Annotated in this window: 427 protein-coding genes, 6 tRNA genes, 3 rRNA genes, 1 other RNA gene and 3 pseudogenes (1 of these 440 running past the window's edge); 153 read left to right on the top strand and 287 right to left on the bottom strand. The window is 71.4% G+C overall.

The genetic code is table 11. The features are described 5' to 3' along the window. The first annotated feature begins 36 nt into the window (after positions 1–36). Genes sufC through ABIQ69_RS08115 form a run of 3 tightly spaced genes read left to right on the top strand, consistent with a single transcriptional unit; the run spans position 37 to position 1,973 of the window. Positions 37–795, top strand: coding sequence for a Fe-S cluster assembly ATPase SufC (gene sufC / locus ABIQ69_RS08105; RefSeq protein ID WP_350349849.1), 759 nt, complete (start codon positions 37–39; stop codon positions 793–795). A gap of 9 nt (positions 796–804) precedes the next feature. Further along, positions 805–1,134 (top strand): metal-sulfur cluster assembly factor, encoded by a 330-nt coding sequence (locus tag ABIQ69_RS08110; RefSeq protein WP_350349850.1) that lies wholly within the window; start codon positions 805–807, stop codon positions 1,132–1,134. Then, positions 1,134–1,973, top strand: coding sequence for a methyltransferase domain-containing protein (locus ABIQ69_RS08115; protein WP_350349851.1), 840 nt, complete (start codon positions 1,134–1,136; stop codon positions 1,971–1,973). Before ABIQ69_RS08110 ends, ABIQ69_RS08115 begins: the two co-directional genes overlap by 1 nt. Before the next feature lie 78 nt (positions 1,974–2,051). Here the strand turns inward: ABIQ69_RS08115 and ABIQ69_RS08120 are convergent, their stop codons facing one another. From ABIQ69_RS08120 to ABIQ69_RS08135, 4 genes are all read right to left on the bottom strand, one after another. Continuing rightward, on the bottom strand, positions 2,052–2,273 hold the full coding sequence (locus tag ABIQ69_RS08120) for a hypothetical protein (RefSeq protein WP_350349852.1): 222 nt from the start codon (positions 2,271–2,273) through the stop codon (positions 2,052–2,054). Further along, the gene (locus ABIQ69_RS08125) at positions 2,273–2,719 is read right to left on the bottom strand and encodes a GNAT family N-acetyltransferase (RefSeq protein ID WP_350349853.1); all 447 of its coding nucleotides are present in this window, start codon (positions 2,717–2,719) and stop codon (positions 2,273–2,275) included. The genes ABIQ69_RS08120 and ABIQ69_RS08125 overlap by 1 nt, the downstream gene beginning before the upstream one ends. Before the next feature lie 10 nt (positions 2,720–2,729). Further along, positions 2,730–5,309, bottom strand: a complete 2,580-nt coding sequence (gene valS / locus ABIQ69_RS08130) for a valine--tRNA ligase (protein ID WP_350349854.1) — start codon at positions 5,307–5,309, stop codon at positions 2,730–2,732. A 102-nt stretch (positions 5,310–5,411) separates the two neighbouring features. Continuing rightward, positions 5,412–6,773, bottom strand: coding sequence for an MFS transporter (locus ABIQ69_RS08135; protein WP_350349855.1), 1,362 nt, complete (start codon positions 6,771–6,773; stop codon positions 5,412–5,414). A gap of 77 nt (positions 6,774–6,850) precedes the next feature. Here ABIQ69_RS08135 and ABIQ69_RS08140 point away from each other — a divergent pair, with 77 nt between their 5' ends. The 5 genes from ABIQ69_RS08140 to ndk all read left to right on the top strand — a co-directional run bounded on the left by ABIQ69_RS08140 (position 6,851) and on the right by ndk (position 13,062). Beyond that, positions 6,851–7,201 (top strand): GntR family transcriptional regulator, encoded by a 351-nt coding sequence (locus ABIQ69_RS08140; protein ID WP_350349856.1) that lies wholly within the window; start codon positions 6,851–6,853, stop codon positions 7,199–7,201. Between the two features lie 293 nt (positions 7,202–7,494). Next, complete coding sequence (gene ileS / locus ABIQ69_RS08145; protein WP_350349857.1) at positions 7,495–10,824, top strand: isoleucine--tRNA ligase; 3,330 nt, start codon at positions 7,495–7,497, stop codon at positions 10,822–10,824. Then, entirely contained in the window at positions 10,821–12,206 is a 1,386-nt protein-coding gene (locus tag ABIQ69_RS08150; RefSeq protein ID WP_350349858.1) for a folylpolyglutamate synthase/dihydrofolate synthase family protein, read from the top strand. The genes ileS and ABIQ69_RS08150 overlap by 4 nt, the downstream gene beginning before the upstream one ends. Further along, the gene (locus tag ABIQ69_RS08155; RefSeq protein WP_350349859.1) at positions 12,203–12,643 is read left to right on the top strand and encodes a DUF4233 domain-containing protein; all 441 of its coding nucleotides are present in this window, start codon (positions 12,203–12,205) and stop codon (positions 12,641–12,643) included. The genes ABIQ69_RS08150 and ABIQ69_RS08155 overlap by 4 nt, the downstream gene beginning before the upstream one ends. Next, positions 12,640–13,062, top strand: a complete 423-nt coding sequence (gene ndk / locus ABIQ69_RS08160; RefSeq protein ID WP_350349860.1) for a nucleoside-diphosphate kinase — start codon at positions 12,640–12,642, stop codon at positions 13,060–13,062. The genes ABIQ69_RS08155 and ndk overlap by 4 nt, the downstream gene beginning before the upstream one ends. Positions 13,063–13,178: 116 nt before the next feature. Here ndk and ABIQ69_RS08165 read toward each other — a convergent pair whose 3' ends face one another. Continuing rightward, positions 13,179–13,802: a vitamin K epoxide reductase family protein gene (locus ABIQ69_RS08165; RefSeq protein ID WP_350349861.1), complete on the bottom strand. Its 624-nt coding sequence runs from the start codon at positions 13,800–13,802 to the stop codon at positions 13,179–13,181. Between the two features lie 274 nt (positions 13,803–14,076). On the opposite strand from ABIQ69_RS08165, the gene ABIQ69_RS08170 reads away from it, so the two are divergent. Beyond that, positions 14,077–16,752 carry an Rne/Rng family ribonuclease gene (locus ABIQ69_RS08170; RefSeq protein ID WP_350349862.1) on the top strand — a complete coding sequence of 892 codons (2,676 nt, stop codon included), beginning with the start codon at positions 14,077–14,079 and terminating at the stop codon, positions 16,750–16,752. Here the strand turns inward: ABIQ69_RS08170 and ABIQ69_RS08175 are convergent. Beyond that, the gene (locus ABIQ69_RS08175) at positions 16,738–17,022 is read right to left on the bottom strand and encodes a DUF4031 domain-containing protein (RefSeq protein ID WP_350349863.1); all 285 of its coding nucleotides are present in this window, start codon (positions 17,020–17,022) and stop codon (positions 16,738–16,740) included. The two genes, ABIQ69_RS08170 and ABIQ69_RS08175, sit on opposite strands and share 15 nt — an antisense overlap. Positions 17,023–17,250: 228 nt before the next feature. Here ABIQ69_RS08175 and rplU point away from each other — a divergent pair, with 228 nt between their 5' ends. The 10 genes from rplU (at position 17,251) to ABIQ69_RS08225 (ending at position 24,370) form a co-directional block, all read left to right on the top strand. After that, complete coding sequence (gene rplU, locus ABIQ69_RS08180; RefSeq protein WP_350349864.1) at positions 17,251–17,559, top strand: 50S ribosomal protein L21; 309 nt, start codon at positions 17,251–17,253, stop codon at positions 17,557–17,559. A 24-nt stretch (positions 17,560–17,583) separates the two neighbouring features. Further along, on the top strand, positions 17,584–17,841 hold the full coding sequence (gene rpmA, locus ABIQ69_RS08185; RefSeq protein ID WP_350349865.1) for a 50S ribosomal protein L27: 258 nt from the start codon (positions 17,584–17,586) through the stop codon (positions 17,839–17,841). A gap of 80 nt (positions 17,842–17,921) precedes the next feature. Then, positions 17,922–19,442 carry a GTPase ObgE gene (gene obgE / locus ABIQ69_RS08190; RefSeq protein WP_350349866.1) on the top strand — a complete coding sequence of 507 codons (1,521 nt, stop codon included), beginning with the start codon at positions 17,922–17,924 and terminating at the stop codon, positions 19,440–19,442. Continuing rightward, a complete protein-coding gene (proB, locus tag ABIQ69_RS08195; RefSeq protein WP_350349867.1) occupies positions 19,439–20,257 on the top strand; it encodes a glutamate 5-kinase in 819 nt (272 codons plus the stop codon). The genes obgE and proB overlap by 4 nt, the downstream gene beginning before the upstream one ends. A gap of 9 nt (positions 20,258–20,266) precedes the next feature. Further along, on the top strand, positions 20,267–21,532 hold the full coding sequence (locus ABIQ69_RS08200; protein ID WP_350349868.1) for a glutamate-5-semialdehyde dehydrogenase: 1,266 nt from the start codon (positions 20,267–20,269) through the stop codon (positions 21,530–21,532). A gap of 67 nt (positions 21,533–21,599) precedes the next feature. Next, positions 21,600–21,812 (top strand): hypothetical protein, encoded by a 213-nt coding sequence (locus ABIQ69_RS08205; protein ID WP_350349869.1) that lies wholly within the window; start codon positions 21,600–21,602, stop codon positions 21,810–21,812. A gap of 13 nt (positions 21,813–21,825) precedes the next feature. Next, positions 21,826–22,425 (top strand): nicotinate-nucleotide adenylyltransferase, encoded by a 600-nt coding sequence (gene nadD / locus ABIQ69_RS08210; RefSeq protein ID WP_350349870.1) that lies wholly within the window; start codon positions 21,826–21,828, stop codon positions 22,423–22,425. Beyond that, positions 22,422–23,750: a hypothetical protein gene (locus tag ABIQ69_RS08215; protein WP_350349871.1), complete on the top strand. Its 1,329-nt coding sequence runs from the start codon at positions 22,422–22,424 to the stop codon at positions 23,748–23,750. Before nadD ends, ABIQ69_RS08215 begins: the two co-directional genes overlap by 4 nt. An 82-nt stretch (positions 23,751–23,832) precedes the next feature. Further along, positions 23,833–24,222, top strand: a complete 390-nt coding sequence (rsfS, locus tag ABIQ69_RS08220) for a ribosome silencing factor (protein WP_350349872.1) — start codon at positions 23,833–23,835, stop codon at positions 24,220–24,222. A gap of 75 nt (positions 24,223–24,297) precedes the next feature. Further along, positions 24,298–24,370 (top strand) — tRNA-Ala (locus tag ABIQ69_RS08225). Between the two features lie 95 nt (positions 24,371–24,465). On the opposite strand, the gene ABIQ69_RS08230 is transcribed toward ABIQ69_RS08225, so the two are convergent. Then, the gene (locus ABIQ69_RS08230) at positions 24,466–25,251 is read right to left on the bottom strand and encodes a metal-dependent hydrolase (protein ID WP_350349873.1); all 786 of its coding nucleotides are present in this window, start codon (positions 25,249–25,251) and stop codon (positions 24,466–24,468) included. Positions 25,252–25,496: 245 nt separating this feature from the next. Between ABIQ69_RS08230 and ABIQ69_RS08235 the strand changes: the two genes are divergently transcribed. Continuing rightward, on the top strand, positions 25,497–26,024 hold the full coding sequence (locus tag ABIQ69_RS08235) for a hypothetical protein (RefSeq protein ID WP_350349874.1): 528 nt from the start codon (positions 25,497–25,499) through the stop codon (positions 26,022–26,024). 36 nt (positions 26,025–26,060) lie between these two features. Here the strand turns inward: ABIQ69_RS08235 and ABIQ69_RS08240 are convergent, their stop codons facing one another. The 6 genes from ABIQ69_RS08240 to ABIQ69_RS08265 form a co-directional block, all read right to left on the bottom strand. Continuing rightward, entirely contained in the window at positions 26,061–27,515 is a 1,455-nt protein-coding gene (locus ABIQ69_RS08240; RefSeq protein WP_350349875.1) for a dihydrolipoamide acetyltransferase family protein, read from the bottom strand. Next, positions 27,512–28,579 (bottom strand): alpha-ketoacid dehydrogenase subunit beta, encoded by a 1,068-nt coding sequence (locus ABIQ69_RS08245; protein ID WP_350349876.1) that lies wholly within the window; start codon positions 28,577–28,579, stop codon positions 27,512–27,514. Before ABIQ69_RS08245 ends, ABIQ69_RS08240 begins: the two co-directional genes overlap by 4 nt. Continuing rightward, positions 28,576–29,685, bottom strand: a complete 1,110-nt coding sequence (gene pdhA / locus ABIQ69_RS08250) for a pyruvate dehydrogenase (acetyl-transferring) E1 component subunit alpha (RefSeq protein WP_350349877.1) — start codon at positions 29,683–29,685, stop codon at positions 28,576–28,578. Before pdhA (ABIQ69_RS08250) ends, ABIQ69_RS08245 begins: the two co-directional genes overlap by 4 nt. Positions 29,686–29,793: 108 nt before the next feature. Continuing rightward, a complete protein-coding gene (locus ABIQ69_RS08255) occupies positions 29,794–30,285 on the bottom strand; it encodes an Lrp/AsnC family transcriptional regulator (RefSeq protein WP_350349878.1) in 492 nt (163 codons plus the stop codon). Between the two features lie 37 nt (positions 30,286–30,322). Next, positions 30,323–31,153, bottom strand: a complete 831-nt coding sequence (locus tag ABIQ69_RS08260) for an oxygenase MpaB family protein (protein ID WP_350349879.1) — start codon at positions 31,151–31,153, stop codon at positions 30,323–30,325. Between the two features lie 35 nt (positions 31,154–31,188). After that, entirely contained in the window at positions 31,189–32,415 is a 1,227-nt protein-coding gene (locus ABIQ69_RS08265) for a hypothetical protein (RefSeq protein ID WP_350349880.1), read from the bottom strand. Positions 32,416–32,497: 82 nt separating this feature from the next. Between ABIQ69_RS08265 and ABIQ69_RS08270 the strand changes: the two genes are divergently transcribed. Further along, positions 32,498–33,670, top strand: coding sequence for a glycoside hydrolase family 3 N-terminal domain-containing protein (locus tag ABIQ69_RS08270; RefSeq protein WP_350349881.1), 1,173 nt, complete (start codon positions 32,498–32,500; stop codon positions 33,668–33,670). Between the two features lie 166 nt (positions 33,671–33,836). Beyond that, the gene (locus ABIQ69_RS08275; protein ID WP_350349882.1) at positions 33,837–34,400 is read left to right on the top strand and encodes a YceI family protein; all 564 of its coding nucleotides are present in this window, start codon (positions 33,837–33,839) and stop codon (positions 34,398–34,400) included. A gap of 65 nt (positions 34,401–34,465) precedes the next feature. Here the strand turns inward: ABIQ69_RS08275 and ABIQ69_RS08280 are convergent, their stop codons facing one another. Next, complete coding sequence (locus tag ABIQ69_RS08280) at positions 34,466–35,572, bottom strand: winged helix DNA-binding domain-containing protein (protein WP_350349883.1); 1,107 nt, start codon at positions 35,570–35,572, stop codon at positions 34,466–34,468. Positions 35,573–35,733: 161 nt separating this feature from the next. On the opposite strand from ABIQ69_RS08280, the gene ABIQ69_RS08285 reads away from it, so the two are divergent. Next, positions 35,734–37,332 carry an ABC-F family ATP-binding cassette domain-containing protein gene (locus tag ABIQ69_RS08285; protein WP_350349884.1) on the top strand — a complete coding sequence of 533 codons (1,599 nt, stop codon included), beginning with the start codon at positions 35,734–35,736 and terminating at the stop codon, positions 37,330–37,332. Positions 37,333–37,386: 54 nt separating this feature from the next. Here ABIQ69_RS08285 and ABIQ69_RS08290 read toward each other — a convergent pair whose 3' ends face one another. The 3 genes from ABIQ69_RS08290 to ABIQ69_RS08300 are packed head-to-tail and all read right to left on the bottom strand — an operon-like array spanning position 37,387 to position 38,863. Then, positions 37,387–38,238, bottom strand: a complete 852-nt coding sequence (locus tag ABIQ69_RS08290) for an SURF1 family protein (protein ID WP_350349885.1) — start codon at positions 38,236–38,238, stop codon at positions 37,387–37,389. Then, on the bottom strand, positions 38,235–38,459 hold the full coding sequence (locus tag ABIQ69_RS08295; protein ID WP_350349886.1) for a hypothetical protein: 225 nt from the start codon (positions 38,457–38,459) through the stop codon (positions 38,235–38,237). Before ABIQ69_RS08295 ends, ABIQ69_RS08290 begins: the two co-directional genes overlap by 4 nt. Further along, positions 38,456–38,863, bottom strand: coding sequence for a DUF3099 domain-containing protein (locus ABIQ69_RS08300; RefSeq protein ID WP_350349887.1), 408 nt, complete (start codon positions 38,861–38,863; stop codon positions 38,456–38,458). The genes ABIQ69_RS08295 and ABIQ69_RS08300 overlap by 4 nt, the downstream gene beginning before the upstream one ends. 162 nt (positions 38,864–39,025) lie before the next feature. Between ABIQ69_RS08300 and ABIQ69_RS08305 the strand changes: the two genes are divergently transcribed. After that, a complete protein-coding gene (locus ABIQ69_RS08305; RefSeq protein WP_350349888.1) occupies positions 39,026–39,736 on the top strand; it encodes a beta-ketoacyl-ACP reductase in 711 nt (236 codons plus the stop codon). Here the strand turns inward: ABIQ69_RS08305 and serB are convergent. Together serB and glgC are read right to left on the bottom strand one after the other, a co-directional pair. Next, positions 39,733–40,398: a phosphoserine phosphatase SerB gene (gene serB / locus ABIQ69_RS08310; RefSeq protein ID WP_350349889.1), complete on the bottom strand. Its 666-nt coding sequence runs from the start codon at positions 40,396–40,398 to the stop codon at positions 39,733–39,735. The genes ABIQ69_RS08305 and serB overlap by 4 nt on opposite strands. Then, positions 40,395–41,642: a glucose-1-phosphate adenylyltransferase gene (glgC, locus tag ABIQ69_RS08315; protein WP_350349890.1), complete on the bottom strand. Its 1,248-nt coding sequence runs from the start codon at positions 41,640–41,642 to the stop codon at positions 40,395–40,397. Before glgC ends, serB begins: the two co-directional genes overlap by 4 nt. A gap of 106 nt (positions 41,643–41,748) precedes the next feature. On the opposite strand from glgC, the gene glgA reads away from it, so the two are divergent. The 3 genes from glgA to ABIQ69_RS08330 all read left to right on the top strand — a co-directional run bounded on the left by glgA (position 41,749) and on the right by ABIQ69_RS08330 (position 44,193). Continuing rightward, positions 41,749–42,936 carry a glycogen synthase gene (gene glgA, locus ABIQ69_RS08320; protein ID WP_350349891.1) on the top strand — a complete coding sequence of 396 codons (1,188 nt, stop codon included), beginning with the start codon at positions 41,749–41,751 and terminating at the stop codon, positions 42,934–42,936. A gap of 94 nt (positions 42,937–43,030) precedes the next feature. Next, complete coding sequence (locus ABIQ69_RS08325; protein ID WP_350349892.1) at positions 43,031–43,819, top strand: ABC transporter ATP-binding protein; 789 nt, start codon at positions 43,031–43,033, stop codon at positions 43,817–43,819. A gap of 119 nt (positions 43,820–43,938) precedes the next feature. Then, positions 43,939–44,193 carry a type B 50S ribosomal protein L31 gene (locus ABIQ69_RS08330; RefSeq protein WP_350349893.1) on the top strand — a complete coding sequence of 85 codons (255 nt, stop codon included), beginning with the start codon at positions 43,939–43,941 and terminating at the stop codon, positions 44,191–44,193. 94 nt (positions 44,194–44,287) lie between these two features. Here the strand turns inward: ABIQ69_RS08330 and ABIQ69_RS08335 are convergent, their stop codons facing one another. Beyond that, positions 44,288–44,989 (bottom strand): exonuclease domain-containing protein, encoded by a 702-nt coding sequence (locus tag ABIQ69_RS08335; RefSeq protein ID WP_350349894.1) that lies wholly within the window; start codon positions 44,987–44,989, stop codon positions 44,288–44,290. Positions 44,990–45,089: 100 nt separating this feature from the next. On the opposite strand from ABIQ69_RS08335, the gene ABIQ69_RS08340 reads away from it, so the two are divergent. Both ABIQ69_RS08340 and ABIQ69_RS08345 read left to right on the top strand, forming a co-directional pair. Further along, complete coding sequence (locus ABIQ69_RS08340; protein ID WP_350349895.1) at positions 45,090–46,001, top strand: alpha/beta hydrolase; 912 nt, start codon at positions 45,090–45,092, stop codon at positions 45,999–46,001. Continuing rightward, positions 45,998–47,095 (top strand): glycosyltransferase family 1 protein, encoded by a 1,098-nt coding sequence (locus ABIQ69_RS08345; protein ID WP_350349896.1) that lies wholly within the window; start codon positions 45,998–46,000, stop codon positions 47,093–47,095. Before ABIQ69_RS08340 ends, ABIQ69_RS08345 begins: the two co-directional genes overlap by 4 nt. Before the next feature lie 33 nt (positions 47,096–47,128). Here the strand turns inward: ABIQ69_RS08345 and ABIQ69_RS08350 are convergent, their stop codons facing one another. From ABIQ69_RS08350 to ABIQ69_RS08360, 3 genes and pseudogenes are all read right to left on the bottom strand, one after another. Continuing rightward, entirely contained in the window at positions 47,129–47,638 is a 510-nt protein-coding gene (locus tag ABIQ69_RS08350; RefSeq protein WP_350349990.1) for a histidine phosphatase family protein, read from the bottom strand. Positions 47,639–47,672: 34 nt separating this feature from the next. Further along, positions 47,673–47,747, bottom strand: a pseudogene (locus ABIQ69_RS08355) (hypothetical protein); the annotation flags it as partial. Positions 47,748–47,793: 46 nt separating this feature from the next. Then, positions 47,794–48,576 (bottom strand): NAD-dependent protein deacetylase, encoded by a 783-nt coding sequence (locus ABIQ69_RS08360; protein ID WP_350349991.1) that lies wholly within the window; start codon positions 48,574–48,576, stop codon positions 47,794–47,796. A gap of 149 nt (positions 48,577–48,725) precedes the next feature. On the opposite strand from ABIQ69_RS08360, the gene ABIQ69_RS08365 reads away from it, so the two are divergent. Continuing rightward, positions 48,726–49,532, top strand: a complete 807-nt coding sequence (locus ABIQ69_RS08365; RefSeq protein ID WP_350349897.1) for an RNA methyltransferase — start codon at positions 48,726–48,728, stop codon at positions 49,530–49,532. A gap of 10 nt (positions 49,533–49,542) precedes the next feature. Continuing rightward, the gene (locus ABIQ69_RS08370) at positions 49,543–50,892 is read left to right on the top strand and encodes a serine hydrolase (protein WP_350349898.1); all 1,350 of its coding nucleotides are present in this window, start codon (positions 49,543–49,545) and stop codon (positions 50,890–50,892) included. On the opposite strand, the gene ABIQ69_RS08375 is transcribed toward ABIQ69_RS08370, so the two are convergent. Beyond that, positions 50,877–51,680, bottom strand: a complete 804-nt coding sequence (locus tag ABIQ69_RS08375; protein ID WP_350349899.1) for an SGNH/GDSL hydrolase family protein — start codon at positions 51,678–51,680, stop codon at positions 50,877–50,879. The two genes, ABIQ69_RS08370 and ABIQ69_RS08375, sit on opposite strands and share 16 nt — an antisense overlap. Before the next feature lie 94 nt (positions 51,681–51,774). On the opposite strand from ABIQ69_RS08375, the gene ABIQ69_RS08380 reads away from it, so the two are divergent. Continuing rightward, entirely contained in the window at positions 51,775–53,577 is a 1,803-nt protein-coding gene (locus ABIQ69_RS08380) for a DEAD/DEAH box helicase (RefSeq protein ID WP_350349900.1), read from the top strand. Between the two features lie 7 nt (positions 53,578–53,584). On the opposite strand, the gene ABIQ69_RS08385 is transcribed toward ABIQ69_RS08380, so the two are convergent. Then, entirely contained in the window at positions 53,585–54,802 is a 1,218-nt protein-coding gene (locus tag ABIQ69_RS08385; protein ID WP_350349901.1) for a PLP-dependent aspartate aminotransferase family protein, read from the bottom strand. Positions 54,803–54,952: 150 nt separating this feature from the next. Between ABIQ69_RS08385 and ABIQ69_RS08390 the strand changes: the two genes are divergently transcribed. The 3 genes from ABIQ69_RS08390 to ABIQ69_RS08400 all read left to right on the top strand — a co-directional run bounded on the left by ABIQ69_RS08390 (position 54,953) and on the right by ABIQ69_RS08400 (position 57,497). Continuing rightward, the gene (locus ABIQ69_RS08390) at positions 54,953–55,429 is read left to right on the top strand and encodes an Lrp/AsnC family transcriptional regulator (protein WP_350349902.1); all 477 of its coding nucleotides are present in this window, start codon (positions 54,953–54,955) and stop codon (positions 55,427–55,429) included. A gap of 200 nt (positions 55,430–55,629) precedes the next feature. Then, positions 55,630–56,733, top strand: a complete 1,104-nt coding sequence (locus tag ABIQ69_RS08395) for a VIT1/CCC1 family protein (RefSeq protein ID WP_350349903.1) — start codon at positions 55,630–55,632, stop codon at positions 56,731–56,733. Positions 56,734–56,744: 11 nt separating this feature from the next. After that, positions 56,745–57,497 (top strand): SDR family oxidoreductase, encoded by a 753-nt coding sequence (locus tag ABIQ69_RS08400; protein WP_350349904.1) that lies wholly within the window; start codon positions 56,745–56,747, stop codon positions 57,495–57,497. A gap of 9 nt (positions 57,498–57,506) precedes the next feature. Here the strand turns inward: ABIQ69_RS08400 and ABIQ69_RS08405 are convergent, their stop codons facing one another. The 5 genes from ABIQ69_RS08405 to ABIQ69_RS08425 form a co-directional block, all read right to left on the bottom strand. After that, on the bottom strand, positions 57,507–58,388 hold the full coding sequence (locus ABIQ69_RS08405) for a DUF3097 domain-containing protein (RefSeq protein WP_350349905.1): 882 nt from the start codon (positions 58,386–58,388) through the stop codon (positions 57,507–57,509). A gap of 9 nt (positions 58,389–58,397) precedes the next feature. Further along, positions 58,398–61,847 carry an error-prone DNA polymerase gene (locus ABIQ69_RS08410; RefSeq protein WP_350349906.1) on the bottom strand — a complete coding sequence of 1,150 codons (3,450 nt, stop codon included), beginning with the start codon at positions 61,845–61,847 and terminating at the stop codon, positions 58,398–58,400. Between the two features lie 16 nt (positions 61,848–61,863). Next, positions 61,864–63,402: a DNA polymerase Y family protein gene (locus ABIQ69_RS08415; RefSeq protein ID WP_350349907.1), complete on the bottom strand. Its 1,539-nt coding sequence runs from the start codon at positions 63,400–63,402 to the stop codon at positions 61,864–61,866. Continuing rightward, on the bottom strand, positions 63,399–64,118 hold the full coding sequence (locus tag ABIQ69_RS08420) for a hypothetical protein (protein WP_350349908.1): 720 nt from the start codon (positions 64,116–64,118) through the stop codon (positions 63,399–63,401). Before ABIQ69_RS08420 ends, ABIQ69_RS08415 begins: the two co-directional genes overlap by 4 nt. Before the next feature lie 175 nt (positions 64,119–64,293). After that, positions 64,294–64,378: transfer RNA gene (locus ABIQ69_RS08425), tRNA-Leu, on the bottom strand. Between the two features lie 105 nt (positions 64,379–64,483). Here ABIQ69_RS08425 and ABIQ69_RS08430 point away from each other — a divergent pair. Then, positions 64,484–65,806 (top strand): M20/M25/M40 family metallo-hydrolase, encoded by a 1,323-nt coding sequence (locus tag ABIQ69_RS08430; RefSeq protein WP_350349909.1) that lies wholly within the window; start codon positions 64,484–64,486, stop codon positions 65,804–65,806. A 69-nt stretch (positions 65,807–65,875) separates the two neighbouring features. Further along, a complete protein-coding gene (locus ABIQ69_RS08435; protein WP_350349910.1) occupies positions 65,876–66,694 on the top strand; it encodes an undecaprenyl-diphosphate phosphatase in 819 nt (272 codons plus the stop codon). A 69-nt stretch (positions 66,695–66,763) separates the two neighbouring features. On the opposite strand, the gene ABIQ69_RS08440 is transcribed toward ABIQ69_RS08435, so the two are convergent. After that, positions 66,764–67,705: a PAC2 family protein gene (locus tag ABIQ69_RS08440; RefSeq protein WP_350349911.1), complete on the bottom strand. Its 942-nt coding sequence runs from the start codon at positions 67,703–67,705 to the stop codon at positions 66,764–66,766. 82 nt (positions 67,706–67,787) lie between these two features. Here ABIQ69_RS08440 and ABIQ69_RS08445 point away from each other — a divergent pair, with 82 nt between their 5' ends. The 9 genes from ABIQ69_RS08445 to lnt all read left to right on the top strand — a co-directional run bounded on the left by ABIQ69_RS08445 (position 67,788) and on the right by lnt (position 77,848). After that, complete coding sequence (locus ABIQ69_RS08445; RefSeq protein WP_350349912.1) at positions 67,788–68,540, top strand: HAD family phosphatase; 753 nt, start codon at positions 67,788–67,790, stop codon at positions 68,538–68,540. After that, positions 68,537–69,538 (top strand): tRNA (adenine-N1)-methyltransferase, encoded by a 1,002-nt coding sequence (locus tag ABIQ69_RS08450; RefSeq protein WP_350349913.1) that lies wholly within the window; start codon positions 68,537–68,539, stop codon positions 69,536–69,538. Before ABIQ69_RS08445 ends, ABIQ69_RS08450 begins: the two co-directional genes overlap by 4 nt. Before the next feature lie 45 nt (positions 69,539–69,583). Further along, positions 69,584–70,528, top strand: coding sequence for an FKBP-type peptidyl-prolyl cis-trans isomerase (locus ABIQ69_RS08455; RefSeq protein WP_350349914.1), 945 nt, complete (start codon positions 69,584–69,586; stop codon positions 70,526–70,528). 80 nt (positions 70,529–70,608) lie between these two features. After that, positions 70,609–71,637: a WYL domain-containing protein gene (locus tag ABIQ69_RS08460; protein ID WP_350349915.1), complete on the top strand. Its 1,029-nt coding sequence runs from the start codon at positions 70,609–70,611 to the stop codon at positions 71,635–71,637. Next, on the top strand, positions 71,637–72,626 hold the full coding sequence (locus tag ABIQ69_RS08465) for a WYL domain-containing protein (RefSeq protein ID WP_350349916.1): 990 nt from the start codon (positions 71,637–71,639) through the stop codon (positions 72,624–72,626). Before ABIQ69_RS08460 ends, ABIQ69_RS08465 begins: the two co-directional genes overlap by 1 nt. A gap of 64 nt (positions 72,627–72,690) precedes the next feature. Beyond that, positions 72,691–72,945: a twin-arginine translocase TatA/TatE family subunit gene (tatA, locus tag ABIQ69_RS08470; RefSeq protein WP_350349917.1), complete on the top strand. Its 255-nt coding sequence runs from the start codon at positions 72,691–72,693 to the stop codon at positions 72,943–72,945. Between the two features lie 50 nt (positions 72,946–72,995). Beyond that, entirely contained in the window at positions 72,996–73,757 is a 762-nt protein-coding gene (gene tatC / locus ABIQ69_RS08475) for a twin-arginine translocase subunit TatC (RefSeq protein WP_350349992.1), read from the top strand. Positions 73,758–73,795: 38 nt separating this feature from the next. Next, positions 73,796–76,222 (top strand): DEAD/DEAH box helicase, encoded by a 2,427-nt coding sequence (locus ABIQ69_RS08480; RefSeq protein WP_350349918.1) that lies wholly within the window; start codon positions 73,796–73,798, stop codon positions 76,220–76,222. A gap of 57 nt (positions 76,223–76,279) precedes the next feature. Beyond that, a complete protein-coding gene (gene lnt, locus ABIQ69_RS08485) occupies positions 76,280–77,848 on the top strand; it encodes an apolipoprotein N-acyltransferase (protein WP_350349919.1) in 1,569 nt (522 codons plus the stop codon). Between the two features lie 84 nt (positions 77,849–77,932). Here lnt and ABIQ69_RS08490 read toward each other — a convergent pair whose 3' ends face one another. From ABIQ69_RS08490 to ABIQ69_RS08505, 4 genes are all read right to left on the bottom strand, one after another. Then, positions 77,933–78,298 (bottom strand): RNA polymerase-binding protein RbpA, encoded by a 366-nt coding sequence (locus tag ABIQ69_RS08490; protein ID WP_350349920.1) that lies wholly within the window; start codon positions 78,296–78,298, stop codon positions 77,933–77,935. Between the two features lie 84 nt (positions 78,299–78,382). Next, the gene (locus ABIQ69_RS08495; RefSeq protein WP_350349921.1) at positions 78,383–79,138 is read right to left on the bottom strand and encodes a glycerophosphodiester phosphodiesterase family protein; all 756 of its coding nucleotides are present in this window, start codon (positions 79,136–79,138) and stop codon (positions 78,383–78,385) included. A gap of 7 nt (positions 79,139–79,145) precedes the next feature. After that, the gene (locus tag ABIQ69_RS08500; RefSeq protein ID WP_350349922.1) at positions 79,146–80,114 is read right to left on the bottom strand and encodes an SPFH domain-containing protein; all 969 of its coding nucleotides are present in this window, start codon (positions 80,112–80,114) and stop codon (positions 79,146–79,148) included. After that, positions 80,111–80,578, bottom strand: coding sequence for an NfeD family protein (locus tag ABIQ69_RS08505; protein ID WP_350349993.1), 468 nt, complete (start codon positions 80,576–80,578; stop codon positions 80,111–80,113). The genes ABIQ69_RS08500 and ABIQ69_RS08505 overlap by 4 nt, the downstream gene beginning before the upstream one ends. A gap of 136 nt (positions 80,579–80,714) precedes the next feature. Between ABIQ69_RS08505 and ABIQ69_RS08510 the strand changes: the two genes are divergently transcribed. After that, complete coding sequence (locus ABIQ69_RS08510; protein WP_350349923.1) at positions 80,715–81,488, top strand: SDR family oxidoreductase; 774 nt, start codon at positions 80,715–80,717, stop codon at positions 81,486–81,488. Between the two features lie 84 nt (positions 81,489–81,572). On the opposite strand, the gene ABIQ69_RS08515 is transcribed toward ABIQ69_RS08510, so the two are convergent. After that, positions 81,573–82,178, bottom strand: coding sequence for a DUF308 domain-containing protein (locus ABIQ69_RS08515; RefSeq protein ID WP_350349924.1), 606 nt, complete (start codon positions 82,176–82,178; stop codon positions 81,573–81,575). Between the two features lie 168 nt (positions 82,179–82,346). Between ABIQ69_RS08515 and ABIQ69_RS08520 the strand changes: the two genes are divergently transcribed. From ABIQ69_RS08520 to ABIQ69_RS08555, 8 genes are all read left to right on the top strand, one after another. Then, positions 82,347–82,892 (top strand): hypothetical protein, encoded by a 546-nt coding sequence (locus ABIQ69_RS08520; protein WP_350349925.1) that lies wholly within the window; start codon positions 82,347–82,349, stop codon positions 82,890–82,892. A 246-nt stretch (positions 82,893–83,138) separates the two neighbouring features. Beyond that, positions 83,139–83,636, top strand: a complete 498-nt coding sequence (locus ABIQ69_RS08525; protein ID WP_350349926.1) for an FBP domain-containing protein — start codon at positions 83,139–83,141, stop codon at positions 83,634–83,636. Between the two features lie 57 nt (positions 83,637–83,693). Next, positions 83,694–84,161: an AraC family transcriptional regulator gene (locus tag ABIQ69_RS08530; protein WP_350349927.1), complete on the top strand. Its 468-nt coding sequence runs from the start codon at positions 83,694–83,696 to the stop codon at positions 84,159–84,161. A 9-nt stretch (positions 84,162–84,170) separates the two neighbouring features. Then, complete coding sequence (locus ABIQ69_RS08535; RefSeq protein WP_350349928.1) at positions 84,171–84,581, top strand: VOC family protein; 411 nt, start codon at positions 84,171–84,173, stop codon at positions 84,579–84,581. Positions 84,582–84,653: 72 nt separating this feature from the next. Beyond that, positions 84,654–87,023, top strand: a complete 2,370-nt coding sequence (locus ABIQ69_RS08540; protein WP_350349929.1) for an excinuclease ABC subunit UvrA — start codon at positions 84,654–84,656, stop codon at positions 87,021–87,023. A gap of 23 nt (positions 87,024–87,046) precedes the next feature. Next, a complete protein-coding gene (locus tag ABIQ69_RS08545; RefSeq protein WP_350349930.1) occupies positions 87,047–87,208 on the top strand; it encodes a hypothetical protein in 162 nt (53 codons plus the stop codon). Between the two features lie 63 nt (positions 87,209–87,271). After that, the gene (locus ABIQ69_RS08550; RefSeq protein WP_350349931.1) at positions 87,272–87,451 is read left to right on the top strand and encodes a hypothetical protein; all 180 of its coding nucleotides are present in this window, start codon (positions 87,272–87,274) and stop codon (positions 87,449–87,451) included. A gap of 294 nt (positions 87,452–87,745) precedes the next feature. Further along, positions 87,746–88,483, top strand: a complete 738-nt coding sequence (locus ABIQ69_RS08555; protein ID WP_350349932.1) for an SDR family NAD(P)-dependent oxidoreductase — start codon at positions 87,746–87,748, stop codon at positions 88,481–88,483. A gap of 48 nt (positions 88,484–88,531) precedes the next feature. Here the strand turns inward: ABIQ69_RS08555 and ABIQ69_RS08560 are convergent, their stop codons facing one another. The 3 genes from ABIQ69_RS08560 to ABIQ69_RS08570 form a co-directional block, all read right to left on the bottom strand. Then, positions 88,532–89,122 carry a dihydrofolate reductase family protein gene (locus ABIQ69_RS08560; protein WP_350349933.1) on the bottom strand — a complete coding sequence of 197 codons (591 nt, stop codon included), beginning with the start codon at positions 89,120–89,122 and terminating at the stop codon, positions 88,532–88,534. Between the two features lie 63 nt (positions 89,123–89,185). Further along, entirely contained in the window at positions 89,186–89,530 is a 345-nt protein-coding gene (locus ABIQ69_RS08565) for a YciI family protein (protein WP_350349934.1), read from the bottom strand. Beyond that, the gene (locus ABIQ69_RS08570; protein WP_350349935.1) at positions 89,527–89,655 is read right to left on the bottom strand and encodes a hypothetical protein; all 129 of its coding nucleotides are present in this window, start codon (positions 89,653–89,655) and stop codon (positions 89,527–89,529) included. The genes ABIQ69_RS08565 and ABIQ69_RS08570 overlap by 4 nt, the downstream gene beginning before the upstream one ends. Before the next feature lie 71 nt (positions 89,656–89,726). On the opposite strand from ABIQ69_RS08570, the gene ABIQ69_RS08575 reads away from it, so the two are divergent. Next, on the top strand, positions 89,727–90,599 hold the full coding sequence (locus ABIQ69_RS08575; RefSeq protein WP_350349936.1) for an AraC family transcriptional regulator: 873 nt from the start codon (positions 89,727–89,729) through the stop codon (positions 90,597–90,599). Here ABIQ69_RS08575 and ABIQ69_RS08580 read toward each other — a convergent pair. Further along, entirely contained in the window at positions 90,596–92,044 is a 1,449-nt protein-coding gene (locus ABIQ69_RS08580; RefSeq protein ID WP_350349937.1) for an MFS transporter, read from the bottom strand. The two genes, ABIQ69_RS08575 and ABIQ69_RS08580, sit on opposite strands and share 4 nt — an antisense overlap. 62 nt (positions 92,045–92,106) lie before the next feature. Here ABIQ69_RS08580 and ABIQ69_RS08585 point away from each other — a divergent pair, with 62 nt between their 5' ends. Then, complete coding sequence (locus tag ABIQ69_RS08585; RefSeq protein ID WP_350349938.1) at positions 92,107–92,556, top strand: helix-turn-helix domain-containing protein; 450 nt, start codon at positions 92,107–92,109, stop codon at positions 92,554–92,556. On the opposite strand, the gene ABIQ69_RS08590 is transcribed toward ABIQ69_RS08585, so the two are convergent. After that, entirely contained in the window at positions 92,553–92,909 is a 357-nt protein-coding gene (locus ABIQ69_RS08590) for a hypothetical protein (RefSeq protein ID WP_350349939.1), read from the bottom strand. The genes ABIQ69_RS08585 and ABIQ69_RS08590 overlap by 4 nt on opposite strands. A 92-nt stretch (positions 92,910–93,001) precedes the next feature. On the opposite strand from ABIQ69_RS08590, the gene ABIQ69_RS08595 reads away from it, so the two are divergent. Further along, a complete protein-coding gene (locus tag ABIQ69_RS08595) occupies positions 93,002–93,775 on the top strand; it encodes an SDR family oxidoreductase (protein WP_350349940.1) in 774 nt (257 codons plus the stop codon). A gap of 3 nt (positions 93,776–93,778) precedes the next feature. On the opposite strand, the gene dhaM is transcribed toward ABIQ69_RS08595, so the two are convergent. The 3 genes from dhaM to dhaK are packed head-to-tail and all read right to left on the bottom strand — an operon-like array spanning position 93,779 to position 96,154. After that, positions 93,779–94,504: a dihydroxyacetone kinase phosphoryl donor subunit DhaM gene (gene dhaM, locus ABIQ69_RS08600; RefSeq protein ID WP_350349941.1), complete on the bottom strand. Its 726-nt coding sequence runs from the start codon at positions 94,502–94,504 to the stop codon at positions 93,779–93,781. A gap of 1 nt (position 94,505) precedes the next feature. Beyond that, on the bottom strand, positions 94,506–95,153 hold the full coding sequence (gene dhaL / locus ABIQ69_RS08605) for a dihydroxyacetone kinase subunit DhaL (RefSeq protein WP_350349942.1): 648 nt from the start codon (positions 95,151–95,153) through the stop codon (positions 94,506–94,508). After that, positions 95,153–96,154 carry a dihydroxyacetone kinase subunit DhaK gene (dhaK, locus tag ABIQ69_RS08610; RefSeq protein WP_350349943.1) on the bottom strand — a complete coding sequence of 334 codons (1,002 nt, stop codon included), beginning with the start codon at positions 96,152–96,154 and terminating at the stop codon, positions 95,153–95,155. Before dhaK ends, dhaL begins: the two co-directional genes overlap by 1 nt. 222 nt (positions 96,155–96,376) lie before the next feature. On the opposite strand from dhaK, the gene ABIQ69_RS08615 reads away from it, so the two are divergent. Both ABIQ69_RS08615 and glpK read left to right on the top strand, forming a co-directional pair. After that, the gene (locus ABIQ69_RS08615; RefSeq protein WP_350349944.1) at positions 96,377–97,153 is read left to right on the top strand and encodes an MIP/aquaporin family protein; all 777 of its coding nucleotides are present in this window, start codon (positions 96,377–96,379) and stop codon (positions 97,151–97,153) included. 151 nt (positions 97,154–97,304) lie between these two features. Continuing rightward, positions 97,305–98,819 (top strand): glycerol kinase GlpK, encoded by a 1,515-nt coding sequence (gene glpK, locus ABIQ69_RS08620; protein ID WP_350349945.1) that lies wholly within the window; start codon positions 97,305–97,307, stop codon positions 98,817–98,819. Between the two features lie 72 nt (positions 98,820–98,891). Here glpK and trpD read toward each other — a convergent pair whose 3' ends face one another. After that, on the bottom strand, positions 98,892–99,944 hold the full coding sequence (gene trpD, locus ABIQ69_RS08625; protein ID WP_350349946.1) for an anthranilate phosphoribosyltransferase: 1,053 nt from the start codon (positions 99,942–99,944) through the stop codon (positions 98,892–98,894). 140 nt (positions 99,945–100,084) lie between these two features. On the opposite strand from trpD, the gene ABIQ69_RS08630 reads away from it, so the two are divergent. The 5 genes from ABIQ69_RS08630 to ABIQ69_RS08650 are packed head-to-tail and all read left to right on the top strand — an operon-like array spanning position 100,085 to position 105,198. Next, on the top strand, positions 100,085–100,720 hold the full coding sequence (locus ABIQ69_RS08630; protein ID WP_350349947.1) for a heme-copper oxidase subunit III: 636 nt from the start codon (positions 100,085–100,087) through the stop codon (positions 100,718–100,720). A gap of 49 nt (positions 100,721–100,769) precedes the next feature. Continuing rightward, positions 100,770–101,561, top strand: a complete 792-nt coding sequence (locus ABIQ69_RS08635; protein ID WP_350349948.1) for a cytochrome c — start codon at positions 100,770–100,772, stop codon at positions 101,559–101,561. Between the two features lie 33 nt (positions 101,562–101,594). Further along, positions 101,595–102,665 carry a Rieske 2Fe-2S domain-containing protein gene (locus tag ABIQ69_RS08640; protein WP_350349949.1) on the top strand — a complete coding sequence of 357 codons (1,071 nt, stop codon included), beginning with the start codon at positions 101,595–101,597 and terminating at the stop codon, positions 102,663–102,665. Beyond that, positions 102,662–104,269 carry a cytochrome bc complex cytochrome b subunit gene (locus ABIQ69_RS08645; RefSeq protein WP_350349950.1) on the top strand — a complete coding sequence of 536 codons (1,608 nt, stop codon included), beginning with the start codon at positions 102,662–102,664 and terminating at the stop codon, positions 104,267–104,269. The genes ABIQ69_RS08640 and ABIQ69_RS08645 overlap by 4 nt, the downstream gene beginning before the upstream one ends. Positions 104,270–104,301: 32 nt before the next feature. Further along, a complete protein-coding gene (locus ABIQ69_RS08650) occupies positions 104,302–105,198 on the top strand; it encodes a putative RNA methyltransferase (RefSeq protein WP_350349951.1) in 897 nt (298 codons plus the stop codon). A 182-nt stretch (positions 105,199–105,380) separates the two neighbouring features. On the opposite strand, the gene ABIQ69_RS08655 is transcribed toward ABIQ69_RS08650, so the two are convergent. The 5 genes from ABIQ69_RS08655 to ABIQ69_RS08675 form a co-directional block, all read right to left on the bottom strand. Continuing rightward, on the bottom strand, positions 105,381–105,797 hold the full coding sequence (locus ABIQ69_RS08655) for a cytochrome c oxidase subunit 4 (RefSeq protein ID WP_350349952.1): 417 nt from the start codon (positions 105,795–105,797) through the stop codon (positions 105,381–105,383). Beyond that, the gene (ctaD, locus tag ABIQ69_RS08660) at positions 105,798–107,534 is read right to left on the bottom strand and encodes a cytochrome c oxidase subunit I (protein WP_350349953.1); all 1,737 of its coding nucleotides are present in this window, start codon (positions 107,532–107,534) and stop codon (positions 105,798–105,800) included. Then, positions 107,531–108,433, bottom strand: a complete 903-nt coding sequence (gene coxB, locus ABIQ69_RS08665; protein ID WP_350349954.1) for a cytochrome c oxidase subunit II — start codon at positions 108,431–108,433, stop codon at positions 107,531–107,533. The genes ctaD and coxB overlap by 4 nt, the downstream gene beginning before the upstream one ends. 198 nt (positions 108,434–108,631) lie before the next feature. Continuing rightward, positions 108,632–108,982, bottom strand: a complete 351-nt coding sequence (gene erpA / locus ABIQ69_RS08670; protein ID WP_350349955.1) for an iron-sulfur cluster insertion protein ErpA — start codon at positions 108,980–108,982, stop codon at positions 108,632–108,634. 95 nt (positions 108,983–109,077) lie between these two features. Beyond that, complete coding sequence (locus ABIQ69_RS08675; protein WP_350349956.1) at positions 109,078–110,502, bottom strand: dipeptidase; 1,425 nt, start codon at positions 110,500–110,502, stop codon at positions 109,078–109,080. 189 nt (positions 110,503–110,691) lie between these two features. Between ABIQ69_RS08675 and ABIQ69_RS08680 the strand changes: the two genes are divergently transcribed. Continuing rightward, positions 110,692–111,141 carry a DUF3043 domain-containing protein gene (locus ABIQ69_RS08680; RefSeq protein ID WP_350349957.1) on the top strand — a complete coding sequence of 150 codons (450 nt, stop codon included), beginning with the start codon at positions 110,692–110,694 and terminating at the stop codon, positions 111,139–111,141. Positions 111,142–111,192: 51 nt separating this feature from the next. Here the strand turns inward: ABIQ69_RS08680 and ABIQ69_RS08685 are convergent, their stop codons facing one another. Further along, positions 111,193–112,353, bottom strand: coding sequence for a nucleotide pyrophosphatase/phosphodiesterase family protein (locus ABIQ69_RS08685; RefSeq protein WP_350349958.1), 1,161 nt, complete (start codon positions 112,351–112,353; stop codon positions 111,193–111,195). 69 nt (positions 112,354–112,422) lie between these two features. Between ABIQ69_RS08685 and ABIQ69_RS08690 the strand changes: the two genes are divergently transcribed. Continuing rightward, positions 112,423–114,894: a DNA topoisomerase IV subunit A gene (locus tag ABIQ69_RS08690; RefSeq protein ID WP_350349959.1), complete on the top strand. Its 2,472-nt coding sequence runs from the start codon at positions 112,423–112,425 to the stop codon at positions 114,892–114,894. An 89-nt stretch (positions 114,895–114,983) separates the two neighbouring features. On the opposite strand, the gene ABIQ69_RS08695 is transcribed toward ABIQ69_RS08690, so the two are convergent. Continuing rightward, the gene (locus tag ABIQ69_RS08695; RefSeq protein WP_350349960.1) at positions 114,984–117,068 is read right to left on the bottom strand and encodes a DNA topoisomerase IV subunit B; all 2,085 of its coding nucleotides are present in this window, start codon (positions 117,066–117,068) and stop codon (positions 114,984–114,986) included. Between the two features lie 144 nt (positions 117,069–117,212). Between ABIQ69_RS08695 and ABIQ69_RS08700 the strand changes: the two genes are divergently transcribed. Further along, positions 117,213–117,446: a hypothetical protein gene (locus ABIQ69_RS08700; protein WP_350349961.1), complete on the top strand. Its 234-nt coding sequence runs from the start codon at positions 117,213–117,215 to the stop codon at positions 117,444–117,446. A gap of 82 nt (positions 117,447–117,528) precedes the next feature. Here the strand turns inward: ABIQ69_RS08700 and ABIQ69_RS08705 are convergent, their stop codons facing one another. From ABIQ69_RS08705 to ABIQ69_RS08720, 4 genes are all read right to left on the bottom strand, one after another. Further along, a complete protein-coding gene (locus ABIQ69_RS08705) occupies positions 117,529–118,269 on the bottom strand; it encodes a cobyric acid synthase (RefSeq protein WP_350349962.1) in 741 nt (246 codons plus the stop codon). After that, positions 118,266–119,522 (bottom strand): Mur ligase family protein, encoded by a 1,257-nt coding sequence (locus ABIQ69_RS08710; protein WP_350349963.1) that lies wholly within the window; start codon positions 119,520–119,522, stop codon positions 118,266–118,268. The genes ABIQ69_RS08705 and ABIQ69_RS08710 overlap by 4 nt, the downstream gene beginning before the upstream one ends. 7 nt (positions 119,523–119,529) lie before the next feature. Beyond that, positions 119,530–120,879, bottom strand: coding sequence for an RNA polymerase sigma factor (locus tag ABIQ69_RS08715; RefSeq protein WP_350349964.1), 1,350 nt, complete (start codon positions 120,877–120,879; stop codon positions 119,530–119,532). Positions 120,880–121,173: 294 nt separating this feature from the next. Continuing rightward, positions 121,174–122,103, bottom strand: a complete 930-nt coding sequence (locus ABIQ69_RS08720) for a PAC2 family protein (protein WP_350346735.1) — start codon at positions 122,101–122,103, stop codon at positions 121,174–121,176. A gap of 89 nt (positions 122,104–122,192) precedes the next feature. On the opposite strand from ABIQ69_RS08720, the gene ABIQ69_RS08725 reads away from it, so the two are divergent. From ABIQ69_RS08725 to sucB, 3 genes are all read left to right on the top strand, one after another. Beyond that, positions 122,193–123,674 (top strand): leucyl aminopeptidase, encoded by a 1,482-nt coding sequence (locus ABIQ69_RS08725; protein WP_350346736.1) that lies wholly within the window; start codon positions 122,193–122,195, stop codon positions 123,672–123,674. A 97-nt stretch (positions 123,675–123,771) separates the two neighbouring features. After that, on the top strand, positions 123,772–125,145 hold the full coding sequence (lpdA, locus tag ABIQ69_RS08730) for a dihydrolipoyl dehydrogenase (protein ID WP_350349994.1): 1,374 nt from the start codon (positions 123,772–123,774) through the stop codon (positions 125,143–125,145). Positions 125,146–125,212: 67 nt separating this feature from the next. Beyond that, entirely contained in the window at positions 125,213–126,769 is a 1,557-nt protein-coding gene (gene sucB, locus ABIQ69_RS08735; RefSeq protein WP_350346737.1) for a 2-oxoglutarate dehydrogenase, E2 component, dihydrolipoamide succinyltransferase, read from the top strand. Here sucB and ABIQ69_RS08740 read toward each other — a convergent pair. Continuing rightward, entirely contained in the window at positions 126,766–128,400 is a 1,635-nt protein-coding gene (locus ABIQ69_RS08740) for a hypothetical protein (protein WP_350346738.1), read from the bottom strand. The genes sucB and ABIQ69_RS08740 overlap by 4 nt on opposite strands. Before the next feature lie 108 nt (positions 128,401–128,508). Between ABIQ69_RS08740 and lipB the strand changes: the two genes are divergently transcribed. The 3 genes from lipB to ABIQ69_RS08755 all read left to right on the top strand — a co-directional run bounded on the left by lipB (position 128,509) and on the right by ABIQ69_RS08755 (position 130,929). Beyond that, entirely contained in the window at positions 128,509–129,144 is a 636-nt protein-coding gene (gene lipB / locus ABIQ69_RS08745) for a lipoyl(octanoyl) transferase LipB (RefSeq protein ID WP_350346739.1), read from the top strand. Next, complete coding sequence (gene lipA, locus ABIQ69_RS08750) at positions 129,141–130,130, top strand: lipoyl synthase (RefSeq protein WP_350346740.1); 990 nt, start codon at positions 129,141–129,143, stop codon at positions 130,128–130,130. The genes lipB and lipA overlap by 4 nt, the downstream gene beginning before the upstream one ends. Positions 130,131–130,215: 85 nt before the next feature. Continuing rightward, positions 130,216–130,929: a DUF4191 domain-containing protein gene (locus ABIQ69_RS08755; RefSeq protein ID WP_350346741.1), complete on the top strand. Its 714-nt coding sequence runs from the start codon at positions 130,216–130,218 to the stop codon at positions 130,927–130,929. A 42-nt stretch (positions 130,930–130,971) separates the two neighbouring features. On the opposite strand, the gene ABIQ69_RS08760 is transcribed toward ABIQ69_RS08755, so the two are convergent. Then, a complete protein-coding gene (locus ABIQ69_RS08760; protein WP_350346742.1) occupies positions 130,972–131,406 on the bottom strand; it encodes an RDD family protein in 435 nt (144 codons plus the stop codon). A gap of 134 nt (positions 131,407–131,540) precedes the next feature. Here ABIQ69_RS08760 and glnA point away from each other — a divergent pair, with 134 nt between their 5' ends. Next, positions 131,541–132,965, top strand: coding sequence for a type I glutamate--ammonia ligase (glnA, locus tag ABIQ69_RS08765; RefSeq protein WP_350346743.1), 1,425 nt, complete (start codon positions 131,541–131,543; stop codon positions 132,963–132,965). A 153-nt stretch (positions 132,966–133,118) separates the two neighbouring features. On the opposite strand, the gene ABIQ69_RS08770 is transcribed toward glnA, so the two are convergent. Both ABIQ69_RS08770 and ABIQ69_RS08775 read right to left on the bottom strand, forming a co-directional pair. Then, complete coding sequence (locus tag ABIQ69_RS08770; RefSeq protein WP_350346744.1) at positions 133,119–136,124, bottom strand: bifunctional [glutamine synthetase] adenylyltransferase/[glutamine synthetase]-adenylyl-L-tyrosine phosphorylase; 3,006 nt, start codon at positions 136,122–136,124, stop codon at positions 133,119–133,121. An 11-nt stretch (positions 136,125–136,135) separates the two neighbouring features. Continuing rightward, positions 136,136–137,473, bottom strand: a complete 1,338-nt coding sequence (locus ABIQ69_RS08775; protein ID WP_350346745.1) for a glutamine synthetase family protein — start codon at positions 137,471–137,473, stop codon at positions 136,136–136,138. A 76-nt stretch (positions 137,474–137,549) separates the two neighbouring features. On the opposite strand from ABIQ69_RS08775, the gene panB reads away from it, so the two are divergent. Further along, positions 137,550–138,437, top strand: a complete 888-nt coding sequence (panB, locus tag ABIQ69_RS08780) for a 3-methyl-2-oxobutanoate hydroxymethyltransferase (RefSeq protein ID WP_350346746.1) — start codon at positions 137,550–137,552, stop codon at positions 138,435–138,437. 37 nt (positions 138,438–138,474) lie between these two features. Here panB and ABIQ69_RS08785 read toward each other — a convergent pair whose 3' ends face one another. After that, positions 138,475–138,660, bottom strand: a complete 186-nt coding sequence (locus ABIQ69_RS08785) for an SPOR domain-containing protein (protein WP_350346747.1) — start codon at positions 138,658–138,660, stop codon at positions 138,475–138,477. 88 nt (positions 138,661–138,748) lie between these two features. Here ABIQ69_RS08785 and ppgK point away from each other — a divergent pair, with 88 nt between their 5' ends. After that, positions 138,749–139,507, top strand: coding sequence for a polyphosphate--glucose phosphotransferase (gene ppgK / locus ABIQ69_RS08790; RefSeq protein WP_350346748.1), 759 nt, complete (start codon positions 138,749–138,751; stop codon positions 139,505–139,507). Between the two features lie 19 nt (positions 139,508–139,526). Here ppgK and rnpB read toward each other — a convergent pair. The 4 genes from rnpB to ABIQ69_RS08810 all read right to left on the bottom strand — a co-directional run bounded on the left by rnpB (position 139,527) and on the right by ABIQ69_RS08810 (position 141,620). Further along, positions 139,527–139,902, bottom strand: an RNA gene (rnpB, locus tag ABIQ69_RS08795) — RNase P RNA component class A. 32 nt (positions 139,903–139,934) lie between these two features. Beyond that, entirely contained in the window at positions 139,935–140,672 is a 738-nt protein-coding gene (locus ABIQ69_RS08800; RefSeq protein WP_350346749.1) for a C4-type zinc ribbon domain-containing protein, read from the bottom strand. Between the two features lie 28 nt (positions 140,673–140,700). Beyond that, on the bottom strand, positions 140,701–141,522 hold the full coding sequence (locus ABIQ69_RS08805) for a Nif3-like dinuclear metal center hexameric protein (protein WP_350346750.1): 822 nt from the start codon (positions 141,520–141,522) through the stop codon (positions 140,701–140,703). A 25-nt stretch (positions 141,523–141,547) separates the two neighbouring features. Further along, positions 141,548–141,620 (bottom strand) — tRNA-Val (locus ABIQ69_RS08810). Between the two features lie 53 nt (positions 141,621–141,673). Between ABIQ69_RS08810 and ABIQ69_RS08815 the strand changes: the two genes are divergently transcribed. Further along, the gene (locus ABIQ69_RS08815) at positions 141,674–142,372 is read left to right on the top strand and encodes a hypothetical protein (RefSeq protein ID WP_350346751.1); all 699 of its coding nucleotides are present in this window, start codon (positions 141,674–141,676) and stop codon (positions 142,370–142,372) included. Positions 142,373–142,414: 42 nt separating this feature from the next. Here ABIQ69_RS08815 and ABIQ69_RS08820 read toward each other — a convergent pair whose 3' ends face one another. Beyond that, complete coding sequence (locus tag ABIQ69_RS08820; protein WP_350346752.1) at positions 142,415–142,882, bottom strand: peroxiredoxin; 468 nt, start codon at positions 142,880–142,882, stop codon at positions 142,415–142,417. Positions 142,883–143,077: 195 nt separating this feature from the next. Here ABIQ69_RS08820 and aceE point away from each other — a divergent pair, with 195 nt between their 5' ends. The 6 genes from aceE to ABIQ69_RS08850 all read left to right on the top strand — a co-directional run bounded on the left by aceE (position 143,078) and on the right by ABIQ69_RS08850 (position 150,712). Beyond that, positions 143,078–145,804 (top strand): pyruvate dehydrogenase (acetyl-transferring), homodimeric type, encoded by a 2,727-nt coding sequence (gene aceE / locus ABIQ69_RS08825; RefSeq protein WP_350346753.1) that lies wholly within the window; start codon positions 143,078–143,080, stop codon positions 145,802–145,804. A gap of 12 nt (positions 145,805–145,816) precedes the next feature. Continuing rightward, positions 145,817–147,040: a helix-turn-helix domain-containing protein gene (locus tag ABIQ69_RS08830; protein ID WP_350346754.1), complete on the top strand. Its 1,224-nt coding sequence runs from the start codon at positions 145,817–145,819 to the stop codon at positions 147,038–147,040. A 92-nt stretch (positions 147,041–147,132) separates the two neighbouring features. Beyond that, positions 147,133–148,056 (top strand): ACP S-malonyltransferase, encoded by a 924-nt coding sequence (locus tag ABIQ69_RS08835; RefSeq protein ID WP_350346755.1) that lies wholly within the window; start codon positions 147,133–147,135, stop codon positions 148,054–148,056. Positions 148,057–148,079: 23 nt separating this feature from the next. Continuing rightward, on the top strand, positions 148,080–149,084 hold the full coding sequence (locus ABIQ69_RS08840; protein WP_350346756.1) for a beta-ketoacyl-ACP synthase III: 1,005 nt from the start codon (positions 148,080–148,082) through the stop codon (positions 149,082–149,084). Positions 149,085–149,149: 65 nt separating this feature from the next. Further along, a complete protein-coding gene (locus tag ABIQ69_RS08845; protein WP_056731598.1) occupies positions 149,150–149,398 on the top strand; it encodes an acyl carrier protein in 249 nt (82 codons plus the stop codon). 78 nt (positions 149,399–149,476) lie between these two features. Then, the gene (locus ABIQ69_RS08850) at positions 149,477–150,712 is read left to right on the top strand and encodes a beta-ketoacyl-[acyl-carrier-protein] synthase family protein (RefSeq protein WP_350346757.1); all 1,236 of its coding nucleotides are present in this window, start codon (positions 149,477–149,479) and stop codon (positions 150,710–150,712) included. 137 nt (positions 150,713–150,849) lie between these two features. Here ABIQ69_RS08850 and ABIQ69_RS08855 read toward each other — a convergent pair whose 3' ends face one another. Continuing rightward, positions 150,850–151,371 (bottom strand): DUF3145 domain-containing protein, encoded by a 522-nt coding sequence (locus tag ABIQ69_RS08855; protein ID WP_350346758.1) that lies wholly within the window; start codon positions 151,369–151,371, stop codon positions 150,850–150,852. Between the two features lie 225 nt (positions 151,372–151,596). On the opposite strand from ABIQ69_RS08855, the gene ABIQ69_RS08860 reads away from it, so the two are divergent. After that, a complete protein-coding gene (locus tag ABIQ69_RS08860) occupies positions 151,597–152,241 on the top strand; it encodes a helix-turn-helix transcriptional regulator (protein ID WP_350346759.1) in 645 nt (214 codons plus the stop codon). On the opposite strand, the gene ABIQ69_RS08865 is transcribed toward ABIQ69_RS08860, so the two are convergent. Beyond that, positions 152,223–154,190, bottom strand: coding sequence for a bifunctional 3'-5' exonuclease/DNA polymerase (locus ABIQ69_RS08865; RefSeq protein WP_350346760.1), 1,968 nt, complete (start codon positions 154,188–154,190; stop codon positions 152,223–152,225). The two genes, ABIQ69_RS08860 and ABIQ69_RS08865, sit on opposite strands and share 19 nt — an antisense overlap. Before the next feature lie 30 nt (positions 154,191–154,220). On the opposite strand from ABIQ69_RS08865, the gene ABIQ69_RS08870 reads away from it, so the two are divergent. Continuing rightward, positions 154,221–154,988 (top strand): hypothetical protein, encoded by a 768-nt coding sequence (locus ABIQ69_RS08870; protein WP_350346761.1) that lies wholly within the window; start codon positions 154,221–154,223, stop codon positions 154,986–154,988. A 90-nt stretch (positions 154,989–155,078) separates the two neighbouring features. On the opposite strand, the gene ABIQ69_RS08875 is transcribed toward ABIQ69_RS08870, so the two are convergent. The 5 genes from ABIQ69_RS08875 to ABIQ69_RS08895 form a co-directional block, all read right to left on the bottom strand. Next, positions 155,079–155,489 carry a hypothetical protein gene (locus ABIQ69_RS08875; protein WP_350346762.1) on the bottom strand — a complete coding sequence of 137 codons (411 nt, stop codon included), beginning with the start codon at positions 155,487–155,489 and terminating at the stop codon, positions 155,079–155,081. Positions 155,490–155,633: 144 nt separating this feature from the next. Next, positions 155,634–157,115, bottom strand: a complete 1,482-nt coding sequence (locus ABIQ69_RS08880; protein WP_350346763.1) for a phospholipase D-like domain-containing protein — start codon at positions 157,113–157,115, stop codon at positions 155,634–155,636. A gap of 97 nt (positions 157,116–157,212) precedes the next feature. Next, positions 157,213–159,561, bottom strand: coding sequence for an arylsulfatase (locus tag ABIQ69_RS08885; protein ID WP_350346764.1), 2,349 nt, complete (start codon positions 159,559–159,561; stop codon positions 157,213–157,215). Between the two features lie 20 nt (positions 159,562–159,581). Further along, positions 159,582–159,881, bottom strand: a complete 300-nt coding sequence (locus tag ABIQ69_RS08890) for an SHOCT domain-containing protein (protein WP_350346765.1) — start codon at positions 159,879–159,881, stop codon at positions 159,582–159,584. Between the two features lie 63 nt (positions 159,882–159,944). Continuing rightward, positions 159,945–160,361, bottom strand: coding sequence for a DUF6325 family protein (locus tag ABIQ69_RS08895; protein WP_350346766.1), 417 nt, complete (start codon positions 160,359–160,361; stop codon positions 159,945–159,947). A gap of 257 nt (positions 160,362–160,618) precedes the next feature. Between ABIQ69_RS08895 and ABIQ69_RS08900 the strand changes: the two genes are divergently transcribed. After that, positions 160,619–160,948, top strand: coding sequence for a hypothetical protein (locus tag ABIQ69_RS08900; RefSeq protein WP_350346767.1), 330 nt, complete (start codon positions 160,619–160,621; stop codon positions 160,946–160,948). Between the two features lie 10 nt (positions 160,949–160,958). On the opposite strand, the gene ABIQ69_RS08905 is transcribed toward ABIQ69_RS08900, so the two are convergent. From ABIQ69_RS08905 to ABIQ69_RS08950, 10 genes are all read right to left on the bottom strand, one after another. Continuing rightward, positions 160,959–163,190: an AAA family ATPase gene (locus ABIQ69_RS08905; RefSeq protein ID WP_350346768.1), complete on the bottom strand. Its 2,232-nt coding sequence runs from the start codon at positions 163,188–163,190 to the stop codon at positions 160,959–160,961. A 96-nt stretch (positions 163,191–163,286) separates the two neighbouring features. Continuing rightward, the gene (locus ABIQ69_RS08910; protein WP_350346769.1) at positions 163,287–163,901 is read right to left on the bottom strand and encodes a response regulator transcription factor; all 615 of its coding nucleotides are present in this window, start codon (positions 163,899–163,901) and stop codon (positions 163,287–163,289) included. Beyond that, the gene (locus ABIQ69_RS08915) at positions 163,898–165,067 is read right to left on the bottom strand and encodes a histidine kinase (RefSeq protein ID WP_350346770.1); all 1,170 of its coding nucleotides are present in this window, start codon (positions 165,065–165,067) and stop codon (positions 163,898–163,900) included. The genes ABIQ69_RS08910 and ABIQ69_RS08915 overlap by 4 nt, the downstream gene beginning before the upstream one ends. A 28-nt stretch (positions 165,068–165,095) precedes the next feature. Continuing rightward, on the bottom strand, positions 165,096–165,593 hold the full coding sequence (locus ABIQ69_RS08920) for a DUF6069 family protein (RefSeq protein WP_350346771.1): 498 nt from the start codon (positions 165,591–165,593) through the stop codon (positions 165,096–165,098). Between the two features lie 101 nt (positions 165,594–165,694). After that, entirely contained in the window at positions 165,695–166,690 is a 996-nt protein-coding gene (locus ABIQ69_RS08925) for a Gfo/Idh/MocA family oxidoreductase (protein WP_350346772.1), read from the bottom strand. Continuing rightward, positions 166,687–167,220, bottom strand: coding sequence for a gluconokinase (locus ABIQ69_RS08930; protein ID WP_350349995.1), 534 nt, complete (start codon positions 167,218–167,220; stop codon positions 166,687–166,689). The genes ABIQ69_RS08925 and ABIQ69_RS08930 overlap by 4 nt, the downstream gene beginning before the upstream one ends. Before the next feature lie 5 nt (positions 167,221–167,225). Next, positions 167,226–168,470 (bottom strand): D-mannonate dehydratase ManD, encoded by a 1,245-nt coding sequence (manD, locus tag ABIQ69_RS08935; protein ID WP_350346773.1) that lies wholly within the window; start codon positions 168,468–168,470, stop codon positions 167,226–167,228. A gap of 42 nt (positions 168,471–168,512) precedes the next feature. Next, positions 168,513–169,853: a mannitol dehydrogenase family protein gene (locus ABIQ69_RS08940; RefSeq protein WP_350346774.1), complete on the bottom strand. Its 1,341-nt coding sequence runs from the start codon at positions 169,851–169,853 to the stop codon at positions 168,513–168,515. Positions 169,854–169,894: 41 nt separating this feature from the next. Beyond that, entirely contained in the window at positions 169,895–171,286 is a 1,392-nt protein-coding gene (uxaC, locus tag ABIQ69_RS08945) for a glucuronate isomerase (RefSeq protein ID WP_350346775.1), read from the bottom strand. A 3-nt stretch (positions 171,287–171,289) separates the two neighbouring features. Beyond that, on the bottom strand, positions 171,290–173,539 hold the full coding sequence (locus ABIQ69_RS08950; protein ID WP_350346776.1) for a glycoside hydrolase family 2 TIM barrel-domain containing protein: 2,250 nt from the start codon (positions 173,537–173,539) through the stop codon (positions 171,290–171,292). A gap of 147 nt (positions 173,540–173,686) precedes the next feature. Between ABIQ69_RS08950 and ABIQ69_RS08955 the strand changes: the two genes are divergently transcribed. After that, entirely contained in the window at positions 173,687–174,904 is a 1,218-nt protein-coding gene (locus tag ABIQ69_RS08955) for an AraC family transcriptional regulator (protein WP_350346777.1), read from the top strand. A 53-nt stretch (positions 174,905–174,957) separates the two neighbouring features. Here the strand turns inward: ABIQ69_RS08955 and ABIQ69_RS08960 are convergent, their stop codons facing one another. The 6 genes from ABIQ69_RS08960 to ABIQ69_RS08985 form a co-directional block, all read right to left on the bottom strand. Beyond that, positions 174,958–176,460 carry an MFS transporter gene (locus tag ABIQ69_RS08960; protein WP_350346778.1) on the bottom strand — a complete coding sequence of 501 codons (1,503 nt, stop codon included), beginning with the start codon at positions 176,458–176,460 and terminating at the stop codon, positions 174,958–174,960. A gap of 88 nt (positions 176,461–176,548) precedes the next feature. Then, positions 176,549–176,812 carry a hypothetical protein gene (locus tag ABIQ69_RS08965; RefSeq protein WP_350346779.1) on the bottom strand — a complete coding sequence of 88 codons (264 nt, stop codon included), beginning with the start codon at positions 176,810–176,812 and terminating at the stop codon, positions 176,549–176,551. Between the two features lie 26 nt (positions 176,813–176,838). After that, entirely contained in the window at positions 176,839–177,672 is an 834-nt protein-coding gene (locus tag ABIQ69_RS08970; RefSeq protein ID WP_350346780.1) for an SDR family oxidoreductase, read from the bottom strand. Beyond that, positions 177,669–178,907: a family 1 glycosylhydrolase gene (locus tag ABIQ69_RS08975; protein ID WP_350346781.1), complete on the bottom strand. Its 1,239-nt coding sequence runs from the start codon at positions 178,905–178,907 to the stop codon at positions 177,669–177,671. Before ABIQ69_RS08975 ends, ABIQ69_RS08970 begins: the two co-directional genes overlap by 4 nt. After that, entirely contained in the window at positions 178,904–181,645 is a 2,742-nt protein-coding gene (locus ABIQ69_RS08980) for a family 78 glycoside hydrolase catalytic domain (protein ID WP_350346782.1), read from the bottom strand. Before ABIQ69_RS08980 ends, ABIQ69_RS08975 begins: the two co-directional genes overlap by 4 nt. A 55-nt stretch (positions 181,646–181,700) precedes the next feature. Beyond that, positions 181,701–183,032, bottom strand: coding sequence for an MFS transporter (locus tag ABIQ69_RS08985; protein ID WP_350346783.1), 1,332 nt, complete (start codon positions 183,030–183,032; stop codon positions 181,701–181,703). A gap of 177 nt (positions 183,033–183,209) precedes the next feature. On the opposite strand from ABIQ69_RS08985, the gene ABIQ69_RS08990 reads away from it, so the two are divergent. Next, entirely contained in the window at positions 183,210–183,890 is a 681-nt protein-coding gene (locus ABIQ69_RS08990) for a TetR/AcrR family transcriptional regulator (protein ID WP_350346784.1), read from the top strand. A gap of 142 nt (positions 183,891–184,032) precedes the next feature. Here ABIQ69_RS08990 and ABIQ69_RS08995 read toward each other — a convergent pair. The 3 genes from ABIQ69_RS08995 to ABIQ69_RS09005 form a co-directional block, all read right to left on the bottom strand. After that, positions 184,033–184,106, bottom strand: a tRNA-Ile gene (locus tag ABIQ69_RS08995). Between the two features lie 10 nt (positions 184,107–184,116). Further along, complete coding sequence (locus tag ABIQ69_RS09000) at positions 184,117–185,367, bottom strand: glycosyltransferase (RefSeq protein ID WP_350346785.1); 1,251 nt, start codon at positions 185,365–185,367, stop codon at positions 184,117–184,119. A 152-nt stretch (positions 185,368–185,519) separates the two neighbouring features. After that, positions 185,520–186,437, bottom strand: coding sequence for a DMT family transporter (locus tag ABIQ69_RS09005; RefSeq protein ID WP_350346786.1), 918 nt, complete (start codon positions 186,435–186,437; stop codon positions 185,520–185,522). 41 nt (positions 186,438–186,478) lie between these two features. On the opposite strand from ABIQ69_RS09005, the gene def (ABIQ69_RS09010) reads away from it, so the two are divergent. After that, a complete protein-coding gene (def, locus tag ABIQ69_RS09010) occupies positions 186,479–187,042 on the top strand; it encodes a peptide deformylase (protein WP_350346787.1) in 564 nt (187 codons plus the stop codon). Positions 187,043–187,049: 7 nt separating this feature from the next. Here the strand turns inward: def (ABIQ69_RS09010) and ABIQ69_RS09015 are convergent, their stop codons facing one another. The 11 genes from ABIQ69_RS09015 to dusB all read right to left on the bottom strand — a co-directional run bounded on the left by ABIQ69_RS09015 (position 187,050) and on the right by dusB (position 199,328). After that, positions 187,050–187,355 carry an AzlD domain-containing protein gene (locus ABIQ69_RS09015; protein ID WP_350346788.1) on the bottom strand — a complete coding sequence of 102 codons (306 nt, stop codon included), beginning with the start codon at positions 187,353–187,355 and terminating at the stop codon, positions 187,050–187,052. Then, a complete protein-coding gene (locus ABIQ69_RS09020; RefSeq protein ID WP_350346789.1) occupies positions 187,352–188,071 on the bottom strand; it encodes an AzlC family ABC transporter permease in 720 nt (239 codons plus the stop codon). The genes ABIQ69_RS09015 and ABIQ69_RS09020 overlap by 4 nt, the downstream gene beginning before the upstream one ends. A gap of 54 nt (positions 188,072–188,125) precedes the next feature. Further along, positions 188,126–188,198 (bottom strand) — tRNA-Asn (locus ABIQ69_RS09025). Positions 188,199–188,293: 95 nt separating this feature from the next. Next, positions 188,294–189,151: an ABC transporter ATP-binding protein gene (locus ABIQ69_RS09030; RefSeq protein ID WP_350346790.1), complete on the bottom strand. Its 858-nt coding sequence runs from the start codon at positions 189,149–189,151 to the stop codon at positions 188,294–188,296. Continuing rightward, positions 189,151–190,851, bottom strand: a complete 1,701-nt coding sequence (locus tag ABIQ69_RS09035) for an ABC transporter ATP-binding protein (RefSeq protein WP_350346791.1) — start codon at positions 190,849–190,851, stop codon at positions 189,151–189,153. The genes ABIQ69_RS09030 and ABIQ69_RS09035 overlap by 1 nt, the downstream gene beginning before the upstream one ends. Next, positions 190,848–191,918 carry an ABC transporter permease gene (locus ABIQ69_RS09040; protein ID WP_350346792.1) on the bottom strand — a complete coding sequence of 357 codons (1,071 nt, stop codon included), beginning with the start codon at positions 191,916–191,918 and terminating at the stop codon, positions 190,848–190,850. Before ABIQ69_RS09040 ends, ABIQ69_RS09035 begins: the two co-directional genes overlap by 4 nt. Then, positions 191,918–193,009 carry an ABC transporter permease gene (locus ABIQ69_RS09045; RefSeq protein ID WP_350346793.1) on the bottom strand — a complete coding sequence of 364 codons (1,092 nt, stop codon included), beginning with the start codon at positions 193,007–193,009 and terminating at the stop codon, positions 191,918–191,920. Before ABIQ69_RS09045 ends, ABIQ69_RS09040 begins: the two co-directional genes overlap by 1 nt. 86 nt (positions 193,010–193,095) lie before the next feature. Beyond that, positions 193,096–194,730 (bottom strand): ABC transporter substrate-binding protein, encoded by a 1,635-nt coding sequence (locus ABIQ69_RS09050; RefSeq protein ID WP_350346794.1) that lies wholly within the window; start codon positions 194,728–194,730, stop codon positions 193,096–193,098. 177 nt (positions 194,731–194,907) lie between these two features. Continuing rightward, positions 194,908–196,824, bottom strand: a complete 1,917-nt coding sequence (gene dnaG / locus ABIQ69_RS09055) for a DNA primase (protein WP_350346795.1) — start codon at positions 196,822–196,824, stop codon at positions 194,908–194,910. A 61-nt stretch (positions 196,825–196,885) separates the two neighbouring features. After that, complete coding sequence (locus ABIQ69_RS09060) at positions 196,886–198,145, bottom strand: deoxyguanosinetriphosphate triphosphohydrolase (protein WP_350346796.1); 1,260 nt, start codon at positions 198,143–198,145, stop codon at positions 196,886–196,888. 4 nt (positions 198,146–198,149) lie between these two features. Next, the gene (dusB, locus tag ABIQ69_RS09065) at positions 198,150–199,328 is read right to left on the bottom strand and encodes a tRNA dihydrouridine synthase DusB (RefSeq protein WP_350346797.1); all 1,179 of its coding nucleotides are present in this window, start codon (positions 199,326–199,328) and stop codon (positions 198,150–198,152) included. A gap of 87 nt (positions 199,329–199,415) precedes the next feature. Between dusB and ABIQ69_RS09070 the strand changes: the two genes are divergently transcribed. Beyond that, complete coding sequence (locus ABIQ69_RS09070) at positions 199,416–199,898, top strand: YbaK/EbsC family protein (protein ID WP_350346798.1); 483 nt, start codon at positions 199,416–199,418, stop codon at positions 199,896–199,898. On the opposite strand, the gene bla is transcribed toward ABIQ69_RS09070, so the two are convergent. Next, positions 199,882–200,838 (bottom strand): class A beta-lactamase, encoded by a 957-nt coding sequence (gene bla / locus ABIQ69_RS09075; RefSeq protein WP_350346799.1) that lies wholly within the window; start codon positions 200,836–200,838, stop codon positions 199,882–199,884. The two genes, ABIQ69_RS09070 and bla, sit on opposite strands and share 17 nt — an antisense overlap. Positions 200,839–200,911: 73 nt before the next feature. Between bla and ABIQ69_RS09080 the strand changes: the two genes are divergently transcribed. Continuing rightward, positions 200,912–201,832 carry a LysR family transcriptional regulator gene (locus ABIQ69_RS09080; protein WP_350346800.1) on the top strand — a complete coding sequence of 307 codons (921 nt, stop codon included), beginning with the start codon at positions 200,912–200,914 and terminating at the stop codon, positions 201,830–201,832. Further along, on the top strand, positions 201,822–202,727 hold the full coding sequence (locus ABIQ69_RS09085) for a serine hydrolase (RefSeq protein WP_350346801.1): 906 nt from the start codon (positions 201,822–201,824) through the stop codon (positions 202,725–202,727). Before ABIQ69_RS09080 ends, ABIQ69_RS09085 begins: the two co-directional genes overlap by 11 nt. Here the strand turns inward: ABIQ69_RS09085 and ABIQ69_RS09090 are convergent. Genes ABIQ69_RS09090 through recO form a run of 4 tightly spaced genes read right to left on the bottom strand, consistent with a single transcriptional unit; the run spans position 202,703 to position 205,240 of the window. Beyond that, a complete protein-coding gene (locus tag ABIQ69_RS09090) occupies positions 202,703–202,912 on the bottom strand; it encodes a hypothetical protein (RefSeq protein WP_350346802.1) in 210 nt (69 codons plus the stop codon). The two genes, ABIQ69_RS09085 and ABIQ69_RS09090, sit on opposite strands and share 25 nt — an antisense overlap. Then, positions 202,909–203,574: a DsbA family oxidoreductase gene (locus ABIQ69_RS09095; protein WP_350346803.1), complete on the bottom strand. Its 666-nt coding sequence runs from the start codon at positions 203,572–203,574 to the stop codon at positions 202,909–202,911. Before ABIQ69_RS09095 ends, ABIQ69_RS09090 begins: the two co-directional genes overlap by 4 nt. A gap of 29 nt (positions 203,575–203,603) precedes the next feature. Then, complete coding sequence (locus tag ABIQ69_RS09100) at positions 203,604–204,422, bottom strand: isoprenyl transferase (protein ID WP_350346804.1); 819 nt, start codon at positions 204,420–204,422, stop codon at positions 203,604–203,606. After that, the gene (recO, locus tag ABIQ69_RS09105) at positions 204,419–205,240 is read right to left on the bottom strand and encodes a DNA repair protein RecO (protein WP_350346805.1); all 822 of its coding nucleotides are present in this window, start codon (positions 205,238–205,240) and stop codon (positions 204,419–204,421) included. Before recO ends, ABIQ69_RS09100 begins: the two co-directional genes overlap by 4 nt. An 81-nt stretch (positions 205,241–205,321) precedes the next feature. Here recO and ABIQ69_RS09110 point away from each other — a divergent pair, with 81 nt between their 5' ends. Continuing rightward, a complete protein-coding gene (locus ABIQ69_RS09110; RefSeq protein ID WP_350346806.1) occupies positions 205,322–206,008 on the top strand; it encodes a TRIC cation channel family protein in 687 nt (228 codons plus the stop codon). Positions 206,009–206,027: 19 nt separating this feature from the next. Here ABIQ69_RS09110 and leuA read toward each other — a convergent pair whose 3' ends face one another. The 13 genes from leuA to hrcA all read right to left on the bottom strand — a co-directional run bounded on the left by leuA (position 206,028) and on the right by hrcA (position 219,343). Beyond that, the gene (gene leuA, locus ABIQ69_RS09115) at positions 206,028–207,803 is read right to left on the bottom strand and encodes a 2-isopropylmalate synthase (RefSeq protein ID WP_350346807.1); all 1,776 of its coding nucleotides are present in this window, start codon (positions 207,801–207,803) and stop codon (positions 206,028–206,030) included. Positions 207,804–208,034: 231 nt separating this feature from the next. Beyond that, positions 208,035–209,432, bottom strand: coding sequence for an FtsX-like permease family protein (locus ABIQ69_RS09120; protein WP_350346808.1), 1,398 nt, complete (start codon positions 209,430–209,432; stop codon positions 208,035–208,037). Next, positions 209,432–210,193, bottom strand: a complete 762-nt coding sequence (locus ABIQ69_RS09125) for an ABC transporter ATP-binding protein (protein WP_350346809.1) — start codon at positions 210,191–210,193, stop codon at positions 209,432–209,434. Before ABIQ69_RS09125 ends, ABIQ69_RS09120 begins: the two co-directional genes overlap by 1 nt. Positions 210,194–210,275: 82 nt before the next feature. Then, positions 210,276–210,941, bottom strand: coding sequence for a response regulator transcription factor (locus ABIQ69_RS09130; protein WP_350346810.1), 666 nt, complete (start codon positions 210,939–210,941; stop codon positions 210,276–210,278). Continuing rightward, positions 210,938–212,128, bottom strand: a complete 1,191-nt coding sequence (locus ABIQ69_RS09135; protein WP_350346811.1) for a histidine kinase — start codon at positions 212,126–212,128, stop codon at positions 210,938–210,940. The genes ABIQ69_RS09130 and ABIQ69_RS09135 overlap by 4 nt, the downstream gene beginning before the upstream one ends. Before the next feature lie 91 nt (positions 212,129–212,219). After that, a complete protein-coding gene (era, locus tag ABIQ69_RS09140; protein ID WP_350346812.1) occupies positions 212,220–213,113 on the bottom strand; it encodes a GTPase Era in 894 nt (297 codons plus the stop codon). Further along, a complete protein-coding gene (locus tag ABIQ69_RS09145) occupies positions 213,106–214,422 on the bottom strand; it encodes a hemolysin family protein (RefSeq protein ID WP_350346813.1) in 1,317 nt (438 codons plus the stop codon). The genes era and ABIQ69_RS09145 overlap by 8 nt, the downstream gene beginning before the upstream one ends. Positions 214,423–214,424: 2 nt before the next feature. After that, on the bottom strand, positions 214,425–214,886 hold the full coding sequence (gene ybeY, locus ABIQ69_RS09150) for an rRNA maturation RNase YbeY (protein WP_350346814.1): 462 nt from the start codon (positions 214,884–214,886) through the stop codon (positions 214,425–214,427). Between the two features lie 34 nt (positions 214,887–214,920). After that, the gene (locus tag ABIQ69_RS09155; protein WP_350349996.1) at positions 214,921–215,937 is read right to left on the bottom strand and encodes a PhoH family protein; all 1,017 of its coding nucleotides are present in this window, start codon (positions 215,935–215,937) and stop codon (positions 214,921–214,923) included. Between the two features lie 76 nt (positions 215,938–216,013). Beyond that, positions 216,014–216,373 (bottom strand): HIT domain-containing protein, encoded by a 360-nt coding sequence (locus ABIQ69_RS09160; RefSeq protein ID WP_350346815.1) that lies wholly within the window; start codon positions 216,371–216,373, stop codon positions 216,014–216,016. Positions 216,374–216,397: 24 nt separating this feature from the next. After that, complete coding sequence (locus ABIQ69_RS09165; protein WP_350346816.1) at positions 216,398–217,132, bottom strand: 16S rRNA (uracil(1498)-N(3))-methyltransferase; 735 nt, start codon at positions 217,130–217,132, stop codon at positions 216,398–216,400. A 34-nt stretch (positions 217,133–217,166) separates the two neighbouring features. Further along, positions 217,167–218,267 carry a molecular chaperone DnaJ gene (dnaJ, locus tag ABIQ69_RS09170; RefSeq protein ID WP_350346817.1) on the bottom strand — a complete coding sequence of 367 codons (1,101 nt, stop codon included), beginning with the start codon at positions 218,265–218,267 and terminating at the stop codon, positions 217,167–217,169. A gap of 53 nt (positions 218,268–218,320) precedes the next feature. After that, positions 218,321–219,343 (bottom strand): heat-inducible transcriptional repressor HrcA, encoded by a 1,023-nt coding sequence (gene hrcA / locus ABIQ69_RS09175; protein WP_350346818.1) that lies wholly within the window; start codon positions 219,341–219,343, stop codon positions 218,321–218,323. A 186-nt stretch (positions 219,344–219,529) separates the two neighbouring features. Here hrcA and ABIQ69_RS09180 point away from each other — a divergent pair, with 186 nt between their 5' ends. Beyond that, a complete protein-coding gene (locus ABIQ69_RS09180; RefSeq protein WP_350346819.1) occupies positions 219,530–220,048 on the top strand; it encodes a DUF4870 domain-containing protein in 519 nt (172 codons plus the stop codon). 101 nt (positions 220,049–220,149) lie between these two features. Then, positions 220,150–220,563, top strand: a complete 414-nt coding sequence (locus tag ABIQ69_RS09185; protein WP_350346820.1) for a DUF4870 domain-containing protein — start codon at positions 220,150–220,152, stop codon at positions 220,561–220,563. On the opposite strand, the gene hemW is transcribed toward ABIQ69_RS09185, so the two are convergent. From hemW to lepA, 3 genes are read right to left on the bottom strand one after another with little or no spacing between them, the layout of a single operon-like run. Continuing rightward, positions 220,547–221,794 (bottom strand): radical SAM family heme chaperone HemW, encoded by a 1,248-nt coding sequence (gene hemW, locus ABIQ69_RS09190; RefSeq protein WP_350346821.1) that lies wholly within the window; start codon positions 221,792–221,794, stop codon positions 220,547–220,549. The genes ABIQ69_RS09185 and hemW overlap by 17 nt on opposite strands. A 2-nt stretch (positions 221,795–221,796) precedes the next feature. Continuing rightward, complete coding sequence (locus ABIQ69_RS09195; protein WP_350346822.1) at positions 221,797–222,447, bottom strand: DUF1990 family protein; 651 nt, start codon at positions 222,445–222,447, stop codon at positions 221,797–221,799. A gap of 10 nt (positions 222,448–222,457) precedes the next feature. Then, on the bottom strand, positions 222,458–224,317 hold the full coding sequence (gene lepA, locus ABIQ69_RS09200; RefSeq protein WP_350346823.1) for a translation elongation factor 4: 1,860 nt from the start codon (positions 224,315–224,317) through the stop codon (positions 222,458–222,460). A 137-nt stretch (positions 224,318–224,454) separates the two neighbouring features. Here lepA and ABIQ69_RS09205 point away from each other — a divergent pair, with 137 nt between their 5' ends. The 4 genes from ABIQ69_RS09205 to rpsT all read left to right on the top strand — a co-directional run bounded on the left by ABIQ69_RS09205 (position 224,455) and on the right by rpsT (position 227,612). Continuing rightward, positions 224,455–225,738, top strand: coding sequence for a sensor histidine kinase (locus ABIQ69_RS09205; RefSeq protein ID WP_350346824.1), 1,284 nt, complete (start codon positions 224,455–224,457; stop codon positions 225,736–225,738). After that, positions 225,735–226,361, top strand: a complete 627-nt coding sequence (locus ABIQ69_RS09210) for a response regulator transcription factor (protein ID WP_350346825.1) — start codon at positions 225,735–225,737, stop codon at positions 226,359–226,361. The genes ABIQ69_RS09205 and ABIQ69_RS09210 overlap by 4 nt, the downstream gene beginning before the upstream one ends. 2 nt (positions 226,362–226,363) lie before the next feature. Next, complete coding sequence (locus ABIQ69_RS09215) at positions 226,364–227,188, top strand: alpha/beta hydrolase (protein WP_350346826.1); 825 nt, start codon at positions 226,364–226,366, stop codon at positions 227,186–227,188. A gap of 163 nt (positions 227,189–227,351) precedes the next feature. After that, complete coding sequence (rpsT, locus tag ABIQ69_RS09220) at positions 227,352–227,612, top strand: 30S ribosomal protein S20 (RefSeq protein ID WP_350346827.1); 261 nt, start codon at positions 227,352–227,354, stop codon at positions 227,610–227,612. Positions 227,613–227,720: 108 nt separating this feature from the next. On the opposite strand, the gene holA is transcribed toward rpsT, so the two are convergent. The 9 genes from holA to ABIQ69_RS09265 form a co-directional block, all read right to left on the bottom strand. Further along, positions 227,721–228,707, bottom strand: a complete 987-nt coding sequence (gene holA / locus ABIQ69_RS09225; RefSeq protein ID WP_350346828.1) for a DNA polymerase III subunit delta — start codon at positions 228,705–228,707, stop codon at positions 227,721–227,723. 90 nt (positions 228,708–228,797) lie between these two features. Further along, complete coding sequence (locus ABIQ69_RS09230) at positions 228,798–231,164, bottom strand: ComEC/Rec2 family competence protein (protein ID WP_350346829.1); 2,367 nt, start codon at positions 231,162–231,164, stop codon at positions 228,798–228,800. Positions 231,165–231,232: 68 nt separating this feature from the next. Next, complete coding sequence (locus ABIQ69_RS09235) at positions 231,233–231,958, bottom strand: ComEA family DNA-binding protein (RefSeq protein WP_350346830.1); 726 nt, start codon at positions 231,956–231,958, stop codon at positions 231,233–231,235. 183 nt (positions 231,959–232,141) lie between these two features. Next, positions 232,142–234,718 carry a leucine--tRNA ligase gene (leuS, locus tag ABIQ69_RS09240; RefSeq protein ID WP_350346831.1) on the bottom strand — a complete coding sequence of 859 codons (2,577 nt, stop codon included), beginning with the start codon at positions 234,716–234,718 and terminating at the stop codon, positions 232,142–232,144. A 97-nt stretch (positions 234,719–234,815) separates the two neighbouring features. Continuing rightward, entirely contained in the window at positions 234,816–236,267 is a 1,452-nt protein-coding gene (locus tag ABIQ69_RS09245) for an anthranilate synthase component I family protein (RefSeq protein ID WP_350346832.1), read from the bottom strand. Between the two features lie 52 nt (positions 236,268–236,319). Continuing rightward, on the bottom strand, positions 236,320–237,999 hold the full coding sequence (gene cydC, locus ABIQ69_RS09250; protein WP_350346833.1) for a thiol reductant ABC exporter subunit CydC: 1,680 nt from the start codon (positions 237,997–237,999) through the stop codon (positions 236,320–236,322). Continuing rightward, positions 237,992–239,656, bottom strand: coding sequence for a thiol reductant ABC exporter subunit CydD (cydD, locus tag ABIQ69_RS09255; protein WP_350346834.1), 1,665 nt, complete (start codon positions 239,654–239,656; stop codon positions 237,992–237,994). Before cydD ends, cydC begins: the two co-directional genes overlap by 8 nt. Before the next feature lies 1 nt (position 239,657). After that, positions 239,658–240,662: a cytochrome d ubiquinol oxidase subunit II gene (gene cydB, locus ABIQ69_RS09260; RefSeq protein WP_350346835.1), complete on the bottom strand. Its 1,005-nt coding sequence runs from the start codon at positions 240,660–240,662 to the stop codon at positions 239,658–239,660. Positions 240,663–240,674: 12 nt separating this feature from the next. Then, on the bottom strand, positions 240,675–242,087 hold the full coding sequence (locus tag ABIQ69_RS09265; RefSeq protein WP_350346836.1) for a cytochrome ubiquinol oxidase subunit I: 1,413 nt from the start codon (positions 242,085–242,087) through the stop codon (positions 240,675–240,677). 100 nt (positions 242,088–242,187) lie between these two features. On the opposite strand from ABIQ69_RS09265, the gene ABIQ69_RS09270 reads away from it, so the two are divergent. From ABIQ69_RS09270 to ABIQ69_RS09280, 3 genes are read left to right on the top strand one after another with little or no spacing between them, the layout of a single operon-like run. After that, the gene (locus ABIQ69_RS09270) at positions 242,188–242,562 is read left to right on the top strand and encodes a BlaI/MecI/CopY family transcriptional regulator (RefSeq protein WP_350346837.1); all 375 of its coding nucleotides are present in this window, start codon (positions 242,188–242,190) and stop codon (positions 242,560–242,562) included. Between the two features lie 2 nt (positions 242,563–242,564). Beyond that, positions 242,565–243,491: a M56 family metallopeptidase gene (locus ABIQ69_RS09275; protein WP_350346838.1), complete on the top strand. Its 927-nt coding sequence runs from the start codon at positions 242,565–242,567 to the stop codon at positions 243,489–243,491. Positions 243,492–243,531: 40 nt separating this feature from the next. After that, positions 243,532–244,263, top strand: a complete 732-nt coding sequence (locus ABIQ69_RS09280; RefSeq protein WP_350346839.1) for a DedA family protein — start codon at positions 243,532–243,534, stop codon at positions 244,261–244,263. Between the two features lie 31 nt (positions 244,264–244,294). Here ABIQ69_RS09280 and ABIQ69_RS09285 read toward each other — a convergent pair whose 3' ends face one another. The 5 genes from ABIQ69_RS09285 to ABIQ69_RS09305 all read right to left on the bottom strand — a co-directional run bounded on the left by ABIQ69_RS09285 (position 244,295) and on the right by ABIQ69_RS09305 (position 248,206). After that, positions 244,295–245,224, bottom strand: a complete 930-nt coding sequence (locus ABIQ69_RS09285; RefSeq protein WP_350346840.1) for an ABC transporter substrate-binding protein — start codon at positions 245,222–245,224, stop codon at positions 244,295–244,297. Between the two features lie 22 nt (positions 245,225–245,246). Beyond that, complete coding sequence (locus ABIQ69_RS09290) at positions 245,247–245,966, bottom strand: ABC transporter permease (RefSeq protein ID WP_350346841.1); 720 nt, start codon at positions 245,964–245,966, stop codon at positions 245,247–245,249. Next, the gene (locus ABIQ69_RS09295) at positions 245,963–246,646 is read right to left on the bottom strand and encodes an ABC transporter permease subunit (RefSeq protein WP_350346842.1); all 684 of its coding nucleotides are present in this window, start codon (positions 246,644–246,646) and stop codon (positions 245,963–245,965) included. The genes ABIQ69_RS09290 and ABIQ69_RS09295 overlap by 4 nt, the downstream gene beginning before the upstream one ends. Then, positions 246,643–247,455, bottom strand: coding sequence for an ATP-binding cassette domain-containing protein (locus ABIQ69_RS09300; protein WP_350346843.1), 813 nt, complete (start codon positions 247,453–247,455; stop codon positions 246,643–246,645). The genes ABIQ69_RS09295 and ABIQ69_RS09300 overlap by 4 nt, the downstream gene beginning before the upstream one ends. A 91-nt stretch (positions 247,456–247,546) precedes the next feature. After that, positions 247,547–248,206, bottom strand: coding sequence for a TetR/AcrR family transcriptional regulator (locus ABIQ69_RS09305; RefSeq protein ID WP_350346844.1), 660 nt, complete (start codon positions 248,204–248,206; stop codon positions 247,547–247,549). A gap of 106 nt (positions 248,207–248,312) precedes the next feature. Here ABIQ69_RS09305 and ABIQ69_RS09310 point away from each other — a divergent pair, with 106 nt between their 5' ends. Next, positions 248,313–249,416: a phosphatase domain-containing protein gene (locus ABIQ69_RS09310; RefSeq protein ID WP_350346845.1), complete on the top strand. Its 1,104-nt coding sequence runs from the start codon at positions 248,313–248,315 to the stop codon at positions 249,414–249,416. A 94-nt stretch (positions 249,417–249,510) separates the two neighbouring features. Here the strand turns inward: ABIQ69_RS09310 and ABIQ69_RS09315 are convergent, their stop codons facing one another. The 3 genes from ABIQ69_RS09315 to hisD are packed head-to-tail and all read right to left on the bottom strand — an operon-like array spanning position 249,511 to position 252,416. After that, the gene (locus ABIQ69_RS09315; protein ID WP_350346846.1) at positions 249,511–250,569 is read right to left on the bottom strand and encodes a quinone-dependent dihydroorotate dehydrogenase; all 1,059 of its coding nucleotides are present in this window, start codon (positions 250,567–250,569) and stop codon (positions 249,511–249,513) included. A gap of 23 nt (positions 250,570–250,592) precedes the next feature. After that, entirely contained in the window at positions 250,593–251,066 is a 474-nt protein-coding gene (gene nrdR, locus ABIQ69_RS09320) for a transcriptional regulator NrdR (protein WP_350346847.1), read from the bottom strand. Between the two features lie 12 nt (positions 251,067–251,078). Continuing rightward, positions 251,079–252,416 carry a histidinol dehydrogenase gene (hisD, locus tag ABIQ69_RS09325; protein ID WP_350346848.1) on the bottom strand — a complete coding sequence of 446 codons (1,338 nt, stop codon included), beginning with the start codon at positions 252,414–252,416 and terminating at the stop codon, positions 251,079–251,081. A gap of 146 nt (positions 252,417–252,562) precedes the next feature. Here hisD and ABIQ69_RS09330 point away from each other — a divergent pair, with 146 nt between their 5' ends. Beyond that, the gene (locus ABIQ69_RS09330) at positions 252,563–254,095 is read left to right on the top strand and encodes a DUF2142 domain-containing protein (RefSeq protein WP_350346849.1); all 1,533 of its coding nucleotides are present in this window, start codon (positions 252,563–252,565) and stop codon (positions 254,093–254,095) included. On the opposite strand, the gene dnaE is transcribed toward ABIQ69_RS09330, so the two are convergent. The 21 genes from dnaE to ABIQ69_RS09435 form a co-directional block, all read right to left on the bottom strand. Next, positions 254,050–257,568 (bottom strand): DNA polymerase III subunit alpha, encoded by a 3,519-nt coding sequence (dnaE, locus tag ABIQ69_RS09335; RefSeq protein WP_350346850.1) that lies wholly within the window; start codon positions 257,566–257,568, stop codon positions 254,050–254,052. The two genes, ABIQ69_RS09330 and dnaE, sit on opposite strands and share 46 nt — an antisense overlap. 106 nt (positions 257,569–257,674) lie before the next feature. After that, positions 257,675–258,598 (bottom strand): RluA family pseudouridine synthase, encoded by a 924-nt coding sequence (locus tag ABIQ69_RS09340; protein WP_350346851.1) that lies wholly within the window; start codon positions 258,596–258,598, stop codon positions 257,675–257,677. A 4-nt stretch (positions 258,599–258,602) separates the two neighbouring features. After that, the gene (gene lspA / locus ABIQ69_RS09345; RefSeq protein WP_350346852.1) at positions 258,603–259,241 is read right to left on the bottom strand and encodes a signal peptidase II; all 639 of its coding nucleotides are present in this window, start codon (positions 259,239–259,241) and stop codon (positions 258,603–258,605) included. Next, on the bottom strand, positions 259,231–259,929 hold the full coding sequence (locus tag ABIQ69_RS09350; RefSeq protein WP_350346853.1) for a DivIVA domain-containing protein: 699 nt from the start codon (positions 259,927–259,929) through the stop codon (positions 259,231–259,233). Before ABIQ69_RS09350 ends, lspA begins: the two co-directional genes overlap by 11 nt. Positions 259,930–260,068: 139 nt before the next feature. Further along, positions 260,069–260,386, bottom strand: coding sequence for a YggT family protein (locus ABIQ69_RS09355; protein ID WP_350346854.1), 318 nt, complete (start codon positions 260,384–260,386; stop codon positions 260,069–260,071). Positions 260,387–260,397: 11 nt separating this feature from the next. Next, positions 260,398–260,874 (bottom strand): cell division protein SepF, encoded by a 477-nt coding sequence (gene sepF / locus ABIQ69_RS09360; protein ID WP_350346855.1) that lies wholly within the window; start codon positions 260,872–260,874, stop codon positions 260,398–260,400. A 41-nt stretch (positions 260,875–260,915) separates the two neighbouring features. Then, complete coding sequence (locus tag ABIQ69_RS09365) at positions 260,916–261,611, bottom strand: YggS family pyridoxal phosphate-dependent enzyme (RefSeq protein WP_350346856.1); 696 nt, start codon at positions 261,609–261,611, stop codon at positions 260,916–260,918. Next, positions 261,608–262,813, bottom strand: a complete 1,206-nt coding sequence (gene ftsZ / locus ABIQ69_RS09370; RefSeq protein WP_350346857.1) for a cell division protein FtsZ — start codon at positions 262,811–262,813, stop codon at positions 261,608–261,610. Before ftsZ ends, ABIQ69_RS09365 begins: the two co-directional genes overlap by 4 nt. 181 nt (positions 262,814–262,994) lie before the next feature. Next, positions 262,995–263,858: an FtsQ-type POTRA domain-containing protein gene (locus ABIQ69_RS09375; RefSeq protein ID WP_350346858.1), complete on the bottom strand. Its 864-nt coding sequence runs from the start codon at positions 263,856–263,858 to the stop codon at positions 262,995–262,997. Between the two features lie 214 nt (positions 263,859–264,072). Continuing rightward, the gene (gene murC, locus ABIQ69_RS09380) at positions 264,073–265,476 is read right to left on the bottom strand and encodes a UDP-N-acetylmuramate--L-alanine ligase (protein ID WP_350346859.1); all 1,404 of its coding nucleotides are present in this window, start codon (positions 265,474–265,476) and stop codon (positions 264,073–264,075) included. 88 nt (positions 265,477–265,564) lie between these two features. Beyond that, complete coding sequence (gene murG, locus ABIQ69_RS09385; protein ID WP_350346860.1) at positions 265,565–266,665, bottom strand: undecaprenyldiphospho-muramoylpentapeptide beta-N-acetylglucosaminyltransferase; 1,101 nt, start codon at positions 266,663–266,665, stop codon at positions 265,565–265,567. Then, positions 266,662–268,080: a putative lipid II flippase FtsW gene (gene ftsW, locus ABIQ69_RS09390; RefSeq protein ID WP_350346861.1), complete on the bottom strand. Its 1,419-nt coding sequence runs from the start codon at positions 268,078–268,080 to the stop codon at positions 266,662–266,664. The genes murG and ftsW overlap by 4 nt, the downstream gene beginning before the upstream one ends. After that, positions 268,037–269,572, bottom strand: coding sequence for a UDP-N-acetylmuramoyl-L-alanine--D-glutamate ligase (murD, locus tag ABIQ69_RS09395; protein ID WP_350346862.1), 1,536 nt, complete (start codon positions 269,570–269,572; stop codon positions 268,037–268,039). Before murD ends, ftsW begins: the two co-directional genes overlap by 44 nt. After that, positions 269,569–270,666 carry a phospho-N-acetylmuramoyl-pentapeptide-transferase gene (gene mraY, locus ABIQ69_RS09400; protein ID WP_350346863.1) on the bottom strand — a complete coding sequence of 366 codons (1,098 nt, stop codon included), beginning with the start codon at positions 270,664–270,666 and terminating at the stop codon, positions 269,569–269,571. Before mraY ends, murD begins: the two co-directional genes overlap by 4 nt. 100 nt (positions 270,667–270,766) lie before the next feature. Continuing rightward, positions 270,767–272,179: a UDP-N-acetylmuramoyl-tripeptide--D-alanyl-D-alanine ligase gene (gene murF / locus ABIQ69_RS09405; RefSeq protein ID WP_350346864.1), complete on the bottom strand. Its 1,413-nt coding sequence runs from the start codon at positions 272,177–272,179 to the stop codon at positions 270,767–270,769. Continuing rightward, positions 272,176–273,729, bottom strand: coding sequence for a UDP-N-acetylmuramoyl-L-alanyl-D-glutamate--2,6-diaminopimelate ligase (locus ABIQ69_RS09410; RefSeq protein ID WP_350346865.1), 1,554 nt, complete (start codon positions 273,727–273,729; stop codon positions 272,176–272,178). The genes murF and ABIQ69_RS09410 overlap by 4 nt, the downstream gene beginning before the upstream one ends. A 13-nt stretch (positions 273,730–273,742) precedes the next feature. Continuing rightward, positions 273,743–275,554: a penicillin-binding protein 2 gene (locus ABIQ69_RS09415; protein WP_350346866.1), complete on the bottom strand. Its 1,812-nt coding sequence runs from the start codon at positions 275,552–275,554 to the stop codon at positions 273,743–273,745. Between the two features lie 26 nt (positions 275,555–275,580). After that, entirely contained in the window at positions 275,581–276,177 is a 597-nt protein-coding gene (locus ABIQ69_RS09420) for a hypothetical protein (protein ID WP_350346867.1), read from the bottom strand. Then, positions 276,174–277,127: a 16S rRNA (cytosine(1402)-N(4))-methyltransferase RsmH gene (gene rsmH / locus ABIQ69_RS09425; protein WP_350346868.1), complete on the bottom strand. Its 954-nt coding sequence runs from the start codon at positions 277,125–277,127 to the stop codon at positions 276,174–276,176. Before rsmH ends, ABIQ69_RS09420 begins: the two co-directional genes overlap by 4 nt. Positions 277,128–277,224: 97 nt before the next feature. Next, complete coding sequence (gene mraZ / locus ABIQ69_RS09430; RefSeq protein ID WP_350346869.1) at positions 277,225–277,656, bottom strand: division/cell wall cluster transcriptional repressor MraZ; 432 nt, start codon at positions 277,654–277,656, stop codon at positions 277,225–277,227. Between the two features lie 336 nt (positions 277,657–277,992). Next, the gene (locus tag ABIQ69_RS09435; RefSeq protein ID WP_350346870.1) at positions 277,993–278,370 is read right to left on the bottom strand and encodes a DUF3040 domain-containing protein; all 378 of its coding nucleotides are present in this window, start codon (positions 278,368–278,370) and stop codon (positions 277,993–277,995) included. A gap of 75 nt (positions 278,371–278,445) precedes the next feature. Here ABIQ69_RS09435 and ABIQ69_RS09440 point away from each other — a divergent pair, with 75 nt between their 5' ends. Then, complete coding sequence (locus ABIQ69_RS09440; RefSeq protein WP_350346871.1) at positions 278,446–279,543, top strand: polyprenyl synthetase family protein; 1,098 nt, start codon at positions 278,446–278,448, stop codon at positions 279,541–279,543. Positions 279,544–279,558: 15 nt separating this feature from the next. Here ABIQ69_RS09440 and ABIQ69_RS09445 read toward each other — a convergent pair whose 3' ends face one another. Further along, positions 279,559–279,897, bottom strand: coding sequence for an Rv2175c family DNA-binding protein (locus ABIQ69_RS09445; protein ID WP_350346872.1), 339 nt, complete (start codon positions 279,895–279,897; stop codon positions 279,559–279,561). Between the two features lie 150 nt (positions 279,898–280,047). On the opposite strand from ABIQ69_RS09445, the gene ABIQ69_RS09450 reads away from it, so the two are divergent. Further along, entirely contained in the window at positions 280,048–281,316 is a 1,269-nt protein-coding gene (locus ABIQ69_RS09450; RefSeq protein WP_350346873.1) for a LysM domain-containing protein, read from the top strand. 100 nt (positions 281,317–281,416) lie between these two features. Continuing rightward, positions 281,417–283,366, top strand: coding sequence for a Stk1 family PASTA domain-containing Ser/Thr kinase (pknB, locus tag ABIQ69_RS09455; RefSeq protein WP_350346874.1), 1,950 nt, complete (start codon positions 281,417–281,419; stop codon positions 283,364–283,366). 95 nt (positions 283,367–283,461) lie between these two features. On the opposite strand, the gene ABIQ69_RS09460 is transcribed toward pknB, so the two are convergent. From ABIQ69_RS09460 to ABIQ69_RS09470, 3 genes are all read right to left on the bottom strand, one after another. Then, positions 283,462–284,790: a class II 3-deoxy-7-phosphoheptulonate synthase gene (locus ABIQ69_RS09460; protein ID WP_350349997.1), complete on the bottom strand. Its 1,329-nt coding sequence runs from the start codon at positions 284,788–284,790 to the stop codon at positions 283,462–283,464. A 126-nt stretch (positions 284,791–284,916) separates the two neighbouring features. Next, positions 284,917–285,606 (bottom strand): lysophospholipid acyltransferase family protein, encoded by a 690-nt coding sequence (locus tag ABIQ69_RS09465; RefSeq protein ID WP_350346875.1) that lies wholly within the window; start codon positions 285,604–285,606, stop codon positions 284,917–284,919. A gap of 49 nt (positions 285,607–285,655) precedes the next feature. After that, the gene (locus ABIQ69_RS09470; RefSeq protein WP_350346876.1) at positions 285,656–286,612 is read right to left on the bottom strand and encodes an ROK family glucokinase; all 957 of its coding nucleotides are present in this window, start codon (positions 286,610–286,612) and stop codon (positions 285,656–285,658) included. Between the two features lie 163 nt (positions 286,613–286,775). Between ABIQ69_RS09470 and ABIQ69_RS09475 the strand changes: the two genes are divergently transcribed. Next, positions 286,776–288,608 carry an AMP-dependent synthetase/ligase gene (locus ABIQ69_RS09475; RefSeq protein WP_350346877.1) on the top strand — a complete coding sequence of 611 codons (1,833 nt, stop codon included), beginning with the start codon at positions 286,776–286,778 and terminating at the stop codon, positions 288,606–288,608. A gap of 112 nt (positions 288,609–288,720) precedes the next feature. Here ABIQ69_RS09475 and def (ABIQ69_RS09480) read toward each other — a convergent pair whose 3' ends face one another. The 3 genes from def (ABIQ69_RS09480) to ABIQ69_RS09490 are packed head-to-tail and all read right to left on the bottom strand — an operon-like array spanning position 288,721 to position 294,052. Continuing rightward, entirely contained in the window at positions 288,721–289,212 is a 492-nt protein-coding gene (gene def / locus ABIQ69_RS09480; RefSeq protein ID WP_350346878.1) for a peptide deformylase, read from the bottom strand. A gap of 11 nt (positions 289,213–289,223) precedes the next feature. After that, complete coding sequence (locus ABIQ69_RS09485; RefSeq protein ID WP_350346879.1) at positions 289,224–290,609, bottom strand: MinD/ParA family protein; 1,386 nt, start codon at positions 290,607–290,609, stop codon at positions 289,224–289,226. A 38-nt stretch (positions 290,610–290,647) separates the two neighbouring features. After that, positions 290,648–294,052, bottom strand: coding sequence for a pyruvate carboxylase (locus tag ABIQ69_RS09490; RefSeq protein WP_350346880.1), 3,405 nt, complete (start codon positions 294,050–294,052; stop codon positions 290,648–290,650). Between the two features lie 77 nt (positions 294,053–294,129). Between ABIQ69_RS09490 and ABIQ69_RS09495 the strand changes: the two genes are divergently transcribed. Further along, entirely contained in the window at positions 294,130–294,978 is an 849-nt protein-coding gene (locus tag ABIQ69_RS09495) for a ParA family protein (RefSeq protein WP_350346881.1), read from the top strand. A gap of 75 nt (positions 294,979–295,053) precedes the next feature. Here ABIQ69_RS09495 and ABIQ69_RS09500 read toward each other — a convergent pair whose 3' ends face one another. From ABIQ69_RS09500 to ABIQ69_RS09515, 4 genes are all read right to left on the bottom strand, one after another. Next, a complete protein-coding gene (locus tag ABIQ69_RS09500) occupies positions 295,054–295,608 on the bottom strand; it encodes a MerR family transcriptional regulator (protein ID WP_350346882.1) in 555 nt (184 codons plus the stop codon). A 108-nt stretch (positions 295,609–295,716) separates the two neighbouring features. Then, positions 295,717–296,406: a MerR family transcriptional regulator gene (locus tag ABIQ69_RS09505; RefSeq protein ID WP_350346883.1), complete on the bottom strand. Its 690-nt coding sequence runs from the start codon at positions 296,404–296,406 to the stop codon at positions 295,717–295,719. Then, positions 296,406–296,882 (bottom strand): FHA domain-containing protein, encoded by a 477-nt coding sequence (locus ABIQ69_RS09510; RefSeq protein ID WP_350349998.1) that lies wholly within the window; start codon positions 296,880–296,882, stop codon positions 296,406–296,408. The genes ABIQ69_RS09505 and ABIQ69_RS09510 overlap by 1 nt, the downstream gene beginning before the upstream one ends. A gap of 35 nt (positions 296,883–296,917) precedes the next feature. Further along, on the bottom strand, positions 296,918–297,541 hold the full coding sequence (locus tag ABIQ69_RS09515; protein WP_350346884.1) for a CDP-alcohol phosphatidyltransferase family protein: 624 nt from the start codon (positions 297,539–297,541) through the stop codon (positions 296,918–296,920). Positions 297,542–297,575: 34 nt separating this feature from the next. Here ABIQ69_RS09515 and ABIQ69_RS09520 point away from each other — a divergent pair, with 34 nt between their 5' ends. Continuing rightward, a complete protein-coding gene (locus ABIQ69_RS09520) occupies positions 297,576–298,403 on the top strand; it encodes a DUF1295 domain-containing protein (RefSeq protein ID WP_350346885.1) in 828 nt (275 codons plus the stop codon). A 22-nt stretch (positions 298,404–298,425) separates the two neighbouring features. Here the strand turns inward: ABIQ69_RS09520 and ABIQ69_RS09525 are convergent, their stop codons facing one another. After that, the gene (locus ABIQ69_RS09525; RefSeq protein WP_350346886.1) at positions 298,426–298,875 is read right to left on the bottom strand and encodes an NUDIX hydrolase; all 450 of its coding nucleotides are present in this window, start codon (positions 298,873–298,875) and stop codon (positions 298,426–298,428) included. A 61-nt stretch (positions 298,876–298,936) separates the two neighbouring features. Between ABIQ69_RS09525 and ABIQ69_RS09530 the strand changes: the two genes are divergently transcribed. Genes ABIQ69_RS09530 through ABIQ69_RS09540 form a run of 3 tightly spaced genes read left to right on the top strand, consistent with a single transcriptional unit; the run spans position 298,937 to position 300,304 of the window. Continuing rightward, positions 298,937–299,308, top strand: a complete 372-nt coding sequence (locus ABIQ69_RS09530) for a S4 domain-containing protein (RefSeq protein WP_350346887.1) — start codon at positions 298,937–298,939, stop codon at positions 299,306–299,308. 20 nt (positions 299,309–299,328) lie between these two features. After that, a complete protein-coding gene (locus ABIQ69_RS09535) occupies positions 299,329–299,622 on the top strand; it encodes a GNAT family N-acetyltransferase (RefSeq protein WP_350346888.1) in 294 nt (97 codons plus the stop codon). 1 nt (position 299,623) lies between these two features. Then, positions 299,624–300,304 carry an NAD(P)H-hydrate epimerase gene (locus ABIQ69_RS09540; RefSeq protein ID WP_350346889.1) on the top strand — a complete coding sequence of 227 codons (681 nt, stop codon included), beginning with the start codon at positions 299,624–299,626 and terminating at the stop codon, positions 300,302–300,304. 39 nt (positions 300,305–300,343) lie between these two features. On the opposite strand, the gene ABIQ69_RS09545 is transcribed toward ABIQ69_RS09540, so the two are convergent. Both ABIQ69_RS09545 and ABIQ69_RS09550 read right to left on the bottom strand, forming a co-directional pair. Further along, complete coding sequence (locus ABIQ69_RS09545) at positions 300,344–300,571, bottom strand: DUF2188 domain-containing protein (protein WP_350346890.1); 228 nt, start codon at positions 300,569–300,571, stop codon at positions 300,344–300,346. Positions 300,572–300,655: 84 nt separating this feature from the next. Further along, positions 300,656–301,495 carry a hypothetical protein gene (locus ABIQ69_RS09550; RefSeq protein ID WP_350346891.1) on the bottom strand — a complete coding sequence of 280 codons (840 nt, stop codon included), beginning with the start codon at positions 301,493–301,495 and terminating at the stop codon, positions 300,656–300,658. A 164-nt stretch (positions 301,496–301,659) separates the two neighbouring features. Here ABIQ69_RS09550 and ABIQ69_RS09555 point away from each other — a divergent pair, with 164 nt between their 5' ends. After that, positions 301,660–302,073 carry a YchJ family metal-binding protein gene (locus ABIQ69_RS09555; RefSeq protein WP_350346892.1) on the top strand — a complete coding sequence of 138 codons (414 nt, stop codon included), beginning with the start codon at positions 301,660–301,662 and terminating at the stop codon, positions 302,071–302,073. On the opposite strand, the gene ABIQ69_RS09560 is transcribed toward ABIQ69_RS09555, so the two are convergent. Both ABIQ69_RS09560 and ABIQ69_RS09565 read right to left on the bottom strand, forming a co-directional pair. After that, positions 302,052–302,921, bottom strand: coding sequence for an MBL fold metallo-hydrolase (locus tag ABIQ69_RS09560; protein WP_350346893.1), 870 nt, complete (start codon positions 302,919–302,921; stop codon positions 302,052–302,054). The genes ABIQ69_RS09555 and ABIQ69_RS09560 overlap by 22 nt on opposite strands. Continuing rightward, complete coding sequence (locus tag ABIQ69_RS09565; protein ID WP_350346894.1) at positions 302,918–303,406, bottom strand: VOC family protein; 489 nt, start codon at positions 303,404–303,406, stop codon at positions 302,918–302,920. The genes ABIQ69_RS09560 and ABIQ69_RS09565 overlap by 4 nt, the downstream gene beginning before the upstream one ends. 158 nt (positions 303,407–303,564) lie before the next feature. On the opposite strand from ABIQ69_RS09565, the gene ABIQ69_RS09570 reads away from it, so the two are divergent. Then, positions 303,565–304,263 (top strand): GTP pyrophosphokinase family protein, encoded by a 699-nt coding sequence (locus tag ABIQ69_RS09570; protein ID WP_350349999.1) that lies wholly within the window; start codon positions 303,565–303,567, stop codon positions 304,261–304,263. A gap of 6 nt (positions 304,264–304,269) precedes the next feature. On the opposite strand, the gene ABIQ69_RS09575 is transcribed toward ABIQ69_RS09570, so the two are convergent. Then, a complete protein-coding gene (locus tag ABIQ69_RS09575; protein ID WP_350346895.1) occupies positions 304,270–304,992 on the bottom strand; it encodes a helix-turn-helix domain-containing protein in 723 nt (240 codons plus the stop codon). Between the two features lie 64 nt (positions 304,993–305,056). Between ABIQ69_RS09575 and ABIQ69_RS09580 the strand changes: the two genes are divergently transcribed. Beyond that, positions 305,057–305,869 (top strand): hypothetical protein, encoded by an 813-nt coding sequence (locus ABIQ69_RS09580; RefSeq protein WP_350346896.1) that lies wholly within the window; start codon positions 305,057–305,059, stop codon positions 305,867–305,869. Beyond that, positions 305,863–306,774 (top strand): isocitrate lyase/phosphoenolpyruvate mutase family protein, encoded by a 912-nt coding sequence (locus ABIQ69_RS09585; protein ID WP_350346897.1) that lies wholly within the window; start codon positions 305,863–305,865, stop codon positions 306,772–306,774. The genes ABIQ69_RS09580 and ABIQ69_RS09585 overlap by 7 nt, the downstream gene beginning before the upstream one ends. Positions 306,775–306,796: 22 nt before the next feature. Here ABIQ69_RS09585 and ligD read toward each other — a convergent pair whose 3' ends face one another. The 3 genes from ligD to ABIQ69_RS09600 all read right to left on the bottom strand — a co-directional run bounded on the left by ligD (position 306,797) and on the right by ABIQ69_RS09600 (position 309,124). Beyond that, the gene (gene ligD / locus ABIQ69_RS09590) at positions 306,797–307,819 is read right to left on the bottom strand and encodes a non-homologous end-joining DNA ligase (RefSeq protein WP_350346898.1); all 1,023 of its coding nucleotides are present in this window, start codon (positions 307,817–307,819) and stop codon (positions 306,797–306,799) included. 72 nt (positions 307,820–307,891) lie between these two features. After that, positions 307,892–308,179: a DUF2277 domain-containing protein gene (locus ABIQ69_RS09595; protein WP_350346899.1), complete on the bottom strand. Its 288-nt coding sequence runs from the start codon at positions 308,177–308,179 to the stop codon at positions 307,892–307,894. Between the two features lie 9 nt (positions 308,180–308,188). Next, complete coding sequence (locus ABIQ69_RS09600) at positions 308,189–309,124, bottom strand: EamA family transporter (RefSeq protein WP_350346900.1); 936 nt, start codon at positions 309,122–309,124, stop codon at positions 308,189–308,191. Positions 309,125–309,196: 72 nt separating this feature from the next. Here ABIQ69_RS09600 and ABIQ69_RS09605 point away from each other — a divergent pair, with 72 nt between their 5' ends. The 3 genes from ABIQ69_RS09605 to ABIQ69_RS09615 all read left to right on the top strand — a co-directional run bounded on the left by ABIQ69_RS09605 (position 309,197) and on the right by ABIQ69_RS09615 (position 310,920). Then, positions 309,197–310,099, top strand: a complete 903-nt coding sequence (locus ABIQ69_RS09605; RefSeq protein WP_350346901.1) for a LysR family transcriptional regulator — start codon at positions 309,197–309,199, stop codon at positions 310,097–310,099. 116 nt (positions 310,100–310,215) lie between these two features. Beyond that, on the top strand, positions 310,216–310,416 hold the full coding sequence (locus ABIQ69_RS09610) for a hypothetical protein (RefSeq protein ID WP_350346902.1): 201 nt from the start codon (positions 310,216–310,218) through the stop codon (positions 310,414–310,416). Positions 310,417–310,524: 108 nt separating this feature from the next. Further along, positions 310,525–310,920, top strand: coding sequence for a helix-turn-helix transcriptional regulator (locus ABIQ69_RS09615; RefSeq protein WP_350346903.1), 396 nt, complete (start codon positions 310,525–310,527; stop codon positions 310,918–310,920). 63 nt (positions 310,921–310,983) lie between these two features. On the opposite strand, the gene ABIQ69_RS09620 is transcribed toward ABIQ69_RS09615, so the two are convergent. From ABIQ69_RS09620 to ABIQ69_RS09635, 4 genes are all read right to left on the bottom strand, one after another. Then, entirely contained in the window at positions 310,984–311,472 is a 489-nt protein-coding gene (locus ABIQ69_RS09620; RefSeq protein ID WP_350346904.1) for a nitroreductase family deazaflavin-dependent oxidoreductase, read from the bottom strand. Then, positions 311,469–312,563, bottom strand: a complete 1,095-nt coding sequence (locus ABIQ69_RS09625) for a YihY/virulence factor BrkB family protein (RefSeq protein WP_350346905.1) — start codon at positions 312,561–312,563, stop codon at positions 311,469–311,471. Before ABIQ69_RS09625 ends, ABIQ69_RS09620 begins: the two co-directional genes overlap by 4 nt. Before the next feature lie 109 nt (positions 312,564–312,672). After that, the gene (locus ABIQ69_RS09630) at positions 312,673–313,590 is read right to left on the bottom strand and encodes a hypothetical protein (protein ID WP_350346906.1); all 918 of its coding nucleotides are present in this window, start codon (positions 313,588–313,590) and stop codon (positions 312,673–312,675) included. A gap of 213 nt (positions 313,591–313,803) precedes the next feature. Beyond that, complete coding sequence (locus ABIQ69_RS09635; protein ID WP_350346907.1) at positions 313,804–315,495, bottom strand: sodium:proton antiporter; 1,692 nt, start codon at positions 315,493–315,495, stop codon at positions 313,804–313,806. A 188-nt stretch (positions 315,496–315,683) separates the two neighbouring features. Between ABIQ69_RS09635 and msrB the strand changes: the two genes are divergently transcribed. Both msrB and msrA read left to right on the top strand, forming a co-directional pair. Next, complete coding sequence (msrB, locus tag ABIQ69_RS09640) at positions 315,684–316,163, top strand: peptide-methionine (R)-S-oxide reductase MsrB (protein WP_350346908.1); 480 nt, start codon at positions 315,684–315,686, stop codon at positions 316,161–316,163. Position 316,164: 1 nt separating this feature from the next. Then, positions 316,165–316,716 (top strand): peptide-methionine (S)-S-oxide reductase MsrA, encoded by a 552-nt coding sequence (gene msrA / locus ABIQ69_RS09645; protein ID WP_350346909.1) that lies wholly within the window; start codon positions 316,165–316,167, stop codon positions 316,714–316,716. Positions 316,717–316,758: 42 nt separating this feature from the next. On the opposite strand, the gene ABIQ69_RS09650 is transcribed toward msrA, so the two are convergent. The 3 genes from ABIQ69_RS09650 to soxR form a co-directional block, all read right to left on the bottom strand. Then, complete coding sequence (locus tag ABIQ69_RS09650; RefSeq protein ID WP_350346910.1) at positions 316,759–317,028, bottom strand: hypothetical protein; 270 nt, start codon at positions 317,026–317,028, stop codon at positions 316,759–316,761. Positions 317,029–317,088: 60 nt separating this feature from the next. Further along, on the bottom strand, positions 317,089–317,271 hold the full coding sequence (locus ABIQ69_RS09655) for a hypothetical protein (RefSeq protein WP_350346911.1): 183 nt from the start codon (positions 317,269–317,271) through the stop codon (positions 317,089–317,091). Between the two features lie 62 nt (positions 317,272–317,333). Continuing rightward, positions 317,334–317,822, bottom strand: coding sequence for a redox-sensitive transcriptional activator SoxR (gene soxR / locus ABIQ69_RS09660; protein WP_350346912.1), 489 nt, complete (start codon positions 317,820–317,822; stop codon positions 317,334–317,336). Positions 317,823–317,914: 92 nt separating this feature from the next. Between soxR and fdxA the strand changes: the two genes are divergently transcribed. Together fdxA and ABIQ69_RS09670 are read left to right on the top strand one after the other, a co-directional pair. Beyond that, positions 317,915–318,241, top strand: a complete 327-nt coding sequence (gene fdxA / locus ABIQ69_RS09665; RefSeq protein ID WP_350346913.1) for a ferredoxin — start codon at positions 317,915–317,917, stop codon at positions 318,239–318,241. After that, the gene (locus ABIQ69_RS09670) at positions 318,238–318,759 is read left to right on the top strand and encodes a flavin reductase family protein (RefSeq protein ID WP_350346914.1); all 522 of its coding nucleotides are present in this window, start codon (positions 318,238–318,240) and stop codon (positions 318,757–318,759) included. The genes fdxA and ABIQ69_RS09670 overlap by 4 nt, the downstream gene beginning before the upstream one ends. 39 nt (positions 318,760–318,798) lie before the next feature. Here the strand turns inward: ABIQ69_RS09670 and ABIQ69_RS09675 are convergent, their stop codons facing one another. After that, the gene (locus tag ABIQ69_RS09675) at positions 318,799–319,386 is read right to left on the bottom strand and encodes a uracil-DNA glycosylase family protein (RefSeq protein WP_350346915.1); all 588 of its coding nucleotides are present in this window, start codon (positions 319,384–319,386) and stop codon (positions 318,799–318,801) included. Between the two features lie 83 nt (positions 319,387–319,469). On the opposite strand from ABIQ69_RS09675, the gene ABIQ69_RS09680 reads away from it, so the two are divergent. From ABIQ69_RS09680 to ABIQ69_RS09695, 4 genes are read left to right on the top strand one after another with little or no spacing between them, the layout of a single operon-like run. Then, positions 319,470–320,471, top strand: a complete 1,002-nt coding sequence (locus ABIQ69_RS09680; RefSeq protein ID WP_350346916.1) for a 3-oxoacyl-[acyl-carrier-protein] synthase III C-terminal domain-containing protein — start codon at positions 319,470–319,472, stop codon at positions 320,469–320,471. Then, positions 320,468–322,426 carry a cytochrome P450 gene (locus ABIQ69_RS09685; protein ID WP_350346917.1) on the top strand — a complete coding sequence of 653 codons (1,959 nt, stop codon included), beginning with the start codon at positions 320,468–320,470 and terminating at the stop codon, positions 322,424–322,426. The genes ABIQ69_RS09680 and ABIQ69_RS09685 overlap by 4 nt, the downstream gene beginning before the upstream one ends. Next, on the top strand, positions 322,423–324,114 hold the full coding sequence (locus tag ABIQ69_RS09690; protein WP_350346918.1) for a class I adenylate-forming enzyme family protein: 1,692 nt from the start codon (positions 322,423–322,425) through the stop codon (positions 324,112–324,114). Before ABIQ69_RS09685 ends, ABIQ69_RS09690 begins: the two co-directional genes overlap by 4 nt. Beyond that, positions 324,111–325,025 carry an NAD(P)-dependent oxidoreductase gene (locus tag ABIQ69_RS09695; protein ID WP_350346919.1) on the top strand — a complete coding sequence of 305 codons (915 nt, stop codon included), beginning with the start codon at positions 324,111–324,113 and terminating at the stop codon, positions 325,023–325,025. Before ABIQ69_RS09690 ends, ABIQ69_RS09695 begins: the two co-directional genes overlap by 4 nt. A gap of 12 nt (positions 325,026–325,037) precedes the next feature. Here the strand turns inward: ABIQ69_RS09695 and ABIQ69_RS09700 are convergent, their stop codons facing one another. Genes ABIQ69_RS09700 through ABIQ69_RS09725 form a run of 6 tightly spaced genes read right to left on the bottom strand, consistent with a single transcriptional unit; the run spans position 325,038 to position 332,549 of the window. After that, entirely contained in the window at positions 325,038–326,291 is a 1,254-nt protein-coding gene (locus ABIQ69_RS09700) for a cytochrome P450 (RefSeq protein WP_350346920.1), read from the bottom strand. A gap of 30 nt (positions 326,292–326,321) precedes the next feature. Further along, positions 326,322–326,927 (bottom strand): helix-turn-helix domain-containing protein, encoded by a 606-nt coding sequence (locus ABIQ69_RS09705; RefSeq protein ID WP_350346921.1) that lies wholly within the window; start codon positions 326,925–326,927, stop codon positions 326,322–326,324. Between the two features lie 31 nt (positions 326,928–326,958). Then, entirely contained in the window at positions 326,959–327,918 is a 960-nt protein-coding gene (speB, locus tag ABIQ69_RS09710) for an agmatinase (protein WP_350346922.1), read from the bottom strand. Beyond that, a complete protein-coding gene (locus ABIQ69_RS09715) occupies positions 327,915–329,543 on the bottom strand; it encodes a thiamine pyrophosphate-dependent enzyme (RefSeq protein WP_350346923.1) in 1,629 nt (542 codons plus the stop codon). The genes speB and ABIQ69_RS09715 overlap by 4 nt, the downstream gene beginning before the upstream one ends. Positions 329,544–329,559: 16 nt before the next feature. Next, the gene (locus ABIQ69_RS09720; protein WP_350346924.1) at positions 329,560–331,230 is read right to left on the bottom strand and encodes an amidohydrolase; all 1,671 of its coding nucleotides are present in this window, start codon (positions 331,228–331,230) and stop codon (positions 329,560–329,562) included. Further along, positions 331,227–332,549, bottom strand: coding sequence for an MFS transporter (locus ABIQ69_RS09725; RefSeq protein ID WP_350346925.1), 1,323 nt, complete (start codon positions 332,547–332,549; stop codon positions 331,227–331,229). Before ABIQ69_RS09725 ends, ABIQ69_RS09720 begins: the two co-directional genes overlap by 4 nt. Before the next feature lie 215 nt (positions 332,550–332,764). Between ABIQ69_RS09725 and ABIQ69_RS09730 the strand changes: the two genes are divergently transcribed. Then, on the top strand, positions 332,765–333,676 hold the full coding sequence (locus ABIQ69_RS09730) for an Lrp/AsnC family transcriptional regulator (RefSeq protein ID WP_350346926.1): 912 nt from the start codon (positions 332,765–332,767) through the stop codon (positions 333,674–333,676). Positions 333,677–333,699: 23 nt separating this feature from the next. Here the strand turns inward: ABIQ69_RS09730 and ABIQ69_RS09735 are convergent, their stop codons facing one another. Then, positions 333,700–334,908: a benzoate/H(+) symporter BenE family transporter gene (locus ABIQ69_RS09735; RefSeq protein ID WP_350346927.1), complete on the bottom strand. Its 1,209-nt coding sequence runs from the start codon at positions 334,906–334,908 to the stop codon at positions 333,700–333,702. A 158-nt stretch (positions 334,909–335,066) separates the two neighbouring features. Next, positions 335,067–336,290, bottom strand: a complete 1,224-nt coding sequence (locus tag ABIQ69_RS09740; protein ID WP_350346928.1) for an MFS transporter — start codon at positions 336,288–336,290, stop codon at positions 335,067–335,069. A 64-nt stretch (positions 336,291–336,354) separates the two neighbouring features. On the opposite strand from ABIQ69_RS09740, the gene ABIQ69_RS09745 reads away from it, so the two are divergent. Further along, entirely contained in the window at positions 336,355–336,726 is a 372-nt protein-coding gene (locus ABIQ69_RS09745) for a MerR family transcriptional regulator (RefSeq protein ID WP_350346929.1), read from the top strand. A gap of 70 nt (positions 336,727–336,796) precedes the next feature. Here ABIQ69_RS09745 and ABIQ69_RS09750 read toward each other — a convergent pair. After that, a tRNA-Pro gene (locus ABIQ69_RS09750) sits at positions 336,797–336,870 on the bottom strand. A gap of 220 nt (positions 336,871–337,090) precedes the next feature. Between ABIQ69_RS09750 and ABIQ69_RS09755 the strand changes: the two genes are divergently transcribed. Both ABIQ69_RS09755 and ABIQ69_RS09760 read left to right on the top strand, forming a co-directional pair. Further along, a complete protein-coding gene (locus tag ABIQ69_RS09755; RefSeq protein WP_350346930.1) occupies positions 337,091–338,845 on the top strand; it encodes a pyruvate dehydrogenase in 1,755 nt (584 codons plus the stop codon). 63 nt (positions 338,846–338,908) lie between these two features. Beyond that, the gene (locus ABIQ69_RS09760; protein ID WP_350346931.1) at positions 338,909–340,348 is read left to right on the top strand and encodes an MFS transporter; all 1,440 of its coding nucleotides are present in this window, start codon (positions 338,909–338,911) and stop codon (positions 340,346–340,348) included. Positions 340,349–340,366: 18 nt separating this feature from the next. Here the strand turns inward: ABIQ69_RS09760 and ABIQ69_RS09765 are convergent, their stop codons facing one another. Continuing rightward, positions 340,367–341,041, bottom strand: coding sequence for a hypothetical protein (locus ABIQ69_RS09765; protein ID WP_350346932.1), 675 nt, complete (start codon positions 341,039–341,041; stop codon positions 340,367–340,369). Then, positions 341,038–341,514 (bottom strand): MarR family transcriptional regulator, encoded by a 477-nt coding sequence (locus ABIQ69_RS09770; RefSeq protein ID WP_350346933.1) that lies wholly within the window; start codon positions 341,512–341,514, stop codon positions 341,038–341,040. Before ABIQ69_RS09770 ends, ABIQ69_RS09765 begins: the two co-directional genes overlap by 4 nt. A gap of 84 nt (positions 341,515–341,598) precedes the next feature. Between ABIQ69_RS09770 and ABIQ69_RS09775 the strand changes: the two genes are divergently transcribed. Continuing rightward, the gene (locus ABIQ69_RS09775) at positions 341,599–342,222 is read left to right on the top strand and encodes a GNAT family N-acetyltransferase (RefSeq protein ID WP_350346934.1); all 624 of its coding nucleotides are present in this window, start codon (positions 341,599–341,601) and stop codon (positions 342,220–342,222) included. Positions 342,223–342,239: 17 nt separating this feature from the next. Here the strand turns inward: ABIQ69_RS09775 and ABIQ69_RS09780 are convergent, their stop codons facing one another. From ABIQ69_RS09780 to tyrS, 24 genes and pseudogenes are all read right to left on the bottom strand, one after another. Beyond that, positions 342,240–342,923 carry a DUF4166 domain-containing protein gene (locus ABIQ69_RS09780; protein ID WP_350346935.1) on the bottom strand — a complete coding sequence of 228 codons (684 nt, stop codon included), beginning with the start codon at positions 342,921–342,923 and terminating at the stop codon, positions 342,240–342,242. Positions 342,924–342,943: 20 nt separating this feature from the next. Beyond that, on the bottom strand, positions 342,944–343,555 hold the full coding sequence (locus tag ABIQ69_RS09785) for an SRPBCC family protein (protein ID WP_350346936.1): 612 nt from the start codon (positions 343,553–343,555) through the stop codon (positions 342,944–342,946). Then, positions 343,552–345,063: a ribosome biogenesis GTPase Der gene (gene der, locus ABIQ69_RS09790; RefSeq protein ID WP_350346937.1), complete on the bottom strand. Its 1,512-nt coding sequence runs from the start codon at positions 345,061–345,063 to the stop codon at positions 343,552–343,554. Before der ends, ABIQ69_RS09785 begins: the two co-directional genes overlap by 4 nt. Positions 345,064–345,127: 64 nt before the next feature. After that, complete coding sequence (cmk, locus tag ABIQ69_RS09795) at positions 345,128–345,820, bottom strand: (d)CMP kinase (protein ID WP_350346938.1); 693 nt, start codon at positions 345,818–345,820, stop codon at positions 345,128–345,130. Then, positions 345,817–346,899 carry a prephenate dehydrogenase gene (locus tag ABIQ69_RS09800; RefSeq protein WP_350346939.1) on the bottom strand — a complete coding sequence of 361 codons (1,083 nt, stop codon included), beginning with the start codon at positions 346,897–346,899 and terminating at the stop codon, positions 345,817–345,819. The genes cmk and ABIQ69_RS09800 overlap by 4 nt, the downstream gene beginning before the upstream one ends. A gap of 1 nt (position 346,900) precedes the next feature. Beyond that, complete coding sequence (locus ABIQ69_RS09805) at positions 346,901–347,683, bottom strand: pseudouridine synthase (protein WP_350346940.1); 783 nt, start codon at positions 347,681–347,683, stop codon at positions 346,901–346,903. Further along, a complete protein-coding gene (gene scpB, locus ABIQ69_RS09810; RefSeq protein WP_350346941.1) occupies positions 347,670–348,401 on the bottom strand; it encodes an SMC-Scp complex subunit ScpB in 732 nt (243 codons plus the stop codon). The genes ABIQ69_RS09805 and scpB overlap by 14 nt, the downstream gene beginning before the upstream one ends. Then, complete coding sequence (locus ABIQ69_RS09815) at positions 348,388–349,200, bottom strand: ScpA family protein (RefSeq protein WP_350350000.1); 813 nt, start codon at positions 349,198–349,200, stop codon at positions 348,388–348,390. Before ABIQ69_RS09815 ends, scpB begins: the two co-directional genes overlap by 14 nt. Positions 349,201–349,222: 22 nt before the next feature. Next, on the bottom strand, positions 349,223–350,110 hold the full coding sequence (locus tag ABIQ69_RS09820; protein WP_350346942.1) for a ParA family protein: 888 nt from the start codon (positions 350,108–350,110) through the stop codon (positions 349,223–349,225). Between the two features lie 39 nt (positions 350,111–350,149). Next, positions 350,150–351,052 carry a site-specific tyrosine recombinase XerD gene (gene xerD, locus ABIQ69_RS09825; RefSeq protein ID WP_350346943.1) on the bottom strand — a complete coding sequence of 301 codons (903 nt, stop codon included), beginning with the start codon at positions 351,050–351,052 and terminating at the stop codon, positions 350,150–350,152. A gap of 14 nt (positions 351,053–351,066) precedes the next feature. Next, positions 351,067–351,702: an NUDIX hydrolase gene (locus ABIQ69_RS09830; protein WP_350346944.1), complete on the bottom strand. Its 636-nt coding sequence runs from the start codon at positions 351,700–351,702 to the stop codon at positions 351,067–351,069. A 1-nt stretch (position 351,703) separates the two neighbouring features. Further along, on the bottom strand, positions 351,704–353,401 hold the full coding sequence (locus ABIQ69_RS09835; protein ID WP_350346945.1) for a CTP synthase: 1,698 nt from the start codon (positions 353,399–353,401) through the stop codon (positions 351,704–351,706). 89 nt (positions 353,402–353,490) lie between these two features. Continuing rightward, positions 353,491–355,203 carry a DNA repair protein RecN gene (gene recN / locus ABIQ69_RS09840; RefSeq protein ID WP_350346946.1) on the bottom strand — a complete coding sequence of 571 codons (1,713 nt, stop codon included), beginning with the start codon at positions 355,201–355,203 and terminating at the stop codon, positions 353,491–353,493. Beyond that, positions 355,196–356,125: an NAD kinase gene (locus tag ABIQ69_RS09845; RefSeq protein ID WP_350346947.1), complete on the bottom strand. Its 930-nt coding sequence runs from the start codon at positions 356,123–356,125 to the stop codon at positions 355,196–355,198. The genes recN and ABIQ69_RS09845 overlap by 8 nt, the downstream gene beginning before the upstream one ends. After that, a complete protein-coding gene (locus tag ABIQ69_RS09850; protein WP_350346948.1) occupies positions 356,122–356,931 on the bottom strand; it encodes a TlyA family RNA methyltransferase in 810 nt (269 codons plus the stop codon). The genes ABIQ69_RS09845 and ABIQ69_RS09850 overlap by 4 nt, the downstream gene beginning before the upstream one ends. 1 nt (position 356,932) lies before the next feature. After that, the gene (locus ABIQ69_RS09855; RefSeq protein WP_350346949.1) at positions 356,933–357,130 is read right to left on the bottom strand and encodes a hypothetical protein; all 198 of its coding nucleotides are present in this window, start codon (positions 357,128–357,130) and stop codon (positions 356,933–356,935) included. A gap of 54 nt (positions 357,131–357,184) precedes the next feature. Then, positions 357,185–358,210, bottom strand: coding sequence for an HAD-IIA family hydrolase (locus ABIQ69_RS09860; RefSeq protein ID WP_350346950.1), 1,026 nt, complete (start codon positions 358,208–358,210; stop codon positions 357,185–357,187). Then, on the bottom strand, positions 358,185–359,054 hold the full coding sequence (locus ABIQ69_RS09865) for a hypothetical protein (protein ID WP_350346951.1): 870 nt from the start codon (positions 359,052–359,054) through the stop codon (positions 358,185–358,187). Before ABIQ69_RS09865 ends, ABIQ69_RS09860 begins: the two co-directional genes overlap by 26 nt. A 737-nt stretch (positions 359,055–359,791) precedes the next feature. Beyond that, a 5S ribosomal RNA gene (rrf, locus tag ABIQ69_RS09870) occupies positions 359,792–359,908 on the bottom strand. Positions 359,909–360,115: 207 nt separating this feature from the next. After that, positions 360,116–363,219: ribosomal RNA gene (locus ABIQ69_RS09875) — 23S ribosomal RNA — on the bottom strand. A gap of 465 nt (positions 363,220–363,684) precedes the next feature. Then, positions 363,685–365,209, bottom strand: a 16S ribosomal RNA gene (locus ABIQ69_RS09880). Together the 16S, 23S and 5S rRNA genes form the textbook arrangement of a ribosomal RNA operon. Positions 365,210–365,648: 439 nt before the next feature. After that, positions 365,649–366,185: pseudogene (locus ABIQ69_RS09885) on the bottom strand (CoA transferase); the annotation flags it as partial. A gap of 25 nt (positions 366,186–366,210) precedes the next feature. Further along, positions 366,211–367,008, bottom strand: a pseudogene (locus tag ABIQ69_RS09890) (CoA transferase); the annotation flags it as partial. A 14-nt stretch (positions 367,009–367,022) separates the two neighbouring features. Next, a complete protein-coding gene (gene tyrS / locus ABIQ69_RS09895) occupies positions 367,023–368,324 on the bottom strand; it encodes a tyrosine--tRNA ligase (protein WP_350346952.1) in 1,302 nt (433 codons plus the stop codon). 113 nt (positions 368,325–368,437) lie between these two features. Between tyrS and ABIQ69_RS09900 the strand changes: the two genes are divergently transcribed. Continuing rightward, positions 368,438–369,049 (top strand): DNA-binding protein, encoded by a 612-nt coding sequence (locus ABIQ69_RS09900; RefSeq protein ID WP_350346953.1) that lies wholly within the window; start codon positions 368,438–368,440, stop codon positions 369,047–369,049. 78 nt (positions 369,050–369,127) lie between these two features. Then, positions 369,128–369,715 carry a hypothetical protein gene (locus tag ABIQ69_RS09905; protein ID WP_350346954.1) on the top strand — a complete coding sequence of 196 codons (588 nt, stop codon included), beginning with the start codon at positions 369,128–369,130 and terminating at the stop codon, positions 369,713–369,715. Positions 369,716–369,745: 30 nt separating this feature from the next. On the opposite strand, the gene ABIQ69_RS09910 is transcribed toward ABIQ69_RS09905, so the two are convergent. From ABIQ69_RS09910 to infC, 18 genes are all read right to left on the bottom strand, one after another. Beyond that, a complete protein-coding gene (locus ABIQ69_RS09910) occupies positions 369,746–370,393 on the bottom strand; it encodes a DNA-3-methyladenine glycosylase (RefSeq protein WP_350346955.1) in 648 nt (215 codons plus the stop codon). A gap of 8 nt (positions 370,394–370,401) precedes the next feature. After that, positions 370,402–371,832: an argininosuccinate lyase gene (argH, locus tag ABIQ69_RS09915; protein WP_350346956.1), complete on the bottom strand. Its 1,431-nt coding sequence runs from the start codon at positions 371,830–371,832 to the stop codon at positions 370,402–370,404. Continuing rightward, a complete protein-coding gene (gene argF, locus ABIQ69_RS09920; RefSeq protein ID WP_350346957.1) occupies positions 371,832–372,761 on the bottom strand; it encodes an ornithine carbamoyltransferase in 930 nt (309 codons plus the stop codon). Before argF ends, argH begins: the two co-directional genes overlap by 1 nt. A 38-nt stretch (positions 372,762–372,799) precedes the next feature. Next, the gene (locus ABIQ69_RS09925; protein ID WP_350346958.1) at positions 372,800–373,987 is read right to left on the bottom strand and encodes an acetylornithine transaminase; all 1,188 of its coding nucleotides are present in this window, start codon (positions 373,985–373,987) and stop codon (positions 372,800–372,802) included. Continuing rightward, complete coding sequence (argB, locus tag ABIQ69_RS09930) at positions 373,984–374,925, bottom strand: acetylglutamate kinase (protein ID WP_350346959.1); 942 nt, start codon at positions 374,923–374,925, stop codon at positions 373,984–373,986. Before argB ends, ABIQ69_RS09925 begins: the two co-directional genes overlap by 4 nt. A gap of 3 nt (positions 374,926–374,928) precedes the next feature. Next, positions 374,929–376,086, bottom strand: a complete 1,158-nt coding sequence (gene argJ, locus ABIQ69_RS09935; protein WP_350346960.1) for a bifunctional glutamate N-acetyltransferase/amino-acid acetyltransferase ArgJ — start codon at positions 376,084–376,086, stop codon at positions 374,929–374,931. Then, on the bottom strand, positions 376,083–377,126 hold the full coding sequence (gene argC, locus ABIQ69_RS09940) for an N-acetyl-gamma-glutamyl-phosphate reductase (protein ID WP_350346961.1): 1,044 nt from the start codon (positions 377,124–377,126) through the stop codon (positions 376,083–376,085). The genes argJ and argC overlap by 4 nt, the downstream gene beginning before the upstream one ends. A gap of 268 nt (positions 377,127–377,394) precedes the next feature. Then, complete coding sequence (locus ABIQ69_RS09945) at positions 377,395–377,799, bottom strand: DUF1801 domain-containing protein (RefSeq protein WP_350346962.1); 405 nt, start codon at positions 377,797–377,799, stop codon at positions 377,395–377,397. A gap of 123 nt (positions 377,800–377,922) precedes the next feature. After that, on the bottom strand, positions 377,923–380,460 hold the full coding sequence (gene pheT / locus ABIQ69_RS09950; protein ID WP_350346963.1) for a phenylalanine--tRNA ligase subunit beta: 2,538 nt from the start codon (positions 380,458–380,460) through the stop codon (positions 377,923–377,925). After that, positions 380,461–381,501 (bottom strand): phenylalanine--tRNA ligase subunit alpha, encoded by a 1,041-nt coding sequence (gene pheS / locus ABIQ69_RS09955; protein ID WP_350346964.1) that lies wholly within the window; start codon positions 381,499–381,501, stop codon positions 380,461–380,463. 69 nt (positions 381,502–381,570) lie between these two features. Further along, the gene (locus tag ABIQ69_RS09960) at positions 381,571–382,428 is read right to left on the bottom strand and encodes an amino acid ABC transporter permease (protein WP_350346965.1); all 858 of its coding nucleotides are present in this window, start codon (positions 382,426–382,428) and stop codon (positions 381,571–381,573) included. 68 nt (positions 382,429–382,496) lie between these two features. After that, on the bottom strand, positions 382,497–383,147 hold the full coding sequence (locus ABIQ69_RS09965) for an amino acid ABC transporter permease (RefSeq protein ID WP_350346966.1): 651 nt from the start codon (positions 383,145–383,147) through the stop codon (positions 382,497–382,499). Between the two features lie 66 nt (positions 383,148–383,213). Then, positions 383,214–384,080 (bottom strand): glutamate ABC transporter substrate-binding protein, encoded by an 867-nt coding sequence (locus ABIQ69_RS09970; RefSeq protein WP_350346967.1) that lies wholly within the window; start codon positions 384,078–384,080, stop codon positions 383,214–383,216. 62 nt (positions 384,081–384,142) lie between these two features. Beyond that, on the bottom strand, positions 384,143–384,931 hold the full coding sequence (locus ABIQ69_RS09975) for an amino acid ABC transporter ATP-binding protein (protein WP_350346968.1): 789 nt from the start codon (positions 384,929–384,931) through the stop codon (positions 384,143–384,145). An 80-nt stretch (positions 384,932–385,011) separates the two neighbouring features. Then, positions 385,012–385,812: an RNA methyltransferase gene (locus tag ABIQ69_RS09980; protein ID WP_350346969.1), complete on the bottom strand. Its 801-nt coding sequence runs from the start codon at positions 385,810–385,812 to the stop codon at positions 385,012–385,014. 148 nt (positions 385,813–385,960) lie between these two features. Further along, positions 385,961–386,347, bottom strand: a complete 387-nt coding sequence (rplT, locus tag ABIQ69_RS09985; protein WP_350346970.1) for a 50S ribosomal protein L20 — start codon at positions 386,345–386,347, stop codon at positions 385,961–385,963. Between the two features lie 32 nt (positions 386,348–386,379). Continuing rightward, complete coding sequence (rpmI, locus tag ABIQ69_RS09990; RefSeq protein WP_350346971.1) at positions 386,380–386,574, bottom strand: 50S ribosomal protein L35; 195 nt, start codon at positions 386,572–386,574, stop codon at positions 386,380–386,382. A 53-nt stretch (positions 386,575–386,627) separates the two neighbouring features. Next, the gene (gene infC / locus ABIQ69_RS09995; protein ID WP_350350001.1) at positions 386,628–387,248 is read right to left on the bottom strand and encodes a translation initiation factor IF-3; all 621 of its coding nucleotides are present in this window, start codon (positions 387,246–387,248) and stop codon (positions 386,628–386,630) included. Positions 387,249–387,591: 343 nt separating this feature from the next. Here infC and ABIQ69_RS10000 point away from each other — a divergent pair, with 343 nt between their 5' ends. Next, a complete protein-coding gene (locus ABIQ69_RS10000; protein WP_350350002.1) occupies positions 387,592–387,915 on the top strand; it encodes a DUF1844 domain-containing protein in 324 nt (107 codons plus the stop codon). 10 nt (positions 387,916–387,925) lie between these two features. On the opposite strand, the gene ABIQ69_RS10005 is transcribed toward ABIQ69_RS10000, so the two are convergent. The 9 genes from ABIQ69_RS10005 to ABIQ69_RS10045 all read right to left on the bottom strand — a co-directional run bounded on the left by ABIQ69_RS10005 (position 387,926) and on the right by ABIQ69_RS10045 (position 399,468). Then, a complete protein-coding gene (locus ABIQ69_RS10005; protein WP_350346972.1) occupies positions 387,926–388,702 on the bottom strand; it encodes a DNA-formamidopyrimidine glycosylase family protein in 777 nt (258 codons plus the stop codon). After that, the gene (locus ABIQ69_RS10010; protein WP_350346973.1) at positions 388,689–393,290 is read right to left on the bottom strand and encodes a DEAD/DEAH box helicase; all 4,602 of its coding nucleotides are present in this window, start codon (positions 393,288–393,290) and stop codon (positions 388,689–388,691) included. Before ABIQ69_RS10010 ends, ABIQ69_RS10005 begins: the two co-directional genes overlap by 14 nt. Before the next feature lie 70 nt (positions 393,291–393,360). Further along, complete coding sequence (locus tag ABIQ69_RS10015; protein WP_350346974.1) at positions 393,361–394,797, bottom strand: aminotransferase class V-fold PLP-dependent enzyme; 1,437 nt, start codon at positions 394,795–394,797, stop codon at positions 393,361–393,363. Positions 394,798–394,891: 94 nt separating this feature from the next. Further along, a complete protein-coding gene (locus ABIQ69_RS10020; RefSeq protein WP_350346975.1) occupies positions 394,892–395,728 on the bottom strand; it encodes an SseB family protein in 837 nt (278 codons plus the stop codon). Further along, the gene (gene priA / locus ABIQ69_RS10025; protein WP_350346976.1) at positions 395,712–396,458 is read right to left on the bottom strand and encodes a bifunctional 1-(5-phosphoribosyl)-5-((5-phosphoribosylamino)methylideneamino)imidazole-4-carboxamide isomerase/phosphoribosylanthranilate isomerase PriA; all 747 of its coding nucleotides are present in this window, start codon (positions 396,456–396,458) and stop codon (positions 395,712–395,714) included. The genes ABIQ69_RS10020 and priA overlap by 17 nt, the downstream gene beginning before the upstream one ends. Positions 396,459–396,577: 119 nt before the next feature. Further along, positions 396,578–397,213, bottom strand: a complete 636-nt coding sequence (gene hisH / locus ABIQ69_RS10030) for an imidazole glycerol phosphate synthase subunit HisH (protein ID WP_350346977.1) — start codon at positions 397,211–397,213, stop codon at positions 396,578–396,580. After that, the gene (gene hisB, locus ABIQ69_RS10035) at positions 397,210–397,824 is read right to left on the bottom strand and encodes an imidazoleglycerol-phosphate dehydratase HisB (RefSeq protein WP_350346978.1); all 615 of its coding nucleotides are present in this window, start codon (positions 397,822–397,824) and stop codon (positions 397,210–397,212) included. The genes hisH and hisB overlap by 4 nt, the downstream gene beginning before the upstream one ends. A 34-nt stretch (positions 397,825–397,858) precedes the next feature. Beyond that, on the bottom strand, positions 397,859–398,944 hold the full coding sequence (locus ABIQ69_RS10040) for a histidinol-phosphate transaminase (RefSeq protein WP_350346979.1): 1,086 nt from the start codon (positions 398,942–398,944) through the stop codon (positions 397,859–397,861). Positions 398,945–399,096: 152 nt separating this feature from the next. Further along, positions 399,097–399,468, bottom strand: a complete 372-nt coding sequence (locus ABIQ69_RS10045; RefSeq protein WP_350346980.1) for a LysM peptidoglycan-binding domain-containing protein — start codon at positions 399,466–399,468, stop codon at positions 399,097–399,099. A gap of 251 nt (positions 399,469–399,719) precedes the next feature. Here ABIQ69_RS10045 and lexA point away from each other — a divergent pair, with 251 nt between their 5' ends. After that, positions 399,720–400,397: a transcriptional repressor LexA gene (gene lexA, locus ABIQ69_RS10050; RefSeq protein WP_350350003.1), complete on the top strand. Its 678-nt coding sequence runs from the start codon at positions 399,720–399,722 to the stop codon at positions 400,395–400,397. 28 nt (positions 400,398–400,425) lie between these two features. Here lexA and ABIQ69_RS10055 read toward each other — a convergent pair whose 3' ends face one another. From ABIQ69_RS10055 to hflX, 4 genes are all read right to left on the bottom strand, one after another. Continuing rightward, positions 400,426–401,199 (bottom strand): alpha/beta hydrolase, encoded by a 774-nt coding sequence (locus tag ABIQ69_RS10055; protein ID WP_350346981.1) that lies wholly within the window; start codon positions 401,197–401,199, stop codon positions 400,426–400,428. A 154-nt stretch (positions 401,200–401,353) separates the two neighbouring features. Further along, positions 401,354–403,690, bottom strand: coding sequence for a 5-methyltetrahydropteroyltriglutamate--homocysteine S-methyltransferase (metE, locus tag ABIQ69_RS10060; protein ID WP_350346982.1), 2,337 nt, complete (start codon positions 403,688–403,690; stop codon positions 401,354–401,356). Beyond that, positions 403,687–404,733, bottom strand: coding sequence for a methylenetetrahydrofolate reductase (locus tag ABIQ69_RS10065; RefSeq protein WP_350346983.1), 1,047 nt, complete (start codon positions 404,731–404,733; stop codon positions 403,687–403,689). Before ABIQ69_RS10065 ends, metE begins: the two co-directional genes overlap by 4 nt. 240 nt (positions 404,734–404,973) lie before the next feature. Next, a complete protein-coding gene (gene hflX, locus ABIQ69_RS10070) occupies positions 404,974–406,509 on the bottom strand; it encodes a GTPase HflX (protein ID WP_350346984.1) in 1,536 nt (511 codons plus the stop codon). Positions 406,510–406,551: 42 nt separating this feature from the next. Between hflX and ABIQ69_RS10075 the strand changes: the two genes are divergently transcribed. Beyond that, positions 406,552–407,160: a methyltransferase gene (locus tag ABIQ69_RS10075; protein WP_350346985.1), complete on the top strand. Its 609-nt coding sequence runs from the start codon at positions 406,552–406,554 to the stop codon at positions 407,158–407,160. On the opposite strand, the gene dapF is transcribed toward ABIQ69_RS10075, so the two are convergent. The 10 genes from dapF to ABIQ69_RS10125 form a co-directional block, all read right to left on the bottom strand. After that, entirely contained in the window at positions 407,147–408,028 is an 882-nt protein-coding gene (gene dapF / locus ABIQ69_RS10080; protein ID WP_350346986.1) for a diaminopimelate epimerase, read from the bottom strand. The two genes, ABIQ69_RS10075 and dapF, sit on opposite strands and share 14 nt — an antisense overlap. Before the next feature lie 5 nt (positions 408,029–408,033). Further along, a complete protein-coding gene (gene miaA, locus ABIQ69_RS10085) occupies positions 408,034–408,954 on the bottom strand; it encodes a tRNA (adenosine(37)-N6)-dimethylallyltransferase MiaA (protein ID WP_350346987.1) in 921 nt (306 codons plus the stop codon). Between the two features lies 1 nt (position 408,955). After that, positions 408,956–410,545 carry a tRNA (N6-isopentenyl adenosine(37)-C2)-methylthiotransferase MiaB gene (gene miaB / locus ABIQ69_RS10090; RefSeq protein WP_350346988.1) on the bottom strand — a complete coding sequence of 530 codons (1,590 nt, stop codon included), beginning with the start codon at positions 410,543–410,545 and terminating at the stop codon, positions 408,956–408,958. 12 nt (positions 410,546–410,557) lie between these two features. Beyond that, entirely contained in the window at positions 410,558–411,355 is a 798-nt protein-coding gene (locus ABIQ69_RS10095; RefSeq protein WP_350346989.1) for a regulatory protein RecX, read from the bottom strand. A 44-nt stretch (positions 411,356–411,399) separates the two neighbouring features. Next, on the bottom strand, positions 411,400–412,470 hold the full coding sequence (gene recA, locus ABIQ69_RS10100; RefSeq protein WP_350346990.1) for a recombinase RecA: 1,071 nt from the start codon (positions 412,468–412,470) through the stop codon (positions 411,400–411,402). Positions 412,471–412,740: 270 nt separating this feature from the next. Then, positions 412,741–412,974, bottom strand: a complete 234-nt coding sequence (locus tag ABIQ69_RS10105) for a DUF3046 domain-containing protein (RefSeq protein ID WP_350346991.1) — start codon at positions 412,972–412,974, stop codon at positions 412,741–412,743. A 67-nt stretch (positions 412,975–413,041) separates the two neighbouring features. Then, positions 413,042–413,353, bottom strand: coding sequence for a helix-turn-helix transcriptional regulator (locus ABIQ69_RS10110; protein WP_350346992.1), 312 nt, complete (start codon positions 413,351–413,353; stop codon positions 413,042–413,044). 132 nt (positions 413,354–413,485) lie between these two features. After that, complete coding sequence (locus tag ABIQ69_RS10115) at positions 413,486–414,028, bottom strand: CinA family protein (RefSeq protein ID WP_350346993.1); 543 nt, start codon at positions 414,026–414,028, stop codon at positions 413,486–413,488. 8 nt (positions 414,029–414,036) lie between these two features. After that, positions 414,037–414,636, bottom strand: coding sequence for a CDP-diacylglycerol--glycerol-3-phosphate 3-phosphatidyltransferase (gene pgsA, locus ABIQ69_RS10120; protein WP_350346994.1), 600 nt, complete (start codon positions 414,634–414,636; stop codon positions 414,037–414,039). Positions 414,637–414,657: 21 nt separating this feature from the next. Then, positions 414,658–417,579 (bottom strand): DNA translocase FtsK, encoded by a 2,922-nt coding sequence (locus ABIQ69_RS10125; RefSeq protein WP_350346995.1) that lies wholly within the window; start codon positions 417,577–417,579, stop codon positions 414,658–414,660. A gap of 166 nt (positions 417,580–417,745) precedes the next feature. Between ABIQ69_RS10125 and ABIQ69_RS10130 the strand changes: the two genes are divergently transcribed. From ABIQ69_RS10130 to ABIQ69_RS10150, 5 genes are all read left to right on the top strand, one after another. Further along, entirely contained in the window at positions 417,746–418,984 is a 1,239-nt protein-coding gene (locus ABIQ69_RS10130) for an ROK family transcriptional regulator (protein WP_350346996.1), read from the top strand. An 84-nt stretch (positions 418,985–419,068) separates the two neighbouring features. Further along, positions 419,069–420,409: an extracellular solute-binding protein gene (locus ABIQ69_RS10135; protein WP_350346997.1), complete on the top strand. Its 1,341-nt coding sequence runs from the start codon at positions 419,069–419,071 to the stop codon at positions 420,407–420,409. Positions 420,410–420,509: 100 nt separating this feature from the next. Then, positions 420,510–421,364 (top strand): sugar ABC transporter permease, encoded by an 855-nt coding sequence (locus tag ABIQ69_RS10140; protein WP_350350004.1) that lies wholly within the window; start codon positions 420,510–420,512, stop codon positions 421,362–421,364. Further along, the gene (locus ABIQ69_RS10145) at positions 421,364–422,200 is read left to right on the top strand and encodes a carbohydrate ABC transporter permease (protein WP_350346998.1); all 837 of its coding nucleotides are present in this window, start codon (positions 421,364–421,366) and stop codon (positions 422,198–422,200) included. The genes ABIQ69_RS10140 and ABIQ69_RS10145 overlap by 1 nt, the downstream gene beginning before the upstream one ends. Before the next feature lie 112 nt (positions 422,201–422,312). Beyond that, entirely contained in the window at positions 422,313–425,390 is a 3,078-nt protein-coding gene (locus tag ABIQ69_RS10150) for a glycoside hydrolase family 38 C-terminal domain-containing protein (RefSeq protein ID WP_350346999.1), read from the top strand. 63 nt (positions 425,391–425,453) lie between these two features. Here the strand turns inward: ABIQ69_RS10150 and ABIQ69_RS10155 are convergent, their stop codons facing one another. The 7 genes from ABIQ69_RS10155 to ABIQ69_RS10185 form a co-directional block, all read right to left on the bottom strand. After that, complete coding sequence (locus ABIQ69_RS10155; RefSeq protein ID WP_350347000.1) at positions 425,454–426,695, bottom strand: ABC transporter permease; 1,242 nt, start codon at positions 426,693–426,695, stop codon at positions 425,454–425,456. Continuing rightward, positions 426,692–427,456, bottom strand: a complete 765-nt coding sequence (locus tag ABIQ69_RS10160; RefSeq protein WP_350347001.1) for an ABC transporter ATP-binding protein — start codon at positions 427,454–427,456, stop codon at positions 426,692–426,694. The genes ABIQ69_RS10155 and ABIQ69_RS10160 overlap by 4 nt, the downstream gene beginning before the upstream one ends. Then, positions 427,453–428,520: a hypothetical protein gene (locus ABIQ69_RS10165; RefSeq protein ID WP_350347002.1), complete on the bottom strand. Its 1,068-nt coding sequence runs from the start codon at positions 428,518–428,520 to the stop codon at positions 427,453–427,455. The genes ABIQ69_RS10160 and ABIQ69_RS10165 overlap by 4 nt, the downstream gene beginning before the upstream one ends. 141 nt (positions 428,521–428,661) lie before the next feature. Next, complete coding sequence (locus ABIQ69_RS10170) at positions 428,662–430,338, bottom strand: ribonuclease J (RefSeq protein ID WP_350347003.1); 1,677 nt, start codon at positions 430,336–430,338, stop codon at positions 428,662–428,664. Positions 430,339–430,417: 79 nt separating this feature from the next. Further along, complete coding sequence (gene dapA / locus ABIQ69_RS10175) at positions 430,418–431,392, bottom strand: 4-hydroxy-tetrahydrodipicolinate synthase (protein ID WP_350347004.1); 975 nt, start codon at positions 431,390–431,392, stop codon at positions 430,418–430,420. 55 nt (positions 431,393–431,447) lie between these two features. Further along, positions 431,448–431,981 (bottom strand): dihydrofolate reductase, encoded by a 534-nt coding sequence (locus tag ABIQ69_RS10180; RefSeq protein ID WP_350347005.1) that lies wholly within the window; start codon positions 431,979–431,981, stop codon positions 431,448–431,450. Beyond that, a complete protein-coding gene (locus ABIQ69_RS10185) occupies positions 431,978–432,787 on the bottom strand; it encodes a thymidylate synthase (protein WP_350347006.1) in 810 nt (269 codons plus the stop codon). Before ABIQ69_RS10185 ends, ABIQ69_RS10180 begins: the two co-directional genes overlap by 4 nt. Positions 432,788–432,891: 104 nt before the next feature. On the opposite strand from ABIQ69_RS10185, the gene ABIQ69_RS10190 reads away from it, so the two are divergent. The 4 genes from ABIQ69_RS10190 (at position 432,892) to ABIQ69_RS10205 (ending at position 435,227) form a co-directional block, all read left to right on the top strand. Beyond that, positions 432,892–433,353, top strand: a complete 462-nt coding sequence (locus ABIQ69_RS10190) for a thioredoxin family protein (RefSeq protein ID WP_350347007.1) — start codon at positions 432,892–432,894, stop codon at positions 433,351–433,353. Next, entirely contained in the window at positions 433,337–433,801 is a 465-nt protein-coding gene (locus ABIQ69_RS10195) for a DUF4395 domain-containing protein (protein ID WP_350347008.1), read from the top strand. Before ABIQ69_RS10190 ends, ABIQ69_RS10195 begins: the two co-directional genes overlap by 17 nt. A gap of 92 nt (positions 433,802–433,893) precedes the next feature. Next, the gene (locus tag ABIQ69_RS10200; RefSeq protein ID WP_350347009.1) at positions 433,894–434,319 is read left to right on the top strand and encodes an OsmC family peroxiredoxin; all 426 of its coding nucleotides are present in this window, start codon (positions 433,894–433,896) and stop codon (positions 434,317–434,319) included. 2 nt (positions 434,320–434,321) lie between these two features. Continuing rightward, positions 434,322–435,227, top strand: a complete 906-nt coding sequence (locus tag ABIQ69_RS10205) for a TIGR01777 family oxidoreductase (RefSeq protein ID WP_350347010.1) — start codon at positions 434,322–434,324, stop codon at positions 435,225–435,227. On the opposite strand, the gene ABIQ69_RS10210 is transcribed toward ABIQ69_RS10205, so the two are convergent. Together ABIQ69_RS10210 and dapB are read right to left on the bottom strand one after the other, a co-directional pair. After that, positions 435,199–435,660, bottom strand: coding sequence for a hypothetical protein (locus ABIQ69_RS10210; protein WP_350347011.1), 462 nt, complete (start codon positions 435,658–435,660; stop codon positions 435,199–435,201). The two genes, ABIQ69_RS10205 and ABIQ69_RS10210, sit on opposite strands and share 29 nt — an antisense overlap. Next, positions 435,657–436,403 carry a 4-hydroxy-tetrahydrodipicolinate reductase gene (dapB, locus tag ABIQ69_RS10215; RefSeq protein ID WP_350347012.1) on the bottom strand — a complete coding sequence of 249 codons (747 nt, stop codon included), beginning with the start codon at positions 436,401–436,403 and terminating at the stop codon, positions 435,657–435,659. The genes ABIQ69_RS10210 and dapB overlap by 4 nt, the downstream gene beginning before the upstream one ends. Positions 436,404–436,503: 100 nt before the next feature. Between dapB and ABIQ69_RS10220 the strand changes: the two genes are divergently transcribed. Then, a complete protein-coding gene (locus tag ABIQ69_RS10220; RefSeq protein ID WP_350347013.1) occupies positions 436,504–436,983 on the top strand; it encodes a GNAT family N-acetyltransferase in 480 nt (159 codons plus the stop codon). Positions 436,984–436,988: 5 nt separating this feature from the next. On the opposite strand, the gene ABIQ69_RS10225 is transcribed toward ABIQ69_RS10220, so the two are convergent. The 8 genes from ABIQ69_RS10225 to ABIQ69_RS10260 all read right to left on the bottom strand — a co-directional run bounded on the left by ABIQ69_RS10225 (position 436,989) and on the right by ABIQ69_RS10260 (position 446,480). Beyond that, complete coding sequence (locus ABIQ69_RS10225) at positions 436,989–437,591, bottom strand: histidine phosphatase family protein (protein WP_350347014.1); 603 nt, start codon at positions 437,589–437,591, stop codon at positions 436,989–436,991. 45 nt (positions 437,592–437,636) lie between these two features. Next, a complete protein-coding gene (locus tag ABIQ69_RS10230; protein WP_350347015.1) occupies positions 437,637–439,022 on the bottom strand; it encodes a pitrilysin family protein in 1,386 nt (461 codons plus the stop codon). Between the two features lie 71 nt (positions 439,023–439,093). After that, entirely contained in the window at positions 439,094–440,170 is a 1,077-nt protein-coding gene (locus ABIQ69_RS10235) for an aldo/keto reductase (RefSeq protein WP_350347016.1), read from the bottom strand. Positions 440,171–440,292: 122 nt separating this feature from the next. Further along, positions 440,293–441,120: a CoA ester lyase gene (locus ABIQ69_RS10240; RefSeq protein ID WP_350347017.1), complete on the bottom strand. Its 828-nt coding sequence runs from the start codon at positions 441,118–441,120 to the stop codon at positions 440,293–440,295. Then, complete coding sequence (locus ABIQ69_RS10245; protein WP_350347018.1) at positions 441,117–441,662, bottom strand: MaoC family dehydratase; 546 nt, start codon at positions 441,660–441,662, stop codon at positions 441,117–441,119. The genes ABIQ69_RS10240 and ABIQ69_RS10245 overlap by 4 nt, the downstream gene beginning before the upstream one ends. Before the next feature lie 65 nt (positions 441,663–441,727). Further along, complete coding sequence (locus ABIQ69_RS10250; RefSeq protein ID WP_350347019.1) at positions 441,728–442,894, bottom strand: acyl-CoA dehydrogenase family protein; 1,167 nt, start codon at positions 442,892–442,894, stop codon at positions 441,728–441,730. After that, positions 442,891–444,858 carry a biotin carboxylase N-terminal domain-containing protein gene (locus ABIQ69_RS10255; protein WP_350347020.1) on the bottom strand — a complete coding sequence of 656 codons (1,968 nt, stop codon included), beginning with the start codon at positions 444,856–444,858 and terminating at the stop codon, positions 442,891–442,893. Before ABIQ69_RS10255 ends, ABIQ69_RS10250 begins: the two co-directional genes overlap by 4 nt. A 14-nt stretch (positions 444,859–444,872) precedes the next feature. After that, positions 444,873–446,480, bottom strand: coding sequence for a carboxyl transferase domain-containing protein (locus ABIQ69_RS10260; protein WP_350347021.1), 1,608 nt, complete (start codon positions 446,478–446,480; stop codon positions 444,873–444,875). Positions 446,481–446,593: 113 nt separating this feature from the next. On the opposite strand from ABIQ69_RS10260, the gene ABIQ69_RS10265 reads away from it, so the two are divergent. Then, on the top strand, positions 446,594–447,208 hold the full coding sequence (locus ABIQ69_RS10265) for a TetR/AcrR family transcriptional regulator (RefSeq protein ID WP_350347022.1): 615 nt from the start codon (positions 446,594–446,596) through the stop codon (positions 447,206–447,208). Next, a complete protein-coding gene (locus tag ABIQ69_RS10270; RefSeq protein ID WP_350347023.1) occupies positions 447,187–447,549 on the top strand; it encodes a GNAT family N-acetyltransferase in 363 nt (120 codons plus the stop codon). The genes ABIQ69_RS10265 and ABIQ69_RS10270 overlap by 22 nt, the downstream gene beginning before the upstream one ends. Before the next feature lie 34 nt (positions 447,550–447,583). Here ABIQ69_RS10270 and ABIQ69_RS10275 read toward each other — a convergent pair whose 3' ends face one another. Genes ABIQ69_RS10275 through pdhA (ABIQ69_RS10290) form a run of 4 tightly spaced genes read right to left on the bottom strand, consistent with a single transcriptional unit; the run spans position 447,584 to position 451,461 of the window. Further along, a complete protein-coding gene (locus ABIQ69_RS10275; RefSeq protein WP_350347024.1) occupies positions 447,584–447,880 on the bottom strand; it encodes a 4a-hydroxytetrahydrobiopterin dehydratase in 297 nt (98 codons plus the stop codon). Between the two features lie 22 nt (positions 447,881–447,902). After that, complete coding sequence (locus tag ABIQ69_RS10280; protein ID WP_350347025.1) at positions 447,903–449,324, bottom strand: dihydrolipoamide acetyltransferase family protein; 1,422 nt, start codon at positions 449,322–449,324, stop codon at positions 447,903–447,905. Then, entirely contained in the window at positions 449,321–450,331 is a 1,011-nt protein-coding gene (locus tag ABIQ69_RS10285) for an alpha-ketoacid dehydrogenase subunit beta (protein WP_350347026.1), read from the bottom strand. Before ABIQ69_RS10285 ends, ABIQ69_RS10280 begins: the two co-directional genes overlap by 4 nt. After that, positions 450,328–451,461 carry a pyruvate dehydrogenase (acetyl-transferring) E1 component subunit alpha gene (gene pdhA, locus ABIQ69_RS10290; RefSeq protein WP_350347027.1) on the bottom strand — a complete coding sequence of 378 codons (1,134 nt, stop codon included), beginning with the start codon at positions 451,459–451,461 and terminating at the stop codon, positions 450,328–450,330. The genes ABIQ69_RS10285 and pdhA (ABIQ69_RS10290) overlap by 4 nt, the downstream gene beginning before the upstream one ends. 164 nt (positions 451,462–451,625) lie before the next feature. Between pdhA (ABIQ69_RS10290) and ABIQ69_RS10295 the strand changes: the two genes are divergently transcribed. Both ABIQ69_RS10295 and ABIQ69_RS10300 read left to right on the top strand, forming a co-directional pair. Next, positions 451,626–452,090 (top strand): Lrp/AsnC family transcriptional regulator, encoded by a 465-nt coding sequence (locus ABIQ69_RS10295; protein ID WP_350347028.1) that lies wholly within the window; start codon positions 451,626–451,628, stop codon positions 452,088–452,090. 92 nt (positions 452,091–452,182) lie between these two features. Then, a protein-coding gene (locus ABIQ69_RS10300) for a helix-turn-helix domain-containing protein (RefSeq protein ID WP_350347029.1) crosses the window boundary here: on the top strand, positions 452,183–452,743 show its 5' portion. The gene runs 114 nt beyond the window's last position; only the first 561 of its 675 coding nucleotides appear in the window; it begins with the start codon at positions 452,183–452,185; its stop codon lies off the right edge, out of view.

A 452,743-nucleotide genomic window follows, 5' to 3' on the forward strand; every position in this document is an offset into this window, starting at 1 on the left:
CGCGCCGGCCTCCGACCGAAAGAAGAACCCCACCTCATGTCCGTGCTCGAGATCAAGAACCTGCACGTCAACGTCGAGACCGACCAGGGCACCCGCGAGATCCTCCGCGGCGTCGACCTGGTGATCAACGAGGGCGAGATCCACGCCATCATGGGCCCCAACGGCTCCGGCAAGTCGACGCTCGCGTACACGATCGCCGGTCACCCGAAGTACACCGTCGTCGACGGCGAGATCCTGCTCGACGGCGAGAACGTCCTCGAGATGTCGGTGGACGAGCGCGCCCGCGCGGGCCTCTTCCTCGCGATGCAGTACCCGGTCGAGATCCCCGGCGTCACCGTGACGAACTTCCTCCGCACCGCGAAGACCGCGATCGACGGCGAGGCGCCGGCGATCCGCACGTGGCTGAAGGACGTCCGGGAGTCGATGTCGAACCTCAAGATGGACCAGGCGTTCGCCGAGCGCAACGTCAACGAGGGCTTCTCCGGCGGCGAGAAGAAGCGCAACGAGATCCTCCAGCTCGAGCTGCTGAAGCCGAAGTTCGCCGTCCTCGACGAGACCGACTCCGGTCTCGACGTCGACGCGCTCAAGATCGTGTCGGAGGGCGTGAACCGTGCGCACGAGCACACGGGCCTCGGCATCCTGCTGATCACGCACTACACGCGCATCCTCCGCTACATCAAGCCGAACTTCGTGCACGTGTTCGTCGCCGGCCGCATCGCCGAGCAGGGCGGGCCCGAGCTCGCCGACCGGCTCGAAGAAGAGGGCTACGACCGCTACGTCTCGCAGACGGCGTAGGCTGCCACCATGGTCACCTCACTCGCTCCCGAGAAGTTCGACCAGGTCACGGAGGCGTTGAAAGACGTCGTGGACCCCGAGCTCGGCGTCAACGTCGTCGACCTCGGGCTCATCTACGACCTCGGCTGGGACGACGAGCACGATGCGCTGGTCATCCACATGACGTTGACGAGCGCGGGTTGCCCGCTCACCGATGTGCTCGAGGAGCAGACGGCCGAGGCGCTCGACGGCATCGTCGAGCAGTTCCGCATCAACTGGGTGTGGATGCCGCCGTGGGGTCCCGAGCGGATCACCGACGACGGCCGCGACATGATGCGCGCCCTCGGCTTCGCCATCTGATGAGCGTTCCGGCTGACGCCCCGTCGGGTCGGCACGACCGACGCGACGAGTACACGCACGGACATCACGACAGCGTGCTGCGCACGCACTCGTGGCGCACCGTCGAGAACTCGGCGGCGTACCTCGTGCCGCACCTCCGCGAGGGGCTGCGGGTGCTCGACGTCGGCAGCGGGCCGGGCACCATCACGGTGGACCTCGCCCGTCGCGTGGCCCCCGGCGAGGTCGTGGGCGTCGACGCTTCCGCCGGCGTCGTCGCGAAGGCCGCGGGTCTCGCGGCGAGCGCCGGCGTCGACAACGTCGAGTTCCGCGTGGGCGACGCGTACGCGCTCGAGTTCCCGGATGCCTCCTTCGACGTGGTGCATGCGCACCAGGTGCTGCAGCACCTCGCCCGCCCGGTCGACGCGCTGCGTGAGTGGCGGCGGGTGCTGAAGCCGGGAGGCGTGGTCGCCGCGCGCGACGTCGACTACGGCGGGGTCATCTGGAGCCCCGCGTCGCCGGTGCTCACGCGCTGGCTCGAGCTGTACCACGATGTCCACGCCTGGAACGGCGGCGAGGCCGATGCCGGCCGCCGGCTGCACCGCTGGGCACGCTCGGCCGGGTTCGCCGACATCGCCTCGAGCGGGTCCGTCTGGGTGTTCGCGAGCGCGGCGGAGCGCGAGTGGTGGGGCGGCGCCTGGGCCGAGCGGGCCACGGAGTCGCAGTTCGCGGCGCACGCCATCGAGTCGGGCCATTCCACCGCCGAGGAGTTGCGCGCGATCGCGCGGGGCTGGCGTGACTGGGCCGCCGACCCCGACGGGTGGTTCCTGATGCCGCACGGCGAGATCATCGCCCGCGCGTAGCGGCATCCGCCAGGTCGGTCCGACGGAACGGCGCCCGGCGCCCGGCGCCCGGCGAAGCCGGGGGAGTCCGGCGAGTGGCTACCAGTCCTCGTCGGCGTCGTGCGCGTCGGCGATGACGTCGCGGACGACCGTGCCGTCGTCGAGTTCCGCGATCGGTCGGCCCTCGAGCCAGGTGAGGGTCCAGTTGCGCCCGGTGCCGTCGGCATGCGCCGCCTCGACCGCGGCGATGCGATCGCGCAGCTCCGCCGGGACGGATGCGGGCGGTTCGGCGCCGAACGGCCACCTGGTGCCGAGACGCATCAGGCGTCCATCTCGTAGAGCACCCAGTCGGTGCGGCGGGCGAGCGAGTCGTAGAGCGCCTGCGCCTCGGCGTTGTCGGCCGCGGTGATCCAGCTGACTCCGCCCGTGCCGAGCTCGGCGGCGCGGGCGTGCACGTGCTCGATGAGGGCGCGCCCCACCCCGCCACGTCGGTGGTCGTCGGCGACGAAGAGGTCGTCGAGGAAGCATCCGACCGTGCCGCTCAGCGTGTCGGGAACCGGGCGGAAGTGGGCGAGGCCGACCGGGGCGCCGTCGGCATCGACGGCGAGGGCCGCCTCGAGCGGGTTCGCGGGGTCGCGCAGCCAGTTCCACACGATGAGCGCCTTCGCGTCGTCGAGCTCGCGCTCGTAGAAGCGGCAGTAGCCCTCGAAGAGCGGGAGCCAGCCGAAGAAGTCGTCCTCGCCGGCGGCCCTGATCTCGTACGTCATCGTGGTCCCCTCACTCGCTCTGGTCGAGCACGACGTCGACGACGGCGAGCTCCTCGCCCTCGACGAACTCCAGCTCGGCGATGCGTCCGACCGCGCGCAGGTCGGCAGCGGCCGACTCGAGCAGCCGGATCGCGTCGGCCGGGCCGGCGATCGTGGCGGTCGCGACGGGCGTCTTCTGCGACGCCTTCGCGTCGGTCTTCGCCCGCCTGATGCCGGTCAGCGCGAGGCTCGCGAGCTCGAGCAGCTCCACACCCGCCTCGCCTCGCGCGGCGAGCTCGTCGAGCGCCGGCCACGCGGCGACGTGCACCGAGCCGTCGTGCGACCAGCTCCACGCCTCCTCCGCCGCGAACGGGATGACCGGGGCGAAGAGGCGCAGCAGCACGCCGAGCGCGGTCTTCAGCGCCGCGACGGCCGAGGCCTGCTCCGCGCTGGGCTCGCCGTAGGCGCGCTCCTTGACCAGCTCGAGGTAGTCGTCGCAGAACGTCCAGAAGAACGTCTCGGCGACCTCGAGCGCCCGGGCGTGATCGTAGGCGTCGAGGGCGCGCGTCGCCTGCTCGACGACGGAGGCGAGCGTGGCGAGCATGCTGCGGTCGACGGGCTCGGTCACGGCCGCGTCGGCGGCGCCCTCGAAGCCGAGGATGAACTTCGCGGCGTTCAGCACCTTGATCGCGAGACGCCGGCCGATCTTCACCTGCGTCGGGTTCTGCGGGTCGAAGGCCGCGTCGGTGCCGAGCCGGCTCGACGCCGCCCAGTACCGCACGGCGTCGGAGCCGTGCTGCTCGAGCAGGCCCGCCGGGGTCACGACGTTGCCCTTCGACTTCGACATCTTCTTGCGGTCGGGGTCGACGATGAAGCCCGAGATCGCGGCGTTCGACCACGGCGCGACGCCGTGCTCGAGCTCGGCGCGGAGCGCCGTGGAGAACAGCCAGGTCCGGATGATGTCTTGGCCCTGCGGGCGCAGCGAGTAGGGGAACACGAGGTCGTAGAGCTCGGGATCGCGCTCCCAGCCGCCCGCGAGCTGCGGGGTGAGCGAGCTGGTGGCCCACGTGTCCATCACGTCGTGCTCGCCGATGAAGCCGCCGGGCACACCGCGCTGCGACTCGTCGTAGCCGGGCGCGGGCGCGGAGGACGGGTCGACGGGCAGGAGGTCGCGCGTCGCGACGATCGGCTCGTCGAACACCGGGTTCCCCTCGCCGTCGAGCGGGTACCAGACGGGGATCGGCACGCCGAAGAACCGCTGACGGGAGACCAGCCAGTCGCCCGAGAGGCCGCCGACCCAGTTCTCGTAGCGCACGCGCATGAAGTCGGGATGCCACGAGATCTGGCGGCCGCGCTCGAGCAGGCGCTCCTTCAGGCCGGCGTCGCGCGCGCCGTTCACGATGTACCACTGTCGCGTGGAGACGATCTCGAGGGGGCGGTCGCCCTTCTCGAAGAACTTCACCGGGTGGGTGATGGGCTTCGGGTCGGCGAGCAGGTCGCCTGACTCGCGGAGCAGCTCCACCACGGCCTGCTTCGCCGAGAACGTCGTCTTGCCGGCGAGCTGCGCGTAGGCCGCGCGGCCGGCCTCCGACTCGATCGCGGCGGGCGCGTCGGCGATGATGCGGCCGTCGAAGCCGATGATGGCGCGGTTCGGCAGGTCGAGCTCGCGCCACCACACGACGTCGGTGACGTCGCCGAACGTGCAGATCATGGCGATGCCGGTGCCCTTGTCCTTCTGGGCGAGGTGGTGGGCGACGACGGGCACCTCGACGCCGAAGACCGGCGTGGTCACGGTCGTACCGAAGAGCGGCTGGTACCGCTCGTCGTCGGGGTGGGCCACGAGCGCCACGCACGCCGGCAGGAGCTCGGGACGGCTGGTCTCGATCTCGACGATGCCCCCGTCGGGGCGGTGGAAGGCGACGCGGTGGTAGAAGCCCGGCTGGTCGCGGTCCTCCAGCTCGGCCTGGGCGACGGCCGTGCGGAACGTGACATCCCACAGCGTCGGCGCGAGGGCCTGGTACGCCTCGCCCCGCTCGACGTTGCGGATGAACGCGAGCTGCGAGGTGAACAGCGCCTCGTCGGCGATCGTGCGGTAGGACTGCGTCCAGTCGACCGAGAGGCCGAGCGTGCGCCAGAGGGCCTCGAACTGCTGCTCGTCCTCGACGGTGAGGCGCTCGCACAGCTCGATGAAGTTGCGGCGGGAGATCGGGATCTGGTCGGCGGCCTTGGTGCTCTTGCCGTCGCCGCCCTCGAATGGCGGGGTGAAGTCGGGGTCGTAGGGCAGCGACGGGTCGCAGCGCACGCCGTAGTAGTTCTGCACGCGGCGCTCGGTCGGCAGGCCGTTGTCGTCCCAGCCCATCGGGTAGAAGACGCTGCGGCCGCGCATGCGCTGATACCGCGCCATGACATCGGTGTGGGTGTAGGAGAACACGTGGCCGACGTGCAGCGACCCCGAGGCGGTCGGCGGCGGCGTGTCGATGGAGAAGATCGAGTCGCGCGTCGCGTGCTCGCGGTCGAACCGGTAGGTGCCGGACTCTTCCCAGACACCGCCCCACTTGCCTTCGAGGCCCTCGAGTGCCGGCTTGTCGGGGATGCGCGGGGTGTCGGTCATGATGCTCCGGTTCGGTATGTGCGGCACCGAGTCGGTGGGGTGCCTGAATGTGCGACGCTCCAGCCTACCGGATGGAGCGTCGCACCCCGCGGAGCGGGCCGCTCAGGCGGTGGGACCGGCCGCCTGCGGTTCGGGTGCGGCGGGCGTCTCCTCGGGGTCGCCGACCTCGGGCACCGGCCGCATCCGCGCCGCCGCCCAGGAGGCGGCGAGCGTCAGCAGCGACAGGAGCGCCAGCACGATGCCCGGATGCCACCACGCGTAGCCGCTCGCCTCGCCGATCGCGACCGTGGCGAGGGGGATGAAGCCGCCGACCGTCGCCGCGATGGCGTACGAGACCGAGAGCGCGGAGTAGCGGAAGTGGTCGGGGAACAGGTCGTTCATGAGCCCGCCGAGGGCGGCCCACGACATCGTCGGCAGGATGCCTCCGATGATCATCGTGGCGACGAGGATCGGGAACGTCGCGAACTGCAGCAGGAAGTACATCGGGAACGTGATGAGCAGCGTGCCGAGCGCGCCCCACGCGACGACCTTCGCCGAGCCGACGCGGCTCGCCCAGGCGCCGAACAGCGGGATGGTCACGAGCTGCAGCAGGCCGCCGATCGTGGTCGCGATCAGGAGGTCCTGGAAGCTGAAGCCCAGCTGCTCCGCGCCGTAATTGATCGTGTACGTGTTCATCAGCGAGTACGAGCCGATGCCCAGCAGCGCCGAGCCGATGGCGATGACGACGGCGCCGGGGCGCTGCGCGAACATCCTGGCGAACGGCAGGCGGTCGCGGCGCCCTTCGGCGACGACCTCCTTGAACACGGGGGTCTCGTCGATCGACCACCGCAGGTAGAGCGACACCGCGAGCAGCGGCAGCGCCAGGAGGAACGGGATGCGCCAGCCCCAGGCGGCGATCTCCTCGGCCGGCAGGACCAGGGTCATCACGATGAAGAGCGCCGCGGACAGGATGGAGCCGACAGGGGACCCGAGCTGCGGGATCGCCGCGTAGAACGCGCGCTTCACGGGGCTCGCGTGCTCGGTGGCGATGAGGATCGAACCGCCCCACTCGCCGCCGAGCGACAGGCCCTGGGCGATGCGCAGCACGACGAGCAGGATCGCGCCGAGCCATCCGGCCTGTGCGTACGTGGGCAGCACGCCGATGAGGCCGGTCGCGACGCCCATGATGCCGATCGTCCAGAGCAGCGTCGTGCGCCGGCCGAGACGGTCGCCCATGTGCCCGAACAGCGCCGCGCCGATCGGGCGGACGATGAACGCGATCGCGATGGTGGTGAAGGCGGCGAGGGTGCCGCCGAAGGTGCCGAGCGGGTCGAAGAAGAGCGGCCCGACGAAGAAGGCCGAGAAGTAGGCGAAGACGTAGAAGTCGAAGGACTCGAGCGACGTGCCGACCATCGAGGCCCACGCGACGCGGCGCGCGGGTGAGGTGGGGGCGGGGGAGTCGACGACGGATGCTGGTGCGGTCACGGCCACTCATCTTGACAGCGAGGATGCCTCGCGACAATCCATTTGCGATAGTCGAGCTATCGCAATACGTTCAACGGGTGCTCATCCATGTCGATCCCACGCTGCCGACACCGCTGTTCGTGCAGCTGGCCGCCGGGCTCCGCGCCTCGATCGTCGACGGGCGCATCGGGTACGGGGAGCGACTGCCGGCCGCGCAGCGGCTCGCCGACGACCTCGACCTGAACGTCAACACCGTCCTCCGCGCCTACCGTGTGCTCCGCGACGAGCGGCTGATCGAGCTGCACCCGGGGCGCGGCGCGGTCGTCGTCGTGCGGCTCGGCCACCACACCGCGCTGGCCGGCGCCATCCACGACCTCGTCGACGAGGCCAAGCTCAACGGCATCGGGGAGGCCGCCCTCGTCGAGCTCATCCGCGCCGCCTACCGGTGACCTGCCCCGCGCGCCTGCGCCCGCTCGCCGCACCCGGTAGACTCGAGTGAACGACTGCGATCCGGCCATCACCGGGGAGTCTTCGGAAGAACGCGAACGGACGCACCGGGTCCGTGGGCACCGCTCACGAGCACGGGGCATCCCTCGTCAGTAGAACCGAACGGGGCCGGCCCGTCACAGCCGAAGAACGAGGGGTCACGGGCGAAGCCCGGGGCAAGCGAGGTGGTACCGCGACGCGGCTCGAACGAGTCGTCGCCGTCCTCGTGCAGGCAACCGTCCCGCAAGGAGCGAGCGTGTACCCGCGCACCCCAGACGACCACGGCGTCCAGCCTTCACCGGACTTCCCGGCGATCGAGGAGGAGGTCCTCGGTTACTGGAAGGCCGACGGCACCTTCCAGGCCTCGATCGACGAACGCGAGGGCGCTCCCGAGTGGGTGTTCTACGACGGGCCGCCCTTCGCCAACGGCCTGCCCCACTACGGGCACCTGCTGACCGGGTACGCGAAGGACCTCTTCCCGCGCTACCAGACGATGCGCGGCAAGCAGGTCCACCGCCGGTTCGGCTGGGACACGCACGGGCTGCCCGCCGAGCTCGAGGCCGAACGTCAGCTCGGCATCACCGACAAGAGCGAGATCGAGCAGATGGGCATCGCGGCCTTCAACCAGGCCGCGCGCGAGGCCGTGCTCCGCTACACCAAGGAGTGGCAGGAGTACGTCACGCGCCAGGCCCGCTGGGTCGACTTCGAGCACGACTACAAGACGCTCGACGTGACCTTCATGGAGTCCGTCGTCTGGGCGTTCAAGACGCTCTACGACCGCGGCCTCGCCTACGAGGGCCACCGCGTGCTGCCGTACTGCTGGCGCGACCAGACGCCGCTGTCGAACCACGAGCTGCGCATGGACGACGACGTCTACAAGATGCGGCAGGACCAGACGGTCACCGTGACCTTCCCCCTCACCGGTCCGAAGGCCGAGTCGCTCGGACTCACCGCCGTGCGGGCGCTCGCATGGACCACGACGCCGTGGACGCTGCCGACGAACTTCGCGCTCGCGGTCGGCCCCGACATCGAGTACGCCGTCGTGCCGGCGGGCCCGAACGGCACGCCCGACGCCACCGTGGTGCGCGAGGAGGCGCCCGGCGCGGCATCCGACACCGAAGTGCTGGGCGGCGAATACCTGCTCGCGCTCGACCTCGTCGGCGGCTACGCCAAGGAGCTCGGCTACGACTCGGCCGACGAGGCCCGCGCGGCCGTCAGCCGCACCGTCCGCGGTGCGGAGCTCGAGGGCATCACGTACGACCGGCTCTTCGACTACTACGCCGACGTCGACGCGTACGGCCTGCACAACGCCTGGCGCATCCTCGTCGCCGACTACGTCACCACCGACGACGGCACCGGCATCGTGCACCAGGCCCCCGCCTACGGCGAGGAGGACCAGCGCATCGGCGAAGCCGCCGGCATCCCGGTCATCCTCTCGCTCGACGATGCCGGTCGCTTCCTGCCCGAGGTCACCGACGTCGCCGGCCTGCTCTGGAGCGACGCGAACAAGCCGCTCACCCAGCTGCTGAAGGCCGAGGGGCGCCTGCTCCGCCAGGCGAGCTACGAGCACTCGTACCCGCACTGCTGGCGATGCCGCAATCCGCTCATCTACAAGGCGGTCTCGAGCTGGTTCATCAAGGTGCCCGAGTTCCGCGACCGCATGGGCGAGCTGAACCAGGAGATCACCTGGGTCCCCGAGAACGTCAAGGACGGGCAGTTCGGCAAGTGGGTCGCCGGCGCGCGCGACTGGTCGGTCAGCCGCAACCGGTACTTCGGGTCGCCGATCCCGGTGTGGAAGAGCGACGACCCCGCCTACCCGCGCGTCGATGTCTACGGCTCGCTCGAGGAGCTCGAACGCGACTTCGGCCGGCTGCCCGTGAACGGCGCCGGCGAGCCCGACCTCCACCGGCCCTACATCGACGAGCTCACCCGGCCGAACCCCGACGACCCGACCGGCCGGAGCACCATGCGGCGCATCCCCGACGTGCTCGACGTGTGGTTCGACTCGGGCTCGATGCCGTTCGCCCAGGTGCACTACCCGTTCGAGAACCGAGAGTGGTTCGACACGCACCACCCGTCGGACTTCATCGTCGAGTACATCGGGCAGACCCGCGGCTGGTTCTACGTGATGCACGTGCTCTCGACGGCGCTCTTCGATCGCCCGGCGTACCGCAACGTCGTCAGCCACGGCATCGTGCTCGGCAACGACGGGCAGAAGATGTCGAAGTCGCTGCGCAACTACCCCGATGTGAACGAGGTCTTCGACCGCGACGGCTCCGACGCGATGCGCTGGTTCCTGATGTCGAGCTCGGTGCTGCGGGGCGGCAACCTCATCGTGACCGAGGAGGGCATCCGCGAGGGCGTCCGCCAGCTCATGCTGCCGCTCTGGAGCACCTGGTACTTCTTCTCGCTCTACGCCAACTCGGCACGGGAGGGCGGCTACGAGGCCCGCCGGCGCACCGACTCCACCGACGTCCTCGACCGCTACCTGCTCGCGAAGCTCCGGGATCTCGTCGAGGCGGTCACGGGCGACCTCGACGCGTTCGACTCGCCGCTGGCCGCGCAGAAGCTGCGCGACTTCGGCGACGTCCTGACGAACTGGTACGTGCGCCGCTCGCGCGACCGGTTCTGGTCGGGCGTGCAGGCCGACGGCTCCGGCGCCGAGGCGTTCGACACGCTCTTCACCGTGCTCGAGACGCTGACGCGGCTCGCGGCGCCGCTACTGCCGCTCGTCACCGAGAAGGTGTGGCGCGGGCTCACGGGCGGCCGGAGCGTGCACCTCGCCGACTGGCCGGACGCCGCCGAGTTCCCGGAGGACCACGCGCTCGTCGCCGCGATGGACGCGGTCCGCGAGATCTCCTCGACGACCCTCGCGCTGCGGAAGCAGGCCGGCCGGCGGGTGCGTCTGCCGCTCGCCTCCCTCACGGTCGTCGCCTCGGATGCCGCGGCGCTGGCCCCGTTCGAGGCGATCCTGCGAGACGAGCTCAACATCAAGGCGGTCTCGCTCGTCCAGCTCGACGCCGCGAGCGCGGATCGCTACGGCGTCACGAAGCGGCTGACGGTCAACGCCCGTGCGGCCGGTCCCCGCCTCGGCAAGCAGGTGCAGCAGGCCATCCAGGCGGCGCGTGCGGGCGACTGGTCGCTCGACGGCGACGGGGTCGTCGCGGGCGGCATCGCGCTCGAGCCGGGCGAATACGACCTCGTGCTCGAGGCCGGCGGATCGGGCGACGGGTCGAGCGCCCTCGGCCTGCTCGCCGACGGCGGCTTCGTGATCCTCGACACCGAGACCACCCCCGAGCTCGAGGCCGAGGGGCTCGCACGCGACGTCGTGCGTGCCGTGCAGGAGGCGCGGAAGGCAGCCGGACTCGAGGTCGGAGACCGGATCCGGCTCGGCCTGACGCTCGACGCAGCCGGAGCGGCGGCCGCGGGCGCGCACCGCGAGCTCATCGCCGGCGAGACCCTGGCCGTGGAGCTGGAGATCGCCGAGTCGGTCGACGTGTCGGGGGCGGCGGCCGCGAAGCCCGTGGGCGACGGATCGTCGCTGCTGGTCGACCTCGAGCCCCTGACGGAAGGAGTGACGCGATGACCGACGAGGCCTTCGCCGCCGGCCCGGCCGACGACGACGCGCGCGACGCCGCCGACGCGGTCTACGCCGAACTCCTCGACCGGGTGGGCGAGCAGGCGCCCGAGCCCAGGCTCGGGGCTACCCGCCGTGCCGTGGAACTGCTCGGCGATCCGCACCGTGCGGCTCCGGTCATCCACCTCACCGGGACGAACGGCAAGACCTCGACCGCCCGGATGATCGAGAGCCTCCTCCGCGCTGGCGGACTCCGCACCGGCCTGCTGACGAGCCCGCATCTCGAGCGCTTCACCGAGCGGATCCGGATCGACGGCGAGCCCGTCGCCGACGCCGACGTTGCGCGCATCTGGGGTGAGATCGAGCCGTACGTCGGCATCGTCGACGCCGAACTGGAGTCGGCCGGCGAGGCGCGGCTGACGTTCTTCGAGGCGCTCACGGTGCTCGCGTTCGCCGTCTTCGCGGACGCCCCGGTCGACGTCGTGGTGCTCGAGGTCGGCATGGGCGGCGAGTGGGACTCCACGAACGTCGCCGACGGCCAGGTCGCGGTGTTCTCGCCGATCGCGCTCGACCACGTCGCGCGCCTCGGGTCGACCGTCGCCGAGATCGCCCGGACCAAGGCCGGCATCATCAAGCCCGGCGCCGCGGTCGTCACAGCGTTCCAGGCGCCGGAGGCGCTCGAGGTGCTGAGCGAGGTCGCCGCACGCCGGGAAGCCACCCTCGAGGTCGAGGGCGGCGGCTTCGCCGTGCTCGACAGCCAGGTGGCGGTCGGCGGGCAGCTGATCTCGGTGCGCGGGCTCGCAGGGGAGTACCGCGACCTCGCCCTCCCGCTGTTCGGTCGTCACCAGGCCGACAACGCCGCACTCGCGATCGCCGCCGTGGAGTCCTTCCTCGGCGGAGGCACCGTCCGCCTCGCCGACGAGGTCGTGCAGGGCGGTCTCGCCGGCGCGACGTCGCCCGGGCGGCTCCAGCGGATCGCGAGCGAGCCGACGGTCATCGTCGACGCCGCGCACAACCCGCACGGGGCCGAGTCGCTCGTGGCCTCCCTCGAGGAGTACTTCGACTTCAGCGAGCTCGTGATCGTGCTCAGCGTCCTCGCCGACAAGGACGCCGCGGGCATCGCGCGGGAGCTGGCGCGCACCGGCGCGCAGTTCCTCGTCACCCAGGGCGAGTCCGAGCGTGCGGTCTCGGCCGACCGACTGGCGGCCGTGGTCGCCTCGGCGGCCGGCGCCGACCGGGTGCAGGTCGTCGACCGCTTCGAGGAGGCGCTCGAATCGGCCCGGGAGTGGGCGGGCGCCGCGCCCGGTCGCGGCGTCGTCGTGACCGGTTCGATCACCCTCGTGGGCGAGGCCATCGCGTACGCCCGCGATCGCGAGTGGGGGCGCGCATGAGCGACGAGCACGCCACGCCGGCGCCCGTGGGCGGCGGACCCGAGCAGGCCTCGGCGGCCCCGCGATCGCTGCGCCGCAGCCTCGCGTCGATCGTGCTCGGATTCGAGCTCATCGTCGTCTTCCTCGCGGCGCTCGTGCTCTGGGGGCTCGCCGTCGACGGCGACACCCCGTTCGGGCTGCCCCGCTGGTCGATCCTCGCCGCCGGCGGCGTGTGCATCGTGCTGCTCGTCGCCACCATCGGGCTCCTCCGCTTCCCGTGGGCGTACGGGCTCGGCTGGGGCATCCAGGTGCTCATCCTGGTGTCGGGCCTGCTGAACCCGGCGATGTTCTTCGTCGGCGCGCTCTTCGGAGGCATCTGGGCGTACGCGATGATCGCGGGCGCCCGCATCGATCGAGACAAGGCCGCGCACGACGCGGCCGGGAAGGAAGCAGCATGACCACCGCCATCGAGGAGACCCTCGTCCTCGTCAAGCCCGACGGGGTCGCCCGCAACCTCACCGGCGAGATCCTGCGCCGCATCGAGGCGAAGGGCTACTCGCTCGTCGACATCCGCCTGGTGCAGGCCGACCGCGAGCTGCTCGCCAAGCACTACGCCGAGCACGAGGGCAAGCCGTTCTACGAGCCGCTCGTCGAGTTCATGCAGTCGGGGCCCGTCGTCGCGATGCGCGTGGCCGGCAACCGGGTGATCGAAGGCTTCCGCGTCCTCGCGGGAACGACCGACCCGACGACGGCGGCACCCGGGACGATCCGCGGCGACTTCGGCCGCGACTGGGGGCTGAAGGTGCAGCAGAACCTCGTGCACGGCTCCGACTCGGTCGAGTCCGCCGAGCGCGAGCTCGCCCTCTGGTTCGCCTGAGCGTTCCGGTTCGCCCCGAGCGCTCCGGCTCGCGCCGAGCGCTGCGGTTCGCCCCGAGCGCTCCGCGGAGCCGATGAACGGGCCCGACGGTATCCGCCGTCGGGCCCGTTCGGCGCTCAGAACAGGTTCTGCAGGTCGAGCAGCACTCGGGGGATGGCGTTCATCTGCGCCTGCGCGAGCAGGATGATCACGAGGTAGCAGACGATGGTGATGAGCGGGATCCAGCCGTACCAGGCTGCGGCGAGCCGCCGGACGCGAGGCGCCGCGGGGAGGCGTCCGGCGCGGAGGTTGTCGAGGGTGACCGCCCAGAACGTCGGGATCGTCACGGCCCACGTGAGCATGCACCAGGGGCACAGCACGTCGAGCACGTAGATGCTCTGGTAGATGAGCCAGCCGACGAACACGAGCGCACCCGCGACGCCGACGTTGAAGCCGATCCAGAACCAGCGCGGGAATCGGACGCCGCCGATGAGGGCCACGGCGATGGTGATCACGACGGGCCAGGCCATCATGCCGACGAAGGGATTCGGGAAGCCGAAGATGCTGCCCTGCCACGAGGCGAGGTTCGTGCTGCACCCCACGAGCACGCCGACGTTGCAGTTGGGCACGTGCGACGGATCGGCGAGCGTCAGCACCTTCTCGACCGACAGCTCGAACGCCGCGAGCAGTCCGAGTGCCCCCGCGATGAGGAGGAACACGCCGAGCGCGCGCGAGCCGGCGGGGGCGGGGGAGTCGGCCATGCTCGGATTATGGCACGCCGATTCCGGCGGTCGCTGTGCGGTCGTGCGATAATCGGAGGAGTCGTCCGGGCCGCGCCCGGAACGGCGCCAACGAAGGCTTTGAGGATGCCCCGCATCCGCACCGGCGGTGAACGCACCGCGAAGAGGGAAGCGACCCGGCCGACGGTCGGTCGCTACGAGAAGTTTGGCGGGACCGCGCCACGCGCGGAACCGCTCCGAGGAGTACCGGAACCGATGGCGCGGCCATCGCGACCGGCATAGGAGTGCACCAGAGATGGTGGAAGGCAACGACCAGCAGACGAACGACACAGGCAACGACGGGCAGGCGCCCCGTCGCCGCGGCGGACTCTTCGGCGCACGGCGTGCGCGCGGACGCCACGTGACCACGGGCGCGACCGACGCCGCCCCGGCTGCGGTCAGCGGCGCCCCGGGCACCCGGGAGTCGGCTCCGATCGACGACGAGGCGGCCCCCACGGCACAGGCGTCGACGGCGTCGACGCGTGCCGATACGGCGACGACCACGGCGGGCGCCGCGGCAGCCGTGGATGCCGCGGAGTCGACGCCGAGCCCCGATACCGCCGAGGCCGAGCCCGCGGTGACGGGCTCGGGGTCCGAGGCCGACGCCGGCGAGGCATCCGTCGACGGTGAGGCGGCCGACTCGGCCACCGCGCCTGCCCCGGCGGACCGCCCCGAGCTCGAGCCGATCCCCGCCGGCCTGACCACCACCTCGCTGATCTTCCGTGCGCCGCCGGTGCTGCAGGTGCCCGAGCGCGACGAGCCCGAGGCTGAGGAGCCCGCGTCGAGCGTCCGGCGCCGCACCCGCCGCCGCAGCGGCGAGGAGTCGCGCGGGTCGGGCGACGAGCCGGCGAACACCGTCGTCAAGGTGCGCAAGCCCCGCGAACCCGAGCTCATCACCGAGCCGCAGAAGGTCAAGGGCTCCACGCGCCTGGAGGCCAAGAAGCAGCGCCGCCGCGACGGCCGCGACGCCGGCCGCCGTCGCGCGATCATCACCGAGGCGGAGTTCCTCGCGCGCCGCGAGTCCGTCGACCGGCAGATGATCGTGCGCCAGAAGTCCGGTCGCATCCAGATCGGCGTGCTCGAGGACGGCGTGCTCGTCGAGCACTACGTCGCGCGCAACCAGGACGCATCGCTCATCGGCAACGTCTACCTCGGTCGCGTGCAGAACGTGCTGCCCAGCATGGAGGCCGCCTTCGTCGACATCGGGCGCGGGCGCAACGCCGTGCTCTACTCGGGCGAGGTCGACTGGGACGCCGCCGCCGAGAACGGCGAGAAGAACCAGCCCCGCCGCATCGAGCTCGCCCTGAAGCCGGGCGATCGCGTGCTCGTGCAGGTGACCAAGGACCCCGTCGGCCACAAGGGCGCCCGGCTCACCAGCCAGGTCTCGCTGCCCGGCCGCTACCTCGTGTACGTGCCGAACGGGTCGATGAACGGCATCAGCCGGAAGCTGCCCGACACCGAGCGTGCGCGCCTGAAGAAGATCCTGAAGGAGGTGCTCCCCGAGAACGTCGGCGTCATCGTGCGCACGGCCGCCGAGGGCGCCACCGAGGAACAGCTCACGCTCGACGTCAACCGCCTCACCGCCCAGTGGGCCGACATCTCGGCGCAGCTCGAGAAGGTGCAGGCGCCCGCGCTGCTGCACTCCGAGCCCGACCTGCTCGTGAAGATCGTCCGCGACGTCTTCAACGAGGACTTCCAGAAGATGGTCATCGAGGGCGACGAGGCGCGCCAGACCATCGAGCGGTACCTGCGTGCCGTGGCGCCCGACCTGCTCGAGCGGGTCGAGGCCTACACGGGCGAGCGTGACTCGTTCGACGAGTTCCGCATCAGCGAGCAGATCGAGAAGGCGCTCGACCGCAAGGTCTGGCTGCCCTCGGGCGGCTCGCTGATCATCGACCGCACCGAGGCCATGACGGTCGTCGACGTCAACACCGGCAAGTTCGTCGGTTCCGGCGGCAACCTCGAGGAGACGGTCACCAAGAACAACCTCGAGGCGGCCGAGGAGATCGTCCGCCAGCTGCGCCTGCGCGACATCGGCGGCATCATCGTCGTCGACTTCATCGACATGGTGCTGGAGTCCAACCGCGACCTCGTGCTGCGCCGCCTCGTCGAGTGCCTCTCGCGCGACCGCACCAAGCACCAGGTGGCCGAGGTCACCTCGCTCGGTCTCGTGCAGATGACCCGCAAGAAGCTCGGCCTCGGGCTCCTCGAGTCGTTCAGCGAGCCGTGCGAGATCTGCGCCGGCCGGGGCATCATCGTCCACCACGAGCCGATCCTCCGGCACCGTGCCCCGCAGCAGCAGGTCGAGCGGCGCCGCAACCGCGGCGGGGGCCAGCAGCCGTCGCGCGAGCCGCAGGCGCCTGCCGAGCCGAAGCACCACAACGGCGCGCACGAGATCACCGAGGACGTCAAGCACGCCCTCGCTCAGATCGCCGCGTCGACCATCCCGCACCCGCCCGCAGGTGAGGCGAAAGCGGCCGACGAGGCCGCGGAGAGCGCCCCGCGGAGCGAGGAGAGCGGCGAGGCGACGTCGGCGCGCGCCGGGCGACGCGGTCGTCGGCGCGCCAAGGGCGGGTCCGCGGGTCCCGAGACCACGGCCGCGTCCGCGGCGTCGTCCGGTGACGCATCGGGCGAGGATGCCTCGGCCGAGCCCTCGACCGCGGCGCCGTCGGCCTCGCAGTCGGCGTCCGTCCTCGATCTGCCCGAGCTTCCGGAGCCGCGCGAGCCGCGCGAGCGTCCCCGCGCGGTCGCCGACCCCGACGCCCTCCTCGGATCCGTGCTCGACGCGCTGCCCGCGCCGAAGAAGCCGGGCGAGGGGCGCGGCCGCAGCCGCCGGGTGTCGACCGCGGCGCTCAGCACCGCCGGCGCGGCGCCCGTCATCGTGCGGGCCGACGACGAGACGCCGGACGCCGAGGGCTCAGGCGAGGCCTGAGCGCTCGCGCCGCTGTTTCGGGGTGACGCGGAGCCCGCTGCGGGCGAGGCGCCGGACGAGCTCTCTGGGCTCGACCGGCGTCGCCCCCGCGGCCACGAGCTCGTCGTACCGCTCGACGGGCACGTCGTAGTGGTCGAGATCGAACGAGCGCGGCGGCAACCCGGCCGCCCGCGCGAAGGCGTGCAGCTCCTCGAGCGAGCGATCGCTCACGAGGTGGCCCCACACCGTGCCGTGCTTCGGCCAGAGCGGCGGGTCGATGAGCACGGTCATGTCGCGAGTCTAGGCAGTCGGACCGAGCAGTCGGACCCGCCGACGCGCCGGCGGCGCGCGTTTGACCGGCCCCGAAGCATCCGGTAAACTCGACCGTTGGTGCCGCCGCTTATCCCGGCGCGCACGCACAGTTTTCTGGCAGACGACCCTCCTTCCCGCTGGGGTCTCGCGCAGTGACATCCCCATCAGACAGACGGAGCCCCGGCTCCCCAGAGATAGGTACGAGTAGTGGTTTACGCAGTAGTGCGCGCCGGCGGCCGGCAGGAGAAGGTCGAGGTCGGCACCATCGTGACGATGGACCGCATCAAGGCCGACAAGGACGGCAAGGTCCAGCTGACCCCGGTCCTCCTCGTCGACGGCGACAAGATCACCTCCGACGCCAAGTCGCTCGCGAAGGTCACGGTCACGGCTGAGGTCCTCGGCGACCTCCGCGGCCCGAAGATCGTGATCCAGAAGTTCAAGAACAAGACCGGCTACAAGAAGCGCCAGGGCCACCGTCAGGAGCTCACGCGCGTCAAGGTCACCGGCATCAAGTAACGCGGCTCGCAAGGAGAGACTGACATGGCACACAAAAAGGGAGCGAGCTCCACTCGCAACGGTCGTGACTCGAACGCCCAGCGCCTCGGCGTGAAGCGCTTCGGCGGCCAGGTCGTCAAGGCCGGCGAGATCCTCGTCCGCCAGCGCGGCACCCACTTCCACCCGGGTGCGGGTGTCGGTCGCGGTGGCGACGACACGCTGTTCGCGCTCGAGGCCGGCGCGGTCGAGTTCGGCGCCAAGGGCGGCCGCAAGGTCGTCAACATCGTGACGGTCGGCGAATAGCCGATCGATCGATCTCGTGAGGGCGGGCTTCGGCTCGCCCTCACGTGTTTCTGCAGAGGTACGAGAGGGGAGGGCACGGCATGGTCAGCTTCGTCGATGAGGTCCGGTTGTTCGTCAAGGCCGGGCACGGAGGCAACGGCTGCGTGTCGGTGCGCCGCGAGAAGTTCAAGCCGCTCGCCGGCCCCGACGGCGGCAACGGGGGCGACGGCGGCGACATCGTGCTCGTCGCCGACCCGCAGGTCACCACGCTCCTCGCGTACCACGGTCGCCCGCACCGCACGTCGCCGAACGGCCAGCCCGGCATGGGCGATAACCGTTCGGGCTCGACCGGTGAGGACGTCGAGCTGCCGGTGCCGGTCGGCACGGTCGTGAAGGACGAGCAGGGCAACGAGCTCGCCGACCTCACCGAACCCGGCATGCGGTTCATCGTCGCTCCCGGCGGACAGGGCGGTCTCGGCAACGCCGCGCTCGCCTCCACCAAGCGGAAGGCCCCCGGCTTCGCGCTGCTCGGCACTCCCGGGTTCGAGGGCGAGGTGACGCTCGAGCTGAAGACCATCGCCGACGTCGCCCTCGTCGGATTCCCGTCCGCCGGCAAGTCGAGCCTCATCGCGGCCATGTCCGCCGCACGCCCGAAGATCGCGGACTACCCGTTCACGACCCTGCACCCGAACCTCGGCGTCGTCGAAGCGGGGGAGCACCGGTTCACCGTCGCCGACGTGCCGGGGCTCATCGAGGGCGCGAGCGAGGGCAAGGGGCTCGGGCTCGAGTTCCTCCGACACGTCGAGCGGTGCTCGGCGCTGCTGCACGTGCTCGACTGCGCGACGCTCGAGCCCGGGCGCGACCCGATCAGCGACCTCGACGTGATCCTCGCCGAGCTCGCCGCGTACCCCGTGCCCGACGGGCAGGTCCCGCTGCTCGACCGCCCGCAGCTGGTCGCGCTGAACAAGATCGACGTGCCAGAGGCGCGCGAGCTCGCCGACTTCGTGAAGCCCGAACTCGAGGCGCGCGGCTACCGGGTGTTCGAGATCTCGACCGTGAGCCACGAGGGCCTGCGCCCGCTCGGCTTCGCGCTCGGCGAGATCGTCGACGAGGCGCGACGCGACGCGGCAGCCGCGCCGGCAGGCCCGCGGATCATCATGCGCCCGCGACCGGTCGACGAGCAGGACTTCGTGGTGCGCGCCGAGGGCGGCAGCTACGGCACCATCTACCGCGTGCTGGGCGGCAAGCCCGAACGCTGGGTCGCGCAGACCGACTTCACGAACGACGAGGCCGTCGGCTACCTCGCCGACCGTCTCGCCCGCCTCGGCGTCGAGGACGAGCTCGTGCGCGCCGGCGCCGTCGCCGGTTCCACCGTGGTGATCGGCCCGGGGTCGGGCGTCGTCTTCGACTGGGAGCCGACGCTCACCTCGACCGCCGAGCTGATCACGGCACCCCGCGGCGCCGACGTGCGCCTCGACGACAACCGGCGCGCCACGCGCGCCGAGCGCAAGCAGGAGTACCACGAGCGGATGGACGCCAAGGCCGAGGCGCGCGCCGAACTGCGGCGCGAGCGCGAGGCCGGCATCTGGTCCTCCGATGACGAGGAGGAGACCGAGCAGTGACCCCGCTCCGGCGTGCAGACATCCCCACCGCGACGCGCGTCGTCGTGAAGGTCGGCTCTTCGTCGATCAGCGGTGAGCAGGCCGGCCAGATCGGCCCGCTCGTGGATGCGCTCGCGGCCGCGCACGAGCGGGGCGCCGAGGTCGTCCTCGTCTCCTCGGGTGCGATCGCCACCGGCATCCCGTATCTGCGCCTCGACGGCCGCCCGGCCGACCTCGCCACGCAGCAGGCGGCGGCATCCGTCGGCCAGAACGTGCTCATGTACCGCTATCAGGACTCCCTCGACCGGTACGGCATCGTGGCCGGCCAGGTGCTGCTCACCGCCGGCGACCTCGAGAACGCCACGCACCGCTCGAACGCGCAGCGCGCGATGGAGCGCCTGCTCGGCCTGCGGATCCTGCCGATCGTGAACGAGAACGACACGGTCGCCACGCACGAGATCCGGTTCGGCGACAACGACCGGCTCGCGGCCCTCGTGGCCGAGCTCATCGGGGCCGAGCTGCTCGTGCTGCTCTCCGACGTCGACGCCCTCTACACCAAGCCGCCGCATCTGCCGGGTGCCGAGCGCATCGAGACGGTCGCCTACGGCGACGCGCTCGAGGGCGTCGAGATCGGGTCCGCGGGACGCGCCGGCGTCGGCACAGGCGGCGCTGAGACGAAGGTGTCGGCCGCACGCATCGCCGCCGCTGCAGGCACCGGTGTGCTCATCACGGCGACGGCGCTCGTCGCCGACGCTCTGGCGGGGCGTGAGATCGGCACCTGGTTCGAGCCGTCGACCGGGCGTCACACGGGCGAGGGGCACCGCGCGCTCTCCTAAGCTGGAGCCATGGTGCACGCCGACCTCGCCCACGTCCTCGATGCGCGGCTCGCCGCTGCGAAAGAGGCCTCCCGCCGACTCGCCGTCGCCACGACGGCCGAAAAGGATGCCGCGCTCGGCCACGTCGCCCGGCTGCTGCGCGACCGGGCCGCCGAGGTGGTCGCCGCGAACGCCGACGACCTCGCCGCCGGACGCGAAGCGGGGCTCTCCTCCGGCCTGCTCGACCGGCTGCGACTCGACGAGGTCCGCATCGACGCCCTCGCCGCCGCCGTGCTCGACGTGGTCGCGCTCGACGACCCCGTCGGCGAGACCGTCTCAGGCCGATCGCTGCCGAGCGGGGTCCGGATCGATCAGGTGCGCGTCCCCCTCGGCGTCGTGGGCGCGATCTACGAGGCGCGGCCCAACGTCACCGTCGACATCGCCGCGCTGGCGCTGAAGAGCGGCAACGCCGTGGTCCTCCGCGGCGGCACCGCCGCCGAGCGGACGAACGCGGTCCTCGTCGACGTGCTCCGTTCCGCGTACGACGCGGCAGGGCTGCCCGCCGACGCGGTCCAGACCGTCGACGACTACGGCCGCGACGGCGCGCGTCATCTCATGCAGGCACGCGACTACGTCGACGTGCTCATCCCGCGCGGCAGCGCCGGACTCATCCGCGCCGTCGTCGAGGAGGCCAAGGTGCCCGTCATCGAGACCGGCGCGGGCGTCGTGCACATGTTCCTCGACGAGAGCGCCCGTGAAGACTGGGCGGTCGAGCTGGTGCACAACGCCAAGGTGCAGCGGCCCAGCGTCTGCAACGCGCTCGAGACGCTCCTCGTGCACCGGGCGGCCGCCGAGCGGCTCCTGCCCGCCGTGCTCGACCGGCTCGAGGCATCCGGGGTCACGGTCCACGCCGACGAGCGTGTGCGCGCATTCCGGCCCGAGGCGACGCCGGTCACGGAGGAGGACTGGGCGACCGAGCACATGAGCCTCGATCTGTCGGTCGGCATCGTCGACTCGCTCGACGACGCGCTCGCGCACATTCGCCGCTACTCGACGAAGCACACCGAGGCGATCGTGACGAACGACCTCGGCAACGCCGAGCGCTTCCTGAACGAGGTCGACGCCGCCGCGGTGATGGTGAACGCCTCGACGCGATTCACCGACGGCGCCGAATTCGGCTTCGGCGCAGAGGTCGGCATCTCGACGCAGAAGCTGCACGCGCGGGGGCCGATGGGGCTGCCCGAGCTGACCAGCACGAAGTGGATCGTGCGCGGCGCCGGCCACGTCCGCGCATGACCTCGCTAGACTGTCCGTTGCGCGCCGAGAGCACGAGTCCGGCGCGAGAACCGAAAGGAACGGCCGAATGAGCCTGGTGACCGCTGTCCTCGCATCGACTGAGACGGTGAACGCGCGCGAGCTGCCGATGGAGCCGTTCCTCTACGGTCTCGTGGCCGCCGTCATCTTCGCGGTGCTCGGCTTCGTCACCTACTCGTACCGCGACGTCGCCAACCGGCACCGGTTCAAGGCGGAGGCGTACGCCGCGCGCCACGGCGAGGACGAGCACGCGGGCCACTGAGCCGGCGACCGCGATGACGGGCGATGATCGCCGGCCACGGATCGGCGTCATGGGCGGGACGTTCGACCCGATCCATCACGGCCACCTCGTGGCCGCCAGCGAAGTGGCCCAGTCCTTCGGGCTCGACGAGGTGATCTTCGTCCCCACCGGGCGCCCCTCGTACAAAGAAGTGGTGACGCCCGCCGAGCACCGGTACCTGATGACCGTGATCGCGACCGCGTCGAACCCGCGGTTCACGGTGAGCCGGGTCGACATCGACCGGTCGAAGCCGACCTACACGATCGACACGCTGAACGACATCAGACGCGAACGGCCCGACGCGGAGCTCTTCTTCATCACCGGCGCCGACGCGGTGGCGCAGATCCTGTCCTGGCGTGATGTGCACGAGCTCTGGGACCTCGCCCACTTCGTGGCTGTGAGTCGCCCGGGACACGTGCTCAACGTTTCGGGTTTGCCAGAGCAGCACGTAAGCTTGTTGGAGGTTCCGGCACTTGCGATCTCCTCGACCGACTGCCGGAGCAGGGTGCGCCGGGGTTTCCCGGTGTGGTACTTGGTGCCCGATGGGGTCGTCCAGTACATCTCCAAGCACCATCTCTACCGGAGTGTCGAATGACGTCGTCGCAGGAACCGCCGCTCACGCGTCGTGAGTTGCGCGAGCGCGAGCGCCTGCGCGAACAGCAGGCCGAGCAGTCGACGCCCGCGGATGCCTCCGCCCCGAAGTTCCCCGTGAGCCCGGCTCCCGGGCCGCAGTCCGCCCCGCCGGCGTACCCGGGTGCTCCGGCCCCGATGCCCCAGCCGCCTGCGCCGCAGCAGGCTCAGCTTCCGCAGCAGGCTCCCGTCGGGCGTCCGTCGCCCGCGGCGCAGCCGCTGCCGGTTCCGCAGCAGGCTCAGGCTGCTCCCGCTCAGGTTCCGCAGCAGACGCAGGCGCCGCAGCAGGGAACGCCCGGGTTCTCGCCGCGTTCGGCAGGTGCTGCGACGACTGCGCATGGGTCGCCGTTCGGCGGGTCCCTGACCGCGGCTCCGCCGCCGGTCGTGCCGCAGCAGGCGCCGCCTGCGCCCGCCGCGCAGCCCGTGCCCCGGCCGATGCCGCCGCAGCCGCAGGAGCAGCCCGCCTTCGTCCCTCGCGACGCGCCGCAGCCGTGGTCGCGACAGGAGGCCCAGGCTCCGCGACCGGCTCCGGTCTCGGACGACGAGGAGACACCCGAGCGCACGCTCACGCGGCGTGAGCTCCGCGCCTTGATCGACGCCCACCAGGGCGACGCCGACGACGATCTCGGAGATGGTGAGGCGGGCGCGCCCCGCCCGGCGCAGCCCGCGCCGGTCGCCGCTGCGGCGCCCCAGCAGGTGCGCCCGGCGCCGCAGCCGACCGCGGCGCCGCACGCTCCGGTGCGGGCGCCCGCGCCGCACCAGACGACGGAGGCCGTGCTCGCCGACCAGCCCGCGGCAGCCGCGAAGCCGGTCGGGCACTGGACCAGCCAGCTCGACTTGCCCGAAGACCGGCCTGAACCCTACGACCAGCTGCTCTCCCGAGGGGGCGCGGTCTCGCATGGCGTGCCGACGACGACGAACGCGCTGATCCTGCCGAACCTGCCCGACCAGGGTCCGCTCGGCCAGCCGCTGCCTGACGGCGGCGAGATCATCGTGACCGGCTCGATCGACCTGCCGCGCAGCTTCGGTGCGACGGGTGCGCACCCGAGCCACATCGACTCGAGCGACGTCGACCGGCTCTTCGACCAGGTCGAGGACACAGCCGGCACCGGCGCGGCACCCGTCGCGGCCACGCGGGCGATCAGCACGCAGGGCCCCGCGCGTACCATGCTGACGCCCCCGAAGAAGGAGGGCATGAACGCGCCGCTCGTGCTCGCCGTCACCGCGGGAGTGCTCGCGCTGGGCGTCGTCGCGACGCTCGTCATCGGTGCCGTGCTGGGGTTGTTCTGATGCGCACGCCCCTGATGGGTGCGGCGCCGGGCGCGCGGCATCCATTCCCAGCCTCGACGACCGGATGTCCCGGAAGGACCGCATGACCGCCACCTCGCACGCCCTCGACCTCACCGCCGTCGCCGCACGCGCGGCCGACGCGAAGGGCGGCGAAGACCTGGTCGCGCTCGACGTGTCGGGACCGATGCCGTTCGCCGACGTCTTCCTGCTCGTCACCGGAATGAGCGAGCGGAACGTGCTCGCGATCGCCGACGAGGTCGAAGACCGCCTGCTCGAGGCCGGTGCGAAAGCGGCCCGGCGCGAGGGACGCGAGCACGGCCGTTGGGTGCTGCTCGACTTCGGCGATGTCGTCGTGCACGTGTTCCACCGCGAGGACCGGATGTACTACGGGCTCGAACGACTCTGGCTCGACTGCCCCGTGATCGCCGTCGAACCGATGCTCGCAGCCTCCGATTCCGAGGCGCCGCAGTGAGGTCACCTCGATTTCATTTCCAGGCCATCGCTGGTGTAATCTGAATCCGTTGCCCGCGAGAGCGGGAAACACCACGGGTCTGTGGCGCAGCTGGTAGCGCACCTGCATGGCATGCAGGGGGTCAGGGGTTCGAGTCCCCTCAGATCCACCCAATTCACTTCCATCATCACCCCCGTGAGCCCAAGGCTCCTGGGGGTGTTGTGGTCTTCGGGCGTGCGGCCAGCAGCGCCGCGCGCTGGCGCCTCAGACCAATGCGAGCGGATCGATGCCCATCGCACGCAGCACCTCGTAGCCCGCGGCGATCGTCACGTACAGCGCGAGCAGCCCCGCGAACGCCTTCTCCCGCCAGGACCCGGTGTCGCCCAGGATCGGCAGCGCGACGTATCCGTTCACCTGCCAGATGCGGCCGAGTACCGGCAGGTCGGCGAGGATGGCCGGTGGCCGCGGCACCCACGGCCACCAGAGCCCGGGCAGGCCTCCGGTGGTGAGGACGTCGCCCGCGAGGTGCGCGACGTATCCGACGGCCACCGCCCCGGGGAACCACGCGAGCTGCTCGGGCACGACCACGACGATGACGAGGGCGAGCGCCCCACCGGCGAGCCAGGCGGCCGGCCACGTACGGACGAGGTCGCGTGCCTTCACCGCGAAGCAGGTGAGCGCCGCCGTGCCGGCCGCGGCGCCGACGGCGATGTCGCCGATGCCGCCGACGGGAACGATGACGAGGCTGAGCAGCCAGGCGAGCAGCGTCGCGACCGCCACCCCGATCGGGGAGTGCGCACCGTGGCGATGCCCGCCCGAGAGGGTGCCGATGAGCCCGGTCGCGACGCGGCCCAGCACCGGCACCGCCTGAGCCACCGTCGCACGGTGGTGGTCGGCGTCGGGGAGGAGGGCGGCGCCGGCGCAGACGACGGCGCCGGCGAGCACCCCGACGGGGTCGAGCGGTGCGGCGCCGCTCGACAGGATCGGGACGGCACCCGTGATCGCGATCCACGCGGCCGCGCCGCTGATCGCGTGGCTGGTGCCCATCATCGGGCGGCTCCCGTCGGTCGAACGGTGCGGAGGGGACGGACGGTCGCGGGGTGAAGCACGGCGTCGAGCGTATCGGCCACGGACGACGTCGATGTCCGCCCGCCACGAGAGCGGACGCGCCCTCGGGTGCGACCCGTTCGCGCGCGGCCGGCGCGGGCCCCTCCGCCGCGCCGCCCGGCCTCCTTGACCACCCCCCGGACGCGGCACAGAATGGGGTGGTCCGCCTACGGGGGAGCAGGAGGCTCATGTCCGACGCACCGGTCCGACCGACCACCACCACCGACGAGACGACCGTCCTCTTCGAGTCGGCTGCCGACGAGCGGCCGACCGCGCCAGAGGTCGCCGCGCCCGAGCGCGAGGCCGGAACCGGCCGGACGCCGGCGCAGAAGACCGAGTGGAGCCGCGATCTGCGGTTCATGCTCGTGGTGCTCGCCGCGATCGTCGCGCTCTTCCTCGCGTTCGCGCTGCTCATCGCCTTCAGCCCGACGGGTGCGGCGATCAGTGCCCTCGCCGTGATCGCGGCGCCTATCGCGACGATGGTCGCCGCGTACTACGGCATCAGCCTCGCGCTCCGGCAGGTGCGCGACGCCCGCGACGCCGCCGAGGCGGCCGAGACGCGCGCCCGGAACGCCGAGGCTAGCGCCCGAGAGTCCGACGCGTGGGCGGCGCAGATGGAGTCGGGCCTTCGGGTCGCGGTGTCGAAGCTCCGCGGCAGCGGTCAGGACACCCGCGACGTCGAGCGGGCGGCGGGCACGCCCGACGAGTTCTTCTAGGCGTCCGGCGTCGCCCTTCCGCCCAGCGGTCGCGGCTCAGAGGTCGGCGAGCAGCGAGATCGGCCGTTCGATGCATCCGGCCACGAACGTGAGGAACGCGGCCGCCTCGGCGCCGTCGCAGACCCGGTGGTCGAAGGAGAGCGTCAGCTCGGTGACCGTCCGCGGCTCGATGCGTCCGTCGACGACCCACGGTCGTTCGACGAGGCGGCCGATGCCGAGCATCGCGGCTTCGGGGTGGTTGATGATCGCGGCCGAACCGTCGACGCCGAGCGCGCCGTAGTTGTTGAGCGTGAACGTTCCTCCCGTGAGCGCCGCGGGCGGGAACGTCCCGGTGCCCGCCTGCGCTGAGCGCTCGGCCAACCCGTCGCGGAGGGCACGAAGCGAGAGCCGCTCCGCGCCGTGCACGACGGGCACGAGCAGGCCCCGCGGCGTCTGCGTGGCGACGCCGAGGTTCACCGCCCCGTGCAGCACCAGCTCCTCGCGCTCGGCGTCGAAGCTGGCGTTCAGGGCGGGGTGACGGGCGAGCCCGGCGACGGCGATCCGGGCCACCAGCGCGGTCAGCCCGAAGCGCTCTCCGGTGGCGCCCTCGAGTTCGCGGCGGGCAGCAATGAGCGCGCTCGCGTCGACGTCGAGCCAGACAGTCGCCTCGGGGATTTCCCGGCGCGACCTGGAGAACTGCGCCGCGGCCGCGCGCGCATGCCGGTCGAGCGGGACGCGGCGATCCGCCGTGGCCGAGGGCACGGAAGGGGCAGACGGACGCACCGCTGACGTCGGGGCGGCCGCTTGCTCCGTCGTCACCGTCGCCCCACCGGCACGTTCGGCGATCGCGCGCTCGACGTCGCGCCGCAGGACGAGGTGCTCCGGACCGGTGCCGAGCAGCTGAGCCGCATCGAATCCGTGCGATCGAGCGAGACGGCGCACGATGGGCGAGACCACCGGCGAGCAGCGACCCGGCTCGAGGAGGGCCGTCGCCGCAGCGGATGCGCCGGCGGGCCGCTGGTCTCCCTGACCCTCGCGTCCGGCGGTCGGGCCGCCGCGCCGGCCGAAGCGCCCCGCGGTGACGGGTTTCGAGACTCGCGCCGACGCGCGCGTTCCGTAGCCGATCAGCACCGCGCCCGATTCCTCCGAGGCGACCTCGGTCGGCACCGCGATGCCGGGCTCCGCCGCGACCGGCGCCGCGGAGCCCGGTCCGGCGGAAGCAGGCTCGGCTAGCGCCTGAGCGGCTGGGGTCGGGCCGGGGACGGAGGCATCCGTGGTCTCGCGCAGCGTCAGCAGCACGTCGCCGGCGTGCAGCACCTGGCCCACGTCACCGCCCAGCCGCTCGACGACCCCGGCGTGGGGCGAGGGGAGCTGCACGACGGACTTCGCCGACTCGAGCTCGACGACGGGCTGGTCGACGGTGACGGTGTCGCCTGGCGCGACGAGCCAGCCGACGATCTCGGCCTCGGTGAGCCCCTCGCCGAGATCGGGCATCGTGAACGAGCGCGTCATGCGAGATCCCATTCCCAGGTTGCGAGCGCCGCGAGCACCCGGTCGGCGGTCGGCAGCCAGTGCTCCTCGAGCTTCGGAGCGGGGTAGGGCGTGTCGAAGCCCGTGACCCGGAGCACCGGTGCGGCCAGGTGGAAGAAGTTCCGCTCGGTGACCCGGGCGGCGACCTCCGCGCCGTAGCCGCCGAACTGGGCCGCCTCGTGGATGACGGCGGCGCGCGAGGTTTTCCGAACGGAGGCGCCGACGGTCTCGTCGTCGAACGGTGAGAGGCTCCGGAGGTCGACGACCTCGACGGAGAGCCCTTCCTCTACGCCCGCGTCCGCGGCTTCCAGGGCGGTGCGGACGGTCGGTCCGTACGCGATGAGCGTGACATCCGTGCCCTCGCGCACGACCTGCGCGCGATCCATGGGGGCCGTCCGCACGGGCAGCTGCAACTCAGCCTTCGCCCAGTAGCGGCTCTTCGGCTCCATGAAGACGACGGGGTCGTCGCTCTCGATCGCCTCCCTGAGCATGGAGTACGCGTCGGCCGGGTTCGACGGCATGACGACGGTGAGGCCGGGCGTGGCGGTCCAGTACGCCTCCGATGAGTCGGAGTGGTGCTCCACGCCGCCGATCGCGCCGGCGCATGGGATGCGGATGACCATCGGGAGGCTCACTCGCCCCTTCGTGCGGTTGCGCATCTTCGCCACGTGCGAGACGACCTGCTGGAACGCGGGGTATGCGAACGCGTCGAACTGCATCTCGACCACCGGGCGCATGCCGTACATGGCCATGCCGACCGCCGTGCCGACGATGCCGGACTCGGCGAGGGGCGAGTCCCAGACGCGTTCGTCCCCGAAGCTCGCCTGCAGCCCGTCGGTGACCCGGAACACTCCGCCGAGGGGGCCGACGTCCTCGCCGTAGACGACGACGCGGTCGTCGGCGGCCATGGCGTCGCGGAGTGCGGCGTTGAGGGCGCCGGCCATGGTGATGGGCGCGGTCGGCGCGGCATCCGCGACGGATGCCCCCGCCGCGGACGCGGGTTCCGCGACGCGGTCGGTCGACGAGGATCCCGTCGCGGTGGTCATCGTTCCGCCCCCGAAAGCTCGGCGGCGAGGGCCGCCCGCTGCTCCTGCAGCGCCCGGCGCGGGGCCGCGTAGACGTGGTCGAAGAGCTCCAGGGGGTCGAGGTCGGCGTCGACCGACATCGCGTCCCGCGTGAGCGCGGCGAGCTCCTCCGCGGCATCCGCGATCTCGGCCCGCACGGCCTCGGCGAGCGCGCCCTCGGAGACGAGGTACTTCTCGAGGCGCTCGATCGGGTCCCGCCGCTTCCAGTGCTCGACGTCGCGCGATGCCCGATAGCGGGTCGGGTCGTCGGAGTTCGTGTGCGGCTCGATGCGATACGTGACCGCCTCGATCAGGGTCGGCCCGCCGCCCGACCGGGCGCGCTCGACCGCGTCGCGGGTGACGGCGTACACGGCGGCCGCGTCGTTGCCGTCGACCCGGTGCCCCGGCATCCCGTAGCCGACGGCCTTGTCGGCGAAGGAGGCGGCCCTCGTCTGGCGGCTGAGCGGTGTGGAGATGGCGAACTGGTTGTTCTGCACCACGAACACGGTCGGCGTCTGCCAGACCGCCGCGAAGTTGAACGCCTCGTGCGCGTCGCCCTCGCTCGTGGCGCCGTCGCCGAGGAAGGCGAGCGAGACGATCGGCTCGTCGCGGAGCCGGGCGGCGTGTGCGAGACCGACCGCGTGCAGCGCTTGCGTGGCGAGCGGCGTGGCCTGCACCGACGTGCGGTGACGGTGCTGGTCGAACCCGTTGTGCCACTCGCCCCGGAACGAGGTCAGGATGTCGCCCGGCGCGATGCCCCGCGTGAGCAGGGCGATGCTGTCGCGGTAGGTGGGGAACAGCCAGTCGGCGGTCTCCAGGGCCGAGACCGCGCCGATCTCGCACGCCTCCTGGCCGTACGCGGAGGGGTAGGTCGCGAGCCGGCCCTGCTTCGTGAGCGCGGTCACCTGCACGTCGAACCGGCGCGCGACGACCATGCGGCGGTACAGGTCGAGGAGCGTGTCGGCAGCCGGCAGCGCGAACCCGCCCGCTTCCCTGGCCGGGGCGGCGTGACCGGCGTTGTCGAGGAGCCGGAGGGGCTTCTCGGCTGGAAGGGTGCGGGCGGCATGATGCTCGACATTGAGGCTCATGCCTTCATCGTGCGACACCGGCGCGGCCCGGGGGAGTCGTGTCGCGCAAGCGTGAACGAACGGCTGCGCGGGCGGCATCGGTGAGCCGGACGTCCCGCGGCGAACGGCTCAGGTGCGCCAGATGTCCAGGGTCTGCGCCGGGGGACGACCCGGGATCTCGGCGAGGATCAGGTGCGATCGGGTCGAGACGACGCCCGGCAGATCGTGGATGTCTCGCAGGATCGCCTGGCTCAGCTGCTCGTGGTCGGGGGCGCTCACGGTGAGGATGATGTCGATGTCGCCCGACACCGCCTGGACCTTCTCCACGAACGGCAGCGTCGCGAGCTTCCGGGCGATGTCCTCCCACGGCACGTCGCCGATGCGGACGACGACGAGTGCCGAGATGCTGAGCCCGATCGCCTTCCGGTCGATCTGCGCGCCGAAGCCCGTGATGACCCCTCGCTGCTGGAGGTGCAGGAGCCGGTTGTGCGCGGCCGTGCGGGAGATGTGCACCCGCTCGGCGAGTGTGCGCACCGAAAGACGCCCGTCGCGGCTCAGCTCAGCGACGATCCGTCGATCGATGGGGTCGAGCGGCTCCCCCCGGTGCGCATGTTCGGTCATCATCGAATCCTGCTCTCAGGGTAGCGGCTCCGTCGAGTCATGCGCGGATCCAGCTCGCCGAGCCCTCGGCGGCCGCGTCGCGATTCCGGCGCGCCACGCGCCGGAGCGCCTGCCGCATCGGCGCGTGGCGCACGGAGCGGGGGAGCGCGACGCGCGCGGCGCGGAGCGCGGTGTACCAGCCCTCCGCGGCGCGTTCGGCGCGCCGGCTCAGACGGAAGCCGTATCCCGCCCGCACCGGCTCGGGCAGCAGCGCCGCGGTCACGAGCCGCAGCGGCGGCAGGCCGGCCCGCATCCAGATGGGCAGCGGCGGCGTATCGAGGAGGGCGCGCGCGACCTCGCGGGCGTCGCGTCCGACCTCGAGCCGGGGCAGCCGCTCCGCCCACCACGCGTCGAACTCCGCCCGCGTGTCTGGCCACCCGGCCGGCGAGCCCTGCAGGTTGGCGGCGATCGGCCCGTAACCGCGGACGAGCACATCCGCCGTCTCACGCGGGAGTGGACCGGTGAGTCGTTCCTCGAGCGCGAGTCCGACGGCGAGGAGGGTCGACGCGACGTAGCGCTGCGCATCCCGGTCGAACGCGCTGTACCGGCCGCCGGATGCCTCGAGCCGCCCGCGCACCGGGCGGTGCCGGGCGTTCACCTCCCGGGCGGCGGCGCGGGCGAGGTCCTCGTCGCCGAAGCCGACGGCATAGACGTAGTCGAGGGTGCCGCGGAGCCTCGCGAGCGGGTCGTCACGGAAGGCGCTGTGCCTCGCGACACCGCGTGCGACGCGCGGGTCGGCGAGCTGCAGGAGGATTGCGGCCGCGCCGCCCGCGAGCAGCGTGGCGTCGCCGGCGTGGCGACGGAAGATCTCGAGCTCGGCGGCATCCATGTGCACCGTTGTATCGTCCCGCGCCGGAAGGACGCTCAATACCAGTTGACGCGCTCGGAGTGCGCCCACGCGCCGCACGGTGCGCCGTACCGGCCGGCGATGTACGACAGGCCCCATTCGATCTGCGTCGCCGCGTTCGTCCGCCAGTCGGCGCCGGCCGCGGCCATCTTGCTGCCGGGCAGCGACTGCGGGATGCCGTAGGCACCGCTCGACGGGTTGTAGGCGTCGGCCCGCCAGCTTGACTCACGGGTCCACAACCGCACCAGGCACTGGTACTCGCCGTCGCCCCAGCCGTACCTGGCCACCGCGCCGCGAGCGTACGCCTTCGCGGACGCGGGGTCGACCACGACGCCGGGCGGCGGCGGCGCCGTCCCGAGGCCGCCGCCCGCGGCAGCCTCGGCCTCCCGTGCGGCGGCTTCGCGCGCGGCCGCCTCCTGCCTGGCCTGCTCGGCGATCTGGTACCGGCGCTCGAGGTCGACCGACCGGTCGCGGAGGCTCGCGAGCTGCGAATAGAGGGTGTCGAGGGTCTGCCGCTGTGCGGCGAGCGCGGCTTCTGCCTCGGCGTGGGCCTCGGCAGCCGCCGAGGCACGGTCGGCTGCCTCCTCGGCGAGACGGTCGCGCTCCGCGGCGGCGACGTCGGCCTGTTTCCGCAGCGATTCGGCCTCGGAACGTTCGACCTGCGCGCGCTGGGCGGTACCGGCGTAGAGATCGGCGAGTCGGGACGCACGGGCGAGGCCCGCGAGCAGGTCTTCAGCCGCCGTCTCCGAGCCGGCGCCCGATCCCAGCATCAGCTGCAGCGTGGGATCGGCGCCGCCGGTTCGCGCGAGCGTGGCCGCGGTGCGGCCGAAGCGGCGCGCCGACTCGTCGGCCTGGGCGGCGGCGGTCGTCGAGGCGGCGCGCAATTGCGCGGCCCGATCGTCGGCTGCGGCTCGTGCCGCCTCCGCGGCCTCGGAGGCGGCGGCGGCCTCGACGGCCGCGTCGCCCAGCCGACCCGTCTCGGCCTCGAGGGTCCGGATCATCCCGTCGATCCGGCTCGCCTCGGCGGTGCGCGCGGTGACGTCCGCCTTGGCCGCCTCGACCTCCTCCCAGGTCGGCACGTCGTCCGCGAACGCCCACGACGTCGAGACGGATGCCCAGGCGGCGAGCCCCGGTCCGCCGCGCGCGACGGCTCCGGCGGACGGCGCGGCGGTGAGGCCGGTCGCGAGCAGCAGTCCGGCGGCGAGCGCGCCGGCTCCGGCGGCGGACCGCTGACGAACGAGCATGCGCACCCCCTCCGCGGGCGCGGCGAGTCTACCCAGGGACCGCTCGGCGAGCGTGCGGACACGCAGCGTACACTCGACCCCCGTGCGTGCGCAGCGGATCCTCGGCGTCGCGATCCTCGCGGGCCTCCTCGGGATCGCCGGCTGTGCGCCGGACCCGTCCGGCCCGACGGCAGTGCCGAGCCCAGAGGCATCCACTGCGGTGCCGCGGGTCTCGCCCGCCCCGACGACGGATCCGGTCGAGGCGCGGACGAACGAGCGACTCGCGGGCATGTCGCTCGAGCAGAAGGCCGCGTCGCTGCTGATGCTGCATGCCCCTGGCACGGATGCCGCGGTCCTGCGTTCCCTCGCCGGTCAAGGCATCGCCGGACTCATCCTCATGGGCGACAACGTCCCCGGGACCCCCGCCGAGCTGGCCGCGCTCACCGCCGCCGTCCAGGTCGACCCGGAGGCGCGCCTGCTCATCGCCGTCGACGAGGAGGGCGGTGACGTGCAGCGGCTGCCGTGGGACGACGCCGCGGCCGCCGGGGACCTGCGATCGCAGCCGCCCGCTGCGGCGGAGGCCGCGTTCGCGCGTCGGGGCGACCTGCTCGCGCAGGCAGGCATCGACGTCAACTTCGGGATCGTCGCCGACGTCACCGCCGACCCTGCGTCGTTCATCAGCGATCGGGTGCTGGGCGGCGATCCCGCTTCGGCGGCGGAGCGCGTCCGCGCCGCGGTCACGGGGGAGCAGGGCCGCGCGTCCTCGACCCTCAAGCACTTCCCAGGACACGGCGCCGCCCCGGGCGACTCGCATTCGTCGGTGCCGGCCGCGCCGCTCACCCTCGACGAGTGGCGTGCGGGACCTGCCGTGCCGTTCGCCGCGGGCATCGACGCGGGCGCGGAGTTCGTCATGACCGGCCATCTCGTCTACTCCGCCGTGGACCCCGCGCCTGCGTCGCTGTCGCCGACGTGGCACCGGATCCTGCGGGAAGAGCTCGGGTTCGACGGCGTGGTGGTGTCCGACGACATGCTGATGCTCCAGCACAACGGGCTGCCCGAGTACGCCGATCCGGCGGAGAACGCGATCCGGGCGGTCGCCGCCGGGACGGACCTGCTGCTCTACGTGCTCCCGGCGGATCCGTCGACGGTCGGGGTCTCCGTGGCCGGCCTCTCGGCGTCGATCGCGGAGGCCGTCCGCGCCGGCCGCATCCCCGAGGCGCGGCTGGATGAGGCAGCCGGGCGCGTACTGACCGCGCGCCGCCTCGCCGTGGGCTGATCCGCGTCGTCCGGGTCCTCCGGGTCATCACCTCGCTGGCTTGGCACGATCGACCGAGATCGGATTTCGCGAATCGGGAATACCGTGCGCGAGAGCATGCGTTTGCATCCGTTGTGGCCGGAACGGCCGCTCCGATTGACCACGAGAACCACTGGAGAGACGCAGCATGACCACGACCGCCTCGACCATCGAGATCCCCGGCTACCGTGTCGGCACCTGGACCATCGACACCGCGCACAGCGAGGTCGGCTTCCAGATCCGGCACCTCATGATCAGCAAGGTGAAGGGCAAGTTCGAGCGGTTCACCGCCACGTTCACGACCGCCGAGAACCCGCTCGACTCGACCGTGACGGCCTCGGCCGAGGTCGCGTCGATCAACACGAATGAGCCCAACCGCGACGCGCACCTGCGCACGGGTGACTTCTTCGAGGCCGAGACGTACCCGACGATCGACTTCGTCTCGACCGGCGTCCGCGTCGAGGGCGGCGACTTCAAGGTGGACGGCGACCTCACGATCCGCGGCATCACCAAGCCCGTCACGTTCGACTTCGAGTTCGGCGGCTTCGGCGGCGACCCGTACGGCAACTACAAGGGCGGCGCGACTGCCAAGGCCGTCATCAACCGCGAGGACTTCGGCCTCACCTACAACGCCGCGCTCGAGACCGGCGGCGTGCTCCTCGGCGACCAGGTCACCATCACTCTCGAGCTGCAGGCTGCGCTGCAGCAGTAAGCACGTCTCACCCCGCGACGGCGGGCGGCCGAGTCGGCCGCCCGCCGTCGTGCCGTCTGGCGGCCTCAGCCCGCTGCCAAGACGACATCGTGCAGGGGCACGCCCCGGAAGCGCGCCCAGCGTTCGAGCGCCCCGCGGAAGGCCGCGGGATCAGCCGCGTCATCGAACGGCTCGACCGTGACGGTCGCGCCTCGCGCGGCGTCCTTCCGCTGCCAGACCCCGACGACGCGACCGGCGTCGACGAGGATCGCCCGGAATATGCCGTTGCCGCCGGGGACCACGCGGCCGGCATGCTCGGGCGGGCAGACCACCGAGCGGTCGGCGTAGCCGAGGAAGTACTCGTCGAAGCCGCCGAGGGCCAGCCGCCCCGTCGCGCGCGGCGCGGTGCTCGCCGGATCGGCCGGCCACCCCGAGTCCGCCGCCACCGTGCGGATCTCGTCGTAGGCGGTGAGCGCATCGCCGGCGGCGGCGATGCCCGCGCGGATGTCGCCCAGGGGGAGGCCGGTCCACCACGCGGCATCCTTCTCGGTCGCCGGGCCGTGCCCGCGGAAGTACCTCGTGACGAGCTCCGCGAGGATCGCGTCTCGATCGGCGACCTCGCGGGGGCCGGGCAGCCACTCGTCGAGGAGCACGAACCGCTGCTGCCGGCCGTCGACCGGGCCGAGGCAGACGACGCCGTCGAGGGCGAGCCACCACAGCAGGTGGTAGCCCCGCTGGCCGGCCGTCGCGATGCCGGCCGCCTCCCACGCCGCCTGCAGCTCCTCCCGCGAACGCGGGCCGCCGCTGAGCTTTCGTTCGGCGATGGCGCGCGCCGAGCGCCCCGTCTCGTCATCGAGCCCGAGCTCCCGACGCCTGGTCGCATCGCGCTGGATCTGCCGGGCGGCCGTCAGGGCGAGCACCGGACGCAGCAGCGCCGCGGGCATGAGGTGCAGCGTGCCCCGGAACGGCCAGGAGCGCACGATCTCGCGCTGCTCGATCGCCGCATCGACGTCCGCCTCGACCGACCCGGGCACCCGAGCGCCCACGACCCACTTCGCCGCGCCCAGGTCTTGCGCCTGCACGGCGCCGAGCCGCTCGACGGCGGCGGTGATGCTCGGCAGGCCCGCGCCCGCCAGGCCGTGGGCGGCGAGGCGCGCGGCGCGCAGACGGGCGGGGGAGCGACGGTCGGCCATGGGGCCAGTATCCCGGAGCGCGCCGACATGACGCCCACGCTGACGGCGGAACCGCGGACGGCGGCGGAGCCGCGGTCGGCGCGGCCGCTCGTCGGGGCGGATAGACTGGGAGGCTGTGCCGCTCGGCACCCACCCGCACCCCACCATCCCGGAGGACCACCGTGCTCGCCGTCCACGATCTCGAGATCCGCGTGGGCGCCCGCCTGCTCATGGAGCAGGTGGACTTCCGCGTCTCCGCGGGCGACAAGATCGGACTCGTCGGCCGGAACGGCGCGGGCAAGACGACGCTGACCAAGACGCTCGCGGGCGAGACGCTGCCGACCGGCGGCCGCATCGACCGCTCGGGCGAGATCGGCTATCTCCCGCAGGATCCCCGGTCGGGCGACCCCGAGATGCTCGCGCGCACGCGCATCCTCGACGCCCGCGGACTCGGCTCCCTCGTGCTCGGCATGCGCGAGGCATCCGAGCAGATGGGGTCGACCGACCCGGCGGTCGCCGAGAAGGCGATGAAGCGCTACGGCACGCTCACCGACCGGTTCACCGCGCTCGGCGGGTACGCCGCCGAAGCCGAGGCCGCCTCGATCGCCTCGAACCTGAACCTGCCCGACCGTATCCTCGACCAGCCGCTGAAGACACTCTCCGGCGGGCAGCGGCGTCGCATCGAGCTCGCGCGCATCCTCTTCTCCGACGCCGAGACGATGATCCTCGACGAGCCGACCAACCACCTCGACGCCGACTCGGTCGTCTGGCTCCGCGAGTTCCTGAAGGCGTACCGGGGCGGCGTCATCGTGATCAGCCACGACGTCGAACTCGTGGGCGAGGTGGTCAACCGGGTGTTCTACCTCGACGCCAACCGGTCGGTCATCGACATCTACAACATGGGCTGGAAGCACTACCTGCGCCAGCGCGCGGCCGACGAGGAGCGGCGGAAGAAGGAGCGGGCGAACGCCGAGAAGAAGGCCGGCGCCCTGCAGCTGCAGGCGGCGAAGTTCGGCGCGAAGGCCTCCAAGGCGGCCGCGGCGCACCAGATGGTCGCGCGCGCCGAGAAGCTGCTCGCCGGACTCGAGGAGGTCCGCGCCGTCGACCGCGTCGCGAAGCTGCGCTTCCCGACCCCCGCGCCCTGCGGCCGCACGCCCATCACCGCCACCGACCTCTCGAAGAGCTACGGCTCGCTGGAGATCTTCACGGCCGTCGACCTCGCGATCGACCGCGGGTCGAAGGTCGTGATCATCGGCCTGAACGGCGCCGGCAAGACCACGCTGCTGCGGATCCTCGCGGGAGTCGACCAGCCTGATACCGGGGTCGTCGAGGCCGGGCACGGGCTGCGGGTCGGGTACTACGCGCAGGAGCACGAGACCCTCGACGTGCAGCGCTCGGTGCTGGAGAACATGGTCAGCGCGTCCCCGAACCTCACGGAGACCGAGGCGCGCAAGGTGCTCGGCTCGTTCCTCTTCACCGGCGATGACGTCCGCAAGCCGGCCGGCGTGCTCTCCGGCGGCGAGAAGACGCGGCTCGCGCTCGCGATGATCGTGGTCTCCGGGGCGAACGTGCTGCTGCTCGACGAGCCCACCAACAACCTCGACCCGGCGAGCCGCGCCGAGATCCTCGACGCGCTCGCCCACTACGAGGGATCAGTGGTGCTCGTCTCGCACGACCCCGGCGCGGTCGAAGCCCTGAATCCGGAGCGCGTGCTGATCATGCCCGACGGCGTCGAAGACCACTGGAGCGCCGAGTACCAGGAGCTCATCGAACTGGCCTAAGTCGTCGTCCGATCGATGCCATGGCGACCGCCGACGTCGCCGGGTCCGCCGGGCTCAGCGCCGGTCGAGCGCCTGCTCGTCGAGGATCTGGTCCTCGACGTCGGCGTCGCTGCGTTCCCGAGGGACCCGCTTGGGTCTCGGCGCGCGATCGCGGGGCGCATCGACTCCGGATGCCTCGGCGAGGGCCTTGCGCTCCTGGTTGGCCGCCCAGCCGAGGCCGATGAACCCGAGCAGTGCGAACACGAACCACTGCAGCGCGTAGGAGAGGTGCGGTCCCTCGTCGCGGATCGGGCGCGCGGCGGCCATCGGCGGCTCATCGGCGTCGGCGCCCTGCTGGACGAGGAGGCCGTACGCCCCGGTGTAGCTCGGGCCGCCGACGCGGTCGGCGAGCTCGTCGAGATCGATGGTCGCGAGCTCGTCGCCCGAGGCGGTGCGCCCCGAGATCGTGCCTTCGCCGGCCTTCAGCCGGGCCTCGATCTCGACCGGGCCCGCGGGCGCGGGGGCGTATTCGCTCGGCCGGCCGTCGGAGGCCTGCGGGATCCACCCGCGATCGACGAAGAAGACCGTCCCGTCGTCGAGGCGGAACGGAGTCACCACCTCGAATCCCGAGGCGCCGCCGAACGGCCGGTTGCGGACCACGACCTCCTCGTCGGGCAGGTACCGTCCTGACAGCGAGACGACCTGCCAGCGCTGGTCGGCGTCGAACCCGCCGGGGTCGGGCAGCGCCTCGGCGACCGGCACGGCGTCCGCGTCGTAGTTCGCGTCGATCCGGGCGACCTCGGTGAGCGCTTCGGCCCGGCGGTTCAGCTGCCAGGTGCCGAGCGCGCAGCACGCGATCGCGAAGACGATGACGAGGGCGAGGTATCCGGCCCACCGCGGCGATCGCAGGAACGACCAGCGGCTCATGCGCCCGCCTCGTCGAACGGGGCGACCGCGACGGGGAACGAGCGAGCCTCGAGGAAGTCGCGGAGGAACCCGACGTGCTCGTCGCAAGCGAGCCAGGTCTTGGTCCGGGTCTCGTCGTGGATCTTGGGGTTGCGCCAATCGATGCGCCAGCCCGCGCCCTGACCGCAGCCCGCGCGCGAGCACGTGCCGGCCGTCGGCTCGGCCCCGGGCAGCCCGATCATGCGCGGTCCTCGTCGTCGCCGGACGTCGGGCGATCGCCGGAGGTCGGCTCGCCGGCATCCGGCTCACCGGCGGTCGGCGCCGCTGGGCCCCGGTCACCCCGATCGGCGCCCGAGTGGCCGACCGGCTCCTCCGCCGGCGCGGCCCGGCCGGTCTGCAGGGGCACGAGGCCGCCCGGTCGCTCGACGGCCCCGCCGCGCCCGCCGCCGACGTTGGCGAGGACGACCGCGACGTACGGGAGGAAGATGGCGCCGGCCGCGAAGACCACGAGCCACCAGCCCTGCGCGAACAGCATGAGGAAGATGCACAGCACGCGGATCGACATCGCGATCGTGTACTTGATCATGCGCGACCGGCGCTCCGCGTCGGGGGAGGGCGGAAGCGTGGTGATGGTGTGCTGGTTCATCGTCGCCGCCGGTGGGATCGGCGCTCCTCGCCTTCCAGCCTACGTCCGTCTGCGCCCCGCGGAGGCCGCTTCGGGCAACCTCTACACTGGGACGGGCCGCGAGCCGGACGAGGCGCCGCGCCGAGCCAGACCCGCCGTTTCCGAGAGAGTGGAGCCCACGCGATGACGACCAGCCGCACCGTCCTGGTGACCGGAGGAAACCGGGGCATCGGATATGCGATCGCCGAGGAGTTCATCGCCCAGGGCCACCGCGTCGCGGTCACCGCGCGTTCGGGCGAGGGTCCCGCCGGGTCGCTGACGGTCCGCGCCGACGTGACCGACACCGAGTCGGTCGACCGGGCGTTCGGCGAGGTCGAGGCCGCCCTCGGGCCGGTCGAGGTCGTCGTCGCGAACGCCGGCATCACCCGCGACACGCTCCTCATGCGGATGAGCGACGACGACTTCGAGCAGGTCATCGACACCAACCTCACCGGCGCGTTCCGGGTCGTCAAGCGCGCGTCGAAGGGCATGCTGAAGGCGCGCTTCGGCCGCGTCGTGCTCATCTCGAGCGTCGTCGGGCTCTACGGCTCGGCCGGGCAGGTCAACTACTCGGCGTCGAAGGCCGGCCTCGTGGGCATGGCCCGATCGCTCACCCGTGAGCTCGGTGCCCGCGGCATCACCGCGAATGTCGTCGCGCCCGGCTTCATCCGCACCGACATGACCGACGAGCTCTCCGAGGCGCAGCAGGAGGAGTATCGCAAGGCCATCCCCGCCGGCCGCTACGCCGAGCCCGGCGAGGTCGCGAAGGTCGTCGCCTGGCTCGCCGGCGACGATGCGGCCTACATCTCGGGCGCCGTCATCCCCGTCGACGGCGGCCTCGGCATGGGGCACTAGCCGCGAGGCAGCCCCAGCAGGGGGAGCACCGCCGACAGGTCGGGCCGGTCGATCGAGACATCCGCCTCGGCCCGCACGATCGGCTTCGCGCAGAACGCGACGCCGAGGGCGGCGCGGCCGAGCATGCGCAGATCGTTCGCGCCGTCGCCCACGGCGACCGTGCGCGAGATCGGGATGCCGCTCGCGTCGGCCCATTCCGTCAGGGCGGTCGCCTTCGCGTCGGCGTCGATGATCGGTCCGTCGACGGCGCCGGTGAGGCGTCCGTCAGCGACCGCGAGCCGGTTGGCGCGACAGAAGTCGAGGCCCAGGCGCTCGGCGAGCGGGTCGAGCAGTTCGTGGAAGCCGCCCGACACCACCCCGATGCGTCCGCCGGCCGCGTGCACGCCGGCGACGAGCGCCTCGATGCCGGGTGTCGGAGTCATCCGCTCGCGCACTCGCGGCAGCACCTGCACCTCGACGCCCGCGAGCGTCGCGACGCGTTCGCGCAGGCTCGCCGCGAAGTCGAGCTCGCCGCGCATCGCGCGCTCGGTGACTGCGGCGACGTGCTCGAGGCTGCCCGCCTCATCGGCCAGCAGTTCGATGGCCTCCTCGCGGATGAGCGTCGAGTCGGCGTCGAGCACGACGAGGGGGCCGCGTGCGCGGCCGACGACGGCGGCGCTCACGCGGCGGCCCGGACGCGCGAGCCCTTGCCCACGACGGTGATGCCGCTGCCCGTGACGATGAAGCCGCGCGCGAGGTCCTCCTCGCGGTCGACGCCGATGCGGGCCCCCTCCTCGACGACGACCTCCTTGTCGAGGATGGCGCGGCGCACCGTCGCCCCGGCCTCGATGCGGGCGCGGTCGAACAGGATCGAGTCGGCGACGTGGGCGCCCGACCCCACGATCGCCCACGGGCCGAGCACGCTGCGCTCGACGTGCGCGCCGGAGATCACCGAACCCAGCGAGACGATCGAGTCGATCACGGTGCCGAGCGAGCCGCGTGCGTCGCGGGTGAACTTCGCCGGCGGCGAGTTGAGCTGCTGGCTGAAGATCGGCCATTCCCGGTTGTAGAGGTTGAAGACGGGCAGCACGGAGATGAGGTCCTGGTGGGCCTCGAAGAAGGAGTCGATGGTCCCGACGTCGCGCCAGTAGTAGCGGTCGCGGTCGGTCGAACCGGGCACGTCGTTGCGCTGAAGGTCGTAGACGCCGGCGCGTCCCTGCGCCACGAACGACGGGATGATATCGCCGCCCATGTCGTGGCTCGACGAGGACTGCTCGCCGTCGCGGAGGACCGCGTCGATCAGGGCGTCGGCGTCGAACACGTAGTTGCCCATGGAGGCGAGCACCTCGCCGGGCGCGTCGGGCAGCCCGACCGGGTCGGCGGGCTTCTCGAGGAAGCGGTGGATGCGCGCGGGATCGGCCGGGTCGACCTCGATGACGCCGAACTGGTCGGCGAGCGCGATGGGCTGCCGGATCGCCGCCACGGTGACATCCGCCCCGGACTCCACGTGCGCGTCGACCATCTGGCTGAAGTCCATGCGGTACACGTGGTCGGCGCCGACGACGACGATGAGGTCGGGCTGCTCGTCGTAGATCAGGTTGAGGCTCTGCAGGATCGCGTCGGCCGAGCCCGAGAACCAGCGCTTGCCGAGCCGCTGCTGCGCCGGCACGGATGCCACGTACGCGTTGAGCATGCCCGACAGCCGCCACGTCTGCGAGACGTGGCGGTCGAGCGAGTGCGACTTGTACTGGGTGAGCACGACGATCTGACGCAGGCCCGAGTTCACCAGGTTCGACAGTGCGAAGTCGATCAGGCGGTACTGCCCGCCGAACGGGACGGCGGGCTTCGCCCGGTCCTCGGTGAGCGGCATGAGGCGCTTGCCCTCTCCGCCGGCGAGGACGATGCCGAAGACCTTGCGCGCTGCCATGCCCCAAGCGTAGTCAGCGCGGGGCATCCGATGGGCGGCGGAGTCGCCCCGTTGCGCCGGTGGTCACGACCTCTTCACCCGGATGCCGCTGCGCTAGGTTGAGGGCATGCGCGTCGACCTGCTCACCCGCGAGTACCCGCCCGAGGTCTACGGCGGCGCGGGGGTGCATGTCGCGGAGCTCGTCCGCGCGCTCCGCCGCGAGATCGAGGTCGCCGTGCGCTGCTTCGGCGCGCCCCGCGACGAGCCCGGGACCACTGCGTATCCGACGCCCGACGGGCTCGCCGCCGCGAACCCGGCGATCGCCACGCTCGGCACCGACCTCGCGATGGCCGCGGATGCCGCGGGCGCCGACCTCGTGCACTCGCACACCTGGTACGCGAACTTCGCCGGCTCGACCGCGAAACGGCTGCACGGCATCCCGCACGTCGTGACCGCGCACAGCCTCGAGCCGCTGCGGCCTTGGAAGGCCGAACAGCTCGGCGGGGGGTACCGCCTGTCCTCGTGGGCCGAGCGGACCGCGTTCGAGGAGGCGGACCGCGTCGTGGCCGTCTCCGAGGGGATGCGCCGCGACATCCTCCGCGTGTATCCGGCGATCGATCCGGCGCGTGTCGAGGTCGTCTACAACGGCATCGACCTCGACGACTGGCGGCCCGTCGACGATCCCGACGCGGTGCGCGCACTCGGAGTCGATCCCGATCGGCCCTCGATCGTCTTCGTCGGCCGCATCACCCGGCAGAAGGGGCTGCCGTACCTGCTTCGCGCCGCACGGCAGCTGCCGCCCGAGGTGCAGCTCGTCCTCTGCGCGGGCGCGCCCGACACGCCGGAGATCATGGCCGAGGTCACCGCGCTCGTCGACGAGCTCCGCTCCGACCGCGGCGGCGTGGTCTGGATCGACCGCCATCTTCCGCGCCACGAGCTCACCGCACTGCTGACGGCCGCGACGACCTTCGTCTGCCCATCGGTGTACGAGCCGCTCGGCATCGTGAACCTCGAGGCCATGGCCTGCGGCGCCCCGGTGGTCGGCACCGCGACGGGCGGCATCCCCGAGGTCGTCGTCGATGGCGAGACCGGGGTGCTCGTGCCGATCGAGCAGGCGCAGGACGGCACCGGCACGCCGCTCGACCCCGACCGGTTCGTCACCGACCTCGCCGACGCGCTCCGTCGCACCGTGGCGGATCCGGGCCGCGCGAAGGAGCTGGGCGCGGCGGGCCGCCGACGAGTCGAGGAGCAGTTCGCGTGGGCGCGGATCGCCGCGCGAACCCTCGAGGTCTACCGCAGCGTGCTGGCGCGCTGAGCCGTCGGGCGGCCGGCTCGTCCGCCTGCGGCGGGCGCCTCGAGCCGAACGGGGTGCGCCGGAGTGCCTCCGCCGTCCCGATAGCATGGGACGCATGGCGAGTACGGTGCTCCAGTTCCGCGATGTGTCGGTGGTCCGCGACGGCAACACGATCCTCGACGCGATCGACTGGAGCGTGGCCTCCGACGAGCGGTGGGTCATCCTCGGGCCGAACGGCGCGGGCAAGACGACGCTGCTGCAGATCGCCGCGGCCGCCATGCACCCCAGCAAGGGGACCGCGGAGGTGCTGCTCGAGTCGCTCGGCAAGGTCGACGTGTTCGAGCTGCGACCGATGATCGGCTTCGCCTCGACCGCCATGGCGCGCAAGATCCCCCGGAACGAAACCGTGCTCGACGTCGTGCTCACCGCCGCGTACTCCGTGACCGGCCGGTGGAACGAGGAGTACGAGGAGATCGACCTCCGCCGCGCGCAGCGGGTCCTCTCCGAGTGGGGCCTCGAGGGCTTCGCCGACCGACGCTTCGGCAGCCTCTCCGACGGAGAGCAGAAGCGCGTGCAGATCGCCCGCGCGGTCATGACCGACCCCGAGCTGCTCCTGCTCGACGAGCCGGCTGCGAGCCTCGACCTCGGCGCGCGGGAGGAGCTCGTGGGCCTCCTCGGCGGGTACGCGTCATCCTCGTCGTCGCCCGCGATCGTCATGGTCACCCACCACGTCGAGGAGATTCCGCAGGGCTTCACGCACGCGCTGCTGCTCCGGAAGGGCCAGGTCGTCGCCGCCGGGCCGCTGAGCGAGGCGCTCACGTCGGCCACGCTGAGCGAGACGTTCGGCCTTGCGATCGAGCTCAGTGAGACCAACGGCCGGTTCGTCGCGCGGGCCGCGGCCTGAGCGACCACCGGGCGTCATCTGCTAGACTCTCTAGCTGGCCCGACGGCCTCCAGCTTTCCCATGCGGTGCACATGCCCCACCGGGACCGACCACTCCATCCGATCAGCAAGGAAGTCTCCATGAAGACCGACATCCACCCCGAGTACAACGCCGTCGTCTTCCGCGACCTCGCTTCGGGCGCCACGTTCCTCACCCGCTCGACCGTCACGAGCGAGAAGACCATCGAGCTCGACGGCGAGACCTACCCGGTGATCGACGTCGAGATCTCGTCGGAGTCGCACCCGTTCTACACGGGCAAGCAGCGCATCATGGACTCGGCCGGCCGCGTCGAGAAGTTCAACCAGCGCTTCAAGGGCTTCGGCGGCTCCAAGTAAGACCGCACCGAAGGGGCGGGCGACTCCGGTCGCCCGCCCCTTCGTCGTGTCCGGCGCCCGTCGTCGCTGCCGGCGAGGGCCGTGCGCCGGCGCCTCAGCGCACCGGCCAGACGCCCGAGGCGGTGAACTCGGGTTCGCCGTTCATCCGCCGCCACTCCTGGTAGCGCTCCGCCTGGTCGCGGCACCACTCGATCTGGTGCCGGTGCAGGTCGGCCGCCGCGATCGCCGCGAGCTCGGGGTAGGCGCGGACGATCGCCTGGGCGACCCGGCCGGCGGCGACGGCGTCGGCGCCGGCGTCGTGCGCATCGAGCAGCTCGACACCGTAGTGTGCGCACGCGGCCGTGAGGGTGCGCTTGCCGCGTCGGTAGCGGTCGACGGCCTTGTCGATGACGAGCGGGTCGATGACCTGCTCGGGCCCCGGCAGCGGCGCGTGGCCGTAGCGCTCGGCCTCTCGGGCGAGCACCGAGAGGTCGTAGCTGGCGTTGTACGCGACGATGGGCAGCCCGCGGCGAGCCGCGTTCGTGAGCTCCGCGATGATCTCGGCGACCGCCTGCGCGGCCGCGAGCCCCTCGGCGCGAGCGCGCTCCGTGCTCACCCCGTGGATGAGCGTCGCCGCCGTGGGGATCTCCACGCCGGGATCGACCAGCCACTGCCGCTGTTCGAGCACCTCCCCGGCGGGCCCGATCACCCCGACGTGGGCGGTCACGATGCGGCAGGTGTCGATGTCGATGCCCGTGGTCTCGAGGTCGAAGACGGCGAGGGTGCTGGCCCAGTGCGGGGTGGGGGAGTCGTGCATGCCGTCACCCTATGAGCGGCCACCGTCAGGGGTGCGCGGGCGCGCCGGGCTCGCGTGCGTCCACCGGGTGCGCAGCTTCCCGCCGCCTACACTGGAACGGATGACCCCCTCGCCGTACGCCGCCGCGCTCGCGCGCATCCCCGTGCGCGAGCACCGGACCGAGGTGCTCGGCGCCGAGACGGCCTGGTGGGAGTACGGAGAGCCGGGCGACCCGGTGCTCGTGCTCGTGCACGGATTCCGCGGCGACCATCACGGCTTGGAGCCGGTGATCGCGCACCTGCCGGGGCTGCGCATCATCTCGCCGGATCTGCCCGGATTCGGGGCATCCGCACCGCTCGCGGGCCGCGCGCACGACATCGACGGCTACGCCGCCTGGCTCCGGGCGTTCCTCGTCGAGACCGTGCCGGCCGGTGCCTACACGCTCCTCGGGCACTCGTTCGGATCGATCGTCGCTTCGGCGGCCGTGGCCGGCGGCCTCCGTCCCGACCGGCTCGTCCTCGTGAATCCGATCGGCGCGCCCGCCCTCGAGGGCCCGCGCGGCGTCATGACCCGGCTCGCCGTGCTGTACTACCGGCTGGGCGCCCTGCTGCCGCCGCGTCTCGGCTTCTGGCTCCTGCGGAACCGGCTGATCGTGCGGGTCATGAGCGTGACGATGGCGAAGACGAAGGACCCCGAGCTCCGCCGGTTCATCCACGACCAGCACGACCGCTACTTCTCGGCCTTCGCCGACCGCGACATGCTGCTCGAGGCGTTCCGCGCATCCGTGAGCCACGACGTGCGCGAGTTCGCCGGGAACATCCCGGTGCCGACGCTCCTCGTCGCCGCCGATCGCGACGACATCACCCCGATCGAGGCGGAGCGCGAGCTCGTGACGCGCTTCCCCGACGGGCGCCTCGCCGAGATCGAGGGAGTCGGCCACCTCATCCACTACGAGACGCCCGAGCAGGCCGCCGGGCACATCCGCGCATTCCTCGGCGCGGTCGCCTCCGACGCCCCGGAGGCGACGGCGTGAGGCTCGTCGTCGACTGCCGGTACACCCGCATCGGCCAGCACGACGGCATCAGCCGATTCACCGCGGGGATCGTCGGCGAACTCGCGAAGCGGCAGCCGCTCACCATGCTCATCAGCGATCGACGCCAGCTCGAGCTGCTGCCCGACCTGCCCTGGCAGCTCGTCACCGGGCCGACGAGCCCGCGCGAGCCCTTCGTCGCGCGACAAGTGCGGAAACTCCGGCCCGACGTGGTGTTCTCGCCGATGCAGACGATGGGCTCCTGGGGACGCGACTACGCGCTCCTGCTGACCCTGCACGACCTCATCTACTACGAGAATCGGACCCCGCCGCGCGACCTGCCGGCGCCCGTACGGCTGCTCTGGCGGCTCTACCACCTCGCTTGGTGGCCGCAGCGCGTGCTGCTGAACCGCGCCGACGCGGTGGTGACGGTGTCGGAGACGACCGCCGGGCTCATCCGAGAGCACCGGCTGACGTCGCGTCCGGTCGAGGTCGTCCCGAACGCGGCCGACGACCTGCCCGTGCCGCCGCTGCCGCGGGCGCGGCCGTCCCGGAACTCGCTGGTCTATATGGGCTCGTACATGCCCTACAAGAACGTCGACACGCTCGTGCGCGCGGCCGCGCTGCTGCCCGACCACGAGCTGCACCTGCTGAGCCGGATCAGCCGCGACGAGCGGGCGCGGCTCACGCGACTCGCCCCCGACGCGCGCCTGACGTTCCACGACGGCGTGACCGACGCGGAGTACGCCGACCTCCTCGCCGGCGCGACGGCGCTTGTGCACGCGAGCCGCGCCGAGGGGTTCGGCATCCCGCTCGTGGAGGCGATGCGGGTGGGCACCCCGGTCGTGGTGAGCGACATCCCGATCTTCCGTGAGATCGGCGGCGACGCCGCGCTCTACTTCGATGCCGACGACCCGCGCGCCCTCGTCGCGGCGCTCGGCCGGCTCGAGCAGGACGGCGAGTGGGAGCGCCGGTCGGATGCCTCGCTGACGCAGGCGTCGCGGTTCACGTGGGCGTCCTCCGCCGAGCGTCTGCTCGAGCTGTTGCGTCGCACCGGCGCAGAGCGGGACACGCGTCGGGGACGACGGCGGCGCTGAGGCGCCGACGGCGCGGCACCGGGACCGTGCCGATCAGTCCGTGGTGCCGGTGAGCGCCTCGGGCTCCGCGAGCTCGAGCGCGCCGGCGTTCGCGCGCAGGAGCAGGATCGACCCGTTCACGATCGCGAATCCCGGGCCGGGCAACGTCCAGCCGCTCAGGTGCAGGACGAGCGCATGGATGACGCCGCCGTGCGTGACGGCGACGATGTTCCCGCCGGGGTGGCGCTCGGCGAGTTCGAGCAGCGCCTCCGACGCGCGCTCGGTCACCGACGAGCGCGGCTCCAGCCCCTCGATCGTCGCGGCCTGGGCCTCGACGGCGGCCCGGCCGGCGTGATCGAGCCCCTCGAGCACGCCGTGGGCGCGCTCGGCGAGGGCTGGCACCAGCTCCGGCTCGGGGAGGCCGAGCGCTCGGGCGATGATCTCCGCCGTCTCCGCGGCGCGCGACAGCGGACTCGCGTACACCGCCTGCCACGGCTCGCCGGACTCCGCGAGGCGCTCGGCGACGCCGACCGATTGCGCCCGGCCGGTGTCGTTCAGCGGGATGTCTGTCGGTGCGTCCCTGGATGCGGCGCTGCCGGTTCCACTCGGTCTCGCCGTGGCGCACGAGGGCGATCGTCGTCGGGCGGATCGGGAACGCCGTGGTGTCGGTCATCCGATCACCCTGGCAGAGCGGGTCGCCGTGGCGGAAATCGGCCGGCTCAGGCGCCCAGCGCCTCGGCCATCGCCGTGAGGGTCTGCGTCGTGCCGGCGTCGATCTTCACGGCGGCGCGGGTGTCGCCCCTCGTGAGGCCGCGGTTCACGACGATGATCGGCGCGCGCCGGCGCCGGGCGATCTCGAGCAGCCGCATGCCCGAGTTCACCACGAGCGAGGAGCCCGCGACGAGCAGCACGTCCGCGCCGCCCACGATCGAGGCGGCGGACTGGAACGTCGCACCGGGAACGAACTCGCCGAAGAACACCACGTCGGGCTTCAGGATGCCTCCGCACACCGTGCACTCGGGGATCACCATCGCATCGACGTCGTCGACCTCGACGTCGCCGTCGGGCGCCGGGCGGATCGCCTGGTCGAGGTCGATGTCGGGGTTCAGGGTGGCCAGGCGGTCGGCGATCGACTGACGCGCGAAGAACTGCCCGCAGGTCAGGCAGACGACCCGGTCCATGGTGCCGTGCAGCTCGACCACGTGCGCGCTGCCTGCGCGCCGGTGCAGCCCGTCGACGTTCTGCGTGACGACGCCGGCGACGGCGCCGGCGGACTCCAGCCGGGCGAGCGCTCGGTGACCGTCGTTCGGCCGGGCGCTGCCGAAGCTCCGCCAGCCGAGGTGGCTCCCGGCCCAGTACCGCTTGCGGGCGCGCTCGGAGCCCAGGAAGGTCTGGAACGTCATCGGGGTGCGCTGCGGGGCACCCTCGCCGCGGTAGTCGGGGATTCCGGAATCCGTGCTGACGCCCGCTCCGGTGAGGACCGCGACCCGGGCGCCGCGCATGAGGTCGACGGCCGCCCGCACGTGCTCGCTCGACACGGCCTCCGCCAAGCTGTTCGTCACGCCCGCCTCCGATCGACGATTCCCTGAGTGTAAACGTCGCGGTTTACCGGAATGTTTCGTCGGACTGGCAGGGTGGAGGAGGAGGACACATGCGGATCGAACGGGTCGCGGACGCGGCATCCGATGCGGTGGCCGATTACGCGGCGCTCACCGACGTGGCGCTGCGCACGGCGACCGAGGCCGAACGCGGCCTCTACATCGCCGAGTCGGCGAAGGTGATCACGCGCGCGATCGCGGCCGGCCACCGACCGAGGTCGGTGCTGCTCGAGGAGAAGTGGCTGCCCGGGCTGGTCCCGGTGCTCGAACCGTTCGACATCCCCGTGCACCTCGCCGACGCCCGGCAGCTGGAAGCCACCACCGGGTACCGCGTGCACCGAGGGGCCCTCGCAGCGTTCGAGCGGCCGCAGCTGCCCGACGTCGGCGCGCTCCTCGCCGAGGCACGCCGGGTCGTCGTGCTCGAGGACATCGTCGACCACACCAACGTCGGCGCGATCTTCCGGAGCGTCGCCGCGCTCGGCGCCGACGCGGTGCTTGTGACGCCGCGGTGCGCCGACCCGCTGTACCGCCGGAGCGTCCGGGTCAGCATGGGCACCGTCTTCCAGGTGCCGTGGACCCGCGTCGGCGAGTGGGCAGACACGGCGACCCGCTTGACCGAGCGCGGCTTCACGACGGCGGCCCTCGCCCTCGCCGACGACGCGGTACCGCTGCGGACGCTCGCCGCGGATCCGCCCGAGCGCCTCGCGCTCGTGTTCGGCGCCGAGGGCGACGGGCTCAGCCGGCAGGCGCTCCGCGCTGCGGATCTCGTCGTCACCATCCCGATGGCCCACGGCGTCGACTCCCTGAATGTGGCCGCGGCGGCCGCCGTGGTGCTCTACGCGCTCGGCGAGCCCGTCTAGGCTCGAAGCGATGTCGCACCCGATCGCCCCCGCCCCGGCGCGCCGCCCGGCCAGCACGGGCTCCGTCTCCGAAACATCCGCTGCCGGCGGCGCGACCGAGGACGCGCAGCTCGCGCGGCGCCGGATGTACCGCCGCCGACGGATTGCAGCGGCGACCGTCGTCGCCGTGCTGCTCGCCCTCATCCTGGGCGGCGTCGTGTACGTCTCGAGCGCGCTCGGCGCCGAGGTGCCCGCCGCGAGCCCCGAGGTGATCGACCCGGCACCCGTCTCGCAGCCCGCGCAGCCGCTGGTGCTCCCGGGCACCGGCGAGTTCGCGGTCGCCGCCGTGGGGCGCGAGGGCCTGCTCGCCGCGAGCGAGTCGCAGGCGCCGATGGCGATCGCCAGCATCGCCAAGGTCGTCACCGCCCTCACCGTGCTCCAGGCGCACCCGGTCGCCGCGGGCGAGCAGGGACCCGGCATCGAGTACACCGACGCCGACGTCGACATCTACTGGGACATGGTGGCGCAGAACGGCTCGGTCGCCCCCGTGTCGCCCGGCACGACGCTCTCGCTGAAGCAGAGCCTCGAGGCGATGCTGCTGCCTTCGGGCAACAACTACGCCATCTCCATCGCCAACTGGGCGTTCGGATCGGAGGCGGCCTACGTCGACGCCGCACGCGCCTGGCTCGCCGAGCACGGCCTCGCCGAGACCGTCATCGCCGACGCCAGCGGGCTCTCCCTCGAGAACGTCTCCACCCCCGCCGACCTCGTCAAGCTCGGCGAGCTCGCCCTGCAGGAACCGGCGCTCGCGGCGATCGTCGGCGAGCAGGCCGTCGACCTTCCGGGCGTCGGCCGCGTCGAGAACTCGAACAAGCTGCTCGGCACCCACGGCGTCGACGGCATCAAGACGGGCACCACCGACGACGCGGCGAACCTGCTGTTCTCCGCGGACTACCTCGTGGGGGAGTCGACCGTGACCGTCGTGGGCGTCGTGCTCGGCCAGGCGACCCATGCCGAGCTCCGCGCTCAGGTGGCCGCGCTGCTCGACAGCGTCGCGCCCGGGTTCCGCGAGGTGGAGGCGCTCGCAGCCGGCGCCAAGCTGGCCACGTACCGGACGCCCTGGGGCGAGACCGCGACGGCGACCGCCGCCGACGGGGCATCCGTCGTCGTGTGGAGCGACACCCCCGTCGACGTCGCCGTCACCGCGGAACCCGTCGCCCTCGCCGACGCGGGCGAGGAGGTCGGCGTCGCGACCGTCACCGCGGGCTCGCAGGTGATCGAGATCCCGATCCGACTCGAACGGTCGATCGAAGACCCGGGTGCCTGGTGGCGCTTGACGAATCCGGGCGCACTCGGCGCGGCGGCTCAGCCGGCCGGCTGAATCGGGTCGCCCGGCGTGTACGGGCCGGCGTGCGGCCGCTTCGGCGTGACGAAGTCGCCCGAGGACTGGTGCCGGATGCGGCGCACCACCCACGGCACGAGGTACTCGCGCGCCCACGCGAGATCCTCCACGCGCGCCTGGCGCCAGGTGCTCGACGGCAGCGGCTCGGGCTTCAGCGGCTCGAGGTCGTTCTCGACGTTCAGCGCAGCGAGCACCATGCGGGCGACCGTGTGGTGCCCGAGCGAGTTCAGGTGCAGCCGGTCGGGCGCCCAGAACCGCTGATCCTGGATCGCGGTGAGCGCCCACTGGTCGGCGACGAGCAGGTCGTGCTTGGCCGCGATCGCGCGCAGGTTTTCGTTGTAGATGGCGACCTTGCCGCGGATGCCGCGGAACACGGGGGAGAAGCCGACATCGACGCCGGTGAAGATGACGATGGTCGCGTGATCCCGGCTCAGCCGCTCGATGGCGTACTCGAACCGCGCGGAGATCTCGTCGGGGTCGGTGCCGGGGCGGATCACGTCGTTGCCGCCCGCGGAGATGGTGATGAGGTCGGGCCGCAGCGCGAGGGCGGGCTCGATCTGCTCGTCGATGATCTGCTGGATGAGCTTGCCGCGGACGGCGAGGTTCGCATACGCGAAGTCCTCGGTGCCCTGCGAGAGCACCTCGGCGACCCGGTCGGCCCAGCCGCGGTGGCCGCCGGGCACCGACGGCTCCGGATCGCCGATGCCCTCGGTGAAGGAGTCCCCGAGGGCGACGTAGCGTGACCAGGGATGCTGCTGGGTGACCATGCCTCCATTCTGCACGCCGCCCCTTCCCGGCCGGACCGGACCGGCCGGACGGCGATCCCGGGGTTGTCGGTGCGGTCGACTACAGTGCTGGAAAGTGAGCACCGCGACCCCCTCCGGCCATCAGCCGGGCACCTCGGCCGCCGAGCACCTCTCACCCTCATTCCCCGCCAGGGCCCCGTGGGGCACGGCCAACAAGCTGCGCGCCTGGCAGGCCGAGGCGCTCGAGCAGTACCTCGAGACCCTCCCGCGCGACTTCCTCGCCGCGGCCACGCCCGGCGCCGGCAAGACGACCTTCGCCCTCCGCATCGCCGCCGAGCTCCGAGCACGGCGCATCGTCGATCGCATCACGGTCGTCGCGCCGACCGACCACCTGAAACGGCAGTGGGCGGATGCCGCGGCACGCGCCGGCATCCGGCTCGACCCCGGGTTCCGCAACGCGCACGGCCGGAGCGCGCGGCACTACCACGGGGTCGCGGTCACCTACGCGCAGGTCGCCATGCGCCCCGCGCTGCACCGAGAGCTCACGCTGTCGGGCCGCACGCTGGTCATCCTCGACGAGGTCCACCACGGCGGCGACACGCTCTCGTGGGGCGACGCGATCCGTGAAGCGTTCGAGCCGGCCGAGAAGCGGCTCTCCCTCACCGGCACGCCCTTTCGGAGCGATACGGCGCCCATTCCGTTCGTCCACTACGAGCCCGACGCACAGGGCGTGCGGGTGTCGAAGACCGACTACAACTACGGCTACGGCCGCGCCCTCGCCGACGGCGTCGTCCGGCCGGTGCTCTTCATGGTGTACGCGGGCCACATGCGCTGGCGCACCAAGGCCGGCGACGAGATGGAGGCCCGACTCGGCGAGGACAACACGAAGGACATCACGAGCTCGGCCTGGCGCACCGCGCTGGAGCCGAGCGGCGAGTGGATCCCCGCGGTGCTGCAGGCGGCCGACCGCCGGCTCACCGAGGTCAGGCACGGCATCCCCGATGCCGGGGGCCTCGTGCTCGCCACCGACCAGACCGTCGCGCGGGCGTACGCGGAGATCCTCGAGCGGCTGTGCGGCGAGAAGGTCACCGTCGTCCTCTCCGACGACAAGGAGGCGAGCGAGCGGATCGAGGAGTTCTCCGCCGGCACGTGCCGGTGGATGGTCGCCGTGCGCATGGTCTCCGAAGGGGTCGACGTCCCGCGGCTCGCCGTAGGTGTCTACGCCACGAGCTCGGCGACGCCGCTGTTCTTCGCCCAGGCGATCGGCCGGTTCGTGCGCGCGCGGCGTCGCGGCGAGACGGCATCGGTCTTCCTGCCGAACGTACCGGTGCTCATGGCCCTGGCGGGCGAGCTCGAGCGCGAACGCGACCACGCGCTCGATCGGCGCTCGGGCGACGGCGACGAGGACCCGGGCCTCGAGGACGGGCTCCTCGAGGCGGCCAACCGGGAGGAGAAGGCCTCGGACGAGGCCGGGGAGTTCACGTGGCAGGCCGTCGCCTCGGATGCCACGTTCGACCGGGTCGTCTACGACGGCACCGACTTCGGCACGTTCGCCGAGCCGGGCAGCGATGAGGAGCTCGACTTCATCGGCCTGCCGGGCATCCTCGAGCCCGAGCAGGTCGCCGAGCTGCTGCGGCATCGCCAGGCGCGCCAGGCGCGGCGCGCGAGCGAGCGCCGCCGGGAGACGACCGAGCACGAGTCGGCGGCCGAGCCGGTGGCGCTCTACCGCACGCTGAAGGAGCAGCGCTCGCTGCTCAACAGCCTCGTCGGGCTCTGGGCCCGGCACACGGGCGAGCCGCACTCCCAGGTGCACGCGGAGCTCCGCCGCGTCTGCGGCGGGCCGCCCGTCGCGCAGGCGACGGTCACCCAGCTGCAGTCCCGGATCGAGCTGCTCCGCAAGCGTCTCGCAAGCCGCTGACGCTCGCTCAGGCGGCGGCGCTCGCGTCTTGCTCGGCCTGGGCTCGGTCGTCCGTTTCTGCCCGCGGGCCGTCGATCGCCGCGTCGAGCGCGCGGAGCAGGTCGGCGGCGAGGTCGTCGACGTGCTCGAGACCGATCGACAACCGCACGATGCCGGCGCCGGGCTTCGCCTCACCCGCCACGGGGCGGTGCGTGAGCGAGGCGGGATGCTGCACGAGCGAGTCGACGCCGCCGAGCGACACGGCATGGGTCACCAGGTCGCACGCCTCGGTGAACCTTGCGGCGACCTCGAACCCGCCGAGGTCGAGCGCGATGATCGAGCCGGCCCCGTCGAGCTGGCGGCCGAGGAGACCCGCCGGATCCTGCCCGGGCAACCCCGGGTAGTGTGCGCGGACGACGGCGGGATGCTCGGCGAGCCGCGACGCGAGGGCGAGGGCCGTGTCCTGCTGGGCGCGCACCCGGATCGGCAGGGTGCGAAGACCGCGGTGCAGCAGATACGCGGCCATGGGATGCAGCAGACCGCCCGTGAGCGCTCGGACCCGGCGGAGCCGTTCGGGCCAGTCGCCGTTCGCGGCCACGACGCCGCCCATGACGTCGCCGTGCCCGCCGAGGTACTTCGTGGCGCTGTGTAGCACGAGCGTGGCGCCGTGCTCGGCGGGGCGCTGGAGCACCGGTGTCGCGAACGTGTTGTCGACGAGCAGCGGCACGTCGCCGCAGGCGTGCGCGACGACGCCGAGGTCGAGCAGGTCGAGCGTGGGGTTCGCGGGGGATTCGACGATGACGAGCCCGGTGTCGGGACGAAGGGCGCCGGCGATGCTGTCGGGATCGGCCCAGGTGACCTCCGTGCCGACGAGTCCGCTCGCGAGGACGTGGTCCGTCCCGCCGTACAGCGGGCGCACGGCGACGACATGCGGCCTGCCCGCGGACGTGGCGGCGATGAGGGTCGCGGCGAGCGCCGCCATGCCGCTCGCGAACGCGACGGCGCCTTCGGTGCCCTCGAGGTCTGCGAGCGACTCCTCGAACCGGGCGACGCCCGGCTGCCAGAGCCGTTGATACACCGAGGAGCTCGCGTCGGCGCGGACGCCGCCGGTGGCGAGGGTCTCGTACGCGAGGCCGCCGTCTTCGACGGAGGGCAGCGGGTTGGTCGTCGAGAGGTCGATCGCGGGCACGTGGGAACCGGACTCGCGGACGCCCGCCATCCCGCCGTGCACGGCTCTGGTCTCCATCCGGGGGCGCGGCGCGGCCGCTGACGACGGTGTCTGCATGGCATGGAGGCAAGCAGAAACTGCAACGAATCGCAATATCGCTTGCAGATGCTTCGGAAAACTCGCAAACTGACTTGACGATCTTCGATCCGAGCCGAGAGGGCCTCCACCATGGCGCAGCATCCAGATCTCGACCGCGTCGACCGAGCCCTGCTCACCGCCCTGTCGACGAACGCCCGTGCATCAGGCGCGGCCCTCGCCGCCGAGATCGGCGTGGCCGAGTCTACGGTCTCGCTCCGGCTCCGGCGACTGCAGAGCCTCGGCACCATCCGCGGGTACCACGTCGACGTCGACCTCGCGTCCGTCGGCGTCTCGCTGCAGGCGCTCATCGCCGTCCGGCTCGTGAAGCACGACCGGTCGGAGATCGACGCGTTCCGCTCTGCCGTGCCGCACCTGCCGGGCGTGCTGGGCGTGTTCCACATGGCCGGCGCCGATGACTACCTGCTGCACGTGGCCGCGCGCGACGCCGAGGAACTGCGCGAGTTCGTGCTCGCGCACCTCACCGGCCATCCCGCGGTCGCGCACACCGAGACGAACCTGATCTTCGAGCACGCCGAGGGCGACGGCTGGCAGCACCTCATCGGCTGAGCGCCGACTTCGCTCGGGAGCCGGCCGCCTCGGGTCGGGCACCCGTTCGGCGCTCCGAAATGCTGCCAATCCGGGCCGATCCGGCCCGCACCACCGGTGGGCGTCGCTATCGTGGCTGAGGCCGCGTGCGGCCGACGACGTGATGGAGCGGGCCTGCCGGCGGCATCCGGCGGTGGTGCCCGCCGACCCGGAGGAGCAGGATGAGCGAGCGTGCGGCCGGCCCCGCCGGCGCGACGGACGCCGATCGGGCGAGGTGGCGGCGCTACCTCGCCGACGAACGAGCCGAGGCCGCCGTGTACCGCGAGCTCGCCGCTCGCAAGGAGGGCGAGGAGCGCGAGATCCTGCTCGCCCTGGCCGCGGCCGAGGGCCGGCACGAGGCGCACTGGCTCGCGTTGCTCGGCGGCGACGAGTCCGGCGTCCCCCGAGCGGACCTCCGCACGCGCCTGCTCGCGGCGCTCGCGCGCCGGTTCGGCTCGATCTTCGTGCTCGCGCTCGCGCAGCGCGCCGAGGGCCGTTCGCCGTACGCGACCGACCCGCACGCGACGCCCGCGATGGCGGCCGACGAGCGCATCCACGGCGAGGTCGTGCGCGGGCTCGCCGCGCGCGGGCGGCGGCGGCTCGCCGGCACCTTCCGCGCGGCGGTGTTCGGTGCGAACGACGGACTGGTCTCCAACCTCGCGCTCGTGCTCGGCATCGGCGCCACCGGTGTGCCGGCCCCCGTCGTACTGTTCACGGGCATCGCGGGGCTCCTCGCCGGCGCCCTGTCGATGGGTGCAGGGGAGTATGTTTCCGTCCGGTCGCAGCGCGAGCTGCTCGAGGCATCCGCCCCCGACCCCTCGGCACGCGAGGCGCTCACCGATCTCGACATCGACGCGAACGAGCTCGCCCTGGTCTACCGGGCGCGCGGGATGGCGCCCGATGAGGCCGCCGAGCAGGCGGCGCTCGTCATCGCGCGCGTCCAGGCTGCCGGTTCGGTGCCCGCACCGACCGACGCCCTCGCCATCGCGGCGCACGACGACGAAGCCATCGGCACCGGGTTCGCCGCGGCCCTGTCGAGCTTCTGCTTCTTCGCCTCGGGGGCGCTGATCCCCGTCCTGCCGTGGATCCTCGGGCTCTCGGGCCTCGGTGCGATCATCACCGCGACGGTGCTCGTGAGCCTCGCCCTGCTCGGCACCGGCGCGACGGTCGGCGTGCTCTCTGGGGCGTCGCCGTTGAAGCGGGCGCTGCGGCAGCTCGCCATCGGCCTCGGCGCGGCCGCCGTCACCTACGTGCTCGGTCTCGCGTTCGGGACGACCCTCGCGTGACGGGCGAACGGATGCCCCGCCCCGTCGCCCTCGTGACCGGCGCCGGCCGGCGGAACACCATCGCCTTCGCGATCGCGACGGCGCTCGCGGACGACGGGTGGGACCTCGCGGTCAGCCGCTTCGGCGACTACGACCGCCGGATGCCGCTCGGCGGCGATCCCGACCGCGACCCCGCTGCGCTGGAGGCCGAGCTCCGGGCACGCGGTGCGCGCGTGGTCTCGCTCGACGCGGACCTCGCCGACCCCGAGGTGGCGGCCCGGCTCGTCGCGGACGCGGCGAGCACCCTGGGCCCGGTCCGCGCGCTCGTCCTCTCGCACGCGCAGAGCGTGGACTCCGGCATCCTCGACACCTCGCTCGAGAGCTTCGACCGGCACTTCGCCGTGAACACGCGCGCCTCCTGGCTCCTGATCCGTGCGTTCGCCGAGCAGGCGCCCGCGGACGGCGGCCGGATCGTCGCGCTCACGAGCGACCACGTCGTCGGCAACGTGCCGTACGGTGCGAGCAAGGGCGCCCTCGACCGCATCGTCCTGGCCGCCGCCCGCGAGCTCGCCCCGCGTTCGATCACCGCGAACCTCGTCAATCCCGGCCCCGTCGACACGGGGTGGTTGGACGAGGCGACACGGCACGCGATCGCCGCGCAGCAGCCGACGGGGCGGCTCGGAACGCCCGAGGACGCGGCCCGCCTGGTGCGCTTCCTCGTCTCCGACGAGGCGCGCTGGATCACCGGACAGCTCATCCACTCCGACGGCGGATTCTCCAGCTGAGCCGGGACGTCAGCCCTCCGGGTCGGTCACGAAGTCGATGAGCTCCTCGACGCGGCCGAGGAGCGCCGGTTCGAGATCGCCGTAGCCGCGCACCTGCCCGAGGATGCGCTGCCACGCCCTCGCGATGTCGGCCTGCTCGGCGTGCGGCCATCCGAACGCGGCGCAGACGCCGTGCTTCCACTCGGTGCCGCGTGGGATCACCGGCCACGCCTCGCGCCCGACCCGCGCCGGCTTCACCGCCTGCCAGATGTCGATGAAGGGATGGCCCACCACCAGGACGTGCGCGCCGTGGCGGCCCCGGGCGACGCGTTCGGCGATGCGCTGCTCCTTCGAGCCCGGGACGAGGTGGTCGACGAGCACGCCGACGCGGCGTCCGCGGCCCGGAGCGAACTCGTCGAGCAGCTCCTCGAGACGGTCGACGCCCTCGAGGTACTCCACCACGACGCCCTCCACGCGCAGGTCGGCGCCCCAGATCTTCTCGACGAGCTCCGCGTCGTGCCGGCCCTCGACGAAGATTCGGCTCGGCAGCGCGACCTTCGCGCGCGAGGACTCGACCGCGAACGAACCCGACGCGGTGCGGAGGCGGCCGGCGGGAGCCGCAGCTGGAGCACCGGCGCGCGCCGGCGCGACGAGCCGCACGGGCTTCCCGTCGACGAGGAACCCGTGCCCCAGGGGGTACATCCGGCGCTTGCCGAACCGGTCCTCGAGCACCACGGTGCCCTTCTCGACCCCGACGACGGCTCCGCAGAAGCCGTCTGCGGCGAGCTCGACCACCACGTCGCGCTCGGCGGCGAGCTCGGGGATCTGCGTCCGCCCGCGTGCGCGCCAGTCACCGGCGAGCACGTCGGTGCCGTAGCGGTCGGGGCCGAAATCGTCGAATGTCGCGGGCACCGGACGAGGCTAACGGAAGTCCCGCGACCGGTGCGGCGCCGACACGGTGAGCGACTCGAACCGATCGGCGACGACGTTCACGACGCCGTCGCGACTGCGTTCGAGGATGCCCCGCACGATCATCGCGGGCGCCTCCCGGGCGATGCGGCGGTAGCGGTTCCACACCCCGACCCCGGCGATCACATTCACCGTGCCCGACTCGTCCTCGATGTTCAGGAACGTGATGCCCGAAGCCGTGGCCGGCCGCTGCCGGTGGGTCACCACCCCGCCCACCTCGATGCGGCGACCCGACTCGGCGTGGCGCAGCAGGTCGACCCGGATCACGCCGCGCTCGTCGAGCCGGTCGCGGATGTGCCGGATCGGATGATCGTCGGGGGAGATGCCGGTCGCCCACAGGTCGTAGACGACCTGCTCGGTCGGCGTCAGCATCGGCAGCAACGGCGGCTGCACGGCCACGACCGAGCCGGGCAGGTACTCCGCACGATCCTGCGCGGCCTCGCCGGCGAGCCACAGCGCCCGCCTCCGGTCGAGGCCGAACGACGCGAACGCCCCCGCGGCCGCGAGCGCCTCGAGCTCGGCCGCGTCGAGGCCGACCCGGCGCGAGACATCCGGCATGTCCCGGAACGGGCCGCCGCGCTCGCGCTCGGCGACGAGGCGCTCGGCGAGCGCGGTGCCGATCGAGGAGACGTCGGCGAGGCCGAGCCGCACGGCGAAGGCGGCGTCGCGGCGATGCTCGGCCGACCGGTCGGGCGCGTCGCGGTCGAAGTCGCCGACGGGTGGCTGCACCGGATCGGCGCAGCCGGGCAGGCCGCTCGGACCCTCGGGAGGCATCGATCCGCGTCCGCGGGAGGCATCCATCTCTGCCTCGGCGACCGGCTCGAGGCCCGCGTGCACGCCGGAGCGCTGGATGTCGGGGCGACGGACCTCCACACCGTGCCGCCTGGCGTCGGCGGTGAGCGTCTGCGGCGAGTAGAACCCCATCGGCTGAGCGCGGAGCAGCGCCGCGAGGAACGCGGCCGGATAGTGCAGCTTCAGCCACGAGCTGGCGTAGACGAGCAGCGCGAAGCTCAGCGCATGGCTCTCGGCGAAGCCGAAGTTCGCGAACGCCTGGATCTTGGCGTAGATCTCGTCCGCCGTCTGCGGGTCGATGCCGTTGCCCGCCATCCCGGCATACAGTCGCTCCTTCAGCGTCTCGATGCGCTCGACCCCCCGCTTGGAGCCCATCGCGCGGCGCAGCAGATCCGCGTCGGCCGGTGTGCAGTCGCCCACGGCGACCGCCATCTGCATGAGCTGCTCCTGGAACAGGGGGACGCCGAGCGTGCGCTCGAGCACCGGCACGAGCTTCGGATGCAGGTAGGACACGGGCTCCTCGCCGGTGCGCCGGCGGATGTAGGGATGCACCGCGCCGCCCTGCACCGGCCCAGGACGGATCAACGCGATCTCGACCACGAGGTCGTAGAACCGGCGCGGCTTCAACCGCGGCAGCGTGCCCATCTGCGCCCGCGACTCGACCTGGAACACGCCGATCGAATCGGCCCGGCAGAGCATGTCGTAGACCGCGGCTTCCTCCTTCGGCAGGTTCGCGAGCTCCCAGTCCTCGCCGGTCGTCTCGCGGATGAGGTCGAAGGTGTACTGCAGGGCGGCGAGCATGCCGAGCCCGAGCAGGTCGAACTTCACCAGCCCCATCCAGGCGCAGTCGTCCTTGTCCCATTGCAGGACGGTCCGGTGCTCCATGCGCGCATGTTCGATGGGCACCACCTCGCCCACCGGGCGGTCGGTCAGCACCATGCCGCCCGAGTGGATGCCGAGGTGGCGCGGGAAGGTGAGCACCTGCTCGGCGAGCTCGACGACGGGCGCGGGGATGTCGTGGTCGTCGGTCTCGACCACCGCCCCCCAGCGTTCGACCTGACGCGACCAGGCATCCTGCTGACCCGCGGAGTAGCCGAGCGCCTTCGCCATGTCGCGCACCGCGGCCTTCGGCCGGTAGCTGATGACGTTCGCGACCTGCGCGGCATTCTGGCGGCCGTACTTGGCGTAGACGTACTGGATGATCTCCTCGCGGCGGTCGGAATCGAAGTCGACGTCGATGTCGGGCTCCTCGTCGCGGAGGGCCGACAGGAACCGTTCGAACGGCAGCCGGTAGAAGATCGAGTCGACCGCGGTGATGCGCAGCACGTAGCAGACCGCCGAGTTCGCGGCCGAGCCCCGACCCTGGCAGAGGATGCCTCGCCGCCTGGCCTCGTGCACGAGGTCGTGGACGATGAGGAAATAGCCGGGGAAGTCCTTCTGCTCGATGACGTCGAGCTCCTGCTGGAGGCGCTCCCTGACGTGATCGGGCACGCCGGGGTAGAGCTCGTCGGCGCCCCGCCAGACGAGCTCGCGCAGCCAGCTCATGGGCGTGTGCCCCTCGGGCACCTGCTGCCTGGGCAGCTTCGGCCTCGCGCTGCGCAGCCGGAACCCGAGGTCGGCCGCGAGGTCGACCGTGCGCGACACGGCGCCGGGGTAGCGGGCGAAGCGGGCCGCCATCTCGGCGCCCGAGCGCAGGTGGAGCCCGTCGGAGGCGGGCAGCCAGCCGTCGAGCTCGTCGAGGCTGCGGCGGGCGCGCACCGCGGCGAGCGCCTGCGCGAGCCGGTGCTCGGGCGGCGTCGCGTAGTGCACGGCGTTCGTCGCGATGACGGGCAGCCCCGCGCGGGCGGCGAGGTCGGCGAGGAGGTCGTTGGCCGGCTGATCGCCGGGGTGGCCGTGGTCGAACAGCTCGACGGCCACCTGCTCGGGGCCGAACACGGCGGTCAGGCGGTCGAGCTCACGCCTGGCGCCGTCGGCGCCCTCCGCGGCGAGCGCCCGGCGCACCGCGCCCTTCCGGCAGCCGGTCGGCACGAGCCAGTGCCCGCCAGCCCGTTCGGCGAGCTCCTCGAGGTCGTACACCGGGCGCCCTTTCTCGCCGCCCGCGAGCTGGCCGGCGGTGATCGCCGCCGCGAGGCGGTGGTATCCCTCCTCCTGCCTGGCGAGGACGAGCAGGTGGTCGCCTTCGGGGTCGGCCTCGCCCATCTGGGGCCGGCTGAGCCCGAGCGAGAGCTCGGCGCCGAAGACCGTGGCGAGCTCGGGGAAGCTCTCGGCGGCCTCGGCGAAGCGCACGATGCCGTAGAAACCGTCGTGGTCGGTGATCGCGAGCCCGGTGAGGCCGAGGCGGTGCGCCTCCTCGACGAGCTGCTCGGGCATCGAGGCTCCGTCGAGGAAGCTGAACGCCGAGTGCGCGTGCAGTTCGGCGTAGGGGACGACCGGGCCTTCGACCGGCGGCAGGTCGGCCGACGGCTTGTACGGGTGGCGCTTCCGGCTCCAGGCCGGGCTGTCCCCGCCGTCGGCGATGAGCCGGCCGCCCGGTCCCACGTCGGGCCGGCGGCGGTCGGAGAGCTGGCGTTCGAGCTCCGACCACGGGATCTCGGGGTTGTTCCATCCCATCAGCGCGTCCCTCCCATCAGTCGTACTTCGCCTCCGCCTGCCACCCGTCGGCGTCGCGCACGAGCAGCCAGGCGACGCCGTCGGCGTCGATGATCTGGAACCGGTGCACGCGGCGGGCCCGATCGGCGTCCCACCAGTGCTCGACGACCGGCCAGGGCCCCGCCCAGGCCTGCACGGGCCGCGGTCGCCCGCCGGCGAGGGCGAACCCGGCGGGTGCCGCGGAGACGGTGCCGCGTTCGTCGATCGCGACCGCCGTGCCGGCGTCGTCGACGAGGAGCACGGCGGGCCGGTCGCGGAACACGCTCGCCGGCGCGAGCGCGGGCAGGCTGCCCGGCCACGGCGCCTCGACCCGGTCGGGTGCCCGGTCGCCCCACGGCACGAGCACCTGCCGGTCGGCGAGGAGGCGCCCGCCGCCGACGGCGGGGGTGACGACCGCGTCGTGGCCGAGCATGCTCTGCACGCGGGTGAGGCCGTGGTGCACGCGTTCGTCGGGGCCGCCGCCCCAGAGGCCCTCCTCGTGGTTGCCGGTGGAGTCGAGCCGTTCGGGCACCACCCGTACGCGCACCACCGGCGAGGCGAGACCCGCATCGGCCGTGCCGGTGCCCTGCAGCTGCCACCGGATCCGGTCGACCACGTCGGCGACGGTGAACCAGCGGGGGTGCAGCCAGGCCCGGCTGGAGTGTCCGCCCCGTTCGTCGTCGAGTTCGACGCGGATCGCGGTGCAGACCAGGCGGACGTTCCGCATGCGGTCGATGAACTCCTCCGCGCGGACGCGGAACGCGAACGCGAGCTGGTCGACGCGGTCGATCGGCGGCTCGAACTCCTGCTCGACCGCGAACTCGGGCGGCGGTGTGCGCGGAGCCACCCGGGTGGCCTCGCGCCCGGAGGCGAGGTCGTGCGCGAACGCGCCGGCCGCCCCGAACCGGCGGCGGACGTCGGCCTCCGGCAGCGCCGCGAACTCGCCGAGGGTGGCGACGCCGAGCCGCTTCAACAGGGTCGCCGTGCGCGGATCGACCACCAGCCGCACCGGCAGCGGCGCGAGGAATGCGGCGGATGCGCCGTCGGGCACGATGCCGATGGGGGAGCCCTTGGTGCCCCGTGCGGCCTGCTCGGCGGCGAACGGGCCGTCGGCGATGCCCACCCGGGCCTGCGGGACTCCGGCCGCCGCGGCGGTCTCGAGCAGCGCCGCGGCGGCCGCCTGCTCGCCGCCGTAGTACCGCACGGGACCCCGGGCGCGCATGGCGAGCGTGCCCGGCCGAATGAGCTGCAGCCCGGGCACCGCCTCTTCGATGCGGCGCACCACGGGTTCGAACGCGCGCGCGTCGAGGGCGGCGTCGTAGGCCAGCACGACGAGGGCCGGGCAGCGCAGCTGCGCCTCCCGGAGCCTCAGCCCTCGTGCGACGCCGTCGCGGCGGGCCGCGGCGGAACAGGCGAAGACGAGACCGCCGTCGGTGAGCGCTACGGGGGCGTCGTCCTCGAGGCCGTGTTCGCGCATGGCGGCGAACACGGGCCAGTCGGGACACCACAGCACGATGGTGCGGGTCGGCGCGGTCATCCGGCCCGCCGGAAGTCGACGTGCCGCACCTCGCCGAGCGGGGCGGCGGTCGGGTCTGGGGCGACCGAGGCCCCGAGGGCGCGGTCGGGCAGCCTGAGCCGGGCCCGCATGACCCGCCCGAGCCCGCCGTGGCCGCCGGCGCTGACGAGCACCTCGCGTTCGGCGAGGGCGCCGTGCCCGCGATCGAGCCCGCTCCAGGAGCTCTCGCCCACCTCGAGCACGGTATCGGCGCCCGGCCATGGGCCGGTGGAGACGAGCACGGTGCCGCGCTGGCGCAGCCGCGCCTGGAACCGGGATGCCTCGGCCGGCGCCAGCCGGCCCGCCGGCCGCACCGCGACGACGGGGATGACGTCGGCGAGGGCGGCGGCGACGGTGAGCCACTGCCGGCCCGGGTCTGGCACGAGCACGAGCCGGTCGAGGTCGATGCCGAGCCGGGCGGCCGCTTCGACGCCGAACTCGGGGATGCCGACCACCGCGACCCAGCGTCCGGCCGCGGACGGGCCGGCCAGCAGCGCCATGACGAGGCTCGTCGATCCGGCGGCCTGGACGACGGTGCCTTCGCGGAGGCTGCCGCCGGGCAGCACCGCGGTGAGCGCCGGATGCGTGGGGACGGCCCGGCTGTCGAGGCGTCTGGCCTCCATGCCGCGGATCCGCGACTGCAGCTCGCCCACCCGGTCGGACCGGGTCTCGGGGGAGTGCGGGGCGGTGAGCGTCACCGTTCCAGTTTCGAACACATGTTCGAATGCGGCAAGTCCGGTGCGCCATCCGTCCGGCGGGCGCCCGCAGGTCGACGAGGGTCTGCGACCTGCGACGACGACGGATGCCTCCGCCCCGAACCACCCCGGAAAACACGAAAGGCCGGATCTTCCGATCCGGCCTTTCGACACATCGTGCGCGAGGGGGGACTTGAACCCCCACGCCCTATACGGGCACTAGCACCTCAAGCTAGCGCGTCTGCCAATTCCGCCACCCGCGCGTGTGTCCGCCGCTGATCTCTCAGCGGCCGTAGAAGACATTAGCACGGTTTCGGAGGGGGTTTTGACCACTCGGGGCGCCCGGCCCCCGCGCTACCGTGGAGGCCATGGCCGAGGCATCCGTCACCCCCGACCCGACCGCGCTCGAGGAGACGGCGGCCATCGCCAGAGACCTCATCCGCATGGACACCACGAACTTCGGGGAGGGCCGCTCCAACGGCGAGCGGGAGGCCGCCGAGTACGTCGAGGCGCGGCTGCGCGGCCTCGGCCTCGAGCCCCGGATCTTCGAATCGGAGCCGGGCCGGGCGAGCGTCGTCGCCAGGGTTCCGGGGCGGAACCCGGCGAAGCCCGCGCTCGTGCTGCACGGTCATCTCGACGTCGTGCCGGCCGATGCCAGGAACTGGAGCGTCGACCCCTTCGGCGGCGAGATCCGCGACGGCATGCTCTGGGGCCGCGGCGCGGTCGACATGAAGGACATGGACGCCATGATCCTCACCGCGCTGGGCGACATCCTGGGGGAGGGGCGGCTGCCGGAACGCGAGCTCGTCGTGGCGTACTTCGCCGACGAGGAGGCGGGCGGCGTATACGGCGCGAGCCACCTCGTCGACCGGCATCCCGAGCTCTTCGCCGGCGCGACCGAGGCGATCAGCGAGGTCGGCGGCTACTCGATCACGGTCGGCGGACAGCGCGCCTACCTGCTGCAGACGGGGGAGAAGACCCTCATCTGGATCCGGCTCATCGCGCGCGGGGTCGCCGCCCACGGGTCCCGGCTCATCCGCGACAACGCGGTGACCCGCCTCGCCGCCGCCGTCGCGCGCCTCGGCGAGGTCGAGTGGCCCGTCCGGCTCACCGACACGACGGAGGAGCTGCTTCGCGAGATCGCCCGGGTCACGGGCGCCGACCCGACCGAGACCTCGCCCGACGAGCTCGCGCTCGCGACCGGCTCGGCGTCGGGCTTCATCACCGCCACGCTGCGAACCACGACGAACCCGACCGGACTCACCGCCGGCTACAAGCACAACGTCATCCCCGACCGGGCGGAGGCGCTCGTCGACATCCGGACCCTCCCCGGGGAGGAGGATGCCGTGCTCGACCAGGTGCGACGCCTCGTCGGCGAGGACGTCGAGATCGAGATCGTGCACCGCGACGTGGGGCTCGAGTCGCCCACGCCGGGGCCCCTCGTCGACGCCGTCCGGCGGAGCCTCGCGGCCCACGACCCCGGCGCACCGGTGTTCCCCTACCTGCTCTCCGGAGGCACCGACAACAAGTCGCTCAGCCGCCTCGGCATCCGCGGCTACGGCTTCGCGCCGCTGCGGCTGCCCGACCACCTCGACTTCCCGGCGATGTTCCACGGCGTGGACGAGCGGGTACCGCTGGACGCACTAGTCTTCGGAAGGCGGGTCCTGCGCGACCTGCTCCTCGACTACTGATCGCCCAGGCCGCGCTCGCGGCCGAGAGCGCCCTCCGCCGCGGCGGAGGCGGAAGGCGGAAGCTGCACCGTGATCGAAGCCCTCATCCTCGGCCTCGTCCAGGGACTCACCGAGTTCCTCCCGATCTCCTCGAGCGCCCACCTGCGCATCCTCGGGGAGTTCCTGCCGGGCGCGGAGGACCCGGGTGCGGCGTTCACGGCGATCACGCAGATCGGCACCGAAGCGGCGGTCGTCGTCTTCTTCTGGCGCGACATCGTGCGGATCATCTCGCACTGGTTCGGGTCGTTCACCGGCCGCGTGCCGCGCAACGACCCCGACGCCCGAATGGGCTGGCTGATCATCGTGGGCTCGATCCCGATCGTGGTGCTCGGCATCCTCTTCCAGGACCAGATCGAGACGACGTTCCGCTCGCTCTGGATCGTCGCGACGATGCTGATCGTCTTCGGCATCATCCTGGGCCTCGCCGACTGGGCCGGCAGCAAGGTCCGCACCCTCGACCAGCTCACGGTCGGCCACGGCGTCGTGTTCGGATTCGCGCAGGCGCTCGCGCTCATCCCGGGCGTCTCGCGGTCGGGCGGCTCGATCACCGCCGGGCTCCTGCTCGGGTACGAGCGGGCCGCGGCGGCGCGCTACGCGTTCCTGCTCGCCATCCCCGCCGTGTTCGGCTCGGGGTTCTACCAGCTGTTCAAGAGCTGGGGTGAGCCCTCGGTGTACGGCCCGCTGGAGACCGGCGCGGCGACACTGGTCGCGTTCGTCGTCGCGCTGCTCGTGATCGCGTTCTTCATGAGCTACATCTCGAAGCGCAGCTTCCTGCCCTTCGTGATCTACCGCATCGCGCTCGGCGGCCTCATCATGTGGCTGCTTGCCACGGGGGCCATCCAGCCGTAGGTCTGCGGCGCGGCCGCCACGGTCGGGACGCCCCGCAGGCGCGGCACCGGCAGATGGGATGCCGCGCGCTCAGCTCTCCCGCGGGCGCCACGGCTCGTCGCCGCCCGGCCCAGGGCGGCCGTCGGCACGCCCGTCGCCCGGCCGCCCGTCGCCGCGCCGGCGGAGGTAGCGCTCGAACTCGCGGGCGATGGCCTCGCCGCTGGCCTCGGGCGCGTCGACCGCGTCGCGCGCCTGCTCGAGCTGGGTGATGTACCCCGCCATCTCGTCGTCGTCGGCGGCGAGGGCGTCGACCCCGGCCTCCCACGCGGCGGCGTCGACCTCGAGGCTGCCCCGCGGGATGGAGAGGCCTGTGAGCTCCTCGAGCTTCGCGAGCAGCGCGAGCACCGCCTTCGGCGACGGCGCGTTGTGCACGTAATGCGGCACCGAGGCCCAGAGCGAGACCGTCGGGATGCCGGCGCGCTCGGCCTGGTCGGCCAGGACGCTGAGGATGCCGACGGGACCCTCGTAGGTCGATCGTTCGACGCCGAGCCCGTGGCGCACGTCGGGGTTGTCGCTCGAGGCGAACACCATCAGCGGCCGCGTGTGCGGCGCGTCGGCGAGCATGGCGCCGAGGAACACGATCGCCTGGATGTCGGCGGCGAGCGCCGCGTCGATGAGCTCGGCCGCGAACGACTTCCAGCTGCGCGCGGGCTCGGCGCCGAGGAGGACGTGCAGGCCGGGCGCACCGGGGCCGGTGACCGAGTCGGGGCCGTCGGGCGACGCGGGGCCCGGGCCGAGCAGGGCCGCGCCGGGCCATTCGATGCGGCGAGCGCCGTCGTCGCCCGTGACGACGGTCGGGCGGTTGAACTGGTAGTCGTAGTACAGCTCGGGGTCGATCGCCATGATCTCGACGAGGTCGAGCCGTTCGGCGAGCAGGCGTGCGGCGCTGGAGGCCGCCTCTCCGGCATCGTTCCAGCCTTCGAAGGCGACGACGAGGAGCCTGCCGCTCCCGAACCCGGTCGGCTGTTGCACGCCCTGCCCTGCTTCCCGCCCCGGGGCATCCGGGGTCTCCTCCCCACAATAGGCGGTGCCCGTAGACTTGCCCGTTGTGACCATGCGCCTTCCCGCCGCCGTCCTCTGGGACATGGACGGCACGATCGTCGACACCGAGCCCTACTGGATGGCCGCCGAGGTGGAGCTCTTCGCCTCGTACGGCATCGACTGGACCCATGAGGAGTCGATGCAGGTGGTCGGCATGGGGCTCTGGGAGGCGGCGGAGCTGTTCCGCCGGCGCGGGGTCGGCATGGCGGCCGACGACATCGTCGCGCACCTGACCGAGCAGGTCCGCCGACGGCTCGCCGATGACGGGGTGCCGTGGCGGCCGGGCGCGCGCGAGCTCCTCGAGGCGTTGCGCGAGGGGGGCGTGCCGACGGCGCTCGTCACGATGTCGATCCGCTCGATGGCCGAAGACGTCGTCCGGGCGATCCCGTTCGACGCGTTCGACGTGCTGGTGACCGGCGACGAGGTCGACGAGCCCAAGCCGCATCCCGAGCCGTACCTGCGGGCGGCGGAACTGCTCGGCGTCGATATCGCCGACTGCGTCGCGATCGAGGACTCGCCCGCGGGCGTCACCTCCGCGTCGGCGTCCGGAGCGCTCGCGCTCGGGGTGCCGAACATCCTCGACCTCCGCGGCGTCGCGTACGACGTGCTCTGGGACACCCTCGACGGCCGCAGCCCGGCCGACCTCGCCGCGCTCCTCGCCGATCGCCGGCGCGAGGCGGCCTCGGATGGGCCCGTATCGGATGCCTCTGCATCGGATGCCCCTGCATCGGATGCCTCCGCCACGGGCGAGGAGGTCTCGGCGTGAGCGCGGGGCGCGGCGAGCGCAGCGGGCCGTTCCGCGCGGGCGACCGGGTGCAGCTGACCGGCCCGAAGGGCCGGATGCACACCATCACGCTCGAACCGGGCAAGTTGTTCCACTCGCACAAGGGACCGATCGCGCACGACGACCTCATCGGCCTGCCCGACGGGTCCGTCGTGGCCAACCAGGTGGGCATCGAATACCTGGCCCTCCGGCCGCTGCTCAGCGATTTCGTGATGTCGATGCCGCGTGGCGCGGCGATCGTGTACCCGAAGGACGCCGCGCAGATCCTCGCGCAGGCCGACGTCTTCCCGGGCGCCACGGTCGTCGAGGCCGGGGTCGGTTCCGGGGCGCTCTCGCTCTGGCTGCTGCGCGCCATCGGCCCGGCGGGCCGCCTGCTCTCGTTCGAGCGGCGGGAGGAGTTCGCCGAGGTCGCGCGCGGCAACGTCGAGACCTTCCACGGTGCGGTGCCCGAGAACTGGTCGATCACGCTGGGCGACCTCGCCGACACGCTGCCCGAGACCACCGAGCCCGCCTCGGTGGACCGGGTCGTGCTCGACATGCTCGCCCCGTGGGAGGTGCTGCCCGCCGTTTCGGAGGCGCTGAAGCCCGGCGGCGTCGTGCTCTGCTACGTGGCGACGGTGACCCAGCTCTCGCGGGTGGCCGAGGCCATCCGCGCCACCGGGTCGTACACCGAGCCGGTCGCGAACGAGACGATGGTGCGCGGCTGGCATGTGCAGGGCCTCGCCGTGCGGCCCGATCACCGCATGATCGCCCACACCGGCTTCCTGCTCACCGCGCGCCGGCTGGCACCCGGCACCGTGCTGCCCGAGCTGAAGCGCCGGCCGTCGAAGACGGAGTTCAGCGAGGAGGACGTCGAGGCCTGGACGCCGGGTGCGCTCGGCGAGCGGGCCGTGAGCGAGAAGGCGCTGCGCAAGCGCGTGCGCCAGGCGGGCACCGCAGCCGCGCTGGCCCGTGACGAGCCCTCCGGCGAAGCCCGGTAGGCTTTCATCGCCCGTTCCGCGTCCCCGCTCATGAATCGAGGATCAGTGCGTTCGTCTCTCGCGCTCATCGCCACCGCAGGCCTCGTGGCCGTCGCCCTGACGGGCTGCGCCCAGACCCCCGCGCCTGAGGCGGCGTCCGGCGGCTCCTCAGACGTCATCGAGGTGTCAGGCGACTTCGGCAAGACGCCTCGCGTGGACTTCCCGACCCCGGTGTCGCCCGAGGAGACGCAGTGCACCGAGATCATCGCGGGGGAGGGCGACCGCGTCGTCGCCGGTCAGCAGACCCTCGTCGGGTACGCCGTCTACAACGGCGCCACCGGAGACAAGATCCAGGCGACCGGCTTCGGCGACGAAGACCCCGTGCCGCTGCTCGTCAGCGATAAGACTCTGCCCGGTCTCGCGAAGGGGCTCACCTGCGCCCGTGAAGGCTCGCGGGTCGCCGTCGTGGTGCCGCCGGCCGACGCTTTCGGTGACGAGGGCAACGCGGCGCTCGGCGTCGACGGCGACACGAGCCTCGTCTTCGTCGTCGACGTGCAGCGCACGTTCCCGCTCCGCGCGGACGGCGCACCGCGGCTGACTCGCGACGGATTCCCGGCGGTCGTGCTCGCGCCCGACGGCCGGCCCGGCATCACGGTGCCGAAGGCGGAGCCGTCGGGCCAGACCGAGGTCGAGGTGCTGCGCGAGGGCTCGGGCGAAGTCGTCGAGTCGGGCGACCAGGTCGTCGTGCACTACACGGGCGTCCTCTGGGAGGACGGCACTGTCTTCGACTCGTCCTGGGAGAAGGGCGGGCCGACCAGTTTCATCGTCGCCGACGGCGAAGGCTCCCAGGTCGTCCCGGGCTTCTCCAAGGCGATCATCGGTCAGAAGGTCGGTTCGCAGGTCGGCGTCATCGTCGCCCCCGAAGACGGCTACGGCGCCGACGGCAACGGTTCGACGATCCGGGGTGACGCCACCCTGTTCTTCGTCATCGACATCCTGGGCGTGCTCTGACCGCCGGCCCCCGGGCCGGGGCGACGACCGGCGGACGACGCGGCGCAGCGCCCACCCCGGCGCGCACTAGGATCGCACCTGTGGGTGAGGGCGGGGAGCAGCCGGAGCGCCGGGCGAAGCCGGTGCCGGCCGTCGACCGGCAGTTCAGCCTCGTCCTGGCGCTGCTGGCCACCGAGGCCGGTCTGCTGAAGAGCGAGATCCTCTCGAGCGTGCGCGGGTACGCCGAGAAGTACGTCGAGGGCGGCCGCAACGACAACCTCGAGCGGCAGTTCGAACGCGACAAGGACGCGATCCGCGACCGCGGCATCCCGCTCGAGACGATCGAGTCGCCCGACCGTCCGGGCGACAACCAGTCGCTGCGCTACCGCATCCCGAAGGGGCGGTATGAGCTGCCCGAGTCGGTGCGGTTCACTCCCGACGAGCTCGCGCTGCTGGGTCTCGCGGCTGAGGTGTGGCGCGAGGCATCCCTCTCCGACGACTCGCAGCGCGCCCTGACGAAGCTCCGCGGACTCGGCATCGAGCCGCGCGAGCCCGTCATCGGCTACGCGCCGCGGCTGCGGGTGCGCGACGCCGCCTTCGAGCCGCTGCGTCGCGCACTCGACCGCCGTCAGACGGTGCGCTTCCGCTACTTCAAGCCGGGCTCGGCCGAGCCGCGTCCTCGCACCGTGGACCCCTACGCCGTGGTGCTGCACGAGGGGCGCTGGCACGTGCACGGCTACGACCACGGCGTCGCGGCCCCCCGCACCTTCCTGCTCTCCCGGATCACCGGCCCCGTCGAGCCCGTCGCCGGATCGACGTTCGACGCGCCCGAGGCGGGCATCCAAGACCGCGTGCTCGCCGACCTCGAGGCGCTCAGGCTGGCGAACGCGGCCGACCTGGCCGTCAGCGCGGGCAGCGACGCCGAGGTGCGTCTCGGGCGGCGCGCGGTGCTGCGCGACGAGGACGCGGGCGTCATCCGCCTGCACTACACGGATGCCGCGGTCTTCGCCGACGAGCTCGCCGGCTTCGGCCCGGAGGTCCGCGTGCTCGCGCCGGCGTCGCTCGCCGACGCGGTGCGCGAGCGACTGGCCCGCGTCGTCGCGGCGCACTGCGACGGGAGCGTGGACTGATGGCCCAGCAGCGCGGACGCGCGCCCGACCAGCTCGTCTTCCTCCTCTCGCTCGTGCCCTACCTGCTCGAGCAGCGGGTCGTGGATGTGCCGACGGCGGCGGCGCACTTCGGCGTCGCGGAATCCGAGCTGCGCGACGCCGTGCGGCTCATCGCGACGTCGGGTCTGCCAGGCGCCACCGGCACGTACCAGGCCAACGACCTGTTCGACATCGACTGGGACGCGTTCGACGACGACGATGTGATCGTGATCGTGCACCACGTCGCGATCGACGACGCACCGCGGTTGTCGTCGCGCGAGGCCGCCGCGCTCATCGCCGGGTTGCAGTACCTGTCGTCGACGCCCGAGAACGCGGGCCGGGCGCAGCTGGACGCGCTGCTCGCGAAGCTCACCGCCGGCGCCTCGGCGACGCCGATCAGGCTCGCGGTCGCCGAGACCGAATCGGATGCCGCGCTCACCGTCGCCCGCCGTGCGGTCACCGAGGGTCGTCAGCTCGAGTTCGACTACCGCAACGCGCTGGGGGAGCGGAGCCGTCGCCGGGTCGATCCCCTGCGGATCGCCTCGCTCGGCGCGGACTGGTATCTGCAGGCGTACGACCACCTGCGCGAGGACTTCCGCAACTTCCGCGTCGACCGGATGAGCGACCTCGTCGTGAGCGAGCAGCCCATCGACGACCACAGCGACCGCGAGGTTCCCGAGGCGCTGTTCCACGGTTCCGAGACCGACCTCGACGTCGTCGTCGATGTCGCGCCCGACGCCCTGCCCCTCATCGCCGACTACCTCGCCGACTCCAGCCAGGAGGAGGTCGACGGACGGCTCCGGGTGACGCTCAGGGTCGCGCACTTCCACGGACTCAAGCGGCTCGTCGCCGGGCTGCCCGGGCTCGTGACCGTCGTGGCGCCGGCTGAGGCGCGAGCCGTCGTCGCCGACTGGGCGCAGGCCGGGCTCGAGGGCTACGGCGACGGCGAGGCATCCGTCCCGGGGCGCTGAGTCGCGACCCGGGCGACCGGCTAGACTGTGGTCACCATCCCCACTGAGCATTGGACGAATACCCATGTGGCAAGGCTTCACCGGTTGGCATGCGCTGATCATCCTCGTGGTCATCCTGCTGCTGTTCGGCGCGCCGAAGCTCCCCGCCCTTGCGCGCAGCCTCGGCCAGTCGATGAAGATCCTGAAGACCGAGGTCCGCTCCGACAAGGGCGACGGCGACACCGGTGACGACACGGCCGCGGGCAAGGGCGCTGCGACGGTCTCGTCCGAGGAGAAGCCGAAGACGGCCGGGAGCACGGACTCCGGCACGAACGCCTGACCGGCGTGACCGCGGTGAAGGATCGCGGTGAGAAGAACCGCGAGAAGCGGATGTCGCTCGCCGCGCACCTGCTCGAGCTGCGCAACCGGCTCTTCATCTCGGCGACGGCCATCGTCGTCGGCATGGTCGTGGGCTGGATCCTGACGGACCTCTTCGTCTGGGAGGCCATTCAGGAGCCGGTGCAGCGGGTCGCCGAGGCGCGCGGCGACGATGTCGAGACGGCGATCGTCTTCCCGACGATCGCCAGTGCGTTCGACCTGCGCCTGCAGATCGCGTTCACGCTCGGCATCGTCATCTCCGCGCCGGTGTGGCTCTACCAGATCTTCGCGTTCCTGGTGCCGGGGCTGAACCAGCGCGAGCGCAAGTTCACGCTCGGGTTCTTCCTGTCCGCCATCCCGCTGTTCTTCGCCGGCTGTGCAGCGGGCTGGTTCGTGCTGCCGAACATCGTCAAGCTGCTGACGTCGTTCGTGCCCGAGGGGGCGATGTCGCTGCTGACCGCTCGCGAGTACATCGACTTCGTGCTGAAGCTCGTCCTCGCCATCGGCATCGCATTCGTGGTGCCCGTGTTCATCGTCCTGCTGAACTTCGCGGGCGTCCTCAGCGCGGCGTCGATCATCAAGAGCTGGCGGGTCGCGATCCTCGTGATCGTGCTGTTCACCGCGCTGGCCACGCCGTCGGCCGACGTCGTCTCGATGTTCATCCTCGCCATCCCCATGATCGGGTTGTACTTCGCCGCCTGGGGGGTCGCTGTCCTGCACGACCGTCGCCTCGAGCGCCGCCAGCGCGAGGAGTTCGGCGCGGCGCTGACCTGATGGGCGGCGCCCGCGCCACCGCTGTCTAGGCTGGGGACATGAGCCTCAGTCCGGCGGAACGTTATGCGCTCTCCCGTCAGCAGCGCCGGCAGCCGAGACTCGCGGAGTTCGCCGCCGAGCAGCGGTTCGACCTCGACGAGTTCCAGCGGGCGGCCTGCGCGTCGCTCGACGAGGGCCGGAGCGTGCTCGTGGCCGCCCCCACGGGCGCCGGCAAGACCGTCGTCGCCGAGTTCGCGGTGTATCTCGCGATGCAGTCGGCCGGCGACAAGGTCTTCTACACGACCCCGATCAAGGCGCTGTCGAACCAGAAATACCAGGAGTTCGCCGACCGGTGGGGCGCCGACCAGGTGGGCCTGCTCACCGGCGACACGAACATCAACTCGGGCGCCCGCATCGTCGTGATGACCACCGAGGTGCTGCGGAACATGCTCTACGCCGACTCCCCGCTCCTCGATCGGCTCGCCGTCGTCGTGATGGACGAGGTGCACTACCTCGCCGACCGCTTCCGCGGTGCGGTCTGGGAGGAGGTCATCATCCACCTTCCCGAGGCCGTGCGGCTGGTGTCGCTGTCCGCGACGGTGTCGAACGCCGAGGAGTTCGGCGACTGGCTCCAGGCCGTCCGCGGCGACACCGACGTCATCGTGTCCGAGGAGCGCCCGGTGCCGCTCGAGCAGCACGTCCTCGTCCGGCAGAAGCTCATCGACCTGTTCGACTCGAGCGGCCAGGCCGCGACCCACCGGGTCAACCCTGAGCTGCAGCAGCTCGCACGCTCGGGTGCCCGCTCCCTCGGGACGAGGTCGCAGCGCGGTCGCCGCGGCGGCGACCGGGGGCGGTACCACCGCGCCGATCAGGGCGCGCGGATGGATCGCCCTGAGGTGATCGCGATGCTGCAGGCCAAACACCTCCTGCCCGCGATCGTCTTCATCTTCTCCCGGGCGGGCTGCGACCAGGCGGTCCGCCAGGTGCTGCGCAGCGGCATCCGCCTCACCGACGCGGTGGAGCGCGAGGAGATCCGGCAGGTCGTCGAAGCCCGGGCCCGACTGCTCCGCGACGAGGATCTCGCGGTGCTCGGTTACTGGGAGTGGCTCGAGGGACTCGAGCGGGGCGTCGCCGCCCACCACGCGGGCATGCTTCCGGCCTTCAAGGAGATCGTCGAGGAGCTCTTCCAGGCGAAGCTGCTGAAGGTGGTCTTCGCGACCGAGACGCTCGCGCTCGGCGTCAACATGCCCGCGCGCTCGGTCGTGCTGGAGAAACTGGAGAAGTTCAACGGCGAGGCACGCGTGCCGATCACGCCGGGGGAGTACACGCAGCTCACCGGTCGCGCGGGCCGTCGCGGGATCGATGTCGAGGGGCACTCGGTGATCGCCTGGGCCGACGGCCTCGACCCCGAAGCGGTCGCCTCGCTCGCCTCCCGCCGGAGCTACCCGCTGAACTCGAGCTTCAAGCCGACCTACAACATGGCGGTGAACCTCATCGACCAGTTCGGGCGCGAGCGCACCCGCCAGGTGCTGGAGCTCTCGTTCGCCCAGTTCCAGGCAGACCGCGCCGTCGTCGATCTCGCCCGCACCCTGCGGAAGCAGGAGGACTCGATGGCCGGCTACGAGCAGTCGATGCAGTGCCACCTCGGCGATTTCGGCGAGTACTTCGGGCTGCGCCGGCGGATCGCCGACCTCGAGCGCCAGATGGCGAAAGGCAACCCGCCCCACGGACAGCGGGAGCGCCTGCAACGCGAGCTGAACGGCGTGCGGAAAGCGATGCGCGCGCACCCCTGCCACGGCTGCGCCGAGCGGGAGGCGCATGCCCGGTGGGCCGAGCGCTGGTGGCGGCTGAAGAAGGAGCACGACCAGCTGCAAGGCCAGATCCGGAGCCGGACCGGCCAGGTCGCGAAGCGGTTCGACCGGGTCACCGAGGTGCTCGAGCAGCTCGGCTACCTCGAGCGCGACGACCGCGGCGAGCTCGTCTCGAGCTCGGCTGGGCGCATCCTGAAGCGGATCTACGGGGAACGTGACCTGCTGGTGGCCGAATGCCTCCGCCGGGGCATGTGGGAGGGCCTCGACTCGGCCGGGCTCGCCGCCATGGCGGCCGCGCTGGTCTACGAACCCCGCCGCGACGACCGCGGGGTCGAGTACCGGCTCCCGAAGGGACGCTTCCGCTCCGCGCTCGAACGGACGACCGATGCGTGGGCGGTGCTCGACGACCTCGAGCGCGACCACCGGCTCGCGGGCAGCGAGGCTCCGTCACCCGCGCTCGCGCAGGCCATGTGGTCGTGGGCCCGCGGCGCGGGCCTCGGCACCGTGCTCGACGACACCGACCTCGCCGCGGGCGACTTCGTGCGCCTGACGAAGCAGGTCATCGATCTGCTCGACCAGATCTCGATCGTCGCCGACGCCGAGCTGAGTGCGACCGCGCGCGCCGCGATCGACGGAGTGCGTCGCGGCGTCGTGATCGACGGCGCGGTGGCCTGAGTCGCTCGTGCGGCCACGCGTGCGGCGGCGCTGCCGACCTCGCTTAGGCTGAACGTCGTGCCCGAGTACCCCCGCCCTCTTCTGCCGTGGTGGGCCGCCGCCCCGGTCGCCGTGCTCGCCGGGTTCGTCTACGACTGGGGCTTTCCCGACATCGGCATCTGGCCCTTCGCGTTCGCCGGCATCGCGCTCGTGCTGCTCGCCCAGATCGGCCGCTCGGCCTGGGGCGGGCTCCTCATCGGCTACCTGTTCGGCGCGACGTTCTACCTCGTGCACGTCGAGTGGACGAGCCGGTACCTCGGTCCGGTGCCGTGGCTCGCGCTCTCGCTCTTCGAAGCGGTGTTCGTCGCGCTCGGGGGGCTCGCCATCACCCTGGCCTACCGGTGGCTTCCCCGCGCCGCGAGCGGACGCTGGATGCGGCTCGTGGCACTGCCCGCCCTCGTCGCCGGCCTCTGGACCACTCGTGAGCTCGCGATCGGCACGGTGCCCTACGGCGGCTTTCCGTGGGCGCGAGCGGCGCACAGCCAGTCGCTGAGCCCGTTCGCGGAGACCGTGTCGTGGGTGGGGCAGCTCGGGCTCAGCTTCCTGATGGTCTTCATCGCCGCGGCCCTCATCGAGTGGGCCCGCGTCGGCGCGTGGCGTGACCTCAGGACCGCGCTTCCCGCCCTCCTCGCGATCGTCGTCGGCATGGTCCTGCCCGCGTGGCCGACGAGCGCGGGCGAAAACCTCCGCGTCGCTAGCGTGCAGGGGAACGGCCCGGCCGGCTACTTCGACGAGCGCGAGCGCGGCGATGTCCTGCGCAGCCAGCTCGAGGCGACCGCCCCTGTCCTCGACGAGGACGGCATCGACGTGCTGCTGTGGCCCGAGGGCTCCGTCGACATCGACCCGACGCGCGACCCGGCCACTGCCGCCACGCTCGACCGGCTCGCGGGCCGGCTCGACGGGGCGCCGCTCGTGGTGAACACCGTGACGGTCGACGGCGATGACGAAGACGCCCGCTTCTACAACACCTCGCTCCTCTGGGAGGAAGGCGAGGGGGCGGTCGACCGCTATTCGAAGCGGCATCCGGTGCCGTTCGGCGAGTACATCCCCGACCGCGACTTCTACATGCTCTTCGCCCCCGACCTGATCTCGCTCGTGCAGCGCGGATACTCACCGGGCACCGACGCGCCCGTCTTCGACCTCGGCGACGCGATCGCCGGACTCGCCATCTGCTTCGACGTCATCTACGACGACGTCATCTGGCAGGGCGCGCGCGAGGGAGCCGAGGTCTACCTCCTGCAGACCAACAACGCCGACTTCCGGAACACGGACGAAAACCTCCAGCAGCTCGCGATCGCGCGACTCCGGGCGATCGAGACCGGGCGGTCGGTGGTGAACATCTCGACGGTCGGCACGAGCCAGGTCATCGAGGCCGACGGACGCACGATCGACGCGCTGCCCGCCGACGAGCCCGGCGCCATGGTGACGGACGTGACGCTCCGCACCGGCCTCACCCCGGCGGTCGTGCTGGGGGAGTGGATCCCGGGGGTCATCGCGTCGGGGTCACTGGCGGGCCTGGTGCTCTGCGGCGTGCTGGCGCGGCGCCGGCGGACCGCAGTGTCCGCGGACGAGGCCCCCACGGTCTGACGCCTCCGTCGTCCGAGGTCATCGCCGACGGCGACAAGAACGCCGGCTCGGAGCATCCGAGCCGGCGTCGACGGTGGGCGTGGGTCAGGCGGACTTCTGCGTCTGTCCCCGGCGCGCCCGCAGCCACTGCAGGCGCTCCTCGAGGAGCTCCTCGAGCTCGGGGATGGTGCGACGCTCGAGCAGCATGTCCCAGTGGGTGCGCGCGACCTTCTCACCCGAACGGTCGACCTCGACTGGCTTCTGGTCGACCAGCAGGGTCGCGTTGTGACCGCAGAAGCGGCACTCCCAGGTGTCGGGGATCTCGGCCTCGGTCGAGAAGGTCATCACGGTGTCGCGGCCGCAGTCGGCACAGCGGTAGGTGTACTCCGCGCGATCCGCGAACACCACGCCGTCTTCGCTCTGCAGGCTCTGCGCCCCGATTCGCATTCCGCGAAGGCTTCGGTCTGCCATAACGGCTCCTCTCGATCGTCTACAGGTATAAACGATCAAGCTGGACATTCCCTTGCCGCCCGCTGATGGTTTCGCGGGGGATTCTCAGCTTCGTGCTCGGATGAGCGGAAGTGCGAGGTCGGCGCGATCGGTGACGAGGCCGTCGACGCCGAGCGCGAGCAGGCGACGCATGTCGTCGGGGTCGTTCACCGTCCACACGTGCACCTCGGCACCGGCCGCGTGCGCCAGAGCGATGAGCGGGGGAGTGACCACGCGCAGTGCGCCGGCACGCTCGGGCACCTGCAGCGCCTGTGCACCCGCCAACGCCCGGACCATGGCGCCCTTCCGACCGAGCGGTGCCGCGAACACGGCCCGGACCACGCCGCCACGACCGGCCGAGGTCGCGACGCCAGGAACCGCAGTCGCGAGTCGCCGGCGTCGTCGGTCGGAGAAGCTCGTGAGCAGGACCCGCCCGGCGGACCCGGTACGCCGCACCGCGGCGACCGTGGCCTCGACGGCCGCCTCCACCTTGACGTCGATGTTGAACCGCAGCGTCGGGAACGCGTCGAGGGCCTCCTCGAGCGTCGCGAAGCCGGCTCCCGCCCCCAGGTCGACCGCCCGGAGCTCATCCATCGTGAGTGCGCTCACCGGCACCTCGTCTCCGGCGACTCGCGCCAGCGTGGGGTCATGCGCGATCGCCGCCACGCCGTCACGACTGAGATGCACGTCGGTCTCGACGTACTCGGCGCCCACGGCACGTGCCGCCTCGAACGCGGGCAGGGTGTTCTCGGGCGCCTCGAGCGCCAGTCCGCGATGCGCGAGCACTCGCGGGGACGCCGGCTCGAAGTACCCCGATGCCACGGGATCTCTACGCCGACGGCCGCTCGCCGCCCGGCGCCTCAGTGGCGTTCGGACCCGAAGCCGTCGCCGAGCCCGGCGCCGCCCTCGGAACCGGGCCGGGCGTGAACGCGCGGCCGATGCCCTTCAGCGCCTCCGTCAGCTCGCTCGGCACGATCCACAGCTTGTTGGCCTGACCCTGCGCGAGCTGCGGAAGCGTCTGCAGATACTGGTACGCGAGCAGCTTCGGGTCGGCGTCGCCCTCGTGGATGGCGCGGAACACGGTCTGAATCGCCTCCGCCTCGCCCTGGGCGCGGAGCACCGCCGCCTTCGCGTCGCCCTCCGCGCGGAGGATCTCGGCCTGCCGGAGGCCCTCGGCTTCGAGGATCGCCGACTGCTTGGTGCCCTCCGCGGTGAGGATCGCGGCGCGGCGGTCCCGCTCGGCGCGCATCTGCTTCTCCATCGAGTCCTGGATGGACACGGGCGGATCGATCGCCTTGAGCTCGACCCGCGAGACGCGGATGCCCCACTTGCCGGTGGCCTCATCGAGCACGATGCGGAGCTGTCCGTTGATGTTGTCGCGGCTCGTGAGCGCCTCTTCGAGGTTCAGCCCGCCCACGACGTTGCGGAGCGTCGTCGTGGTCAGCTGCTCCACCGCGCCCAGGTAGTTCGCGATCTCGTAGGTCGCCGCGCGGGCGTCGGTGACCTGGAAGTAGACGACGGTGTCGATCGAGACGACGAGGTTGTCTTCGGTGATCACCGGCTGCGGCGGGAAGGACACCACCTGCTCGCGCATGTCGACGAGCGGACGGAGCCGGTCGATGAAGGGCACGAGCACGTTCAGACCCGGCGTGAGCGTCTTGTGATAGCGGCCGAGCCGCTCCACGACGCCCGAGTACGCCTGGGGGATGATCCGGATCGACCGCGCCAGGACGACGATGACGAAGATGACGATCGCGATGACGACGATCGTCACGATGATCGTGGACAGGTCGATCACTGGGGAGTGCTCCTCTCAACCGGAACGACGACGGCCGTCGCCCCGTCGATGCCCGTGACGAGGACCTTCTCGCCGACCGCGACATCCGCCTGTTCGGTGATGGGGGAGAGCCTGGCCGTCCAGACGTCCCCGTTCTGCAATTTCACCTGACCGCCCGCGCCGGTGACGGTCCGCACGACCTGGCCGTCGATGCCGATGAGCGCGTCGATGTTGCTGCGAGCCGGATCGCCCCCGCGCCTGAGCCTTCGGAGCAGCGGCGGTCGCAGGACCAGGATCAGCGCGACGGCGACGAGCGCGGCGATGACGAACTGCGCGTACCACGGGATGCCGAACAGACCCGAGAGCAACCCGGCGACACTGCCGAGCGCGAGCATCAGGAACGTCATCTCGAGCGTGAACACCTCGATCGTCGCGAACGCGAGGATCAGCACCAGCCAGACGATCCAGGCGTACTGGGTCAGCACATCCAATATCCGTCTCCTTCGAACGCGCCCCCTTTCGAACCTAGCAGTGCAAGGCCCGTCCGCGGGAGGTTGATAGGGTCGGTTGGTCATCGGCCCGGCGCCCGGCCGCGGCCTCCACGCAACGAGGAGCACCATCGTGACCACCCCACTCGCCCCCGGTTCGCTCGCCGGCCGCGTCGCCCTCGTCACGGGGTCCTCGCGCGGCATCGGCGCGGACACCGCCCGGTACCTCGCCGGAGCGGGCGCCGCCGTCGTCATCAACTACCGCAGCAAGGCGCCCCGCGCCGAGAAGGTCGTCGCCGAGATCGAGGCTGCGGGCGGGCGCGCGATCGCCGTGGGCGCCGACCTCACCGACCCGGCCTCGGTCGCGGAGATGTTCGCGCGTGCCGAGCAGGAGTTCGGCAAGCTCGACCTCCTCGTGCTGAACGCCTCGGGCGGCATGGAGACCGGCATGGGCGAGGACTACGCCATGCGCCTGAACCGCGACGCGCAGGTGAACGTCGTCGACGGGGCACTCCCGCACCTCGCGCAGGGCGCACGCATCGTCTTCGTCACGAGCCATCAGGCGCACTTCATCCGCACGACGCCGACGATGCCCGAATACGAGCCGGTCGCGCTGTCCAAGCGCGCGGGCGAGGACGCGCTGCGCGAACGGCTGCCCGAGTTGGAGGCCGCCGGCGTCGAGTTCGTGGTGGTCTCAGGTGACATGATCGAGGGCACCATCACGGCGACCCTGCTCGAGCGCGCGAACCCCGGCGCGATCGAGGCGCGCAAGCAGGACGCCGGCCGCCTCTACAACGTGGCCGAGTTCGCCGCGGAGGTCGCTCTGGCCGCCGTCGAGCCGGTGCCGGCCGACCACACCCGCTACGTGGGCGACATCTCGGGCTTCCGCCCGGCGTCGCTCGACTGACCTCCGTACGAGCAGCCCCGCAGACGACGCGGCCGGTGGGAGCGGATGCTCCCACCGGCCGCGTTCGTCGCAGAAGCGGGCCGATCAGGCGGTCGCGGCCTTCTTGCCGAAGGTGAACGCGCGCACGATCTGGACGATGCCGAGCACGATCAGCGCGATGCCGGCGAACCAGAACAGGAAGATCGCGCCCCAGAGCGGCGAGAACAGCAGCACGAGGCCTGCCACGACGCTCAGGATGCCGAAGAAGATCGCCCACCCCTTCGACGCGGCGTCACCCGACTGCACGAGCGCCACGACCCCCTCGACGATCCACAGGATGCCGACGAAGACGCCGAGGAAGATGCCGAGGAACACCGCCGACTCCGATGGGTTCGCCAGCACGATGATGCCCGCGATGACGAACAGCACGCCGAGGATGATGTCGAGCGCCCTCGCTCCGCCGGAGATCCCCTTGGAGAAGATGCCGAGGCCGACGTACGCGATTCCGGCGATCAGGAAGTAGAGCCCGAAGATCCACGCCAGCGCGACGGCGGACTTCTCCGGCGCGAACGTGATGAACAGGCCGACGATCAGCGAGACGACGCCCGAGATGCCGAGCGTCGCGCGGACGGTGTTGATGGCCGACTTGGAGAGGTCCGCCGCGTCGAGCGAGAACGTGGCGAAGAACGAGTCGGACTGCGGACTGGACATGGAAGTACCCCCTTCGATGCGACGACACGGGTCGCGCACGCTCAGGCTATGGCTCGGCGGAGGCTGCGTGTCGGATGTGAACGCGCGAGTCGTGCGCGTCGGCAGACCTCCGTGCGCTACCACCCGTGACGGTGGTCGGACGCCGGTCGTAGCATGACGCGCATGGGGATGACTCGTCGGCGAGGGGCCCGGGCGGCGGCCGCCTTCGTCGTACTGGCTGCCACCGGGTGCACGACCACCGCGCCGGGGCCGGCCGAGACCACCCCCGGCCCGGCGACGTCGCCGACATCGGCGAGCTCGACACCGCAGGCCTGGGATCCGGGCGACATCCCCGACCCATCGTCGGCGCTCGAGGTGCTGCCGGCGCAGCGCGGCGACTGCCCGGTCGACCCCGGCGCAGCCGACGTGATCGCGTTCGTGGTCACCTCCGAGGACGACACCGCGCCGGTGGAGCTCACCTATCCGGTCTTCCGCAGCGACGGCACGCAGCTCGTCCGCCGCATGCGGCAGCCCGGCCCGGTGCTCGTCGTGCTGCAGTCCGACTGCACCGGGGGAGCGGCATCCGACCTCTGGCATTTCCTCGCCGCGAGCGAGGGCACCGGGACGTTGGCCTGCTCCCTCTTCATCGCGGGCCGGCACGTCGCGAGCGCCACCGGCGTCGCCGAGGGAGGGGCGGGTGCGCGCGCCGACTGCTCGGGCGCGCCCGGGTCCTGACCGCCGTCAGCGCCTCCCAGGCGCCGACCGGTTTCCGCTGCTAGCCTGTCGGACGTGTTCATGACGGTCGGTCTGCCCTCGGGGCGGCAGGAGGTCGCCGGCGTCCGCGCCGGCGGCAGATAGCGCGTCCCCGGATGCCCCGTGCCCGCACGGAGCGGCATCCACGCGTTCTCCCACCGAACCCAGCCGACCCCGGCGCCTCTGACGCGCGCCACGGCGGTCGGCGCACCCCAGAACGGCATGACCATGACCCCCATCACCGAAGCCCAGATTCGGGCCTCCTTCGTGAACGCCTCCCGCAAGGAGGTCAGCGACCTCTCCCTGCCCGCCGGATTCGCCGAGATCGACTGGGACCGCCTCGAGTTCCTCGGCTGGCGCGACCGGAAGCTCCCGCAGCGCAGCTACGTCGTCACGACAGTGGGCGAGCGCCTCGTCGGCGTGCTGCTGAAGCGAGCGGATGCCACGCCCCGCAGCCGCGCGCAGTGCACGTGGTGCCAGGACGTCGAGCTCGCCGATGACGTCGTCTTCTACTCGGCACGGCTCGCCGGTGCGGCAGGCCGGAAGGGCGACACCATCGGCACGCTCTGCTGCGCCGATTTCGGCTGCTCGTTCAATGCCAGGAAGCGCCCGCCGGCCGTCTACCTCGGGTTCGACGTGGAGGCGGCCAGGCAGCAGCGCATCGCCGGACTCCGGGAGCGGGTCAGCGGCTTCGCCGCGGCCGTCCTCGGCGACACCGACGGGTAGCGGTACCGCCGGCGGGCTCGCTGGACATCCCGCGGCGTGCGTGGCACGATCGCGCAGGTGAGCAGCCCGCCGGCCCCGTCGCCGAACCTCGACGACCTCGCCCGCCTGCGGCGAGTCCGCGACCGCATCGACCGCGAGTACGCGCAGCCGCTCGACGTGGACGCGCTCGCTCGCGGCGTCAACATGTCGTCCGGACACCTCAGCCGGTTGTTCCGGACTGCCTACGGCGAGTCCCCGTACTCCTACCTCATGACGCGCCGGATCGAACGCGCGATGGCGCTGCTGTCCCGCGGCGTTCTCAGCGTGACCGAGGTCTGCTTCGAGGTCGGCTGCTCGTCCCTCGGCACCTTCAGCACCCGGTTCACCGAACTCGTGGGCGTCTCGCCGAGCGTCTACCGCCGGCAGGCGGGTGAGCGGCCCGACGACGGGATGCCCGCGGTCATGACGGGCGTGCCCTCGGTGCTCGCGAAGAAGGTCGCCAGACCGATCAGGAAACGAGAAGCGCCCGCCTCGGGCCGCCGATAGCGTGACGGTATGGACATCACGATTCAGTACGCGTTCCTCCCGCACACCGATCCGGAGGCCTCGCTCGCGTTCTACCGGGACGCCCTCGGCTTCGAGGTCCGGAAGGACGTCGGCTACGAGGGGATGCGGTGGATCACCGTCGGCCCGGCGGGCGAGGATGGCACGGCCCTCGTGCTGTATCCGCCGACCGCGGACCCCGGGGTCACCGAGGAGGAGGCGCGCACGATCGCCGAGATGATGGCGAAGGGCACGTTCGCGAGCGTCGTCCTCGCCACGCCCGACGTGGACGCCGCGTTCGACCGCGTGCAGGCCACCGGCGCCGAGGTCGCGCAGGAGCCGATCGACCAGCCCTACGGGGTCCGCGACTGCGCGTTCCGCGACCCGGCGGGCAACATGGTCCGCATCCAGGAACCCCGCTGACGAGGCATCCGACCACCGCACGCTCGCCCGGCACCGACCGGGCGACGCCCCGACGAGATTGATGGAGATCGCATGAGCGACGCGCCCGCGACCACCGACCACCCCGCCGACCGCCACGACCTCATCCGCGTGCGCGGCGCGCGCGAGAACAACCTCAAGGACGTCAGCCTCGACCTGCCGAAGCGCCGCCTGACGGTCTTCACCGGCGTCTCCGGCTCCGGCAAGAGCTCGCTCGTGTTCGACACCATCGCAGCCGAGTCGCGGCGCCTCATCGACGAGACCTACAGCGCCTTCGTGCAGGGGTTCATGCCGTCGGTGCCGCGGCCCGACGTCGATGTGCTCGACGGGCTCACCACCGCGATCCTCGTCGACCAGGAGCGGATGGGGGCGAACCCGCGCTCGACGGTCGGCACCGTCACCGACGCCAACGCGATGCTGCGGATCCTGTTCAGCCGGCTGGGGGAGCCGTACATCGGCGGCCCGACCGCGTTCTCGTTCAACATCCCGACGCAGAAGGCGAGCGGGGTCATGACCGGGCCGAGCGGCGAGAAGAAGATCGTCAAGGATGCGATCTACCTGGGCGGCATGTGCCCACGGTGCGAGGGCCGGGGGCAGGTCTCCGACCTCGACCTGTCGCAGATCGTGGACGAGTCGAAGTCGCTTGACGAGGGCGCGATCATGGTCCCCGGCTACACGCCAGACGGGTGGATGGTGAAGGGGTTCTCGCAGTCGGGGTTCTATCCCGCCGACAAGCCCATCGCCGAGTTCACCGAGAAGCAGCGCCACCTCTTCCTCTACGGCGAGGTCACGAAGGTCAAGATCAGCGGGATCAACATGACCTATGAGGGGCTCATCCCCAAGATCACGAAGTCGATGCTCTCCAAGGATGTCGACGCCCTGCAGCCGCACATCCGGGCCTTCGTCGAACGCGTCGCCACCTTCGCCACCTGTCCCGAGTGCGACGGCACACGGCTCACCGAGGGCGCCCGCTCGTCGAAGATCGACGGCATCAGCATCGCCGACGCCTGCCGCATGCAGGTCACCGATCTCGCGGAGTGGGTGCGCGGTCTCGACCGCCCGGAGGCGGGCCCGCTGTTGGCGGCGCTGAGCGCGAACCTCGACGCGTTCGTCACGCTCGGCCTCGGCTACCTGAGCCTCGAGCGCCCGTCGGGCACGCTGTCCGGGGGAGAGGCGCAGCGGATCAAGATGCTCCGCCACCTCGGCTCCTCGCTCACCGACGTCACCTACGTCTTCGACGAGCCGACGATCGGCCTTCACCCGCACGACATCCAGCGGATGAACTCGCTGCTGCTGCGTCTGCGCGACAAGGGCAACACGGTCCTCGTCGTCGAGCACAAGCCCGAGGCCATCGCGATCGCCGACCACGTGGTCGACCTCGGTCCCGGCGCGGGCAGCGAGGGCGGACGGATCACCTTCCAGGGAACCGTCGAGGAGCTCAGGAGGAGCGACACGCTCACGGGGCGTCACCTCGACGACCGGGCGCAGGTGAAGGCCGAGGCGCGCGCTGCGACCGGCGCCATCGAGGTGCGCGGGGCCTCCTCGAACAACCTTCAGAACGTCGACGTGGACATCCCGCTCGGCGTGCTCACCGTGGTCACCGGTGTGGCGGGGTCGGGCAAGAGCTCGCTGATCCACGGCTCGGTCGCCGGGCGCGACGGCGTCGTCGCGATCGACCAGGGCGCCATCAAGGGCTCGAGGCGGAGCAATCCCGCCACGTACACGGGCCTGCTCGAACCGATCCGCAAGGCGTTCGCCAAGGCGAACGGCGTCAAGCCCGCGCTGTTCAGCGCGAACTCCGAGGGTGCGTGCCCCACGTGCAAGGGGTCCGGCGTCATCATCACGGAACTCGGGTTCATGGACACGATCGAGACGCCCTGCGAAGACTGCGGGGGAAAGCGTTTTCAGGCAGCCGTGCTGGAGTACAAGCTCGGGGGACTGGACATCACCGAGGTGCTCGACCTGCCCGTCGCACGCGCGCGCGAGTTCTTCTCGGCGGGGGAGACCAAGCTGCCCGCGGCCGCCGGCATCCTCGGACGCCTGGAAGACGTCGGTCTCGGGTACCTGACGCTCGGCCAGCCGCTGTCGACTCTGTCGGGCGGTGAACGCCAGCGCATCAAGCTCGCCATCGCGATGGGGGAGACGGGGGAGGTCTACGTGCTCGACGAGCCGACGACGGGCCTCCACCTCGCCGACGTCGACAACCTGCTCCGCCTGCTCGACCGACTGGTCGACGCGGGCAAGACCGTGATCGTCATCGAGCACCACCAGGCGGTCATGGCCCACGCGGACTGGATCATCGACCTCGGCCCTGGCGCCGGGCACGACGGCGGACGCATCGTCTTCGAGGGCACGCCCGCCGAGTTGGTCGCCGCGAAGTCGACGTTGACGGGGGAGCACCTCGCGGAGTACGTCGGGGCGTGAGCGGCGCGGTCGGGGTTGGCAGCATGCGGCGCGCGCTGGATGACGACCTGCTCATCGAGACCTACGGGCTGGACGCTTCGGCTGACGAGGTTCTCGCCGTCGCCGCCGCCGTCGAGCGACTCGACGAGCTCGAGGCGTTCACGCTGGAACGAGCGCAGGCGCCGGGGCGGTCGCTGCCGCGGTGACGCGCCGCCCGGCGCGGTGAACTTGCCTGGTCGTGGGTGCGGACGGACTGGTACGGTGCCCGAATGGAGTTCCTGGTGATGGGCCTCATCCTCGTCTTCGTGCTCGGCCTGATCAGCATCATCGGCGCGTTGCGCAGTACGCGGGATGCCGCGGAGCGGGCCGCCGACGCGGCCGAGCGCACCGCAGCGGCGACCGAACGGCTGCTCGCGGGCCACGAGGCTTCTGCGGGACACCGACCGTAGATCATCCATGCGCCCGACCGGTACGCGAGTCGCCACGCAGTGTGTCGTCGCTTTCCGCCGGTGTGCATCAATCGGCACCGGCGAATCCTGCCGTATTGCGGGAGCCAGCCCGGGGCTGGTCAGCCGGTTCCCCCGTTAGCCGATAATGCACATTATGTCGGAATGAGTAGGTGTCACCGCCCTCGTACTCCACCCCTGACGCCTCGACCGTTTCCCGCCAGCGCCCCGCTCCGCCCGTCTTCAGGATGGAACCCGACCAGCCGGCACGGCGCCGGCGGAAGGGACATCCATCACATGAGCACCATCGCACTGATCACCGGCGGCAACCGCGGTCTCGGGTTCGCGACGGCCGCCGCGCTCGGCCGCGCGGGCGCAACGGTCATCGTCGCCGGCCGCGATGCGGACGCCGCACAGGCATCGGCGGACGCGCTCGTCGCGCAGGGTCTCGCCGCCGAAGCGCTCGCGATGGATGTCACGTCGCCGGCGAGCATCGCCGCGGCCGTCGACGCGGTGAGACGGCGCCACGGGCGTCTCGACGTGCTCGTGAACAACGCGGGCGTGCTTCCGGAGGCGACGTCGTCGGGTGGACACCAGTTCGTGGACCTCGCCGCGTTCGAACACACCTTCGCGACCAACGTGTTCGGCGTAGCCGCCGTGACCGAGGGGTTCCTCTCGCTGCTGAAGCAGAGCCCTGCAGGACGGATCGTGAACATCTCCTCCACCATGGGGTCGCTGAGCGATCAGCAGAACCCGGACTCCCCCTACTACGCGAGCGTGGTGCCCGCCTACCAGGCGTCCAAGGCCGCGGTGAACAGCCTCACGATCGGTCTCGGCAAGATGCTCGCCGAGACGAAGATCAAGGTCACCTCGGTGTGCCCGGGCTGGGTGCAGACCGATCTGGCGCCTGGCAATCGCGAGCACGCGCCCACCAGCGCGGACGACGCGGCGCAGATCGTCGTCGCGGCGGCGACGCTTGCGGATGACGCTCCGTCGGGCACGTTCATCAGCGCGGCCGGTCCCGTGCCCTGGTGAGGCGCGCTCCCCCGGGCAAGACTCGAGCCAGATCGCCTCGTTCCCCGGTCAGGCGGGTTCGCGTCGCACGCGGAAGCTCACGTGGAGCACCCGTTCGCCCTGGATGACGACGTGCGGGTCCTCGAGCAGCTGCTGACCGTCGAAGGAGCCGAAGAACCGCTTGCCCGAGCCGAAGACCACCGGAGCGACATCCATGCGCACCTCGTCGACCAGGCCCGCGGCAAGCGCCTGACCGCCGACGTCGCCGGCGGCGACCTCGACGATGCGCTCCCCCGCCAGTTCTCGAGCCTTCGCCACCGCGGCCTCGACGCCGTCGACGAAGTGGAAGGGCGCCTCCGGGTTCCATCCCTCGGGCGCCGGCCGGTGCGTCACCACGACCACATGGTCGACCCCGCTCGGCGGCGTGCCGTCCCAGCCGTCGGTGAGGTCGAAGACGCGCCGGCCGGCGATCGTGGTGCCGACCTGATCCCAGTACGGTCTCGTGTAGTCGTACGAGGCCTGTGAGACCTTCAGCACCCCGCTCTCGTCCAGCGGCACGTCACCGCTCACCAGCCAGTCGAACAGCGGCCCTGGCTGGTCGTTGTCGTCAGCGATGAAGCCGTCGACGGATACCGTGCCGTACATGACCACCTTGCCCAAGGTGCCGTCCTCTCTCGTGTGTTCGAGCCCGCCGACCCGCAGACCCGCAGGATGCGACCGGCGTCAGCTCTCCGGGTCGAAGTGGAAGGGACGCACCTCCTGTGCGCACCGGCAACTGGTCGCGATCCTCGCCGCCCACTCGACCGCCGCCTCGCGGCTCGGCACCTCGAGGATGGCGAACCCGCCGTCGAGGTGGGCTCGCTCCGGGTAGGTCCCGTCGGTCACGGTGCCGTCGCCGGCGACGAGCACCGGAGGGACGCCGGTGTCGATCGCTCCCCCGAAGACCCAAACTCCAGCGGCCTTCGCCTCCTGCACGACGGCATGCGACTCCTCGGAGGCCGCCTGCAGTTCGACCTCCGAGAGGTGGTCCATCGCCGAACTCGGGAACGAGATCAGGTACTTCGTCATCGTCGACTCCTCCACATGCTGCGAACCGGGATCGCCTCATCTTCGCCCATGCCGCCGACGACGTCGAGCGGTCCGCCGGCGACCTTCGAGCTGCCCGGGACGACGGTCGGGCGGTCCTGCTGCATGATCGAATCGGACCGCGATGATCGGGCGCGGTCCCGTGCCGGCGGCGAGGCTGGATGTCGAAGGAGGAACCGTGATCGGGATGCTCAACGCGCTCGTCGAGTTCATCGACGATCACCTCGCCGACGAGATCGACGTCGAGGCGCTCGCGCGTGAGCTCGGCACGACCGAGTACCACGCGCGCCGCATGTTCTCGTCCCTCGCGGGCATGCCGCTGTCGGAGTACATCCGACGGCGCCGCATGACGGTCGCCGCCGCCGAGGTGCTCGGCGACGGCGAGCTGCTGGGCATCGCCGTCCGGTACGGCTACGGCTCCACGGAGGCGTTCGGCCGGGCGTTCAAGGCGGTGCACGGTGTCGGCCCGGGCGATGTCCGCCGGGCGGGCGGTCCCCTTCGTACGCAACCGCAACTCAGGTTCCGCCTGACCGTAGAAGGGAACACTCCGATGGACACCCGAATCGTCGACCGATCGAGCTTCCGCCTCATCGGGCACGCCGCCCGCGTGCCGCTCATCCACCATGGCGTCAATCCGCACATCCAAGCGCACATCGCCGGCATCCCGGCGACGGAGCACGCCCGTCTCAAGGAGCTGAGCAGCGCCGAACCGGCCGGTCTGCTGCAGGTGACCGACGACCACGAGCCCGACTCCCCCGAGGGGAGCGAGCTGACGTATCTGCACGGCGTCGCGGTCGGTGAGGGCACCCCGATGCCGGGCGACCTCGACGCGATCGACGTTCCGGCCGGCACGTGGGCGGTGTTCCGCTCGTCGGGCGCCCACCCCGCCGCGCTGCAGTCGACCTGGGCGGCGACGGCGACCGAATGGTTCCCCTCGAACCCGTGGCGCCTGCGTCCCGGTCCGTCGATCGTGTCGGTGCTCGACCGCTCCCCCGATTTCAGTTCGGCGACGTGCGAGCTGTGGCTCCCCGTGGAACGCGGCGAGTCCTAGCGGGATCTCCGGGATGCCATGACCCCGGAGATCCCCGTTGCCACACCGACCACCGCCGCGGCGATCGGCACGATGAGCGCGAGACGGGTCGCCTCGATCGGCTCGAGGCCATCCGTCTCCGCCGCCGTGAGCATGGCGCTCGTGGCAGCCAGCCCGATCGCCGCACCGACCTGGAACGCGGTGTACAGCAGTCCTCCGCTCAGTCCCTGGTCCTCGTCCGGCACGCCGTCGGTCGCCGCGACGGTCAGCGGCCCGTAGGCGAAGGTGAACGCCAGGCCGAGGGCGAGGAAGCTCGGGAACATCGCGGCGTACGTCGAATCGGCGCCGACCGGAAGGAACAGCAGGAACGACACCCCGGCGGCGGCCAGCCCCGTGAGCGTGACCGGCCACAGGCCGAAGCGGGCCACGAGACGCGGGGTCAGCAGGGGGGCGAGGATGGCGTCGATGCCGAGCACGAGGAGCGCCAACGACGTCGCGAGGCTGTTCCAGCCGAGTTGCTCCTGCAGGTGGAGTACGACGAGGAACTGGAATCCGAGGAACCCCGCTGCCAGCGCGGCAGCACCGAGGTACGCGCGGAGCTGGGGCACTCGTCGCAGGAAGGCCAGTCGGACCAGTGGTTCGGCGGCACGGCGTTCGATCGCGACGAAGGCCGCTAGCAGCAGCGCGCCGACGGCGACGAGCGACCCGGTCACGATGGGGTCCGCGTGCGATGACTGCTCGATGGCGGTGATCAGGGCGAGGAACGCGGCCGTCACGGTCAGGGCACCGGCGACGTCTGCGCGTCCTCGTGCTGGACGCTCCGCGTCGCGCTGGGGATCGGGCTTGGGCACCAGCGGGACCGCGAGTACGAGGATCACGGTCGAGACGATGACCGGGGCGAAGAACACCCACCGCCAGCCGAGCATGGTGAGCAGCCCACCGACCACCAGGCCGATCGAGAAGCCCGCCGCGCCGATGCCGGCGTAGATGAGCAGGGCGCGCGTGCGCAACGGACCTTCGCGGAAGCCGGTGGTGATGATCGACAAGCCGGCCGGCATCATGAAGGCCGCCGCCACACCGGTCGCCGCGCGGGCCACCAGGAGCATCCAGGATTCGCTCGCGAGCCCGCCGAGACCGGAGAAGACCACGAACACTCCGAGTGAGACGAGGAAGACCCGTCGCCGGCCGAGGAGGTCGGCCGCCCGTCCGCCGAGGAGCATGAATCCGCCGTAGCCGAGGATGTAGGCGCTGACGACCCACTGCAGCTCTCCCGTGGCGAGGCCGAGCTCGGCGCGGATCGCGGGCAGCGCGATCCCGAACATCGCGACATCCACGCCCTCGAGGAACGCGGCACCGCACAGCACGATCAGCAGGCCCAATGCACGGCCTCGGATGCGGTCGCGGGCGACACCGATCGTGTCTCCCCTGGGCGGCTCGATGGGCAATGGTCTCGTATCCGTCGACACGCGCGCGCTCCTCTGGTCAGTTACTTCTTGATACTGACCACATCCTGCGTGACCATTGAGGGATGACGGAAGACGGCACTTCGAAGTCACTCGGTCACCACGAGGGAACCGACTGGAACGACGCGTTCCAATGGGATGTCCGCGAGGACTGCGAGGTGAGGCAGATCCTCGACCGGATCGCCGACAAATGGTCGCTTCTGGTGATCGCCCTCCTCGACGATCGGACGATGCGATTCACCGAGCTGAAACGCCTGATCGACGGCGTCAGCCAGCGCATGCTCACCGTGACCCTGCGCCAACTCGAACGCGACGGCATGGTGGAGCGAACGGTGCACCCCGTGGTGCCACCCCGCGTCGACTACGCCCTGACCGAACTCGGCCGCTCACTGCACGCCACGGTGCAGTCCTTCGTCCTCTGGACCGAGCAGCACCAGGAGGACATCGCCGCAGCGCGCAGTCGCTACGACCGCGACACCGAGCGAGTGCTCGACGTCACGGTCGCCGGCCGCTAGTCGTGCCGGTCCGAGCCGGTCGCCCTCATTTGCTCCCGATAGCGCTCCAGCCGCCGGCCGCTCGCCGGCATGCCGAGCTCGTTGTACGGCCCCTCGACTTCGTGCTCGGGAAGCCGCTCGTCCGTCGGACAGATCAAGATGACGTTGCCGCCGGGCTCGTCGGCGAACCGGTGCTCGAACATCGGATGCCCGCACACGGGGCACGGAGCGTCGTCGCGAGCGGACTCGGGCGGCGATTCGCCCGTCGGGGACGGCGCGGACTCGAACACCGGCGTGAGCGCCCGATCCACCCGGTCGAAGAAGTGCGTGAATGCGTTGCCGTCATTCTGGCGGCCCGCCCGATCGCGTGCCATGACGCCGATGGTACGCCTCGCCGCACGGGCTGCACCAGCGGCAGACGGCAGATGCGGCTCGCGAGCATCCCGGCGCCCATAGGCTGACATCCATGACGGATGCCTCGACGAGCCCCACCTCCTCCCCCGCGACCTTGGTCACCGGAGCCAGTCGCGGTATCGGGCGAGCGATCGCGGAGCGGCTGGCGGCCGACGGCCACGACCTCGTGCTGACGTACCGCGAGCGTGCGGAGGAGGCGGAAGACGTGGCCCGAGCGTGCCGCGCGTCGGGCGTCGAGGTGGCGACGCTGCAGGTCGACTTCGCCGACCTGGACGCTGCGGCGAGGGTCGTTCCCGACGCCGTGGCGGCGCTCGGCCGCCTCACCGGGCTCGTGAACAACGCCGGCATCACCGGCCGCATCGGCGGATTCCTCGACGCGCCGATCGAGGAGTCGGAGCTCGTGTTCCGCGTGAACGTCCTCGCGCCCATCGTCGTCACCCGGGCGGCGATCGCGCACATGTCGACGGCTCGCGGCGGGGAGGGCGGGGCCATCGTGAACATCTCCTCGGGCGCCGCGACGAACGGCTCCCCGCACACGTACGTGCCCTACGCGATGAGCAAGGCGGCGCTGAACATCCTCACGCTCGGCACCGCCCGCGAGTTCGCGGCCGACGGCGTGCGCGTGAACACGGTCTCCCCCGGCACCACGTTCACCGAGATCCACGCTGCCGCCGGCCGACCGAACGCCCCCGAAGAGCGAGCCCCTCGCATCCCGATGGGCCGGGCAGGGTACCCGCACGAGATCGCGGGCGCGGTCGCGTACCTGCTCTCCTCCGACGCGTCGTACACGACGGGCGCCGACATCAGGGTCGCCGGCGGCAACTAGCGTTCACGCTTCGCCGAACCCGGATGCCGCGAGCCCGGCGATCGCCTCGACGGCGTTACCGGCCGCCGGATCCTCGCTCGCCACCTCGATCTCAGCGCCCTTCGTGAGACCCAGCGCCATGATCGCGAGGAGGCTCTTCGCGTCGACCCCGTTCACGGTCACCTTCTGCGGGAAGGTCGCGGCGAGCTTCACCAGCTCGGCGGCGGGCCTCGCGTGCAGTCCGTCGTCGTTGATCAGGGTCACGGTTCGTCGCACCCCGGTGACCGATCCGCCGGCTGCGGCATCGGCGCCGGCCGGGGCGCTTTCGGATATGCCGTCAGCGGAATGCGTCCCACCGCCCGCTCCCCCGCCGGCGGTTCGCGCCGCGGCAGCGACCGCCTCCAGATCGTCGCCGGCTTCCGCCGCCACGGCGGCTGCCACACCGCCCTCGACCAGCGGCGCGTCGACGATGCGCACCCGGGAGCGGGCGTCGTCGTCGAGGAAGTCGAGCGCGGTCTCCGCGGTGAGGATCGCCGATCCGAGGTCGCAGAGCACCACGACGCCGGAGCCGGCGTCTGCTTCGGCGATGGCCTGGCTCACGCGGTCGAAGCTCGTCCCGATCCGGTCCTCGTCCGTGCCGCCGGCGGCGACGAGCGCCGTGTCGGGCGCCATCTGACGGGCGAGTTCGACGAGGCCGCGAGCGATCAGCGACGAGTGCGAGACGAAGACGAGGCCGACCCGTTCCGCCACGTCACGCCCCCGCCGCGTCGGCAGCGGCCCGCAACAGGCACGCCGTCGACTGGGCGCCTGGGTCGCGGTGCCCGGCCGAGCGCTCGCCGAGGTAGCTCGCCCGGCCCTTCCGCGCGACCAGCGGCTCGGTCGCCTCGGCGCCCGAGGCGGCGGCGTCGGCCGCGGCCGCGAGCACCGCTGCGGCGGACGCCCCCGCTTCGGAGGCCGCGTCCGCGGCCTCCACGGCGGGACTCCAGGCATCCACCATGGTCTTGTCCCCCGCCTCCGCCTTGCCCCGCAGCACGATCCCGTCGCGCGCGGCCGTGAGCAGCGCGGTGATAGCCCGTCCGTCGAGCTCGGACGCGCCCGTGACGGCGCCGGCGGCCTTCAGATAGGCCGTGCCGTAGAGCGGCCCAGCCGCTCCGCCGACCGTCGAGATCAGGGTCGTCGCGACGAGCTTCAGCACGTCCGCCGGCGTCGCATCCGCCCCGAGGGTGTCGAGCTTGCCGAGCACCGCCTGGAACCCGCGGTCCATGTTCTCGCCGTGATCGCCGTCGCCGATCTCGCGGTCGAGGGTGATCAGTTCGACCCGGTGCTCGTCGATCGTCGCGGCGCTCCGACGCACCCAGTCCACCGCCCAGTCGCGACCGAGCTTTCCGTCGCCCGCCATCAACGGCCCCACCGGAGCGACGGCGTCTCGACCGGGGCATCCCACAGCTCGACCATCTCGTCGTCGAGCTTCAGCAGTGTCACCGAGAACCCCTGCATTTCCAGCGAGGTGATGTAGTTGCCCACGAGCGAACGGGCCACCTCGATGCCGCGCTCGGCGAGCACCTCGGCGGCGCGGCGGTACGCGATGTAGAGCTCGATCTGCGGCGTGCCCCCCATGCCGTTCACGAAGAGCAGCACCCGGTCTCCCGAGCGGTACGGCAGGTCCTCGAGGATCGGCTCGAGCAGCCGGTCGACGAGCGCGTCCGCGGGCTCGATCTTGATCCGCTCGCGCCCGGGCTCGCCGTGGATGCCGATGCCGATCTCGACCTCGTCGTCGGCGAGCGTGAAGCTCGGCTCGCCGGCGTGCGGGACGATGCAGGGCGTGAGCGCCATGCCCATGGAGCGCGCGTTGGCGTTGACCCGCTCGGCGATCTCCGCGACCTGGTCGAGGGTGTCGCCGCGCTGCGCGGCGGCGCCCGCGATCTTCTCGACGAGGACGGTGCCGGCGACGCCACGCCGCCCTGCCGTGTAGAGGGAGTCCTTGACCGCGACGTCGTCGTTGGTCACGACCGCGCGCACCTCGATGCCGTCGGCCGCCGCGAGGTCGGCGGCGGTCTCGAAGTTCAGCACGTCGCCCGTGTAGTTCTTCACGATGTGCAGCACGCCTGCGCCCCCGTCGACGGCTTTGGTCGCCGCGAGGATCGGGTCGGGGGTGGGCGAGGTGAACACCGCGCCCGGCACCGCGGCATCCAGCATGCCGTAGCCGACGTAGCCGGCGTGCAGCGGCTCATGCCCGCTCCCGCCACCCGAGACCAGCCCGACCTTGCCCGCGACCGGGGCGTCGGCGCGGACGACGAACGTGGGATCGGTCTCCACGCGGACCAGATCCGCATGGGCCAGCGCGAATCCGGCGACCGACTCGTCGACCACCCGCTTCGGGTCGTTGATGATCTTCTTCACGGACGTCCCTTCCCCTTCCGTTGCGAGGGGACGGGATGCCGGTGCACCCGCCCCGCTGCAGCACCTGAGCACAACCTACGCCGGACGCGGCGTCGTGGGTAGGTCCAGTGGGCGAACTCGCGGCGTGCCCTTCCGGGCGGGCGGTCGCCGTGAGTATGGTGTGCATCATCCAGGCCGAAGGGGGCTCTGCCCTGAGGCGCAGAGGAAGGACGGAGTGCCAAAGTGGACAATCTCGGGGTCGTATTCCTATCGGAGCTGGTCGGCACGGCGATGCTGGTGCTGCTCGGCTGCGGCGTCGTCGCGAACGTCGCGCTCGTGCGCACGAAAGGCTTCAACGGCGGGTTCCTGATGGTGAACTTCGGCTGGGGCCTCGCGGTCTTCGCCGGTGTCATCGTCTCCTACGCCTCGGGCGCGCACCTGAACCCGGCGGTCACCCTCGGTCTCGTCGCGAACGGCGCCACCGAGTTCGGAAACGCGGCGTTCGGCACGACCGTCCCGGTCGACTTCCTGAGCGTCATCGCCTACATCGGCGCTCAGCTGATCGGTGCGATCCTCGGTGCCGTGCTCTGCTGGCTCGGCTACAAGCAGCACTTCGACGAGGAGCCGGAGCCCGCGAACAAGCTCGGCGTGTTCTCGACCGGCCCGGCCATCCGCTCGTACGGGTGGAACCTCGTCACCGAGATCATCGGCACGTTCGTGCTGGTCTTCGTCGTCATCGGCTTCGGCGGCGGGCGTCAGGGCGACGCCGGCCTCGCAGCGCTCGGCGCGCTCCCGGTCGCGCTCCTCGTGGTCGGCATCGGCGCCTCGCTCGGTGGCCCCACGGGCTACGCGATCAACCCGGCCCGTGACCTCGGTCCCCGCATCGCGCACGCCATCCTCCCGATCAAGGGCAAGGGCGGCTCCGACTGGTCGTACTCGTGGGTCCCGGTCGTCGGCCCGATCGTCGGCGGCCTGATCGCCGGGTGGCTCGCGATCCCGCTGCTCCCGCTGCTCGGGTGAACGAGACGGGGTCGGTCCGCTCGGGCCGGCCCCGTCCGTTCCCCGCCCACAGGAACGGCACACGTAACCGCACGCAGTGCGACGCATGCACTGAGACGACCGGCCGGTCGGAGCCGACGGGCCGGCGAACGAATGGAAGTGAGAGAACGGCATGGCCGACTACATCCTGGCGATCGACCAGGGAACCACGAGCACGCGCGCGATCATCTTCGACAAGCAGGGGTCGATCGTCGCGACGGGTCAGCTCGAGCACGAGCAGATCTTCCCGAAGGCGGGCTGGGTCGAGCACGACCCGATGGAGATCTGGCGCAACACCCGTGAGGTGATCGGCCAGGCCCTCGGCAAGGCCGACCTCACGCGGCACGATATCGCCGCGGTCGGCATCACCAACCAGCGTGAGACCGCCGTCGTCTGGGACAAGAACACGGGCGAGCCCGTCTACAACGCGATCGTCTGGCAGGACACCCGCACGCAGCCGATCGTCGACCGCCTGGCGGCCGACGGCGGCGTCGAGCGTTTCAAACAGGATGTCGGGCTGCCGCTCGCGACGTACTTCTCGGGGACGAAGATCGTGTGGATCCTCGAGAACGTCGAGGGCGCGCGCGAGCGCGCCGAGGCGGGCGATCTGCTCTTCGGAACGACCGACTGCTGGGTGCTGTGGAACCTCACCGGCGGTGTCGAGGGCGGCGTTCACGCGACGGATGTCACGAACGCGAGCCGCACGCTCTTCATGGACCTCGAGACCCTGAGCTGGCGCGACGACATCCTCGAGGCCTTCGGGGTGCCGCGCTCGATGCTGCCCGAGATCAAGTCCTCCTCCGAGGTCTACGGGACGGTCGAGCCGTCGAGCCTGCTCCGCGAGGTGCCGGTCGCGGGCATCCTCGGCGACCAGCAGGCCGCGACGTTCGGCCAGGCCGCGTTCGACAAGGGCGAGTCGAAGAACACGTACGGCACGGGCAACTTCCTGATCTTCAACACCGACACCGAGATCGTCCATTCGAAGAACGGCCTGCTCACGACCCTCGGGTACAAGCTCGGCGACCAGCCGGCGCACTACGCGCTCGAGGGCTCGATCGCGGTCACCGGGTCGCTGATCCAGTGGCTCCGCGACAACCTGGGCATCATCTCGAGCGCTCCCGAGGTCGAGGAGCTCGCGAAGACGGTCGAGGACAACGGCGGTGCCTACTTCGTGCCGGCCTTCTCGGGCCTGTTCGCGCCGTACTGGCGGCCCGACGCACGAGGTGCGCTCGTCGGACTCACCCGCTACGTCAACAAGGGCCACATCGCGCGGGCGGCGCTCGAGGCGACGGCGTTCCAGACGCGCGAGGTGCTCGACGCCGTGAACGCCGATTCGGGCGTCGACCTCACCGAGCTGAAGGTCGACGGCGGCATGATCGCCAACAACACGCTCATGCAGTTCCAGGCGGACATCCTGGGCGTGCCCGTCGTCCGGCCCGTCGTCGCCGAGACGACGGCGCTCGGCGCCGCCTACGCCGCGGGCCTCGCCGTCGGGTTCTGGTCGAACCTCGACGAGCTGCGCGCCAACTGGCAGGAGGACCGCCGCTGGGAGCCGAAGATGGACGCCTCCGAGCGCGACCGCCAGCTGCGCCTCTGGAAGAAGGCCGTCACGAAGACCTTCGACTGGGTCGACGAGGACGTCAGCTGACGAGCACTCCGATCGGCCCAGTGGGTCGGTGATGATCGGATGCCCCGGGCCGACGTCCGGGGCATCCGTCGTTCAGGCGCGTGTGGCGGCGACCCACTCGTCGAGTTTGCGCGCCGCAGCGCCGGAGTCGATGGCCTCGGCGGCGACGGCCATCTTCTCGCGGAACCGGTCGAGGATCGTGCGCTGGAACTGGCCGGGGTCCTTCGCGAGCTCGAACGCGACGAGCCCCGCGGCGGCGTTCAGGATGACGATGTCACGCACCGCGCCTTCGGCCCCGCCGAGCACCTCGTGCACGATCGCGGCGTTGTGCGCGGCGTCCCCGCCCTGGAGCTCGTCGATCGACGCGCGTCGGAGCCCGAGCTCGCGCGGGTCGAGGTCGTGCTCCTTGACGGTGCCGCCCGAGACCTCCCAGATGTGGCTGTGCCCCGTCGTCGTGAGCTCGTCGAGTCCGTCGTCACCGCGGAAGACGAGCGCGGTCGCGCCGCGCGTCTGGAACACGCCGACGATGAGCGGCACCCGGTCGAGGTGCGCGACACCGACCGCGGATGCCTCGGGCCGGGCCGGGTTGCAGAGCGGGCCGAGGAAGTTGAAGACGGTCGGCACGCCGAGCTGCCCGCGCACCGCGCCCGCGTGACGGAACCCGGGGTGGAACGCGGATGCGAATGCGAAGCTGATGCCGGTGCGCTCGAACACCTCGGCGACCCGCTCGGGGGTGAGGGTGAGGTCGACGCCGAGGGCGGCGAGCACGTCGGAGGAGCCGGAGGCCGAGCTCGCCGCCTTGTTCCCGTGCTTCAGCACCGGCACGCCTGCTGCCGCGGCGACGACCGACGCCATGGTCGACACGTTGACGGTGCCGAAGCGGTCTCCGCCGGTGCCGACGATGTCGAGGGCCATCGGATCGACGGGCAGCGGGAGGGCGTGCTCGAGGATCGCGTCGCGGAAGCCGACGATCTCGTCGACGGTCTCCCCCTTCAGCCGCAGCGCGACGAGGAAGGCGGCGAGCTGCGCCTCGGTCGCCGAGCCCGTCATGACCTGCTCCATGCTCCAGGCGGCGTCGGACACGCTCAGATCGTCGCCCTCGAGGAGCGAGGTGAGGATGCCTGGCCAGGTCTGCGCTGCGGTCATGGCGTCGATCCTATCGGCGGGATTCACGGCGGATTCCCGGGCCCATCGCAGCGCGTTTCCGGCTACGCGCGCGCGGAGCAGGGACACGGGATGCCCGCCTGACGAAAACTCAGCCTCGGTTTCGGCCATAATGGGTGATTGTGACGAGCACCTCATTGACTACTCAGGCGAGCGCGCCCCTGATCAAGCGTCCCAACACCGTCGCGGTTGGCACGATCGTCTGGCTGGGCAGCGAGGTCATGTTCTTCGCCGGCCTCTTCGCGATCTACTTCACGCTCCGCGCGATGTCGCCCGAGCTGTGGGAGTTCGAGGCCAACCGGCTGAACTTCCCGTTCTCGCTCACGAACACGATCATCCTCGTCGCGTCGAGCTTCACCTGCCAGTTCGGCGTCTTCGCGGCCGAGCGCCTGCAGCCGTACGCCACCGGCAAGTGGTGGCAGATCGGCAAGTGGGGCATGGTCGAGTGGTTCTTCCTCACCTTCGCCATGGGCGCGATCTTCGTCGCCGGCCAGGTCTGGGAGTACGCCTCGCTCGTCTCCGAGGGCATCGCGATCGACTCCAACTCGTACGGGTCGGCGTTCTACCTCACCACGGGCTTCCACGGCCTGCACGTCACCGGCGGGCTCATCGCCTTCCTCCTCGTCATCGGCCGGGTGTTCGCAGTCAAGCGGTTCGGCCACCGCGAGGCGACGAGCGCGATCGTCGTCTCCTACTACTGGCACTTCGTCGACGTCGTCTGGATCGGTCTCTTCCTCGTCATCTACGTCCTCAAGTAAGCCGCGTCAGGAGCGTCACCCCAGCATGCCCGTGAACAGGAAGAAGCCAATGAACCGCCAGAAGCGACGCACCGGACGCCGGCACCCGCTCGCCACTGTCGCGCTGCTCGCGCTCGGCCTCGTCTTCACCGGCGGCGCGTACGCGGCGTTCAGCACCGGTACGGCGCAGGCCGAGGCCGACTCGTCGTCGCAGCAGACCATCGAAGAGGGCAAGAAGCTCTTCCAGGCCAACTGCGCGACGTGCCACGGCATGGACGCCGAGGGCACCGAGACCGGCCCGAGCCTCATCGGCGTCGGCGCGGCGGCGGTCGACTTCCAGGTCGGCACGGGCCGCATGCCCATGCAGATGCAGGGCCCGCAGGCTCAGCAGAAGCCGGTGCAGTTCACCGATGAGCAGGTCAAGCAGCTGGCGTACTACGTGGGCTCGCTCGGCCCCGGCCCCGACATCCCCGCCGACCACCTGGTCAATGGCGGCGGCGACGCGGCCAACGGCGCCGAGCTCTTCCGGATCAACTGCGCCATGTGCCACAACGTGGCCGGCGCGGGCGGCGCGCTCACCGAGGGCAAGTTCGCTCCCCCGCTGACGGATGTCTCGGGCGTCCACATCTACGAGGCGATGGTCAGCGGCCCGCAGAACATGCCCGTGTTCAACGACCTGAACATCTCGCCCGAAGACAAGCGCGACATCATCACGTACCTCAAGTACGTCCAGGACAACCGCTCGCCCGGCGGCTTCGAGCTCGGCTCGATCGGCCCGGTCGCCGAGGGTCTGTTCATCTGGATCTTCGGTCTCGGCGCGATCGTCGCCATCACCGTCTGGATCACGGCGAAGTCCAACTGACGCCGGTACCGAAGAAGCTCACGAAGGAGAACCATGGCCCAGGACGACACCAGCGGCACGGACATCGTCGCCGCCGACTCGTCGCACGCCGCGCCCACCGCTTCGCCGGGTACCGCGGTCATCGCCGCTGACGCGTTCGAGAACCCCGGGTTCCCGCCGCACCGCCCCCGTGTCACCGACGAGAACCCGCAGCGCCAGAAGCGCGCGCAGCGCACCGTGTACACGCTCTTCTACCTGTCGATCCTCGGCAGCGTCTGGGCGATCGCCGCGTACATGCTGTTCCCGATCGAGTCGAACGACGTCGGCATGGTCCGCTTGAACAACATGTTCTTCGGCCTCGGCGCCGCGCTCGCGCTCCTCGCGATCGGGTTCGGCGTCGTGCACTGGGGCAAGGCCGTGATGGTCGACGTCGAACTCGTGGATGAGCGCCACCCGATCGGCGGCTCCCCTGAGACGCAGGCCGCGGCCGCCCAGGTGTTCGCCGACGCCGACCGCGAGTCGGGCTTCACCCGCCGCACCGCGATCCGCAACAGCCTCATCGGCGCGCTGCTGGTGTTCCCGCTCCCGGCGGTCGTGCTGTTCCGCGGCTTCGCCCCGCAGGATCAGCTGCCGGTCCCGCTGCTCAGCCACACGATGTGGAAGAAGGGCACGCGCCTCGCGCTCGACCCCTCCGGCGCCCCCATCCGCGCGGCCGACGTCACCATCGGCAGTGCCTTCCACGTCATCCCAGAGGGTCTGCAGGACCTCGAGCACGGCCGCCTCGAAGAGAAGGCCAAGGCCGCCGTCCTCCTCATGCGTCTGCAGCCGGATGAGCTGAACGAGCGCGAGGACCGCAAGGACTGGTCCTACGACGGCATCGTCGCCTACTCGAAGATCTGCACGCACGTCGGATGCCCCGTTGCGCTGTACGAGCAGCACACGCACCACCTGCTCTGCCCCTGCCACCAGTCGCAGTTCGACGTGGCGAACCACTGCGAGGTCATCTTCGGACCGGCTGCCCGCGCCCTGCCGCAGCTGCCGATCACGGTCGACGACGAGGGCTACCTCGTCGCTCAGAGCGACTTCACCGAACCCGTCGGCCCGAGCTTCTGGGAGCGTCATTGAGCACCGCAACCACCAACGCGCCGCAGAAGCGGTCGTTCACGGCGGCAGCGTCCGTCTACGTCAACGAACGCACGAGCCTCGCGGGCTTCGTGAAGGAGCTGGGGCGCAAGGCGTTCCCCGACCACTGGTCGTTCCTCCTCGGTGAGGTCGCGCTCTTCAGCTTCGTCGTGGTGCTCATCTCGGGCACGTTCCTGACGTTCTTCTTCCAGGCCTCGATGGCCGAGGTCCATTACGACGGCTCCTACGTGCCCCTCAAGGGCGTGGAGATGTCGGTCGCCATGGCCTCGACGCTCGACATCTCGTTCGACATCCGCGGCGGCCTCTTCGTCCGGCAGATGCACCACTGGGCGGCGCTGCTGTTCGTGGCGGCGATCGGCCTGCACATGCTCCGGATCTTCTTCACCGGCGCGTTCCGCAAGCCGCGCGAGTTCAACTGGGTCATCGGCTTCGTGCTCTTCATCCTGGCGATGGCCGAGGGCTTCACGGGTTACTCGCTCCCCGACGACCTGCTCTCCGGCAACGGCCTCGCGATCATCAACGGCATGGTCAAGGGCATCCCGCTCATCGGCACCTGGACGTCGTTCCTCCTGTTCGGCGGCGAGTTCCCCGGCACGGCGATCGTCGGCCGCCTCTACACGCTGCACATCCTGCTCCTGCCGGCGCTCGTGGTCGCGCTCATCGCGCTGCACCTCGTGTTCGTCGTCGTGCACAAGCACACGCAGTACGCCGGTCCGGGCAAGACGCCGGGCAACGCCGTGGGCCCGCCCATCCTGCCGGTGTACGCGGCCAAGGCCGGTGGCTTCTTCTTCATCATCTTCGGTGTCGTGGCGCTCATCGCGTCGCTGTTCACGATCAACCCGATCTGGAACTACGGCCCGTACGACCCCTCCCCCGTGTCCGCGGGTACTCAGCCCGACTGGTACATCGGCTTCGCCGACGGCGCGCTGCGACTGATCCCGCCAGGCTGGGAGTTCGTGTGGCTCGACCGCACCTGGTCGTTCAACATCCTCGTCCCGCTCATCGCGATCGGCGTGTTCCTCGTGCTGGTGCTCATGTACCCGTTCATCGAGGCCTGGATCAAGGGCGACAAGCGCGAGCACCACATCGCCGACCGTCCGCGCAACGCGCCGACGCGCACCGCAATCGGTGCAGCGGGTGTCACGTTCTACGCCGGCCTGTGGGCGGCCGCGAGCTCCGACATCCTCGCCACGCACTTCTCGCTCACCATGGAGGGCGTGATCCACGCGCTGCAGTTCGTGGTGATCGTCGGCCCGTTCATCGCGTACTTCATCACCAAGCGTGTCTGCATCGCGCTGCAGAAGAAGGACCGGGAGATCGTGCTGCACGGCTACGAGTCGGGTCGCATCGTGAAGCTCCCCGGTGGTGAGTTCATCGAGGTGCACCAGCCGCTCGACGAGTACGACCGGTGGCGCCTCGTGAGCTTCGAGTCGTACGAGCCGCTGATGATCCGCCCGAACGCTCGCGGCAAGATCACCTTCGGTCAGCACCTGCGTGCCGGCCTCTCGCGGTGGTTCTTCGAGGACCGCATCGCGCCCGTCACCCGGGGCGAGCTCGAGGCCTCGCACCACGACGAGCACCACTGATCCGGCACCACACGATTCGGGCACCGGGCGCCATGTCGGTCGATTCGACCTGGCTCCGGTGCCCGAACTGTTTCCAGGATCTCGAGTCCGTTTCAGGCCGGACCTACGGGTGCGTCGATGGTCATCGGTTCGACCAGGCGCGCGGCGGGTACCTCACGTTGCTGCCGCCCCGTGCGCCGCGCACCGTCGGCGACGATCGTGCGATGCTCGAGGCGCGTGCCGAGCTGCTGGACAGCGGTGCGTACACGCCCATCGCGGAAGCGCTGCAACGCGCGGGCCGTGATCTGCTCGGCGGCGACACCGAGGTCTCGCTGCTGGATTTGGGGTGCGGAACTGGCCACTACGCCGGCGCCGTGGCCGACGCCGTCCCCACGCGTCGGATGCTCCTCGCCGACCGCTCCCCCGATGCCGTCCGGATGAGCATGCGGGCGCTCGCCGCCCGAGCGGCCGTGACGGGGGTCGTGCTCGACCTCTGGCGTCCGCTGCCGATTCGCGATGCGTCGGCCGACGTCGCGCTCGACGTCTTCGCACCGCGCAATCCTCCGGAGTACGCGCGGGTGCTTCGCTCAGGAGGACTGCTCCTCATCGTGGTGCCGACCGAGCGACACCTCGCGGAGCTCCGCGCGTCGGGTGACGTGCTCGAGATCCCCGCCGGAAAAGATGCCGCGGTCCTCGAGCAGTTCACGCCGCACGGGTTCGCCCTCGCCGGGCGTGAGCAGGTCGAGTACGCGATGTCGGCCGACCTGCGCCGGCGGTCGCTGCTCGTGGACATGGGGCCGTCCGCGCACCACCGTACGGCCACCGCCGGGACTTCGACCACGCCTGCCACCGAATCCGACTCGGACGTCGCCGGAGTCGTGGACTCCGACAGCGGCGCTGACTCGACGGTGACCGTCTCGGTCGACGTCCTCGCACTGCAGAAGCTCTGAGCGCCGACGACGGCGCCGAGCGTCTCGCAGGCTGTCCTAGGGCTCGCGCTCGCACCAGCTTCCGCACCGACGGCCGCGATCAGACTCCCTAGGCCCGTGCGTTGCGCGCATGGACGCCTCGGGCACTCGCGGCAGACGAAAGGGCCCGGCGCGTATCGCGCCGGGCCCTCACCGTCGTGCTCTCAGCGGGCGAAGTTCCCGCGGTAGTACTCGTAGACCCAGCCGACGAGGCTGATGACGCCGAGCGGGATCGCGATGAACGAGATCCAGAACCCGACCCCGAGACCGAGGAACAGCAGCGCCGCAGCTCCGGCGAGCATGATCGGCCACCAGCTCCAGGGGCTGAAGAAGCCGAGCTCGGGGTCGCCGTCGTCGATGTTCGCGTCGAGGCGGTCTTCAGGCAGCGTGCCGCCCTGGGCGCTGTGCACCCGGCCCAGGTAGAACGCGATGAACGCGGCCAGGACGGCGCTCAGCGAGATCGCGACCAGACCCACCCACTCGGGCGCACCGGCGTCGATCGTCGTCCAGGCGATGTACACCGCCGCTGCGAGGGCGAAGAACGCCGCCAGGATCCAGAACAGGATGACGTTCGCGCGCATCTACTTGACTTCCTTCGTCGCTGCGTCGTACACGGGTGCCTCGGGCGCATCCTTCGCCGGCCCGATGCCGACGGGGATGCCGGCCTCCGGGTGGTTCAGGTCGAACGCCGGCGCCTCCGAGCGGATGCGCGGGATCGAGGTGAAGTTGTGGCGAGGCGGCGGGCAGCTGGTCGCCCACTCGAGCGACCGTCCGTAGCCCCACGGGTCGTTGACGGTGACCTTCGGCGCACGACGCGCGGTGAGGTAGACGTTCAGGAAGAACGGGATCAGCGAGACCGCGAGGATGCCGGCACCGATCGTCGAGACCTGGTTCATCCACGTGATGTTGTCCTCCGGCAGGTACGAGTAGTACCGCCGCGGCATGGCGACCACGCCGAGCCAGTGCTGGATCAGGAAGGTCGTGTGGAAGCCGATGAACAGCAGCCAGAAGTGCCACTTGCCGAGCGTCTCGTTCAGCATCTTGCCGGTCCACTTGGGCCACCAGAAGTAGAAGCCCGCGAACATCGCGAACACGACGGTGCCGAAGACGACGTAGTGGAAGTGGGCGACGACGAAGTACGTGTCGGAGACATGGAAGTCCAGCGGCGGCGACGCGAGGATGACGCCCGTCAGACCACCGAACACGAACGTGATGAGGAAGCCGAGCGACCAGATCAGCGGCGTCTCGAACGTGATGGATCCCCGCCACATCGTGCCGATCCAGTTGAAGATCTTCACACCGGTCGGTACGGCGATGAGCATGGTCATCAGCGCGAAGAACGGCAGCAGCACCGAGCCGGTGACGTACATGTGGTGCGCCCATACGGTGACCGACAGCGCGGCGATCGCGATCGTGGCGTAGATCAGCGTCTTGTATCCGAAGATCGGCTTCCGGCTGAACACGGGGAAGATCTCGGAGACGATGCCGAAGAACGGCAGCGCGATGATGTAGACCTCGGGGTGTCCGAAGAACCAGAACAGGTGCTGCCACAGGATGACGCCGCCGTTGGCGGGGTCGTAGATGTGAGCGCCGAACACGCGGTCGGCGGCGGCGGCCAGCATCGCGGCGGCGAGCACCGGGAACGCCATCAGCACGAGGATCGACGTGACGAGCGTGTTCCAGGTGAAGATCGGCATGCGGAACATGGTCATGCCGGGGGCGCGCATCGTGATGATCGTCGTGATGAAGTTGACGGCACCGAGGATCGTGCCGAAGCCGGAGAGGCCGAGGCCGAGCATCCAGAGGTTGCCGCCGATTCCCGGGGAGAACGTGGTCGATGCGAGTGGTTGATACGCGAACCAGCCGAACGAGGCGGCGCCCTGCGGCGTGAAGAACCCGGCGACCGCGATGAGCGAACCGAAGTTGAACAGCCAGTAGGCGAAGGCGTTCAGGCGCGGGAACGCGACGTCGGGAGCGCCGATCTGCAGCGGCATGAGGACATTCGCGAAGCCCGCGAACAGCGGCGTCGCGAACATCAGCAGCATGATCGTGCCGTGCATGGTGAACAACTGGTTGTACTGCTCACGCGTCTGCACGATCTCGAGGCCGGGCTCGAACAGCTGCGCGCGGATGATGAGGGCCATCACGCCGCCGATGCAGAAGTAGATGAACGACGTGATCAGGTACAGGTACCCGATGACCTTGTGGTCGGTCGACGTGATCCAGCGGACGAGGATGTTGCCCTTGCGCTCGACCTTCGAGCCGCCGAACGGGACGCTGGCGGCCTGGGGCCGAGCCGGTGCGGTCGTGGTGCTCATTCGGCGTCGTGCTCCTCTTTCAGCTCGGGCGCGCCCGTACCGGGCAGGTTCTGGTTGCGGTCGTACTCGTTCGACAGCTGGCCTTCCTGGCCCTTGTCGCGGAGCGACTCGATGTAGTCGTCGTACTCGGCCTGCGAGACGACCTTCACGTTGAAGAGCATGAGCGAGTGGTACTCGCCGCAGAGCTCGGCGCACTTGCCTTCGTAGGTGCCCTCGCGCTCGGTCGTGAGCGACATGTAGTTCGTCTTGCCCGGGAACATGTCCTTCTTGTAGAGGAAGTCCACGACCCAGAACGAGTGGATGACGTCACGCGACTCGAGCTCGATCTCGACGTTCGCGTTCACCGGCAGGTAGAGCGTGGGGAGCTCGGACTGGACGAGCGAACCCTTGGGCCCCTCTTCGTCGAGCTGGCCCTGGATGCCGGGCGAGTACACGTCCTCGTTGACATAGTTGAAGTCCCACGCCCACTGCTTGGCGATGACCTCGACCTTGACGTCGATGTCCTCCTCGGCGAAGCGCTGCTCGATCGCGGCCTGGTCGCGCGCCGTGAAGGCGAAGAACCCGAGCACGAGGATGAGCGGCACGATCGTGTAGAAGACCTCGATCGGCATGTTGTACCGCAGCTGCACGGGCAGGCCGGTCTGGCCGCGACGCCGGCGGTACGCGATGACCGCCCAGATCGTGAGGCCCCAGGTGACGATGCCGACGACCAGCAGCACGATCCACGACGTCACCCAGAGGCCGGAGACTCGCTCGGTGTGGTTCGTGACGGGAGGCTGCCCCTCCTCGAAGCCGGGCAGGAAGCCGTGCAGCTGGGCCTGCGTGCACCCCGCGAGGACGAGGGTGAGTGTCGCTGCGATCGGAACAGCAGCCCATCGGAGACGGCGAGTGTGGCGCACCGGTGACCTTTCGGGAGACTCGAAGGCGCTTCACAGCGAAGCGCGTTGATCGCTGCCTAGCCTACTCCGACTCCGCCGGTCGGGTGTGCACCCGAACGCGGTGTCGGCCCTCGGATCGCCCGGAATTCGGCGTCGATCTGGAGAAACACGAAGGGGAGGCCGCATCTGCGGCCTCCCCTTCTGCGGGTGCGAGACGAGTCAGTGGAACGAGTCGCCGCACGCGCAGCTGCCCTGCGCGTTGGGGTTGTCGATGGTGAACCCCTGCTTCTGGATGGTGTCCTCGAAGTCGATCGAGGCGCCGTCGAGGTACGGCACGCTCATCTTGTCGACGATCACCTCGACGCCGTCGAAGTCCACGACGGCGTCGCCGTCGAGCATCCGCTCGTCGAAGTACAGCTGGTAGATCAGTCCGGAGCATCCGCCCGGCTGCACGGCCACGCGGAGGCGGAGGTCGTCGCGCCCCTCCTGCTCGAGGAGGCTGCGGACCTTGTTCGCCGCGGTGTCGGACAGGAGCACCCCGTGGGCGCTCTCGGTGATGGTCTGGCTCATCTCACTCCTTCGCAGGATCCGGCCGTCGCCGGTGGTCTGCCGCCATTGTACGCGCCGAACGCCGGGAACCGGCTGTGCAGCCGACGCATCGCGACCTACGGCCGCGGCTTCGCGTCCAGCCGCGCGAGGAAGAGAGCCTCGGCGAGCAGCGCCTTCTGGAAGACGCCGAGGTGCAGCGACTCGTTCGGGCTGTGCGCCTTGGAGTCAGGGTCCTCGACGCCGGTCACGAGGATCTGCGCGTCGGGGAACTCGTCGACGAGCTCGGCGATGAACGGGATGGACCCGCCGACGCCGATCTCGACCGGCGGCACGCCCCACGCGTCGGCCATGGCGGCGCGGGTCTCCTCGACCGCCCAGCCGCTCGTGTCGACGAGGAAGGCCTGGCCCGTGTCGACGTCCTCGAAGGTCAGGCGCGCACCGAACGGCGCGTGCGCCTCGAGGTGGGCCTTGATCGCCGCGTACGCCTCCTCGGCGGGCTGGCCCGGCGCGATGCGCGCGCTGATGCGGACGCGGACGCTCGGGAGGAGCGTGTTGGACGCGTTCGCGACATCCGGCGCGTCGATGCCGGTGACGGTGATGGCCGGCTCCGACCAGATCCGCGACAGGATCTCGCCCCGGCCGATCGGCGAGACGCCCTCGAGGAGGCCCGTCTCGGCGCGCAGCTGGCTCTCCTCGTACGCCGGCACCTCGAGGCCGGCGCCACGGAGCCCGTCGACGGCGACCGCGCCGTCGGCGTCCCACAGCGAGTCGAGCGTGCGGATCGCGGCGAGCATGGCGTCGGGCACCGCTCCCCCGAACATGCCCGAGTGCGACGCGTGCGCCAAGGTGTCGATGCGCAGGTTGAACGCGACGGCCCCGCGGAGGGCCACGGTGATGGCCGGCGTCGAGACATCCCAGTTGCCCGAGTCGGCGACGATGATTGCGTCGGCGGCGAGGGACTCGCGGTGGGCACGGAGGAAGTTGCCGAAGGAGCGGGACGTCCGCTCCTCCTCTCCCTCGATGAAGACGGAGAGCCCGAGATCGAAGTCCCCGGCGACCTCGGCCAGCGCGCGGATCGCGCCGACGTGGGCCATCACCCCGGCCTTGTCGTCCGCGGCGCCACGACCGTGGAGCCGGTCGCCGCGCTGCGTCGGCTCGAAGGGCGGCGTGTCCCAGTCCTCGTCCTTCCCGGGCGGCTGAACGTCGTGGTGGGCGTAGAGCAGCACGGTGGGGCGCCCCGCTCGGGCCGGCCGGTGGGCGAGCACCGCCGGCTGCCCGAGCTGGTCGCTGTCCTTCTCGAGCTCCCGGTGGATCTCGACCCGCTCGAACACGCCGGTGCCACGCAGCAGCTCGGCGACCGCCTCGGCGCTCTCAGCGACGTGCGCAGGGTCGAAGGCCGGCCAGGACACCGACGGGATGCGGACCAGCCGCGTGAGGTCGGCGATGGTCGTGGGGAATCCGGCCTCGACGGCGGCGCGGAGCGCCTCGGTGCGGTCGATGGCGGGCTGGTCGTCCGGCTGAACCGGAAGGGCGTCGGTCATGCCGGTAATCTTAAGGTCTACCGATCCGAGGAATCCCGTGGCCAAGCACCCTGAGAACACCCAGCCCACCTCCCCCGCCGCCCCCGACGCCGAGACGCTCGAGGAGACGCAGGCGAGGCTGAAGACCAGCGGCAAGGGGGCGCCGACGCCCACGCGCGCCGAGCGCGAGCCGCGCGCAAGCGCCCGCTCGTGCCGAACGACCGCAAGGAGGCGGCGCGCCAGGCGAAGGCGAAGGCCGCCGAGCAGCGCGAGAAGGTGCGCATCGGCATGGCGATGGGCGACGACAAGTACCTGCCCATGCGCGACCGCGGTCCGCAGAAGCGGTTCGTGCGCGACTACGTCGACGCCCGGTTCAGCATCGGCGAGGTGCTGATCCCCGTCATGTTCCTCGTGATCCTCCTGACGCTGGTGCCGAGCTACCAGGTGCAGTCCATCGGCATCCTCGCGCTCTGGGCGTTCTTCATCATCGCGGTGATCGACGTCATCATCCTGGGGGCGATCCTCACGAAGAAGGTGCGCGCGAAGTTCGGCGCCGACAAGGCCGAGAAGGTTCGCTGGTACGCCGCGATGCGCGCGCTGCAGCTGCGGCCGCTGCGCCTGCCGAAGCCGCAGGTCAAGTACGGCCAGTTCCCCTCCTGAGCGCGCGGCGATCAGGCTGGATCGAGCGGATGTCCCGGCCGGGGCATCCGCTCAATTCCTCTGATACGCACCGAACCTGAGGAGCGGGACGCGGCTCTCCTCGTCGGTGAGCGAGCCGTGCTGGCCGACCATCGTCTCCGCGCTGCGGTCGGACTCGCGCGCGTCGTAGTAGGCGATGCCGGCGCGTGCGGCGACGAGGACGTCGGCGATGCGGGGACGTACCTCGTCGTCGACCGTGCCGAAGAGACCGGCCTGGATCGCCTCGTCGCGGGTGAGGACCCAGGCGCGTTCGCCCTCGGCGGCCCGCCATCGCTCGGCCACGGCGGCACGATCGGATGCCTCGAGCCCCGGCTCGAGGTAGAGCGCGAGGCAGCGCGGCTCCCCGCCGACGTGCCGGACGCCCTCGAGCAGTTCCGGCGCCCGGTCGATGAAGACGTGCCGCCGTGCCGGCACGTCGACGACGCCGTGGTCCGCGGTGACGAGCAGGCCGGCGCCGCGAGGCATCCGCGCCGTGAGCGCGCCGACGGCGCCGTCGAGGCGCTCCAGCGCGGCGATCCAGCGCTCGGACTCCCAGCCGTGCGCGTGGGCGAGCTGGTCGAGTTCGGGCACGTACAGGTAGACGAGCGCGCCGTCGACCGAGTCGACGAGCTCGCGGGCGACGGCGAAGCGGTCCTCGATGCTCGCGGCGGCGTGGTAGTCGGCTCCGCGGAGGACGGCACGCGTGTAGCCGGAGTCGGCGTAGCGCGCCGCCCCGACCGTGGAGGGCTCGTAGCCCGCCTCGCGGGCCTGCTCGAACAGGGTGGCGCGGCGCTGCCAGTCCGTGGGAAGCACGCCGGCCTCCCAGCCGTTCAGCTGGTTTGCGAGGCGGTCGCGTTCGGGCACGAGCGTCCGGTACCCGACGAGACCGTGCTCGCCGGGGTCGGCGCCGGTGGCGAACGATGCGATGGCCGCGGCCGTCGTCGACGGGAAGGTCGTGCGCAGCACGTCGCGGCGCCCGAAGGCGGCCGAGAGCGTCCGCGCATGCCCGCGGCGGCCGGCGAGGTTGGCGGCGCCCAGCCCGTCGACGAGGACGACGACGGCGGAGCGGGCGGGTTGAAGTCCCAGCGGACCCGCGGGTTCGCCCTGACGGGCGCCGAGGCTCGCGATGGCACTCGGCAGCACCGCGGCAAGCCGCCGGGCGGAGTCGGCGGGCGCCGGTAGCATGGCAGGCATCGCGCTCAGTCTGGCACAGGCGGCGCGCCCCACTCCCCCGCGCGCGGCGCGACGACCCCGAGAAGACGGATGACCCCAGCGAGCCCCGAGCCCACCGACCCCCAGATCGCAGAACGCATCGAAGACGTCGACGTCGCCGCCGAGATGCAGGGCTCCTTCCTCGAGTACGCCTACTCGGTCATCTACTCGCGCGCGCTGCCCGACGCGCGCGACGGCCTGAAGCCGGTGCAGCGCCGCATCCTGTTCGGCATGACCGAGATGGGCCTGCGGCCCGAACGCGGGCACGTGAAGAGCTCACGCGTCGTCGGCGAGGTCATGGGCAAGTACCACCCCCACGGCGACTCCGCGATCTACGACGCCCTCGTGCGCCTCGCCCAGCCGTTCACCCTCCGGGTGCCGCTCGTCGACGGGCACGGCAACTTCGGCTCGCTCGACGACGGGCCGGCCGCCTCCCGCTACACCGAGGCCCGGCTCGCGCCGCCCGCCCTCGCCATGGCCGACGGCCTCGACGAAGACGTCGTCGACTTCGTCCCCAACTACGACAACTCCTTCCTGCAGCCCGAGGTGATGCCGTCGGCATTTCCGAACCTGCTGGTCAACGGGGCATCCGGCATCGCGGTCGGCATGGCGACCAACATGGCGCCGCACAACCTCGTCGAGGTCGCGCACGCCGCCCGCCACCTCATCGCCAACCCCGAGGCCACGCTCGACGAGCTGATGGAGTTCGTGCCCGGCCCCGATTTCCCGTCGGGCGGCACGATCGTCGGACTCGACGGTGTCCGCGACGCCTACGCCACGGGCCGGGGGTCGTTCAAGACGCGCGCGAAAGTGTCGGTCGAGCAGCTCTCCGCACGGAAGACCGGGCTCGTCGTGACCGAGCTGCCCTACCTCGTCGGACCCGAAAAGGTCATCGAGAAGATCAAGGACGGCGTCAACGCCAAGAAGATCACCGGGATCTCCGACGTCGCCGACCACACCGACCGCAAGCGCGGCCTGCGCCTGGTCATCGGCATCAAGACGGGCTTCAACCCGCAGGCCGTCCTCGAGCAGCTCTACCGCCTGACGCCGCTCGAAGACGGGTTCGCGATCAACAACGTCGCGCTCGTCGACGGCCAGCCGCAGACGCTCGGCCTCCGGGAACTGCTCCAGGTCTATGTCGACCACCGCATCCGCGTCGTCACTCGCCGTTCCGAGTTCCGCCTCGCACGCAAGCGCGAGCGGCTGCACCTCGTCGAGGGCCTGCTCATCGCGATCCTCGACATCGACGAGGTCATCCAGGTCATCCGCACGAGCGACGACGCCGATCAGGCGCGATCACGGCTCATGCAGGTCTTCGACCTCAGCCAGATCCAGTCCGACTACATCCTCGAGCTGCGGCTGCGCCGGCTCACCAAGTTCTCCCGCATCGAGCTCGAGGCGGAGCGCGACGAACTGCTCGCCGAGATCGCGCGGCTCGAGGAGCTCCTCGGCAGCGAGGCGCGCATCCGCCAGTTGGTCGCCGACGAGCTCGAGGAGGTCGCCGAGCGGTTCGGCACCCCCCGTCGCACGATGCTCACCGAGGGGCGCGCGCTTCCCGCCGCCGCGGCGAGGAAGGCGGTCGCCGCCTCGCTCGAGCACGCGGATGTCCCGTGCCGGGTCGTGCTCGGAGCGACGGGGCGCATCGCCCGCATCGATCGCCCGGAAGGCGCCGAGGAACTCGTGATCACCGTGCCGACGCGGCGGAGCAAGCACGATGCGCTCCGCTCGAGCCTGGACACCACCAGCCGGAGCGAGATCGGTGCGGTCACGAGTCGCGGGCGCCTGATCCGGTTCTCACCGCTCGACCTGCCCGCGCTGCCCGCGAACGCCCCGCAGCTGGCGGCCGGCGTGCGGGTCGCCGAATACCTGGGCCTCGCCGATCGCTCCGAGCGGGTCCTCGCGCTCGTGTCGCTCACCGCGGACCGTCCCATCGTCTTGGGCACAGCCCAGGGCGTCGTGAAGCGCGTGACGCCGGGCGGCTACCCCAACCGTCCCGACTTCGAGGTCATCGCGTTGAAGCCGGGCGACGAGGTCGTCGGCGCCGCCCAGGGCGGCGACGACGACGAACTCGTGTTCGTCGCGAGCGACGCCCAGCTGCTGCACTTCCCCGCGTCGTCGGTGCGTCCGCAGGGGTGCGCCGCGGGCGGTATGGCGGGCATCAAGCTCGCCGACGGCGCACGCGTCATCGACTTCGAGGCGATCGCGCCCGCAGACGTGGAGCGCACGGTGGTCGTGACCATCGCGGCGACGACCGACACGTTGCTCGGCGCCGACCCCGGGGCAGCCAAGGTGTCGGCGTTCGACGAGTTCCCCGGCAAGGGCCGGGCCACCGGCGGCGTGCGGGCGCAGCGGTTCCTCAAGGGGCAGGACGCCCTCGCGGTCGCCTGGGTCGGCCCCGGCCCGGCGCACGCGCTCGGCGCCGACGGCTCGGTGCGTCAGCTGCCCGAGCAGCTGGCCAAGCGCGACGCCTCGGGCACGCCGATCGATGCGCCCGTCGCGACCGTCGGACGCCGGATCGGCTGAGCCGTGCCGGCGGGCCGCCCGGCTCGCGGGTCGGCCCGTCGGGCCGGGCGGGCTGGCCGGGCCGGCGAACGGCCTGACGGCCGCCCGGCTCAGGCGTCGATGCGGTCCCGGCTGAGCCCGTTGGCGCTGTCGATGATGAACTCCTTGCGCGGCGCGACCTCGTTGCCCATGAGGAGTTCGAACACGCGGCCCGCCTGCTCGGCGTCGGCCACGCCGACCCGCCTGAGCGTGCGGTGCTTCGGGTCCATCGTCGTCGTCGCGAGCTGATCGGCGTCCATCTCGCCGAGGCCCTTGTAGCGCTGGATCGGATCCTGGTACTTGCGGCCGCGACGCTTCAGGTCGGCCAGCACACCCGTGAGCTCGGCCTCGGAGTAGGTGTAGATGACGTCGTTCGGCTTCGAGCCCGGATTCAAGGCGACGACGCGGTGCAGCGGCGGCACCGCGGCGAACACCCGTCCCTCCTCGATCATCGGGCGCATGTAGCGGAAGAACAGCGTCAGCAGGAGCGTGCGGATGTGCGCCCCGTCGACGTCGGCGTCGCTCATGATGATGACCTTGCCGTACCGGGCCTGCGAGATGTCGAACGATCGGCCGGAGCCCGCACCGATGGTCTGGATGATCGCGGCGCACTCGGCGTTGCCCAGCATGTCGGCGATCGAGGCCTTCTGCACGTTGAGGATCTTGCCGCGGATCGGCAGGAGCGCCTGGTGCTCGCTGTCGCGTGCGAGCTTCGCGGTGCCGAGCGCGGAATCGCCCTCGACGATGAACAGCTCGCTGTGCGCGACATCCGTCGACCGGCAGTCGGCGAGCTTCGCCGGGAGCGACGACGACTCGAGCGCGTTCTTGCGGCGCTGGGTCTCTTTGTGCGTGCGCGCGGAGATACGCGCCTTCATCTCGGCGACGACCTTGTCGAGCACGAGGGCGGTCTGCGCCTTGTCGTCGCGCTTCGTCGAGGCGAAGCGTTCGCCGAGGGCCTTCGTCACCACCGACGAGACGATCGACCTGACGGCGGGCGTGCCGAGCACCTCCTTCGTCTGACCCTCGAACTGCGGCTCGGCGAGGCGCACCGTCAGCACGACCGTGAGGCCGGCGAGCACGTCATCCTTCTCGAGTTTGTCGGTGCCGACCCTCAGCCGGCGAGCGTTCTGCTCGACCTGCGCGCGCAGGAACTTCAGCAGTCCCTGCTCGAATCCGGCCTGATGCGTGCCGCCCTTCGGCGTCGCGATGATGTTCACGAAGCTGCGGAGGATCGTGTCGTAGCCCGTGCCCCAGCGCAGTGCGATGTCGACGTGGCACTGCCGTTCGACCTCGGTCGGCACCATCGCGCCCGTGTCGCTCAGCACCGGCACCGTCTCGGTGAACCGGCCGTCGCCGGTCAGCCGCCATACGTCGGTGACCGGGCCGTCGACGGCGAGGTGCTCGACGAACTCGGAGATGCCGCCGTCGAAGGCGAACCGGTGCTCCTCGGGTTCCTCACCGCGCTCGTCGAGGACCGTGATGCCGAGGCCCGGCACGAGGAACGCCGTCTGACGGGCGCGGCCGAGCAGCTCCTCGACCTGGAACGTCGCACCCTTCGTGAAGATCTGCGGGTCGGCCCAGTAGCGGATGCGCGTGCCGGTCACGCCCTTCGCGACCTTGCCGACGACGCGCAGCTCGCTGGCCTCTTCGAACGGCGTGAACGTCGATGCGGGGCTCGGCTCCGCAGCGGACGGGTCGGCGAACCGCCCGGGCTCGCCGCGATGGAACGACATCGCCCACGTCTTGCCGCCGCGGTCGACCTCGACGTCGAGGCGCTCGGACAGGGCGTTCACGACGGACGCGCCGACACCGTGCAGACCGCCCGAGGCGGCATACGAACCCGAGCCGAACTTGCCGCCGGCGTGCAGCTTGGTGAACACGACCTCGACGCCGCTGAGCCCCGTCTTCGGCTCGATGTCGACCGGGATGCCTCGGGCGTGGTCGCGCACCTCGACGCTGCCGTCACGGTGCAGGATGACCTCGATCTCAGTGCCGTGGCCGCCGAGCGCCTCGTCGACGGAGTTGTCGATGATCTCCCACAGGCAGTGCATCAGGCCGCGGGAGTCCGTCGACCCGATGTACATGCCGGGGCGCTTGCGGACGGCCTCGAGGCCCTCGAGCACGGAGAGATGACGCGCGGAATAGTCGGAGCTCACGTCGCCCAAGCCTACTGACCGCGGACGACACCACCGGTCAGGCACTACGCGCTGAGCGAAATGCCCGTCCCACGGGACGGAGCGCAGCATCAGGCGTGTTTACATGGATGAACCGAACGGAACGTGAGCGATGGAGGAGGAGCCATGACGCAGTACACCGAGACGACCGGTGCGGTCGAAGCCGAGGCCCCGTACGAGCTCACGGCGCTCGACCGGTGCGACGCCTGCGGCGCGCAGGCCTACATCCGGGTGACGGTCGCGAACGGCGAGCTGCTGTTCTGCGCCCACCACGGTCGCAAGCACCAGGAGAAGCTCTCCGAGATCGCGCACAGCTGGCACGACGAGTCGAGCCGTCTGCTCGTCGACTCGCGCGACTGAGCGGTCCCGAAACCACGAACGCCCCGTCTTCGGACGGGGCGTTCGTCGTATCGGCGGGGCGTCTGCGGCCGGGTCGGCGCGTTCAGGCGGGCAGCGCCACTCCGGCGGCCTTCAGCTGAGCGGCGCGTGCCTCCGCGGCGAATGCGTCGACGACGGCGGTCTGCTCCCCCGGCTCGTACGCGACGCCCGCTCGCGTCGCCATCTCCGTGAGCATGGCGTCGGCGAGAGCGGGGTTCTTCGCGAGGACGGGACCGTGCAGGTGCGTGCCGAGCACCCAGCCCATGACGACGCCCTCCTGGCTGGAACCGCGCCCGTTGCCTTCGCCGGCGACGATGCGCCCGAGCGGCGACGCCTCGGCCTGCACGTACTCCCGCGCGTGATTCTCGAACCCGACGAGGTGGCCGAAGCGTGGCGAACGCACCACGAGGTCGCCGGTGATCCGTCCGCCCTCCGCGCGCGGCACCGCGCGACCGGGGAGCACGGCCAGTCCCTCGACGATGCCGCCGTCGGCGGTTTCGATGCCCCAGCTCAGCAGCTCCCAGCCGGTTCCGATGCTCAGGATCGGAACGCCCTCCGTGCCCCACCGGCGCAGCTCGTCGTGCATCGTCAGCAGCCGCGCGCGAGCCGGCTCGAGCGTCGAGTCGCTACCCGAGCCGACGATCACGGCGTCGACGTGCGCGGGGAGGTCGGCGGCGTCCTCGACCGCGACGATACGCGCCTCGTGGCCCGCCCAGCGGAGCCGCTGCGCGAGCACGGCCGCGTTCTCGGCGTCGCCGTTCGTGTTCAGCAGAGACGGCACCAGGGCCGCGATCGTGAAGGTCATTCGGTTCCCGTGAGTCCGAGATGGGCGCGCGTGCGGCGCATGGCGTCGGCGGAGAAGACGATCGTCTTCACCCCGGAGGTGGGCGCAGGCGCCGCGAGGAAGTCGTCGACGGCGCGCCCGAGGTCGGGTTCGATCCGGTCGACCGCGACCCCGTCGTAGGCGACCATCAGCGCGGCCTCGGCCGCCTTCGAGCCGCTCACGATCGCGACGCGCCCGAGCGAAGAGGCATCCGTCGGCCAGAAGTACGACGGATCGCGCACATCGGAGCCGATCGCGAACAGGATCTGCTCAGTGCCCGCTTCGATGCCGTCGACGTTCAGCTGGTAGCTCGCGGGGTTCTGGACGAGCACGAACTCGACCTCCTGGCCTCGCACGACCGTGCGCTCGCCGCGCCCGAACACCGCCGGGATCGCGCTCAGCGCCTGCACCGCGACTTGGCGGTCGAACCGCTCCCCGAGGGCCGCTTTCGCGGTCGCGTACGCCGCCGCTGCGTCGACCGCGTAGTGCGTGCCCCGTGCGGGCAGTCCGACGACGACGGATGCCTCGCCGTCGAGCAGCTCCGCACGACGACCGTCGATCGCCTCGACCACCACGCCGTCGCGCGATGCGAGGCGGGTTCCCGAGGTCTCGGTGTGCCCGAGGCCGCGGGGAGCCTGCTCGAGCACCGCCTGCGAGACGCCGAACCGATGGACGGCGACGCCCGGCCCGACACGCCCGGCGAGGCGCTCGAGGCTCGCGTCGTCGGCGTTCACCACGATCGCCTCCTGCGCGCGCGCGGCGATGCGCGCCAGCATGCCGACGACCATCTCGGGGTCGTGGAAGCGGTCGATCTGATCGACCATGACGTTCGTCAGCGTGACCATGCGGGCGTCGACGCCCTGCATGACGAGCGCGCCGTGGCCCTCATCCATCTCGAGCACGGCGACGTCGCCAGGCACGCGGCCGCGCCAGTCGGCCTGTTCGAGCAGCGCCGAGGTGAGGCCCTGGCTGATGTTGGCGGTCGAAGGGTTCGTGAAGACCTCGACGCCGTGGGCCCGGAGGATCGCCACGAGCATCTTCGTCGTCGTCGACTTGCCGCTCGATCCGGAGACCACGAGGAGCCCCTGCGGGAACCCGGAGAGCGTGCGCTTCAGGTATCCCGGCGCGATGCGGTTGACCACGAGGCCGGGCACAGCCGATCCCCCGCCCGGCTTCCTGAGCCGGGCGAGGAACCGCACGAACCGGCCGACGAGGATCGCCGGCGCGTATCGCACCTGCGGCCTACTCGAGGTAGTCGCGGAGCGACTGCGAGCGGGACGGGTGGCGCAGCTTCGCCATCGTCTTCGACTCGATCTGGCGGATGCGCTCGCGGGTCACACCGAAGGTGTCGCCGATCTGGTCGAGCGTCTTCGGCATGCCGTCGCCCAGGCCGAACCGCATGCGGATGACCCCTGCCTCGCGCTCGCTCAGCGAGTCGAGCAGCGACTCGAGCTGCTTCTGCAGCATCGTGAAGCCGACCGCGTCGGCCGGCACGACCGCCTCGGTGTCCTCGATGAGGTCGCCGAACTCGCTGTCGCCGTCTTCGCCGAGCGGAGTGTGCAGCGAGATCGGCTCGCGGCCGTACTTCTGCACCTCGATGACCTTCTCAGGGGTCATGTCGAGTTCCTTCGACAGCTCCTCGGGCGTGGGCTCCCGACCGAGGTCCTGCAGCATCTGGCGCTGCACGCGGGCGAGCTTGTTGATGACCTCGACCATGTGCACCGGGATGCGGATGGTCCGGGCCTGGTCGGCCATCGCCCGGGTGATCGCCTGACGGATCCACCACGTCGCATACGTCGAGAACTTGAAGCCCTTGGTGTAGTCGAACTTCTCGACCGCACGGATGAGGCCCAGGTTGCCCTCCTGGATCAGGTCGAGGAACTGCATGCCTCGACCCGTGTAGCGCTTGGCGAGCGAGACCACGAGGCGCAGGTTCGCGCCGAGCAGGTGGCTCTTGGCGCGCTGGCCGTCCTTCGCGACCCACTGCAGCTCACGGCCGAGCTGCGTGCGCTTCTCGGCGTCGCTCATGTGCGACAGCTTCTCCTCGGCGAACAGGCCCGCCTCGATGCGCATCGCGAGCTCGACCTCTTCGGCCGCGTTCAGCAGCGCGACCTTGCCGATCTGCTTCAGGTAGTCCTTGACGGGGTCGGCCGTGGCACCGGTGATCTGCGCCGAGTAGACCGGGACCTCGTCCTCGTCGTCGGCGGCGCGCAGGACGAGGGCGCCCGTCGGGTGCGGCTCGACCGGGATCGGTGCGGCGTCCTCCGTCTCCTCCTCGTCGTCGGCGGTCTCACCTTCGACCTCGGCGGTCTCCTCGACGACGACCTCGGCCTCGAGATCGGCCGGGTCGATCTCCTCGTCGTCCTCGGGCTCGTCGCCGCCCTTGGCGGCGCCCTTCGCCTTCGTCGCGGTCTTCGCGGTGGCGGTGCGAGGGGTCTTCGACGCCGACGCGGCCTTGGGCCCGCCCGACTTCGTCGCGGCCTTCGCCTTCGGCGCCGCCTTGGAGGCGGCCGGCTTGCTCGCCGGCTTCGCCGCGGTCTTCGCGGTCGCCTCGGCGTCGGCCTTGGCTGCCGTCGCGGACTTGGTTGCCATGAATTCGACCTCTCCTCGCCGTCGCACGCTCGTCGCCGTGCGGCGCGGCTGCTGCTCCGGGTCCGGTGTTTTCGGACACTATGAGGACCCATGTCAAGTCCGCCGTGAATCGCGATCGTGATCGCGCGGATCGGACGAGAACGGGTCCTGTAGACAATTATACCAGCGCACACCCCCTGAGACGCGCGGGCGCACGGCTCCGGCGCGTGCGTCTTCGGCGCTTCCCCTACCTCAACACGTGCAGCCGCCGAGGCATTCCCGGCCAGGGAGGCCGGTCAGGGAGGCCGGTCAGGGTCAGTCCCCGAGCGGCGGCGGCTCCTCGTCGCGGCCGCGCCGGAAGGCGAGGAACTTCTCGAGCTCGGCGGCGATCGCATCCGCGGAGGGCACTTCGCCGTCCTCGTCGGTGAGCGGCGAACGGAGGACGGTGCCTTCCATGTACGAGTCGTGCCGCTGCTCGAGGGTGCGGACGAGCTTCGCGAGCTCGCCGTTCTCCGCGACCTGCTCGTCGATGCGCGCGACGAAGTCGCGGCCCTGCTCGCGGAGCACGTCGGTCGGGAAGATCAGGCCCGTGGCCGAGCTGATCGCCTCGAGCGCCGCGACCGCGGCGGACGGGTACTCGGTGTCGGACAGGTAGTGCGGCACCAGCAGCACGAAGCCGGCGATCGGATGCTCCTGCGCGTGAAGTCGGTACTCGACGAGGTGCATCGCGTTGGCGGGCGCCTCGGTCGTCGGACGCCAGACCGACATCGCCTCGATCAGGTCGGACCGGTTGCCGCTGACGGTGAGCGACATCGGCCGGGTGTGCGGCACCGGCATCGGGATCGCGTTGATCCACGTCGTCGAGGCCACGCCGAACTCGTCGATCAGACCGAGCACCGCGGCGCTGAAGCGCTCCCACTGGAAGTCGGGCTCGTAGCCGGTGAGGAGCAGGAACGAACGCCCGAGCTCGTCGCGCGCCAGCGCGAGCGACAGCCGCGGCGGGCGGTAGTCGGCGAGGTGGTCGCCGTCGAAGAGGATGATCGGCCGTCGTGCACGGTAGTCGAGCAGTTCGTCGGCGTCGAAGGTCGCCACGACCGTGCTCTCGAGGGTCGAGAGCAGGTACTCGGTGGTCTGCGCCACCGCGCCGCCCGCATCGGCGAAGCCCGTGAGACCGGCGACGAGCGGGAGACCGCGGGGCACCGAGACATCCGGGTTCACCTCGTAGAGGGAGCGGGGATCGCGCATATCTCCAGCGTACTGAGGGCCGCGGACGGGCCGGGCAGCACGCCCCCGGCCCAGCGTGTGCCGAGAGCGAACACGTACGATCGGGTGCCATGACGCGACCCCGACTCCAGCTCTCCACCTCTCCCGCTGCCGAATCGTCGGCCGCCACAGCCGTCGTGTTCGCCGTCGCCGCGTCCGACGACAGCTCGCCCCGGCTGCTCGACGACGGCGGATTCGACGGCCTCGCGGACGACCTCGCCGCCGTCGGCGGCACCGGAGCGGCCGAGGAGATCACTCGTCTGCCGGGCCGATCGGGCGGCCCGGCCCGCGTCCTCGTCGCCGGGGTGGGCGCGACGGCGGATGCCGCATCCCTGCGGCTCGCAGCCGGTGCGGCACTCCGCAGCGTGACGGATGCCTCCGACGTGGCGCTCGCCCTGCGCGGCGTCGACCCCGAGCTCGCGGCCGCGGCGCTCGAGGGCGCCGGCCTCGGCGCCTACCGCTTCACGAGGTACCGCTCGGAGCCGAAGGCCGGGCCGGAGACCGTCGTCGGTCACACGGATGCGGACGACGAGTCGGTCGGCCTCGCGCGTGCGGCGGCGGTCGTCGAGGCCGTCGCGCTCACGAAGGACCTCGTCAACACCGCCCCAGCCGAACTGACGCCCGAGGCGATGGCCGAGGTCGCGCGCGAGGCCGCCGAGGAGGTCGGCGTCCGCGTGACCGTGCTGGAGGGCGACGCGCTCCGCGACGGCGGCTTCGGCGGGCACGTGGCCGTCGGCCAGGGATCGCAGCACGGCCCCCGTCTCGTGCGGCTCGAGTACGCGCCGGCGGATGCCTCGTTCTCGCTGGCCCTCGTCGGCAAGGGCATCACGTTCGACTCGGGCGGCCTCTCGCTGAAGCCGCCGGCGTCGATGGTCGGGATGAAGACCGACATGGCCGGTGCCGCCGCGGTGCTCCACGCGATCGTCGCGCTCGCGAAGCTCGGCGCACCCATCCGCGTCGTCGGATGGCTGTGCCTCGCGGAGAACATGCCCTCGGGTACGGCCGTGCGTCCGACCGACGTCATCACCATCAAGGGCGGCACCACCGTCGAAGTACTGAACACCGATGCCGAGGGCCGGCTGGTGCTCGCCGACGCACTCGTCGCCGCGAGCGAGGAGCAGCCCGACGCGATCGTCGACGTCGCGACGCTGACCGGCGCGCAGATGGTCGCGCTCGGGTCGCGGGTCTCGGGCCTCATGGGCGAGCCGGCCCTCGTGGACACCGTGCGACACGCCGCAGACGCGGTCGACGAAGCCGTCTGGCCCATGCCGCTGCCCGACCACCTCCGTCCCCTCCTGAAGTCCGACGTCGCCGATCTCGCGAACACGAAGCTCGGCACCGTGGTGCCGGGGATGTCCCTCGCCGGCGTGTTCCTCCGCGAATTCGTGGGCCGGAAGGACGACGAGGCCGGCGACCGCATCCCCTGGGCGCACCTCGACTTCGCCGGCCCGTCGAACAACACCGGCGGCGGGTGGGGATTCACCGGTCCGGGCGCGACGGGAGCCATGGTGCGCACCCTCATCCGCCTGGGCGAGGACCTCGCTGCCAGGTAGTAAGGTCGTGGAGGCGAGATCCTCGCCGAGCAGCCTGCGCCGGGCACGAACCGGCGCGGTCCATGCCGCAGAACCGATGCGCAAGGGAGATTTCCGGTTGTCCGAGCAGAATTTTGACCTCGTCGTCCTCGGCGGCGGCAGCGGCGGATACGCGGCGGCACTGCGTGCCGTGGAGCTCGGGCTCACCGTCGCGCTCATCGAGAAGGACAAGCTCGGCGGCACCTGCCTCCACCGCGGCTGCATCCCGACGAAGGCACTGCTCCACGCGGCGGAGATCGCCGACAACGCGCGCGACTCGGCGAAGTTCGGCATCCGGGCGAGCCTCGAGGGCATCGACATGAACCAGGTCGCCGCCTACCGCGAGGGCATCGTCTCGAGCAAGTGGAAGGGCCTGCAGGGCCTCATCAAGGCCCGGGGCATCACCGTCGTCGCGGGCGAAGGCCGCCTGGTCGCCCCGAAGACCGTGCAGGTCGGCGACGACCGGTACACCGGCACCAACGTCGTGCTCGCGACCGGTTCGTACTCCCGCTCGCTCCCAGGCCTCGAGATCGGCGGCCGCGTGATCACCAGCGAGCAGGCGCTCGAGCTCGACTTCGTGCCGAGCCGCGTCGCGGTGCTCGGCGGCGGCGTCATCGGCGTCGAGTTCGCGAGCGTGTGGAAGTCCTTCGGCGCCGAGGTGACGATCATCGAGGCGTTCCCCCACCTCGTGCCCAACGAGGAGGAGTCGATCTCCAAGCAGCTCGAGCGCGCCTTCCGTAAGCGCGGCATCGACTACAAGCTCGGCGTCCGCTTCCAGTCCGTCACACAGAATGACGACGGCGTCGTCGTGACGCTCGAGAACGGCGAGACCGTCGAGGCCGAGCTGCTGCTCGTCGCGGTCGGCCGCGGGCCGGTCACCGCCGGCCTCGGCTACGAGGAGGCGGGCATCACGATCGACCGCGGCTTCGTCATCACCGACGAGCGGCTGCGCACGAGCGTTCCGGGCGTCTATGCGGTCGGCGACATCGTCCCCGGACTGCAGCTCGCCCACCGCGGCTTCCAGCAGGGCATCTTCGTCGCCGAGGAGATCGCGGGCCTCGCGCCCATCGTCGTCGAAGACGTCAACATCCCGAAGGTCACCTACTGCGAGCCGGAGATCGCCTCGGTCGGCTACACGGAGGCTCGCGCCGCCGAGAAGTTCGGCGCAGACCAGGTCTCCTCCTACGACTACAACCTCGCGGGCAACGGCAAGAGCCACATCCTCGAGACGAGCGGCTCGATCAAGGTCGTCCGCGTGAACGACGGGCCGATCGTCGGTGTGCACATGATCGGCGCGCGCGTCGGCGAGCTCATCGGCGAGGCCCAGCTCGCGGTGAACTGGGAGGCGTACCCCGAGGATGTCGCCCCGTTCATCCACGCGCACCCGACGCAGAACGAGGCGCTCGGCGAGGCCTTCCTGAAGCTGGCCGGCAAGCCGCTCCACGCGCTCTGAGCCCACACCCCCTGATTACGACTGCAATAAGCTAGAACGCGTCCCACGCTGTGAAGGAGACAAGCGCATGAGCGAATCCGTCAGCCTCCCGGCACTCGGTGAGAGTGTCACTGAAGGCACGGTCACCCGATGGCTCAAGAACGTCGGCGACCGTGTCGAGGTCGACGAGCCGCTGCTCGAGGTCTCGACCGACAAGGTCGACACCGAGATCCCGTCGCCGGTGGCCGGTGTCATCGAGGCGATCCTCGTCCAGGAGGACGAGACGGTCGAGGTCGGCACCGCGCTCGTGACGATCGGCGACGGCTCGGGTGCGGGCGAGGCCCCGGCGGCGCCCGCCGCGGAGACTCCCGCTGAGGCACCTGCCGCTCCGGCGCCTGCCGCTGAAGCACCGGCTGCCCCCGCCCCTGCCGCTGAGGCTCCCGCTCCCGCCGCCGAGACGCAGGCCGCGCCCGCCCAGGCCCCTGCTGCCCCGGCCGCGCCGGCGCCCGCAGAGGCTCCCGCTGCTGTCCCGGCCGCCCCGGCTCCCGCTGCCGAGGCGCCCGCTGCTCCGCAGGCTCCCGCTGCGCAGCCGGCTCCCACGCAGCCGACCGCACCTGCCCCTGCTGCCCCGCAGGCCCCGGCCGCTCAGGCTCCTGCTGCCCCGGCGGCGCCCGCCCCGGCCGCACCCGCTCCCGCTGCCCCCGCCGCTCCTGCTCCGGCGGCGCCGAGCACCGGTGCGCACGCCGGCGGTGCCGGGTACGTGACGCCGATCGTCCGCAAGCTCGCGAACGAGCAGGGCGTCGATCTCGCCTCGGTGACGGGCAGCGGCGTCGGCGGACGCATCCGCAAGCAGGACGTCCTCCAGGCGCAGAGCCAGGCGCAGGCCCCCGCGGCGCCCGCTGCGGCTCGCCCTGCCCTCGAGACCTCGCCGCTGCGCGGGACCACCCAGCCGATGACGCGTCTGCGCAAGGTCGTGGCCGAGCGTGCGGTCGTGTCGATGCAGTCCACGGCCCAGCTCACCTCGGTCGTCGAGGTCGACGTGACGAAGGTCGCCCGTCTCCGCGACCGCGTGAAGGGCGACTTCCAGGCGAAGACGGGCAACAAGCTCTCCTTCCTGCCGTTCTTCGCGCTCGCGGCCGTCGAGGCGCTCCGCGCGTACCCGATCATCAACTCGACGGTCGACGGCGACTCGATCGTCTACCCCGAGCGCGAGAACCTCAGCATCGCGGTCGACACCGAGCGCGGCCTGCTGACGCCCGTGGTCCGTGACGCCGGCGAACTCGACATCGCAGGCCTCGCCGCGCAGATCGCCGACCTCGCCGAGCGCACCCGCAACAACCAGCTGAAGCCCGACGAGCTCTCCGGCGGCACCTTCACGCTCACGAACACGGGGTCGCGTGGCGCATTGTTCGACACGCCCGTCGTCTTCCTCCCGCAGACGGCGATCCTCGGCACCGGCATCGTCGTGAAGCGCCCTGTGGTCGTCTCGCAGGACGGTCAGGACGCGATCGCGGTCCGCTCGATGGTCTACCTCGCTCTGTCGTACGACCACCGGATCATCGACGGCGCCGACGCGGCGCGCTTCCTCACCGCGGTGAAGGACCGCCTCGAGGGCGGCGACTTCGAAGCCGACCTCGGCATCTAGTCGAAGATCTCCCGCAGTCGCCAACCGGCCTCGGTCCTCATCACGAGGACCGAGGCCGGTTCGCGTTGCGCGTCCGCGTACGGGACGCCCACGAGCCACGCCTCGCCCATCTCCCCGAGGATGGACGGTGCCGCGAGATCGTACGCCTCGCGCCCTCCGGGCGCCGCCCCCGACTGCCCATCGAGGATGGCGGTGCGGTCGGCGGCCTCCAGCGCCGAGCCGGCCTGCACGACCCCGTCGAGGCAGGCGAGGTCGAGCCGGTCGAAACAGGTGTCCCGCCGAACGAGCAACTCCGCGACCGCGGATGCCGCATCCGAAGCCGAGGTCGACGCGCCGGTCTCTGACGCGGGCGGGTTCGACGCCGATCCGTCTGACGCGGACCCGGGCGCGTCTTGCGCGGCATCGACGTCCGCTCCGGTCGTGGCGGGCTGGGTGGTGAGCACTCCGGTGCCCGGCACCGACCCGGACGTGGCGGCCGAGGCATCCGGTCCGGCGTCGGAGGGCGGCACCAGCGTGAGCAGCAGGATCAGCGCACCCCCACCTGCGAGGGCGGCGACGGTCACCGTGGCCCGCCGCCGGGCGAGCATCTCGAGGATCCGCCGGCGGGGGCCGTCCGCGGAGCGGCCACGCCCCGTCGCTCGGCTGACTCCGACCGCGGCGAGCTCGCCCATGCCGAGCCGCTCTGCCGCCGCCCTCAAGGCCCCGGCGAGTCCACCGCGCGACGCTCGCTCGACCTCGTCGGCGCCGACGGGCGCCAGGTCGGGCGGTGTGCCGGGCATTCCTCGCGGTCCCTCCAGAACCGGGGACGGATGACGCGCCGGCGCGAGCGTGAGTCCGGCGACGGGGGCGGGCGCCCCGATGGCGAAGAGCAGGCGCTCCACCTCCCCGTGACACGGCACGAAGGGGCGCTCGGCGAGGCGTTCGGCGAGCAGCGCGCGAATGGGCTCGAGTGCGCCCGCCGGATGGGTCATCCCGGCGACGTCGTCGACGAGCCCGGCGTATGCCGCATGCGTTGCGCGCACGAGGGCGGTGCGTTCGCTCTCGGCGACGCCCGGCGCAGGCAGCCGCGTCAGCCAACCCGTGCCGACGAGCCGGGGGCGTCCGCGTCCATCGAAGAGGACGTCCGCCGGGGTCATCCTCGTCAGTGCGAATCCGTGCCGCTCGAGCTCGCCGACGCCGACGACGACCGGCGCCAGCACCGTGATCGCCTCGCCGACCGTGATCGATCGGTGGGCGCCGATCGAGGCGAGGCTCGTCGCGCCCAGGCGTTCGACGACGAGACACGTCCGTCCGTCAGGGAGCGTCGCGAGGTCGCGGAGCCGAGGCAGGACGTTCACGTGCGACATGGCGTCGAGTTCGATCGCGATGGGCGCCGGATCCGCCTCGGGTTCGTACACCCGGACGACCACGACCTCGGCCGGCGCATGATCGTCTCCAGAGGGTCGAGCCGGGATGCGTGCCTCGCCCGGGACGGCGGCCCGTTCACCGGCGACGGCGAGGTAGAGGTGCGCACGCCGACCGGCGGCGATGCGACGGAGCAGCCGGTATCCGGCCAGCCACCCCGTCTCCGGCGGCTCCGCCGGTGAGGACGGCTCGGGGGCGGGTGCGGCTGACGTGGATCTCCGGCGCATGCCCTCGATCCTTCGCACTGCCCGACCGACCAGAGGCGACGACGCTTCGGCCCGTGCAACGCGCGGCGGCGACCCGGCCTGTGCAGGAGCGGTGCCTAGACTGAGGTCATGCTCGACTACGTCGTCACGGGGCTAAGCGCCAACTCCGTGCCGTACAGCGAGGGCCTCACCCTCCAGCGCGCCGTCCATCAGTCGGTGGTCTCCGGGGATTCTCCCGACACCGTCATCCTCCTCGAACACGAGTCCGTCTACACGGCGGGCAAACGCACCGCACCCGACGAGCGACCCACCGACGGAACACCCGTCGTCGACGTCGACCGCGGCGGCAAGATCACCTGGCACGGGCCGGGACAGCTCGTCGGTTACCCGATCGTGCATCTGCCCGAGCCGATCGACGTCGTCGGATACGTCCGCCGCCTCGAGGGCGTCCTCATCGACCTGCTCGGAGAGTTCGGCATCGCCGGCCGACGGGTCGACGGCCGTTCCGGGGTCTGGGTGGGCGACGGCATCGACGAGAAGATCGCCGCGATCGGCATCCGGGTCGCCGACGGCGTCGCGATGCACGGGTTCGCCCTCAACTGCTCGAACGACCTCGCGCCCTACGAGCGGATCGTCGCGTGCGGCATCCGCGATGCCGGCGTCACGACGATGTCGCGCGTGACCGGGCGACTCATCCGGCCGGTGGACGTGATCGAGCCGCTCCAGCGGAGGCTCGACCAGGCGTTCGCGGCGGTCGCCGCGTGAGCGCGGCTCCCGAGGGGCGTCGGATGCTCCGCCTGGAGGTCCGCAACGCCCAGACGCCCATCGAGCGGAAGCCCGAGTGGATCAAGACACGGGCCAAGATGGGGCCTGAGTTCCGCGAGCTGCACGCGCTCGTGAAGTCGGAAGAGCTTCACACGGTCTGCCAGGAGGCGGGCTGCCCCAACATCTACGAGTGTTGGGAGGATCGCGAGGCGACCTTCCTCATCGGGGGCTCGCAGTGCACCAGGCGGTGCGACTTCTGTCAGATCGACACGGGGAAGCCGGCCGACTACGACGTGGACGAGCCGCGCCGGGTCGCCGAGTCGGTGCTCCGGATGCGACTGCGCTACTCCACGGTGACGGGCGTCGCCCGCGACGACCTGCCGGATGAGGGCGCGTGGCTGTACGCCGAGACGATCCGCGAGATCCACCGCCAGTCCCCCGGGACCGGCGTGGAGATCCTCGTGCCCGACTTCTCGGGCGACCCCGACCGCCTTGCGGAGGTGTTCTCGGCGAAGCCCGAGGTCTTCGCCCACAACGTCGAGACCGTGCCGCGGATCTTCAAGCGGATCCGCCCCGCCTTCCGGTACGAGCGTTCGCTCGGCGTGCTGACCGCCGGCCGAGATGCCGGCCTCATCACCAAATCGAACCTGATCCTCGGCATGGGCGAGGAGCGCGAGGAGATCTCGCAGGCGCTCCGTGACCTGTACGAGGCGGGCACCGACATCATCACGATCACGCAGTACCTGCGGCCGAGCCCTCGGCACCTGCCGGTCGCGAGGTGGGTCAGGCCCGAGGAGTTCGTGGAGCTCAAGGAGGAGGCGGAGGAGATCGGGTTCCTCGGCGTCCTCGCGGGCCCGCTGGTGCGGTCGTCGTACCGGGCGGGCCGTCTGTGGGCGCAGTCGATGCGGGCGAAGGGGCGGGACATCCCGGCCGGCCTCGAGCACCTCGCGGACGCGTCGCTGGGCTTCGCGCAGGCGGTCGGATGACTCCCAGCCGGGGGCGGGCGTTCCGCCCGTCCCCGGCGGCCGATTCCGGTCCGGAGCCGGGCCCCGCGCCGGTATCCTAGTGACCATGGCACGCACCAAGGACAGCTCGTCCGCCCAGAAGGAGCCCGGCCGCCTCAAGCAGATGTGGCAGGTCTTCCAGATGACCCGCCGCTACGACTCGACGGCGCCGTGGCTCATGCTCCTGGGATTCCTCGCGCCGATCGCCCTCGGCCTCGCGCTCGCGCTCTGGCTGAGCGGTGGCAACGGCTTCACCATCGCCCTGTGGGTCGTCGCCGGCGTGCTCGCGGGTCTCCTGATCGCGATGGTCATCCTCGGGCGGCGTGCCGAGCGCGCCGCGTACTCCCAGATCGACGGCCAGCCTGGCGCCGTCGGCGCGGTGCTCCGCAGCGGCCTTCGCGGCGGATGGATGGGCAACGAGATGCCCGTCGCCGTCAACGGCAAGACGCAGGATGCCGTCTACCGCGCAGCCGGGCGCGGCGGAGTCGTCCTCATCGGCGAGGGCGACCCGCACCGGGTGCAGCGCATGCTGAAGGACGAGGAGCGGAAGGTCGCCCGCGTACTGCCGAACGTGCCGATCCGCCTCATCACGGTCGGGCACGACGACGACTCGGTCGAACTGCACCGCCTTGCGTCGACGCTCCGGAAGTCGAAGCGCGTCCTCACGAAGCCCGAGGTGCTCGCGGTGTCGAACCGGCTGAACTCGCTGCAGAACTCCCTGCCCATCCCGAAGGGCATCGACCCGATGAAGGTCCGCGCGCAGCGCGGGAAGATGCGCTGACCCGATCCCGCGGCGTGCGCTGACGGGACGGGCGGGCGCGCGTCAGGCTCGGATGAGCACGGTGCCGGCGACCTTGTCGTGGAAGCCGCGCTGATCGGAGTCCCACACGAGCGCCGGGACCACGATGACGAGCAGCAGCGTCCGGACGACGGGACGCCAGAGCCCCACCCATCCGCCGGCGATCGGCACGACGTGCATGCCGAGCAGCCGGTGGCCGACGCTTCCCCCGATCGTCGGGATGAAGACGATCTGCATCAGGGCGAAGAGCCCGAGCGTGATCCAGGTGTGCACGGCGGACTGATAGGGCGCGAACAACAGCGCGATGACGATCGCGAGCCCGTAGTCGATCGCGAGGGCCCCGAGGCGCCGCCCGACGCGGGCGACGGATCCGCGCCCGGAGGCCGGGAGCCCGAGTCGCTCGCCCGGCCACCGGCTGGGCTCGAGATCGCCGAAGGTGCTGGGGGTCGCGTCGGGCATCCATCGATTCTATCGATCGCCGGCGGCGTAACACGGTGGAAACATTCGTGTCATGGCAGGGAAACCGCCTCCCAGTAGCGTCGGTCGCGGCCGTCCAGAGCCCCGCCGATTCCCACCCCTTGGAGCGTCGCCCCATGTTCAGTGATTCCTCTGAAGTCCTCAAGTTCATCAAGGAGACGGACGTCAAGTTCCTCGACATCCGTTTCACCGACCTCCCGGGCGTGCAGCAACACTTCAACATCCCGGCGTCGACGGTGGATGAGGAGTTCTTCACGGTCGGCCAGCTCTTCGACGGCTCCTCGATCCGCGGGTTCGCGTCGATCCACGAGTCCGACATGCAGCTCATCCCGGACGTGTCGACGGCCTACATCGACCCGTTCCGCATCGAGCGCACGCTGGTGATGGTGTTCGACATCTACAACCCGCGCAACGGCGAGATCTACGCCAAGGACCCGCGCCAGGTCGCGAAGAAGGCGGAGAAGTACCTCGCCTCGACCGGCATCGCCGACACCGCCTACTTCGCCCCCGAGGCCGAGTTCTACATCTTCGACGACGTGCGGTACGAGGTCACCCAGAACGGCAGCTTCTACTCGGTCGACTCCGAGGAGGGCGCCTGGAACTCGGGTCGCGTCGAGGAGGGCGGAAACCTCGGCAACAAGACCCCGTACAAGGGCGGCTACTTCCCGGTCTCGCCGGTGGACAAGCAGGCCGACCTTCGCGACGACATCTCGCTGAAGCTCATCGACGCGGGTCTCATCCTCGAGCGCGCCCACCACGAGGTCGGCACGGGCGGCCAGGCCGAGATCAACTACCGCTTCGACACGATGGTGCACGCGGCCGACGACATCCTGAAGTTCAAGTACATCGTGAAGAACACCGCGCAGCAGTGGGGCAAGACGGCGACGTTCATGCCGAAGCCGCTGTTCGGCGACAACGGTTCGGGCATGCACACCCACCAGTCGCTCTGGAACGAGGGCAAGCCGCTCTTCTACGACGAGGCGGGCTACGGCGGCCTGAGCGACATCGCGCGCTGGTACATCGGCGGCATCCTGAAGCACGCCCCGGCGATCCTGGCCTTCACCAACCCGACGGTCAACTCGTACCACCGCCTCGTGCCGGGCTTCGAGGCCCCGGTCAACCTGGTGTACTCGGCCGGCAACCGTTCGGCGGCGATCCGCATCCCGATCACCGGCACGAACCCGAAGGCCAAGCGCATCGAGTTCCGCGCGCCGGACGCCTCGGGCAACCCGTACCTCGCCTTCGCCGCGCAGCTCATGGCCGGTATCGACGGCATCAAGAACCGCATCGAGCCGCACGAGCCGGTCGACAAGGACCTCTACGAGCTGCCCGCCGAGGAGGCCAAGTCGATCCCCCAGGTGCCGGGCTCGCTCGACGCCGTGCTCGACGCGCTCGAGGCCGACCACGACTTCCTCCTCGAGGGCGGCGTGTTCACCAAGGAGCTCATCGAGACCTGGATCGACTACAAGCGCGAGAAGGAGCTGAAGCCGCTCGCGCAGCGCCCGCACCCGTTCGAGTTCGAGCTGTACTACGGCGTCTGATCTCGAGGGTTCGAGACCACGGCACCCCCCTGCCGTCCCCAGGAAGCGCCCGCATCGTTCGCGATGCGGGCGCTTCCGCCGTCTGCGCGCAGATCGCCGATGCCTCCGCACGGCGGCGGCACACGGCCTCCGGTCGGGTGGGACGCCAGCGGATCAGACGCTGGGTTCGCGCCTCGGCTCGACGCCGTAGAACCCGCGCTCGAAGACGGCCCGCGCCCGACGTGTCGCGGCGAGGTAGTCGTGCTCGAGCGTGCTCGCTGAGCCCGGCGGGTAGCCCATGATGCGAGCGATGCCCTCGAGCTGTGCGCGGTCGACGGGCAGCACATCGGTCGTCTTGTCGAGCCACAGCGTCAGGGCCGATCTCGCCCGGGAGGCGATGATCCACGCGGCCCGCAGCGTCTCGGCGTCGGCCGCGTCGACGAGCCCGGCGGCGACCGCGGTCGCCAGGGCGTCGAGGGTGGACGTGGTGCGGAGGTCGGGTACACGCGCGGCGTGCTGGAGCTGGACGAGCTGGATGAACCACTCGACGTCGGAGAGCGAGCCCCGGCCGAGTTTCAGATGGCGGGCGGGGTCGGCACCCTGCGGGAGGCGCTCGTTCTCGACGCGCGCCTTGATGCGCTTGACCTCTCGGACGTCGCGCTCGGAGATCGCCGCGGGGTACCGGACGGTGTCGGCGAGCTCCATGAAGTCGGCGATGAGCGGGGCATCCCCCGCCACCCCGCGCGCCCGCAGCAGGGCCTGCGCCTCCCAGGTGAGCGACCAGCGGGCGTAGTAGGCGCGGTACGCGTCCAAGGAACGGGCCACGACGCCGTTCCGCCCTTCCGGACGGAGGTCGGCGTCGAGCTCGAACGGGAGCCGCGCGTCCTCCGAGAGGCGGTTGAGCTCGGCCACGATGCGGAGCGCTCGCGAATGCGCGGCATCCGGCTCGGCGCCCGCCGGACGGTACACGTAGATGATGTCCGCATCGGACCCGAGGCCGAGCTCGCGTCCGCCGAACCGGCCCATGGCGATGACGGCGAAGTCGATGCCGTCGGGCTCGGGTCCACGGATCGCGGACACGAGAGCGGCGAGGTGGTTCTCCACGACATCGCTCAGCCCGTGCCCGAGCTCCTCGACGGTGCACACGTCCAGGAGACCCGCGAGCGCCAGGCGCAGCACCTCCCGCCGACGCATCGCACGGAGCACCTTGGCTGCGGCATCCGGGGCCGTGTGCCGCGCGAGCACGGCGCGCGCCTCCTCCCGGAGGGATGCGAGCGAGCGCGGGCGGAGCTCGTCGACATCCTCGAGCCAGGCGACGGACTCGGGCGCACGCTCCAGGAGCTCCCCAGCGAATCGTGATCCCGAGAGCACCCGCGTGAGCCGCATCGCCGCATCCGACGAATCGCGCAGCAGCCGCAGGTACCAGTGCGTCGTTCCGAGTTCGTCGCTCAGCCGGCGGAAGGCGAGCAGGCCGTAGTCGGGGTCGGCGCCCTCGGCGAACCACGAGATGAGCACCGGCATGAGGTGGCGCTGGATCGTCGCACGCCGGCTCACGCCCGCGGTGAGCGCACCGATGTGCGCCAGCGCGCCGCGCGGGTCGCTGAAGCCGATCGCGGCCAGCCGGGCCTCGGCCTGCTCGCTGGTGAGCTCGAGGCCCTCGGCAGGCAGCGCCGCGACCGCGGAGAGCAACGGCCGATAGAAGAGGCGCTCGTGCAGTCCGCGCACACGCTGCCGCACCCCGAGCCACGTCGCCGTGAGCTCCCGCGCGTCGCGGCCGAGGCCAGCGGCCCGCGCGAGGACCCGACGGTCGGCATCGGAGGTGGGCATGAGATGGGTGCGCCGGAGTCGCGAGAGCTGCAGGCGGTGCTCCAGGACACGCAGCGTGCGGTAGTCCCGGCTGAACTCGGCGGCCTCCTCACGGCCGACGTAGCCGGCCGCGGCGAGGGCGGCGAGGGCGGGCAGCGTGCCGCCCTGGCGGATCGATTCGTCGGATGCCCCGTGCACCAGCTGCAGCAGCTGGACGGTGAACTCGATGTCTCGCAGGCCTCCCGGGCCGAGCTTGAGCTGCAGGTCGACCTCGTCAGCCGGGATGTGCTCGGTCACGCGTTCGCGCATGCGCTGCACGGACTCCACGAACCCCTCGCGCGACGAGCTGGTCCACACCTTCGGCCCCACGGCCGCGGCGTAGCGATCCCCGAGGTCGCGATCGCCCGCGAGCGGCCGCGCCTTGAGCAGCGCCTGGAACTCCCAGCTCTTCGCCCAGCGGTCGTAGTACTGCACGTGCGAGTCGAGCGTGCGCACCAGCGCGCCATCCTTGCCCTCGGGGCGCAGGTTCGGGTCGACCTCCCAGAGCGGAGGCTCGATGCCGGGTTCGCCGATCGCGCGTTGCACGAGCATCGCGAGCCGGGTCGCGATCTCGATCGCGCGGCCGGTCGCCACGGTCTCCTCGTCGGCGGACTCGCCGACGTAGATCACGTCGACGTCGCTGACATAGTTGAGCTCGCGCGCGCCGGCTTTGCCCATGCCGATGATCGCGAGGCGCGTCGCCGCGACCTCGGCGGCGGGATAGCGGCCGGGCGCCGGAGCGTCGCCGTCCTCGCGCGAGACCACGGCGCGCGCCAGCGAGAGCGCGGCGTCGAGCGTCGCACCGGCAAGGTCCGCGAGTCCGGCCGCGACCGTGTCGACCGCCTCGATGGCGCTCGGACGTGTGAGATCCCACACCGCGAGCCGGGCCAGCAGCCGGCGGTACCGAACACGCAGCGCCCGCGACTCGCGATCGAAGTCGACCCCGCTGCCCGAGGCGACCGCCCCGGCGAGACGAACGGATGCCTCCCGCTGCGCGGCCGGAGGTTCGGGCTCGGCGGCGAGCAGTGCCAGCTCGGCGGGGTTGCGCTCGAAGAAATCGGCGAGACCTCTGGAAGCGCCGAGCACCCGTGCCAGTCGGTCGGCGGCGGCCGGGTCGGCGAGCAGGCGGTCGGTCTCCCCCGGCGCCCGGTCGCGGAGACGTCGCGCGGCGACGACCGCGGCGTCGGGGTCCGCTGCTCCCGCGAACGCGGCGGCGAGTTCGTCGGCCGCGACGCCCGTCGCCGACGCGAGCTCGCGGATGTGTTCCGCCGCACGGCCGAGGTCGTCGAACCCCGCGCGCGCGAGCGCGCCGAGGATGCTGGCCTGGCGCGACATCCCTCGACGGCCTACAGGATCTCGAGGTTGCGCTGCAGCTCGAAGGGCGTCACCTGGGCACGGTAGTCGCGCCACTCGGCCCGCTTGTTGGCGAGCACGAAGCTGAAGACCTCTTCGCCGAGCGTCTCGGCGACGAGCTCGGACTCCTCCATGTATTCGATCGCGTGGTCGAGGCTCGCGGGCAGCGGGTCGTAGCCGAGGGCTCGGCGCTCGCTGTCGCTCAGCGTCCAGACGTTGTCCTCTGCCTCGGGCGGGAGCTCGTAGCCCTCCTCGATGCCCTTCATGCCCGCCGCGAGCAGCAGCGAGAACGCGAGATACGGGTTCGCGGCCGAGTCGATGGCCCGGTACTCGACCCGTGCGCTCTGGCCCTTGTTCGGCTTGTAGAGCGGCACGCGCACGAGCGCGGAGCGGTTGTTGTGGCCCCAGCAGATGAAGCTCGGCGCCTCGCCGCCGCCCCACAGCCGCTTGTAGGAGTTGACGAACTGGTTCGTCACGGCCGAGATCTCGTTGGCGTGCCGCAGCAGGCCGGCGATGAACTGGCGGCCGATCTTGGAGAGCTGGTACTGCGCGCCCGGCTCGTAGAAGGCGTTGGCGTCGCCTTCGAACAGCGACAGGTGGGTGTGCATGCCGCTGCCCGGGTGCTCGGAGAAGGGCTTCGGCATGAACGTCGCGTAGACGCCCTGCTCGATGGCCACCTCCTTGATGACCGTGCGGAACGTCATGATGTTGTCGGCCGTCGTCAGCGCGTCGGCGTAGCGCAGATCGATCTCGTTCTGGCCGGGACCCGCCTCGTGGTGGCTGAACTCGACCGAGATGCCGAGGTCTTCGAGCATGCGCACCGAGCGCCGGCGGAAGTCGTGCGCGGTGCCGCCGGGCACGTTGTCGAAGTACCCGGCGGAGTCGACGGGCGTCGGTCCCTCCTCGCCGTACTTCGACGACTTCAGCAGGTAGAACTCGATCTCGGGGTGGGTGTAGAACGTGAAGCCGCGGTCGGCCGCGCGGGCGAGCGTCCGCTTCAGCACGTTGCGCGGGTCGGAGACGGCCGGCTCGCCGTCGGGCGTGGTGATGTCGCAGAACATCCGCCCGGTCGGGTCGACGTCGCCGCGCCACGGCAGCGTCTGGAACGTCGTGGGATCGGGGAACGCCAGCAGGTCGGACTCGTAGGTGCGACTGAGCCCCTCGATTGCGGAGCCGTCGAAGCCGATGCCCTCGCTGAAGGCCCCTTCCACCTCCGCCGGCGCGATCGCGACGGATTTCAGCGTGCCCACCACGTCGGTGAACCACAGCCTGACGAACTTGACTCCTCGTTCTTCGATGGTCCGGAGAACGAAGTCGCGCTGCTTATCCATCCACACCCTTCCTCGCTCGTTTCAGCGTAGTGGCTGCGCGGGCGGAGCCGGATGCGCCGTATGCGAGACTGTCGCCATGCCAGAGCAGCCGAACGCCGACGCATCCACGACCGCCGCAGGGCAGGTCGAGCAGAACCCGTACGGCGGTGCCTCTGCGGGCGGCGGGCCGAAGCGCGTCCGCACCCGGCACTTCCAGAACGCCAAGCGCGAAGGCATCAAGATCACCGGCCTCACCAGCTACGACCAGCTGACGGCGCGGATCTTCGACGAGGCGGGCATCGACTTCCTCCTCGTCGGCGACTCTGCGGGCAACAACGTGCTCGGCTACGACACGACGCTCCCGGTCACGGTCGACGACCTGATCCCCCTCGCCCGCGCCGTCGCCGGTGCCGTGAAGCGCGCGTTCGTCGTCGCCGACATGCCCTTCGGCTCCTACGAGAACGGCCCCGAGGAGGCGCTGCACACGGCCGTGCGGTTCATGAAGGAGACGGGGGCCCACGCGGTCAAGCTCGAGGGCGGCGAACGCAGCCGCGAGCAGATCCACCGCATCGTGCAGGCGGGCATCCCCGTCATGGCGCACATCGGCTTCACCCCGCAGAGCGAGCACGGCCTCGGCGGCCACCTCATCCAGGGCCGCGGCGAAGGACTCGCGCAGCTCATCGCCGACGCGCTCGCCGTGCAGGAGGCGGGCGCCTTCGCGGTCGTGCTCGAGATGGTCCCGGCCGATGCGGCGCGCCAGGTCACCGAGCGGCTCGACATCCCGACGATCAGCGTCGGAGCCGGCCCGCACACCGACGGGCAGCTCCTCGTGTGGACCGATTGGGCCGGCCTCACCACGGGGCGCATCCCCAAGTTCGTGAAGCAGTACGCCGACCTCGCCGGCATCCTGAGCGGTGCCGCGCGCGAGTGGGTGTCCGACGTCGCCGCCGGAACCTACCCGGGCCCCGAGCACTCGTACGAGTGAGCGCGGCCGGCGCGACGGTCGGCCTGCGCGACGGAGGTCAGTCCTCCGCCGCGTCCTCCTCAGCCCACTTCGCGCTGTTCGCGCGGAGGATCTCCAGCGCCTTCTCGGCCTCGGCGCGCGTCTCGAAGGGTCCGACGCGGTCGGCCGACGGCGACTCGAAGCCGTGCTCGACCTCGCCGGTGCGGAGGTTGTACCAGTACATGTGCTCGAGATCCTCGGCCATGGGCCGATCCTACGCCCGGCCAGTGCGCGCCGCCGTGAGCGGCTCGGCACGGCGCGGGGTCGCGCAGCCGTGACGGTAGATTTGCCTCATGGCGACAACCCATGCGATCGGCATCGACATCGGCGGCACGGGCATCAAGGGCGCGATCGTCGATCTCGCGACCGGTGAGCTCGTCTCGGACCGGCGCAAGGTCGCCACGCCCGAGGGCGGACGCCCCGCCGACATCCTCGACGCGACGGTCGACCTCCTCGCCGAGCTCGACGACGCCGACTCCGAGGCGCCGCGACTGCCCGTCGGCGTCTGCTTCCCCGCTGTCGTCAAGCGCGGGCTGACGCTGTCGGCTGCGAACATCTCCAAAGAGTGGATCGGGCTGCCCGCCGAGCAGAAGTTCGAAGAGGAACTCGGTCGTGACATCCACTTCATCAACGATGCGGATGCCGCCGGCGTGGCCGAGCTGCGCTACGGCGCCGCCGTCGGCACCGAGGGGCTCGTGATCCTCACCACGCTCGGCACCGGCATCGGCAGCGCGTTCATCTACGACGGGGTCCTCGTACCGAACTCCGAGCTCGGTCACTTGGAGATCGACGGCCACGACGCCGAGGATCGCGCCGCGTACTCCGCGATGGAGCGCGAGGAGCTGTCGTGGACCGACTGGGCGAAGCGACTCGACCGGTACTACCAGGTCGTCGAAGCGCTGTTCTCCCCCGACCTGTTCATCGTGGGCGGCGGGGTCTCCAAGCATCACGAGCAGTTCCTGCCCCTGCTGCAGATCGACACGCCCATCGTGCCCGCCGTGCATCGCAACAACGCCGGCATCCTCGGTGCGGCGTCGCTCGCGAGCGAGTGACGCCGACGAATCGGGGGTGCGAGCGGGCCGGCTGATACGCCGGGTTCTGTTCACCGGGCGCTTGCGCGACACCGGCTGGACGGCCATCTCTCTCGGAGCTGCGTTGCCGCAGCCCTCCAGCGGCCTACCCGGGAACGGGACGGGCCGCCCCATCGTTCCCTGTCTGGCCTTGCTCCGGACGAGGTTTACCGAGCCGACCGCGTCACCGCGGCCGCTGGTGGGCTCTTACCCCACCGTTTCACCCTTACCTCGGGCCGAAGCCCGTGGCGGTCTGCTTTCTGTGGCACTGTCTCGCGGGTCACCCCGGGTGGGCGTTACCCACCGTCCTGCCCTGCGGAGCCCGGACGTTCCTCGGCGCCCGATCGCTCGGGCGACGCGACCGTCTTGCCGACCCGCTCGCAGCGTCCAGTCTACCGGAGCGGGTTCGTCAGAGCCCGGACTCGTCGGTGCGGACCAGGATGCGGTCGCATTCCGGGCACTGCACGACGTCGTCGGGCGCGGCGCGGCGCACCGACTCCAGGTCGGAGCCGGTCAACGTGATCGTGCATCCGCCGCAGGTGCGGTGCTGCAGCAGCGCTGCGCCCACTCCGCCGCCGCGCACCCGGCGCTGTTCGTAGAACGCCAGGAGGGCCTCGGGGATGCCTCCCGCGACGGTCGCCCGATCGCGCTCGGCCTGGTCGCGCTCGGTCGTGAGGCCGGCAGCGGCCTCGTCGCGCTCCGCCTCGAGGCGGGAGATCTGCACCCCGATGGCGGCGCGCTCATCGTCGATGACGGTGACGGCCGACTGGGCGGCGTCGACCTTCTCCATGACAGCGAGCTCGGCGTCCTCGAGGTCGGACAGGCGCTTGCGGAGGGACGCGAGCTCGGACTCGAGTGCGCTGACGTCCTTCATCGAGGCCGTGTGGGTGAGCCGGTCGCCGTCGCGCGCGATGCGGGCCTCGACCATCGCGACATCCGACTCGAGCCGGCCGAGCTCGGCCTTCGCGTCCTCCAGCACGCCCACGGCCTCGGCGCGCGAACGCCGGATGGCGTCGTCCTTCGCACCCAGGTCGGCGAGGGCCGCGGACTGCGGCAGCGCACCGAGGCGGTGCGCGAGCTGCGCGAGACGGGTGTCGATGGACTGCAGTCGCAGCAGTTCCTGCTGCTCGGCGGGCGTGGCCTTCACGTGATGCTCCTGGGGATCGGGGTCTGGGTCACTGGACCACCTGGAAGTCCCAGGGGTCGGTGCGGAGCTCGCTCACGGCGATCTCGAGGTCGGGGTGGTCGGTGCGCAACTGCGCGGCGGCCCGGTCGAGCCAGAGCCACTCGCTGGCCCAGTGCGACACGTCGATGAGCGCGGGCCCGGTGCCGAGCAGGGCCTGCTCGCGAGCCTCAGATGCCGGGTGATGCCGCAGGTCGGCGGTGATGTACACGTCGGCGGCGCGGACGGCCGGGTCGGCGAGCAGCGAGTCGCCCGCTCCCCCGCACACGGCGATCATCTGGACGTGGTCGTCGTACCCGCCGGAGACGCGGACTCCCGTCGCGGTCGGCGGCAGCACTTCGGCGAGCCGGCGCGCGAGCCGCCCGAGCGTGGTCGGCTCTGCGAGGCGCCCGACGCGTCCGAGCCCGTGGCCCGGCGTGGTCGAAGACGGCACGATGGGCGAGGCATCCGTCATGCCCAGCCGCTCCGCCAGCACCGCGGAGGTGCCGTCTTCGACGACATCGGCGTTGGTGTGGGCTGCCAGAAGTGCGCAGTCTGCACGGATGAGGCGTGCGATGAGCGCGCCCTTGTACCGGTCTTCGGCAACGCTCGTCACTCCGCGCAGCAGCAGAGGGTGGTGGGTGATGAGCAGGTCGGCGCCCGACTCGACCGCCTCGTCGACCGTGGCCTGCACCGCATCGACCGCGAGCAGCACCCGACGCACCGATGCAGCCGGATCGCCCGTGACGAGGCCCGGCGCATCCCACGCCTCGGCGCCCGCGACCGGCCAGCGTCGATCGATCGTCGTGAGGAGGTCGGCGAGCTGCACAGGCACCCGCCCAGCCTAGCGGGGAGGGAGGTGGGCCCTGCCGGGCTCGAACCGACGACATCCACGGTGTAAGCGTGGCGCTCTACCAACTGAGCTAAAGGCCCCCGCGCCGGTGCGGCGCACGCCCATGGTAACCGAGCACCCCTACGCTCATCGCATGCAGCCGATGCAGCAGCATCCGAGCCGGAGCGCGCTCGCCGAGCACCGCTGGCCCGTCGTGATCGCGCTGCTCGCCGCACTCGCGCTCTACGCGCTGCTGCCGAACGAGATCATCGGCCCGCAACGCTTCGTCGTCGTCTCGGTGGGCCTCGCCCTGCTCGTTCCCCTCGTCATCGCCAATCCGCACCGGCTCACCCGGCAGGCACCTTGGACCCGCGCCGTCTCAGTGGGGTTCGCGCTCCTGCTCGTGCTCACGAACCAGGTCACGCTCGTCCGGCTCATCCTCGAACTCGTGGGCGGTGGCCACGACGCCCCAGGGCTGCTGCTCGCGGCCCTGCAGGTGTGGACGGTCAACGTCATCGGCTTCACCGTGCTCTTCTGGGAACTCGACCGCGGCGGCCCGGTGTTGCGCACCATGGTCGCGCGGAGCGAACTGCCGCCCGCCGACCTGCGGTTCCCCCAGGACGAGGACGACGACGCCGTGGCGGAGGTCGCCGCGAGGTCGTCCGCGGTCCGCGACTGGACGCCCCGCTTCGTCGACTACTTCTACTCGACGCTTGCGAACTCGATGGCGTTCAGCGCCACCGACGCCATGCCGTTGTCACCGCGCTTCAAACTGTTGATGTCGCTGCAGGCCTTCGGCGGGTTCCTGATCCTCGCGCTCGTGATCGCGAGATCCGTGAACATCCTGGCTTGATCGACCGACTCCGCAGCGCCCTTGCGCCCGTCCGCACCGGCCTCAGCCGCTCGCGAGGGTCGCGAGCGTCGCCTCGTAGGCCGCGAACGGCCGTGCGACCCCTGGGGGCGACGAGAACGACGATCGGATGACCCCACCCCGATCGATGCCGAACGTCGCGCGCGCCGCGTGCCCCGCGCCGTCGAGGAACGCGCCGTACGCCCGCGCGACCTCGCCGTGCGGCCAGAAGTCGGCCAGCAGCGGGAATTCGAACCCCTCGCGCTCGGCCCACGCGCGGAGCGCGTACTTCGAGTCGACGGAGACGGCGACGAGCTCGGCGCCGGCCCGTCCGAACTCCGACCGGCGGGCCTGGAGCTCCCCGAGTTCGCTGCGGCACGTGGCCGAGAAGGCGAACGGGAAGAAGACGAGCACGACCGCCTGGTTCCCGCGGAACTCCGCGAGCCGGACGGTGCGGCCGTGCTGATCCGGAAGGGCGAACTCCGGTGCGGCGGAGCCGTCGGCGAGCGTCATCCGGGGCTCCATTCCGTGTCGGCCGGTGCGGCGCCGCCCAGCCTATCCCCGCCCCGGGCGGCCCGTGGGCAGCGTCGGATGGTGCAGGCTTAGACTCACTAGGATGGCGTGGTGCCGTCCGACCGCAACCCGGTCGGCTTCGTCGTGCGCACGCAGTGTTCCGCAGGCAAGACCTGCAGAAGAGAGAGGTCGACTGTGACTGTCAACGACCAGGACCCCTACTCGGTCGAGGCGATGGACTCGGATCCCGAGGAGACCGGCGAGTGGGCTGAATCCCTCGATGCCCTCGTCGCCGCGAAGGGTCACCAGCGCGGGCGCGAGATCATGCTCAGCCTGCTGAAGCGCTCGAAGGAGCTGCACCTCGGCGTGCCGATGGTGCCGACCACCGACTACCTGAACACCATCGCCCCCGAAAACGAGCCGGAGTTCCCGGGCGACGAGGAGATCGAGCGCCGCTACCGCGCCTGGATCCGCTGGAACGCGGCCATGCTCGTGCACCGCGCGCAGCGCCCCGGCATCGCCGTCGGCGGCCACATCTCGACGTACGCGTCATCCGCCGCGCTCTACGAGGTCGGGTTCAACCACTTCTTCCGCGGTCAGGACCACCCCGGCGGCGGCGACCAGATCTTCATCCAGGGCCACGCCTCCCCCGGTACGTACGCCCGCGCGTTCCTCGAGGGCCGCCTCTCCGCCGACCAGCTCGACGGCTTCCGGCAGGAGAAGTCGCACGCCCCCGACGGGCTCTCGAGCTACCCGCACCCTCGGCTCATGCCCGAGTTCTGGCAGTTCCCGACCGTGTCGATGGGCCTCGGTCCGATCAACGCGATCTACCAGGCCCAGCTCAACAAGTACCTCACCAACCGCGGCATCAAGGATGCCTCCGACCAGCATGTCTGGGCGTTCCTGGGCGACGGCGAGATGGACGAGGTCGAGAGCCGCGGACAGCTCCAGGTCGCCGCGAACGAGGGACTCGACAACCTCACGTTCGTGATCAACTGCAACCTGCAGCGCCTCGACGGGCCGGTGCGCGGCAACGGCAAGATCATCCAGGAGCTCGAGAGCTTCTTCCGCGGCGCCGGCTGGAACGTCATCAAGGTGGTCTGGGGGCGCGAGTGGGACGACCTGCTCGCCCGCGACCACGAGGGCGCGCTCCGCAACCTCATGAACGTCACGCCCGACGGCGACTACCAGACCTACAAGGCTGAGTCCGGCGCGTACGTGCGCGAGAACTTCTTCGGGCGCGACCCGCGCGCGCTCGAGCTCGTGAAGGACCTCTCCGACGAGCAGATCTGGAACCTCAAGCGCGGCGGGCACGACTACCGCAAGGTCTACGCGGCGTTCAAGGCGGCCACGGAGCACAAGGGCCAGCCGACCGTCATCCTCGCGAAGACGATCAAGGGCTACGGCCTCGGACCGTCGTTCGAGGGTCGCAACGCGACCCACCAGATGAAGAAGATGACCCTCGACAACCTCAAGACGTTCCGTGATGCGATGCGCATCCCGATCACGGACGCGCAGCTCGAGGAGAACCCCTACCTGCCGCCGTACTACCACCCGGGTGAGCAGGACGAGGCCATCCAGTACCTGCACGAGCGCCGCCGCGCGCTCGGCGGCTACCTGCCCGAGCGGCGCACGCACCACACGGCTGTCTCGCTGCCGGACGACTCCGCGTACGCGATCGCGAAGAAGGGCTCCGGCACGCAGGAGGTCGCCACGACGATGGCCTTCGTGCGCCTCCTGAAGGACCTCATGCGGTCGAAGGACTTCGGCAACCGCATCGTGCCGATCATCCCAGACGAGGCGCGCACGTTCGGCATGGACGCGTTCTTCCCGAACGCGAAGATCTACAACCCGAACGGTCAGCACTACACCTCGGTCGACCGGGAGCTCCTGCTCGCCTACAAGGAGAGCCCGCAGGGCCAGATCGTGCACGTCGGCATCAACGAGGCCGGTGCGCTCGCGGCGTTCACCGCCGCCGGCACGTCGTACTCGACGCAGGGCGAGCCGCTCATCCCGATCTACGTCTTCTACTCGATGTTCGGGTTCCAGCGCACGGGCGACGCCATGTGGGCGGCCGGCGACCAGATGGCGCGCGGCTTCCTCATCGGCGCGACGGCCGGGCGGACGACCCTGACGGGTGAAGGCCTGCAGCACGCCGACGGACACTCGCTGCTGCTCGCCGCGACGAACCCCGCCGTGGTCTCCTACGACCCCGCGTACGGCTACGAGATCGGCCACATCATGCGCGCCGGACTCGAGCGCATGTACGGCGGCGCCCACCCGGACCCCAACGTCATGTACTACCTCACGGTCTACAACGAGCCGCTCGTGCAGCCCGCGGAGCCGGAGAGCGTCGACGTCGAGGGCATCGTCCGAGGCATCCACCGCATTGCGGAGGGCGCCGGCGAGGGGCCCAAGGCGCAGCTGCTCGCCTCCGGCGTGGCCGTGCCGTGGATCCTCGAGGCGCAGCACCTGCTCGCCGAGGACTGGGGTGTGTCGGCCGACGTCTGGTCGGTCACGAGCTGGTCGGAGCTGAACCGCGACGGCCTCGCCGTCGACGAGCACAACTTCCTCGAGCCCGAGGCGGAGCGCCGGGTGCCGTACCTGACGCAGAAGCTCTCCGGTGCGCGCGGGCCGTTCGTCGCCGTGAGCGACTTCATGCGCGGTGTGCCCGAGCAGATCCGGGCGTACGTGCCCGGCCAGTTCGCCACGCTCGGCGCAGACGGCTTCGGCTTCTCCGACACCCGCCCGGCCGCCCGCCGGTTCTTCAAGATCGACGGCCCGTCGGTCGTGGTGCGCACGCTCGAGCTGCTCGCCGAACGCGGCGAGGTGGACCGTTCGCTCCCCGCTCAGGCGATCGCGAAGTACCGGCTGCACGACGTGAACGCCGGCACGACGGGATCGGCCGGCGGCGAGAGCTGACGGACGACCGACGTGGCGACGAGGCCCCGGACGAAAGCGGAGACGCTCGCGTGGCTGCGAACCATCGCGGGTGAGCTCTCGACCCAGACGCTGAAGCGTCTGGAGGACACGCTCCCGTGGTATGGCGACATGCCGCCGAGCCGTCGTTCGGCGGTGGGCCTCGTCGCGCAGGCCGGCATCAGCTCGTTCATCGCGTGGTTCGACGACCCCAAGTCGACCCCGTGGATCGCGGCCGACGTGTTCGGCGCGGCGCCCCGGGAACTCCTCCGCTCGGTGAGCCTGCAGCAGACGCTGCAGCTCATCCGGGTGACGGTCGAGGTCGTCGAGGAGCGCGTGAAGGACGGCGGCGAGCCGCTCCGCGAGGCGATCCTGCTCTACTCGCGGGAGATCGCGTTCGCTGCCGCCGACGTGTACGCCAGGGCGGCCGAGGCCCGCGGGCTCTGGGACGCCCGGCTCGAAGCGCTCGTCGTCGACTCGATCCTCTCCGGCGAGTACGACGAGGAGCTGCCGAGCCGCATCGCGGCGCTCGGCTGGCACGGCCACGGCGAGGTCGCCGTGCTCGTCGGCACCGCGCCGAAGCTGTTCGACGTCGACCAGGTCCGCCGGGCGGCCCGGCACATGCATGCCGACGTCCTCGTCGGCGTGCAGGGCAACCGCCTCGTCGTCGTCATCGGCCGCTCCGAGCCTCGCGGACGCGAGAACGAGACCACGCCCGAGACCATCGGCACGGCGCCGGCGATGAGCTTCCTCGAGATCGCGGAGCAGCTCGAGCCGTATTTCGGCGCCGGTCATCTCGTGCTCGGACACGAGGTGCCGAACCTCGTCGACGCCTCGAAGAGCGCCCGTGCCGCGCTCGCCGGGTTCGCCGTCGCGCGCTCGTGGCGGAACGCTCCCCGGCCGGTGCACGCCGACGATCTGCTTCCGGAACGCGCCCTCGCGGGCGATCCGCTCGCGAAGGCGACGCTCGTGCACCGGATCTACCGACCGCTGCAGGCGCATTCGACGGAGCTGCTCACGACGCTCTGGAGCTATCTCGACAACGGCCGCTCGCTCGAGGCGACGGCGCGCGAACTGTTCGTGCATCCGAACACGGTGCGGTACCGGCTGAAGCGGGTCTCCGACGTCATCGGCTGGGATGCCACGGGCGCCCGCGAAGCGCTCATCCTGCAGTGCGCGCTGATCGTCGGCTCGATGAGCGATCACGAGCTCGCCCCGCGGCGTCGGCCGAAGCCCTGACGGGTGAACGTATACACCACGCACAATCATCCGCGGGATAGCTTGTAGCGTATGCACACTCCACACCCGCGCACGATTGGCAGACTGGTCTGGTGATCGTCGTCGTCTGCCCTGGTCAGGGCTCGCAGACCCCCGGTTTCCTCTCCCCTTGGCTCGCCGAACCCGCCTTCGCCGAGCGTCTCAGCGCGCTCTCGGCAGCCGCGGGCCTCGACCTCGCGAAGCACGGCACCGAGAGCGACGCCGACACCATCCGCGACACCGCGGTGGCTCAGCCGCTCATCGTGGCGGCGGGCCTGCTGGCCCTCGAGGCGCTCACGGCCGACGGTCGTGCGTCGCGCCTCGGCGGCATCGCCGGCCACTCGGTCGGCGAGATCACCGCCGCCGCCGGAACGGGCGTGCTGAGCGATGCCGACGCGATGCGCTTCGTCGCCGAGCGCGGCCGTGCGATGGCGGATGCCGCGGCACAGGCGGCCACCGGGATGAGCGCCGTCATCGGCGCAGACGAGGACACCCTGCTCGCGCGGCTCGCCGAACTCGGACTGGAGCCCGCGAACTTCAACGGCGGCGGCCAGATCGTCGTCGCCGGAGCCGTCGAGGCGCTCGACGCGCTGAAGGCGGAACCGCCGGCCGGCGCCCGAGTGATCCCCTTGCAGGTCGCCGGTGCCTTCCACACCCGCTACATGGCGCCCGCCGTCGACCGACTCGCCGAGGTCGCCACGACGCTCTCCCCCGCGGACCCGACGCTCCGACTCTGGACGAATCACGACGGCCGGATCGTCACGAGCGGCGCCGAGTTCGTCGACCTCCTCGTCGGCCAGGTCTCCTCCCCGGTGCGATGGGATCGCTGCATGGCCGCGTTCGCGGACGCCGGCGTGACCGGCATCATCGAGGTCGCACCCGCCGGCGCTCTCGTCGGACTGGCGAAGCGAGCCCTCAAGGGCGTGCCCGCCGTCGCCGTCAAGACGCCCGACGACCTGCCCGCCGCGTTCGAACTCATCGACGCGGCCGCGGCCTGATCCAGACACGAGAGAACCCACGGATGTCGACACCCACCCTCCAGCAGTCCCACGGCCCGGCGTACACCCGGATCTACTCCATCGGCGCGGCCCGCGGCGCGAACGCGGTTCCGAACGAGGAGCTGATCGGCCCGATCGACTCCTCCGACGAGTGGATCCAGCAGCGCACCGGCATCATCACGCGCGCGCGTGCCGGCAGCGACGTGCTCGCCGTCGATCTCGCCACGGATGCGGCGCGCGAGGCGATCGAGCGATCCGGCGTCTCGCCCGAGCTCATCGACCTCGTGATCATCGCCACGATCTCGAACGTGCAGCAGACGCCGTCGATGGCGGCCGTCGTCGCCGACCGGGTCGGTGCGAACCCGGCCGCGGCATACGACATGAACGCCGCGTGCGCCGGCTACGCCTACGCGGTCACGCAGGCCGACGCCCTCATCCGCACCGGCGTCGCCCGCTACGCCCTCGTCGTCGGCGCCGAGAAGCTCTCCGACGTCATCGACCCCACCGATCGCAGCATCTCGTTCCTGCTCGGCGACGGTGCAGGCGCGGTCGTGATCGGCCCGAGCGACACGCCCGGCATCGGGCGGACCGTCTGGGGCTCCGATGGCTCGAAGGCCGGCGCGGTCGGGATGAATCACACCCTCGTCGAGTTCCGCGACGGCGCCGCCGAGTGGCCGACGCTCCGACAGGAGGGCCAGACCGTCTTCCGCTGGGCCGTGTGGGACATGGCCAAGGTCGCCAAGCAGGCGCTCGACGCCGCCGGCGTGACGGCTGCCGACCTCGCCGCGTTCATCCCCCACCAGGCGAACATGCGGATCATCGACGAGTTCGCGAAGCAGCTGAAGCTGCCCGACTCCGTCGTCATCGCGCGCGACATCGCGACGACCGGCAACACGTCGGCCGCGTCCATCCCGCTCGCGACCCACCGGCTGCTCGAGGAGCACCCGGAACTGTCGGGCGGGCTCGCCCTCCAGATCGGCTTCGGCGCAGGACTCGTGTTCGGCGCCCAAGTGGTGGTTCTGCCCTGAACCGCCGTTCCCCGTCCATCTAGACTGTGTCACGGTCATCCGAGACACCCCAAGGAGAGAAGAACATGGCATTGTCCACGGAAGAAGTGCTTGCCGGCCTGGCCGAGCTCATCAACGACGAGACCGGCATCGCGACCGACACGGTCGAGCTGGACAAGTCGTTCACCGATGACCTCGACATCGACTCCATCTCGATGATGACGATCGTCGTCAACGCCGAGGAGAAGTTCGACGTGAAGATCCCCGACGAGGAGGTCAAGAACCTCAAGACCGTCGGCGACGCCGTCGACTTCATCGTCAAGGCCCAGGCCTAGTCGCTGCGAAGGGCGGGCCCGCGCGACGCGCCGGCCCGCCCTCCCCTTTCCACCCCCTCCCCACGGAGTGTTTTCGTCATGACCAAGAAGATCGTCATCACGGGCATCGGCGCGACGTCGCCGCTCGGCGGCACCGCCCGTGACAGCTGGACCGCCCTGCTCGCCGGCGAGTCCGGTGCACGCACGCTCGAGCACGAGTGGGTGTCGAAGTATGAGCTGCCCGTCACGTTCGCCGCCGAGGCGAAGGTGCGACCCGAAGAGGTGCTCGAGCGCCCGGTCGCGAAGCGCCTCGATCCGTCGAGCCAGTTCGCGCTCATCTCCGCGAAGGAGGCCTGGCTCGACGCCGGGGCGCCCGACGTCGCACCCGAACGTCTCGGCGTGGACTACGCCACCGGCATCGGCGGGGTGTGGACCCTCCTCGACGCGTGGGACACGCTGCGCGACCGCGGCCCGCGCCGGGTCATGCCGATGACGGTCCCCATGCTGATGCCGAACGCGGCATCCGCGGCGATCTCGATGCACTTCGGCGCCCGCGCGTTCGCGCGCACGGTGGCGTCGGCCTGTGCGTCGAGCACGGAATCGCTGGCGAACGCCTACGAGCACCTCCAGCTCGGCCTCGCAGATGTCGTCCTCGCGGGCGGCACGGAGTCGGCGATCCACCCGATCACCGTCGCCTCGTTCGCGTCGATGCAGGCGCTGTCGCGTCGCAACGACGACCCGGCGCACGCTTCGCGCCCGTACAGCATCGACCGCGACGGCTTCGTCATGGGCGAGGGCGCGGCGACGCTCGTCGTCGAGACCGAGGAGCACGCGCTCGCGCGCGGCGCCCGCATCTACGCCGAGCTTGCCGGCAGCGGCGTGACGGCGGACTCGTATCACATCACCGCGAACGACCCGGAGGGTCGCGGTGCGAGCCGCGCGCTGCGTCTCGCACTCGAGCAGGCGGGTGCGTCGGCCGACGACGTCACGCACATCAACGCGCACGCGACGAGCACGCCCGTCGGCGACATCGCCGAGTACGTGGCGCTGCGCGAGGTGTTCGGCGACCGCGTGCACGAGATCCCCGTGTCGGCGACGAAGGCGTCCACCGGGCACCTGCTCGGCGGCACGGGCGCCCTCGAGGCCGTGTTCTCGATCTTCGCGATCACCGAGCGGGTCGCTCCGCCGACGATCAACCTCACGGAGCAGGACCCCGAGATCCCGCTGCGGGTCTCGGGCGCCCCGCAGCCGCTCGGCGACGGCCCGCAGCTGGCCGTGTCGAACTCGTTCGGGTTCGGCGGTCACAACGCGGTCGTCGCGCTGCGCACGGTCTGAGGTCGGTCCGCCCGATCACGCTGAAGCGGCCCCGGTGATCCACCGGGGCCGCTTCGTCACGGTGCGACGGTTTCGCTCGTGCGCGGGCCGGGATGCTTCGACCGACCTTCGCGTCGCGCCACCGCGGCGCCGTGGTCTCACCCCACGCGGTGCAGCCACACCACGGGCGCGAAGTCGCTCGCGTGCCGGAACGGCTCGAGTTCGTCGTCCCATGCCTGCCCGAGCGCGAGCCGCAACTCGCGATGCAGTTCGGCCGCGTCGGTGCCGGCGACCTCCATCGCGTAGCGCACCCGGTCCTCGGGGATGACGGTGTTGCCCGCCGTGTCGGTCTGTGCGAAGAACACGCCGAGGTCCGGGGTGTGCATCCAGCGGGCTCCGTCCGAGCCCGGCGTCGGGTCTTCGGACACCTCGAAGCGCAGCTGGGGCCAGCCTCGGAGCGCCGACGCGATGCGAGCACCGTCGCCGACCTGGCCCTCCCAGGTGAACTCGGCGCGCATGCTGCCGCGCAGCACCGGCTGCTCCGTCCACTCGAAGTTCACGGGCGTGCCGAGCGCTCCGCCCGCAGCCCATTCGACATGCGGGCACATCGCTCTCGGCGAGGAGTGCACGTACAGCACGCCTCGCGCGGAGCGCGCGGCCCGCGTGAGCTCTTCCGCCATCTCGATCTCCGTTCCCGTGAGGTGCGTCTTCCCCTACGACCTCGGGAACGTCGAATGACGTCGTGTTCGATTGTGGACGGCTCGCCGTCACGGCGATTATGCCGCGGATCAGGCCATCGGGCAAGATCAACGGCGGCGCTGCGGTGCTTCCGCCGGCCCGCCCGCAACTGTATGCTCGGTGAGGATTTCGCCTTCGCCCCTCACCGCGATTCAGGAGCCCTCGCCATGGCCGTCCGCGACACCCTCCTGGTCCTGCTCACCGCGGGGCCCGCCTACGGCTTCCAGCTCCACGGCGAGCTCACTCGGCGGACCGGCGGCCGCCGGGTCGTGAACGTCGGGCAGACGTACGCGACCCTCGACCGGCTGACGGCGCGCAAGCTGATCGAGTCCGCGGGCACGACCGACGACGGTCTGCCCCTCCACGGGCTGACCGATGCCGGACGGACGGAGGCGCTCGCCTGGCTCGACGGTGCCGATGCCGCCGGCGCCGACCCGTGGGACGAGACGGTGGACCGGGTCCTCGTCGCCGCATCACTACCGGGCATCGACGCGGACGACGTGGTCGGCGCCGAACGCCGTCGGTGGGAGGAGCGGCTGGCGGAGGCATCCGCTCGGGCGACGGAGGCCGCAGCCGACCCGGCCGCGGCGCTCTCCCGGCTCGCGGCTCACGCGGAACAGGAGCGTGCCCGCGCCGCGCTCGCCTGGATCGGCGCCGTCGCGGAGGCGACGCCCGAGCCGTTCGCTCCGGCCGCTGAGCGACCCCGGCGCGGCCGGCGCCCGGGCAGCCGGGCGCCGGCTCAGGAGGATGCCGGGACCGAGGGCACCACGTCGCCTGACGGACCCGCCGACGATCAGTCGACGTCGGCGTAGCTGTCGACGATCCGGAGACCGAGCGGGAACTCCACCGGGAAGTCACCGAACAGCAGGCGTCCGGCTCCGGCGGCGGTCTCGCGCACCGCGTCCGCCACGCGCTCGGCATGCTCGGCCGGCGTGTGCACGATCAGCTCGTCGTGCAGGAAGTACACCAGGTGCGGCACCGCGGCGAACGCCCGCCCCGACGCGGCCGCCGGCGCCTCGGCCGGGGACTCGGCACCGATCGCCGCGAGACGCGTGCGGAGCGCCGCCATCCAGCAGAGCGCCCATTCGGCGGAGCTCCCCTGGACGACGAAGTTCCGGGTGAAGCGGCCCCACTCCCGCGCGACCGAACGCGCCCGCCGCTCGTCGGCGGCGGAGGCATCCGGGTCGGACGCCCGCGACTGGGCGAGCCACCAGCTCGCCGGCGGCAGCGGCGACGATCGGCCGAGATGCGTGCTCACGCGGCGGCCCCGCTCGCCGTCGGCGGCCGCACGGTCGAAGAGCGCCATCGCCCGCGGATACGCGCGTGCGAGTCTCGGCACCAGTCGGCCGCTATCGCCGGAGGTCGCCCCGTACATCGCGCCGAGGATCGCCACCTTCGCCTGCGGCCTGGTCTCGACGACGCCGGAGTCGACGAGACCGGCGTAGAGATCGCGCCCACGCCCCGCGTCGGCGAGGGCCCGGTCGTGGGCGAGCCCCGCGAGCACGCGCGGATCGAGCTGCGCGGCGTCTGCGACGACCAGCCGCCAGCCGGGGTCGGCCACGACGGCGCGCCTGACCTGCTTCGGCAGCTGCAGCGCTCCCCCGCCGGAGGTCGCCCAGCGTCCGGTCGCCGTGCCGCCCGGAACGTATTCCGACCGGAACCGTCCGTCGGCGACCCACTCCTCGAGCCAGCTCCAGCCGTTGGCGCTGAGCAGCCGGGCGAGCTTCTTGTAGGCCAGGAGCGGAGCGATGGCGGGGTGCTCGATCTCCCTGAGCTCCCACCGACTGGTGGAGTCGACCGCGAGCCCGGCGTTCCGGAGCGCGCGCAGCAGTTCCACCTGCGAGTCGGGATTCAGCGCGGGCGCGTCGAGCGCGGCCCGCACCTCGGCCGCGAGGGCGGCCATCCGGGCCGGCTTGGCCCCGGCGACTGGGCGCGGGCCGAGCTCCTCCTCGAGGACGCGTTCGTGCACGTCGACGCTCCACGGCAGGCCCGCCGCCTGCAGTTCGACGCCGATGAGCGCACCCGCCGACTCCGCGGCGGCGAGCAGCCGCAACCGGGCGGGCGACCGGCTCGCGGCGATCAGGCGATCCTGCCGGCCGAGCTCGGCGAGCACCTCGCCGACGGATGCCCCGTCAGGGCCGTGCTTCGGCGCGTCATGGCGACCGTGCTCGGTGGGCGCGGCGACGGAATCAGCGCGGTCGTCCTGGATGCCGGGGCCCGTCGCCGTCTCGGCATCGCCGACGAGGTCGAACAGCGCGAGCGCGGGCTCGGGCCGAGGCGGCGGTTCGACGGCGGCGCCGGGGAGCGCGCCTTCAGCGGGGCCGGGGCCGAGCCATGGCGGCCTCGGGCTCTCTGCGGCCCGGGCGTCCTCGGTCAGCACGGACTGCTCGAGCAGGGCGCCGACGAGGCGCAGGTCGTGGACGCGCTCGATGCGCACCCCGGCGGCGAGCACTCCCGGATACCAGGCCCTGGAGTCGCCCCATACCCATCTCGGCGCGGCCGGCTCGAACCGGCGGACGAGCTCGGGCAGTTCGTCGATCGCCACGGTCGCAAGGGGCTGACCGTCACCGGGGTCGGCGGCCGAGGGCGCAGCGTCGGCGGCTCGGGCGCGGTCGTCTGCGACGGACACCGCCGAAACCCGCCCGGCGCCGGCTGCTCCGAGCACGATCCGCACCCCGACATCCTCCCGCGACCGGCCGACATCCGAGAACGCACCGGAAGCGACGTCCGCGTTCAGCGCGATGTCGGCGGGCGATGGCACGATCGCCTCGATGAACGAACTGGCTCGACGATGACCGCCGTCGGATTCTCCTGCGGCCACGGCGCTGCCCCCGGTAGCCCGGGGTCCGTCGTGCTGCGACGCGCCTGCCCGGTGTGCATGCTCGTGCACGAGACGCAGCGTACGCGCGGGGAACTGCTCGGCCGCGTCGCTCCCGCCCAGCGCGCCGCAGTCGCGGCGGAGACCCGGGTCGGCGCCGAGTACGAGTGGCGCTGCGCGCGGGGCCACGACCGCTACCGCGCCAGCATCGCCGAGGTCCTCACGGGCACGGGGTGCGCGAAATGCCGCACCGCGGCGATCGCGCCCGCCGCCCTCGCCGAGGCCGGCGTGCCGTTCATGAAGCCCGGTCTCCGCGTCGGTACCTCCATGACCGAACAGCGCCTGCGCGCGCTGCTCGGCGAACGCCTCAGGCTGCATCACCGGGTGAACGCGATCCGCATCGCCCGCACGTTCCACGGCAGGCGCGAGGTCTGGCCCGACATCATCGTGCCGAGCCTCCGGATCGCGGTCGAATACGACGATCCCGGCCGGTCACGGCGCGCGCACCTCGGCTTGAAGGAGGCATCCGATCTCGACAAGGACGACGCGCTCCGCGAGGTCGGCTGGGACGTCATCCGGGTGCGCGGCGGCGGACTCGGACCGATCGGGCCGAACAGCATCGTCTGCCGGTCGATCACGGCCGAGGTCGCCGACGCCGTCGTCCGGCGGATGCGCGAGCTCCGCGGCGATGCCGCCGTCGATGCGATCACACTCCCGACCGCGACGTCGGTCCGGTCCTGAGCCCGGTCGCGCGACGGGTCCGGAGCCGCTCCCCCCAGCGGAGCTCCGGACCCGTGGCGCGCGACGTCGGCGCGCCGGCGGCGGGCGGACCTACCGGGCCGCCGCCGTCTTCAGCTCCCGCCCGTGGACGGTGAGCGCGTAGATGACCAGGATGTCGAGCACGATCACGATCAGCGACCACCAGGGCTGCACGGGAAGCAGGAAGAGCTGCCCGATCGCGTTCAGCACCGCGAGGATGACGCCGAGCACCCTCGCCCACGTCGCGCCGGCGAAGAGCGCTCCTCCCGCGAGGATGAGCGTGGCACCGCTGATCAGGTGCCACCACCCCCAGCCGGCGACGTCGAACAGGACGAGGTCGCCGGTGCCCGACAGGAAGTACGCGCTGTCCGGGCCGATGACGGCGATCAGTCCGTAGATCACGTCGATGATGCCCGCGGTGAGCAGGATGATGGCGGCGAACCATCCCCAGCCGACCCACCCGGTCGTCGCACTGTCACTCATGTCTGTCCCCTCTCTCGATGCCCCCGACCGGCGGAAGGCGCCATCGACGGGGTGTCGTTCGTCACGGTAGTGACGGGCGCCTGCGGGCGGCATCACGCAGGTCGGGTGATATCCCGGCCCTCGTCCCGGGACCCTCGAAGGCGACTATTGGAGCGCTGAGGTGAGTCGGGCGACCCCGTCGAGGAACGTGGCCGTCGGCGGCTCCCTCCGCCATTCCTCGAGGGTGAGCTCCCGGCCGACGTCGCGGTACCCCTGCTCCACCTGACGCATCCGGTCGACGAACGCACGTCCCCGGACGAGCATCGAGATCTCGAAGTTCAGCGCGAACGAACGGATGTCCATGTTGCTCGAGCCGATGACGGCGAGGTCGTCGTCGATCGAGAGATGCTTGGCGTGCAGGATGTACGGCCCCGGGTAGAGGAAGATCCGCACGCCGGCCTCCAGCAGCGGTTCGTAGTAGGAGCGCTGCGCGTGCCAGACGGAGCCCTGATCGCCGATCTCCGACACGAAGAGCTGCACCTCGAGGCCGCGGAACCGCGCCGAGGTGATGGCGTACATCATCGCCTCATCAGGGACGAAGTATGGACTCGTGATGATGACCCGCTCCCTCGCCTGGCTGACGAGGGTCAGGAACAGGCGCAGGTTGTTCTCCTGCTCGTACGAGGGCCCGCTCGGCACGACCTGGCAGATGAGCGAGTCGGATGCCTCCGCCGCGGCGACCTCGCCCGCCGGCAGGTGCGCGACGTCGATGAGGGATTCACCGGTCTCCGCCATCCAATCGGAGAGGAAGACGGCGTTCACCGCCGCGACGGCGGGTCCGGTGACCTGCACCACGAGCTCCTGCCACATGAGCCCCCGCTTGCGGTTCTTCGGCGAGTCGTAATCACGGGCGATGAGGTTCTGCGAGCCGGTGAACGCCGTGCGGCCGTCGACGACGACGAGCTTGCGGTGGTTGCGCAGGTCGGGCCGCTGGTATTGCCCGGAGAGCGGCCGGACCGGCAGGAGGTAGTGCCACTCGACACCGATCCGGTCGAGTTCGGAGGTGGTGACGTCGTGCACGCTCACCCGCTTGGAGGCCACGAAGTCGAGGAGGACCCTCACCCGCACGCCTCGCGCGACGGCCCGCTCCATCGCGCCGAAGAACCCGCGGGTGGTGTCGTCGAACGCGACGATGTAGAACTCGATGTTCACGAACGTCGCGGCGGCGTCGAGCTCCGCGGCCATCCGGTCGATTGACGACTGGTAGTCGCCGATGAGCTCGGCCCGGTTGCCGCCGACCGCCGGCAGGGCGCCGAGCAACCGGTTCTGCTCCGCGAGCTGGCGGAACTCCGCGGGCAGCGGGGCGCCCGAGGCATCCGTCGCAGGCGTCGGGAACGCCGCCGCTCGGAGCGCGATCTCGCGGTCGGTCGCCCGCTGGCGCTCGCGTCGCCGCTTCGGGAGCTTCACCGAGCCGATGAGCAGGAAGAGCAGGATACCGACGAACGGGATGAGGAAGACGGCGAGCAGCCACGCCATCGCCGCGGTCGGTTTCCGGTCTCTCGGCACGATGATGAGCGCCAGCACGCGGATCGTCCAGTCGAGCAGGACGAGGACGACCCCGAGCACCACGGTCGCGTCGGCGCTCATACCGCCCTCCCTCCGGCGGCGACCCCAGGCTGCCGCAGGCGCAGGTCCCGGCGGCCGGCCGACACGTTCGGCCCGCCGCCGCCGGACGCGGCATCCCTCATGCGGTGGCGGGCAGATCGTAGGCGATGTGCACGGCTTCGATGCTGCCGTCGAAGGCGAACGGCATGCGGTCGGCGTACGCCCGCGAGACGGCGCCGCCGTACGCGCGTCCGACGTCGAGACAGTCGTTCGCCGAGAACAGCAGCGGCGCGCTGACGGGCACCGTGCCGGACGCGACCTCCGTGCCGTCCACCCGGAGCGACACCGAGAGCGGCCCGCCCGGCCGGGGCTCGACGTACGCGGTCACGATCTCCAGCGTGTGCTCCCCCGCCGCGAGCGCGGAAGGCGCGGCGATGATCGTGCGCTGCACGAGGAACAGGTTGTACTCGTAGTGGAGGACGCCGTCGACGAGGTACGCGGTGAGTCCCCCTCCCGCGCCGCCGAGCTTGTAGAGCACGCCGCTCGCGCCGTCCTCCACCCGCACCGTCATCGTGACCGTGTTCGGCTTGTTGCCGAGCGCGGGTGCGCAGAACTCCGGGATGCGCACGGTGTCGCCGGAGAGCTCCCACTCCGTGTACGCCGGGCCGAGGCGGTACTCGGGGTGGTACACGGGCACCCAGAGCCCGCCGCCCACCGGCAGCACCTCGTTCTTCGCCGCCTCGATCGCGAACAGCTCCTTCAGCTGCGCGAGCTTCTCGGGATGCTCCGCCGCCAGGTCGTGGGCCTGGCTCCAGTCCTCGTCGAGGTGGTAGAGCTCCCAGGTGTCGGCGTCGGGCGTCCAGGTCGCGATCCCGGGAGGTGCGCCCGGCACCCACGGCAGGCGCGGCCCCGTGGCCGAGGCGATCCAGCCGTCGGCGTAGATCGACCGGCTCGCCATGATCTCGAAGTACTGGACGCGGTGCCGGCCCTCGGCCGCCGCATCCTCGATCGAGTACGCGAAGCTCGTGCCATCGATCGGATCCTGCGGGATGCCGTTCACCGTCTCCGGGTGCGAGATCCCGAGGATCTCGTAGATTGTCGGAGCGACGTCGATCACGTGATGGAACTGCGTGCGCGGTTCAAGGTCGGGCTCGATCCGCCCGGGCCACTGGATGAACATCGGGTTCCGTGTGCCGCCGAGGTGGGAGGCCATGAGCTTCATGCCCTGATACGGGGTCGACCCGGCCCACGCCCATGCGGCGTGGTACTGGTTGTCGGTCGCGGGCGTGCCGAGCGCATCGAGTCCGCCGAGCTCCTCGAGCGCCGCGATGTGCTGATCGACGGTCGTCGGGATCATGTTCTGCGCGAGCAGCTCGCTGATGGTGCCGTTCTGTCCTTCCCCCGACGAGCCGTTGTCGCCCCAGATGTAGATGATGATCGTGTCGTCGAGGTATCCCAGGCGTTCGATCTCGTCCACGACGCGGCCGGCCTGCACGTCGGCGTGCTCGCCGAACCCGGCCGCGACCTCCATGAGCCGGCGCTGGAACGGCTTCTGATGCTCAGGGATGTCCTCCCACGCGGCGAGGCTCTCGGGGCGGGGGGTGAGCTCCGCGTCCTCGGGAATCCATCCCGCGGCCTTCGCGCCCGCGTGCGCACGCTCCCGATACGCGTCCCACCCGTCGTCGAACCGGCCGGCGTACTTGTCCGCCCACTCCTTCATGATGTGGTGCGGCCCGTGGATCGCTCCGGTCGCCCAGTACATGTAGAACGGCTTGTCCGGAGCGTTGGCCTTGTGGTCTCGCAGCCAGTGCACCGCATCGTCCGCGAGGTCCTCGCTGAGGTGATAGCCCTCCTCAGGCGTCTTCGGCGGATGCACCACGGTCGTGTTTCGCACCAGGTTCGGTTCGTACTGGGATGCCTCGCCCGCGAGGAATCCGTAGAAGTACTCGAACCCGTAGCCGGTGGGCCAGCGATCGTACGGACCGGCCGTCGTCGTCTCCTCAGCGGGGGTGTTGTGCCATTTGCCCCACGCGCCGGTCGAATACCCGTAGTTCCGGAGGACCTCGGCCATCGTCGCGCTCGACTTCGGGATGTGCCCCGAGTAGCCGTCCCAGTCATTCGCGAGCTCTGCGATCTGACCGTTCCCGACACGGTGATGGTTGCGGCCGGTCAGCAGGGACGCCCGGGTCGGCGAGCACATCGCCGTCGTGTGGAACCGGTTGTAGCCGACGCCGTTCGCGCGGATCCGCTCGAGCGTCGGCGTCGCCACGAGACCGCCGAGCGGCTCGGGCAGGGCCGGGCCCGCATCGTCGATGAGGATCACGAGGACGTTCGGCGCCCCCTCGTGCAGGCGCCGCTCGGCCGGTTTCGGCGAGTACGTCGACTCCTGCAAGGTGCGCCCGGCGACGCTCCCCGACGGCTTCGGCGGAAACGGCAGTGTGCGTGCGGTCGGCAGCGGCTCGCCGATCACTGATCTCCGGTTGTTCATGCTGGTCCCCCTCGTTCGATCTACGCGAGCAGCTTCGTCTTCGCCGCCTCGAACTCCGCATCGTTTAGCACACCCTGTGCCTTCAGGTCGGAGAGCTTCTGGAGCTCGGCGACGACATCCACGCCGCCCGCGCCTCCGGTCGTCGGCGCGGCGGCCACGGCTTGCGCCGGCGCGTGCGGCGGCGCGACCTGCGCGGCCGCCTGAGACAGCTCGTACTGCTGCGCCTCGTAGGCCCGCTCCGCCCGCTCGTTCTGACGTCTGGCCACGTTCCCGCTCACGGCGGTCGCGGTTCCGGCGACGACGGCCGTTCGCGCGGCCATGCCGATCAGTCCCGGCCGGCCCATTCTCCTCAGCAACATGATCGTCTCCACCCCATCCGGATCTCAGCGCGCCTCGGCGAGGGCGGCGTTGACGACGGGCGCGGGAATCCGCACGGACTCGACGACCTCGCCGCCCGCGGCGGCGAACTCCGACGCGAGATGCTTCGCCCACGTCAGCTCGACCGCGAGCAGCAACGCCGCCGATCCTCGGGGCAGTCGCTCGCCGAGCTCGTTCGCGTCCGCCTCGGCGATGAGCCCGTGGGCCGGCAGCTCGAGCTCGCCGAACGACACGCTCGATTCGTCGATCTCGAGGAAGCGCAGTTCGCCGTCGGGCCCGCGGCTGACGTCCACCAGGTCGAGCAGGCGCACGGTGCCGGACTCCGCGAGATCGAACACGGCTGCGATCACACCGGCCGGCGAGGTTCCGGCGTCATAGGTCGCGAGCACGAACTCGACCGGGCCGTACTCCAGATCTGGCATGGTGTCCCCTCCGTCTCCCTCCGACGGGCTCCCACCCGTCTTCATGGGCGGCGCGCATGCCGACGCCCGCCCTCATCGTGTCCGTCCGGGGCATCCGACGGCATCATGCAGATCAGGTGATGAGACCTTCCGCCGAGATCGCCCGATCTGCGTGATGCGGACGGCGGGGGCGGGAGGTGGACTGCGTGGAACCGACGGCGGCTCGGATGCACCGCATCCTGGCTGGCCGGCCCGCATCGGGATGCGAGGGGGTGCACGTGGACTACGTCGATCAGCTCCGTCGACTGGCCATCCATGCCGACGAGCCGGCACCGGAGTCGCTCGCCGTGGCCGCGGCGGAGGGTCTGGCACCCAGGGAGCTCGCGATCGGGCGGTTCTCGGCGCTCATCGCGATGGGAGGCACGGATGCCTCCTTCTCGGCCGCCGTGGACGAGGCGGTGCGGGCCCAGGTGAGCGCGCGCGAGCTCGTCCATGCGATCCTCGGCGTCGCCGCCGTGGTCGGGATGCCTCGGGCGGTGTCGGCGGCTCAGCATCTCGCGGTCGTTCTCGGGCTCGATGACGACACCGTGGTGCCCGGCAGCGAGTAGGCGTCCACGGCTACCCCAGGAGCCCGATCTCCGCGGCCCGCTCGACGGCGGCGCTGCGGGTGGTGACCTGGAGCTTGCGGTAGATCGACCCGACCTGGGAGCTCACGGTGTTGCGCGTCACGAACAGGCGGTCGGCGATCTCGGAGATGGTGAGGTGGGTCTGGAGGTACGGCACGAGGCGCAGTTCGGCGGGTGTGAGCGGCGAGCCGCCGAGCAGGGCTCGGCTCTTGTCGAGGGAGGCCCGGACGTCGTCGACGACGTCCGCCAGCGTCCCGATGGCGGGGCGGAGCCGCTGGAGCTCCTCGATCTCGTGCAGGAGGTGGGCGGCGGTCGCCGTGTTTCCGAGCGTGATGTACGCGCGGCTGAGTTCGATCCGCACCTTGATCGCAAAGACGGGCGTCACGTACGTGCAGAGCACCCGATCGCGCATCGCCCGGGCGAGGAGCCGCTCGGCGCGGGCCGTCTCGCGCCGTCGCAGCGCGATCCGTGCGGAGACGGCGAGGGCGAGGCAGGTGGTGAGGTAGCCGTGGAGCCCAGAGGCGTCGATCACGTCGAGGGCTCGCTCCGCATGTGCGCCGGCGGCGTCGAGCGAGCCTGCGTCGAGCTCGATGATCGCGAGCTCGGCTTCGCTCAGCAGGATCGAATCGGCGTTGCCGAACAGCATCGCCTGCCGGACGGACTCCTCGTACGCTGCGACGGCACCCTCGACGTCGCCGCTCAGCTGCAGCGCCCACCCGAGGAGGTGGAGCGCCTGGTCTCGCCAGGCGCTCGAGGGCGGTTCGCAGCTCACCCCGTAGGTGGCGTCCCGGAGCGCGGACTCCAGCCCGTCGCGCCACATGATGGCGCGCAGCATCGCCCGTCCGGAGGCCAGGGTCGGCAGGCCGAGTTCGGCAGGCCGATCGTCGTCCATGCGCTCGAGGAGGTTCGCCCAGTGGTCGGCCTCAGCGGCGTGCCCGTCGAGCACCGCGCGCAGCCCCGCGAGCACCACCAGCGGCGGGTACGAGCAGATCGCCGTCTCGCCGAGCTCGGTCATCCAGCGCTCGATCGCGGCGATGTCTCCCGCCTGGTAGGCCGACTGGGCTCGCTCGGCGACCAGCCGAACCGAGCGCTCGTGCTCGCCGCCGGCGAGCAGGTGATCGATCGCGTGCGACATCATCTCGTGCGTCTCGTACCAGGCGGCCGCGTCCTGGTGCAGCTGCGCCTCGTGGCCGGCCTCCTCGCGCTCCAGCTCGCCGAGGAGGAACTCGCGGAACAGCTGGTGATACCGGTAGCGACCCTGTCGACGGTCGACCGCCACGAGGAAGAGACCTCGTGATTCGAGGTCGTGCAGCGTGGCTTTCGAATCCACGCGGCCGAGCACCGCGTCGCTGCACGCGGCGATCACCTCGTCGAAGATCGCCGTGCGGCGCAGGAACTCCCGATCACTCTCATCGAGTCGCGCGAAACAGGCGCGGTACAGGTACTCCGCGATCGTCTGGTCGTCGCCCACGACTCCGACGGGGTCGCCGCCCTCACGTGCGACGAGGGCGGCCAGCGCGACGCCCGTCGGCCAGCCCTCGGTGCGTTCGAGGAGCCGATCGAAGTCGACGTCGGAGAGGCCGGCGGCTCCGAGCCGGACGAACACCTGGCGGGCACCGGCGGCATCGAGTCTCAGGTCGGCGGCGCCGATCTCGAGCACATCGCCCGTCGGTCGAAGCCGCCCGAGGAACGGTTGCGTCTGCCGGCTGGCGAGGACGACCTGCGAACCCGCAGGGATCCGCGCGAGCGCCACCTCCAGCACGTCCTGGCAGCCGTCGGCGGATGCCTCGTGCACGTCGTCGATCATGAGGACGAACGGATCGGGGACGCGCGAGATCGCCACGGCGAGCTTCGGTGCCATCTGTCCGAGCACCGCGGTGCCGACGGCTGGCTGTTCGGCGATGGTCATGAAGGTGTCGACCTCGGGGACGGCGGCCGCGAAGGCCGTGGCCAGCGCGCTCAGCAGTGCCGAGGGCTCGTTGTCGAAGGGGCGGAGCGTCAGCGACACCGCCGGCCGGTCCTCCGATCCCGCCCACTCGCGGAGCAGCGTCGACTTGCCGTACCCGGCGGGCGCCGTGATCGCCACGATCGATGCCGCGCGTCGCGCTCGTTCGATGATTCGGGCCCGGCTCACGAGCGGTCCGCGGTCTGGCGAGGCGGCGCGCTCGTCGACGGCCGGGCCGCCCGCACGGTCGGCCTGACGGAGAGCCCCCTCCTGCTCCATGGTTCGGAGTCTAGGGGACCCGTTTCGGCCACGGCCAGCGTTTCCGGCCCCGGCGGGTCGCCGGAGTGTACCCCCCGAACGCGTGGGGTTCCCGCCTCAGAGCCAGCCGTGATCGCGGGCGGCCGTGAACGCGGCGAGCCGGTTCTGGGCTCCGAGCTTGCCGATCGCGTTCGAGAGGTAGTTGCGCACGGTGCTCGGCGACAGGGAGAACTGCAGTGCGATCTCGTCGACCGTGGCGCCGGAGGCCGAGGCTCGGAGGACGTCTGTCTCGCGCCCCGTCAGCGGATTCTCGGCGGCCGCGAGGGCGTCGGCCGCGAGGTCGGGGTCGACGACGCGTTCACCGTCGCGCACGCGCCGGATCGCGTCCGCGAGCCGCTCGACGGGGTCGTCCTTCAGGAGGAATCCGCGTGCGCCCGCGCCGAGGGCGCGAGCCAGGTAGCCCGGGCGTCCGAAGGTGGTGACCACGATGACGGAGCAGTCGGGCACCGCCGTCCGCAGCGGGACGATGAGGTCGAGGCCGCTGCGACCGGGGAGCTCGATGTCGAGGAGCACGACGTCGGGGCGAAGCCGCCGTGCGGCGGCGACGACCTCGTCGCCGTGCTCCACGCCGCCGATCACCGTCAGGTCCGGCTCGAGATCGAGGAGGGCGGTGAGGGCGGTCCGCATCAGCCGCTGGTCCTCGGCGATGAGGATGGTGATCGGCTCGCTCATGTTCGCTCCTCGGCTGGCAGCGGGACGACGGCGCGAAGTCGGAAGCCGCGCGCCATCGGTTCGGCGGTCAGTGTGCCGCCGACCGATTCGATCCGCTCGCGGAGGCCGTCGAGCCCGGTGCCGGCGGCAGCGTCCGGCCCGGCCGCCTCGCTCGCGAGTCCGGCGGTTCCGTCGGGCGCGCCGTCGTCCGCGATCTCGGCGCGCACCTCGCGGCCGCCGACGGTGAGGGCGATGGTGCAGCGCCGAGCGGCGGCGTGGCGCAGCACGTTGGTGGCGCCCTCGCGGACGACCCAGCCGAGCATGGCGTCGATGGTGATCGGCAGGGCGCGGTCGGCGGGCACGACCCTGGTCTCGACCCCGGCGTCCTCGAGAGCGCGTCGTGCCCTCACGAGTTCTTCGGCGAGGCTGACGGAACGCGAGCCGGCGACCACCGCCCGGACCTCGCCGAGCGCCTCCCGCGCGATCGCCTCGATCTCGGCGACATGTTCGGCAGCGGCATCCGGCCGTGTCGGCATGAGCCTGCGGGCCGCCTCCGACTTCACCGCGATGACCGACAGCGAGTGCCCGATCAGGTCGTGGAGGTCGCGCGAGAAGCGCAGGCGCTCGTCGGCCACCGCGGCCACGGCCAGTCGCTCTCTCGTCCGGTCGAGCTCGCGGGCGAGCGCGACGTAGTACTGCACCAGGTAATTGCCGGCGCCTCCTGCGAACGCGGCGAAGCCGACGAGCACCGCCGTTTCCAGCGACGCGCTGCCGAACCCGACGGCCAGCGCACCGCTCACGGAGACCGCACCCACCACGCCCATCGCGAACCGACGACGGATCGCGACCGAGGCGGCCACCGCGAGCAGCGGGAAGAGCACGGCCTCGCCGTCGGGCCAGAGCACCAGGTACCCGGTGCAGCAGAGCAGCAGGGCGAGGAAGAGCAGCTCGGTCGTCGCGGTCGGCCGCCGCGGTGAGCCCGAGGCCAGTCGGACCGCGGCACCGAACACGGCACCGAGCAGGAGGACGAATCCGCACCGGGCCCAGTCACCGGTCGCGAGCCCCGCCACGAGCGGCGCCACGAGGAGCACCGGCGCGGCGATCAGCGCGAGCCAGGGCCCCGGCCGATAGGCGACCCAGGCCGGTGGCGCCGCCTCGTCCTGTCCTCGCCGGTCGATCGTCGTCATCACGTCACACTCCCCGCGCAAATCTACGTCAGCGCCCGGCGACGGCGTCTGCGGCCACGGCGGAGCGTCGCGCGGAGCTGCGCGGGAGCCCGACCATCAGCGTCGCCCCGGTCGCGAGGTGCATCGCCACGAGCGTGAGGACGACCGGCGCGGCGGCACCGGTCGTCGCCGGGCCGAGGAGCGAGAGCGCGAGCAGCGTCCAGCCGAGGATCGTGAAGATGCGCGCGCCGCGCCGGGCGAACCGTTCGAGGAGCGCGAGCACCGCCCAGGCGGCCGCACCTGCGATGAGCGCGACCGTGCCGATCGCGGCCGGGCCGACGGTCTGCGCCTGCACCCCGGAACCGATCGCGAGGTCGAGGCCAAGTCCGGGGACCGCGACCACCCAGACGACGAGCGGCAACGTGATGGCGGCGGCAAGGGTCGCGAGACGGCGGAGCCGCCGCCGCGCGTCGGTGGTCGTCGTACGCGCGTCGCCGACGGGTGCGTCCTGGTCTGAGGTCTGGTGAGCTCGTGTCGTCTCATGCATGAGATCGACGCTACGAACGTCTGCGCCGGGCCGGCAGAGACGAATGTCACCGATTCGACGGGATGGATGTCCCGTGATGCGAGTTCCAGTCGCACAGAGTCTCAGCCGGCGGCCGCGTGGCGCCCGTGCGAATCGAACACCTGCTCACGGATCACATCGAGCGTTCGGGCCACAGCGAGCGTCGCGGCCCGATCGTGTGCAGCGACCCGGCGCTCCCCTGCGGCGAGTGCGTCGGCGACAGCTCGGAGCATCGGCCGGAATCCAGACCCCTCTCGGGGATGCTCCACGCGCCCGGGCGAGTGGAGGATCGCCTCGGCCGAGCCCGCGTGGACTCTCCCGATGGTGCTGGCCCAGAACATCGGCTCGATCGTGATCCACCCGAGCGTGCCGCTGATCGTCGCGGACTGGTCGAGGAAGCCGATCGCCGAGCATCCGATGTCGGCCCGTGATCCGTTCGCGAAGATGAGCGTGGCGCGGGCCTCGACGTCGATTCCATCTGCGACGACTCCGGATGCGTGGACCTCGACCGGCTCTCCGAGCACCCACTGCGCCAGCGTGACGGCATAGATTCCTCGGTCGAGCACGGCGCTGTCGCCGCGCTCGGTGGTCCAAACCCGGCCGGTCGGCGGCGTCGGCATACCGAAGGTCGCCGAGATGCTTCGAGGTTCTCCCGTGAGACCGGCCTTCACGCGCTGGAGCAGATCGACGTGCAGCGGATTGCACTTCATCCACATCGCCTCCATCGCGAACACACCCGAGGCATCGGCGGCGTCGAAGATCTGCGCGATCTCTGCAGCGCTTGAGGCCATCGGCTTTTCGATGAGCACGTGCTTGCCTGCGGAGATCGCCTCGAGTGCGATCGTCGCGTGGGTCGCGATCGGTGTCGCGATGTAGACCGCGTCGACCTCGTCGCGTCGCAGCACCTCGGCCATGTCCGTCGTCGCGCTGGCGATCCCATACCGCCCGGCGAACACCGAGGTGCGTGTCTCGTCGCGACCCCAGACGACGATCACGCTGTCGTCGCCGAATACGGTCTGCAGGTCGGGAACGAGCTGGTGCGAGATCATGCCGGTTCCGAGAATCGCCCATCGCGTCATACGTTCCTCCTGAGAGAGGCGAGGGCGCGGTCGGCAGCGTCGATGACCGGGAGTTCGAGATCCACGACGAAGCCGCGCTCATCGTCGGCGAGGAGTTCGAGAGTCGCCAGTTGCGAGGCGAGCATCGATGCGGGCATGAAATGCCCGGTGCGCTGCCCGATCCGCTCCGCGAGCGCCTCCTCTGAACCGTGCACGTGCACGAAGGCGGGATCCGTTTCACTGACCCGGGTCAGGAAGACGCGGTACGAACGCTTGAGCGCCGAACACGACACCACGACCGGATGTCCCGCCTGGTGCTCGTCCCGGGCGCGGGCGGCGACCCTCGCGAGCCACGGCCACCGGTCCGCATCGGTGAGCGGGATGCCCGCGGCCATCTGGGCCTTCGCCTCTGCGGTGTGCAGGTCGTCGGCTTCCACGAGCACGGCGTCGAGGCGCTCGCTCAGCGCCGCAGCGAGGGTCGACTTGCCGGCGCCGGCCACCCCCATCACGACGACGACGGCCCGCGTGCCGGTGCCGGCCGCGGCATCCATCTGGCTCACCAGTCGTGGACCGTGCCGTCGAGGAGCCGGTTGTATGGCAGGTACGCCTGCTCGTACGGGTACTTCCCCGCTTCGTCGACGTCGAGTTCCACGCCCAGTCCCGGTTGGTGGCCGGGGTGCAGGTAGCCGTCGATCCAGGTGAACGACTGCTCGAACACCTGGTCGGTCTTCGCCCCATGCCGCATGTACTCCTGGATGCCGAAGTTGTGGATCGACAGTCCCAGGTGCATCGCCGCGGCCATGCCGACCGGACTGATGTCGGTGGGTCCGTGCATGCCCGACTTGATCTGATACATCGCGGCATAGTCCAGAGTCTTCTTGAGCGGGCTGATGCCGCCCATGTGCGTGACCGCCCCGCGCACGTAGTCGATGAGCTGGTCGCGGATGATGTCCTTGAAGTCCCACACGGTGTTGAAGATCTCGCCGATCGCGAGCGGGGTCGTGGTGTGCTGGCGCACGAGGCGCAGCGCCTCCTGGTTCTCGGCCGGGGTGCAATCCTCGAGCCAGAACAGGTCGTACGGCTCGAGGTCTTTGCCCAGGCGTGCCGCCTGGATCGGGGTCATGCGGTGATGTCCGTCGTGCAGGAGCGGCAGGTCGGGGCCGAACTCGTTTCGCACGGCCTCGAACACGCCCGGCAGATGGTTCAGGTACGCCCGGGTGTCCCAGTCCTCCTCCACGGGCTTCGCACCGCGCCGCGCGGGCTCGTGGTCGTATCGCACCGTCGCGTCACCCACATCGGCGCCCTGCGCCGCGATCCCGTAGATCGCCTTCAGCGTCGGCACCCCGGTCTGCACGCGGATGGCCCGGTACCCCTGCTCCTGGTGCGCACGGATCGAATCGAACAACTCGGGCAGCTCCTTGCCCGATGCGTGCCCGTACGCCATCAGCCCGTTGCGCGAGGCGCCGCCGAGGAGTTGGTACACGGGCATCCCGGCGGCTTTGCCCTTGATGTCCCACAGCGCCATGTCGACCGAAGCGATCGCCGCCATCGTGACCGGCCCCCGTCGCCAGTACGCGGACCGGTAGAGGAACTGCCAGGTGTCCTCGATGCGGCTCGCATCGCTGCCGATGAGCAGCGGCACGACGTGCTCCCGCAGGTAGGCGACGACGGCGAGCTCACGGCCGTTCAGGGTCGCGTCGCCGAGACCGGTCAGGCCGTCGGCGGTCGTCAGCTTCAGGGTGACGAAGTTGCGGTCGGGGCTGGTGACGATGACCTCAGCCCGGTCGATGATCGTGCTCATGTGTTGCTCCGTGGTCGCGGGGGGTCGTGGGCGGAAGTCGGATCAGGATGTCTGGAGTGCCTTGACGGCGGAGGCGACGCGCGCGGCGAACACCGCGTCATCCGCAAGCCGCGCATCGAGCGCGGCGAGCAGGGCGGATGCCTCGGCGTCGGCGACCGTGGTCGGGTCGATGCTGTTCGGGGCCGGTGCGGCCCCGGCACGGACGCCGAGGATCCAGGCCGCGATTGCGCCGGCGCATCCGCCTGCCTCTTTGCCTTCTGCGAGCTCGCCGAGTGCGACCGGGACGATGCGCAGCCGCACCTTGGTGGTGGAGTCCTGCGCGATCTGCGCGAGCCGGTGCTCGATCCGGGGGTTGCGGAAGCGTTGGAGGAGCGCGGCGCGGTAGTCGGCGAGGTCGAGTCCGGGGAGCTGGCGGGCGTCGTCGTCCCAGAGGGCCTCGACCAGGTCCCGGCAGACGGGATCGTCGATCGCGGTGCTCACTACCCGGTGACCGCGGGTCGGGCCGAAGGTCGCGAGCACGGTGTGTGCGCCGTTGAGCATCCAGAGCTTGCGCTTCTCCCAGGGCGCAAGGTCGTCGACGAACCGGGCACCGGTGGATTCCCAGTCGGGTCGACCGGCCGGAAAGTCGCCCTCGAGCGCCCAGTCCGAGAACGGCTCCGTCACGACCGGCGCCGCGTCCACCCATCCGGTGGCCCCGAGCAGCGCGCGGGACTCGGCATCCGAGTCGATCGCGGGCGTGATGCGGTCGACCGAGGTCGAGACGACCGAGACGGACTCGCTCAGCCACGCGACCAGTTCAGGCGAGACGCGGCCCGCGAGATCCATTAGCGCGCGTCGAAGCAGCCCGCCGTTGTCGGACAGATTGTCGCAGGACACGAGCGCGATCGGCCCGGATCCCGACCGGCGCCTGGCATCGAGGGCGAGCAGGATGCGGCCCAGCGCGGTCTCGGGATTCGCCTGTCCGAGTGCGCCGTCGCGGGCGAACGCGTCAGCCAGCAGCGAGAGGTCGGATGCCACAGCGGGAGCCTCGACGTCAGGGGCGCCGTCGCCGGCGAGCCGGTATCCGGCCTCGGTGATCGTGAGGGTCAGGATCGCGACATCCGGGCTCGCGACCGCCGCGACGAACGCGAGCACGTCGTCTCCGGCCTCGACGCGCACGATCGACGGCACGACCTCGAATCGGTCGCCGTCGGCTCCACGCTCGATGAGCGTGAAGAGGCCATCCTGGGGCGTGAGCCGGTCGACGAGGTCACGGCTGCGACCAGTGAACGCGACGATCCCCCACTCGGCGGCATCCGACGCGCGCGCGGTGTACCAGGCCTGATGGGCGCGGTGGAACGCACCCAGCCCGAGGTGAACGATCCGCTCCGGAGGTGTCGGCACGCCGGTCATGGTCCGCGACAAGCGGTGCGCTGCGGTGTCGTTCACAGCTTGAACACCTCTCTGGGGATCGCGTCGACGAGGTCGTCGATGACCCGCTCCGCGGCATCCATTCGCACCCGCCCCTCCACGACCAGGCGCGCGAGGAACCCGGCGTCGACGCGGCGCGCCGTGTCGTGCCGGGCCGGAATGGACAGGAACGCTCGCGTGTCGTCGATGAACCCGCTGCTGCGGTAGAAGCCAGCGGTCTCGGTCACCGCGGCACGATGGCGGGCGATCGCGTCAGGCGCGTCGAGGAACCACCATGGCGCACCGAGGTACACGCTCGGGTAGAACCCGGCCAGCGGTGCAAGCTCGCGCGAAGAGGTCGTCTCGTCGACCGCGAACAGCACGAGATGGAAGTCCCGCTCCAGCCCGTACCGCTCCAGCAGCGGGCGGATGCCGCGGGTGAACTCCGTCGCCACCGGGATGTCGTGCCCGGTATCCGGTCCGAAGCTCGAGAACGTGGCGCTCGAGTGATTGCGGAGCACGCCGGGGTGGATCGTCATGACGAGCCCGTCGTCGACGCTCATGCGAGCCATCTGCACGAGCATGTGCCCCCGGAAGGCTCGGCGTGCCGACGCGTCCGCGCTGCCCGCGAGCACGGCCTGGAAAAGGCGCTCGCCCTCGCCCGGATCGAGATCAACGGTGTACAACTCCTCGACGCCGTGGTCGGTGGAGACCGCTCCGTGGCGGATGAAGTGCGCGCGCCGGTCTTCGAGCGCGCCGAGATAGCCGGCGAAGTCGCCGGACCGCCCCGTCGCGGCGAGCAGCCGCTCCACGTGATCGGCGAAGCCGGCGGCATCGGGGTCGAGATAACGGTCGGGCCGGAACGTCGGCACCAGGCGGCCCGGGAGTCCGGATGCCGCGAGGGCGGCATGTTCGGACAGGTCGTCGAGCGGGTCGTCCGTCGTCGCGAGGAACCGGATGCCGAACCGCTCGAAGAGTGCACGCGGACGGAACTCCAGACGCTCGAGCGCCGCCGCGATCTCGTCATAGATCGCGTCGGCGGTGTCGGGCCCGAGCGGCGTCGTGATTCCGAGGACGCCGTCGAGTTCCTCCTCGATCCAGTAGCCCGACGCCGTACCCGCGAACCGGTGCCAGTTCGCGGCGAGCGTGCGCCAGACCGTGCGTGCATCGCGCCCAGCTGCCTCGTCGACGACCAGGTCGTCGAGGCCGACCCCTGCGGCGTGCAGGAGGCGCGTCACGTAATGGTCGCCCGTGACGAACAGCGCGACCGGGTCCGCGTACGGCTCGTCACGCAGGAGCAGCGAGGGCGGCACGTGCCCATGCGGCGAGATGATCGGGCTGCCCGCCACCCGTGCGTACAGGTCGAGCGCGACCGACCTCGTCGAGGAGTCGGCCGGCAGGAGACGTGCGGGATCTCGGAGCTGCATGGGTCACTTCGCGATGAGGTTGAGCTGGGCGTTCAACGCGGCGACATGTTCGATGGACACGCCACCGGCCTGCTTGATCAACTTCTCGACGCTCATTCGGTCGACGATGGCCTGCATGGCCGGTGGGATCTCCACGCCGTGGCCGACCTCGCCGCGGCTGGTCGCGACCGCTTCCATCACCGTGGCGATGACGCGGGCGCCCTCCTCGGACTGCTTGATGTCGCCGAGCGAGTCGCGAACGGAGAAGAACCCGGCGGGACTCGGCAACTCGGCTTCGTCGAACCAGTTCGCGATGCTGGTGGTGGGCATCACGCTCGCGTCCGGCACCTCATCGACCTTGCGCAGCGTGATGGTGTCGGAGACCCCTCCGGCTCGGGCGGTGATCTCGTGCTCGCCGGTCAGCGGCACCTGGAAGCGGAAGACCCGGCGGCCCTCGACCGCGCCGACGGCGACGCCGTCGACGGACAGCACGACCTGGTTCTGGTTCGAGTACACGATCACCTCGGTGACCTCCTCGGTCCGTTCGGCGCGGCGACGCCCGGCGACATGCACGAACGGTTCACTCGACCACGCCGCCTTGTAGACGTAGAACGCGTCCTTCTTCAGCGTCCGGTCGAACGAAACGAGCCCCTTCTGGTTGCGGCCCGGGACCCCGCCCTCGTCACGTCCGGCGGAGCCGAAGTCCGCGAGATTCCACACATGCGTGGCCCACAGCCACGGACGCGCCTCGATCATGCCGACCATGTGCTCGTGATAGAGCGCCTGATAACTCTCGGTGTAATCGCCCTTCTCGGGAGCGGCGGACTGGAACTGCACGTTCGCGTCCGCGCCGTACTCGGCCAGGCCGATCGCGATTCCGGGGTTGGCCGAATGGAAGTCGTCGAGCCACCTGTCGTTGTCGGCGACCTCTCCCACGTACCACCCGAAGTAGAGGTTGTACGACGTGACGTCGGGCAGGCCGACCAGAGGGTGGTCGGTCTCGAGGAGGAACAGGTTGGCCATGGCGGTCAGTCGGGTCGGATCGAGCTCGTGGGCGAGGTCGTTCAGCTCGCGGTGTACGGTGACCACTTCTTCGCCTGCTCCCGCGAGGGTGATCTCGTTCGACAGGCCCCACGAGATGATGCTGGCGTGATGGCGGTTCTGCACGATCAGCTCGGTGAGCTGGTCGCGAGCATTGCCGATCGCCCCAGGTAGGAACACCGTGATCTGCGGGATCTCGGCCCACACGACGAGGCCCGCCTCGTCGCACAGGTCGTAGAAGCGCTGGTCGTGCTGGTAGTGCGCGAGGCGCACGGTCGTGGCGCCGAGTTCTCGGATCAGGGCGAGGTCCTGCTGCTTGATCTCCTCGGTGATGGCATTGCCGACGCCCTCGAAGTCCTGATGCCGCGACACCCCGCGGAGCGGGTACTCCTCGCCGTTCAGCAGGAACCCGCGCTGCGGATCGACCTCGAATTCGCGGCAGCCGAAGCGCAGTTCGACGACATCGAGCACCCGCTCGCCGGCGAGGAGTTCGGCTCGCGCCGTGTACAGGTGCGGGTCGCGCAGCCCGTGCCAACGGCGGACGTGCTCGATCACGAGCGATGCGCTCGGCGCGCGGTCGGTGAGCGGCACGGTGACGGCCGCTTCGCCGTCGATGGCGAAGCGCACGCCGGTCGCCGACCCGCCCGGCATCGAAACCACGGCCGCGGTGAGCGTGACCTCGGCGCGGTCGCCGTCAAGAGTCGGGGTGACGGTCAGGCCGGGACCGCCGACGCCGGCGAGGTCGAAGTGTTCGCGGCCGACGGTGATCTGGCGCACCTCACGGTAGATGCCGCCGTAGAAGGTGAAGTCTGCCTGCTGCGGGTACACCCGCTCGTTCCTCGCGTTGTCCACGACCACGAGGAGCGTGCCCGATCCGTCGGCGAGCCCGTCCGTCAGGTTCACGCGGAACGTCGAGTAGCCGCCATCGTGGCTCGCGAGAAAGCGCCCGTCCAGGTACACCTCCGCTGACGAGTTCACTCCCGTGAACTCGATCCAGGTTTCAACGTCGGGTGCCTCCGCCTCGATCACACGCGCGTACGTCGCACGGCCGCGGCGGTAGTCGCCGCCCGCCTGCCCATCGATCGCATTCCAGGTGTGCGGCAGCACGACCTGCTCACCCGCGGCGGCGACCACGCCCCAGCTCGACTCCACGGGCAGTTCGAGGGGCGAGAAGGCCCAGCCCTCGTGGATGGATGTCTCCCGGCGGGCCGCAGGGGCAGCGGGCTGCGTCATGTGAGTCTCCTTCGACGAGAGTTCGCCGGCGCGCGCCGACTGGGCTCCAACCATATGAAGGACCAGCAGACGCGTGATAGAACTGATCACGCACAGTCAGAACTGATTCGGCATCTCCCTGCTGGTCATACGAACCGAGGCACGTACATGACGACGACGTCGCAGGCCCATACGCAGGACGCACTCCAGCCCATCGCGGCCGCGGTCGGCTCGGTCCTGAGCTGCCCGATCGAGCTCACCACGGATATCGCGCCGGCACTCGACGCGTTCGAGTCGGCGCACTGCCTCGACCCTCGTATCCAGCCCGCCTTCACCGCGTCGGTGCTCCGAGGATTCGTGCGCGACCTGGATCGGCAGGTCGTTCATGAGATCCGTGAGCCGCTCGGCATGGCGATCTCACTCGTCCGTTGGGGCGACCACCTGCTCATCATCGGCCCGTACACGCACGAGCCCCTGCATCCGGGTGTCGCCGAAGAGACCATGAGCAGGTTGGGCATTCCCAGCACCCATCTCCAGATGTACAAGCTCTACCGCACCCGATACCCGATCGTCGATGCCGAGTACGTCTACCGCGGAGCTGCGAGCCTGCTCAGCGCCGGGGGCGGCGAGGATCTCCTCGGCAGTCTCCGCGCGATCGAAGCGGAAGGAGGGGCGATCGGCCGAGGAAGCGGGGAAGCCCCGCAATCAGCCGCATTCGCGGTGATCGAAGAGCGGTACCGGCTCGAACGAGAGTTCATGGATGCCGTCGCCGACGGAGCATCCGAACGCGCGCTCGCCGCGCTGCAACGCATGGGGCGGATGCCGCAGACCATCAGTTACCTGAACACGCCGTTCCTCGGCACGACGATCCTGCGCATCATGGCCCGGGTGGCGGCGCAGCGCGGCGGACTCCCGCCGGTGACCGTCGACGCGATCTCGCAGGAGCATGCGCAGCGCCTTCATCGCGTCGGCCATTCGTCCGACCCGGAGCGTTCCGCGGCGTTCACCGCCCAGATGGTCGCGGATTTCTGCCGCCACGTGCGACGCCACCGCCAACGCGACTACCCGCCGTTGGTCCGCCGGGTCGCCGACGAGATCGACCTACACCTCAGCAGCCAGGTCTCCACGTCCGAGCTGGCCGATCGTCTCGGACTGTCCACGTCCACCCTCGCTCGCAGGTTCAAGGCCGCCACGGGCATGACCATCGCCGGGTACACCGCCCGGGAGCGGGCGGAGCGAGCGGCGCGACTGCTCGCGTCGACGACGCAGAGCGTTCGCGACATCGCACTGTTCGTCGGGTACGACGACGCGAACTACTTCGTGAAGGTGTTTCGAGAGGCACACGGCATGACGCCGACCGCCTACCGCGAACTCCACACGGCCTGACGCGCGCACGAGGGCCGCGGATCGTGCAGATCCGCGGCCCTCGACATCGACAGTCAGGCGAGGACGGCCTTGGCTTCGCTGTCCGCCGCCTGCAGCGCCTCCTTCTTCCCGGCGACCCGCTTCTGCACCTCGATCATCTCAGCGCGATCGAGCTTGTAGCCGCGCATGGCGATGAGCGTGCACGCCCAACCCAGGATCGGAAGCCCGAAGAAGAGCAGCAGACTCATCCAGAGAATCGGAGCGCTCGGGCTGTCCGTGGGCTGGGGCATCACGGTGGTGAACCCGATCAGCGCGACAGCGCCGAGTGCGAGCGTCGCCCCGAGCGACGAGATGATCTGGTCGACGATGTTGTACGTCGCGGTGACCGTCGCGGGCAGGAACTTGCCGGAGCGGTCGAGCTCGTAGTCGATCACGTCGGCCCGCATCGCACCCGATGCGACGGTGACGACCATGGAAGCCCCGTTCAGCAGCAAATAGACGAGGAAGAAGCCGATCGTGAGCGCCAGGTTGCCGAGGATCGACCCCATGTCGACCACCAGGCAGAACACGGTGAGGGCCATGGCCAGGATCAGGCAGATCCACGTCCAGGTCACCGTCGCGGCCTTGGAGCCGTGCTTACCGGTGTAGCGCGCACCGAAGATCGCGAACGCGATGCCCGGGAGGATGGCGATGAGCCCGAGCACTGATCCGAGCTGCATGTTGCCGAGCAGGATGCCCCACATGAGCGTGCCGATGACCGCCTGGGACTTCACCACCTGTGCCAGCTTGTCGGACGCGCCGCTGATCAGGAAGCGCTGGAACGGCCCGTTCTTCGTCAGGAGGTTCCACATATCGCGCATCGTGACGTCCGCCTTGGCGCGGTCGACTTCGAGGTGGGCGAAGTTCTCGGGCTTGTCGATCCGGGACACGCCGACGCAGGCGAGGATCTGGAGCACCAGCGAGCAGGCCACGTAGGTGATCGCGGTCTCGCTCAGCATGTCGACTGTGAACTCGTTGCCATGGCGCGGCAGGAACACCACGGTCGAGAGGATCGAGAAGACCGCGGGCACGAAGTACGCATAGACGGTTGACCACACCTGCACGGTGGGCCGCTGGCGGGGATCGTTGGTGAGCACGGGCCCGGTCATCTGCCCGGCGATGTCGTTCATCGAGGAGCCGACGATGTACACGACGTACATCGCGATGAAGAACACCGCGCCGAGCCCGGTGTCGGATGCCCAGACGAAGAGCATCAGGATCGCGAGCGACCGGATCGCCCATCCGCCGAGCATGAAGAATCGCAGCTTGCCGAACGGGAAGTTCACCTTCTCGATGATCAGCCCGAGCAGCGGGTCGATCAGCCCGTCGAAGACACGGGTGAACGTGAGGATGAGGCCGGCGGCGGCAACGGCGATCCCGTAGCCGGCGTTCTGCAGGTAGCTCATGAGGCCGACGAGGACGTAGAAGATCATCGCCGAGCCGTTGTTCATCTGGGAGAGGGCGATCTCCCAGGTCTTGGCACGGCGGTAGGTGACGCCGTCCGCCTCGCTAGCCGTCTGCTTCGGGTTACGCGCCATTGCGTGTTCACTCCTTCGGGAATCCGCTCGGGCGGTCGACGGGTCATTCCGTTGACCGCCTCATTGAGCCGAAGGCCACCATAGAAAGCTAGTGCGCCTTCGTGATAGAAGCCGCTGCGCGAGCATAGAAGAGAAAGGGCGGATCCTTGCGCAGCTGAAGGAGCGAATTCAATTCGCGGATCAGACCGCAGCCCGCGCAACGCGAACGCACCGTCGAACGCGTCGGTCGGGCCATGAACCCGTTGCGCTCGATCGCCTCGAACCCGGCGAAGACCAGGCGCGCGAGCGTGTCTTGCGCCTGGTCCTCCGTCGACGTGATCCGGCCGACGTGAATCTGCGAGATGGCCCGCAAGGGCAGGAGCTATGCGGTCACCGACGTTAGAGCGTCTCGCCGGCGTCCGCCAGGAGCGTGCTTCCCGTCATGATCATCGAGAGGTCGCTGGCGGCGAAGAGCACGACGCGCGCGATGTCGTCGGGCGTGCCCAGGCGTCCGATCCGACTCTGGTTCATGACGTCGAGCGACGGCATCTCGACGCCGGCGGCCGCCGCCGCCTCGGCGCCGGCCTTCGCGGCGGCGAGGTTGCCCTCGGTCGGAACGAAGCTCGGTGCCACGCCGAGCACCCGGATGCCGAGCGGAGCGAGATCCACTGCGAGCGACTTCGTCATGCCGAGCGCGGCGTGCTTCGACCCCACGTACGCCGTCATCCCAGGGAACGCCACCTGCACGCCCGCGGTCGAGATGATGTTGATGATGACGCCGCCGGATCCGTCCGTCGACATCCGGCGTGCCGCCTCGCGCGAGCCGAGGAACACGCCGCGTGCGTTGACCGCGAAGGTCGCGTCCCACATCTCGTCGGGCATCATCGTGACCGGTGCGTTCGGGAAGATGCCCGCGTTGTTGACCCAGATGTCGATCCCGCCGAGTTCGGCGATGGCGAGGTCGGCCGTGGCGGCGACCGATGCCGTGTCGGTGACGTCGGCGCGCGTGCTCAGGCCACGGACGCCGTAGCGTTCGGCGAGCTCCGCGGCAGCGGCGCGGGCGGCATCCTCATTGAGGTCGACGAGCAGGAGGTCGGCGCCCGCCTCAGCGAGGCGGGCGCCGATGGCCTTGCCCAGCCCCTGCGCAGCGCCCGTGACGACCGCACGGCGCCCGTCCAGCGAGATCAGGTCGGTCAGCGAGCGTGCGGAGACGTCCGCGAACGGGAAGCTCATGCTGCCGCCTCCGTCGACTCGAGCGCGTTGCGCTGCGCGACCTGGCCGAGCCAGGCGAGGCTTGGCTTGGGGGTGCGCACGAACGTGTCGCGATCGACCGCAATCAGGCCGAACGTCGGCTCCCAGTGGCCCCACTCGAAGTTGTCCAGCAGCGACCAGTGCAGATAGCCGCGCACGTCGATGCCGTCGGCGATGGTGCCAGCCAGGCCACGCAGCGCCGCGTCGGTGTACCGGATGCGCTGCGCGTCGTCGGCGGTTGCGATGCCGTTCTCGGTGATCACGATCGGGGTGTGCTCGCTGACCTCCCACGCGTGGCGCACCGCCATCGCGAGCGAGTCGGGCCGGAACGCGGTCCCGACGAGCGTGTTGTCAGGGTGCGGCGGGTGCGGCACGAGGCCGTTCGCGTCGACCTGCTGGCTCGAGTACGCCTGCACGCCGACGAAGTCGTCGCCGCGACTGCCCTCCCAGTAGACATCCTCCTTGCCGTACCGGATCTGCAGCAGCTTCTCCTCGCCGCCTGAAGCCGCGGTCAGGGCGCCCGCCGCGATCGTCCAGCCGACCTTGGCGTTGGTGCGCTCGCGGACGATCGCACGCGCGGCATGGTGGATGCCCGTGAACATGCGCCCGATCTCAGGATCGGCGTAGGTCAGGAACTCGCTGTGCGTCTGCTTCTTCTCCTCGTCGCCGTCGGCTTCGATCGTGGGGCTCGTCCAGTCGCCGCCGGATGCCGCGAGGTGCCGCATCGCGGTCATGATCGCCGCCTGCATGTTCGGCTCGTTCATCGTCGCGACCCACTCGACGCCGTCGAGGATCGTGCACGCCTGCTCGACGTACGTGCAGAAAAGGGTCTCCGCCTCGGGGCCGTCCCACCCGCCCAACGCAGCGAACCACTGCGGCGTCGTGAAGTGCTGCAGCGTCACGACCGGCGTCACGCCCAGCTCGAGGCAGAACTCGATCATGCGTCGGTAGTGCGCGAGTTCGGCCTTCGAGAAGTGCCCGCGCACCGGTTCGATGCGCGACCACTCCAGGCTGAACCGATACGACGTGAGCCCGGCATCGGCGAGCAGGCGGATGTCCTCCTCGTACCGGTGGTAGCTGTCGACTGCATCGCCGGAGAGCTCCATGCCGGGCATCATCTGCTCGCGGGCCCACCAGTCGCTGTTCACGTTGTTGCCCTCGATCTGGTGGCCTGCCGTGGCTGCGCCCCAGAGGAATCCGTCGGGGAAGGTGGTCATGCGTTGGTCCTCTCGTTCAGTGTGTGCGTGGTGTCGGAAATCGGGGCGGATGCCTCGAATCGGCCCGCTCCGATCAGGTGTTCGGTGCCGTCGGGCAGGATCACGAGGGCTCGCGTTCCGGAGGGGATCTCGGCCGTCAGCTGCATCTGCTCGCCTTCGATACGCCACTCGACCGCGATGGTGCCCTGCGGGCCGTCGTGCGAGCCGCGCGCCCAACGGACGCCGCCGCCCGGGACGGGCTGGACCACGACCTGCTCCCAGCCGATCGAATCAGCGCCCTGCCGGAGCCCGAGCGTGTGGGTGTGCAGAAACCGCATCGCGGCGCCCTTGCTGTAGTGGTTCAGCGACTCGTGGGCGTCGCCGTGCTCGTCGATGCCCTCCCAGTCCTCCCAGACCGTGGTCGCCCCGCGGTCGAGCATGTACCGCCATGACGGCGCGGTGCGCTGCTGGAGCAGTTCGTACGCGACATCCGCCCGCCCGTGATCGGCGAGCACCGGCAGCAGGTCGCCGGTCGCGAGGAAGCCGGTGCCGACATGCGTGCCTGCCTCCCTGATCAGCTCGACGAGCCGGTCGACCGCACGTTCCCGCAGCCCTTCGGGAATCAACCCGAACGCGAGGGAACGCACGTAGGCGGCCTGGGTGTCGGTCGTCGTCGTGCCGTCGGCCCGCAGGTACGCCTGCCGCCAGGCGTCGGCGATGCGGTCGGCGGTCGCCGCGTAGCGGGTCGCATCCGCTGTACGCCCGAGGACGCCCGAGATGGCGGCGAGGGTCGAGGTCGACCGGTGCAGGTAGGCCGTGCCGACCTCGCCCTTGTCGGCCATGAACCAGGCCATCGGGTTGTGCTTGATCGGGTCGATGCGCTTACCGTCGGCGTCGCGTTCTTTGGGCTCGGTCCACTCGCCCCAGTGGAAGGTGCCGTCCCAGAGGTATTGCTCGAATGGCTCGGGCTCGACGGAGGCCTCCGCGCGCGCGAGGTGGCGGGTCGTACGCGCCTGCTCGAGCGCCCAGTCGACCCAGCGCACCATCGCATCGAAGTTCTCGGCCAGTACCAGTTCGTCGCCGTACGAGCGGTACAGCTCCCACGGAACGGCGACGATCGCGTCGCCCCAGCCCGCCGAACCGGTCATCATCGCGAACTGGTCGTCGAGGTGGTGCTTGATGCGGCGCCCGTCGGGCGAGAAGTTCGCGATGCGGCCGTCGTCGAGCTGGTCGTCGCGCACCGAGCGCAGCCACTTGCGGCTGAACCCGTGCACGTCGTACAGGCGCGTCGCCATGGGCACGAACACCTGGTAGTCGCCGGTCCACGCGAGCCGCTCGCGGGTCGGGCAGTCGGTGGGCACGTCGACCGCATTGCCGCGGAAGCTCCAGTCGGCGATCTCGTGCAGGCGGTTCAGCGCGTCGTCGCTGCACGCGAACGCACCGGTACGGCGCAGGTCGGACTGTACGATGCGCATCTCGAGCGCGGCCGGATCGAGGAGTCGAGCGGATGCCGCTCCCGCACCGCTTCCGGCGGCCCTCGTGATGCGGGCGTAGCGGAAGCCGTGCACCGTGTGACGCGGTTCGAACTCGCCGCCGTGCTCACCCGCAATCACTTCATCACGCTGCACGAAGGTCTTGCGTCCGCCGTCGGGTCGCTCGGAGTCGAGGTGCGACGTGTCGAGATCACCGTCGCGATCGAGCGCTTCGCCGTACTCGAGCACCGTGCGGGTGCCCGGTGCTCCGAGGTCGCGCAGGCGGATCCATCCGGAGGCGTTCTGCCCGAAGTCCGCGATCCAGACGCCATCGGCGATCGCGCGGAGTTCCTGCACCGGACGTGTCTCGACGACGCGGACGGGCGGCGCGGGCGACCAGTCGATCGCCGGCGGCGCATCGACGACGTCGACGAGCACCGAGGACTCGGGTGCCTCGAGCACCGAGAGGTCGAGCGTCTGTCCGTCCATGAGGTCGGCCCGCGTGATCGCCGAGCGACGACTTGTCCAGGTGCTGTCGCTGCGCACGACCTGCCGGGTTCCGTTCGCGAACTCGAGGTGCAGCTCGGCACGGGCGCCGAGCGTTGCGCCCCACCCGGCCGGAAGGCGGAAGGCGCCGACCTGGCCGCGGTACCACCCGTCGGAGAGTTCGAGCTCGATCGTGTTCTGGCCAGCCCGGACAAGGGCCCTGACATCCGCCGCCTGCGCGTAGAGCGTGCGGTCATACGATGTGGAGCCCGGAGCAAGCTCGATCGAGCCGGCGCGCGAGCCGTTCACCGTCGCCGTGTAGACGCCGAGCGCGGTCGTGTAGAGACGGGCGGAGACGACCTCTTCGACGACCTCGAAACGGCCCGTGAGCACGTGCGCGGCACGTTTCCCGTATCCGGCGTCCGCCGCCGAGCCCACCTCGGGTTCGACCGGCGAGATCCAGTGCGCGCTCCAGTCGGCGTCGAGCAGCCCGACCTCGAAGTCGGCCCACGGCGACCACGCGGGTTCCGACGACGTGGTCTCAGCGGACGCGTCGGCGGGGCGTACGCGCCAACGCACGCGCCGACCGCTGGCGAGGTCGTCGAACGGCCAGGACACCAGGCGGCGACCGGTCACCTCGGCGACGACGGGCTCGGCATCGTCGATCACCGCCTCGACCAGGTAGGCGGCGCGGAGCTCACGATCGACTGGGTCGTGCCATGAGAGCCGCGGCATGGTGCCGGTGACGGTGAAGCCGTCGCCGCCTGCGTCGACGACGAGTTCGGAGGGTGCGGTGGGCAAGATGGATCGCTTCCGTTTCGTTGCGGCTGAAGGATCGGGGCGGGGAGGGTCCGCGTCAGCGGATCGACTTGACCTTGAGCAGGATGATCAGTCCGCCGAGCAGGGCGAACACCGCGCCGGTCAGGTACAGCAGGGTGTAGTTCTTCACGCCCTCGGCTGCGCCGATCATGATGACGAGCCCGGCGAGGAGGGGTGCGACCGCGCTCGGGATCTTCTGGGCGAACTGGATGACGGCCATATAGCGGCCGGCCTCGTTGCGCTCGGGAATGATCGCGTACACTATCGCCTGGTCGACGGTCGCGAACACGGCGATCGCGAGTTGCATGAGCACGGCGCCGACGACGATCTGCGGCAGCGACCACGCCGTGGCCTCCGTGACCGCACCGACGACGAACAGCACGGCCGCGATCATGACGAAGAGACGTCGACGCTGGAGCTTGTCGGAGAGGAATCCGCCGACGATCGCACCGATCGCGGCGGCGAGCACGCCGACCATGCCGACCGTGGCGACCACCCCGGCCACCTCGCGCACGGGCATGTCGAGTCGCTGCGCATAGAAGAAGGTGCCGAACGTGGTGTTGAAGTACAGGCCGATGAAGAAGACGAAGCGTCCGAGCCAGTTCCACGCGAAGTCCGGGTACTTGCGGATGTTGAACCCGTAACTCGCGACGACGGACTTGAGCGTGACCTGATTCGACGGTGCGAGCCCCTTCGAGCTTCCTTCCGGCTTGATCAGCGGGAACAGTGCGAGGAGGACCGCACCGATCGCCCCGGGAACGACGAAGACGAGGAACGTGTTCGATGACACCGCGTATGCCACACCGATGCCGAGCACCGGCGCGATCTGCGTCATGAGCCCGGTGAGCGCCGAGACCTTGCCGCGCTGCGCCTCGGGCAGCTTGTCGGCCTGGATCGTCTGCAGGGCCGCGCCGGCGATCGACCAGCCGACCATGCCGAGCACCCACCCCGCGCCCACGATGAGCAGGCTCGGGGCGAGGCCGATGACGACGAGTCCGGAGAGTCCGATGGCGGCACCCAGGTAGATGAACGGGCTGCGGCGGCCCAAGCGCGAGCGCGTGCGATCGCTCCAGATCCCGACGAGCGGGCTGAGTACGAGATAGACAACTTGCGCGATCCCGGTGATGAAGCCGAGCACCTCCTCGTGGCCCGGCGCGAGTTCGGTGATGCGCACCGCGATGCCGTACGAGAGCGGCACCATCATGGCCATCGACGCGCCGAAGCTCGCAAGCATCAGCCAGACGATGTATCCGCGACTCATCGGCTGCTGCGGCTCGTCGCCCGCGCTCTCGACCACCGGCGCGACATCCGCGTCGGACACGGCGAGGCCCACGGCGTGCCCCGCGCTCGGCTCGTTCTTCGTCACCATTGACTCCTTCACCGGTGAAGCCGACCACGCGATCGTACGCGGGCCGCGCTGAGGTACTCCTCAAAAAGTAACCACATTGGTTACGCGTGGCCAAGAGTAACCACAGCGGTTACGATTGGCAAGTCGACGTCGATCAGGGTCTGCCAGACTCGACGAGTACGCCGACGGGGAGATGACATGCACGGTTCGAGCTCATCGGTCGCCACCGAGGCGCCGGATGCCGCCGCCGCTCCGTCCGCACCGCGAGGCCGACGCGGACCCTACGCCAGCACACCTGGCCGCCGCGCTGAGATCGTCCGCGCCGCACTGGCGAGCTTCGCGGAGCACGGGTACGAGCGGGCATCCCTGCGTGACATCGCCGCGAGGGCCAATCTCACGCACGCCGCCCTCCTCCGACACTTCGCCAGCAAGGACGATCTGCTTCTCGCCGCCCTCGCGCAGCGAGACGACGACGACGAGCAACTGGCGCGCGCGATCATGCAGTCGAAGGTGCCCGCCGAGCGCGTGCTCTCGAGCGTGCTCGCCGACGAGTTCACCCGCCCGGAGCACCAACGCAATTGGCTCGCTATCACCGTCGCCGCGACCAACCCCGAGCACCCGGCGCACGAGTTCTTCATCGCACGTCGCGAACGCATGCGCGACTACTTCTCGAGCGGTCACCTGGGCAACGCGCTCGACGGCGAGGTCATCACCGCCGACGACAAGGTCACCATGCTCATTGCGATGATCGACGGGTTGCGCATCCAGGCCCTGCTCGACCCGACGCGCGAGACCCTCCCGCTGCTCGAGAAGTTCATGCGTCTCGTCACAACGGACGACGATCGAGACAGCACGCTCGAGGGATCGTCGCGCACATGATGCACGGAGTGGGTGGCGCCGACGCGCCTCGCGATCAGCGCTCGCATTCCGAAAAGTGTGGGCAGATTGTGGGCAGAGGCGTCCTAGAACGACGAACGGCGGCTCCGATCGGAGCCGCCGTTCCCGTTGTCTATGCGGGCAGTAGGGCGGACGGGACTTGAACCCGTGACCGATGGATTATGAGTCCACTGCTCTGACCGGCTGAGCTACCGCCCCGTGCGCCGGATCATTCGGGAAGCGACGCCGACGCGACGTCGGTGACCGGATCGGCCACCGGCCTCCCACGATACAGGCTCTCGAACGTCGAGAGCGTGGTCTGGATGTCGTGCGGGGCGATGAGCCGGATCGACCCCTCCTTGAGGGCGCGGTACTCCTCGGCGGGGGCCTCCAGCACCTTGCGAAGCTTCGCCGCGAGGTCCTCCGCGCTTCCGGGCTCGAACAGGTAGCCGTTCTCGCCGTCGTGCACGAGGTGCGGCAGCGCCATCGCATTCGCCGCGACGACCGGCAGCGCCGACGCCATGGCTTCCATCGTCACGATCGACTGCAGTTCGGCGATGGAGGGCATCGCCAGCACGGACGCCCGGTGGTAGGCATCGCGCAGCTCTTCGTCGGTGACGTAGCCGGTGAAGGTGACCCGGTCGGCGAGGCCGAGCTCGCTCGCGAGGTTCTGCAGGTTCTTCAGCTGGTCTCCGCCGCCGACGATTTCGATCTTGGCGTCGAGCTCGGCGGGCAGGAGCGTCGCCGCGCGCAGCAGCACGTCGATCTGCTTCTCACCCGTGACGCGGCCGACGAAGAGGATGCGGTTCTCGGTGCGGGGCTCCCAGTTGGGCGAGTACTTGTGCGCGTCGATGCCGCAGGAGATGGCGTGCACGCCGCGAAGCCCGGTGTGCTTCTCGAGGAACTGCGCGGCGCGGCGGGTCGGCGTCGTGACGGCCTCGGCGCGGCCGAACGTGCGACGAGCGGCCTTCCAGGCGAGCCCGACCGCCCAGTCCTGCCAGGCCTTCGGCAGCAGCGTGAACTCGAGCATGTTCTCGGGCATGAAGTGATTGGTGCCGATGATGCGGATGCCCCGTTTCTCGGCCTCCACCGACAGGCCGCGACCGACCACGATGTGCGACTGGAAGTGCACGACGTCGGGCTTGACCTCGTCGATGATGCGGGCGCTGTTCTGCTTGATGCGCCACGGCAGCGCGAAGCGCAGCCAGTCGTGCGGGTACCAGCGCCAGGAGTACAGACGGTGGGCGGTGATCTCCTGCCCTTCGTGCACCTCGGGCCACGTGCCGTGCTTGCGGCTCGCGGCCGGGGCGACGACGTGCACCTCGTGACCGCGCTCGACGAGGCCCGCTGCGAGCCGCTCGGCGAACTTCGCCGCCCCGTTCACATCGGGGGCGAAGGTGTCGGCGCCGATAAGGATGCGGAGCGGACGCTCCGGCTCGGCGGCGGACGACGCGGATGACGCACCGGGTGTGTCAGGCACTGGGTGTGGTTCCTCACAGTTCGGTCGGGGGCGATCGGCCCCGAATGTGCTGGCGCGGCAGGGGTGGCGCGCGGGCTGAATCCGACCATAGTCTACGCAGCGGCCCGCGCGGCGGCCCCTGGCCGCATGTCATCCGACCGGATGACGCCCGATCAGACCCGGGTCTGCGGGTGGTTCCTCGCGAGCTGGAAGACGCCCCAGACCGCGATGACGCCGGCGAGCACGAAGACGCCGATCGCCCACCAGGGCGCCTGGGACGCCTCACCGAGCACGACGATGCCGATGACGACGGCGACGATCGGGTCGACCACGGTGAGCCCGGCGATCACGAGGTCGGGCGGCCCGGAGGCGTGGGCGTTCTGCACGAAGTACGCGCCGAGCGCCGTGGCGGCGAGCAGTCCGATGACGCAGAGCAGCGTCAGCCACTCGAACTCGCCCTGCTCGATGCGGCCGAGCACGACCTTCGCCAGGGTCGCGACGAACCCGTACAGCACCCCCGCGAGGATGACGTAGAAGATGGCGCGGATGCTCCGCCGGAAGAGCACGAACGCCACGCCCGCGGCGACGAGGACGGCCGCGAGGATCACGAGGATCGTGATGAGCTGCGCGTCGGTGACAGGTTTGTCGACGGCGGTGAACGCCGCGACGCCGACGAAGAGGAAGACGCCGCCGACGCACATCGCGATCGCGCTGATCGTCTTCCGGTTCAGCCGCACATTCGCGACGCGGGAGTTCACGATCGCCGTGATCACGAGCGCGATGGCGCCGAGCGGCTGGACGACGATGATGGGCGCGAAGTAGAGGCTCGAGAGCTGGAACACGATCGCGAGGCCGAGCATCAGCGTGCCGAGCACCCACGACGGACGGGCGAGGAGCAGCGCGAGCTGACGGCCGTTGAGCCCCTTGCCGAGGGAGTCGACCGTCCGCGCCTCGACCTTGACGACGCCGCGGTGCTGGAACTGCGCGCCGAGCGAGAGGAAGACCGCGCCCACGAGCGCCAGCGGGATCCCGATGAACTGCGAGGGGTCGAGCGCGATCTGCTCGGTCAGGTCGCTGAGGTCCGGATCCACGCCCTCGACCATACCTGTTCGCCCGTCGATATCCTTGGCGAATGGCCGTTCGACCGATCCGAATCACGGGCGACCCCGTGCTCCACTCCCCCGCCGCTCCCGTCGATGAGATCGACGACGGAATCCGCGAGCTCGTCGCCGACCTCTACGAGACGATGGACCGCGCGCCGGGCGTCGGGCTCGCGGCGCCGCAGGTCGGTGTGCCGCTGCGGATCTTCACGTACGGCTGGACCGACGAGGACGGCACGAAGTGGCGCGGCGTCGCCATCAACCCCGAGCTCTGGATCAGTCCGCCTCCGCCGGGCGAGCCCGACGTCGACGAGGAGGAGGGATGCCTCTCCTTCCCGGGTGAGCGGTTCGGTCTGCGGCGCGCGGAACGCGCGATCCTCCGCGCGACCGACCTCGAGGGCGAGCGATTCGAGATCGAGGCGAGCGGATGGCTCGCCCGGATCTTCCAGCATGAGTACGACCACCTCGATGGTGTGCTCTACCTCGATCGTCTGGGAGAGCGCGACCAGCGCATCGTGCACAAGATCGAGCGCAAGCTCGGCTGGGGCCGGCCGGGCCAGCAGTGGATGCCGGGCGTCGACGACCTCGAGGGCTGAACCGGCGTCAGGTGAACGCGCGGATCCCGGCGGCGACGCCCGCCGCGACGAACACCACCACGACGAACGGCACGCGCAGGGCGTACAACGCCGCCGCGACGATCACCGCGGGCAGTCGCGCGTCGACGACGAGCGCCTGTCCTGCGCCGAACGTCTGCACGGCGATGAGGGCGGCGAGCAGCGCGACGGTGAGCAGATCGGCGATCCGCGCCGGGCGCTCCCGCTCGAGGAACCCCGCGGGCACGAGGTAACCCGCGAGCTTGAGCGCGAGCGTCGCCGCGCTCGCCACGAGGATGATCTGCCAGGTCGTCACGCGGCCCTCCTCCGGCCGAGCAGGTCGAACCAGCCGACGACGACCGCCACGACCGCGGCGACGAGCACCGGCAGTCCGGGCATGAGCACGGGAGTCGTGAGCGCCGCCACGAGCGCCGCCGCGACGGCGACCGCACCGGCCTGCAGGCGCTTCAGCCGCGGCCAGAGGAGCCCGAGGAACGCGGCGGCGGCCGCGGCATCCAATCCCCATGCCCTCGTGTCGCCGATCGCGTCGCCGATGAGCGCGCCGATGAGCGTCGTCAGGTTCCAGCCGGCGAAGATGGCGAGCCCTGTGACCCAGAAGCCGATCCGCGCCTGCCGCTGATCGGACTGCGCCAGCGCGACGGCGGTCGACTCGTCGATCGTGACCCACGCCGCCGCGGCGCGCCGCCAGAGCCCGCCGGTGTCGACCAGCGGCTTCATCCGCATGCCGTAGACCACGTTGCGCACGCCGAGCAGCCCGGCTGTGGCGATCGCCGACCACCCGGCGGCGACACCGCCGGAGGCGAGCACGCCCACGAGCGCGAACTGCGAGCCGCCGGTGAACATGATGAGGCTGAGGAAACAGGTCTGCCAGACGTCGAGGCCGGCCGCAACCGCGAGCGCGCCGAAGGAGATGCCGTAGACGGCGGTCGCGAGGCCCACCGCGAGGCCGTCGCGCGCCGCCGGGGTCGTGAGGATGCCGCGCCCCGAGGCATCCGCACCTCGCTCGCCCACGCCACCTCCCGAAGTCGACGAAGGGCCGCCCGGAAACCCGGGCGGCCCTCTCGGCTCCCCCACTTGGACTCGAACCAAGAACCTATCGGTTAACAGCCGATTGCTCTGCCAATTGAGCTATGGAGGATCGCTTCGCAGCAACCGATACTCTAGCAAACCCGGCTCGCGGTTCCCAATCGAGCAAGGCTCGCGTCGGCCGGGGCGGCGCAGCGCTCCGCGTGGTCAGGCGAGCGGCCCGGTCTCCACGTCGTCGATCACCGCGTGGCCGTCGTCGAGGGCGCCCGCGAGCGCCTTGACGTACGGATGACTCGGATCGTCGAGCACCTCGTCGATCGTGCCGAGCGCCACCAGCGCACCCTTGTCGAGCACGGCGATCCGGTCGGCGACCTTCCGGAGCACCGGCAGGTCGTGCGACACGATGACCGCGGAGAACCGGTGCCCGTCGCGCAGCTCCCCGATCAGCTGCGCGACGGCGTCGCGGACGGTGAGGTCGATGCCGGCCGTGGGCTCGTCGGCGACGAGGAGCGACGGCCCCAGCACGAGCGACCGCGCGAGCGCGACCCGTTGCCGTTGCCCGCCGCTCAGCTCGTACGGGAACCGCTCGAGCATGCTGAGCGGCAGCCGGACTCCGTCGACGAGGTTCGCGACCCGGGATGCCAGCTGGCGGCGGTCGAAGTGGCGATCGCGGGCGAGGATCGGCTCGCCGACGATCTCGGCGACCGTGCGATCGGCCGGGAGCCGGCTCGCGGCATCCTGCGGCAGGTACCCCACGTGGAACCGATGTTCGGCGAGGCGCCGCTTCGACATCCGTCGCAGCTGGTGCCCGAGCACGCGCGCCTCGCCGCCCGTGATGACCGGGCGCACCTCCTCGTCGCGCGGTTCGAGGAAGACGCCCGACAGCACTTTCGCGAGGGTGCTCTTGCCGCTTCCGGCACTGCCCAGCAGGCCCAGAACCTCACCGGGTGCCACGCGGAGCTGAACCCCTCGGAGCGCGACGTGCGCCGCCGAGGCGCCGTGGGCCGGGTACTCGACCGAGAGGTCGCTCAGCACCACCGGGAAGCCGTGCGCCGGCGACGACATCAGCCGGCCTCCTGGAGCTCGCGGAGCTGCGCGCGCCGCTCGGCCTGGGCCACCGGATCGGGCACCGGGAGGCTCGCGAGCAGCCGCTGGGTGTACGGGTCGCGCGGCGACCCGAGCACCTCGACGCTCGTCCCCTCCTCGACCAGTCGGCCGTGGTAGAGCACCGCGATCCGGTCGACCAGCAGGTCCACGACGGCGAGGTCGTGGCTGATGAACAGCGACGCGAATCCGAACTCGCGCTGCAGCTCGCCGAACAGCTCGAGCACCCGCGCCTGCACCGACACGTCGAGCGCCGACGTCGGCTCGTCCGCGATCAGCAGCTCGGGCTCGAGCGCGAGCGCCCGCGCGAGGCTCGCGCGCTGGCGCTGCCCGCCCGACAGCTCGTGCGGGTACCGATCTCCGTACGACCGCGGCAGCTGCACGGCCTCCAGCAGCTCGTCGACGCGCTTCCGCGCCTCGCGGGCGCTCCCGGCCCGCCCGTGGATCACGAGCGGCTCCGCGACGCATTCCGCGATGGTGAGCAGCGGGTTGAAGCTCGACGCGGGGTCTTGGAAGACGAACCCGATGCGGCTGCGGACGGGCCGGAACTCGCGCTCGCGGATGCCGTTCATCTCGTGCCCGAGCACCTGCAGCGAGCCGCCGGTGACCTTGGTGAGGCCGGCGATCGCGCGGCCGATGGTGGTCTTGCCCGAGCCCGACTCGCCGACCAGCCCCAGCACCTCGCCCGGGCGGATGACGAAGTCGACGCCCTGCACGGCTCGGAACCCGGCCCGGCCGAAGCGGCCCGGATACTCGATCTCGAGGCCCTTCGCCTCGACGACGGGCGTCTGCTCGAGCCAGCCCTCCGGCCTGGCCGCGGCGCGCTCGGCCGCGCGAACGGTGCCGTGGCCCACGTAGGGCACGGCCGCGAGCAGCGCCTTCGTGTAGTCGGCCTGCGGAGCCTGGAACAGGGTCTGCACGTCCGCCTGCTCGACGACGTTGCCCTGGTACATCACCGCGACGCGGTCGGCGAGATCGGCGACGACGCCCATGTTGTGGGTGATCAGCACGATCGCGGTGCCGAACTCGTCGCGGCATCGCCGGAGCAGGTCGAGGATCTCGGCCTGCACGGTGACGTCGAGCGCGGTCGTCGGCTCATCGGCGACGATGAGGCCGGGGTCGAGGACGAGCGCCATCGCGATGACGATGCGCTGCTTCTGCCCGCCGGAGAACTGGTGCGGGTAATGGTCGACGCGGTGCTCGGCGTCGGGGATGCCGACGCGTCGCATGATGTCGATGGCCTTCGCCCTCGCCTCCTGCTTCGAGAGGTCCGCGTGCGCGCGGAGGCCCTCCATGATCTGCCAGCCGACCGTGTAGACGGGGTTCAGCGCCGTGGACGGCTCCTGGAACACCATCGCCACGTCGACGCCGCGGATCTCGCGGAGCCGCTTCTGGTCGATCGAGACGATGTCGTGCCGGCGGGTGCCCTCACGGTTCGCGAGGAGGACGGCGCCCTGCGCGGTCGCCGTCTCGGGCAGGAGACCGAGGATGGTCTTCGCCGTCACGGTCTTGCCGCTGCCGGACTCCCCGACGATGGCGAGCACTTCGCCGCGCTCGACGTGCAGGGAGACGTCGTCGACGGCCTTCACCGCGCCGGCGTCGGTCGCGAAGGACACGCCGAGGTGCTCGATGCTGACGATGGTGCGATCGGTGGCGCTCATCGCTTGACCTCGATTCCGTGCTCGTCGAACGTTTCCTCGGGCTCGAGGCCCTCGACGCCGCCTGGGCCGGCGCTGAGCACGCCGCCCGGCACGACCGAGGTCTCGGCGACCTGGCCGGCGGCCTGGGCGACCCGCCGACGCCCGCGCAGACGCGGGTCGGCGAGGTCGTTGAGGCTCTCGCCCACGAGCGTGATGCCGAGCACGGTGAACACGATCGCGAGCCCCGGGAAGAGCGCCGTCCACCAGATGCCGCTCGTCACGTCGGACTGCGCCTTCGAGAGGTCGTAGCCCCACTCGGCGGCCGCGGTCGGCTCGATGCCGAATCCGAGGAAGCCGAGCGCGGTGAGGGTGAGGATCGCCTCGGACGAGTTCAGCGTGATGATGAGCGGCAGCGTGCGCGTGGCGTTCCGGAAGACGTGCTTGAAGACGATGCGCGAGTTGGAGGCGCCGAGCACCTTGGCCGATTCCACGAAGGCCTCGGCCTTGATGCGCACGGTTTCCGCGCGGATCACGCGGAAGTACTGCGGGATGTAGATCACGGTGATCGAGATCGCCGCCGCCAGCACGCCGCCGATGAGGCTCGACTGGCCCTGCGAGATGACGATCGCCATGACGATGGCGAGCAGCAGCGACGGGAAGGCGTAGATCGCGTCGCAGATCACCACGAGCGTGCGGTCGAGCCAGCCGCCGAAGTATCCGGCATAGAGCCCGAGCGCGACGCCGATGAAGATCGACAGCAGCACGGCGACGACGATCACGAGGATCGAGGTCTGGGTGCCCCAGACCACGCGGGAGAGGACGTCGTAGCCGCCCACCGTGGTGCCGAACCAGTGCTCGGCCGAGGGCGGCTGCTGCGTGCCGAAGGACTCGCCGTCGACGCTGCGCTGCGCGAACCCGTACGGGGCGAGGAGCGGTGCGAGGGCGGCGGTGACGAGGAAGACGCCCACCATGACGAGACCCGCGACGAGCATGCCGCGCTGGAGGCCGACGCCCTGCCGCAGCTGATGCACGACCGGCAGCCGGTCGACGAGGCGCCGCTTCGGCGCGCTGACGAATGCCGCGGACATCAGTACCTCACCCTCGGGTCGATGAACGCCGCGATGATGTCGACGATGAAGTTGGTGAGTGCCACGATGACGGCGAGGAGCGCGACGATGCCCTGAACGGCGACGAAGTCGCGGTTCTCGAGGTACTCGGCGAGCATGAACCCGAGCCCCCGCCACTCGAACGTGGTCTCCGTCAGCACCGCTCCGGCGAGGAGCAGTGCGATCTGCAGCCCGATGACCGTGATGATCGGGATGAGCGCGGGCCGGTACGCGTGCTTCCTGAGCAGCCGCGACTCGGCGACGCCGCGCGACCTGGCTGCGTCGACGTAGTCGGTCGACAGGGTGCCGATCACGTTGGTGCGCACGAGGCGGAGGAAGATGCCCGCGGTGAGCAGCCCGAGCGCGATCGCCGGAAGGACGGCGTGCGAGAGCACATCGCCGATCACCTGGGGATCGCCGGTGCGGATCGCATCGATCGTGTAGAACCCCGTCCGGAACGGCAGCATGCTCATCTCGATCTCGGAGTCCACGTCGGCCCGTCCGGCGACCGGCAGCCACTTCAGCCAGACCGAGAACACGAGCTTCAGCAGCAGGCCGGCGAAGAACACCGGCACCGCGTACCAGAGGATCGCGAGCACGCGGTAGATCGCGTCCTGCGCCTTGTCGCGGTGATACGCCGCGAGCAGGCCGAGCGGGATGCCGACGGCGAAGGCGACGATGAGCGAGTAGAACACGAGCTCGAACGTCGCCGGGCCGTAGGTCGCGAGCACCTCGACCACCGGACGGTTCGTGGTCAGCGTCGACCCGAAGTCGAAGACGGCGATCTGGCCGAGGTACTCGAGGTACTGCACGATCACCGGGCGGTCGTAGCCCGCCGCGGCCCGCATCTCGGCGAGTTGCTCGGCGGAGGCGCGTCCGCCCTGCGCGGCGGTGATCGGGTCGCCCGTCAAACGCATCAGGAAGAAGACGAGCGTGACGAGGATCAGGATGGTCGGGAAGATAAGCAGGAACCGGACGAGCAGATACCGTCCGAACCCCCCGCCCTGGGACTCGGGCTTGGGCGCGCCGGGAGCCGGGGTCTCCGGCAGCGGCGCCTCTGCGACTGCGGTCATGTGTTCCTCACGTTGCATGGAACGGGGGCGGCCCGCCGTAGCGGGTCGCCCCCGTCGTCGAGCTGGATCGACTCTAGTCGGAGTGATCAGCCCTTGGAGAGTGCCGCGTAGCGGAACTTGAACGACGCGTCGAGCGTGTCCTCCGCACCCTGCACGTCCTTGCCCACGACCGCGACCTGCGCACCCTGGAGGTACGGGATGGTCGACAGGTCGGCCGCGACGAGGTCCTGGATCTCGCCGATGAGCGCTTCGCGCGCGGCGGGGTCGGCCGTGGTGGCCTGCTCGAGGATCTTGTCGTTGACCGTCTGGTTGTCGTAGTGGTTCGAGAGGAAGTTCTCCGTGAGGAAGAACGGCGTGAGGTAGTTGTCGGCGTCCGAGTAGTCGGGGAACCAGCCCAGCTGGTACGCCGGGTACAGGTCGGCGACGCGGTCCTCGGAGAACTGCACCCACTCGGTGGACTGGAGGTTGACCGTGAACAGGCCCGACTCCTCGAGGTTCTCCTTGATGATCGCGTACTCGTCGGACGACGACGGGCCGTAGCGCTCGGCGACGTACTGGATCGAGATGTCGAGCGGCGTCTGGATGCCGGCCGCCGAGAGGCGCTCGGCCGCCTTGTCGGCGTCGGGGGCGCCGTTGCCGTCGCCGTAGAGCTCCTTCAGCGCCTCGTTGGCGCCCGTGAGGCCCTCGGGCACGTAGGAGTACAGCGGCGTGAAGGTGCCCTTGTAGACGTCCTCCGACAGCGCGTCGCGGTCGATGAGGTCCGCGATGGCCTGACGCACGGCGAGCGCCTTGGCCGGGTCGGCCTCGGGCGTCGTGGCGCCGAACGGCATCGTGTTGAAGTTGAACACGATGTAGCGGATCTCACCGCCGGGGCCGTCGACCACCTTCACGTTGTCGTTGCCGCGGAGGTCTTCGATGTCGGTCGCGCTGAGCGTGCGGTGCGCGACGTCGATGTTGCCCTCCTGGACGTCGAGCTTCAGGTTCGATGCGTCGGTGTAGTACCGGGCGTTGACCGTCTCGGTCTCGGCGGGGCCGAGGATGCCCTGGTAGTCGGGGTTCGCCTTGTACTGCACGAGCTCGTTGACCTTGTAGCTCGAGATCGTGTACTGGCCGGCGAAGGCCTGGCCCTCGACGATGTCGTCGTCGGAGGTCAGCGAGTCGGCCGAGAAGACGTCCTCGTCGACGATCGGGCCGACCGGGCTCGACAGGATCTGCGGGAAGATCTGGTCGTTCGGCGAGATGAGGTTGAAGACCACGGTCGTCTCGTCGGGGGTGTCGATCGACTCGAGGTTGTAGAGCAGCGACGATGGGCCGTTCTCGTCGGCGATCGCGAGCTGACGGTCGAACGTGAACTTCACATCGGACGAGGTGAGGTCGTTGCCGTTCGCGAACTTCAGTCCCTCCTTGAGCTTCACCGTGTACTGGTTCTCAGAGGTGAACTCGGCGGACTCCGCGATGTCGGGCTCGACGTCGGGGCTGCCGTACGGCGTGTTCAGGAGGAACGGGTACACCTGGTTCATGACGGCGAAGGAGCCGTTGTCGTACGAGCCCGCGGGGTCGAGCGCCGTGATCTGCTCGGTGGTGCCGATGGTGAGCGAGTCGCCCGAACCGCCGTCGCCACCGTCGTCGCCGGCCGAGCAGCCGGCGAGGGTGAGGGCGGCCACCGAGACGCCCGCCATCGCGATCAGACCGCGACGACGTCGTGTGGATGCGGATGCCATATCCGTCTACCTCTTCCTGTCAGGACGATGCGCGCGGAGGGACGCCGCGCGCGAGTCGTATCCTCCAGACCTAGCACAGGCGCACGGAATCGTGCTCGGAGCGGCCTCCGGACGCGGGAATGTTTACCGATCTGCAACGTTGCCCGCACGGACTGCGCGAAACCGGCCGAGGCACGCTCAGTCCGCCGACGTGAGGCTGCGACGCTCGCGCTCGAGGTCGACGAGGGCCCGCTGGATGGCGGCGAACGTCTCTCGGTCGGAGGGGTCGGTGCGCTGAAGGCGTCCGAGCAGCTCCCGCTTCTGCCGCAGCAGCTCCCGGTCGACGAGCGAGGTCACCACGCCGCGGACGTAGACGGTGGTCTCCGCCTCGCTGCGCTGCGGGACCGGGGCCACCGCGAGCTGCTGCACCACTCCCGCGTACGGCGCGGGCACCTCGGCGACGACCCGGTCCACCCGGAGCGCGCCGTCGGTCGCGACGACCGAGGCGATGCCGTCGCGGACCACCGCGAGCGTCTCGTTGCCGAACCGGCTGTCGGTCGCGTGGCGGATGAGGTCGAGCCCCGCCGCGTCGGGGAACTGGAGCATCGCCTGGAGGGCGTCCCGCTCGAGCCGGGTCGACGGGTCGCCGGGCAGCTCCGCGATCGAGAACGGGCGAGGCGGGGCATCCGCCTGCGCATCGGCCTGCGACCGGCCGTCGGCGGGCCGGGCGGATGCCTCGCCCCGGCGCCCGTCGCCGCCGCGAGCGTCGCCGCGGCCCTCGCCACCACGACCGTCGCCCCGGGCGGCCGCGCCGCGCACGGCGCGCTCGACCTCGCCGAGTTCCATGCCGAGCATCCGGGCGAGCTCGCGGGTGTATCCGGGACGGAGCGACCGGTCGCGGATCTCCGCGACGACGGGCGCTGCGGCGCGGAGCGCCCCCACCCGGCCTTCGACGGACTCGAGGTCGAACCGCGAGACCGTGTGCCGGATGACGAACTCGAACATCGGCGTCTTCTGCTCGACCAGTGCGCGCACGGCGTGGTCGCCCTTGGCGAGGCGGAGGTCGCACGGGTCGAGCCCGTCGGGCGCGACCGCGACGTAGGTCTGCGCCGTGAACCGCTGCTCGTCGGCGAAGGCGCGCATGGCGGCCTGCTGGCCCGCGGCGTCGCCGTCGAAGGTGAAGATCACCTCTCCCCCGCCGTCGTCGCCGAGCACGCGCCGGAGCACCCGGATGTGTTCGACGCCGAACGCCGTGCCGCAGGTCGCGATCGCGGTCGTGACGCCCGCGAGGTGGCAGGCCATGACGTCGGTGTAGCCCTCGACCACGACGACCCGGTGCTCGCGTGAAATGTCGCGCTTGGCGAGGTCGAGCCCGTAGAGGACCTGCGCCTTGCGGTACACGGCCGTCTCGGGGGTGTTCAGGTACTTCGGCCCGTTGTCGTCGTCGAGGAGTCGCCGCGCGCCGAACCCGACCGTCTGGCCCGTGACATCCCGGATCGGCCAGACGAGTCGACCTCGGAAGCGGTCGTACACGCCGCGGTCGCCCTGCGACACGAGCCCCGCCGCGGCGAGCTCCTCTGCTGAGTAGCCGCGGCCCTTCAGATGGTCGGTGAGGCGGTCCCAACTCTTCGGGGCGAAGCCGACGCCGAAGCGCCTCGCCGCCTCGGCATCGAACCCGCGCTCGCCGAGGAAGCGCCGGCCGACCTCGGCCTCGGGCGTGGTCAGCTGCTCGACGAAGAACTCGGCCGCCGCGGCGTTGGCGGCGAGCAGTCGCGCGCGGTTGCCGTGATCGTTCGCGGGCCCGCCGCCGTCTTCGTAGTGCAGTTCGATGCCGAGCCTGCCGGCGAGCCGTTCGACGGCCTCGCTGAAACTGACGTGGTCCATCTTCTGCAGGAACGTGTACACGTCACCCGACTCGCCGCAGCCGAAGCAGTGGTAGTACCCGAGCTGCGGTCGTACGTGGAAGCTGGGGCTCCGCTCGTCGTGGAAGGGGCAGAGGCCCTTCAGCGAGCCGACGCCCGCAGACTTCAGCGTGACGTGCTCGCCCACGATGTCGGCGATGTTCGTGCGGGCTTTCACCTCTTCGACATCGCTCTGTCGAATGCGGCCCGCCATGCTCACATCCTAGGCCGGAACGGACCGCCGTCGGCCCGTCGCCGCCGGCCGAGGGACCCGCTCACCGCTGCACGAGCCGCTCGTACCAGGCGAGCGCCGACTGGTCGGTGAGGCTCTGCACCTGGTCGACGACGACCCGCTTGCGCGCCGCGTCGTCGGCGGCGGCGCGCCAGTCGTCGGCGAAGCCCGGATCGAGGTTGGCGTCGCCGGTCTCGAGCAGCACGTCGGCGAGGGCGGTGAGGATGCGCCGCTGCTGGGCGTAGATCGGCTGGCGGGTGTTGCGGGACATCACGAACGTCGCGACGATGCCCTTCAGCACGGCGATCTCGGCCTGCACCCATCGCGGCACGACGACGTCGGCATCGAAGCGGATGAGGCTTGCAAGTGGGAACGCCGCACGCGTCGCCTCGGTCGCCGCGTGGGCGAAGCGTCCGATGAGCTGGCTCGTGAGGTCCTTCAGCCGGGCCTGGTCGCGGCGGCTGCCGTCGAAGCCCTCGAGCCAGACATCGAGCGAGTCGAGCCGGTCGAACGCCGCCATGAGCTCGTCTCGCGGGATGGCTCCGCCGATCCACTCCGACATCGACGCGACCAGCTCGTCGTGGTCGACGCGTTGGCCGAGTGCGGCGACGTCGATGTAGCCGTTGAAGATCGCGTCTTCGAAGTCGTGCACGGAGTAGGCGATGTCGTCGGAGAGGTCCATCACCTGCGCCTCGATGCAGAGACGCCCCGCGGGCGCCCCAGCGCGCAGCCACTCGAACGCGGCGACGTCGTCGGCGTAGAACCCGAACTTCTGCCGGCCTGACGGGTCGGCGACGCCCTGGGCCTCGGGCCACGGGTACTTGCAGCTCGCATCGAGGCTCGCCCTCGTGAGGTTCAGGCCGTAGCTGCGCCCGTCGTCGCCGAAGACCTTCGGCTCGAGGCGCGTGAGGATCCGGAGGGTCTGCGCGTTGCCCTCGAACCCGCCGATGTCGGAGGCCCAGGCGTTCAGCGCCTTCTCGCCGTTGTGCCCGAACGGCGGGTGGCCGAGGTCGTGGGCGAGGCACGCGGTGTCGACGACGTCGGGGTCGAGGGCGAGGTTCGTCGCGAGCTCGCGGCCGATCTGCGCGACCTCGAGCGAGTGGGTCAGCCGGTTGCGGGCGAAGTCGAGCCCGGCCGTGGGGCTCAGCACCTGCGTCTTGGCGGCGAGCCGGCGCAACGCGCTCGAGTGCAGCAGGCGTGCGCGATCCCGTGCGAAATCGCTTCGCCTCGAGGAGTGCTCTTCGGGCAGCCAGCGTTCCGTGTCGGCGTCGTCGTAGCCGCCGAACAGTCGTCGATCGCGCACCCGGTCAGCCGCCGCTCGTGTCGAGTTCGGCGTCGACGAGCGTCACGCGGTCGTGGCCGGCGAGCTCCTGCGAGTCGAGCCACCCGTCGGGCAGCGCCGGGTTCTTCGGCGTGCCTGCCCGACCGCGGGGCCCTTCCGCCCCCTCACCCGGGTACGGCGTCGACCAGTCGAGGGTCGCAAGCAGCTCGTCGAGCTGCTCGAGCGATTCGACCGTCGCGAGCCGGGCGCGCAGTTCGCCGCCCACCGGGTAGCCCTTGAAGTACCAGGCGACGTGCTTGCGGATGTCGCGGCACCCGCGCTCCTCGCTGTCGAAGAACTCGGCGAGCAGCTCCGCGTGGCGGCGGAAGGTCTGCGCCACTTGCCCGAGCGTCGGCTGGTACGTCGTCGCCCGGCCGTCGGCCAGCTCTCCCCGGAAGCCGGCGGCGAGGTCGCCGAAGAGCCAGGGGCGGCCGAGGCATCCGCGGCCCACGACCACGCCGTCGCAGCCGGTCTCGGCGACCATGCGCAGGGCGTCGTCGGCGGACCAGATGTCGCCGTTGCCGAGCACGGGGACTCCCGTGACGGTCTCCTTCAGCCGCGCGATGGCGGACCAGTCGGCATGACCCGAGTAGAACTCGGACGCGGTGCGGGCGTGCAGGGCGATGGCGGACACCCCGGCGCCTTCCGCGATGCGTCCGGCCTCGAGGTAGGTGAGGTGGTCGGGGTCGATGCCCTTGCGCATCTTGATGGTGAGCGGGATGTCACCCGCCGCACGCACGGCGCCCTCCACGATGTCGCGGAACAGCCCGCGCTTCCACGGCAGCGCGGCGCCGCCGCCTTTGCGGGTGACCTTCGGGACGGGGCATCCGAAGTTCAGATCGATGTGGTCGGCGCGGTCTTCGGCGACGAGCATCGTCACGGCCTCGGCCACGGTCTTCGGATCGACCCCGTACAGCTGGATGGACCGGGGCGTCTCGGACTCGTGGTGCGTGATGAGCCGCATCGACTCGGGCGTGCGCTCGACGAGCGCACGGCTCGTGATCATCTCGCTCACGTACAGCCCGGCGCCGAACTCGCGGCAGAGCCGTCGGAAGGCCGTGTTCGTGATGCCCGCCATCGGCGCGAGCACGACGGGCACGTCGAGCTCGAGGCCGCCGATGGTGAGCGGGCCGCTGGCGGTGGTGGTGGGAATCGACATCGCCATCGATTCTCCCAGACTTCGGCGCCCGGCCGGCCGCCGACCCGGCGGGCGCGCATAGGATGCCGAAGACGCGCACCTTGGGAGGACGAGATGACCGACGACACGCTCACCGGTTCGGAGCGAGTGCGGGCGGATGCCGCGGCGAGAGGTCTCGACGTCGAGATCATCGAACGCCCGGCGGCCCGCAGCCTCGAGGAGGCGGCAGAGCTGCTCGGCATCTCCCCCGGCGACATCGTGAAGTCACTCGTGGTCAAGCGCAGCGACGACACCTACCTGTTCGCACTCGTCCCCGGCGGGCGCAAGATCAGCTGGCCGAAGCTGCGCGCCCTCGTCGGCGTCAACAAGCTGCAGCTGCCCGACGCGTCGCTCGCGCTCGCGGCGACGGGGTACGAACGGGGCACCATCACCCCGCTCGGCTCGACCACCCCGTGGCCCGTCTACGTCGACGAGACGATCGTGGGCCGACGGGTGTCGATGGGCGCCGGCGAGCACGGCCGCAGCCTCTTCGTCGACGCCGATGCCCTCATCGCCGCGTTCGACGCGACGGTGGCCGACCTCAGCGAGCCGGAGTAGCCGGCCGCGACTCCACCACGAGCCGGGTCACGCGGGCGATCACCTCGTCGTTGCGGACCGCCTCCGACCGATCGGTGCGCGTGAGGACGACCAGCGTGAGCGGGTCGGCCCCCGGCTGCCACAGCACGCCGGCGTCGTTCACCACGCCGTAGTCGCCGCCGCCGGTCTTGTCCGCGAGCTCGTACGGACCGACGAGCCCGGCTCGCATGCGGGCACCGGAGGTGGCACAGCGGAGCATCCATTCGCGCAGTCGCGACGACGCGAGGACGCCGGCCGCGTCATCGAGGAGGAGCGCCTGGTACAGCCTGGCGATGTCCCCGGGCGTCGTCGTATCGCGGTGGTCGCCAGGGATGGCCTCGTTCAGCTCGGGCTCCCAGCGGTCCAGACGCGTTCGCGTCGCACCGAGCAACGCGGCGAACGCCGTGATCGCCGACGGGCCGCCGAGCTCCCGCAGCAGCAGGTTGCCTGCGGTGTTATCGCTGAACCGGATCGCCGCGTCCGCGAGCTGCTCCGGAGTCGCCTCGCGGGGCCGTTCCGGGTCACTGAGGATGGGCGAGTCGCGCACGATATCGGACTCGGAGAACGCGATCGGGGTGCTCCAGTACGTCTCGTCGTAACCGCGATCGCGGACGAGCGCGGCGGCGGCGAGCACCTTGAACAGCGAGCACATGGGGAACAGATCCCCCGCCCGGTACGAGAAGCTGCGACGGTCCCCGTACGTCACGGCCATGACGCCGATGGTGACGGATGCCTCGCGCTCGAGTGCTGCGAGCGACTGGGCGAGGGTTGCGTGGTCGCGCCAGCCGGGGCCGCGCCGGGCCGTACCGACGGGCGCGGCGGACGCGGCGACCGGCGCGAGCGCGGCGCCGACGGCGGTGAGGCCGCCGAGCGTGAGGGCGGAGCGACGGCTGAGGGCGGTGGATCGGATCGATGCGGTCATAGCGGCAGTGTCGCCAGCGAGCGTTCATGTCGGCAAAGCCGGAAATGCGAGTATTCATGCGAGAATCGCATCCATGGCGCGCGGGTTCGATCTGATCGCCGCCTGTACCGCCTTCGTCGCGGTCGCCGAACGGGAGAGTTTCACTGCGGGGGCCCTCGGGGCGGGCATCACCCAGTCGGTCGCGAGCCGTCGCGTCGCCGCCCTGGAGGCTCACGTCGGCGGCCGGCTGTTCGATCGGTCGTCACGCCAGGTTGCGCTCACCGAGTTCGGCCGGCGGATCCTCCCTGCCGCCCAGCGGCTCGTCGCCGCGGCCGACGATCTCGTAGACGAGGTCGACGACGCGCGCCGTGCGCCGGTGCCGATCGCGGTGCCGAGGCACCTCGACCCGGCACTCGGGGCCCGTCTGTCCGCCGCCGTCGCCGGTGCGATGACGGCGCAGCTCGTCGAGTCCTCACCGCGCGAACGTGACGCTTGGGTCGCCGACGGGCGCGTCCGGCTCGCCCTGCAGCACGTCGAGCCGGATCGGGCCGCCTGGTCCCGTCCGCTCGGCGTCGCCGGCATCCCGTCACCCCAGCCGCACGATCCCGGAGCGTCGCCTCCGACCTTGTTCCTCTCCGAACTCCGGCCACGGCGTGGCGGCGGCGACCGCCGCGTCCTGTGGATCCAACCCGAGGACGACGTCCCGCACGTGCGCGATCGCGTCGAACGCGCTCGAAACGCGGCAGGGCTGACGCCTGGACTCGTCAGAGTGGCCGACGCGCTGGTATGGGCGGCGGCGCGGGCCATGATCCATGACGACCTCGTGCTGTGCACCCCCGACGAGGCAGGAGCCCTGGGCCTCGAGTGGCGGCCGCTCGGCGATCTCCATCTTCGCCGCGGGTACGCGGTGACGCACCGTGACCCCGACCTCGCGGCCCGGTTCACGGCAGCCGGGCGCGCCGTCCTCGCCGCACTGTTCGGAGACGGCTCGGTATCCTCGATCGATGCGCGCTGACCGAGTCGTCCTCCGGACCGCCCGGGAGCACCTCGCCGAGGCCGGTCTCGACGCCTCGATCCTGGTGCGCGACCTCCGATCGGGTCGGGAACTCGCTCTGGACGCCGACGTGCCGTATCCGCTCGCGTCCGTCGTCAAGCTCCCGCTGGCGCTGACGGTCCTGCGCTCCGCGACGGCTGGGAGACTCGACCTCGCCCGGCCCGTCGAACTCCGCCCGGATACCCGGACGCCCGGCCCCACCGGCATCTCCCGCTTCCAGCATTCCGCCGTCGTCGCGGTCGAGGATCTGCTCTACCTCGCTCTCGCCGTCAGCGACGACACCGCCGCCGACGCACTGTTCGCCCTCTGCCCGCCCGACCTGGTCACCGCATCGCTGCGGCAGCTCGGCATCTCCACCATCACGGTGCGCCACACGATCGCCGAGCTGCACCGCACGCTCGCCAGCGTGCTCTCACCGGCCGAACGCCCGCAGGCGCTGAGCCTCGCGATCGCGGCCGCCACGACCGGCGGCGGACACCTGATCCCGCAACTCGACGTGACGAGCGCGAACGCCGGCACCGCCCGCGGCCTGGCCGACCTGCTCGAGCTGATCTGGACCGACGACCGGCTCGCGGAGGAACGAGACCGCCTCCGGGCGCTGCTCGGCGCCAATCTTCTGCGCCACCGGCTCGCTCCCGACCTCGAGTCGGATGAGGCGGCATGGTTCTCGAAGACCGGCACGTTCCTGCATCTTCGCCACGAGGCCGGCGTCGTCGGCCACTCGGACGGCACCTCGATCGCGGTCGTCGTCCTCAGCCGCTCGAACGTGCCGGCTCGCGTGCAGCCGGCCGCCGAACAGGCTCTCGGGCACGTCGCCCGACTGCTGCACGATCAGGTGCGCGCGACCGCGTCCTGAGCGTGATCCTCCGCGGCGGTTTCGCCGCCGACCGCGCCGGGGACGTAGCAGACGTCGCCCTCGCAGATCATCGAGTCGGCGGCGCCCGTCAGCAGGGTGAACGGCGACGAGGATGCCTCGGCCGGGGCATCCGTCACCGCCATCTCGATCACCGCATCGCCGGTCGAGGCGTCGTAGCCGCTCACGCGGCGGCCCCGTCGCGCTCGCCCGCCACCTGTGAGATGACCTGACTGAAGACCTCGACCGGCTGTGCGCCGGAGACGCCGTACTTGCCCTCGAAGACGAAGAACGGCACGCCGTTGATGCCGTAGGCGCCGGCCTGGGCGATGTCCGCCTGCACGGCGCCGGCGAAGCGGCCGGACTCGAGCGCGTCGCGGGCGGCGTCGGCATCGAGCCCGACCTCGGCGGCGAGCTCCACCAGCTCGTCGATGCGGCCGACGTGGCGGCCCTCGGTGAAGTAGGCGCGGAACAGCCGCTCGGACAGCTCGAGCTGCCGGCCCTGCTCCTTCGCGAAGTGCAGCAGCTCGTGCGCCTTCAGCGTCTTCGTGTGCTGCAGCGCGTCGTAGTCGTAGTCGAGGCCGGCGTTCGCTGCGACGCCGGTGACGTGCTCGAGCATCTGCTGCACCCGCTCCTCGCGCAGACCCTTGTGCTTGGCGAGGAAGTCAACCTCGGTGCCCTCGAAGTCGACGGGCGTGTCGGGTGCGAGCTCGAACGAGTGGTACTCGATCTCGATGTCGGGCGCATCTTCGCCGAGCGCGGCGATGCCGCCCTCGAGGTGGCGCTTGCCGATGTAGCACCACGGGCACGCGACGTCGGACCAGATGTCGATCTTGATGGGGGAAGTCACGGCACTGGACAACACGGCCCGGCGGCGCGCTATTCCGGGGGCGTCTCCGCCGACGGCGCGTCGACGGCTCCGCCGAACCGCCGGTTGCGGCTCGCGTACAGCTCGATCGCGCGCCACAGGTCGACGCGCGAGAAATCGGGCCAGAGGGTGTCGAGGAAGACCATCTCGGCGTACGCCGACTGCCAGAGCAGGAAGTTCGACGTGCGCTGCTCCCCAGAGCTGCGCACGAACAGGTCGACGTCGGGCAGCTCGGGCACGTAGAGGCGCTTCGAGATGAGCTTCTCCGAGACCGCCGAGGGCCGCAACCGGCCGGCCGCCACGTCGTCGGCGATCGAACGGACGGCGTCGGTGAGCTCGTTCCGGCCGCCGTAGTTGACGCACATCGTGAGCGTGAGCGTGTCGTTGCCCGCGGTCAGGCGTTCGGCGAACTGCAGTTCCTCGATCACCGACTTCCAGAGCCGCGGCTTCCGGCCGGCCCACCGGATGCGCACCCCCCACTCGTTGAGCTGGTCGCGGCGGCGGTGCAGGACGTCGCGGTTGTATCCCATGAGGAATCGGACCTCGTCGGGGCTGCGCTTCCAGTTCTCCGTCGAGAACGCATACACCGAGACGTGCTTCACGCCGATCTGGATCGCACCCGCGACGACGTCGAGCAGCGCCGCCTCCCCCGCCTTGTGCCCCTCGATGCGGGTGAGACCCCGGCGGTTCGCCCATCGCCCGTTGCCGTCCATGACGATCGCGACGTGCTCGGGCACCGCGCCCTTCGGCAGTTCCGGCGGGTAGAGGCCCGTCCAGTCGATCGGGCGGTAGGGCACGGCGTCTTTGTGGGTGTACGGCTTGGGGCTCACTGCGGCGCGGGTTCTCTCGTCGGGTCGGTGGCGGAGTCGGGGGCGGAGTCGGGGGCGGGAACGACGGCGGGCGCCGCCTCGGGCGGGCGCGCGGCATCCCGCGTCACATGCGGGAGCGAACGGAGCCCTCGTTCGAGGTGCCACTGGGTGTACGCGGCGATGATGCCGCTCGCCTGGTTGCGGTCGCGATCGCCTGCCGCCTCGGCGTGCGCCCAGTCGCCCGCGAGGAGCGAGCCCAGCAGGCCGATGGTCGACGGCGCGATGCGGGGCGCGCCGGGCGGTGCGCACTCGTTGCACACCACCCCGCCGAGCTGCACGACGACGGCGGTGTGGTCACCCGCGCGCCCGCACCTGGCGCAGTCCTGGAAGCTCGGCGCCCAGCCGGCGAGGGCGAGCGCGCGCAACAGGTACGAGTCGAGCGTGAGCACCGGCCCGTGCTCGCGCCGGGCGAGCGAGCGCAGCGCGCCGACCAGCAGGAGGTACTGCTGCAGCGACCCCTCCGCCTCGGTGACGCGGTCGGCGGTCTCCACCATCGCGTTCGCGGCGGTGTAGGCGGCGTAGTCCTGGGAGATCTCGGCGCCGTAGGAGCCGAGCGACTCGGCCTGCGTGATCACGTCGAGCGTGCGCCCCTCGTACAGCTGCAGGTCGGCGACCATGAAGGGCTCCAGCCGCGCCCCGAACTTGGAGGCGGTGCGCCGCACGCCTTTCGCCACCGCCCGGATCTTGCCGTGACGCCGGGTGAGGAGCGTGACGATGCGGTCGGCCTCGCCCAGCTTGTGGGTGCGGAGCACGACGGCTTCATCTCGGTAGACCGGCACCCGTCGATTCTCCCACCCCCGCCGGAGCGCCGCGGCAGGAGGAGCGGATGTCGCGCGGGCCGTTCATGCTTCACTGGGTTCGTGGAATCCGCGCAGTTCACCATCCCGCTCTGGCTCGACCTCACGGCCGTCGGCCTCGGCGGCATCCAGGGCGCGCTCTTCGCGTCGGGGTTCCGCGGTGAGCGCCGACTCGACTTCCTCGGCGTGGCGATCATCGGCACACTCGTCGGCCTCGGCGGCGGCCTGATCCGCGACCTGCTGCTCGGGCTGCCGCCCGCGAGCCTGCAGAGCAATTGGTACCTCGTCACGGCGATCGCCGCCTCGCTCCTCGGCATGCTGCTCGCGGCGCCCTTGCAGCGCCTGAACGCCGTGATCGTCGGCCTCGACGCGCTCGTCATCGGACTGTTCGGCGCCTTCGGCACCAGCAAGGCGCTGAGTGTCGGCGTGCCGCTCGTGCCGGCCGTGTTCGTCGGCGTGTGCGCCGCCGTGGGCGGCGGCGTGCTCCGCGACGTCCTGATGAGCCTGCCGGTCTCGATCATGCACGTCGGCTCGCTCTACGCGGTCGCCGCGGCGGCGGGATGCCTCGTCCTCGCGCTGCTCGACCTGTTCCACGTTCCGATCTTCATCGCCGGCATCGTGGGCGTCGCCGTGACGACGGTCATCCGGTGGCTCGCCGTGATCTTCGACGTGTCGCTGCCCGAGCAGCGCATGCTCTACCGGCGGAAGGTCGCGACGGAGACCGGCATGATGCCGGTCATCCGTCGCTGACCCGTTCGCCCGACGTGGCTCAGACCGCGCTGAGCGCCTCGGCCGGGCTCTCCGCCTCCGCGTGCTTCAGCGCCCGGTTGACGGCCGAGACGACCGCCTTCAGCGACGCCGTCGAGATGTCGGCGTCCACGCCGACGCCCCAGAGCGTTCGGCCGCCGACCTGGCACTCGACGTACGCCGCGGCTTGCGCGTCACCGCCGGCCGACAGGGCGTGCTCGCTGTAGTCGAGCACGCGGACGTCGACGCCCTCCGCGGCGAGGATGCCGAGGAAGGCCGCGATCGGCCCGTTGCCGATGCCGTCGGCGTCGACGCGCTCGTCGCCGTCGCGGAGGCCGGCGCGCACGCGCACCTCTCCCGTGAGCTCGCTCTCGGTGCGGAGGCTGAGCAGCTCGAACCGGCCCCACTTGTCGTCGGGGCGGTGCTCCGGTGCGGGGAGATACTCGTCGGTGAAGATCGACCAGATCTCCTCGCTCGTGACCTCGCCGCCCTCGGCGTCGGTCTTGGCCTGCACCACACCCGAGAACTCGATCTGCAGCCGGCGCGGCAGGTCGAGCTTGTGGTCGTTCTTCAGCAGGTACGCGACGCCGCCCTTGCCCGACTGCGAGTTGACCCGGATCACGGCCTCGTAGCTGCGACCGAGGTCTTTCGGGTCGACCGGCAGGTACGGCACGGCCCACTCGAGGTCGTCGACGGCCACGCCCTCAGCGGCGGCACGGGCCTCCATCGCCTCGAAGCCCTTCTTGATGGCGTCCTGGTGAGAACCCGAGAATGCCGTGTAGACGAGGTCGCCCGCCCAGGGGCTGCGCTCGGGCACCGGCAGCTGGTTGCAGTACTCGGCGGTGCGCTTGATCTCGTCGATGTCGGAGAAGTCGATCTGCGGGTCGATGCCCTGCGTGAACAGGTTGATGCCGAGGGCCACCAGGTCGACGTTGCCGGTGCGCTCGCCGTTGCCGAAGAGGCATCCCTCGATGCGGTCCGCGCCGGCGAGGTAGCCGAGCTCGGCCGCCGCGACGGCGGTGCCGCGGTCGTTGTGCGGGTGCAGGGAGAGGATGACGTTCTCGCGGTGGTTCAGGTGCCGGCTCATCCACTCGATGGAGTCGGCGTAGACGTTCGGCGTGGTCATCTCGACCGTGGCCGGCAGGTTGATGATGACCTTGCGCTCGGGCGTCGGCTCGAAGACCTCGAGCACCTGGTTGCAGACGTCGACGGCGAATTCGAGCTCGGTGCCCGTGTAGCTCTCGGGCGAGTACTCGTAGTAGACGGTGGTGCCGGGGACGGTCGCCTCCATCTCGCGGCACTTCCGCGCGCCGTGGAGCGCGATGTCGATGATGCCCTGACGATCGGTGCGGAACACGACCTCGCGCTGCAGCACGCTCGTCGAGTTGTACAGGTGGACGATCGCCTGCTTCGCCCCGCGGATGGACTCGTACGTACGCTCGATCAGGTGGTCGCGCGCCTGCGTCAGCACCTGGATGGTGACGTCGTCGGGGATGGCGCCCTCCTCGATGAGGCTGCGCACGAAATCGAAGTCGGTCTGGCTCGCGCTCGGGAAGCCGACCTCGATCTCCTTGTAGCCCATGCGCACGAGCAGGTCGAACATGATGCGCTTGCGTTCGGGGCTCATCGGGTCGATGAGCGCCTGGTTGCCGTCGCGCAGGTCGACCGCGCACCAGCGCGGTGCGGTGGTGATGCGCTTGGACGGCCACGTGCGATCGGGAAGCTCCACCCGGATCTGCTCATGGAACGGGCGGTACCGGTGCACCGGCATGGCCGACGGCTTCTGGGTGTTCTGCATGACTCGCTCTTCTCGCTTGGTTCGGTTTCAGCCGACGACGAACTCCGCAGCGAGTGAGGCCTTCAGATCTAGGACTCGCTGCGGCAGCTAAGGAGAAGCAGGCCGTGACGCACACGCCAAGGCTAGCACCGTCACCGGCGGTCCCGGAACGGACGATGAGCGGATGCCTCCCCGCGAGGCATCCGCTCATCCGATTCCGCTCCGGGCGGCTCCCCGCGCCCGAGGCGGGGCTCAGTCGGCCGCGAGGGCCACGACCGGGGCCACGCGCATCGCCCGGCGCGCCGGCGCGATCGACGCGACCAGGGTGAGGACGCCCGCCGCGACGGCGAGCACGCCGAACATGACCCACGGGATGCCGGGCAGCACGATGGCGGGCTCCCCCTGCGCTCCGCCGAGCAGCGCCTGCGCGCCAGCCCAGCCGTACACGAAGCCGAGCACGATGCCCGTGAGGGTGGCGGCGACGGTCAGGGCGGCCGCCTCGGCGACGATCATGCCCCGCAGCTGGCGGCGGTCGAACCCGAGGGCGCGCAGCAGCCCGAGCTCCCGCGTGCGCTGCAGCACGCTGAGCGACAGCGTGTTCACCATGCCGATCGCGGCGATGAGCGCGCTGAACCCGATGAGCACGCTGAAGACCGCGACCGTGACGTTCAGCATCTCGTCGATGCCGGCGTAGACCTCCGGCTGCACCTCCTGGGCAGCGAGCAGCAGCTCCCGGTACGACTGCATCGTGACGGCGAACGTGGTCACGAGCGTGACGCCGATCACGAGCCCGATCGTCATCCGCGAGCTCCGCTCGGGGTGGCGCACGGCGTTCTCCGCCGCGAGCCGCGCCGCAGGCGACGGGCCGAGCAGCCGCCCCACGAGCCGGAGCACGGGCGGCATGACCACCTGCGCGGCCAGCACGATGCCGGTGAACGAGAGGATGCCTCCCACCATCGCGACGAGGACGCCGTAGGGCTCGTCGAAGCCCCAGATGATCCCGGCGACGAGCAACGCCGCCCCGACCAGGACGAGCACGAGCGCGGTGGCGTTGCGGCCCCGGCGACTCCCGAGCTCCTCGCGGTCCTGCTCGTGCGAGTTGCCGATCGCCTGGATCGGACGTACGCGCAGCACGCGCCGGGATCCGACCCACGACGCCAGCCAGGTCGTGAGCACGACGGCGATGGCCGGCAGCACCACGGCCGGATTGAGGTAGTCGTACGACGTCTCGGGCATGAGACCGGTGAGCTCCGCGTACCGCTGCAGCCCGAATGCGGCCGCCGTGCCGAGGACCATGCCCGCGACGGCGCCGATGAGTCCGACGAGCAGCCCCTCGCGGGCGATGCGCGCGCGTTCACCGCGTGCACTCGACCCGATGAGCCGCAGCAGCGCGATGAGCCGCGTGCGGCCGGCCACGACCGTCGACACGGTGTTGGCCGTGACGATCGCACTCACGTACACGGCGATCACGACGAACACGCCGGCGACGATGCCCAGCATGAGCGCGACGGTGTCGCTCTCCCCGGTCACATCGTCGGCGCTGATCGCGGCGGCCAGCAGGCCCGTCACGTGCAGCAGCGTCACGCCGAATGTGCCCGCCAGCACGGCGACGAGGAGCGTCGGTAGCTGGTCCTTCAGCCGAGTCTGCATCACGCGGCCCGTTCCATCGAGAGCATGAACGACGAGATCTCCTCCGGCGTCGACCGCGCGGCGTCGCGCACGATCCGCCCGTCGGCGAGGAAGAGGATGCGGTCGGCGTAGCTCGCGGCCACGGGGTCGTGGGTCACCATCGCGATCGACTGGCCCGACGTCGCGCTCGCCGACGCGAGCAGCCCCAGCACCTCGCGCCCGGTGCGCGAGTCGAGGTTGCCGGTCGGCTCGTCGGCGAAGACGAGGTCGGGCCGCGTCGCGAGCGCCCGGGCGATCGCGACGCGCTGCTGCTGACCGCCCGACAGCTCGTGCGGCCGGTGATCCATGCGCGCACGCAGTCCGAGGGTGTCGATGAGCTCGTCGATCCAGACCTGCTCCTCGAGGCTCGGCCGTCGGCCGTCGAGCTCGAACGGCAGCAGCACGTTGCCCCGCACGTCGAGCGTCGGCACGAGGTTGAACGACTGGAAGATGAAGCCGATGCGTCGACGGCGGAGCACGGTCAGGGCGCTGTCGGAGAGCTCGGTGATGTCGGTGTCGCCGAGCCACACCCGGCCCGAGGTCGGCGAGTCGAGCCCCGCCATGATGTGCATGAGGGTCGACTTGCCCGAGCCCGAGGGCCCCATGATCGCGGTGAACTCGCCGCGGCGGAGGCCGAGGGAGACGTCGTCGAGCGCGGTGACCGCGCCGGAGCCCGAGCCGTAGCGCTTCCCGAGGGTGGCGACGCGGGCGATGAGACCGAGGTCGGAGGGTTGGATCTGCATGCCTCCGACGCTACGGACGGCCGCGGGGGCGGGGCATCCGGCGGCGGAAGGGTCTGCCGTCATCCCGGAGGATGACGTCGCGTCAGCCCGGCAGCTCGTGCTCGTATGCGAACACGACGAGCTGCACCCGGTCGCGCAGGCCGAGCTTGGCGAGGATGCGGCTCACGTGCGTCTTCACCGTCGCCTCGCTGAGGAACTCCGACGCCGCGATCTCCGAATTCGACAGGCCCTTCGCCGCGAGGGCGAAGATCTCCCGCTCGCGTGCGGTGAGCTCCGACCAGGCCGCCGGCGCCGGGCGCCGGCCGCTGCCCCGCCCGACATGGGCGAAGAGCTCGCGCGTCGCCGTCGCCGCGATGACGGCGTTGCCCTGGTGGACCGTGCGGATCGCCGCGAGGAGGAAGCCGGGATCGGCGTCCTTCAGCACGAACCCGCTCGCCCCGGCACGGATCGCACGGGCCGCGTTCTCGTCGAGATCGAACGTCGTGAGCACGAGCACGCGCGGGGGCGTGCGACCGGCCCGGTCGGCCTCGGCGAGGATGCGCTCGGTCGCCTGGATGCCGTCGAGGAGCGGCATCCGCACGTCCATCAGCACCACGTCGGGCCTGGCGCGCTCGACGAGCGCGACGGCCTGCATGCCGTCGCCCGCCTCACCGGCGAACTCGAGGTCGGGCTGCGACTCGATGAGCATGCGGACGCCGGCGCGGAACAGCGCCTGATCGTCGACGAGGGCGACGCGGATGCGGGTCATGCGGTCCTTCCGGTGGCGGGGATCCAGGCGACGAGACGGAAGCGTCCGTCGCCGTCGACGTCGGCGGTCAGCGTGCCGCCGGTGAGCTGCGCGCGTTCGCGCATGCCGGGGATGCCGTGGCGGAAGCCGGATGCCTCGGGCGAGGCATCCGCTCGCACGGCGTTCACGATCTCGACGCGGACGCCCGCCTCGCTCCAGCCCAGCTCGACGGTGACGGGCTGCGCGGTGTCGCCGTGACGGAGCGCGTTCGTCAGGCCCTCCTGCACGATCCGGTAGACGGCGATCTGATGTCCGGTGCCGAGTGCGACCCGATCACCCGCCTCGGCGAACCGAACATCGAGGCCCGCGGCGCGCAGCTGGCCGAGCAGCTCGTCGAGGTCGTCGAGCACGGGCTGCGGCGCCCCGCCCTCGGCGTGTCGGAGTTCCGCGAGCAGCAGCCGCACATCCCCCAGGGCGCCCCGCGCCACACCCGCGATCGTGCCGAGCGCCTCCACGGCCGTCTCCGGCTTCGCGGCCGCGGCGAACCGCGCGCCGTCGGCCTGCGCGATCACGACGGCCAGCGAGTGCGCCACGACGTCGTGCATGTCGCGGGCGATGCGGTTGCGCTCCTGCTCGACGACGTAGCGGTACTCCGCGAGCTCGCGCTCACGCGTCGCCACCTCCTCGCGGCGACGGATCTCGCGCGAGTCGCGGACCGCCCGCACGAGCAGTCCCGCAGTCCACGCCAGCACGAGCACCGCGACCGAGGAGATGAACAGGAACAGCAACCCGAACAGCACCCCCGCAAGCCCCGGCTGCGATGTGATCGGCGACCCGCTGTCGAACAGCGGTTTCGCGAGCGCCAGGTAGAGCGAGGCCACCAATGCGCCCACGCCCGCTGAGGCGAGCCCCAGCCACTTCACCAGCCGACCGCCGTGCGCCGCGGTCGAATAGAGCACGCCCAGCACGGCCGCGTCGTAGAGCTGCAGGTCGCGGAGGGCGGCCATCTGGGCGATCGCGGCCGCCCACGCGATGCCCAGCGACCACGCCGGACTCAGCCGGCGCACCGCGAGCGCCGCCGTGAACAGCGCGAGGGCGACGAGGTCGACGGGCGTGCCGAGCAGCGCGAACGGCAGACACACCAGCCCGAACAGGATGGCGAGGACGATATCGGTCGTCAGTCGCCCGCGGCTCAAGGTGGTGCTCACCGAACCACCGTACGCGCCGTCACCGCGCCACGCGGGCGGCGCCGGCCTGAATCATCCTCGGGATGTAGGCGGTCTCCAGGAGGCGGCGGGTTCAGAATCCGAGCCGGCCGAGCTGCTTCGGATCGCGCTGCCAGTCCTTCGCGACCTTCACGTGCAGCGCGAGGTACACCTTGCGCCCCAGCAGGCCCTCGATCTGCGCGCGGGCGGTCGCTCCGACCTCCTTCAGCCGCGACCCGCCCTTGCCGATGATGATGCCCTTCTGGCTGTCGCGCTCCACGAACAGGTTGGCGTACACCTCGACCAGGTCTTTGTCGTCGCGCTCGATGAGGTCGTCGACCGTCACCGCGATCGAGTGCGGCAGCTCGTCGGCCACGCCCTCGAGCGCGGCCTCGCGGATGAACTCCGCGATGCGCTCCTCGACGTCCTCGTCGGTGCGCGCCTCGGCGGGGTACAGCGGCTGGTCGGAGGCCGGCATGAGCGCCAGCAGCTCGTCGACGAGCACGTCGAGCTGCTCGCCGCGCGGGGCCGACACCGGGATGATCGCCGCCCACTCCCTGAGCCCCGAGACCGCGAGGAGCTGCTCGGCGACCTTCGCCTTCGACGTGGCATCCGTCTTGGTGACGATCGCGACCTTCTTCGCGCGCGGATACTGCTCGAGCTGCTCGTTGATGAACCGGTCGCCCGGGCCGATCGCCTCGTTCGCGGGAACGCAGAACGCGATGACGTCCACGTCGCCGAGCGTCGACTGCACGAGCGTGTTGAGCCGCTCGCCGAGGAGCGTCCGCGGCCGGTGCAGTCCCGGCGTGTCCACGAGGATGAGCTGACCGTGCTCGCGGTGCACGATGCCGCGGATCGCCCGCCGGGTCGTCTGCGGCTTCGAGCTCGTGATCGCGACCTTCTCACCCACCAGGGCGTTCGTCAGCGTCGATTTGCCGACGTTCGGCCGGCCGACGAAGGAGACGAACCCCGCCCGGTACTCAGCCATGTGCACGGCTCCCTTCCGCGTCGCCGGCCTCGAAGGCGGTGCGCGCGTCGATGAGCGCCTGGTCGGGCCAGGCGAGGATGGTGGCGATGCGCTTCCGGCGGCCTTCGGTCCGCTCGGCCTCGAGCAGCAGGCCGGACACGGCGACGCGATCGCCCGGCTGCGGCAGCCGGCCGAGCTCCTTCGCGAGCAGGCCGCCCGCCGTGTCGACGTCCTCATCGTCGAGGTCGAGCCCGAAGAGCTCGCCGAGCTCGTCGATGGGCAGGCGGGCGTTGACCCGGTAGCGACCGTCGTCGAGCGGCTCGACCTGCGCCGCCTCCCGGTCGTACTCGTCGGAGATGTCGCCGACGAGCTCCTCGATGAGGTCCTCGAGGGTCACGAGGCCGGCGGTGCCGCCGTACTCGTCGACGACCATGGCCAGGTGGTTCGACTCCAGCTGCATCTGGCGCAGCAGCGCGTCGGCCTTCATGGAATCGGGTACGAAGACCGCGGGCCGCGCGAGGTCGCCGACGGTCAGCTCCTCGGCGTCGAGCGGCCGCTCGAAGCCCAGCCGGGCGAGGTCGCGAAGGTAGAGGATCCCCGTCACGTCGTCCGCGTCGCGGTCGACCACCGGGATGCGCGAGTACCCGGCCTTCAGGAAGACGGCCATCGCCTGCGGCAGGTGCGCGCTCGCGTCGATCGTGATCATGTCGGTGCGGGCGACCATGACCTCGCGTACGACCGTGTCGTTGAACTCGAAGATCGAGTGGATGAGCTCGCGGTCCTCGGGCTCGAGCACCTCGAGCTCGGCGGCCTCGTCGACCATGCTGAGCAGCTGCTCCTCGCTCGAGACGCCCGCGAAGCGGATCCGCCCGGGGGTCACGCGGTTGCCGAGCGCGACGAGCGCGCCGGCGACCGGGCCGAGGATGACGCGGAACAGACGCACCACCGGAGCCGACCAGCGGAGCACGGTGCGGGCGTTCGCCCGGCCCACGCTCCTCGGGCTCGCGCCGACGAGGACGAACGAGACACCGGTCATGATGAGGGCCGACCAGAGCAGCACGAACCACACGTTGTCGATGAACATCGCGAACGCGAGGGTCACGAGCACCGCGGCGGTCGTCTCGGCGAGGATGCGCACGAAGTTGACCGCGTTGACGTGCGGGCCCGGGTCTTCTGCGATCGCGAGGAGCGAGCGCCGCGCCCGGGAGACGAGGGCGAGATCGGTGACATCGGCGCGAGACAGCACGCCGAGCGCGGAGTCAACGGCGGCCATCAGGCCGCCGAGCGCGACGAGGGCGAAGGCGGCGAAGAGGAAGAGCCAGGGTTGCATCGTCAGCGACGGCGCTCCTGCATCGCGAACCCGACGAGGATGTCGCGCTGGATCGAGAACATCTCCTTCTCCTCGTCGGGTTCGGCGTGGTCGAACCCCAACAGGTGGAGGATGCCGTGCGCGGTGAGCAGCTGCAGCTCGTCGAGGAGCGTGTGGCCGGCCTGCTTCGCCTGCGACTCCGCGACCTGCGGGCAGAGCACGACGTCGCCGAGGAGGCCCGCCGGCGCGGGCTGGTCTTCGGTGCCGGGCCGAAGCTCGTCCATGGGGAAGCTCAGCACGTCGGTCGGCCCCGGCTCGTCCATCCACTGCACGTGCAGCTGCTCCATCGCGCCCTCGTCGACGAGCAGGATGGCCAGCTCGGCGTCGCGATGCACGTGCATCGCGTCGAGCGCGTACACGGCGAGCCGCTGCAGGGCCGCCTCGTCGACGTCGACGTTCGACTCGTTGGTGATCTCGATGCTCATCTGCGGGAGCGCTCCGTCCGGATCTCGGGCTGGGTCACTTCTTGGCGCGCGGCGGCTGGTGGTCGCGCGGCGCCCGTCCGCGGCGCTCGGCGCGGTTCGCGAACTCGCGCGCCTGGTCGCGCTCGAACCGCTGCGCCTGCTGCCGCTGGTCGTACTCGGTGTAGGCGTCGACGATGCGGCCCACGAGGGTGTGCCGCACCACGTCGTCGCTCGTCAGCCTGGCGAAGTGGATGTCGTCGATACCGTCGAGGATGCGGGTGACGAGCCGGAGACCCGAAGCCCCGCCCGGGAGGTCGACCTGCGTGATGTCGCCCGTCACGACCATCTTCGAGCCGAATCCGAGGCGGGTGAGGAACATCTTCATCTGCTCCGGTGTGGTGTTCTGCGCCTCATCGAGCACGACGAACGAGTCGTTCAGCGTGCGGCCTCGCATGTACGCGAGCGGAGCGACCTCGACCGTGCCCGAGGCGAGCAGCTTCGGCACGAGCTCGGGGTCCATCATCTCGTTGAGCGCGTCGTAGAGCGGTCGCAGGTAGGGGTCGATCTTGTCGGTCAGCGTGCCGGGCAGGAAGCCGAGCCGCTCCCCCGCCTCGACGGCCGGACGGGTCAGGATGATCCGGCTGACCTCCTTGCGCTGCAACGCCTGCACGGCCTTGGCCATCGCGAGGTAGGTCTTGCCGGTGCCGGCGGGACCAATGCCGAACACGATGGTGTGCTCGTCGATCGCGTCGACGTACTGCCGCTGGCCCTCCGTCTTCGGGCGGATGGACTTGCCGCGGCTTGCGACGATGACCTGTCCGAGCAGCTCGGACGGGCGGGAGCCCGGATCGGCGTCGAGCATTCTCGCTGAGCTCCTGACTTCGGTGGGAGTGGGGTCCTGCCCCTGGCGGACGAGCTCGAGGAGCTCTTCGATGAGGCGGCGGACCCGGAGACGCTGCTCCCCGTCGCCGCGGATCGCGATCTCGTTGCCCCGCACGTGGACGGTCACATCGGGGTACTCGCGCTGGATGCTCGCGAGGAGGCGATCCTGCGGGCCGAGCAGGCGGACCATCGCGATGCCGTCGATGGCGAGGCGCTCCTCGTCGGATGCGGCGCCGGCCTCGCCGGCGCCGACGGGCAGGTCGCGATCACCCACCGGCGAGGGTGCCTTCCTCGAGGCCGCCGGCGAGCACGTGCGCGTGCACGTGGAAGACGGTCTGCCCGGCGCTCGCGCCGGTGTTGAACACCAGGCGGAACTCGCCGTCCGCGAGGTCGGCGGCGACGCCGCGCGCGACGTCGACGAGTTCGGCGAGCAGCGCCGGGTCGCCGGCCGCCAACTCCACCACATCGCGGTAGTCGCCCGCCCTCGGCGTGACGACCACATGCACGGGCGCCTGCGGTGCGATGTCGTGGAAGGCGATCACCCGGTCGGTCTCCGCGACGATCCGCGCGGGGATCTCACCCGCCGCGATGCGCTCGAAGACGGTCGGTTCGCGGGTCTCGCTCATCCCACCATCGTAGCGACGGATGGCTCACCACCGCCCGATCGCGGCCGAGATCACGGCGATCGCCGCCGGCCCCGCCGTCGAGGTGCGCAGCACGGATGCCCCCAGCCTGACGGCCTCGGCGCCCGCGGCTCCGAGACGCTGCAGCTCGTCGGGAGCGATTCCGCCCTCGGGCCCGACGACGAGCGCGAGGTCGCGTCCGTCGAACACGAGGTCGGTGAGGGCGACGGGCGCCGACGGCTCGAGCACGAGCACCCGGGTGCCCTGCAGGCGCTGTGCGAGGCCGGACGTGGGGGTAACCGGCTCGACGACCGGCTGCCACGCGCGGATCGACTGCTTGGTGGCCTCCCGCACGATGCTCGCCCAGCGCTGGCGGCCCTTCTCGGCCTTCGGGCCGTCCCACCGGGAGACCGACCTCGCTGCCGCCCACGGCACGATGCGATCGACGCCGAGCTCCGTCGCGGCCTGCACCGCGAGCTCGTCCCGGTCTCCCTTGGCGAGGGCCTGCACCAACGTCAGCGAGCGGTCGGGGCGTTCCTCGACCACCACTTCGCCGACCTCGACCACGAGCTCACGCGGGCCGGTCGCGGCGACCGCTCCGCGCACGATCGTGCCCCGCCCATCGCCGATCGCGAGCCGCTCGCCCACCCGGACGCGGGCGACCGTCACCGCGTGCCTGGCCTCGTCACCGGTCAGCTCGAACCGGTCGCCGGGGCCGAGCCCCGCGAGCTCGGCGGACTCGGCGAGGTAGAGGCTGCTCATTGGGCCCGCTCCGGTCGAGGCATCCGCTCGCCCGTCACCCGAGGAACCGGTCGCGGAGCTTCGCGAACAGGCCCTGCTGGAAGTGGCTGAGCTCGGGCTTGTGCGGCTTCCTGGCCGCGGCGAGCTGCTCGACGAGCGCCCGCTCCTTGCCCGAGAGCTTCGTGGGCGTGACCACCTGCACGCCGATCCTGAGGTCGCCGCGCCCGGAGCCGCGGAGCTTGGTGACGCCGCGGTCCTTGACGGTGAGAATCTCGCCCGACTGGGTGCCGGCCTTCAGCTCGACCTCCACGTCGCCGTCGAGCGCCGGGATCGTGGCGGTGGTGCCGAGGATCGCGTCGGTCATCGCGACCTCGAGGGTCGCCAGCAGGTCGTCGCCGTTGCGACTGAAGACGTCGTGCGTGCGCACCTTGATCTCGAGGTAGAGGTCGCCGTTCGGGCCTCCCGCGGGGCCGGCCTCGCCCGAGCCCGGCATCTGCAGGCGCACGCCGGTGTCGACGCCGGCGGGGATGTCGACGGGCACCGTGCGGCGCGCCCGCACCCGACCCTGCCCCTGGCAGGTGGCGCAGGGCGTCGCGATGACCGTGCCGTAGCCGCGGCACGTGCCGCACGGGCTCGAGGTCATCACGTTGCCGAGGAGCGAGCGCACCGAGCGCTGGATCGAGCCCGTGCCGTGGCAGATGTCGCACGTGATGGGCGAGGTACCGGGCTGGCAGCACGAGCCGTGGCACGTCTCGCAGACCACGGCCGTGTCGACCTCGAGGTCGCGGTGCGTGCCGAAGATGACCTCGTCGAGGCCGACCTCGACCCGGATCAGGGCGTCCTGGCCGCGCTCGCGGCGCGACCGGGGCCCGCGGGTCTGCTGGCCGGCGCCGAAGAACGTCTCGAAGATGTCGCCGAAGCCGCCGAAGCCCTGGCCGCCGAAGCCGCCCTGGCCGCCGCCGAGGTCGTACTGCTCGCGCTGGCGCGGGTCTGAGAGCACATCGTACGCGTGCGTGACCTCTTTGAAGCGCTCGGATGCCTCCGCCCCGGGGTTCACGTCGGGGTGCAGCTCGCGGGCGAGACGGCGGTACGCCTTCTTGATCTCATCGGGGGTGGCGTCGCGCGAGACGCCGAGGACCTCGTAGTGGTCGGCCACGGAGGGCGGTTCCTTTCGATCGTGGTGCAGGCGGGCGCGCGGCCCGCCGCGGGTCAGTGCTCGCCGAGCGTGCGCGAGAGGTACCGGGCGACCGCCCGGACCGCGGCCATGCTGGCGGTGTAATCCATGCGGGTGGGGCCGACGATGCCGAGCCGGGAGACGTCCCGGCCGGCGACCGAGAACGCACTCGAGACGACGGAGGCCTCCGCGAGCCCGAACGGCGCGTTCTCGCGCCCGATGCGCACGGCCACGCCGTGCGGGTCGGCGGCCATCTCGCCGAACAGGCGCAGGAGCACGACCTGCTCCTCGATGGCCTCGATGACGCCCAGGATGGAGCCCGAGAAGTCCTGCTCGGTGCGGACGAGGTTCGCGGCGCCGGCGACGACGAGCCGGTCGCCGCGCTGCGCTCGCGCCTGGTCGGCGAGGGTCGCCGCGAGCATGTGGAGCACGGCGGCGTGACGCGGGTCGGCGCCCGCGATCTCGCCGGAGAGCGCGGCTGAGGCATCCGCCATCGTCAGCCCGTCGGCGACCTCGTTGAGGCGCACGCGGAGCGAGGCGAGCGTCTCCTCGTCGACCTCGTCGCCGAGGTCGACGAGCCGCTGCTCGACCTGACCCGAGTCGGTGATCAGGATGCACATCACGCGCGTCGGCGAGAGGTGCACGAGTTCGACGTGGCGGACGCGGGAGCTCGCGAAGCTCGGCACCTGCACGATGGCGAGCTGGTTGGTGAGCTGGGCGATGAGCCTTACCGTGCGCGAGAGGAGCTCGTCGAGGTCGCCGGCCTCGCCGAGGAAGGTCTCGATCGCGTGCCGTTGCGCCGGGGTCAGGGGCCGGACGTCGGTCAGCTGGTCGACGAAGACGCGGTATCCCTTGTCGGTCGGGATGCGCCCCGAGGAGGTGTGCGGCGCGGCGATGAGCTCCTCCTCTTCGAGGAGGGCCATGTCGTTGCGGATCGTCGCGGCGGACACCCCGAAGGAGTGGCGCTCGACGATCGACTTCGAGCCGACGGGCTCGCGGGAGGCGACATAGTCCTGCACGATCGCACGCAGCACCGCGAGTCCGCGTTCCGAGACCATCGACCCTCGCCCTCCCGTTCTTAGCACTCCGTTCGCCTGAGTGCTAATGATACCGCGACATTCCGGGACTCCGCCGTTGCCGGGCGTCCCGCCGCGACGCTACCGTATGCAGGTCCGCGACTCCCCCGTCCCCACGCGGACGCCGCGCGCATCGCGGCACCATCCCTCCCGTCCGAAAGGCAGCCCATGACCGACCCCGACGCGTCGAACCCCGGCGCGAACGTCCCCCCGACGCCGCCCTCGGCGCCGGCCCCGCAGCCGGCGCACCCCGCGGAGCCGCTGACCCCCGCCCAGGACAAGCAGTGGGCGATGTTCGCCCACCTCGGCGGCGTGCTCATCATCCTCGGCGGGCTGAGCGGCTGGGCCGGTCTCCTCGCCGTCCTGCCGGCGCTCATCATCTTCCTCGCGCTCGGCAAGCGCGGTGCGCTCACCCGGCAGGAGTCGAAGGAGGCGCTGAACTTCCAGATCACGGTGGTGGCCGCGCTCCTCGTCTGGACCATCCTGTCCGCGATCATCCTCGGCATCGTGTTCGCCGCCGCGCTCGGCCTCGGCTCGTTCGCGGCGTTCGCCGGCCTGAGCTTCGTGTTCGGGCTCGTGGCCTGGGCGATCGTCGTCGCCGACGTGGTCTTCTCGATCATCGCCGCGGTCCGCGTGAACGCCGGCGGCAGCTACCGGTACCCCTTCGCCATCCGCCTCGTCAAGTAGGCGGGCGGCACCGGCGCGCCGGGGCGGGTCTTCCGCCCCGGCGCGCTCGTCTGAGAACATGGCGACGACCCGCGAATGACGGGCACGAAGAAGGAGCCTCCATGTCCGACCAAACGCCTCCCACGCCGCCGACCCCTCCGGGGCCGCCGACGCCTCCCCCGCCCGCCAGCCCGTACCAGCAGAGCCAGCCGCTCAGCCCGGCCGACGAGAAGCTCTGGGCGACGCTGATCCACATCGGCGGCGCGCTCTTCAACTTCCTGCCGGCGCTCATCGGCTACCTCGTCCTGAAGGACAAGGGCCCCTTCATCCGGGCGCACACCGCCACCGCGCTGAACTTCCAGCTGACCGTGCTCATCGCGTACATCGCGAGCTACGTGCTCATGCTGGTGTTCATCGGGTTCATCCTGTTCCCGATCGTCTGGGTCGTGAACATCGTGTTCTCGATCATCGCCGCGGTGAAGGCGAACCAGGGCCAGCCCTACACCTACCCGCTCGCGATCAAGTTCGTGAGCTGAGCTCCGAACCCTCCAGCAGACGCCGCACGACGGCGTCGGCCAGCAACCGCCCTCGCCGGGTGAGCACCAGCTTCCCGGCGAGGGCGGTTCTCGCGTCTGCGAGGCCGTCGGCGATGAGCCCAGCCACCGCCTGCCGACCCGCGGCGGGCAGGGTCCGGAGGTCGAGCCCGTCCCGGATGCGCGAGCTGAGCAGCACGCGCTCCGTCGCCCGGGTCTCGGCATCGAGCGTCTCCCGCCCCACGGCCGGAGACACGCCGGCAGCGAGGCGCTCGGCGTACGCCGCCGGATGCTTCGCGTTCCACCACCGCACCCCGCCGACGTGGCTGTGCGCACCGGGCCCGACGCCCCACCAGTCGTCGCCTCGCCAGTAGCCGAGGTTGTGACGCGAGCGATGCCCGGCGCCGGCCGCCCAGTTGCTGACTTCGTACCACTCGTAGCCGGCCGCTGCGAGCAGGTCGTCGGCGAGCTCGTACATGTCGGCCTCGAGGTCGTCGGACGGCTCGGCCACCTCGCCGCGCCGGATCTGCCGGGCGAGCTTCGTACCGTCTTCCACGATGAGGGCGTACGCGCTCACATGGTCGGGTCGCTCGTCAATCACCGCGTCCACGCTCCGGCGCCAATCGTCGAGCGACTCCCCCGGCGTACCGTAGATCAGGTCGAGACTCACGTCGAGGCCCGCCTCGCGGGCCCAGCGCACCACGAGCGGCACGCGCGCCGGATCGTGGGTGCGGTCGAGCGTCGCGAGCACGTGCGGCACTGCCGACTGCATGCCGAAGGAGACGCGCGTGAACCCCGCGTCGGCGAGTCGTGCGAGGTCGTCGCGGCCCACCGAATCGGGGTTCGCCTCGGTCGTCACCTCGGCGCCGTCTGCGAGTCCGAACTCGGTGCGGACCGCGCGCAGCATCGCGATCAGATCGTCGGCGGGCAGGAGCGTCGGCGTGCCGCCGCCGAAGAAGACGGTGGATGCCTCGCGCCCCGGCACGCCCGAGGCCTCGAGCACCTCACGTGCGAAGCGGATCTCCGACGCGGCCTGCGCCGCGTAGTCCGACTGGCGCACGCCCCGCAGTTCGTTCGCCGTGTAGGTGTTGAAGTCGCAGTACCCGCAGCGCACCCGGCAGAAGGGCACGTGCACGTACACGCCGAACGCGCGCTCGACAGCCTGCTCGGCCGCGGTCGGCGGAAGGAGACCGTCGGCGGGTGCCGGGTCGCCGAGCGGGAGGGCTCCGGCCACGGTCAGCTCGGGAACGCGGGATGCAGGGCCCGCAGCTGGCGCTTGACCAGCTCGCGCCGACGACGGCGCTGCGCCGGAGCGAACAGCCGCCGGATCCCGCCGGCCGGCTCGAGGATCGAGCGGACCGTGAGCCAGACCGTGTCGTCGTCGCGGCGCTCGAGGATGAAGGACTCCTCACCGTGCTCCGGGGCGGGCCCGGCCGTGCCGTACGCGAAGCCGATGCGGTCGGGGTCGTCGACGACGTACACCACGAGCACGGGGATCGAACGCGCGCGGAACCGGCCCCGGCGAACCAGCGTCGCCGTCATGCCCGCGGTGAGGTAGGGGGTGCCGTCGGCCGCGAAGCGCTGCTCGGTGCGCGGCGCCGGCTGCTCGGCGAGCGGCGCCCCGTCGGCGTCGTACGCGACACCGGTGTACTGGGCGCCCGTGCCGGGCGAGGCATCCGTCACCTCGAAGCCGGACCCCTGCTGCACGCCCCAGGTCATCAGCGCATCGGCGGCCCGCTCGAAGCGTTCCCGGCCCGAGCCGAGCTTCACGGAATCCTCCGCCGGGCGGAATCCGGCGGGCGGGTAGCGCAGGAAGTCGGGGTCGAGGGTCGCGCCGATGGCGCCGTACGTGACGGACTGATCGGTGAAGGTACTGCGACGAGACATCCGGGACAGCCTACTTCTTGCCGTCCTTCTTCCCCTCGGTCTCTCCTGAGAGCGCGGCGATGAACGCCTCCTGGGGCACCTCGACGCGGCCGACCATCTTCATCCGCTTCTTGCCCTCCTTCTGCTTCTCGAGGAGCTTCCGCTTGCGGGTGATGTCGCCGCCGTAGCACTTCGCGAGGACGTCCTTGCGCATCGCACGGATCGACTCGCGCGCGATGATCCGGGCCCCGATGGCGGCCTGGATGGGCACCTCGAACTGCTGGCGCGGGATGAGCTCGCGGAGCCGGCCCGTCATGAGGACGCCGTACGCGTACGCCTTCTCGCGGTGGACGATCGCGCTGAACGCGTCGACCTGCTCGCCCTGCAGCAGGATGTCGACCTTCACGAGGTCGGCCGCCTGGTCGCCCGCGGGCTCGTAGTCGAGGCTCGCGTACCCGGCCGTCTTCGACTTCAGCTGGTCGAAGAAGTCGAACACGATCTCGCCGAGCGGCATGTGGTACCGGATCTCGACGCGGTCCTCGCCGAGGTAGTCCATGCCGAGCAGGGTGCCGCGACGCGACTGGCAGAGCTCCATGATGGTGCCCACGTAGTCCTTCGGGGCGAGGATCGCGGCCTTCACGATGGGCTCGCGGACCTCGGCGATCTTGCCGCCCGTGGGGAATTCGCTCGGGTTGGTGACCGTGACCGTCTTCTTGTCCTCGGTGGTCACCTCGTACACCACGCTCGGCGCCGTGGCGATGATGTCGAGGCCGAACTCGCGGCGCAGCCGCTCGGTCACGATCTCGAGGTGCAGCAGGCCGAGGAAGCCGGCGCGGAACCCGAAGCCGAGGGCCACCGAGGTCTCGGGCTCGTACACCAGCGCGGCATCCGACAGCTTCAGCTTGTCGAGCGCCTCGCGGAGCTCGGGGTAGTCGCTGCCGTCGATCGGGTACAGACCCGAGAACACCATCGGCAGCGGCTCGGTGTAGCCCGCGAGCGCCTCGGCGGCCGGCTTCACCGCGGTCGTCACGGTGTCGCCGACCTTCGACTGACGGACATCCTTCACGCCCGTGATGAGGTAGCCGACCTCGCCCACTCCGAGGCCCTTCGTGGGCGTCGGCTCGGGTGCGCTCACGCCGATCTCGAGGATCTCGTGGGTCGCCTTCGTCGACATCATCTGGATCCGCTCGCGCGGATTCAGCTTGCCGTCGACCATGCGGACGTAGGTGACGACGCCGCGGTACGGGTCGTAGACCGAGTCGAAGATCATCGCCCGGGCTGCGGCATCGGCATCGCCGACGGGCGCCGGGATGCGCTCGACGACCCGGTCGAGCAGCTCCTCGACGCCGACGCCCGTCTTGCCGGAGACCCGCATCACGTCGTCGGGCGAGCCGCCGATGAGGTCGGCGAGCTCCCGCGCGTACTTCTCGGGCTCGGCGGCGGGCAGATCGATCTTGTTCAGCACCGGGATGATCTCGAGGTCGTTCTCCAGCGCGAGGTACAGGTTCGCGAGCGTCTGGGCCTCGATGCCCTGCGCGGCGTCGACGAGGAGGATGGCGCCCTCGCATGCGGCGAGCGAACGCGACACCTCGTAGCTGAAGTCGACGTGACCGGGCGTGTCGATCATGTTCAGGGCGTACCCGGTGCCGTCGACCTGCCACGGCATGCGGACCGCCTGGCTCTTGATGGTGATCCCGCGCTCGCGCTCGATGTCCATCCGGTCGAGATACTGCGCGCGCATGTCGCGGTCGCTGACGATGCCCGTGATCTGGAGCATGCGGTCGGCGAGCGTCGACTTGCCGTGGTCGATGTGCGCGATGATGCAGAAGTTGCGGATCAGCGCGGGGTCGGTGGCGGCTGGCACCGGCGGGTTGGCGGCTCTCGGAGACATCCCGACGATTCTCCCATGATCCGGCGCGCCGCCCGCGCCGCCCGCGGTTCCGGCGCCGCGGCGGTCGCGGCCCGCACCCCCGCTCCCACCTTCGATGGATGCCCCGGCCGAGGCCCCGAGGCTACGCTGATCGCATCATGACCGTGCTCGAGGCTCCGCCCGGCGGCGTGGCGCCGTCGGCGCTGCGGCCGGTGTTCACCGCCCTCCGGCTCGGCTTGCACGTGCTCGTCGTCGGGCTGGCGCTCTTCGTCGTCGTGCGAGCGCTGCTCGCCGACGGACCCGACGAGGTCACGATCACCGTCCTCGCGGTGCTCTTCCTCGTCTGGTATGGCGCCGGCATCGCCGCGGCGCACCGGCACTTCCCGGCCTGGCCGCGGGTGCTCTGGCTCGCCGGGCTCATCGCGCTCTGGGTCGCCCTCAACGTCTTCACTCCCGACGCCGCCTTCCTGGCGTTCCCGCTGTTCTTCCTCGAGCTGCACGTGCTGCCGGCCGCGTGGTCGGTGCCGCTCGTGGTCGTGACGTTCGCGCTCTCGGTGTGGGGCACGACGGTCCACCTGGGCTTCGAGGTCGGCAGCGTGCTCGGCCCGTTCATCGCCGCCGGGGTCGCGATCGTCATCGGGCTCGGCTACCGCGCGATGGCGCAGGAGACCCGTGACCGGCAGGCGCTGATCCTCGATCTGCTCTCCACGCGCGAGGAGCTCGCGGCGGCGAGCCGGGAGGCGGGGTCGCTGGCCGAGCGCGAGCGCCTCGCGCGGGAGATCCACGACACCGTCGCGCAGGGGCTCTCGAGCATCCAGATGCTGTTGCACGCCGCCGAACGCGACGTACCGGATGCCACGACCAGGGAGCGTCTCCGGCTCGCCCGGGAGACGGCCGCGGAGAACCTCGCGGAGACCCGCCGTTTCATCCGGGAGCTCACGCCGCCCGCGCTCGACGAGCAGACCCTGCCCGCCGCGCTCCGGCGGCTGGCGGCGGCGACCAGCGAGCAGGCCGCGCAGGCGGGGCGGCCGACCCGGGTGAGCTTCACGATCAGCGGCGACGCCATCCCGCTGCCGATGGCGCTCGAGGCGACGCTCCTCCGGACCGCGCAGGCCTCGCTCGCGAACGTCCTGCAGCACGCGGACGCGACCCGCGCCGACCTCACCCTGTCCTACCTGGGCGACGAGGTCGCGCTCGACCTCGTCGACGACGGCATCGGGTTCGCCCCCGACGCCGGAGGGGCCAGGGCGGCGGGCGTTGCCCGAGCGGCGGGCGCGGCTCGCCCGGCGGCCTCCGTCGAGGCGGAGGCATCCCGCGGCGGCTTCGGGCTCGCCGCGATCCGTCGCCGGGCCGAGCAGCTGGGCGGCAGCGCGGTCGTCGAGTCCTCGCCCGGCGACGGCACCGCCGTGTCGGTCCGGCTTCCCGTGGAGGCGGCGGGATGAGCATCCGGGTCCTCCTCGCCGACGACCACCCCGTCGTCCGTGCCGGCATCCGTGCCCTGCTCGAGGCCGAGCCCGATCTCGTGGTCGCGGGCGAGGCCGGCACCGCAGCCGAAGCCGTCGCGCTCGCGGCATCCGCCGACGTCGACCTCGTGCTCATGGACCTGCAGTTCCCCGGCGACCTGCAGGGCGCGGCGGCGACCCGGCGCATCCGCTCCACCCCGGCCGCGCCGCGCGTCCTCGTCCTCACGAACTACGACACCGATGCAGACATCCTCGGCGCCATCGAGGCGGGCGCCAGCGGCTACCTGTTGAAGGATGCCCCGCCCGACGAGCTCATCGCCGCCGTGCGCGCGGCCGCCGCCGGCGACACCGCGCTCGCGCCGAGCGTCTCCACCCGGTTGCGCGCCGCCCGCGACGGCGATCACCGGCTCACGGCGCGTGAGGCCGAGGTGCTCTCCCTCGTCGCCGGCGGACGGTCGAACCGCGACATCGGCCGCGAACTCTTCCTCAGCGAGGCGACCGTGAAGTCGCACCTGGTCCACATCTTCGCCAAGCTCGGCGTCGGGTCGCGCACCGCGGCGGTCGCCCGCGCCCGCGAGCTCGGTCAGATCCGAGGAGGCTGAGGATGCCCCGCGCCCGCGTCGTGCTCGTCCACGGCATCCGCACGTCCGCCACGATGTGGCGGAACCAGCTCGCCGTGCTCGCCGCCCACGACCTCGATGTGCAAGCGGTCGACCTGCCCGCGCACGGTCCGCGCATCGGCGAATCGTTCTCCGTCGACGCCGCCGTCGAGACGATCGACGCCGCGCTCAATCCCCCGGCCATGGACGGCGCATCGGGCGCCGATGCCGGATCCCAGGCGGATGCCGCCATCCCGCGGCTCCTCGTCGGCCTGAGTCTCGGCGGATACCTCTCCATCGCCTACGCCGCGCGCCGGCCGCACGGCCTCGACGGACTCGTGGCCGCCTCCTGCGGGACCAGGCCGCGCGGGCTCGCGATCGCCGGCTACCGCCGCCTCGCGGACCTCATCGGACGGCTCCCCGACCGCGGACGCGGGCTGAACGACGCCATGGTCCGCGCCTTCCTGCCGCCCGCGGCGGCCGAGGACGTGATCGCGGGCGGCGTCGCGCTCGACGTCATGGGGCCCGCGCTCGCCGCGGTCGGCGAACTCGACGTCGAGCAGGACCTCTCGCGCATCACCTGCCCGGTGTGGCTGGTGAACGGCCGGTTCGATCACTTCCGCGCCGAAGAGCGACGGATGCTCCGCGCCGCGCGTGACGCGCGGCTCGTGATCGTGCCCGGGGCCACGCACCTCGTGAGCCTCGTGCAGCCCGAGGCGTTCACGGCCGCCATCCTCGGCGCCGTCGCAGAGCTCGAGCGCCGCCGGGCGCTCGTCGCGCGGGTGCGCCGGTCACCGGACTCGCCCCACGACGAGCCGGCGCGTCACTGACCGCTCCGCGGGCGGTCTTTCCCGCATTGGTGCCCTCAGCACGAAGCTGGTATCGTTGCCTGTTGGCTTGCGTGTGGGTCCCACCCCGCACGAATCGCCGGAGGCGAGCCCCTCTACCTCGTCACGGCACTTCCGCACCCACACGAGAACGAAAGAACACCACGTGGCAAACATCAAGTCGCAGATCAAGCGCATCCGTACCAACCTGAAGGCGCAGGAGCGCAACAAGGCCGTCAAGAGCGAGCTGAAGACCGTCGTGCGCGCCGCGCGCGAGGCCATCGCCTCGGGCGACAAGGACAAGGCCGTCGCCGCCGTCCGCGTCGCGAACCGCAAGCTCGACAAGGCTGCCTCCAAGGGCGTCATCCACAAGAACCAGGCCGCGAACCGCAAGTCGGCCATCGCGAAGCAGGCCGCCGCGCTGTAATCGCCTGCGAGTCCGGAACGGGCCCCGCACCTCACGGTGCGGGGCCCGTTCCGCGTTCACGGCGCGCGTGCAGGCGTCACGCGCCTGGGCCGAGTCGGTTGCGGTTCGTCAGTCGCGACCGCGGTCGGCGATGAGGCCGACGAGTCGCTCGAGGGCGAAGACCGGGTCGCGCTCGGCGCCCTTCACCGCCGCATCGGTGGCGGCCAGCGCCTCGATGACCCGCGCGAGGCCGGCGTCCTCCCAGCCGGCGAGGTCGCGGCGCGCGCGATCGACCTGCCACGGCGCGAGGCCGAGGCTGGACGCGAGCTGGCCGGAGCCGCCGCGGACGCCGTGGACCTTCGCCATGGTACGGATCTTCACGGCGAACGCCCCGACGATGGGCACCGGGTCCGCCCCGGAGTCGATCGCCTGCCGGAGCGCGACGAGCGCCTCGCCGTGCCGGCCCGCGATGGCGGCGTCCGCCACGGTGAACGCGGTCGTCTCCACGCGGCCGCCGTAGTACTTCGCGACCGTCGCCTCGTCGATGTCGCCCGGCGCATCCGCGAGCAGCTGCCGGCACGCCGCCGCGAGCTCTCCGAGATCATCGCTGAACGCCCCGACGAGCGCGCGGAGCGCTCCAGGGGCGATACGCCGGCCGGCCGCCCGGAACTCCGCCTGGGCGAAGTCCTGCTTCTCCGCGTCCTTCTTCAGCTCGGCGCAGACGATCTCGATCGCATCGCCGCCGCCCGCGCGGATCGCGTCGAGCAGCTTCTTGCCGCGCATACCGCCGCGGTGCCGGAGCACGACGGTGGTCGACTCAGCGGTGCCCTCGAGGTACTCGAGCGCGTCGACGAGGAAGTCATCGCTGGCCTTCTCGACCGCGGACACGCGGATCAGCCGCGGCTCGCCGAAGAGCGAGGGACTCGCGAGAGTCAGCAGCTCGCCGCGCCGGTACCCGTCGGCCTCGAGGTCGCTGACCTCGAGCGAGGGATCCTCCGAGCGGAGGAAGTCGCGGAGCATCGTGATCGCCCGCTCGGCGAGGACGTCTTCGGCGCCTGAGACGAGCACGACGGGCGCCGGACGCACCTGGTTCCACGCGAGCTGCGGGATCGCCACCCTGCTCCTGGCCGAAGCCGTGCGCTGCGCCACTCTGTCTCCGTTCGCCGTTGCCGCCGCTTCATCCTACGTTCGGCCGCCGACGCGGGCTCACCCGCGCGGCATGCCCGCTGCGGCGGGCGGCGGCGGCGCTCGTTCCGACCACAGCCGGAACCGTCCGTCGTCGACGGAGAGCAATGCCGTGCCGCCGGCATCCGTGCGGACGACGGCCGTACCGGCGGAGCGAAGCAGCTCGAGTGCACGCTCGGTGGGATGCCCGTAGCCGTTGTCGGCCCCGACGCCCACGATGCCGACCGTCGCGGCCGCGTCCTCGTAGACGGCGGCCGACTGGTCGGCCGAGCCGTGGTGCGCCACCTTCACGAGGTCGAAGCCGGTGAGGTGCGTCCGAGCACGCAGCCGGCTCTGCGCCTCCTCCCCCAGATCGCCGAGGAAGAGTCCCCGCCACTCGGCCGCGCGGGTCTCGAGCACGACGCTGGCGTCGTTGCCGGGCGGCTCGCCCTCCGGCGGCCACAACACCGTCCAGGCCAGGTCGCCGAGCACCCCTCGGCGCCCGATCGTGGCCTCGGCCGTGGTCGCCCCGCCGGCGCGCAGCGGGTCGAGCACCCGGGCGGAGCGCGGGCCGTCGAGGGGCCCGTGCAGCACCGCCCCGACGCGGCCGGCCACCGCCGCCGCACCTCCGACGTGGTCGGCATCCCAGTGCGTCAGGACGAGCACGTCGATGCGGAGGACGCCGGTGAGCTCGAGGCAGCGCGAGAGTGCGGCGGGCTCCGGCCCGGTGTCGACGAGCATCGCGCGGCCGCCCGATCGGAGCAGCACGGCGTCGCCCTGGCCGACGTCGCAGGCGGCGACCGCCCAATCGCCGGGCGCGCCCGCCCGCGTGATCGCGGGCCCGCCCACGAGGATCCCGAGCGGGATCGCCAGGGCGACGAGCGTCAGGAGACCGACCGCACGGACCGCCCAGCGCGGTCGACGGTGCGTGGAGACCAGCCAGAGGGACGCGCCGGTGACGCCGGCGAGCAGGATCGCTCCCGGCGCGTCGGGCAGCCAGGGAAGCCGCGCAGCAGGCAGCTCCGCCACCCCATGGGCGACGAGCGCGATCCAGCTCGCCGGTACCCACGCCACCTGCAGCGCAGCGACGCCGACGGAGGGCAGCACCGGCAGCAGGAGGCATCCGACAAGTCCCGCCACCGTGCCGATGGGCGCGGCCGGGCCCGCGAGCAGGTTCGCCGGGACGCCGTACAACGCGAGCGACGCATCGAGCAGGATGAGCACCGGTTGGCATGCGAGCTGGGCGGCGAGCGGCACGGCGATCACCACGGCCAACGGTGCCGGCATCACCCGGGCGAGACGGGTACCGAGTGGACCGGCCAGCAGCAGGAGTCCGGCCGTCGCGCAGACCGACAGCGCGAACCCGTAGTCGCGCGCGTACCACGGATCGGCGACGAGCAGCACGATGACGGCGACGGACAGCGCGGCCACTCCGCCGCCCGTCCGGCCGGTCGCAGTGGCCACCAGGACGACCACGGCCATCGCCCCGGCCCGCACCACGCTCGACTCCGGGGTGACGAGCGCGATGAAGGCCAGCAGGGCGACCAGTGCGAGCACCACCCGCATGCTCCGCGGCAGACGGCACGCAGCGGCGAGGGCGAACGCGAGCGCCGTGACGATCGCGCAGTTGGCACCGGAGACGGCGGTGAGATGGCTGAGCGAGGCGAGCTTCATCGCCGTGTCGAGCTCGACGCCGACTGCTCCCGTGTCGCCGATCGCCAATCCGGGGACGAGCGCCCCGCCGTCTCCGGGGAGTCGCTCGGCGGCGTCAGCGAACGCGCGTCGTAGCTCGGCCGCCCAGTCGAGCACACCGAGCGGCGGCTCGACGTGGACGTCTCCGACCGGCCGGAGGCGGAATCCCTGCGCCTCCGCGGCCTCCACCTGTCGGACGTCGGCGCGGAACGCGACGCCCGCACCGAAGACGAGGTCGCCGCTCGCGTCGGCGTTCACGGTCGCGCTGACCGGCGCGACTTCCGCTCCGCCGACCGCGGTCACACGGACGTCGAAGCGCACCGTGCCGCCGCCGTCCGCGGCCTCGGCGAGCCAGGGCATCGTCGCCGGCGCGACCAGGGCGCGGGGTGCGCTCGTGACCTCCGCGATGATGTCGACGATGGCGTGGTCGGCGGCCGCACGGTGGAGCGGCGAGCCCGCGCGCACCGCGAGAGCGGTCGCGGCGGCGTGCGCCACGAGGGCGGCCGCGACGCACGCGACGACGACGGCCGGCAGAACGACGAGCGCACGCGCCCTTCGCCTCGCCCGCCGCTCGCTCGACCGATTCGCCCGCCGCCGCAGCGCCAGAAGCAGGATGAGCGAGCCCGATGCCGCGCCCCACGCGACGACCGAGACGACGCGCGCGTCGACGCCGGCGTCGGGCGCCCCGACCGCCAGCCAGCCCGCGGCCCACGCCACGCCGGCGGGAACGAGCAGGCGAAGGTCGCGCCGCCGCGCGGTGGGCGGAGGGCCCCCTCCCGAGCCGTTCACAGTGCGACGAGATCGACGAGCCCGGCGAAGGTCGCATCCCCGATGCCGGCGACTTCGCGCAACTGGTCGACGCTGCTGAATCCGCCGTTCGCCTCCCGCCAGTCGAGAATGCGCTGTGCGAGCGCAGGGCCGATGCGCGGAAGGGTGTCGAGCTCGGCGAGCCCCGCCGTGTTCAGGTGGACCAGACCATCGCCGGCTGCGCCGCCGGCGGCGCCTGCCCCGGCGACCCCGCCCGCGCCGCCGGCAGGGGCGACGGGCTCCTGTCCGACGAGCGGCACGAGCAGTTGCTCGCCGTCCGCGACCGGGCGCGCGAGGTTCACCCCCGCCGGATCGGCCTCAGGAGTGAGGCCGCCGGCCGCGGCGATCGCGTCCACCACTCGTGCGCCGGCGGCGAGCTCGACGAGCCCGGGTCGAGCGACGCCCCCGAGCACGTGGACGAGAAGGGCCGGCGCCTCACCGGTCGGGGCGGCTGTGCTGCCGCCCGGGCGGGCGTCCGTCGTCACGTCCGCCGGGGCGGTCGCCGCACCGATCACCCCCTGCTCGCCACCGCCGCCCGCCGTCGCCGAGAGCACCGCCGCAACGGCCACCGCCGCGACGAAGCAGACCACGGCGGCACCGACCGCGACCCTGGTCCGCACGGGCGCTCGGCGCGCCGACGGGGCGAGCGTCGCCAGCGGATCGTCGTCGGGCGCGGAAGCCTGCGGGTCCGGCGAATCGGGCATGCTCGCACGCTACGGTCCGCAGGCACCTCCGCCGGCGCGGCTGCAGCGCACCGGGGACGATCCGGAGGTACCGCGCGCTGTCGAGGGATGGACGCAGGCCGTGGTCCCGCGCCCGCAACCGCGCGCCCGCCCTCGATCCCGCGTCACGGGCGCCGGGCGGTCAGCCGACCGCCCGATATCCGCTCAGCGACGCGTGGCGATGCTCACGATCTTCGGCGCCCGCACGATGACGTTCGCGATCTCGCGGTCGCCGAGCGCGCGCTGCACCGCGGCGGAGTCGCGCGCGAGACGCTCGAGCTCATCCGCGCCGATCTTCGGCGACACCTCCAGGCGCTCACGCACCTTGCCGTCGACCTGCACGACCGCCGTCACCGAGTCCTCGACGAGGAGCGCGGGGTCGGCCTTCCGCCACGGCACGAGGGCGACCGACGGCTCGTAGCCGAGCCGCTGCCACATGTCCTCCGCCGTGTACGGCGCGAAGAGGTCGAGGATCATCGCGATGACCTCGGCCGCCTCACGGACCGCGGGGTCGGCGGCGCCGGGACCGGAGTCGATGGTCTTGCGCGTGGCGTTCACGAGCTCCATGAGCCGGGCGATGACCACGTTGAACTTGTACGACTCGATGAGGCCGGGCGCGTCGGCGAGGAGCCGGTGCGTCTGACGCCTGAGTGCCTGGTCGCCGTCGGCCCAGGTGACATCGGTCGGCGAGCTGACCTCGCCGGAGATGCGCCACGCCCGGGCGAGGAACTTCGACGACCCGGCCTGCGAGACATCCTTCCAGTCGATGTCGTCCTCGGGCGGACCGGCGAAGGCCATCGTCACGCGGAGCGCGTCGGCACCGTAGTCGCGGAGCTGGGAGGCGAACTCGACGAGGTTGCCCTTGCTCTTGCTCATGGCCGATCCGTCCATCAGGACCTGGCCCTGGTTCAACAGCGCTGTGAACGGCTCGGTGAAGCTCAGGTAGCCGCGGTCGAAGAGGAACTTGGTGAAGAACCGGGCGTAGAGCAGGTGGAGGATCGCGTGCTCGACGCCGCCCACGTACTGGTCGACCGGTGCCCACTTCTCGGCCTCGCGGACGTCGAACGCCTGCGTGTCGTCGTTCGCCGACAGGTAGCGGAGGAAGTACCAGGAGCTGTCGACGAAGGTGTCCATGGTGTCGGGGTCGCGCCGCGCCTCGCCGCCGCAGTTCGGGCAGGCGACGACGGCCCACTCCTCGGCCGCACCGAGCGGGCTCGCGCCCTTCGGCTTCAGGTCGAGGCCCGCAGCATCCGGCAGTCGCACCGGCAGCTCGCTCTCGGGAACCGGCACCTCGCCGCAGTCGGCGCAGTGGATGATCGGGATCGGCGTGCCCCAGTAGCGCTGGCGGGAGATCAGCCAGTCGCGGAGTCGGTAATTCTTCGCCGCACGTCCGGTGCCTCGCTCCTCGAGTATCTCGATCGCGCGGCGGATGGCGTTCTGCTTCGACAGGCCGTCGAGCGGGCCCGAGTTGATGAGGCGTCCGTCGCCGGTGAGCGCGATGCCGGTGGCGGCGGGGTCGAGCGGCGGCAGGTCTTCGGGCAGCACCGGGTTGCCCTCGTCATCGGTGGGGATGACGGGGATGACGCCGGTCACGGGCGCGTTCGTGTCGACGACGACGCGCACGGGCAGGTCGAAGGCCCGAGCGAAGTCGAGGTCGCGCTGGTCGTGCGCCGGGACCGCCATGATGGCGCCGTGGCCGTAGTCGGCCAGCACGTAGTCGCTGGCCCAGATCGGCAGGCGCTCGCCGTTCAGCGGGTTCACCGCATACCGCTCGAGGAACACGCCGGTCTTCGGCCGGTCGGTGGCGAGCCGCTCGATGTCGCTCTCGGCGCGCACCGAGTCGAGGTAGCCCTCGAAGCTGCGACGCACCTCCTCCGAGGCGCCCGCGGCGAGCTCGGCGGCGAGCTCCGAGTCGACGGCGACGACCATGAACGTCGCACCGTAGAGCGTGTCGGGCCGGGTGGTGAACACCGGCACCTTCTCGTCGCGCCCCTCGATCTCGAACTCGACGTCGGCGCCGGAGGAGCGCCCGATCCAGTTGCGCTGCATCGAGACGACCTTCGACGGCCAGGTGCCCTCGAGCTGGTTGAGGTCGTCGAGCAGGCGGTCGGCGTAGTCGGTCACGCGGAAGTACCACTGCGTCAGGGCCTTCTTGGTGACGACCGCACCGCAGCGCTCGCAGTGCCCGTCGATGACCTGCTCGTTGGCGAGCACGGTCTGGTCGACGGGGCACCAGTTGACCATGCCGGCCTTGCGGTACGCGATGCCCTGCTTGTAGAGCTCGAGGAACAGCCACTGGTTCCAGCGGTAGTACTCGGGGTCGCTCGTGTGCAGTTCGCGCGACCAGTCGAAGGAGGGCGCGTAGCGGCGGAACGACGCCTTCTGCTGCGCGATGTTGGCGTAGGTCCACTCGCGGGGGTCGACGCCGCGCTTGATGGCGGCGTTCTCGGCCGGCAAGCCGAACGAGTCCCATCCGATGGGGTGTAGCACGTCGAAGCCCTGGTGCCGCCAGTAGCGGGCGACGATGTCGCCGAAGCCGAACGCCTCCGCGTGACCCATGTGCAGGTCGCCGGAGGGGTACGGGAACATGTCGAGCACGTACTTGCGGGGCCGGGTGTCGCCCTCGCGGCCGGCGCGGAAGAGGTCGCGCTCCTCCCACACCGGAAGCCACTTCGCCTCGAGGGCGGCGAAGTCGTATGCCTCGGCGCCGGACGGCTGCGCGATGTCGTGCTCGTTGGCCACGGGTCTCTCAATCGTGTGTGTCGTGCTGATGGGGCCTCGGGCCGGGCCCCGGACCACGGCACGCCGAACACGCGCCGCATGCGAGCTACCAGCCTACTCAATCCGCGGGGGCGGCAGCCGCCGCGAGCACGGCGACGAGCGCCGCGGCCTTCACGCGCGTCTCCTCGATCTCGTCGGCGGCCTCCGAGAGCGCCGTGATCCCGCCGCCCGTGCCGACGGAGGCCCCGTCGGGGGTCAGCACGATCGAGCGGATCACCATCGCGAGGTCGGCGCTGCCGTCGACCGCGAGGGTGCCGAAGGCGCCGGAGTACACGCCGCGCGGGCCCTGCTCCAGCTGGTGCAGGATCCGCATGGCGCTCTCCTTCGGCGCGCCGGTCATCGAGCCGGCCGGGAACGCGGCGGCGACGGCGTCGAGCGCCGTGAGCGGCGGCCGCAGCCGTGCCTGCACGGTCGAGACGAGCTGGTGCACCTGCGCGTACTCCTCGGTGGCGAGCAGCACCGGCACGTGCACGCTGCCGAGCTCGGCCACCCGGGCGAGGTCGTTGCGCATGAGGTCGACGATCATCAGGTTCTCGGCGCGCTCCTTCTCGCTCTCCGCGAGCTCCCGCCGGAGCAGAGCGTCGCTCTCCGCGTCGTGGCCGCGCGGCCGGGTGCCCTTCATGGGTCTCGTCGAGACCGTGCCGTCACGTTCGACGAGGAGGAACTGCTCGGGCGACGCGGACAGCAGCGCGACGTCGCCGAACCGGAGGTAGCCGCCGTGATGCGTCGGGCTCGTCCGCCGGAGTCGGAGGTAGGTCTCGGCGGGATCGGGTCGCGCGTCGACGTCGACGCGGTTCGTGAGACAGAGCTGGTAGGCATCGCCGCGACGGATCGCCGCCTGGCACTCGGCGATCATCAGCGCGTACGCGTCGTGGTCGTGTCGCCACCTGGCGGGCGGCGGCTGCCGCGTCGGTACGCCGGGCGGGCCTGCCGCCTCCGGGGCGGCGGACCGATCGGATGCCTCGCCGCCCGCGCCGGCCCCGCCGGTGCTGTCGCCGCCGTCGCGTCGCAACGCGTCGAGGTCCGACGTCGTCCGGTCGCGCCACTGCTCGGCCGTCTCGTCACCGGGGTCGCCGGGGTCGAGCCATTCGAGGGCCACCGTGCGCCGGGCGTGGTCGAACACGATGGCGCGGTCGACGAAGAGGAACGCGGCATCCGGTGTCGCGGTGACGGCCACGGGCACGCCGAGCCGGGCCGCGCCGAACTCGTACCCGAACCAGCCGATCCAGCCGAGCGCCGTCCTCGCCCGAGCATCATCCGCGATGGCCGCGTCGTGCCGGGCGAGCTCGTCGGCGAGTTCGGCGAGGACGGCGTCGGGCTCGCTGGTCTCGACGTCGGCGAGCACGAGGCGGGTGCGGTCGTGGGCGACGGCGATGACGCTGCGGCCCTCCGCGGCATCTGCGCCGCCGTCGAGCCAGGCGGCGATGGGGGCGTCCGCGGCCAGCGCCCGGAAGACGACCTCGGGGTCGACCCAGCCGGCGAGCTCGCGGACGCGGACGGTTCGGCGCATCCCACCAGCGTAGGCGGCACCGGCCGGAGGCTCGCCGCTGCGGCCTCCGGGGTCAGCCCCGGCCGGTCAGCTCCACCACGCGATCGACACCCGCCGGGACCTCGACCGAGTGCATGATCAGCAGCACGGTTCGTTCGCCCGCCGCGTCGAGCAGGTCGTCGAGCAGTCGCCCGGCGGTGTCCGGATCGACGTTGGCGGTCGGCTCGTCGAGCACCACCACGGGGAAGTCGGCGAGCATCGCGCGAGCGAGGGCGATGCGCTGCGCCTGGCCGCCGGAGACGAGCACCCCGCGTTCGCCGACCGGGGCGTACAGACCGCCCCGCTCGCGCGCCCACTCCCCCAGACCCACGCGGTCGAGCACCGCGAGCAGCTCGTCGTCGCTCGCCGTGTCGCGGGCGAAGAGCAGGTTCTGCCTGAGGTCCTCGTCGAACAGCCAGGGCCGCTGCTCGACGAGGCCGATGCGGCGGCGCACCTCCGCCGGATCCAGCTCCGCCGCCTCGACCCCGTCGATCCGGTAGGAGCCGCCGTAGTCGAGGAAGCGCACCAGCACGTGGGCGAGGGTGGTCTTCCCCGTCCCCGACGGGCCCCGGAGCAGCACGCGCTCCCCAGGCGCGAGGTCGAGATCGACGCCGTCGAGCACGGGACCGCTCGGGGTGCCGGTCTCAGGCCAGGCCGCGCGCACGCCCCGGAGCGCGAGCGTCGGCGCGCCGGCGCCCGATGGGAAGGCCACCGCGGCGGCCGGAGGACGGACGACGCCCGACGGCGGCTCGGCTGGCACGGCGGTCGCGATGCGCTCAGCGCTCACGCGTGCCGTGCGCCAGGCGGCCACGGCCACCGGCACCGCGGCGGCGACCTCGGCGATCGCGAGCGGCACGAGGCACAGCACCGCGAACGCCGGACCGTCGAGGCGCCCCGATGCGAGCTGCGGCAGACCGCCCGCGATGCTCGCCAGCACCGCGATCCCGCCGAGCGCGCTCATGACCGCGGCCGCAGCGCCCGCCGACGCGGCCTGCGCGCGAGTGGCACGTGCCAGGCGTTCGCCGAGGTCGGCGATCCGCGTGCGACTCCGCTCGGCGGCGTCGAACGCCACGAGTGTTTCGAGGGAGGTGACGTGCTCCACGACGGCCGACTGCAGATCGCCGCGGAGTGGAGCGAGCCGCCTCGCGCCCCGGTCCGCCGCGATGCGCTCGGCGAGGACCGCCGCACCGATCCCCACGACGAGGCAGGCGAGCACCCCGAGAGACGAGCCCGGTGCGAGGAACGCGAGTCCCGCCACCGCCGCGACAAGCACGATCGCGGCGCTCACGAACGGCTGCACGGCCCGCAGCGTGACGAACTGGAGATCGTCCACGTCGCTCGTGAACCGCGCGAGCAGGTCGCCGCGGCGGAGCATCCCGAGCCCGTCGGGCGCCGACGGGAGCATCCGTTCGTAGATGCCGGATCGGATCGACGCGAGCTGCCGGAACGCCGCATCGTGGCCGGTCAGCCGCTCGAGATAGCGGAACGTCGCCCGGCCGAGCGCGAACGCGCGGACGCCGACGACGCCGAGCGAGAGGTAGAGGATCGGCGGCTGCTCGGCGGCGCGGGCGATGAGCCAGGCGGATGCCGCGAGCAGGGCGATGCTCGACCCGGCCGAGGCCACGCCCAGCAGGACGACGGGCAGGAGCCGGCGGGCCGGCGGCACGGCCGCCCGGAGCACGGCACGGGTCTCGGGGCTCGACCGGTCAGGCATCGACCAACACCCCCACGGTCGTGATCCGGTCGGCGCGCTCGGCGAGGGGCATCCGGTGCGTCACCACGAGCACGGCGCGGCCGCCGGTCGCGAGCTCACGCAGCCCTGCGGCGAGCGACGCCTCGCGGTCCGCGTCGAGCGCGGAGCTCGGTTCGTCGACGACGAGCAGGCCGAGGTCGCGTGCGAGCAGCCGGTGGATCGCACGTGCGACCGCGACGCGCTGCGCCTGCCCGCCGGAGAGCCCTTCGCCGCCGGCGCCGAGCATGCGGTCCGGCGGCACGTCGTCGACCGCGGCGAGGCGCAGCGCCTCGGCGAGGAGCGCGAGCGGGGCGTCCTCGTCGCCGAGCCGGACGTTCGCCGCAACGGTGCCCGCCATCAGCGCCGGGGTCTGCGCCGACCAGGCCAGGGCGGCGTGACCCGGCCGGTCGACGCCGTCGACGCGGAGCACCCCGTCGGCCTCCGCGAACCGGAGCAGCGCGGCCACGACGCTCGACTTGCCCGACCCGCTCGGGCCGGTGAGCGCCACGATCTCGCCGCGGCGGACCCGGAGGTCGACGCCATCGACGACGACCCGGTCCCCGCGGCGCACGGCGAGCCCGCGGAGGACCAGTCCCCCGTCGCGGTCGCCGACGTCCGCACGCGAATCCCGCAGGCCGGCCGCCGCGCCGCCGTCTCCGTCTTCGGTGCCCCGGCGGGAGGTCGGGCGCGCCGCCGCACCGGCGAGCAGATCGAGCGCATCCTGCGACGCCGTGACTCCCGCCGCGGCCGAGTGGAACGCGGCCCCGACGTTCCGGAGCGGCAGGAACACCTCCGGTGCGAGCACCAGCACGAAGAGCCCGATCGCGAGCGACAGCCCGCCGTCGACGAGCCGCAGCCCGATCGACACGGCCACGAGCGCGACCGAGAGGCTCGCCGCGAGCTCGAGGGTGAACCCCGACAGGAAGGTGACGCGGAGCACCTTCATCGTGCCCCGCCGGTACTCCTCGGTCACCCGGCGGATCCGGTCGGCCTGGCGGCGCTCGCGACCGAACACCATGAGCGTCGACAGCCCCCCGAGTACCTCGAGGAACGCGCGCGACAGCGCGGCGAGGCTCTCCCACTGCCGGCGCTGCACCGCTTGCGTCGCGAGCCCGATGAGCGCCATGAACACGGGGATGAGGGGCAGGACGAGCACGAACGTGAGCCCCGAGAGCCAGTCGGCCGCCCACGCCGCCACGATGAGCGCCGGCGTCGCCACCACGGCGAGCAGCAGCTGCGGAAGGTACCGCCCGAAGTACTCGTCGAGGGCGTCGAGCCCGGGGCCGAGCAGAGTCGCGGTGCGCGCGCTGGAGAAGCCGGGCACTCCTTCCGGTCGGGTGGTGAGGGCCGCGAGCAGCTCGGCCCGGAACTCCGCCTTCACTCGCTGAGCGCCCCACGAGCTCGCGATGTCCCACCCCCACGCCGCGGCGGCGCGCACCACCACCGCGCCGGCGACGACGGCCGCGTGCACCGGCGCGTCCAGGGCGTCGCCGTCGATCAGCCCGGCGACGAGGCCCGCGAGCGACCAGGCGAACGCGCAGACCGCGAGCGTCTGCACGCCCGCGAGCGCGGCGCCGACGGCGAGGAACCGTCGGGCCGCACGCGAGCGGCGGATGAGCCTCGGGTCGAGCGGTTTCACGTCAGTGCGCCGCCTGTTCGATCGACGAACGCGTCACGCGCTTGCGGAACACCCAGTAGGTCCAGCCCTGGTAGGCGAGGATCAGCGGGAGGAAGATCAGCGCGACCCAGCTCATCACCGTGAGCGTGTACTCGGAGCTCGACGCATTCGCGATCGTCAGGCTGTTGGCGGGGTCGTTGGACGCCGGCATCACCTCGGGGAAGAGCGCGGCGAAGAGTCCGAGCACGGTCGCCGCGATCGTGATCGACAGCAGGGTGAACGCGACTCCTTCGCGCCCTCGGAGGTTCGCGGCCCACGCGCCGACGAGCGCGACCGCGGCCAGCAGCGCGAGACCCCAGAACCAGCCGCTGCCGTAGGCCAGCCCGGTCCAGACGAGGAACGCCGCGGCCACGACGACGGTGACCGCTCCCGCCCGGGTGGCCAGGCGCTGGGCGCGGCGGCGGAGGTCGCCCTCGGTCTTCAGCGACGCGAACACCACCCCGTGGGTGAAGAAGACGAGGAGCGTCGTGAGTCCGCCGAGCAGGGCGTACGGGTTCAGCAGGTCGACGAGGGTGCCGGTGTAGTTGTGGTCGGCGTCCAGCGGCACGCCCTGCACGATGTTCGCGAACGCGACGCCCCAGAGCAGTGCCGGCACTGCGGAGCCGATCACGATCATCCAGTCGAAGCGCCGCTTCCAGGCCGCCTCGGGGCGTTGATGCCGGTACTCGAAGCTCACCCCGCGGGCGATGAGCGCCAGCAGGATCAGCAGCAGCGCGAGGTAGAACCCTGAGAAGAGCGTGGCGTACCACTCGGGGAAGGCCGCGAAGAGGGATGCCCCGGCGACGATGACCCAGGTCTCGTTGAGGTCCCACACGGGCCCGATGGTGTTGATCAGCACCCGGCGGTCGGTCTCGTCCTTCCCGAGGAACGGCAGCGACATCCCGACGCCGAAGTCGAATCCGTCGAGGACGAAGTAGCCGACGAAGAGCGCGGCGACGATCCAGAACCAGAGCACGGCGAGATCCATGTCCCTCTCCTCCTAGTAGACCGTGGTGGCCGGTTCGTGGCGGCCGGTTTCGGGGTCGGGCTCGCCCACCTCGGGCGGTCCGGCCTTGATCGCGCGGATCACGAGCTTGAACTCGACGACCGCGAGGATGCCGTAGATCAGGGTGAACGCGGCGAGGGAGATGAGCACCTCGAGGCCGGTGACGTTGGGCGAGACCGCCGACTCGGTCTGCAGCAGGCTGAACACGATCCACGGCTGGCGGCCCATCTCGGTGAACACCCAGCCGACGATCATCGCGGCGAGCGACAGCGGGAAGCTCCAGATCGCGACGGTCCACACCCAGCGCTGCTTCGGCATGCGGCCCTTGCGCGTGAGCCAGAGCCCGACGACGGCGACGAGCACGTGCGCGAGGCCCAGGCCGATCATCCATCGGAACGACCAGTAGGTCACCCAGATGATCGGGGTGTAATCGCCCGGCCCGTAGAGCGCCTGGTACTCGGCCTGCAGGTCGTTGATGCCCTCGACGCAGCCGTCGAACGTGTGCGTGGAGAGGAAGGAGAGCAGGTACGGGATGCGGATGGAGAACAGCTCGGTGGTGCCGTCGGGAGTGCCGAGGGTGAAGACCGAGAACGAGGCATCCGCCCCGCAGACGGTGTCGTAGGTGGCCTCCGCGGCCGCCATCTTCATCGGCTGCGTCGCGACCATCGCAAGGCTCAGCTGGTCGCCGAAGAGGGTCGTGAGGATGCCGGAGACGACCATCGTCCAGAGCCCGAACTTGAGCGCCGGCCGCATGGTGTCCAGGTGCTGGTTGCGGGCGAGGTGCCACGCGGCGGCGCTGATGATGAGCCCGGCCGTCACCATGAAGGCCGCCGAGATCGTGTGCGGGAACGCGGCGAGGGCGACGCGGTTCGTGAGGAGCGCCCAGATGTCGGTGAGCTCGGCTCTGCCCTGCACGGGGTCGATCTCGTAGCCGACCGGGTTCTGCATGAACGCGTTCGCGGCGATGATGAAGTAGGCCGACGCGACGGTGCCGACGGCGGTCGCCCAGATGGTCGCGAGGTGCAGGCCGCGGGGCAGTTTGTCCCAGCCGAAGATCCAGAGCCCGATGAAGGTGGCCTCGAAGAAGAACGCGAGCAGGCCTTCGAGGGCGAGCGGGGCGCCGAAGACGTCGCCGACGAACCGGGAGTATTCGGACCAGTTCATGCCGAACTGGAACTCCTGCACGATGCCCGTGACCACGCCCATGGCGAAGTTGATCAGGAAGATCGTGCCGAAGAAGCGCGTGATCCGGAGGTACTCGGCCTTGCCGGTGCGGTACCAGGCGGTCTGGAAGATCGCCGCGGTCGTCGCGAGCCCGATGGTGAGCGGCACGAACAGGAAGTGATAGATCGTCGTGAGGCCGAATTGCCAGCGTGCCAGCAGCAGCGGGTCCAGCAGATCGTTCACGGATGCCCCTTCCGATGAGGTCGGCACGTTTTCTACACATGGTAGAGCCTTCGTTCTACGTCGTGTAGAAACTGTCTCGACGACGAGGTATCGTTGGGGTATGGCGAATCTCGGGGACCTCGAGCGCTCCGTCATGGAGCAGCTGTGGGCCAGCGACGCGGCGCTGACCGCGAACGACCTGCGCGACCGGCTCACGCTGGGCGGCGACAGCGGCGAGCGGTCCCCGGCCACCACGACGGTGCTCACCGTGCTGGCCCGCCTCGAGCGGAAGGGCTTCGTCTCGCGCACCCGCGACGTGCGCCCGCATCGCTACCGCGCCCTCCTGTCCCGCGAAGAGCACACCGCCGAGCTGATGCACGAGGTGCTCGATCGCTCGAGCGACCGCGACGCGGCCCTCGCCCGCTTCGTCGGCACGGCGACCGCCCACGAGACGGCGACACTGCGGCGCCTCCTCGACGAGCTCGCCCACCGCTGACGATGCTCGCCGTCGGCGTCCTGCTCGGCGCGCTGGCGGTCGCGCTCGCCTGGCCGATCCCCGTCGCCCTCGCCCGCGCCGCCTGGCCGGCCCGATCACCGGGGCTGGCGCTCGCCCTCTGGCAGGCGATCGCCCTCGGCGGCGCGCTCTCCATGATCGGATGCCTCGTCGTCATCGGCACCGCACCCGACGGCTCGATCACCGGATCGGCAGCCGCCCTGCTCCCCCACCTCTTCGTCGGCCCCCTGCCGCCCGAGTTCGGTGTCGTCCACCTCGCCGCCCTCACCCTCGCCGCCGGGCTCGCGGTGCACCTCGCCCTGAACCTGGGCGCCACCGCGCTTCGCGCCGAACGCGAACGGCGCCGGCAGCACCAGCTCATCGCCGTTCTCAGCGACCCCATGCCGGGTGAGCCGCGCACCCGCGTGCTCGCGCACCCCGTGCCGCTGGCGTACTGCGTCCCGGGCCTGCGCACCGCGACGGTACTGACCGATGGGCTCGTCGCGGTCCTCTCGCCCGCCGAGCTCCGTGCGGTCGTGGCCCACGAGCGCACCCACCTCGATCAGCTGCACCACCTCGTGCTGCTCGCCTTCCGCGCCTGGCACCAGGCCCTGCCCTGGTTCCCCATCGCCAACCGGTCGGAGCGCGCGGTCACCCTGCTCACCGAGATGCTCGCCGACGACGGCGCGCGCCGGGCCACCGGGCCCGACGCGCTCGCAGGCGCGCTCGAACGGCTCGGCGCCGCCGGTGAACCCGGCGCCTACGCGGAGACCGGCGGCGTCGCGCCGGACAGCGAGATGGTGGAGGCGCGCCTCGCCCGGCTCCGCGGCCTCGGCCGGCCCCTCGGCGCGGCCGCGCGCGTCGGCATCGTCGCCGCCTCCGTCCTGCTCGTCGCGCTACCCGTCGCCGCGATGCTGATCATCATCCGCTAGTCCGACGCACCGCCGCCGATCGACTCCTAGGCTCGATCCTGTGAACGACGTGCTCGACTGGATCCTCGACATCGTGCAGTCGGTCGACCCGGTCCTCCGGACCCTGCTCGCCGGCCTCGGCATCATGCTCGAGACGTCGGTGCTGATCGGGCTCGTCGTGCCCGGCGACACCATCGTCCTCGTCGCCTCCACCGCGATCGACGGGCCCGTCGAGTACTTCGCGCTCGTGCTCACCGTCATCACCGGCGCGCTCATCGGCGAGTCGATCGGCTTCGCGCTCGGCCGATGGTTCGGCCCCCGCATCATGCACTCCCGCCTCGGGCGCCGCATCGGCGAGGAGCACTGGCACCGCGCGCAGCGCTATCTCGATCGGCGCGGCGGCCCTGCGGTCTTCATCTCGCGCTTCCTGCCCGTGCTGCACTCGCTCGTGCCGCTCGTGGTCGGCATGAGCACGATGAGCTATCGCCGTTTCCTGGCGTGGACGGCGCCCGCGTCGGTGATCTGGGCGTTCGCGTATTCGACCGTCGGCTGGCTCGCGGCCGGCAGTTACCGGGAGCTCAGCCGCGACCTGCACTGGGCGGGATACCTCTTCGTTGCGATCATCGCGGTCTTCCTGCTCGGCGTCTGGGGCGCGAAGCGCCTCATCTTCCGCGCGGAAGCCCGGCACCTGCACACCCACGCTGACGATGCCGCCGCCCGGCCAGCCGCCGGACGCAGCGTGGGGCCGGATGCCGAAGCATCCGACCCCACGCCGCGCGATCAGCCGCGCTGAGTCCGGAGCGCGCACGCTCCGACGAGGCGGCTTAGAACAGCGCCTTCTCCTCCAGCCAGGCCGCCGCGATGTCGTCGGCGGACTCCTGCCCGTTCACGCTCTGGTCGTTCATGGCGACCAGGTCGGCGGGGCTCATGGCCTCGCTCACCGCGTTGATGACGTCGGCGATGTCGCCCGTCACTTTCTCGCTCGCGACGGGCACGACGTTCGAGGCGAGGAACAGACCCTTCGGGTCCTCCAGCGTCACGAGGTCGTTCGTCTTGATGTTCGGGTCGGCGCTGTAGATGTTGACCATCTGCACCTGCCCGTCGACGAGCGCCTTCACCGTGAGGGCCCCGCCCGAGTCCTCGATCGCCGTGAACCCGACGTCGACCCCGTAGGTCTCTTTGAGGCCCTGCGGCCCGTACGGGCGGGTCTCGAGTTCGGCGTTGCCGCCGAGCGTGATCGGCTGCGGTACGCTCGCGAGGTCGTCGAGGCTCGTCACGCCGAACTCGTCGGAGAACGCCTTGGTGACGTTGTAGGAGTCTTGGTCGGTGGCGGGCGACTGGTCGAGCACCTGCAGCCCCTCGGGCACGGCCTCCTCGAGCGCTGCGTAGACGTCGTCGCTCGTGCGCGCCTCGGTGTCGGGCTCCCAGTACTGCAGGAGGTTGCCCGTGTACTCGGGGAACAGGTCGATCTCGCCCGCTTCGAGCTCGGGCAGGTACACCTCCCGCTGACCGATGCGGAACTCGCGTTCGACTTCGAATCCGTTGGCCTCGAGCGCCTGGGCGTAGATCTCGGCGATGATCTCGTTGGAGTAGTAGTCCTGCGAGCCGATCACGATCGCCTCGCCGGCGCCCGCGGTCTCCCCACCCGATCCCTCGTCCAGCGGATCGCCCGATGCGCACCCTGCCAGGGCCACTGTCGCCCCGACCGCGACCGCCGCGAGCGCGGCGAGCCGGCCTTTTCCTGCTGTGAACATTCCTCTTCCCTTCATCGGTGGGTCACCCCACGGCCGCCCGCGACCGGGCCGGTCGGGAGCGGAGCTGTGCGTTCCCGCGACGGACGCGCACGCCCTCGGGGACCACGAGTCGTTGGAGCAGCGCGAACGCGCCGTCGAGCACCAGGGCGAGCGCGATGATGAGCATCGACGCCCCCAGCATCACCGGATAGTCGCGCGTCTTCAGGCCGAGGAAGATGTACGTGCCGAGTCCCCCCGCACCGACGTACGCCGCGAGCGTCGCGGTCGCCACCACCTGGAGCACCGCGGCACGGATGCCGCCGATCACGGTCGGCAGCCCGAGCGGCCCTTCCACCCGCAGCGCGATCTGCGCCTCGGTCATCCCCATCGCCCTCGCCGCGTCGACGGTGGCACGCGGCACCCCGCCGATGCCGGCGTACGCCCCCGCGAGGACCGACGGGATCGCGAGCACCACGAGCGCGAGATACGGCGCGAGCGCCGACAGGCCGAGCGCCAGGGCGAAGATCGTGAGCAGACCGAGCGTCGGCAGCGCGCGGAGCGCGCCCGAGACGACGACGGCCGGCTCGCGCCCGCGGCCCGTATGCCCGATCGCCACGCCGATCGGCAGTGCGATGACGGTCGCGCCCACGACGACGGCGAGGCTGAACACCACGTGGAACGTCAACCTGGCGCCGATGCCGTCGGGGCCGGACCAGTTCGCCGGGTCGAAGAGCCAGGCGAACGCCTCGAGGAAGAGGTTCACGCGACCGCCCTCCTCGCGGCTGCTCGCGTGCGGCGCCGGGACCGCCGCGGCCGCTCGGCCCACGGCATGAGCAGCCGCCCGCCGAGTACCGCCAGCGCGTCGAGCCCGATCGCGATGAGCATGGCCGCGAGCACGCCAGACCAGATCTCGGCGGGGATGTTCCGCTGGAAGCCGTCGGTGAACAGGCTGCCGAGGCTCTGGACGCCGATGACGGCGCTGATCGTGGCGAGGCTGACCGTGCTGACGATGACGACCCGCACCCCCGCGAGGAGGCCGGGGCCGGCGAGCGGCAGCTCGACCCCGAGGAAACGGCGCCAGGCGGAGTAGCCGACCGCGGTGGAGGCCAGCCGCACATCGCCGTCGACGTCGCCGAAGGCATCGGCGGCCGACCGGACCATGAGCGCGATGCCGTACAGCGTGAGCGCCGCGATCAGGTTCACGGGCGACCGCAGCGGTACGCCCACGAGGCCGGGCAGGGTGATCAGCAGCGGGAGCGATGGGATCGCATACAGGATGCCGCACACCGACAGCAGCAGCCCGCGCGACCATCGGTACCGCCACGCGGCCCAACCGATCGGCACGGAGATCACGAACGCCAGTATGACGGGGGGTACCGACAACCCGAGATGGACGACGATCAGCTCGCCGATCCGGTCGAGGTTCGACCAGACCCAGTTCACGACGCGAGGACCCCGGCCGGGCGGCCGTCGGCGTCGACCACGACCGTCCGCCCGTCGACCTCGGTGGTATGCAGCAGACGCCGGCCGCGCTCCGCGCCGATGAATCCCGCGACGAAGTCGTCCGCGGGGGCGGCCAGGATCTCGGCCGGCGTGCCGATCTGCACGACCTCGGCGCCCGAGCGGAGGAGTACGACACGGTCGCCCAGACGGAACGCCTCGTCGATGTCGTGGGTGACGAAGACGATCGTCTTGCCCAGCTCGCGCTGGAGCCGAAGCAGCTCGTCCTGCAGCTCGGTGCGCACGATCGGATCGACGGCGCCGAACGGCTCGTCCATGAGCAGGATGTTCGGGTCGACCGCGAGACCGCGGGCGACGCCCACCCGCTGCTGCTGGCCGCCGGAGAGCTGCGCCGGGTACTTGTCGGCGAGCGATCGATCGAGTCCGACGGTGTCCATGAGTTCGAGCGCCCGGGCTCGTGCGGCCCGCTTGGGCTCGCCCCGGAGCACCGGCACCGTAGCGATGTTGTCGACCACCCGCCGATGCGGAAGTAATCCGCTGTTCTGCATCACGTACCCGATCGACCGCCTGAGCTTGACGGGGTCGACCGACGCGACATCGGTCCCGTCGATGAGCACCTGACCTTCGGAGGGGTCGACCATGCGGTTGATCATCCGCAGGAGCGTCGTCTTGCCGGAGCCGGATGAACCGACGAGCACGGTCGTGGTGCGCGGCGGCAGCACGAGGTCGACGTGTTCGACCGCCACCGTGCCATCGGGGAACTGCTTGCGCACACCGCGGAACTCGATCATGCCGCCCACTCTCCGCGGGTCGATCCGAGAGCCGCCCGCTCGGTCAAGCCAAACACGGCCCAGGCCCGCGCGGCAACGCTGCGACGGTGTGTCAGGCTGCGGAGGACTGCACCGCGGCGTCGAGGTGCTCGGCCAGGTACCCGCGGACGACGAGCTTCGCCTCCTCGAGGTAGCGCACGTCGCCGTTCGGGTCCCGCGTGTACGCGCGATGGATCAGCGCGTCGGCGAGTTCGATCGCGACGCCGAGGCGGAAGCGCAGGTCGGCGGTGTCGTCGACGCCGCCGAACTCGGCCGCGAGCACCTTCGCCATGCGAGTGGCGAACTCGGGCTCCTCGCCGTCATCGGAGAGCTCGCGGTCGCCCGCGTGGACCACGGAGAAGCCGGGCTCGTCGCGGTAGAGCTCGGACGAGGCATCCATCGCCGTCTCGATGAGATCCCACCAGGAGGTCAGGCGCACGTGCGCGAGCCGCTCGGCGACCCGCGTGCGGAAGCGCTCGATGGAGCGCTCGCGAAGCCCGTGCAGCACCGCCACCCGGTCGGGGAAGTACCGGTAGACCGTGCCGATCGACGCGCCGGCGCGCTCGGCCACCATCTGCGTCGTCAGCCGCTCGAACCCGACCTCGTCGACCAGCTCCGCCGCAGCGTCGAGCAGTGCGTCGAGCCGCTGGGTGCTGCGGCGCTGGGTCGGCTCAGTGCGGACCGCGCGACGTCGCCCGGGCTCTGACCCAAGGATCAGGTCGATGTTCGGCACGGAACCTCCTCACTCGACGCACTACTCTACCCGGCGCAGACCCCCGCTCCCGACCATCCGGAGCGCCGGTTCGCCCTGCCAGGGACGGGCATGACAGACTGAATGGATGCCGGAGACCTCCCCCTCACCGGTCGGATCCCGCGTGCGCACGACCCGGCACGGTGCCGCGCGCTTCGAAGACTGGCTGCACGACGTCAGGGAGCGGTTCGCGCGACGCCGCGGCCACGTTCCGACCGTGGTGCCGTACACCGGCTACGGGTCCACCGAGTGGGTGCGGATCCTCTGCCGGGTCCTGCTCTCCAAGCCGCCGAAGCCCGCGCGCCGCGGCGCGACCACGAGGCGCCGGCGCACGCGCGAGCAGGGGATCCGCGGCTGGCGCAGCTTCACCAGCGTGCCGGTCGGCGACGTGCCGGTCGTCATCGAGGTGGGCGGCCAGCGCATCGAGGTGCTCGCCGACCGCGGGGGCGTCGTCGACACGAAGGTGCCGGTGACCCTCGACCCGGGCTGGCACGTCGCCACCCTCCGCGCAGAGGGCTCGGAACCGGTCGAGGCCCCCGTCCACGTGATCGACCCGGCGGCCACGTTCGGCATCATCTCCGACGTCGACGACACGGTCATGGTCACCGCGCTCCCCCGGCCGCTCGTCGCCGCGTGGAACACGTTCGTCCTCGACGAGCACGCCCGCATCCCCACGCCCGGCATGGCCGTCCTCTTCGACCGCCTCGTGCGCGCCCACCCGGGCGCGCCCGTCATCTACCTCTCGACCGGCGCCTGGAACGTGGCGCCTGCCCTCACCCGCTTCCTCTCGCGGAACCTCTTCCCCGCCGGCCCGCTCCTGCTCACCGACTGGGGACCGACTCACGACCGCTGGTTCCGCAGCGGCCGGGCGCACAAGCAGGAGAACCTCCGCCGACTCGCCGAGGAGTTCCCCGCCATGCGCTGGCTCCTCATCGGCGACGACGGCCAGCACGACGAAGACCTCTACGCGCGCTTCGCCGAGGAGCACCCCGATCGTGTCGCCGCCGTCGCGATCCGGCGCCTGTCGACCGGCGAGGCCGTGCTCGCGGGCGGTCGCACCAAGCAGGAGGAGCACCCGGGGGCGGTGCCCTGGGTGAGCGCGGGCGACGGTTCGACCCTCGCCGACCGGCTCGCCGAGGAGGGCATCATGGGCGGGCGTCCCGCAGGCGGGGCGGCCGCGGCCGACGCCTGAGCGCGCCGGCGGCTTCCCACGCTCCCGTTCCGGCTCGCCGCTGCGTCCCGTGCCTGCGAAGCGATACTGCGCCGCGCCAGCTCACGTTCCCGAGTCAGGCGAGGCGCTGGCCGCGCGCCGCCCGCTCGCGGGCGAACCGGGCGAGCCCGCGGTTGATCTCCCGCGCCCAGAGCGGCCCGCGGTAGATGAAGGCCGAGTAGCCCTGCACCAGGGTCGCGCCGGCGTCGAGCCGGTCCTGCACGTCCGCCGCCGTCTCGACGCCGCCCACCGAGATGACGCAGAGCTCGGCCGGCACATGACGCCGTACGAGGCGCAGCACCTCGAGCGAGCGCGCCGCGAGCGGAGCTCCCGACAGCCCGCCCGCACCGATCCGCTCGAGCTCGGCGGCGGAGGCCGAGAGGCCCTCCCGCGAGATCGTGGTGTTCGTCGCGACGATGCCGTCGAGCCCGAGGCGCACCGCGAGCTCGCAGATGCGTCGCACCTCATCGTCCGCGAGGTCGGGAGCGATCTTCACCAGCAGGGGTGTGCCGCGGGCGGCGCGCTGCACCGCCTCGAGCAGCGGAGCGAGCGCGTCGAGCTCCTGCAGGCCGCGGAGCCCGGGCGTGTTCGGCGAGCTGACGTTCACCACGAGGTAGTCGGCGAAGGGCGCGAGCACCCGGGCGCTGCGCTCGTAGTCGGCCACCGCCTCTTCCACGGGCGTCACCCGGCTCTTGCCGATGTTCACCCCGAGCACGGGGCGCTGTCGCCGTCGTGCGAGCCGGGCGAGCCGGCCGGCCGCGGCATCCGCACCGCCGTTGTTGAAGCCCATCCGGTTGATCAGCGCCCGGTCGCGGACGAGACGGAACAGCCGCGGCCGCTCATTGCCGGGCTGCGCGATCGCCGTGATCGTGCCGACCTCGACGTGCCCGAACCCGAGCTGGCCGAGCCCGCGCACCGCGAACCCGTCCTTGTCGAAGCCCGCGGCGACCCCGAACGGCGACGGGAACCGGAGCCCGAGCGCCTCGACGGCGAGCTCGGGGGCCGGCCCGGTGAACCGGTGCACCACGCGGCCGAGGCCGAACACGGGAAGCAAGCGGATGACCCGGAACGCGAGGTGGTGCGCCTGCTCGGGGTCCATGCGGGCGAAGACCAGGGAGAAGAGGAGTCGATACATGCCGCGTTCAGGCTACTCGACGCTCACGGGGCCGGGCGGGCCGGAAGCCGGCCGTGCTCGGCGCGAAGCGCCTCGATCGCCGACTCGAAGTCCTCGAGCGACTCGAACGCCTGATACACGCTCGCGAAGCGGAGGTAGGCGACCTCGTCGAGCTCGCGAAGCGGCGGCAGGATCGCCAGCCCGATGTCGTTGGCCTCGATCTGGGACGCGCCGGTGGAGCGGATGGTCTCCTCGACCTTCTGCGCGAGCACCGCGAGATCGGCGTCGGTGACCGGTCTGCCCTGGCAGGCCTTCTTCACCCCCAGCACGACCTTCTCGCGGCTGAACGGCTCGATGACCCCGCTGCGCTTGATGACCGAAAGGCTCGCCGTCTCCGTCGTCGAGAACCGGCCGCCGCACTCCGGGCACTGTCGACGGCGCCGGATGGAGAGGCCGTCGTCGCTCGTACGCGAGTCGATCACGCGGGAATCGGGGTGGCGACAGAAGGGGCAGTACATGGTGCCCCCAGCCTAGCCGCGCGGCGCGGGCTGCTGGTCCGATGCACCGCCGAACCGGGCGGTCACGGCCTCCCCGTGAGCCGGCAGGTCTTCCTCGGCCGAGAGCGCGGCGATGACGGGTGCGACCTCGCGCAGGGCGGCCTCGTCGTAGCGCACGACCTGCTGAGGTCGGAGGAACGTCGCCGCCGACAGTCCGGACACGAACCTCGCGGTTCCGCCCGTCGGGAGCACGTGGTTCGAGCCGGCGGCGTAGTCGCCGAGACTCACGGGCGAGTACGCGCCGACGAAGATCGCCCCCGCGTTGTCGATCCGGGCGAGGGTCGCCTCGGCGTCCGCGACCTGGATCTCGAGGTGCTCGGGACCGAACGCGTTCGAGAACTCCGCGGCCTGCTCCAGGTCGTCGACGAGCACCAACGCGGACTGGGGTCCGGCGATCGCCCGCGCGACGCGCTCGGCGTGCTTCGTCGCGGCGATCCGAACGGCCAGCCGCTCGAGCACGGCGTCGGCGAACGCGGGCGCATCGGTGACGAGGAGGGATGCCGCGAGCTCGTCGTGCTCCGCCTGGCTGACCAGATCGGCCGCGACGAAGTCGGGGTCGGCGGTGTCATCGGCGATGACCAGGATGTCGGTCGGACCGGCCTCGGCGTCGATGCCGGTCGCCCCCGCGACGAGGCGCTTGGCTGCCGCGACGAACACGTTGCCGGGCCCGGTCACGCGCTGCACCGGCGCGAGCCCGGCCTCCGGCACCCCGTAGGCGAAGGCGCCGATCGCGCCGGCGCCGCCCATCGCGTAGACCTCGTCGACGCCGAGGAGCGCAGCGACCGCGGCGATGGTGGGGTGCACCCGCCCGCCGTGATCGGCCTGCGCCGGTGAGGCGAGGGCGATCGAACGCACACCGGCGACCTGCGCCGGGACGACGTTCATGACGACGCTCGAGGGATAGACGGCCTTGCCGCCCGGCACGTACAGACCGACCCGCTCGACCGGCTGCCAGCGCTGCTCGATCACGGCACCAGGTCCGAGGACCGTCGTCTCGGGCGCCGGCACCTGCGGGGCGCTCGCCGCGCGCACACGCTCGATCGTCGACTCGACGGCGCGGCGCACCTCGGCGTCGAGCCCGGCGAGGGCGGCGCGCAGGTCGCCCTCGGGGACGCGGATACCGGCGGGCCGCACGCCGTCGAACCGCTCGGCCTGATCGAGGAGCGCACGCTCGCCGTGCTCGCGAACGTCCTGGATGAGTCGGCCCGCGGGCTCGAGGGCCGCCGCGACGTCGGTCGCGGCACGCGGGACGAGGGCGAGCAGCTCGGTCGGAGCCGGGCGGGTTCCTCGGAGATCGATGGTGCGCAGCATGATTCCCCAGCGTACCGACGAGGTGCGGTTCGCACGGCTGAGCGGGAGAGATCAGCCTGGACAGCTACCGGCGATCTCGGCTCGGTGTCCACTAGTGTGAGCGAGACATTCGTCTGCGTGCAAGAGAAAGCGACCGGTGCATCGGGGTGCGCACTACCTTCCACTCATCGAAAGCCGGCCGTGTCGCTGCGCTGATCGTGGCTCCCGTCGCACTGCTGATCACGCTGCTCGGCTGGTCTCTCTCAACACCGCTCGCATCGAGTCCCGACGAGGATTTCCACCTCGCGAGCATCTGGTGCGGTGGTGGTGAACGCGAGGGGCTATGCGAACCTTCCTCGAACGCTCGCACTCGCATGGTTCCAGTCGAGCTCCTGACGGCTCACCGCTGCTTCGACCACCTGCCCGACCAGGCCGCGACGTGTCCCCGACAGCCTGCGTCCCTCCTTGTCGAAACCGATCGTGGGAATTTCGACGCGGTGTATCCACCGGTCTTCTACGCGGTCATGAGCGTGTTCGCCACGACCGATTTCTCAGCGTCGTTGCTGATGATGCGTGCATTCAATGCGTTCATCTATGTCGGCATGATGTTCGCTTTGTTCCTACTGCTGCCCCGCGCACGGCGGGGACTTCTCGTCTGGGGCGCCCTGGCCACGATTGCACCGTTCGGTATGTTCCTGATCTCGAGCGTGAACCCGAGCGGTTGGGGGGTGATCTCGGCGTCGACGATGTGGCTGGCGGTGCTCGGGTACTACGAGGCGCCCGAGCTGCGACGGCGGCTCGCGTTCGCGGGGCTCGCCATCGTTGCGTTGATCCTAGGTGCCGGTTCTCGAAGTGATGCAGCGGCCTTCGCGACCGTCTCGATCGTCATCGCAACGCTGCTGACGGCGAGGCGAACCCGTTTGTTCGCGCGCCTCGCAGTGTTCCCGGCAGTGCTGACAGCGGTCAGCATCGCCGTATTCTTGAGTTTCGGTCAGTCCAACGCCGTGAATCCCGGAGTTGATCTCAGCACCCCACTCGACCCTTCGAGCGCAACACTCAACTCGATCCAGCTGCTCTGGACCAACCTCACCCGCCTTCCGGAGCTCTGGGCAGGCGCATTCGGGGCTCCGCTCGGAACTCAGTCGCTGTGGCTCGGGACTGTGACTCCGGGTGTCGTCTGGTTCTCAACGATTCTCGCATTCGGAGGCGTCGTATTCCTCGGACTGCGCCTCCTGACCTGGCGCAAGGTGATCTCCCTGATGATCCTCGTGTCGCTGCTGATTTTCCTCCCGATGATCTGGCTCATGCGCGACCAGATCCTGGTGGGCCAGGGCGTGCAGTCCAGGTACCTCTACCCGCTCCTCATCATGATCGCGATGTTGAGCCTCTTCGGACTCAACGGTCCGAACGCGAGGATGAACGTCGCACATCTCACTTGCATCACCGTGGCCGCGTGGGTAGCCAATCTCGTCGTGCAGTGGGTGACACTTCGCCGCTACGTGACCGGTCTGGATGCCCGCTGGATCAATCTGGATGCGGGCATCGAATGGTGGTGGTCAGCGTTGCCCATCGGCCCGATGGCGCTCTGGATGATGACCGCGATCGCCTTCGCCGTGCTGTGCGCAATTTGCATCTGCTACGGGGCGGCGACCGGTCAGGTGAGGCAGTTCGGCCCGAGGAGGCTCTTCAGCTCCCCGTAGAAGTCGGCGCTCACGTTCACCGGGTAGGGCAGCTCGAAGACGCGCGCGACGCGCCCCTTCGTGAGCTTCAGCCGCACCTCGGTGTCTCCGCGATGCCGGGTGAGGACGTCGCCGAGCGCGGTGATGGTGTCGGTGGTCGCCCGGACGTCGGGGATCGAGATCATCACCGGGCCGGTGTCCTCACCCTGCCCGAGCTCGGGCTCGAACACGCTGTACGCGTGCAGGTTCATGCCGTCATCGCGCATGCTGACCCGCCCCCGGACGACCACGATCGAGTCGCCGCGGAGCCCGGGCGCGAACTCCTGGTACGCCTTGCCCATGAACATGACGGTGATCTCGCCGGAGAAGTCCTCGACCTGGATCATGCCGTACTGGTTGCCGCTCTGCCGCGCCACGCGGTGCTGCACGCTCGTCACGAGGCCGGCGACCGTCACCGTGTCGCCGTCCTGCGTGGCGTCGGACGCCATGAGGTCGGCGATGGTCGTGGACGCGTGCTTCGCGAGCGGCGCCTCCAGCCCGGCGAGCGGGTGGTCGGACACGTACAGCCCCAGCATCTCGCGCTCGAACGCGAGCTTGTCCTTCTTCGCCCATTCGGGCCGGTCGGGCACGGGCGAGGGCGCCGCGGCCTTCTCGTGCTCCTCGAAGAGGCTGTCGAAGTCGAACCCGACATCGCCGTTCTCCTCGGCGCGCTTCTCCTTCACCGCCGACTCGACGGCGCCCTCGTGAATCTCGACGAGCGCGCGCCGGGTGTGCCCGAGCGAGTCGAAGGCCCCCGCCTTCACGAGGGACTCCACGGTGCGCTTGTTCGCGACCTGGATCGGCACCTTCTTCAGGAAGTCGTGGAACGACTCGAACCGGCCCTCCTTCTCGCGCGCGGCGCGGATCGCGTCGACCACGTTGAATCCGACGTTGCGCACCGCCCCGAGCCCGAACCGGATGTCGTCGCCGACGGCCGCGAAGAAGCCGATCGACTCGTTCACGTCGGGTGGCAGCACCTTGATGCCCATGCGTCGGCACTCGTTGAGGTAGAGCGCGAGCTTGTCGCGCGCATCGCCGACGCTCGTGAGGAGCGCCGCCATGTACTCCGCCGGGTAGTGGGCCTTGAGGTACGCCGTCCAGTAGCTGAGCACGCCGTAGGCGGCCGAGTGCGCTTTGTTGAAGGCGTAGTCGGAGAATGGCAGCAGGATGTCCCAGAGCGTCTTGATCGCGGCATCCGAGTAGCCGTTGGCCTTCATGCCGGCCGAGAAGCCCTCGTACTGCTTGTCGAGCTCGGACTTCTTCTTCTTGCCCATCGCGCGCCGCAGGATGTCGGCCTGTCCGAGCGAGAAGCCGGCGACGCGCTGGGCGATCGCCATGACCTGCTCCTGGTAGATGATCAGGCCGTAGCTGGTGTCGAGGATGTCCTTCAGCGGCTCCTCGAGCTCGGGGTGGATCGGCGTGATCTCCTGCAGCCCGTTCTTCCGCAGCGCGTAGTTCGTGTGCGAGTTCGCACCCATCGGGCCCGGACGGTAGAGTGCGATGACGGCCGAGATGTCCTCGAAGTTGTCGGGCTTCATGAGCCGCAGCAGCGACCGCATCGGCCCGCCGTCGAGCTGGAAGACGCCGAGCGTGTCTCCCTTGCCGAGCAGCTCGTACGCGGCCGGGTCGTCGAGCGCGAGGTCTTCGAGCACCGGCCGGAAGCCGCGGTTCGCCTCGATATTGTCGAGCGCGTCGTCGATGATCGTGAGGTTCCGCAGCCCCAGGAAGTCCATCTTGATCAGGCCGAGCGACTCGCACGCCGGATAGTCGAACTGCGTGACGATCTGGCCGTCCTGCTCGCGCTTCATGATCGGGATGATGTCGATCAGCGGATCGCTCGACATGATCACGCCCGCGGCGTGCACGCCCCACTGGCGCTTCAGGTTCTCGAGCCCGAGCGCGGTCTCGAACACCGTCTTCGCGTCGGGATCGGTCTCGATGATGGCCCGGATGTCGCCGGCTTCCTTGTAGCGCGGGTGATCCTTGTCGAGGATGCCGGTGAGCGGGATGTCCTTGCCCATGATTGCGGGCGGCATCGCCTTGGTGAGCTTCTCCCCCATGCCGAACGGGAAGCCGAGCACGCGGCTGGAATCCTTCAGCGCCTGCTTCGCCTTGATCGTGCCGTAGGTCACGATCTGCGCGACGCGCTCCTCGCCGTACTTCTCGGTGACGTACTTGATCACCTCGCCGCGACGACGCTCGTCGAAGTCGACGTCGAAGTCGGGCATCGAGACGCGGTCTGGGTTCAGGAACCGCTCGAAGATGAGGCCGTGCTGCAGCGGGTCGAGGTCCGTGATCCGCATCGCGTAGGCCGCCATCGAGCCTGCCCCCGAGCCGCGGCCCGGGCCGACGCGGATGCCGTTGTTCTTCGACCAGTTGATGAAGTCGGCGACGACGAGGAAGTAGCCCGGGAAGCCCATCTGGCTGATGACGCCGACCTCGTAGTCGGCCTGCTTGCGCACCTCGGCGGGGATGCCGTCGGGGTAGCGCACGTGCAGGCCCCGCTCGACCTCCTTCACGAACCAGCTCTCCTCGTTCTCCCCCTCTGGCACGGGGAATCGCGGCATGTAGTTCGCGCTCGTGTTGAACTGCACGTCGCAGCGCTCGGCGATCGCGAGGGTGTTGTCGCAGGCCTCGGGGTGGTCGCGGAAGATGTGCCGCATCTCCGCGGCGGTCTTGAGGTAGAAGTCGTCGGCGTCGAACTTGAACCGGTTCGGGTCGTCGAGGGTGGAACCGGACTGCACGCACAGCAGCGCGGCATGGCTCTTGGCGTCGTGCGCGTGCGTGTAGTGCAGGTCGTTCGTGGCGACGAGCGGCAGGTCGAGGTCTTTCGCGAGGCGCAGCAGGTCGTCCATGATGCGCTTCTCGATGCCGAGGCCGTGGTCCATGATCTCGGCGAAGAAGTTCTCCTTGCCGAAGATGTCGCGGAAGTCCGCCGCCGCCTGGCGGGCCTCCTCGTACTGCCCCAGCCGGAGCCGGGTCTGCACCTCGCCCGAGGGGCACCCCGTGGTGGCGATGAGCCCCTTCGCGTAGGTCTGCAGCAGCTCGCGGTCCATGCGGGGCTTGAAGTAGTAGCCCTCGATCGAGGCGAGACTCGAGAGGCGGAACAGGTTGTGCATGCCCTCCGTCGTCTCGGAGAGCAGCGTCATGTGGGTGTACGCGCCAGACCCCGAGACGTCGTCGCCGCCGCCGTTGCCCCACCGCACGCGGGTCTTGTCGCTGCGATGGGTGCCGGGCGTGAGGTAGGCCTCGGTGCCGATGATCGGCTTGATTCCGGCGTCGGTCGCCTGCTTCCAGAAGTCGAACGCGCCGAAGACGTTGCCGTGGTCGGTCACCGCGACGGCCGGCATGTCGTACCCCTGCGCCGCCTTCACCAGCTCGCCGATCCGGGCGGCGCCGTCGAGCATCGAGTACTCGGAGTGCACGTGCAGGTGGACGAAGGAATCGGCGGCCACTGGGCTCCTCTTCGGATGCTGCGGGTGGATCTGGGGTGTGCTTCGAGTGTACGGCGACCGACCCACGGTGCGGCCGGCGCCACGGCGCCCGACCGCACCGACCGGCTCAGTCGGACTGGAGCAAATCGAGCGCGTACTGCAGGTCGGCGGGATACGCCGACTCGAACACCGACCAGTCGCCGGTCGCGGGGTGCGTGAAGCCGAGCTGGCGCGCGTGGAGCCACTGCCGCGTGAGGCCGAGCCTGGCCGACAGGGTCGGGTCTGCTCCGTACATGGCGTCGCCGACGCACGGATGCCGCTGAGCAGCCATGTGCACCCGGATCTGGTGGGTGCGGCCGGTCTCGAGGTGGACCTCGAGCAGCGACGCGTAGGGGAACGCCTCCAGCGTCTCGTAGTGCGTCACGGCGTGCTTGCCGTCGGCGGTTACGGCGAACTTCCAGTCGGACCTCGGATGCCGGCCCACGGGCGCGTCGATCGTGCCCGCGAACGGATCGGGATGCCCCTGCACGACCGTGTGGTAGATCTTCTCCACTTCGCGATCGTGGAACTGCCGCTTCAACTCGGTGTAGGCGCGCTCGGACTTCGCCACGACCATGAGCCCGCTGGTCCCGGCGTCGAGACGGTGCACCACGCCCTGGCGCTCCGGGGCGCCGGAGGTGGAGATCCGGAACCCGGCCGCGGCGAGGGCGCCGACGACCGTGGGTCCCTCCCAGCCGACCGACGGATGCGCCGCCACCCCCGCGGGCTTGTCGACCACGACGAGATCGTCGTCGTCGTGGATGATCCCGAGGTCGGGGACCGGGATCGCCTCGACCTGCAGCGGGCGCGGCGGTTCCCAGCTCACCTCGAGCCAGGCACCGGCACGAAGCCGATCCGATTTGTCGGCGACCCGCCCGTCGACGACGACACCGCCGGCGGTCGCGATGTCCGCCGCCTGGGTCCGCGAGAAGCCGAGGAGCTTCGCGAGCCCCGCGTCGATGCGCGAGCCGTCGAGCCCGTCGGGGACGGGAAGGGCGCGGTACTCCGACACGACGTCAGGACTCGGCCGCGAGCCGGGCACCAGGCGATGGGGTGCCGTCGTCGTCGCGGTCGAGCTCCGTCGCGGTGGCGCCCGGTTCGTCGGCCGCGGCCGATCTCGCAGCCTTCGACGGGCGCACCTCGCGCGATCCGTCGAGGCCGATCCCGCGGATCGTCAGGATCATGAACAGCACCATGCTCGAGACGATCGCGATGTCGGCGACGTTGTAGATCGCGGGCAGCAGCCACGGGGTGGAGATGAAGTCGACCACATGCCCGAGGCCGAAGCTCGGCTCACGGAACAGCCGATCGGTGAGGTTGCCGAGCACCCCGCCGAGCAGGAGACCGAACACGATCGCCCACGCGATCGAGCGGATGCGGCGCGCGAACCAGATGATGAAGGTGATCACGCCGGCGGCGAGGATCGTGAAGATCCACGTCATGCCGCTCGCGATCGAGAAGGCCGCGCCGGGGTTGCGCACGAACTGCCACTGCAGCAGCGTGCCCAGCACCGGCACGGTCTCGCCCTCCGTGAGGTGCTGGACGACGAGCGCCTTGCTCAGCTGATCGAGCCCGTAGGCGACGACGGCGGCGCCGACGAGGACGAGGAGCGCGGTGAGTGTGCCGGCTGCCTTGCCGCCCCGCTCAGCCGCCAAAGCCCTGGAACGTCGGCGCCGGAGCGGACTCGCCCTGGTGGCCAGGGGCGCTCACCGGCGCCGAGAAGCCCTGGTTGCCCGACACCTGCACGGGAGCGGCCGTGTCGAGCTCGCGCAGCTGGCCCTCGATGTAGCTCTTGAGCTTCTGGCGGTAGTCGCGCTCGAACAGGCGCAGCTCGTCGACGCGCTTCTCGAGTGCGACGCGCTCCTGGTCGAGGATCGTCATCTGCTGACGCGACTTCGCCTCGGCCTCGGCGACGACCCGCGCCGCGGTGGCGTGGCCCTCGGCGATGAGCGCGTCGCGCTTCTCGACGCCCTCGCGGACGTGCTCCTCGTGCAGCCGGCGGGCCAGCTGCAGCAGGTTGGTGGTGCTCGTCTGCTCGTCGATCTCGGACTGGGGCGCGGCCGGCTGGGTGGGCACCGCCACGGTCGGCGCGGGGGCGGCGGGCTCGGCGTATGCGGCCGCAGGCGCGGGAGTCGGGGCCGACGGCGCCGTCCGGGCGGCCTCGGAGGCACGGGCCTCGGCGGCGGCCACACGCTGACGCAGCTCCTCGTTCTCCTGGTTCAGGCGGCGCAGTTCGACGACGACCTCGTCGAGGAAGTCGTCGACCTCGTCCTGGTCGTAGCCTTCGCGGAACTTCGTCGCCTGGAAGCGCTTGTTGACCACATCTTCCGGAGTTAGCGCCATGGCTGCCCACCCTCAAATCTGTCGATAACGGTTCGGATCGGTTCTGCTAACGGTAGCAGGGTCGTCGTGGACGGAGCAGTGCCGTTCGTCTCGTCGAGCGAGGCTCGCAGGAGATCGTCAGGCGCACGCCGCCCGGGAGTCAGGCGACCCCGGCGGTCGCCGCGGAGAGGCCGGACACGATGGTCATGAGCACGATCACGAGCAGCATCGCGAGGCTCCACCCGAGGTCGAGCGCCACCTGTCCGATGCGGATCGGCGGCACGAGTCGGCGGAAGAACCGCACGGGCGGATCCGTCACCGTGTAGACCGCCTCGACCACCACGAGCCAGAAGCCGCGCGGGCGCCAGCTGCGGTTGAACGTGCGGATGAGGTCGAGCACGAAGCGCGCCCACATCACGAAGAAATAGATGAGGAGGAGCGTCGAGAGGATGCTCCAGACGACTGACAGTGCTCCCACGTCGGGAGAGTCTACGCGTGCGAGAAGAAGGTCGCGTCCGCGTCGGCCTCACCGTCGCCGGCTTCACCCGACACGACGACGTGCGCGGGCGAAAGCAGGAAGACCTTGCTCGTCACTCGCTCGATCTTGCCGTAGAGGCCCTGCGAGAGGCCGCTCGCGAAGTCGATCAGGCGCCTGGCGTCGGCGTCGGACATCTGCGAGAGGTTGATGATGACGGGCACGCCCTCGCGGAACGACTCCGCGATGACCTGGGCGTCGCGGTACTGACGCGGGTGGACCGTGAGGATCTCGTTCATCTCCGCCTGCGGGGTGATCGGTTGCGGTGCGGGCTTGCGCAGCGGCGTGACGGCGGCGCCGCCCTTGGGCGCGGGAGCCGCGTGGACGATTGGCGCCGGCGCTGCGGCGGCGGGAGCCGGCGCGGGCTCCGACTCGAGCTCCTCGTCGGCGAGGCCCAGGTAGACCATGGTCTTCTTCAGCGGGTTCGACATCGCTGCCCTCCGTCGTTGTTCCGTCTCGTTCGAGGCTAACCTCAGGCCGGGCGATTCCCGGTGATTGCCGTGCCGATGCGAAGGTGTGTCGCACCCTCCAAGATGGCGTCGCGATAGTCGTGGCTCATCCCCATGGACAAGGCGGTCGCGCCGGGTGCGAGCGCGCGCACCCGCTCCGAGAGCGCACGCACGCGCGCGAACTCCGGCCGCGCCGGCACGCCGAGGGGAGCGACCGCCATGAGGCCGCGCAGTCGCAGCCCGGGCGTGCCGAGGACCCGCTCGACGAGCGATTCGAGCTCGCCCGGCGCGACGCCGCCGCGACCGGGATCGTCGGTGAGGTTCACCTGCACGAAGGCGTCGATGGTCGCGGCATCCGATCGCAGCGCGTCGACGAGTGCCGGCCGGTCGACCGAATGGACTGCGCTCGCGTAGGCGCGCACCTGACGCGCCTTCTTGCTCTGCAGCTGCCCGACGAAATGCCAGTTCAGCCCGAGGTGGGCGAGCTCGGCCGCTTTCGCCTGGGCTTCCTGGTGACGGTTCTCCCCCACGTCGCGCACGCCGAGGGCGGCGAGCTCGGAGACGAGTTCCGCGGGGTGGAACTTCGTGACGACGATCGTCGTGAGCTCGCCGGCGTCTCGGCCGGCCTCCGCGGCGGCATCGGCGATGTCGGCGCGCACGCGTCCGAGACGCTCGGCGAGGCCGGCGGTGTCGACGACGGGGTGGAGCTCGTCGGTCACTTCAGGAAGTCGGGGATGTCGAGGTCGTCGTCGCCGTCGTCGAACGCGGGGTCGCTCACGATCTGGTCGCCCGTGGTGGTGTCGATCTCACCCCAGTTCGCGGACTCGACGAGCTCTTCGATGTCGATCTCGGCGATCGGCTCCGCGCTCTCCGGCAGCGAGCTCGCGACCCCGGCACCGGCACCGACCGCGGCGCCGACGGCGGCGGGGGCGAAGCTCGAACGGCGGGCCTCCGCGTGCTCCTTCGGCTGCGGCTCGCCGCCGTCGAACCCGGCCGCGATGACCGTCACGCGCACCTCGTCGCCGAGCGTGTCGTCGATGACGGCGCCGAAGATGATGTTCGCTTCGGGGTGCACCGCCTCCTGCACGAGCCGAGCGGCGTCGTTGATCTCGAAGATGCCGAGGTTCGAGCCGCCCTGGATGGAGAGGAGCACGCCGTGCGCCCCGTCGATCGAGGCTTCGAGCAGCGGGCTCGCGACGGCGAGCTCGGCGGCCTTGATCGCCCGATCGGCCCCGCGCGAGGAGCCGATGCCCATGAGCGCGGACCCGGCGCCCTGCATCACCGACTTCACGTCGGCGAAGTCGAGGTTGATGAGGCCGGGGGTGGTGATCAGGTCGGTGATGCCCTGGACACCCGCGAGGAGCACCTGGTCGGCGGTGGCGAAGGCCTCGAGCATGGAGATGCCGCGGTCGCTGATCTCGAGGAGCCGGTCGTTCGGCACGACGATGAGCGTGTCGACCTCTTCCTTGAGGCGTGCGACGCCCTGCTCGGCCTGGGTCTGGCGGCGCTTGCCCTCGAAGCTGAAGGGCTTGGTGACGACACCGATGGTGAGCGCCCCGATCGACTTGGCGATGCGGGCCACGACGGGCGCACCGCCCGTGCCCGTGCCGCCGCCTTCGCCGGCGGTCACGAACACCATGTCGGCGCCGGCGAGGGCTTCCTCGATCTCCTCGGCGTGGTCTTCGGCGGCACGCCGGCCGACCTCGGGGTCGGCTCCGGCACCGAGACCCCGGGTGAGGTCGCGGCCGACGTCGAGCTTCACGTCCGCATCGGACATGAGCAGCGCCTGGGCGTCGGTGTTGATCGCGATGAACTCGACGCCGCGGAGGCCGAGCTCGATCATGCGGTTGACGGCGTTGACGCCGCCGCCGCCGATGCCGACGACCTTGATGACGGCGAGGTAGTTCTGGTTTGTCGACATGTCCGGCCCTCCGTGCGAACCCTGAACCTCAAGTGGAAGGTTAAAGTTTCTCCGAGTATGCAATTCCTGCGACTGACGGTAGGCCGTCAGCCGCCTCTCCTCCGCCAGGAGGCCCCGCGTGTCGCGATCCGTCGCCTGGATCCGACCGATCGCCTCCCGGGGATGACCCCATCGCGCTCCGTCAGCCGACGACCGGGCTCATCGGCGCCGACACGTCGTAATGCGACACCGAGTCGGGCGGCGCAGACGCCATGAGCTTCGCCAGCACTTCCGCCTTCAGGCCCGGTTCGTCCGCACTCCCCCAGATGACGGATGCCCCGCCCGCGAGCTCCAGCCGCACGTCGTCGACGGTCTCGGCCGTCGCGTGCACGACGAGCGGGCGCACCTCGGGCGGCAGGCTCCGGATCACGGCGGCGGCGGCGCGGAAGCCCGCGCTCGTCACCGGTCCGGCTTCGATGAGCGGCTGCCCCTCCGGCCGCTCCGCGGGGCGTTCGATCACCACGCCGGCGGCGTCGACGAGCTCGAGCCCGCCGTCGTCGGACGCGACGACCCCGACCGGCGTCCGCTCGACGATCCGGACGACCAGCGTGCTGGGCGGCAGCGTCTCCGTGGAGTACGTCTCGATGAGGGGGAACGCACCGAGCGCGTCCCGCACATCCGCCGAGGTGATCAGCGGCAGCGGCGTGCCGAGATCGGCCGCGAAGGCGCCCTGCAGCTCGGCGACCGGAATACGCTGGGCGCCCTCGATGCGGACTTCGCGCAGCGCCATCAGGGGCGAGTACGCGGCGCCCACGAGCCCCGCCGCGACGACGAGCACCGTACCGGCTCCGACGAGCCAGGCGAGCCGGCGACGCCTGGACCGCTGGGTGAACCGGCGGACCTCCTGGCGCTCGTAGCGGCGGCGGGCACGCCGCGCCTTCGCGAGCGCCCGGCGCGCGGCGCGCGCATCCGCGGAGGTCGAGTCGGACGGCGTGGCGATCGGCGGGAACCCGTCGGGGCGGGCCGTCGGATCAGCGGCGGGCTGCGCCGCCTCGTGCGGGATCACGGGGATCGGCTCCGTCGGCGTCCGGTCCCGAGCGTCCGGGGCGATGGGCGGCGTCGCCGCCTCCGGCGCCGTTCCGCGTGCCGGCGCGCCCGAACGACGCGAGGGCCGCCCCGGCGACCCGCCGGGAGCGGCACCGGTCGACGACGACGCCCCGGCCGGCCGCCGCACCGCCCCGCCGTCGAAGCCCTGCGGCCGTTTCACCGGCGCGCCTCGCTCACCCGCGCTCCCGCTCGAGGGCGGTGAGCAGCTGCGGCACGATCCGGTACACGTCGCCGCAGCCGAGCGTGATCACGAAGTCGCCCTCGCGCGCGATGCGCGCCGTGTGATCGGCGGCCTCCTGCCAGTCCGCGATGAACGCCACGTGCGAGGCATCCTCGAATCGCGTGCTCACGAGCGCGCCGGTCACGCCGGGCTCCGGGTCCTCACGCGCGCCGTACACGTCGAGCACGACCGTCTCGTCGGCGTACTGCTCCAGCACCTCGGCGAACTCCTTGGCGAAGAGCCGGGTCCGGCTGTAGAGGTGCGGCTGGTGGACGGCGATGATCCGGCCGTCGCCGACGACGGTGCGCGCCGCGGCCAGCGCCGCGGCCACCTCGGTCGGGTGGTGGGCGTAGTCGTCGTAGACGCTCACGCCTCCGACGGTGCCGTGCAACTCGAACCGGCGACCCGTCCCGGCGAACCGCTCGATGCCCGCGAGCGCCGCGGCCGGGTCGTGGCCGAGCCCCACGAGCACGGCGAAGGCGCCGGCGGCGTTGATCGCGTTGTGCCGGCCGGGGATGCGCAGCACCGCACGGTACGTTCGTCCCTCGTAGTCGAGCGCGAACGACACCGGACCTTCGGTCGCGATGGAGTGCACGCGGACCGTGGCATCGTCGGCCTCACCGAAGGTGACCACGCGCTCGTGCGCGAGTCGCGCCGTGACGCGCTGCGCGCCCGGATCGTCGCTGGAGATCACGACGAGCTCGCGCGACCGGTCGGCGAAGTCGACGAACGCCTGCTCGAAGGCTTCCAGCGAGCCGTAGTGGTCGAGGTGGTCGGGATCGACGTTCGTGATGAGCGCGATCGACGTGTCGTAGAGGAGGAAGGAGCCGTCGGACTCGTCGGCCTCGACGACGAACAGGTCGCCCGCGCCGGCGGCCGAGCTCACCCCGAGCTCCTCGATGACGCCGCCGTTCACGAAGCTCGGATCTTCGCCGAGTGCCAGGAGTCCCGTGACGATCATGCCGGTCGAGGTGGTCTTGCCGTGCGCTCCGGCCACGGAGACGAGGCGGCGCCCCGCGATGAGCGCCGCAAGCGCCTGCGACCGGTGGAGGACGGGAAGGCCCCGCTCGAGCGCCAGCTGGTACTCGGGGTTGTCCTGCCAGAGCGCGCCGGTGACGACGACGGTGTCCGCGTCCTCCGGCAGGTTCGCCGCGTCGTGGCCGATCGCGATCTCGGCGCCGAGGTCGCGCAGCGCGCGGATGTTGTCGGAGTCGCGGGCGTCCGACCCGGTCACCCGGTGACCGTCGCCGAGCACCAGCCGCGCGATGCCGCTCATGCCGGAACCGCCGATGCCGACGAAGTGCACGGCGCCGAGGTCGGCTGGGATCTTGACGGACGGGTCGGGCTTGATGGTCACGTGCGGCGGGCCTTCCAGCGGTCGTGGGGTCGGGGTGGGCGGACGACGGCGGTGTCGCCCGGATGCCCTGGGACATCCTGCTTCAACGTTACGCGGGTCGGGCGGGACCCCGGGCACCCGCGCCGAGTGCGCGGTCGAGGAGCGCGACCATGCGGTCGGTGCCGTCGCGGAAGCCGGCGGATGCCGCGGCGCGGCCCATGGCCTCGACCCGGGCGCGGTCGCCGAGGAGCGGGACGAGCTCGGCGCGCACCCACTCGGGCGTGAACTCCCGGTCCTCCACCAGGATGCCGCCGCCTGCGGCGACCACCGGGGCGGCGTTGAAGCGCTGCTCGCCGTTGCCCACGGGATACGGCACGTACACGGCGGGGATGCCGAGGGCGGCCAGTTCGCTCACGGTCGCGGCGCCGGCGCGCGACACGGCGGCATCGGCCAGGGCGAGGGCGAGGTCCATCCGGTCGGCGTACTCCACCATCCGGTACCCGGGGAGCCCCGGGTCGGGCACCTCGCTGGCCGCACCGGTGACGTGCAGCACCTGCCAGCCCGTGGCGAGGAGGTCCGCCGCGCTGGCCGCGATCGTCGTGTTGATGCGCCGCGCGCCGAGCGAGCCGCCGGTGACGACGAGCACCGGGCGCGCGGCATCGAGGTCGAACCAGGCCGCGGCGTCCTCCCGGACCGCCTGCCGGTCGAGCGTCTCGATCTCGCGGCGGAGCGGCATGCCGACCAGCTCCGCCCCGGTGAGGGGCGTGCCGTCGAACGCGACGCCGGTGGCGGCGGCGTACCGGACGCCGAGGCGGTTCGCGAGCCCGGGCCGCGCGTTCGCCTCGTGGATCGCGATCGGGATGCCGGCACGGCGGGCCGCCAGGTACGCCGGCGTCGAGACGTAGCCGCCGAACCCGACCACGAGGTCCACGGCGCGTTCGTCGAGGATGCGCCGCACGTCTTCGATCGAGCGGCGGAACCGCGTCGGGAAGGCGACGGCCTGCCGGTTCGGCCGACGCGGGAACGGCACCTTCGCGATCGTCAACAGCTCGTACCCCCGTGCCGGCACCAGGCGCGCCTCAAGCCCCTCCGCGGTGCCGAGCACGAGCACCTCCGCGTCGGGATCACGTTTGCGCAGCCGGTCGGCGACCGCGAGCAGGGGGTTCACGTGGCCGGCGGTCCCGCCGCCGGCGAGGAGATAGGTCGTCACCGCTCGCCCCGCTCCGGCGCCGGCCGGCTCGTGCGCGCCGACGCCCGGGGCGTGCCCGGCGTGGCACCCGCGCCGCGCTGACCCGGCGTGCGGCGACCGCCCGCTGCCGGAGCCGGCACCGCACGCAGGGCGGGGGCCGGAGCGACAGGAGCCGGTGACGGCGCCGGCTGGCCGCTGCGCGCGGCACGGCGTGCCTGGAGCCGGGCGGCGGCACGCGCCGCAGCCTCGGGGTCCCGCGCGACCGAGAGCACGATGCCGATCGCGAAGAGCGTCGTGAGCAGCGCCGTGCCGCCGGCGGACACCAGGGGCAACGGGACGCCGAGGACGGGGAAGACCTTCAGCACGACTCCGATGTTGACACACGCCTGGACGATGACCCACACCATCACCGCGGCGGTCGCGGCCCGTGCGAACGGCGTCTTCGCACTCCGCAGCACCCGTGCGAAGGCGATCGCGAGCAGCACGAACAGGCCGAGCACCACGATCGCGCCGATCAGGCCGAGCTCCTCTCCGATGATCGCGAAGATGAAGTCGTTGTCAGCGGCCGGAAGCCAGGACCACTTCGCGGCCGAGTTGCCGAGCCCGACGCCGAAGATCCCGCCGTTCGCCAGGGCGAACGTGCCGTGCTGCACCTGCCAGCAGTCGGCCTGGTCGATCGTCGTGCAGTTCTCCTGGAGGAACGAGCTGATGCGGCGCATGCGGCTGTCGCTCGAGACCGCGACGATGCCGAAGACCACCGCGCCGAGCACCATCGGGATGAGGAGCAGCCGGAGCCTCACCCCGATGAGGAAGAGCGCGCCGAGCAGCATCGCGGCCATGACCATCACGGTGCCGAGGTCGCCGCCGAGCAGAACCAGGCCGATCGCTCCCCCGCCGACGAGCAGGATCGGCACGATGCCGTGGACGAAGTCGCCCATGCGGTCCTGCTTCTTCGTGACGATGAGTCCGAGCCAGAGCACCAGCGCGACCTTGATCGCCTCGGACGGCTGGAACTGGAACGAGCCGATGGCGAGCCAGTTCGTGTTGCCGCCGATCTCGATGCCGAGCGGCGTGGCCACCACGAGCAGCTGCATGGCGCACGAGAGCACGAGCGCAGGCCACGCCAAGCGCATCCAGACGCGCTCGGGCACCCGGCTCGCGAAGAGCATGATCGGCACACCGAAGAGTGCCCACAGGCCCTGCCGCCCCGCCTGGACCAGGAAGTCGTCCTCCTCGATCTTCGACTGCACGAGCGACGAGGAGAACACCATCACGAGCCCGAGGACGACGAGGAAGAGCACGGTGCCGAGCAGCAGGAAGTAGTCGCCGGACTCGGCGCGGAACACCTGGCCGAGCCGGATGCGCGCGGCGGCGACTCCGGCTCCGGCGCGATCAGCCGTCTTCGCCGCGCGCGGGCTCTTGGGCGGAGTCGCCATCCGCCTCACCTCCCAGCATCGAGCGGACCGCTTCGTGGAACCGACGTCCGCGGTCGGCGTAGTCCGCGAACTGGTCCATCGACGCGGCCGCCGGCGCGAGGAGCACGGTGTCGCCCTCCTCCGCGACGGCCGCCGCGAGGGCGACCGCTTCGGGCATCACGAGGCCAGTGTCATCCGTCGTCACCTCGAACAGCGGCAGCTCGGGCGCGTGTCGGGCGAACGCGGCGACCAGCGCCTGCCGGTCGCGGCCGATCACGATCGCGGCGCGGAGCCGGTCGACGTGCGCGGCGACGAGCGCATCGGCGTCGACGCCCTTCAAGAGGCCCCCGACGATCCAGATCACCCGGCCGAAGGCGCGGAGGGATGCCTCGGCGGCGTGCGGGTTCGTCGCCTTCGAGTCGTCGATCCAGCGGACGCCCCCCGCGAGGGCGACCGTCTCGATGCGGTGCGCGTCGAGCCGGAAGTCGAGCAGGGCGTCGTGCACCACGGGCGCCGGAACGCCGTAGGAGCGCACCAGCGCGGCGGCGGCGAGGATGTTGGCCACCACGTGCGGCGCGCCGAGGCCGAGCGGCTCGAGTTCGTCGAGCGTCGCGAGCTCGAGGGCGGCCGTGCGGCGCTCCTCGAGGAAGGCCCGGTCGCAGAGGATCCCCTCGACGACCCCGAAATCGCTCGGGCCCGGGGTGTCCAGGCCGAAGCCGATCGCCCGGGCGCCCTCCTCGACCTCGGCGTCCTCCACCATGCGGCGGGTGGCCTCGTCGGCCCGGTTGTACACGCACGCCACGCGCGTGTTCGCGTACACCTTCCCCTTCGCGGCCGCATACGCCTCGAGCGACCCGTGCCAGTCGAGGTGATCGTCGGCGAGGTTCAGGCAGGCCGCGGCCCACGGATGGATGGCCCCCGGCCCCTCGGTCGGCACGTGGTGCAGCTGATAGCTCGAGAGCTCCACGACGAGCACATCGAACCCGCCGGGGTCGCGCACGGCATCGAGCACGGGCACGCCGATGTTGCCGCACGGCGCGGCGCGCAGGCCGTTCGCGGCGAGCAGGGTCGCGGCCAGCTGCACCGTCGTGGTCTTGCCGTTCGTGCCGGTGACGAGGATCCAGTCGGCCGCGTTCACCTTGTCGCGGACGCGCCACGCGAGCTCGATGTCGCCCCACACGGGCACACCGGCTCCACCGGCCCACTCGAGCACGGGATGGTCGGGATGGAAGCCGGGCGAGGCGATGAGCAGCTCGGGAGCGAACGCCTCGAGCTCGGCCGGAACCGCCTCCAGCGGATCGGTGACGAGCTTCGCGCCGATGACCTCGAGGATGCGCGCCCGGTCGTCGTCGCGCGCCGGCGCGAGCACGAGCACGTCCGCGCCCAGTTCGGTGAGCGTGTCGGCCACCGCGAAGCCGGTGACGCCGAGGCCGAGCACCGCGACGCGGAGCCCGCTCCAGTCGGCGTGCCAGCTGGTCAGCCCGTCGAGGCGCGAGGCCGGGGCATCCGTCATCGCTGCAGCCATTCGAAGTAGAAGCTGCCGACGCCGGCGGCCGCGAGCAGGCCCGCGATGATCCAGAAGCGCACCACGATGGTGACCTCGGCCCAGCCCTTCAATTCGAAGTGGTGGTGGATCGGACTCATGAGGAAGATGCGTTTGCCGCCTGTGAGCTTGAAGTAGGCCCGCTGGATCACGACCGAGCCGGTCTCGATCACGAAGAGTCCGCCGATGAGGATGGCGAGCAGCTCGGTGTGGCTCACGATCGCGAGCGCCGCGAACGCGCCGCCGAGCGCGAGCGAGCCGGTGTCGCCCATGTAGATGTGCGCGGGGTTGGTGTTCCACCAGAGGAAGCCGACCAGTCCGCCGACGATCGCGGTCGCGACGATCGCGAGATCGAGCGGGTCGCGCACCTCGTAGCACCGGTACTCGTCGCTCGGGTTCAGGTTGTCGCCGTAGCAGGACTGGTTGAACTGCCAGAAGCCGATGATGATGAACGAGCCGATCGCGAGGATTGAGGCGCCGCCCGCGAGCCCGTCGAGGCCGTCGGTCACGTTGACCGCATTCGAGGCGGCGACCGTGATCAGGCAGATCCAGACGACGTAGAGGATGATGCCGACGATCGTGCCGAACACCAGGAAATCGAGCGGCAGGTCGCGGATGAACGAGATCCGCGTGTCTGCCGGAGTCTCCCCCTGCTGGTTCGGGAACTGCAGGGCGAGCAGGGCGAAGACGCCCGCGACGACCACCTGACCGGCGACCTTCGCCCACCCGCCCAGGCCGAGGCTCTGCTTCTTCCGCGTCTTCAGGAAGTCGTCGATGAAGCCCACGATGCCGAGGCCCACCATCATGAGCAGCACCAGCAGGCCGGAGGCCGTCGGGCGCTCGTTGCTTACGAGGAGCGTGGCGGTGAAATACCCGAACAGGGTGCCCAGGATGAAGATGATGCCGCCCATCGTGGGCGTGCCGCGCTTGACGTGGTGGCTCTGCGGCCCGTCGTCGCGGATGAACTGACCCCAGCCGAGCTTCGTGAACAGCCGGATGAACAGCGGCGTCAGGAACAGGGTGAAGGCGAGCGACAACGCGCCCGCGGTCAGCAGCGCCCTCACGCGGACCACGCTCCGGGACGGTGGCCGAGGTGGCGGGCCCGGCCGGCACGGCCGGCGGGGCTGATGGTCGAGTCCGACCCGCCGCGTACGTCTGCTGAGCTCACGAGAACCATTCTCCCAGTCGGTCGCCGAGGTGGCGGAGCCCCGCCGCGTTCGACGATTTCACGAGCACCGTGTCGCCGGGGCGCACGGAGGACACGACGAGGTCGTACGCCTCGTCGGCCGTGTCGACGTATGCCGACTCGCCATCCCACGATCCCTCGTTGATGGCGGAGATGTGCAGGCGCCGCGCGCCCGGACCGACGACGACGAGCTGCGAGATCCCGAGCCGCACGGCGAGCAGGCCGATGCGGTCGTGCTCCTCGCCGGAGAACTCGCCGAGCTCGCTCATCTCCCCCAGCACCGCGATCGTGCGCGTGCCGGGCTGCTGCACCTGGGCGAGCGTCTTCAGCGCGGCCGCCATGGAGTCGGGGCTCGCGTTGTACGCGTCGTTGATGACGGTGACGCCGTCGCGGCCGCCCAGAACCTGCATGCGCCACTGCTCGGCGAGGGTCACCCGCTCGAGCGCCTCGACGACGACCTCGAGGGCGACGCCGAGCTCGATCGCCGCGGCGGTGGCCGCGAGGGCGTTCATGATGTGGTGCTCGCCGAGGACGCCGAACCGCACGCGAGCGGATGCCCCGCCGGGGACCGTCACCGTGAACTCGGTGCCGCGCGCGTGCACGACGATGTCGGTGGCCCGGACGTCGGCGGATTCCCCCAGTCCGAACCAGACCACCTGGGCGCGGGTGAGGCCGGCCATGCCGGCCACGCGGGGATCGTCGGCGTTCAGGACCGCGACGTCGCCGGGCAGCAGATCGGTGACCATCTCGGACTTCGCCCGCACGGTCTGCTCGATCCCGCCGAACTCGCCCGCGTGGGCGAGGCCGACCTTCAGCACGATGCCGACGTCGGGCCGCGCCATGCGGACGAGCCTCGCGATCTCGCCGATGCCGGAGGCGCCCATCTCGGCCACGAGGAACTGGGTGTCCTCCGCGACCTCCAGCATCGTGATCGGCCCGCCCACCTCGTTGTTGAACGACTTGCGGCTGGCGACGGTCCGCCCGGCGCCGCCGAGGATCTCTCGCAGCAGGTTCTTCGTCGTGGTCTTGCCGTTCGACCCGGTCACGCCAACGACCTTCAGCCGGCCGAGCGCGCGGACCCGTGCGACGACCTCCGTGGCGAGGGTGCCGAGCGCCTCGACCGAGTCGGCGACGACGACCTGCGGCACGGCGAGGTCGAGCGCGCGCTCGACGACCAGCAGCGCTGCACCGCGCTCCACAGCGGAGGAGGCGAAGCGGTGTCCGTCGTCGAACTCGCCCGGCTTGGCGACGAAGACCCCGCCGGCCTCCACCTCGCGGGAGTCGGTCGTCACCGGGCCGTCGACGACCGTCGACGGCGTGGCATCCGTGCCCTCGAGGCGCAGCTCACCGCCGACCGCCTCCGCGATCTCGGCCAGGGAGAGGGCGATCATGCCGGCCACCCCGCCTCGCGCAGGGCCTGTCTGGCGTCGTCTCGTGCCGAGTAGGGGATCTTCACTCCGTTCACCTCGTGGTAGTCCTCGTGGCCTGGGCCGGCATACAGGATGGCGTCGCCCTCGCGAGCGAGCGCCAGGGCCGCACGGAACGCGGCGCGGGGGTCGGCGATCTCGTGGATCTCGCGCTCGGGGACCGCGGCTCTGGCCCCGGCGATGAGCGCGGCGCGGATCGCCGCAGGGTCTTCGGTGCGGGGGTGGAAGTCGGTGACCACCACGACGTCGGCGCCGCGTGCGGCGATCGCGCCCATCTCGGCCCGCTTGGTCGTATCACGGTCGCCGTCGGCGCCGAACAGCATGATGAGCCGGCCTTCGACGAACTTGCGGATCGCGCCGAGGGTCTGCAGGAATGCGTCGGGACTGTGCCCGTAGTCGATGTAGACGAGCGGGCCCCGGTCGCCGGACACGCGCTCCGCGCGGCCCGGGATGTAGGCGCGGATGCCTCCGTCGCGCTCGAGCACCTCCGCGATGCGGCCGGCGTCGACACCCGACTCGACGAGCATCACGATCGCGAGCGCGGCGTTCGCCGCCATGTACCAGCCGAGCAGCGGCACGCTCGACGTGATGCTGCGACCGTCGGGGCCTTCGAGCACGAAATCGGTGTGCGTGGCCGTCTCGGCGCCGACCGTCAGCCGCCAGTCGGCCTCGACGTCGGGGCGCGTCGTGAGCGTCGTCACCGGGATGCGCGAGTCTTCCACGAGCAGCCTGCCCCACTCGGAGTCGACCGTGACGACGCCGCGGCGCGCCCGCTCGGGCTGGAACAGCGCGAGCTTCGCGTCGTAATACTCCTGCATCGACGTGTAGTCGTCGAGGTGGTCGTGGCTGAGATTCGTGAACCCGGCCACGTCGAAGACGAGTCCGTCGACGCGGTGGCGGGAGAGCGCCTGCGCGGAGACCTCGACCCCGACCGCGCGCACCTCGACCTCGCGCATCCGCGCGAGCAGGGCGTGCAGCTCGCTCGCCTCGGGCGTCGTGAGCGAGCTCGTGACGGCCTCGTCGCCGATGCGTCGCTCGGCCGTCGACGTGAGTCCGGCGAGGATGCCCAGCTGCTGGAGGATGCCGTAGAGGAGGTACACGACGCTCGTCTTGCCATTGGTGCCGGTCACCGCGAACAGGGTCGCCGGGTTCTCCGCGGTGCGGTGGATCCACGCGGCGACGGCGCCGAGCGCCGCACGTGCATCGTCGGTCACCAGCACGGGCAGGTCCGGGACGAGCTGCGCGACGAGTTCGGCCCCCGCGGCATCCGTCAGCACCGCCACCGCGCCACGCTCGGCGGCGGCAGCCGCGTACGCGGCGCCGTGCGCGTTGCGGCCCGGCACGCCCACGTAGAGGTCGCCGGACTGCACCGCGCCCGAGGCGAGGCTCACCCCGCTGACCTCGACCCCGTCGATATCGCCGCGCACCTCGAGCCCGAACGCGTCGGCGAGGCCGCGGAGCGGCCGGGGACTCGGATGCTGCGGCCGGAGAGCCGTGGAAGGCGATCCGGTCACGAACCCAACTTTCTCACCAGGTGGCTGGCAGCTCGGGCGCCGGAGCGCCGGATGGAGCGGTCCGATATGTTTTCAGCACCTGGCTCATCACGTCTCTGAAGACGGGGGCGGATGCGGCGGACGAATTCATCTTAACGGGATTCATGATGCTCACCGAAACGACGAACTGCGGGTCGTCGGCGGGCGCGAAACCGGAGACCGAGACCAGGTATTCCTTGCGATATCCGCCGTGCCCGTCGGGGAACTGGGCGGTTCCGGTCTTCGCCGCGATCCGGTAGCCGGGGATCTCCCACTGGTCGTGCAGCCACCCGTCGGTGTACACCCGCTCGAGCATCTGCGACACCTGGTCGGCCGCCTGCTCCGAGACGACCTGACGTCCCTCCGTCGACGGTCGACCGGTGACGGTGCCGTCCTCATTGCGGCATCCGTCGACGAGGGTCACCGGCATGCGCACGCCGTTGTTCGCGATCGTCTGGTAGACGCTCGCGATCTGGATCGCGGTGGTCGTGAGGCCCTGGCCGAACATCGTGGCGTAGCGGGTCTGACTGTCGGCCGCCCACCCCTCGGGCCCCCCGTGCAGGTCGCCCGGCTCCTCCGCCGGGAACCCGACCTCGGTCTGGGTGCCGAGTCCGAAGTCGACCATGTCCTGGAAGCGCTGCTCGTCCGACACGCGCTCGCCGAACAGGGACATGCCCGTGTTCGACGACTCGATCATCACGCCCGTGAGCGTCAGCGGCAGGTCGCCGTGCACGTACGAGTCGTTGATGTCGGCACCGTCGGGCGTGATGCGGTACGGGGCGGTGATCTGGCTCGTCGGGTCGCCCTGGCCGGCATCGATGACGGATGCCGCGGTCAGCGCCTTGAACGTCGAGCCGGGTTCGTACGGCGCGGTGAACGCGCGGGATCCGCGGTCGGCCTCCGCCGCGGCGGTCGGGTCGTTGGGGTCGACGGTCGGCACGTCGGCGACGGCGAGGAGCCGGCCGGTCTTGGCCTCCATGACGGTCACGATCGCCCACTCGGCGTCGAGCTCCTCGACGCGCGCCGCTGCGATGCGCTGCACCGCGTACTGCAGATCGGCGTCGATCGTGAGCTGTAGCGTGCCTCCGTCGTGCGCCTGCTTGACCACGCGCTCGCTGCCGGGGATGGTCACCCAGTCGCGGAGGCTGCGGAGCTGGGAGACCTCGCCGTCCTCACTCGCGAGGCATTCGTCGGCGGAGAGCTCGAGGCCGGCCAGCGGTTCCCCGTCGTCGCCCATGAAGCCGATGAGGTTGCCGGCGACGGCACCGTTCGGGTAGCGCCGGCTGGGATGCTCGTATGGGACCGCCCATGGAATGTCGAGTTCGTTGACCCGCTCGTAGGTCGAGGTGTCCACGAGCTTCGCGACGTAGGCGAAATCGGAGTCGGGATTCTCGGCGAGGGCGTCATCGATGATCTTGAGCACCTGCTCGGCGCTCATGCCGAGCGCCTCGCCGAGCTCCGCCGCGGCCTGCTCCACCGGGACATCGACGGTCTCGCTCGATGACGGATCCTCGGGGTCGGGCACCTCGCGCTCGAACGGCGCCGACCTCGCCTGCTTCGGCGAGACGGCGATGTCGTAGCGCATGACGCTGTCGGCGAGCACCACGCCGTTGGCGTCGACGATGTCGCCGCGGGAGCCGAACACGGTCACCGAGCGGGAGCGCACGTCCTCGGCGGCGGCGTTGTACTCCGCCGCGCGCACGACCTGGATGTCGACCAGCCGCACCAGGAAGACGCCGATGAAGACGACGAGCAGTACTCCCGCGGCGACGGCTCGTCGGACGGGGTGCTGGCTCGTGCGTCGCATCCTCGGGGTTCCTCCGTTCGGCGTGGTCAGTGCGTGGCGGGCGTCGGCAGGCCGTCTGCCGGGACGACCGGCGAACCGGCGGCTCCGGCAGCGGATCCCCCGGCTGCGTGGGCGGCGGCCTGCTCGGCGCCAGTCTCTCCCGGCGCGGCGCCGCCCGCCCGCTGCTCCGACGGCAGGTCGTCGATCAGCGAGTTCGGCACCAGTTCGGGCGAGCCGGGCGCCGATCCGGTCGCCTCGCTCGGCTGGCCGAGCACGGCGCCGTCGGACAGGCGCAGGTACACCGGCGCGGCGTTCGGCACCATGCCGAGCGCCTCCGCCTTCTGGGCGACCGACTGCGGCGACTCCAGCGCGTCGATCGTCTCCCGGAGCTTCTGCTCCTCACGCGCGAGCTGCACCTGACGGAGTTCGTAGTCGTCGATCTCGTACGCCCCCTCCGTCATCGCGACGGAGAAGAGCAGCTGCACCACGACGATGACGGCGATGCCGCCGAGCGCGATGATCGCGTAGACGAGCTTGGGCCGCTGGCGCGTGCCCGGCTCGGCGACCGGACGGAGCCGGCGGTGCGGCTTCTCCTCCCCGCGCTTCGCGGGAATCGGCAGGGACTGGGCCGGCACGGCGCTCATGACGGCCTCCTCACTCGTTCGGCGGCGCGCAGTCGCACCGGCTTGGCTCGCGGGTTCTCCGCCTGTTCCGCCTCGCTCGCGAGCTCAGCCCCTCGGACGAGGAGCTTGAACTGCGGGCGATGCTCGGGCAACTCCATGGGCAGGCCGGCCGGCGCGGTGGAGCTGGACGCCTGCTGCAGGGCCCGCTTCACGATGCGGTCCTCGAGCGACTGGTACGACAGCACGACCATCCGGCCGCCGACGGCGAGCACGTCGAGGGCGGCGGGGATGGCCCGTTCGAGCACCGACAGCTCCTCGTTGACCTCGATGCGCAGAGCCTGGAACACGCGCTTGGCCGGGTGCCCGGCGCGCTGCAATGCGGCGGGCGTCGCCCGGTCGATGATGCGCACCAGTTCGGCCGAACGGGTGATGGGTTCCTCGGCGCGGGCGCGGACGATGGCGCGGGCGTACCTCGCGGCGAGTTTCTCCTCGCCGTAGTCGAGGAAGATCCGCCGCAGTTCCTCCTCGCTCTCCTCCGCGAGGACGTCCGCCGCGGTGCGCCCGCGGGTCGCGTCCATCCGCATGTCGAGCGGCGCGTCCTTGGCGTACGCGAAGCCGCGCTCGGCGCGGTCGAGCTGGAGCGAGGAGACGCCGAGATCGAACAGGATGCCCTGCACCTCGCCGCGGCCCTCTGACCGCACGGCGCTCGCGATGCCGTCGTACACGGTGTGCACGAACCGCGCCCGCTCGCCGAAGCGAGCCAGTCGCTCCCGCGCGATCGCGAGCGCGTCGGTGTCGCGGTCGAGGCCGATGATCGTGAGGCCGGGGAACCGCTCGAGCAGCGCCGCCGTGTGTCCGCCCATGCCGAGCGTCGCATCGACCAGCACCGAGCCCTCGGCCGAGATGGCCGGGGCGAGGAGCTCGACGGTGCGCTCGAGCATGACGGGAGTGTGAATGCGTTCGATGTCCATAGTGCGTTCGGGACTCGTCCCGGATTCCGATCCCCATCCGTTCGTCCTGATGCGGGGAAGTGCGCCAGGCGCGTACGGCTGGGAGTCGCAACCCGGGCTAGAAGAGCCCGGGAATCACCTCCTCCGCCGTTTCCGCGAAGGCCGCCTCCTGCTCAGCGAGGTATGTCTGCCATGCCTCGGCATCCCAGATCTCCACCCGGCTGCCCGCGCCGATGACCGCGAGGTCTCGGTCGAGGCCCGCGTACGCACGAAGCGTCGCGGGGATGGTGATCCGATGCTGCTTGTCGGGGGTCTCCGCGGATGCCCCCGACAGGAAGACGCGCATGTAGTCGCGCGCTTGCTTACTCGTCACTGGGGCTTGGCGGATCTTGTCGTTCATGCTCTCGAACTCCCTCGCACTGAACACGTAGATGCAGCGTTCCTGCCCACGTGTGAGGACGAGGCCGTTCGACAGCTCCTCCCGGAACTTGGCCGGAAGAATGATGCGGCCCTTCTCGTCGAGTCTGGGCTCGTACGTACCAAGGAACACTGCATCACCCCCTTTTCCTCCGGCCGGGATCCAGGTGTCACCACTTTACTCCACTTTCATCCACGACTTCAACGAAATTGGTCCGTTTCGCGCCGGTGCGCGTCAGGGCAGGCCCGGAGATCCGCGGAAACTCGCGGAATCATCCGAGTGGAGGGCGGTGGAGGAATTTGCTCCAGAACCGGCGCGTCGGGGAGCGCGAGGGGCCCTCGCCCACCCGCGTCGGGCCGGGTCGAGGCGCGGGCATCGGCCATCCGGGCACGAAAAAACGGGCCGGTCGTTCGACCGGCCCGTGCTCAGGCGATGTTCAGGCCACCGGGGTGGCGGGAAGTGGAGGGATCAGCCGCCCTCCTGGCGGCGGTCCCAGCGCTCGTTGAGGCGATCCATGAAGCCCCCGCGTGAACGGCCGCCTGCCGAGGCGGTCGGTCTGGCCGGATCCGCCGGTGCGCTCGCGGCACCACGCCGCGACGGCGCGATCGCCAGCAGGACGCCGAGGAACATCACGGCGAACCCGATGATGCCGACGACGAGCAGCTGCAGCGCCACGCCCGCGATCAGCCCGCCGATGCCGAGGACGGCCAGGAGCACGCCGACCACGATCGACCGGTAGTTCGGCCGGCCACGGCCACTCACCGCAGCGACGAAATCGGCGTCGTTGCGATAGAGATTGCGCTCCATCTCGTCGAGAAGACGTTGCTCCTGCTCTGAAAGCGGCATCTCATTCCCCTCAGGTTCGGGATCGACGCATCGTCCCCACATTCTAGCGCCGCGCGCCCTCGCTAGGCTAGGCGCGTGGCTCACGGTTCCCGGCTCGTCGACCTCGTGCAACACCGCATCGAGGACTTCCTCGCCGACCGCTCTTCGATTCTCCGCTCGATCAGCCCCGACCTCGCCCCGCTGAACGCATTCTCGAAGCGATTTCTCAGCGGCGGCAAGCGCTTCCGAGCCCGGTTCTGCTATTGGGGCTGGGAGGCGGTCACCGGCCGCGGCGGCGACCCGGGGGCCGATCTCTATCCCGTGGTCTCCGCCGCCGCCGCACTCGAGCTGTTCCACGCCGCGGCGCTCATCCACGACGACCTGATCGACAACTCCGACACCCGCCGCGGTGCGCCGAGCGCCCACCGCCTGTTCGAACGCGTCCACGCCGAGGCCGGATGGTCGGGCCGGGCCGACGAGTACGGCCGGGCCTCCGCCATCCTCCTCGGCGACCTCCTCCTCGGCTGGAGCGACGAACTGCTCGACGAAGGGCTCGAGTCGCTCGGCGATCGACGGGCCGCGCGCGCCGCACGGACCGAGTTCATGCGCATGCGCACCGAGGTCACGGCGGGCCAGTACCTCGACATCCTCGAGGAGCGGGCCTGGCTCACCCGCCCCGACGCCGAGCACCGCGACCGCGCAGAGCGCGTCATCGTCTTCAAGGCCGCGAAGTACTCGGTCGAGGCACCGCTCGCGATCGGCGCCGCGATCGCCGGGGGCAGTGCCCAGCAACTCCATGCGCTCCGCGACTTCGGGCTCCCCCTCGGCATCGCCTACCAGCTGCGCGACGACCTGCTCGGGGTCTTCGGCGACCCCGAGGTGACCGGCAAGCCCGCGGGCGACGACCTCCGCGAAGGCAAGCGCACGATGCTCATCGCTATCGCGAGGGAACGGTTGTCCTCCGGGCAGCGGAGCATCCTCGACGAGCTCCTCGGCGACCCCGACCTCGGTCCCGACCAGGTGCGCATGCTGCAGCGGACCATCGACGGATGCGGCGCCGTCGACGAAGTCGAAGGACTCATCGCCACGCACCTGGCGACGGCGACGGACGCCCTCGCGGTCGCGCCGATCAGTCGCACCGCGAAGAGCGAACTCGTCTCGCTCGCCGAAGCCGTGGCGCGACGCGCGAGCTGACCCTCGGGCGCCGGATCAGGCAAGCGCCTGCGCGACCCGGCGCACCTCGGCCTTGCGGCCCGCGCGAAGCGCCGCGATCGGCGTGGTGCCGAGGCTGTCCTCCTCGGAGATCAGCCACTCCAGCGCCTCGTCGTCGCTGAACCCCGCGTCGGCCAGCACCATGGCCGTGCCGTGCAGCTCCGGCAGCGGCAGGTCGTCGCGCAGGAAGACGGCGGGCACGCGCAGGACGCCGTCGATGCGTCGAGCGAGCAGGTGCCGCTCGTCGATGAGCTTCCTGATGCGACTCGGAGTCTGCCCCGTCCGCTCGACGAGGTCGGGAACGGTCAGCCAGTCGGTCTCTGCGGCGTCGGTCACCCTCCAAGACTGCCACGCCGCGCCGGGCACGAGGAAGTCGTCGGGCTCCCGGGCGGCTGTGCCGGCTCGGATGACTCGCGGCGAGGTCGTTGACTCGACCTGGCGGGTGTGCGACGGTGGCCGCGAGCCGGGGTCGACCGAGGGGGGACGATGCACGACGAGACGACGGCGGACCGAGACGGCCTGCACGAACGCGCGGTGAGGCGCGGACGACTGCGCCGGATGCTCGCCGTTCCGGTCGCGATCGCGGGCACGGTGGCGGTGACGCTCGGCTTCGCGCAGCCCGCGGACGCCTCCCCCGGCACGCCCAAGCGGCAACCGGATCCGAAGAGTCGCACCCAGTCGGGTCCGAAGTCCGTCGCCGCGGCCGCGACCGCCGCGACCGCCGCGGCCCCCGTGGAGTACGTCGTCGTCGAGGGCGACACCGTGAGCGGCATCGCCGAGCGGTTCGGGCTGCCCACCGCGGAGGTGCTCGCGCTGAACGGCCTCGGATGGTCGACGCTCATCTTCCCCGGCCAGCGACTCGTGCTCGGAGGTGCGGCGTCCGCGCCTGCGGCGCCGATCGCCGCGGCACCCCCGCAGCCGGAGATCGCCCGCCACACGGTCGCGGCCGGCGACACCATGAGCGGCATCGCCGCGCGGTACGGCATCGGCCTCGACGACCTCCTGAGTGCGAACGGTCTCAGCCGTTCCAGCCTGATCTTCCCCGGGCAGTCGGTCGTCCTGCCTGGCTCCGGCCCCGCCGCCGCGCCCGCGCCCGCGCCGGGACCCGACGCCGCCCCGCCCGCCGACGCCGTCCCGCCTGCGGCAGACCCGGCGCCCGCTCCGGCAGCCGACGCGCACACCGTGGTCGAGGGCGACACCCTCATCGGCATCGCCGGCCTCCACGGCGTCGGACTCCAGGAACTCCTCGCCGCGAACGGCCTCACGGGCGACGAGGTGATCCTGCCGGGGCAGGTCGTCCGCATCCCGCGTCCGGTCGCCGTCGCGCTCGTGGCATCCGTCTCGATGCCGCTCACGGACGAGATGCGCGCCAACGCCCGCGTCATCGTCGACGTGGGTCGTGCCCTCGGCGTGCCCGACCGGGGCATCGTCGTCGCGCTGGCGGCCGCCGCACAGGAGTCGGGTCTGAAGAACGTCCACCACGGCGATCTCGACTCGCTGGGCGTCTTCCAGCAGCGCCCCAGCCAGGGCTGGGGCACTCCCGAGGAGGTGCTCGACCCCGTCCGAGCGGCGACGGCGTTCTACGGCGGACCGACGAATCCGAACCCGGGCCGGACCCTCGGGCTGCTCGACATCCCCGGGTGGGAATCGATGTCGGTGACCCAGGCCGCGCAGGCGGTGCAGCGCAGCGCCTTCCCCGACCACTACGCCAAGTGGGAGGAACAGGCGCGAGCCTGGCTGTCCGAACTGGGATGACCCGGGCGCGCCGACCGCGCGCATCACGAAGACATTGCGATTCGCGGCGCACGCGGTGTCTATCCAGGGTCGGGCATGCCGCGGTTCGTACACTCGTACGGTGACCACCGCGCCGCCCGACCCCATGATCGGCCGCCTCATCGACGGCCGGTACCAGGTGCGCTCGCGCATCGCCCGGGGCGGCATGGCGACGGTCTACCTCGCCACCGACCTCCGGCTCGAGCGGCGCGTGGCGATCAAGATCATGCACGGCCACCTCGCCGACGACAACACGTTCAAGACCCGGTTCGTGCAGGAGGCGCGCAGCGCCGCCCGCCTCGCCCACCCGAACGTCGTGAACGTCTTCGACCAGGGGCAGGACGCCGACATGGCGTACCTCGTCATGGAGTACCTGCCGGGCATCACGCTGCGCGACCTGCTGAAGGACTACAAGAAGCTCACGCCCGAGCAGACGGTCGACATCATGGACGCCGTGCTCGCGGGGCTCGCCGCCGCGCACAAGGCCGGCATCGTGCACCGCGACCTGAAGCCCGAGAACGTGCTGCTCGCCGACGACGGCCGCATCAAGCTCGGCGATTTCGGGCTGGCTCGCGCGGCGTCGGCGAACACCGCGACCGGGCAGGCGCTGCTCGGCACGATCGCCTACCTCTCCCCCGAGCTCGTGACGCGGGGCGTCGCGGACGCCCGCAGCGACCTGTACGCCATCGGCATCATGATGTACGAGATGCTCACCGGTGAGCAGCCGTACGTCGGCGAGGCCCCGATGCAGATCGCCTACCAGCACGCGAACGACACCGTGCCGACGCCGAGCTCGAAGAACCCCGCCGTCCCGGTCGAGCTCGACGAACTCGTCCTGTGGGCGACCGCGCGCGACCCCGAGGAACGCCCGGCCGATGCCCGTGCGATGCTCGACCGTCTCCGCGAGATCGAACCCGAGATCCGCGGCGTGCAGCCTGCGGCCACCCAGGCGACGGCCGTGCTCGCGGAGCCCTCGACGGCGACGGCCGAGACCCGGGTGCTCGGCCCGTCGGCGCTGGCCGCGGCCGCCCCGACCGTCGCCGCGACCGCCCTCGCCGAACCCGCCGCCGCCGACGCCGACGCAGGTGAGGACACGGCGGCGCTGACGACGGGCGCCGAGCGCCGGAAGCGCCGTGGGTACTGGATCTTCGCCCTCGTGCTGCTGCTGACCGGCCTCGCGGCCGGTACGGGCTGGTACTTCGGCGCCGGACCGGGCGCACTGACGACCGTGCCGGCGACGTCCGGGCTCTCCCCCGACGCCGCCCAGCAGGTGCTCGAGGAGGCCGGCTTCCAAGTCGATCCCGAGGAGCGCCACGACGTCGACGTGCCGAAGGGGCAGGTCTCGGGCACCGATCCCGGCTCCGGCGACCTGGCCCAGCGCGGGTCCGTGGTGAAACTCTTCGTGTCGCTCGGGCCGAAGATCATCGACGTGCCCGACGTCATCGGGAGCCCCGAGGCCGACGCCCGTGCGGCGCTCGCCGGCGCCGGACTCACCGTGGCCGACGGCGCGCAGGCGCAGTTCTCCGACGATGCCGAGCCCGGTGAGGTCCTCGCGCTCGTCGACGCCGACGGCGCACCCGTGGCCGAGCAGTTCCCCGAGGGCTCGCCGATCACGCTCGTCGTCTCAGCGGGTTCCGTTCCCGATGTCGTCGGGCTGCCGCAGGCCGACGCGGAGGCCGCGCTCGGCGAGGTCGACCTCGTGCTGGCCGTGGTCGGCGAGGAGTTCGACAACTCCGGCGAGGTGCCGGCCGGTTCGGTCCTCAGTGCTGAGACCACCACCGACCCCGTGCGCCCGGGCGACACCATCAACGTCGTCATCTCCAAGGGGCAGGATCTCGTCGCCGTGCCGAACGTGGTCGGCATGAAGATGTCCGACGCGATCCCGGCGCTCGAGGCGGCCGGCTTCACGGTCGCGCACAGCTTCCCCGCGCCCTTCCTGCCGTTCGTCACCGTCACCTCGCAGGACCCGGCCGGCGACGCCCAGGCGCTCCGCAACAGCGAGGTCAAGCTCGTCGGCACGCTGACCCTCTGACCGCGCGTCCCGCGCGACGTCCGACGACACGGGACGGGCGCGGGACATCCGTCGAAGGGATGCCCCGCGCCCGTCTTCGGTGCAGCGGCGCCGGCTCAGCGCGCGGCGAGCTCCTCGGCCACGAGGAACGCGAGCTCGAGCGACTGCATGTGGTTCAGTCGCGGGTCGCAGAGCGACTCGTACCGGGTCGCGAGGGTGGCCTCGTCGATGTGCTCCGAGCCGCCGAGGCACTCGGTGACGTCGTCGCCCGTGAGCTCCACGTGGATGCCGCCCGGGTGCGTGCCCGCCGCCCGATGCGCCTCGAAGAAGCCCTTCACCTCGTCGACCACGTCATCGAAGCGGCGGGTCTTGTAGCCGGTCGGCGTCGTGATGCCGTTGCCGTGCATCGGGTCGGTGACCCACAGCGGGTTCGCGTCGCTCGCCTTGATCGCCTCGAGCAGCGGCGGCAGGGCGTCGCGGATCTTGCCAGCGCCCATCCGCGTGATGAAGGTGAGGCGGCCCGGCTCGCGGTTGGGGTCGAGCTTCTCGACGAGCTCGAGCATCACCTCGGGCGTCGTCGTCGGGCCGAGCTTCACGCCGATCGGGTTGCGGACCCGCGACAGGAAGTCGACGTGGGCGCCGTCGAGCTCGCGCGTGCGCTCCCCGATCCAGAGGAAGTGGGCCGACGTGTTGTACGGCGTGCCCGTCCGGGAGTCGATGCGCGTCATCGGCCGCTCGTAGTCCATGAGCAGGCCCTCGTGGCCCGTGTAGAACTCGGTGCGCTTCAGTTCATCGAAGTCGGCGCCGCATGCGTCCATGAACTTCACGGCGCGGTCGATCTCGCGCGCCAGCTTCTCGTACCGCTGGTTCGCGGGGTTGGCGGCGAAGCCCTGGTTCCACTGGTGCACCTGGCGCAGGTCGGCGAACCCGCCCTGCGTGAACGCGCGGATGAGGTTCAACGTGGACGCCGCCGTGTGGTAGCCCTGCACGAGGCGCCGCGGGTCGGCTGTGCGCGACTCGAGCGTGAAGTCGTAGCCGTTCACCACATCGCCGCGGTAGGCGGGCAGCGTCACATCGCCTCGGGTCTCGGTGTCGCTCGAGCGGGGCTTGGCGAACTGCCCCGCCATCCGCCCCATCTTCACCACCGGCATGGACGCGCCGTAGGTCAGCACGACCGCCATCTGCAGCACCGTCTTCACCCGGTTGCGGATCTGATCGGCGGTGGCGCCCGCGAACGTCTCGGCGCAGTCGCCGCCCTGGAGCAGGAACGCCTCGCCGCGGGAGGCGGCCGCGAGCCGGTCGCGCAGCATGTCGACCTCGCCGGCGAAGACCAGCGGAGGCAGGGTGGCGAGCTCGGCGGATGCCGCGTGCGCGGCCTCGGGGTCGGGCCAGGCCGGTTGCTGCTTGATCGGCAGCGTGCGCCAATAGTCGAGGCCCGCGATCACGGAAGGATCTGCGTTCACGATGGGCTCGACGAGCTGGGTCACTGGAATCGTCCTGGGGTTCGGGCGCTGACGCGCGGTGATGGCGAAAATGCGGCGCCGCACACTGCGGACGCCGCGTCTTCGAGCCTACCCCGCCTGCGAGGCCCGCTGCTCCTTCACGGAGCTGGCGTACACGTCGACGTACTGCTGGTCGCTCAGCCGCAGGAGGTCGTGCACGAGCTCGTCCGTCACACTGCGCAACACGAAGCGGTCGCCCTCGAGCCCCTCGAACCGGCTGAAGTCGAGCGGCTCCCCGATGATGATGCCGATGCGCCGGACCTTCGGCAGGCGCGTGCCGATCGGCATGACGTGCTCGGTGCCGATCATCGCGACCGGGACCACCGGGGCACCGGACTCCAGCACCATGCGCGCGACGCCGGTGCGGCCGCGGTAGAGCCTGCCGTCGGGGCTGCGCGTCCCCTCGGGGTAGATGCCGAGGATGCTGCCTTCGGCCAGCACCCGGAGCCCGGTGTTGAGCGACGCCTCCGAGGCCTTGCCGCCGGAGCGGTCGATGGGCAGCTGCCCGGCGGCCTGGAAGAACATCCGCGTGGCCCAGCCCTTGAGTCCCTTGCCGGTAAAGTACTCGCTCTTCGCGAGGAACACCACTGGCCGGTCGACGACGAGCGGCAGGAAGATCGAGTCGATGAACGACAGGTGGTTCGATGCCAGGATGACGGGGCCGTCTTTGGGGATGTGCTGGAGGCCGACGACCCAGGGACGGAAGATCGCGAGCAGGATCGGGCCGACGACGATGTGCTTCATCACCCAGTAGAACACCCGGCCTCCTTCCCGCTGGACCGCCCCAGCCTACTCCCGGGCGGGAGGCTCAGGCGTGCTCGGCGACCCAGACGCGGGCGAGATCTGCGGCACCGACGACGCCGGCGTCGTTCACGAGCTCGGCGATGACGAAGTCGGGCTCGGGGTGGTACCCGCGGGCCGGCAGGTGCTCGGCGTACGCCTCGCGGATCGGCTCGAGCAGGAGCTCGCCCGCGACCGAGACGCCGCCGCCGAAGACGAAGCGCTGCGGGTCGAGCACGGCCGAAAGGCTCGCGGATGCCTCGCCCAGCCAGCGCCCGAGCTGCCGGAGCGCGGCGACGGCACCCGGGTCCTGCTGCTCGATGAGCGCACCGACGAGCGCGCCGTCGAGCGCCCCATGCTCGGCCCGGACCCGCGCGAGGTGCTGGCCGATCCCGCCGGCGTCGGCGATCTCGTTCGCCATGCGCAGCAGCGCACGACCGGAGCCGTACTGCTCGAGGCATCCGTACTGGCCGCAGCCGCACGCGTGCCCGCCCGGGACGAGCCGCAGGTGGCCGAGCTCGGCGCCCGCGCCGAATCCGCCGCGGAAGAGCCGGTCGCCGGCGACGATCGCGCCGCCCACGCCCGTGCCGATCGTGAGCATGACCATGTCGCTGACCATCCGCCCGGCGCCGAAGCGGAACTCCGCCCAGCCGGCCGCGTTCGCGTCGTTGTCGACGACGACGGTGCCGCCCGTCCGGGCCTCGAGTTTCGCGCGGAAGGGCTCGTTGCGCCAGTCGATGTTGGGTGCGTAGTAGACGGTCGACTGGGCGGCGTCGATGAAGCCCGCGGCCGCGACCCCGACCGCCGAGATCTCTTCGCCCTCGGCCTCCCGGAGCGCGTCGATCATCGTGACGACCGCGTCTTCGAGGGCCGACGTGTCGGCCGGCGTCGGGACCCGCTCCTGGCGGACGATGCGTCCGAGGTCGTCGACCACGGCGCCCGCGATCTTCGTGCCGCCGATGTCGATGCCGATCGCGTGCGCCACGAGTGCCGCCTTCCGAGGATACCGGGATGGGTGAGGGGTGATCGAACCGATACGGTCGCGCCGCGAGGTCGCGAAGAGCACCGACTAGAGTGTAGTCAACCCCATGCCGAGGTCTGCACGGGCCCGAACCCCGCCAGTCCTCCCCGGTGCCGAAGGAGCTACCGTGATCGAATTCGAAACCCCGCCGGTCGTCGCGGCCGACCCTGACGCCAACACGACCGATCTGCTCGTCGAGCGGCTGAAGGCGACGCCCGACTCCGTGCTGTTCTCGCTGCCCACCGCCGACGGCGGCTGGTCGCCTGTGACCACCCGCGAGTTCCACGCCCAGGTCATCGCCCTCGCGAAGGGTCTCGTCGCGGCCGGCATCCAGCCCGGCGACAAGATCGGCCTCATGTGCAAGACCCGCTACGAGTGGACGCTGATCGACTTCGCGACCTGGTTCGCGGGCGCGGTCCTCGTGCCCGTGTACGAGACGAGCTCCCCCGCGCAGGTGCGGTGGAACTTGAGCGACTCCGGTGCCATCGCCGTCATCGTCGAGACGCCCGACCACTTCGCCCGGTTCGACGAGGTCCACCCCGAGCTGCCCGCGATCCGCAACGTCTGGCAGATCGACCTCGGCGACCTCGACAAGCTCGCCGCGTCGGGCACCGAGATCGCCGACGAGGAGATCGAGCGTCGGCGCAACCTCGCCGTCGGCTCCGACATCGCGACGCTCATCTACACGTCGGGTTCGACCGGCAAGCCGAAGGGCTGCGTGCTCACCCACTCCAACTTCGTCGAGCTCTCCCGCAATGCCGCGGTCGCCCTCGAGGAGGTCGTGCTCGACAAGAACGGTGCTTCGACGGTGCTGTTCATCACGCTCGCCCACGTGTTCGCCCGCTTCATCGCGGTGCTGTGCGTGCACGCCGGCGTCCGCGTCGGACACCAGCCCGACACGAAGCAGCTGCTGCCGGCCCTCGGCAGCTTCAAGCCGACGTTCCTGCTCGCGGTGCCGCGCGTCTTCGAGAAGGTCTACAACGTCTCGGAGCAGAAGGCCGAGGCCGGCGGCAAGGGGAAGATCTTCCACAAGGCCGCGCACACGGCGGTCGAGTACTCCAAGGCCCTCGAGTCCGGCTCGGTCCCCCTCGGGCTGAAGCTGCGCTTCAAGCTGTTCGACGCCCTCGTGTTCTCCAAGCTGCGCGCGGCGATGGGCGGCAACGTCCGCTACGCGGTGTCGGGCTCGGCGCCCCTCGGGCCGCGTCTCGGGCACTTCTACCACGCGCTCGGCATCACGATCCTCGAGGGCTACGGCCTCACCGAGACCACGGCGCCGGCCACGGTGAACCTGGCCACGAAGTCGAAGATCGGCACCGTCGGTCCGGCACTGCCCGGTGTGGGCGTGCGCGTCGCCGACGACGGCGAGATCCAGGTCAAGGGCATCAACGTGTTCAAGGAGTACTGGAAGAACCCCGAGGCCACGGCCGACGCGTTCGACGGCGAGTGGTTCAAGACCGGCGACCTCGGCGCCTTCGACGCCGACGGATTCCTCACGATCACCGGGCGCAAGAAGGAGATCATCGTCACGGCCGGTGGCAAGAACGTCGCCCCCGCCGCGCTCGAAGACCCGATCCGCGCCAACCCGGTGGTGGGCCAGGTCGTCGTCGTCGGCGACCAGAAGCCGTTCATCGCGGCCCTCGTGACGCTCGACCCCGAGATGCTCCCCGTGTGGCTCAACAACGCCGGCGAGGACGCCGGCATGAGCCTCGAGGATGCCGCGAAGCACCCGGCGGTGCTCGCCGAGGTGCAACGCGCCATCGACGCCGCGAACGAGACGGTGTCGCGTGCGGAGTCGATCCGCAAGTTCACGATCCTTCCGCTGGAGTGGACCGAGGCGAGCGGGCACCTCACGCCGAAGCTCAGCATCAAGCGCAACGTCATCCTCGAGGACTTCGCCGTCACGGTCGAGGAGATGTACTCCGGCGCCCCGGCGACCGAGGGTCACTCGATCGTGCACTGAGCGCCCAACGAACCGACGAGGCCCCGCGGGATTCCCGCGGGGCCTCGCTCGTTCGAAGGCGGTTCGCCGGGCACCGCCGGGCACGTCGCGCAGCGAAGGCCCGGCCGCTCGCTCAGAACCAGTCGGACTCCCGGATCCGGCGCATCGCGACGCGCCGCTCGTCCTTCTCCAACCGGTCGAGATAGAGCTTGCCGTCGAGGTGGTCGACCTCGTGCTGCAGCGCCTGAGCCAGCACGCCGGTGCCCGACACCTCGATCTCGTTCCCGTCGAGGTCGATGCCGCGCACGCGCGCGAACGGGTAGCGCGGTGTCTTCGCCCACATGTCGGGCACCGAGAGGCATCCCTCGTCGATCTTCGCGACCTCGCCCGAGAGCTCGACGATCTCAGGGTTGATGACGTAGCCGACCTCGCCGTCGACGTTGTAGCTGAACACCCGGAGGTTCACGCCGATCTGCGCCGCCGCGACGCCGGCACGGCCGGGCAGGCGGACGCTGTCGAGCAGATCGGCGACGAGCGAACGAACGCCCTCGTCGATCTGGCCGACGGGGGCGGACACGGTCTTCAAGACTGGGTCTCCGAAGATGCGGATGGGGCGTTCCGGCACGAGTGCTCCGATCAGTGCCCGCGCTCGACGGGCAGGCCTTCCACCACGAGGGCGGCGAGTTCGCGGGCGGCGTCGCGGGTCACCTGGCGCAGGGCCTTCCAGTGCACCACGGAGCCCGCCGCCAGCTGGGGGTCGTAGGGGATGCGGACGATTTCGCGCACCCGCGAGGCGAAGTGCGCCTCGATCTCGTCGACCTTGACGAGATGGGTGCCCTGCGTCGCGAGGTTGATCGCGACGACGGCGTTGCGGACGAGCTCTCCGTACCCGTTGGCCTCGAGCCAGGTGAGCGTCTCGGAGGCGAGCCGGGCCTCGTCGACGCTGCCGCCCGAGACGATCACGATCGAGTCGGCCCGCTGCAGCGTGGCGCGCATGACCGAGTGCACGATGCCCGTGCCGCAGTCGGTGAGCACGAGCGAGTAGTACCGGGCCGCGAGCCCCGCGACGACGTTGTAGTCGTTGTCGTCGAACGCCTCGGAGAGCGTCGGGTCGGTGTCGGACGCCAGGATGTCGAGGCGCGTCTCGTCGCGCGAGACGAAGCTCGAGAAGTCGGTGTACCCGCCGATGGATGAGGCCTTCGCCACGACGTCGCGCACGGTCTCGCGAGTCTGCCGGTCGACGCGCTCGGCGAGGGTGCCCCGGTCGGGATTGGCGTCGATGGCGATGACCCGGTCGTCGCGGGCGTCTGCCAGGGCCATGCCGAGCAAGGTCGTGACGGTCGTCTTGCCGACGCCGCCCTTGCGGGTGAGCACCGGCACGAAGCGTGCGCCGCCCTCGAACCGCTTGCCGATGCGCTCGTTCATCGCCTTGTGCGCACGGACCTTCGCCGAGTCGCCGAGGTTGACGAGGTGGAACGAGGCCTCGTAGAGCAACCGGTTGAAGGTGCCCTGCGGAGCGGGCCGGGTCGTACGGTTGACGTCGATGAGCCGGTCTGCGGTGAGCGATTCGCTCGGCTCCGGCAGCTCGGCCGGGACGTCGTCGGCGGCGGATGCCTCGGCCACGGCGACCGCCGAGACGGGCACGCTCGTGGTGGCGCGCTCGCGCCGCTGCGCGCGGTCCTGCGCGAGCAGGGCGCTGTACGGGGAGGCATCGCGCCGGGCGCCGGCACCGCGGTAGGCGCCGCCGCTCGCGAGTACGTCGATCGACCGCGTCGTCGCCGCGCCGGCGACGGGGGCGCCCGGGTCGACGGAGACGTCGTCGAGCGCGACCGCGGCCTCCTCGGCGGGCGTCTCGCGTCGCGGTGCGGGCGGCAGGTCGACCCGGATGTTCAGGCTGTCGGGCAGGCTCGCCGCGGCGTGCGCCCCGCCGGTCTCGGGCAGGTCTCCGCGATCGACCGATGCGCCGCGCCGCGCGGCGCCGGGTCGATCACCGAATCCGTCGTCTCCGTGCTTGTCAACCACCGACACCCCTCCGATCAGTGTGCAACGCAGGCTCCACCCTATCGCGGGCGGACGACGACCAGCAGGTCGCCGGCCTCGACCTGCTGCGTCTTCGGGATCGCGACGCGCTCGACGACGCCGGCGACGGGCGAGGTGATCGCCGCCTCCATCTTCATCGCCTCGATCGAGGCGACCGACTGGCCGGCCTCGATCTCGGCGCCCGGCTCGACCTGCAGCGTCACCACGCCGGAGAAGGGCGCGGCGACGTGACCGGGCTGCGAGGCATCCGCCTTCTCGGCCGCGCGCGTCTCGACGGTGATCGAGCGGTCGCGGACGAAGACCGGCCGCAGCTGGCCGTTGAGGATCGTCATGACCGTGCGCATGCCCTTGTCGTCGGCCTCGCCGATCGCCTCGAGGCCCGCGTAGAGCCGGACGCCGCGGTCGATCTCGACGACGTGCTCGGCGCCCTGGCGGAGCCCGTAGAGGTAGTCGGCGGTGTCGACGACCGAGAGGTCGCCGAAGAGCTCGCGGATCTGCTCGAACTGACGGGTCGGCGCCGGGAAGAGCAGGGTGTTCAGCGTCGCACGTCGAGTGGCGCTGTCGGCCTCGAGGGCGTCGCGCTGCTCGGGCGTGAGCTCGGTCACGCCGACGCGGACGTCCTTGCCGGCGAGCACCTTCGTGCGGAACGGCTCGGGCCAGCCGCCCGGCAGGTCGCCGAGCTCGCCCGCCATGAAGCCGATGACCGAGTCGGGCACGTCGTACTTCTCTGGGTGCTCGGCGAAGTCCGCCGGGTCGGCCTTCACGGCCGCCAGGTGGAGCGCGAGGTCGCCGACGACCTTCGACGACGGGGTGACTTTCGGCACCCGGCCGAGGATCTCGTTCGCCGCGGCGTACATGTCCTCGATGAGCTCGAAGTCGTCGGCGAGGCCGAGTGCGATGGCCTGCTGGCGGAGGTTGGAGAGCTGTCCGCCGGGGATCTCGTGGTGGTACACGCGCCCCGTGGGACCGGGCAGGCCCGACTCGAACGGCTTGTAGAGCCGGCGCACGGCCTCCCAGTAGGGCTCGAGGTCGGAGACGGCCTGCAGCGAGAGTCCGGTGTCGCGCTCGGTGTGCGCGAGGGCCGCCACGAGCGCCGACGCCGAGGGCTGGCTCGTGGTGCCCGACATCGGCGCGGCCGCGACGTCGACGGCGTCGACACCGGCCCGGCTCGCAGCGAGGAGCGTCGCGAGCTGGCCGCCCGCGGTGTCGTGGGTGTGCAGGTGCACCGGCAGCTCGAAGCGGTCGCGGAGCGCGGTGACGAGCTTCTCGGCCGCAGCCGGTCGGAGCAGGCCCGCCATGTCCTTGATCGCGATGATGTGCGCCCCGGCGTCGACGATCTGCTCGGCGAGGCCGAGGTAGTAGTCGAGCGTGTAGAGGTCTTCGGCCGGGTCGAGCAGGTCGCCGGTGTAGCAGAGGGCGACCTCGGCCACGGCATGCCCCGTGCCGAGCACGGCGTCGATCGCCGGACGCATCTGCGACACGTCGTTCAGTGCGTCGAAGATGCGGAAGATGTCGACGCCCGTGGCCGCGGCCTCCCGGACGAAGGCGTCGGTGACCTCGGTGGGGTACGGCGTATAGCCCACCGTGTTGCGGCCGCGCAGCAGCATCTGGATCGTCACGTTCGGCAGCGCCTCGCGGAGCTTCGCGAGCCGCTCCCAGGGGTCCTCGCCGAGGAACCGGAGCGCGACGTCGTACGTCGCGCCGCCCCAGGCCTCGACCGAGAGCAGCTCGGGCGTGAGGCGCGCGACGTACGGCGCGACGGCGACGAGGTCCTTCGTGCGGACCCGCGTGGCGAGCAGCGACTGGTGCGCGTCGCGGAAGGTCGTCTCGGTGACCGCGAGCGGCGTCTGCGCGCGGAGTGCCGCCGCGAACCCGGCCGGCCCGAGCTCGAGCAGCCGCTGCCGGGAGCCGGCCGGAGCCGGCTGCGTGAGGTCGATCGCCGGCAGCTTGTCGGCGGGGCGGACGCCGATCGGCGCCGGCCCGTTGGGCTGGTTCACCGTGACGTCGGCGAGCCAGTTCAGGATCTTCGTGCCGCGGTCCTTCGACACCCGGCCGCGCATGAGCTGCGGGCGCTCGTCGATGAAGGAGGTGCTGAGGTCGCCGGCGATGAACGCCGGGTCGTCGAGCACGGCCTGCAGGAACGGGATGTTCGTGGACACGCCGCGGATGCGGAACTCGGCGAGGGCGCGCTTCGCCCGCGTCACGGCCTGGGGATAGTCGCGGCCGCGGCAGATGAGCTTCGCGAGCATGGAGTCGAAGTGGGGGCTGATCTGCGCGCCCGGGTTCACCGTGCCGCCGTCGAGGCGGATGCCGGCGCCGCCCGGCGACCGGTAGGTCGTGATCTTCCCGGTGTCGGGCCGGAAGTTCGCGGTCGGGTCCTCGGTGGTGATGCGGCACTGCAGCGCGGCGCCCCGGAGCTGGATCTGGTCTTGGAGCAGGCCGAGCTCGGCGAGCGACTCCCCCGCGGCGATCCGCATCTGCGACACGACGAGGTCGACATCGGTGACCTCCTCGGTGACCGTGTGCTCGACCTGGATGCGCGGGTTCATCTCGATGAACACGTGCTGCCCCGCCCGATCGCCGGCGGTGTCGACGAGGAACTCCACCGTGCCGGCGTTGACGTAGCCGATCGACTTCGCGAACGCGATCGCGTCGCGGTGCAGCGCCTGGCGGATGTCCTCCGAGAGGTTCGGCGCCGGCGCGATCTCGACGACCTTCTGGTGGCGCCGCTGCACCGAGCAGTCGCGCTCGAAGAGGTGCACGGTCTCGCCCGTGGCATCCGCGAGCACCTGCACCTCGATGTGGCGGGGCCGCAGCACCGCCTGCTCGAGGAACATCGTCGGATCGCCGAAGGCGCTGTCGGCCTCGCGCATGGCCTCTTCGAGGGCGGGGCGCAGCTCCTCCTTCGTGGAGACCCGGCGCATGCCGCGGCCGCCGCCGCCGGCGACGGCCTTCGCGAAGATCGGGAAGCCGATCTCGTCGGCCTGTGCGAGCAGCGCCTCGATGTCGAGCGACGGCTCCGTCGACTTCAGCACCGGCACGCCCGCGGCGATGGCCTGCTGCTTGGCCGTGACCTTGTTGCCGGCCATCTCGAGCACGCGAGTGGGCGGCCCGATGAAGGCGATGCCGGCGTCGGCAGCCGCCTGGGCGAGCTCGGGGTTCTCGGAGAGGAAGCCGTAGCCCGGGTAGATCGCGTCGGCGCCCGACTCGTTGGCGACCCGGATGATCTCCGAGACGTCGAGGTAGGCACGGACGGGATGACCCGGCTCGCCGATCTGGTAGGCCTCGTCCGCCTTCAGGCGGTGCAGCGAATTGCGGTCCTCGTAGGGGTAGACCGCGACGGTCTTGGCCCCCAGTTCGACGGCTGCGCGGAACGCTCGGATGGCGATCTCGCCGCGGTTGGCAACCAGGATCTTCGTGAACATGCAGGCCTTTCCGACACGGGTTTCCGCACAGCGAACGTTTAGGTTTCGCCCGAGGACTAAAGGTAACGTATCTGTTCGTGCACGTTCTCTCCGTCAGCTCCCTGAAGGGCGGCGTCGGCAAGACCACCGTGACCCTCGGTCTGGCGTCGGCGGCCTTCGCCCGCGGCGTCCGCACCCTCGTCGTCGACCTCGACCCGCAGTCCGACGTGTCGACGGGCATGGACATCCAGGTCTCGGGCCACCTCAACGTGGCCGACGTGCTCGCCTCCCCCAAGGAGAAGATCGTGCGCTCGGCGATCGCGCCGAGCGGCTGGGCGAGGCAGAACCCGCAGGCGACCATCGACGTCATGATCGGCAGCCCGGCGGCCATCAACTTCGACGGGCCGCACCCGTCGATCCGCGACATCTGGAAGCTCGAAGAGGCGCTCGCCAACGTCGAGGCCGACTACGAGCTCGTGCTCATCGACTGCGCCCCGTCGCTGAACGCCCTCACGCGCACCGCGTGGGCGGCGAGCGACCGCGTCGCCGTCGTCACCGAGCCGGGGCTGTTCTCGGTCGCCGCCGCCGACCGAGCGCTCCGCGCGATCGAGGAGATCCGTCGCGGCCTCTCCCCCCGCCTGCAGCCCCTCGGCATCATCGTCAACCGGGCCCGCGTGCAGTCGCTCGAGCACCAGTTCCGCATCAAGGAGCTGCGCGACATGTTCGGCCCGCTCGTGCTCTCCCCGCAGCTTCCCGAACGGACGTCGCTGCAGCAGGCGCAGGGCGCGGCGAAGCCGCTGCACATGTGGCCGGGCGAGAGCGCGGAGGAGATGTCGGGCCACTTCGATCAGCTGCTCGACCGGATCCTGCGCACCGCGCGGATCGGCGAGTACGCCACGGGGCCGATCCCCCAGCAGGCGTACGAGATCGAGTCGCGCGCGGTCTGACCGGCTGACCGCGGTACCGATCGCTGCGGATGCCGCATTCGATGCCGTCCCCCGGGGACGGTGGTGGCCCGCGCGCTAGGAGATGCGGCGCGCGCGAGCGCCGCGCCTGGCGGCGAGCTCGTCGATCGGGTCGGCGGGCTGAGTGTCGAGCTCGACCAGGGTCGACTCCACTTCGCGGAGGACCTTGCCCACGGCGATGCCGAACACGCCCTGACCGCGATTGACGAGGTCGATGACCTCATCGTCGGAGGTGCAGAGATAGACGCTCGCCCCATCGCTCATGAGCGTCGTCTGAGCCAGGTCTTGCACGCCCGACTGGCGGAGCTGCGTGACCGCGGTGCGGATCTGCTGCAGCGAGATCCCGGTGTCGAGCAAACGCTTGACGAGCTTCAGCACGAGGATGTCGCGGAACCCGTACAGCCGCTGCGAACCGGAGCCGGCCGCGCCGCGGACCGTCGGCTCGACGAGTTCGGTGCGAGCCCAGTAGTCGAGCTGGCGGTAGCTGATGCCGGCTGCTCGGGCGGCAACCGCACCGCGGTAGCCGGTGCCCTCGTCGTGCTCGGGGAGCCCGTCGGTGAAGAGCAGGCCGAGGTCGTAGCGCGCCTGTTCGCTCCGCTCGAACTCAGTCATCGATTCGCCCCTCGTCTCCGCACCGGCACCCCAGCGGCGCGAGTCCCACGCTACCGAGCCGGGGACCCGCGGCCAAACACATCCGGCCGATCGTCACGGCGTGTCGCGTCACCGGCCGAGCTTCGCCAGCGACTGCCGGACGACGCTGGCGTGGACGGTCTCGAGGTGACGGCCGAGTTCGAGAGCGCGCTCGAGCGTGCGGGCCTTGTCAGCCGGGTCGGCACGCCGCGACGGTGCGATGGCTCGTTCGACGAGCGAGGCCTCCCGTTCGGCCGCCACGCGGACGCTGCGGAGATGCCTCGGCTCGATGCCGACGGCGCGCAGCGCGGCCAGCGACCGCAGCACCACGAGCGCCTCCTCGCCGTACTGCTCGGCGGCGGGCAGGAGCGACGCCGACACGGCCTCGTCGACGAGCGACGGCGGGGCACCGGCCTCGCCCGCCAGCTCGTCGCGCCGGTACCGGCGCACCCGTGACGCCCCCGGCGCCGTGGTGGCTCCGGGAAGGGCCGGCGTCTCGCCGGCGTCGATCGCCTCGAGGTGCGCGCGGATGACCTTGAGCGGCAGGTAGTGGTCGCGCTGCATGGACAGCACGAACGCGATCCGCTCCACGTCGACCGGAGCGAACTTGCGGTAGCCGGCGGGGGTGCGCGCGGGCGAGACGAGGCCCTGCTCTTCGAGGAATCGCAGTTTGGAGGGCGTGAGCTCTGGGAACTGCGGCTGCAGTCGTGCCAGCACCTGCCCGATGCCGAGCAGCGGCGTCGAGCCGCTCGCGGCCCGGGAGGCAGCCGAACGGGCCACTAGCCGCCCGCCACCGGCGCGAGGTCGCGGCGCGAGGCGTAGAACGTGAGCCGGTACTTGCCGATCTGCACCTCGGCGCCGTCGGACAGCAGGGCGGTCTCGATGCGCACCCCGTCGAAGTACGTGCCGTTCAGCGAGCTGAGGTCTTTCACCTCGAACGCGGTGCGGTGCCGGAGGAATTCGGCATGCTTGCGCGAGACGGTGACGTCGTCGAGGAAGATGTCGGCGTCGGGGTGACGCCCGACCGTCGTGACATCCTGATCGAGGAGGAACCGGGCACCGCTGTTCGGGCCCCGTCGAACGATCAGCAGCGCCGACCCGCTGGGCAGGGCGGCGATCGCCTCCTGCTCCTCGGCGGAGACGTCGGCGTCGAGCGCCGCGAGCTGCGCGGCCGCCTCCCGACTGAACCCGATCGTCGTGTCATCGGCACGCCCCGTCCCGCGCGACGAGCCGAACTCAGTGTTCGACCCCTGCATGTCGCCGGCCTGGGTGCTGTCGTCATCCGCCACGGCTAACCTCCCGATCCCAGCGTATCCGATCGGGAGTCGCTCGCCACCCGCGGCATGCGGATGACACGCCCGGTCTCGATCGCATAGATGACGCCCGCCCACCAGTAGAGGAACGCGCCCCACAGGGTGATCGCCCAGCCGATGGGTTCGCTCACCGGTTCGACCGCAGGAAACGCCGGCCCGAGCATGATCACGGGGAGCCCGGTGAAGAGGGCGAAGGTCGCCACCTTGCCGAGCTGGTGGACGGGCAGGGGTCCGAATCCGTGGTTGGCGAGGACGACCCCGAGTACGAGCAGGAAGACGTCGCGCGCCACGATGATCGCGACGATCCACCAGGGCACGAGGTCGCGTGCGGCGAGGCCGACGAGCGCGGCGAAGATGTAGAGCCGGTCGGCGGCCGGGTCGAGCAGCTGCCCGAGTTTCGTGATCTGGTGCAGTCGCCGCGCGAGGTAGCCGTCGAGCAGGTCGGTGAGGCTCGCGATCACGAGCACGATGAGGGCGGCGACGTACTCCCCCGTGATGATGAGCACGAGGAAGACGGGCACGAGCACGAGCCGCAGCATGCTGAGGAGGTTCGGGATCGTCCAGATCCGTCCGCTGACGGTCGTCTCCCGTTCCCCACCCACGGGTCGATCCTATCGACGCCCTAGAATCGCGCTCATGAACGCCCTGACCGTGTGTCTCGTGCTGTGCGCCGCCGTCACCGCCGGCACCTGGCTCGCCTCCGTCCTCACGCACGAGCACTCCTGGGTCGACCGCATCTGGTCGATCGCCCCCATCGCCTACGTCTGGATCTTCGCCGCCGGCGACGGGTTCTCACCCCGGCTCGTGCTGATGGCGCTCCTCGTGACCGCCTGGGGTGCCCGCCTCACGTTCAACTTCGCGCGGAAGGGGGGCTACCGCCCCGGCGCCGGCGAGGACTACCGGTGGGCGGTCCTCCGCGGCCGGATGCCGGGTTGGGCCTTCGCCCTGTTCAACATCGGGTTCATCTCCCTGTACCAGAACGCCCTCATCCTGGCCTTCTGCCTCCCGGCGTTCACGGCGTCGGGCTCGGCGACGCCGCTCGGCGTGTGGGATGTCGCGCTCGCCGTCGTCTTCGTCGCCTTCCTCGTCGGCGAGACGATCGCCGACCAGCAGCAGTGGGAGTTCCACCGCTGGAAGCAGACCGAGCGTGCCGCCGGACGGACACCCGTGCCCGGGTTCCTCCAGACCGGCCTGTTCCGGATCTCGCGGCATCCGAACTTCTTCTTCGAGCAGGCGCAGTGGTGGGTCTTCTACGGCTTCGCGATCGCGGCGACGGGCGTGTGGCTGCACTGGACCATCGCGGGCGCGGCACTGCTCACCCTCCTCTTCATCTGCTCGACCGTGTTCACCGAGTCGATCTCGCGCTCGCGCTACCCCGAGTACGACGACTACCGGCGGCGCACGTCGATGCTCGTGCCCTGGTTCCCGAAGGCGCCGCAGCCGTCGGCCCAGCCGGTGGGCTGAGCGGCGGAGGCATCCGACCGCGTCACAGCCGCGCCGCGAGGGCCGGCCACGATTCCGCGAACCGCGGGTGCAGCGGCAGGGCTGCGACCTCGGATGCCGCGACCCAGCGCAGCTCGATGCTCTCGGGGTCGCTCACGACCGGCCGGAACCGCTCGACGGCGTCGGCGACGACCGTCGTGTACGACCAGTAGCCGAGGTCGAGCACCGAGCTGAAGCGCACGACGAGCAGGGCCGGCGGCACGCCGGCCTCCTCACCCGCTTCCCGGACGGCGGCGTCGACCGCGGACTCCCCCTCGTGGCGCGCCCCGCCGGGCAGCCCCCAGGTGCCGCCGAAGTGGCTCCACTCGGCGCGATGCTGCAGCAGCACCTCGCGAACCGGGCTGACCGCCAGCAGGCCGGCGGCGCCGTATCGGCCCCAGTACCTCGCCCCGTCGGGACCCTCGACCCAGGCGTCGCCACTGCTGCCGCTCATGGTTCCAGCATGACGCACGCAGCTGGGCGGATGTCCTCCGGCGTCGTCGTAGGGTGAACTGGTGAGCGACGAAGCGCCGGTTCGCGTGGACGCCTGGCTCTGGGCGGTGCGCCAGTTCAAGACGAGGTCGGCGGCGACCGCGGCCTGCCGCGCCGGGCACGTGCGGGTGAACGGGGAGCGCGCCAAGGCCGCCCAGCCGGTGCGCCCCGGCGATGAGCTCAGGGTCCGGGTCGGCGGCGCCGACCGTCGGCTCATCGTGCGCCGGACCCTTGTCAAACGTGTGTCGGCCGCGGTCGCGGCCACGGCGCTGGACGATCTCACCCCGCCGCCCCCGCCGAAGACCGAGCAGGCCGCCGTGCCGATCCGCGACCGGGGAACGGGACGACCGACGAAACGCGAGCGACGCGACCTGGATCGCCTCCGAGGGCGCTGAGCGGGCGTAGCCTGATCGCCGTGGACAAGCAGATCACGCACGAGCCCGACGCGCGGCGCTATGTGCTCCGGGTCGACGGGGAGCTCGCCAGCGTTCTCGACTACCGCGTGCTCGGGGACTCGGTGGCCTTCACGCGCACCTTCACCAACCCGCCCTACCGCGGTCACGGCCTCGCGGGCGACGTGGTCGCCTTCGCGGTCGACGACGTGGAGGCGACCTCGACCCGGGCGATCGTGCCGAGCTGCTGGTACGTCGGCGAGTGGTTCGATCGTCATCCCGAGCGAGCCCACCTGCTCGACCCGCGGACGGTCTGACGTGGTCGCCGGCTACTCGGCCGCGCAGGTGCGGGCGGCCGAGGCGCCGCACCTCGCCGCGGGCGAGCCCCTGATGCGCCGGGCCGCGTCGGCGCTCGCGGCCGCGGTGCGTCGCGAGCTCCGGGCGACGGATGCCCCGGCCGGACCCGTGCTCGTGCTCGCGGGCACCGGCGACAACGGCGGCGACGCGCTGTTCGCCGCGGCGGAGCTCGCCGACGAGGGCGTCGAGGTGACCGCGGTGCCGACGGGGATGCGCCTCCACCCGGAGGCCGGAGCAGCGGCCCGGGCCGCCGGGGTCCGCGTGCTCGAGGCCGACGCCTCGGAGGCCGCGGCGCTGGCCGAGCGTGCCGCGCTCGTCGTTGACGGCATCCTCGGCACGGGCACCGCCGCCGATTCCGCGCTCCGCGGCCGGGCGCGCGAACTCGTCGCGGGGATCATCCCCGTCGTCGAGCACACGGTCGCGCGCGTGGTCGCGGTCGACCTGCCGAGCGGCATCCACCCCGACGACGGGTCGGTGCCCGACCCGACCGTGCTCCGGGCGGATCTCACCGTGACGTTCGGCGCGGCGAAGGCCGGCCTGCTGATCGAGCCGGGCGCTGACTACGTCGGCGAGCTCGAGGTCGTCGACCTCGGGCTCGGCGACGAGCTGGCGGCGATGACGCCGCTCGTCGAGCGGGCCTGACCGGACCTCGGCGCACCGTGCGGGTGCGGCGAGTCTTGATCAGTCCGCCTCGTCGGTGATGGCGCCCGTCGGCTCCGAGTCGACGACGACGTGGGCGGAGCCGAGCGTCGCGGCGAGCGACCGCCCCGCGTCGACCGCCTCCTCGCGGCTCGCGAAGCTCTCGGAGAGCTCCTCACCGCCCACGACCCGGTTCACCCACTGGCCGCGCTTGGACATCGTGATGACATCGCCGTCGTGCGGCTCGTCGCTGCTCCGGTCCTCGTGCATGTCGCCCCCTTCCGGGGCGCGACTCGCGCGCCCCGGAAGCCAGTCAACTCCGCAGTGCCGCCCCTGGGAAGGGCCCGCCGCCGATCAGTACCAGTTGACCGACTGGGAGTGCGACCAGGCGCTGCACGGCGTGCCGTACGAACCGGCGATGTAGCCGAGGCCCCAGCGCACCTGCGTGGCGGCGCTGGTCTGCCAGTCGGCGCCCGCGGTCGCCATCTTCGAGCCCGGGAGCGACTGCGGGATGCCGGTGGCCCCGCTCGAGGCGTTCATCGCCTGGTAGTTCCAGCCGGACTCCTTCTGCCACAGGTTGACCAGGCACTGGAACTGGTCGTCGCCCCAGCCGTACTGGGAGGCGGCGAGGTCGCGGGCGTACGCCTTGGCGCCGTCCGGGGTGTTCGCGGCGGCGAGAGCGGCGGCCGCGGCGGCGGCCTGCTCGGCCTGCGCCCGGTCGAACTCGGCGGCTGCCGCCGCGGCCTGGGCGGCCTGCTCCTTGGTCTGCCTCGTCAGGTCGACGAGCGATCCGAGCGGCAGCCGCTCGTAGTCGCCGAGGGAGGCGACCGAGGAGGCGAGGCCCGAGGCGTCGACCTTGCCGTCGGCGGCCTGGAGGGCCGTCTGCGCGACCGCGAGGGTGTCCTTCGCGGTGTCGATGGCCTTCGCTTCCGCGACGGTGGCGTAGGCGCCGAGCTGGTCTCGGTGGAGGCCGGTGGCCTCGGTGATCGCCGCGGTCGCCTCGACGCGCTGCTGCGTGTCGACGGCGGACTTGACGGTGAAGCCGGTGCCGGCGAGGAGGCCGGCGGTCGCGATCGCGCCGGCGATCACGAGGCGGCGGCGGCCGGCGCGGGTGGCGCGGAGGCTTCGCCGGGTTCGGGTGGTGTCGGGTGCGGGGTGGATGGGGGCGTGCGTGTCTGAGGTCTGGTTTCGCATGGGGGTTCACTGCTCGGCAGGGGGGATCGGGGGCGCGCGCCCGCCGAGCCCGGACGCACAAGTCCGACACTCTGCCCGGCGAATCTGGACGGTTCCTCAGTTCTGCCTGTGGAAACCATGTCCGCGGTGCCCGCCGCGGGTTCACCGGACGGCATACTCGGTGGGTGCCAGACTCGTCCCCCGACTTCTCCGTGCCCGCTCCAGGCGACCGGTGCCCGTGCCGCAGCGGCGACACGTTCGCGGCCTGCTGCGAACCGTTCATCGCCGGCCGCACGCCCGCCCCGACGGCACTCCAGCTCATGCGATCCCGGTACACCGCGTACACGATCGGCGCCGTCGCGCACCTGCTGGAGTCGTGGCATCCGTCGACCAGACCGGCGGCGCTGACGCTCGATCCCGCCACCCGCTGGCGCTCCCTGGAGATCGTCGACACGGTCGCGGGCGGGCCGTTCGACGACGCCGGCGTGGTCGAGTTCATCGCGCGGTACCGCGATGCCGACGGCCCCGGCGCGCTGCACGAGCGCAGCCGGTTCATCCGGCAGGCGGGACGCTGGCGTTACGTCGACGCGGAGGGATGACCCGCTGCGTCGCCGTCGAGCGCCAGGTAGGCGCGATCGACCGCCGACCCCAGGCCGTCGACCGGGAACGGCCAGTCGTCGAAACGGGCGAGCGCCCCGGACGCGGGAACGCCGTCGGCGTGCGCGGCTGCGAGACGATCGGCCACGAGCCCGAGGTCGGCCGCCTGCCGGTCGACGAAGCCCGGATCGACCACGCGGCCGTGCCCCGGGACGACGAGCGCACCGGGTTCCATGCGCCCGGCGAGCGCGGCGACCACCCCGGGCCAGGCGAGCGGGAAGCTGCCGGAGCCGTACATGGGCGGTCCCGACTCCTCGACGAGGTCGCCGAGGACCCACACCTCGACATCGGGCACGTGGAGCACGAGGTCGGTGTCGGTGTGCGCGGGCGGCTGCGGAAGCAGCCGCACCTCCCTCCCCCCGACGTCGATCCGCCGCTCTTCGGCGACGGGGACGGTCGGCGGGACGAGCTCGACGTCCTGCCAGCGGCGGCCGGGTTCCCGGGAAGGGTCGCGGCGCCACGCGGCGAGCCGCGGGCCCTCGTACTCGGCGAAGTGCGCGGCGATGCGAGCGTGGCCGAGGAGCTCGACGCGGCTGCCGCCGCGGCCGGCCATCGCGAACACCTGGTTGCCGAACGTGTGGTCGTAGTGGGCGTGCGTGTTCACGAGCCGGCGAACGGGCACCCCGAATCGCCGGCCGACGTCGTCGCGCAGCTCCGCCGCCTCGACCGGATCGGCGCGGGAGTCGACGAGCAGGAGCCCGTCGTCGCCCTCGACGACCACGATCGAGATGTCGAGTGGATCGTACCGGCGCTGGTGGACGCCCGACGCCACCTCGGTCCAGTCGTTCACCCCGCCTCGCCGGCCTCCCGCCGCGCCCGCTCGTCATCCGTCGCGAACCCGTCGAGCGCGGCCCGCTCGTGGCTGTCGGCGAGCTCCTCGAAGAGCGTCACCGTCAGATCGCCCGGCGCTTCGAGCCGGGAGTTCAGGGAACGCCACGGCGTCTCGACCGGCTCCGCGACGACGGTGGCCCCCGCGGCCTCGAGTCGCCTGGTGGCGCCTTCCGCGTCGGTCACCTCGAAGGCGAAGCGGATGCGCGGGCTCTCCCGGCCGCCCGCCTCCAGCCGGTCGATCTCGCGCCGATGGCCCGGGCTCGCGAGTTCGAGCGTCGCCCGGCCGGCCTCGAGGATCGCGACCCGGTCGTCACCGCCCCCGGCGTACGCCAGCGTCTCCGGCAGGCCGAGCGCGTCGCGGTAGAAGCGCACGGCGGCGTCGAAGTCCTCGACCTCGACGACGACGCGCAGCTGCAGGATGGGTGAGCGAGAGGCATCCGTCATGTGCCGATGATCGCATTCCGGCGAGCCGGCGCGCCCGGGTGTTCGCCGACCGCGAGCGCCGGGTGAATCAAAGCGGATTCGAAGGCTCGCCCCGTACGGTGACTGACGTGACCCCGCTCGACGGCCTCCCGCCCGCCCGACGCACCGCTGCGACGCCGATGCTGACGCCTCGCGCGCAGCACTCGCTCGACACCATCGACGGCGCCGCGCTCGAGGAGATCCGGGCGCTCCGCGACGAGACCGAGCGGTTCATGCTCCGCTACAAGTTCGGCATGGACGAGGTGATCACCAAGCTCGCGATCCTCCGCGAGGAGTTCAATCAGGCGCACGACTACAACCCGATCGAGCACATCTCGAGCCGGCTGAAGAGTCTCGACAGCGTGGTCGACAAGATGCGCCGCAAGGGGGTCGAGCCGAGCTTCGACGCGATCCGCGAGACGATCACCGACATCGCGGGCGTGCGCGTGACGTGCAGCTTCGTCTCCGACGCCTACCGCATCTTCGAGCTGCTCACCGCGCAGCGCGACATCCGCGTCATCAAGGTCAAGGACTACATCAAGGACCCCAAGCCGAACGGCTACCAGAGCCTGCACGTGATCGTGGAGGTGCCGGTGTTCCTCTCGACGGGCGCGCACCCCGTCGCCGTCGAGGTGCAGATCCGCACGATCGCGATGGACTTCTGGGCGAGCCTCGAGCACAAGATCTACTACAAGTACGAACGGCAGGTTCCGCAGGAGCTGCTGGAGAAGCTGACGGATGCCGCCCGCACGGCGGCCGAGCTCGACGCCCGCATGGAGGGGCTGCACCGGCAGGTGCACGGCATGCCGAAGCCGTACCGGCAGACGTCAGTGGCCTGAGGCCCGTCAGGCGGCGGGCGTGCCGGCTCGGCCGGTTCGGGTCCCGCCGCTCGCCCCGGCCAGCTCGGCGAACCAGGCCGCGCCCGCCTCGGTCGGCGTGAGCCCGCGGTCGCCGCGCGCACGGGCGAGGAGGCCGTCGCCGACGAGCGTCTCGAGGATCCGCGCACCGGCGAGGCCGGCGACGTGCGGCCGGCGTTCGGTCCAGTCGAGGCATCCGCGGACCGCCGGCCGGCGGCCGGCGTCGACCAGGCGGTCGAGCCCGAGCCGGGTCGCGAGCGGCCCGGACGTGGCGAGGAGGACGCCCGGCTCCCCCGCGCGCAGCGGGGCGAGCGCACCCTCGGCAACAAGCGCGTCGGCGAGGTCGAGGGCGAGGCGTCCGGCGAGGTGGTCGTAGCAGGAGCGGGCCTCGGCGAGCCGCTTCGCCTCGCGTGAGCGGGCGTACGACACGACCGGCCGGGTCGGCGCGATGGCGAGCAGCGCCTCCACGGCCCGGGCGACCTCGGGGCCGGCGAGCGCGAAGTAGCGGTGCCGTCCGCTCCGGACGGCGGTCACGAGTCCGCCGTCGACGAGCTGGGCGAGGTGGGCGCTCGCGGTCGGCGCGCTCACCCCCGCGAGGGCGGCGAGGTCGCTCGCGGGCAGCGAGCGACCGTCGAGGAGGGCCGCGAGCATCGCAGCCCTGGCGGGCTCTCCGATGAGCTTCGCGGGTGCGGCGAGGTCGACGTCCGGCATGGCACCACGATACGTCGGCGATGCTTCGTCCGCCGTCGAAGTCTCCGCGTCGTACCGTCGGACCATGACGATCGAAACCGCATCACGCGCCGCCGCCGTCCTCTCCGATCCGTCCTTCTCCGTGCCCGAGCCGTCGCGGACCGCGATTGGCGAGCTCGCCCGCCTCCGCCGGGAGGTGTCCCGGTTCGCGAACGGCGAGGCGCACGCCGCCCGCCGCCGTGAGGTCGTGGCGCTGCTCGACGGACTCGATCCCGAGCGGCTCGCGGACGACGCGGCGGATCGGACCCGACGTGCGATCGCGTCGGGTGCGCGTGATGCCGACGACCCCCGGATCCGCGCGGTGCCCGCCGCGGTCATCGCCGCCGCGATCGGGTTCGCCGACCCGTCCGGTGTCGCTGCCGATGCCGAGGTCGTCGCCGACGCGTACCGCTCCGGCGCGACGACGCCGCAGATCGACGCCGCAGCCGGACGACTGCTCCGCGGGGCCGGTGACGCCGCCGGTCCGCGCCCGCACCCGTCGATCGGATCGGAGCCGGACACGGCCGCGCTGCTCGTGCAGCTGGTCGCGCAGGCGCACCGGGCGACCGGGGATCTCGTCGCCCGCGTATGCGAAGCGGCCGTTCCTGGAGTGGAACCGGCGACGACGCTGCACGAGGTGCTCCGGCACCACCCGCCCGTCCCGGCCACCGTCCGGGTCGTCGACGGGCGCCCGCTCGAGGTAGCGCTCGCCGACCCCGATCCCGCGGCCGCGGCGCGCCCGGCCCACGAGCTGCTCGCGTTCGGCGCCGGCCCCCGTCGGTGCCCCGGCGCCCGGCAGGCGCTCGCCATCGCGGCATCCGTGGTGGAGACCCTTCGCGGATCGGAGGGATCGTGCTGACGCCCGCCGAGTTCCGCGCCCTGCACCGGCCGGGGGCGCCGCTGCTGCTGCCGAACGCCTGGGATCTCGCCTCTGCGCGCTGGCTGCACGCCGCGGGCTACGAGGTCCTCGGCACGACGAGCCTCGGCGTGGCGGCCGTCGCGGGACTGCCCGACGGCGCCGGGGTCGCCGCCGACGCGACGCTCCACCTCGCCCGCCGGCTCACCTCGGCCGGACTCACCGTCACGGTGGACATCGAGGCCGGGTTCTCGACCGACCCGGCCGCGGTGGGCGCGTACGCCGCCGCCCTCGCAGCGCTCGGGGTCGTGGGCGTGAACATCGAGGACTCCGCCCCCGACGGCGATCTGCTGCCCGCCGCGACGACGGCCGATCGCATCGCGGCGATCGCGTCGGCCGCGCCCGGGCTCTTCGTGAACGCCAGGACGGACGCCTTCTGGATCGAGAGCTCGGAGGCGCGGGGCGATCGGCTGGCGGAGGCCGTCGGCCGGCTCCGCCGCTACGAGGCGGCGGGCGCCTCGGGTGTCTTCGTCCCCGGGGTGCTGGAGGCCGAGGAGGTGCGCACGCTCGTCGCGGCCACCGCGCTGCCCCTGAACATGCTCGTCCAGCCGCCCGGCGGATTCGACCTGCGCGGGCTCGCCCGGCTCGGGGTCGCCCGCGTGAGCACCGGGTCGCTCCTCGTGCGCGCGGCACTGGGGGCCGTGGTGGCGACGCTCGCAGCGCTCGAGCCGGACGCCTCGGCGCAGGTCGCCGAGCCGCAGATCGCCGAGGCGCGGGTGGCCGGCGGGCCGGTCTCCCCCGGCGAGCTCGACCTCCGGGCCGATCGGCTGGCCGCCGCGCGCGCCCTCGCCCCGGTCGTGCCGGGCTACGCGGAGGTCGCGGACCACCTGGCGCGGACGGCCGACTGATCGGCGAACGCGGCGATGCGGCTCAGTCGGGCTTCTTCGCCCGGCTGGGCTGCACGCGCGTCGGCTCACCCGGCATCTTCGGGAAGTCGGGCGGGAAGGGCAGCTCGCCGAGGCCGTCGTCGAGATCGCGCTGCCACCAGTCGAGCAGCACGTCGATGCGGCCCGGTGCATCGTGCATCCCCGCCCACGGGTCACCGTGCGCGGCCAGGCGGTCGGGCACCGTCAGGACGGTGAACTCGCGAGGGTCGGCCGACTCGACCTCGCTCCAGTCGAGCGGGCACGACACGGAGGCCCATGGCAGGGCGCGCGGACTGTAGGCGCCCGCCATCGTGCGGTCGCGGTTGGCCTGGTTGAAGTCGACGAAGACGCGGTCGCCGCGCTCCTCCTTCCACCAGGCGGTGGTGACCTGCTCGGGCATGCGGCGCTCGAGCTCGCGCGCCGCCGCGATCACCGCGTGACGCACGTCGAGGAACTCGCGGGTCGGCTCGATGGGTGCGAAGACGTGGATGCCCCGGTTGCCCGAGGTCTTCACGTACGCCGTCAGCCCGACCTCGGCGAGCAGGTCGCGGAGCGCGAGGGCGGCCGGCACCGCCTCGGGGTAGCCGGTACCCGGCTGCGGGTCGAGGTCGATCCGCAGCTCGTCGGGGAAGTCGGAGGCGCCGGCTCGCGAGGCCCACGGGTGGAAGACGACGGTGTTCATCTGCGCGGCCCAGACCGCGGCGGCGGGCTCGTCGATGACGAGCTGCGGGTGCGACCGGCCGCTCGGGTAGGTGACCGGTACGGCGCGGACCCATTCGGGCGCGCCCCGCGGCGGATTCTTCGAGAAGAACTGCTCGCCGTCCACTCCCTCAGGGAAACGCTGCAGCGAGACCGGTCGGTCGCCGTTGGCCGCGACGAACGCCTCGCCGACGGCGACGAGGTACTCGGCGAGGGCGAGCTTGGTGATGCCGGCCTCGGGCCAGAGGACGCGCGTGGGGCTGGAGATCCGCACGTCGCGATCGCCGTGCGGGCCTGGGACGGTGAGGGTGACGGCGTCGGCGGCCATGCCCGCGACGCTACCGCACCCCGCCGTCGCGGCGGGTGAGCCGGGCGGCGTGCGCGCGGCGCGGCGGCCGCGTCACGAGGCCTGGGCCGCGGGTCGGGCGTAGCGCTGCTGCGCGCGTGCCCTGGCCTTCGCCGCCTCCACCTCGCGGTCTTTCGGCGGCGCGGTGGTCACGAGGTCGTCGAGGAGATGACGCGTGATGTGCGCGATCTCGGCGACCGCACGGTCGAATGCCTCGGCGTTCGCCTTCGAGGGTTTGGTCGTGCCGCTCACCTTGCGTACGAACTGCAGCGCGGCGGCGTGGACCTCGTCATCGGTCGCGGCGGGCTCGAAATTGTGGAGGACGTGGATGTTCCGGCACATGGCCGCAGCCTACCCCCGGGACTGAGCCGGCCTCAGCTCTTCCGGGACGGATGCCTCGGCAGCCCGCCGCACCCGCCGCCGCAGCTGTCCGATCGCGACGCCGCCCACGAGGACGACGGCGCCGGCGAGCTCCAGCGGATTGGGGACCTCTCCGAGCACGAGCGCCGCGGCCAGAAGTCCGACCGGTGGCGCGAGGAGCGCGAACGGCGCGACGAGCGCGGCCGGGTAGCGCCCGAGCAGCGAGTTCCAGATGGAGTAGCCGAGCAACGAGGCGAGCACCACGGTGTAGGCGAGGCTCGCGATCGTCGGCCAGCCGATCGAGGAGAACGCCTCTGCCACCGCGCCCGGGCCGTCGAGCAGCAGACTCAGCGCGAGGATCGGCAGCGGAACCACGAGCGCCGACCACACCACCATGCCGAAGCCGTTGGCCCCGTGCGCCGCCCGCGAGACCACATTGCCGATCCCCCAGCTGAGTCCCGCGGCCACGCAGATGAGCAGCGGGACGAGCGCCGCGGCACCCGCCGCCGCGCCCGAGCCCTCCAGCCGGCCGAGCGCGACGATGCCGAGACCCGCGACGCCGACGAGCGCGCCGGTCAGCTGCCGTCGCGTCGGGCGCTCCCGCAGCACGACCGCGGCCACGATGAGCGTGAAGATCATCTGGCACTGCAGGACGACCGCAGCGAGCCCGGCCGGAAGGCCGAGGTGCATGGCCGTGAAGAGCAGACCGAACTGCCCCGCGCTCATGAAGAGCCCGACGCCCGCGATGACCCGCCAGGGCGCGTTCGGCCGCGGGACGAAGAAGACCAGCGGCACCGCGACCAGGGCGAAGCGCAGGGCGACGAGCACGAGCGGCGGGGTGTCGGAGAGCCCGAGGTCGATGGCCAGGAAGTTCACCCCCCAGACCACGGCCACGAGGACGGCGAGGGCGGCGTGCTTGGGGGTCATCCGTTCAGCTTCGCCGCCGAGACCATGCAGCACCAGCACCGATTCGTTGCGGATACCACGTACGATTGCTGCATGATCGACCTGCAGGGGCTGCGCGCGCTCGTCGCCATCGAACGCGGCGGCTCGGTCGCGGCCGCCGCGGCACGACTCGGCTACACCGCCTCCGCGGTGTCGCAGCAGGTGAAGAAGCTCGAACGCGATCTCGGCGGCACGCTGCTCGAGCGCCGCGGCCGCGGTGTCCTGCTCACCGATCGCGCCCGCGTCCTCGTGGCCGACGGCGCACGCCTGCTCGAAGGGCTCGAGCGGCTCGAGTCCGTCGCCGCGGCGCCGAGCCCGACCGCTCCCCTCCGGGTCGCGTCGTTCTCCACCGCCACCCGCGGCCTCCTCGCGCCGCTGCTGGCCGCGACCGGGCGGGAGGCGCTCCAAGTGCCCCTCACCATCGCGAGCGTCGATCCGTTCGAGGCGATGGAACTCGTCTCCGACGGCAGCGTCGACATCGCCGTGGTGCACAACTGGAACTCGGTGCCCCTCGTCGCACCCGCGCACGTCGTCACGGAGCACGTCTGCCACGACGAGGCGGACGTCGTGCTCCAGGCGGAGCATCCGCTGGCCGCAGGCGACGCGATCCTGCGCGCCGATCTCGTCGACGAGCCGTGGGCCAGCACCCCCAAGGGCGCGATCTGCCACGAGGCGCTGCTGCGCATCTTCGCCGACCTCGGCGCCCTGCCCCGCATCGTGGCCGAGGATCCCGATTTCGCCTCGCTCGTCGAACTGGCCGCGACCGGCACCGCCGTCGCGCTCGTGCCGCGACTCGGCCGGCCGGCCCTGCCCGCCGGCGCAGTGGCCCGGCCGCTGGCGGATCGCAGCCAGGTGCGCGAAGTGCGCGTGGCCTACCGGCGCACGATGTCCGAGCGGCCCGCCGTGCAGCGGCTGGTCGCCGCCCTCCGCGCCGCGGGGGCGGCGCTGCCCGCCTGAGTCGCGCGGCCGCCGTATGCCGGAGGGCGCCGGCCGGCGCAACCCCTGTACGAGACCCGATCGCACGCCTACCGTGGTCGTGGAGCCGGCGCCCGGCCGGCCGATGGGAGGCATCAATGAGCGACCCGCTGCGCCCCGAGGGCGAGTACACCGACTCCGAGCTCCCGCTCAGCGCGGAGCTGCCCACGGAGGAGTACGAGGAGGTCGAGGCCGTCGAGGGCGATCTCGACGACGACCTCGACGACGCCGACGCGGTCGAGGTCGAGGAGGTCGAGATCGTCGAGGTCGCCGACCCCGACGACCCGAACCGCTACTGACCCACCGCACCGACTCGTCCGGCCCGGCGGTTCCGCTCTCGGCAGAACCGCCGGGCCGTTCGCGCGCCTAGCATCGGAAGGAAGACACCGCGCCGGAAGGAGTCGGGGATGCTGCTACGCGACGCACTCGGAGACCTGCTGCGACGAGCCCGGCTCGCCCGCGGCCTGACCCTGCGCCAGCTCTCCGACGCGGCCGCCGTGTCGGTGGCCTACCTCTCCGAACTGGAGCGCGGACGCAAAGAGGCGTCCTCCGAGATCCTCGCGGCCGTGTGCGCGGTCCTCGACCTCTCCCTCGCCGAGGTGTTCCATGACGTCGGCGACGCGATCGAAACCGCCGAGCTGCTCGAGTCGTCGGGGCGGGAGGCCGTCGTGCTCGACCTGCGCCCACGGATCCCCGCCGACGTCCGGGCCGATCTCGCCCACGAGCGCACCGACGCCGTCTCCGCCCCCATGCCGGGGAGCACGAGCCTCGCCTCGGACGTGTCGGTCCGCTCCGCCGCCTGAACCGCAGATGGCACCCACCCGCCCGCACCGACCGCGCACCGGCCCGCGGACAGGTACCGGCTGCTAGCGGCGCACGGGCTGCAGCCGGAACAGGCGCACCACCCGCCCGGAATCCCGCTCGTAGGCGCGGTACCCCGGCCACTGTCGCTCGATGCGCGCCCAGGCCGCGTCGCGCTCCTCGTCGGGGATGAGGCTCGCCCGCACCGGCATGCGACGACCCCGCACCGTGATGGCCGCCTCCGGCTGCGCGAGCAGGTTGTACGTCCACCCGGGGTGCCGGTCGCGCGCGAAGCTCGTCCCGGCGACGATGGCCCGGCCGTGCCCGTCGGGCGTGTACATGAGCGCCGTGTCGCGCGGCTCACCGGACTTCGCACCGACGGTATGCAGCACGAGGGACGGCACGAGCAGCGCGCTCAGCTGCACCCGCCCTCCGCTCCACCGGGCGAGCAGGCGCTCGACGGGTGGCAGGAGGACCGGGCCGAGGCGGCGGAACAGGCGGGTGCGCGTCAGCGGGGCGATGGCCCGGCGGACGACGTCGAGGACGGCGCTCATCGCCGACCAGTCTGCTCCACCGCCTCCTTCGCGGCCTGCACCTCTGCCGCCGCGTCGTGCGCGCGCCGCTCGGCCCGCTTCAGCCGGCGGAGCGCCATCGACCGGGCGCCGTAGCGCTCGGCGACTCGATCCTGCGCCTCGTCCTCGCCGGTGACGACGTAGGCCCCGGCGATCAGAATGACCTGGGCGGAGAAGTTGAACCAGATGAGCAGCGCGACGAGCGACCCGAACGAGGCGAGCAGCGGGTTGCTCGTGGCGCCCCCGATGAACAGGCCCGACAGCACCTGGAGCACGGTCAGCCCGATGCCGCCGAGCACCGCGCCGACCCAGAGGTTCCGGGCCGACGGCCTGAGCCCCGACAGCAGGCGGATGAGCCCGGCGACCGCGATCGTGTCGATCGCGAAGGTGATGAAGATGGAGACGGCCCGGGTCGAGATCGCCGACAGCGGGTCACGGCTGCCGACGCCGAGCCAGTCGAGCACGACGGACAGCGCGCTGGTGCTGAAGAACGTGACCGCGGCCGCCGCCGCGAGCAGCGCCCCGAAGGCGATGGCGATGGCGAGATTGCGGAGGATCAGCCAGAGGAAGAAGGTCTGGTCGTCGGGCAGGCCCGCGAGCTGGCGCAGCGCCGCGCGGAGGCTCGTGATCGCGCCGATCGCCGTGCCGATGAGGCCGACGAGCGCGATGAGCCCCGCGATGCCGAAGCTGAGGGGCTGGATCAGATCGTCGGGGTCGATCAGCGCGTCCTCGCCGATGAGGCCGGGGATGACGGAGTCGACGGCGTCGACGAGCGCGTCCATGGCCTCGTCGTTCCCGGCGAGCCAGAGGCCGGCGATCGCGAAGCCGAGGAAGACGCCGGCGAATACCGAGAACAGCGTGCGGTACGTGACGCTGTCTGCGAGCATCGCGCCGTGGCGCTCCTGATAGAGGAGGAACGCGCGCACGGGCTTCGTGCTCAGCACCCACTCGAACGCGCGCTTCATCCGATCGACGAACCCGCCGCCGGACCTCGCCTTCGGAGCGTCGTCCGTGCGGTCGGCGTCGGGTGCGGGCGTGGTCGGCTTCGAGGTGTTCGGCTTCGGCGCTCCCATCCGCTCAGGCTAACCAGGCCGGGTCGGACGCGCCGAGGGTTGACAGACCGACGGCCGCGCGGCGTGCCCTGGGCACGGCCGCGCGGCCGTCGGTCGCGTCAGCGGGCGATCAGTACCAGCCCTGGGCGTTGAACGCGTCCCAGGCGCCGCACGGCGTGCCGTACCGGCCCGACACGTAGCCGAGGCCCCACTTGATCTGCGTGGCGGGGTTGGTCTGCCAGTCGTCGCCGTAGACGGCCATCTTGCTGCCGGGCAGCGCCTGCGGGATGCCGTACGCCCCGCTGCTGCCGTTCGAGGCGTAGACGTTCCAGCCCGACTCGTGGTTCCAGAGCTCGACGAGGCAGCCGAACTGGTCGTCGCCCCAGCCGTACATCGAGGCCATCAGGTCGCGGGCGATGGCCTGCGCGCCGCTCGGGTTGGCGGGACCGGACGGGCGGGACGAGGCGCTCGGCGCCGCGGCCTCCGCCGCAGCGGCCTCCTCGGCCGCCTTCGCCGCGGCGGCGGCGGCAGCTGCTGCGGCCTGCTCGGCCTGGACGCGGTCGAACTCCGCGACCTGGCCCGTGACGGCGGCGGTCTGCTCGGCGGCCTGCTTCGCAAGGGTGAACACCCGCGACGGCGACAGGCGCTCGTAGTCGTCGAGGTTCGCGACGGAGGCGGCGAGTGCCGAGGCATCCGTCTTGCCCGCCGCGGAGGCGAGCGCGTTGCGCGCGGGCGTGAGGGTGTCCTCCGCCGCCTTGGCGGCCCGGGCGTCGAGCACGGCGCTGTGCGCGTCGAGCTGGGCCGTGTCGGGGTTCGAGGCGGCGACGAGGGCCGACGTCTCGGCGACGCGGTCGCTCTGCGCGGCGACGGCCGACTGGACGGCGAAGCCGGTGCCGACGAGGGCGCCGACGGTGACGACCGCACCGGCCGCGAGGGCGTACCGGGTGCGCAGGCGCCGGGCTTCACGGCGCTCGGCGCGGGTGCCGGGCTCGGAGGCGGTCGGGCTGGTCTGGGGCGTGTGGTTCTCGGGGGTGATCTGGTTCTGCATAGGTTCACGTGCCGGGCGCACCGGTGCTGTCCGGAGGCTGGCGGGGTTCGTCACTTTCAGTGCTGGAGGGGGTCGCCGAAGCGAAGTCGCCAGTCTGCACACGCTTTCTGCACGACCCCTCACCTTTCCCTGTGAAAGTCGTGTGCGTGGATGCGACGCCGCGGGACGCCTGCTATGGGCGGGGGAACATCCTGATCACCCGGCAGAATCGGCTCACGCGGCGTCGGCCGCGTCGCCCTCGGTACGCAGTTCGATGCTGATCTGGTCGGCGTCGAGGGTCTCGAGCACACCCCCGAGCACCGCCGAGCTGTAGAGCCCGTCGTCGCGCGCCTCGAGCAGCGCCTCCCGCTGCGCATGGATGATTTCGAGCCGGAAGCGCCGGATCTCGTCGCGGCTGAGCGACTCGCGCGTGCGGTCCGCATGCCGCGCCCTGACCTGCTGCGCGACGTCGCGCAACAGCCGGTCGATCTCGGAGCGCTCGGCCGCGGTGGCGGCCGGATCGACGCCCGCCGGCTTCACCGCCCGCACGATCCAGGGCAGGGTTCCGCCCTGTCCGATGAGCGAGATCGCGGCGACGAAGAACGCCGTGAGCACGAGCAGCGATCGAGCGGGCGTGTCCGCCGGGAGCGTCTGCGCCGCCGCGAGCGTGACGGCGCCGCGCATGCCCGCCCAGACGATGACGGTGCCCTCGCGCCAGCCGAGCGGCTCGGCGAGGAAGTAGTCGAGGTCGGCGACCTTGCGCCGGAGCCTCGTGCGGAACCGCTTCACGCGCTCGACGTTCGGCGCGGGCGCCCGGCCGCTCGGCCGGCGTTCCGCCTCGCGCTCGGCGACCTCCTCCGCGAACTCCTCGAGGTCGCGCGAGTCCATGCGCTCCTGCACGGCAGCGAGCTTCGGCTTCAGCGCGGCCGCCCTGCGCGTGCGCCGGGCGAAGATCGCGAGCGTCGGGAAGACGTAGGCCGCCCGGACCGCGAGCGCCGCGGCGAGCGCGAGCACCGCCAGCAGGAGACCGTGGTGGATGCCGTACGCCTCGTTCGCGAGGTCGTCGATGATGGCGGCCATCTCGAGGCCCATGACGAGGAAGACGGCCCCCTCGAGCACGAGCTCGACGGTGCGCCAGGTCTGGACGTCGGAAACGCGGTGCTGCGGTGAGAGGCTCCGGATGCCGCCTCGTCCCGTGACGAGCCCGGCGACGACGGCCGCGACGAGCCCGGACCCGCCGAGCTCGTCGACCGGGACGCTCGCGAGGAACGGCACGGTGAGCGAGATGACGGTGTTCACCGTGGCATCCGTGACGCGTGAGCGCACCCAGAGGTTCGCCTTGCCCACGACGAAGCCGACGACGACCGCGATCGCGACGGCCCAGAGGAAGTCGCCCGCGACATCCCAGAAGGTGACGGATGCCGCGCCGGCGGCGATCGCGGAGCGGAGCAGGACCAGCGCGGTGGCGTCGTTCAGCAGGCTCTCCCCTTCGAGCACGGTGACGACGCGGGGTGAGACGCCCACCCGTTTGACGATGGAGGTCGCCACGGCGTCGGTCGGGCTGACGATCGCGCCGAGCGCGATGCCCGCGGCGAGGCCGAGTCCGGGGATGATCCAGGAGAACAGCACCCCCAGCACGAGCGCGCTGACCACGACGAGTCCGACGGAGAACCCGCTGATCGCGCTGAACTCGCGGCGGAACTCCATCGACGGCATGGCGACGGCGGTCGAGTAGAGCAGCGGCGGCAGCACGCCGGCGAGGATCCACTCCGGGTCGATCTCGACGTCGGGGACGAACGGGAGCAGGCTCACCCCGATGCCGACGACGACGAGCAGCAGCGGCGCGGACACGCCGAGGCGGGGGCCGATGGCGGTCGCGGCGGCGATGCCGAGCAGGCCGAGGACGACCACGATGAGCAGTTCCATGCCCGAGCCTCCTCTCGCGGTGAGCCCGGCACCCGGGCGTGGTCCAGTCTGCCGCGACGCCCGCCGATCGCGCGACGGCGCGCTCACAGCGAACCCGCAGCTGCGGCGGCCGGAACGCGGAACAGCCGTGCGCCGTCGGCTGTTCTTCCTGGTGGCGCCGCAGCCGGCGGCGCGAACAGGAGGACACCGTGTCACACGAGTACCGCAGGACTCCGGAGGCGATCGATCGCCTCACCCCGTTGCAGCGCAAGGTCACGCAGGAGGACGCGACCGAGCCGGCGTTCCGGAACGAGTACTGGAACCACCACGAGCCGGGCATCTACGTCGACGTCGTGTCGGGGCAGCCGCTGTTCAGCTCCACCGACAAGTACGACAGCCGTTCCGGCTGGCCGAGCTTCACGCGCCCCATCGAGGAGGCGATGGTCACCGAGCACGTCGACCGGTCGCTGTTCATGAAGCGCGTGGAGGTGCGCTCCGCGGCCGCGGACAGCCACCTCGGGCACGTGTTCGACGACGGGCCCGTCGAGGACGGCGGGCTGCGCTACTGCATCAACTCGGCCGCGCTGCGCTTCGTGCCGGCCGACCGCCTCGAGGCCGAAGGCTACGGCGAGTACCGCCGCCTCTTCGAGGCATCCGATTCGACCACCTCTTCGCAGAAGGAGCACTGACATGACCGACCTCGACACCGGAGCCGTCACGAGCTTCCCCGGCACCGAGACCGCGGTGCTCGCTGGCGGCTGTTTCTGGGGCATGCAGGATCTGATCCGGAAGCTGCCGGGCGTCGTTCAGACGCGCGTCGGCTACACCGGCGGGCAGAACGAGCACGCCACGTACCGCAACCATCCGGGGCATGCGGAGGCGATCGAGATCGTCTACGACCCCGAGCGGACGAGCTACCGCGACCTGCTGGAGTTCTTCTTCCAGATCCACGACCCGTCGACGTTGAACCGGCAGGGCAACGACATCGGCACGAGCTACCGTTCGGCGATCTTCCCGACGACTCCCGAGCAGGAGGCGGTCGCGCGCGACACGATCGCCGATGTCGACGCGTCGGGCATCTGGCCGGGTGAGGTGGTCACGACCATCGAGCCGTCAGGGGCGTTCTGGGAGGCGGAGCCGGAGCACCAGGACTACCTGGAGCGGATTCCGTGGGGCTACACGTGCCACTACGTGCGGCCGGGCTGGAAGCTGCCGAAGCGCGACGCGACGCCGGCCTCGTAGCCGAGCGCCGGTGCGGCGCGCCTGACTTCGGGCCGCGGCGGGTCAGTCCCGTCGCGGCCCGAAGTCGGGGTAGCCGCGGAACGGCGCCGGACCGTGGCTCTGCACGAACCGCGAGTGCACTTCGCGGCACGCGGTGCGGAGCGTGGCGTAGTGGCCGATCAGCTCCCCCGCGGCGTCGTCGGCCCGGTAGCCGAGATCGTCGCCGATCGTGAGGATCTCGACGACCCCGTAGCACCGTCCGTACTGGTCGCGCAGCTCCCACCGGCCGGGCGTCGGCTCATCGGCGGCGAGGATCGGATGCCACGTGACCACGATTCGAACATACGTTCGAATCGGCCGACACGCCAAACCCCGGCGAAGCGACAGGACGGCTCAGGAGCCCTCGTCGGCGGTGGGCGGCTCGCCCGGCCGTACCGCCGCGGTCTCGGCGATGTCGATGCGGGTGACGCCGCCCGGCCGCTCCGTCACCTCGATGCGGGGGTCGGCGTCGTGCTCGTCGGCCTTCGGCGCCGCGGTGAGCTGCTCTCGCCGCTGGTCGGGATCTGCTGCTGCCATGGGCCGACGCTACCTCGGCCGCCCGCTCCGCGGCCATGGCTTGCGGGCGCCCGCACGGCGCGCTAGTCGAGGTCGGGGTCGAGCCGTCTCGGCCCTGCGCCGGCGTCGCCCAGCGCGTCGTCGGGGTTCAGCAGCGCGCAGGCCTTCATCGAGAGGCACCCGCAGCCGATGCATCCGGTGAGCTCGCGCTCGAGCTGCTCGATGCCGCGGCGGCGTTCCTCGAGCTGCCGTTTCCACTGCCTCGACGCGCGCTGCCAGTCGTCGTGGCTCGGGGTGCGCTCGAGCGGCACATCGGCGAACGCGGACTGCACGTCGGTGAGCGGGATGCCGAGCCGTTTGGCGACGGCGATGAGCGAGACCCGGCGCAGCATGTGCCGGGGATAGCGCCGCTGGTTGCCGCCGGTGCGGACCGCCGCGATGAGCCCGAGGTCCTCGTAGAACCGCAGCGCGGAGGCGGCGACGCCCGTGCGCCGGCTCATCTCTCCGATCGAGAGCAGCTCGTCGGGCGCATGGCGGCCGGACTCGCCGTCGGCGGCGCGGGGGCTGGACACGCGGCATCCTCTCGTTTTGACTTGAAGCCTACTCGAGGTTTTACGGTGGGCATGGCCCCGCCCGAGGGCCCGACCCGAGGAGTGGAACCGACGTGACCTACGTGATCGCCCTGCCCTGCGTCGATGTGAAGGACAAGGCGTGCATCGACGAGTGTCCCGTCGACTGCATCTACGAGGGCGAACGCTCGCTCTACATCCACCCCGACGAGTGCGTCGACTGCGGCGCGTGCGAGCCCGTGTGCCCCGTCGAGGCGATCTACTACGAAGACGACGTCCCCGACGAGTGGGCCGACTACTACCAGGCCAACGTCGAGTTCTTCGACGAGATCGGTTCCCCGGGCGGCGCGGCCAAGGTGGGCGTCATCCCCAAGGACCACCCGATCATCGCCGCCCTCCCGCCCCAGGCGGCGCACGCGTGACCGGCGCGGAGGCGGCCGTCCCCGTGCCCACGCCGGTCGGCGAGGCGATGAAGCACGCGTTCCGGATGCATCCCGCCGGAGTCGCCCTCATCGCCGCCGCGACCGCGACCGGCCCGGTGGGGCTCACCGCGTCCTCGGTCGCCTCCGTCGCCGTCGACCCGCCCGCGATCTCGTTCTCGGTCACCCGCGGCACCGGCACGGCCGGCGCGCTGCTCGCGACCCCCACCTTCGCGGTGAACTTCCTCGCGGAGCACCACGCGGGACTCGCCCGTGTCTTCGCGCGCTCGGGCGCGCCCCGGTTCACGCCCGACCAGGGCTGGCAGCGCCTGCCCACCGGCGAGCCGTTCCTTCCCGACGCGACCGCGGTGCTGCGCGGCCGGGCGCTCGAACGGATCCCGGTCGGCAGCTCGACGCTCGTGCTCGCCGAGGTGCTCGAGGTGCGCCTCGGCCCCGACGCTCCCCCGCTGCTGTTCCGCGATCGGCGCTTCCTCCGGCTCGGCGGCGACGTCGGAGAGTGACCCGCCGCGGGCCGGACGTGCCGTCCGCGTCCGCGCCGCTCAATCGGCGAGCGCGGCGGCCACCAGTGCCTGCAGCTCGGGCACGACCTCGGCCTCGAACCACGGGTTCGCCGCCAGCCAGCGGGCGTTCAGCCCGGAGGGGTGCACGATCGGGACCGCGCCCGGCAGGTGGTCGCGCCAGGCCCGCACCGTCTCGGTCAGCGTCGCCTTCCGCGCGTCGCCCAGGTAGTACCGCTGCGCGTACCCGCCGACGAGGATCCGCAGGCGCGCCTCTGGCAGCCGCGCGAGGATCGACGGATGCCACCGCGGGGCGATGTCCTTCCGCGGCGGCGCATCGCCGGAGCCCGCGCGGCCCGGATAGTAGAAGTCCATCGGCACGATCGCGAACGACGCGGGGTCGTGGAACTGCTCGCGGGTGACGCCGAGCCAGCGCACGAGCCGATCGCCGCTCGGGTCGTGCCACGGGATGTTGGCCTCCTGGGCCCGGCGCCCGGGCGCCTGCCCGACCACGACGACCCGTGAGGTCGCCGAGCCGGTGAACAGCGGCGCCCAGCCCTGCGCGGTGAGCGCCGCGTTGGCCGGGTCCGCGGCGATGGCGGCGCGGAGGTCGGCGAGGTCGTCGGTCACCCGTCCATCCTCGCCGACGTGCTGCCCGGCTGGCTGTGCGCGGAACGCGCGCCGCGGGCCGCCGGCTGGCTAGGCTCGTGCGAGTGCGCTCCACCCGCCTCGCCGCCGTCGCCGCCCACCTGCCCGACCGCGTCCGCACCGCCCGTGAGACCGAGCGCGCGCTCCGCGCGGAGAACCCCGGGCTGAAGCTCGCGACGGGGCTCATCGAACGGATGACCGGGGTCGGCCGGGTCCATCTCCGTCCAGAGGGCTGGCAGGCCTCCGATCTCGCGGTCGCCGCCGCCCGCGTCGCGCTCGACCGCTCCCCCGGCCCGGTCGACCAGCTCATCTTCGCCAGCGCCAGTCAAGACCTCGTCGAGCCGGCCACGAGCCACATCGTGAACGCGAAGCTCGGCCTCGGCGTCCCGGTGTTCGACGTGAAGAACGCCTGCAACTCCGTGGTCAACGCGATGCAGGTCGGCGATGCGATGATCCGGGCCGGGCAGGCGCGGCGCATCCTCATCGCCAGCGGCGAGGCGCCCACCGCGGGCGTCCGCTGGCGGGTGCGCGATCATGCGCAGTTCATCCGCTCCTTCCCGGGATACGTGATGAGCGACGCCGGTGCGGCGATCGTGCTCGAAGCGGATGACTCGGGCCGGGCGGGCATCCTCGATTCGGCGTTCCACGCCGTCTCGGAGCACTGGTCGATCGGCACGCTGCCTGGCGGCGGCACCATCGGCGGGCACGACCCCGACAGTCTCTATTTCGACATGGACGGCGCCGGCCTGCAGCAGGCGTTCCTCGACCTCGGCCCCGAGCCCGTGCTCGACCTGCTGCGGCGGCACGGGCTCGCAGCATCCGATTTCGACCTCGTGGCGATCCACCAGGTCGCGCTGCCCTACCTGCCGCCGATCTTCGAACGGCTCGGCGTCCCGGGCGACCGGACCGTCGTGACCGTGGGCGAGCACGGCAACCTCGCGTCGGCGACGCTGCCGCTGCAGCTGGAGCTGGCCCGGGAGCGCGGCATGGTCGGCCCCGGCAGCCTGGTCCTCCTCATCGGCCTCGCCGGCGGCATCAGCCTCGGCCTGATGATGGTGCGCCTGTGACGGGCCGCCTCGCCGTCGTCGTGCCGGTCTTCGACGAAGCCGCCGGCATCATGCCCACCCTCGAGGCCCTCGCCTCGCAGGACGACGCCGACTTCGACGCCGTGTTCGTCGACAACGGCTCGACCGACGACAGCGCCGCGGTCATCCGTGCCTTCGCCCGCGACCGCGGGCTCGACCGCTGGCGTGTCGTCCACGAGCCGCAGAAGGGCACCGGCGCCGCCGCCGACACCGGCATGCGCGCCGCGATCGACGCCGGAGCGACCCTCCTCGCCCGGACCGACGCCGACTGCCTGCCCCGAGCCGACTGGACGGCGAGCATCCGCCGGGCGCTCACCGCTCCCACCGAGGGCGGGCTCGGCCTGCAGCTCGTGGGCGGCGAGCTGGTGCCCCGCACGGACGAGGGGCTCGGCTGGGCGACCAGGGCGGCGCTCCGCGGCGCCGTCCACCTCGCGGAGGCGTTCGGGCGGGTGCGTCCCGGCAACCGCGACGACGGCTACCTCGGCCCGTACCTCATGGCAGCCGGGTGCAACGTCGGCATCACCGCCGAGCTCTACCTCGCGGCGGGCGGCTTCCCGCGCACACGTATCGAGGAGCTGCACGAGGACCGGGCGCTCGTGAACGCCGTGCGCCGGATCACCCGCGACTACGCCAGGCGGCGGGACGTCGTCGTGTACGGGTCGAGCCGGCGGGTGCAGGCGTGGGGACTCGCGAACACCCTGCTCTGGTACAAGGACCATGCGTACCGCCCGGCCGTCGTCGACATCCGCGACCCCGCCGCCGTGGCGCGCGAACCGCGGGCGTCCGTCGCCCTCGCCCGCCGCTTTGAGCGGCGCGTGGTGCGCGCCGCCCACCCGTTCGCCTTCCCCGCCGTGTCGGCGATCCCCGGCCGCGTCCGACGGGTGCCCGGGCTCGGCGTCGTCGTGAAGGACGCCGAGGTGCTCCGTTCGGTGCTCCTCGACACCGCCACGTTCAGCAAGACCGGCCCGGGCGCGCCGAGCGATCTCTGGACACCCGTGCTCGGCCCGAGCGTGCTGCTCAACATGGAGGGCGCGGAGCACCGCGAGCTCCGCAGGAAGCTCGCCCCGCTCTTCGCGCCCGCCTTCGTCGACCGGCTCGTCGACGACGCCCTTGGCGGTGCCGCCGCCGAGCTCGGCGCACGGCTGGCGCGAGGCGAGCGGGTCGACCTCGTCGCACACGCCCGTCGGTCGGCGAGCGCCGTGATCAGCCGCCTCGTGGGCCTCGACCACGACGTCGTCGACGACGAGCTGTTCGCCCGGGTGTCGGCGGTCACGGGGTTCGTGACCCTGGCCCGCCCGCGGCTCACCGGGCGCCGGCTCGCCGTCGCCCGTGGCATCCTCGGCGAACTCGGCGAGCACGCGTCCAGGGCGTACGCGGGCGACGAGTCCACCGTCCCCGGCCGTATGCGCGCGCTCGGCCTCGACGAACGCGAGGCGCTCGGCGCGGTGGGCGCGTTCGTGCTCACGGGCACCGAGACGCTCGTGTCGTTCGTGCCGCGCCTCGCGGCCATCCTCGTCGACAGCGGCTGGCACGCGCTGCTCGCGGCCGACCGGTCGCTCGTCGACGCGGCGGTCGCCGAGGCCCTGCGGGTCACCACCCCCTCGCCCGTCATGCTGCGCTCCGTCGCCCGCGACGGCGCCGTGGGCGACCTCCCGGTGCGGCGCGGCGAACGCGTGGTGCTCGGCACCTACTGGGCGAACCGCGCCCTCGGCGACTTCGATCCCGTGGGCAATCCCGCCGCCTCACTCAAGCAGCTCTGGTTCGGGGCGGGCGTGCACTTCTGCCTCGGCGCGCCGCTCGCGACCGCGCAGATCCGCACGACGCTCGACCCGCTGCTCGCGACGCCGGAGCTGCGCGTCGTCGAGCGCCGTCCGGCGCGCGGCGTGCTCATCCCGGCGTACGCGCGACTCGTCGTCGAGGGGGCGGGCGCACGATGACCGACCTCGTCGCGGCCGTCCTCCAGGCGGTGGAACGGCATCCAGAGCTCCCGGCGATCTCCGCCGGTCGCTCCACGCTCACCTATGCCGAGCTCGGCGCCCGCATCCGCGCCACCGCGTCGGCCCTCCGCGCCGACGGGTTCGCCGACGGTGACCGGGTGCTCTTCTCCGTGCGGCCGGGCCCCGACGCGGTCGTGCTCGCGCTCGGCATCGTGCTCGCACGCGGCACTGTGGTCTTCGCCGATCCGGGCGCCGGGGAGGCGCTGTTCCGCGCCCGCGCGCGACTCGCGGCGCCGCGCTGGGTCGCGGCCGAGTCGCTCCTGCACCTCGCGTCGACGACGCTGTTCCGCCCGCTCGCCCGGCGGCGAGGGCTCGAGCTCGCCCCGTACCGCGAGCTGGTGCCCGAGGCTCGGCATCTCCGCGCCGGACCGTGGCTGCCAGGGGTGCCCCGCGGGGCACGGGCCGTTTCGGATCTCGCACGGGCTGCCGCTCGGGCGGCAGACCTGTCGCTCGCGAGCGACCACCCGGACGACGAGGCGCTCATCGTCTTCACGAGCGGCACCACCGACACCCCGAAGGCCGTGGTGCACACCCGGGGGTCGCTCGGCGCCGGCCTCGGCGACTTCGCCGCGGGTGTGGGGCTCTACGCCGGCCAGCTGGTCGTCACCGATCAGCTGATGGTCGGCATCCCCGCGCTCATCGCCGGCGCGCACTGGCGGATGCCTCCGCGCAGCGCGGACCCCATCGCCCGGCCGGGCGACGTCCTCCCTCTGCTCGCGGATGCGGAGCTGCTGTTCGCGGTGCCCGCCGCGATGGACGCGCTGCTCCGCGAGCTCGACGCCCACCCCGGGCTCGCGCCGTCCCGGCTCGAGACCATCGTGCTGGGCGGCGCACCCGTCCTGCGGCCGCTCCTCGAGCGGATCCGCCGACGATTCCCCGACACCGCGATCCGGGCGGTCTACGGCATGACCGAGATCCTCCCCGTCGCGATCATCGACGGCGACGAGAAGCTCGAGGCCTCTCCCGGGCGCGGCGACGTCGCCGGTGGCCGTGAGGTCGCGGGTACCGGCGGCGACCCCGTCGGCCGCCTCGTGCCGAGCGTCACCGCACGCATCGACGACGGTGAGCTCGTGCTCTCCGGGCCCGGTCTCGCGCGCGGGTACTTGCACGACCTGCCCGCCCGTCCGCTCGCCGAACTCCGCACCGGCGACCTCGCTCGCCTCGACGGCGACCGGCTCACCCTGCTCGGGCGCGCGAAGGACATGTTCATCCGCGGCACCTGGAACGTCTACCCCGGCCTCTACGAGCCGATCATCGCAGGACTCCCCGGCGTCGCTGAGGCCGTGCTCACCGGCGTGCCCGACGAGATCGGCGACGACCGCATCGTGCTCGTCCTCGTACCGGAGGCCGACCGGCCCGCAGAGCTCACGGCGGAGCATCCGCTCGTCGCCGCCGTCGCCCGGGCGCTCCCCGGACTGATCGACGCGGGCGCCCTGCCCGACCTCGTGCTCGCGGCGGGCGACCTGCCGCGGTCGGGGCGGAGCAGCAAGCTCGACCGCGCCGGACTCGCGCGGGCGGTCGCCCGCCGGGTCGCCGGCGACGCGCAGCAGGCGCCGACGCGGGCCGGAAGCCGGGGTCCGAAGCTCGATTCGCACCACGGTTCGCACCACCAGGAGGAGGCAGGATGAGGGTCGCCGTCACCGGAGCGAGCGGGTTCGTCGGCGGAGCCGTCGCGACCGCGCTCGCGAACGACGGACATCGCGTGGTCGGCTACGGGCGGACGCCCGGCGGCTGGGCGCACCCATCCGGGACGTACCGGGTGTGGGACCTCGCACGGGGGCCGCTGCGCAAACCCGAACGGGTCGACGCCGTCGTGCACTGCGCCGCCCTGGCCGACGACTGGGTGCGCTTCGAGGACGCGCTGCTCGTCAACCGCGACGGCACGCGCGCGGTCGTGCGCACCTTCCCGGGCGTCCGGCTCGTGCACCTCTCGACGTCGAGCGTGTACGACGCGTTCGGCCCGAGCGTCCAGGCCCGCGAGGACACGCGGCTGCCGCGGCGTTTCCTCAGCACATACTCGCAGACGAAGGCGCTCGCCGAGGCGGAGCTGAGCGGACGCGACGTGGCGATCCTCCGCCCGCACGCCGTGTACGGCCCGGGCGACACCACGCTCCTGCCACGAGTGCTCGAGGCGGTGCGAGGAGGCCGACTCGTGCTGCCCGCCGGCGGGCGCGTGCGGCACTCGCTCACGCATATCGACAACCTGGTCGACGCGGTCCGGCTCGCCGTCATCCCGTTCGGCCCGCGCGGCATCTTCAACGTCACGGATGCGTCGCCCGTCGTCCTCTCCGACGTCATCGGCGAGTTCCTCCGCCGGCGGAACGTGCGGGCGCGCATCGTCGGCATCCCCACGCCGGCGGCGCTCCGGCTCGCGCACGGGCTCGAGCGCGCGGCGAAGGTCACGGGCGGCCGTCCCCGGCTCACCCGCTATGCGGTGAGCCAGCTCGGGTTCGAGCGCACGTACGACCTCAGCGCAGCGCGCGAACGACTGCGGTACGACCCGCGCGACACGAGCCTCGAGGGCGCCGAGGACTGGTGAGCCGGCGAGCGTTCAGGCGTCCCGACGCTTCCGCACCACGAGTGAGGCGTACGCCGGGATGAGCACGCGCCGGCCGTACCGTCGCGAGACGATCTCGAACGGGCGCCCGTCACCGACGAGCAGATCCACGATCGCGCCGAGTTCCGCCTTTGCGAGCGGGCCGCCGAGGCAGAGGTGCCGTCCGGCGCCGAACCACAGCTGCCGGTACTGCGGCAGGTAGGGCCGGTCGATCCGGAAGCCGCCGGCGAGGTTGTTCGCCGTCCAGGTGAGCACGACCACGCGGTCGCCGGCGCGCAGCGTCCGCCCGGCGATCTCGAGGGCGGCGAGCACTGCGCGGCCGATGATGGGCGCCGGGCTCGTGACCCGCAGCGCCTCGCGGACGGCGTCGTCGCGATGCTCGGGCGCGGCGATGAGCCGGTGCTGCTCGCCGCTGTCGGCGAGCAGGGCTGCCGTGCGCGCCATGGCGGATGCCGCGGTCTCGGTGCCGGCGACCATGAGCAGCGTCGCGAGCCCCTTCGTCTCCCGGAGCGAGAGCCCGAGCTCGCGGCAGCGGCCGATGACCGCATCTTCAGGGGCGTCGGCGAACGCGGCGTCGACGTGGCCGGTGAGCCGCTCGACGATCGCGCGCGCGGCCTCGACCTTGTGCGGCGGCAGCACGGTGTCGGCAGTGGTGCCGAGCGCGATGCTCGCGAGCTCCTCACCGGTCGCGAAGATCTCGCGGTAGGCGTCGTCGCCGCGCGACGGGTCGACGGGTGTGCCGAGCAGCGCGGTCACCATGCGGCCGACGAGCACGCGCGAGAGGTCGGCGAGGTCGAGCTCCTCGCCGGCCTCGAAGACGGCGCGCGCGACGGTGAGCCGGTCTCCCCACGCTCGTTCGACGAATCCGCGGCTGGTGCGCTCGGTGAAGAGTTCGCGGCTGCGGGTGCGGAGGTCGTGGTGGCCCGGGCCGTCGAAGAGGTCGTTCACCCAGTCGCCGAGGATCTGCGCCCAGAGGTGGCCCACGCCGCCTTCGCTGAGGAGCGTGAGGTGCTCGGGGTCGTTGAGGAGCGCGCGTGCGACGCGAGGGTCGGCGGTGATCCAGCCGAGCTTCGGCACGCGCATGATGGGGTTCGCGAACTGGCCGAGCCAGTTGAGTACGGGCAGCGCCGGTCGCGCGGCCCGCAACAGGCGGTGCTCGTGGGCTTCGGCACCGCGGCCGAGGCCGTCGCCGATGAGCGAGAGACGGCGTTCGCGGGCGAGCGGGGCGAGATCCTCGGCGACGGGCACGTCGCCACGATAGCCGAGCCCGGCGCCCGCTCAGCGGGCGAAGCCGCGCTCCAGCGCGTCGAGTGCCCCGCCGACGGCGGTGCGCACGAGCCGCGCAACGCCGGCGGGCGACCGCCCCGCCACGAGCCCGTCGAGCACGATCGAGTGTCGGAGCACCAGCACCCCGGTGAGCATCGCCGACCACGGCGCCGATCCCGACCGTTCGGCCAGGTGCACGAGCCACGACTGCAGGAGCGCGGCACGTCGGGCGGTGAGCGTGGGCGAGTCCCGCTCGCACTCGGCGCAGCGCCGGAGCGCGGACCACGTCGTCTCGTCGATGGAGGCCCAGGTCGTCGTCCCGGCGAGGACCGGCCCGTCGACGAGGAGCGGCCGGACCGCCTCGGTGAGCGAGAGCGACCGCTCGTGCCGGCCGGCGATCGCGACGAGCAGGTCATCGATGCCGGGCCGCTCCGCGTCGAAGAAGAGGTCCTCCTTCGCGCCGGAGTAGTTCACCACCGTCTTCAGGGAGACGTCGGCGGCCTCGGCGATCTCTGCGAGCGTGACCGCGTCGAAGCCGTCGCGCTCGAACAGTCGGTTCGCCTCGTCGAGGATCCGCTGCCGAGTCGCCGCCGTCTTCCGCTCGCGTAATCCTGCCACGATGGTGAACTTACCATCGTGGCAGGTTCTGTCAGGACGCCTGTGGATCCGCGAGCTGGGCGGCCATGAGGCACACGAGTTCGTACACGACATGACTGGCCGCGATCCCCGTGACCTGCGCGTGGTCGTAGGCGGGCGCCACCTCGACGACGTCGGCGCCCACGAGGTTCACGCTCCTGAGGCTCCGGAGCATCCGGAGCAGTTCCCGGCTCGTCAGTCCCCCGGCCTCGGGCGTGCCGGTGCCGGGCGCGTGCGACGGGTCGAGCACGTCGATGTCGATCGACACGTAGACGGGGCGGTCACCGAGTCGGTCCAGCATGCGACGGATGCCCGCCTCGACGCCGTGCTCCTCGACGTACTCGCTCGAGACGATGGCGAAGCCGAGGCGTTCGTCGTCCTCGAGATCCTGCTTCGAATACAGCGGCCCGCGCGTGCCCATGTGACAGCTCGCGGTGAGGTCGATGAGCCCTTCCTCGCTCGCGCGGCGGAACGGCGTGCCGTGCGTGATGGGGGCGCCGAAGTAGGTGTCCCAGGTGTCCAGGTGCGCGTCGAAGTGCAGCACCGCGACGGGGCCGTGGCGCTTGGTCACCGCGCGGAGCAGCGGCAGGGCGAGCGTGTGGTCGCCGCCGATGGCGACGAGGCGTTGCGCCCGCTCGCCGAGCTCGGTGGCCGCGACCTCGACCTCGCGCACCGCCTCGCCGAGATCGAACGGATTGACCGGGATGTCGCCGGCGTCGACCACCTGCGCCGCGGCGAACGGCGAGACGTCCTGGGCGGGGTTGTACGGCCGCAGCAGCCGCGACGACTCGCGGACGTGCGACGGCCCGAACCGTGCACCCGGGCGATAACTGACTCCGGTGTCGAAGGGGATGCCGACGATCGCGAGGTCCGCGGTCGGGACGTCCTCGATGCGCGGCAGCCGCGCGAACGTCGCGATACCCGAGTACCTCGGGTTCACGGATGCGTCGACGGGGCCGATGGGCTCGGTCATGAGTCATCTCTCCTGTGGTCTGGGGCGAGGGCCGCCTGCGGGATGTGCACGAGCTGAACGCCGCCGCCCGCCACGGCGGCGCGGATGGCGGGCGCCACCTCGTCGACACGGGCGGCCCGGCGTCCGGTCGCGCCGAACGCGTCGGCGAGGGCGGCCCAGTCGGGCTGGATGAGATCGACGCCGATCGGCGCGATGCCACGGTCGAGCTCGTTCTGCTTGATCTCGGCGTAGCCGCCGTTGTCGACGCACACGATCGTGAGGTCGAGGCGCTGTTCGACGGCGGTCGCGAGCTCGTTGACGCAGAACATCAGCGCGCCGTCGCCGAGCACGGCGACGACCGGGCGTTCGGTCTGGGCGACGCGCGCCCCGATCGCGGCGGGCAGGCCGTAGCCGAGGGTCGCGTAAGTGGGCGTGTAGAGCAGGGAATGCGGGCGGGACGCACGGAGCACGTTGGCGAGGGCGAGGTAGATGATCTGCGACGAGTCCCCGGCGACGACCGCGTGCTCGGGCAACGCCTCGGCGATCGTCTCAGCGAGCGCGACGGTGTCGGGCGCGATCGAGGCGATCTCGGCCGCGATGGCCGCGCGGAGGCCGGTGAGGTCGGGTCGCGGCGCGGTCGGCCCGGGCAGCTGCTCGAGCAGCGCGGCGACGACGGCCGACGTGTCGCCGACGATGCCGACGGTCGCCTCCAGGTTCTTGTGGAGCTGCGCCGCCGAGACGTCGACGCGGACGACCCGGCCGCGGGCCTCGAGCGCCGGCGCCCAGAGCTCCGCCTCGCCGAGCTTGGACCCGAGCACGATGAGCACGTCGGCGTGCTCGGCCGCCTCGCGGGCGGCGCCGATCCGCAGGTTCGAACCGAGGGAGAGCGGATGCTGCTCGTCGAGGGTGCCCTTGCCGTTGAGCGACGTGAGCACCGGGGCCCCGAGGCGTTCGGCGAGCGCGGTGACCTCTCGTGCCGCCCGGGTCGCTCCGCCGCCCGCGATGATGACGGGCGCGGATGCCTCGCCGATGAGCTCGGCCGCACGGCGCACGGCCTCGGCATCGCCGGCAGCGGGAGCGGGCGCCGGGCGAGCGAGTCGGGCCTCGGCGGGCAGCCCGGCCGGCGCCTCGAGCACGTCGAGCGGGATCTCCACGTGGACCGGCCGCGGCCGGCCGGAGCGGAACAGGGTGAACGCGTCGTGCACGGCGTCGACGGCCTCGGCGGCGGTCGTGACCCGCCGCGACCACTCGGCGATGGCGCCGACCATGGCCGTGGCATCCTTCGTCTCGTGGAGGGTGCCGACGTCGGCGAACTCGGCGCCGAGCGGGACGCCCGGTGAGATCACGAGCAGCGGCCGGGACTCGCAGAACGCGGTGCCGATGGCGCTCATGGCGTTCTGCAGGCCGGGGCCGGAGGTCGTGATGACGACGCCGGGCAGGCCGGTCTGCTGCGCCCAGCCGTCGGCGCCGTACCCGGCACCCTGTTCGTGGCGGGTCGTGACGGCCCGGATGCCGAGGTCGGCGAGCGGCCGGTAGAGCTCGAGGTTGTGGGTGCCGGGGATGCCGAAGATGGTCGTCACCCCGTACGACCGGATCGTCTCGAGCACGGCCCGGCCGGTGGTGTCGGCGTACTGTTCGCGGCTCACTGACCCGCTCCCCTCCTCATGCTGCGCGGTAGCGGCGTTCGCCGCCGACCCAGGTCTCGGTGACCCGGATCTCGGTGATGCGCTCGGGCTCGACGTCGAGCGGGTCGTCGCTCAGCACGGCGAAGTCGGCGACCTTGCCCGGCTCGAGCGAGCCGAGGTCGTCTTCGCGGCCGAGCGAGACGGCGCCTTCGTAGGTGTGCGCGCGCAGCGCGGCCGCCGCCGACACCCGCAGCGAGTCGGGGCCGAGCCGGTGGCCGCGCCGGGTCACCCGGGTCACGGCGGTCTGGATCGCCTCGAGCGGGATGGGCTCGGCGACCGGGGCATCCGAGGAGATCGTGAAGGGCACGCCCGCGGCCTGGAACTCGCCCAGCGGGTTGAAGCGCTCCCCCGGCGTGCCGATCGCCTCCTCGACGCCCTCGCCCCAGTTGAAGTAATGCTGCGTCTGATTGACGGGCCGGATGCCCGCGGTCGCCATGCGCGCGATCTGCTCGGGCGTCGGCAGGCCGCAGTGCTCGATCCGGTGCCTGGCGTCGGGGTCCGGCCGTTCGGCGAGCGCGGCCTCGATCGCCGAGACGACCATCTCGATCGCCGTCGGCGACTGGGCGTGGGTGGCGGTCTGCAGCCCGGCGGCGTGCGCCTTCCGGATGAGCTCGGCGTAGTCGGCGGGCTCGTGGTACAGCTGCCCGGTGCGGCACGGATCGCCGACGTAGCCGTCGGGGAAGTACGCCGTCCACCCGCCGAGGGTGCCGTCGGCGTAGAACTTGATGCCGGCGAAGCTCAGGTGGGCGTTGCCGAACTGTCCGACGAGCCCCATCTCGAGCGCGTCGTCGAGCAGGTGCGAGAGCAGGTACATCGACACCCGGAGCTCGAGCCGTCCGGCCTCGGCGAGCCGGAGGTACATGTCGAACTCGCGCCGGGAGACCTGCGCGTCGCCGATCGCCGTCACCCCGCCCGCGAGGAAGCGCTGCGTCGCGGCATCCAGCTGGCGCAGATGCTCCTCCGGCTCGTCGGCGAGGTGGAAGTTCGGGCCGTGGTGGCCGATCTTCACGCCGTGCACGCCGGTGAGGATGTTGCACGCGGCATCCGACAGCTCGCCCGTGAGCTCGCCCGCGGCGTCGCGGAAGAACTCGCCGCCCTCGGGGTTCGGGGTGTCGCGGTCGACGCCGTTGATCTCGAGCGTGTGGCTGTTCACGACGCCCCCGTGCCCGGAGGCGTTCATCAGGTACACCTCACGATCGGTCGCGACCTCGTCGAGCTCGAACCGCGTGGGGTGGCGCTGCTCGGCGAGGTTGCGGTGCTCGTAGCCGTACCCGCGGACGGGCCGGCCCGGCGGCAGGTCCTCCGCAGCGGCCTTCAGCAGCGCCACGATCTCGGGGATGCTGCCCGCCTTCGCCGGCCCGCAGTCGACCCAGGTCATCATCTGCCCGTACATCAGCGGATGCGCGTGGGCGTCGATGAAGCCCGGCACCACGACCCGGTCGCCGAGGTCCACCCGCTCGGGCTGCAGCCCCGCCCGCGAGGCGGCCTCCTCGCAGGCGGCGGACGAGCCGACGGCGACGATGCGGCCGCGGTCGATCAGCATCGCGGTCGCGGTCGCGTCCTCGGCGTCCACGGTGCGGATGACTCGCGCCGTGATCAATCGCGGCCCGGTCTGGTCGGGTCGGTCGAAGGCGTGCAGTTTCCTCATGGCAGGCGGTTCCCCGTGGTGTCGGTGCGGGCGTGGAAGGAGGCGGTGACGGGTGCCTCGTCGGAGTGCTGCGGTGCGAACCGGGTGCAGATGCCCGCGAGCACCGCCATGCCGACGAACATCGCGATGACCGACCAGATGCTCCCGGTCCAGGCGATGAGCTGCGTGGCGAACCACGGCGAGAACCCGGCCCAGATCGCCGCGCCCACGCCGTACGAGAGCGCGATCGAGGTGTACCGCGCCTGCGGGCGGAACATCTGGGCGAGGATCGCCGCGATCGGGGCGTACGTCGCGCTCATCGCGATGCGGACGAGCGAGGCGAGCAGGAACACGAGCGGCTCCACCTTGCCGGGCAGCACCAGCATGAACGGGATGAAGGTCAGCACCGAGGTCACGAGACCGAGATACATGATGTTCTTCCGTCCCCACTTGTCGCCGAGCCAGGCCACCGGCAGCGTCACGAGGAATTCGACGAACGAGGCGATGGTCATCGCGTCGAGGATGAGCTGCTCGCTCATGCCGATGGGCTCGCCGGTGGCGTAGGCCGTCGCGAACGTCGTGGCGAGGTAGTAGCCGCCCGTCGAGATCGGCAGCAGGCCGATGCCGAGCAGGATCGGCAGCCAGTTCACGCGCAGCGCGTAGGCGAGCGGGGTGGACTGCTTGCGGCCCTCGACCTTCTGTTCGAAGACGGGCGTCTCCTCGACGCGGTAGCGCACCCAGAGGCCGACGCCGATGAGCACGATCGAGAGGAGGAACGGGATGCGCCAGCCGCCGTCGATGATGAAGTCCTGGCCACCGCGGGACATGATCGCGAAGATGCCCGAGGCGAGCAGCGCGCCGGCCGGGTTGCCGAGCTGCGTGAAGCCGCCGTAGAACGTCTTGGACTTCTCGGGCGCGTGCTCGACGCTCATGAGCACGGCGCCGCCCCATTCGCCGCCGACCGCGAGGCCCTGCAGCGCACGCAGCAGGATGAGCAGGATCGGGGCGAGGAAGCCGACGGTGTCGTAGGTCGGCAGGCAGCCGACGAGCACCGTAGCGATGCCCATGAGCAGCAGCGTGATGACGAGCGAGACGCGCCGGCCGAGCTTGTCGCCGATGTGGCCGAAGATGATGCCGCCGAGGGGGCGGACGACGAACGCGACGGCGAAGGTCGCGAACGCGGCGGCCGTCTCGGCGAGCGGGTCGCCGCTCGGGAAGAACAAGGGTCCGAAGACGAGGGCGGCGGCCGTGGCGTAGACATAGAAGTCGTACCACTCGATCGTGGTGCCCACGAACGCCGCGATGCCCGCCCGTCGCGCCCTGCTGTGTGTGGAAGTCATGACCGCCCCTTCGCGGATGATGTCGGATGGCGAGGATGCTACGAGCGCGGATGCCTCGGCGGCAACCGCAGAACTCCAGCGCGACGACATCTCAACTGGAGTTCTGTTCGGTTGAAGACGCATCCATTCGTTCACGTCACGCTTGGATGTCTCTACACTCGTGTTCTGTCGCCTCCGACAGGCGTTCACCGGAATTTCGACCGATCGGGCTGGGCATGGACTTCGACGCCGACCTCATCCGCGCACTCCAGGAGGACGGACGAGCGAGCATCCACTCGCTCGCCGCCCGTCTGGGCCAGACACGCGCCGCCGTCTCGGCGCGACTGCGCACGATGCTGGCCGACGGCACCGTCCGCGTGGTCGCGGCGGTCGATCCGGTCTTCCTCGGCCAGCACGTACTCGCGCACGTGTCGATCCGCACCGACAGCCAGGTCGAGCCGGTCGCCCAGCAGCTCCGCGGGCTCGGCGAGACCGTGCTCGTGTCGGCCGTGGGCGGCGCGCACGATCTCGTCACCGAGGTGCGGCTCGGCTCGATGGCGGCCCTGCACGAGCTGCTCGCCCGGATCCGGGCGATGCCGGGCGTGGCCGACATCAACACCCTCATCTATTCGACGGTCGTGAAGGGCTTCTTCGTCTCCGAGTACCGGGGCGACCTCACCATCGACGCCATCGACACCGCGCTCATCGAGTTGCTCCAGCGCGACGGGCGGATGAGCTTCCGCGCGCTCGGCGAGGCGGTGCGCCTCTCGCCCTCGGCCGTCACGACCCGCGTGCAGCGGCTCATCTCCGGCGGGGTCATCAAGATCAGCGCCGTCGAAGCGCGCGGCCTTGCACACCGACAGCTCTCGATGGGCGTCGGACTCACGCTCACTGGCGACGACGACGCCGTGATGGAGGCGCTCCGGGGCTGGCGGGGCGTCGACTTCGCCGCCCGCACCCTCGGGCGCTTCGACGCCGTCACCACCCTCGTCGAGCCGTCGGCCGGCGCCATCTTCGCGAGCCTCGAGCGCATCAGGGCACTGCCTGGCGTGGCCCGCCTCGAGGCGTGGCTGCACCTCGCCGTCCTCAAGGAGGACTACGCCAGGACGCTGCGCCCGGTGCCCGTGAGCAGGGCAGTCAGCCGCTGACGATGGTCAGAGGCGCAGCGCGCTCAACCCGGTGATGTCGCGCGCCGTCCGAGGTGGAGCACGCTGCGGACGACCAGTCCGGCGATGAGCGCCCAGAACGCCGCGTTGACACCCGCGATCGCGATGCCCGATGCAGCGGTCGCGAACGTCACGACCGCGGGGATCTGCTCGGTCCCGTCGACGAACGCCGCTCTGAGGGAGGCGGCGAACGTCGTGAGCAGCGCGAGGCCGGCGACCGCGGCCAGCACGCCGGCCGGCGCGAGTGAGACGAGCGCGCCGAACGCCGTCGACGCGATGCCGAGGAGGACCAGTACCCCACCGGCCGTGACGCTCGCGATCCAGCGACGCGAGCGGTCCTCCCCGGCCTCGTGGCCGGCGGCGAGCGCGGCACTGATGGCCGCGAGGTTGATCGCGTGCCCGCCGGCGGGAGCGCCGATCAGCGTGCCGACACCGGTGACGATCATGGAACGGCGCCACGGCACCTCGTACCCGAGGCCCTTCATGACGGCGACGCCCGGCACGTTCTGCGAGGCCATCGTCACGAGGTAGAGCGGCAGCGCGATGCCGACCACCGCGGCGGGTGTGAAGACGGGCGCGGTCAGCTCGATGTGCGGCACGAGGGCGGCCGGCTCGATGGACGCACCGGTGGATGCCCCGTGCACGGCGATCACGATCGCCGCGGTGACGAAGGCGAGCGGTGCCGCCCACCGGGGCAGGAGACGGAGGGCGACGAGCCACACGATCACCACGGGTGCGACCTGCAGCGGGTTCGCCGCGAGCCCGGTGATGGGCCCGAGGCAGAGCTGGAACAGGATTCCGGCGAGCATGGCCTGCGCGATGGAGGCTGGGATGCGGGCGATGAGGGCACCGAGCTGCGGTACGAGGCCGGTGAGCACGATCAGCACCCCGGTGACGAGGAACGCACCCACGGCTGCGGGCCACCCGCCGTCGACGGTGCCGGTGGTGGCGAGGAGCGCGGCGCCGGGGGTCGACCATGCCGAGGTGATCGGCATCCGAGTCGACCAGGCGAGCACGATGCAGGCGAGCCCCATTGTGACGCTCACCGCGAGCAGCCCGCTCGCGGCCTGCTCCGGGCTCGCACCGACGCCCGCGAGGCCGGCGAGTACCACGACGAACGCACTGGTGAAGCCGACCAGCGCGGACACGACACCCGCCGACATCGGGCGGAGCCAGCCGCTCGGCGATGGTGACGGTGTCGTCTCGTCGGACATGGCGCTCCTCGGGCCGATCGACCGAGGACACCCAGGCGGACGATGTCGCTCACATGCTCCACGCCGGTTCATCCGGCCACGCCAGTCGCAGTGCAGCCCACGATAGCGTGCGGCGGGCGGCGGGCCGCCGGCACGCGAGTGCACGGCGGCCCGGTGCCTCACGCCGCGGGTCGCGAAGCCGCGTCCGTGATCAGCACCGGCGCCTTCGGCCGCGCCGCCTCCACGGCGACCAGCCCCAACGCGGCGGCCAGGACGACGATGGCCGCAGGGACCGGCAGGGTCATCGGTCCGCCGGCACCGACCAGCGCTGAGGCCGCGCCCGCACCGATCGCGATGCCTCCGTTGAAGAGCACGGGGATCAGCGCGCCGGCGAAGTCGCGGTGCTCGGGGCCCGCGATCCGGAGGATGACCGTCTGCGCGAGCGGCGGGAACGCTCCGGAGCCGAGACCCCACACCAGGACGACGATCAGCGAGACGACCGGCGCCGACGAGACGGCGAGCGCTGCCACGGCCACGGCGGTCACCGCGAGCGAGACCACGAGCGCCCGAGCCGTGCGCTCCCCGACCCGCGCCGCGGCGACGAGGCCGACCGCGGAGGCGACGCCGAAGGCGAGCAGCACGGTGCTCGTCCCGCCCGGCAACGCGGTCGCGGCGGGCGCTGCCAGCTGGGTGATGAACGTGTAGGCGCCGTAGTGGCCGATGAGCGACACGGCCACGAGCAGCGTGACGATGCCGAGGCGCGCGGTTCGGGGCATCCGTCCCTCGCGGGGCGACGACGGCGCGAGCCTGGCGCGGTCCCGCAGCGGAACCATGAGCCGGACCGCCACCGCGGCAGCAGCGAGCGTCGCACCGAGCACGAGGAAGGCGACCCGCCAGTCGCTCGCATCGGCGAGCAGACGCCCCAGCGGGGTGCCGATGACCATGCCGAGAGTGCCGCCACCGAGCACGACCGCGATCGCCCGACCGAGAAGCCGGTCCGGCACGAGGTCGGCGACGAACGCGTTCACCGTCGCCCACAGCACGCCGACGGCCGCAGCACCGAGCACCCGCGCCGCGATCACGACGCCGAACGCGGGCGCGATCGCCGTGAGCACCGAGGAGAGGGCGAGCGCCGCGAGGGCGAAGACGATCACCGGGCGCGCCCGCCAGCGCCTGGCGAACCTGCTCAACGGAAGGCTCGCGACCATGACCACGGCGGCCCAGATCGACACGAGCGCGCCGGTCGCCGCCTCGCTCACGCCGAGTCCCGAGCTCATCGGGGCGAGCAGCGCCGCCGGCAGCATCTCGGCGGTGACCATCAGCATCGTGGCCGTGGACAGGATGAGGATCGGTGTCCAGGGGAACGAGGTCGAACGCTGTGCGGATTCCACGGTTTCTGTCATGATGGGACCGTAAACCCTCACATTGATGTCAATGTCAAGCTTTGATCTCGGACGCGGAGGAATCATGAAGATCGGCGAACTCGCGGAGCGCACGAAGGTGGCCCCGCGCCTCATCCGCTACTACGAAGAGCAAGGACTCCTGAGCGCCGAGCGTGCAGAGAACGGGTACCGGCGCTACACCGACGCCGACGCCGAACGACTCACCCGTGTCGCGGGCCTGGTGCGGGCGGGCATCCCGACCCGACTGGTGAAAGTCCTCCTCGACGCCGAAGACGCCGCAGCGAAGCTCGACGCGACGTGCCCCCGAACGGTCGCGTCCATGCTGTCGGCTGAGCTCGACGGCCTCGAAGACCGCATCGCCTGCCTCACCCGCAGCCGCGACACCATCCGCGAGTTCCTCGCACGGACCGAAGTGGAGATCGCGCAGCGCGCGTGAGTCTGCCACCCAACAATCCCCGGATACGACGAAGCCCTGATGAGATTCGCTGCTCATCAGGGCTTCTCTGTCGGGCTGACAGGATTTGAACCTGCGACCCCTTGACCCCCAGTCAAGTGCGCTACCAAGCTGCGCCACAGCCCGATGCCCCCGGCGTTTCCGTCGAAGACAACTTGACCATCATAGCGGCATCCGGAGGCGTGCTCGTGCACACCCCCGCTCGTCACCGGCAGCGAGCCGACCCGACGCCGACGAAACGACGACGAGCGATCCAACGCGGCCCGCCACGCCCGGCTCCCCCTCGACGCGGCCCTGCCCACCGGCAAGACTGGAACGACCGCACACGCCTGACGGAGGGGGAACCGTGGCACGCACCATCGCCGACCAGCTCGTCGCCCAGCTCATCGATGCCGGGGTCGATCACATCTACGGCATCGTCGGGGACTCGCTGAATCCCATCGTCGACGCCGTCCGACGCAGCGGTGGGAAGGCGAAGGGCGGCATCGACTGGATCCACGTGCGGCACGAGGAGGCGGCGGCCTTCATGGCGGCGGCCGAAGCGCAGGTGACGGGCAAGCTCGCGGTGTGCGCGGGCAGCTGCGGTCCGGGCAACCTCCACCTCATCAACGGGCTGTACGACGCGCAGCGGTCGAAGGCACCGGTGCTCGCCATCGCGAGCCACATCCCGAGCACGCAGATCGGGTCGGGCTACTTCCAGGAGACGCATCCCGAGCGCCTCTTCGTCGAGTGCTCCGACTACTGCGAGCTGATCTCGACGGCGGAGCAGTCGCCGCGGGTCGTGAATGCGGCCCTCCGGCACGCGATCGCCGGGCCGGGCGTCGGCGTGATCGTCCTGTCGGGCGACATCGCCGAGTTCGAGGCATCCGATTCGTTCCCCCCGCTCGTGCTGACCGAGCCGCCCACGCTCGTGCCGGCGGATGCCGACGTGCGCCGGCTCGCCGAGGCCATCGACCGGGCGAAGACCGTGGCGATCTTCGCTGGTGCGGGCGTCGAGGGTTCGCACGACGAGGTGATCGCGTTCGCCGAACGCCTCAAGGCACCCATCGGGCACACCCTCCGCGGCAAGCAGTGGATCCAGCACGACAACCCCTACGACGTCGGCATGACCGGCCTCCTCGGCTACGGCGCCGCGCACGCGGGCATCCACGACGCCGATCTCCTGCTCCTGCTCGGCACCGACTTCCCGTACGAGCAGTTCCTGCCCGACCCGTCGAAGGTCGTCATCGCGCAGATCGACGCGGATGCCTCGCACCTCGGCCGTCGCGTGAGCGTCGCGCACCCCGTGCACGGCGACGTGCGCGCGACGCTCGCCCGGCTCACCGACCTCGTCGCGGAGAAGACCGACCGCCGGTTCCTCGACCGGACGCTGAAGAAGCACGAGAAGCTGCTCGGCTCGGTCGTCGGCACCTACACCGATGTCGACACCGTGGCGCCGATCCATCCCGAGTTCGCGATCACGGTCATCGACGAGGCCGCGGCATCCGATGCGATCTTCACGGCCGATACCGGCATGGGCAACGTGTGGCAGGCCCGCTACGTCACCCCGACGGCCGAGCGCCGCATCATCGGCTCGTTCATCCACGGGTCGATGGCGAACGCGCTCCCCCACGCGATCGGTGCGCAGGTCGGGTTCCCCGACCGCCAGGTCGTCGCGATCGCGGGCGACGGCGGCCTCTCGATGCTGCTCGGCGAGCTCATCACGGCGATCGCGTACGACCTGCCCGTGAAGGTGTTCGTCTTCAACAACTCCACGCTCGGGCTCGTGAAGCTCGAGATGCTCGTCGACGGCTTCCCCGACTTCGGCGTCGATGTGCCTGGCGTCGACTACGCGGGCATCGCGTCGGCGATCGGGTTCCAGGCGACCCGCGTCGAAGACCCGCGCGACCTGCGGGCGGCCGTGAACTCGGCGCTGACCCACCCGGGCCCGGCGCTCGTCGACATCGTGACCGACCCGCGTGCCCTGTCGCTGCCGCCCGCGATCACGGGCGAGCAGGTGAAGGGGTTCGCGCTGGCGATGTCGAAGATCGTGCTGCACGGCGGCGCCGCGGAGGCCGTCGCGATGGCGCGCTCGAACATCCGGCATGTGCCCGGCCTGTGAGCGGCGTACGAACTCGGATGCCCCGGCGGGAATGTTCACGCGAAGCACGGACTTGTCCTCAGGGTGAGTGACACTGCTGCCGTCGGGTTCCGTTCCGAGCGAGGGCCGGTGCTCATCGCCCTGATGCTGACGACGGGGCTCATCGCCATCGACGCGACCATCCTCGCGACGGCGGTGCCGTCGGTCGTGGGCGACCTGGGCGAGTTCGACCAGTTCCCGTGGCTCTTCTCCGTGTACCTGCTCGCGCAGGCCGTGTCGGTGCCGATCTACTCCAAGCTCGCCGACACCTTCGGCCGGAAGCCGATCGTGCTCATCGGCGTCGGCCTGTTCCTGCTCGGCTCGATCCTCTGCGCGGTCGCCTGGAACATGGGCGCGCTCATCCTCTTCCGGGTGATCCAAGGACTCGGCGCCGGGGCGGCCGCACCCATGACGATGACGATCGTCGGCGACCTCTACACGGTCGCCGAGCGGGCGAAGGTGCAGGGCTACATCGCGAGTGTCTGGGCGATCTCCTCGGTCGTGGGCCCGGCCCTCGGCGGCGTGTTCTCGCAGTTCACGTCGTGGCGCTGGATCTTCCTCGTGAACATCCCGCTGTGCCTCATCGCCGGCTGGGCGCTCCTGCGCTTCTACCATGAGGCCGTCGAACGGCGCCGTCACCGCATCGACTACGCCGGCGCGGCCCTGCTCACCGTCGGGCTCACGGCGATCATCCTGGGCCTCCTCGAGGGCGGCAACGCGTGGGCGTGGTCGTCGATCCAGAGCATCGGATGCTTCGCCGTCGGCGCCATCGCCCTCGTCGCGTTCGCGCTCGTCGAGCGGCGCGCGGCCGAGCCGGTGCTCGACCTGGCGATCTTCCGGCGTCGGCTGATCTCGTCGACGACACTCGTGTCGCTCGGCATCGGGGCGCTGCTCACGGGCGTGACGAGCTTCGTGCCGAGCTACCTCGAGACCTCGATCGGCGTGGTACCCCTGCTGAGCGGCCTCGCCGTCGCGGCACTCACGCTCGGCTGGCCGCTCTCGGCTTCCCTGTCGGGCCGACTGTATCTTCGCATCGGGTTCCGGGCGACGGTCGTACTCGGCGCGGTCATCGCCCTCGTCGGCTCGATCGCCTTGGCGGTCATCGCACCGTTCCCGAGCCCGTGGCTGGTGGCCGCCGTGGCCTTCGTCATGGGTTTCGGCCTCGGCTGGACGGCGGCGCCGAGCCTCATCGCGGCACAGGCCTCGGTCGATTGGAGTGAGCGGGGCGTCGTCACCGGCACCAACGCGTTCGCGAGGTCGGCCGGCTCCGCGCTCGGCGTCGCGGTGTTCGGCTCGATCGCGAACAACGTCATCGCGTCGAACGGCGGCGTGGCGAACGCGACCACGATCATCCCCGCCTCCGCGGCGGTGTTCATCGCGACGGCCGTGATCGCGCTGCTCATGCTGGCTGCCGCGGCGTGGATGCCTCGCGACCGCGTCATCTCCGCCGAGGAACGTGCCGAACCGGCGGCTGACGCGGTCTGAGGCGCGACGCCGCGAACCTCACGCCGTGTAGGCGCCGAGATGGGTCCGGACGCTCGCGAGGAACGCCTTGGGGTCGTCCGCCCAGAGCCGCACCCGGGTGACCTCGTGCACGCCGCCCTTCGGGGCGCGCCCGGGCAGCTCGACCCGGATCGGGCGCTCGAGCTCGATCTCGATGTTCGTCTCGTTCTGCATGCGCAGGCTCAGCGTCGCCCCGTCATCGGTCTCGGTGACCCGCGGCGTCTTCGGCTCGTCGACGCGGCGAGCGGGGGCGACCGAGGCGACGTCGGCCCAGCTGAGCGGCACGTCGATCTCGAGCCCCTCGCGCGCCTGGATGCCGTCGGGACCGACGGTGTGCGGCCGCATCAGGAACGCGCCGAGGAAACCGATCATCCACGTCAGCCCCCAGATGCCGAGCACCAGGAACCCGATGCGCACCGCCGGCCACTGGTGCACGATCAGGTCGATGATGGGAATCTCGACCGCCGAGAGCACGATGAAGATGATGAGGACGGTGAGCACCGGGCGGTGGTATGAGAAGCCGGCGCCGCCCGCCGGGATCGCGGGGCGCCGCGTGATCAGGCGGCCGATGCTGGCGTAGATGCGCAGTTCGAGGCGGAGGGCGCGGGTCGCGAACCCCCGCACGCGCGACCACACGGATGCCTCGCCGCGAGCGGGCTGCACGCCGGTGCTCATGAGGCCGTCCGCTCCGTGTTGCCGCCCGCCGCACGTCGCGCTTCGTCTTCGGCGATCAGCTCCGCGAGCCGGACGGCGATGGCGTCGAGCCCCCGCTCGAACCCGGCGCGGTCGCTCGGTGCGACGGCCTCGATGAGCGTCGAGGAGAGCTCGGCGTGGTCGCGCTGCATGCCGGCCATGACGTCGGCGGCGCGCTCGGTCAGTTCCACGATCGTCGCCCGCCGGTCGGTGGGGTGCGGCGTGCGCCGGACGTACCCGGCCTCCTCCAGCGCGTCGACGAGGCCGGTGATGTTGCGCGCGCTCACCTCGAGCGCACCCGCGAGCGCCTGCTGGGTCGAGGGGCCGGTCGCCGCGAGGACCCACAGCACCCGCGTGCGCGCGGGCGTGAGCGGGGTGCCGTCGAACGCGCGCGCCATGTCCTTCTGGAACAGCTCGCTGATGAGAAGGAGGCGATCGAGGACGGTCGGGGTCATATCGTGAGTTTACTACATCGTTACCTATATACACCACCTATCGACCTTCGAGCAGCCGTCGGCCGCCCGGGCTAGCGTGGGGTCATGGCCGACGACGTGACCGACGACACTCCTGCCCTCCGCATCGTCCCTGCAGCCGACGCCCCGTTCACCGACGTCGAACAGGTCTTCGGCACGAAGGGCGACGCCGCCCACTGCTGGTGCCAGTGGTTCATGATCGAGGCTCGCGACTGGCGGGCGGTCGGCGACGAGGGCCTCCGTCAGCGGCTCGAGGGGCAGCTCGCCGAGCCCGGGCCCGGTCGCGGGCTCCTCGCCTACGACGGCGACGAGCCGGTGGGCTGGTGCGCGGTCGAGCCGCGCCGCGATCTGCCGAGGCTCCGCCGGAGCCGCGCCGTGGTCTCAGGCACCACCCATCCCGATTTCGACGACGAGACGGTCTGGGCGGTCTCCTGCTTCGTCATCCCGCGCGCACATCGGGGCCGCGGCATCGGCCGGGCCCTCGCCCGCGCCGCGATCGGCTTCGCGCGCGAGCACGGCGCGACGACGCTCGAGGCGTACGCCGTCGACCCGTCGGCGAGGTCGAAGCCCTCGGCCGAGGAGCTGTTCCACGGCACCGTCTCGATGTTCGCGGACGCCGGATTCGCCGAGGTCGCCCGCACGACGACGAGCCGCGTCGTCATGGAGCATCGACTCGCGGGTCGCGCGTAGCGACCGCCAGGCGGCGTTCAGTACCGCCGCTCGTACCGTCGCGGCAGCACCCGCTCGGGCGGAGCGCCGGTGGCCGCGGGGAACTCGCACTCGAACCATCCCTCGTACCCGAAGAGGAACCCGAACGCGCGATTGCGGACCTCGAGCCGCACCCTGAACACACCGGCATCCTCGTCGAATCGCTCGCGCAGATCGGCGTAGCCCGACGCGAACATGGGGAACCCGAAGTCGACCCACCCCTCGCGGAACCGCTGGGCACCCGAGCGAAGGTGCAGCGACCCGTCGGACTCGACGTCGAGGTCGAGATCGACCGCGAGATGCTGGTGGGTCCCGAGATAGTCCACGACCCGTTGCGCTACCGGATCGAACACCATGGTCGCGTCGAATCGGCTCGCCCTCGCCGCCCCGGTGACGCGGTACTCGCGGACGAACGTCACGGTCTCGCGCGCGTACGGATCGAGGTAGGCGTGGTTCTCGATGGTGAACGGCACATCCGTGCCGACATCGGCGACGAGGATGTTCCGGATCCGTCCGATCTGGAGGAACGGCACCGTCCACCAGGGCCCGCGGCGGATGCTCGTCATCACTCCGCGGCCGATGCAGGCGTAGCCCGCGTCGAGGGAGACGCCGAACCGGCGTTGCAGCATGGGGTGCAGCTGCTCGAACCGGTCGCCCAGCGCCCGGCGGAACACCGCTCCCACGGTCGCCGCCTCCGGCCCCATCACGGCGCCTCCAGGCGGGCGAGCGTCGCCGGCTCCTCGGCGAACGCCCCGCGCGCGGGCGGTGTGGTCCGGCAGCGGGGGGCCCGCGGTCGCTCCGGCCGCCACACCGCGAGCACGGATGCCACGCCCCAGTCCTCGGGCGGAATCCCCTGTTCGGCCCAGATCCGGAGCCGGTCGAAGCTCCACGCCGTCATCCACGCCACGACCGGCCGCAGCAGCGCGTCGACGAGTCGACCGAACCACGGCCGGTACGTGAACCCGGTGATGAAGCGAACGCCGTCCGGCTCGGGCACATACCGCCAGTATCCCCGGCCGGCACGCAGCGGCGACCAGGGGTCGTCCGTGTCGAAGCGGAGCGCCGAGGTCCGACTGCCGTCGGGCCGACTGCGCTCGCCGACGGTGGTGCCGGTTCCCCGGATCGTGTGCGGCCCGAGGGAGCGCTCATACCGGAACCGGGTGCCGCCGCCGGCGAGCTCGTGTTCGGGCACGATGCGGGAGAACCGCAGGTCCCACCGCACGTGCTCGTCGGGGTCTTGCGTGAGCCGCCACAGCAGGTCGACGTCGCAGCGGATGAACGCTTCGACGTAGATGCCGTCGCGGCCCCGGCTCACTTCCGCTGGCGCCGCTCGCGCACGCGCATGTTCAGCACGATGGGGCTGCCCTCGAAGCCGTAGATCTCGCGCAGTCGCCGCTGGATGAACCGGCGGTACCCGGGGTCGAGGAACCCGGTCGTGAACAGCACGAAGGTCGGCGGCCGGGTGGCCGCCTGCGTGCCGAACAGGATGCGAGGCTGCTTGCCGCCGCGCACAGGGTGCGGGTGCTCCTGGGTGAGCTCGGTGAGGAACGCGTTGAATTTGCCCGTCGGAATGCGCGTGTCCCACGAGGCGAGCGCCGTCTCGAGGGCGGGCACGAGTTTCTCGAGGTGCCGCCCGGTGCGGGCGGAGATGTTCACTCGCGGCGCCCACGCGACGTGGTGCAGGTCCTGCTCGATCTCCCGCTCGAGGTAGCGACGGCGGTCGTCGTCGAGGAGGTCCCACTTGTTGTAGGCGATGACCAGCGCACGACCCGATTCGAGCACGAGGTCGATGATCCGCACGTCCTGCTCGGAGATCGGCTGGGTCACGTCGATGATGACGACGGCGACCTCGGCCTTCTCGAGAGCGGCCTGGGTGCGCAGCGTCGCGTAGAAGTCGGCGCCCTGCTGCAGGTGCACGCGGCGTCGGATGCCGGCGGTGTCGACGAACCGCCAGATCTTCCCGCCGAGCTCGATCTGCTCGTCGACGGGGTCGCGTGTGGTGCCGGCGAGCTCGTTGACGACGACGCGCTCCTCGCCGGCGGCCTTGTTGAGCAGGCTCGACTTGCCGACGTTCGGGCGGCCGAGGATGGCGACGCGGCGGGGCCCGCCGACCTCCTGCTTGGCGACGGCCGAGATCTCGGGCAGCACCTTGAAGACCTCGTCGAGGAGGTCGGCGACGCCGCGGCCGTGCAGCGCGGAGACGGGGTACGGCTCGCCGAGGCCGAGGTTCCACAGAGCGGCCGCCTCGGGCTCCTGGCGTGCGTCGTCGACCTTGTTGGCCACGACGAATACGGGCTTCTTCGTCTTGCGGAGCAGCCGCACGACGTGCTCGTCGGTCGAGGTCGCGCCGACGGTCGCGTCGACGACGAACAGCACCACGTCGGACAGGTCGATCGCGACCTCCGCCTGCGCGGCGACGGACGCGTCGATGCCCTTCGCGTCGGGCTCCCAGCCGCCGGTGTCGACGAGGGTGAACCGGCGGTCGAGCCACTCCCCCTTGTACGAGACCCGGTCGCGGGTGACGCCCGGAGTGTCCTCGACGACCGCTTCACGGCGACCGAGGATGCGGTTCACGAGCGCGGACTTGCCGACGTTCGGACGGCCCACGATCGCGATCACCGGCAGCGCCGGCAGGTACCGGATGCCCTCCTCGCCCTCTTCGGAGAGCTCGAGCAGGTCGAGGTCCTCCTCATCGAGGTCGTACTCGTCGAGGCCGCTGCGGAGCGCGGCGGCGCGCTGCTCGGCGAGCTCCTCGTCGACGCCGGCAAGTCGCTCGGCGAGGTCGTCCTCGTGGGCGTCGAACTCGTCGTCGCGGTCGGTCATGGTGTCTCCCTCAGGTCTGCTGGGCGTCACCCGCGGCCGTGGCCGCGCGATCGCCCCGGTCTATTCAACCAGCGACCGGCTGGGAGTCTCGGATGACGCGGATGACGGCGGCCACCGTGGCGTCGAAGTCGAGCTCGGTGGAGTCGACCGTGGTGACCCCGTCGGCGGCGGTCATGAAGTCGACGACCTTCGAGTCGGCCCGGTCGCGGGCCCGCAGCTGCTCGCCCGTGACGGACGCGTCGACGCCGACGAGCTCGGCCGCACGGCGCGACATCCGCACCTCTTCACTCGCGGTGAGCAGGATCCGCACGGGCGCGTCGGGGGCGACCACCGTGGTGATGTCGCGGCCCTCGACGACGATGCCGCCGCGGAGCTCCGCGGCGATGATGCCGCGGAACAGCTCGATCAGCCGCTGTCGCACCGCGGGGACGCGCGCGACCCGGCTGACGATGGCCGAGATCCCCGGCTCGCGGATCGCGTCGGTGACGTCGGTCTGGCCGACGTGCACGCGGTACCCGTCGGGGTCGGTGCCGATGCGGTAGTCGAAGCTGTCGAGGCTCGCGACGACGGATGCCTCGTCGTCGGGGTCGACGCCGGACGCTTCCGCGTGCCAGGCGAGCGCCCGGTAGGCCGCACCGGTGTCGAGGAAGCCCCAGCCGAGCTCGCGCGCGACGGCTTTCGACACGCTCGACTTGCCGCTGCCGGCCGGGCCGTCCACGGCCACGACGAAGGGGAACACCACGTCCATCTCGTTCATCCTGCGATCCGCCAGCCGCGTTCGGCCAGCTCGTTCGTGAGTCGGTCGGCCGCCTCGGGCAGCACCTGGATCTCGGCGAGGCCGACCTGCCGGCCCGGCGAGTGCTCGAGCCGGAGGTCCTCCAGGTTCACGCCGATCTCGCCGATCTCGGCGAGGAGGCGTGCGAGCTGCCCCGGCCGGTCGTCGACCATGACGATGACCGTCGTGAAGCGCTTGTCGGTGCCGTGCTTGCCCGGCAGCCGTTCGACGCCGGTGTTGCCGCCGGCGAGCTCCTCCGCCACCCGGCGGCGGGCGCCTGGCGCCGTGGGGTCGGCGAGGGCGGCGATGAAACGGTCGAGGTCGTCGCGGTACGCGATGAGGATGTCGCGCACGGACGCCGCGTTCGCCCCGAGGATCTGCACCCAGAGGTCGGGGTCGCTCGCGGCGATGCGGGTGACGTCGCGCACGCCCTGCCCGGCGAGGCCGAGGGCGGCGTGCGGCGCGTCGATGAAGCGGCGCGCCATGAGGCTGGCGACCACCTGCGGGACGTGGGAGATGAGCGCGACGCCCCGGTCGTGCTCGTCGGGGGTCATCTCGACGAGCACGGCGCCGAGGTCGAGGATCAGATCGTCGATCGCGCTCGCCCGGCGGTAGCTGATCTCGTCGTGGGCGGCGACCACCCACGGCCGGCCGGCGAACAGGTCGGCACGCGCGGCGAGGGGTCCCCCGCGTTCCCGGCCGGCGAGCGGGTGGGAGCCGATGTACCGGCCCACGTCGGCGCCCGTCGAGACGAGCTCGGCGAGGATGCCGGCCTTGACGCTCGCGACGTCGGTGACGATCGCCTCCGGGAAGGCGGCGAGCTCCTCCGCGACGACGCGGGCGGTGACGTCGGGCGGCACCGCGACGACGATGAGCTCCGGCGCATCGCCCGGCAGCGCCGCCCGGCCGGCGCCGAGGTCGACCGCGATCGCGACGTGCGTCGGCGAGGCGTCGGCGAGGATGACGTCGATGCCGCGCGAGCGGAGGCCGAGGGCCACGCTCGTGCCGAGCAGTCCGGCCCCGACGACGCGCACCGTACCGGTGAGACGCGACTCGACCACGTCAGCGCCCCTCCTTCCGGCCGGCTTCGGCGGCACGGGAGATCGTGAGCAGCTGGCCGCGTTCGATCTTAGTCAGCTCGCGGAGCTCACCCGATCGGAGGGTTCCGAGGTGCAGCGGCCCGAACTGGCGCCGGACGAGCTCGACCACGGGATGCCCCACCGCGTCGAGCATGCGCCGCACGATGCGGTTCCGGCCCGAGTGGAGGGTCACCTCGACGAGGCTGTGCGAGGCATCCCCCTTCGCCTGGAGCAGGCGCCCGCGATCGATCGCGATGGGCCCGTCCTCGAGCTCGATGCCCTGCTTGAGCCGTTGCAGCGTCTGCGGGGTCATCCGGCCCTGCACCTTGGCGATGTAGGTCTTCTCGACGCCGAACGACGGATGTGCGAGCACGTGGGCGAGCTCGCCGTCGTTGGTGAGCAGCAGCAGCCCGCTCGTCTCCGCGTCGAGGCGGCCGACGTTGTACACGCGCTCCTCGAGGCTCGAGGTGAACCGCCGGAGGTCGGGACGGCCCTGCTCGTCGCGCATCGTGGACACCACGCCGGTGGGCTTGTTCAGCATGTAGTACCGCTTCGCGGTGTCGAGCTGCACCGCGACGCCGTCGACCGACACCCGGTCGGTCTCGGGGTCGACGCGGGAGCCGAGCTCGGTCACGATCCGCCCGTTCACCTCGATGCGGCCCTCGACGATGTACTGCTCCACGACGCGGCGCGACGCCACGCCGGCCGCCGCGAGCACCTTCTGCAGGCGTTCACCGCCCGTCGGCTTCTCCTCAGACCCGGTCACGATCGAATCCCTCCTGGCCGTCGTCGAGCAGCGGCGAGATCGGCGGCAGCTCGTCGATGGAGTTGATGCCGAGATTGGTGAGGAGCAGGTCCGTCGTGCCGTACAGGATCGCGCCGGTCTCGGGATCGGTGTCGACCTCGGTGACGAGTCCGCGGCCGAGGAGCGTGCGCACCACCGAGTCGACGTTCACCGCCCGGATGGAGGCGACCTGCGACCTCGAAATGGGCTGCTTGTAGGCGATCACCGCCAGGGTCTCGAGGGCGGCCTGCGAGAGCTTCGTCGAGGTCTGCGTCAGCACGAAGTCGGCCACGAGCTGGTCGTACTCGGCGCGCACGTAGAAACGCCAGCCGCCGCCCACCTCGCGCAGCTCGAATCCGCGACGGATGCCTCGTGCCTCGGGCTCGTCGGCCGCCTCGTCGGTGCGCGGCTCGCCGGAGGCGCCGTCGCCGTCGTAGTCGCGGACGAGCCGCGCGATCGCCGCCTTCACCTCCGCCACCGGGCGCGCCACGGCCGCGGCGAGGGCGACGACGCCGACCGGCTCGTCGGAGACGAAGAGGATCGCCTCGATCGCGCGGTCGAGGTCGAGTCGGGGCTGGCCCGGCACGTCGAGCGGCGTCGCGACCGAGAGCTCGGGCGTTTCGGGCTGCGCGGCATCCGTCTCGGGGACGCCCGTCTCGGGCGCCTGCGTCTCGGGCGCGTCCGTCTCATTCGTCGTCATAGTCGGCTCCCAGGCTGTCGAGTCGATCATCGGTCCAGTGCTCGGCCGCCCATCGCAGGGTGAGCTCGCCGAGCGGTTCGAGCTGCTCGAATCCGATCGCGGCGTGGCGGTACAGCTCGAGCACGGCGAGGAATCGGGCGACGACCACGCCCTGCTGCTCGACACCCGCGATGAGCTGGCGGAAGGTCACAGGATCGCCGCGCCGGAGCACGGCCACGACCTGCGCCGCCTGCTCGCGGATCGAGACGAGCGGCGCGTGGAGGTGGTCGAGGCCGACGACCGGGAGCTCCTTCGGTGTGAACGCGAGCGTGGCGAGGGCGGCGAAGTCGTCGGCGGTGAGCGTCCAGCGCAGCTCGGGCGCCCGCTGCCGGAACCGCTCCTCGAGCCGAACCGTCCGCGGGTGCCGCAGCGCCTCCGCCTCGAGGTGGCCGGCGAACCAGCGCGAGGCCTCCTTGAACGCCCGGTACTGCAGCAGCCGGGCGAAGAGCAGGTCGCGTGCCTCGAGCAGGGCGACGTCCTCGGCGTCGACGAGCTCGCCCTGCGGCAGCAGGCCGGCGACCTTCAGGTCGAGGAGGGTGGCCGCGACGACGAGGAACTCCGACGCCTGGTCGAGTTCCTCCTCGGAGTCGAGGCCGCGCAGGTAGGAGATGAACTCGTCGGTGACCTTCGACAGCGACACCTCGGTGATGTCGAGCTCGTGCTTCGCGATGAGCGAGAGCAGCAGGTCGAACGGGCCCTCGAAGTTCGACAGCGCGACGCGGAACCCCGGCTCGGATGCCCCGTCCGGGGCCTCCCCCACGACCTGCCCGACCGGGTCGGCGTCAGGCGACCGCGCCACGGAAGACCAGCTCCCTGGCGAGCTGCCGGTACGCCTTCGACGCTTGGTGCTCGGGGGCGAACTCGGTGATGGGGGTGGCCGCGACGGTGGCGTCGGGGAACTTGACGGTGCGGGTGATGACGGTCTCGAGCACCTCGTCGCCGAACGCCTCGACGACGCGCTCGAGCACCTCGCGCGAGTGCAGCGTGCGCGCGTCGTACATGGTCGCGAGGATGCCGTCGAGGGTGATCGCGGGGTTCAGGCGGTCGCGCACCTTGTCGATCGTCTCGATGAGCAGCGCGACCCCGCGGAGGGCGAAGTACTCGCACTCGAGCGGGATGATCACGCCGTGGCTCGCCGTCAGCGCGTTGACGGTGAGCAGGCCGAGCGAGGGCTGGCAGTCGATGAGGATGACGTCGTAGTCGGGCGCGACGCGGCGCAGCACGCTGGCGAGGATCTGCTCGCGGGCGACCTCGGTCACCAGGTGCACCTCGGCGGCCGAGAGATCGATGTTCGCGGGGATGACGTCGAGGCCGTCGACGCTCGTGTGCTGGATCGCGTCGGCGGGGTCGTGCTGGCGCGACAGGAGGAGATCGTAGATCGTAAGCGTCTCGTGAGTGTCGACGCCGAGTCCGGCCGAGAGCGCACCCTGCGGGTCGAAGTCGATCGCGAGGACGCGGCGGCCGGCCTCGGCGAGGGCCGCGCCCAGGTTGATGGTCGTCGTCGTCTTGCCGACGCCGCCCTTCTGGTTGCAGAGCGCGATGATACGGGCGGGCCCGTGCGAGGCGAGCGGCGCCGGGTCGGGGAACTCGCGGAACGGCCGACCGGTGGGACCGAGCTCCTGGTCAGGCGACGCCGTGACGCTCGTGGAGCCCTGGGTGTGGTCGGTCACGTGCGATTCATCTCCTTCGGGCGGCGTGCTCGCTCGATTCTAGCGAGCACGCGGGTGCGCCTGCGTGTACATCTCCCGGAGTGTATCGGCAGTGACGAGCGTGTAGATCTGCGTGGTCGCCACCGAGGCGTGGCCGAGCAGCTCCTGCACGACGCGCACGTCGGCGCCGCCCTCGAGCAGATGGGTCGCGAACGAGTGGCGCAGCGTGTGCGGTGAGATGGATGCCTCGATCCCGGCGCGCTCCGCCGCCTGCCTGATCGCCTCCCATGCCGCCTGGCGGCTCAGCCGCCCGCCGCGGACCCCGAGGAACAGCGCCGGTGTCGCCCGGCCCCGGCTCGAGAGCAGCGGGCGCGCCCGTACGAGGTACGCGTCGATGGCCGCGCGCGCGTAGCTGCCCACGGGGACGATCCGCTGCTTGCCGCCCTTGCCGAAGAGCCGGACCACCTCATCGTCCACGAGGTCGTCGACGTTCAGACCGACCGCCTCCGACACCCGCGCGCCGGTCGCGTAGAGCAGTTCGAGCAGGGCCTTGTCCCGCAGCCGGTCGGGTGCTTCGCCGTCGGTCGCGGCGAGCAGCGCCTCGACTGAGGCGACGGGGATCGCCTTCGGCAGTCGCTTGGGCAGTTTGGGCGGAGCGACCTCGCGCGCGACATCCGTCTCCACGACGCCCTCCTCCAACAGGAAGCGGTGCAGTCCTCTGACGGCGGACAGGACGCGCGCCACCGACGCGGTCGCAAGCGGCGGCTGGCGTTCGGCGACGAGGAACCGGGTGAAGTCGCCGAGGTCGCGTTCGGTCACAGCGGCAGGCCCGGGGATGCCGCGCTCCCGCAGGAAGTCGCGGTACAGCCCGAGGTCGCGCGTGTACGACGCGACTGTGTTCCGCGCGAGCCCGCGCTCGACCGCGAGATGCCGCAGATAGTCGTCGATCACTCGGTCGGTCATCGCCGCCCGATCGATCAGCCGACCCGCCCGCGGACCCGCGGCCGACCAGGCCAGGGCGCATCGGCCGGGCCGAGCGTCGCCCACCCGCGTGCGCGCGCGGCGTGGGCGGCGAGCACGGCCACCTGCAGCGGCGCGTTCGCGACCTGCCGCGCGAGCACCGCGTCGACCGCCTCGTCGAGCGGCACCCATCGCATCAGCATGTCCGCCTCCTCGTCCTCGCGGGCGAACGCCTCGGGCGCGGCACGCAGGCCCCGCGCGAGGTAGATCCGGATCGACTCGTCGCTGCCGCCCGGCGAGGTGAACACGTCGGTGAGCAGCGCCCACTCGTCGGCGACGAGGTCGGCCTCCTCCGCGAGCTCGCGCTTGGCCGCATCGAGCGGATCCTCGCCCTCCACGTCGAGCAGTCCGGCCGGGATCTCCCAGTCACGGAACCCGATCGGATGCCGGTACTGCCGGATGAGGAAGACCCGGTCGTCCGCGTCGAGGGCGAGGACGCCCACCGCGCCCGAGTGGTCGACGTAGTCGCGGGTGATGCGCCCCTCGCCGTACTCGACGACGTCGCGGCGGATGTCCCATACCCGGCCCTCGAAGACGCGCTCGCTCGAGACGATGCGCGGCTCGAACGGCTCGTCGACGAGGTCGGCGATCATCTCAGGCGCTCTGCACGTCGTCGAACAGCAGGCTCGCCTGCTGGCGCTCGAGCGCGGCACCGACGAGGCCGCGGAACAGGGGGTGCGGGTCATTCGGGCGGCTGCGCAGCTCGGGGTGCGCCTGGGTGCCGATGTAGAACGGGTGCACGTCTCGGGGCAGTTCGACGAACTCGACCAGGTTGCGGTCGGGCGAGAGACCGGAGAACACGAGGCCGGCCTCGGCAATCTGCTCGCGGTAGCCGTTGTTCACCTCGTACCGGTGCCGGTGCCGCTCGGAGACGTCCGCCGCGCCGTAGAGCTCCTGCGCGAGCGAACCGTCGGCGAGCCGGGCCGGGTACAGGCCGAGCCGCATGGTGCCGCCGAGGTCGCCCCCGGCGATGATCTCGACCTGCTCCTCCATCGTGGCGATGACGGGGAACTGCGTGTCGGGGTCGAACTCGCTCGAGGACGCGCCGGGCAGGCCGACGACGTTGCGCGCGTACTCGATGACCATGCACTGCAGACCTAGGCACAGGCCGAGCGCGGGGATCCCGTTCTCGCGGGCGAAGCGCAGCGCGCCGAGCTTGCCCTCGATGCCGCGGACGCCGAAGCCGCCGGGCACGCAGATGCCGTCGAGACCCGCGAGGTGCTTCGCGGCGCCCTCAGGCGTGCGGCACTCGTCGGACGGGATCCACTCGATCTTCACCTTCGCGTCGTTTGCGAAGCCGCCGGCACGAAGCGCCTCGGTGACCGAAAGGTAGGCGTCGGGCAGGTCGATGTACTTGCCCACGAGGCCGATGGTGACCTCGTGCTTCGGCTCGTGCACGACCCGGAGCAGGTCGCTCCAGCCCGACCAGTCGACGTCGGCGGCCTTGTCGCCGAGGCCGAGCGCGTCGATCAGGTACGCGTCGAGGCCCTGCTCGTGCAGCATCGTCGGGATGTCGTAGATCGAGGGCACATCGACGGCGTTCACGACCGCCGCCTCGTCCACATCGCACATGAGGGCGATCTTGCGCTTGTTCGACTCCGTCACGGGCCGGTCGCTGCGGAGAACGAGCGCGTCGGGCTGGATGCCGATCGAGCGGAGCGCGGCGACCGAGTGCTGGGTCGGCTTCGTCTTCTGCTCGCCGGAGGCGCCCATGAACGGCACGAGCGAGACGTGCACGAAGAAGACGTTCTTCCGGCCGAGCTCGTGGCGGACCTGCCGCGCGGACTCGATGAACGGTTGCGACTCGATGTCGCCGACCGTGCCGCCGATCTCGGTGATGATCACGTCGGGCTTGGGCGTCTCGTGCGCCTGCAGACGCATCCGGCGCTTGATCTCGTCCGTGATGTGCGGGATGACCTGAACCGTGTCGCCCAGGTACTCGCCGCGGCGTTCCTTGGCGATGACGGTCGAGTAGATCTGGCCGGTGGTGACGTTGGCGGCCTGGGAGAGGTTGATGTCGAGGAAGCGCTCGTAGTGCCCGATGTCGAGGTCCGTCTCGGCGCCGTCGTCGGTGACGAAGACCTCGCCGTGCTGGAACGGGTTCATCGTCCCGGGGTCGACGTTCAGGTAGGGGTCGAGTTTCTGCATGACGACCCGGAGCCCCCGGGCGGTCAGCAGGTTGCCGAGGCTCGCGGCCGTGAGGCCCTTGCCCAACGAAGAAACGACACCACCGGTCACGAAGATGTGCTTGGTCGTGTCGTTCGGAAGATCTGCGCCGCGTTCATTCACCACGGGCTTATAGCCTAACCCACGATGCTGGGCTTCCGCCTCGAACTCGCCCATCTGCTCCCCATTCCGCCGGCCAGCCGGCGTTCACCGGCTTACGCGGCCCGCTCGGCCGCGATCTCCAGCAGCTCCCGCGCGTGCGCCAGACCGCTCTCGGAGTCGGCGAGGCCGGAGAGCAGTCGCGCCATCTCGGCCTCGCGTTCGGCGCCCTCCAGCTGTCGCACGCTCGACGCGGTCACCTGACCGTCGGTGCCCTTCACGACGCTCAGGTGGTTCGTGGCGAACGCCGCGACCTGCGCGAGATGGGTGACGACGATCACCTGCGAGCGTTCGGCCAATCGGGCGAGCCGACGCCCGATCTCGATGGCCGCGGCGCCGCCGACGCCCGCATCGACCTCGTCGAACACGAAGGTGGGCACGGGGTCGGTGCCGGCGATGACGACCTCGATCGCGAGCATCACCCGCGAGAGTTCGCCGCCCGAGGCACCGCGCGAGACGGAACGCGGCTCGGTGCCCGGATGCGGCCGCAGCAGGATGGAGACCTGATCGCGTCCATGGGCTGCCGGCTCCGCCGCGGGCTCGACCAGCACGGTGAGCTCCGCGTCGGGCATCGCGAGCGCCGCGAGTTCGGCCGTCACGGCTTCGGCGAGACGCGAAGCCGCCTCGGTGCGCAGTTCGGTGACCCGCGTCGCGAGCCGGTCGACTTCGCCCTCGAGCCGATCGACGGATGCCTCGAGCGCCTCGATGCGGTCGTCGTCGCCGTCGAGCTCGATGAGGCGGAGCCCTCCCTCGGCACGGAACGCGAGGACGTCGTCGAGCGTGGTGCCGTGGCGCCTGATGAGCCCGGCGAGGAGCGCCCGTCGCTCCTGCACGAGCTCGAGCTCGCGCGCGCCGTCGGCGTCGAGGCCTGTCAGGTAGCTCGACAGCTCGGCCGCGGCATCCGCCAGCAGGAAGCCGGCGTTTGCGAGGGCGTCGACGATCGGCGCGAGCGCGGGGTCGTGCGGGGCGACCCGCTCGACATGCCGGCGGGCGCTCTCCACGAGCGTGACGGCGTCGGGCGCATCGTCGACCGGGCTCTCGGCGGAGACGAGCTCGTGCGCCTGCGCGGCGGCGAGTCGGAGGTCTTCGAGGTTGGTCAGCCGGTCGGCCCGCTCCGCGAGCTCGACGTCTTCGCCGAGCTGCGGGTCGGCCGCCTCGACCTCGTCGAGCGCGGCACGGAGCTCGGCGGCCTCGCGGGCGCGTGCGTCGTGGTCGGCGCGCAATCGCTCGAGCTCTTCGGCGTCCGTCCGCCAGGATCGGAACGCCGCGCGGTACTCGGTGATGGCCTCCTGCAGGGCCGCTCCCGCGAAGCGGTCGAGCGCTTCACGCTGCGCGACCGCGGAGCGCAGGCGCTGCTGATCGGCCTGACCGTGGACCACCACGAGCTCGTCCCCGAGTTCGGAGAGAACGCCCACGGGGGCGCTCCGCCCGCCGACGACGGCCCGGCTGCGCCCCTCGGCCGAGACCGACCGGCCGAGCAGGAGTTCGCCGGCCTCGATCTCTCCCCCGGTTTCGGCCACCCGGGCACCGACCCGTTCGGCGGCCGGCGTGCCCTCGGGCACGAGCCATCGACCCTCGACCCAGGCCTGCTTGGCGCCGGACCGGACCGCGCCGGCGTCCGCCCGGGCGCCGAGCAGCAGGCCGAGCGCGGTGACGACCATGGTCTTGCCGGCGCCGGTCTCACCGGTCACGGCGGTGAACCCCGGACCGAGTGGAAGCGTCGCCTCCCCGATCACGCCGAGGTCGCGGATGCCGAGTTCCTCAATCATCGTTCGCCTCATCCCTGCCGACCGGGCCGCGCCACCCCGTGACCGGCAGGTCGAACTTGTTGACGAGCCGGTCGGTGAACGGCGCCTCGTGGATGCGCGCGAGTCGCACGGGGACGGGAGACTTGCGCACGATCACGCGCGCGCCGCTCGGGAGGTCGAACATCCGCCGCCCGTCGCACCAGAGGACGGCCGCCGCTTCGGTGCGGTGGAGCACCTCGACGGCGAGCGACGAGTCGGGACCGACCACGAGCGGGCGGGCGAAGAGCGCGTGCGCGCTCAGCGGCACGAGGAGCAGCGCCTCGAGGCTCGGCCATACCACTGGTCCGCCCGCGGAGAAGGAGTAGGCCGTCGAGCCCGTCGGCGTGGACATGACGACGCCGTCGCAGCCGAACGACGACAGCGGCCGGCGGTCGACCTCGATGACGACCTCGAGCATGCGCTCGCGCTCGGCCTTCTCGACGGTCGCCTCGTTCAGCGCCCAGCTCTCGTACACCACGTCGGCGCCCGACTTGACGCGCACCGAGAGCGTCATGCGCTCCTCGACCGTGTACTCGCGCGCGAGGGCCCTGGTGATGGTGTAGCCGAGGTCGTCGCGTTCGCTCTCGGCGAGGAACCCGACATGGCCGAGGTTCACGCCGAGCAGCGGCGCGGTGTACTCGCGCATGAGCTCGGCCGCCCGCAGAATGGTGCCGTCGCCGCCGAGCACGATCACGAGCTCGATGGTGGCCGGATCGATCGACTCGAATCGCTTCACCCGCCCGTTCAGCGAGGGCACGAACTCGTGCACGTCGTCCCAGTGCTCGGTCGCGATCACGGGCACTGCCCCGGCTTCGAGCAATTGGGCGCAGACCTCGCCGGTCGCCTCGAGCGCCGTGCGCCGACCGGTGTGGGCGACGACGAGGAAGTGCCGCGCTTCGGTCATCCGTGCCCGCCTCTCGTCAGTTGCTCGACTCGACCTGACCATTCTGACGGATTGCCGCCCGCGGAGGCGCTGAGGTGCACGAGGTACTCGTGATTGCCGTGTCCGCCGGCGATTGGGGAGGACAGCACGCCCGCCACCCCGAGACCGAGGTCGAAAGCCGCCCACAGCACGTCCATCACTGCGTCGTCGCGCAGCGCGGGGTCGCGCACGACGCCCTCGCGCACGCCGCTCCGGCCGACCTCGAACTGCGGCTTCACGAGCAGCACGAAGTCGGCGCCCTCGGCGGCTGTGGCGACGAGCGCCGGCAGCACCGTGGTCAGCGAGATGAACGACAGGTCGGCCGTCACGAGGCTCGGGCGCTCGTCCACGCCGGTCAGCCGGGCGAGCTCGCCCGCGTCCAAGTGGCGCACGTTGCATCCCTCGACGACGACGAGCCCCGGAGCGTCTCGCAGCGATGGCGCGAGCTGGTCGTGTCCGACGTCGACCGCGAGGACGGTCCGGGCGCCTCGCTCGAGCAGCACCTGACTGAACCCGCCCGTCGACGCGCCGGCGTCGAGTACCACACGATCGCGCGGATCCACCGCGAATCCATCGAGCGCAGCGAGCAGCTTGTGCGCGGCGCGGCTGACGTAGTGGTCGGCCTGGGCGACCACGATGACCGCGTCATCGGCCACGCGCTGCGACGCCTTCACCACGGGCTGGCCGTCGACGGTCACGGCTCCTGCCGCGATCAGCGCGGCGGCGTGCGTCCGCGACCGGGCGAGCCCGAGCTCCGCTACGGCCGCATCCAGGCGACGACCGCCCATCTCAGGCGTCGCCGCGCGACGGATCGGAGTGCTCGAGCTCCTCGCGCAGCCGTTCCGCCACGGCCTGATAGCGGGGTGCCCGCTCGGCGAGCGGCATCCGTTCGATCTCGGCCGCCTCGCGGGCGTCGTCCAGCGCAGCGTCCGCCGGGGCGCCCGCAGCGCCGTCCGTCTCGCCGATCGCCTCGGATGCCTCGTCCATGCGCTCCACGCTACCCGCTGCCGCCCACGCGGCGACCACGACCGTCCGCGCTCATCAGGAGTACAGGCGCTCGGGAACGCGGAGCGCGTGGATCGGATGCCCGGAGTCCCAGATCACCGCGCAGGCGGCACGGAGCAGGTCGAGCTCGTCGGCGCCGTCCGACACGACGACGACCGCGTCGCCGTCGAGCCGCACCTTGGCACGCCCGACGCGAACGGCGTCCCTCGAACGCTCGACCACCGGGTACGGATCGTGGAGGCCCCTGAGGTCGCCCAGGATGAAGTCGGGCCGTTCGGCGGCCTTCGCGGCGAGCAGCTGCTTCGCACGGTCGATGCCGGTGAGCACGACGGCGGACGCCATGCCGGCCCGGTTCGCGCCGAGGATGTCGGTGTCGAGCCGGTCGCCGACCACGAGCGGACGGTCGGCGGCGAACCGCCGACGGGCCTCGTCGAAGATCGGCGTCTCGGGCTTGCCGGCCACGACCGGGAACCGGCCGACCGCGGTGTGCACCGCGGAGACGAGCGTCCCGTTGCCCGGCGCGATTCCTCGGGCGACCGGGATCGTCCAGTCCATGTTCGTGGCGATCCACGGGATGCCGTGCTCGTCCGCGAATCCGCCGGCGTTCAACGCGAACGCGGCTTCGGCGAGCTGGGTCCACCCGACGTCGGGAGCGAAGCCCTGCACGACCGCGGCCGGCGCGTCGTCGGCGGACCGCGTCACCCGGTAGCCGCGGCGCTCGAGCTCGGTGACGATGCCCTCGCCGCCGACGACCAGCACGAGTGCCCCAGCGGGCACGCGCTCGGCGAGCAGGTGCATCGCGGCCTGCGGGGACGTCACGACGTCGTCGGCGACGACGTCGAGGCCGAGCTCGGCGAGGTGACGGGCGACGGATGCATCGCTCCGCGAGGCGTTGTTCGTGATGTACCCGACGGCCCGCTCGCGCTTGGCGAGGTTCAGACTCTCCACCGCGAACGGGATCGCGTCGGCGCCTCGATAGACGACGCCGTCCAGGTCCGCGAGGACCGCATCGACGCCGTCGAGCGGCGCCCGGGCGTCACTCCTCGGTCTGAACAGGCTCATCGCCGTCTTCGGTGGTCGTGATCGCGTCGGGGTCGGTCTCCGCGAGCAGCGCGGCGACTTCGGGTTCGATGGCATCGGCGGGGTCGCCCTCGTCGGCCACGTCTCCGGCGGCGGCCGCAGCGTCCTGGTCGGTCGGGTCGAGCGGCCCGGCGATCTCGTCGGCGTCGACGTCTGCCCCGGACAGATCCTCCTCGAGCTCGAACACCTCGAACACCTCGTCGTCCGACGGCCCGTTCAGCGCCTCATCGGCGCGCATGGCGCGGGCACGCCACTCGTCGGCTTCGGCGCCCCGTCCGAGCTCGGCGAGCACCTCGGCGTAAGCCGAGAAAAGTGCCGGGCTGTAGCTGAACGCGCGGTCCGGGTCGAGCTGCGGCACTTCGAGCTCCGCGAGCGCGAGGTCGGGCTGACCCAGGTCGAGCCGGGCGCCGGACATCGCGATCGCGAGCGCCGCCTGCACGGCTGCCGGGAGCGTGCTCCGGTCGACCGATCGGCCGAGTTCGAGCGCCCGGTCGGGACGCCCGACGCCGCGCTCGCTGTCGACCATGAGGGGCAGCTGATCGTTGCTGCCCGAGATGCGCCGGTACGTGCGCAGCTCGCGAAGCGCGAGAGCGAAGTCACCGGTCTCGTAGGCCGTGATCGCGAGCGTCTCGCGCACCACCGCGACACGGCCCGCACGCCGCGAGGCTGCGAGCGCGTGCCGGTGCGCGAGCTCAGGGTCCTCGTCCAGGTATCGGGATGCCGCGGCCAGGTGCCGCGCGACCCAGTCGGCGTTCTCCTTGCTCAGCGTCTTCAGCTCGGCTCGGGCGCCGCGGTCGAGGTCGCGCGGGGTGATCTCGTCGGGCACGAACGGGTCGTCGTGACGAGGGCGGTCCGTGCCTGCCACCGAGCCGACGTGCGTCCTCGGCGGTCGGGATGCCCCGGGACGGTCGCCCCGCCGGTCGTACGAGTCCCGCCGGGCGCCATCACGCCGCGCGTCGTCGCGCCGAGGGCCGCCGGTTCGAGCGCCGTCGCGCTTCTCCCACGGCTTGCCGCCCTCACGACGGGGCGCGCCGCCCTGGCCGGCGGGACGCGACGAGCGCTCCCCGCTCTGCCATGGGCGTTGGCCCTCACGACGCGGGCCATCACCACGGGGACCGCCATCGCGCTTCTCCCACGGCTTGCCGCCCTCACGACGGGGACCATCACCACGGGGACCGCCATCACGCTTCTCCCACGGCTTCGTACCATCACGACGCGGAGCGCCATCGCGCTTCTCCCACGGCTTCCCACCATCACGACGCGGAGCGCCGTCGCGCGAGGCTCGCTGATCGCGGTCGGATCGCGGGCGCGCTGCACCATCGCGGGCACCACGAGCAGGTCCAGATCCGCGTTGCCCGCCTGCTCCTCGTTGACGGTCGGTGCGCTTCGCGCGGTCCTCGTCGCTCGGGCCCTGGCTGGAGTCGGTCACGTGATCGTCCTGTCGATGATGGAGTCTGTCGACTCAACGGTACTGCGGGCTGTATCGGAGGAGCCCGTTAACGCGAAATGGCCACCCAGCGACGCTCCCAATTGAACGTCGTGGGTGGCCATTCCTGAATGGATGTCCGGCGGTGTCCTACTCTCCCACAGGGTCGCCCCTGCAGTACCATCGGCGCTGCGAGTCTTAGCTTCCGGGTTCGGAATGTGTCCGGGCGTTTCCCTCGCGCTATGGCCGCCGAAACTCTAGTACCAAGCACACCCCTGGGGGTGGTTGGTGGTCTCGGTGCCCCGACCCTGGTCACACGTGTGTGTGTGTGGGGTGGGGGTGTGTCTGTGTTGAGTTTGTTGGGTTCCGTCTGTTGGGAACCACAGAGTGGACGCGAGCAATCCGTAGGCCACCGCACACGGCCTTTGCTTGAATGAGTTCAAACTCGTGTGGGTGTAGTGATTGTCAAGTTATCGGCTTATTAGTACCGGTCAGCTGCACAAGTCTTTCGTCCTTGCTTCCACATCCGGCCTATCAACCCAGTCGTCTACTGGGAGCCTCTCCCCCGAAGGGATGGAAATCTCATCTCGAGGCCGGCTTCCCGCTTAGATGCTTTCAGCGGTTATCCATTCCGAACGTAGCTAACCAGCGGTGCTCCTGGCGGAACAACTGGCACACCAGAGGTTCGTCCAACCCGGTCCTCTCGTACTAGGGTCAGATCCTCTCAAATTTCCTACGCGCGCAGCGGATAGGGACCGAACTGTCTCACGACGTTCTAAACCCAGCTCGCGTACCGCTTTAATGGGCGAACAGCCCAACCCTTGGGACCTACTCCAGCCCCAGGATGCGACGAGCCGACATCGAGGTGCCAAACCATGCCGTCGATATGGACTCTTGGGCAAGATCAGCCTGTTATCCCCGAGGTACCTTTTATCCGTTGAGCGACAGCGCTTCCACAAGCCACTGCCGGATCACTAGTCCCGACTTTCGTCCCTGCTCGACCTGTCAGTCTCACAGTCAAGCTCCCTTGTGCACTTACACTCGCCACCTGATTGCCAACCAGGTTGAGGGAACCTTTGGGCGCCTCCGTTACTCTTTGGGAGGCAACCGCCCCAGTTAAACTACCCACCAGGCACTGTCCCTGAACCGGATCACGGTTCGAAGTTAGACATCCAGAGTGACCAGAGTGGTATTTCAACAACGACTCCACGAACACTAGCGTGCCCGCTTCAAAGTCTCCCACCTATCCTACACAAGCCACACCGAACACCAATACCAAGCTGTAGTAAAGGTCACGGGGTCTTTCCGTCCTGCTGCGCGTAACGAGCATCTTTACTCGTAATGCAATTTCGCCGAGTTCGCGGTTGAGACAGCTGGGAAGTCGTTACGCCATTCGTGCAGGTCGGAACTTACCCGACAAGGAATTTCGCTACCTTAGGATGGTTATAGTTACCACCGCCGTTTACTGGGGCTTAACTTCTCAGCTTCGCTCCGAAGAGCTAACCGTTCCGCTTAACCTTCCAGCACCGGGCAGGCGTCAGTCCGTATACATCGTCTTGCGACTTGGCACGGACCTGTGTTTTTAGTAAACAGTCGCTTCCCACTGGTCTCTGCGGCCATCCACGCTTCCCCCAGCAAGTGGGTTCACGCTTCAGGCCCCCTTCTCCCGAAGTTACGGGGGCATTTTGCCGAGTTCCTTAACCACGATTCTCTCGATCTCCTCGGTATTCTCTACCTGACCACCTGAGTCGGTTTGGGGTACGGGCGGCTAGAACCTCGCGTCGATGCTTTTCTCGGCAGCATAGGATCACCCACTTTTCATCCGCATCGCGTCTCAGCCTGTGTGAGCGACGGATTTGCCTATCGCTCGGCCTACACGCTTGCCCCGGGTCAACCATCGCCCGGGCTGGGCTACCTTCCTGCGTCACACCTGTTAATACGCTCACTCCACCAGATGGGGTCGCATGCCGCCCCGCGCATCACCCCGAAGGGATCCGCGCGGCTTGGGATGCTTAGCACTCCTGATTTCATGTGGGCGGTTCTTCGCCGGTACGGGAATATCAACCCGTTGTCCATCGACTACGCCTGTCGGCCTCGCCTTAGGTCCCGACTTACCCAGGGCAGATTAGCTTGACCCTGGAACCCTTGGTCTTCCGGAGGACGGGTTTCTCACCCGTCTTTCGCTACTCATGCCTGCATTCTCACTCGTGTGCCGTCCACGGCTGGATCACTCCGCCGCTTCACCCAGCACACGACGCTCTCCTACCCATCCACACGACTGGACCACGAAGGCCTATCGATTTGTGCGAATGCCACGACTTCGGTGGCGTGCTTGAGCCCCGTTACATTGTCGGCGCGGAATCACTTGACCAGTGAGCTATTACGCACTCTTTCAAGGGTGGCTGCTTCTAAGCCAACCTCCTGGTTGTCTGTGCAACTCCACATCCTTTCCCACTTAGCACGCGCTTAGGGACCTTAGTCGGTGGTCTGGGTTGTTTCCCTCTCGACGATGAAGCTTATCCCCCACCGTCTCACTGCTGCGCTCTCACTTACCGGCATTCGGAGTTTGGCTGACGTCAGTAACCTGTTGGGGCCCATCGGCCATCCAGTAGCTCTACCTCCGGCAAGAAACACGCAACGCTGCACCTAAATGCATTTCGGAGAGAACCAGCTATCACGAAGTTTGATTGGCCTTTCACCCCTATCCACAGCTCATCCCCTCCATTTTCAACTGAAGTGGGTTCGGTCCTCCACGACGTCTTACCGTCGCTTCAACCTGGCCATGGATAGATCACTTCGCTTCGGGTCTAGGACCTGCGACTGAATCGCCCTATTCAGACTCGCTTTCGCTACGGCTACCCCACACGGGTTAACCTCGCCACAGATCGCTAACTCGCAGGCTCATTCTTCAAAAGGCACGCTGTCACCCCTACAAGGAGGCTCCAACGGTTTGTAAGCAAACGGTTTCAGGTACTATTTCACTCCCCTCCCGGGGTACTTTTCACCTTTCCCTCACGGTACTTGTCCGCTATCGGTCATCTGGGAGTATTTAGGCTTACCAGGTGGTCCTGGCAGATTCACACGGGATTTCTCGGGCCCCGTGCTACTTGGGATACCTCTCCGGGCTGCACAGCATTTCGGCTACGGGACTCACACCCACTCCGGTCCGGCTTTCAATCCGGTTCGCCTATACCATGCACGTCACCGTGGTCGACCGGCAGATCGACCCGAAAGGTCCCACAACCCCGACCATGCAACCCCTGCCGGGTATCACACATGACCGGTTTGGCCTGTTCCGCGTTCGCTCGCCACTACTTACGGAATCACGGTTGTTTTCTCTTCCTGTGGGTACTGAGATGTTTCACTTCCCCACGTTCCCTCTACCCGCCCTATATATTCAGGCGGGAGTCACCAGGTCACCCAAAGGGCCTGGCGGGGTTTCCCCATTCGGAAATCCTCGGATCACAGCTCGTTTATCAACTCCCCGAGGCTTATCGCAGATTACGACGTCCTTCTTCGGCTCCAGATGCCAAGGCATCCACCGTTTGCTCTTAGAAACTTGAAATCACATGAGTTCGATCGAATCGGACACACCCCGAAGGATGCGTTCGAAATTGACCAGTGAATACGCCAAACATCAAGCACCCGAAGGCACCCGATCCTGGCGACTCACCTATGTGACCAACCCCCGAAAGGGTTGATCTAAGATGCTCGCGTCCACTATGTAGTTCTCAACAGACGGCCAGAACCCCCACCACCACCAGCACCCGCCGGCATGAATGAAGGCCTGAAGAGTCCAAACCAGCCCCCGCCCGAAAAGCGAGGACCGCGCCCGGTCCCTCAGGACCCAACAGCGTGCACGCACCCAACCCGCCGGACCCGATCGTTCCAACCATCCGAAAACGGCGTACTGAACCAGAACCCTTGAACTGGATGCCTATGTCAATGTTCCACCCATGAGCAGCCGGCTGAGACGTTCGCTCAGAACCGGCATGCCTGGAAGACCCGAAGATCTCCAGATGCTCCTTAGAAAGGAGGTGATCCAGCCGCACCTTCCGGTACGGCTACCTTGTTACGACTTAGTCCTAATCACCGATCCCACCTTCGACGGCTCCCTCCACAAGGGTTAGGCCACCGGCTTCGGGTGTTACCGACTTTCATGACTTGACGGGCGGTGTGTACAAGGCCCGGGAACGTATTCACCGCAGCGTTGCTGATCTGCGATTACTAGCGACTCCGACTTCATGAGGTCGAGTTGCAGACCTCAATCCGAACTGAGACCGGCTTTTTGGGATTCGCTCCGCCTTACGACATCGCAGCCCTTTGTACCGGCCATTGTAGCATGCGTGAAGCCCAAGACATAAGGGGCATGATGATTTGACGTCATCCCCACCTTCCTCCGAGTTGACCCCGGCAGTCTCACATGAGTCCCCACCATTACGTGCTGGCAACATGCGACGAGGGTTGCGCTCGTTGCGGGACTTAACCCAACATCTCACGACACGAGCTGACGACAACCATGCACCACCTGTAACCGAGTGTCCAAAGAGTTCCCTATTTCTAGGGCGTTCTCGGTTATGTCAAGCCTTGGTAAGGTTCTTCGCGTTGCATCGAATTAATCCGCATGCTCCGCCGCTTGTGCGGGCCCCCGTCAATTCCTTTGAGTTTTAGCCTTGCGGCCGTACTCCCCAGGCGGGGCGCTTAATGCGTTAGCTACGACACGGAAACCGTGGAAAGGTCCCCACATCTAGCGCCCAACGTTTACGGCGTGGACTACCAGGGTATCTAATCCTGTTCGCTCCCCACGCTTTCGCTCCTCAGCGTCAGTTACGGCCCAGAGACCTGCCTTCGCCATCGGTGTTCCTCCTGATATCTGCGCATTCCACCGCTACACCAGGAATTCCAGTCTCCCCTACCGCACTCAAGTCTGCCCGTACCCACTGCAGGCTAGAGGTTGAGCCTCTAGTTTTCACAGCAGACGCGACAAACCGCCTACGAGCTCTTTACGCCCAATAATTCCGGACAACGCTCGGACCCTACGTATTACCGCGGCTGCTGGCACGTAGTTAGCCGGTCCTTTTTCTGCAAGTACCGTCACCTTGCGGCTTCTTCCTTACTAAAAGCGGTTTACAACCCGAAGGCCGTCATCCCGCACGCGGCGTTGCTGCATCAGGCTTGCGCCCATTGTGCAATATTCCCCACTGCTGCCTCCCGTAGGAGTCTGGGCCGTGTCTCAGTCCCAGTGTGGCCGGTCACCCTCTCAGGCCGGCTACCCGTCGACGCCTTGGTGAGCCATTACCTCACCAACAAGCTGATAGGCCGCGAGTCCATCCCAGACCGAAAAACTTTCCACCCCACACCATGCGGTACAGGGTCCTATCCGGTATTAGCTCCGATTTCTCGGGGTTATCCCAGAGTCCAGGGCAGGTTACTCACGTGTTACTCACCCGTTCGCCACTAATCCCCCCCAGCAAGCTGGAAGTTCATCGTTCGACTTGCATGTGTTAAGCACGCCGCCAGCGTTCGTCCTGAGCCAGGATCAAACTCTCCAAAAAAAAATGGTTCCCAACCAACCCGAAGGCGGCCAGGGAGTTCAAATCACTGACAGAGAAACAACTGACTCAAAAAATCAAATTGTCCATCAATCAAAGGAATCCCACCCACCCCGAAGAGCAGGACAGGGTTCAAAAAATTGGCATTGAACATAGTGCACGCTGTTGAGTTCTCAAGAAACGGACGCTCTCGCTTCGATACCGTTGGCATCTCACTCGAGGCTGACGTTTCCATCCCGGGCATCCCATGAGGGACGGTTCCGGATGCTTCGAACACCGGAAGAGAATCTCTTCCTTGGTTCGGGATCGTTTCCACTTGAGGGCGGTGAGCGGAGCCTGTCCGGCTCTCTCGCTCCCCCGCTCCTTTGGGGCAACGAATGAATACTTTACGTATCCGGGGGCTACCCCGCAACTCGGGCCTGCATCCCGGGCGTGTCGCGCGTCATTCCGCCCAACTGGGCGCATCCGAGCCCCACTCGTGCGGGGCCTCCGGCCAGGCTGCCGGCACGCCTGGGACGGCTGGCGCCGGTGCGGTCAGCCGGACCGAGGCGGCACCGACGGCGAGGTCCACCAGATGAGGGTCGGCTCGCGGCTGATCGATGCCCTCGCGAGGTGCCGGCTCGGAGGTGCGGGGCATCCCGAGCAGTTCGGCGGCCGTCCGTCTGAGCGAGAGTCGCGTGATCCGTCGGCCGGAGGCGTGGCCGTCGAGCATGGAGATCACGGCCGTCGCGAGCAGGTACCCCGTCGCGTGATCGAGCGCCTGCGCCGGCAGGGCGCCGGGGGCATCCGGACCGCCCTCGATCGAGGCGATGCCGCTCGCGGCCTGCACCAGGCTGTCGAATCCGCGCCGCTCCCCCTCCGGTCCGGTCTCGCCCCAGGCCGACAGCGACCCCACGACGAGGCGCCGATGGCGCTCCACGAGGCCGTCGGGGTCGAGGCCCCGCGAGCGCAGTCCCGTCGGCCGGTATCCGAGCACGAGGACGTCGGCGGCCGGCGAGCAGCTCGTCGAAACGGGCGCGGTCGCGCGGGGAGTCCAGGTCCAGGAGCGCGGTGCGTTTGCCCGCGCCCGTGTCGAGGTGCTGCCACCCGATCTCGGGCCGTCGCAGCGGGTCGATCCGAAGGACGTCCGCGCCAAGGTACGCGAGCGTCCGCGTCGCGATCGGCCCGGCGATCACGCGGGTGAGATCGAGCACTCGGATGCCCGCGAGCGGACGCGCCGGGTCCCGCGCATCGAGCCGCGGTCCTCCGCCCGCTCCGTCGAGCCCGATGAGCGCATCATCGCGGAGCGCGGCATCCGCAGCGGGATCCTCCAGGGCGACGGCCACGCAGAGCCCGCCGGCAGCGACGATGGATGCCTCGAGCTCGGCCGCGGTCCTCGTGGCGATCGCCCGCTCGACGGCCTCGATCGGCGCATCGGCGCCCACGCCCAGGCCGCGCCGGAGGGCTCGCTCGTGATGCGGGTAGTTCGCGTGCGTCCGCACCCAGCCGTCCGCCGCCCGACGGAATCCGGAGAGCGGCGCCCAGGCGTCGGGTTTCACCCCGCCGATGCGGAACCACCGTTCACTGGTGAACGCGGTGGCGATACGATCGGCGTCGAGGCGCACGGGCCCCGGCACGCCGGACGCGACCGCCGCCGCGACCGACACCGCGGCCACGGATCCGGCGGCGAGCCCCGACACGTCGAGCCGGGCCGGCAGCGGCACCGCGGGCAGACCGTCCGCGAGCCGCTCGAGCTCGACGTCGTCGCGTCCGAGGTCGCGCCAGACGCGCCGGAGCAGCCGCATCGCCGACTGCCCTGGCATGCGATCGGCCCGAGCTACTCGACGAAGACGCCCGCGAGCGTCTTCTTCCCGCGCCGGAGCACCGCGAGGGCTCCGGGTTCGACGAGCCCGGCGAGCGTCTGCGATTCGTCGTCGATGCGACGGTTGTCGAGCGACACCCCGCCCTGCTGGATCGCCCGGCGACCCTCGCTCTGGCTCTTCACCAGACCCGTGTCGACGAGCAACTGCACGATCGGCGCGTCGACCGAGGCCCGCGTGTTCGGCAGCTCCTCGAGCGCCGACGCGAGCGTCGCGCGATCGAGCCCCTCGAGATCGCCCTGTCCGAACAGCGCCTGGGAGGCCGCGATCACCGCGGCCGTCGCCTCGGCGCCGTGGACGAGCGTGGTCACCTGCTCGGCGAGCTCTCGCTGCGCCGCACGGCGGAACGGCTCGCGCTCGACCGACTCGGCGAGCTCGTCGATCCGCTCGCGACTGAGGAACGTGAACACCTTCAACCGCTGCACGACGTCGGCGTCATCGGTGTTGAGCCAGAACTGGTAGAAGCGGTACGGGCTGCACATCGAGGCATCCAGCCAGATCGCGTTGCCCTCGCTCTTGCCGAACTTCGTGCCGTCGCTGTTGGTGATCAGCGGTGTGCCGATGGCGTGCACCGAGGCTCCCTCGACGCGGTGGATGAGATCGGTGCCGCTCGTGAGGTTGCCCCACTGGTCGCTGCCGCCGGTCTGCAGCACGCAGCCGTACTGCCGGTAGAGCTCGAGGTAGTCGAAGCCCTGCAGGATCTGGTAGCTGAACTCGGTGTAGCTGATGCCCGCGTCCGAGTTCAGTCGCGACGCGACCGCGTCCTTCTTCAGCATCGTGCCGACGCGGTAGTGCTTGCCCACGTCGCGCAGGAAGTCGATCGCCGACAGCCCCGCGGTCCAGTCGAGGTTGTTCACGAGACGCACGGCGTTCTCGCCCTCGCCCGAGAGGAACCGGGACACCTGGCCCTGGAGCCGTCCGACCCACTCGGCCACCGTCTCCTTCGTGTTGAGGGTGCGCTCGGCCGTGGGCCGAGGGTCGCCGATGAGCCCCGTCGATCCGCCGACGAGGCCGAGCGGCCGGTGCCCGGCGAGCTGGAGCCGGCGCATGGTCAGCAGCTGCACGAGATTGCCGAGGTGCAGGCTCGGCGCGGTCGGGTCGAACCCGCAGTAATACGTGATCGGCTCGCCCGCGAGGAGCTCTTTCAGCGCGGCCCGGTCGGTCGACACGTGCACGAGGCCGCGCCAGTTGAGCTCCTCCCAGACGTCCTCGAAGGAGGCGTCGTTCTGCTGGGTTGCGAGGATCTCGGGGTCTGACACGCCAGCAAGCGTAACAGCGGCGGCGGCGGTGAAGGCCGCAGACTGGACGCCGCGTGATGAAGGTTTTACACTTAATTCATCGGGTTCAAGCTTCGAGCCTGAAAGGGGACGTGATGTACGTGGTGACCGCCGACCAGGTCGGCAGCAGGGTGGACATCGACCGATCGGCCGCGATGCAGGCCGAGCTCCAGGGGGCGTTCGGCGACCGGCTGCTCCTGCCCGTCGACCAGACGGCCGGCGACGAGGTGCAGGCGCTCACCGAGGACCCGGACACCGCGCTCTCCCTCGTGCTGCACCTCGCGCGCGACGGTCACTGGAGCATCGGCCTCGGGGTCGGAGGCATCCGCACCCCGCTGCCCGATGCGGTCCGCAAGGCCGCCGGCCCGGCCTTCATCGCGGCTCGCGAGGCCGTCGACACCGCCAAACGCTCCGACGGCCGGTTCGCTCTGCGAGCGGCCGAGCCGCCGGCGGGCACGCGCCCGCCCGCCGACGTGGAGGCGCTCATCCGGCTGCTGCTCGTGCTGCGCGCGCGCCGGTCCGACCCCGGCTGGGAGGTCGCCGACCTCGTCGCGAACGGGCGGACCCAGAAGCAGGCGGCCGCCACCCTCGGCATCTCCGACGCCGCCGTCAGCCAGCGGCTGAAGACCGCCATGTGGAGCATCGACGAGTCGGCACGCCCGGCCCTCGTGCGGCTGCTCGCCGAGCTCGACCCCGACCGCCGCTGATCCGTGGCGTCGTCTCCGCACGTCGGCCGCGCTCGCTAGGCTCGTCACAGCCCGGCGACCGCCGGCGAAGGGAGCATCGTGGACCTCATCGCGTCGGCCTTCACCTGGAGCGTGTTCGGCCTGGCCCTCGTCGCCGCCACCCTGCTGTCGGTGCTCGCCGCCGTGGCGCCTCGGCCGCTCCTCTTCTGGTTCGCGACCGCCGCGCTGGCGCTCGCGGTCGCGGCCGCCGCCGGTCCGGCCGAGGCGGCACCGGCCTCCACCTCCGCCGTCATCGCGATCCTCGGCCTCACCACCGCCGTGTTCGGCGGCGGACCTGCGGCCACGACCGCACTGCGACTCGCCATGGGCGGCAGCGCCGTCCCCGGGCTGCACGGCGGCATCCTCGTGCCCGACCCGGCCGCGCAGTCGCAGCCGGGCCTCGCCCCCGCGAAGCGGGAAGTCCTCCGCGGCGGTCTCACGATCGGCGTGCTCGAGCGCCTCGCCGCCGCCGGCACCATCATCGCCGGGTTCCCCGAGGGACTCGCCATCGTCGTCGCTGTGAAGGGCGTCGGCCGGTTCACCGAGCTCGAGGCACCCGAAGCCCGCGAACGGTTCATCATCGGCTCTCTCGCGAGCCTCATCTGGGCCTGCGCCGCGGGCCTCGCCGTTCAGCTCGCCGTGCACTGACCCGGGTGCCGCCGCGAAGCGGGCCGGCGCTCACTCCGTCGCGCGCGCATGCCGTCGATACGGCGACACGCCGGGATCGCCGGGGATCCAGAACCGCCACGGGAAGGCCGCTCCCCCGCCCGCGCCGCTCACCCCGGTCCGCGGGCCCGACGCCGACTTCGGCGGGTCGGTCGAAAGCAGCAGTTCGTACGGCGGTGCCAGCAGATCGTCACCCGTCGCCGACAGCGGGACGCCGAGGGCGAGGCTGAGCCGGGCCGGACCCCGCGCGAGATCGCGATCGGCCGCGCCCGGCCGCCGAGCACGCGCGAGCTCGATGCCCTCGACGACGGTGGCGCCGCGGAGGAGGACCGCTGAGGACGTGCCGGGATGCCCCGACACGATGTTCAGGCACACGTGCATGCCGTAGCTGAAGTACGCGTAGAGGTGGCCCGCTTCGCCGAACATCACCGCGTTGCGCGGCGTCATGCCCCGGAACGCGTGCGACCCGGGATCCTCCCCGACGCCGAGATAGGCCTCGACCTCGCTCAGCCGGACGGCGACCCGACCGTCGTCGGTGTCGTGCGCGAGGACGGCGCCGAGCAGCCGGGGCGCGAGCTCGACCGCGTCGAGCGCGAGGGCCGCGCGTGTGGCGGGCACGAGCGCGGGTCGCGCGTCGGGGACGGCGTCGGCGGGAGGCATCCGGTCGATCAGCGGGCCTCCGGGAGCCCGGCGACCAGGTGCCGCACGCGGTCGGCGAGGCGGGAGAACTGTTCGTCCACCCGCTCGGGTGCGGTGCCGCCGTGCCCGGTGCGGCTCGCGATCGATCCCTCCACCGAGAGCACCGCTCGGACGTCGGGCGTGAGCAGCGGGGAGATCTCCGCGAGCGCCGCGTCGTCGACCTCGTGCAGGTCGAGGCCGCGCGTCTCGGCGTAGCGGACGAGCGAGCCGGTGATCTCGTGCGCGTCGCGGAAGGGCACGTGGCGCTTCACGAGCCAATCGGCGACGTCGGTCGCGAGCGAGTACCCGGCGGGCGCGAGCTCCGCCATCCGGTCGGTGTGGAAGGTCAGCGTGGCGATCATGCCGGTGAACGCCGGCAGCAGGACCTCGAGCGTCTCGACCGAGTCGAACACCGGCTCCTTGTCCTCCTGCAGGTCGCGGTTGTAGGCGAGCGGCAGAGCCTTCAGCGTCGCGAGGAGGCCGGTGAGGTTGCCGATGAGCCGGCCCGATTTGCCGCGAGCGAGCTCGGCGATGTCGGGGTTCTTCTTCTGCGGCATGATCGAGGACCCCGTGGAGTAGCCGTCGTCGAGCGTGACGAAGCCGAACTCGCGGGTGTTCCAGAGGATGACGTCCTCGGCGAGCCGCGACACGTCGATGCCGATCATGGACGCCACGAACGCGAACTCCGCGACGACGTCGCGACTGGCGGTGCCGTCGAGGGAGTTCTCGGCGGGTGCCGCGAGCCCGAGATCGGCCGCCACGGCCGCGACATCGAGCCCGAGCGTCGATCCCGCGAGCGCGCCGCCGCCGTACGGCGAGGCATCCGCCCGCTTCAGCCAGTCGACGAGGCGCTCGAGGTCGCGCGACAGGGCCCACCCGTACGCGAGCAGGTGGTGTGCGAGCAGCACGGGCTGGGCGTGCTGCAGGTGTGTGCGGCCCGGCATGACGGCGGCGCGGTGGGCGTCGGCCTGCGCCGCGAGCGCGTCGATGAGGTGGACCAGGTCGCGACCGATGACGGCCGCGTGGTCCTTCAGGTAGAGGCGGACGAGCGTGGCGATCTGGTCGTTCCGGCTGCGGCCCGCGCGGAGCTTGCCGCCGAGCTCTGCGCCGACCTCGGCGATGAGGGCCGACTCGAGGGCGCCGTGGACGTCCTCGTCGGTGTCGGCGGCCACGAGCTCGCCCGCCACGAACTGCGCCTGCAGTGCGTCGAGTCCGGCGATCATGCGGTCGAGCTCGTCCGTGGTGAGGTACCCGGCCGTCGCGAGCGCCCGGGCGTGCGCCCGCGAACCCGCGAGGTCGTACGGGGCGAGCTGCCAGTCGAAATGCGTCGACTTCGACAGCCGCGCGAGCTCGGGCGACGGACCGCTCGCGAAGCGGGCGCCCCAGAGCGCGCCCTCGTTGGTGCCGTGTTCGTCGGCCATCAGCCGTCCTTCCTCGTGAGCAGCCAGGCGAGCAGCGCCTTCTGCGCGTGCAGCCGGTTCTCCGCCTCGTCCCACACCACCGAGGCCGGGCCGTCGATGACGGACGCCTCCACCTCGTACCCACGGTAGGCGGGCAGGCAGTGCAGGAAGATCGCGTCGTGGGATGCCTCGGCCATGAGCGCGTCGTCGACGCGGTAGTCGCCGAAGACGGCGACGCGCTCGGCCTTCTCGTCCTCCTGGCCCATCGAGACCCACGTGTCGGTGGCGACGACGTCGGCGCCGCGTGCGGCCTCGCGCGGGTCCGTCGTGACGAGCACCGAGCCGCCGGTCGCCGCGGCGATGCGCCGCGCGTCCTCGACGATGTCGGCGCGGGGGGCGTAGCCCGCGGGCGCGCCGATGCGGACATGCATGCCGGCCGTCGCGCCGGCGAGGAGGTACGAGTGCGCCATGTTGTTCGCGCCGTCGCCGACGTAGGCGAGGGCGCGGCCGGCGAGGCTGCCGAACCGCTCACGGACGGTGAGGAGATCGGCGAGCAGCTGGCACGGGTGGAAATCGTCGGACAGGGCGTTCACCACAGGGACCGTGGTGTCGGCCGCCATCTCCTCGAGCCCGGACTGCGCGAACGTCCGCCACACGATGGCCGCGACCATGCGCTCGAGCACGCGCGCGGTGTCGGCGACCGACTCCTTGCCGCCGAGCTGGCTGTCGCCGCTCGCGACCACGAGCGGCACTCCCCCGAGGTCGGCGATGCCGACCGAGAAGGACACGCGCGTGCGCGTGGAGGTCTTGTCGAAGAACACGGCGACGGTCTGCGGACCCTCGAGCGGGCGCTCGGCATACGGGTCGGCCTTCAGGCGCAGAGCGAGATCGAGGACCTCGGCCTGCTCGGCCGGGGAGAGGTCGTCGTCGCGGAGGAAGTGACGGGTCATGGGGTCATCCGTTCGAAGCGGTCGTCGGTGGTCGGCGGTCAGTCGCGGGTCGCGAACTCGAGGGCGCGGCCGAACCGCACCTCGAACTCGTCGAGCTCCGAGTCGCCGATGATGAGGGGCGGTGCGAGCCGGATCGTGGCGTCGTTCGCGGCGTTCACGATGAGGCCGGCCTCGAGGGCCGCGGCCTGCACACGCGGGGCGACCGGCTCGGTGAGCGCGACGCCCGCGAGGAGCCCGCGGCCGCGCACTCCCGCGACGAGCGGCGAACCGAGGGACTCGATTCGGGCGCGCAGCTCGGTTCCGCGGCGTGCGGCGTTCTCGACCAGTCCGGCGCGCTCGATCTCGTCGAGCACGGCGTTCGAGACGGCGGTCGCGAGCGGGTTGCCGCCGAACGTCGACCCGTGCTGGCCCTTCCGGTACAGCTCGGAGGCCCGGCCGAAGGTCACGAGCCCCCCGATGGGGAACCCGCCGCCGATGCCCTTCGCCACGGTGATGGCGTCTGGCGTGATGCCCGCGTGCTGGAATCCGAACCACGCGCCCGTGCGCCCGGCGCCGGTCTGGATCTCGTCGACGATCAGGAGGGCGCCGTGACGGTGGGTGAGGTCGCGCGCGCGCTCGAGGAACCCGTCGGGCAGCTCCACGACGCCCGCCTCGCCCTGGATGGGCTCGACGAACAGCGCGGCGACCGCGTCGTCGAGGTGGGCCTCGAGCGCCTCGATCGTGGCGGGGATGTGCTCGACGCCGCCCGCGAGCGGTTCGAACGCCTGCCGCATGTGGGCCTTGCCGGTGAGGGCGAGCGAGCCCATGGTCCGGCCGTGGAACGCGTCCACGAGCGCGAGCACCCGCGTGCGGGCGCCGCCCGAGTTGTTCAGCCGGGCGAGCTTGAACGCCGCCTCGTTCGCCTCGGCGCCGGAGTTGCCGAACCACGCCCGTCCGTGCTCCCCCGCGCCCGCGAGCCGCACCAGGCGCTCGGAGAGCTCGAGGGCCGGCTCGGTCGCGAAGTAGTTCGAGACGTGTGCGAGCGTCGCCGCCTGCCGGGAGACCGCCTCCACGAACACCGGGTGCGCGTGCCCGAGCGAGTTGACCGCGATGCCCGCGAGGAAGTCGAGGTACGGCCGGCCCTCTTCGTCCCAGACCCAGGCGCCTTCGCCGCGCTCGAGCTTGGCGAGCGGCATCCCGAGCGACCGCATCACGCGCGCCTCGAAGCGCGACCGCCACTCGGTCATGCGACCCCTCCCGCACCGGCGGGCACGACCTCGGTGCCGGAGCCCTGCTGCGTGAACACCTCGAGCAGGATCGAGTGGGGTTCGCGGCCGTCGATGATCGCGGCCTTCTCCACCCCGCCCTGCACCGCCTCGAGGCAGGCCGTCATCTTCGGGATCATGCCCGACTCGAGCGACGGCAGCAGCTCGACGAGCTCGGGCACCTCGATGACGGACACCAGCGAGTCGCGGTTCGGCCAGTCGCGGTAGAGCCCGGCGACGTCGGTGAGGATGACGAGCTTCGCCGCCCCGAGCGCCACCGCGAGGGCGGCGGCCGCTGAATCGGCGTTGACGTTCAGCGATTGACCGGGATGGTCGGCGTCGGGGGCGATGGAGGAGACGACGGGGATGCGTCCGGCGTCGAGCAGCGCGCGGACGGGGGTCGCGTCGACGGCGATCACGTCGCCCACGAGCCCCAGGTCGACCTCGACGCCGTCGACGACGGCGCCCCGGCGTCTGCCCGTGAAGAGGCCGGCATCCTCGCCGGAGACGCCGCTCGCAAGCGGCCCGTGCTGATTCACGAGACTCACGAGTTCGCGGTTCACCTGGCCCGTGAGCACCATGCGGACCACGTCCATCGCCTCGGGGGTGGTGACCCGGTAGCCGCCGCGGAACTCGCTCTCGATGCCGAGCCGCTCGAGCATCGACGAGATCTGCGGGCCGCCGCCGTGCACCACGACCGGCTTGATGCCCGCGTACCTGAGGTAGACCATGTCTTCGGCGAACGCCCGCTGCAGCTCGGGGCTCACCATCGCGTTCCCGCCGAACTTCACGACGATGGTCTCGCCGTGGAAGCGCTTCAGCCAGGGCAGCGACTCGATGAGGGTGCGCGCCTTCTCGGCGGCGCCGGCGGTGGCGGCCCGATCGGCCGCCTCGGTGTCGTCCAGGATGTCCTCGCTCATCGCTCAGCTCGCGTAGGCGCTGTTCTCGTGCACGTAGTCGTGCGTGAGGTCGTTGGTGCGGATCGTCGCGGATGCCTCGCCCGCGTGCAGCTCGATCAGCACGTGCGTCGCCCGCGGCGCGAGATCGACCTCGTCGCGCGGACGGTCGGGGCGTCCGGCGTGGCACACGCGCACGCCGTTCATGCTCACGTCGACGAGGTACGGATCGAACGGGGCCGTGGTGGTGCCGATGGCGGCGAGCACTCGCCCCCAGTTGGGGTCGTTGCCGAAGATCGCGGCCTTGAACAGGTTGTTCCTCGCCACCGATCGGCCGACTTCGACGGCGTCGTCCTCGGTGACGGCGCCAACGACCTCGATCGTGATGTCGTGGCTCGCGCCTTCGGCGTCGCCCTGCAGCTGCCGGGCGAGGTCGTCGCACGCGTTCGCCAGGGCGGCACGGAACGCCTGCGGCTCGGGCCGGACGCCTGACGCGCCGCTCGCGAGCAGCGTCACCTGGTCGTTCGTCGACATGCAGCCGTCGGAGTCGAGCCGGTCGAACGTGACCCTCGTGGCCTCACGGAGCGCGGCGTCGAGCTCGGCGGCGTCGAGCGCCGCGTCGGTAGTGAGGACGACGAGCATCGTCGCGAGACCGGGTGCCAGCATGCCGGCGCCCTTCGCCATGCCGCCGATGCGCCAGCCGTCGCCGTCGACCACGACGGTCTTCGGCACGGTGTCGGTCGTCATGATGGCGCGCGCCGCGTCGAGCCCGGCCGTCTCGTCGGCGCCCAGCCGGTTCGCGGCCGAGAGGACGCCCTCCTCGAGCACCTCGCCGTCGAGCTGGTCGCCGATGAGCCCGGTGGAGCAGACGAGCACGTCGCCCGCCGAGACGCCGAGGGCGGATGCCGCTGCCTCGGCGGTGCGGTGGGTGACCTGGAAGCCCTCAGGGCCGGTGAAGCAGTTCGCCCCGCCGGAGTTCAGCACGATCGCCGAGGCGACGCCGTCGGCGATGACCTGCCGTGACCAGATGACCGGGTTCGCCTGCGCCCTATTCGAGGTGAACACGGCCGCCGCGGCCTGCGAGGGCCCGCGGTTCACGACGACGGCGAGGTCGAGGGCGCCGGTGCGCTTGATGCCGGCGGCGATGCCTGCCGCTTCGAAGCCGGCGGGAGCGGTGACGGTCACGGGGCGACTCCGTTCACGGGGAGGCCGGTCGACTCGGTGAGACCGAGCGCGATGTTGGCCGACTGGATCGCGGCGCCTGCGGTGCCCTTCACGAGGTTGTCGACCGCGGCGACGACGACCACCCGGCCCGCCCGCTCGTCGACCGCGAGGCCGAGCAACGCGGTGTTCGCGCCGAGCACGTCCGCAGTCCGCGGGAACTGCCCCTCGGGCAGCAGCTGCACGAACCGCTCGCCCGCGTAGGCATCCTCCCAGGCGCGGCGGACCGTCGCGGCGTCCGTTCCGGGCACGAGTCTCGCGGTCGAGGTGGCGAGGATGCCGCGCGACATCGGCACGATCACCGGAGTGAACGAGATCGAGGGCCGGTCGGCACCGGCCCAGCGGAGCGCCTGCTGGATCTCGGGGATGTGCCGGTGCACGCCGCCGACGGAGTAGGGGTTCGCCGACCCGAGGATCTCGGAGGCGAGCAGGTGCGCCTTCAGACTCTTGCCCGCGCCCGACGGCCCGACGGCAAGCACCGAGACGAGGTCGTTCTCCTCGATCACACCCGCGCGGATGCCCGGGGCCAGCGACAGCGCCACCGTCGACGCGTTGCATCCGGGCGCCGCGATCCGCCGCGTCTTCGCGAGCCGGTCGCGCTGCGTGCCCGACATGCGCGGCAGCTCGGGCACGCCGTACGCCCAGGCGCCGTGATGATCGGGGCCGTAGAACTCGGCCCAGTCGGCCGCCGACTCGAGCCGGTGGTCGGCCCCGCAGTCGATGACGAGGGTCTCGGGCGACAGCTCGGCGGCAATGGCCCCCGAGGCGCCGTGCGGCAGCGCGAGGAACACCACATCGTGCCCCGAGAGCACGTCGGCGGTGGTCTCCTGCAGGGTCAGGTGCGTGTAGGTCCGCAGATGCGGCTGCACCGACACGAGCGGCTGCCCGGCGTTCGAGTGCGCCGTGACGGTGCGCACCTCGAAGTCGGGATGATCGGCGAGCAGCCTGAGGATCTCTCCCCCGGCATAGCCGGACGCGCCGGAGACGGCGACGGAGTAGGTCATGAATCCACCTTAAAGGTCGAAGCGGTCGGGAATCGGCTCCGGCGACACCTGCTGACGGCTCCATCGCCGCATGCGGGGTCGCCTAGAGTCGGCGGCCGCCACGACGTCGGCTGCGCACCACGACGACACGCGAAACGCGTGCGGGGGCGACGGGCCGGGACGCGGACATGGGGACGACCCTAGCGAGCGCTGCGCCGTGCGCGCAAACCGGTGACGTCGCGCGACGCGCGGCGCTCACCTCCGTCGTGCGGCGATGGCCCCGGATGTCTCACCCGCGGGCGTGCACCCACGCGCGGTCGACGAGCGACTCGAGCACGTGCAGGTCGATGGTGGAGAGGCGCCCGACCCAGAGGCATCCGGCCCCGACCTTCACCTTGCCGAGGTCCTCGACCAGCTGCTCCCCGCCTGGCAGCTGGAGGCCGTACAGCGAGACGGACGCCTTGCGCGGCGAGAACCCGACCACCATCCATTCGCCCTCGCGGCCGCTCGCGTAGCGGTAGTGCTGCAGGCCGTAGCCGACGATCGACGGACCCCACATCACGGCGTCGGTGCCCGTGACGCGGTCGAACAGGTCTCGCAGCACGAATCCGTCTTCGCGGCGGCCGGCCGGCTCGACGCCGTCGAGGAACTCGGCGACGGATGCCCCGGTCGGAACGGTCTTCTGCTCGGCCATGCCTCAGCGTAGCGCCGGCCGACCCGGCACGGGAAGGCGGTCCGGGCGCGTGGCCCGGACCGCCATCGAGTCGGTGCATCGACTCCGCGACCCCGGCCGATCCGTCGCGGATCGGATCGCGGATCAGTCGCGGATCGCCGCGCCGGTCCGCTCGAGCGCGAGCGCAGCGCCCGCGAGCTTGGCCTCGCTGGCCTCCGCGGCCGTCAGCGTGCGGTCGGGCGCGCGGAACCGGAGCGCGAAGGTCAGGCTCTTCTCGGACTCCGCGACGCCCTGGCCGCGGTAGTCGTCGACGAGTTCGACGTGCTCCAGCAGGTCACCGGCCCCCTCGCGCACCGCAGCGGCGACCGCGGCGGCGGGCACGTCGCGTGCGACCACGAGCGAGAGGTCCTGCGTCGCGGCGGGGTAGCTCGACAGCGCCCGCGCCTCGACGGGCCGGTCGCCCGCCGCGATCACGGCATCGAGGTCGAGTTCGGCGACGGCGACGACCCGCGGAAGGTCGTTCGCCTCCGCGACGGCGGGGTGCAGCTCGCCGGCGACGCCCACCACGCGGCCGTCGACGCGGAGCTCAGCCGTCCGGCCGGGGTGCAGCGCCTGGTGGCGGCCCTGGACGACCTCGATCGCCGTGCCGGTGGCGAGGCCGATCTCCCGGACGCGGTCGAGTGCCTCGGCGAGCCCCGCCGGAAGCGGCGACTGACCGGGCGCCTTGCGGACGACGTCGCCCACGAGGAGGACGGCGACGTGCCGCGGCTGACGCGGAAGTCCCGCGGTCAGCGCGGCGAGCTCGTCGTCGGCCGGCAGCGCGCCGCCCGCCGGGAGGGTCGGGGAACCGAGCTCCTGCCCCGATTCGGGGAGGAACACGAGCCCCGTCTCGTAGACGTCGAGGTCGGTGAGCCCGCGGGAGAGGTTGCGGCGGGCGACCTCGACGAGCCCGGGCAGCAGCGAGCGGCGCAGGTAGGGGCGCGACGCGTCGAGCGCGTTCGCGACCTTCACCTGGGCGAGCTGCTCCCCCGGCTCGGGCGCGACGGCGGTGCCGAACAGCCGGTTCTCCTCGTCGGTGACGAAGGGGAACGCGAGCACCTCGGTCGCCCCGGCGCCGGCGAGTACGTCGGCCACCTGCTTGCGCAGGCGCTGCGACCGCGTGAGCCCGCGGCCGGGCGGGGCGACGGGCAGCACCGACGGGATCAGGTGGTAGCCGACGAGGCGCGCGACCTCTTCGACGAGCTCGGCCTTGCCGGTGAGGTCGGGCCTCCAGCTCGGCGGGATGACTTCGAACCCGGCGTCGGTGCGCGTGACGGCGCCGCCGATCTCGGCGAGGGCGTCGTGCACCTGCCGCTCGGTGTACTCCACGCCGATGAGCTTCGAGGCGTAGCCGTGCGGCAGCAGGATGGGCTCCCGCTCGGGCGCCTCCGCGACGAGCGACCCGCCCTCGTCGGGCGTGCCGCCCGCCAGGTCGGCCATGAGCTGGGCGACCCGTGACACGGCGGCGGCCGCGATGGCGGGGTCGACGCCTCGCTCGTAGCGCTTCGCCGCCTCGCTCGGCAGCTTGTGCCGTCGCGCGGTGCGCGCGATGGACACCGGGTCCCAGTTCGCCGCTTCGATGAGCACGTTGCGGGTCGCATCGCCCATCTCGGTCTCGGCGCCGCCCATGACGCCGCCGAGGCCGATCGGCCCGCGGTCGTCGGTCACGACGAGGTCCTCGACATGGAGCGTGCGCGTCTTGCCGTCGAGCGTGGTGAACTGCTCGCCGGGCTGCGCCCGCCGCACCACGATGCCGCCGCGCAGCTGGTCGAGGTCGTAGCCGTGGATCGGCTGGCCGAACTCGAGCATGACGTAGTTCGTGATGTCGACGAGAACGCCGAGCGAGCGGATGCCGGCGAGCTTCAGCCGGGCGATCATCCACGCCGGCGTCGGGCGCGACGGGTCGACGCCGCGGACGATCCGGGTCGCGAACACCGAAGAGCCGACGCGACCGCGGATGGGCGCCCGGTCGTCGATCACGACGGGGAAGCCGTCGGCCGACGGCACCACGGCGGGCGACTGGGCGACCGGATCGCGGAACGTCGCACCCGTGGCGTGCGCGTACTCCCGCGCGACGCCGCGGATGGAGAAGGCGTAGCCGCGGTCGGGCGTGACGTTGATCTCGACGGCCGCGTCGTTCAGGCCGAGCAGCTCGATCGCATCGGTGCCAACGGGCGCCTCGACGCCGAGCGTCGAGAGCCGCAGGATGCCGTCGTGGTCTTCGCCGAGGCCGAGCTCGCGGGCCGACGCGATCATGCCGTCGGACACGTGGCCGTACGTCTTCCGCGCCGCGATCGGGAACGGGCCGGGCAGAACGGACCCCGGAAGCGTCACGACCACCTGGTCGCCGACGAAGAAGTTCCGCGCGCCGCAGACGATGCCGTGGACGGCGTCGCCGCCGTCGGCCGCGGTCTCACCGTCGGGGGCGACCCGCACCTGACACCAGCGGATGGTCTTGCCGTTGGACTGCGGCTCCTCGACGAAGTCGAGCACCTCGCCGACGACGATGGGGCCCTGCACCTCGAAGGTGTGGACGTCCTCCTCCTCGAGGCCCACGCGCACGAGCGCGGCGTGGACGTCCTCGGGAGTCGTCCCGGCAACGAGCTCGACGTATTCGGCGAGCCAGCTGAGCGGCACCCGCATTTAGACCACCATTCCGAACTGCTGGGAGAAGCGCACGTCGCCCTCGGCCATGTCTCGCATGTCTTGCACGTCGTTGCGGAGCATGAGCCCGCGCTCGATGCCCATGCCGAACGCGAAGCCCGTGTACTCCTCGGGGTCGATGCCTGCCGAGCGGAGCACGTTCGGGTGCACCATGCCGCACCCGCCCCACTCGATCCAGCGCGCGCCGCCCTTGAACGTCGGGTGCCAGAAGTCGAGCTCGGCCGACGGCTCGGTGAACGGGAAGAAGCTCGGGCGCAGGCGCACCTGCGCCTCCTCGCCGAAGATCGACTTCACGAAGTGGTCGAGGGTGCCCTTCAGGTGCGCCATGGTGAGGCCCTTGTCGACGGCGAGGCCCTCGAACTGCATGAACACCGGCAGGTGCGTCGCGTCGAACTCGTCGGTCCGGTACACCCGGCCCGGTGCCAGGACGTAGATCGGCACCTCGCGGTCGAGCATCGAGCGGACCTGCACCGGGCTCGTGTGCGTCCGGAGCACCAGGTGCGCCTCGGGCGGGTCGACGAAGAAGGTGTCCTGCATGGCGCGGGCGGGGTGGTCGGCGTCGAAGTTCAGCGCATCGAAGTTGAACCACTCGCTCTCGACCTCTGGGCCTTCGGCGATCTCCCAGCCCATGCCGGTGAACACCTCGCACACGCGATCCTGCAGGAGGGTGAGCGGATGCCTCGCCCCCGCCGTGTAGCGCGACGGCAGCGCCGTGACATCCAGCGCTTCCGCGGCGAGCCGCGCCTCCGCCTCCGCGGCGACGATCTCGGTCTCGCGCGCCGCGAACGCCTGGTTCACCCGGCCGCGGGCGCCGCCCACGAGCTTGCCGAGGGCGGCCTTCTGGTCGTTCGGCACGTCGCGCAGCAGCGCGTTCAGCCGGGCGAGCGTCGACTTCTCGCCCGTGTGCTCGGTGCGGACCTGCTTGAGCGCGGCGGAGTCGCCGGCCGCGGCGATCGCGGCGAGGGCCGCGTCGACGGCCGCGGCGACCGCGGGCTCGGTGATTTCAGTGGGCTCTGGCACGAAGAACGAGTCTACCGGGCGTGTCGCCCGTGGCGCGTTGCCCGCCGAAACGCCCAGCGCAGTGGGCGGTCAGTGCGCGGTGCGGTCTTCCGACTGCCGCGCCGCTGCGCTCGCCTCGGCGACGAGCACCGCCTGGTTGGGGTCTTCGGGCGTACCGCCGCCCCGCCCGGCGTTGTACCGACGGTCGGTCCGCTTCGCGAGCCATCGAGCGAACCACGACAGGCTGAGGTTCATCACGAGGTACAGCACGAACGCGATGCACCAGAGCGTGAAGAGGTACCGGTTGCCGTAGAAGCTGCCGAGGTTGTTGAGCGTCACCCGGAGCAGCTCGGGGTACCCCACGATGTAGGCGAGCGAGGTGTCCTTCAGCAGGACGACGAGCTGGGCGACGATGATCGGCAGCATCTGGCGGAACGCCTGCGGGAACTCGACCAGCATCTTGGACTGCAGCGGCCGCATCCCGAGGCTGAGCGCCGCCTCGCGCTGCCCTCGCGGCAGCGCGACGATGCCCGCCCGGAGCGCTTCACCGATCAGCGCGCCGTTGTATATCGCCAGCGCGGACACGACGGCCCAGTACTGTCCCGTTCCTGCGACGAGCAGGATGAACAGCATCATCAGCAGCACCGGCATGCCGCGGAAGAACTCGATGACGATGGCCGTGGGAATGCGGATCCAGGCGATCGCCGAACTCCGCAGGAGCGACAGCACGACGCCCAGTGCGATGGCAAGCACCGCAGCGACGATCGCCGCGCGGAGCGTGCCCCAGACGCCGACCCCGAACACGAAACCCCACATCTCGGGGTCGGTGACGATGTCCCAGCGGCTCGGGTCGAACATGCCGGGCAGGGTGATCCCGCCGGACTCGCGAGGGGCGTTCAGGGTGGCGAACATCCATCCCAGACCCGCGACGACGACGACCGCGGTCACGACCGAAAGGATGCGGGACAGCCGCCGAGCCTTGGGGCCGGGCGCGTCGAACAGGACTCCGGCGCCGCTCATCGCTGCACCACCCACTTCCGCTCGAGTTGGGTCGCGAGGAGGCCGAGCGGCACGGTCACGACGAGGTAGAAGAAGGCCACGCCGACGAGCACGGCGATCACCGCGTCGCCGTTCGCGTTGGCGAGGGTGCGGCCGACGCCGAACAGCTCGCTCACGAACCCAACGCCGCCGACGACCGACGTGTTCTTCGTCAACGCGATCAGCACGTTGATCAGCGGCGGGATCGTCATCCGGAACGCCTGCGGCAGCACGATCAGCGAGACGGTCTGGGTGAAGCCGAGGCCGAGCGAGCGCGCCGCCTCGGCCTGGCCGACTGGCACGCCGTTGATGCCGGAGCGGAGCGCCTCGGCGATGAACGGCGAGGTGTAGACCGCGAGCGCGATCATGCCGGCGATCAGGTACGGCAGATCCGATCCGAGGATGGGCAGGATGATCGCGCAGAAGATCACGACCAGCGTCAGCGGGGTGTTGCGGATGATCTCCGTGTACACCGTCGCGATGACGCGCAGCGTCGCGATCGGCGAGATGCGCATCGCCGCGATCAGCGTGCCGATCACCAGGGCGCCGGCGCCGCCCACGCCGAGCAGGAACAGCGTGGTGCCGAAGCCCTCGAGGTAGAGCGGGAGATTCGCGATGACGACGTCCACGCGGGTCCTCTCGGTCGGGAAGCGGATGACGGACCCGGGCGCACGAGGCGCCCGGGTCCGTTCGGATCAGTAGCGGTCGACCGCCGGCGGGTCGACGAACTCGAGCACCTGGCCGGCCGTGGCATCCCACGCGGCCTCGTAGGTGCCGTCTTCGTACGACTCCTCGAGCACGTCGTTGATCCACATGCGGAAGTCGGTGTCGTCGAGCGCGAGGCCGATGCCGTACGGCTCCTCGGTGAACGGCTTGCCGACGACCTTGAACTCGCCCTCGTTCTGAGCCGCGAGGCCCGCGAGGATGACGTTGTCGGTCGACACCGCGACGACCTGGCCGCCGCGGAGCGGCTCGAGGCAGTTGGAGTACGTGTCGGTCTCGAGCACCTCGGCGCCGAGCTCCTTGAGGTTCGCCGCGGGCGTCGAGCCGGTCACCGAGCACACGGGCTGACCGACGAGGTCTTCCTCGCTCGTGATGTCGTCGTTGTCGGCGAGCACCAGGATCGACTGGCCGGCCATGTAGTACGGACCCGCGAAGGAGACGACCTCCTTGCGCTTGTCGTTGATCGTGTAGGTGGCGATGACGATGTCGACCTGTCCGTTCTGGATGAACGGCTCGCGGTTCGCCGACACGGTCTCGACCCAGTTGATGTTCTCGGGGTCGATGCCGAGCTTGCCCGCGATGATCTTGCCGATCTCGACGTCGAAGCCCTCGGGCTCGCCCGACGGGCCGACCAGGCCGAACAGCGGCTGGTCGAACTTCGTGCCGATCGTGATCTCGCCGGCCTCGGCGAGTTCGGCCATCGTGGTGCCGGCCTCGAACGTGGGCGCGGGCTCGACCGTGGGCTCGGCCGAGTCGCCGCCGTCGCCGCCGGCGCAGCCGGCGAGCACGAGCGCGGCCGCGGCCGACGCCCCGAGCATGGCGATTCTGCTGCGTTTCATCTGTCTGCCTCTTCTCTTTCCGTGGGGTCCTCGCCGCTCGTGGCAGCGCAGGTCGGGTCGAGCTAGTGCTCGAGGATCTTGGAGAGGAAGTCCTTCGCGCGGTCGGACTTCGGGTGGTCGAAGAACTCCGCGGGCGCGGCCTCCTCGACGATGCGGCCGTCGGCCATGAACAGCACCCGGTCGGCGGCCTTGCGGGCGAAGCCCATCTCGTGGGTCACGACGATCATCGTCATGCCCTGGTCGGCGAGACCGACCATCACGTCGAGCACCTCGTTGATCATCTCGGGGTCGAGCGCGCTCGTCGGCTCGTCCATCAGGATGAGCTTCGGGTTCATCGCGAGCGACCGGGCGATCGCGACGCGCTGCTGCTGGCCGCCGGAGAGCTGGGCGGGCAGCTTCTTCGCCTGGTTCGCGACGCCCACGCGGTCGAGCAGCTCCATCGCCTTCGCCTCGGCGTCCTTCCGCGAGACGCGACGGACGCGCGTGGGCGCGAGCGTCACGTTCTCGAGCACGGTCTTGTGGGCGAACAGGTTGAACGACTGGAACACCATGCCGACGTCGGCGCGGAGCTGCGCGAGCGCCTTGCCCTCCTCGGGCAGCCGCTCGCCGTCGATCGTGATCGTGCCGGAGTCGATCGTCTCGAGACGGTTGATCGCGCGACAGAGCGTCGATTTGCCCGAACCGGACGGCCCGATCACGACGACGACCTCACCGCGGTTGACGACGGTGTTGATGTCGTTCAGCACGTGCAGGTCGCCGAAGTGCTTCTCGACGTGCTCGACGACCACGAGGGGTTCGCCCCGCCGGACCGAGATGTTGGAGGTCGGCGGAGCCTCGGGTGTTGGGGACATACCCCCAAAACTAGGGAGAAACGTGGCCGACCCGCCAGCGCCGCGCTGGCGCGGTTACCGATTCGTGACGCGTCTCGCGGTCAGCTGCGCTGCGCGAACGCGCTCTCGTAGAGGCACACGGACGCCGCGGTCGCGAGGTTCATCGACTCCGCGTGTCCGTAGATGGGCACCGTGACGACGCGGTCGGCGAGCTCGAGCTGCTCGTCGGGAAGGCCGCGTGCCTCGTTGCCGAAGAGCCACGCCGTCGGGCGCGCGAGCACCCCCTCGGTGCGTGCCGTCAGGAGGTCTTCGCCCTTCACGTCCGCGGCGAGCACGCTGAGCCCCGCGGCGCGGGCGCGCTCGAGCACATCGACGAGGTCGGCGCCCACGGCGACCGGCAGGTGGAAGATCGACCCGGTCGACGAGCGGACGACCTTCGGGTTGTACAGGTCGACGGCGCGACCGGTGAAGATGACCGCATCGGCGCCGGCGGCATCCGCAGCTCGAACGATGGTGCCCGCGTTTCCCGGATCCCGAACCTCCTCGAGGATCGCCACCAGCGTCGGGGAGCTCGCGAACACGTCCTTCACCGCCGTCGGGAACTGCCGGCACACGGCGACGAACCCCTGCGGGGTGACGGTGTCGGCCATGGCGTCGAGCACCTCCTCGGTGACGTACTCGACCTCGACCTCCGCGTCTTCGGCGAGCTGGGAGATCTCGGGATGCCGCTCGAGCGCGGAGGGAGTCGCGAACAGCTCGATCACGAGCTCGGGCCGGAACGTGAGCGCCTCCGTGACCGCCTGCGGCCCCTCGAGCAGGAACAGCCCGCTCTCGGCGCGCGCCGGCTTCTTCGCGAGCTTCGCGACGGCACGGACACGCGGCGAACGGGGGTTCTCGAGCATGCAGCCAGTCTAGGTTCGAGCGCAGCACCGGCGCGGGACATCCGCCTGCGAGCCCGTGCGAAGGGCGCGCAACTCGGGCCGCCGCCGGACACGCGAAACGGCCCCGCCACCTCGAGGAGGTGACGGGGCCGTGTCGAAACCGGAGCGGTTACGCCGCGGTCTTCGGAGCCGAGGTGTCGGCCGGCAGCGCCTGCTTGGCGGTCTCCACGAGCGCCGCGAAGGTCGCCGGCTCGTTCACCGCGAGCTCGGCGAGGATGCGACGGTCGACCTCGATGCCCGCGAGGCCGAGGCCCTGGATGAAGCGGTTGTACGTGAGGCCCTGCTGACGCGAGGCCGCGTTGATGCGCTGGATCCAGAGACGACGGAAGTCGCCCTTCTTCTGGCGGCGGTCGCGGTACGCGTAGACGAGCGAGTGGGTGACCTGCTCCTTCGCCTTGCGGTAGAGACGCGAACGCTGGCCGCGGTAGCCCTCGGCGCGCTCGAGGATGACCCGACGCTTCTTGTGCGCGTTGACTGCGCGCTTGACTCTTGCCATGACTCTTTACTTCCTGATTCGGGTCGGGCGGCTCAGCGACCGAGCAGCTTGTTGATGACCTTGGTGTCGGGGGCCGACAGCACCTTGTCCTGGTTCAGGCGGCGCGTGCGCACCGAGGACTTGCCCTCGAGGTTGTGGCGCATCCCGGCCTGCTGCTTCTTCAGCTTGCCGCTGCCGGTGATCTTGAAGCGCTTCTTCGCCCCGGAGTGGGTCTTCTGCTTCGGCATCTCGTGTTTCTCCTTGGTTCTGCCGTCACGCGGGTGACGGACGTCTTGCTGGCCTAGGCCTCGGTGGCCTCGGCCGACTGCGCCTCGGGCTCGGCCGGGGCATCCGCCTCGGGCCGCACCTTCGCCGCAGCACGCTGTGCATTCGCCTCGGCCTTGGCCTCGGACTTGTTCTTCAGAGGAGCGATGACCATGACCATGTTGCGGCCGTCGATCGTGGGGTTGTGCTCGACCGTGCCGAACTCCGCCACGTCTTCCGCGAAGCGCTGCAGGAGGCGGACGCCCATCTCGGGACGCGACTGCTCGCGACCCCGGAACAGGATCATCGCCTTGACCTTGTCGCCGGCCTTCAGGAAGCCGACGGCACGCTTCATCTTGGTCTCGTAGTCGTGCTTGTCGATCTTCAGGCGGAACCGCACCTCTTTGAGGATGGTGTTCGCCTGGTTGCGCCGCGCTTCTTTCGCCTTCTGCGCAGCCTCGTACTTGTACTTGCCGTAGTCCATGATCTTGACGACCGGCGGGCGCGAGTTGGGTGCGACCTCGACGAGATCGAGGTCGGCCTCCTGCGCGAGCCGCAGGGCCACCTCGATCTTCACGACGCCGACCTGCTCTCCGCCAGGACCCACGAGGCGGACCTCGGGGACGCGGATACGGTCATTGGTACGCGGATCGCTGATGCGTGTCTCCTCTACTCGAACGATCTCTCAAGCTCGTGCGGGAGACGGATGCCGCCCGGACGACGAGAGCGGAAATCCTTGCCAAACCTCTGGCACGCATTGCCGCCCGGAATTGCTCCGTTCGGCTCATGCGGCACCCTGTCTACCCCTCGCCTGCGACGAGCGGCGGAGTGCAATCGACCCGGTAACCTGTGTGAAGCGGTATGCGCGGGTGGGAGTATCTCCACTTTCGTACCGGGGACAAGCCCCGGAGCCCGAAGAAGTCTAGCAGAGGAAGTCTGTGAGCAACAGTTCAGACGAGTCCACCGTCGCGCCCGCGGCCGACGACCACGCGCACGAGCAGGTGGCCGACGCCACCCGCGACATCGCCGAGGTGCCCGCCGTCGAGGTCATCACGACCGCGGCCGTGCATCTGATGAGCGCCGCGGCGGTGAAGGTCGGCCTCGCCGACGACCCCGACGAGCAGACCGACCTCGACGAGGCGCGGAAGCTCATCAACGCGCTCGCGGGGCTCATCACCGCCGGCGCCCCGGAGATCAGCGACATGCACGCCCGCTCCCTCCGCGACGGCCTGCGGTCGCTGCAGCTGGCGTTCCGGGAGGCGTCCGTCATCCCCGACCCGATCGGACAGGGTCCGGGCGAGAAGTGGACCGGGCCGGTCAGCTGACCTCGGTCCGCTAGCGCTGGCAGTGCGGGCACCACCAGGTGTCGCGCTGCTCGACCTCGTTCCGCCCGATGGTGCCGTGCTCGATCGCCGTGCCGCAGCGGCGGCAGGGCTCGCCGCCGCGACCGTAGACCCACAACCGATTGCCGCGACGCGTGTCGCCGGTCGTCGTGCGGGAGAACCGGTCGCGGTTGGCGAAGATCATCCGGCGCGCCACGTCGACCAGTGGAGCGAGCTCGACGCTGCCGACGGGCCGCGTCGGCAGGATGCCGCGGACGAAGCACACCTCGTTGACGTAGACGTTGCCGAGCCCCGCGAGGTTGCGCTGCTCGGCGATCGCGACGGCGATGGGCGCGTCGGGGTGGGCGGCCAGCCGGCGGACGGCCTCGGCGGCATCCCAGTCGGGGCCGAGGAGGTCGGGCCCGAGGTAGGCCAGGCGGTCGGCCTCCTCGTCGACCGGGAACACCTCGAGGACCCCGAGGTCGAAGCCGACCGCGACGGCCGTCGGCACTTCCAGCACCGCCCGCGCCTGGAAGCCGGGCCGACTCCACCGCTCCCCCGGGCGGAAGACGCGCCACTCCCCCTCCATCTTCAGGTGGGAGTGCACGACCACGTCCCCGATCCGCATCAGGAGGTGCTTGCCGCGGCTCGCGACGCCGTGGACGAGCTCGCCCGCGAGGTCGACCGTGGCGAACGCCGGGACCCGGAAGTCCGAGCGGACGACCGTGGACCCGGCGAGCGCGTCGTGGAGCCGGTGGGCGGCGTGGAAGACGGTGTCACCCTCTGGCATCGAAGCGCAGCCCCCTCGGCGTCTCGCGGAACCCCGCCGCCCGCAGGGCGCGGTCGAGCGGCGTGCCGAACACCGGTTCGCCGTTCACCTGCTCGACGCGGATGCGCGTCGCGGCACCTCGGCGGAGGGCCTCGGCGAGCGCCGCCGCGGCGGGTTCGAGGAGTTCCTCGTCGACCCCGAACTGCAGCGCCGACCGACCGCCGCGCTCGAGGTAGAGCACGGCCTCGCCGTCGACGATCGCGACGAACGCGCCCGCCTTCCTCGCGGGGCGGTGTCCGCCCTCGCCGGGCACCTCGGGCCAGTCGAGCGCCGCGCCGAAGGGGTTGGCCGGATCCGTCGCGGCGAGCGCGATCGCCTCCCCCTTCGGCGCCGCCCGCAGCCGGTCGACCGCGGCACTCGTGCCGAACTGGGCGCCGCCCTGCCCGTCGATGAAGTACCCGCGCCGCACGCGGCCGGAGTCCTCGAAGCCGGCGAGGGCGCGGTAGGCGAGGGCGAAGCCGCCGAGGATGCCCTCCGCGACGACCGACCCGCGCGTGACGACGCCGTACCGTTCGAGCATCGTCTCGCCGAGCGCATGCGCCCGCGGCGTGGCGGCGGTGCTCGCGAGGGGCAGCACCGACCAGCGTCCGGCTGCACGTGGCGGGTTGGCGGCCGCCCGCGCCGCGCGTTCGCCCTGCACCGAGGCCGCGAGCGACCGACGTGTGAGCGATCGTCCGCGGAGCCTCGCCCGTGGCGCGGGGGCCTGGGTCTTGTGGGCGCCGCCGCCCGCGAGGAGGCCGCGGACCGGGGCGAAGGTGTCGTTGGTCACGAGGCCCGCCCACGCGAGCCGCCAGAGCGCGTCCACCACCGCGGTCTCCTCCTCGGCGCCGGTCGCCTCCACGAGCTGGCGGAAGAAGAACCCGCCGCCACCGCCGAGCAGCGCGAGCAGCTCCGACTCGAGCGGGTCGAGGGGGCCGGGCGGGGGCGCCTGCAGCGTGAGCGGCGCGGTCTCGGCGAGATGGAGGCTGATCCAGCCGTCGTCGCCCGCGAGCGACCCCTGGCCGGCCCAGAGGACCTCGCCCGACGCCGTGAGCTCGTCGAGCAGGCCTGGCCGATAGTCGCTCACGCGCGCCGGCAGGACGAACGACTCCCAGGCCGACGCCGGGATCCGCGCCCCCTCGAGCTGCTCGACCACGGCCGCGACGCCGTCGACGCCGCGGAGCCGGCCGCCCACGTGCTGCCAGCCCGGCAGGAAGCGGGCGAACTCGCGCGGCTCGACCGGCTCGACCTCGTCGCGGAGCGCCGCGAGCGAACGACGGCGGATGCGCCGCAGCACCCCCGTGTCGCACCACTCGACGCCCGAGCCGTGCGGCAGGAACTCGCCCTCGACCACGCGCCGCTCGCCCGCGAGGCGTGCGAGCGCGGACGCCGCCACCACTGTGCCGATGCCGAACCGTTCGGCGACCTGCGACGTCGTGAACGGCCCGTGGGTCCTCGCGTACCGGCTCACCAGGTCGCCGAGCGGGTCGCGGACTCCCTCCTCGAACACCTCGGGCAGCCCGGGCGGGACCGGCACGCCGAGGGCGTCGCGAAGCCGCGAGACGTCTTCGACGGCGACGAACCAGTCGCGGCCGGCGAACCGGACCTGCGCGGCTCGGCGGGCGGCGACGAGCGCGCCGAGCGCGGAGGCGGCGTCGGTCGAGGCATCCACTCGCATCGCCGCCTCGTCGAGCGTCAGCGGGCCGAGGTCGCGCAGCAGATCGGCGACGCCCTCCTCGCCGCGCGCGGCCCGCTCCGCGTCGAGGCGCTGCAGCTGCCGCTCGGTCTCCGCGACGACCTCCGGATCGAGCAGTTCGCGCAGCTCGACGGTGCCGAGCAGCTCCGCCAGCAGCGCCGGGTCGAGCGACAGGGCCGCCGCGCGGCGCTCGGCGAGCGGGGCATCCCCCTCGTACATGAACGCGCCGACGTAGCCGAAGAGCAGACTGGAGGCGAACGGGCTCGGCGACTCCGTCGCGACCTCGACGAAGCGGAGCTCCCTCCGCTCGAGGCGCTCGGCGAGCCGGGTGAGCGCCGGCAGGTCGTAGACGTCTTGGAGGCATTCGCGCACGGCCTCGAGCACGATCGGGAACTCGGGGTAGTCGCGCGCGACCTCGAGCAGCTGCGAGGCCCGCTGCCGCTGCTGCCAGAGCGGCGACCGCTTGCCCGGGTTCGTCTTCGGCAGGATGAGCGCCCGCGCGGCGCACTCCCGGAACCGGGCGGCGAACAGCGCCGAACCTCCGACCTGTTCGGTCACGAGGTCGGCGAGCTCGGCCGGCTCGAAGGCGAACAGCTCGGCGCCGGGCGGGTCGTCGCCGGTGTCGGGCATGCGGAGCACGATGCCGTCGTCGCTCGCGACCGCGTTCGCGTCGACGCCGTGCTGTTCGCGGATGCGTCCGCCGATGGCGAGCGCCCACGGTGCGTGCACGCGCATCCCGTACGGCGAATGCAGCACGATGCGCCAGTCGCCGAGCTCGTCGCGGAACCGCTCGACCACGAGGTTCGCTCCGTCGGGGACGACGGTCGTCGCCCGGCGCTGGTCGTCGATGAAGGCCACGAGGTTCTTCGCCGCCAGGTCGTCGAGCCCGGCAGCGCGGCTGCGAGCCAGGCCGTCGGCGGGCGGCGCGTCGGCGAGCTCGGTGATGAACGCTCCGATCGCCCGGCCGAGCTCGGCCGGGCGGCCGATGCCGTCGCCCTTCCAGAACGGAAGCCGGCCGGGTTCGCCGGCAGCCGGAGAGACCAGGACCCGGTCGTGCGTGATCTCCTGGATCCGCCAGCTCGTCGCGCCGAGGGCGAAGACGTCGCCCACGCGCGACTCGTAGACCATCTCCTCGTCGAGTTCGCCGACGCGACGGCCCGGCCCGGCGTCGCCCACCATGAAGACGCCGAACATGCCCCGGTCGGGGATCGTGCCGCCGCTCGTGACCGCGAGCCGCTGGGCGCCGCGGCGACCGACGATCGTGCCCGCGTCGCGATCCCACAGGATGCGCGGCCGCAGCTCGCCGAACCGATCGGACGGGTACCGCCCGGCCAACAGATCGAGCGTCGCGTCGAACGCCGACCTCGGCAGCGCGGCGAACGGCGCGGCACGGCGCACCAGGTCGAACCAGTCCTCGACGTCCCATTCGTCGACGGCGGCGGCCGCGATCGTCTGCTGCGCGAGCACGTCGAGCGGGTTCGTCGGGATGCGCAGCTCCTCGATGGCTCCCGCGATCATGCGCTCCGCCGCGACCGCGGAGTGCAGCACGTCGGCCCGGTGCTTCGGGAAGATCACGCCCTTCGACACCTCGCCGACCTGATGCCCGGCGCGGCCGATCCGCTGCAGACCGCTCGCCACCGACGGCGGCGACTCCACCTGCATGACGAGGTCGACGGCCCCCATGTCGATGCCGAGCTCGAGGCTCGAGGTGGCGACCACGCAGCGCAGACGACCCGACTTCAGGTCGGCCTCGACCTGGGCGCGTTCCTCCTTCGACACGGAGCCGTGGTGGGAACGGGCGATGATCGGCTCGGCCCCGCCGGTGATGCCCGAGGCGCCGACGGCCTCCGCGGGCGGTCGGCGCGGGGCGACCCGCACGGCGCCCGGCACCGTCGCGCCAGCGCCGAGCGGATCGGCGTCCGGCGGATCGCCGTCGATCGGTGCCGTCCCGGGCCCGGCCTCGACGAGGACGTCGACCGGCGATTGGCGGTCGGCCCAGAGCTCGTTCAACCGGGCGGTGAGGCGCTCGGCGAGCCGCCGGGAGTTGGCGAACACGATCGTGGACCGGTGCGCGAGCACCTCGTCGAGGATCGCCTCCTCCACGTGCGGCCAGACCGTGCCCGAGCCCGTCTCGCCGGCAAGATCGGAGAGGTCTTCGACGGGGACGCGGACCGTCAGATCGAAACGTTTGCCCGACGGCGGCGCCACGATCGAGACCGGTTTCGTGCCGGCGAGGAAGCGGGCGACCTCCTCGTGCGGACGGACGGTCGCCGACAGCCCGACACGCTGCACCGGCCGGCCCGCGAGCGCGTCGAGCCGTTCGAGCGAGAGCGCGAGGTGCGAGCCGCGCTTCGTGCCGGCGAGCGCGTGGATCTCGTCGACGATGACCGTCTCGACCCCGCGAAGGGTTTCCCTCGCTGCCGAGGTCAGCATGAGGAACAACGACTCCGGCGTCGTGATCAGGATGTCGGGCGGGCGCGAGACGAGGGCGCGTCGCTCGTTCGGCGGGGTGTCGCCCGAACGGACCCCGACGGTGACCTCGGGCGGCTCGAGGCCCTGCGCGGCCGCGGTGCGGGCGATGCCGACGAGCGGTGCCCGGAGATTCCGCTCGACGTCGACGCCGAGCGCCTTCAGCGGCGAGAGGTAGACGACCCGCGTGCCGGAGCCCGGCTCGGATCCGTCGGCGTGCAGCCGGTCGAGCGCCCACAGGAACGCCGCGAGCGTCTTGCCCGAGCCCGTCGGAGCGACGACCAGCGCGTGATCGCCCCGGGCGATCGCCTGCCAGGCGCCCCGCTGCACCGAGGTCGGTTCGGTGAACGACTCGGTGAACCAGGCCCGGGTCGCGGGCGAGAATGCCTCGAGCGCCTCGGTCATGGGTCCATTCAAGCCGATGCCGCCCACACCGCGCCCCGAGTATGCGCCGTGGCGTCCGCCTGACGGGCCGTCAGCGCCCCGCGCGCAGCTCGGCGAGGGTGCGCTCGACCACCGCGACGGTGCGCGCCGCCTGCGCGGCATCCGTGCGCCAGTTGCTCACCGAGAACCGGACGACCGCGCGGTCGCGCCACCTCGACGTCATCGCGAGCACCTCGCCGCCGCGCCACAGCCGGTCGCTCAGTTCGGCGGTCGATGCGTCGTCCTCCAGGGCGATGCACACCTGGGTGAAGACGACGTCGTTCAGCACCTCGACACCGGGCAGCGCGGCGAGGCCCTCTGCGATGGCGCGCGCCGCATCCGCGAGCCGCTCCACGAGCTCACGCACACCGGCCCGGCCGAGCGACCGCAGCACCGCCCAGGTCGGTACCCCGCGAGCGCGGCGCGACAGTTCGGCGACCTTCTCGTGGGGGTCGGCGCCCGTCTCGGTCGCCTGCAGGTAGCTCGCGTGCATGCTGAGCGCCCGGAGCATGGCGGGCTGATCGCGGACCACCGCGATGCCGCAGTCGTACGGCACGTTGAGCGTCTTGTGCGCGTCGGTCGACCACGAGTCCGCCTGCGCGAGCCCCGCCGTGAGCGAGGCGAACCGAGGGGATGCCGCGGCCCACAACCCGAACGCACCGTCGACGTGCACCCACGCCCCGGCCCGATGCGCCACCTCGATCGCATGAGCGAAGTCGTCGAACGCGCCCGAGTGGATGTTCCCCGCCTGAAGGACGACGAGGGCCGGGCCGTCGCCGGCGGCGAGCTCGGTGCCAAGGGCGTCGACGTCGATGCGGCCTTCCGCGTCGGCCGCGACCGCGACGGGTGCCCCGAGCCCGAGATAGCGGCCCGCGAGGTCGACCGTGCCGTGCCGTTCGGCGCCCACGATGAACCGGACGCGCGGGCCGCCGGCGAGGCCGGCGGTGGCGACCTCCCACCCCGCGCGGCGCAGCACCTCGTCGCGCCCGGCCGCCATCGCCGCGAACTGCGACATGGTCGCCCCCGTCGCGAACCCGACGGCGCTGCCGGCCGGGAGGCCGAGCAGGTCGAGGATCCACTCCCCCGCGAGCTCTTCTGCGGCGACCGCTCCGGGCGTGATCGCCCGGAGCCCCGTGTTCTGATCCCACGCCGAGACGAGCCAGTCGGCCGCGAGCGCCGCCGGCTGGGTGCCGCCGATGACCCACCCGTAGAAGCGCGGCGAGCCGATGGCGATGAGACCGGGCTCGATCGCCGTCGCCAGGCGCTCGATCACCGCCTCGGCCGGCTCCCCCAGCTCGGGCAGCTCCGCCCCGAGGGCGTCGCGCACCTCCTCGGGGCTCGCGCGGGGCGGAACCGGCCGCTCCTCGACGCCCGCGAGCCAGCGCCGCGCCGCACGATCGGCCTCGACCAGTGCCGCGTCGTACGGATCCTCGGCGGATCGTTCCGCCCGGGCGGCGGTCCGCCCCCGGCGATCGCGCCCGTCCCCCATGTCGCACCCGGCTTCCGCGCGGCACGTGCCGCGCCACGGTCGATTGTCCGCCGGGTGCCGCCGGCGGTCAACGCCCCGTTCGGGGACGTGCCGGTCAAGGTGCGGATGCCCCGCCGACGAGCTTCACCGCGAGGGAGTCGACGCCCGCGGCAATGACGTCGTCCTCGGCCCAGCGCCTGGCGAGGCGGGTCGTCGTCGCGTCGAGCTCCTCGCGGGTGAGTCCGGCGACCAGCTGCAACCGCACCACCAGCTCGGGCCCGGCCAGCCGCGCGTCCGGGTCGCCCGGCAGCAGTTCGACGCCGAGGACCGCGAGCTCGGATGAGATCGACCGCTCGAACGCCGCGATGACCGCGTCGTCCTCGAACGGCGGCCGCCACGGACGCGACTGCGCGACCGCCCACACCGCGGGGCGGCGCAGCACGAACTCGCCGTCGGACCCGGGGTCGAGCACGACGAGGTCGGTGCCGTCGTCGGCGGCCGCGAGCGCGACGCGGACCCCGTCGGCCGGCACCGGGCGGGCCGTCGGGTTCCACGTCGACATCGCCCCGACGGACGCGAAGACGGGGAGCACGCGCCGACCGTCGGGACCGGCGACCGTGACGATCGACAGCTCCTGGCTCTTGTCGACCGCGAGCCCGTGCTCGCCCACCGCCGTGCCGCCGTCGCCGAGTTCCGCAAGCAGCGGGATCAGCAGCCGCGAGCCGCCGAAGGCCTGCACGACGTCCGCCTGTCCGCCATCGCCGGAGCGGAACCGGCGCACCGCCGCGGCGAGCTCTGGTGGCGCGCTGCCGTCATCGGCTGCATGCGGATTCGGCTCGAACGAGCGGCCGGCCCACGGCCGGCCGGCCGAATCGGCGGCTCCGCCGGGAGAACCGGTGCCCGGAGCGGCATCCGGCCCGTCGAAGGGACCGTCGTCAGTGGGACGCGACATCCAGCGCCTCGGGCAGCGTGAACGCGCCCGCGTAGAGGGCCTTGCCGATGATCGCGCCCTCGAGGCCGAGCGGCACGAGTTCGCGGAGCGCGACGATATCGTCGAGGCTCGAGACGCCGCCGGAAGCCACGACCGGGCGGTGCGTGCGGTCCATGATCTGACGCAGCAGGTCGAGGTTCGGCCCCTGCAGGGTGCCGTCCTTGGTGACGTCGGTGACCACGTACCGGGCGGCGCCGGCCTCCTCCAGGCGGTCCATCACCTGCCAGAGGTCGCCGCCCTCCTTCGTCCATCCGCGCGCCGCGAGCGTCGTGCCGCGCACGTCGAGCCCCACGGCGATGGCCTCGCCGTACTGCGCGATGACGGATGCTGCCCACTCCGGGTTCTCCAGCGCCGCGGTGCCGAGGTTGATGCGCTTCGCCCCGATCTCGAGCGCGTGCTCGAGCGACGCGTCGTCGCGGATGCCGCCCGAGAGCTCGACGTTGACACCGCGCACCTGGCGGATCGCCTTCTTCAGCACGCTCGTGTTGGAGCCGCGGCCGAACGCGGCGTCGAGGTCGACGAGGTGGATCCACTCCGCACCCTGGTCGGCCCAGTCGACCGCGGCGTCGACCGGGTCCCCGTAGCTGGTCTCGGTCCCGGCCTCGCCCTGCGTCAGCCGGACGGCCTTGCCGCCGGCGACGTCGACGGCCGGCAGGAGCACGAGCCTCGGGGTCTTGTTGAACTCACTCATCACTGTCCTCGAATCGGAAGACCGCGCGATGCGCGCGGCGTTCGGCACAGTCACAGCATCCTAGTCACCCGCGACCGCCGCGACCTGACCGTGACGTGCGAGGGCGGTGGCCCAGAGCCTCACGCGAGGGTGCCGAGCCAGTTCGCCAGCAACCGGATCCCGGCCTCCGACGACTTCTCCGGGTGGAACTGCGTCGCCGACAGCGGCCCGTTCTCGACCGCCGCGAGGAACCGGCCGCCGTGCTCGGCCCAGGTGAGCTTCGGCTGCGGGAACGGCGGGATGACGTCGAGGTGCCAATGCTGCGCCGCGAAGGAGTGCACGAAGTAGAACCGCTCCTCCTCGAGCCCGGCGAACAGCGCACTGCCCTCGTCGGGCTGCACGGTGTTCCAGCCCATGTGGGGCAGCACCTCGGCGGGCAGCTCGGTGACCACGCCCGGCCATTCGCCGAGCCCCTCGGTGTCGACGCCCCGTTCGACACCGCGCTCGAAGAACACCTGCATGCCGACGCAAACACCGAGCACCGGCCGGCCGCCGGCGAGCCGGCGGTCGATGAGCTCGTCGCCGCGCACCGCCCGGAGCTGGTCCATCACGGCCTTGAACGCGCCGACGCCCGGGACGAAGAGCCCGTCGGCCTCGAGCGCCGCCTTTCGATCGCTCGTGACCTCGACGTCGGCACCGGCCCGCTCCAGCGCCTTCGCCGCGGAGTGGATGTTGCCCGAGCCGTAGTCGAGCACGACGACGCGCCGACGCTTCACAGTGCGCCCTTGGTCGACGGGATGCCGACGACGAGGGGGTCGAGGGCCTTCGCCTGCCGGAACGCCCGGGCGAACGCCTTGAACTCCGCCTCGGCGATGTGGTGCGGGTCGCGGCCGCCGAGCACGGTCACATGCACGGTCAGCGCGGCGTTGAACGCGATCGCCTCGAACACGTGCCGGACCATCGATCCGGTGAAGTGACCGCCGATGAGGTGGTACTCGAAGCCGGACGGCTCACCCGTGTGCACGAGGAACGGCCGCCCCGAGATGTCGACCACCGCCTGCGCGAGTGCCTCGTCGAGCGGCACGAGCGCGTCACCGTACCGGGAGATGCCCGACTTGTCGCCGAGCGCCTGCCGGATCGCCGTTCCCAGCGCGATGCCGACATCCTCCACGGTGTGGTGGACGTCGATGTCGATGTCGCCCCGCGCGCGCAGTGTGAGGTCGGTGAGGGAGTGCTTCGCGAATGCGGTGAGCAGGTGGTCGTAGAACGGCACCCCGGTCTCGATATCGCTCGTGCCCGTGCCGTCGAGGTCGATCGAGAGATCGATGCTCGACTCGCTCGTCTCCCGCTGCACGCGAGCGGTCCGGTGGGCGTTCGAGGAGGTCATGCGGTCATCCTATTCGGGTCGTCCGTCGGCGCTCTCAGCTGCGCGCGGGGGCGAAGCCCGCGATCGCCTCGAGGAACGCCGTCGTCTCGGTCTCGGTGCCGGCGGTCACCCGAAGGCTTCCGGGGAGCCCGATCTCACGGATCAGGATGCCTCGCGCGAGGAGCGCCTCGAACACGGCGTGCGGGTCGTCGACGCCGTCGAACAGGACGAAGTTCGACCCGCTGCGGTACGGCCGGAAGCCGAGCCGCGCGAGCTCGGCCGAGATGCGCTCGCGCTGCGCTCGGATCTCGTCGACCATCGCGAGCATCTGGTCGGCGTGGGCGAGGGCGCCGAGCGCCGCGGCCTGCGTGAGTGCGGACAGGTGATACGGCAGCCGGACGAGCCGCAGCGCGTCGATCGCCGCGGGGTCGCCGGCGAGGTAGCCGACCCTCGCGCCGGCGAACGCGAACGCCTTGCTCATCGTGCGTGAGACGAGCAGCCTGGGACGGCCGGGCAGCAGCGTCACCGCACTCGGCGTACCCGGATCGGCGAACTCGAAGTACGCCTCGTCGACGACCACGATGCCGCGCGCGGCATCCGCGACGGCTTCGATCGTCTCGAGGGGAAGCGGCGTCCCGGTGGGGTTGTTCGGCGCGCAGAGCAGCACGACGTCGGGGTCGTGCTCGCGGACCGCGGCGACGGCGGTCGCCGGGCTGAGCTCGTACTCGGCGTCGCGGGGACCGGTGACCCACGCGGTGCCCGTGCCCGCGGCGAGCAGGCCGTACATCGAATACGTCGGGGCGAAGCCCAGCGCTGTGCGACCCGGGCCGCCGAAGGCCTGCAGCACGTGCTGGAGCACCTCGTTCGAGCCGTTGGCCGCCCAGATCTGCTCCGGGGCGAGCCCGTGACCGAGGTACGCCGCGAGGGCGGTGCGCAGCTCGGTGAACTCGCGATCGGGATACCGATTCAGCCCGAGGATCGCGGACGCGACCCGGGAGACGATGTCGTGAGCGACCGACTCGGGGATCGGATGCGTGTTCTCGTTGACGTTCAGCGCAACGGGGACGGCCTGCTGCGGCGCGCCGTAGGGCTGCTTGCCGCGGAGGTCGTCTCGGATGGGGAGTTCGTCGAGACTCGTCACCAGATCATGGTAGCCGCGGGGTGCGGCGCGGCCGCGCCGCGGCGTCATGAGTGGACTCGGATGATCTGCGCGGGACTCGCCCGCGCCACGGATCATTCCGGGTGCCTCACCGAGGGCGGTGCGGGTGCCTCACCGAGGGCGGTACGGCCGCGTCAGAAGGATGCCGGCAGCGCGAGCTCCTGCCCGGGCTGGACGACGGCGGAGTCGAGATCGTTGATCCGCAGGATGTCTGCGATGACCTCGCGGGGGTCTTCGTCGGGCGCCAACGACACCGCAAGCTCCCAGAGGGTGTCTCCGTGGCCCACTGTGACCGTCTCGAGCGAAGCCGCCGCGCCGCGCGCCCCGTCGGCCGCCGCCGCGCCGGAGCCTAGGACGACGGCGACGGCCCAGACGACGAGCGGCACCGCGGCCAGCGCCGTGAAGACGGCCCGGCCGCGACGGGTGAGTCGGAGTCGGGTGCGGGGGTGCTCGGACTCGGCCCGGGGCATGACGCCGAGCTGGTCGATGGTGGTCGCGGTGCCCATGGGTCCTCCCGAACGTGTCGTGCCCGAACCTGGAAGCGAAGCTCTGTTCCGAATGTATCTTCGAATACCGACATCTGCAAGCCCTCCGCGTCCATCCCGCTCCCCCGCACGAATGCGCGACACGCTCGAACAGATGTTTGTCGCCCGTGCGCGCGGCGGATACAGTTTCGAATGTCACTGGAATTCGACCAGACACCACCGACATCGGCCGCCGGGCGGCCGCGACGAGGGGCGAGAGCGTGAGCACCGACATCGACCGCACGCGGGAGGCCGCCGCAGGGCGGCGCCGCAAGAGCCTCTCGGCCAAGCAGGTGGCGATCCTCGAGGTGATCCAGCGGTCGGTGGCGCAGCGCGGCTACCCGCCGAGCATGCGCGAGATCGGCGACGCGGTCGGCCTCTCCTCGCTCTCGAGCGTCACGCACCAGCTCAACCAGCTCGAGCTTGCGGGCTACCTGCGGCGAGACCCCAACCGTCCGCGCGCCCTCGAGGTGCTGATCGAGCTCCCCGGCAGCGAGGAACGAGCCACTCCCGCCGGCTCGGCGGCCCCGGTCGCCGACGCCGCGATGGTCCCCCTCGTCGGGCGCATCGCGGCCGGCGTCCCGATCACCGCCGAGCAGCAGATCGACGAGGTGTTCCCGCTCCCCCGTCAGCTCGTCGGCAAGGGCGAGCTGTTCATCCTCAAGGTCGTCGGCGATTCGATGATCGACGCGGCCATCTGCGACGGCGACTGGGTGGTCGTCCGCTCGCAGAAGACGGCCGAGAACGGCGAGATCGTCGCCGCCATGCTCGACGGCGAGGCGACCGTGAAGGTCTTCCGCCAGCGCGACGGCCACACCTGGCTGCTGCCCCGGAACACCGCGTTCGAACCCATTCTGGGCGACGCCGCCGAGGTGCTGGGCAAGGTCGTCGCGGTCCTGCGGACGGTCTGAGCCCCGGTCGCCTGCGCGCTCCCCGGGATCAGTCCGCGGTCGAGCCCGCCGTCGCGAACGCCCCGGCCGACGGCGCCGGCATCGGCAGCGCCTTCAGCCAGCCGATGACGGCCGACATGAAGCCGGCGTGATCATCGCGGAACACGGTGTGGCCCGTCCCCTGCACGGTCTCGACGGTCATCCCCTGCCCGCGGAGCCGGGCGGCCACGTCGCCGGTGATGAGCAGGCTCTTCTCGGCGAGGAGCACGAGGCTCGGCGCCACGAGTCGCGCGGGCGGCACCAGCCGCGTGGTGTCGGAGAAGCCGAGGATGGTGCGCTTGTCCCAGTCGCGGAGCGTCGCGAGCTCGATCTCGACGTCGTCGGCGTGCCACTTCGGGTTCATCTTCACGAGCGCCGAGCGGCGCGGCCGCGGAGCGACCGCGAAGAAGAGCTTGAAGGCGAGACCCCGGAGACCCGTCGGGAACGAGAACGCGGGGTCGATGTAGATGGCCGCGCGCGGCGCCAATCGGTCGGCGACGAGGCTCGCCACGAGCCCGCCGAGCGAGTGGCCCATGACGACGTCCGGGGCGGCATCCAGCAGCGGCTCGAGCGTCTCGACGACGTCGTCGGCCCATCCGGCGGGAGAGTAGCGCTTCGCCCGCGGGCTTCGGCCGTGCCCTGCCAGGTCGACGGCCAGCACCCGGAACTCGTGCGCCTCCAGTTCGGCCGTGACGCGGTGCCAGGCGCGCGAGTCCGACATGATGCCGTGGATGAGGATCGCGGTCCGGGGACCGCTGCCGGATTCGGTGACGGCGAGCTGCATGCGACGACGCTAGCCGCCGCACCTGGGCGCCCGCCCCCAGCGTCCGGTGAAGGCCGTGTGAGGCATCCGGATTCCGGCGTCGGAGACGGAAACGGGGTGCCGCACGATCGGCGCGGCACCCCGTCCGTCGTCTCAGGAGGGCGAGACGAGTCCGTCAGGCGGTGACCGCGACCTCGGCGCGTACCGCTCGCGTCGCCTCGATGATGTGCTCGAGCGAGGCGACCGTCTCCTCGTAGCCGCGGGTCTTCAGCCCGCAGTCGGGGTTCACCCACAGCCGCGATGCCGGGATCTCCGCCACGGCCCGCTCGAGGAGCGAGCGGACCTCCTCGACGCTCGGCACACGCGGCGAGTGGATGTCGTAGACGCCCGGCCCGATGCCGTGATCGAAGCCGCTCGCGGCGATGTCGTCGACGACCTCCATCCGGCTGCGCGCGGCCTCGATCGAGGTGACGTCGGCGTCGAGGTTGCGGATCGCGTCGATCACGACGCCGAACTCGGAGTAGCAGAGGTGCGTGTGCACCTGCGTCGCCGCCGCCGCGCCGCCCGTCGCGAGCCGGAACGAGCCCACCGACCAGTCGAGGTATGCGGGCTGGTCCGCGCGCTTCAGCGGCAGGAGCTCCCGCAGCGCCGGCTCGTCGACCTGGATGACGCGGATGCCGGATGCCTCGAGGTCGGCGATCTCGTCGCGGAGCGCCAGCGCGACCTGCCGGGCGGTGTCGCCGAGCGGCTGGTCGTCGCGCACGAACGACCACGCGAGGATCGTCACGGGGCCGGTCAGCATGCCCTTCACGGGCTTGTCGGTCAGCGACTGGGCGTACGTCGACCAGCCGACCGTCATCGGCTCGGGGCGCGAGACATCCCCCCACAGCAGCGAGGGCCGCGTGCACCGGGAACCGTACGACTGCACCCAGCCGTGCTCGGTGACGGCGAAGCCGTCGAGCAGCTCGGCGAAGTACTGCACCATGTCGTTCCGCTCGGGCTCACCGTGGACGAGCACGTCGAGGCCGAGCTCCTCCTGCAGGCGGATGACCCGTTCGATCTCGGCCCGCATCTCGGCGGTGTACTCCGCTTCGGTGAGCTCGCCCTTCGTGAGGCGTGCCCGGGCCCGGCGGATGTCTCCGGTCTGCGGGAAGGAGCCGATCGTCGTGGTGGGCAGCTCGGGCAGCTCGAGCGAGGCCTGCGCGGCGACGCGCGCGTCGTAATCCGCACGCGCGAAGTCCGCCTCGCCGAGCGCCGACAGCCGCTCACGGACGGCGGGCACGCGGACGCCGGGCGCCTCCGCACGGTCGGCAAGGGCGGTCGTCGCCGCGTCGAGCTCGCCGGCGATGGCGTCGCGACCCTCAGTCAATCCTCGGGCGAGCGTGGCGATCTGCGCCACCTTCTGGTCGGCGAAGGCGAGCCAGCCGACCAGGCGCTGGTCGAGCTTCGTCTCGTCGGCGACGTCGTGCGGCACGTGGAAGAGCGAGGTGGAACTCGAGACGGCGACGCTGCCCGAGAGGTTCGCGAGCGCCGAGGCACGGTCGAAGGCGGCGGCGAGGTCGCCGCGCCAGATGTTGTGGCCGTCGACGACGCCCGCCACCAGCGTCTTCGCGGCGAGGGACTCCTCCGTCGCCGGGTCGAGCCGCTCGGGCACGGTGCCCTTCACCAGGTCGAGGCCGATCGCCTCGACCGGCGTGGCGGCGAGCGCGGGCAGCGCGTCGCCGAGGGCGCAGTAGGGGGCGGCCACGAAGAGCGCCGGCCGGTCCTCGGCTGCGCCGAGCCGGTCGTACGCCGCGGCGACGGCCTCGACGATGCGCTCGGGGGCGTCCTCGAGGCTCTCGCTGACGAGCGCGGGCTCGTCGAGCTGGACCCACTCCGCGCCGGCCCGGGCGAGGTCGGCGAGCAGTTCGGCGTACACCGGCACCAGGTCGGCGAGGCGGTCGAGCGGACGGAAGCCCTCCGGCGCGCCGTCGACGGGCTTCGCGAGCGCCAGGAAGGTCACCGGACCGACGAGGACGGGCCTCGTGAGGTAGCCGGCCGCGCGCGCCTCCTCGACCTGCGCGACGAGTCGCTCTCCGTGCGCGGAGAAGTCGGTCTCGGGGCCGATCTCGGGCACCAGGTAGTGGTAGTTCGAGTCGAACCACTTGGTCATCTCCAGCGGGGCGTCCTCCCCCTCGCCGCGGGCGATGGTGAAGTACCCGGCGAGGTCGACCTGCCCGTCCGCTCCGACGAGGCGGGAGAAGCGCGCCGGGACCGCCCCGACCGCAACGGCCGCGTCGAGCACCTGGTCGTAGTAGGAGAACGACTCGGGGATGGCGGAGTCGGTCCGTCCGAGGCCGAGCTCGGCGAGACGGGCGCGCGTGTCGGCGCGCAGCGCTGCGGCGCGCGTCTCGAGCTCGGCCGCGTCGATCGAACCCGACCAGAAGGCCTCGACCGCGCGCTTCAGTTCGCGGCGGCGGCCGATTCGCGGGTAGCCGAGGATGGTCCCGGTGGGGAAGGCGGAGTGGGTCATCGCTTCGTGGTGTTCCTCTCGTGGGCGTTCCGGCTCGGCCGGGGGTCGTGGACGGTCGTCGACCCGGCGGCCGCCGGGTGGTCGAGGGGGGTACGGGTGCCGGTGTGCGCGAGGCCGATGCGGTCGAGCACGCTGAGCACGGCCTCGTGGCGGTTGAAGGTGTACAGGTGGAGGCCGGGCGCCCCGCCAGCGAGCACGCCATCGGCGAGCTCGGCCGCGTACCGGACCCCGAGCTCGGCCTGCGCCTCGGGGTCGGGCTCGATCTCGAGGTCGATGGCGAGCTGCGCTGGCGGTTCCACGCCGGTCAGCTGCGTGAGCCGGGCGAGCCTGGCCGGGGTCGTCACGGGCATGATGCCCGGCAGGATGGGGATCGTCACGCCCGCGGCTCGGGCCCGCTCGACGAAGCCGAGGTAGTCGTCGGCATGCCAGAACAGCTGGGTGATCGCGAGATTCGCACCCGCGACCTCTTTGGCGAGCAGCGCGTCGACGTCTTGACCGAGGGTGCGGGAGCGCGGATGTCCCGTCGGGAAGGCCGCGACCGCGACGCGCTCCGGTCGGGGCCGATCGCGGATCTCGGAGACGCCCGGCAGACCCGGGATGCCGACCTGTCCGAACGGCTCGCGCTCCTCCTGCACCCGGTGGATGAGCTGGACGAGCTCCGCGGCGCTGCCGAGGTCGCCGATGCCTGCGTCGGGGTCGGCCCCCGCCGGCGGATCGCCGCGGAGCGCCAGGAAGCTCGTCACGCCCGCGTCGAGGAACTCCCGCACGAGCCGGTTCGCCTCCGCGTGGGAGGAGCCGACGCAGGTCAGGTGCGCCATGGGCTCCACGTCGGTGTGCTCGAGCATGTACCGCAGCACGGTCAGCGACCGCTCCCGCGACGAGCCGCCGGCACCGAACGTCACGGAGATGAACGCCGGCTTCGCTTCGGCGAGCCGGTCGATGGTGCGGCCGAGGGCGAGCGCCGCGGCATCCGTCCGCGGCGGGAAGAGCTCGAACGAGATCGGCGGACGACAGTCGCCGCCGTCGGTGTCGCTCGCTGCCATGTCGCTCCTGCCGGACTCCTGCCGCCGGGGCGGTGGCCGCGCGGCAGGCCGCGCGACCCGGCCGTCACGGCGGGTCGGTCTCGCGGGCGGGTGCCGGGCTCGGCGGTCGCTCCTGGCGGTGGGCATCCGGCCCGCCGCCGTCGATCAGGAGCGACGATACGCCGTCGCGACGCGCGCGACGAGCATTGTGACGGCGGGTGACGGATGCCTCGAGCGCTGCGCTCGGCCGCCTCGAGCGAGCTACGCCAGGGCCGTCGCGGATGCCGTGAACTCGGCCAGCTGGGCGGCGAGCTCGGGCGAGGCGAGCGCCACGATGCGAGTGCCGTCCTCGACGTAGTCCACGGAGAGCACTCGTCCGGTCTCGTGCAGCGTCGACACCACGTCGCCGCGGTCGTAGGGCACGAGCAGGTCGATCTCGACCGCGGGGTCGGGAAGCATCCGGCCGATGGCGGCGAGCACGTCGGCCACGCCCTCGCCGGTGCGCGCGGACGCGAACACGGCGTTCGGTTCGAGGCCCTGCAGCACCAGACGGTCTTCGGCGGTCACGAGATCGGCCTTGTTGAAGACGACGAGCTCTGGGATGTCGCGCGCCCCGACCTCGCCGATGACGTCGCGGACCGTCGCGATCTGGCCCGCCGGGTCGGGGTGGGCGGCATCGACGACGTGCACGATCAGGTCGGCGTCGCCGACCTCCTCGAGCGTCGAGCGGAACGCCTCGACGAGCTGGTGCGGCAGATTGCGGACGAACCCGACGGTGTCGGCGATCGTGTACACGCGCCCGTCGGCCGTGGTGTTGCGGCGGACGGTCGCATCGAGGGTCGCGAAGAGGGCGTTCTCGACGAGCACGCCGGCGCCCGTGATGCGGTTCAGCAGGCTGGACTTCCCGGCGTTCGTGTACCCGGCGATCGCGACCGACGGCACCGCGTTGCGACGGCGGTTCGCGCGCTTGGCCTCGCGCGCCGGCTTCATGCCGACGATCTGCTTGCGCAGCTTCGCCATGCGCGAGTGGATGCGGCGGCGGTCGAGCTCGATCTTCGTCTCACCGGGGCCTCGGCTGCCCATGCCGGCACCGCCGCTGCCGACCTGGCCACCGGCCTGGCGCGACATCGACTCACCCCAGCCACGGAGGCGCGGGAGCAGGTACTCGAGCTGCGCGAGCTCGACCTGGGCCTTGCCCTCGCGGCTCTTGGCGTGCTGGCTGAAGATGTCGAGGATGACGGCCGTGCGGTCGATGACCTTCACCTTCACCGCGTCCTCGAGCGCACGCCGCTGGCTGGGTGCGAGTTCGGTGTCGGCGACGACGGTGTCTGCGCCGAGCGACGCCACGATGTGGCGGAGCTCCTCGACCTTGCCGCGGCCGAGATAGGTGGACGGGTCGGGGTGCGGCCGGCGCTGGAGCACGCCGTCGAGGACGCGCGCGCCAGCGGTCTCGGCCAGTGCGGCGAGCTCGCGCAGCGAGTTCTCCGCGTCTTCGAGCGAGCCCTGGGCGTAGACGCCGATCAGCACGACGTTCTCGAGTCGCAGCTGCCGGTACTCGACCTCGGTGACATCCTCGAGTTCGGTCGACAGCCCGCCGACGCGGCGAAGCGCCGCGCGCTCCTCGCGGTCGTACTGCTCGCCGTCGGCGGAGGCATCCCATTCGGGTGCGTCGGTCTCGTGCTTCTGGATCGAGGTCGCGGCTGCGGCGCCGAAGCGCGAGACGCCGGCACGGCTCTCGGCGTTCCGGAGGACGCGGTCGACGGCGTCGTCGGCGGTCTCGTGTTCGGCGTCGTTCATTGCTCTCCAGCCTACTTCGGAATGGTGCGATAGGTTCCCCGTATGCCCCAGGATCACTACTTCTCGTCGAGCCCCGCCGCGCCCGGAGCCCTTCGGGAGATCCGGGTGGAGCTCGGCGGACGCGAGGTCGTCGTGGTCACCGCGCCCGCGGTGTTCAGCCCCGATCACCTCGACGGGGGCACCCGCGTGCTGCTCGACACCGTGCCCGAGCCGCCGGCCACCGGCCACCTGCTCGACCTCGGCACCGGCTGGGGACCCATCGCGCTCGAACTCGCGATGGCCTCGCCGGATGCCTCGGTGTGGGCGCTCGACGTCAACGAGCGCGCCCTCGACCTGGTGCGCCGCAACGCCGCCCGCCTGGGCCTCTCGAACGTCAACGCCGTGACCGCGGCGGATGTTCCCGCCGACGTCTCGTTCGCGGCGATCTGGTCGAACCCGCCGATCCGGGTCGGCAAAGCGGTCCTCCACGGCCTCATGCGCGAGTGGCTGCCCCGCTTGGAGCCCGGCGGTTCGGCGTTCCTCGTCGTGCAGAAGCACCTCGGCGCCGACTCGTTCGAGCGCTGGCTGGCCGGCGAGTTCGCCGACGGCTACGCGGTGGCCCGCGTCGAGTCGTCGAAGGGGTTCCGGGTGATCGAGGTCACGCGAGACTGAGCACGCCGTCGAAGACGAGCTCGGCCGGCCCGGAGAGGGCGACATGCTCCCCGTCTTCGGCGCGGAACACGCGGACGCCCAGCACCCCGCCCGGCACCTGCACGCGCCAGTCGTTCGGCGCGCCGGCACCCGCCCAGTGCCGCACGGCGAGCGCCGACGCCACGGCCCCGGTGCCGCACGACAACGTCTCGCCGGAGCCGCGCTCGTGCACCCGCATGCGGATGCGACCCACCCCGTCTTCGACGAGCGGCTCGGCGGGCACCACGAACTCGATGTTGGCGCCCGCGGCCGGCTCGGGGTCGAGCACGGGGACGTAGCCGAGGTCGAGCCCCTCGAGCTCGGCGTCGTCGGCGAGGGCGACGACGACGTGCGGGTTGCCGACGTCGATGCCGAGGCCCGGCCGGGCGACCGGCAGGTTCTTCGCGCGGACCAGGGGTTCCGTGCCGTCGAGGCACCAGACGCCGAGGTCTGCCTGGAAGCCGCCCGCTGCCCGCGAGACGCGCTTCACGCCCGCCCGGGTGCCGATCGCGAGCTCGCCGCCCGGCGGAAGCTCGGCGAAGCCCTGGTCGAGCAGGAACGACGTGTAGACGCGGATTCCGTTGCCGCACATCTCCGACACGGTGCCGTCCGCGTTCCAGTAGTCCATGAACCAGACGGCGGACGCGTCCTCAGCCAGCGCGGCGGCTCCCGCGTCGAGGTTCGCCGAGCGCACCGCGCGGATCACGCCGTCGGCGCCGACGCCGAACCGGCGGTCGCACACCGCGGCGATCTGGGCGGGCGTGAGCTCGGTGTCCCCCTCGGGGTCGGCGAACAGCACGAAGTCGTTGCCGGTGCCCTGCCCCTTGGTGAACCTCAGATCGAACGGCATGCGGCTCAGTCTATGGCCGCCAGGCGGGCGAGCTCGGCCGTCCGGGCGCCGGGGTCGTCGGCATCGACGACGACCTGGTCGGGGTACCGCTTGAACCAGCCGACCTGCCTCCTGGCATAGGTGCGGGTGAGTTGCTGCGTCTCCGCGATCGCGTCGGCACGGGTCATCCGCCCGTGCAGCTCGGCCAGCGCCTGCGCGTAGCCGATCGCCTTGCGGGCGGTCACTCCGCGTTCGATGCCTGCCGGAAGGAGGCCTGCGACCTCGTCGACGAGCCCGTCGCGCCACATCGTCTCGACACGGCGGTCGAGGCGCTCCACCAGCGTCGCCCGCTCGCTGCGGAGGTGGATGACCCGGTGCGGACGCCAGGGCGTCGGCTCATCGGGGAGGCGAGCCGCCTTCGGCTCCCCGGTGAGCTCGATCACCTCGAGCGCGCGGACGATCCGGCGCCCGTTCGCGGCATCGACGCTCGCGGCGGTCTCGGGATCGATGCCCCGCAGCCGTGCGTGCAGCAGACCGGGCCCGAGCTCGGCGAGCTCGACCTCGAGGCGAGACCGGATCACGGGATCCGTCCCGGGGAACCGGAAGTCGTGGATGACGCTCGAGACGTAGAGCCCAGACCCGCCGACGAGCAGTGCGACGCCGCCGGATGCCTCGATCCGCTCGATCTCCGCCCTCGCCGGCGGCTGGTAGGCGGCCGCGGAGGCCTCCTCCGTGACGTCGAGGACGTCGAGCAGGTGGTGGGGCACGCCTCGTCGTTCGCCGAGCGGGAGCTTGGCGGTGCCGATATCCATGCCGCGGTAGAGCTGCATAGCGTCGGCGTTCACGACCTCGGCGTGCCGGCCGGCGCCCGCGAGCGCGTCGGCGAGGTCGAGCGCGAAGGCCGACTTGCCGGTGCCCGTGGCGCCGACGATCGCGAGGAGGGTCACGTCAGCGCTGGGCGTCGGTGGGGTCGTAGATCGGCATGGTGCCCACGCCGGGGGCGACCAGCGGCTCGCGCGCGACCCGGAGCGACGGCAGACCGAGCGAAACGCGGCCGGGCGCGGAGCCGGCGGAGCCGGACGCGGGCACGCCGCAGCTGTCGGCCTGCTGGCGGTCCCACGCGTCGCCGGCGCGGGTGCGGCGGATCGCGAGCGGGGCGCCGTCGACCGAGTCGGCGAGGAGGTGGAAGGGCGCGGCCTGGGTGATGGCGACCGAGACGACGTCACCCGGGCGGGGAAGCTCGGAGCCCGCGGGCACCTCGAAGTGGACGAGTCGGCTGTCTTCGGCCCGGCCGCTCAGTCGGTGGGTCTCGGCGTCCTTCTTGCCCTCTCCGGTCGAGACCAGCACCTCGACCCGGCGCCCGACGAGCCGCTGGTTCTCCTCCCACGAGATGCGCTCCTGCAGGGCGATGAGCCGGTCGTACCGCTCCTGCACGACCTCCTTCGGCACCTGGTCCTCCATCGTCGCCGCAGGCGTGCCCGGGCGGATGGAGTACTGGAAGGTGAACGCGGAGGCGAATCGGGCGGCCTCGACCACGCGGAGCGTCTCCTGGAAGTCCTCCTCCGTCTCGCCGGGGAACCCGACGATGATGTCGGTCGAGATCGCGGCGTTCGGAATCTTCGCCCGCACGCGGTCGAGGATGCCGAGGAACTTCTCGGAGCGGTACGACCGCCGCATCGCCTTGAGCACCCGGTCGGAGCCGGACTGCAGCGGCATGTGCAGCTGCGGCATGACGTTCGGCGTCTCCGCCATCGCGTCGATGACGTCATCGGTGAACGCCGCGGGGTGCGGGCTCGTGAACCGGATGCGTTCGAGACCGTCGATCTGCCCGGCAGCGCGGAGGAGCTTGCCGAACGCGTGGCGGTCGCCGAACTCGACGCCGTAGGAGTTGACGTTCTGGCCGAGGAGGGTGACCTCGATGGCCCCGTCGTCGACGAGTGCCTGGATCTCGGCGAGGATGTCGCCCGGTCGACGGTCCTTCTCCTTGCCGCGCAGCGACGGCACGATGCAGAAGGTGCAGGTGTTGTTGCAGCCGACGGAGATGGAGACCCACCCGCTGTAGCTCGAGTCGCGCTTGGTCGGGAGCGTCGAGGGGAAGACCTCGAGCGCGTCGAGGATCTCGAGCTGCGCTTCGTCGTTGTGCCGGGCACGTTCGAGCAGGCTCGGCAGCGAGCCCATGTTGTGCGTGCCGAACACCACGTCGACCCAGGGCGCCTTCTCGAGGATGACGTTCTTGTCCTTCTGGGCGAGGCATCCGCCGACTGCGATCTGCATCCCGGCGTGGCGGCGCTTGACTCCGGCGAGGTGGCCGAGGTTGCCGTAGAGCTTGTTGTCGGCGTTCTCGCGGACGGCGCAGGTGTTGATCACGACGACGTCGGGCTCGGCGCCGTTGGCCGGCACGTACCCGGCGGCTTCGAGCGACCCGGACAGCCGCTCGGAGTCGTGCACGTTCATCTGACAGCCGAACGTGCGCACCTCGTAGGTGCGGGGCGCGGCGTCGCTGACCTCGACCGACGAGGCCTCTCGGAGGGTGCTCATGATCGCCCCAGTCTACGAGGGTTCGCCGCCACGACCCATTTCGTCGGCTTCGGCGTCGCCCACGAGGGCATCCGCGACGGCCTCGCGGATGACTTCCCCGGTGTATCCGCGGCGCTGGAGGAAGGCGGACAGGCGCCGCTCGGCCACCCGCCGGTCGAGTCCGGCGAGTTGGCGCGACCGGCGCCTGGCGACCTGCAGGGCGTTCTCGCGCTCGAGTTCGGGATCGAGCTCCTCTACGGCGGCACGCGCGGCGGCGGGGTCGACGCCGCGTCGTCCGAGTTCGGCGAGGATCGCGCCGCTGCCCTTGCCGCGCCGCGCCGCGTTCGTGTGCACGAGCTGCTCGGCGAGCCGGACGTCGTCGAGGTAGCCGAGACGCTCGTAGCGCTCGATCCACTCCTCGATCTCCGCCTCGTCGAGGCCGTGTTCGGCGAGTACGGAGCGCACCTCCGCGACCGACAGCGATGAGCGCCGGAGGCGACCCACGACCAGCCGGTCGATCCGTGCGTCGCGCTCGGCCCCCGTCTCGTCTGCGGCCTCGGAGTCGTCGTCGGTGCGAACGCCGCGCACGCTCGCCGAGCGGAGGCCGCGCCGGCTCCCCCGCGATGGATGCGCGCCGCGCGCGTCGGCGCCAGGCCGGCCGCCGGCCTGTGCACCTGGCTCGGAGCCCGACTCGGACACCGCCGCGTCGTCTCCGGCGCGCGCCGTCGATCGAGGGCGGCGGACGTCCCCCGCTCCCGCGTCGACCCCGGGCGTCGCCCAGGGCAGATAGGTGACCGGGGCGAGGGCATCCTCGTTCGAACGCTCGTGCACGGATGCTCCTCTCCCCGGTCTCCTGGATGGTGCGCTGGCGGCGCTCAGGCCCCGCGGCGCTTGGCGTCGAGCGACTCCACGTTCGACGCGGCCTGCTGCTGCGCGGCCGACGCGCCCGCGGCGCCGATGCCGAGCTTCACGAGGATCTTCTGCTCGATGTCGGCCGCGATGTCGGGGTTCTGCAGCAGGAAGTTCCGCGCGTTCTCCTTGCCCTGGCCGAGCTGGTCGCCGTCGTAGGTGTACCACGCGCCAGACTTCTTCACGATGCCCTGGTCGACTCCGTAGTCGATGAGCGAGCCCTCGCGCGAGATGCCGACGCCGAACAGGATGTCGAACTCGGCCTGCTTGAAGGGCGGCGCCATCTTGTTCTTCACGACCTTCACGCGCGTGCGGTTTCCGACCGCCTCGGTGCCGTCCTTCAGGGTCTCGATCCGGCGGATGTCGAGGCGCACCGACGCGTAGAACTTCAGCGCCTTGCCGCCCGCGGTGGTCTCGGGGCTGCCGAAGAACACCCCGATCTTCTCGCGCAGCTGGTTGATGAAGATCGCGGTGGTCTTGGTCTGATTGAGGCCACCCGTGAGCTTCCGCAGCGCCTGCGACATGAGGCGGGCCTGGAGACCGACGTGGGAGTCGCCCATCTCGCCCTCGATCTCCGCACGCGGCACGAGCGCCGCCACGGAGTCGATCACGACGAGGTCGATCGAGCCCGAGCGCACCAGCATGTCGGCGATCTCGAGCGCCTGCTCGCCCGTGTCGGGCTGGGAGACGAGGAGCGAGTCGATGTCGACGCCGAGCTTCTTGGCGTAGTCGGGGTCGAGGGCGTGCTCCGCGTCGATGAAGGCGGCGATGCCGCCCGCGCGCTGCACGTTGGCGATCGCGTGGAGGGTGAGCGTGGTCTTGCCGGAGGACTCCGGACCGTAGATCTCGATGATGCGTCCGCGGGGAAGGCCGCCGACGCCGAGCGCGACGTCGAGGGCGATCGAGCCGGTCGGGATGATTTCGACCGGTGCGCGCTCCTCGCTGCCGAGGCGCATGACGGAGCCCTTGCCGAACTGGCGGTCGATCTGGGCGAGCGCGGTCTCGAGGGCTTTCTCGCGGTCTGCGGGTGATGGCATTGCTGGCTCCTTCAGTGCTGGTACGGCTGCCTCTAGGCTGTCGCCGGCACGACGGGCCATGTGTTTCGACACGATCCGACACGCTCACGACAAGGCGGTTGCGGGATGCTTCCGACAGCTCCGACCGTATGGCCGGCCACCGACATCGGCCGGGATTCCTCCCGGGATGTGGATGGTGCCGCCGTGGCATCCGTTGTGCAGGAGCCTACGCCACCGACCGAACGCATGTTCGAAGCATCGACGGCGTGTCGAACACGTCTTCGGCGCGCGTCAGCGTGACGCCGATCCGGGCTGCCGTTGCCCGACCCCGTGTCGACGCGCCTGCGGGACATCCGTCGCCTCGCAGATCGCGAGCCAGACGTCCCGCGGCGCGACGCCGGAGCTCAGCGCTTCGCGGGGCGTCCGGCCGCCGAGGGCCTCGAGCGTCAGATCCTGCATGAGCACGCCGGCGTACCCGGCGCCGAACTCCTCGTCCATGGCGAGGTGGAACTCGCTGAGCTTCATCCGTGCCCTCCCGAACACGACGCCGGCCGGTCTTCCGACCGGCCGGCGTGTTCAGATCGTGTGGTGGTCAGCGGACCATCATGTCCGCGTCGAACTCTGCGACGAGCTCGTCGGGCAGACTGTCGGGCACCACCGGGGTGAGCCCCTCGAGCACCGCGATGCGGTCGCCGACCTCGTGCATGATCACCGAGATCGGCGTGTCGAGCGCCTCGGCGACCGAAGCCAGGATCTCGCTCGAGGCCTCTTTCTGGCCGCGCTCCACCTCGCTCAGGTACCCGAGGGCGACACTCGCCTTGCTCGCGACCTGTCGAAGGGTGCGGCCCTTCTGCAGTCGGAAGTCCCTCAGCACGTCGCCGATCTCCTGTCGAACCAGAACCATCGGAACCTCCTTCACTCACGGGAGCCGAAAACGGGAGGGTCAGTCTAACCCCTGTTTCCGTGTCTCGACTCTAGCGTTGCACACTGGACTTTCCGTGTGAACCCGACGACTGTAACCGCGAATTCACGCAGCCTATTCCGCGGTCGGGGCGGTCGCTCCGGCGAGCTCCGCGAGCGTCTCGGCGATCGCCGCGTCGACGCTCGCACGGCGGATCGACGCGCGGTCGCCCGCGAGCCGCAAGGCGACCGATCGGATGCCCCGCGGCGAGGCGATGCCCAGGTGGACGGTGCCCGGCGGGTGGCCGTCCTGCGGGTCGGGACCGGCGACCCCGGTGGTCGCGATCCCGAGGTCGGAGGGCCGTCCCTCGACCGCGCAGGCGCGCCGCACCCCGTCGGCCATCTGCCGGGCGACGTCGGCGTCGACGGCTCCGCGTTCGGCCAGGAGCTGCTCATCGACGCCGAGCAGGCGGTGCTTCAGCGGCGTCGCGTAGGCGACGACACCGCCGGTCAGGACCGCGGATGCCCCGGGCACGGTGACGAGCTCCGCGGTGAGTAGGCCGCCGGTCAGCGACTCGGCGACCGCGATCGTCAGGCCGCGCTCCGCCAGGGCGGCGACGAGGCGTGCGGCCGGGGTCCGGCCGGTCTCGCCGGGGCCGGCCTCATCCGGGCCGGGCATGGCCGCGCTCATGCCGCCCGGCGTTCGCGCGCCAGCCGGATCGCGTCGCGGACGTACAGCAGTCCCGACCAGACGGTGAGCACGAGGGCCGCCGCCATCAGCACCGCGTTCACCCACGCCATCCACTCGCCGATGAGCAGCGGCAGCGGAGCCAGGGCGAACGAGATGGCGACGGACTGGACGACGGTCTTGAGCTTGCCGCCCACCGAGGCCGGCACGACGTTGCCCCGGCCCAGCTCGATGAAGCGCCAGACGGTGATGCCGACCTCGCGCACGACGATGAGCCCGGTCACCCACCACGGCACCTCGCCGAGGATCGACAGGCACACGAGCGCCCCGCTCGTCAGGAGTTTGTCGGCGATGGGGTCGAGGAGCTTGCCGAGATCGGTCACGAGTCCGCGGCTGCGAGCCAGGTAGCCGTCGACCCAGTCGGTGGAGATGGCGAGCACGAAGAGCGCGGTCGCGAGCCAGCGCAGCAGACCGCCCTCGCCGCCGTCGGCGAGCAGGAGCCAGAAGAACGCCGGCGCGAGCAGGATCCGCACCACAGTGATGGCGTTGGGCAGATTCCAATTCGCCGAGCGTGCTGGAGTCCCGGCGGAGGAGGTCATGCCGCCAAGGATACCGGTCGCTCAGTCGCGTCCGGTGAGCCCCCAGGCGTCCTCGTCGGGCTCGGCCTCGACCTCTTCGAGGCCCTCGGGGATCCGGCCGACCGGGTCGTCGTCGTACCGGTCGTCGGCGTCGTAGCCCGGCGCCGGTCGCGGCGACGCCGTGTCGGCTGCGGCAGCGGACGTACCGGCGGGACCGGCGGACGCGGCGGCTGCGGGCGCCGCGGGCGGGGCCCCGGCGGGCCGTGCCGGCTCCTCGCCGCGGATGCGCGCGAGCACAGCCGGAAGCTGCTCGACCGTCACGAGCACGTCGCGCGCCTTGGAGCCCTCGGACGGGCCCACGACCTCGCGCGATTCCAGCAGGTCCATGAGCCGGCCGGCCTTCGCGAAGCCGACGCGCAGCTTCCGCTGCAGCATCGACGTCGAGCCGAACTGGCTCGAGACGATGAGCTCCGCCGCGGCGAGCAGGAGCTCGAGGTCGTCGCCGATGTCGGCGTCGATCTCCTTCTTCTCCACGGCGGCGGCGACGTCCTGCCGATACTCCGGGCGCGCCTGCCTGGTCACGTGGCCGACGACGCGTTCGATCTCGCCCTCGCTCACCCAGGCGCCCTGCACGCGGATGGGCTTGGACGCGCCCATCGGCAGGAACAGCCCGTCGCCCTGGCCGATGAGCTTGTCGGCTCCGGGCTGGTCGAGGATGACCCGCGAGTCGGTGACGCTCGTCACGGCGAACGCCAGCCGCGACGGCACGTTAGCCTTGATGAGGCCGGTGACGACGTCGACCGAGGGGCGCTGGGTCGCGAGCACGAGGTGGATGCCCGACGCACGGGCGAGCTGGGTGATGCGGACGATGGAGTCCTCGACGTCTCGCGGTGCGACCATCATGAGGTCGGCGAGCTCGTCGACGACGACGAGGAGGTACGGGTAGGGCTTGAGTTTCCGCTCCGACCCGGCCGGCAGGACGATCTCGTCGTTCACGACGGCCTTGTTGAAGTCGTCGATGTGGCGGAACCCGAACGACGCGAGGTCGTCGTACCGCATGTCCATTTCCTTCACGACCCACTGCAGCGCCTCCGCGGCCTTCTTGGGGTTCGTGATGATGGGGGTGATGAGGTGCGGCACGCCGCCGTAGGGCGCGAGTTCGACCCGCTTCGGGTCGATGAGCACCATGCGCACCTCGGACGGCTTCGCACGCATGAGCAGGCTCGTGATCATCGAGTTCACGAAGCTCGACTTGCCCGAGCCGGTGGAGCCCGCGACGAGGAGGTGCGGCATCTTCGCGAGGTTCGCCACGACGTAGCCGCCGCCGACGTCCTTGCCGACGCCGATGGTCATGGGGTGTTTCGCACCCGACGCGGCGCCTGAGCGCAGCACGTCGCCGAGCGTGACGATCTCTCGGTCGGCGTTCGGGATCTCGACGCCGATCGCCGACTTGCCGGGGATCGGCGAGAGGATCCGCACCTCGTTGGAGGCGACCGCATAGGCGAGGTTCTTCGACAGCGCCGTCACGCGTTCGACCTTCACGCCGGGTCCGAGCTCGATCTCGTACTGCGTCACCGTCGGTCCGCGGGAGAACCCGGTCACTTTCGCGTCGACGCCGAACTGGTCGAGCACGCCGGTGATCTGCCGGACGACCTCGTCGTTGACGGCCGAACGCGCCTTGGCTGGCGCGCCGGCGGCCAGCGTCGACGCGGACGGCAGATGGTAGGGCCGCTCGGGCTGGTCGGGCTCGGCCTCGGCGAAGGCCGCCGGGTCGTCGAGCGTCGGCTGGCCCGCCACGGCGGCCGCGTCGGCCGGCCCGAACTCGTCGAAGCCGCCGAGCACGCCCGTTGCCCCGGCGTCGTCGCCGCGGAGGCCGGTGCCGCCGCGCGGCGTCTCGCCGGTGAAGTTCTGCAGCGCCGACTCGGCGCCCTCGAGGGCTCCGAGCACCTCGGTGCCGTACGCGTCGGGGCCGCCCTGTCCTTCGAGCGCGGACTCGAAGCTGCCGTCGGCCGATCCGGCGCCGAACACCTCGGTGAGGCCGTCGACTCCGGCGGCCTCGAATGCAGGGTCTTCTTCGCGGTTGGTCGCGTTGCGCCGCCACCACGGCAGCATCCCACCGGCGGCCTCGTCGGCGTCGCCGTCGAGCCCGTCGAGCTCGACCTGCTCGGTCTTCTCGGCACGCGACCGCTTCCGCTTGGTCGCGGGCTCGACCGTCTCGGCCGGCGCTTCGTCGACGGCGCCGAAGAGCCACGTGTACAGCTCGCGGAATCGCGCGCCGATGCGGTTCGGCGGCGTCTTGGTCATGATGAGCAGCGACAGGGCCGCCAGCACGATCACGACGGCGGTGGCGCCCGCCGGGGTGATCAGCAGGATGAGCGGCTGGGCCAGCATCCAGCCGAGGATGCCGCCGGCGCGGGCGAGCACGGGCATGCCCTCGCTCGGCTCGGGCTGTCCGCCGAAGATGTGGCAGAGCGCCGACACGGAGACGAGGAGCAGTGCGAGCCCGATGCCGACGCGCGTGTTGTCGTGGACGGAGCTCGGATGCCGGAACAGCCAGACCGCGAACAGCAGCATCACGACGGGCAGCGCGAACGCGACGCGGCCGAACAGCATGCCGAACGTCCACGCGTCGAGCGACTGCGCGACCGGCTCGTTGATGAAGAACCACTCGACGACCGCCCCGGCGACCGCAAGCACGACGATGAAGAACGGCAGCCCGTCGCGCCGCTCCTCCTTCGCGAGCGTCTCGGGGCCGAGCGCCCGCGCGCCGGCGCCGACGACGTGCGCGAGCCCCATCCACGCTCGGACGAGGAGGTTCGGCCCCTCATGCGCCGCCGACGCGGAACCGGACTTCGCGGCCGACTTCGTCGCGGACGCCGGAAGCTTCTTCGTGGGCGCGGTGCGCGACGAGCCGCGCGCGGAGGCGCCGGAGGCGCGCCCGCTCGACCTGGTGCTCGTTGCCATGCGGACCACGCTAGCGGGCGCATCCGTCACTCGGCCGGAGGCGACGCGGGATGCCTCGAACTGGGGTGTCCGACGACGACCGCGGGGTGCGGGAGCGCCGGATCACGCGGAACCGCGGTCATATAGTGAACTCACTCGGGTCCGCCGGACGCTCAAGGAGGATGCGATGCACTCCGGAACGAACCTGCCGGCGATTGGCGGTTACAACCAGGCGGTCGTGCTCGATGCGATCCGCCGGGCGCCCGACGGCGTGAGCCGGGTGGAGATCGCGGCGAGCACCGGCCTGTCCGCGCAGACGATCACGAACGCGAGTCGCCGCCTGCTCACCGAGGGCCTCGTCGAGGAGGCGGGCACGACCGCGGGCCAGATCGGGAAGCCGCGGACCCTGCTGCGCCTGCGCGCCCAGGGCCGGTACGCGATCGGCGTGCAGCTGGATCCCTCGGTGATCACCACGGTGCTGCTCGATCTCGCGGGCGGCGTGGTCGAGCACGCCCGCGCGCTCGCCCCTGTCGATCCGATGGCCGCGATCGCGACGATCGTCGACTCCGTGGGCGACCTGCTCGCCCGTTCCGGCGTCGCGCGCGACCGGCTGCTCGGCGTCGGCGTCGCGACGCCGGGGCCGATCGATGCCGAGCGCGGCATCGTGCTGAACCCGCCGCTCATGCCGGGGTGGCACGACGTGCCGCTCCGCGACCTCCTGATCGAGCGCCTCGGGCTTCCCGTGCTGTTCGAGAAGGACGTCACGGCCGCCGCGGTCGGCGAACGCTGGACCGATCCGGACGGCGCGGGACGCGCGTTCGCCTTCTTCTACTACGGCACGGGCACCGGTATGGGCCTCGTGGTGGACGGCGAGGTGCTGCGCGGCGCGAGCGGCAATGCCGGCGACTCTGGGCACCTCCTCGTCGGCGGCACCACGGAATGCTCGTGCGGGCGACGCGGATGCCTCGGCAACACGGTCTTGCCGTGGCGGTTGGTCGGCGACGCCCGCGGGCCAGAGTCCGAGGCGGAGGCGGCCGACGTCCTGGCCCGGTTCGCGGCGCTCGCCGCGCGCGCGGACGCGGGCGACCGCGGGGCGCGGGCGGTGCTCGACGAGGCGGCCGATGGGATCGCGACGGCGCTCGTCACCGTCGTGAACCTGCTCGACCTCGACCACGTGGTGTTCGGCGGGCCGTTCTGGCATCCGGTCTCCTCGTATCTGCTCGACCGCGTCCCCGATGCCGTGCGCGCCTCCCCCGCGCTCGTGTCGGTGCGTGAGCTCTCGTTCGCCGAATCCGCCCTCGGCGAGGATGTCGCGGCGGTGGGTGCGGCCTGCCTCGTGCTCGATCACGCGCTCTCCCCGCGCCCGTCCTCACTGCTGATCCCGCCCGCTTCGGCGGGTCTCGACCTCGACTCCGTGACCTCTTGACAGTTACTAAATCAAAATGATTGAGTAACCGCAGCGCGCGGCCGCCACCGGAGACGACCGGCGCCATGAGGCAAAGGAGCATTCATGAACCGCGTCATTCCCGCGGCCGCGGCCGTCGCCCTCGCCGTCGGCGCACTCGCCGGCTGCAGCTCCACCGATGGCGGCGATGACGAGATCACCGTCGCCTACCAGAAGTTCGGCAACTTCATCCAGCTCGACGAGCTGATGAAATCGGTCAAGGAGGAGTACGAGGCCGCCAACGAGGGCATCACCGTCAAGCTCGTCCCGATCGAAGCCCAGCAGAACGACTACTTCACCAAGCTCGCGCTCATGAACAAGGCGCCCTCGACCGCGCCCGACGTGATGTACGAGGACACCTTCATGATCAAGTCCGATGCGGAGGCCGGCTACCTCGCTCCCCTCGACGAGTACGTCGCGGAGTGGGAGGACTGGGAGCAGTTCCCCGAGAACGCCCGCCAGGCCGGCGCCGGTGACGACGGCAAGATCTACGGCGTCTCGATGGGCACCGACACGCGCGCCCTCTGGTACAACACGGACATCCTCGCCGCCGCGGGCGTCGAGGTCCCGTGGCAGCCCAAGATCTGGGCCGACGTCCTGGAGGCCGCCGAGGCGGTCAAGGCCAGCCAGCCCGACGTGATCCCGCTGAACGTGTACTCGGGCAAGCCGCAGGGCGAGGCATCCGTCATGCAGGGCTTCGAGATGCTGCTGTACGGGACCGAGGACACGCTCTACGACACCGAGACCCAGAAGTGGATCGTCGGCTCGCAGGGCTTCGTCGACTCGCTGCAGTTCATCGCCGACCTCTACCAGGGCGGTCTCGGGCCCACGCCGGAGCAGGCGCTCGACACGAACGTCGGCAACACGGTCGCCGGCGAATGGCTGCCGCAGGGCAAGCTCGCCATCAACCTCGACGGGTCGTGGCTGAGCGGAACCTGGCTCGAGAACGGCAACGTGCCGTGGCCCGAGTGGAACGAGGTCATGGGTCAGGCGCCCATGCCCACGCAGGACGGCGGCGAGCCGGGCGTCACCAGCATGTCGGGCGGCTGGACGCTCGCCATGGGCGCGCAGTCGGACAACAAGGATGCCGCGTGGGAGTTCATCGCCATGGCGCTGAACAAGGAGAACTCGCAGAGCTACGACATCGCGAACAGCCAGATCGCCGTGCGCGACGACGTGTCGACCGATCCCGAATACCTCGAGGCGAACCCGACCTTCGGGTTCTTCTCCGACCTCGTGCAGTACACCCACTTCCGCCCGGCCACGAGCGACTATCCGCAGGTGTCGAACGAGATCATGGTCGCGATGGAGGCCGTCATGACCGGCCAGCAGACGCCGGAGGAAGCCGCAGCGGCCTACGACGAGGCGCTGGTCAAGATCGTCGGCGAAGAGCACGTGCAGGACTAGGCGCACCGTGACCGCGCTCCTCCAGGCACCCGCGGAGGGCGGTCAGCGCGCCCGGGATCGGGGTCCTCGCCGGCCCCGATCCCGGCGCACCGGCCACCCGCTGCTCCGCTCGCTGCCGCTCGTCCCGGCGATCATCCTCCTGGCCGTCTTCCTGCTCGGCCCGGTGGTCTCCTCCTTCTACGGCTCCTTCACGGATGCCTCCCTGACGGGCAGCGCCGCACGCGGGGCGACCTTCGTCGGCTTCGACAACTACCTCGAGCTGTTCGCCGACCCCGACTTCCCGAAGTCGGTCCTGCTCACCATCGTGTTCCTCGTCGCGTCCGCGATCATCGGGCAGAACGTCATCGGGCTAGGACTCGCGATCCTGATGCGGAACGGCCACCGGGTCGTCACGGCGATCGTCGGCACGCTCGTCGTCACCGCCTGGGTGCTGCCCGAGATCGTCGCCGCCTTCGCCTCGTACGCCTTCTTCCACGTCGACGGCACCCTGAACGCGCTGCTCGCCGGACTCGGGATCACGGGCCCGAACTGGCTCTACAGCCTGCCGATGGTCGCCGTCATCCTCGCCAACGTCTGGCGGGGCACCGCGTTCTCGATGCTCGTCTATTCGGCGGCGCTCGACGACGTGCCCGACGAGGTGCGCGAGTCCGCCGAGATCGACGGCGCGGGCGGCTGGAAGCGGCTCCGGTTCATCACCATCCCGATGATCCGGCGCAGCATCAGCACCAATCTGATGCTGACCACGCTGCAGACCCTGTCGGTGTTCACGCTCATCTTCGTGATGACGGGCGGCGGGCCGGGCACCGACAGCTCGACCCTGCCGATCCTCGCCTACCAGGAGGCGTTCAAGTTCTCGCAGCTCGGCTTCGGCACGGCGATCGCGACGATCCTCCTCGTGGTCGGCGCGCTGTTCTCGATCGTGTACATCCGGGCGCTCAAGCCGGAGGTGGACTGATGAAGCTCTCCGCGCCGAGCGGACGCGGCCTCCGCCTCGTCTCGTCGGGCGTGCTCGTGCTCGTGGGCGTCAGCTTCGCGCTGCCCCTGCTCTGGCTCGTGCTCGCCTCGCTCGACCCGACCGCGACGCTGTCGATCAAGGCGCCGGAGGCGGTCTCGCTCGACAACTTCGCCCAGGTGCTGACCTCCGAGCTGGCCTTCGTGCCCCTGTGGAACAGCTTCCTGCTCTCCGCCGGGTGCGCGATCGTGACGGTCGTGGCCGCCGTGCTCGCCGCCTACCCGCTGTCCCGCTACCGGATGCGCATCAACAAGCCGTTCCTCTACGGGGTGCTCTTCGGCACGTGCCTGCCGATCACCGCGATGATGGTGCCCGTCTACAGCCTGTTCGTGTCGTTGAACCTCATCGACTCGACCGGCGGAACGATCCTGTTCCTCGCCGCGACCAGCCTGCCGATGGCGATCTGGATGATGAAGAACTTCATGGACTCCGTGCCGATCTCGCTCGAGGAGGCCGCCTGGACCGACGGCGCCTCGATGATGGCCACCCTCACGCGGGTGGTCGTCCCGCTGATGCGCCCGGGCATCGCCGTGGTGTTCATCTTCGTGTTCATCCAGGCGTGGGGGAACTTCTTCGTCCCCTTCATCCTGCTGCTGAGCCCCGACAAGCAGCCGGCGGCCGTCAGCATCTTCGCCTTCTTCGGGCAGTACGGCTCGGTGGCCTACGGACAGCTCGCCGCGTTCTCGCTGGTGTACTCCGTGCCGGTGCTGGCGCTCTACGTCTTCGTCTCGCGCGTGCTCGGCGGCGGCTCGTCGCTCGCCGGCGCCGTGAAGGGGTGACGCCGCCGCCCGTCCCCTCACCCCCCGCCCGTCCCCGCCCGCCTCCGCTTCCCGGCGCCGGTCGTCATCGCCCGGAATCCGCACCCCGCTCGACCGCTCGACAGGAGTCCCAGTGCACGACAACTCATCCCTCGTCCTCATGCGCATCACGCGCTTCGTGCGCGAGCGCATCGCGCCGGCGATCCACCCCGATCGCCGGCCGCTCGAGCTCAGCGCGTGGGAGGTGCCGGACGAACCCGTGCCGTTCGAGACGGCCGTCGCCGCCGAGTACACGCCGTTCGCCGTCGGCCGCCCGTGGGGCAAGCCGTGGGGCACGACGTGGTTCCGCGTGCGGGGCACCGTTCCGCCGGAGTGGCGCGACCGGCCGGGCACGCGGGTCGAGGTGCTCGTCGACCTCGGCTTCACGTCGGGGCAGTCGGGGTTCCAGGCCGAGGCCCTCGTCCGCGACGCCGACGGAACCATCGTCAAGGCGATCGAGCCGTACAACGACTGGCTGCCGGTCGCCGGAGACGAGATCGACCTGTACGTCGAGGCCGCCTCGAACCCCGACATCGGATCGACGTGGGACTGGAAGGCCTCACCGTACGGCGACCGCGCCACCGCGGGCACCCACCCGATCTACACGCTCCGCGCCATCGACGTCGCCCTCCTCGACCGCGAGGTGTGGGAGCTCGACCGAGACGTCTGGACCCTGCTCGGCCTGTACGGCACCCTGCCGCCCCAGACGCCCCGATCGGCGGAGATCCTCCGAGCCCTCGAACGAGCGGTGGACCGGATGGACCCCGACGACGTGGCGGGCACCGCCGCCGCCGGCCGCGCGGAGCTCGCCGAGGTGCTGGCCCGCCCGGCCGCGGCGAGCGCGCACCGCGTGTCGGCCGTCGGTCACGCCCACATCGACTCCGCGTGGCTGTGGCCGACTCGGGAGACGGTCCGCAAGTGCGCCCGCACGTTCTCGAACGTGCTGCAGCTCATGGAGGAGCATCCGGATTTCGTGTTCGCGTGCTCGTCGGCCCAGCAGTACGCCTGGATGAAGGAGTTCTACCCGGCCCTGTTCGAGCGGATCGCCGAACGGGTCCGCGAAGGCCGGTTCGTGCCGGTCGGCGGCATGTGGGTCGAGTCGGACACGAACCTGCCGGGCGGCGAGGCGCTCGCCCGCCAGTTCGTCGCGGGCAAGGGGTTCTTCCTCCGGGAGTTCGGCGTCGAGCCGACCGAGGTGTGGCTGCCGGACTCGTTCGGGTACTCGGCGGCGATGCCGCAGATCGCACGGGCGGCGGGCGCCGACCACTTCCTCACGCAGAAGCTGTCGTGGAACGAGACGAACGTCATGCCCCACCACACCTTCGAGTGGGAGGGCATCGACGGCACGCGGATCTTCACGCACTTCCCGCCGGTCGACACCTACAACTCCGACCTCTCCCCTGCCGAGCTCGCCCGCGCCGAGCGGCAGTACGCCGAGAAGGGCGCCGCGAACTCCTCGCTCGTTCCGTTCGGGTACGGCGACGGCGGGGGCGGGCCGACCCGGGAGATGCTCGCCGCGGCCGAACGGGCGGCCGACCTCGAGGGGTCGCCGGTCGTGCGGGTCGAGTCGCCGCGGGCCTTCTTCGAGGCCGCCCGCGAGGAGTACCCCGCTCCCCCGGTGTGGGCGGGCGAGCTGTACCTCGAGTTCCACCGCGGCACGTACACGAGTCAGGCGCGCACGAAGCGCGGCAATCGGCGCAGCGAGCACCTGCTCCGCGAGGCCGAGCTGTGGGCGACCACGGCGGCCGTCCGTGCGGGGGCGGCGTACCCGTACGACGAGCTGGACCGCATCTGGCAGAGCGTGCTGCTGAAGCAGTTCCACGACATCCTGCCGGGCTCCTCGATCGCGTGGGTGCACCAGCAGGCGGAGGCGGAGTACGCCGAGCTCGCCGCCGAGCTCGTGCAGCTCATCGGCGCGTCGCTCACCGCGGTCGTCCCGGTGTCGCCGGACGACTCGGCCCAGCTCGCGGCGAACGCCTCGCCGTACGAGATCGACGGGGTTCCTCCACTCGGCATCGGGGTGCCGGGGTCGCTCGCCGACGCCGTCGCGGAGCGCGAGGACGACGGGTTCGTCCTGCGGAACGACCGGGTCGTCGTCCGCTTCGACCGGGCCGCGAGGATCGTCTCCTTCATCGACCTGGCCGACGGCCGCGAGTATGTCGCGCCGGGCGGGGCCGCCGCCGAGTTGCAGCTCTTCCGCGACACTCCGAACCAGTGGGATGCCTGGGACGTCGACGTCCATTACCGCCGGCACGGCAGCGTGATCGACGACGTGCAGTCGGTGGACCTCCGCGTCGAGCACGGGAGCGCGCGCCTCGTCGTGGAGCGCCGCTTCGGCGCCTCGGGCGTGCGGCAGGAGTTCTCGCTGCGCGGCGGCGGGTCGCCGACGGTCGACCTCGTCGTCGCCGTCGATTGGCACGAACGGCAGAAGCTGCTGAAGCTCGCGTACCCGATCGACGTGCGCAGCGACCGGGCGACGTCGGAGATCCAGTTCGGGCACGTGCACCGGCCGACGCACGAGAACACGTCGTGGGATGCCGCACGGTTCGAGACGAGCGCGCACCGGTGGGTGCACGTGGGCGAGCCGGGCGCGGGCGTCGCCGTCGCGAACGACTCGACGTACGGGCACGACATCACGCGGCATCCGCGCGCGGGCGGTGGCTCGATGACCCTCGTGCGCCAGTCGCTGCTGCGCGCCCCGGTGTTCCCGGACCCCGAGGCCGACCAGGGCGTGCACGTGCTGCGCTCGGCGATCACGGTGGGTGCCGGCATCCCCGATGCGGTGCGCGAGGGCTACCGCCTCAACCTGCCGCTGCGGCCGGCGGGGGCATCGGCCGGTGCCGCGCGTGGCGAGTCCGCCGCGACGCTCGAATCCGCCGCCCCGGGCATGAACATCGCACCGATCCTGGTGGTCGACCACCCCGCGATCGTGGTGGAGGCGGTGAAACTCGCCGAGGATCGCAGCGGGGACGTCGTCGTCCGGCTGTACGAGGCGCACGGCGGCCGGGCGCGTGGCACCGTCGTGTTCGATTTCCCGGTCGCGGCCATCGAGCAGACCGATCTGCTGGAGCGCCCGATGACGCCGACCGCCGTGCGCGGCACGGCAGACGCGCGCGCCGAGCTCGAACTGCGGCCCTTCGAGCTCGTGACGCTCCGGGTCCGCCGGCGCTGAGCCGCCAATGCTCCACCGGGCCCGCCTCTTTCCGAGGCGGGCCCGTTGGACCGCGTAGCTCGCCTAGAACCGGATCGCGTCGATCACCCGCACGCGCACGGCGGCGAGCGCGGGAAGGAGACCCGCGAGCGCGCCGACGGCGACGGCCGAGGCGATGCCGATCGCCGCGGCCTCGAGCGGGAACCCCGGCAGGTCCTGCACCTGCACGCCGCCCATGACCATCCCCATGAGCGGACTGCGGACGAGCGCGATCGAGAGGCCGACGCCCACGACCCCGGCGACGAACGTGCCGACGACCGTCTCCATCAGCACCGAGAAGAAGATGCGTCCTGCCGAGGCGCCGAACGAGCGCCGGATGCCGATCTCGCGGATCCGGCCGCGGACCGTGACGAGCGAGATCGTCAGCAGGCCGAGCGCGCCGAGGAGGAGGATCACGACGGCGACCCCGGCGATGACGAGCTTGATCGCGAGGTATGGGTCGCCGTCCATGGCCGCGTAGTCGGTCCGCCAGCCGTCGGCCTGGGCGCCCTCTCCCAGTTCGCCGATGAGCGCCTGCCGCAGCGACTCGGTGAGCTCGTCCGCCCCCTCGGGCGGGAGCCAGGCCTCGTACGTCGGCGCGAACGCGCCCATCACGGGGTCGGGCGTCTCGGGCTGCAGCGGCAGGTACGCGTCGGCGAGCATGAACGCGGTGGGCTGCGTGTCCCACTCCCCCTGGCTGGGCGTCACCCCGGTGATCACGCCGGTGACGGGGTCGGCGCCGATGACCTGCACCGTCGGATGCGTGGCGAGGTTCGGCCGGCCGAGCCTCGTCCAGAACGCCTCGTTCACGATGAGGGCGGGCGCGAGTCGCTGCACGTCGCGCTCGCTGAACCAGGCGCCGGTCTCGAGCTGCACCCGGTGCATGAGCCCGTAGTCGGGGTCGACGACCTGTGTCGAGACCGGAACGGCGCCGTCGGCGAACTGCACGGTCAGCGTGCCCCAGCCGGAGCGGGTCTGGAAGTCGACACCGTGGCGGTCGATCGCGCGCTCCCAGGCATCTTGTGCCGTCGCCGGATCGACCGGTCCCTCCGTGGAGGCGAGGTTGAACTGCACCGTCGCCGGACGCCCGCCGTATCGCTCCTGCATCTCACGGCCAGCCTGTTCGGCGATCGCGCCCGCCGCGACGACGGTCGCGAGGGCGCAGACCGCCAGCGCGACTCCGATGAGCGAGAGCAGCACCCGGCCGCGGTGGATGCGGAGCTCCTCGAGCGCCTCGACCACGGTGGACACGAGCGAGGTGCCGACGCGGGCGAGCCCGCCGATCATGCGACGGCCTCCTCGCCGAGGTTCGGCGCGGCCGCGTCTCCCGCAGCCGCGGCGACGGCCGGCGGCGCGACCGGCGAGGCATCCGCCTCGTGCAGCCGGCCGCCGACCAGCCGGAAGTGCCGTGTCGCGCGTGCCGCGATGGCCGGGTCGTGGGTGATGGTGACGAGCGCGGCACCCGTCTCGGCGGCGACGGACTCGATCAGGGCCATGACCTCGGCGCCGGTCTCGAGATCGAGCGCCCCGGTCGGCTCGTCCGCCAGGATGAGCCGGGGGCGCCGCACCAGCGCACGCGCGATGGCGACGCGCTGCTGCTCGCCGCCCGAGAGCCGTTCGGGCTTGGTCGTGAGCCGCTCGCCGAGCCCGACCCGTTCGAGCATGTCCGTCGCGATGCGCTCGCGGCGCCAGAACTCGCGTCCGCCCGAGTACAGCAGCGGGGTCTGCACGTTCTCGAGCGCGGTCCGGCCGGGAAGCAGGTTGAACTGCTGGAAGACGAACCCGATCTCCCGGCCCCGCAGCCGGTCGCGACCGGCGCTCCCGATACGGCGCACGTCGTGCCCGAGACAGGCGAGCTCCCCCTCGGTCGGCACGTCGAGCAGACCGAGCAGGTTCAGCAACGTCGACTTGCCGGACCCCGAGCGCCCCACGATGGAGACGCGGTCCCCCTCCTCGACGGTCAGGTCGACGCCGGAGAGGATCGTCAGCGGGCTGCCGTCGGGCAGCGTCACCGTGCGGCCGACGCCGCGCGCGTCGATGAGCGTCATCGGCTGAGCGTTCCGCAGGCCATCGACCCGTCGCCCATGGCGACGCAGCCTTCTTCGGCCACCGCCCCTGCCGCCCCCGGCACGAACTGCAGCACCTGATCGCCCTCTGCGAGCCCCTCGACGACCTCGACGTTGGTGCCGTCGGAGAGCCCGAGCTTCACGGGCTGCTCGACCCGCTCACCGCCCTCGACGAGCCAGACGAGGCCGCTCTCAGCCCCGCCCTCGACCGCGGTGATCGGCACCACGAGGACGTCGGCGGCACTGCCCGCCGAGATCTTCACCTGCGCCGACAGCCCGGGGAACACGCGCACGTCACCTGGGACCGCGCATCGGACCGTGGTGCCGGATGCGCCGGTCGCATCCCCGGCGGACGCGCCGAGGCCGGCCCCCGTCGTTCCGGCTCCGCCGCCGGCCCCGGCGCCCGCGAGCGGTGTCGTGATCGTGAGGCCGCCGCACGTGAACGGCGCGGGACCACCGGCGATGGTCACGAGCGCCTCCGACGGCGCGGCCGTCAGACGGTACTGCTGAGCAGGACTGAGCGACGCCGTGACGTTGAAGCTCGGCGGCGCCACCTGCCCCGAGACGTCGCCCGTGGCGACGGGCTGCCCGGCGATCACGTCGAGTGCGGAGAGCGTGCCGGCCGCCGGCGCGAGCACGCGCTCGAATCGGTACGTGGTCTTCGGCACCGATACGACGGGCTGCCCGTCGGGACCGGTCTGCTCGACCGGCTCCGCCTCGTTCGGCACCTTGATGTCGAACAGCACCTGGCCGGCGGCGACCTGCGCCCCCACGGCGACGAAGACCTCGTCGACGGTGCCCGTCGCGACGGCCTTCACCGGGATGGGGGCATCCGCGTTCACGGTGCCGGTCAGCAGCACGTCGTTCGCGATGGTGCCGCGCGTCACCGCCACCTCGGGCTCGGTCACCGTGCCCGTCGGCACCAGCGCGTCGGATTCGGCCTCCGCGCGATCGGGGAAGAAGGCGAGCTTCGCGAGCGCCACGGCGATCACAGCCACCAGGACGATGCGAATACTCGGGAAGATCCACTTGCGCCAGACGCCCACGGCACTCCTCGGTTCGGGTCGCCGCGCGGGCGAACGGGTTGCCCGGGCGTGCAGGGATGCCGGGCCGCTCCCACCCTATGGAGTGGGAGCGGCCGACGGAATCCGTCTCGGGGATGAATCCGGGCGATCCCCGGGCCGGGCTCAGGCCTCGATGACGAGCGGCACGAGCATGGGCCGGCGGCGCAGGCGCCGGTTGACCCAGGTGCCGAGCGTGCGCCGCACGAGCTGCGACAGCGCGTGCTGATCGCGCACGCCGTCGCGGGCCGCTTCGGCGAGCGCCGCGACGATCTTCGGCTTGACGTCCTCGAACACCGCCGTGTCCTCGGCGAAGCCGCGAGCGTGGATCTCGGGCCCGCTGATGACCCGGCCGGTCGTGGCGTCGACGACGACGATGACCGAGATGAACCCCTCCTCGGCGAGGATCCGGCGGTCCTTCAGGTCGGCGTCGGTGATCTCGCCGACCGTCGACCCGTCGACGTACACGAACCCGAGGTCGAGCTGACCGGCGACGCGCACGTCGCCGTCGCGCAGGTCGAAGACGGTGCCGTTCTCGCCGATGAACGTGCGCTCCTCGGGGATGCCGGTGTCGCGGGCGAGTTTCGCGTTGGCGACGAGGTGGCGGTACTCGCCGTGGATGGGCAGCACATTGCGGGGCTTCAGGATGTTGTAGCAGTAGAGCAGCTCGCCCGCCGCCGCGTGGCCCGACACGTGCACCTTCGCGTTGCCCTTGTGCACGACGTTCGCGCCGAGCTTGGTGAGCCCGTCGATGACGCGGTACACCGCGTTCTCGTTGCCCGGGATGAGGCTCGAGGCGAGGATGACGGTGTCTCCCTCGCCGATCTCGACCTGGTGGTCGCGGTTGGCCATGCGGCTGAGCACGGCCATCGGCTCGCCCTGCGAGCCCGTCGACATGAAGACGATGCGGTCGTCGGGGAGGTCGCCGGCCTTCTTGTAGTCGATGAGCACGCCCTCGGGCACCCGCAGGTAGCCGAGGTCCTCCGCGATCGTCATGTTGCGCACCATGCTGCGGCCGAGCAGGGCTACGCGCCGGCCGTTCGCGTGCGCCGCGTCGAGCACCTGCTGCACGCGGTGGACGTGACTGGAGAAGCTCGCGACGACGACCTTCTTCGTCGCCCGGGAGATGACTTGGTCGAGGACGGGCCCGATCTCGCGTTCGAGCGGCGTGAAGCCCGGGACATCCGCGTTCGTGGAGTCGACCATGAACAGGTCGACGCCCTCCTCGCCGAGCCGCGCGAACTCGCGCAGGTCGGTGAGCCGGTCGTCGAGCGGGAGCTGGTCCATCTTGAAGTCGCCGGTGCCGAGCACGGTGCCGGCGCGGGTCTTGATCGCGACCGCGAGCGCGTCGGGGATGGAGTGGTTCACCGCGATGAACTCGAGGTCGAACGGGCCGAGCTTCTCGCGCTGGCCCTCGGCCACGGTGAGGCTGTACGGCTGGATGCGGTGCTCCTTGAGCTTCGCCTCCACGAGCGCGAGCGTCAGCGTCGACCCGATGAGGGGGATGTCGGCCCGCAGCTTCAGCAGGTACGGAACGGCGCCGATGTGGTCTTCGTGGCCGTGGGTCAGCACCACGCCGACGATGTCGTCGAGGCGGTCCTTGAGGAAGCCGAAGTCGGGCAGGATCAGGTCGACCCCCGGCTGGTGCTCTTCGGGGAAGAGGACGCCGCAGTCGACGATGAGGATCTTGCCGTCGAGCTCGTAGCTCGTCATGTTGCGGCCGACCTCCCCCAGGCCGCCGATGGGGATGATGCGGAGTGTGCCCGCTTCGAGCGGGGCGGGATCGATGACGACGTCGGGCATGGGCCCTCCTTGCGTTCGGTGTGCAGTTGATGCGCCTGCTGGGTGCGCGGGCAGGCGGCCGCGGATGCTTCTGGCCCGGTCAGCGGGTGGTTCCGGCCACCTTGGGCAGGGCGCCGCCTGCGGCGGCGTTGCGGTCGGGACGGAAGTTGTGGAAGTCGACGCCCGGGATGCCGCGGACGTGGTCGATCTCGTCCTCGATGAGGGCGGCCTCCCACTCCTCGGGACCGACGAGCGGCAGCCGCACGCGCGGGCTGCCGATGCGGCCGAGCCCGTGCAGGATGTACTTGGCCGCGACGGTGCCGGGCACGTGGGTCATGACGGCGCGCACGAGCGGTTCGAGCTGGCGGTGCGCCTCGGTCGCCGCCGCGAGGTCGCCGCGGTTCACGGCGTCGACGATGGTGCGGTACGGCGCTGGAGCGATGTTCGCGGTGACGCCGATGAGCCCGGTCGCGCCGATCGAGAGGTGCGGCAGCACGTTCGCGTCGTCGCCGGAGAAGTACATGAGGTCGGTCTGGTTCAGCACGCGGCTGACCTCGGAGAAGTCGCCCTTGGCGTCCTTGATCGCGAGGATGTTCGGGTGCTTCGCGAGGCGCAGGATCGTCTCGTACCGGATGGGCACGCCGGTGCGGCCGGGGATGTCGTAGAGGATGACGGGCAGGTCGGTGGCGTCGGCCACCAGGCGGAAGTGCGTGAGGATGCCCGCCTGCGTCGGCTTGTTGTAGTACGGCGTGACGATCATGATGCCGTCGGCGCCCGCCTGCTCGCTGTGCTTGTAGAGCTCGATCGCGTGGGCGGTCTCGTTGGAGCCGCCGCCCGTGATGATCTTCGCGCGGCCGGCCGCGACGTCTTTGCCGACCTCGACGAGGCGGATCTTCTCCGGGTCGGTGAGCGTCGAGGTCTCCCCGGTGGTGCCCGTGACGACGATGCCGTCGGCGCCCGCCGCGATCACGTCGTCGATGTGCTTCTCGACCCCGGGCCAATCGACCTCGCCGTCCGCCGTCATCGGCGTGACGAGCGCGACGAGCACCTGTCCGAATGGGTTGTCTGAAGTCACGCCCTCCAGGCTATCGGGTCGCCGCGGCCGTCAGGTGCCGTGCGCGGCGCATGCGTCACACGCGGTCGTATCGGAGGAAGCGGTAGCGGATGCCGCTCGCCGAGGTGTGCGCGCCGTCGGACGGGTCCGCGGCCACGAGGGCGAAGTGCGTCGCGTCGACGAGCGGGGCGAGCACGTCGCCCGGCGCGGGCGCGAACGCGCCCTCGTCGTGCCTGAGCTCCGTGATCTCGAGGCGGTCGGCGCGGCCGAGGACCTCTGCGAAGATCTGCGCGCCGCCGATGACCCAGATCCAGTCGGGTGCGGACGCGCCGGCGAGCTCCAGCGCCTCATCGACGGAGCCGGCCCGCTCCGCGCCGGCGGCCTGCCAGTCGTGCTGACGGGTCACGACGATGTTCGCCCGACCGGGCAGCGGCGTGAATCGCGGTGGCAGCGAGTCCCAGGTCGAGCGGCCCATGATCACCGGCGCGCCGTGCGTGACGGCCTTGAAGTGCGCGAGATCCTCGGGCACGTGCCACGGCATGCCGCCGGCGCGGCCGATCACTCCCCCTTCGGCCTCGGCCCAGACGAGCCCGACGCGGGGCCGGCTCATACGGCGACGGCCGCGCGGATCGCGGGGTGGTGCCGGTAGTCGCGCACCTCGAAGTCGTCGTACTCGTAGTCGAAGATGCTGGGCGGCCGGCGGCGGAACTCCAGCGTCGGGAACGGGTACGGCTCGCGGGTGAGCTGCTCGGCGACCTGCTCGCGGTGGTTGTCGTAGATATGGCAGTCGCCGCCCGTCCAGACGAAGTCGCCCGGCTCGAGGCCGGTCTGCTGGGCGACCATCATCGTGAGCAGCGCGTACGACGCGATGTTGAACGGGACCCCGAGGAACAGGTCGGCACTGCGCTGGTACAGCTGGCAGGACAGCCGGCCGTCGGCGACGTAGAACTGGAAGAGCGCGTGGCAGGGTGCGAGCGCCATGTCGGGGATGTCGGCAGGGTTCCACGCCGAGACGATGAGGCGGCGCGAGTCGGGGTTCACCCGGATCTGCTCGACCACCTGCGCGATCTGATCGATGGTCTCGCCGCCGGGCGTCGGCCACGAGCGCCACTGCACGCCGTAGACGGGGCCGAGCTCGCCCTGGGCGTCGGCCCACTCGTCCCAGATGGTCACGCCGTGCTCCTGCAGCCAGCCGACGTTCGAGGAGCCCTGCAGGAACCACAGCAGCTCGTAGGCGATCGACTTGAAGTGGACGCGCTTCGTCGTGATGAGCGGGAACCCCTGCGACAGGTCGAACCTGATCTGGCGCCCGAACACGCTCGTCGTGCCCGTACCCGTGCGGTCGGACTTGTGCGTGCCGTGCGCGAGGGTGTCGCGCAGGAGGTCTTCGTACGGGGTCGCGATCGCCTGGCTCACGGTTCGATGGTAGCCGCGGCCGCCGACGACACGCCGACGCCGCACCCCGTCACCCCGCGTCATACGCCGACCGGGTGGATGCGCGCGGTCGTAGCATCCGGATCATGGACTGGATCGCCGGACTGCTCGTCGCGGCGGCGCTCGTCGCCGTGTCGGGTGCGGTCGGCGTGGTGAGCCGCGCTCGATCCGGCCGGGTGCGCGAGGCCTCCGCCGCGCGCACCCCCGCCCGCGGCGAGGCGGCGACCACCCTCGGCCTCGGGGCAGACCGGCTCGGCGACGCCGCGACGCTCGTGCAGTTCTCGACGGAGTACTGCGCCAGGTGTCCCGCGACCGCCAGGCGCCTCGGCGCCCTCGCGAGCGGGTTCACCGGGCTGCGGCACGTCGAGATCGACCTCGGCCGGGCCCCCGGCCTCGCCGATCGCTTCCACGTCCGCCAGACGCCGACCGTGCTCGTCCTCGACGCCCACGGTGACCAGGTCGCACGCATCGCGGGCGTCCCGCGCGACGACGACCTCCTCCCCCTCCTCCACCGACTCACCGGGAGCCCGAATGTCCCAGCAGCCTGACCCCGCCCGCGGCATCGACCCGCGCGGCCCGCGCTTCGGCGCCGCGATCACCTCGGTGCTCCTGCTCGTCGACGTCGTCCTCGGCGTCGCGGGCGCGGCGCTCGCGGCGTGGATCCTGCTCGCCGTCATCGCCGCGCTCTTCCTCTGGGGGGCGATCGCCGGTGTCGGCCGGACTCCGTGGAGCGTGCTGTACCGCCGGCTGGTGCAGCCGCGGCTCGCTCCCGCGACCGAGCGCGAGGACCCGCGTCCCCCGACGTTCGCGCAGGGCGTGGGCTTCGCCGTGACCGTCGCCGGAGTCGTGCTCGGCGCGTTCGGCCTCGCGTCGGCGGTGCCGATCGCGGCCGCCCTCGCATTCATCGCGGCGTTCCTGAACGCGGCGTTCGGGCTGTGCCTCGGATGCCGCCTCTACGTGCTGCTCGTCCGCGCCCGGGTCATCCGGACCGCGTGAGCGCCCGCCGACGCGCAGACGCCCCGTGTGCGTCGCTGCACGCGCGCGGCGCGCCCGGCTAGGCTGGAAGCCCGGCTCGAGGAGGAGGACTCATGGCTGTCACGAGTGAATCGACCACCGTCTGGGAGGGTTCGCTGATGGAGGGCTCCGGCTCCGTCGCGCTCGACTCCTCCAAGCTCGCCCGCTTCCCCGTGAACTGGAAGGCGCGCGCGGAGGGCGCCGAGTCGACCACCACGCCCGAGGAGCTGCTCGCGGCGGCGCACTCGTCGTGCTTCTCGATGGCGCTCTCGCACGCACTCGCGGGCGCCGGCCACGCGCCGGAGAGCATCCAGACCACCGCAGCGGTGACGTTCGAGGCCGGCAAGGGCGTGCTCGGCAGCCACCTGCTCGTCAGCGCACGCGTTCCCGGGATCTCCGAGTCCGAGTTCGAGGCCTTCGCCGAGGACGCGAAGAAGAACTGCCCGATCTCGCAGGCGCTCGCCGGCATCCCGATCACGATCGAAGCCGAGCTCGCGTAACGGTGCGGGTGCTCGTCGCCGGGGCATCCGGCTTCATCGGCGGCGCCCTCGTCGCCCGCCTCACCGGCTCCGGCCATGAGGTCGTGCGACTGGTCCGTCGTCGCGCCGCATCGTCCGACGAGAGCTCCTGGTCGCCGGCCGCGGGCATCATCGACTTCACGGTGATGGACCGGGTCGACGCGGTCGTGAACCTCTCGGGCGCCTCGCTCGCGCACCTGCCCTGGACGAAGCGGTACCGCGAGGAGATCCTCGCGTCGCGGATCACCGCGACGCGCACGCTCGCCGACGCGATGCGGAAGGCCCGTCGCCCGCCCGCGGTGTTCCTCAGCGCGTCCGCCGTCGGCTACTACGGCGACCGCCCCGCGGAACTGCTCACGGAGCACTCCGCCGGCGGAAGCGGGTTCCTCGCGGAGGTCGTGGAGCGCTGGGAGCGGGCCGCGCACCTCGCCCCCGACGAGACGCGGACCGTGACGTTCCGCAGCGGCATCGTCATCGGCGCGGGCGGGGCCATGCGGCGCATCGCCCTGCTCACGAAGCTCGGCCTCGCCGGGCGCCTCGGCACCGGCGGGCAGCACTGGCCGTGGATCGGGCTCGACGACGAGGTGCGGGCGATCGAGCACCTGCTGGACTCCACGCTCTCGGGTCCGGTGAACCTCGCCGGGCCGACGCCCGCGACGGCAGACCGGATCATGTCCTCGCTCGCCGCCCGGCTGCACCGCCCGTACGCCATCCCCGTCTCCGAGCGGGTGCTCGAGGCCGCGCTGGGCGTCGCCGCGCAGGAGCTGCTCCTCGCGAGCCAGAAGGTCAAGCCCGAGCGGCTGCTCCGCGACGGGTTCCGATTCGACGCCGAGACGTGCGAAGACGCGATCGACGCGATGCTCAGCGCGTCGCGCGGGCGAGGGCGATAGCCCGTCGCACGGCCTGCCGAGCGCGCCGGCGATCGCCCGCCGCGTCGTAGACGAGCCCCAGCCGGAGCCATGCGCGCCACGATCCGGGCTCGGCCTCCGCGTCGGCGCGGAAGCGGTCGAAGGCGGCGTCGGCGACCGACCGTTCGATGCGTCCGCTGTCGGTGACCGGCAATCCGAGATCGGTGCCGCCCTCCGCGTCGAGCCTCCGGACGAGCTGCTGCGAGCGCAGCCCGAAGTCGATCTCGCGCCAGAGCGCCCACGCCCCGAGGATCGGCAGCACGATGAGCGCCACGCCCATCGCGACCGCGACCGGCTCGCCGGTCAGGACGAACTGCACGGCACGCCAGCCGACGAGCACCAGGTAGAGCGCGAGCAGCGCCGCCATGACGACGGCGGCGGTCCGCCCGGATGTGCCGGCGCCTCGGGCGCTCATGCCTCGCCCGCGCTCGGCAGGCCGAGGTCGAGCAGCGTCTCGAGTCCGACGGTCACGCCCTCGAGTTCGGGCGCACGCCGGAGCGCCAGGAGGATGCCCGCCTCGTACGAGCTCGGCGACAGCGTCGCGTGCGAGATGGTGAGGGTCTCGCCGTCGCCGCCCAGGACGACCCGCTGCTCGGCGAGGACGCCGCTGAGGCGCAGGCTGTGGACCGGGATGCCTCCCACGAGCTGACCGCGCGCGCGCTGATCGGCGTGCGGCGCCGACACCGGGCCCTCGAGCCCGCGGGCCGCGGCCATGAGCTCGGCCGTGCGGACCGCGGTGCCCGACGGCGAGTCGACCTTGCCCGCGTGGTGCGCCTCGACGATCTCGACGGAGTCGAAGAACCGGGCAGCCAGGGCGGCAAACGCCGTGCCGAGCACGCTGCCCACGGAGAAGTTGGGCACGAACACGACGGCCTGTGCGCCGTCGACCTCGCCGTGCAGGCGACGGATGCCCGTGATCCGGTCGGCCGACCAGCCCGAGGTGCCGACCACGACGGGTATGCGCGCCTCGACGGCGTGCCGCACGATGTCGCCGCTCGCGGCGGGATGGGTGACGTCGAGGGCGACATCCGCGCCGTCGAGCGCGGACCGGGAGTCGAGCGCGGCGTGCAGCTCGAGGTCGGGCGCCTCCTCGATGAGCCGGACCGCGAGCTTGCCCATCTTGCCCGTGGCTCCGGCCACGGCGACCCGAATCGTCACGGGTTCGAGCCTACCAACCGGCCGGGTCCGGCCCGGTTGCGCGGCCGGGTCGCCCGGCCGGTCGCGCGGCCAGGCGCACCGCAGGCCGTAGGCTGGCGCCATGCTGCGCTTCCGCGAGGCGGCCGTGACCGACGCCGACGCCCATGCCCTCCTCACCGCGTACTTCGCCGAACGCGCGGCGGGCTTCCCGCCCGAGCAGGGCGTCTACCGGCCGACCTTCCCGGCGGCCGCCCAGTTCGAGCCGCCCGCGGGCGTCTTCCTCGTGGTCGAGGACGAGCGCGGATCGGCCATCGGCTGCGGCGGCGTCCGCCGCATCGCACCCGGACCCGACGGCCGTACCCGGTACGAGATCAAGCACCTGTGGCTCCGCCCCGAGGCGCGAGGCCACGGCGAAGGCCGACGGCTGCTCGCCGAGCTCGAGACCCGGGCGATCGGCTTCGGCGCCGATGAGCTCGTGCTCGACACGAACGCGAGCCTCGAGGCGGCGGGCGGACTGTACCGCTCGAGCGGCTACGTCGGCATCGACGCGTACAACGACAACCCGAACGCGACGAACTGGTACGGCAAGCTCGTCGGCTGAGCGCGTCAGATCGCGAACGGCTCGGGCAGCCCGGTGCGCAGCTCGGGCGGCAGATGCGCGAGGTCGTTGTGCACGACGAGGCTCCACGGCCGGCCGGGCTTCTGCGAGAGCACCGTCAGGCCGCAGTTCGCCTGATTGATCGACACCCAGCGCCAGTCGGGCGCGCCGAGCACCTCGCGGACGAACCATCCGATCACGAAGTTGTGGGTGATCAGCAGCTCGTGCCGGTCCTCGCGGTGGGAGCGGAGGAACTCGACGACCGCGTCGGCCATCTGCGCCGAACCCGCCTCGATCTCGGCCTCGGTGACCGAGCCGAAGAACGGGTCGTACGCCGACGGCGTCTCGGGCGCCGGGCCCGACGGGATGCAGTCGAACAGCAGCGGCGACGGCTGCGGTTCGAGCGCCGGCATCTTCGCCGAGATGATGCGGGCCGTCTCGGTCGCGCGCTGCAACGGCGAGTGCCAGGCCGCGTCGAACGGGATGCCTCCGAGCCGCTCGGCGAGCGCCTCCGCCTGACGGCGTCCGCGAGGCGAGAGCGGGCCGTCGGGCAGGCCGTGCTCGGCGTCGAGCTGCTCGCCGTGCCGGACGAGGTAGAGGTGATGCGTCACGTCGATCGTTTCCCTGTGGTGCGGTGTGCCTGGTTCGGATGCCGCTCAGGCAGCATCCGTCGTGGGCGAGGTCTCGTCGACCACGCCGCGAAAGGCCGCCTCGTCGGTCGCCCCCACGGCGACGAGCGAGAACGGCCGGGAGACGAGGTCGGCCGCGAGCGCCTGCACGTCGTCTCCGGTGACGAGCGCGATGCGTCGCAGGGCCTCGTCGAGGTCCTGGAACTCGCCGAGGGTGAGCTCGGCGCGGCCGAGGCGGGACATCCGGGTGTCGGAGTCCTCCAGAGCCAGTGCGGAGGCGCCGCCGAGCTGGCCCGCGGCGCGTGAGAGCTCTTCGGCGGTGACGCCATGCTCGGCGACGCGCTCGAGCTCGGCCCGCATGAGGGACGCCACCGTCGGAGCCTTCGCCGGAGCACAGCCCGCGTACATGCCGAAGAGGCCGGCGTCGGAGTAGCCCGGGCCGAAGGAGTAGACGGCGTAGGCGAGCCCCCTCCGCTCGCGGACCTCCTGGAAGAGCCGAGAGGACATTCCCGAGCCGAAGATCGCGTTCAGCACGCTGAGCGTCGATCGCCGCTCGTCGGTGGCGACGAGCCCGGGCACTCCGAGCAGCAGGTTGACCTGTTCGAGCGGCCGCGGCACGACCGTCAGCGCCCTGGTGCCGGTGAGCGCTGCGGGCTCGGTGCTGCGGCGGGCGTCGGGCGAGGCCGCGACGCCGAGATCCCACCCGGCCGCGGTGAGCGCGCGGCCCAGCCGGTCGACGAGCGCGTCGTGGTCGACGGCCCCCGCGACGGTGACGACGAGGTCCTGCGGCCGGTAGTTCGCCCGGTAGTGCTGCCACACCGCGTCACGCGTCGCCTCGCGGATCGTCTCGGGGCTGCCGCCGATCGGGCGGCCGAGCGGGTGGTCGCCGAGCACGGCCTCGAAGAAGCGCTCGTTCGCGACGTCAGCGGGGTCGTCGCCGGCCATCGACAGCTCTTCGAGGATGACGCCGCGCTCGTTCTCGAACTCGGCGGAGTCGAGCACCGAGGAGGTGAACATGTCGGCCAGCACGTCGACGGCCATGGGGACGTCCTGGTCTTGCACCTTGGCGTAGTAGCAGGTGTACTCCTTCGCCGTGAGCGCGTTGTGCTCGCCGCCGACGGCGTCGAAGGAGATCGCGATGTCGAGCGCGGTGCGCTCGCGCGTGCCCTTGAACAGCAGGTGCTCGAGGAAATGCGTCGAGCCGAACGTCGCAGGATGCCCCGATCCGGCAGGGTGCTCGTCGCGCGAACCGACCGCGACCCAGAAGCCGATCGTGGCGCTCCGCGCCCCCGGCACGCGCTCGGAGAGGACGCGGACACCCGAGGGCAGCAGGCTCCGGCGGACGAGCGCGTCGCCGGCGGCCTCGAAGGAGAGCTCGGGAGTGCCGAGGGGGAGGTCGACGGCGCCGTTCATCCGGACCAGCCTATGCCACCTGCCCCGTCGACCGGCACTCCGATCGGGCGTCCTCCCAGCTCTCGCGGCGGTCAGGACGAGGCGCGGTCCAGTTCCACGAGCTCCGAGCGATGCAGCTCGATCGATGCGGCGGCGAGCAGCGCGTCGAGCTGCTCGGGGCGGCTGACCCCCGCGACGGGCACGGCGACCGTCGGCCGGGCGAGCAGCCAGGCGATCGCGACCGTCGCGGGCTGGATGCCCCGGGCGAAGGCGATCTCGTCGACCGTGGCGAGCACGCGGTGACCACGGCGACCGAGGTGCCTCGCGAGGCGTTCGCCGCGGGCGTCGTGACGCACTTCGGCCCGGCGGCGCACCTGGCCGCCGAGGAAGCCGTTCGCGAGGGCGAAGTACGGCAGCACGGCGAGGCCTTGCGCGTGCGCGACGAGCTCGGGCGCGCCCTCGAACGGGCGGCGGTCCATGAGGTTGTAGCGGGTGGTGACGGCCTGGATGCGCGGCAGTCCGTTGGCGGCGAGCACACGCGCCTCGATGAGCCGCTCGGGCGAGAAGTCGGAGGCGCCGAGGGCGCGGACCTTGCCCGCGTCGATGAGCGCGCCGACGGCGCCGAGGCTCTCCTCGAGCTGGACGCCGGGGTCCTCGCCGTGGAGGTAGAGCAGGTCGATCGAGTCGGTCCGGAGCCGGGCGAGCGACTCGTCGACCGCGGCGCGCAGGTTCTCGGGCGCGAGGCCCGGCCGGTCGGGGTGGCGACCCACCTTGGTCGTGACGACCATGCGGTCACGCGTGCCGCGCGACGCCATCCACGCGCCGATGATCGACTCGCTGCGACCGGCCGCGTAGCTGTCCGCGGTGTCGAGGACGGTGCCGCCGAGCGCGGCGAACCGGTCGAGCACCGCCTCGGATGCCTCGGCCCCGAGCGTCCACCCGAACACGCTGCCCCCGAGCGCGAGCGGATGGGCCTCGATGCCGGTGTCGCCGATGAGCACGCGGCGCGGCACCGTGATCGGACCCGAGTACACGTTCGTCTCGAGTCGCCGCACCCGCTCCGCGTCGCGGCGGCCGGCGGACGCCTCCGCGCCGCGAGCCGCGTCGATCGCCGGCTCCCCCGCGCCGATCGCCGCGAGGTCGCGGGTCACGATGTGTCGCCCAGCCACTGCACTCCTCCTCCCCAGGATTGCTCCGAGCGTACGGGCGGGCGCGCGACCGGACAGTGAACGGCGCGTGAACCGTTACCGAATCGTTGGCGGGGAGGCCCCGGGCGTCCCCGGGACGGGGGTCAACGGGAGTCGAGCGCGCGAGCCAACCGGACAACCGCCTCGGCCTGGCGGAGCACCGGCCCGTCGACCATGCCGCCGCGGAACGCGAACACGCCCGCCTCGCCGTCCGCCGCGTCGAGGACGGCCTGCGCCCACTCCACCCGCTCCGGCGAGGGACGGTACGCCGCCCGCACCACGGCGACCTGGTCCGGGTGCACGCACGCGGTGGCCGCGAATCCGACGGCCGCCGCGTCCTCGGCCTCCTCCCGGAGGCCGGCAGTGTCGGCGAGGTCGAGGTGGACCGCGTCGATCGCGGCGGCGCCGTGCGCGGCCGCCGCGAGCAGGACGCGAGATCTGGCGTACCGCGCGATCTCGCGGTAGCCGCCGTCGGGCCGGCGGCTGGAGGTCCCGCCCGTCGACGCCATGAGGTCCTCCGCACCCCACATCAGCGCGGAGACGTTCGGCAGGGCAGCGAGCGCCTCGGCGGCGAGGACGCCCCGCGCCGTCTCGCAGAGCGGGATCACCTCGAACTCCTCGAGCCCGACGAGGTCCTCGGTGCCCTCGCACTTGGCCAGCATGACGGTGCGGTAGCCCGTGCGCGCCAGCGCGGCGAGGTCGGCCTCGAACTCGGGGCCGGACGCCGGGTTCAGCCGCACGATCACGCGCTCGGGATCGAGGGGCGTCGTCGCGAGCGCGTGCCTGGCGTCCTGCTTTCGGTCGACTCCGACGGCGTCCTCGAGGTCGAGGATCACGGCGTCGGCGCGATCCAGGGCCTTGGCGTACCGGTCTGGCCGATCGGCGGGACAGAAGAGCACGGCCGGGCCGAAGCGGAACACCGGGCGGGTCATCCGACTTCTCCGTCCTCGCCGGGCGCGGCCGGTGCCGGCCTCGACGCCGCCTGGCGCTCGCCGGCCTCCTTCGTCCACACCAGCATGCTGCGCGACGCCGTCGCCACCACGACGCCGTCCTGATTCCTCGCGACGTGCGCGAGCGTCACGACGCCCTGCCCCGGCCGCGACGCCGAGAGCCGCTTGGAGACCACGGTGCTCTCGCCCGAGAGGGTGTCGCCCGTGAACACCGGGTTCGGGAAGGCGACCTCCCCGAACCCGAGGTTCGCGACGAGCGTGCCGAGGGTCAGCTGCGCGACCGACTGGCCGACGAGGGTCGACAGTGTGAACAGCGAGTTCACGAGCACCCGGCCGAACGGCTGTGCGGCGGCGTACACGGCGTCGAGGTGCAACGGCTGCGGGTTCATCGTGAGGGTCGTGAAGAGCACGTTGTCGGCCTCGGTGACCGTGCGCCCGGGGCGGTGCAGGTATCGCACGCCCTCCTCGAACTCCTCGAACCAGAGTCCGCGCTGCACCACCTCGCGCATCGGCGCCTCCGCCATGTCGTCCCCTTCCGGTTTCACCGCTCCGTCGCGGCGCCTGCTCTCGCTGTCGATTCGCCGTGCCGCTAGGCGACCAGTCCGAGCTCGCGCGTGACGACCATGAGCTGCACCTCGGTCGTACCCTCGCCGATCTCGAGGATCTTCGAGTCGCGGTAGTGCCTGGCGACCGGGCTCTCGTTCATGAACCCGTAGCCGCCGAAGATCTGCGTCGCGTCGCGGGCGTTGTCCATGGCGGCCTCCCCCGAGACCATCTTGGCGAGCGAGGCCTCCATCTTGAAGGGCAGGCCGGCGTCCATCTTGCGCGCCGCGTCGTGCCAGACGAGCCGTGCCTGGTGCACCCGCGCCTGCATCCTGGCGATCTTGAACGCGATGTGCTGGTTGTTGCCGATCGGCTCGCCGAAGACCACCCGCTCCTTCGCGTAGCGCAGCGCCTCCTCGAGGCAGCCCTGCGCCGCCCCCGTCGCGAGCGCGGCGAAGGCGATGCGGCCCTCGTCGAGCGACTGGAGGAAGTTCGCATAGCCGCGGCCTCGCGCGCCGAGGAGGTTCTCGGCCGGCACCCGGACGTCGGTGAACCGGAGCGGGTGCGTGTCGGAGGTGTGCCAGCCGACCTTGTCGTAGCTCTCCCCCACCTCGAAGCCCGGGGTCCCGCTCGGCACGATGATCGAGGAGAGCTCCTTCTTCACCGAGCCGTCGGGCCGCACCTGCTCACCCGTGACCGCGGTCACGGTGACGAGCTTCGTGATCGGGGTGCCCGAATTGGTGATGAACTGCTTCGAGCCGTTGATGACCCACTCGTCGCCGTCGAGCACGGCCGTGGTCTGCGTCGCGCCGGCGTCGGAGCCCGCCTTGGCCTCCGTGAGTCCGAAGCCGGCGAGCGCGCGCCCCGCCACCAGGTCGGGCAGGAATCGCTCGCGCTGCTCGGGCGTGCCGTACCGGTAGATCGGCATGATGCCGAGGCCGACGCCGGCCTCGAGGGTGACGCCGATCGACTGGTCGACCCGGCCGAGCGCCTCGACCGCGAGGCAGAGGTCGAAGTAGCTGCCGCCCTGGCCGCCGACCTCCTCGGGGAACGGCAGTCCGAACAGACCCATCTCCCCCATCTGGGCGATGATCTCGAGCGGGAGGCGGCGCTTCGTGTCGTACTCGTAGGCGGCGGGCGCGACGACGGTGTCGGCGAAGTCCTTGACGCGGTCGTAGAGCGCCTGCTCGTCTGGGCTGAGGTCGTAGTTCACGACGTGGTCCTCTCGGCTCGTGCCGCCTCATGGGCCGGCTCGGTGGTCCCCTCGTGGGGGTGGATCCGCGCGACCGGCTGGTCGCGGGAGACCTGATCGCCGCGCGCGACGGCGAGGCGGGCGACGCCGTCGACGGGGGCGCTCACGCGGTGCTCCATCTTCATCGCCTCGATCGCGACGATGGGCGTGCCGGCGGTGACGGATGCCCCGTCCTCGACGAGCAGCGCCGTCACTGTTCCGGGCATCGGCGCCCGGAGCTCCGGGTCGGACGAGCCGCCCCGGACCTGTGCGACGAGCCGCTCCTCGAGCAGCTCGCGCCGGTCGCGGAGCACGATTCGGTGCGCGCGACCGTCCAGGTGCACCCAGATCGCGCCGTCCTCGTCGACGGCTGTCACCGCGTGGGCCGCGCGGGAGCCCCCGGCCCCGGCGGCGTCTCGCGGCCGTGCGGCGCGCCAGCCCCGCTCGCGCTGCCAGGCGTGCGCGCCGGGCGGCGGGGCGGATGCCTCGGCCCGCGCGACCTCGGCGGCGGTGCGGACGGCGGGATCGGCGTCGGGCTGGGCGGGTTCGACCGGCAGCTCGTCGATGAGGCCGGTGCTGAGCGCGCCCTCGCGCACGGCCGGTTCGGCGAGCAGGCGCCGGAGGAAGGCGAGGTTCGTCTCGACGCCGAGCGCGACCGTGCCGGCCAGTGCCGCGTCGAGACGGTCGATCGCCTCGCGCCGGTCCTCGCCCCACGCGATGACCTTCGCGAGCATCGGGTCGTAGTCGGCGGTGACGCGCCCGCCCTGCCGGACCCCGGAGTCGACGCGCACCCCTGCGCCGGCGGGCTCCTGCCAGACGAGGAGGGTGCCGGTCGACGGCAGGAAGCCGCGCTCGGGCGCCTCGGCGTAGACGCGCGCCTCGATCGCGTGACCGTGCAGCCGCACGTCCTCCTGCGTGATCGCGAGCGGCGCTCCGGCGGCGATCCGCAGCTGCTGCTCGACGAGGTCGATGCCCGTGACAAGCTCGGTGACCGGGTGCTCGACCTGGAGCCGCGTGTTCATCTCGATGAAGAAGAACTCGTCGGGCGAGCCATCCGAGACCAGGAACTCGACCGTGCCGGCGCCGAGGTAGTCGACGCTCCGCGCGGCCTCGCACGCGGCCTCGCCGATGCGTGCGCGGGTCGCCTCGTCGAGGAGGGGCGAGGGCGCCTCCTCGATGACCTTCTGGTGGCGGCGCTGCAGCGAGCACTCCCGCTCGCCGAGGTGGATGACCCGGCCGTGCGCATCCGCGAGCACCTGCACCTCGATGTGCCGCGGGCGCTCGATGAATCGCTCGAGCAGCAGCGTGTCGTCGCCGAAGGCCGCGGTCGCGACACGTCGCGCCGCGGGCAGCGCATCGGCGAGCTCGCGACGGTCGCGCGCCAGCTGCATGCCCTTCCCGCCGCCGCCGGCCGACGGCTTCACGAGGAGGGGGTAGCCGACCGCGTCGGCCGCGGCGAGGAGCCCTGCGTCGTCGAGCTCCGCGTCGGCGACGCCCGGCACGGTCGGCACGCCCGAGGCGGCCACGTGCGTCTTGGCCCGGATCTTGTCGCCCATGACCGCGAGCGCCGTCTCGCCGGGCCCGACGAAGACGAGCCCGGCCTCGCCGCAGGCCCGAGCGAAGCCCGCGTGCTCGGAGAGGAACCCGTAGCCGGGGTGCACCGCCTGAGCGCCCGTGGCGAGCGCCGCGGCCACGATGCGGCCGGGATCGAGGTAGCTCTCAGCGGCCGAGGCCGGTCCGATGCGGACGGCCTCGTCGGCCAGCTCCACGTGGGGCGCGCCGGCGTCGGCGTCGGAGTAGACGGCGATGGCGTGGATGCCGAGGCGCTTCAGCGTGCGGATGACGCGGACGGCGATCTCGCCGCGATTGGCGACGAGGACGCGGTCGAAGGGACGCGGGGCCGGCGGAGTCGCGGCGGGTGCCGTCGCGGCGGGTGCGGTCGTCATGGTGGTCACGGTCCTCACATCCGGAACAGGCCGAAGCCGGGCTCGGTCAGCGGCGTCCGGCTCGCGAGCTCGAGCGCGAGTGCGAGCACGGTGCGGGTGTCGGCGGGATCGATGACGCCGTCGTCCCAGAGCCGCGCGGTGGAGTGGTACGGGCTGCCCTGGGTCTCGTACTGGTCGCGGACGGGCGCCTTGAACGCCTGCTCCTCGGCGTCGGGCCACTCCTCGCCGCGGACGGCGAGCTGGTCGCGCTTGACGGTCGCGAGCACCGACGCGGCCTGTTCGCCGCCCATCACCGAGATGCGCGCGTTGGGCCACATCCAGAGGAATCGCGGCGAGTACGCCCGGCCGCACATCGAGTAATTGCCCGCGCCGAACGATCCGCCGATGACGACCGTGAGCTTCGGCACGCGCGTCGTCGCGACGGCGGTGACCATCTTCGCCCCGTGCTTGGCGATGCCGCCCGCCTCGGCGTCGCGGCCCACCATGAAGCCGGAGATGTTCTGGAGGAAGAGGAGCGGGATGCCCCGCTGATCGCAGAGCTCGATGAAGTGCGCGCCCTTCATCGCCGACTCGCTGAAGAGCACGCCGTTGTTCGCGACGATGCCGACCGGGTGCCCGTCGAGGTGCGCGAATCCGGTGACGAGGGTGTCGCCGTAGTCGGGTTTGAACTCGGCGAACTCGCTGTCGTCGACGAGCCGGGCGATGACCTCCCGGACGTCGTACGGCTGCTGCACGTCGACCGGGACGGCGGCGGTGAGCGTCGCCGGGTCGACCCGCGGGGGCCGGGGCTCGCGCACCGCCCACGCGCGCGGGCCGGGGGGCGGCAGCGTCGCGACCATGTCGCGGACGAGCTCGAGCGCGTGCTCGTCGTCTTCGGCGAGGTGGTCGACGACGCCGGAGGTGCGGGCGTGCAGCTCGCCCCCGCCGAGCTCTTCGGGCGTGACCACCTCGCCGATCGCGGCCTTCACGAGCGGCGGGCCGCCGAGGAAGATGGTGCCCTGGTCGCGCACGATGACGCTCTCGTCGCTCATGGCGGGCACGTACGCGCCGCCCGCCGTGCAGGAGCCGAGCACGGCGGCCAGCTGCGGGATGCCGCGCGCCGACAGGTTCGCCTGGTTGAAGAAGATCCGGCCGAAGTGCTCGCGGTCGGGGAACACCTCGTCTTGGAGCGGGAGGAACGCGCCGCCGGAGTCCACGAGGTAGATGCACGGCAGCCGGTGCTCGCTCGCGACCTCCTGCGCGCGCAGGTGCTTCTTGACCGTCATCGGGTAGTAGGTGCCGCCCTTCACGGTGGCGTCGTTGCAGACGACCATGACGGGGCGGCCGTGCACGAGGCCGATGCCGGTGATGATGCCCGCTCCCGGGGAGTCTCCGCCGTAGAGGCCGTCGGCGGCGAGGGGCGACAGCTCGAGGAAGGGGCTGCCTTCGTCGAGGAGGCGGTCGACCCGGTCGCGCGGCAGCAGCTTGCCGCGCGCGACGTGTCGGTCGCGGGATGCCTCGGGGCCGCCCAGCGCGGCCGCGGCCAGCTTGTCGCGGAGTTCCGCGACGAGGGCGGCGTGCGCGTCGGCGTTCCGGCGCGCGGCCTCGGAGGCCTCGTCGATGGTGCTCGTGAGGATCGCCATGCCGCCTCTCCGTCGTGGCGCAGACCCACCGCGGAATTTCGGTGAGTGGTGATTAACCGGAACTGATGTTAGCGTTCATTAACTGAAACGGCAAGGCGATCGGACGGTGCGGCATGAGCCAGGCCCAGGCGACGGAGGTCTCGCTCACCGAGCGCGGCCGCGCCAAGGCCGATCGCCGCGACGCGCTCCTCGCCGCCGCGGCGACGCTCTTCGCCGAACGCGGCTATGCCGGCGTCACCCTCGAAGACCTCGGCAGCGCCGCGGGCGTCTCCGGACCCGCCGTCTACCGCCACTTCCCAGGCAAGGCCGCGGTGCTCGCCGCCGTGCTCCTCGACGCCAGCACGGGCCTGCTCGACGGCGGCCGGGCCACCGTCGACCGCGCACCGGAGCCCGACGAGGCGCTCCGCGCGCTCATCCGATTCCACGTCGACTTCGCGCTGGCGAACGCCGACGTCATCCGCGTGCAGGACCGCGACCTCGCGAGCCTGCCCGAGGCCGACGCCCACGAGGTGCGCCGGCTGCAGCGCGAGTACGTCGAGCTCTGGGTCGGCGTCCTCGCGCACCTCAGGCCCGACCGGGCCGCCACCGAGTTGCGGATCCGGGCACACGCCGCCTTCGGACTCGTCAACTCCACCCCGCACAGCGCCCGAGACCACGGGCGGCGACCGGTGGACGAGGTCGTCCGCCGAATCCTGGAGGACATGGCATGGGCGAGCCTCATGTCGTGACGCTGCGCGCGACCCGCGCCGGCGATCTCGACGAACTGTCCCTGACCCCACCCGACCTGACGGGTTCCCGGACGATCCGGGCCGACGGCGTGCCCGTCGGCTGGGTCGCGGCATCCGATGACGGCGACGTGCCCGTCGTCACGTGCTGCGTCGACCCGGCGTACCGCGGACGGGGCATCGGTACACGCGCCCTGCGCCTGCTCCTCGACGGGCTGTCGCGCCCGGTACGGGCGCGCGCGTCGGCCGGCGACGCCGCGGCACCGGCCATGCTCGCCCGCCTGGGCTTCGTCGCGACCGGCGACGAAGGCGAGGGCGGCGACGTGCGGTACGAGCTCGCGTGAGCCGACCGGCCGGCACGCGATCCGGCCCGCCGCGTCAGACGGCGGCGAGCTGCTCGATGCGGTGCGCGAGCCGCAGATCGCGGGCGGTCACGCCGCCCACGTCATGCGAGGTGAGCTCGAAGGTGATCCGCCCGTACCCGACGCGAACGTCGGGATGGTGCTGCATGACCTCGGCGACCTCGGCGACGCGGTCGAGCAGGCGCACCGCCCCGAGGAAGTCGCCCGTCTCGTAGCTGCCCACGAGCCGGTCGCCCTCCTGCATGAACGCCGTGCCGACGAGCTCGCCGCTCGTCTCGTCGGCCTCGAGCACCCGCCGGTCGCTGTCTTCCATGCCCCCGCCTTCCGACGCCCCCTCAGCTCATGGTGAGGGCTCGCCCGGGTTCGCGCAAGATGGTGCCGACGTCGGCGAGGAACCGCGATCCCTGCTCGCCGTCGACGAGTCGGTGGTCGAAGGACAGCGACAGGGTCATCACCTCGCGGAGCGCCACCTCTCCCTGGTACTCCCACGGACGCCGGGTGACCGCCCCCATGGCGAGGATCGCGGCCTCCCCCTGGTTCAGGATGGGCGTGCCCGCGTCGATGCCGAACACGCCGATGTTCGTGATCGAGATCGTGCCGCCGGTGAGGTCTGCCGGGGGCGTCCGCCCGGCGCGGGCGGTCTCGGCGAGCGCGGTGATCGCGTCGGCGAGCTCGAGCAGGGTCATCCGCTCGGCGCTCTTCACGTTCGGCACGATGAGGCCCCGTTCGGTGGCGGCAGCGATGCCGAGGGCGACGCCGTCGTATCGCACGATCTCCTGCGCGGCTTCGTCCCAGCGCGAGTTGACCTCCGGGGTGCGCCGGGCGGCGATGCAGACGGCTTTCGCCACGACTGCGAGCGGCGTGACGCGGTGGCCGGCGAGCCGCCGATCGTCGCGGATGCCGCGGAGCAGGTCCATCGTCGCGGTGACGTCGACGGTGAGGAACTCGGTCACGTGCGGCGCGGTGAACGCGCTCGAGACCATCGCCGCCGCGGTGTGCTTGCGGACCCCCTTGATCGGGATCCGCGTCTCGCCAGGCGTCCACGCCGGTGCGGCGGCTGCCGCTGAGGCGGCACGGTCGCCGGTGGACTCGTGCGCGGACGTCGCCGCGGTCACGGTGCCTGCGGCCGCCTCGACGTCGGTGCGTGTGATGAGCCCCCGCTCCCCCGTTCCCGTCACCTGCTCGAGATCGACGCCGAGGTCGCGCGCGAGCTTGCGGACCGGTGGCGTCGAGCGGGGGCGCTCGACCCGGGCGCCAGCGCCGGCTGAGGCGGTCGCCGGTGCCGGGGCGGAGGCCGCAGCCGATGTCTGGGCTCCCGAGGATGCGGGCGCGGGCGCCTCCGGCACGAGGTCGGCCACGAGCGCGGCGCGCCGCTGCCGCCGCCTCGCGCCGCCGTCCGCCGCGGCACCGTAGCCGACGAGCGTGGGCTCGGGCGGGGCATCCGTCTGCTGCTGCCGAGCCGGCTCGACCTCGGAAGGCCGTGCCGCCGACGGCGCCGGGGTGCCGGCCGCCTCCCCGGTATCGCAGGAGAACAGCGGCTCGCCCACGTTCACCGTCTGCCCGGGTTCGGCGTGCAGCGCCGTGACGACCCCGGCGAACGGCGAGGGCAGCTCGACCACCGCCTTGGCCGTCTCGACGTCGGCGACGATCTGGTTCAGCTCCACGCGGTCGCCGACGGCGACGCGCCAGGCGACCACCTCCGACTCGGTGAGCCCCTCGCCGAGGTCGGGCAGGGCGAACTCGCGGATCGTGCTCATGCCTCGACCCCGCTCAGCGAGTTGGGGCGGCCGAGGACCCGGTCGACCCCGTCGAGAATCCGGTCGAGGTCGGGCAGATGATGGCGTTCGAGCTTCGCGGGCGGGTACGGGATGTCGTGCCCCGTGACCCGCACGGGCGCGGCCTCGAGGAACTCGAAGCACGACTCGGTGACCCGCGCCACGACCTCGGCGCCAAGGCCGCCCTGCTCGCCGGCCTCGTGCGCGACGACGAGGCGTCCGGTGCGCCGCACCGAGGCCTCGATCGTCGGGTAGTCGACGGGAGCCAGCGACCGGAGATCGATCACCTCGAGCGAGACTCCCTCGTCGGCGGCCGCCTGGGCGGCATCCCGCGCGGTCTGCACGAGTCCGCCGTAGGTCACGAGGGTCGCGTCGCGGCCCTCCGCGACGACGGTCGCCACCCCCATGGGCTTCGCGTCGGCCAGACTCGTCTGCTCGTCGACCTCGCCCTTCACGTGGTACCGGCGCTTCGGCTCGAAGAAGAGGACGGGGTCGTCGCTCGCGATGGCCTGCTGGATCATCACGAACGCGTCGGCCGGATTCGAGCAGGCGACGACCCGGAGGCCGGCCGTGTGCGCGAAATAGGCCTCGGGCGACTCGGAGTGGTGCTCGGCCGCGCCGATGCCGCCGCCGAACGGCACCCGGATGGTGATCGGCATGCGGACCGTGCCGCGCGAGCGGTAATGCAACTTCGCGACCTGCGCGACGATCTGGTCGAACGCCGGGTAGATGAAGCCGTCGAACTGGATCTCGACGACCGGGCGGAAGCCGCGATACGCCAGCCCCACGGCGGTTCCGAGGATCCCGGCCTCCGACAGCGGCGAGTCGACGACGCGCTGCGCGCCGAACTCGGCCTGGAGGCCGTCGGTCACCCGGAACACGCCGCCGAGCGTGCCGATGTCCTCACCCATGAGGACGACTCGGTCGGACGCGGCGAGCGATCGGCGGAGACCGGCGTTGATGGCCTTCGCGAGCGTGAGCGTGGTCATCGGGCACCTCCCTCGGTCGCGGCCGGTGCGGGCTCCTCGAACAGCTCGAGGTAGCGACGGTACCGGTCGCGCTGCCGCTCGAGATGCGTGTTCGGCTCGGCGTAGACGTAGTCGAAGACGGTGAGCGCGGCGGGGTCGGGCAGCGACGTGATGGCCGCGCGAAGCTCGGCCGCGGCTCGATCCGCCGCCGCGGCGGCTTCGGCCTGCAGGGCGTCGACATCGGCTCCGGATGCCTCGAGCAGCGCGAGCACGCGCAGGATGGGATCGCGGCCGCGCCACGCCTGCAGCTCGTCCTCGGTGCGGTAGCGCGTCGGGTCGTCGGCTGTGGTGTGCGGGCCCATGCGGTAGGTCACGGCCTCGATGAACGTCGGCCCCTCCCCCCGGCGCGCCCGATCGAGTGCCCGGCGCGTCGCCGCCATCACCGCGAGCACGTCGTTGCCGTCGACGCGCACGCCTGGCATGCCGAACCCGTCGGCCCTGCGCGCGAGCGGCTGCTTGGACTGCAGCCCCACGGGCTCGGAGATCGCCCACTGGTTGTTCTGGCAGAAGAAGACGACGGGCGCGTCGAAGCTCGCGGCGAACACGAGGGCCTCGTTGACGTCGCCCTCGCTCGTCGCGCCGTCGCCGAAGTACGCGATCGCCGCGGTGTCGGTGCCGTCCCAGGCGGCCCCCATGGCGTAGCCCGTGGCGTGCAGCGCCTGCGCGCCGATGATGATCTGCGGCACGGCCATCCCGTGCTCGAACGGGTTCCAACCGCTGGCCTGCGTGCCCCGCCAGACGGCGAGCAGCTCGGCCGGCTCCACGCCGCGCACCCAGGCGAGCGCGTGCTCGCGGTAGCTCGAGAAGACGAAGTCGTCGGCGCGGAGGGCGCGGCCCGAGCCGATCTGGGCGGCCTCCTGCCCGGCGAGCGGGGGCCAGAGTCCGAGCTCGCCCTGCCGCTGGAGTGCGGTCGCCTCGGTGTCGACACGGCGGACGACCGCCATGTCGAGATAGAGCCCCGACAGCTGCGCCACGTCGACATCGGCCACCCAGGGATCGAGCTCGGGGTCGGAGTGGCGGGCGCCGTCCTCGCCGATCAGCTGCAGCATCGGCCAGGGCGTGGTCAGCACGGCCTCGTCGGGTGGGGTCATCGTCGAACCTCCGCGTCGGCGGCGGCCTTGTGGGCGCGTCCGCGTCCGGCATCGTCGCCGGGTACCGCGAGCGTATGCCGATCACGCAGTCAGCTCAAGCAACGGGTGGACGAATGAGCATGTCGCCAAGTTTCGGCCCCGCACGGACTGCTAGATTGCGCGATATGGCCGCCTACGATGCCGTCGATCGAGCTCTCCTCACCGCCCTCTCCGCGGACCCGCGCGCAACGGTGGTCGCGCTGGCCGACCGGCTCGGGCTGAGCCGCAACACCGTGCAGGCGAGACTCGGCCGGCTCGAGGCATCCGGGGCGTTCCTCTCGTACGAGCGCAGCATCGACCCTGCACCACTGGGGTACCCGCTCGAGGCGTTCATCAGCGTGCACGTCAGGCAGAAGCTGCTGGGCACCGCCGTCGACAAGATCGCGGAGATTCCGGAGGTCATCCAGGCGCACGGCCTCTCGGGCGCGGTCGACCTGCTGGTGCGGGTCGTCTGCCGTGACGCCCACGATCTGTTCCGCATCGACGGCGAGATCCTCGCGGTCGACGGCGTGGAGCGCACCGAGACGTCGCTCGCGATGGGCGAGCTCATCCCGTACCGGCTCGGGCCGCTGCTCGCACGGCGGGAGTGAGCCGGGCCGCCTCCGCCTCACGACGCACCCCGCAAAGGAGTGTTTGCAAACTGTTGCTTGCAAAGGCTCCTTTGCAGCGCTATCTTTGCATCATGACCGAGCACACCCCGGATGACGTGGCCTCCCAGCCGAGCAGCAGCCGCCACCCCGGCGTCGACCACGTCCTCTCCGCGACGAGCCTCAAGTCGCTCGCGCACCCGCTCCGGGTGCGCATCTACGACGAGCTCTCCGCCTACGGACCGCTCACCGCGAGCGGTCTCGGCGAACGCATCGGCGAGTCGAGTGGATCGATGAGCTATCACCTGCGCCATCTCGAGCGGGCCGGCCTGGTCCGCGAGGTCGCGGGCCGCGGCAAGGGCCGCGAGCGCTGGTGGGAGCGCACTCCGGGCTCCATCGCCGTGCCGGACGCGAGGACGCTGCCCGCCGGCAGTGCGGAGCGACTGGCCGCCCGGCTCGTCGAAGACGAATGGCTGCGCGCCCGCGAGTTGAAGTACCGCGAGTTCGTGGCGGAGGGCCCGCAGGTGTTCGGATCCGAGTGGCTCGACATCGCCACGAGCGACACGATCAATCTCCGGCTCACCCCGTCCGAGCTCGCCGCGCTCGTCGCCGACCTCGACGCCGTCTTCCGCGCCTACTCCGACCGGTACCGGCGC

Source organism: Agromyces sp. G08B096, assembly GCF_040267705.1.
GTDB lineage: Bacteria > Actinomycetota > Actinomycetes > Actinomycetales > Microbacteriaceae > Agromyces.

Excerpts from the sequence above, each read along its gene's own strand:
- sufC (WP_350349849.1), top strand. The coding sequence starts at position 37 with ATGTCCGTGCTCGAGATCAAGAACCTGCACGTCAACGTCGAGACCGAC.
- ABIQ69_RS08110 (WP_350349850.1), top strand. The coding sequence starts at position 805 with ATGGTCACCTCACTCGCTCCCGAGAAGTTCGACCAGGTCACGGAGGCG.
- ABIQ69_RS08115 (WP_350349851.1), top strand. The coding sequence starts at position 1,134 with ATGAGCGTTCCGGCTGACGCCCCGTCGGGTCGGCACGACCGACGCGAC.
- ABIQ69_RS08120 (WP_350349852.1), bottom strand. The coding sequence starts at position 2,273 with ATGCGTCTCGGCACCAGGTGGCCGTTCGGCGCCGAACCGCCCGCATCC.
- ABIQ69_RS08125 (WP_350349853.1), bottom strand. The coding sequence starts at position 2,719 with ATGACGTACGAGATCAGGGCCGCCGGCGAGGACGACTTCTTCGGCTGG.
- valS (WP_350349854.1), bottom strand. The coding sequence starts at position 5,309 with ATGACCGACACCCCGCGCATCCCCGACAAGCCGGCACTCGAGGGCCTC.
- ABIQ69_RS08150 (WP_350349858.1), top strand. The coding sequence starts at position 10,821 with ATGACCGACGAGGCCTTCGCCGCCGGCCCGGCCGACGACGACGCGCGC.
- ABIQ69_RS08155 (WP_350349859.1), top strand. The coding sequence starts at position 12,203 with ATGAGCGACGAGCACGCCACGCCGGCGCCCGTGGGCGGCGGACCCGAG.
- ndk (WP_350349860.1), top strand. The coding sequence starts at position 12,640 with ATGACCACCGCCATCGAGGAGACCCTCGTCCTCGTCAAGCCCGACGGG.
- ABIQ69_RS08165 (WP_350349861.1), bottom strand. The coding sequence starts at position 13,802 with ATGGCCGACTCCCCCGCCCCCGCCGGCTCGCGCGCGCTCGGCGTGTTC.
- ABIQ69_RS08170 (WP_350349862.1), top strand. The coding sequence starts at position 14,077 with ATGGTGGAAGGCAACGACCAGCAGACGAACGACACAGGCAACGACGGG.
- ABIQ69_RS08175 (WP_350349863.1), bottom strand. The coding sequence starts at position 17,022 with ATGACCGTGCTCATCGACCCGCCGCTCTGGCCGAAGCACGGCACGGTG.
- rpmA (WP_350349865.1), top strand. The coding sequence starts at position 17,584 with ATGGCACACAAAAAGGGAGCGAGCTCCACTCGCAACGGTCGTGACTCG.
- obgE (WP_350349866.1), top strand. The coding sequence starts at position 17,922 with ATGGTCAGCTTCGTCGATGAGGTCCGGTTGTTCGTCAAGGCCGGGCAC.
- ABIQ69_RS08200 (WP_350349868.1), top strand. The coding sequence starts at position 20,267 with ATGGTGCACGCCGACCTCGCCCACGTCCTCGATGCGCGGCTCGCCGCT.
- ABIQ69_RS08205 (WP_350349869.1), top strand. The coding sequence starts at position 21,600 with ATGAGCCTGGTGACCGCTGTCCTCGCATCGACTGAGACGGTGAACGCG.
- nadD (WP_350349870.1), top strand. The coding sequence starts at position 21,826 with ATGACGGGCGATGATCGCCGGCCACGGATCGGCGTCATGGGCGGGACG.
- ABIQ69_RS08215 (WP_350349871.1), top strand. The coding sequence starts at position 22,422 with ATGACGTCGTCGCAGGAACCGCCGCTCACGCGTCGTGAGTTGCGCGAG.
- rsfS (WP_350349872.1), top strand. The coding sequence starts at position 23,833 with ATGACCGCCACCTCGCACGCCCTCGACCTCACCGCCGTCGCCGCACGC.
- ABIQ69_RS08230 (WP_350349873.1), bottom strand. The coding sequence starts at position 25,251 with ATGATGGGCACCAGCCACGCGATCAGCGGCGCGGCCGCGTGGATCGCG.
- ABIQ69_RS08235 (WP_350349874.1), top strand. The coding sequence starts at position 25,497 with ATGTCCGACGCACCGGTCCGACCGACCACCACCACCGACGAGACGACC.
- ABIQ69_RS08240 (WP_350349875.1), bottom strand. The coding sequence starts at position 27,515 with ATGACGCGCTCGTTCACGATGCCCGATCTCGGCGAGGGGCTCACCGAG.
- ABIQ69_RS08245 (WP_350349876.1), bottom strand. The coding sequence starts at position 28,579 with ATGACCACCGCGACGGGATCCTCGTCGACCGACCGCGTCGCGGAACCC.
- pdhA (WP_350349877.1), bottom strand. The coding sequence starts at position 29,685 with ATGAGCCTCAATGTCGAGCATCATGCCGCCCGCACCCTTCCAGCCGAG.
- ABIQ69_RS08255 (WP_350349878.1), bottom strand. The coding sequence starts at position 30,285 with ATGACCGAACATGCGCACCGGGGGGAGCCGCTCGACCCCATCGATCGA.
- ABIQ69_RS08260 (WP_350349879.1), bottom strand. The coding sequence starts at position 31,153 with ATGGATGCCGCCGAGCTCGAGATCTTCCGTCGCCACGCCGGCGACGCC.
- ABIQ69_RS08265 (WP_350349880.1), bottom strand. The coding sequence starts at position 32,415 with ATGCTCGTTCGTCAGCGGTCCGCCGCCGGAGCCGGCGCGCTCGCCGCC.
- ABIQ69_RS08275 (WP_350349882.1), top strand. The coding sequence starts at position 33,837 with ATGACCACGACCGCCTCGACCATCGAGATCCCCGGCTACCGTGTCGGC.
- ABIQ69_RS08280 (WP_350349883.1), bottom strand. The coding sequence starts at position 35,572 with ATGGCCGACCGTCGCTCCCCCGCCCGTCTGCGCGCCGCGCGCCTCGCC.
- ABIQ69_RS08290 (WP_350349885.1), bottom strand. The coding sequence starts at position 38,238 with ATGAGCCGCTGGTCGTTCCTGCGATCGCCGCGGTGGGCCGGATACCTC.
- ABIQ69_RS08295 (WP_350349886.1), bottom strand. The coding sequence starts at position 38,459 with ATGATCGGGCTGCCCGGGGCCGAGCCGACGGCCGGCACGTGCTCGCGC.
- ABIQ69_RS08300 (WP_350349887.1), bottom strand. The coding sequence starts at position 38,863 with ATGAACCAGCACACCATCACCACGCTTCCGCCCTCCCCCGACGCGGAG.
- ABIQ69_RS08305 (WP_350349888.1), top strand. The coding sequence starts at position 39,026 with ATGACGACCAGCCGCACCGTCCTGGTGACCGGAGGAAACCGGGGCATC.
- glgC (WP_350349890.1), bottom strand. The coding sequence starts at position 41,642 with ATGGCAGCGCGCAAGGTCTTCGGCATCGTCCTCGCCGGCGGAGAGGGC.
- glgA (WP_350349891.1), top strand. The coding sequence starts at position 41,749 with ATGCGCGTCGACCTGCTCACCCGCGAGTACCCGCCCGAGGTCTACGGC.
- ABIQ69_RS08325 (WP_350349892.1), top strand. The coding sequence starts at position 43,031 with ATGGCGAGTACGGTGCTCCAGTTCCGCGATGTGTCGGTGGTCCGCGAC.
- ABIQ69_RS08330 (WP_350349893.1), top strand. The coding sequence starts at position 43,939 with ATGAAGACCGACATCCACCCCGAGTACAACGCCGTCGTCTTCCGCGAC.
- ABIQ69_RS08335 (WP_350349894.1), bottom strand. The coding sequence starts at position 44,989 with ATGCACGACTCCCCCACCCCGCACTGGGCCAGCACCCTCGCCGTCTTC.
- ABIQ69_RS08340 (WP_350349895.1), top strand. The coding sequence starts at position 45,090 with ATGACCCCCTCGCCGTACGCCGCCGCGCTCGCGCGCATCCCCGTGCGC.
- ABIQ69_RS08360 (WP_350349991.1), bottom strand. The coding sequence starts at position 48,576 with ATGCGCGGCGCCCGGGTCGCGGTCCTCACCGGAGCGGGCGTCAGCACG.
- ABIQ69_RS08365 (WP_350349897.1), top strand. The coding sequence starts at position 48,726 with ATGCGGATCGAACGGGTCGCGGACGCGGCATCCGATGCGGTGGCCGAT.
- ABIQ69_RS08370 (WP_350349898.1), top strand. The coding sequence starts at position 49,543 with ATGTCGCACCCGATCGCCCCCGCCCCGGCGCGCCGCCCGGCCAGCACG.
- ABIQ69_RS08375 (WP_350349899.1), bottom strand. The coding sequence starts at position 51,680 with ATGGTCACCCAGCAGCATCCCTGGTCACGCTACGTCGCCCTCGGGGAC.
- ABIQ69_RS08385 (WP_350349901.1), bottom strand. The coding sequence starts at position 54,802 with ATGGAGACCAGAGCCGTGCACGGCGGGATGGCGGGCGTCCGCGAGTCC.
- ABIQ69_RS08390 (WP_350349902.1), top strand. The coding sequence starts at position 54,953 with ATGGCGCAGCATCCAGATCTCGACCGCGTCGACCGAGCCCTGCTCACC.
- ABIQ69_RS08395 (WP_350349903.1), top strand. The coding sequence starts at position 55,630 with ATGAGCGAGCGTGCGGCCGGCCCCGCCGGCGCGACGGACGCCGATCGG.
- ABIQ69_RS08400 (WP_350349904.1), top strand. The coding sequence starts at position 56,745 with ATGCCCCGCCCCGTCGCCCTCGTGACCGGCGCCGGCCGGCGGAACACC.
- ABIQ69_RS08410 (WP_350349906.1), bottom strand. The coding sequence starts at position 61,847 with ATGGGATGGAACAACCCCGAGATCCCGTGGTCGGAGCTCGAACGCCAG.
- ABIQ69_RS08415 (WP_350349907.1), bottom strand. The coding sequence starts at position 63,402 with ATGACCGCGCCGACCCGCACCATCGTGCTGTGGTGTCCCGACTGGCCC.
- ABIQ69_RS08430 (WP_350349909.1), top strand. The coding sequence starts at position 64,484 with ATGGCCGAGGCATCCGTCACCCCCGACCCGACCGCGCTCGAGGAGACG.
- ABIQ69_RS08445 (WP_350349912.1), top strand. The coding sequence starts at position 67,788 with ATGCGCCTTCCCGCCGCCGTCCTCTGGGACATGGACGGCACGATCGTC.
- ABIQ69_RS08465 (WP_350349916.1), top strand. The coding sequence starts at position 71,637 with ATGGCCCAGCAGCGCGGACGCGCGCCCGACCAGCTCGTCTTCCTCCTC.
- tatA (WP_350349917.1), top strand. The coding sequence starts at position 72,691 with ATGTGGCAAGGCTTCACCGGTTGGCATGCGCTGATCATCCTCGTGGTC.
- tatC (WP_350349992.1), top strand. The coding sequence starts at position 72,996 with ATGTCGCTCGCCGCGCACCTGCTCGAGCTGCGCAACCGGCTCTTCATC.
- ABIQ69_RS08480 (WP_350349918.1), top strand. The coding sequence starts at position 73,796 with ATGAGCCTCAGTCCGGCGGAACGTTATGCGCTCTCCCGTCAGCAGCGC.
- ABIQ69_RS08490 (WP_350349920.1), bottom strand. The coding sequence starts at position 78,298 with ATGGCAGACCGAAGCCTTCGCGGAATGCGAATCGGGGCGCAGAGCCTG.
- ABIQ69_RS08515 (WP_350349924.1), bottom strand. The coding sequence starts at position 82,178 with ATGTCCAGTCCGCAGTCCGACTCGTTCTTCGCCACGTTCTCGCTCGAC.
- ABIQ69_RS08520 (WP_350349925.1), top strand. The coding sequence starts at position 82,347 with ATGACTCGTCGGCGAGGGGCCCGGGCGGCGGCCGCCTTCGTCGTACTG.
- ABIQ69_RS08525 (WP_350349926.1), top strand. The coding sequence starts at position 83,139 with ATGACCCCCATCACCGAAGCCCAGATTCGGGCCTCCTTCGTGAACGCC.
- ABIQ69_RS08535 (WP_350349928.1), top strand. The coding sequence starts at position 84,171 with ATGGACATCACGATTCAGTACGCGTTCCTCCCGCACACCGATCCGGAG.
- ABIQ69_RS08540 (WP_350349929.1), top strand. The coding sequence starts at position 84,654 with ATGAGCGACGCGCCCGCGACCACCGACCACCCCGCCGACCGCCACGAC.
- ABIQ69_RS08545 (WP_350349930.1), top strand. The coding sequence starts at position 87,047 with ATGCGGCGCGCGCTGGATGACGACCTGCTCATCGAGACCTACGGGCTG.
- ABIQ69_RS08550 (WP_350349931.1), top strand. The coding sequence starts at position 87,272 with ATGGAGTTCCTGGTGATGGGCCTCATCCTCGTCTTCGTGCTCGGCCTG.
- ABIQ69_RS08555 (WP_350349932.1), top strand. The coding sequence starts at position 87,746 with ATGAGCACCATCGCACTGATCACCGGCGGCAACCGCGGTCTCGGGTTC.
- ABIQ69_RS08565 (WP_350349934.1), bottom strand. The coding sequence starts at position 89,530 with ATGACGAAGTACCTGATCTCGTTCCCGAGTTCGGCGATGGACCACCTC.
- ABIQ69_RS08570 (WP_350349935.1), bottom strand. The coding sequence starts at position 89,655 with ATGCAGCAGGACCGCCCGACCGTCGTCCCGGGCAGCTCGAAGGTCGCC.
- ABIQ69_RS08585 (WP_350349938.1), top strand. The coding sequence starts at position 92,107 with ATGACGGAAGACGGCACTTCGAAGTCACTCGGTCACCACGAGGGAACC.
- ABIQ69_RS08590 (WP_350349939.1), bottom strand. The coding sequence starts at position 92,909 with ATGGCACGCGATCGGGCGGGCCGCCAGAATGACGGCAACGCATTCACG.
- ABIQ69_RS08595 (WP_350349940.1), top strand. The coding sequence starts at position 93,002 with ATGACGGATGCCTCGACGAGCCCCACCTCCTCCCCCGCGACCTTGGTC.
- dhaL (WP_350349942.1), bottom strand. The coding sequence starts at position 95,153 with ATGGCGGGCGACGGAAAGCTCGGTCGCGACTGGGCGGTGGACTGGGTG.
- glpK (WP_350349945.1), top strand. The coding sequence starts at position 97,305 with ATGGCCGACTACATCCTGGCGATCGACCAGGGAACCACGAGCACGCGC.
- trpD (WP_350349946.1), bottom strand. The coding sequence starts at position 99,944 with ATGACCGCAGCGCAGACCTGGCCAGGCATCCTCACCTCGCTCCTCGAG.
- ABIQ69_RS08635 (WP_350349948.1), top strand. The coding sequence starts at position 100,770 with ATGAACCGCCAGAAGCGACGCACCGGACGCCGGCACCCGCTCGCCACT.
- ABIQ69_RS08640 (WP_350349949.1), top strand. The coding sequence starts at position 101,595 with ATGGCCCAGGACGACACCAGCGGCACGGACATCGTCGCCGCCGACTCG.
- ABIQ69_RS08650 (WP_350349951.1), top strand. The coding sequence starts at position 104,302 with ATGTCGGTCGATTCGACCTGGCTCCGGTGCCCGAACTGTTTCCAGGAT.
- ABIQ69_RS08655 (WP_350349952.1), bottom strand. The coding sequence starts at position 105,797 with ATGCGCGCGAACGTCATCCTGTTCTGGATCCTGGCGGCGTTCTTCGCC.
- ctaD (WP_350349953.1), bottom strand. The coding sequence starts at position 107,534 with ATGAGCACCACGACCGCACCGGCTCGGCCCCAGGCCGCCAGCGTCCCG.
- erpA (WP_350349955.1), bottom strand. The coding sequence starts at position 108,982 with ATGAGCCAGACCATCACCGAGAGCGCCCACGGGGTGCTCCTGTCCGAC.
- ABIQ69_RS08675 (WP_350349956.1), bottom strand. The coding sequence starts at position 110,502 with ATGACCGACGCCCTTCCGGTTCAGCCGGACGACCAGCCCGCCATCGAC.
- ABIQ69_RS08685 (WP_350349958.1), bottom strand. The coding sequence starts at position 112,353 with ATGCCTGCCATGCTACCGGCGCCCGCCGACTCCGCCCGGCGGCTTGCC.
- ABIQ69_RS08690 (WP_350349959.1), top strand. The coding sequence starts at position 112,423 with ATGACCCCAGCGAGCCCCGAGCCCACCGACCCCCAGATCGCAGAACGC.
- ABIQ69_RS08700 (WP_350349961.1), top strand. The coding sequence starts at position 117,213 with ATGACGCAGTACACCGAGACGACCGGTGCGGTCGAAGCCGAGGCCCCG.
- ABIQ69_RS08705 (WP_350349962.1), bottom strand. The coding sequence starts at position 118,269 with ATGACCTTCACGATCGCGGCCCTGGTGCCGTCTCTGCTGAACACGAAC.
- ABIQ69_RS08715 (WP_350349964.1), bottom strand. The coding sequence starts at position 120,879 with ATGGCAACCAAGTCCGCGACGGCAGCCAAGGCCGACGCCGAGGCGACC.
- ABIQ69_RS08720 (WP_350346735.1), bottom strand. The coding sequence starts at position 122,103 with ATGCGCGATCCCCGCTCCCTCTACGAGGTGAACCCGGATGTCTCGGTG.
- ABIQ69_RS08725 (WP_350346736.1), top strand. The coding sequence starts at position 122,193 with ATGACGCGACCCCGACTCCAGCTCTCCACCTCTCCCGCTGCCGAATCG.
- sucB (WP_350346737.1), top strand. The coding sequence starts at position 125,213 with ATGAGCGAATCCGTCAGCCTCCCGGCACTCGGTGAGAGTGTCACTGAA.
- ABIQ69_RS08740 (WP_350346738.1), bottom strand. The coding sequence starts at position 128,400 with ATGCGCCGGAGATCCACGTCAGCCGCACCCGCCCCCGAGCCGTCCTCA.
- lipB (WP_350346739.1), top strand. The coding sequence starts at position 128,509 with ATGCTCGACTACGTCGTCACGGGGCTAAGCGCCAACTCCGTGCCGTAC.
- ABIQ69_RS08755 (WP_350346741.1), top strand. The coding sequence starts at position 130,216 with ATGGCACGCACCAAGGACAGCTCGTCCGCCCAGAAGGAGCCCGGCCGC.
- ABIQ69_RS08760 (WP_350346742.1), bottom strand. The coding sequence starts at position 131,406 with ATGCCCGACGCGACCCCCAGCACCTTCGGCGATCTCGAGCCCAGCCGG.
- glnA (WP_350346743.1), top strand. The coding sequence starts at position 131,541 with ATGTTCAGTGATTCCTCTGAAGTCCTCAAGTTCATCAAGGAGACGGAC.
- ABIQ69_RS08770 (WP_350346744.1), bottom strand. The coding sequence starts at position 136,124 with ATGTCGCGCCAGGCCAGCATCCTCGGCGCGCTCGCGCGCGCGGGGTTC.
- ABIQ69_RS08775 (WP_350346745.1), bottom strand. The coding sequence starts at position 137,473 with ATGGATAAGCAGCGCGACTTCGTTCTCCGGACCATCGAAGAACGAGGA.
- panB (WP_350346746.1), top strand. The coding sequence starts at position 137,550 with ATGCCAGAGCAGCCGAACGCCGACGCATCCACGACCGCCGCAGGGCAG.
- ABIQ69_RS08785 (WP_350346747.1), bottom strand. The coding sequence starts at position 138,660 with ATGGCCGAGGATCTCGAGCACATGTACTGGTACAACCTCCGCACCGGC.
- ppgK (WP_350346748.1), top strand. The coding sequence starts at position 138,749 with ATGGCGACAACCCATGCGATCGGCATCGACATCGGCGGCACGGGCATC.
- ABIQ69_RS08815 (WP_350346751.1), top strand. The coding sequence starts at position 141,674 with ATGCAGCCGATGCAGCAGCATCCGAGCCGGAGCGCGCTCGCCGAGCAC.
- ABIQ69_RS08820 (WP_350346752.1), bottom strand. The coding sequence starts at position 142,882 with ATGACGCTCGCCGACGGCTCCGCCGCACCGGAGTTCGCCCTTCCGGAT.
- ABIQ69_RS08840 (WP_350346756.1), top strand. The coding sequence starts at position 148,080 with ATGTCGACACCCACCCTCCAGCAGTCCCACGGCCCGGCGTACACCCGG.
- ABIQ69_RS08845 (WP_056731598.1), top strand. The coding sequence starts at position 149,150 with ATGGCATTGTCCACGGAAGAAGTGCTTGCCGGCCTGGCCGAGCTCATC.
- ABIQ69_RS08850 (WP_350346757.1), top strand. The coding sequence starts at position 149,477 with ATGACCAAGAAGATCGTCATCACGGGCATCGGCGCGACGTCGCCGCTC.
- ABIQ69_RS08855 (WP_350346758.1), bottom strand. The coding sequence starts at position 151,371 with ATGGCGGAAGAGCTCACGCGGGCCGCGCGCTCCGCGCGAGGCGTGCTG.
- ABIQ69_RS08860 (WP_350346759.1), top strand. The coding sequence starts at position 151,597 with ATGGCCGTCCGCGACACCCTCCTGGTCCTGCTCACCGCGGGGCCCGCC.
- ABIQ69_RS08870 (WP_350346761.1), top strand. The coding sequence starts at position 154,221 with ATGACCGCCGTCGGATTCTCCTGCGGCCACGGCGCTGCCCCCGGTAGC.
- ABIQ69_RS08875 (WP_350346762.1), bottom strand. The coding sequence starts at position 155,489 with ATGAGTGACAGTGCGACGACCGGGTGGGTCGGCTGGGGATGGTTCGCC.
- ABIQ69_RS08880 (WP_350346763.1), bottom strand. The coding sequence starts at position 157,115 with ATGAGCGCCGACGCGACCGTGGTGCTCGGGGTCGTCCTCGTCCTGCTC.
- ABIQ69_RS08885 (WP_350346764.1), bottom strand. The coding sequence starts at position 159,561 with ATGAACAACCGGAGATCAGTGATCGGCGAGCCGCTGCCGACCGCACGC.
- ABIQ69_RS08890 (WP_350346765.1), bottom strand. The coding sequence starts at position 159,881 with ATGGCCGCGCGAACGGCCGTCGTCGCCGGAACCGCGACCGCCGTGAGC.
- ABIQ69_RS08895 (WP_350346766.1), bottom strand. The coding sequence starts at position 160,361 with ATGCCAGATCTGGAGTACGGCCCGGTCGAGTTCGTGCTCGCGACCTAT.
- ABIQ69_RS08905 (WP_350346768.1), bottom strand. The coding sequence starts at position 163,190 with ATGGAGCAGGAGGGGGCTCTCCGTCAGGCCGACCGTGCGGGCGGCCCG.
- ABIQ69_RS08910 (WP_350346769.1), bottom strand. The coding sequence starts at position 163,901 with ATGAGCGAGCCGATCACCATCCTCATCGCCGAGGACCAGCGGCTGATG.
- ABIQ69_RS08915 (WP_350346770.1), bottom strand. The coding sequence starts at position 165,067 with ATGACGACGATCGACCGGCGAGGACAGGACGAGGCGGCGCCACCGGCC.
- ABIQ69_RS08920 (WP_350346771.1), bottom strand. The coding sequence starts at position 165,593 with ATGCATGAGACGACACGAGCTCACCAGACCTCAGACCAGGACGCACCC.
- ABIQ69_RS08925 (WP_350346772.1), bottom strand. The coding sequence starts at position 166,690 with ATGACGCGATGGGCGATTCTCGGAACCGGCATGATCTCGCACCAGCTC.
- ABIQ69_RS08930 (WP_350349995.1), bottom strand. The coding sequence starts at position 167,220 with ATGGATGCCGCGGCCGGCACCGGCACGCGGGCCGTCGTCGTCGTGATG.
- manD (WP_350346773.1), bottom strand. The coding sequence starts at position 168,470 with ATGAGCACGATCATCGACCGGGCTGAGGTCATCGTCACCAGCCCCGAC.
- uxaC (WP_350346775.1), bottom strand. The coding sequence starts at position 171,286 with ATGCAGCTCCGAGATCCCGCACGTCTCCTGCCGGCCGACTCCTCGACG.
- ABIQ69_RS08950 (WP_350346776.1), bottom strand. The coding sequence starts at position 173,539 with ATGACGCAGCCCGCTGCCCCTGCGGCCCGCCGGGAGACATCCATCCAC.
- ABIQ69_RS08955 (WP_350346777.1), top strand. The coding sequence starts at position 173,687 with ATGACGACGACGTCGCAGGCCCATACGCAGGACGCACTCCAGCCCATC.
- ABIQ69_RS08960 (WP_350346778.1), bottom strand. The coding sequence starts at position 176,460 with ATGGCGCGTAACCCGAAGCAGACGGCTAGCGAGGCGGACGGCGTCACC.
- ABIQ69_RS08970 (WP_350346780.1), bottom strand. The coding sequence starts at position 177,672 with ATGAGCTTCCCGTTCGCGGACGTCTCCGCACGCTCGCTGACCGACCTG.
- ABIQ69_RS08975 (WP_350346781.1), bottom strand. The coding sequence starts at position 178,907 with ATGACCACCTTCCCCGACGGATTCCTCTGGGGCGCAGCCACGGCAGGC.
- ABIQ69_RS08985 (WP_350346783.1), bottom strand. The coding sequence starts at position 183,032 with ATGGTGACGAAGAACGAGCCGAGCGCGGGGCACGCCGTGGGCCTCGCC.
- ABIQ69_RS08990 (WP_350346784.1), top strand. The coding sequence starts at position 183,210 with ATGCACGGTTCGAGCTCATCGGTCGCCACCGAGGCGCCGGATGCCGCC.
- def (WP_350346787.1), top strand. The coding sequence starts at position 186,479 with ATGGCCGTTCGACCGATCCGAATCACGGGCGACCCCGTGCTCCACTCC.
- ABIQ69_RS09030 (WP_350346790.1), bottom strand. The coding sequence starts at position 189,151 with ATGTCGTCGCCGGCGCACGGCTTCCCGGTGGTGCTGAGCGACCTCTCG.
- ABIQ69_RS09035 (WP_350346791.1), bottom strand. The coding sequence starts at position 190,851 with ATGAGCGCCACCGATCGCACCATCGTCAGCATCGAGCACCTCGGCGTG.
- ABIQ69_RS09040 (WP_350346792.1), bottom strand. The coding sequence starts at position 191,918 with ATGTCCGCGGCATTCGTCAGCGCGCCGAAGCGGCGCCTCGTCGACCGG.
- ABIQ69_RS09045 (WP_350346793.1), bottom strand. The coding sequence starts at position 193,009 with ATGACCGCAGTCGCAGAGGCGCCGCTGCCGGAGACCCCGGCTCCCGGC.
- ABIQ69_RS09050 (WP_350346794.1), bottom strand. The coding sequence starts at position 194,730 with ATGGCATCCGCATCCACACGACGTCGTCGCGGTCTGATCGCGATGGCG.
- dnaG (WP_350346795.1), bottom strand. The coding sequence starts at position 196,824 with ATGGCGGGCCGCATTCGACAGAGCGATGTCGAAGAGGTGAAAGCCCGC.
- dusB (WP_350346797.1), bottom strand. The coding sequence starts at position 199,328 with ATGGCGATGTCGATTCCCACCACCACCGCCAGCGGCCCGCTCACCATC.
- ABIQ69_RS09070 (WP_350346798.1), top strand. The coding sequence starts at position 199,416 with ATGACCGACGACACGCTCACCGGTTCGGAGCGAGTGCGGGCGGATGCC.
- bla (WP_350346799.1), bottom strand. The coding sequence starts at position 200,838 with ATGACCGCATCGATCCGATCCACCGCCCTCAGCCGTCGCTCCGCCCTC.
- ABIQ69_RS09080 (WP_350346800.1), top strand. The coding sequence starts at position 200,912 with ATGGCGCGCGGGTTCGATCTGATCGCCGCCTGTACCGCCTTCGTCGCG.
- ABIQ69_RS09085 (WP_350346801.1), top strand. The coding sequence starts at position 201,822 with ATGCGCGCTGACCGAGTCGTCCTCCGGACCGCCCGGGAGCACCTCGCC.
- leuA (WP_350346807.1), bottom strand. The coding sequence starts at position 207,803 with ATGCAGAACACCCAGAAGCCGTCGGCCATGCCGGTGCACCGGTACCGC.
- ABIQ69_RS09120 (WP_350346808.1), bottom strand. The coding sequence starts at position 209,432 with ATGCAGACTCGGCTGAAGGACCAGCTACCGACGCTCCTCGTCGCCGTG.
- ABIQ69_RS09125 (WP_350346809.1), bottom strand. The coding sequence starts at position 210,193 with ATGCAGATCCAACCCTCCGACCTCGGTCTCATCGCCCGCGTCGCCACC.
- ABIQ69_RS09130 (WP_350346810.1), bottom strand. The coding sequence starts at position 210,941 with ATGACCCGCATCCGCGTCGCCCTCGTCGACGATCAGGCGCTGTTCCGC.
- era (WP_350346812.1), bottom strand. The coding sequence starts at position 213,113 with ATGGCTGAGTACCGGGCGGGGTTCGTCTCCTTCGTCGGCCGGCCGAAC.
- ABIQ69_RS09145 (WP_350346813.1), bottom strand. The coding sequence starts at position 214,422 with ATGCAACCCTGGCTCTTCCTCTTCGCCGCCTTCGCCCTCGTCGCGCTC.
- ybeY (WP_350346814.1), bottom strand. The coding sequence starts at position 214,886 with ATGAGCATCGAGATCACCAACGAGTCGAACGTCGACGTCGACGAGGCG.
- ABIQ69_RS09155 (WP_350349996.1), bottom strand. The coding sequence starts at position 215,937 with ATGGTCCGCCTGCTCGGCCCGCAGGATCGCCTCCTCGCGAGCATCCAG.
- ABIQ69_RS09160 (WP_350346815.1), bottom strand. The coding sequence starts at position 216,373 with ATGAGCGAGACCCGCGAACCGACCGTCTTCGAGCGCATCGCGGCGGGT.
- ABIQ69_RS09165 (WP_350346816.1), bottom strand. The coding sequence starts at position 217,132 with ATGAGCAGCCTCTACCTCGCCGAGTCCGCCGAGCTCGCGGGGCTCGGC.
- hrcA (WP_350346818.1), bottom strand. The coding sequence starts at position 219,343 with ATGGTCTCGGAACGCGGACTCGCGGTGCTGCGTGCGATCGTGCAGGAC.
- ABIQ69_RS09180 (WP_350346819.1), top strand. The coding sequence starts at position 219,530 with ATGACCGACCCCGACGCGTCGAACCCCGGCGCGAACGTCCCCCCGACG.
- ABIQ69_RS09185 (WP_350346820.1), top strand. The coding sequence starts at position 220,150 with ATGTCCGACCAAACGCCTCCCACGCCGCCGACCCCTCCGGGGCCGCCG.
- ABIQ69_RS09195 (WP_350346822.1), bottom strand. The coding sequence starts at position 222,447 with ATGTCTCGTCGCAGTACCTTCACCGATCAGTCCGTCACGTACGGCGCC.
- lepA (WP_350346823.1), bottom strand. The coding sequence starts at position 224,317 with ATGTCTCCGAGAGCCGCCAACCCGCCGGTGCCAGCCGCCACCGACCCC.
- ABIQ69_RS09205 (WP_350346824.1), top strand. The coding sequence starts at position 224,455 with ATGACCGTGCTCGAGGCTCCGCCCGGCGGCGTGGCGCCGTCGGCGCTG.
- ABIQ69_RS09210 (WP_350346825.1), top strand. The coding sequence starts at position 225,735 with ATGAGCATCCGGGTCCTCCTCGCCGACGACCACCCCGTCGTCCGTGCC.
- ABIQ69_RS09215 (WP_350346826.1), top strand. The coding sequence starts at position 226,364 with ATGCCCCGCGCCCGCGTCGTGCTCGTCCACGGCATCCGCACGTCCGCC.
- ABIQ69_RS09235 (WP_350346830.1), bottom strand. The coding sequence starts at position 231,958 with ATGCCCGATTCGCCGGACCCGCAGGCTTCCGCGCCCGACGACGATCCG.
- ABIQ69_RS09245 (WP_350346832.1), bottom strand. The coding sequence starts at position 236,267 with ATGCGCCGAACCGTCCGCGTCCGCGAGCTCGCCGGCTGGGTCGACCCC.
- cydC (WP_350346833.1), bottom strand. The coding sequence starts at position 237,999 with ATGCCTGACCGGTCGAGCCCCGAGACCCGTGCCGTGCTCCGGGCGGCC.
- cydB (WP_350346835.1), bottom strand. The coding sequence starts at position 240,662 with ATGGATCTCGCCGTGCTCTGGTTCTGGATCGTCGCCGCGCTCTTCGTC.
- ABIQ69_RS09270 (WP_350346837.1), top strand. The coding sequence starts at position 242,188 with ATGGCGAATCTCGGGGACCTCGAGCGCTCCGTCATGGAGCAGCTGTGG.
- ABIQ69_RS09275 (WP_350346838.1), top strand. The coding sequence starts at position 242,565 with ATGCTCGCCGTCGGCGTCCTGCTCGGCGCGCTGGCGGTCGCGCTCGCC.
- ABIQ69_RS09285 (WP_350346840.1), bottom strand. The coding sequence starts at position 245,224 with ATGTTCACAGCAGGAAAAGGCCGGCTCGCCGCGCTCGCGGCGGTCGCG.
- ABIQ69_RS09300 (WP_350346843.1), bottom strand. The coding sequence starts at position 247,455 with ATGATCGAGTTCCGCGGTGTGCGCAAGCAGTTCCCCGATGGCACGGTG.
- ABIQ69_RS09310 (WP_350346845.1), top strand. The coding sequence starts at position 248,313 with ATGCCGGAGACCTCCCCCTCACCGGTCGGATCCCGCGTGCGCACGACC.
- ABIQ69_RS09315 (WP_350346846.1), bottom strand. The coding sequence starts at position 250,569 with ATGTATCGACTCCTCTTCTCCCTGGTCTTCGCCCGCATGGACCCCGAG.
- nrdR (WP_350346847.1), bottom strand. The coding sequence starts at position 251,066 with ATGTACTGCCCCTTCTGTCGCCACCCCGATTCCCGCGTGATCGACTCG.
- hisD (WP_350346848.1), bottom strand. The coding sequence starts at position 252,416 with ATGCTGCGCACCATCGATCTCCGAGGAACCCGCCCGGCTCCGACCGAG.
- ABIQ69_RS09350 (WP_350346853.1), bottom strand. The coding sequence starts at position 259,929 with ATGGCGCTAACTCCGGAAGATGTGGTCAACAAGCGCTTCCAGGCGACG.
- sepF (WP_350346855.1), bottom strand. The coding sequence starts at position 260,874 with ATGTCGAACCCGCTGAAGAAGACCATGGTCTACCTGGGCCTCGCCGAC.
- ftsZ (WP_350346857.1), bottom strand. The coding sequence starts at position 262,813 with ATGTCGACAAACCAGAACTACCTCGCCGTCATCAAGGTCGTCGGCATC.
- ftsW (WP_350346861.1), bottom strand. The coding sequence starts at position 268,080 with ATGGCGACTCCGCCCAAGAGCCCGCGCGCGGCGAAGACGGCTGATCGC.
- murD (WP_350346862.1), bottom strand. The coding sequence starts at position 269,572 with ATGACGGATGCCCCGGCCTCGCGCCTCGACGGGCTGACCAGCTGGCAC.
- murF (WP_350346864.1), bottom strand. The coding sequence starts at position 272,179 with ATGATCGCCCTCTCCCTGGCCGAGATCGCGGAGGCGGTCGGCGGTGAG.
- ABIQ69_RS09415 (WP_350346866.1), bottom strand. The coding sequence starts at position 275,554 with ATGCGACGCACGAGCCAGCACCCCGTCCGACGAGCCGTCGCCGCGGGA.
- ABIQ69_RS09420 (WP_350346867.1), bottom strand. The coding sequence starts at position 276,177 with ATGAGCGCCGTGCCGGCCCAGTCCCTGCCGATTCCCGCGAAGCGCGGG.
- rsmH (WP_350346868.1), bottom strand. The coding sequence starts at position 277,127 with ATGGACATCGAACGCATTCACACTCCCGTCATGCTCGAGCGCACCGTC.
- ABIQ69_RS09435 (WP_350346870.1), bottom strand. The coding sequence starts at position 278,370 with ATGCCGCTTTCAGAGCAGGAGCAACGTCTTCTCGACGAGATGGAGCGC.
- ABIQ69_RS09450 (WP_350346873.1), top strand. The coding sequence starts at position 280,048 with ATGCACGACGAGACGACGGCGGACCGAGACGGCCTGCACGAACGCGCG.
- ABIQ69_RS09490 (WP_350346880.1), bottom strand. The coding sequence starts at position 294,052 with ATGTTCACGAAGATCCTGGTTGCCAACCGCGGCGAGATCGCCATCCGA.
- ABIQ69_RS09500 (WP_350346882.1), bottom strand. The coding sequence starts at position 295,608 with ATGACTGAGTTCGAGCGGAGCGAACAGGCGCGCTACGACCTCGGCCTG.
- ABIQ69_RS09510 (WP_350349998.1), bottom strand. The coding sequence starts at position 296,882 with ATGCAGGGGTCGAACACTGAGTTCGGCTCGTCGCGCGGGACGGGGCGT.
- ABIQ69_RS09520 (WP_350346885.1), top strand. The coding sequence starts at position 297,576 with ATGAACGCCCTGACCGTGTGTCTCGTGCTGTGCGCCGCCGTCACCGCC.
- ABIQ69_RS09525 (WP_350346886.1), bottom strand. The coding sequence starts at position 298,875 with ATGAGCGGCAGCAGTGGCGACGCCTGGGTCGAGGGTCCCGACGGGGCG.
- ABIQ69_RS09545 (WP_350346890.1), bottom strand. The coding sequence starts at position 300,571 with ATGCACGAGGACCGGAGCAGCGACGAGCCGCACGACGGCGATGTCATC.
- ABIQ69_RS09550 (WP_350346891.1), bottom strand. The coding sequence starts at position 301,495 with ATGCGAAACCAGACCTCAGACACGCACGCCCCCATCCACCCCGCACCC.
- ABIQ69_RS09565 (WP_350346894.1), bottom strand. The coding sequence starts at position 303,406 with ATGACGGATGCCTCTCGCTCACCCATCCTGCAGCTGCGCGTCGTCGTC.
- ABIQ69_RS09570 (WP_350349999.1), top strand. The coding sequence starts at position 303,565 with ATGCTGACGCCTCGCGCGCAGCACTCGCTCGACACCATCGACGGCGCC.
- ABIQ69_RS09575 (WP_350346895.1), bottom strand. The coding sequence starts at position 304,992 with ATGCCGGACGTCGACCTCGCCGCACCCGCGAAGCTCATCGGAGAGCCC.
- ABIQ69_RS09580 (WP_350346896.1), top strand. The coding sequence starts at position 305,057 with ATGACGATCGAAACCGCATCACGCGCCGCCGCCGTCCTCTCCGATCCG.
- ligD (WP_350346898.1), bottom strand. The coding sequence starts at position 307,819 with ATGGCCGCCGACGCCGTCACCCTCACCGTCCCAGGCCCGCACGGCGAT.
- ABIQ69_RS09595 (WP_350346899.1), bottom strand. The coding sequence starts at position 308,179 with ATGTGCCGGAACATCCACGTCCTCCACAATTTCGAGCCCGCCGCGACC.
- ABIQ69_RS09600 (WP_350346900.1), bottom strand. The coding sequence starts at position 309,124 with ATGACCCCCAAGCACGCCGCCCTCGCCGTCCTCGTGGCCGTGGTCTGG.
- ABIQ69_RS09605 (WP_350346901.1), top strand. The coding sequence starts at position 309,197 with ATGATCGACCTGCAGGGGCTGCGCGCGCTCGTCGCCATCGAACGCGGC.
- ABIQ69_RS09610 (WP_350346902.1), top strand. The coding sequence starts at position 310,216 with ATGAGCGACCCGCTGCGCCCCGAGGGCGAGTACACCGACTCCGAGCTC.
- ABIQ69_RS09615 (WP_350346903.1), top strand. The coding sequence starts at position 310,525 with ATGCTGCTACGCGACGCACTCGGAGACCTGCTGCGACGAGCCCGGCTC.
- ABIQ69_RS09620 (WP_350346904.1), bottom strand. The coding sequence starts at position 311,472 with ATGAGCGCCGTCCTCGACGTCGTCCGCCGGGCCATCGCCCCGCTGACG.
- ABIQ69_RS09625 (WP_350346905.1), bottom strand. The coding sequence starts at position 312,563 with ATGGGAGCGCCGAAGCCGAACACCTCGAAGCCGACCACGCCCGCACCC.
- ABIQ69_RS09630 (WP_350346906.1), bottom strand. The coding sequence starts at position 313,590 with ATGCAGAACCAGATCACCCCCGAGAACCACACGCCCCAGACCAGCCCG.
- ABIQ69_RS09635 (WP_350346907.1), bottom strand. The coding sequence starts at position 315,495 with ATGGAACTGCTCATCGTGGTCGTCCTCGGCCTGCTCGGCATCGCCGCC.
- msrA (WP_350346909.1), top strand. The coding sequence starts at position 316,165 with ATGACCGACCTCGACACCGGAGCCGTCACGAGCTTCCCCGGCACCGAG.
- ABIQ69_RS09655 (WP_350346911.1), bottom strand. The coding sequence starts at position 317,271 with ATGGCAGCAGCAGATCCCGACCAGCGGCGAGAGCAGCTCACCGCGGCG.
- ABIQ69_RS09690 (WP_350346918.1), top strand. The coding sequence starts at position 322,423 with ATGACCGACCTCGTCGCGGCCGTCCTCCAGGCGGTGGAACGGCATCCA.
- ABIQ69_RS09695 (WP_350346919.1), top strand. The coding sequence starts at position 324,111 with ATGAGGGTCGCCGTCACCGGAGCGAGCGGGTTCGTCGGCGGAGCCGTC.
- speB (WP_350346922.1), bottom strand. The coding sequence starts at position 327,918 with ATGACCGAGCCCATCGGCCCCGTCGACGCATCCGTGAACCCGAGGTAC.
- ABIQ69_RS09720 (WP_350346924.1), bottom strand. The coding sequence starts at position 331,230 with ATGAGGAAACTGCACGCCTTCGACCGACCCGACCAGACCGGGCCGCGA.
- ABIQ69_RS09725 (WP_350346925.1), bottom strand. The coding sequence starts at position 332,549 with ATGACTTCCACACACAGCAGGGCGCGACGGGCGGGCATCGCGGCGTTC.
- ABIQ69_RS09730 (WP_350346926.1), top strand. The coding sequence starts at position 332,765 with ATGGACTTCGACGCCGACCTCATCCGCGCACTCCAGGAGGACGGACGA.
- ABIQ69_RS09735 (WP_350346927.1), bottom strand. The coding sequence starts at position 334,908 with ATGTCCGACGAGACGACACCGTCACCATCGCCGAGCGGCTGGCTCCGC.
- ABIQ69_RS09740 (WP_350346928.1), bottom strand. The coding sequence starts at position 336,290 with ATGACAGAAACCGTGGAATCCGCACAGCGTTCGACCTCGTTCCCCTGG.
- ABIQ69_RS09745 (WP_350346929.1), top strand. The coding sequence starts at position 336,355 with ATGAAGATCGGCGAACTCGCGGAGCGCACGAAGGTGGCCCCGCGCCTC.
- ABIQ69_RS09765 (WP_350346932.1), bottom strand. The coding sequence starts at position 341,041 with ATGAGCACCGGCGTGCAGCCCGCTCGCGGCGAGGCATCCGTGTGGTCG.
- ABIQ69_RS09770 (WP_350346933.1), bottom strand. The coding sequence starts at position 341,514 with ATGACCCCGACCGTCCTCGATCGCCTCCTTCTCATCAGCGAGCTGTTC.
- ABIQ69_RS09775 (WP_350346934.1), top strand. The coding sequence starts at position 341,599 with ATGGCCGACGACGTGACCGACGACACTCCTGCCCTCCGCATCGTCCCT.
- der (WP_350346937.1), bottom strand. The coding sequence starts at position 345,063 with ATGACCGACCGCGACGACGAGTTCGACGCCCACGAGGACGACCTCGCC.
- cmk (WP_350346938.1), bottom strand. The coding sequence starts at position 345,820 with ATGAACGAGATGGACGTGGTGTTCCCCTTCGTCGTGGCCGTGGACGGC.
- scpB (WP_350346941.1), bottom strand. The coding sequence starts at position 348,401 with ATGACGACGAATGAGACGGACGCGCCCGAGACGCAGGCGCCCGAGACG.
- xerD (WP_350346943.1), bottom strand. The coding sequence starts at position 351,052 with ATGACCGACCGAGTGATCGACGACTATCTGCGGCATCTCGCGGTCGAG.
- ABIQ69_RS09830 (WP_350346944.1), bottom strand. The coding sequence starts at position 351,702 with ATGATCGCCGACCTCGTCGACGAGCCGTTCGAGCCGCGCATCGTCTCG.
- recN (WP_350346946.1), bottom strand. The coding sequence starts at position 355,203 with ATGATTGAGGAACTCGGCATCCGCGACCTCGGCGTGATCGGGGAGGCG.
- ABIQ69_RS09845 (WP_350346947.1), bottom strand. The coding sequence starts at position 356,125 with ATGACCGAAGCGCGGCACTTCCTCGTCGTCGCCCACACCGGTCGGCGC.
- ABIQ69_RS09850 (WP_350346948.1), bottom strand. The coding sequence starts at position 356,931 with ATGGGCGGTCGTCGCCTGGATGCGGCCGTAGCGGAGCTCGGGCTCGCC.
- ABIQ69_RS09855 (WP_350346949.1), bottom strand. The coding sequence starts at position 357,130 with ATGGACGAGGCATCCGAGGCGATCGGCGAGACGGACGGCGCTGCGGGC.
- ABIQ69_RS09860 (WP_350346950.1), bottom strand. The coding sequence starts at position 358,210 with ATGAGCCTGTTCAGACCGAGGAGTGACGCCCGGGCGCCGCTCGACGGC.
- ABIQ69_RS09900 (WP_350346953.1), top strand. The coding sequence starts at position 368,438 with ATGTACGTGGTGACCGCCGACCAGGTCGGCAGCAGGGTGGACATCGAC.
- ABIQ69_RS09910 (WP_350346955.1), bottom strand. The coding sequence starts at position 370,393 with ATGCCTCCCGCCGACGCCGTCCCCGACGCGCGACCCGCGCTCGTGCCC.
- argH (WP_350346956.1), bottom strand. The coding sequence starts at position 371,832 with ATGGCCGACGAACACGGCACCAACGAGGGCGCGCTCTGGGGCGCCCGC.
- argF (WP_350346957.1), bottom strand. The coding sequence starts at position 372,761 with ATGACCCGTCACTTCCTCCGCGACGACGACCTCTCCCCGGCCGAGCAG.
- ABIQ69_RS09925 (WP_350346958.1), bottom strand. The coding sequence starts at position 373,987 with ATGACCGAGTGGCGGTCGCGCTTCGAGGCGCGCGTGATGCGGTCGCTC.
- argB (WP_350346959.1), bottom strand. The coding sequence starts at position 374,925 with ATGAGCGAGGACATCCTGGACGACACCGAGGCGGCCGATCGGGCCGCC.
- argC (WP_350346961.1), bottom strand. The coding sequence starts at position 377,126 with ATGACCTACTCCGTCGCCGTCTCCGGCGCGTCCGGCTATGCCGGGGGA.
- ABIQ69_RS09945 (WP_350346962.1), bottom strand. The coding sequence starts at position 377,799 with ATGGCCGAGCAGAAGACCGTTCCGACCGGGGCATCCGTCGCCGAGTTC.
- pheT (WP_350346963.1), bottom strand. The coding sequence starts at position 380,460 with ATGCGGGTGCCGCTCAGCTGGCTCGCCGAATACGTCGAGCTCGTTGCC.
- ABIQ69_RS09970 (WP_350346967.1), bottom strand. The coding sequence starts at position 384,080 with ATGAAACGCAGCAGAATCGCCATGCTCGGGGCGTCGGCCGCGGCCGCG.
- ABIQ69_RS09975 (WP_350346968.1), bottom strand. The coding sequence starts at position 384,931 with ATGTCCCCAACACCCGAGGCTCCGCCGACCTCCAACATCTCGGTCCGG.
- ABIQ69_RS09980 (WP_350346969.1), bottom strand. The coding sequence starts at position 385,812 with ATGCTCGAGAACCCCCGTTCGCCGCGTGTCCGTGCCGTCGCGAAGCTC.
- rplT (WP_350346970.1), bottom strand. The coding sequence starts at position 386,347 with ATGGCAAGAGTCAAGCGCGCAGTCAACGCGCACAAGAAGCGTCGGGTC.
- rpmI (WP_350346971.1), bottom strand. The coding sequence starts at position 386,574 with ATGCCGAAGCAGAAGACCCACTCCGGGGCGAAGAAGCGCTTCAAGATC.
- ABIQ69_RS10005 (WP_350346972.1), bottom strand. The coding sequence starts at position 388,702 with ATGCCAGAGGGTGACACCGTCTTCCACGCCGCCCACCGGCTCCACGAC.
- ABIQ69_RS10010 (WP_350346973.1), bottom strand. The coding sequence starts at position 393,290 with ATGACCGAGGCGCTCGAGGCATTCTCGCCCGCGACCCGGGCCTGGTTC.
- ABIQ69_RS10015 (WP_350346974.1), bottom strand. The coding sequence starts at position 394,797 with ATGGGGGACGGGCGCGATCGCCGGGGGCGGACCGCCGCCCGGGCGGAA.
- ABIQ69_RS10020 (WP_350346975.1), bottom strand. The coding sequence starts at position 395,728 with ATGTCGCGTCCCACTGACGACGGTCCCTTCGACGGGCCGGATGCCGCT.
- priA (WP_350346976.1), bottom strand. The coding sequence starts at position 396,458 with ATGAGTGAGTTCAACAAGACCCCGAGGCTCGTGCTCCTGCCGGCCGTC.
- hisB (WP_350346978.1), bottom strand. The coding sequence starts at position 397,824 with ATGACCTCCTCGAACGCCCACCGGACCGCTCGCGTGCAGCGGGAGACG.
- ABIQ69_RS10045 (WP_350346980.1), bottom strand. The coding sequence starts at position 399,468 with ATGGGCACCGCGACCACCATCGACCAGCTCGGCGTCATGCCCCGGGCC.
- ABIQ69_RS10055 (WP_350346981.1), bottom strand. The coding sequence starts at position 401,199 with ATGCAGCTCGCCGTCACCGAATCCGGCAGCGGTCCCCGGACCGCGATC.
- metE (WP_350346982.1), bottom strand. The coding sequence starts at position 403,690 with ATGACCCACTCCGCCTTCCCCACCGGGACCATCCTCGGCTACCCGCGA.
- ABIQ69_RS10065 (WP_350346983.1), bottom strand. The coding sequence starts at position 404,733 with ATGGCAGCGAGCGACACCGACGGCGGCGACTGTCGTCCGCCGATCTCG.
- hflX (WP_350346984.1), bottom strand. The coding sequence starts at position 406,509 with ATGAACGACGCCGAACACGAGACCGCCGACGACGCCGTCGACCGCGTC.
- ABIQ69_RS10075 (WP_350346985.1), top strand. The coding sequence starts at position 406,552 with ATGCCCCAGGATCACTACTTCTCGTCGAGCCCCGCCGCGCCCGGAGCC.
- dapF (WP_350346986.1), bottom strand. The coding sequence starts at position 408,028 with ATGCCGTTCGATCTGAGGTTCACCAAGGGGCAGGGCACCGGCAACGAC.
- miaB (WP_350346988.1), bottom strand. The coding sequence starts at position 410,545 with ATGAGCACCCTCCGAGAGGCCTCGTCGGTCGAGGTCAGCGACGCCGCG.
- recA (WP_350346990.1), bottom strand. The coding sequence starts at position 412,470 with ATGCCATCACCCGCAGACCGCGAGAAAGCCCTCGAGACCGCGCTCGCC.
- ABIQ69_RS10105 (WP_350346991.1), bottom strand. The coding sequence starts at position 412,974 with ATGAAGCTCAGCGAGTTCCACCTCGCCATGGACGAGGAGTTCGGCGCC.
- ABIQ69_RS10110 (WP_350346992.1), bottom strand. The coding sequence starts at position 413,353 with ATGGTTCTGGTTCGACAGGAGATCGGCGACGTGCTGAGGGACTTCCGA.
- ABIQ69_RS10115 (WP_350346993.1), bottom strand. The coding sequence starts at position 414,028 with ATGCCCGGCCCGGATGAGGCCGGCCCCGGCGAGACCGGCCGGACCCCG.
- pgsA (WP_350346994.1), bottom strand. The coding sequence starts at position 414,636 with ATGACCTCCTCCGCCGGGACTCCAGCACGCTCGGCGAATTGGAATCTG.
- ABIQ69_RS10125 (WP_350346995.1), bottom strand. The coding sequence starts at position 417,579 with ATGGCAACGAGCACCAGGTCGAGCGGGCGCGCCTCCGGCGCCTCCGCG.
- ABIQ69_RS10130 (WP_350346996.1), top strand. The coding sequence starts at position 417,746 with ATGCACTCCGGAACGAACCTGCCGGCGATTGGCGGTTACAACCAGGCG.
- ABIQ69_RS10135 (WP_350346997.1), top strand. The coding sequence starts at position 419,069 with ATGAACCGCGTCATTCCCGCGGCCGCGGCCGTCGCCCTCGCCGTCGGC.
- ABIQ69_RS10145 (WP_350346998.1), top strand. The coding sequence starts at position 421,364 with ATGAAGCTCTCCGCGCCGAGCGGACGCGGCCTCCGCCTCGTCTCGTCG.
- ABIQ69_RS10155 (WP_350347000.1), bottom strand. The coding sequence starts at position 426,695 with ATGATCGGCGGGCTCGCCCGCGTCGGCACCTCGCTCGTGTCCACCGTG.
- ABIQ69_RS10160 (WP_350347001.1), bottom strand. The coding sequence starts at position 427,456 with ATGACGCTCATCGACGCGCGCGGCGTCGGCCGCACGGTGACGCTGCCC.
- ABIQ69_RS10170 (WP_350347003.1), bottom strand. The coding sequence starts at position 430,338 with ATGCCCGACGTCGTCATCGATCCCGCCCCGCTCGAAGCGGGCACACTC.
- ABIQ69_RS10180 (WP_350347005.1), bottom strand. The coding sequence starts at position 431,981 with ATGAGCCGGCCCCGCGTCGGGCTCGTCTGGGCCGAGGCCGAAGGGGGA.
- ABIQ69_RS10190 (WP_350347007.1), top strand. The coding sequence starts at position 432,892 with ATGGACTGGATCGCCGGACTGCTCGTCGCGGCGGCGCTCGTCGCCGTG.
- ABIQ69_RS10195 (WP_350347008.1), top strand. The coding sequence starts at position 433,337 with ATGTCCCAGCAGCCTGACCCCGCCCGCGGCATCGACCCGCGCGGCCCG.
- ABIQ69_RS10200 (WP_350347009.1), top strand. The coding sequence starts at position 433,894 with ATGGCTGTCACGAGTGAATCGACCACCGTCTGGGAGGGTTCGCTGATG.
- ABIQ69_RS10210 (WP_350347011.1), bottom strand. The coding sequence starts at position 435,660 with ATGAGCGCCCGAGGCGCCGGCACATCCGGGCGGACCGCCGCCGTCGTC.
- ABIQ69_RS10220 (WP_350347013.1), top strand. The coding sequence starts at position 436,504 with ATGCTGCGCTTCCGCGAGGCGGCCGTGACCGACGCCGACGCCCATGCC.
- ABIQ69_RS10230 (WP_350347015.1), bottom strand. The coding sequence starts at position 439,022 with ATGAACGGCGCCGTCGACCTCCCCCTCGGCACTCCCGAGCTCTCCTTC.
- ABIQ69_RS10240 (WP_350347017.1), bottom strand. The coding sequence starts at position 441,120 with ATGACCCGCCCGGTGTTCCGCTTCGGCCCGGCCGTGCTCTTCTGTCCC.
- ABIQ69_RS10245 (WP_350347018.1), bottom strand. The coding sequence starts at position 441,662 with ATGGCGGAGGCGCCGATGCGCGAGGTGGTGCAGCGCGGACTCTGGTTC.
- ABIQ69_RS10255 (WP_350347020.1), bottom strand. The coding sequence starts at position 444,858 with ATGACGACCGCACCCGCCGCGACGGCACCCGCCGCGACTCCGCCGGCC.
- ABIQ69_RS10260 (WP_350347021.1), bottom strand. The coding sequence starts at position 446,480 with ATGGCGATCCTCACGAGCACCATCGACGAGGCCTCCGAGGCCGCGCGC.
- ABIQ69_RS10265 (WP_350347022.1), top strand. The coding sequence starts at position 446,594 with ATGAGCCAGGCCCAGGCGACGGAGGTCTCGCTCACCGAGCGCGGCCGC.
- ABIQ69_RS10270 (WP_350347023.1), top strand. The coding sequence starts at position 447,187 with ATGGGCGAGCCTCATGTCGTGACGCTGCGCGCGACCCGCGCCGGCGAT.
- ABIQ69_RS10275 (WP_350347024.1), bottom strand. The coding sequence starts at position 447,880 with ATGGAAGACAGCGACCGGCGGGTGCTCGAGGCCGACGAGACGAGCGGC.
- ABIQ69_RS10280 (WP_350347025.1), bottom strand. The coding sequence starts at position 449,324 with ATGAGCACGATCCGCGAGTTCGCCCTGCCCGACCTCGGCGAGGGGCTC.
- ABIQ69_RS10285 (WP_350347026.1), bottom strand. The coding sequence starts at position 450,331 with ATGACCACGCTCACGCTCGCGAAGGCCATCAACGCCGGTCTCCGCCGA.
- pdhA (WP_350347027.1), bottom strand. The coding sequence starts at position 451,461 with ATGACCCCACCCGACGAGGCCGTGCTGACCACGCCCTGGCCGATGCTG.
- ABIQ69_RS10295 (WP_350347028.1), top strand. The coding sequence starts at position 451,626 with ATGGCCGCCTACGATGCCGTCGATCGAGCTCTCCTCACCGCCCTCTCC.